The sequence below is a fragment of the Amycolatopsis sp. TNS106 genome (genome assembly GCF_019330265.1).
GTDB lineage: Bacteria > Actinomycetota > Actinomycetes > Mycobacteriales > Pseudonocardiaceae > Amycolatopsis > Amycolatopsis lurida.
Genome location: NZ_CP024972.1, coordinates 1705552 through 2165295, shown reverse-complemented (window position 1 = coordinate 2165295; position 459744 = coordinate 1705552). Strand labels below are relative to the sequence as shown.

The following is a 459744-nucleotide window of genomic DNA, read 5'->3' as shown; positions in this document are numbered from 1 at the left end:
CCTGGTCATCGGCAACTACTACGACCCGGCGACCCAGTACCTGTTCTCGAAGCGGATGGCCGACCAGCTGGGCAACGCCCGGTTGCTCTCGGTCGACGCGTTCGGGCACTGCATCCTCGGTGACTCGCTCGGGGTGGACAAGGTGACGGCCGACTACCTGATCGATCTGAAGGTCCCGGCCAACGGCCAGGTGTTCCAGCCGAACGTCCAGCCGTTCGAAACCACTGCCTGATCCAGGCGAACGACCATGAAGGCCACCGTCCCGGCGGTGGCCTTCATGGCGTCCGGGGACCGGTCCCCAATGCCCGGCCCTAGGGTTCCGGACGGGGAGGGCCGGACAGGCCGGACGACTGCTCGTCCAGGCCGTCCGGGTGGGTAACCAGGGCACCGGCTTCGGCGTGGTCGCGGCCGCCGGTGCGCCTGGCTCACCCGCCGGTTTCAGACGTTGACGCTCGCGTAGGCGTCGAGACCGTAGTTCGACGCGTACGCGTTCTCGACCCCGACAAGGAGGTCGACGACGTCGAAGTACCGGTCCCAGAAGGGCGTCTCACGCAGCGCCTCGACGAGCAACTGGTACGAGTGATGGTCGTCGGCTTCCCACACCCACACGTCGGTCACTCGCGCGGAGTAGAACTCGGTGTCGAAGAACCGGGACCGGACACCCTTCACCTTGCTCTCGATCACCGGGAGGATCTCGGTTTTGAAGGCCTCCACCCGCTGCTCGACGGTGAGGCCGAGCCACTCCGTCGTGGTCTTCACCAGCATGAACGCGGTCACTTCGGACATGGTGTTCCCTTTCGGTCAGGCGTAGGCGCCGGCTTCGATGTCCTCGGCCAGGCTCGGTCCGTGCGGGGTCCACTTGAGGAGTTCTCGGGTGCGCGCGCTCGACGCGGACATGTCGAGCGCGAAGAACCGGCCGACGAAGCCGAAGTGCTCGGTGGCGTTCTCCGGTGCCACGGATACCACCGGAAGGCCGAGCGTGCGCCCGACGGCTTCGGCGATCTCCCGAGTCGTGACGGCTTCTTCCGCGACCGCGTGGAGTAGCGTGCCGGTGGGTGCGCCTTCCAGCCCCAACCGGACGAGCCGGGCGGCGTCGGTGCGATGCACGGCGGCCCAGGCCGTGGCGCCGTCGCCGACGTAGCCGGAGACGCCGTGCTCGCGTGCGGCCGCGACGAGGGCGGCGAGGAATCCGCGGTCGCCCACGCCGTGCACCGATGGCGCGAACCGGGCACTGATCACCCGCATGCCCTTTTCCGCGTATTCGAGCGCGAGGTTCTCGGCGCCGCCACGATGGGATTCGGGGCCGACGGCGGGGGAGAGGTCGGCCTCGGTGGCGGGACGCCCCCGGGCCAGGGTGGAGAGGCCCGCGGCGAGAACGAAGGCCCGGCCCGTCCCCGTCAAAGTGCCGGCGAAGGTCTCGACGGCCGCCCGTTCGGCCCGGTTGGATTCGGCGGGGTCGCTCCAGTCGTGCTTGTTCGCCAGGTGGATGACGGCGTCGGCCTCTTCGGCGCCTACGCGGAGACCGTCGAGATCGTCCAGGTCTCCGCGGCGGATCCGGGCGCCCTTCCGGTCGAGCGCGGCGGCCGAGGCGTCGGACCGGGCGAGGCCGGTGACCTCGTGACCGGCGTCGAGCAACTCGTCCACGACGGCCGAGCCGATCCAGCCGGTCGCCCCGGTGATGAATACCCGCATGGGAATGCTCCTTCTACTTGGGGTTACGGGAAAGCCGTGATTGCAGGACGACGAGCGCCCCGAGGGCGAGCACACTGACGCCGATCACCCGCAGCGCCGTGCTCGCGGCGGTGACGAACGCGGAGATCACTTCGGGAGAGCGGCCGGGTACGGCCGCCAGCGCCTGCGCCACGGTGTGCGGGTCGTGGTCCGCTCGGACATCGGACGGCAGCGCGGCGACGAACCGTCCGGTGAGGACGGTGCCGATGACCGCGACACCGAGCGCGCTGCCGAATTCCCTGGTGGTGGCCTGCAGCCCGGCGCCGACCCCGGCCTGGGCGGGAGGCAGCGAACCGGAGATCGCGGCGGACAGCGTCGGGAGGGCGAGCGTGACACCGATGCCGGTCACCACGAGCCAGGCCGCGTAGCCCGGATACGGCGTCGAAGAGTCGCTTGTGGACAGTCCGATGAGGCCGCAGCCGCAGAAGACGAAGGCCATGGCGACCGTGGCGTCGACACCCAGGCGCCGGACGAGGATGCCGGCGTGCCTCGCGCCGACGATGACCGGGACGGTCAGCGGGATGATCCCGAGGCCGGTCAGCAGCACACTGAACCCTTTGCCGTACTGGAGAAAGGACGCGTTGACGTAGAACAGCGCGAACATCCCGAAGAAGATCGCGGTCATGCCGAGACAGGCACTGCGCAGCGCGGGCACCTTGAACAACCGTGGATCGAGAAGCGGGTGTTCGGCCTTCAGTTCCACGAACGTCCACAGGGCGAAAAGCACGACCGCGCCGGCGAATCCGCACAGGACGAGTGGGCTGCCCCAACCCGCTTCGGGGCCTTCGACGATACCGAGCAGCAACGCGACCGACGCGCCGACGAGCAGGACGGCACCGAGCGGACTGAGCGGCCGGTCGTGCCGCGGGGACACCGGCGCGATCCGGGCGGTCAGGGCGAGGAGCACCAAGGAGAGTGGGACGGCGGCCGCGAACAGCCAGCGCCACGATCCGCCTGCCAGCACCGCGCCGCCACCGGCGTTCCCCAGGACACCGCCGATCCCGGTCATCGAGGCCCAGGTCGCGATGGTCATGCCCTTGCGCTGGGCAGGGACGGCGTGCAGCAGGACGGCGAGCGTGTTGGGCAGCACCGCGGCGGCCCCGATCCCCGTGATCGCCCGGCCCGCCAGCAGGAAGGGCACGCTCGGCGCGAGCGCCGACAGCAGCGCGCCGAGCGCGAACAGGGCCAGACCGGCGAGCAGGACGCCCTTGCGGCCGAAGCGGTCGCCCGCCGCTCCGCCGGGGATCACGAGACAGGCGAAGAAGACGACGTAGGTGTCGACGATCCAGATCAGTGCCGACGCGGACGGGCGGAGGTCGCTCGCGGCCAGCATCGGGACGGCGAGGTTGATCGCGGCGACCATGCCGACCATGAGCACGACACAGGCGCACATGACGGCGAGCAGGCCGCGCCGGTCCGGTGCGGCTTCGGGGACGTCGCGGACTTGAAGTCGGAGTGGCATGTCCTCGACGCTATGGGCCTGCCGGTTCTTCGTGCGACGCAACTTTGGCAACCTAGAGTTGCGTACGATGCAACCATGGCCGACCAGCTGGACCTCAACCTTTTGCGCGTGTTCGACGCGTTGCTACGGGAGGGCAGCGTGACAGCTGCGGCCGAAAGGCTGCATCTGTCGATCCCGGCGGCCAGCCGGGCGCTCGGCCGGTTGCGGCGGGCCATGGGTGACCCGATCCTGGTGCGCGCCGGCCGAGGCATGGTGCCGACGCCGTTCGCGCTCCGGACGGCCCCACGGGTGCGATCCCTGCTCGACGAGGCGTCGGCCCTGATCAGTGCCGACCGCGAACTGGCGATCGGCGACCTCGAACGCACCTTCACCATCCGCATCAACGACGGTGTCGCCGCGACACTGGTGACGGCCGCCGCCGAGGCGACCGCCGCGGTCGCGCCGGGTGTCGTCCTGCGTTTCGTCGCCGAGGGGAGCGAAAGCACCGAGGCCTTGCGGGATGGTTCCGTGGATCTGGACATCGGCGCGGGCGGCATCGCCGCGCCCGACATCCGTTCGACGCTGCTGTACAACGAACGAGTGGTCGCGATCGTCAGGGCGGACGGCCCGCTCGGCGATGTGCGCCGTCCGACGCTGAGGCAGCTTTGCCGGTATCCGCACGTTTCCGCGTCACGGCGCGGCCGGGGCAGGGGACCGCTCGACGACGTGCTCGAGGCGGCCGGTCTCCAGCGCCGGGTCGCGGCGGTCGTCCCCACCTCCGCCGTCGCCGCGTTCCTGGTCGCGTCGAGCGACTACATCGGGCTCGCGCCCCAGCGGCTCGCCGAACAGTACGGCCGGTCGCTCGGCATCCGCTGGTTCCCGATCCCCGCGGATCTCCCTCCCATCGAGGTCTGCCAGCTCTGGCACGCGCGGCTCGACGCCGACCCGGCCCAGCGCTGGCTGCGTGACACGATCCACGCCGTGCTCGGCTCGTCCGGTGGTACAGTCTCGAAGGTTGATCATCACCGATCGAGTACGAAAGCGAGGTGAGCGGCACATGCCGGAAGACAGTTCTGGACCGACCGGACGTGGTCGCCGTTCACCCGTGTGCGCGGTGCGCTGACCTGCTCCGGTCTCCTTTCCCTGTCTGGCTTTGTGTACGCACGCCAGAAAAGAGCCGGAATCATGAACACCTTCGAAATGCTGCTCAGGGTCGGCACCGGCGTCGGTCTCGGCGCCGTCATCGGCATCGAGCGCCAGTACCGCGCCCGGATGGCCGGACTCCGCACCAACGCCCTCGTCGCCGTCGGCGCGACCCTCTTCGTCCTGTTGTCCGCCCACGGTTTCGGCGGGCTGAACACCAGCGGTGACGCCGACCCGACGCGCGTCGCCGCCCAGATCGTCTCCGGTATCGGTTTCCTCGGCGCCGGGGTGATCCTGCGGGACGGGCTGAACGTGCGCGGGCTCAACACCGCGGCCACCCTGTGGTGCTCGGCTGCCGTCGGATCCCTTGCGGGAGCGGGACTTTACGTCGTCGCGCTCGCCGGGACCGTGGTGATCGTCGGGGTCAACGTGCTGTTGCGCCCGCTCGGCCGCGTCGTCGACCGCCGCCCGGAACACCGGGAAGACGACCTCGTGAGTGGTAAGGACGGTTAGAACCGTCTGTCTGAGTTCAGGACATCGTGAACAGTTGATGTTTCAGGACATCGTGAACACTGACCGGCCTGTCGGCGTGATGACCAGGGTGTTTGTGGTGATCATCCGGCGATGGGCAGTACAGGGTTTTCGATGGATCCTGAGTTCGTCGCCGCGGTTGCGCGGGTCGCCGCGGGCGAGAAGATCAACATTTCGGGGTTCTGCCGTGACCGCGGCATCTCCCGGGGCGTGTTCCACAAGTATGTGACCCGGTTCAAAGCCGAGGGCGTGGATGGGTTCATCCGCCGCAGCACCGCTCCGCGTCACCATCCGACCGCGTTCGGGCCGGAAGTGGCCGAGGCGGTGCTGCGGGCCCGCAAAGAGCTCGAGGACGAGGGCTGGGACAACGGGCCGATCTCGATCCACTGGCGGCTGGAAGACGCCGGGTTCGAGCCGTTGCCGTCACGGTCGGCGATCTACCGGATCCTGCGTGATCGCGGCCAGATCACCCCGGAGCCGCGAAAGAGGCCCCGCACGAGGCGCCGGTTCGAATACGCCGACCCCAACGGGTGCTGGCAGATCGATGGCATGGAGTACTACCTGGCCGATGGGCAGAAGGTCTGCATCATCCAGATCCTCGACGACCATTCCCGCCTCGACGTCGGCACCTACGCCGCGGCCAGCGAGAACAGTGCTGACACCTGGGCGGCGTTGCAGCAGGCCTTCGCCGGCTACGGAGTACCGGTGAAAGTGCTCTCCGACAACGGCTTGGCTTTCTCCGGCAAGCACCGTGGCCTCATGGTCGAGCTGGAACGCCACCTCGCCGGAGAGGGTGTCACCACGATCGCCTCCTCGGTCTATCACCCGCAGACCTGCGGGAAGAACGAACGCGTCCACCAAACCCTGCAAAAGTGGCTCGCCGCACGACCCCCAGCCGAGAACCTCGTTGCCCTGCAACACCTTCTCGACCAATACCGGCACACCTACAACACCCAGCGACGGCACCAGAGCCTCGACGGCCAGACCCCGCAGCAACGCTACGACGCCAGCCCCAAAACCGCGCCATCCACCAACCGGCAAGCCCCCAGCGGCACCACCCAGCGGCCGATATCCGCCACCGGCGTCATCGCGTTCTCCGGCTGCTCCATCGTCCTCGGCCGACGCTGGGCAGGCCACACCGCGACCGTGTTCTGGCAAGGCGACCGCATCACCATCATGATCGGCGACACGGTCACCCACCAGCTCACACTCAACCGCTCAGTACGCTACCAACGTCTCACCAACCAGAAACCGTTCACGAAGTCCTGAAACACATCTGTTCACGAAGTCCTGAAACAGGACAGACGGTTAGAACCGTCCTTACCACTCACGAGCAGGCCAGGAAATCCAGCACCGTCCGCGAGAACTCGGCGGGTTTCTCCAGATTGATCATGTGCGCGACCCCGGGGACGACCAGTTTCCGGGCGTCGCGTGCTTCGCTTTCGATCCGGCAGGCGATGGCCAGGATGTCCGAGGAATCCAGATCTCCCACCAAGGTCAGAGTGCGCGAGGTCAGCTCGCCAAGACGTTCGACGGCCCGAAGTTCGTCCATCAGCGTGAAGCCGGAGAGTCCGTGCCGCACGACCGTCTGCGTGTACATCTCCTGGCACAGCCGCCGGACTCGCTGATCGACGTCCGCGGGTGCGCGCCGCGGCCCGTCCACCCACATGCGCAGGATGCATTCGATGGCGCCGGGGAGATCGCCCCTGGAGCCGGCCTCCTCGAGCTTCTTGTTCTGTTCCAAGACGAAAGGATCCTTCGTCACCATCGCGCTGAGCCCGGTGGCGACGAGTACGAGGTTCTCGACCAGATCCGGGTAGGTCAGCGCGAAGTCGACCGCGATCCGCCCGCCGCCGGACAACCCGACCAGCGACGCGCGGGGGAGGCCCAGCGCGGCCATCAGCTCGCGGAGATCCTCGTAGTGCTTGAACCGCTGCGTCGGCGTGGACGACTCGCCATGTCCGCGCACGTCGTACCGGACGGTGGTGTGGTGTGGTGCAAGCGCCGTCATCTCGGCGTCCCACATCCGGGAGTCGAGGATCCCGCCGTGCAGCAGGATCACCGGATCGCCGTCGCCCCGGACCTCGTACGCCAATTCGCCGTTTTCGACCTGAACTCTCCCCGTGGTCATACCCGCACGGTACCGAAGAACGACGAAGGCCCCTTTCCCCGAAGTGCGGGGAAAGGGGCCTTCGTTTGCCGTGCTTACGCCTTGGTCATCTTCCGCAGGACGTACTGCAGGATGCCGCCGTTGCGGTAGTAGTCCGCCTCACCCGGGGTGTCGATGCGGACGTCCGCGTCGAACTCCACCTTGGTGCCGTCGGTCTTCGTCGCGGTGACGTGGACCGTGCGCGGGGTCTCGCCGTCGTTCAGCTTCGTGATGCCCGAGATGTCGAACGTCTCGGTGCCGTCGAGGCCGAGCGACGAGGCCGACTCGCCCGCCGGGAACTGCAGCGGGATGACACCCATGCCGATCAGGTTCGACCGGTGGATGCGCTCGAACGACTCGGTGATCACCGCGCGCACGCCCAGCAGGCGCGTGCCCTTGGCCGCCCAGTCACGGGACGAACCGGAGCCGTACTCCTTGCCGCCCAGGACGACCAGCGGGATGTCCTGCGCCGCGTAGTTCTGCGCCGCGTCGTAGATGAACGCCTGCGGGGCGTCGTCCTGGGTGAAGTCGCGGGTGTAGCCGCCCTGCACGTCGTCCAGCAGCTGGTTGCGCAGCCGGATGTTCGCGAAGGTGCCGCGGATCATGACCTCGTGGTTACCGCGACGCGAGCCGTAGGAGTTGAAGTCCTTCTTCTCCACGCCGTGCTCGGTCAGGTACTGCGCGGCCGGGGTGCCCGGCTTGATCGCGCCGGCGGGGGAGATGTGGTCGGTGGTGACCGAGTCGCCCAGCTTCGCCAGCACGCGCGCGCCGGAGATGTCGGTGACCGGGGCGGGCTCCGCCTGCATGCCCTCGAAGTACGGGGGCTTCCGGACGTAGGTGGACTCCGCGTCCCAGTCGAAGGTCTTGCCTTCGGGGGTGGGCAGCGACTTCCACCGCTCGCCACCGTCGAAGACGTCGGCGTAGTCCTTGGTGAACATCTCCTGCGTGATCGCGTAGTCGATGGTCTCCTGGATCTCCTTGGCCGACGGCCAGATGTCCTTCAGGAAGACGTCGTTGCCTTCGGAGTCCTGGCCGAGCGGCTGGGTCTCGAAGTCGAAGTCCATCGTGCCGGCGAGCGCGTACGCGATGACCAGCGGCGGCGACGCGAGGTAGTTCATCTTCACGTCAGGGTTGATGCGGCCTTCGAAGTTCCGGTTGCCCGAGAGCACCGAAACCGCGGTGAGGTCGTTCTCCTGGATCGCCGCGGAGATCTCGTCCGAGAGCGGGCCGGAGTTGCCGATACACGTGGTGCAGCCGTAGCCGACCAGGTGGTAGCCCAGCTTCTCCAGGTACGGCCAGAGGCCGGCCTTGTCGTAGTAGTCGGTGACGACCTGCGAACCCGGCGCCATCGAGGTCTTGACCCACGGCTTGACCGCGAGGCCCTTGTCGACCGCGTTCCGGGCGAGCAGCGCCGCGCCGAGCATGACCGACGGGTTGGAGGTGTTGGTGCAGGAGGTGATCGAGGCGATCACCACGGCGCCGTGGTCGAGGATGAACTCGCCGCGGTCGGAGGTGCTGACCTTGACCGGGTTGGTCGGGCGGCCGCTGTGGCCGTTCGCCGCCGACTGGATGTCGACCGCGCCCTCGTCCTTGAACGACAGGGCGGCCGGGTCGCTGGCCGGGAAGGACTCCTCGACGGCCTCGTCCACGTTGGTGTGCGGGACCTCTTCGCCGCCGACGTAGTCGTGAATCGACTTGCGGAACGAGTTCTTCGCATCGGTGAGCTCGATGCGGTCCTGCGGGCGCTTCGGGCCGGCGATCGACGGGACGACCGTCGACAGGTCCAGCTCGATGTACTCGGAGTACTCCGGCTCGTGCGACGGGTCGTGCCAGAGACCCTGCTCCTTGGCGTAGGCCTCGACGAGCGCGACCTGCTCCTCGGAGCGGCCGGTGAGCTTGAGGTACCGGACGGTCTCCTCGTCGATCGGGAAGATCGCCGCGGTGGAGCCGAACTCCGGGCTCATGTTGCCGATGGTGGCGCGGTTGGCCAGCGGCACCGCGCCGACACTCTCGCCGTAGAACTCGACGAACTTGCTGACCACACCGTGCTTGCGCAGCATCTCGGTGATGGTGAGCACGACGTCGGTGGCGGTCACGCCGGTCGGGATCTCGCCGGTGAGCTTGAAGCCCACGACGCGCGGGATGAGCATGGAGACCGGCTGGCCCAGCATGGCGGCCTCGGCCTCGATACCGCCGACGCCCCAGCCCAGCACGCCGAGGCCGTTGACCATGGTGGTGTGCGAGTCGGTGCCGACACAGGAGTCGGGGTAGGCCTGGCCGTTGCGGGACATCACCGTGCGCGCGAGGTGCTCGATGTTGACCTGGTGGACGATGCCGGTGCCCGGCGGGACGACCTTGAACTCGTCGAAGGCGCCCTGGCCCCAGCGAAGGAACTGGTAGCGCTCGCGGTTGCGCTCGTACTCGATCTCGACGTTGCGCTCGAAGGCGTCGGCGCGGCCGAAGACGTCGATGATCACGGAGTGGTCGATGACCAGCTCTGCGGGGGCGAGCGGGTTGACCTTGTCCGGGTCGCCGCCGAGGTCGGTGACGGCCTCGCGCATCGTGGCGAGGTCGACGACGCAGGGCACGCCGGTGAAGTCCTGCATGATCACGCGGGCGGGCGTGAACTGGATCTCGATCGACGGGTCGGCCTTGGCGTCCCAGTTGCCGAGCGCGCGGATGTGGTCGGCGGTGATGTTCGCGCCGTCCTCGGTCCGCAGCAGGTTCTCGAGCAGGATCTTCAGGCTGTAGGGAAGGCGCTGGGAGCCCTCGACCTTGTTCAGGCGGAACACCTCGTAGGAGGCGTCGCCCACCTTCAGCGTGTCTTTGGCGCCGAAGCTGTCCTTGCTGGCGGGTGCGGTCACTTCTAACTCCAGTGGCGGGTCAGTTCGGTGAGTTCTCCAGGCCGTTCGGGTCGGCCGGGAGCGAGTCTTGCGCACCCCCACCGTAGGTCCGGACGCGGGATGGCACACCTCGTTCGTCTCTTCAAACAGTACGCCCGTCCTTTTTACCTGGCAAGCCGACACGCGCGTCAGGAACGTCTCATCCACCTGCGGCCGTTCGAGTGACGAAGCGTTCGTCTGTTCGTCCCCCGTTGAGGGGAAATGGTGCCTACGGTGTGTAAGTTCCTGGTGGTGCTTCTGGTAATGCTGTGACGGCAGTGGCACAGTGAGGTCGTTGTTCAAGATCGGGAGGTGGGTGGATCGTGCGTGGTGAAACCGGGTCTGGGGCCGGTGCCCGCCGTGGCACGACCATCGGCGCGCTGGGAATCGCCCTGTTGCTCGGGGTGACCGGTACCGCCATCGCGGTACCGCCGCCGCCGCCGAACCCCAGCGACTCCGAGATCAACTCCAGCAAGGCCGAGGCCAACGCCAAGGCGGGTGACGTCGGCAGGCTCACGAACCAGCTGGCCCAGGCCGAGTCGAAGCTCGCTCAGCTCAACGACGACGTCGAGCTGAAGATGGAAGAGGCCAACAAGGCGAGGGTCGACGCGGAGACCGCGCAGGACGAAGCCGCGCAGGCCGATCGTGACGCGAAGTCCGCGCGCACCGAATCCGACGCGGCGCAGGCCGCCATCGACAAGGCCCGTGCGGACCTCGACCGGTTCGCCGCCGCCAGCTTCCAGCAGGGCAGCACGATCGGCTCGGTTTCGGCGTACCTGACGGCCAACAGCCCGAAGGAGCTGCTGGGCCGCGCCCAGATGCTCGACGCGGTCGGCGGCAGCAGGCTCAACGCGCTCGACACGATGAAGCGCGCGCAGACGGACAAGTCCAACAAGGACGCGACCGCGCGCAAGAAGCTGGAGATCGCGCAGGAGCGCAAGCGCGCGGCAGAGGCGGCCAAGCACGAGGCCGACAACGCCCAGAGCGCCGCGCAGCACGCGCAGGACACCCAAGCCGCGCAGAACGACAAGCTCGAAGCCGACAAGGCAAGCGTCGAGAAGCAGCTCTTCGAAGCTCAGCAGAAGGTCAGCGGCCTGCAGGGGCAGCGGCAGCGCTACGAGGACTGGAAGGCGCAGAAGGCCCGCGAGGATGAAGAGCGTGCCCGTCAGGCCGCTCTCGCCGCGTCGAGGCCCAGCCCCAGCCAAGGTGGCGGTGGCCGTCCGACGGCCAGGCCCGTCCAGTCGGCCCCGGCCGGGGCGAGCGTCGAAGCCGTGGTCCGGCGGGCACTGTCCCAGCTCGGAGTGGTGTACGCCTGGGGCGGTGGCAACACGTCCGGCCCGACCCGCGGTATCCGCGACGGAGGCACGGCGGACCGTTACGGCGACTACAACAAGATCGGTTTCGACTGCTCGGGCCTGATGATCTACGCGTTCGCCGGGGTGAAGTCGCTCCCGCACTACAGCGGCTACCAGTACAACGCCGGGCGGAAGGTGCCGCTCTCGCAGATGCGCCGCGGCGACATGCTCTTCTGGGGCGGCAGCGCGCGGGGCATCCACCACGTCGCGATGTACCTCGGGAACGGGCAGATGGTCGAGGCGCCGCAGTCGGGCCTGCGTGTCCGCATCGCGCCGGTGCGCTACGGCGGCATCATGCCGTACGCGACCCGCTTGATCGGCTGAGCGTGCCCTTCGCGGGGATCGTGCTGGCGGGCGGCGCCGCGCGTCGCCTGTCCGGTGTGGACAAACCCGCGCTTCCCGTCGGCGGGAAACCGTTGCTGGCCAGGGCTTTGGCCGCGCTCGCGGACGCCGATCCGGTGATCGTCGTCGGCCCGGAACGGCCGGGATTCGGCGACGTCGTCTGGACCCGGGAGTCCTCGCCGGGAACGGGACCGGTGGCCGCGCTGGCCGCCGGGCTCGCGGTGGTGCGCACCGAGCTCGTCGTGGTGCTGGCCGGTGATCTCGCGGGCGTCCGGAAGTCCACTGTGGACCGGCTGCTGGCCGGGATCGGCACGGCTGCGGGTGCGGTGCTGGTCGACGCCTCGGGGGAGCGGCAGTGGCTGCTCGGCGCATGGCGCGCGGAGGCACTGCGCTCGGCTTTGCCGGAGACGGTGGAGAACGCGTCGCTGCGGCGGACGCTGGGTGGACTGGAGATCGTCGAGGTGCCCGAGGAGCCGGGCGAAAGCGACGACATCGACACGCCGGAAGATCTGGACCGGCTCTCCTAGAGCTTCACAGCCGTCATACCGCTGATCGGGTTGGCTACCGTCACGAACGGCTGTGTCACCGACCACTACGGTCACATCCGGACGCATGTACGCAAGCGGGGAACACAGGAGGCACAGTGACCGAGCCCGGCTACGCCGACGGCGCGCAGCAGCAGCCCGGAACGCCGGCGCGGGACGCCCAGTTGCTTGAGCGGACCGTGTTCGAGGTCAAGCGGATCATCGTCGGCCAGGACAGGCTGGTCGAGCGGATGCTGGTCGGTCTGCTGGCCAGGGGACACCTCCTGCTCGAAGGCGTTCCCGGTGTCGCGAAGACCCTCGCCGTCGAGACCTTCGCGCGCGTGGTCGGCGGTTCGTTCTCGCGGGTGCAGTTCACCCCGGACCTCGTCCCCGCCGACATCCTCGGCACCCGGATCTACCGACAGGGCGCCGAACGGTTCGACGTCGAACTCGGCCCGGTGGTGGCGAACTTCGTGCTCGCCGACGAGATCAACCGCGCGCCGGCGAAGGTGCAGTCGGCGATGCTCGAGGTGATGGCCGAGCGGCACGTGTCCATCGGCGGCCAGACCTTCCCGATGCCCGACCCGTTCCTCGTGCTCGCCACGCAGAACCCGATCGAGAACGAGGGTGTGTACCCGCTTCCCGAGGCACAGCGTGACCGCTTCCTTTTCAAGATCGTCGTGGAGTACCCGACGGCCGAGGAGGAGCGGGAGATCATCTACCGGATGGGCGTCACCCCGCCCACCCCGCAAGAGGTGCTGACCCCGGCCGAACTGGTCCGGCTGCAGAACGTCGCTTCGCAGGTCTTCGTGCACCACGCGCTGGTCGACTACGTCGTCCGGCTCGTGCTCACCACCCGTACTCCGAACGACCACGGCCTGGCCGACGTCGCGGGCTGGGTGTCCTACGGCGCCTCGCCGCGCGCCAGCCTCGGCATCATCGCCGCGGCCCGTGCGCTGGCACTGGTCCGCGGCCGGGACTACGTGCTGCCGCAGGACGTCGTCGACGTCGTTCCCGACGTGCTGCGTCACCGGCTCGTGCTGTCCTACGACGCGCTGGCCGACGGCGTGCCCATCGACCACATCATCACGCGGGTGCTGCAGACCGTGCCGTTGCCGCAGGTCTCGGCCCGTCCGCAGGGCGGCGCCGGACAGGGCGGCCCGGTCCCGGCCGGCGCACCGGTCAGGTAGGGAAGCGTGAAGAACGAGAAGGGCGAACGTCCTTCCTGGGCTCCGCCGGTACTCCGCGGGGAGCGGATGGAGGCGGGCCTGCGCACGCTCGAACTCGACGTGCGCCGCCGTCTCGACGGTCTGCTGCAGGGAAACCACCTCGGCCTGGTGCCGGGTCCCGGTTCGGAACCGGGGGAGGCCCGGCCGTACCAGCCCGGTGACGACGTCCGCCGCATGGACTGGGCCGTCACCGCGCGGACGACGAGCCCGCACATCCGGGAGACCGTCGCCGACCGCGAACTGGAGACGTGGCTGGTGGCGGACGTGTCCGCGAGCCTCGACTTCGGTACCGCGCTGTGCGAGAAGCGCGACCTGGTCGTCTGCGCGACGGCCGCGGTCGCCCATCTGACCGGCGGTGGCGGCAACCGGATCGGCGCGCTCGTCTCCAATGGGGCGGGCAGCATCACGCGGATCCCGGCGCGCGGCGGGCTCCCGCACGCGCGAGGGCTGGTCCGCAAGATCGCCGAGACTCCGCGCGCCGAGGAAGGTGTCCGCGGGGATCTCGCCGCGGCGCTGGAAAAACTGCGCCGCCCGCCCCGCCGTCGCGGGCTGGCCGTCGTGATCTCCGATTTCCTCGGTGACACCGAATGGCAGCGGCCGTTGCGCGCGCTCGGCGGGCACCACGATCTCATCGCCATCGAAGTCCTCGACCCGCGCGACATCGACCTGCCCGACGTGGGCACCGTCGTGCTGGCCGACCCGGAGACAGGGAAACAGCGCGAAGTGCACGCTTCGGCCTTGCTGCGCAAGGAATTCGGCGCCGCGGCGCACGCTCACCGGCAGGAGGTCGCGGCCGCGCTGCGCCGGGCCGGTGCCGCGCATCTGGTGCTGCGCACCGATTCGGACTGGATCGCGGACATGGTCCGGTTCGTGGTGGCCCGCAAGCGCCGCTGGTCCGGTGGTGTCGCGTGAGCCTCACCGGATTCGCCTCGCCATGGTGGTTCCTGCTGCTGCTGGCGGTCGCCGCGGTGGCCGTGGGCTACGTGCTTTCCCAGCGCGCGCGGCGCAAGCGCACCATGCGGTTCGCCAATCTGGAACTGCTGGAGAAGGTCGCGCCGAAGAGCCAGGGGTGGGTGCGGCACGTTCCCGCCCTCCTGATCGTGCTGTCGCTGCTGGTGCTCACCGTCGCGCTCGCCGGGCCGACGGCCGAGCAGAAGGTGCCCCGCAACCGGGCCACCGTGATGCTGGTGATCGACACGTCGCTGTCGATGGAAGCGACCGACGTGGCCCCGACCCGGCTGAAGGCGGCCCAGGAGTCGGCGCGTTCGTTCGCGCAGAACATGACGCCTGGCGTGAACCTCGGGCTGATCTCCTTCGCGGGGACGGCGACCGTGCTGGTCGCGCCGACCACCGACCGCGGCGGTGTGGTGAAGGCGATCGACAATCTCAAGCTGGCGCAGTCGACGGCCACCGGTGAAGGGATTTTCGCCGCGTTGCAGTCGATCGAGAGCTTCTCGGCGATCGTGGGCGGCGCGGAAGGCCCGCCTCCCGCCCGGATCGTCCTGATGAGTGACGGCAAGCAGACCGTTCCGGACGACCTGTACGCCCCGCGAGGCGGCTACACGGCGGCGCAGGCGGCGAAGCAGGCTCAAGTGCCGATCTCGTCGATCGCGTTCGGGACCACGCACGGTTCGGTCGACATCGACGGCAAACCGCAGGAAGTCAAGGTCGACGTCGAGTCGCTGGAGGAGATCGCGCGGCTTTCGGGTGGCGACTTCTACAAGGCCGCCAGCGCCGAAGAGCTGAAACGCGTGTACGACGACCTCGGTGAGCAGATCGGCTACGAGCTCAAGGACGCCGACGCGAGCCGGCCTTGGGTGATCCTGGGGACGCTGGTGCTGATGATCGGTGCCGCCGCCTCGCTGTTCTTGGGGCAGAGACTGCCTTAGCGGTCTGGCCCGAGAGTGGTCGGCGACCGCGCGTTGCGAAAGCCACTTTCGCGACGTCTGATGTCCCGAAAGTGGCTTTCGGGACATCAGCGGTGCGCCAGAGCCGGGAGCTACGGAGTCGCGAAGCCGTTCTGCCGCCAAGCCTCGTAGACGCTGATCGCCGCGGTGTTCGACAGGTTCAACGACCGGCTCGACGGCAGCATCGGCAGCCGCACCCGGTCGGTCACCTGGGCGGACTCCTGCACCTCCGCGGGCAGCCCGGCCGACTCCGGCCCGAACATCAGGACGTCCCCGGGCTCGTACGCGACGTCTGTGTGCAGCCGCGTCGCCGAAGCGCTGAACGCGAAGACCCGGGCGGGCAGCAAGGCCGCCCAGGCCGCGTCGAGATCCGCGTGCACATGGACGCGCGCGAGGTCGTGGTAGTCGAGCCCGGCTCGCCGCAGCTGCTTGTCCTCCAGCGTGAAACCGAGCGGCTCCACCAGGTGGAGTTCGCAGCCGGTGTTCGCGGTCAAGCGGATCGCGTTACCCGTGTTGGGCGGGATTTCGGGGCGGTAGAACAGGATGCGGAACACGAGGGTTGATCGTCTTTCGTTCACGGGCGCTTCGCCTGAGCGCGGCCGGGTGGCCATAAAGCCGGACGAGCATGAGGCCCGCCCGTGACCATCCCACCACAGGAGGGCTTCATGCCTTCGCTCCCTCACCCCCTGTCGCGGCGTCGCTTCCTCGGATATGGCTCCGCCGGCGCGGCCGCAGTCCTGCTGGGGACCGGTGCCTGGAACGCCGCCGGCGCGATGCCGCTCGCGAGCGGTGCCGGTAACCCGTTCACCCTCGGTGTCGCGTCGGGTGACCCGTTGCCCGGCGGTGTCGTGCTCTGGACCAGGCTCGCGCCGAAGCCCTACGAGGCCGACGGCTTCGGAGGTATGCCGCGTACGCCGGTCCGAGTCGAGTACGAGGTGTCGCTCGACGAGCGCTTCCGCGCCGTGATCCGCCGCGGCTCCGTGGTCGCCACGCCCGAACTCGGTCACTCCGTGCACCCGGAGGTCCACGGCCTCGCGCCGGACCACGAGTACTTCTACCGTTTCCGCACGGGTGGCGAGATCTCTCCGGTCGGCCGCACCCGGACGGCTCCGGTCGCGTGGTCGTCGCCGCGCGAGCTGAACTTCGCGTTCGCGTCCTGCCAGAACTGGGAGGCGGGGCACTTCACCGCGTACGACCACATGGCGGCGGAGGACCTCGACCTCGTCGTGCACCTCGGTGACTACCTCTACGAAAGCGGCGTCACGGGTGTCGGCCGCGGGACGCCGGTGGGGCCGCAGTTCAAGGGCGAGACCTTCGACCTGGCCCGCTACCGGCTCCAGTACGCGCTCTACAAATCCGAAGCGCCGCTGATGGCCGCGCACGCCGCCTTCCCGTGGATCCACGTCAACGACGACCACGAGGTGGAGAACAACTGGGCGGGCGACATCTCGCAGATCGACAAGGAACCGGACCAGGACCGCGCGGTGTTCCGGCAGCGGCGTGCCGAGGCGTTCCAGGCGATGTACGAGCACCTGCCGTACCGCATCGCACAGCTGCCGAAGGGGCCGGACGCGCGTCTCCACCGGCGGCTGAGCTACGGCACGCTGGCCGACTTCACCATGCTCGACACCCGCCAGTACCGCGACGACCAGCCGTGCGGGGACGGCCAGTCGGCGAACTGCACCGAACGGTTCGACGAGAACCGCACGCTGCTCGGCTCGGAGCAGCGGAACTGGCTGCTCGACGGCTTCTCGCGGTCCCGCGCGCGGTGGCAGATCCTCGGCAACCAGGCACCGATGGGCCAGACCGACACCGACGCGGGCGAGGCGACGAACGTCTACCTCGACCCGTGGGACGGCTACGTCGCCGACCGCGACCGCGTGCTCGCCGCCGCGCAGGACCGCGGGGTGCGGAACCTGGTGGTCATCACCGGCGACAGGCACCAGAACTACGCCTGGGACCTGAAGCGCGACTTCGCCGACCCGGATTCGCCCACCGTGGCGAGCGAGTTCGTCGGGACGTCGATCACCAGCGGCGGCAACGGCGCCGACATGACGCCCGGCGGTGAGAATCTGCTGAAGGCCAACCCGCACATGAAGTTCTTCAACAGCCAGCGCGGGTACGTCCGGGTCAACGTCAACCGGCAGCGCTGGCGGAGCGACTTCCGGGTGGTTCCGTTCGTCAACACACCCGGCGCGCCGATCAGCACGCGCGCCAGCTACGTCGTCGAAGACCGGCGGCCCGGCGTTCAGTCCGCCTGAGCGGGCAGGAGGGCGGCGTACACCTCGCGCACCGACGCGGGTGGCGCCGCCTTCTTGAGCGTCTTCGGGTCGACGAAGACGTACCGGGTCTTCACTTCGGTGCACAGGTCGCCGTCGCGGGTGATCTCGAAGTCGATGACCAGCGAGGTCGTGCCGAGGTGGTCCAGGTACACGGCCACGACCAGTTCGTCGTCGTAGCTGCAGGGCGCGCGGTAGCGGAGGTTGGATTCGGCGACGACGACGTCGACACCGCGGGCCAGCGCTTCCTGGTGTGAGCCGAAGAGGACTTTCTCCACTTCGAACATGGCCATGTCCACATAGGCGAGGTAGTGCGCGTTGAAGACGATGCCTTGCCCGTCGCATTCGTGGTAGCGCACGCGCAGCGGCATTTCGACGATCGGTTTCCGTGGCTCGGTCACGGTTCCAACCTACGTGACGGCATGAACGCCCGGGGCCGGGTTCTCTCGAGGGGCGAGGCAATCGCGACGTCGAGGTCGGGTGCGCATCGGTCCGTGAAGGCCTCCTCGCCTACCTTGAGGGTAGTGAAGGGGCCCTTCGCTACCTGCCGACCCGGTGACACTGGGGCTGGTGTGGCGACGGGCCCGCGGTTCGTGTCGCGAAAGCCACTTTCAGGACACCAGACGTCCCGGAAGTGGCTTTCGCGACACACCAGATTTGCCTTACCTGTGAGCCCTTCGTGACCGCCCGAAAGCGTCCCCTGTGGACTGTGGCTCAGTCGATGAAATCGATGTTCGGGTGGCGCGGCGACTCGCCGTCGAACAGGTGCCGGTCGCGGCCCTTCAGGTGCAGATCGAAGAACGCGCCGATGTAGTCCCGTTGCGCGGCCAGCGATCGGCGGGGATCGATCGTGCCGATGACCGCCTCACGTTTCTCCGGCGCCACCCGCGAGCCGAGCTGCGGCACCACGATCTGCAGATCGCTGTACGCCATGTGCGTGCTTCCACCGCGCAGCAGCAGGTCTCGCTTCCAGCCCCGCTGGTTGGCCCAGAAGTCCGCCCAGCTGCGGTCGAACTCGGGCTGCCGGTGCGTGTGCTCCAGCGGCTTCCCGTTCGGGTCGACGCCCTCGGCGCCCATCAGCAGGAACGGCCGGTCGAGTCCGCGTTTCGTGACTTCACCGGGGATGTAGGCACTGCCCGGCGGGTAGCCGAACGCGGTCGCCATCGCGCCGTCGAGGTTGATCCCCGCGTCGACACGGCGGTCGTGGACCATCGTCTCGCCCGCGGTGAATCCGCCGTAGGAGTGACCGTAGGCGCCGACCTTGGACAGGTCGAGCGACCTGCCGAGCCCGCGGGGGAGCGGCCGGTTCTCCGCGTCCGGGTTCTGGCCGCGGGTGATCTTCGCCAGCTGGTCGAGTACGAACCGGCTGTCGGCGACCCGGGCGTCGAGTGCCTTCTTCATGAAGTCCGGACCTTCGCCCGATACGGCCGTTTCGAGCCGTCCGCCGGGGAATTCGACCGCGGCGCTCTCGTAGGTGTGCGAGAGCGAGACGACGACGTAGCCGCGGCTGGCCAGATCGTCGACGATCGCCGAGTACGTCTCTCGCGGCCCGCCGAAACCGGGGGAGAAGAGCGCGACCGGCTTGGCCGGGCCGTGCGCCGCGGGAACGCCGAACTCGGCACGCCGCTTCGCCGACGCCCAGTCGATGGAGCCGACCGGGAGACCGAGGTAGTCCTCACCGGACAGTGCCTGGTCGATGACGGCGCTCATCACCGGCGTGAGCCACGGCGCGCGCGGTCCGTCGGCGAACCGGTCCGCCGGATAGGTGACGGTGACCATGAGTTCCCGGCGCCGGTCCGGTTTCCACGGATCGGCGCGGGACTGGTCGACGAGGTGGAGGTCCGTCGTGCCGACTTCGTACTGGCCGGTGAGCGCGGGTGCGGTGAGTTCGGCCTGGTCGGCAGCGACGGCGGGGGCCGCCGTCGCCAGTCCGCCCGCGAGCGCGAGGCCCGCGACCAGCGCCGAACCCCGCACCGCTCTGGTGCGTCTCGATGACGCTGTCCCCACTGGCCCATGTCGCGACGACCGCATGGATTCGCCCACTGCTGGAGTCCTTCCGGATCGGGGCGGCCCGATGGCCGCCTGGTTCCGACCCTGGCAGCGCCACGGTGCGACGCGCATCCCTCTCAAGATGGAGCCCGGATCACCCGTGCAGGGCACGGTAGGCCGAGGCGGCTCCGGGGTGCAGCGGGACCTTGCCGGTGCCGATCAGCGTCCGGACGTCGAGGAACTGCGTTCCCACCGCGGCCGCCGGGACGAGATCGGCGGCGTGCCCGGCCAGTACCCGCGCCACCGCGGCCGCGACGTCGTCGGGCAGCGAAGGAGCCGCCAGCAGCAGGTTCGCGACGCCGATCGTCCGCAGCTCGCCGACCCCCTGATAGGCCTGCGCCGGTACGTGGACCTGGTCGTACACCGGGCCGTAGCCCGCGCGGAGGGCCGGGAGATGGGTGTCCAGCGGAAGGAGGGTGATCGGAGTCGTCCGATTGAGCTCGGTGAGCGCGGGGGTCGGGATCCCGCCGGACCAGAGCAGCGCGTCGACCTCGTGCGCCGCCAGCGCGTTGATCGCCGCACCCAAGAGCAGGTTCTTCGCCTTCACCGGGACTTCGGCGCGGGCGAACAGGCGGGTGCTGAACACCGCGACGCCGGATCCGCTCGCGCCCATCGCCACCGGCCGCCCGGCCAGATCGGCGACCGAGCGCACTCCGCCGTCCGCCCGGACCACGAGCTGGTGGTAGTTCTCGTAGACGCGGCCGATGGCCGAGAACGCGATCGGGACGGAGAACGGATCCGCGCCGGCGAACGCGGACTCGGCGACGTCACCGAGGACGAGCCCGAGATCGGCCCGGCCGTCCCGCAACCGCCGAAGGTTCTCGACGCTGGCCTCGGTGGCGACGGCCGTCGCGCGGAGCCGCGGTTCCGCCAGGCGCAGCTGGTGGGCCAGGAGTTCCGCGAAGGCGAGATAGAATCCGCCGCTCTCACCCGCCGCGATGACGACTTCGCGGTCCGGGCCCCGGTAGCCCGCCGTCGAACAACCCGCGAGCGTCGCCAGCCCGGCGAGAAGAGCGGTGCGCCTGGTGACGGTCACGGCTTTTCCCCTGTCGCGAGAGGGAGTTCGACGCGGACTTCGAGCCCCTGTGGTTTCGCTTCGCGCAGTTCGAGGGTCCCGCCCCGGGCGAGCACGTGCTGACTCGCGATCGCGAGCCCGAGGCCCGTCCCGCGCGGCGCGCCGTCACCACCGGCGCGCCAGAACCGCTCGGTCGCGCGTTCACGGTCCTCTGTGGACAGTCCAGGGCCGTTGTCGGAGACGAAGAAGGTCGCCGTCGTGTCTCCGGTTTCGTAGCCGGTGGTGATCGTCGCGCCGCGTCCCGCGTAGTGCACAGCGTTGTCCAGCAGGACATCCAGGACTTGAGCCAGCTCGCTTTCCGCGCACCGCACCGGCACCGGTTCGTCGTGGCCTTCCGCCGCCGCGAGGCGCACTCCCGCGTCTTCGGCCGAAGGACGCCACGCGTCGACCCGTTCGGCCAGTACGGCCGGGAGGTCGCAGGGTTCGTCGCCGGACTCGCCCGCGGCGAGCCGGGTGGCGGCGCTTTCGGCGAGCGCCAGCGCGAGCAGGCCGTCGAGCAGGGACTCCAGCCGTTCGACCTCCGCGACGGTCGCGCGGTAGGCCCGCTGGCCGTCCCCGTCGACCTGCGAGGCCAGTGAGTCCACGCGCAACCGCAAGGCGGCCATGGGATTGCGCAGCTGGTGTGACGCGTCCGCGACGAGCCGGCGCTGCTGTTCGGACGCCTCGACGACGGCGTCGGACATCCGGTTGAACGATGTCGCGAGGGAACGCAGCTCGCGGGGCCCGGCCCGGTCGGGGACCTGGGCGCGATGCCCCTCCGTCACCGCCTGCACGCCGGTCTCCAGTTCGTGCAGCGGCCGCACCATCCAGCGGGCCAGCAGGACCGCGAGCAGCACGAACACCGCCGCGACCAGCACCGCGCCCGCGACGATCGCGGCCCAGCGGGCGGCGACGTCGGCCGCCGCCGTGGTCACCGAAGCGCGAAGCACGACCACGCCCGCCACCCGGGTCCCGGTGCCCACCGGACGGGCGAAATGGACCGGATCGGACGACCACGGGCTCAGCTGTTCCGGCCCCTTCGCGGGCTGATTGCGCAGTGCCGCCTCGACGAGCGAGCGGACCACGGGTTCCGCGACGGTCATCCCGCCGGTCTCCACCAGCGGCACCCCGCGTGCGTCGACCACCACGACGGCTTCGCCGTATAACGACGAATACCGTTCGGCATCGACTGCCAACGCGGTCGGGTCGGCGGCGTCGACGGCTTGCTGTGCCAGGACGACGAACCGGTCGACGTCGGCGTTGCGGGCGATCACCAGCTGCTGGGTCCGCTGCGCGGCGGTCGACCCGAACAGCGGGATCGCGAACGCGGCGACCACGGTCAGCGCGAGCGCGACGAGGACGACCAGCAGCCGGGTGCGCACCGGGTCAGTCCCGGCCCAGCCGGTAGCCGAAACCGCGGATCGTGGTCAGCAGTCCCGGCCTGTCGAGCTTCGCGCGCAGCTGGGTGAGATGCACGTCGAGCGAACGGGAGACGGCCAGGTACGCGTCGCCCCAGACCTCGTCCATCAGCTGCTGACGGCTCACCGCCGTGCCCGGCCGGGCGGCGAGCACGGCCAGTACGGCGAACTCCTTGGCGGTGAGCCCGATGTCGTTCCCGTCGACCAGCACGCGTCGCGCGCCGAGGTCGATCTCGACGTCCTCGATACGGACTACGCCGTCTTGCGGTACGGCGGAGACGGCCGCGCGGCGCACGACCGCGTCCATCCTCGCCAGCAGTTCGGCCAGCCGGACGGGTTTGGTCAGGTAGTCGTCGGCGCCCAGCCGCAACCCGCGCACCACGGACCGTTCGTCCCCGCTCGCGGTGAGCACGAGCACCGGCACCGGCGAGACCTGCCGGACCTTCCTGAGCACGTCGAGCCCGTGCATGTCGGGCAGGTTGAGATCCAGCAGGATCACGTCGGCCGCACGATGCCGGTGCAGCGCGTCGCTGCCGCGGATCGCGTGGGAGACGGTGTGGCCGCGCGTTTGCAGCGCTTCGGCGATCGCGTCGGCGACACCGGTGTCGTCCTCGACGAGCAGCACCCGCACGGCCACACCTTCCCGCCTAGCCTTCGCGGCCGGACACGAGCTCGGGCTCGGGCTGCTTCTTCTTGTCCAGCTCCGAGGTCTTCGAGGTTTCCCGCATTGTGCCGTACACGACGAGCGACACCAGGACACAGCCCGCGACGTAGTAGAAGAACACCGATTCGTGGCCCGCCCCCTTGAGCGCCTGCGCGATGAGCTCGGCCGTGCCGCCGAAGATCGCCACGGTGAGCGCGTAGGGGAGGCCGACGCCGATCGCGCGGATCTTCGTCGGGAACAGCTCGGCCTTCACGATCGCGTTGATCGAGGTGTACCCGGTGACGATCACCAGGCCGGCCAGCATCAGCAGGAAGGCCAGTACCGGCTCCTTCGTCCCGCCCATCAGCGTCATGATCGGGACGGTCAGCAGGGTGCCCGCGATCCCGAAGAACATCAGCAGCGGGCGACGGCCGATCCGGTCGGACAGCTTGCCCGCGAACGGCTGCAGGATCGCGGCGACGAGGATCGCGCAGAACAGGATCAGCGTCACCGTCCGGCGCGGGATACCCGCGGTGTTCTCCATGAACTTCTGGCTGTAGGTGGCGAAGGTGTAGAACGACACCGTGCCGCCGAGGGTGAGCCCGACGACGAGCGCGATCTCCTTGGGGTACTTGATCAGCGCCCGCAGCGTGCCCTTGTCGCCCGCGTCCTTGCCGGTGCCGGAGGCCTTGGTCTCCTCGAAGCTGGCCGACTCGTCCATCCCGCGGCGCAGGACCATCACCACGACGGCGGCGAGCGCGCCGACGACGAAGGCGATCCGCCAGCCCCACGAGGTCAGCTGCTGCTCGGTCAGGATGGCCTGCAGCAGCAGCTGGAGGCCGAGCGCCAGCAACTGGCCGCCGTACAGTGTCACGTACTGGAAGCTGGAGTAGAAACCGCGCTTGCCCGGAGTGGCCACTTCGGACAGATAGGTCGCGGAGGTCGAATACTCGCCGCCGACCGAGAGCCCCTGGATGAGCCGGGCCACCAGCAGCAGGATCGGCGCGGCGATCCCGATCGTGGCGTAGGTCGGCGTCAGCGCGATCATCAGCGACCCCGCCGCCATCAACGTGACGGAAAGCACGAGTGCGCTTCGTCGCCCGAACCGGTCGGCGAACCGGCCCAGCATCCAGCCGCCGAGCGGTCGCATGAGGAAGCCGACGGCGAACACCGCCGCGGTGCCGAGGAACGCCGCCGTCGTGTCCTTGGTGGGGAAGAAGGACTTGGCGAAGTACGTGGTGAAAGCGGCGTAGGCGTACCAGTCGTACCACTCGACCAGGTTGCCGATCGAGCCGCGCAGCACGTTGCCGACGACTCGACGTTCGCTCACGGGCGGCGTGGATTCGCCGATCCGGGTTGTCATCTTTGACCTCCTGTGTTCCGGCTCACGGTGAACAATCCGTGACGGCCGGGCAAGGTTTCGGCGCGGTTCCTAACATCCGCTTAGGACGGTCGCGGTTACCCGGAGGTAGGGGTGGCGCGGCTCGGGCACGAACCCGGCGAGCCGATAACCTCATGCCGTCAGCGCGACACGACGAGGCGAGGAGAGCTCTGTGGGACGGTCGGTACTGGTCACCGGCGGCAACCGCGGTATCGGTTTGGCAATCGCGAAGGACCTCGCGGCGCAGGGGCACAAGGTCGCGATCACGCACCGCGGTTCCGGCGCGCCCGAAGGCCTCTTCGGGGTGCAGGCCGACGTCACCGACGCCGAACAGATCGACGCCGCCTTCAAGCTCGTCGAGGAGCACCAGGGCCCGGTCGAGGTCCTCGTCGCGAACGCCGGCATGACCGACGACACCCTCCTCATGCGCATGAGCGAGGAGCAGTTCACCCGCGTGGTCGACGCCAACCTCACCGGCGCGTACCGGGTCGCCAAACGCGCTTCCCGCGGCATGCTGCGCGGCAAGTGGGGGCGCTACATCTTCATCTCGTCCGTCGTCGGGCTCACCGGGTCCGCCGGTCAGGTCAACTACGCGGCGAGCAAGGCCGGTCTCGTCGGTCTCGCCCGTTCGCTCGCGCGTGAGCTGGGCTCGCGCAACATCACGTCGAACGTCATCGCGCCGGGCTTCGTCGCCACGGACATGACCGACGAGCTCGGCGAGGACCGCAAGAAGGAGATCCTCGCCCAGGTTCCCTCCGGCCGGTACGCCGAGCCGTCGGAGATCGCCGCCGCCGTCCGTTACCTCGCCTCCGAAGAGGCCGGTTACGTCAACGGCGCGGTGCTGCCGGTCGACGGCGGCCTCGGCATGGGCCACTGACGTCCCCGTTTTCCCGTACCGATCGCAAACCACTCCGGACTGGAGGTCCCGTGCCAGGACTGCTCGAAGGCAAGCGCCTGCTGATCACCGGCGTCATCACCGACGCCTCGCTCGCGTTCCACGCGGCCAAGATCGCGCAGCAGGAGGGCGCGAAGGTCGTGCTCACCGGCTTCGGCAGGCTGTCGCTCGTCGAGCGCATCGCCAAGCGGCTCCCCGAGGAGGCGCCGGTGCTGGAGCTGGACGTCACCAACCAGGAGCACCTCGACTCGCTCGCCGACCGCGTGCGTGAGCACGTCGACGGGCTCGACGGCGTGCTGCACTCGATCGGGTTCGCCCCGCAGTCCTGCCTCGGCGCGCCGTTCCTGGACGCGCCGAGCGAGGACGTGAAGGTGGCCGTCGACGTCTCGGCGTACTCCTTCAAGGCGCTTGCCGTGGCGACGCTGCCGCTGCTCTCGCGCGGTTCGTCGATCGTCGGCATGGACTTCGACGCCCGCGTCGCGTGGCCCGTCTACAACTGGATGGGCGTCGCTAAGGCCGCGCTGGAATCGGTGAACCGGTACCTGGCGCGCGACCTCGGCCCGAAGGGCATCCGGGTCAACTTGGTCAGCGCCGGTCCGATGAAGACCATGGCGGCGAAGTCGATCCCCGGTTTCTCCGAGCTGGAAGAGGGCTGGGGCGACCGCGCGCCGCTCGGCTGGGACAGCTCCGATCCGGACCCGACGGCGAAGTCCGTCTGCGCCGTGCTGTCGGACTGGCTGCCCGCCACGACCGGCTCGATGATCATGGTCGACGGCGGAGTGCACGCCCTCGGCATCTAGGTCTCTCGACGCGCGTGAAGGCCCCCTTCCCTCGGCTCAGCCGAGGGAAGGGGGCCTTCACGCGTATCAGGGCAGGACGGCGTTGGCGACGTGCCACGAGTCCTCGAGCATCAGGTACTTGGTGATCAGGCCGTCGTCGTCCACTTCGAACTCGATCGTGAAGGCCGTCTGGATCACCTTGCCGGTGCTGCGGATCGTGGAGCGGAGCCGGCCGATCGCGACCGCGTGCGGCCCGTCGACGAGAACGCGTTCGACGTCGAACCGGTCCTTGACGAGGCCCTTGTCGAGCAGGTCGTAGAACTCGCGGATCTCCGCCCGGTTCCGGCGCGGGCCGATCCACGGGACCAGTTCGGTCGCTCCGGGGATGTCCCACGCGACGCTGTCGGCGAACAGTTCCGTGGCTCCGTCGGTGTCCCCTGTGGACATTCGGCGGAAGAACTCGTCAAGCGTGGATCGGGTTCGTTCGTACATGATTCTCCTTACTGGGTAACGGGTTCGCGGAGGAGGCGGGTGTCGTCGGTGCGCTGGACACCGGCGGCGAAGGTGAGTGCGACGACGGTGGCGACCCCGAGCCCGGCGCTCACCCACGCGACGCTGGGGTAGCCGAGACCGGCGTCGATCGACTCGCCGCCGAGCCACGGGCCGAGGGTGTTGCCGACGTTGAACGCGGCGGTCGTGCTCGCGCCGACGAGCGTGGGCGCGTTGCCCGCCACGGCGAAGGCCCGGACGTTCAAAGCGGGATTGACCCCGAATCCGGCGACGCCGAACAGGAACACGGCGAGGATCGCGACCGGGGTCGCCGGGCCGGAGAGCGCGAGCAGGACCAAGGCGAGCAGGGCGACGGCGAGGCCGCCGTAGAGAGTCGTGAAAGGCCTCGCGTCGGCGAGCCTGCCGCCCGCGGTGATGCCGATCAGCGCGCCGAGCCCGAACAGCGACAGGACTCCCGGCACCCAGCTTTCCGGCAACCCGGCGACTTCGGTCAGCAAGGGCGCTAGGTAGCTGAAGGTCGCGAAGATCATCGCCTGCGCGAGCGCGATCACGCCGAGTGCCAGCCAGAACCGGCCGCCTCGGTAGAGCCGCAGTTCGGTCGCGACGTCGGTCTTGTCCGCGCCGTTCTGCGTCTCCGGGACCAGGGCGAAGACCCCGATCAGCGCGACGACGGTCAGTGCCGTGACCGCCCAGAAGGCCGCCCGCCAGCCCGCGTGCTGGCCGAGGAAGGTCCCGGCGGGGACCCCGGCGATGTTCGCGACGGTGAGGCCGCCGACCAGGATGGCGAGTGCGCGGCCGCGGCGTTCGACCGGGACGAGCGCGACCGCGGTGGCCGCCGCGACCGCCCAGAACCCGGCGCAGGCGACCGCGCTGACGACGCGCGTCGCGAAGAGCAGGGCGTACCCCGAGCCCAGTGCGCCGACGACGTGCGAGAGCCCGAAGACGACGAGCAGGGCCATCAGGGTGGCGCGCCTCGGCACCCTCAGCGTCGCGATCGCGAGCAGGGGAGCGCCGACGACCATGCCGATCGCGAAGGCCGAGATGAGCAGCCCGGCCTCCGGGATGCCGACGTTCAGATCGGCCGCCATCCCCGGCAGCAGGCCGGTGATCATGAACTCGGACGTGCCGAGCGCGAACACGCTCAGTCCGAGTACGCAGACTGCCAAAGGCACGGGAAGTTCCTCCAGTTTTGTATTGATCAGTCCAAAATGTGGGCAGCGTCGCGCACGAGGTTCGTTCCAGGTGCTACTTCGCGGCGATCGCGTCCAGCGCGATGGCGGCGACGGATTCCATGGCCGCCCGGCCGGCCCCTCTGCGGGACATCAGCCGGAGGCCGGCGACGGTGCTGTGCGCGAACTCGGCGAGCGCGCCGGGGTCGAGATCGCCGTCGATCGTCCCGTCGAGCTGTCCTTCCTTGGCGCAGGCCGAAAGAAGGGCGAGATGACGCCGGGTGTCGGCCTCGATCCGCGCCTTGACCTCGGGGTCGCGATCGCCGAACTCGGCCACCGTGTTGACCACGAGGCAGCCCCGGCCGTGATGCTCGACTTCCTCGTCGATCGTGTACGCGAACAGGGCGCGGAACCGCTCGGCGCCGGTCCCGGATTCCTCCAGCAAGGCGGTCCTGGCCGTGATTCCGCGTTCGGCGTAGTGGTCGAGCGCGCGCATGAACAGCGCGTGCTTGCTGGTGAAGGTGTTGTAGATGCTGCTGCGGCCCAAGCCGGTGGCTTCGCAGAGGGCCTGTGTCGACGTGCCCTCGTAGCCGCGTGCCCAGAACGCGTCCATGGCGCGCCTGACCGCGGCGCGCTCGTCGAATTCCCTCGGCCTGGCCATGGACATGACCGTACCAGATTTTGGATCGTTCGGTTCAAAACGGGCCGGGTCAGCGTGCGGGGCGCCACAGCGGCAAGATGGGCAGGGTGGGTTACGACGCGCTGCTTTGGCTTTCATTCGGTGGTCCCGAGGGGCCCGACGAGGTGATGCCGTTCCTGGAGAACGTCACGCGGGGCCGGGGGGTCCCCAGGGAACGACTGCTCGAGGTCTCGGAGCACTACCAGCACTTCGGCGGGGTCTCGCCGATCAACCGGCTCAACCGGGACGCGATCTCCGCGGTGGAGAAGCAGCTCGCGGCCGCCGGGATCGACCTGCCCGTCCACTTCGGCAACCGTAACTGGCGGCCGATGGTCGAGGACACCCTCGCCGAGATCACCGAGGCGGGCGCCCGGCGCGTCCTGGTCTTCCCGACGAGCGCCTACGGCGGCTATTCCGCCTGTCGCCAGTACGACGAGGACATCGAGCGCGCCCGCGCGGCGGTCGGCGAGGGTGCGCCGGAACTGGTGAAGCTGCGGCAGTTCTTCGACCACCCGCTGTTCATCGCCGCCTTCGCCGACGCCGTCCGTGCCGCGCACGCGAAGCTGGGGAATCGGCCCGGAACCCGCACGGTGTTCTGCGCCCACTCCGTGCCCGAGTCCGCCGACACCGCGTCCGGCCCGCCGTCGGAAGGCGGACGGCGCTACTCGCGCCAGATCGCCGAGGCCGCGCGCCTCGTCGCGGCCGAAGCGGGGATCGAGACCTACGACGTCGTCTGGCAGTCGCGCTCCGGCCCGCCGCAGGTGCCGTGGCTGGAGCCGGACATCGTCGACCACATCGACGCGCTGCACGCGGAAGGCGTCACCTCGGTGGTCGTCTGCCCGGTCGGCTTCGTCTCCGATCACCTCGAGGTGATCTGGGATCTCGACAACGAGGCCGCGGAGCGGGCCGCCGAGCACGGCATGGGCTTCGCGCGGGCCGCGACGCCGGGCACCGACCCGCGCTTCGCCGAACTCGTCGTGGAGCTGATCCGGGAGCACATCGAAGGACTGCCGGCGCGGAAGCTGTCGCCGTTTCCGTCGGCTGGGTGCACGGTCAACGGGGCGCCTTGCGCGATCGGATGCTGCGAGCCCGCGAAGAGGCCCGCGCGCCCGTAACCGAGACACGCTCCACCACGCCACCGCTGCCCTTCCTCCGGCAGTACGTGAAGGCCCCCTTCACTCGGCTGAGTCGAGGGAAGGGGGCCTTCAGGCGCCACCGCTGTGACTGCTGGGACAGGTGGTGTTGCCGGGGCTTAGGATGGCGATCGTGTAGTCCGTGAAGGCCTCCTTCCTACTTGAGGGTAGACACGGAGGCCTTCACGGACCTTCGACCAACGGGCACGTCCAGTAGGTATCTAAGACCCCTTGGTTCTAACCGTCCCTACCACTCACGAGGCCGAACGTCATCGTGCGGCGATCCTCGACAGGTGGAGATCGACGAGGGCGATGGCCTCGTCGCCGGACTTGTAGCCGAGCAGTACCGCGTCGCCGAGGCCTGCCACCAGGGCGAGCAGGAGGTCGGCCTCGGTGGCCGGGTCGGTGGTGAGCAGGAGGTCGCCGGCGTCCTGGCCGGCGATGAGCAGAGCCGCCACCGCGTCGCGGAGCTGACCGTGCCCGGTCCGGAAGTGTCCGGCGATCTCCGGATCCTTGAGCGCTCGCACCACGAAGGCGTTCGCGACGAGCGCGTGGTCCCGGCCCGCCTCGTCCAGAGGCAGCAGGGCGACGAGCAGATCCCGGACGCGCGGCTCCGACGGAGAGGCGATGCGCTCTTCGATGCCGCCTCGCAGGGTGGTCGTCGCGTACCGCAGCATCTCGTCCCTCGACGCGAAGTAGTGCTGGACGGACCCCTTCGAGATGCCTGCTTCGGCCGCGACCTCGTTCAGGCTGACCCCTTCGAGGCCTCGGTCGGCCGCGATACGCCGAACGGCCGCGGCGATCTGCCGCCGCCGGTCCTCGTGATCGACTCGTTTGGGCACCCATACTCCTTTTTGCAGTCCGATCGGATTGCAAACCTCTCACCAGCTGTTTACAATCCGATCGTACCGTAAAAAGGAGGGGTGAGAATGAAGGTGGGCGGATTCGCCTCGCCGGAGGCGCGCGCCGAGTACGAGGCCGTCTACGAACGAGGTATGGCGGCTTTGCCCGCACCGACCGGGATCCACGACGTCCGGACGGCGTTCGGGGTGGCGCGCGTGTACCGGTTCGGGCAGCCGGGTGCGACGCCGATCGTGCTGCTGCCCGGCCGCGCGGGGACCGCGGTGATGTGGGAACCCAACCTGACCGCGCTGCTCGGGCACGGCGAGGTGTTCGCGGTGGACCTCATCGGGGAAGCGGGCCGCAGCGAACAGACCGCCCCGATCCGCGACGGCGCGGACCAGGCCGCGTGGCTGAGCACGCTGCTCGCGGAGCTCGACCTGCCGTCCGTGCACCTGGTCGGGTACTCGTTCGGCGGCTGGCTCGCGACCAACCTCGCGGTGCGGGCACCGGAACGGCTGAAATCGCTCACCGTGATCGACCCCGTGCTGACGTTCGGCGGGCTGACCGCGGGACTGGTCGTCCGCGCGACGCTCGCCGCGATCCCCGGGATCAACCGATGGGCCCGGCCGTCGTTCCTCGGCTGGATCTCCGGCGGCGCCGAAGTCGACGCCACGGATCCGGTCGCGCGGGTGATCGACGAGGGGATGCGGACCTACCGCATCGCCCTGCCGTCACCCAGGTTGTTCACCGACGAGCAGCTGCGCTCCCTGCGGATGCCTGTGCTGGCCCTCATCGCCGGGCGCAGCGTGATCCACCACCCGGAACGCGCGGCGGCCCGCGCCCGAGAGTTCCTGTCGCGAGGTCAGGTCGAACTGTGGCCGTCGGCGACCCACGCGATCGCCGGCGAATCCGCTGCCGAGGTCAACGCGCGCGTCCTGAAATTCCTGTCCGAGTGCGAGCCGCGCTCGTGACCGCGCGCGCCAAGAACCCGACGCTGTCCTTGCTGCTCTGGGACGTCGCGCTCCCGCTGGCCGCCTACTACGGGCTCCGGCTCGCCGGACAGAGTGAGCAGGTGTCGCTGCTGGCCGGCGCGGGGGTGGCGGCGGCCCGGATCGCGTGGGTCGCCGTCCGGGACCGGGCCTTTGACGGCTTTGCCGCGTTGCTGGCCGGTGTGCTCGGGGTCGGGCTGGTGCTTTCGCTGGTCACCGGGGACGCGAAATTCCTGTTGCTTAAGGAATCCTTCGCCACCGCGACCGCCGCAATCGTCTTGCTGCTCAGCTGCTTCAGCCGTACGCCCATGGTGCTCGTCGCCGTTCGGGCCGGCTCCAACGCGGCCAAACGCGCGGAGATCGACCGGCTGAGCGACGAGGTCCCCGGTTTCCGGCGGGCGTTCACCCGGATGTCGGCGGTCTGGGGCGTGGCGCTGCTGCTGGAGGCCGCCATCCGGGTGCCGCTGGTCTACACCCTGTCGGCCGACGTGATGAACGCGCTCAGCGTGGTGCTGCTCCTCGCCGTAATCGGCGGACTTTCGCTGTGGTCCGTCCGCTATGCCGAGAAAGTCCTGAAAAAGCACACGGTGGCCACGTAACGACCTACGGGTGCCTGTCCGCCTGTTCGGCGAACACTCGCACCGCTTCGTTGATCGCCGCGTACCGGGCGTTGCGGACCGCTTCCGTCAGCGGCCGCAGCGCCTCCGCCCGGCGAAGCGCCGCCGACGAAGAGAGCGCGCCGCCCGGATCGTCGGATTCGGCGATGGCGAGGATCGCCGCGATCTCCTGGGAACGCTGGAGCACCCGCAGCGCCCGGCTGGGCATCCCGGCGGGCCACGGCGCGTCGGTGGCGGCCCGCAGCCGCGCCGAGAGTTCCGCCCGCACCCCCGGCCGCTCGCTGGCGACGTCCAGCGCCTGCAACGCGCCCGCGCTCGCACGGATCGCGTCGGTCAGGCCGTGCTCGGCCTCGCCCAGCGGGCGGTACTCGAGGACGCCCGGCATGGGCACCGAGTACACCGTCCACCGCATGAGGCCTTCGGCGATCGCCTCGGGGACCACTCCGTAGCCGAGGTCCGGCAGCAGGACGGCCTCGCCGGTGCGCAGCGCGGCCTCGGTGAACGGCCCGCCGCCACCCAGGCCACGCACGTCGCCGGGTACCGGAAGCAGCAGCTGCATGCTCTTGGCACCCTGCGCGCGCAGGGCGAGCAGCAGCTGGACCGGGGTCGCGGCCCGGTTGAACGCGAGCGGCAGGTCGAACGCTTCGGCGGCCGCCGCGTCCGCGGCGACGAAGTCATGGGCTTCGCCCCAGACCTGCAGGGCGTCAAGGACGTCGTCGGAGGCGGCGGCTCCGTTCAGCCACGCCGAAGACCAGACCGCGAGGGTCGCACTAGGACGGCACACCGGATTGATTTTAGTCGTGTTCCGGCGAAACCCGGCTATGGGAGGGTTAACCCCGGCTTGCCGTTCGCGATCGCCGGAGCTGGAGTTGCTTCACGTCGACAGCGGCCACGTTCGCGACGTAGCGTCGAACGGGTGAACGATGTTCCCGCAAACCTGCCCCGGACCGCCGGGGACCTTCGCGCGGCGGGCCACCTGCCGCGGTCGATCAGCCGAGAACTGCACGACAACCTGCTCGCCAAGCTCCGCGCCGGGCAAGACGCATGGCCGGGGATCGTCGGGTTCTCGCGTACCGTGCTGCCGCAACTCGAACGCGCGCTGCTGGCCGGGCACGACGTCGTCCTCCTCGGCGAACGGGGCCAGGGCAAGACCCGGCTGCTGCGCACCCTGGCGGGGCTTCTCGACGAGTGGACGCCCGTCATCGAGGGCGCCGAGCTGGCCGAGCATCCGCTCGACCCGATCACCCCGGAATCGCGCCGCCGCGCCGCCGAACTCGGCGACGCGCTGCCGGTGACCTGGCGTCACCGCGACGAGCGGTACACGGAAAAACTGGCCACACCGGACACTTCGGTCGGCGACCTGATCGGCGACGTCGATCCGGTGAAGGTCGCGGAAGGCCGCAGCCTCGGCGATCCCGAGACCATCCACTTCGGACTCGTCCCGCGCGCCCACCGCGGCATCGTGGCGATCAACGAACTGCCGGACCTCGCCGAGCGCATCCAGGTCGCGCTGCTGAACGTGATGGAGGAGCGCGACATCCAGGTGCGCGGCTACACGCTGCGCCTGCCGCTGGACGTACTGCTGGTGGCGACGGCCAACCCGGAGGACTACACCAACCGCGGCCGCATCATCACCCCGCTCAAGGACCGGTTCGGCGCCGAGATCCGCACGCACTACCCGCTCGACGTCGAGTCGGAGATCGCCGTCGTCCGGCAGGAGGCGCACCTGGTCGCCGAGGTCGGCGAGCCGCTGCTGGAGGTGCTGGCCCGGTTCGTGCGGAACCTGCGCGAATCACCGGTGATCGACCAGCGGTCGGGCGTCTCGGCCCGGTTCGCCGTCGCCGCGGCGGAAACGGTCGGTGCGGCGGCACTGCGCCGGTCCGCGCTGACGGGTGAGGAACCCGCCGTGGCGCGTCCGGTCGACCTCGACGCGGTCCCCGGCGTCCTGCGCGGCAAGCTCGAATTCGAGCCGGGGGAGGAGGGACGCGAGACCGAGCATCTCGTGCACCTGCTGCGCCGGGCGGTCGCGGAGACGGCCCGCTCGCGGTTCGCCGGACTGGACCTGCTGCCACTGGCCGACGCCGTCGAATCCGGGCATCTGGTGTCCACGGGAGAACGCGTACCCGGCAAGGACGTCCTCGCCGCATTGCCCGAATTGCCCGTGCTGCACGACGTCGCCGCGCGCGCCGGCGTCGGCCCGGACGAACCGGCGGGGCGGATCGCCGCCGCGGTCGAACTGGCGCTGGAATCCCTGTTCCTGTCGAGGAAACTCGCCAAGGACTCCGACGACTCGACGACCGTCTACGGCCGATGACACTGCCGGAAGGTTATTCGTACGGGCCCTGGGACAACGGCCCGGATCCGCTGGCGCCGCCGGCGGACCTGCGGGACGCGCTCGACGAGATCGGCCGCGACGTCATGGCGGGTGCCTCGCCCCGGTCCGCGCTGGAAGAACTGCTGCGGCGCGGCACCCCGCGCACCGCCGGGCTCGACGAATTGACCAGGCGGCTCTGGCAGCGCCGGTCGGAGATCCAGCGGCGGCACCGGCTCGACGGCACACTCCAGGAGGTCCAGCGGCTGCTCGACCAGGCGCTGGAGGCGGAACGGCGCGAGCTGTTCCCCGATCCAGACGACGACGCCCGCTTCCGTGAGGCACGATTGGACGCGTTGCCGCCGGGGACGGCGGCGGCCGTGCGCGAGCTCGCCGAGTACGACTGGCGTTCGCGGGAAGGCCGGGAGAACTACGAGAAGATCCGTGATCTGCTCGGCCGTGAGCTGCTGGATTCCCGTTTCGAGGGGATGAAGGAGGCGCTGCGGAACGCCGGGCCGGAACAGGCCGAGTCGGCGAACAGGATGCTCGCCGACCTCAACGAGCTCCTGGCCGCGCACGCGCAAGGCCGCGAGGACGTCCCGGAGCGGTTCGCGGAGTTCATGCGTGAGCACGGCGAGTTCTTCCCGGAGAATCCGAAGAACGTCGAGGAGTTGATCGACGTTCTCGCCGCTCGCGCCGCGGCCGCGCAGCGGATGCTCAACTCGATGACGCCGGAACAGCGGGCCGAGCTGGCCGAACTTTCGCAGCAGGCGTTCGGCGATCCGAGGCTCGCGCAGCAGCTGTCCACTTTGGACGCGCAGTTGCGAGCGCTGCGGCCAGGCGAGGACTGGACATCGTCGGAACGGTTCCGAGGCAACGATCCGCTGGGCCTCGGCGAAGGCGCCCGGGCGATGTCCGATCTCGCCGAACTGGACGCGCTGGCCGAACAGCTCGGCCAGTCCTATCCCGGCGCGAGGCTGGAGGACATCGACGTCGACGCGCTCGAGCGACAGCTCGGCCCGGACGCCGGTGTGGACGCGCGGCGGTTGTCCGAACTGGAACGCGAACTCCGGCGCCAGGGTCTCTTCGAACGTGCTCCCGATGGCACGCTCCGGTTGTCGCCCAAGGCGTTGCGGCGGCTGGGGGAGACGGCGCTCGCCGACGTCGTGAACGCGTTGCGCGGCAAGACCGGCCAACGGGAGACGGAGTCCGCCGGAGCCGCGGGCGAGCCGACCGGCGCCACCAGGCCGTGGCGGTTCGGGGACATGCAGCCGTGGGACGTCTCCAGGACGGTCCGCAACTCGGTTCTGCGCTCGGTCTCGGTGGGCGAGCGGTCGGTCCGGCTGGACGTCTCCGACGTCGAGGTGATCGAGACCGAACATCGGTCGCGCGCGGCGGTGGCGCTGCTCGTGGACACGTCGTGGTCGATGGTGCAGGAGGGCCGCTGGCTGCCGATGAAGCGGACGGCGCTCGCGTTGCACCAGCTGATCAGCACCCGGTTCCGCAACGACGCGCTCCAGCTGATCACCTTCGGCCGCTACGCGACGTCGGTCGAACTGGCCGAGCTGGTGGGCATGGAGGGAACCTGGGAACAGGGCACCAACGCCCACCACGCGCTGCTCCTGGCCGGACGCCATCTGCGGCGGCACCCGGACGCGCAGCCGGTTGTCCTGATGGTCACCGACGGCGAACCCACGGCGCATCTGGAACCCGACGGCACGGCCGAGTTCGACTATCCGCCCCAGCCGAGGACCCTGCTCAAAACCCTGTCCGAAGTGGACAGGATGGCGAAGCTGGGCGCGTCGGTGACCGTGTTCCGGCTCGGGGACGACCCGCGCCTGACGGAGTTCGTCGACCTCATCGCGCGCCGCTCGGGCGGCCGTGTGGTCGCTCCGGAGCTGGACGGGCTCGGCGCCGCCGTGGTCGGCGACTACCTGCGGACCCGGAAGCGCTGAACTCCCTTACGCTGGCCCGATGGGGTACTCGGTCGGAAAGGTCGCGGCGCTGTCGGGCGTCACCGTGCGCACGCTGCATCACTACGACGAGATCGGCTTGTTGAGCCCGAGCGGGCGGACGGCGGCGGGGTACCGGAGCTACAGCGACGACGACCTCGACCGCCTGCAGCGCGTCCTGTTCTACCGCGAACTCGGGTTCGGCCTCGACACGATCGCGAAGGTGATCGACGACCCGGCGGTCGACGCGATGGAGCACCTTCGGCGTCAGCGGGCGCTGCTCGCCGACCGGATCGGCGAGCTGACGCGGATGGCCGAAACCGTCGAACGGGTGATCGCGGCGAAGGAGGCCGGTGCCGCGCTGACCGCGGAGGAGCGGTTCGAGGTCTTCGGCGAGTTCCGTGAGCCGGAGGGCTACGCGGAGGAGGCCGTCCGCCGGTGGGGTGACACCCCGCACTGGCGGGCGGCGGCCGTCCCGCGGTCCAAGCAGGAATGGATCGAGGCGGAGAAGCTCCGGGAGGACTGGGTCCGGCGGCTTCTCGCCCTCTTCGACTCCGGCGCGCCCGCCGGCGGCCGTGAGGCGATGGACCTCGCCGAGGAACATCGCCGGATGCTCGCGGCGTTCATGGGGGACTGCGACCTCGCGACACACCGGGAGCTCGCCAGGCTGTACGCGACCGAACCGGTCCAGCTCGGCTTCCTGGTGCGTGAGCCGGACCAGCGGCCGGGCCTCGGCGAGTACATCCGCGACGCCGTCCACGCCAACGCCGAACGGGTCACGGGATAGCGAAACGGTTACTCCGGCCGTGTCCGGCTCCCACCGGACGGGAACGGCGTGGCGGCTCCGCTTACAGTCGAGGTATGCAGACTTGGTCATCGGTCGACGTGCCCCGTATCCCCGGCACCCCCCGTCCGCTGCGGCTCCACGACACGGCGACGGGGCAGATCCGCCCCACGGCGCCCGGGTCGACCGCCCGGATGTACGTCTGCGGCATCACGCCGTACGACGCCACCCATCTGGGGCACGCCGCCACGTATCTGACATTCGACCTGGTGAACCGCTTGTGGCGGGACGCCGGGCACGACGTCCACTACGTGCAGAACGTGACGGACATCGACGAGCCCCTGTTGGAGCGCGCCGAGCGGGACAAGGACGACTGGGTCGTCCTCGGCATGCGCGAGACCGCGCTGTTCCGCGAGGACATGACCGCGTTGCGGGTGCTTCCGCCGCGCCAGTTCGTCGGTGCGGTCGAGAGCATCCCGGAGATCGTCGAGGTCATCGCCAAGCTGGTGGCGAACGGCAGCGCCTACCGCGCGGACGACGCGGAGTACCCGGACATCTACTTCGAGCACAACGCGACCGGGCACTTCGGTTCGGAGTCGAACTACGACGCCGAGACCATGGCGAAGTTCTTCGCCGAACGCGGCGGCGACCCGGACCGTCCCGGCAAACGTCACCCGCTCGACGCCTTGCTGTGGCGGATGGCGCGGCCGGGTGAGCCGTCGTGGGAGTCCGAACTGGGCGCGGGGCGGCCGGGCTGGCACATCGAGTGCAGCGCGATCGCGGTCAACCGGCTCGGCCTCGGCTTCGACGTCCAGGGCGGCGGTTCCGACCTGATCTTCCCCCACCACGAGTACAGCGCCGCGCACGCCGAGGCGGTCGCGGGGGACAGGCCGTTCGCGCGACACTACGTGCATGCCGGGATGATCGGCCTCGACGGCGAGAAGATGTCGAAGTCGCGCGGGAACCTGGTGTTCGTGTCGCGGCTGCGTGCCGACAAGGTCGACCCGGGCGTGATCCGGCTCGCGCTGTTCGCCGGCCACTACCGCGAGGATCGTCCGTGGACCGCGCAGCTGCAAGCGGACGCCGAAGCACGCCTCGCGCGCTGGCGCGAAGCCGTCTCCCTCGGCGACGGCCCGGCGGCGGAGGACACGGTCGCGCGTTTGCGTGACCACCTCACCGACGACCTCGACACGCCCAAGGCGCTCGCGGCCGTCGACGCCTGGGCCGAGCAGGCGCTGAACCGCTCCGGCACCGACCCGGCCGCACCCCGCCTGATCCGGAACGCCGTCGACGCGCTGCTCGGCATCGAGCTCTGACGAACAGTGGCCGGGGCGGGGAAGTCCCCGCCCCGGCCACTGTGTATAACGCCCTACACGGCGACGCGTCCGGCTTCCAGCCGGAGGTGGTCACCCGCCCAATCACGCCGCAGCCACCGATCATGCGAGGCGATGACGACGGCACCCGGCGCGGAATCGAGCGCGGTGAACAACTCCTCGGCCAAGGTGAGCGAGATGTGGTTCGTCGGCTCGTCCAGCAGGAGCACTTCCGGCGGGTCGGCGATCAGCAACGCCAGCGCGAGCCGACGCCGCTGCCCGACCGACAACGCGCCCACCCTCGTCCCGAGATCGCGCGGGGCCAGCAATCCCAGGCCGCGCAACGGGGGAGCCCCCTCGCCGAGGGCTTCGGCATAGGTCCGCTGCGCGGTCTTCTCCGGCTCGGCGAACGCGACGTCCTGGGCCAGCAGGCCGATCCGCACGCCGCGTCCGGAAAGGACGGTGCCGGAGTCGGGCGTCAGCGAGCCGGCCAGGACGGACAGCAGTGTCGACTTCCCGGCGCCGTTCCCGCCGGTGATCAGGAGCCTCGACGTCGTGGTGACGTCCAAGGTCGCCAGCCGTAGCCGTCCGGCGATCTCGATGTCCCGCACGGAGATCGCCGTCTTGTCCTCTCCGGGCTCGCCGGTCAGCTCGCCTTGGAAGCGCAGCGGCGCGGGCGGTTTGCGCACCTGGTCGCGTTCCAGCTCGGCCAGCCGCAGCTGGGCGTTGCGGACCCGGCGTGAGATCTGTTTCTGCACCCTCCCGGTTTTGAAGTCGTAGAGCATCTTGGCGTTGTCGCGCTGCGGGCGGTTGTGGGCGACGTTGCGCGCGGTGACGGCCACCGATTCGCGCAGTTCCTTGAGCTCGTCCTGTTCCTCGGCGTAGCGCTGCTCCCAGCGCGCCCGTTCGGCCCGTTTCTGGTCCAGGTAGTCGGAATACGTGCCGCCGTACCGGGTCGGGCCACCCAGTGCCGGGTCGAGGTCGACGATGTCGGTGCACACCGCGTCGAGGAACACGCGATCGTGCGACGACAGCACGAGGACACCGGTCAGCGAGGCGAGATGCTGTTCCAGGAACTCCATCGCCGCGTCGTCGAGATGGTTCGTCGGCTCGTCCAGGACGAGTGTGCCCGGCCGCCGGATCAGCAGCGCCGCGAGCCCGAGTCTCGACCGCTGCCCGCCGGACAGCGTGCCCAGTTCGCGCGCCGGGTCGATCCCGGCGAGTCCGAGGCCCGCGCAGACGACCTCGGCCCGCCGGTCGGCGTCCCACAGGTCGTGGGCCTGGGCCCATTCGAGGACGGTGCCGTACTCGTCGAGCACGGCGGCGTCGTCCGGGCGATCGGTGAGCGCCGCGGTCAGTTCGTCGAGTCTCGCCGACGCCCGCCGGATCTCGGCGAGCGCGTCGTCGATGACGTCGGAGAACCGCGCGGTAAGCGGGAAAGGCAGCTCCTGCAAGAGGAATCCGAGGTCGTCGCCTCGCAGCACCTCACCGCTCTGCGGCTCTTCGACGCCGGCCAGCAAGCGCAGGAGCGTGGACTTGCCGACGCCGTTTTCGCCGACCAGCCCGAGCCTCTGTCCGGCCGAAGCGGTCAGGTTGACGCCGTCGAGGACGACGCGGGCACCGTAGGAGTGGACGAGGTCCTTGGCGATCAGGGAAAGAGACATACGACATCACCGTGCTTCTCGGACATGAGGGATCCCCGCCGGGCCTCGTGGCATACGGGAGCGATGCTCGACCGGAGCCGCCTCGGAGCGGGAAGGTGCGATGTCAGTTGTCCATGATGCGAGAAGTCTAACGCAACCTATGTAGCGTTAGTCAACCCCCTTTTCGGATCGCAGGCGAGTGGCCTCCCGTTCAGCGAACGCGCGCCCGTCGGTCAGGACGCCGAGCAGCGCGGCCAGCTGCCGGCGGTCGAGCCTGCCGAGGCGGTCGCCGAAGAAGCGGGCCATGGGGGAGTAGAGGTCGGCGACCTCGGCCAGCCGGTCGGATAGCGGGCGGATCGCGAGACGGCGCCGGTCGGCGGGATCGGGGACGCGTTCGACCAGGCGCCGTTCCTCCATGCGGTCGAGCATCCGGGTCACCGCGCCGGTCGTCATGCCGAGTGCCCGCGCCAGCCCAGTCGGCGAGGTCGCGGCGCCGCTGATAACCAGCTGAAGCCCGTGCAGTTCCGTCGCGCTGATCCCGAGCCGTTCCGCCATGGCCGTCTGGAACAGGACGGTCGCGCTGACGAACCGGGGGATCTCCAAGGCTGCCGCGGTGGCGAGTTCGTGCTGGTCAGGCATGTGCTTCCTTGGTCAGTAGTTGAGCTGCACAGTTGCTGCTTTGTGCAGCAACTGCTCCGGCAAGGATATCCGGGGCTTGCTTGACATCCGGCGGGTCGTCTGTAAATCTGAAAGAGAACTTTCGAAAGAATTCTTTCAGATTGGATCGGGCGATGGCCGGGTTGCCGCCGCGCAAGCGGATCGAAGACGTCGAGCTGATGCGGGCGCTGGCGCATCCGCTGCGTTCGGCGCTGGTGGATCACCTCATGGCGGTCGGTCCGCGGACCGCGAGCGAGTGCGCGGCGGCCGTCGGCTCGACGGCGTCGAACTGCAGCTGGCATCTCCGTCAGCTGGCGCAGCACGGTCTCGTGGAGCGGGTCGAAGGGGAGGACGGGCGGGAGCGGCCGTGGCGGGCGTGCCAGGTCGGCATCGAGTTCGGCGACGACCCGGAGCTGCACGGGGCGCAACTGGCGGTCGTGGGCACCACCCTCGCGCGGGAAAAGGAGCTGACCGAGCGTTATCTCGACGCCGCCGACCGGCTCGACAAGGAATGGCGGGACGCGTCGGGGATCAACAACTACTCGCTGCGGGTGACCGCGGCGGAGCTGGACGAGCTGGTGCGGGGGATCGACGCGCTCGTGCGGCCCTATGTCGGCGCGATCCGCGAAGACGCTCCCGCGGAGGCCCTCCCGGTCCACTTGGGACTTCGGGCGTTCCTCCGCATCGACGCCGAGGGGAAGCCGAGCAGATGAAACCGCTGAGAGAACCCGCGTTCGCGCGGCTCTGGATCGCCGCCTTCTTCTCCGAGACCGCCGAGTGGATGCTGCAGATCGCGTTGCCGGTGTTCGTCTTCCAGACCACCGGTTCGGCGGCCACGACGGCGTTGAGCATCGTCCTCGGCCTGGTGCCCGCGGTGTTGCTGAGCCCGGTCGCGGGTGTCATCGCGGATCGGTGGAACCGGCGGCTGGTGCTGTGCGTGGTGTGTGCGGGACAGGCGTTCGTGGCGCTGCCGCTGCTGTTCGTCGCGTCCGGTGGCCCGGGGTTCGTGATCTACGGGGTGATGGCCGCGCAGGCCGGTCTGGCCTCGTTGTTCGAACCCGCCCGCAACGCGCTCGTGCCCGAGCTGGTCGCCCCCGGTGAGCTGATCGGCGCCAACGGCCTGATGAGCATCAACGGCAGCGTCGCTCGCCTCGCCGGCGGCTGGGCGGGTGGTCTCCTGCTCGGATTCGGCGGCCTGGGCTGGGTCGTGGTGGCCTACCTCGGCGTGCTGGTGATCGGCTCGGCTCTGCTGGCGCGCCCGTTTCGGCGCGTCGCCGCGCCGAAAGCGGCCGGACCGCACGAGCCGGTGCTGCGAGCCTGGATCGACGGGCTTCGCGAGATCGGCCGCGAAGGGCGCCTTCGCCTCGCCGGTGTCGTCGTGGTGCTGACGTCCCTGGCGCAGGGGATGTTCCTGGTGCTGTTCGTGGTGTTCGTACTCGACATCCTCGACGGCACCGAAGGCGACGTCGGCCTGCTGCGCGGCGTGCAGGCCCTCGGCGGGCTGGCCGCGGGATTCGCCGTCGTCACCATCGCCCGCAAAGTCGCGCCCGCCGCCCTGCTCGGCTGGGGCGGCCTGGCGCTCGGCCTGCTGTCGGCGCTGATCTGGAACCTGCCCGCGTTGACCGCGTCGCTGGGTGTCTTCATCGGGCTCTTCGGCGTGGTCGGCGCCCCTGGGGTACTGGCAGGCTCCGGTCTGCTCTCGCTGGTCCAGACCGCCGCGTCCCCTGAGCGGTCCGGCCGGGTGCTGAGCACCGTCTTCGCCGGGACGGCGGGGTTCACGGCGCTGGGCGCGCTGGTGACGGGCGGCCTGCTCGACGTGCTGGGCACCGGTGTCCTGCTGAACGTCCAAGCGGGTCTGCACACCGTCTCGGCGTTGGTCGTACTGGGCGTGTCTGCGTCGGGCAAGTTACGCCGTGACCCGATTCCGGCGGTTCCCCGGTCCGGGTGAAGCTACGGTGGTGGAGTGCCGCATCTCTTCGCCACCAGCGACCTCCACGTGACCCATGAGGGCAACGCCCCGCTCGTCGACGAGGTCGTCCCCCGGACCCCGGACGACTGGCTGCTCGTGGCCGGTGACGTCGCCGAACGCGCCGAATCCGTGATCGGGGTGCTCAAGACCTTGCGCGAACGCTTCGCGAAGGTCGTCTGGGTGCCCGGAAACCACGAGCTGTGGACCACCCAGAAGGATGAATGTCAGCTGCGGGGGCAGGCGCGCTACGAGCACCTGGTCGACCGCTGCCGTGAGATCGACGTCCTCACCCCGGAGGACCCGTATCCGGTGTGGGAACACCAGGAGAAGCCGCTGACGATCGCCCCGCTGTTCGTGCTGTACGACTACAGCTGGCGCACCCCCGCGGCCGACGGCCTGCCGATGCTGGCGGCCATCGAGCAGGCGCGTGAGGCCGGCGTGCTGTGCACGGACGAGTTCTTCCTGCACCCGGACCCGTATCCCAGCAGGCAGGCGTGGTGCGCCGACCGGGTGAAGATCAGCACGGAACGGCTGGAGGCGATCCCCGAGGACCACGGGACGATCCTCATGTCGCACTGGCCGCTGCACCGGCACCCGACCGAGCCGCTGTACTTCCCGGAGTTCGCGCTGTGGTGCGGGACGACGGAAACCGAGGACTGGCACCAGCGCTTCCGGGCGGAGGTCGCCGTCTACGGGCACCTGCACATCCCGCGCTCCACGGAGGCGGACGGAGTGCGCTTCGAGGAGGTTTCGCTCGGCTATCCGCGTGAGTGGCGGAAGCGGTCGCGGGGGCCGATCCCGCTGCGGCGCATCTTTTGACTTGTCGTGTGGTGAAGAGAGTTCCAGTCGCCCCTTACCACTGGGGCGAGCGTGGCGATTGCCGAGTCCGTGAAGGCCTCCTTGAGGGACCCAGAGTCCCTCAAGGAGGCCTTCACGGACCGGCACCGAGGCCAGAGGCCGGAGTTCAGCCGCGTCCTGGGCCGTCCTGGCCGGGACGGCGCCGCCGCAGGTACCGCTCGAACTCGGCCGCGATCTTGTCCCCGCTCACGTCGTCCAGCGTGAACTCGGTCTCCGCGTCGCCGCGCTCCTCGAGCCCCCGGACGTACTCGCTGATCTCTTCGTCCTCCTCGGCCATCTCGGTGACCGTGCGCTGCCACTCCTCGGCCTGCTCGGGCAAGGCGCCGAGCGGGATCTCGACGTCGAGGACGTCCTCGAGCTTGTGCAACAGCGCCAGCGTGGCCTTGGGCGACGGCGGGTGCGAGACGTAGTGCGGCACGGCCGCCCAGATCGACACGGCCGGGACGCCCGCCTGCACGCAGTAGTCCTGCAGGACTCCGACGATGCCGGTCGGCCCCTGGTAGTTGTTCAGCTCCAGGCCGAACTGCGAAGCGGTGTCCTTGTCGTACGCCGTCCCGGTGACCGGGACAGGGCGAGTGTGCGCGGTGTCGGCCAGGAGCGCGCCGAGGGTGACGACCGTGGCGACTTCGAGTTGCTGGATGTGCTCCAGCAGTTCGCCGCAGAAGGCACGCCAGCGCATGTTCGGTTCCGGCCCCTGGACCAGCACGATGTCGCGGCTGAAGCCCTCCGGGCGGCACACCGAAAGCCGTGTGGTCGGCCAGTCGACCCTTCGGGTGACGCCGTCCACCATGCGTACGGTCGGTCTGCTGACCTGGAAGTCGTAATACTCGTCAGGACTCAGCTCGCTCAGCGGTGTCGCATCCCAGTTGAGCTGGAGATGCTCGACCGCCCGGCTGGCCGCGTCACCTGCGTCGTTCCATCCTTCGAAGGCGACGATCATGATCGGCTTGCTGTCATCCGGGTGGTCGCGGCCGGGCCGCTGGGTCTCGTCGACGGGCTCACTCACCGGACCAGCCTACGACCAGGCGGCTCCGTGGCGTTGGGCATGTCCGGTGGCGTTGCGCCGGGGCGAACCGTACGGAACCGACGTACACGGCATTTCGGGCAGCGACCGCACCGCCGACGTGAATCCGTCTCGGCTACCGTGGACCGGAGAAGGTCCATCCGATCTCGAGGGGGAACCGTGACCGAACCGTCCACACTGGACGGACTCGCCGCCGTGCTGTGGGATATGGACGGCACGCTGGTCGACTCGGAGAAGCTGTGGGACGTCGCGCTCTACGAGGCCGTCGAAAGCCTCGGTGGCAGCCTGACCGAGGAACAGCGCCTGAGTCTCGTCGGGTCCAATATGGACGACACGGCCGCGTTCCTCCTCGAAGTCTGCGGCAGGCCCGTCACACCCGAGTCGATCACGGAGATGGGGGAGTGGATCCGCCGCCGTACGGCCAACCTGTTCGACGGCCCGCTCCCGTGGCGCCCCGGCGCACAGGAACTGCTCGAACTGTTGCGCGCCAACGGTGTCCCGATGGCCCTGGTCACCTCCACCGAACGGTCGCTGACCGAACTCGCGCTCAACACCATCGGCCGCGAGCACTTCGCCGCCACGGTCTGCGGTGACGAGGTCGATGGTCTGAACAAGCCGAATCCCAGGCCGTATCAGCTGGCCGCGGAGTTGCTGGGGGTCCCGGCATCCCGGTGTGTCGCGGTCGAGGATTCACCGCCGGGCGCGGCTTCCGCGGCCGCCGCGGGCTGCACGGTGGTGGTGATCCCGAACGACGTCGACGTCGAACCGGGTGAACGGCGCGTGTTCCGCTCGTCGCTGGTGGGTCTGGACGTGCCGGCGCTGACCGCGCTCCTGCCCTGACCGCCATGTCGCATTTTCGCTAGACCTCGCCCCGTGCGGTCGGTGATGCTTGCCGGGTGCATGAGGATTTCGAACGGTGCGTCCGGGCGGTCCAGTCGAAGGACGCCCGGTTCGACGGCTGGTTCTTCACCGCGGTCCTGACGACGCGGATCTACTGCCGGGCGAGTTGCCCGGTGGTCCCGCCCAAACCGGAGAACATGACGTTCTATCCGAGCGCGGCGGCCGCGCAGGAGGCCGGGTTCCGCGCCTGCAAGCGATGCCGCCCGGACGCGAGCCCGGGTTCGCCGCAGTGGAACGAGCGCGCGGACCTGGTGGCCAGGGCGATGCGGCTGATCGCCGACGGTGTCGTGGACACCGACGGCGTCAGCGGGCTGGCCGCCCGGCTGGGCTACAGCGTCCGGCAGGTGGAGCGGCATGTGCGCGCCGAACTCGGCGCCGGCCCGCTCAGCCTGGCCCGCGCCCAGCGGGCGCAGACCGCGCGGCTGCTCATCGAGACGACCGGGCTGTCGATGATCGACGTCGCCCTCGCCGCGGGCTTCGGCAGCGTCCGGACCTTCAACGACACGGTGCGAGAGGTCTTCGCCCTGTCTCCGACGGAGTTGCGGGCCCGGGTCCGCACGGCGCCTGCCGTCGCCCCCGGAACGCTGAGCCTGCGCTTGCCGTACCGGAAGCCGTTGTTCCCGGACAATCTGTTCGGGCATCTGGTCGCGACAGGCGTCCCCGGCGTCGAAGAATGGCGCGACGGCGCGTACCGCCGGACACTGCGGCTCCCGCACGGCCCCGCCGTCGTCGCGCTCAAGCCGGAGGACGGCTACATCGGCTGCCGCCTCACGCTCTCGGACCTGCGGGACCTCTCGACCGCGATCAGCCGTTGCCGCCGCCTGCTCGACCTCGACGCGGACCCGGTCGCGGTCGACGGGGCACTGGCGGCGGACCCGCTGCTCGGGCCACTCGTGGCCGCCGCGCCGGGCAGGCGGGTGCCGAGGACGGTCGATGGTGACGAGTTCGCCGTCCGCGCCGTACTGGGCCAACAGGTGTCCACCGCCGCGGCCCGTACCCACGCCGCCCGGCTGGTCCTCGCGCACGGCGCCCCCGTCGACGACCCGGACGGCGGTCTCACCCACCTCTTCCCGGACGCCGCCGCGCTCGCGGACATCGACCCGGAAAGCCTCGCGATGCCGCAGAGCCGCAAGCGGACCCTGCTCGGTCTCGTGGCCGAACTGAACGACGGCGACCTCGACCTCGGCGCGGGAAGTGACTGGCAGCGAGCCCGCGAGCGGCTGCACGCGCTGCCCGGTTTCGGCCCGTGGACCGTCGAGAGCATCGCGATGCGCTCGCTCGGTGATCCGGACGCCTTCCTGCCGACCGATCTCGGCGTCAAGGTCGCCGCGAAAGGTCTCGGGCTGGGCCCGGCCGCGTTCGCCACGCACGCCGAACGCTGGCGCCCGTGGCGCGCCTACGCCGTCCAACACCTCTGGGCGACCGGAGATCACCCGATCAACCGGCTGCCCGCCGCCTGAATTCCCGAGGAGCGCCGTGCGCACGCATACCGTCATCGACAGCCCGTACGACAAGCTGACCCTGGTCGCGGACGGCGAAAGCCTCTGCGGGGTGTACATGGTCCAGCAGCGGCATCGCCCGGCCGAGGAGACGTTCGGCCATCCGGACCCGGGTTCACGGATCTTCGTGGACACCGAGCAACAGCTGAAGGAGTACTTCGCCGGTCAGCGGAAGGATTTCGATCTTCCGCTGAGCTTCGGCGGCACCGCGTTCCAGCGGATGGTCTGGGAAGGACTGCTCGGGATCCCGTATGGCGAGACGGTCTCCTACGGCCAGCTCGCCGATCGGCTCGGCAGGCCCACCGCGTCGCGCGCGGTCGGGCTCGCGAACGGGAAGAACCCGATCAGCATCATCGTTCCGTGCCATCGGGTGATCGGTTCCAACGGCGATCTCACCGGTTACGGTGGCGGCGTCGAACGGAAGCGGCACCTGCTCGACTTCGAGCGGGGTGGCGCGGTGCTGTTCTGAAGTGTGACGCGACCGGCACCACACCGGCCCGGGGCAGCGCGGTGCGGGCGCGGATGGAAGGATCTCCAGACTGTGAAGACCTTCGATGAGCTGTTCGCCGAGCTTGCCGACCGCGCCCGCACGCGGCCCGACGGTTCCGGCACCGTCGCCGCGCTCGACGCGGGAGTGCACGCGCAAGGCAAGAAGGTGCTCGAAGAGGCGGGCGAGGTGTGGATCGCCGCCGAGCACGAATCCGACGACAGGCTCGCCGAGGAGATCTCACAGCTGCTGTACCGCGTACAGGTGCTCATGCTCGGCCGAGGACTGTCGACAGAGGACGTGTACCGGTACCTGTGACGCCTTCGCGTCCGGAGAACCAAGGAGAAGCAATGCTGCGTGTCGCCGTGCCGAACAAGGGAGCCCTCGCCGCCGCCGCGTCGGAGATGCTCGGAGAGGCCGGCTACCGCAGGCGACATGAGGCACGCGACCTGACCGTGCTGGACACCGTCAACGAGGTCGAGTTCTTCTTCTTGCGCCCCAAGGACATCGCGATCTACGTCGGATCCGGCGAGCTGGACCTCGGCATCACCGGCCGCGACCTCGCACTCGACTCCGGCGCCCCGGTCGAGGAGATCCTCGGCCTCGGCTTCGGCGGTTCCACCTTCCGGTACGCCGCCCCCGCGGGCCGGGAGTGGAAGGCCGAGGACCTGCACGGCAAGCGGCTCGCGACGTCGTACCCGCGCCTCGTGCGCGAGAACCTGAAGCAGCACGGAGTGGAGGCGGAGGTCATCCGCCTCGACGGTGCCGTCGAGATCTCGATCCAGCTCGGCGTCGCCGACGCCATCGCGGACGTCGTCGAGTCCGGCCGTTCGTTGCGCCAGCACAACCTCGTGGCCTTCGGGGATCCGATCTGCGTGTCGGAGGCGGTACTGCTGCAGCGGGCCGGCACCGAGCACACCCGGCCGAAGGACCAGCTGAAGGCACGGCTCCAAGGTGTCGTCTTCGCCCAGCACTACATGATGCTGGACTACGACTGCCCGCGGTCCCTGCTGGACTCGGCCATCGCGATCACGCCGGGGCTCGAGTCGCCGACCGTCGCGCCGCTGGCGGACGAAGACTGGGTGGCCGTGCGGGCGATGGTGCCGCGCAAGGAGGTCAACCGGATCATGGACGAACTCGCCGAGACCGGCGCCAAGGCCGTGCTGGCTTCGGACATCCGGGCCTGCCGCCTTTAAGATCGGCTTGCGCGTGAAGGCCCCCTTCCCTCGGCTCAGCCGAGGGAAGGGGGCCTTCACGCGCGAAAGCTACCGGGGCCGGTTGGGCTTCTTGGGCATCAGGTCGTAGAGCTTCTTGCGAGCCCCGTTGTCCTTCGCGCTGCGGGTCACCGACACCTCGGTGATGAAGTCCTCGAAGACGAACTCCTCGTCCGCGGGCACGATCGCCGCGGCCGGATGGTTCTGCAGGTAGCCGTCCAGTGTCGCCGCGATCTCCCGGAACGACAGCGCCTGCAAGGTTTCCGGCGCGTACGTCGTCACCGGTACGCCGTGCGCGGCGGCCTCGTTCATCACGACGCCGAGCGGGACGTGCGACAGCATCGGGATCCCGAACGCGTACAGCTCCTGCAACGCCGCCGCCGCGTAGTGCGAGATCGGGCGGCGGTACAGACCGGGCACGAGGCCGTAGTAGGCGATCGGCGGACGGCCGACGGTCTGTTCGACGTAACGCACTTGGTCCGCGAGCAGGCGCAGCGCGCGGATGCTCGTCCGGTCCGGCTGCACGGGTACCAGGATGCCGTGCGAAGCGGCGAGCGCGTTGTTGGTCAGGACGTCGAGCGCGGGCGGGCAGTCGATGATGATGTGGTCGTAGTTCGCGAACTGGATGACCCTGGCCAGCTGCCAGCCGGGTACGCGGAACTGGTCCAGCCGCCGGATCAGGTCGAACATGCCCGGTGAGGTCGGGATGACGTCGAACGCGCCGCCTCGGCCGAGGTTGCTGCGCGGATGCCGCACGGCGAGTTCCTCGATGGGCCCCTTCCACACCTTGGTCAGGGCTTTGGCCAGGCTGGGCATGTCGTGCGCCACCTCGTCCAGCCCGAGGAGTTCGGTGGTCGCGTGGCCCTGTGGGTCGAGGTCGATCAGCAGCACCCGGCGACCGCGTTCGGCCAGTGCGGCCGCCGCGCCCACGCTGAGTGAGGTCTTGCCGACCCCGCCTTTCTGGTTGACCACCGAGGTGATCTGCATGCCGAAGCGCTCCCTGTGTCTGTTGTTCCGGGAAGGCTATTGGAAACCCGCCGAGAAAGCGCGTCTATCAGCCCGCCTGTCGCGGTCGCACCAGGAGAGCCTGAGCGCCGGAGGCGAGCGGGCCCGAGGCGTCGTGCAGCGTGGTGGTCGCCGTCCCGATGCCGTTCGGGCCGACCAGGGTGGCCGCGTCGACGCCGACCCAGTCGCCCAGCGGCGGCCGGCGGAGGTGCACCGTCAGCTCGGAGTTGATGAACCACCACGCACGCGGATCCAGGAAGTTCGAGATCCCGTTGCCCGAGTCCGCGAGGACGAACAGCCGCTGCAGCGGGCTCGGCTTCTCCCCGTCGACGAGCGCCACGCGCTGACGGCCCCAGACGGTCGCCGGCCCCGCCGCGTCCAGCGCGCCCTTGACCCGTCGCCACTCGACGGCGTCGAGGTACCCGCCGTGCCAGCCCTCCGGCCAGGAGGACGCCGGCAGCCCCTCCGGCGACGGCAACGCCGGACCTTCCGCGGTGGCCACCGCCGTGGTGTCCGAAGTCGCGATCCGCCACGCCGACGCACGGGCGACGACCCGCTCACCATGGGCGAGCTCGGCGACCAGCCACTCGACCGATCTGCCCGGCCGCTCCACCCACGCCCGCACCGTGAGCTCCTTCAGCGGAGCGGGCCCGAGGATCTCGACCGTCACCCGTGCCAGCTGGCTCGCGTGCGGCGCCTCGACCTCTTCGAGCGCGCGGACCAGCAACGCCGAGGGCGGCCCGAAGTGCTGTGCGTCCGGAGTCCAAGGGCCCGCGGTATGCGGGGTCGGGAGGAAGACGCCGTCACCCGACGGCACGTAGAAGGCTTCTGTCACAGGGGCACCCTAATCGGCACGGTCCAATACGGACTCCTCGCCGGGATCCGGCTCGGGCCAGCCGGGATACGGCGGGGGAGTGCCGCCGTACTGCGGGCAGAGCGCCTGGTGGTCGCACCACGCGCAGAGTTTGCTCGGATTCGGGCGGAAATCGCCGGTCTTGCCCGCTTTGAGGATCGCCTGCCAGATCGCCTCCAGCGTGCGTTCGAAGCGGATCAGCTCACCCTCGTCGGGCGTGTAGGCCAGGGACTGCCCGTCGGTGAGGTACATCAGTTTCAGTTGGCGTGGTACGACACCGCGAAGCCGCCAGAGGACCACGGCGTAGAACTTCATCTGGAACATCGCCTTGGCCTCGCCGATCTCGCGGGGCGCGGCGCCGGTCTTGTAGTCGACGACCCGGATCTCGCCGGTCGGCGCGACGTCCAGCCTGTCGACGTAGCCCCGAAGCAGCACTCCCGAGCCCAGCTCGATCTCGACGTGCAGCTCGCACGCCTCGGGTTCCAGCCGGCGCGGATCTTCGAGGCCGAAGTAGGTGTCGACGAGCTGCTCGGCCGACGAGAGCCACGACGTGACGGCCTCGGGATCGTCCTGGTCGAACAGCTCGATCCATTCCGGACGTTCCGCGGACAGGTCCTCCCAAGCCGGCGCGAGCAGCTCTTTGGCCTGCGGAGGGGTGCGGTCGGCTTGGGGAAGGGAAAACAGGCGCTCCAGCACGGAATGCACCAGCGTGCCGCGCAGCTGGGCCTTCGTCGGGATCTCGGGCAGTCTGTCGACCGCGCGGAACCGGTAGAGCAGCGGGCACTGTTTGAAGTCGCTGGCACGCGACGGGGACAGGGCCGGCCGACGGCGCGGGACTTCGGCGCCGGGCGGCGGATCGGCGGTGACCGTGTCGGTGTCGGGCATGGGATGAGCGTATCGCCGGGCACCGACAGTTTCGGGACCGCAACGCACCGGAGCGGCATGACCGACACCACCCGGACGGGAAGGGCGGGTTACCGGCACCCCACACCTGGGCATCTACGCTCTGACACATGGCGGTGACGGGTGAGCAGGGCCCGCCTCGACGAGGCGTGGCACCAGAGGGCGGGCTCCTGCTGTTCCGCGTTTCCGGGATCCCCGTGCTGCTGGCCCCTTCGTGGTGGGTCGGCTCCCTGATCATCGTGGTGCTCTACACACCGTTGGTCGAGCGGTTCCTGCCCGGCGCGACGACGCTGACCTCGTGGCTGCTGGCGGCCGCGTTCGCGGTCCTTCTCGGACTTTCGGTGCTCGCGCACGAACTCGGGCACTGCCTGGTCGCGCTGCGGCTCGGCATCCCGGTCCGGCGCCTGCGGCTGTTCCTGCTCGGCGGCCTTTCCGAGGTCGCCAGGACACCTCGCGAGCCGAGGCAGGAAGGGCTCGTCGCCGCCGCGGGACCGATCGTTTCGCTGCTGCTGGGCGGTTTCTGCGGGCTGCTCATGTTCGCCGTCCCGCCGGAAAGCGCGGCTTGGCTGCTCATCGCCGAATGCGCCGTCGCGAACTTCGCCGTCGGGATCTTCAACCTCCTTCCCGGGCTTCCGCTCGACGGCGGCAGGCTGGTCCGCGCCGGGGTCTGGGCGGCGACCGGCCGCCGTGAGAAGGGCACGCGGGCGGCGGTCGTCGGTGGTGGTGTCGTCGCCGCCGGACTGGTCGTCTGGGCGCTGTGGGGGCTGGCCGCGGGCAGTGAGGACCGCTGGCTCCGGCTCGGTGTCTGCGTGGTGACGGCGTGGTTCGTGATCCTCGGCGCCCGAAGCGAACTCGCCGCCGAAACCCGCCGCGGCTGGCCCGAAGGGGTTCGACTGAGCGAACTCGTCCGTCCCGTTCTCCAGCTTCCGGCGGAAAGCCCCGTCTCGGACGCGCTGGCCGCTTCGGCGGGCCGCGGGGTGGTCCTGGTGCGTGCCGACGGCGTCGCGGCGGGCCTGCTCGACGAGACGGCCGCGGCACAGCTCGCCGGAACGTCGCCGCACGCGCCCGCGGAGATGGCCGCGGAGCCGATCCGGGCCGACACCGTGCTGCTTTCGTCGGAGTCGGGGGAGGAGATCGCCGAGCGGGTCCGGGAAACGGCCGCGTGGCAGTTCCTCGTCGTGGACGACGAAGGCAGGCCCGCGGGGGTGCTCAGGCGTGAAGACCTGCGCGCCGCGCTGACGCGGAGCCGACCCCCGGCGTAGCGCGGTGCGGCCACCTGCGAGGATCGGTCGTCCCGTCCGAGGCACTCTTTCCCGCCGAGGACGGCATGGGCTCATGCATTCGCGCGTATGGAGGTTCAGTGTCGGTCCGAGGGCCGTTTCGTGTTGGTGACCGGGTTCAGCTGACCGACTCCAAGGGGCGGCACTACACCATGGTCCTCGCCGAGGGACAGCAGTATCACACCCATCGCGGCGCGCTGGCGCACGACGACGTGATCGGTGCGCAGGAGGGTTCGGTCGTCACTTCGGCCGGCGGCAGCCACTATCTGGCGCTTCGCCCGCTGCTGCCGGACTACGTGCTGTCGATGCCGCGTGGCGCGCAGGTGATCTACCCGAAGGACGCCGCGCAGATCGTGATGTGGGGCGACATCTTCCCGGGCGCCCGAGTGCTCGAGGCGGGTGCCGGCTCCGGCGCGCTGACCTGTTCGCTGCTGCGGGCGGTCGGTACGGAAGGGACCGTGCAGTCCTACGAGATCCGGGACGACCACGCCGAACACGCCGAGCGGAACGTCGAGAAGTTCTTCGGCCACAAGCCGGACAACTGGTCGCTGACGGTCGCGGACCTGTCGACGCACACCGGCGAGGTCGACCGCGTCGTCCTCGACATGCTGGCGCCCTGGGACCAGTTGGAGACGGTCGCCGCGCATCTGGTGCCGGGCGGGGTGCTCACGGTCTATGTGGCGACGGTCACACAACTTTCGCGGATCACGGAAGCCTTGCGGGACCAGCAGTGCTGGACCGAGCCGGAATCGTGGGAGACCCTCATGCGGCCGTGGCACGTCGTGAGCCTCGCGGTGCGGCCGGACCATCGGATGGTCGCGCACACCGCGTTCCTGCTGACGGCGCGCCGCCTGGCGGACGGCACCGTTTCGCCGCGGGTGCACCGCCGCTCCGGCAAGGGCTGATCGCCACCACCGGTCGTGCGCGGGCATTTCGGGCTCGAGCCGAGGCCTGCGGGTTCTGGATGTGGTGTCGCGAAAGCCACTTTCAGGACATCAGACGTCTCGAAAGTGGCTTTCGCGACATGATCGCCGGGGCGGTGCCGGACAGCCAGGCCCGGCCCTCAGCAGGAACCTGAGCGACCCTTGGCTCCACCCCGAAACGTCAGGGCACGCACCATTTCCCGCCCTGCTTCTTGAGCGGGAACGGCGTGTCCTTCTGCCCGCCGACGCCTTCGACATGGACGGTCACGGTGGCGGAGTCGCCGCTGACGACCGGCGGATCCGGAATGGTCGCGGTCACCTTGCCCGCCGCCGCCCATTTCCGGCCGAGTTCGGCCAGATCGGCCGACGACTGCTGGACGCAGGTCAGTTTCCCGAACGCGGTCGCGTCGTGGTTGACGATGGCCGCGGCGATCGCCTTGCCGACCACCTCGACCGCCGCCACGTCCGGATCCACCGGCACCGGACGGGACGAAGCGGGCGGTGGTGCAGGCGTGCCGGTACTCGACGCGGCCGGGTCGGAGCCGGAGGGGGCCACCAGGAGCAGCCCCACCACGACCCCGGCCACGACCGCGCCACAAACCACCGCCACGGCGGTCAGCTTGTGGCTCACCGTCACGGACAGGTCACTTCTTGTCGGCCTTGATGTCCTTGAGGCACCACAGGTCCGATTCCTTGGCCGCCGTGATCGTGCCTTCCGCCATCTTGGTGCCCTGGGTGGCGCGGTAACGGCCGGTCGCCCGGTCGCCGCTCTCCTTGGCGGGCTCGGTGATCTCGAGCTTGATGGGGTCGAGCGGCTTGCCCTCGTCCTTGGTGTTCTCACTGCGGCAGATCAGGTCGAGGAAGGTCTTCTTGTCACCCGCGCTGTACGAGGTCGCGGCGCTTTCGAAGACTTCCTGCGGGGTGGCCTTGCCACCGGGCGCCGGACCTGAGCTCTTGGTCGACGACGTGCTGGGCGAGCTGGACCTGGTCCGGGTCGAGCTCGGCTTCTGCGACGACGAGGACGGCGCTGCCGACGGGGCGGCGCTGCTGGTGGGCGGCGCGGCGGTCGGGTTGTCGTCACCCGAGTTCAGCGCGATGACCAGTGCGGTGACACCGCCACCGACGAGAACGACCGCGCCGATCGCGATGCCGACGATCAGGCCGGTCTTCTTTTTCTTGGGTGGCTCTCCGCCGCCGAACCCGCCTTCCTGCGGATAGGCGTTGTAGCCGCCCTGCTGCCCATACGGATCCGGCTGGCCGAACTGCTGCGTGCCGCCGGGGTATCCCTGCTGGGGCTGAGGACCGCTCTGCGGGTAGCCGCCTTGCTGCTGGCCGTACGGGTCCTGTCCGTACTGGCCGCCACCGGGGTATCCCTGTTGCGGCTGGGGGCCGCTCTGCGGGTACCCGCCCTGTTGGCCGTACGGATCTTGTCCGTAGCCGCCGGGCTGCTGCGGCGGGTAAGTCATGGCTGGTGCCCCCTAGCTGTTCTGCGAAAATGCTCAACATGACCTGCGGGTCCGCCTCCCCGGCGAACGTCGCCCGATGCTAGCCATCGAGCCGGATCGCCGCTCGATTAGGGCCGAACTGATACCGGAATCCCGTTTGCACCCGGACGGAGCCGGGTATTCCGCCGCAGGTCAGGCCAGGTGGACGGATTGTGACCATGAGTGCACCGGACCCGGCACCGGGATGGCCCCTTGCGCGGCGCGAAGGTACGTGCTGGCGGGCCGTCCGGAACGCGACGCGCCGATCTTGTGATGCGGAAAGGCCTTTTATTGTCGGTGATCGCCGGTACCGTGGAATGAAAAGCACTCCGAGGAGGTGCCCGATGCATCATGACCTTCCCGGAGGTCGGCGCGAGGAGGCCGACCCTTCAGAAATGACCGGAGCTGGAACCACGTCCGACGAGCAGGCACGTCAAGTCCGCTTCCTCGAGGAGGAAGTCGCCCTGCTGCGCCGGAAGCTCACCGATTCGCCACGTCAGAACCGAGTGCTGGAGCAGCGACTCGCCGAGGCGTCGGAACGAGTGAGCCAACTCACGGAACGCAACACGAAACTGGTCGAGACGCTCCGCGAGGCGCGTGGCCAGTTGCTCGCGTTGCGAGAGGAGGTCGACAGGCTGGCCCAGCCTCCGAGCGGTTACGGCGTGTTCGTCACCGCGTACGAGGACAACACGGTGGACGTGTTCACCGCGGGCCGCAAAATGCGGGTTTCGGTCTCACCCGCGGTCGAGGTCTCGTCGCTTCAGCGCGGACAGGCGTTGCGGCTCAACGAGGCGCTGACCGTCGTCGAGGGCGGTGACTTCGAGCGGATCGGCGAGGTCTGCGCGCTGCGCGAGGTGCTGGCCCCGGACGTCGAGGGCGGCAGCCCCCGTGCGCTCGTGGTCGGGCACGCGGACGAGGAGCGGGTCGTCCTGCTCTCCGATCCGCTGGCCGAACAGCCCCTCAAGCCGGGCGATTCCCTGCTGGTGGACTCGAAAGCCGGTTACGCCTACGAACGCGTGCCGAAGGCGGAGGTCGAGGATCTCGTGCTGGAGGAGGTGCCCGACGTCCGGTACGAGGACATCGGTGGCCTCACCCGGCAGATCGAGCAGATCCGAGACGCCGTCGAGCTTCCGTTCCTGCACGCTGATCTCTACCAGGAGTACCAGCTGCGCCCGCCGAAGGGCGTCCTGCTCTACGGGCCTCCTGGCTGCGGTAAGACCCTCATCGCCAAGGCGGTGGCCAACTCGCTCGCCAAGAAGGTCGCGGAAGCCCGCGGCGACGCGGCGGACGGGAAGTCCTACTTCCTGAACATCAAGGGTCCGGAACTGCTGAACAAGTTCGTCGGGGAGACCGAGCGGCATATCCGCCTGATCTTCCAGCGGGCTCGGGAAAAGGCCTCCGAAGGCACCCCGGTGATCGTGTTCTTCGACGAGATGGACTCGATCTTCCGCACCCGCGGTTCGGGCGTGTCCTCCGACGTGGAGACCACGATCGTCCCGCAGTTGCTTTCGGAGATCGACGGTGTGGAAGGCCTGGAGAACGTCATCGTCATCGGCGCCTCCAACCGCGAGGACATGATCGACCCGGCGATCCTGCGGCCGGGCCGGCTCGACGTCAAGATCAAGATCGAGCGTCCGGACGCCGAAGGCGCGAAGGACATCTTCTCCAAGTACCTGTCCGATGGCCTGCCGATCCACGCGGACGACCTCGCCGAGTTCGGCGGGGACCGCCGGGCGACGTTCGACGCGATGATCCAGCACACGGTCGAGCGGATGTACGAGGAGACGGACGAAAACCGGTTCCTCGAGGTCACCTACGCCAACGGTGACAAGGAAGTCCTGTACTTCCGCGACTTCAACTCGGGCGCGATGATCCAGAACATCGTGGACCGGGCGAAGAAGTCGGCGATCAAGTCGGTGCTGGAGACCCAGCAGCCCGGCCTGCGCGTGCAGCACCTGCTGGACGCGATCGTCGACGAGTTCGCGGAGAACGAGGACCTGCCCAACACCACCAACCCGGACGACTGGGCCCGGATCTCCGGCAAGAAGGGCGAGCGGATCGTGTACATCCGCACGCTCGTCACCGGCAAGAACCAGGATTCGGGGCGGGCGATCGACACCGCCACGAACACCGGTCAGTACCTGTAGGGCAAGCCGAAAGGGCCCTTCGCCGCAGCTGCTGCGGCGAAGGGCCCTTTCGCGTCACGCGGGTACGGGTTCCCGGGCTTTCTTGCGGACGCTCAGCCGCCCGTGAGCGGCCAGGATGCCGAGGACGACGAGCAGCGCGCCGACAGGCTGGTTCCACGCCAAGGGTTCGTCGAGGACCAGCACGCCGAGCAGCACGCCGACGACCGGTGTGAGGTAGGTCACCGCCGACGCGTTCGACGCGCCCCACGCCGCGATGATCGAAGCGTTCCAGGCGTAGGCGAGCCCGGTGCCCAGTGCCCCGAGCGCGATCATGCTGAGCACGATCGGCGTGTCCAGGCGGACCGGGGTCGTCGCGATGAACGGCGCGAGCACCAGCATCACCACGGCGCCACAGCAGACCTGTCCGAGCGCGACGGTGGGCGCGTCGAGGTTCCGCCAGGAGATGAACCGTCGCACGTAGACGAACGAGATGCCGTAGCAGGTCGTCGCGCCGAGGCATGCCAGCTGCGCGGTCAGTTCGTGGGACACGTCGATCCCTTGCCAGACCCCGACGATGGTGAGCACGCCGAGGAAACCGAGGATCAGGCCCGTCGTGCGGGCCTTGGTGAACCGTTCCGACGGCAGGGCCGCGGCGGCGATGAGCATCGTGATCAGCGGGGTCGTCGCGTTGAAGATGCTGGCGAGCCCGGACGAAATGTACTGCTCGGCCCACGAGAAGAGCAGGAACGGGATGACGCACAGCAGTACGGAGACGACCGCGAGATGGCCCCAGAGCGCCGGATCGCGGGGGAGTGGCTTACGGCGCCACGCGGCGATGGCGATCAGCGCCACGGCGCCGAGGCAGATGCGCGAGAGCGCGACCTGAGCGGGCGACAGGCCGGTGAGACCGACCTTGATGAACAGAAAACTCGCACCCCAGACGACCGCGAGCGCCGCGAACCGGATCGCGATACCGAAACGTCCCAATTGTCCTTCTCCTGAATCCTCAAGCAAGGGTTCAGTGAATCCCGGAAGCCCGTTGCGCTCCAGCGGTTTTCGGACGATGTGTCCGAAGACTCGCGCGTGGCGTTCACCCGAATCTTCTGTATAACGACCTATACTCGTGGGCTGTGAGCGAATCTTCCGGGCGCCCGCGCGCGCCGATCACCGAAGCCGATGTCCTGGCCTGGCTGGAAACGACGGCGGCCGCCGTCCGGGCGGGGGAGGTGAGCGCCCCCGAGCTCATCGAGATCCTGGGGGAGTTGCGCCGTGCGTCCGCGGCCTGTGCCGACGCGTCGGACTGGGCGCTGCTCGCCGCCAGGGAGGAGGGCGCCAGCCTTCGCCAGATCGCGCCGGTCTTCGGCAAGGGTTACGTTCGTGCTCCGGCGGCGCGTCTCGAAAAGCTTCATCGGCAGGCGCAGAACTCGAGTCAGTGGCTCGCGATCCTCCGCCACAAGAACGAAGGAGCCCGGTGATAGACTCGGAAACCCCTGTCGGAGACCGGATCGCCGTCGGGCTGGCGGCGCTCGGCAGGCCCGCGTACATCAATCTCGGCCGGGTCGACGCGCTGCCTCCCGGACGCGGATTCGAGGCGATGCGCGCGGCGACCCATGACGTACTGGACGACGCGTACCGCGCGGGCGTCCGCTGGATCGACGTCGCCCGTTCGTATGGTTCGTCGGAGGAGTTCCTCGCCGGCTGGCTCGCCGGCCGCGGCCACCCGGACGTCACCGTGTCGAGCAAATGGGGCTACCGCTACGTGGGGGAGTGGAAGCTCGACGCGGAGGTGCACGAGGTCAAGGAGCACACCGCGGCGCGGTTTGCCGGACAGTGGTCCGAATCCGTCGGTCTGCTGGGAAAGGCGATCTCGCTCTACCAAGTCCACTCGCTCACTGTGGACAGTCCACTGTTCACCGACGACCGCCTGATCGGCGCGCTGGCGGAACTCGCCGCGGACGGGGTGCCGGTGGGGTTCTCGACGTCCGGACCGTCGCAGGCGGACACGGTCCGCCGGGCGTTCGAGCTGGAGGTGGCCGGAACGCCGGTCTTCAGCGCCGTGCAGTCGACCTGGAACCTGCTCGAACCGTCCGCCGGCCCGGCGCTCGCCGACGCGCACGCCGCCGGAAAACGGGTGCTGGTCAAGGAAACCGTCGCGAACGGACGTCTGGTGGTCGAGCCGCCGTCGCCGCTCGCGCGGATCGCGCGGGAGCACGGCGCGGGTCCGGACGCGGTGGCCATCGCGGCGGTGCTGGCGCAGGACTGGCGTCCGATCGCGGTCATCGGCCCGTCGAGCACCGCTCAGCTCGCGGAGAATCTCGTTGCCGCGAAGGTGAAACTCGCCGAAGACGAACTCGCGGAGCTGGCCGCGCTCGCGGAGGAACCGGTCGCCTACTGGCGGCACCGATCCTGCCTCGGCTGGCATTGAGGGGCTGGACTAGTCTCGCGGCAAACGTCAGGCGGAAGCCGGGAGGGCTCGAGGGTGCGTCATCGGCAGGTGTTCGCGGTGGCGACGGTCGCGCTGTTCGGTCTGTCGGGGTGCGCCGACCGTCCCAACGACCTCGACACCTACTACGACGATCCGACACCGACACCCACGGTCGAGCCGTCGCAGCCTTCGGTGAAGCCGCAGGCCAACCCGGTGCCGCCGTCGTCGACCCGGGCCCCCGTCCCCGCGGCCGTTTCCGCCGCGTTGCTGACCGACGAGGACGTCGCCGAGGAGGAGGTCGTTCCCGGCGAGAGCAGGATGTCCGGCTGCCTGACCGGTCTGACCCGGGACACGAGCCGCTCGATCGCGTGGTCGTATCCCAGCGGATCGACGCTGGAACATCAGGTCACCGAGTACACCGGTCGCGCCGCTTCGGACGTCGTCCTCCGGGCGGACTGTGACGGCAAGAAGGTCACTCTCGCGAAGCAAACCGGCATAGAGGTCCAGCGCGCGTGGTGCGACGGCACGACCTGCACGGTGTTGCTCGCCAAGGGGAAGCTCGTCTCAGCCCTCAGTGTCACGGCCGGAACCGAGGCGAGGGCGACGGAGGCGGCGAAGCGGCTGCTGCCGATCGTCGCGCAGCGCCTCCGTTCGGCCTAGGGCGTGTTTCATAAGCCTGTTCGATGGGCTTCGTGATCCAGGTGGTTCCTGGCGGTGCGGGCGGATCGGCCTCGTACCGGGTCGTACTCGGCCGCATCCGCCCGTGCCGTCAGGGGCCGCCTGGGCGCGAAGACCGCGAACTCGGCTTATGAAACGCGCCCTAGCGGGCGTTCTCCCGCCGGAACCACTCCAGCGCGCCGAGACGGCCGTCCGGGATGAACCGGCTCTCCGGATCGTCGAGCCACGAACGCAATTCGGCCAGCGTCAGCCAACGTCCTTCGACGACTTCGGACGGCTGATGGACGAAGGGGCCGTCCCACCGTGTTTCGAACGCGAAGTTGTGGCAGCGGATCGTGTCGTCGTCGGTGACATGGACGAAAAGCGGCCGTAGTTCCGCTCCGTGGACACCCAGTTCTTCAGCGAGTTCCCGGCGCGCGCATTCCTCCGGTGTCTCACCAGCCGCGACGATGCCGCCCGCCCAGCAGTCCCAAGTGGAGGGATAGACGTCCTTCGTGGGCGTGCGCAGGTGCACGTAAACGGAGCTTCCGTCACTCGAACGGACCAACACCACGCCCGCCGCGTGCCAGAGTCCTTCGGCGCGGACCCGGGAGCGAGTGGCCGCTCCCACCACGGTTCCGCCGAGGTCATAGAGCGCAACGAGTTCGTCACTGCCTGACATGGGGGGCATCGTCGCACGGCCCGGACCCCGTAGGGTGGTGGGTATGCGGCGGATCATGGGAACCGAAGTCGAGTACGGCATCGCGGTGCCGGGCGACGCGACGGCGAACCCGGTACTCACCTCGACCCAGGTCGTGCTGGCCTACGCGGCAGCGGCGGATGTGCCGCGGGCAAGGCGGGCACGGTGGGACTACGAGGTCGAATCGCCCCTGCGCGACGCGCGCGGGTTCGATCTGACCGGCCCGAGCGGTCCGGGACACGACCCGGACGTCGAGGACCTCGGCGCGGCGAACGTGATCCTGACCAACGGAGCGCGGCTGTACGTCGACCACGCGCACCCCGAGTATTCGGCGCCCGAGGTGACGAACGCGCGCGACGCGGTCATCTGGGACAAGGCGGGCGAACGGGTCATGGAGGAGGCGGCGCGCAAGGCCGCCACGGTGCCGGGACAGCCGCCGTTGCAGCTGTACAAGAACAACGTCGACGGCAAGGGCGCGAGCTACGGCACGCACGAGAACTACCTGATGCAGCGGTCGACCCCGTTCACCGCGGTGATCGCGGGGCTGACGCCGTTCTTCGCGTCCCGTCAGGTGATCACGGGTTCGGGCCGCGTCGGTGTCGGGCAGCAGAGCGAAGAAGCGGGTTTCCAGCTCTCGCAGCGCTCGGACTACATCGAGGTCGAGGTCGGCCTGGAGACCACGCTCAAACGCGGGATCATCAACACCCGCGACGAGCCGCACGCCGACGCGGACAAGTACCGCCGTCTGCACGTCATCATCGGCGACGCGAACCTGGCCGAGTACTCGACGTACCTCAAGGTCGGCACGACGGCGCTGGTGCTGGACCTGATCGAAGCGGGCATCCGGTTCGACGACCTGAAACTGGACGAACCGGTGCGGGCCGTCCACCAGATCAGCCACGACCCGACGCTGAAGGCGAAGGTGTCGCTGGCCAACGGGCGCAAGTACACCGGGCTGGACCTCCAGTTCGCCTACCACGAGATCGCGGCGGCGAACCTGGAGCGCACCGGCGCGGACGAGGCCTCCAAGGAGGTCCTGCGGGTGTGGGGCGAGATCCTGGACGCCCTGGCGCGGGACCCCCAGGAATGCGCGGACAGGCTGGACTGGCCGGCGAAGCTGCGGTTGCTCGAGGGCTACCGCGCGCGGGACCAGCTGGCCTGGGGGGCGCCGCGGCTGCGGCTGGTCGACCTGCAGTACTCGGATGTCCGGCTGGACAAGGGCCTGTACAACAGGCTCGTCACCAGGGGTTCGATGAAGCGCCTGGTGACCGAGGAGGAGGTGCTGGAGGCGGTCACGACTCCGCCTTCGGACACCAGGGCCTACTTCCGGGGCCGCACGCTGGAGAAGTACGCCAACTCCATCGCCGCGGCGTCGTGGGATTCGGTCATCTTCGACGTCGGCAGGGAATCGCTGGTGCGGATCCCGACGTTGGAGCCGTTGCGGGGCACGAAGGCCCACGTGGGGAAGTTGCTGGACGACTCCGCGACCGCCGAGGAGCTGGTGGAGGCCCTCACCGGTTCGGACTAGCGGGATTTCCTTTCATCGGGGTTAAGCGATCACGGATCCCACGGATTGTCGGGACCGCTGGGTAGGCTAGGAAACATCGGCCACACCGGGAGGCGAGATGGCTCAGGAAAAGATCGAAAAGCACGGCGGCGGCGACTCGGACGAAGAGTTCGAGGACGGCGGTCCGGCGGGGCAGGAACGGCGCGAGAAGCTCGGCGAGGACGTCGACACGATCCTCGACGAGATCGACGACGTGCTCGAGGAGAACGCCGAGGACTTCGTCCGCGCCTACGTGCAAAAGGGCGGCGAGTAACTCGTCTTCCGGCGGCCCCGGGCCGGGGCCGCCTGTGCGGAGCCGGCGGATCACACAGATTGGAACTTTGAGCACGTATGGAACACACCTCGGGTAAGTCGGCGCTGCCCGCCGCGTACTTCTCGTCGGCGACCTCGTCGTTCTCGGACTTCCTTCGGGCGCAGGCGCCCGAGCTGCTCCCGGAGCGGCGGGTCTCGGCCGGGGCGGGCGGGCTGGACGCCCCGCACGGGACGACGATCGTCGCGGTCAAGTTCGCGGGCGGGGTGCTGATCGCCGGTGACCGGCGGGCGACGTCGGGCAACCTGATCGCTTCGCGCGACATGGAGAAGGTCCACGTCACCGACGAGTACTCGGCCGTGGGCATCGCGGGCTCGGCCGGGCTGGCGATCGAGATGGTGCGGCTGTACGCGGTCGAACTGGCGCACTACGAGAAGATCGAGGGTGTTTCGCTCTCGCTCGACGGTAAGACGAACAAGCTCGCGGGGCTGGTGAAGTCCAACCTCGAGATGGCGATGGCGGGGCTGGCCGTGCTGCCGCTGTTCGTCGGGTACGACCTCGACGCCGAGGACGCGAAGCACGCGGGCCGCATCGTCTCGTACGACGCGACCGGCGGCCGCTACGAGGAGAACGCGGGCTACCACGCCATCGGTTCGGGTTCGCTGTTCGCGAAGGGCTCGCTGAAGAAGCTGTACGACCCGGACGCGGACGCCGAAGCCGCGATCCGGACGGCGGTGGAGGCGTTGTACGACGCGGCGGACGACGACACCGCGACCGGCGGGCCGGATCTGGTGCGCCGGATCTTCCCGACGATCGTGACGGTCACCGCGGAGCAGGGTGCGGTGGCGTTGCCGCTCGAGCATACGACGGCGGTGGCCGAGGCCGTCGTGGCCGTGCGAGCCGAGCGCGGGCGCTAGCCGTCCTTCCCTGTCCCTTCCCGATGAGAGCCCGAAAGAGCGGAGCACCACAGTGACGATGCCGTTGTACGCCTCTCCCGAGCAGCTGATGCGGGAGCGTTCCGAGATCGCGCGCAAGGGCATCGCGCGTGGCCGGAGCGTGGTCGTGCTCAAGTACCGCGGTGGCGTGCTGTTCGTGGCCGAGAACCCCTCGGCGACGTTGCACAAGGTGTCGGAGATCTACGACCGGATCGGTTTCGCGGCCGTCGGCCGCTACAGCGAGTTCGAAAACCTCCGCGTCGCCGGTATCCGGCACGCGGACCTGAAGGGCTACCAGTACGACCGGCGGGACGTCAGCGCGCGTGCGCTGGCGAACGCGTACGCCGCGACGCTGGGCAGCATCTTCACCGAGCAGCTGAAGCCGTTCGAGGTGGAGGTCTGCGTCGCCGAGGTCGGCGCGACCGCCGCCGAGGACCAGTTGTACCGGCTGACCTACGACGGCTCGATCTTCGACGAGCCGAAGTTCGTCGTGATGGGCGGTCAGGCCGACACGCTCACCACGAAGCTCAAGGAGAGCTTCGAGTCGGACATGGAGCTGGAAGCGGCGCTCGGCGTCGCGGTGAAGGCGTTGCGCGCCAACACCCCCACGCCCGCGAACGGCGACTCGGACCCGGTGAAGCTCGAGGTCGCCGTCCTGGAGCGGGACCGGCGCGGCCGCAAGTTCCGCCGGGTCGCCGGTGCCGTGCTGGACGCGCTGCTGCCCGCCGAGCCGGAGGAGCCGGCGAAGGACGACGCCGAGGGCGACAAGCCCGACGGTGAGTCCAAGAAGGACTGAGCCTCTCGAAGTATGTGAAGGCCCCCTTCATTGCGCTAGACGCAATGAAGGGGGCCTTCACATACTTGCGGGCCGCGTTGTGTTGGGGGCAGGGCAAAGGTGCCGGGTGCGGTGGGCGGTCAGCTCGCCGCCTTTCGCGGCGTATGCCGAGGCTGTGAGGCTCACCGACGCGTAGTGAAGGCCTCCTTCCCTATCCTGAGGGTAGGGAAGGAGGCCTTCACTACGCGTGGGCCGTCCTCTCGCGGCGCCCGTCCCGGCTGACGTTGCGAAAGCCACTTTCGCAACCTTCAACGTTGCGAAAGTGGCTTTCGCAACCTGCCACCTTTGCCCTGCCGTCAAGACACAGTGGACGCGGCCGCCAGGACAAGCGCCTACAGCCGGTAGATGGTGAGCGCACTGGGCCGCGACCGGAAGCGGAAGTCGTTGCCGAGCGGGCCGACCTCGCCGTCGGTGGCGACACGGCGGTTGCCGTTCAGCAGCCGGACGTGCAGTTCCGGAACGTCGAGTTCCTGGTAGACGTGGCTGGCGTTGAGGCTGTTCGTGATCGTGGCGAGGATGAACCGGGCTCGCGAGTACGGCACGTCGGCGCGCAGGTACCGGACGTCGAGAAGGCCGGTGTCGAGCGCTGGGCGGCGTGAGGGCGCGAATCCCTTCGGCGAGTAGGTGCCGTTGCCGACAAACAGCAGCCAGATGCTGGTGTGCTTGCCGTTGAGGGTCACTTCCAGCGGCTTCGCGCGCCGGAGGGTGCGGGCGAGCGCGATCGCCGCCGACGGCCACTTCGGGTGTCGCTTCTGCAGCCTTTCCCGGATCCGGACCATTTCCGGGTAGCCACCGAGGCTGGCGGTGTTGACGAAGTAGCGGTGGTCGTCGTCGTGGTTGATCTCGACCTCGCCGAGGTCCACGCCGACGGCGTTGCCCGCTTCGGTGGCGGCGTCCGCGTCGGGCATCGAGCGCATGCCCACATCCCGGGCGAAGTGGTTGAGAGTGCCGGCCGGGATGAGCGCGAGCGGCAGATCGTGGTCGGCCGCGACGGCGGCCACCGCGGCGACCGTCCCGTCACCGCCTGCGACACCAAGCGCGCGCACGGTGTTGTCGCGGGCGGCGATCTCGTCGCAGAGCTGATCGCGCAGGTCCCGCTTCGCGTCCGGATACAGGATGGTGGCCTTGGGCCAGGCGAACCGGGCTTCCTCGGTCGGATCCTGGCCGTCGATCCCCGAATGAGGGTTGACCAGGACGAGCATGTCCTCGCCGTCGCGCATCTCGGGCGCCTCGGCGGTGTGCGCGGTGCGGCCGGGGACGTCGTCGTTGAGCGGCCACCAGTGCCGCGTCAGCAGGCCTGCGCCGACACCGATCCCGATCCCCACGCCGACGTCACTGGGCCAGTGGACGCCGGTGTGGACCCGGGAATAGGCCACGGCGGCGGCCAGGGGCACGAGGGCGGCGCCTGCCTTGGGTGATTCCATCGCGACGGCCGTGACGAAGGCGGCCGCGGACGCCGAGTGCCCGGACGGGAACGACGACGAGGTCGGCCGCCGGACGAGGCGCCGGTGCATCGGCACCTCTTCGGCCGCGGGGCGGCGGCGGGGGAACAGCGGCTTGCCGATCAGGTTCGCCGCCGCGCTGGCCCCCGCGATGGCGGCCACGCCACGGAGCGCTCCCCGGCGCGTCGGTCCCTTCTTCGTCGCGAGCAGGACCGCGACACACCACCAAAGCTTGGATTTGTCCGCACTTTTGGAGAGCGACGTGATCACGTCGTCGGCCCTGGTCCTCGGCAGGGCCGCACTCCGTGCCATCAGCCGCCGATCGGTCCGCCCGACCTTGCGGAAAGGGCGCTTGAGCTGCTTTAACACGGGTTCACCACTTCCGGCCCGGAACGTCATGCGCGTGATACCCGATCGGGACGTCACGCACACCTTTCACCGAATGCAACGTACCGACCGCGTGTCGCCGCCCGAACGGCGCACCTTCAGTGGGTCTTCACCGCCTACTCTGGTGGGATGCAGCGGCGGATCTTTGGCATCGAGACCGAGTTCGGGGTCACGTGCACCTTTCACGGGCAACGCAGGCTCTCCCCGGACGAAGTGGCGCGTTACCTGTTTCGGCGTGTCGTGTCCTGGGGGCGTTCGTCGAACGTCTTCCTGTCGAACGGCTCGCGGCTCTACCTCGACGTGGGTTCCCACCCTGAGTACGCGACGGCCGAATGCGACGACCTCGTCCAGCTCGTCACGCACGACAAGGCGGGGGAGCGGATCCTCGAGGACCTCCTGGTCGACGCCGAGCGGCGGCTGGCGGACGAGGGCATCGGCGGCGACATCTTCCTGTTCAAGAACAACACCGACTCGGCGGGCAACTCCTACGGCTGCCACGAGAACTATCTGGTGACCCGGGCGGGTGAGTTCTCCCGGATCGCCGACGTGCTGCTGCCGTTCCTGGTGACCCGGCAGCTCATCTGCGGCGCCGGCAAGGTGCTGCAGACGCCGCGCGGCGCCGTGTACTGCCTGTCCCAGCGAGCGGAACACATCTGGGAAGGCGTCTCCAGCGCCACCACGCGCTCGCGGCCGATCATCAACACCCGCGACGAGCCGCACGCCGACGCCGAACGCTACCGGCGCCTGCACGTGATCGTCGGCGACTCGAACATGGCCGAGCCGACCACGATGCTCAAGGTCGGATCGGCGAACCTGGTGCTGGAGATGATCGAAGCTGGCGTCCAGTTCCGCGACTTCACCCTGGACAACCCGATAAGGGCCATCCGCGAGATCAGCCACGACCTCACCGGCCGCCGCCAGGTGCGGCTAGCCGGCGGCCGCGAGGCGTCCGCGCTGGACATCCAGCGTGAGTACCACGCCCGCGCCGTCCAGCACGTCAAGGAGACCGGTTCGTCGCCGCAGTCGGAGCGCGTCGTCGAACTGTGGGGCCGGGCGCTGGAGGCGGTCGAGCAGCAGGACTTCAGCAAGATCGACACCGAGATCGACTGGGCGATCAAGCACCGCCTTGTCGAGCGCTACCGCAACAAGCACGACCTCGACCTGTCGAGCCCGCGGATCGCGCAGCTCGACCTGGCCTACCACGACATCCGGCGCGGGCGGGGCATCTTCGACCTGCTGCAGCGGAAGGGACTCGTGCGGCGGGTCACCGACGACGGCGAGATCGAGCTGGCCAAGGACACCCCGCCGCAGACCACGCGGGCGAAGCTGCGCGGTGACTTCATCGCCGCCGCGCAGGCCGCCGGGCGTGACTTCACCGTGGACTGGGTGCACCTCAAGCTCAACGACCAGGCGCAGCGGACCGTGCTGTGCAAGGACCCGTTCCGCTCGGTGGACGAACGCGTCGAGCGGCTGATCAGCTCACTCTGATTGGTCCGTGAAGGCCACCTTGAGGGAACCAGAGTCCCTTAAGGTGGCCTTCACGGATCTTCGAGGGAGAGGTGCGCCGATGCGCCGTGCGCTGCTGGTCCTGCTGGGTGCGGTCGTCCCGCTGGCGTTCACCGGCGTCGCGCACGCCGCACCGGACTGCCCGGAGCCCGCGTGGACGGAGACGCCGACGGGCACGAACGCCCAGCTGCGTGGCCTGTCCGCGGTGGATTCCCGGACGGCGTGGGTCAGCGGCAGCAGGGGCACCATCCTGCGCACCACGGACCGCGGCCGCACCTGGAAGCCCGTCGCTCCGGCGGGCACCGAGGCGCTCGACTTCCGGGACATCGAGGCCTTCGACGCCGATCACGCGGTCGCGCTGTCGATCGGGCCCGGGGACGCGTCCCGGATCTACCGCACCGACGACGGCGGCCGGAGCTGGCGACTGTCCTTCCAGAACAGCGATCCTGCCGCCTTCTACGACTGTGTCGCGTTCTTCGACCACCGGCGCGGTCTCGCGATGAGTGATCCGGTGGACGGCAAGTTCCGGTTGCAGTCCACTTCGGACGGCGGCCGCACGTGGAAGCCCGTCCCCACCGAGGGCATGGTCCCCGCGCTCGACGGCGAGTTCGGATTCGCCGCCAGCGGTCAGTGCCTCACGACGGCGGGTCCGCGGGACGCGTGGATCGCCACGGGTGGCGGGGCCCGCGCGCGGGTCCTGCATTCCGGCGATGGCGGGCTGACCTGGGAAGCCGCCGACACTCCGTTGCCCAGCGGTGCCTCGGCCGGGGTCTTCTCGGTGACGTTCCGGGATCCGCGGCACGGCGTGGCCATCGGCGGCGACTACGCGGCGCCGAACGCTCCTGGTCCGGCGGTGGCGCTCAGCGCGGACAGGGGGCGCACCTGGCGGACACCGTCCGAGGCCCCGGTCGGTTACCGCTCCGGCCTGGCGTGGCTGGGGAACACCGTGATCGCGGTCGGCCCCGGCGGGAGCGATCTGAGCCCCGACGGCGGACGGCACTGGAAGTCCTTCGACACCGGATCGCTCGATTCGGTCGACTGCGCTCGCGGCGCGTGCTGGGCGAGCGGGGCCAACGGCAGGGCCGCGCGGCTCGGCACGGCCTAAGCTCGAAGGACTATGACCGCACAAGCCGAACCAGTCCCGGAGACCACCGATCATCTGGTCGAGGTGTTGAAGGCGCTGGCCAACCCGATCCGGCTCCAGGTCCTCGGGTGGCTCCGCGAACCGGACCGGCACTTCCCGCCGGAGAACGCGATCGCCGACCAGAACGAGGTCGGGGTCTGCGTCAGCCATCTTCAGGCGAAGCTGGGGCTCGCGCAGTCCACGGTGTCGGCATACATGGCGCTGTTGCAACGTGCCGGGCTCGTCCGGTCCACCAGGGTGGGCAAGTGGACGCACTACCGCCGCGACGAGCAGCGGATCGCCCAGCTCGTCGACCTGCTGGGACGCTCCATCTGAACCAGGCCGGGAATAACGTATCGAGAATCTGCGATACTTCGATACGTTGGACTCGACTTGAGGAGAGACAGATGGAACTGGGGCGTTTCGGGATCTGGACGTTCGACTTCGAGGATCAGCCCGCGAGCATGCTCCGGGATTCGGTGCGGGAACTGGACGAACTCGGCTGGCCCGCGATCTGGATCCCGGAACGGGACGGCCGCGAAGCCCTGACCCACGCCGGATTCCTGCTCGCGTCCAGCGAACGCATGGCCGTGGTCAACGGGATCGCGCGGATCGGCTCCCGTGGGGCGCGGTGGGCTCACGGTGCCGCGCTCCTGCTCGCCGACGCCTACCCGGGCAGGCATGTCCTCGGGCTCGGCTTCGGAGGCGCGCAGCCCGGCGTCAAGCCGTTGGAGGCGATGAACGCCTACCTCGACGAACTCGACACGGTCACCAACGCGAATCCGCTGCCCGCCGAGCCGATCCGGCGGCTGCTGGCGGCGTACGGGCCGAAGATGCTCGGTCTCGCCCGCGACCGGTCCGAGGGCGCGCACACCTACCACGTGCCGGTGTCGCATACCGCCCAGGCGAGGGAAGTGCTGGGGGAGAAGGCCTTCCTCGGTGTCGAGCACGCCGTGCTGTTCGAAACCGACCCGGGCAAGGCGCGGGAGATCGCCCGCGAACACCTCCACGGCTATCTGACGTCGGAGTACAACGTGGCCAAGTTCCTCCGGCTCGGCTACACCGAAGCCGACCTCGACGGTGGCCGAGGCAGCGACCGGCTCGTCGACGATCTCGTGTTCTGGGGTGACCTCGACACCGTGACCGCGAAACTGCACGGCCACCTCGACGCGGGCGCCGACCACGTCGGTGTCCAGGTCATCGGCATCGAACCCGGTGACTCGGCCATGCCGCACTGGCGGCGGCTGGCCGAGTCGCTGCTGCCGGGCTAGCGGACCTGGCCGGTCGGGCGGACCACGATCTCGTTGACGTCGACCGAGGGCGGTTGCTCGAGCGCGAAGAGCACCGCCCTCGCGACGTCGTCGGGGTCCAGTTTCGGCTTGGATTTCGAGTCCTCGGGGATCATCGAGGTGTCGACCAGGCCCGGCTGCACGACGGTGACCCGCACGCCGGTGCCGACGGCCTCTTCGCGGATGGACCCGGCGAGCCCGGTCACCGCCCATTTCGTCGCCGAATAGAGGTTCCCCGGCCGGTGATAGCGTCCGGCGACCGAGCCGGTGAGCACGAGGTGCCCCTTCGACTCCGCCAGTGACGGAAGGGTCGCCCGCGCGGTGAGGGCGGTGCCGTAGACGTTCGTCAGCACCATGTCCCGCCACTGTCCGGGCTCCGCGCCGCCTTCGCCGAAGAACGAGACGACGACGCTTTGCCCGGCGTTGGCGAACACCGCGTCCAAGCGGCCGAAGGTGTCCTTCACCGTCTCGGCGGCCGCGGACAGCGAGCCCCACTCGGTGACGTCCGCCGCGACCGCGAGAGCGCGATCCTCGCCGAACTCGGCGACGAGCGGCAGCAGCGCCTCGCGGTCGCGGGAGAGCAACGCCAGCCGGAATCCGGCGGCCGCGGCACGGCGCGCGGTGGCCTCACCGAGGCCGCGGGAAGCGCCGGTGATCAGCAGTACTCGATCGTTCATGCCTCCAAACTAGGCGGCGTGTAGGTGTCCCATTCGGGCACCGGTTCGCCGGCGAGGGAAGCGCCGAGCCGGTCGAGGTAGAAGTGCCAGCCCTTGGCGATGTCCGAGGTGTCCCAATCGGGTTTGGGCATCCGGTGCACGAAGTCGAGCACCGTTCCGTCGCCGCGCGGGGTCAGGGTCAGCTCCACCCGCCAGGTCGGCTCGCCGGTGTTGTGCAGATCCATGACCAGCCGCTTCGGCGGATCGCATTCGCGGATGACGGCGGGACCCGGCTCGGAGCCTTCTTCGGCGGTCATCGACAGCATGATCGTGTTGCCCACTCCGGCTTCGCCTGTCCAGGTGCCGATCCAGCGGGCAGCGCGCTCGGCTTCGGTGAGCGCCGACCAGACGTCCTCGATCGGGTCCGGGTACTCGCGCCGGAGTTCGATCCGGGTCTCCTCGTTGTCCATGATGTGAAGATAACCGCAGGCTTAATTAAGCGTCAACTTATTCTTTGGTCAGGACCAGGCGCCCGCGGAGTCCGCCCTCCGCCAGCCGTTCGTGTGCTTTCGCCGCCTCGGCCAAGGACAAGGTGTCCGCGACCCGGAGGGTGAGCGTGCCGTCGTCGACCAAGGTCGCCAGCCGGGCGAGTGCCGCGCCGTCGGCGGCTATCCAGACGTGCTCGACCTCGATGCCCCGCAACGGAATCGGGGCGGCTCCGGCGGCGAACACGACGAACCGGCCGCGATTCGCCACCGCGTCCAGCGCCTCGAGCCTGAGCAGCGCCGTGTCGAGTGCCGCGTCGGCGCCGCCGGGGATCACCGCCCGCACGCGATCGGCGAGGAAATCGCCACGGGGCACGAAAAGCTCCGCGCCGAACCCGCGAACCAGCGCCTCGTCGGCCGTGTCGGCGACCGCCGCCACCCGGAATCCCCTCACCTTGGCCAAGGTGACCGCGTAACCGCCCACGGCTCCCGCCGCGCCGGTCACCAGAACCGTCGAACCCGGCGGCAGGTCGAGCAGATCGAGGGCCTGGACCGCCGTGAGTCCGTTCAGCGGCAAGGTCGCGGCCGCCACGAGAGACACCGTGCGCGGGGCGGCGGTGACCGCGTCGGCGTCGAGGACGGCGAAATCGGCATACGCGCCGAGTGCCGCCGACGGCCGGTCCAGGAGGCCGATCACCCTGTCACCCGCGGCGAACCCGGTCACGCCGTCGCCCACGACGTCGACGGTTCCGGCCACGTCCCAGCCGATCCCGATCCGCTCACGCGGCGGGATGATCCCCGCCTCGGTCAGGAAACCCGACCGGGTCCCGGCGTCGACCGGGTTGACCCCGGCCGCGGCCACCTTCACCCGTACCTGACCGGGCCCCGGTGCCGGCACCGGGACTTCGGCGAACTCCAGGACTTCCGGGCCGCCGAACCGGCGGACCACCACTGCGCGCATCGTTCTCCTCCAGGGGATCGTTCCCCGGCGAACGTATGGGGAGTTACTCTCTTTCGGGAAGTACGCACCTCGAGGTGCCCAACCCACGCGGAGGTACGCGCACCGTGGTCACGCGCACGGCACAGGAACGCCGGGACGAACGGAAACAGGCCTACGACGCCTACCTCGCGGCCTGTCCCGCCCGGAAGCTGCTCGACGAGGTCTCGGGAAAATGGGTCAGCCTCGTCCTCGTCGCCCTCGGCGACGGGCCCCAGCGCTACAGCGACCTCTCGCGCCGGATCGCCGGCGTCAGCCAGAAAATGCTCACGCAGACCCTGCGGACCCTCGAGCGGGACGGCCTCCTGACCCGCACGGTCACCGCCTGCGTGCCGGTCCGGGTGGACTACGAACTGACCGAACTCGGCCGGAGCCTCCGGCAGTTGCTGGCCGGGATCAAGGAATGGGCCGAGACCAGGTTCGACGAGGTCGAGACCGCCAGGGACCGTTACGACGCGCGATCGGCGGCTCTCACCATCGGGTCCGACGGCGCGGGCTAGGGTAGCCGGGTGTCCACCGCACGCGCCGAACGTCTGGTCAACCTGGTTCTGGCCCTCCTGTCCACCCGGCAGTACCTCACCGCCGAGCGGATCCGGGGCATCGTGCCCGGGTACGCCGACGCGGCCAGCGACGAGGCGTACTTCCGGATGTTCGAGCGCGACAAGACCGAACTGCGCGAACTCGGCATCCCGTTGGAGACCGGCCGCAACTCCGCGTTCGACGCGATCGACGGCTACCGCATCGCGCGTCGCGACTACGAACTCGGCGAGATCGACCTGGCGCCCGACGAGGCGACCGCGGTCGGCCTCGCCGTCCGGCTCTGGGATTCCCCGGAACTGACCGGTGAGGCGCAAGGCGCACTGGTGAAACTCCGCGCCGCCGGGGTCGAGGTCGACGACCACGCCCCGACCGTCGTCGAACCCCGTGTTCGCGCCGAACCGGCGTTCGGTCCGTTGCTCGCCGCCGTCCAAGCCGGGCAGGCCGTGCGTTTCGAGTACCGCCGCAGTGGTTCGGCCGAACGCAAGATCCGCACCCTCGAACCGTGGGGCGTGGTGTCGTGGCGGGGCCGCTGGTACGTCGTCGGGCATGACAGGGACCGCGGCGCGCCCCGGTGCTTCCGCCTCTCGCGCGTGACCGGGAAGGTCGCCGCCTTCGGGGAGACCGGCGTCGTCGAACGTCCGGAAGGCGTCAACCTGCTGCGGATGGTCTCCGCCAGCAGTGGCGAGGACCCGTCCGCGCCGACCACCGCCAGTGTCTGGGTCGCCGACGGCCGGGCCGCCGGGGTCCGCCGCCGCGGCCGGGTGGTCGGCCGCAGCGACGCCGGGGGAGAAGAGGGCGATCTCGTGGAGATCGAGCTGTACTACCCCGAATCCGCCGCCGACTGGCTCACCGCGCACGGGCCTGACGTCCTCGTCCTCGAACCCGAGGTACTCGCGAAGTCGGTCTTCAGCCGCCTCGAAGCCATCGCGCACGCCGGTGGTGCCCGATGAGCACCACCGGACGGATGCCGCGGCTGCTCGCGCTCGTGCCGTATCTCCTCGCGCGGCCCGGGATCAAGATCGACGACGCCGCCCACGACTTCGACGTCACGCCCAAGCAGCTGCGCAAGGACCTCGAACTGCTGTGGATGTGCGGGCTGCCCGGCTACGGTCCCGGAGACCTGATCGACCTCTCCTTCGAAGGCGACACGATCGTCGTCACGCACGACGCCGGGATGAACCGTCCGCTGCGGCTCACCGGCGGTGAGGCGACGGCCATGCTCGTCGCGCTGCGCGCGTTGGCCGAGACGCCCGGTGTCGTCGACGCGGACGCGGTCCGCCGCGCCATCGCGAAGATCGAGGCCGCCGCGGGGCAGGCCCAGCCGTCGGGAATCGTCGTCGGCGGAGGAGTGCGGGAAGGCAAGAAGACCGCAGGCACTCGCGAAGCCGTCCGGGCCGCTCTCACCGCGAAGCGCGCGTTGCGGATCCGGTACTACACCGCGTCGAAGGACGAGATCACCGAACGCACCGTCGACCCGATGCGGCTGCTCATCGTGCAGGCGGTCGGTTACCTCGAAGCGTGGTGCCGCCGCGCCGAGGACGTCCGGCTGTTCCGGCTCGACCGGATCGACGAGCTCACCGTGCTCGACGAGCCCGCCGTCCCGCCGGCGCACGCGCGGCCCACTGACATTTCCGATGGTGTTTTCCGCCCGCGTCCCGATCAGCAGGAAGCCGTTCTCGTCCTCGACCCCGACGCACGCTGGGTAGCCGAGTACTACCCCTGCGAGGAGCTCGACGAGCTCGACGGCGGGCGGCTGCGCATCCGAATGCGGTACGCCGACGAGTCGTGGATGGTCCGTCTCATCCTGGGGCTGGGCGGAGACGCGCAGGTCGAAAGCCCGGTCGCGCTCGGAGAGGCTGTTCGTCGCCGGGCGGCCGACGCGCTGGCCCGGGCTCGTCACCTAACGTCAACCTACGAGCAGTAGGGTGACGCCGTGTCGTACCTGCCGAGCATCGCGCTCGCCGTCGCCGGGCTGATCGTGCTCTTTGTTCTGCTCATCAAATTACGCAGAGTCTTGCGCGTACTCACCCATACGATGAGCATGGTGGCTACGAACACCCGAAAACGGACAGGGCTCCTTCGCGCCCGGTCGGCCGCGCTGCGCGTGGCGATCGCGCAACGACGTGGGCTCGAAGACCGGTAACATCACACCTGAGAGACTCGAGAAGGAGGCCGCAAACGATGAACGCGCTGCAGCCGTGGCACATCATCATCCTGGTGCTCGTCGTTGTTCTGCTGTTCGGCGCCAAGAGGCTTCCGGACGCCGCGCGGTCCATCGGCAAGTCCATGAAGATCTTCAAGGCCGAGACCAAGGACATGGCCGGAGACAAGGACAAGGCCGCCGAGGCCGAAGAGGTCGAGACCAAGCAGCTGCCGCAGGCCACCACGCCCGCGCCCGCCGCGACCGCGCAGGACAAGCAGGTCGCCGACCTCCAGCGTCAGCTCGACGAGCTCAAGAAGCAGCAGGCCGCCGCGCCCGCTCCGGCCGAGCAGGCGCAGAAGAACGCCAGCTGAGCGGTCTTTAGTTAGCCCAGCGGAGCCTGTTCGCGGATGAGCGCGCCGACCTACCGGCGCGCTCATGGTGGACCCTGACGAGAACGGACTGTCCAGTGGCGGATTCCGCCTCCGGTGAGGAGCGCCGCGGTACGAAGCGGCGCAAGCGCAGCCGTCGGGCCAACCCCGACGGCACGATGACGCTCATCGAGCACATCTACGAGTTCCGGCGCCGTCTGGGCTTCGCGCTGCTCGCCATCCTGGCGGGCGGGATCATCGGTTTCATCTGGTTCCAGACCAAGGTGGGCCCGATCCCGTCGCTCGGCCAGATCATGACGGGGCCGTACTGCGGCATCCCGTACCAGCGCAGGCTCGGCGGCACGCCGGACGGTCCGTGCCAGCTGCTCCAGACGGTTCCGTTCGAAGCCTTCATGATCCAGCTGAAGGTGGGTCTCGCCGCGGGCGCGGTGCTGCTCGCCCCGTTGTGGCTCTACCAGATCTGGGCGTTCATCGCGCCCGGTCTCTACTCGAAGGAGCGCAAGTACGCGCTCACCTTCGTCTTCTTCGCGTCGATCCTCTTCGCCGCCGGCGCCGTCCTGGCGTACCTGCTCATCCCGCACGCTCTCGAGCTGCTGATGAACTTCGGTGGCGACCAGTTCATCACCGCCCTCACCGGTGACAAGTACATCTCGTTCATCCTGTCGCTGCTGCTGATCTTCGGCGTCAGTTTCGAGCTCCCGCTGTTCGTGGTGATGCTGAACCGCGTCGGCGTCCTCAAGTACCAGACGCTGAAGAAGTGGCGCCGCGGCCTGATCATGGTCGTGTTCGTCTTCGCCGCGTTCGCGACGCCCGGTTCGGACCCGTTCTCGATGCTCGCCCTGGCGGGCGCGCTGGTGGTGCTCCTGGAGCTCTCCATCCAGATCGCGCGCTTCCACGACCGCAAGCTCGACAAGGAACGCGGCACCGAGGGCTGGGACCAGCTCGCCGACGACGAGGCCGCGCCGTTCGACTACACGCCGAGCACCATCGACGAGGAACCGTCGGCCGCCACGAACGGCAAGCGCACCAGCACCGACGACGTCACCTGAGCAGGGGATGCACGCGGCACTGGCCGTCCACCCCGCCTCCGGTGACGGGGCCGCGGGACGGCTGATGGAGTCCGTCGCGGCGCGGCTGCGGCCCGTCGTGGACCGGCTCGACGTGCTCGTCGCCCACACGGTCGAGGAATCCCGTGCGCTGATGACCGACTCGCGCGCGGCCGGGCTGGACGTCCTCGTCGTCCTCGGTGGCGACGGCGCGGCGCACCAAGGCGTGCAGTTCTGCGCGGAATCCGGTGTCGCGCTCGGGCTCGTCCCCGCGGGCACCGGCAACGACTTCGCCAGGGCGCTCGGCATCCCCGACCGGCCGCACGCCGCCGCCGATCTCGTCGCGAGGCGGATAGCGGAGGGGAAACGACGGAGGATCGATCTCGGCCGGGTGGGTGGCGAATGGTTCGCCACGGTGCTGTGCTCGGGTTTCGACGCCCTGGTCACCGAACGCGCCAACCGCCTGACCTGGCCTCGTGGCCCGCGCCGCTACGACGTCGCGATCCTTGCCGAACTCGCCGCCTTCCGGCCCCGGCCGGTCGTGGTCCGCACCGACGTCGAGACGCTCGAACTCGACGCCACCATGATCGCCGTCGGCAACACCCCGTTCTACGGCGGCGGCATGCCGATCTGCCCCGGCGCGGACCCCGAAGACGGCCTGTTCGACGTCACCGTCGTCGGTGACGCGACCCGGCGCGACCTGCTCCGCATGCTGCCCGGTGTGCGGTCGGGAGATCACATCGACCACCCGGCGGTGCGGGTCCTCAAGGCCAGTCAGATCCATCTGGCGGGCAGCGACCTGCCCGTGTACGCCGACGGCGAGCCGCTGGGCAGGCTGCCGCTCGACGTCACCTGCGTCCCCGGCGCGCTCACCGTCGTCGGGTGAGCCCGGCGTAGTCACCCGCGTGCCACACCTGCCCGCGGAACGTCGCGGCCGACATGAGCTCGCCGCCCGGGAAGAACACCCCGCCGCAGCGATGGCAGAACCACGCCCGCCGCCAATAATCCAGCGCGTCGGGGATACCCCGCCGGATCCGCGCGTTGCGCCGCATCCGGAGCACGAACAGGACCGCGAACAAGGCGACCAGCGCGAAGGCGCCGAACGGGAAGATCGACGCCCCGATGTACTGCGCGGCCCTGCCGTCGGCGGTCGGCGCGATGTTCTCGTCCAGCACGTCGTTCGCGAAGACGAGGAACACGAACGCGGGGATCAGCAGCACCAGCGCGAGCGCCAGGAAGCAGCCGCCGCCGCGGGGCACCGGATACGGGTTGAGCGACGCCGCCGTCGCGGTCACCGACACGCCGGTGTGCGTCGTCGCGGTGTAGACCACCCCGTCGCCCGCCGGGATGGCCGTCATGCCCCCTCGCACGCGGTAGGTCGTCTGCCCGCTCTGGAACACCGCTGGCACACTCTGCACCTGGTCGACCTGCGCGCATCGCGGGCAAGCGATCTCCATGGCGTCCCCTCTCGATCACGGATCCGTCCCTTGGATGACACAGGAGTGGCGGACGTTCCCGAGATCGTCACACCGAGTGCGAACTGTCGGTGGGGTATGGAACCCTGACGAAGTGGTCAATAGCCCTTCTCAGACCCCGGCCGAGGCCTACACGGCCTCCCAGCGCCGCGCTCGATACCCCCAGCTGACCCGCTTCGCGGCGGAATCGTCGTTCGAGTTCGACGACTTCCAGGTCCGCGGCTGCGAGGCGCTCGAAGACGGTCACGGCGTGCTCGTCTGCGCGCCGACCGGTGCCGGGAAGACCGTGGTCGGCGAGTTCGCGGTGCATCTCGCCCTCGCCGAGGGCCGCAAATGCTTCTACACGACACCCATCAAGGCGTTGTCGAACCAGAAGTACGCCGACCTCGTCGGCCGCTACGGCGCCGACGCCGTCGGCCTGCTGACCGGCGACACCTCGATCAACGGCAACGCGCAGGTCGTGGTCATGACCACCGAGGTCCTCCGCAACATGCTCTACGCCGGGTCCTCGACCATCGGCGAACTCGCGTACGTGGTGATGGACGAGGTCCACTACCTCGCCGACCGGTTCCGCGGCGCCGTCTGGGAAGAGGTCATCCTGCACCTGCCCGAACACGTCCGGGTCGTCGGCCTCTCGGCCACGGTGAGCAACGCCGAGGAGTTCGGCGAATGGCTCGTCGAGGTCCGCGGCGACACCACCGTCGTCGTCGACGAGCACCGTCCGGTGCCGCTGTGGCAGCACATGCTGGTCGGCAACCGCCTGATGGATCTGTTCGCGGGCCAGGAGGAACACGCTCCGGGTGCCGAACTGCGGATCAACCCCAGCCTGCTTCGCCGTACCGAGGAGATCGGCGGGCGTTTCGCCCCGGCCGGGCTGCGCGGGCCCAGAGGACGGCGAGGCGCGCCGTCGCGGATGCCGCGGTACCGGCCACCGTCCCGCACCGAGACGGTCGAGCGGCTGGACAACGCCGGCCTGCTCCCCGCGATCGTGTTCATCTTCTCCCGCGCCGGTTGTGACGCCGCCGTCGGTCAGTGCGTCCGGTCGGGGTTGCGGCTCAACGGCCCCGAGGAGGTCGAGAAGGTCCGCCGCATCGTCGCCGAGCGGACCAAGGACCTCCCCGAAGGCGACCTCGGTGTCCTCGGGTTCTGGGAATGGCGGGAGGCGCTCGAGCGCGGTATCGCCGGGCACCACGCCGGGCTGCTCCCGGCGTTCAAGGAGACCGTCGAAGAGCTGTTCGTCCAGGGCCTCGTGAAGGTCGTCTTCGCCACCGAGACGCTCGCGCTCGGCATCAACATGCCCGCGCGGACCGTCGTGCTGGAACGGCTCGTGAAGTACAACGGCGAGGCGCACGTCGACCTGACGCCGGGGGAGTACACGCAGCTCACCGGGCGGGCCGGACGGCGCGGGATCGACGTCGAAGGCCACGCCGTCGTCGCCTGGCAGCCGGGGATCGACCCGAAGCAGGTCGGCGGGCTGGCCTCGACCAGGACGTACCCGCTGCGGTCGTCCTTCCGGCCCGGCTACAACATGGCGGTGAACCTGGTCGCCCAGGTCGGCGCCGAAGAGGCCCGTGACCTGCTGGAACAGTCGTTCGCGCAGTTCCAGGCCGACCGGTCGGTGGTCGGGACGGCGCGGCGGATCGAGCGGAACAAGGAAGCCCTGCGGGGCTACACCTCGGCCATCACCGGCGATTTCGACCAGATGCTGGAGTACGTCGATCTGCGCGCGAAGATCTCCGCCCGGGAGAAGGCGCTTTCTCGTCAGAACACCTCCGCTCGCCGTGCGGGAACCGCCGAATCGCTGGAGAAGCTCCGCAAGGGCGACGTCATCGCCGTGCCCGCGGGACGGCGCGCGGGGCTGGCGGTCGTCGTCGACCCTGGGCTCGACCCGATCCGCGAACCGAGGCCCGTGGTGGTCACCGAGGACCGCTGGTCCGGGCCGCTTTCGGTCTCCGACTTCCCGGCGCCGGTCGAGGCGCTGGGGAACATCAAGCTGCCGAAGCACATCGAGCTGCGCTCGCCCAAGACCCGGCGGGATATCGCTTCGAGCCTGCGCAACGCGGGGATCTCCTTGCCCGGCAGGCAAAAGCGTCGCGCGGGGGCCAATGAGGACGGTGAGCTGGCGGCGCTGCGCCGGGCACTGCGCGCGCATCCGTGCCACGGCCTCGCCGAACGCGAGGCGAACCTGCGCTGGGTCGAGCGGTACCAGCGGCTCACGGCCGAGACCGAGCAACTGGAACGCAAGGTCGCGGCGACCACGCACTCGCTCGCGCGGGCCTTCGACCGCATCCTGCGGCTGCTCGGCGAACGCGGATACCTCGGCCCTGAGTCGAAGGGCGACGGCGAGGACCGCGTCACCGAACACGGCAAGCGGCTCACCCGGCTCTACAGCGAGTCCGATCTGCTCGCAGCCGAGTGCATCCGGCACGGCGTCTGGAAGGGCCTCACCCCGCCCGAACTCGCTGCGGTCGTCTCGACGCTGGTCTTCGAGGCACGCCGGGACACTGCGGGAGAGCCCCGCCTGCCCGCGGGCAAGGTGCTCGACGCCTGGCAGGCGACCACGCGGCTGTGGATCGAGCTCACCGACGACGAACGGCGCCACAAACTGGACCGCACCCGCGAACCCGACGCCGGCTTCGCCTGGCCCATCTACCGGTGGGCGCGCGGCGAATCGCTGGAGAAGGTCCTCACCGCCGCCGAAGCGAACGGGCAGGAACTGTCGGCCGGTGACTTCGTGCGCTGGTCGCGGCAGGTCATCGACCTGCTGGACCAGATCCGCGACGTCCTCGGGAAGGCGGATCCGGTCGGTGCGGCGGCCTCGGACGCGGTGAAGGCCCTGCGGCGCGGAGTCGTGGCGGCCGGCGGCGCGTGACTCGCGGCGGGACCCGGCCGCGCGTGTGTCGTCCATCCAGACACGTGTGTCGTCCGCCGGATCACGCGAACCCGCCGGTTCGGCCCAGCGGGGGCGTGGGCGACAAGGACAGTTCTAGCCGTCCATGCCACTTGCGAGACCCGGCCACCCCCTTCAGGCCGTGCCGCTGTGTCTTCTGGGGCTGGTGGTGTCGCCGGGCCGCGGGTAGCGGTCGTGTAAGTCCGTGAAGGCCTCCTTCACTACCTTCAGAGTAGGCAAGGAGGCCTTCACGGACCTGCGATCCACCCCGCCACCTCCAGTAGGTAGCCAAGACACGGTCGGCTCTGACCGTCTTTGCCACTCACGAGATATTGGGCTGACCGGCCGAGTGCCACGCCGCCGGTGTGAGCACGGTCGCGGCGAGTTGCCCCGACACCGGCCGGGAACAGTGGGCAGGGGCGCCGACCTGTGGTTGGATCGCCCACGACGGCCATGCAGGTCGGCCGGTGACGATGGCGGAACAGGCGGAGGCGAACGATGAGCACGCCGTATGGCGGCAACGACCCGCAGCAGCAGCCCCAATGGGGGCAGCAGCCGGGCTACGGGCAACAGCCGGGCGGCACTCAACCGCCGAGTGGCCCGCAGCAGCAGCCTCAGTGGGGCCAGCAGCCGCAGTACGACCCGTCGCAGACCCAGCAGCAACAGCCGCAGTGGGGTCAGCAGCCCGCCCCCTACGACCCGTCCCAGCAGCAGCCTGGCTATCCGCAGCAGCAGGACCCGTCGCAGACGCAGCAGCAACAGCCTCAGTGGGGCCAGCAACCTCAGTACGGCCAACAGCCGGGATATCCGCAGAGCGGGCCCCAGCAGCAGCCCGGCTACCCCCAGAGCGGCCCGCAGCAGCAGCCGCAGTACGGGCAGCAGCAGCCCGGTCAGTACGACTACGGCCAGAGCCAGTTCCCTGGCACCCAGGGCGAGGCGCAGAACAAGCCGAACTCCAAGAAGGGCCTGTTCATCGGGATCGGCGCGCTCGTGGTGATCATCGCCGCGGTCGGCATCCTCGGTTTCGTCACGCCGGGCTGGTTCAACACCCAGGTGTTCAACAACACGCAGATGCAGACCGACGTGCAGAAGCTGCTCACCGAGACCTACGGGATCAAGGAGATCAGCGCGGTCACCTGCCCCTCCGGCCAGGAGGTCAAGGACGGCGTGAAGTTCACCTGCACCGCCACGATCGAGGGAAAGCCGCAGGAGGTGCCGATCACCGTGAAGGGTGACACCGGCAACTACGAGGTTTCGCCTCCCGCCATCAAATAAACGGCGGGCGCCTGGCGCGGTCGATCCTGCATGATCGAGTCATGAGCGACTTCTCAGTGCGTCGGCTGCGGTCCGACGAGGAACGGGCCGCGACCGATTTGTTCAGGCGCGCCTTGCACGCCAAGGAGATGACCGACGAGGAATGGTCGGCCATCGCCCCGTCGATGCAGCCCGATCGCGGGTTCGGCGCGTTCGACCAGGAGCTGATCGGCACCCTCCGGTCCTTCGATTCGGAAGTGACCCTGCCCGGCGGCGGCAGCACGCCGCTCGCCGCGGTCAGCCTGGTCGGCGTCCGCGCCGATCGGACCCGCCGTGGCGTGCTGACCGGCTTGATGCACGCTCAGTTCGAGGATTTCGCCGCCAGGGGTGTTCCCGCGGCGATGTTGCACGCGTCCGAGGGCGCCATCTACGGCAGGTTCGGCTACGGCGTCGCAGTGCGGGCGAAGTCGATCGAGGTCGACAGGCACCGTGCCCGCTTTCGCCCCGAGGCGCCAGCTGGTGGTCAGATCTCCTTGCTGGATCTGGAAAGCACCGTCGAACAATGGCCGTCGCTCTTCGACGCGCTTCCGCGCACCCGGCCCGGGATGATCGCGCGGAGCCCGTATCTGTGGCCGGGCTACGAACGGGAGCTGCGCCGGGCGACCACGCCGGTCACGACGGCGGTGCACCGTGGCCAGGACGGGGTCGACGGCTATGTCACCTACACCGTCGACAGGGCTCATTTCGGTGCTCCGACGTTTCTGAAGATCCAGTCGTTCCACTACGCGAGTCCCGACGCGTTCGCGGGGTTGTGGCGCTACCTGGTTTCCGTGGACCTGGTCGACCGCATCACCGCCGAGAAGCGGCCGCTCGATGAGCCGGTCGAGTTGCTGTTCACCGACCCGCGGCACGTGACCGTGCAGAAGATCCAGGACGAAGGCTGGCTTCGGTTGGTCGACGTCGAAAGGATGCTCGACGCGCGCACGTACCGGGGCGAGCCGGTCGTCGTCGAGGTCACGGATCCCTTCCTGGAGCACAACTCCGGCCGCTACCGCCTGTCCGAGGACGGCGCCGTCCGGACCACCGATCCGGCGGATCTCGAACTGCACGCCGATACCTTGTCGATGGTGTACCTCGGCGGCTGGCGCCCCTCGGATCTCGCGGCCGTCGGACGGGTCCGTGCCACCGGCGCGGCCGCCCTGGACCGCGCGCGGACCTGCTGTTCGGCACGCGGGCCGACCCCTGGTGCGGTACCTTCTTCTGACGTTGGATGATCACACCGGTGGGGGTGGAGAAGCTTGAGCAGGCGAGCCGTCGCGACGGTCGGTCTGTGTTGTGCCGCTTTCGCGACGCTGGCGGCGTGTTCGGACACCCCGGCGCCCGCGCCGGCGACGAAGACCGTCACGGTCCCGCCGACGACGAGCGCTTCGGCGAGCACGCCCGCCACGTCGGGCGGTTCGTCCTCCTCCGCACCGGGCAGGGTCTTCGACCCGCGGACCATGCAGGCGGACGTGCGGAAGATCCTCACCGAGACCTATCAGGTGAGAGAGGTCGGCGACGTCCTCTGCCCGGCGAACCAGACCGTCAAGGACGGCAGCACGTTCACCTGCACCGTCCAGGTCGGCGGCGAGGGCAAGACCGTCACGATCACCGTGACCGGGGACGACGGCCGTTACGAGGTCGGCGCGCCCGCCTGAAAACGGGTTGGGCTCCTGGCACGGCAAGCTGAGAGCTCGTACAGTTGCATGGTACTGCAGAGGGGAGCTGCGCCATGGACGAGCACTATTGGCTTCTTAACTGGATGAAGAAGAACGAGATCTCGACTGTTGAGAACCTTAACGATAAGCTGCATAGTTCGAATGTATTCGGAGATCTTGAATGCGAGGCGGCAGACGCACTCGACCAAGGGCCAGTGCCGTATTCACAAACTAACTTGCCAGTCGTTGGTGGTCGCGGCTTGGACCTGTCAGACGAGTTGATCGGTGGAGGATTTGAGGAGCTCAAACGTGAGGCTGACAGGCTTTTCGGTACTGCCTGGCATTTTTTTGACGAGGTCATCGTTGAAGGCTTCTCGCCCTATAGATTCCTGCGAATGTGCGAGGATGAGCGTTATGATATTGCGAAGACTCGCATAGTCGATCATGTGAAGCTAATTCTATATCTCCGCAAGATTGGCGCCATCGAACACGTTACATTTCGTGCCAAGCCAAGTCCATGCCTTGAGCACGGAGGCGATGAAGCCTTGCTGCAGCATGCTGGTCTGTCTCAGATCTTACACGACAATGAGCGGATCATCAAAGATCTGGTCAAGCGTGGAAGTCTTGACTATGACGATCACGGCGATCACGTTCACTATCAATACAGGCACCCCTTGGTTGGCGACTCCAACGGTGTTCTCCTTCTCTCGGAGAGTGACAATTCGTGGCTCTCTGATCAGGATGAGGCTGAGGTGATGAAGCGTGTTGTAACAGATGTCTTTGGGCTGCACGCTAGGCATGTGGCCGCAGATGCTGCTGCTGCAAGAGACATTGGAGCACCTCTTGCGGTACTGCATCCCCTGCATGAGAAGCTTTGGCCGGCTAAAGATGCAAACTATTTGTTGGAGCATGAATTTGGCAGTTTGGCGGTCGAAGTCGGAGTTCCTATTCTCAACGGTATTCCGATCGCTGATCTTATTAGAATCAGGCGCGACGAAACTGAATGCTTCGAACGGTTTCGGTCTGCGCTGCGCGCTGCTATCGGAGAGCAGCTAAGTCAAGTGCGTAGTGGCAGAAGTATGCGGGACGCCAGTGCTCGCGTTATCGACGAGTTTATAGTGCCTTCCTTGAGTGATATTGATCAACGGTTAAGTGTTGCGCGTCGAATCTTAATGCGGAAGTCATCTGCGAACATCTCCATCGGAAGCATGACTATGGCAGCGGGCCTGCTTTCGACAATTCCAATACTTTATCCTGCTGGGATTGCGCTAGGTTTAGGTGCAATCGGGGTTCATTATGCAAAATTTCTCGACGATAAGTCTCAAGTCGAGTTGTCAGATTTGTACTTCCTTTGGAAACTGCAAAAGAGGCGAGTGTCCATTGCTGGCACGTAGTTAATTTGAATTATTTGCCCAGTTTGGGGAGTGGTAAATGAACGCTCCTTTGACGAGACGCGCTCTATGCTGGCACGCGTTCACGCCTCAGGTCGGCGCGCCCGCCTGAAAACCGGTTGGGTTCGCCGGGTCCGGGCGGCAGGATCGGCGGTATGAGCGAATTCCCTGTGCGTGCCGTGGCCGAAGGCGAACAGAGGGCGTGTCTCGACGTCCTGTCCGAGTCCTTGCACGGCAAGCCCGCCACGGACGAGGTCTGGGCGAAGATGGCCCCGTCCTGGCTGGCCGCCGGGAAGTTCGCCGCGTTCGACGACCACGGCACCCCGGTGGGCATCACCAGTTCGTTCGAGGTGGAGCTGACCGTCCCGGGTGGACAGAGGCTCGTCACGGCCGCCGTCGACGGTGTCGGCGTCCGCGCCGACTGGACCCGCCGCGGGATCCTGACCGCGATGATGGCCGTACAGCTGGAAGACCTCGCGGCGCGTGGCGTTCCGCTGGCCGCACTGCACGCTTCGGAGGCGGTGATCTACGGTCGCTTCGGTTACGGCGCGGCCACGTTCTGCAGGGGTGTTTCCGTCGAACGCCCGCGCGCCCGGCTTCGCGACGGCGTGGGACGCGACGGCGTGGTCAGGTTCGTCACCCCGGCCGAAGCCGTGGAGCGTGTTCCCGCGCTGTACAACCGCTTCGAGGGAACACGGCCGGGTTTCGTCTCTCGGCCCGCCGGCTGGTGGCCGGGCTTCTTCGACCGAGTGGTCACCGGAAACGACGGCTATCGCGTGGCCGTCCACAGTGGACCGGATGGGGACGACGGTTTCGTCGTCTATCAGACCGTCGACACCCGGGATCGGCAGGCGCCGGAGCGCGGCGCGCTCCTGGACATCCGTGAACTCCATGCCGCCACGCCGCAGGCTTGGGCGGGACTGTGGCGCTTCCTGCTCTCGATCGACCTGGTGTCGGCCGTTGCGGGCCGCGGCCGGCCGCTGGACGAGCCGCTCGCCGAACTGGTCACCGACCCGCGTGCGGTGAACACCACCGAGATCATCGACGATCTGTGGCTGCGGCTCGTCGACGTGCTCGCGGCGCTGCGGGCACGGTCGTATGGCCCCGCCGAGCCCGTGGTGCTTGAAGTGCGCGACAAGCAGCTTCCGGAGAACGACGGCCGTTACGTCGTCGGCCCGGACGGCGTGGAACGCACGAGCGCCGAGGTCGATCTCCGGCTGGACGTCGCCACCCTGGCGTCGCTGTACCTCGGCCACGGTCTGTTCGGCGATCTGGCCCTGTCCGGCCGTGTCGAGGTGCTGGACGAGGCCGCGGTCGCCCGTGCCGACGCCCTGTTCCACACCGCGCGCACGCCGTGGTGCGGCACGTTCTTCTAGCTCACCCCGGCTCGTGAGTGGTAAGGACGGTTAGAACCGTCCTTACCACTCACGAGGGATTACGACGCGGCTTGATCCGCACCTGCGGCAGCGTAGGTGCGGGCAGCCACGCGGTGGTGCCCTGATAGCCGTCCACGTGACCGAACCGGTCCGCCTGTGCTTGCCAAGCCTCGCGGTACTCGGCGATCTCCTCGTGGCTGCGGCCCACGAAGTTCCACCACATGACGAGTTCCTCGGTGAACGGGGTCCCGCCGAGCAGGAGCACCCGAGCCGGTTCGGCGCCGGAGTTCGCCAGTTCGAGCCGTCCGGCGCCCGGCGCGAGGTAGGCGAGTTCGCCGGTGGCCAACGTGGCTCCGGCGACGGTGACGGAGCCGATGTCCTGCAGGACCCCGTGCTCGAAGGCCGGGTCGACGTCGAGAGCCAAGGTCGCCCCGGGCGCCACGGTGAGTTCGGCGCCCAGCAGGGGAGTGAACGCCGGGACCGGCGACGTGGTCCCGGCGAGGCTGCCGAGAAAGACCCTGGCGGTCGCGCCGGGAAGTTCGAGCAGCGGTGGCGCGTAATGCCGGAAGTCCCGTGTCGTGTCGCGAGATGCGTCCGGCAGCGCGATCCAGAGCTGGACACCGTGCAGGACCGCGGCGTCCGGTGTGGACACTGTGCACACCTCGGAATGCGCGATGCCGTGCCCGGCGGTCATCAGGTTGAGTTCACCGGGCCGCACCATGGCACGGGTGCCGATGCTGTCGCGGTGCTCGATCTCGCCGCTGAACAGCCAGCTCGCGGTCTGCAGCCCGGTGTGGGGATGCGGAGCGACGTCCATCCCGCCGGACTCCGAAACGTCCTGCGGGCCGTAGTGGTCGGCGAAACACCAGGCCCCGATCAGGGATCGTCGGCGCTGTGGAAGTGTCCGCCGGACCCGGATGGCGCGCGGGCCCCCGAGCGGGACGTCGCGCGGGGTCAGCACGGTGACGCCTTCGCCCGGTCGTTCGGAGCACAGCAACTCGGCCGGGTCGGCCTCGGTGTTGCTCATGACTTGGGGAGCGCGGCCAGCAGACGCTCCACCGAACGGCCGAGATTCCAGCGCTCCGCGAGTTCCGCGACCTTGTCCGGATCGGCGGGCTCGGACGGGACGAGGTCTGGGCGGGACTGTTCGACCGGCGCGTCGGCGGCGACCCGGACGACGGTCGGGGCGACCGCCAGGTAGTCGGCGGCGTCGGTCAGCCGGAGCCGGGTCTTGAGCGGCACCCGCGAGTCGCCGGCATTGGAGGCCTCGATCAGCTCCTGGAGCGAACCGAACTGCGTGATCAGCTTCGCCGCCGTCTTCTCACCGATCCCGGCGACGCCGGGCAACCCGTCCGAGGGGTCTCCGCGCAGCGCCGCCATGTCGGCGTAGCCGGGGCCGGCGTTGCCCGCCGGGATGCCGTACTTTTCCGCGATCTCCTCCGGGCCGAGGATTTCGGCCTTGTTCCAGCCCTTGCCGACGTAGATGACCACTGTGGACGTCGGTTCATGGCGGACCAGCTGGAACAGGTCACGGTCGCCGGTGATGACCTCGACGGGGGACTCCTGCTCACGGATCGCGAGCGCGCCGATGACGTCGTCGGCCTCGTACCCGGCCGCCTCGGCCGTCGCGATCCCGAAGGCCTCCAGCAGTTCCAGGATGATCGGCACCTGCGGCGTCAGCGTGTCCGGCACCTCTTCGACGTCGCTGCCTTCCGGGACCTCTTCGGCCACCCGGTGCGCCTTGTAGCTGGGCAGCAGATCGGTGCGGAACTTCGGCCGCCAGTCCGCGTCGAGGCACGCCACGAGCCGCGAAGGCCGCCGGTCGACGAGGATCCGCGCGATGGTGTCGGTGAACCCGCGCACCGCGTTGACCGGTGTCCCGTCGGGGGCGGTCATCGAATCGGGCAGTGCGTAGAACGAGCGGAAGTAGAGGCTCGCGGAATCGAGGAGAGCGAGTGGTCCGGTCACGCGGACAGCCTGCCATGTCGTGCCCCGGATGTCCGTGAAGGACCCGACCCCCAGCCGGGTCCTCCACGGACAGGTTAGGCCGCGTAGGGCCGCACCCGGCGCGCGTCACGCAGGGCGTTGGCCCACCAGTTCAGCTGATTCAGCAGCGTGGTGGCCGCGGCGGAGGCGCCTTCGAAGTCGTCGTGGTGCCCGTCCGGGTCGAAGTGGTTCCAGGCGTAGGGGAAGCTCACGGTCTCGCGGATCGTCGCCGCGTGAAGTTCGGCGAAGACCGGGCGCAGATGCTCGACCGCGCGCAGACCGCCCGAGATCCCGCCGTAGGAGACGAAAGCGACCGGTTTCCCGTGCCATTCGGGGCCGGTGGCGTCGAGCGCGGTCTTGAGCGGGCCGGGGTAGCTGTGGTTGTACTCGGGGACGATCACGACGACGGCGTCCGCGGCGGCGACGCCGGGGGAGAGATCTCCGGGGGCTTCGGCGAGGTCGATGACGGACAGGGTGACGTCGTCGCGCTGTTTGGCGCGGTCGAGGAACCAGTTCGCGACTACGGGGGCGAAACGGCCCTCGCGGACGCTGCTGATCACGACGGCGAGGTGGTAAAGCGGGTTCGTTGTCATGCCAAGACCGTAAAACCTGCACTTAACTTGAAGTCAAACTCCAGAATCACCGAATATCGCGGTCTAATCGCAGAGAACTCTTTGCAAAGAAGTCTCTGCGATTGTAGGGTCGACGGCATGGGGAAGAGCGAGAGGTATCTCGCGCGGGTCGACGGCCGCATTCTGCGAGCGTTGTCGCATCCGCTGCGGGTCAGGATTCTGGAGTTGCTGCGCGAGGACGGTCCGGCGACGGCGTCCGGGCTGGCGAAACGGGTGGGGGAGAGTTCCGGGACCACGAGCTGGCATCTTCGCCAGCTGGCCGAATCCGGGCTGATCGCCGAGGACACCGAACGCGGCAGCAGACGCGACCGGTGGTGGAAGGCGGTGCACGAGGGAGACCAGATGCGCGCCAGGGACTTCATCGACGATCCCGATCTCGCCGGTCCGTTCAACGCCTACGCGCACACGATGATCGAGCGGCGCTACGCCGCCGAAGCGCAGTTCGTCGCCGAGGTGCGGGACTGGGCCGACGAGTGGATCGACAAGGTCAGCTTCCACGATTCGCCGCTCTCGCTGACCCCGGACGAGGCCGCCGCGTTGAGCGACGAAATCCTCGACGTGATCGGGCGGTACCGGCGTCCGGAGAAGGACGGCGACACCCAGGTCCGCGTGCACTGGGCGGCCTTCCCGAGGAAGTCCCGGCCGGAGACGCCATGAGCCGGACGCCACTGGGGGCCTTGGTCGTGGCGTCGGGGATTTCCTCGGCCGGGGTGATGATGACGTTGCTCGCGATTCCCTGGTTCGTGCTGCAGAGCACGGGCAGCGGCACCAAGACCGGCCTGGTCACCGCGGCCGAAGTGCTGGGCCTGATGGTCGCCGCGTTGCTGGGCGGGCCGATCGTGGACCGCGTCGGCACGCGCCGGGCCAGCGTCGGCGCGGACCTCCTGACCACCGTCACGGTGCTCCTGATCCCGCTCGCGATGGGCACGACAGGACTCAGCTTGCCCGGCCTGATCGCGCTGTCGTTCGTGATGGGTGTGTCCCGCGGTCCCGCCGACACGGCGAAGCAGGTGCTGCTCCCCGGCGTCGCCGAACTGGGCGGTGTCGGCGTGAGCCGGGCGGCGAGCGCCGTCGAAGCGGCGATGAGAACCGGCCGGATGGTGGGCGGCCCCGCCGCAGGCGCGCTGATCGCGCTGATCGGTCCGGTGCCGGTGCTGTTCGTCGACGCGGGCGCGCTGCTGCTCTCCTCGGCGCTGGTGTTCGCGCTGATCCCGGTCGCGGCAGGCCCGCCGAGGCCGCCGTCGGGCGGATACCTCAAGCAGTTGCGCGAAGGGCTCGGGTACGTCAAACGCGACGCGGTGCTGCGCGCGGTCGTCGGCATGCTGATGCTCACCAACAGTCTCGACTTCGGGCTGCTCGGCGTCCTGTATCCGGCGTACGGCGACCAGGTCCTGCACAGCACCGCGCTCATCGGCGCGATGATCACCGCGGTCGCCGCAGGTGCTCTGCTCGGTTCGGCGATCTACGGCTGGATCGGCCACCGGTTCTCCCGGCGGACGGCGATCCTCGTCGCCGTCGCGATCGAAGGCGCGCCGCGTTTCGCCCTGCTCGCGCTGGAGCCCGCGCCGCCGGTCTTGCTGGCCGGACTCGTGGTCGCCGGGATCGGGGCGGGCGCGCTGAATCCGATCGTGCTCCCGGCGGTGTACGAGCGGGTCCCGGAAACCGTCCGCGGCAGGGTGCTCAGTCTTCTCGTCGGCGGAGTGCTCGCCGCGATGCCGCTCGGTTCGATGGCGGCCGGGTTGCTACTGGACGGGATCGGCCTCGTCGGCGCGCTCGCCGTGTTCGGTGGTCTGTACCTGATCGCCGGCACGTTCCCGGCGATCTTCCGGGTATGGCGCGGGCTCGACGATCCCGCCCCGATCGGGGGTGACCGGCCGGTGAGCCAAGGGGCGCGGACCGACTAGGCTCGCCATCATGTCGCGCCGTTCCCTTCACAACCCAGCCCCCGACGCCGCCAGCCTCCGCGCCCGCCTCGACCGGGCCCGCGCCGCCGCGGCCGCCGCCGGCACCGACGCCCTGCTGATCGCACCCGGCTCGGACCTGCGCTACCTCATCGGCCAGGCCGGGGGCTCCTTCGAACGGCTGACCACGCTGGTGATCCCGGCCGACGGCGTCCCGGCGCTGGTGCTGCCGAAACTGGAGGCCCCCGGCTACGCCGACGTCCCCGCCGACGAACTCGGCATCGAGATCGTCACCTGGGTCGACGGGGACAACGCGTACGAACTGGTCGCCGACAGGCTGGGCAAGCCCGGCCGGGTGGCGGTCAGCGACTTCACTCCGGCGCTGCACGTCCTCTCCTTCCGAGGCGCGCTCGGCGACGCGGAGCAGACACTGGCCGGGCCGATCGTGCGCGAACTGCGGATGCGCAAGGACGCCGCCGAGATCCAGGCGCTGCGCGACGCGGGTGCCGCCATCGACCGCGTCCACGCCCGCGTGCACGAATGGCTGCGCCCCGGCCGCACCGAGGCCGAGGTCGGCGCGGACATCACCGCCGCGATCGTCGAAGAGGGCCATACCCACGCCGACTTCGTGATCGTCGGCTCGGGCCCCAACGGCGCCAGCCCGCACCACGACGTCTCCGAGCGGGTCATCGAGCGCGGTGACGTCGTCGTGGTCGACATCGGCGGCCCGATCGCCCAGGGCTACAACTCCGACTCCACCCGCACGTACGCGGTGGGCGAGCCGCGTGACGCGGACGTCGCCGAGACCTACGCCGTCTTGCAGCGGGCGCAGAAGGCGGCCGTCGACGCCGTCCGCCCGGGCGTCACCGCCGAGTCGATCGACGCCGCCGCGCGCGACATCATCGCCGAGGCGGGGTACGGCGAGTACTTCATCCACCGCACCGGTCACGGCATCGGCCTCGACGTGCACGAAGAGCCCTACATCATCAAGGGCAACGCGCTGCCGCTCGAACCGGGCATGGCCTTCAGCGTCGAGCCCGGCATCTACCAGCCCGGCCGCTGGGGTGCCCGCATCGAGGACATCGTCGTGGTCACCGAGGACGGCGTCGAATCGGTCAACCAGCGCCCGCACGACCTGATCGTGCTCGACGCATGACCGGTTCCCTGGAGCCGCTGGATCAGGCCATCGTGCAGGAACTGGCCGCGGACGGACGGCGCAGTTTCACCGATCTGGCGGAGCGAGTCGGGCTTTCGGTGTCGGCGGTGCACCAGCGGGTGCGCCGCCTGGAGCAGCGCGGGGTCATCCTCGGGTACACCGCGCGGCTCGACGGCGAGCAGATCGGCCTCCCGCTTACGGCGCTGATCTCCCTGACGCCGAACGATCCGGCCGCTCCGGACGATTATCCGCAGCGTCTGGAGCACATCAAGGAGATCGAGTCCTGCTACTCGGTCGCCGGGGACGAGTCGTACATCCTCCTGGTCCGGGTCGCTTCGCCGCTCGGACTGGAGGACCTGCTCCGCCGTATCCGGGAGTCCGCCAAGGTCTCGACCCGGACCACGGTGGTGCTGTCGACGCCGTTCGAGGGCCGCTCGCCCACCCTGTGAGACGAGAGAAGGGGTGGGCTTGCGCGGCGCTGGTACGATAAAAGGTATGGCAACACGTAAGGTCACTCTTTCACTCGACAGTGGTGCGCTCGAGTTCGCCGAGCGGGCCGCGAAGGCACACGGGATCTCGGTCTCGTCGTGGTTGTCCAAAGCGGCCCGCAGGGAGGCCGTCCGCACCGGATACACCCCGCAGCGCGCCCCGGTCGAACCGTCCGCCGAATCGGACGAGGCCGAGCTGACCGCCGCGGAGAAGGATCTGCGTGCACAGGGGTGAAGTCTGGACGTACCACCCCCCGACCGAACCGGCACGGCAGCGCACCGTCGTCCTGCTGTCCTCGGACGGGGTGAACGAATCCGAGCGGCCGTGGCTGCTCGGCACCGAACTGCTGGACCGTGATCCGCAGGACATCCTCGGCGTCGCCGTCGACGCGCGGTACTGGGTCTCCACGCTGAATCTCACGCGCCTGTACCGGCCGTGGTTCGACGAGAAGATCGCGGAGATCGACCAAGAGGTCCAGGAGCGCATCGACATCGCGTTGCGCGCCGCACTCGACCTCTAGCCACGCGAGTCACGTCCCCAAGCACGCGTGTCACGTCTTCAAGCACGCGTGTCGCGTGCCTGATCACGCGACTAACGCGCGATCACCTCGGGCGCGGCGTGCAGTTTGCCGTCGGGGCCGGAGAGGCACGACGCGTTGCCGCCGCGGGCGGCGAGGAACTCGTTGAGGCAGTTCGCGATCTGCGCGTGACCGTTCGCGTTGGGATGGAACGACTCCTGCAGCGCGTGGCTCGCGCGGTCCACCTGGCCGAGGTCACGCAGCTGCAGCGTCAGCCTGCTGAACCACTCGTTCGCCGGGTCGCTGCTGCACGCCTCGTGCCCGGCGCCCGCCCGCGAAAGGTCCAGGAACCGCGCGCTGGTCGCCCTCGACGCCTGCTTGAGCCCGTCCGACAGGACGGAGACGCCGTCGCGGCGCATCCACTCCAGGTCCTCGGTGCGGAACGGGCAGCCATTGAGGCTGCGTAGCGCCTCCGGGATCTGGGGGCCCACAGGCGAGGCGTACGACATCAGCACGAGCTGGTAGTCCGCCGGGACGTAACCGGCCTGCGCCAGCACCTTCTTCACGTCGGCGACGGCGTTGGTCACCTTCGGCACCATGGCGTCCACTTTGGACTTCCACGTGGTGCGAAGCGCCGCGCTGCACGGCGGGTTCTGCGGGGAGAACCAGGCTTTGAAGCATTCGTTGACCTGCGCGGAGAACTTGGGCTCGTCGTTGGCGCCGATCGCGATCACCACCGCCGCGACCCGATGGTCCTTGATCAGGTTCGCGAGCTGCTGGGCCTGCGACGGCTCGGTCCACTGCTTGGCTTCGCCGAGGGCGATCTGCTCCGAGGGCGCTCCCGAACACGCGAGGTTCACCCGCGCGGTGACATCGGGGATCTTGATCTGCTCGACGAAGGCGTTGGGGGACCGGTGGCACCAGTTGCCGCCCTGCCCGTTGGTCGTGGGCGTGTAGTCGCCCGCGCCCTCGCCGGACACGGTGCTGTCGCCGATCGAGACGACCGTCAGCGGCCCCGTCCCCGGTGGGCCTTGGCGCGGGGACGGCTGCCCTGGGCGGCTTTCCGACCCGGTAAAGGCAATGAACCCGACGAGAACCACCACGAACGTGAGCGCCAGAGCACCCCACCACCACCGGAAACGTCGCATCGTCACCGGATTCTACGGACACGTGGCCCGACAGGGTGATCATGGCGGTGTGACGGTCGCGATGTCCGGTCGACTCGCCCACCGGCGAAGCCGGCGCTGGGGGATCCTTGAGCCGTTCCGCCGCGCTGTCGAGTCAGCCGACCCAGCGCTGGATCGCGATGTCGAGGAGCTTGCGCGCCTGGTCGCCGGAGGCGTCGGCCCAGGCGATGATCCCGTCCGGGCGCACCAGGAGGCTCGGCTGCGAAGCATCGGGATCCGGCACGTGGACGACCCGCTCCTCCCGGCCTCCCGCGGCGTCGGCGTACCGGCCATCGGCTGAGCGGTCCACGAGCACGAAGAGACCGTCGTGAGCGTGGTCGGCGAGCCGGGCCCCGGACTTCAGATCGACGTCCCCGGCGATCGAGCCGACCGGGGCGGTGGTGTCGTCGGCGACGTCGTACCGCTGAAGGATCCCCGAGGAGAGCGCGACCATCCGGTCGGTCGCGCCGGGAACGGCGAACAGTTCGTCGCCGACGACCTTCCGCAGCTGAGCGGTCCGCTCGTCACCGCGCATCAGCGCGACCTGTGCCCGTGTCCAGTCCAGGACCCACGCGCCGATCGGATGCCGTTCGGAGTGATAGGTGTCGAGCAGTCCCGCCGGCGCGTGGCCCTGGATGGTCGCGGCGAGTTTCCAGCCCAGGTTGACCGCGTCGCCGAGGCCGAGGTTGAGGCCCTGTGCGCTGAATGGTGAGTGCACGTGCGCGGCGTCGCCGGCGAGGAACACCCTGCCGCGACGGTAGGCGCGCGCCTGGCGCGCGTTGTCGGACCAACGGGTAAGCCCGTCCCCGCAGCCGGGTGATCGTGACCGGGACGCCGTTGACGTCGCGCACCGCGCTCTGCAGTTCTTCGAGGGTGACGGGCGCGTTCTTGTCTTCGGGCTGGGGCACGAACCTGGCGACGAGAACGCGTCCCGGCACCGGTCCGTAGGTGTAGATGCCGCGAGGCGTCCAGTTCCAGCCGCGGCGCAGTTCGCTCGCGTCTTCGAAATCCGCGATGGCCTGATACCCCACCATTTCCGGGCCGGTGCCCGCGAAATCGACGCCGAGCCGCTTGCGGATGACGCTTCGCCCGCCGTCGGCCGCCACGACCCACCCGGCGGTGAAATCACCCGCGTCGGTCTCGACGACCACATCGGCGTCGTCGTCGAGACCGGAACCGGTGCTCCGTAGCCCCCGTACCTCGACACCGCGGCGGATCTCGACGCCCAGCACGGCGCAGTGCTCGCCGAGCAGGAGTTCGAGATCGTGCTGGGGGACCAGGATGCCGTTGGCCACAGCGGTATGCGCCGCCAGCACCGGATCGTCCTGGTCGACAAGGTCGTGGCGGAACATGATCCCGGCGAAATGCCCTAGGACCGCGAATCGCCGGGACGCCCTGCCCGCGGCGTCGGTCAGCTCGCGCACGGTCCGGTTCGAACGGCCGCCGGTGAAGGTGGTGGCCTCGGCCAAGCGACGGCGTTGTACTTCCTCCGCGGCGGGCAACAACCCGCGCCGATCCAGGATCTCGGCGCTGGCGACGTTGATCGAACCGGACTTGATCGTCGGATCCGGTTCCTCGAGCCGCTCCAGTACGGTCACCCGCACTCCGCGCAAGGCCAGCTCGCTCGCGAGGAACAGGCCGGTGGGGCCCGCGCCGACCACGATCACGTCCATCTGGTTCACGACAACTCCAAGCTTTACCCGGTAAGGTTACTCAGTAAGCTTAATGAGTAAAGGTACAGTTGTCACATGGCGAAGCGAGGGGACCGGGGCGGCTCGAAGACACGGGCGCATATCGCCGCTGTCGCGACCGAGCTGTTCGTGGAGCGCGGTTTCGAAGACGTCACGGTCGCCGAGATCGCCGCCGCCGCGGGCGTCTCGAAGGTGACCGTGTTCTCGCACTTCGAGCGCAAGGAGGACCTCGCGCTCGACCGGCTGCCCGACGCCGTCGGGATCGCCCGGGCCGTGGTCCGGGAGCGGCCGGATGGCGTGGGGGTCGTCGAAGCGTTCCGCCGGGCGGCTGTAGCGCTCGCGGAGGAACAGCACCCGCTGTCGGGGCTTAGCCAGGCCGGTGAGCCGCTCGCGCGCACCGTCGCCGGGTCTCGCGCGCTCATTTCACGGCTGCGCGAGTTCGAGCACGAGATCGAGGCGGAACTGACCGATGAGCTCGCAAGCGATCCCCGGTTCTCGGGTGACAGTGAACTGGTCGCCGCGCTGATCGTCGCCGCCTACCGCGTCGTCGCCGTGGCGACGACGCGACGACGGCTTGCCGGAGACGACCTCACCGCCGTCGTCACCGCGCACCGCGACCGGCTGGACCGCGCCTTCACCGCGCTGTCCGAGGTCTTCCCGGGCTGACGCCGCCTCAGCCGGTGGCGGGCCGACCGTCCACCCTGGACGCGAGGACCGCCGCGCCGGGCCCGGAAAGTTCGTCCAGTCCCGCGGCCCGGCCGGCGATCGACAGCAGGAGTGCCTCCCCGGGGCCGCGGACTTCCGGGCCGGATCCGGCCGACCAGCCGACGTCCGTGGCGACGAGCCGCAGCCCGCGCGCCCGCTTGCGCGCCTTGATCGGGGGTGCGTAGCGGGCGAAAGCCAGGGCGTGACGCAACCGTTCCGGCGGCACCTCGCGGGGAAACCCCAGTGGGCGACGGATGTCCTGGTGATGGAGGATCCCGTCGAGCAGCGCCACCCGCCCACCGAACGCCGAGGTCAGGCCGCGCGGTTCGAGGTGCTCCTCGAACCGCGCGATCAGCTCCTCCGGTGTCCGGCCGGGATCCCGTGCGACACCGAGCGCGTTCATCCGGTTCAGCCGCAGCCCGCCGCGGACGGCCTGGCCTGCCAGCTCGCGAAACCGCTGGGCGTCGTAGTCGACGACGTGGGCGACCACTTGCCGGACCGTCCACTCCGAACACAACGTCGGCGCGTCCCAGTGCTCGGGGGACAGCGTTCGCAGGAACGCGGCGAAGTCGGCACGTTCGTCCCGGGCGAGTCGCGCGACAGAGTCCACCAGCGGCCTCCTGAGGTCATTCGTAGTCGAGCCACCCGCAAACGTAGTAGTTCGTGTCCTCGTTCCGCTCGACATACCAGGAATAGACGACGTCGCCCGCGAGTTCGCCGTTGCGCGCGTTCCGCTGCGTGACCTTGGCCTGAACCGTCACGAACTCCTGACCCGGCGGGACGGAGTACGGCAGCATCTCCCAGCGCTCGACGTAGTGCCCGTGGAGTTCGAACCCCAGGAGCGTCGCCCGCAGCCGCGGGCAGGTGCCGCTGCGCAACGCGGTCATGTCGTGATTGGCCAGCCCGTTCATGTAGACCTGGAACACCCGGTCGATCGCGGCGGGTTCGAGCCCCGGTGCGGATGACGTCGACGGTGCCGTGGGCGTCACGGTCAGGGTCCGTGTCTCAGCAGGGGGAGCGGAGTCCGAGGTGGACGTCGCGGATGCGGCGTCGGGACGCGGGATCGTGAACCCGCTCCGGCATGCCGGGAGAGCCGTGCCGATGCCGATCAGGAGGACGCCCGCCAGGACGCGCGAAGTCAGAGGTCTCACGCCGCCGACGTTATGGAGCCATCATGAAATTCCCATGAAAGGCACCGGATGGCCGGTTTCGCGTGTCTGGTCGGACGACACGCGTGATTCGGCGGACGACACACGTGACTGGATGGACGACACGCGGCTCGGCAGGGTTTCTCAGCAGTTCTCCAGGAAGTGCCGCAGCACCCGCGTGCCGAACCGCAGGCCCTCCACCGGGACGCGCTCGTCCACACCGTGCGCCATCGCGCGGTACGGGAACCCTTCCGGCAGCCACAACGGCGCGAAGCCGTAGCAGTCGATCCCCAGCGGGCTGAACGCCTTCGCGTCCGTACCGCCGCCCATGCAGTAGGGAACGACGACGGCTTCGGGGTCTTGCGAGCGCAGCGCGTCCGCCATCGCGTCGAACCACGGCGAATCCACCGGAGCCTGGACCGGCGGCTGGTGCGCGACGAACTCGCGGGTGACGCCCTCGCCGAGCATCGCGTCGAGCTCGGCGAACAGGTCCGGTTCGGTGCCGGGGAGGACGCGGACGTCGACCTGGGCCTCGGCCGAGGTCGGGATGACGTTCACCTTGTATCCGGCCTCGAGCATGGTCGGCGTCGTACTGTTGCGGACGGTCGGCACCACCAGCGCCCCGGCGGGACCGAGCCGCGCGATCGTTCCGTCCACATCGGACAGATCGATCGGGACGCCGAGCGCCTCCCCGGTTCGTTCCAGGAACGCCTGCACCGTCGGAGTCAGCTGGACCGGCCAGCGGTGCGCGGCGATCTTGCCGAGCGCGGTGATCAGCCGGGTGACCGCGTTCTCGTCGTTGGGGCGCGATCCGTGGCCCGCGCGGCCCTTGGCGGTCAGGCGCAGATGGGCCGTTCCGCGTTCGGCCGTCGCCACCGGATAGAGCCGCACGGTCCGGCCGTCGGCGGCGGGGACGTGGTAGGAGTACCCGCCCGACTCGCTGATCGCGGCCGCGCAGCCGTCGAACAGGTCCCGGTGCGTCGCGGCGAGCCAGTGCGCCCCGTACTCGCCCTTGTCCTCCTCGTCGGCCACGAACGCGAGGACGATGTCCCGCCGCGGCCGGACCCCCGTGGCGAGGGCGGCGAGCACCATCGCGCAGAAGTCCTTCATGTCGACCGCGCCGCGGCCCCAGAGGAAACCGTCGCGGATCTCGCCGGAGAACGGATCCACCGACCAGTCGGCGGCGTCGGCCGGGACGACGTCGAGGTGTCCCTGCACGAGCAGCGCGGGCAGGCTCGGGTCGGTGCCGGGCACGCGGGCGATCACGTTCGCGCGGCGGGGCGCGGACTCGATGATCTTCGAGCCGATCCCGAGTCCCGAAAGCAGCGACGCGACGTACTCGGCCGCCTCACGCTCGCCCTCGGAGTCCCCGTCACCGCGGTTCGTGGTGTCGAACCGGATCAGCCGCGAACAGACTTCGACGACATCGAACTCGGCGTCGTTCCGGGAACCCGCGTCCGCGATCGCGTCGCCAGGGCGCTCCTTTTCACTGCTCGGCACGTAACGGTCGGGAAGTTCGCCCTGCGTTTCGAGCTCAGCCATAGATACCCTGCACCGCCCCGGCCGCGATCGCCGTGACGATCTTGAACGCCTTCATCGCTTCGGTCATGTCCGGCGCGTCGAAGCCGACCCGCCGCACGCCGATCTGTTCCACCGTCGGGATCACCGCCGCGGCCTGCGCGAGGTGGCTCGCGTCGAACTCGACCTCGATCCGGTGCGGCGTGGTGAATCGCTCGACCCGGCCCGCCCGGTTCATCGCGTCCGCCGCGGCCGAGCTCAGCAGTTCGGCGGTCCTCGCGGGGGGCAGGCAGATCGCGGCGTACCGGCTGACGCATTCCTTCACCGTGACCAGTTCGGCCTCCGGCGCGTAGTCCTGGGCGTCGTCGCAGGCCTTGTCGTCACCGGAGACGACGAGCACCGGGACGCCGTACTCGGCGGCCATCGCGGCGTTCAGCCTGCCTTCGCTGGCGGGCACGTCGTCGAGCCACACGCCGGTGATCTGGTTCTCCAGGTACGTGTGGGACAGGACGCCGTCGAATCCCGCTCCGGCGTGGTAACCGAGGAAGACGACGCCGTCCACGCCGGTGTCGATCCCTTGCATCATCGAGAGCGGCTTGTGCCTGCCGGTGAGCATGCGCGCCCGGCCGTCGAGGTCTTCGAGCAGGAGGTTCCGCTGGGACGAATGCGCCTCGTTGACCAGCACGTCGGTGGCGCCGGAATCGAACAGGCCCGCGATGGTGGCGTTGACGTCACCGGTGAACAGGCGGCGGAATCGTTGCCACTGCTCGGTACCCGGGACGACGTCCTCGGTCCAGGTGACGCCGGTGGCGCCCTCCATGTCCGCCGAGATCATGATGCGCATGCGGGGCACCCTAGCCGAGGCTCTTTGCCCTCGCCGCCGGGATCAGGGCCAGGAACCGGAACGCGGGTACACCGCCCAGGCGCGCTCCCAGGCGGCGGCGCGCTGCCGGTCGAGTACCAGCCGGACGACCCGGTGGAACAGGACGAGCGCGGCGACCACGGCGAACCAGAGCCAGAGGCCGACGAGGACGGAATCGAACACCGCCGTCGACGCGTTCCTCGGGGCCGCGGTGAGCTCGCCGCGGGCGTCGATCCAGATCGGCACGGCCGATCCGGCGGGGCTGCCCGGCGTCGCGAGGACACCACCGGTGTGCCGCGCGCCGCGCGAGTCGGTCCAGGTCGCCTGGGTGGTGGAGTTGTCGGTCCCGACGCTCTCGCTGTCGACGATGCGGACGGGCGCCGCCGTCAGCAGATACGCGGTGGCGGCCTGACGGCCGGTGGCGTCGGCGGCGGCCGCGGCGACCTGCCTGCCGTGGTTGGCCGAGCCGGCGGCGGCCGCGACCGGGATCGCGAGCAGCGCCGCGAGGATCACCAGCTTGAGCACCAGCGCTTCGAGCCGGTCGGAGCCGCGGGCCAGCGAATTGCGACCAGGGAAGAGCCGACGCCGGAACCGGGCGATCGGACCGCTGGACCCGTGCACGAGGAACCCCATTCCCTCAGACCGCGAAAACCTCCGGCTTCGATTCTCGGTCACCGGGGCGTCGCTGTCGCGGTATGGGGACACAGACCACTCTGTGAACCCGTACACAACCTTTAATTCGTTTTACCCGTCCGCGTTCCCCCGCTACCGTCTTCGGCATGGGGATTTTCTTCACTCTGTGATTCTCGCCTTCGACGCGGCCCTGGCGTAGAGCCTTCGCTCCGCCGGGCCGCGTCCTTCCGCATGGTCTCTTCTTCCCCTTGCGAGAATCAGGAGGACGCCCCTGTGCGTACCCCGCATCGAAATCCCGGAACACAACTCGTGCTCTCCGGTGTCACCAAGCGTTTCGACGACCACGTCGTACTGGACCAGGTCTCCTTCACCGTCAAACCGGGGGAGAAGGCGGGCGTCATCGGCGACAACGGCTCTGGCAAATCCACGTTGCTGAGGCTGATCGCCGGCCGGGACCGGGCGGACAACGGCACGGTGACCGTCACCGCGCCCGGCGGCGTCGGCTATCTCCCGCAGACGCTGGAACTGCCCGACACCGCCACGGTCGGCGACGCGATCGACCTCGCGCTGGCCGACATCAGGGAGCTGGAATCCCGGATGCGGGCGGCCGAGACGTCGCTCGAAACCGCCGAGGACCTGGCCGCGTACGGCGACCTCATGACCGCCTACGAAGCCCGTGGCGGTTACGAGGCCGACGCCAGGGTGGAAGTCGCCCTGCACGGGCTCGGGCAGCCGGGCCTCGATCGCGGCCGCGCGCTGGGCAGCCTGTCCGGCGGCCAGCGGTCGCGGCTGGTGCTCGCGGCCACCCTGGCCGCGTCGCCCGAACTGCTGTTGCTGGACGAGCCGACCAACGATCTCGACGACGAAGCCGTCACCTGGCTGGAGAACCACCTTCGCGGGCACCGCGGCAGGATCGTCGCGATCACCCACGACCGGCTGTTCCTCAACCGGGTCACCGGCACGATCCTCGAGGTCGACGCCGACCGCCGGTCCGTTCAGCGGCACGGCAACGGCTACGCGGGCTACCTCGCGGCGAAGGAGGCCGCACGGACCCGATGGGTCCGCGAGTACGAGGAATGGAGGTTGGAGAAGGCCCGCTACGAGCGGATGGCGGACGTCAACATCGACCGGTTTTCCGCGATCCCGCGCAAGGCTCCGGCAGCGTTCAGCGGGGCCGGTGCGTTTCGGGCCCGGTCCCGGGCGCACGGGGCGATGAGCCGGATCCGGTCGGCCCGCGAGCGGATCCACCGGCTCGAGGCGGACCGTGTTCCGCCGCCGCCGGAACCGCTCCGGTTCACCGCACGGATCGCCGCGGGAGAGACCGAGGCCGATCAGTACGTGGTGAAGGTGGACGACGTGTCGGTCGACGGCCGTCTGCCGCGGACGTCGCTCAGCGTGCTGCCCGGCGAACGGGTCCTCGTCACCGGGCCCAATGGGGCGGGCAAGACGACCCTGATGCGGGTGCTCGCCGGCGAGCTGACGCCGTCGACGGGGTCGGCGGAGCGGACGGGCCGGATCGGGTTCCTGCACCAGAACGGCGGACTCGCCGCAGATTCCCGAACCGTTCTGGCGGTCTTCACCGGGGACGGCGACGAGGACGAGGCGGCCGAGAGGTTGCTGTCGCTGGGCCTGTTCCGCGCGCCGGATCTGCGCAAGCCGGTCCGGGACCTGTCCATCGGGCAGCGGCGCAGGCTCGAACTGGCCAGGCTCGTGACGGCCAGGACCGATCTGCTGCTGCTCGACGAGCCGACCAACCATCTCGCCCCGGATCTGGTGGAGGAGATGGAGCAGGCGCTCGCGGAGTACTCCGGCGCGCTCGTGATCGTCACCCACGATCGGCGGATGCGGCGGACGTTCGAGGGCAGGCGGCTGGAACTCGTCACTTCAGCGGCCTGAGCGGTCCGTCCACCTTGGCCGGGTCGAGGCAACTGTTCAGCCCGTCCACGAGGGAACAGGTCCCCGGACCGCGTTTGAGCCGGAAGCCCTGCGGCACGCCACCCGCCGTCACCAGAGCCTGGTACGCGGGAACGGCGTCCGTGGGGCGCCGGGTCAGCGCGGGATCGGTGAGTGCGTCCACTGTGTACAGTCCGAACCGGGCGCGATAGCTGCCCCATTCGTAATTGTCGGTGAGGCTCCAGTAGTTGTAGCCGATGAGGTTCATCCCGTCGGCCTTGGCTCGCTGGAGCCAGTACACGGTGTCGCGGACGTGATCGCCACGGGTGTAGTCCGTGTCGAGGAGTTTCCCGTTGTCGGTCGCCATACCGTTTTCGACGATGTAGAGCGGCAGGCGCGGGAACCGGTCGTGGTAGCTGCGCAGCGCGTAGTAGATGCCTTCGGGCTGGAGCTTCACGTCCCAGAACTTGTCGGTGGCCGCGGCGAACACCGTCCAGTTGTCGATGCTCAGGCCGTAGTAGTAGTCGATCCCGATGAAGTCGAGCTTGTCCTTGACCTGGTCGAGGAAGAACCAGTCGGCCATCCCGTTGACGCCGGTGATGTAGGCCTGGTTGCTGGTGACCTTCGCGGTCGGGTCGAGTTCGTGGATCAGGTCGTAGGCCCGCCGATGTGCCTGGACGACGTTGGACTGCGCCGCGAAGTACCGCGTAGCCTTCAGCGCCCCGACCTTCTGTTCGTTCTTGAGGAAGATCAGCGGCTCGTTGAACGTCACCCAGAGGACGTCCTGGCCGGCATAGCGCTGGACGATCTTCCGGGTGAACTCCAGCCACGCGTCGGCCGTGCGCGTCTCCGCCCAGCCGCCCTGATCGAGCGCCCAGCCCGGGTAGACCCAATGGTTGAGCGTGATCATCGGGGTCATGCCCGCGGCCCGGACCTGCCGGAACACGTCGTCGTAGAAGGCCAGTCCGGTTTCGTCCCACCGTCCGGGTGAGGGTTCGACGCGAGCCCACTCGATGCCGAACCGGTAGGTGTTGACGCCGAGCCCGGCCGCGAGGCGGATGTCGTCGGCGTAGCGGTGCCGGAAGTCCACCGATTCGCGGTATTCGTCGACGCCGTCCTTCCCGGCGGACCGGTCCACGAACCGCTTCCAGTTGCTGTCCGGAGCGTTGCCCTCGGACTGATAGCCCGACGACGCGACACCCCAATAGAAGTCCCGCGACCAGCCGTCGTCCTGCGATGCGGACGCGTTCACCGCGGAAAGTGTCGCGCATAGTGAGACGGCGACCACCGAGGACAGCACCCGGCGTAACCTTCCCCGATGCTCCGGCCACTTCGTCGATCGTTCACCAGCGTCCGCCATCTCCGGGACGCTAACGTGGGTGAACGCCGTAAACAAGAGGCCGTCCGGGGACTTCGACGATGACGTTGGGGAGATGATCGACTTGACCGGCAGCACGGTCCGACACGCCGTCTATCTGCCGCCTTTCGGCCCGTTCGGTGAGCCGGGGGTGCTCGTCGACCTCGCCGTGCGCGCGGAGGCCGCGGGCTGGGACGGGTTCTTCCTGTGGGACCACGTGGTCGCGGACACCATGCCCATCGCGGATCCGTGGACGACGCTCGGCGCCATCGCGCACGCCACCGACCGGCTGCTGTTCGGCCCGATGATCACCCCGCCCGCCCGGCGCCGCCCTTGGGTGGTCGCCCGGCACGCGTCGACGGTCAGCAGGCTCTCCGGCGGGCGGCTGATCCTCGGCACCGGGCTCGGTTCCGACGAATCCGGTGACTTCAGCCGGTTCGGCGAGCAGACCGACCTGCTGACCCGGTCGGCGATGTTCGACGAGGGTCTCGACGTCATCCGGGCGATCTGGTCCGGCAGGCGTTTCGACCACGACGGCGCGCACTATCAGGTCGCGCTCGCCGAGGCCCCGCCCGAGCCGTTCCCGATCCCGATCTGGGTGGCGAGTTCCACCGACAATCCGCGCGTCGTCCGGCGGGCGGCGTTGTGTGACGGGATCTTCCCGAACCCGGAAGACCACACGCCGACGGCCGAGGAGATCGCCGAGACCCATCGTGCGCTCGGTCTCGCCGGGCTGGAGCCGGGCCGTCCCTTCGACGTCGCGGTCGCCGGGAACGCGAGCCCGGCGTGGGAGGAGCCGATCAAGGTCGACCTGCCCGCGCTGGGGCAGGCGGGGATGACGTGGTGGATGGAATCGCTGATGCATCTCGACCCGCTGGAGCTTTCGCAGAAGATCGTGGACGCCGGTCCGCCTCGGTGGTGACGCGTCCCGTGAAGGTGCCGGCCCGCAGCCTCTGTCCATAGTGGACTCCGGCCGTGCCGTTCGCCGAATACCGTTGCTCCAAAAGCATTCACCGTCCTTGCGGCGCCGCTCGCCTTTGATAACGTCACCGCGGGCGTCCTGCGAACCAGTGACGCTCGGGGGAGGGGCGGGATGGCTGACGAGCGTCATGCGATGCGACTGGAAACCGGGGTCACGCTGGTCAACGCGTTGACCGGAGAGCATGTCCACGGCAGGCCGAAACCCGCCCTCCGTGGCCAAGATCTGATCCGCGCCGCCACTGAAGCGCTCGGGGCCGGGAACTGCCAGGTCGACCTGCTGACCGCGGAGCGGCTGCGGAATCTGGCCTCGCGCCTGCGGGAGATCATCGAGTCGCTGTCCCGGCGGGAACCGGACCTGGCGGCGGGGCTGCTCAACCGGATGCTCGTCGACAGCAAGGCCCGGCCGTCCCTGCATCGCCACGGCGAACAGTCGTGGCATCTGCGTTTCCATGGCCCGGAAGCCGACCTCGTCCAGCAGTGGGCGGCGGGTCTCGCGGTGTCCGTGGCCGCGGCGCTCGGCGACGACATCCCGCATCGCGTCGGGTTGTGCGCGGCGCCGCGGTGCGATCAGGTGTACGTCGACGCGAGCCAGGCGCAGATCAAGCGGTTCTGCGGGCTGGCCTGCCAGAACCGGGTGAAGGCCGCCGCGTATCGCGCTCGCCGGTCAGGAGCGTGAGCCGCGCGGTGTCGCGTCGATGTACCACTCGCGGTTGAACAAGAGGCCGAACAGCGGCGCCGGAAGCCGGACGAGTACGCGCATCAGCGGTGCGAGCCTGCCGTTCCCCTTCACCTGCGTGGAATGGGCGGCGATCGCGGCCTGCTTCCGGCGCGCGAAACGCCGGACGTCGAAGGTGTGCGTGATTTCGGACTTGGCGCTGTAGGCGCGGAGAAGCGCGTCGACGTCGTAGCGGAACGGGATCCGTGACAGGCGCACCAATCTCACCAGACGCGCCACGGCGTCGCGGGGGATCGTGGCCTCCAGGAGGCGGACGTCGCCGGCGAGTTCCGCCGCTCGCTTGCCGACCTCGTGCACCTTGACGTGGTCGCGGTGACCGTAGCCGCCGTTGCGGTCGTAGCTCAGCAGGACCGAAGCACCCTCTTCGCGCAGGATCGCCACGAGCCGGGCCGCCGCTTCGTCGGTGTCCGCGCGGACGAAACGCACCCAGCCCGGCGGGTCCGGATAGAGGATCGCGCCGTGACCGCTGCCTGCGTAGCCGAGATGGACGACGCGCGCGACGCCCAGGACCTTCGCGCTCGCCTCGAGTTCGGCCCGGCGGATCGCGTCCGTGCCCCGCATGCCGATGGTGGCGACGACGAGGACGACACGGTGGCCGTCCGCGGCGGCGCGGGCGAGGGTGCCGCCGGTAAGCAGGGCTTCGTCGTCTGGATGGGCATGGAAGGCCACGATGGTCGTCACGCTCCGAGCATGCCCGAGTTCCTCGGAACGGTCGGTGGTCGGCTCTTGACCGTCCGTCGATCCTGTGGGTAATCTTCCCTTTACTTTCCAATAGTAAGGAAAGTTTCCTATTTAACTCCGCCGCCCTGACCGTCGGCGCGCCAACGACGGCGCCGTCGACGCGAGAGGAGAAGCCGAATGCGTTGGGACAAGATCCGTCTCCGGGTGACGGCCGCACTGGCCGCCGGACTGCTGGCCCCGGTCGCGGCCGCGAGCACGTCGATGGCGACCGAGACCGCGGCAGAACCCGCAACGCAAGCAGCCGCCGCGCTGCCGCAGGGGAGTCCGGCGGCGGTCAACGGACAGCTGAAGGTCTGCGGCCTCCAGCTCTGCAACTCCGCCGGCAAGCCGATCCAGCTCCGAGGCATGAGCACCCACGGGATCCAGTGGTACAGCCAGTGCGTGAAGACCGCTTCGCTCGACGCGCTGGCCAATGACTGGAAGGCCGACGTCCTCCGGATCTCGATGTACATCCAGGAAGGCGGCTACGAGACCGACCCGCGCAAGTTCACCGACATGGTGCACGGGTACATCGAAGAGGCCACCAAACGCGGGATGTACGCCCTGGTCGACTGGCACCAGCTCACTCCCGGCGACCCGAACGCGAACCTCAGCCGCGCCAAGACGTTCTTCACCGAGATCGCCCAGCGGCACAAGGACAAGACCAACATCATCTACGACATCGCCAACGAGCCCAACAACGTCAGCTGGGACCGGGTGCGCAGCTACGCGGAGCAGATGATCCCGGTCATCCGCGCCCAGGACGCCGACGGCGTCGTGCTCGTGGGCACGCACGGCTGGGGCTCGCTCGGCATCTCCGACGGCCGCAACGAGACCGACATCATCAACAACCCGGTGCGCGCCAGCAACTTCATGTACACGTTCCACTTCTACGCGGCGTCGCACAAGACCGAGTACTTCAACGCGCTGAGCCGCGCCGCGAGCAAGATCCCGCTGTTCGTGACCGAGTTCGGCACCCAGACCGCCACCGGTGACGGCGGGAACGACTTCACCAACTCGCAGAAGTACCTCGACTTCCTCGCGTCGAAGAAGATCAGCTGGACCAACTGGAACTTCTCCGACGACAGCCGTTCGGGCGCGGTGTTCAAGCCGGGCACCTGCTCGGGCAGCTCGTTCACCGGCACGGCTCCGCTGAAGCCCGCCGGTGTCTGGATCCGGGACCGCATCCGCACCGCGGACAACTTCCCGACCTCCTGATCCCGGCAGCGCGCATGGCGGGAAAGGGTCGTTCAGGACGCCTTTCGTCCTGAACGACCCTTTCCCGGTATTTCAGCCGAGCGGTTCGAAGTCCAGCGCGGCGAGCCGGTCCGGGTTGGCGAGGATGTCGATCGCCGCGATCTTGCCGTCCACGACGGTGAACGCGAAGACCGTCGTCGGGACGCCGTCCTTGGTGACCACCATCCCGGCCGCGCCGTTGACCAGTGCGGGCCGCAGCTCCCCGCCCTCGCCCGCCGCCCGGAACATGAGCGCCTGACTCGCGATCGTGGCCGCCCCGCGCACGAAACGCGACGTACCCGCCGGAGCGGCACCGCCCTCGGCGCGCAGGATGACGTCCGGGTCGAGCACCGAAACCAGCGCGTCGAAGTCGCCGCCCCGAGCGGCGGCGAAGAACGCGTCGACGACTTCCCGCTGACGGCTCAGGTCCGCGTCAGGGACCGTCGGTGAGCCCTGCAGACGGCGGCGCGCCCGGCTGGCGAGCTGCCGGGTCGCCGCGGAGGACCGGCCCACGATCGGCGCGATCTCGTCGAACGGCAGGGCGAACATGTCGTGCAGGACGAACGCCAGCCGCTCGGCGGGGTCCAGGGTGTCGAGCACGACCAGGAGCGCCAGCCCGACCGAATCCGCCAGCAGAGCTTGGTGTTCCGGGTCGATCCCGCCCTCACGGCCGATGATCGGGTCGGGGAGCTGCGCGCCGACCGGCTCTTCGGGCCGAGACTTGCGTGAGCGCAGCATGTCGAGACAGATCCGGCCGACGACGGTGGTCAGCCAGCCGCCGAGGTTGTCCACGGCGCCGGAGTCCGACCGGCTCAGCCGCAGCCAGGCCTCCTGCACGGCATCGTCCGCTTCGCTCAGCGAACCCAGCATCCGGTACGCCACCGCCCTCAGATGCGTCCGGTGCCCTTCGAAGCGCCGCGCCAGCCAGTCGTGTTCGTCCACGGTCCCCATCCTTCATCGATCAGTCGTGACTCTGACGCGTGGGGGATCGAAGATGTGACAGGCTCAGTGAGGGCGGAGACCCAAGAGCCTGCTGCGAACGCAGTGGAGTTCGCTGACGGTGACACCGGCGTCGAGCAAGTGTTGCTCGACATCGAAGCCGTCGAGGGTCGCGATGACGGCTTCTTCGGCCGTGGTGCCCCGATCGGCGAGAGCGGCCTGGATGAACGGTTGCTGGTCGGCGGTTCCCATCGCGGCGTACAGAGCCTTGAGGGCTTCGGCGGACATGGCGTAGTCCGCGGCGATCGCCCGGGGTTCGACGTCGGCCAGCGCGAGCAGCAGTAGCGCGATCAGCCCGGTCCGGTCCCGGCCGCCGCCACAGTGGAACAGGACTCCACCGGGATCGGCGTGGGCGATCGCCTTGATGACGGCGGCGCAACGCCGGGCCTTCCGCTGGAGGAACCCGGGATAGTAGAGCGGGGTGCCGTTGAGTCCCTCACGGTTGACGTGCTGCCAGAACTCGATGTCCTCGATGTCGTCGAGCGGGACTTCGAGCCGGTCGATGCCGGCCGGTGTGGTGGCGCCCTCCGGGGTGGCGGCGAATTGTGCCGAGCCCGCCTGTGCCGTGAACGGGGTTTCAGCAGGCCGGATCTCGTCCGCGTTGCGGAGGTCGATGACCGTGCGGACGCCGGACTCACGCGCTTGTGCCCAACCTGCTTCGGTGACGAAACGAAGGTCCGCTGCCCTGAAGAAGGCTCCATAGCCGGTCGTGGCGCCGGATCTGGTCGGCAGTCCGCCGAGGTCCCTGGTGTTGAAGAAACCTTCCCAGGACACTGCTCTGCTCGTGTTCATCGTTCGGGCCCCCTGTCCTCCATGACATCGTCAGTCAGCTGGGTCTGCGTATAGCGACGCGCGACGCGCGGGTTGGTTCATTCGCGAGTAGCCGCCGTCGACCTCCTTCACCGGTTTGTGGGGGAAACGGCGTTCGGCGTAGGCCTTCGCCGTCGATCCTTCTCGCACGTACAGTGTCTCCACCTTGTCCTGCAGCGGTTTCACGACGGTTCCGAGGAAGCCACGACGGTCTTCGAGGTACGGGCCCAGCACGTCTTCGCCCGCCGGGCAGACCGCCATGCAGTACGCGGCCTTGTAGTTCGGCTTGAACGCGAGGCTTTGCCACATCGACACGTTCTCCGAGTCGGTCACCCTGGACCGGAAGTCGGCGGCGTCCTCGCTTTCGGCCACGGTCTGGGCCCAGTCGGTGAAGCCGCTCATGAACTCGCGGTAGTTGTGCGTCGAACAGGCGAGGAAGTCGAATTCGCCGGTCTTCGAGATCGCCCCGATCGGACAGGCGGCGACGCACAGCTTGCACTCCAGGCAAGGGTTGTAGTCGAGGGCTTCGCCGTAGGCGGACACCTCGGCGTCGACGAGCAACGTCGCGAGGAGCACGAAGTTGCCGAACTTCGGGTGGATGACGTTGCGATGCAGTCCCATGGCGCCGAGGCCGGCCGCGACGGCGACCGTCTTGTGCGCGACGACCCAGATCCGGCCGGGATAGTGCTCCATCTCCATCGGGAACGTCGCGGACGGGTTGATCGCGCGGTATCCGGCGTCCTGCAGCGTCCGGACGATCGTGTGCCCGGCCTCGTTGATGATCTCGCCGGTGCGGTGGAACTCCTGGTTGGCGACGCTGCGGGCAGGGGAGCGGACGTCGTCCCGGTTCATCCGCACCACCAGCGAGACGAGGGTCTTGGTACCGGGAAGGGCGCGCTCGACGTGCTCGCGTTCGCCCGCCAGATCGGGATGGTCGAGCGAGACGGCGGCCGCGTCGTCGGCGCCGGCGGCGAGGCAGATCTCCTTGAGCCAGGCGGCGTCGATCACCGAAGACGGCTTGTCGCGCGGTTCGGCGAGCACCGCCCGCACCGACGGATGGTCCGTCAGCTTCTTGGGAAGCCTGCCGGTCACAACGCCTCCAAGATGGTCGCGTTGGCCTGGCCGCCGCCTTCGCACATCGCCTGCAGGCCGTAGCGGGCGCCGTGGTGGTGCAGCGCGTTGACCAGCGTGCCCATCAGGCGCGTCCCGCTCGCGCCGAGCGGATGGCCCAGCGCGATCGCGCCGCCGTGGACGTTGACCTTGGCCGGGTCGGCCCCGGTTTCCTGCTGCCACGCCAGCACGACACTGGCGAACGCCTCGTTGATCTCGAAGAGGTCGATGTCCGCCAGACGCAGGCCCGCGCGCCGCAGCACCTTCTCCGTCGCCGGGATGACGCCGGTGAGCATGAGCAGCGGGTCGGAGCCGGTGACGGCGAAACTATGCAGGCGGGCGCGCGGGCGGAGGCCCAGCCTGGCGGCGGTCTCGCTGGAGGTGATGAGCAGGGCGGAGGCGCCGTCGTTGATCGGGCTGCTGTTGCCCGCGGTCACCGACCAGTCGATCTGCGGGAATCGCGCGGCGACGGCCGGATCCTGGAACGCCGGGCGCAGCTTGGCGAGCGTTTCGAGATCGGTCCCCGGCCGGACGGACTCGTCGGTCGACACCCTGCCGGACGGTGTCTCGATCGGCACGATCTGGCTCGCGAACCGCCCGAGTTCGTGCGCCCGCGCCGCCTTCCGGTGCGAGGACATCGCGAACTCGTCCATCGCGTGGCGGCTGAGCGACCATTTCGCGGCGATGAGTTCGGCGCTGATCCCTTGGGGCACCAGGCCTTCCGGGTAGCGGGCGGCGACGCCGGGGCCGAGCGGATCGGTGCCCGGCAGGACGTTCGACCACATCGGGACGCGGCTCATGGACTCGACGCCGCAGGCGATGACGACGTCGTACGCGCCGGCCATCACGCCTTGCGCGGCGAAGTGCACGGCCTGCTGGCTGCTCCCGCACTGCCTGTCGACGGTCGTCGCGGGCACGGTTTCCGGGAGCCCGGCCGCGAGCGCCGCCCACCGCGTGACGTTCTGGGCCTGCTCGCCGACCTGGTCGACCGCGCCGCCGATGACGTCGTCGATCAGCTCCGGATCGAGGCCGTTGCGTCGGACGAGGGCCTGCAGCGTGTGGGCGAGCAGCTGGACCGGATGGACCTCGTGCAGGGAACCACCGGGTTTGCCCTTGCCGATCGGGGTACGGACGGCGTCGACGATGACCGCGTCGTGCACGGCTGCCTCCACTGGTGAGTTGGTATTTCCAACCCACTGTGGCATCGAGTGGGTTGGAAATCAAGACTCACTGGGTTTACGCTGGTCGCATGACCGAAGGACCGAGGGATTGCTCGATCGCCAACGCGATGGAGGTGATCGGGGAGCGCTGGAGCCTGCTCGCGCTGCGCGAAGTGTTCTTCGGTGCGCGGCGGTTCGACCAGATCGTCCGCAACACGGGGGCGAGCCGGGACATCCTGACCGCGCGGCTGCGGAAACTCGTCGAGACGGGAATCCTCGAAAAACGGCTCTACGAGGAGCATCCGCCGCGCTACGAGTACGTGCTCACCGACGCCGGGCACGCGCTCAACCATGTGCTTTTGAACCTCATGGCCTGGGGCGACGCGTACGTCACGGAGGGCCCGCCGCCGACGGTGTGGCGGCATTCGTGCGGCGAGGTCCTCGCGCCGGAGACCGTGTGCGCGCACTGCCGCGAACCGGTGCGGGAGAAGGATATGACGCTGGTGCGGAGCAGCCGGCGCACCAAGGCCTCGTGAGTGGTCAGGACGGTTAGAACCGTCCTGACCACTCACGAGGTCGGTTTCAGGAGCGGGCAGCCCATTCCCGCGCGATCATCCGCATGAGCGCCGGATAGACGATCAGGTACCGGAACGGCTTGATGAAGCCCATGTACACCCGGCCGAACAACCCGTTGGGTTTGACCAGTACCGCCATCTGACCGCGATACCCGCCCTGCCCGTCCTCGACCCAGGCGATGTGCAGGACGCCGTGCATGGTCCGGTTCGCCATTTCGGCGGCGAATTCGTCGTCGAGCCGGTACAGCGGGGTGAACGGCAGCCAGTCCTCGTCCGGGCCGGTGGGTGTGTCGTGGAGGTCCTCCGGCAGCCTGCCGCGGAGCGAGCCCACCCGGGTGTCGAGGCCGGAATCCCGTTCGTCCAGCCGGAGGAGGCCGCCGAGCTTCCAGCGCAGCGCCCACAGCGCCCGGACGGGCAGTGGTGCCCCATCCGGGAAATTCCCCGACGAGAACTGCTTCACCAGCTTGCCGAAATCGTCCGGCCCGCCGGGTGTATCGAGTGCCCAGACGTCTTCGAGGTCGAAGTCCCCGGCGATTTCGTGGATCCGCCACGAGCGGACGGTGTGGGCCGTGCTCGCGAGTTTCATGCCGACACCAGCTGGACGATCTCGCGCGGACGGACTTCGCGGTCGTCGAAGGCGACGTCCACGTCCGCCGAGCCCAGGGCCCGCATCGAGGTCGCCTGCGCCGCCTCGGATTCCCAGCGCACGATCGACACCACGGCGTCGCCCGCGGCGGTGATCCAGCATTCGGCGGCGAGACAGCCCGGAGTGGAGCGCAAGACGTCGGCGACTCGCCGGACGCGTGAGACGAATTCGTCGTGATGATCGGGGTGCGGGTAGTGCGTGGCCACGAATCCGACAGTCATCGTCGTTGTTCCTCCCAGTGAACTTCCGCCATCTATACGGTAGCGTATATATCGTCTTCATGGTGCCGGAGTGACGGGAGATACGGTGATCCCATGGCCGCCGAAACCCGGACCCCGCCGAGCGCCTGGATCGACGCCGGGCTGCACGCCCTCGCCGCCGGAGGCCCCGACGCCGTGCGCGTCGAGGCACTCGCGAAAGCCCTGGGTGTCACCAAAGGCGGGTTCTACGGCCATTTCGCCGATCGGGGCGCGCTACTGGAGGGAATGCTCGCCACCTGGGAACGGATGAGCACCGACCTGCTCTTCGAGAGCGTCGAGAGTGAAGGCGGTGACGCCAGGGCGAAGATCCGGCGCGCGGGCCTGCTCGCCGGCGATCGTCTGCTGCCGATCGACCTGGCCATCCGGGACTGGGCGCGGCGCGACCCGGCGGTGGCCGAGCGGTTGCGGCGGGTCGACAACCAGCGGATGGACTACCTGCGGTCCCTCATGCGCGAGATCTTCGCCGACGAGGACGAGGTCGAGGCCCGCTGCCTGCTCGCGTTCTCGCTCCTGATCGGCAAGCACTTCATGGCCGCCGACCACGGTGGCCGCACTCGGGACGAGGTCACCGAACTGGCCGGGGCACTCCTGCTCGGCGGCGGGCCCGGTCATGGGAGCTGAGGCGGGCCACCGGCTCCTGGTCTTCCTGCACGAGCTTCAGGCGGTGAAGGTCGCGGAATTCAGGTGGCAGCTCGACGGATCGATCTGGCAGGCCGTCGTGGACGTCGAGCCGCGCCGGTGGCTCGGCTGGCCTTCGAAGCGGTCGACCCCGTGACCGGCACACGCGCCACCTACGACATCGACACCGATCTGTACGACCTGTCGCAGGAAAAGCACCGCGAGTTCGCGGGGGAGATCGAAAACGACATCATCGAATTCCTCGACAACCTGAGGAAGAGAGCCGTCCTACGCGGGAACGACGGAGCGAAGTTCGTGCTCGTCTTCCCCCTGGACGGTTCCTACGTCCGCGTCGTGCAGGGCCGCTTCATAGGCGGCGCGTCCACATATCCCGATCTCGCGGCGGCGAAGGCCGGTGGCGACTACGTCCCGCTCGAATGACTACTCGTCCTCTTCCTCGGGTGTCGTCGGGACCTGCTTGCGCGCGACGTAGACGAGCAGCCCGATGATCACCACGGGGCCGACGAAGATGAGGATCTCGTCCCAGCCGCCCTGGTGCATCATCATCACCCGCGCCGCGATGGTCATGAGCCGGAGACCAGCGCGATCCCGAGCGCGGTGTAGCCGATCATCAGCGCCAGCATGGGGTACTGGCCCACCTTGACGTAGTTCGCGCGCAGCACGCCGACGGAACGGTCATGGGCCGAGGTTACGGCCAGCACGTGCCCGGCGACGATCCCGGCGATCTGCACCAGCGCGATCACACCTGCCGACACGACCGTGTAGTCGATCGCCCGGCCGAATCCCTGCTGCCCGGAGAACACGGCGAACGAGAAGTAATGCGCGACCGTGTAGCCGACCATGATCGGAATCAACGAGGGCGCGAACGCCGGATAGGGATCGAACCCGCGGCGCAGATACGGCCTGGTGAGGCTGATGGCGCCGGCGTAGGCGCCGTAAGTGAGCGCGACGCAGGCCGCGAGCCCGGCGGTGCCGCCGAGAACCCCGGCGTCCAGCGACGTCCAGAACGGAAGCCGGGTGAGGCCGTCGAACGCCGTCGAGCCGAGCACCACCAGCACCAGCGCGGTCAGCCAAGGCGCGGGGGAGATGGTGAGCAGGCCGTCCAGCGGATTCCGGATCACCAGGCGCCCATCTGCCCGCCTGCCGAACGGGGAGAGGGCCGCGATCAGGCGCGCGTAGACCTCGAAGGCATCACCGTGGTCGAACCAGCGCGGTCCGTACACCCCACCGAGAGCGATATGTATAACGGCATATACGGTGACGAAGAGGGCAATCGCTCGCGGCGAGTCCGAATGCGGGAAGACGAGTTCCAGCCAAAGAAATGCCAGGAGACCGACGATCGCGGGCAGGTAACCCAGCCGGTCCGGGAGTTCGCGTCGTCGGGCAGGGATCAGTGCCGCGATCGTCCTCAGTGGATTCAGTCGCCGCCAGACCGGGCCGAACAAGAGGGAAAGCGGGACCAAGCCGACCCAGAACCAGGCGTAGAACCATGCCGGTGCCGGGTTGTCGGCCGAGTTGTCCGGACCCGCCCACGCCATGGCGAGAAAACCCGCGAACAGCGCCACGCCGAGCACGCGCGCCACGATCCGCGAGAACCCGCCGTCGACGAACCGTTGCAGGGCGAGGGGGAGGGGGCGGCCGGCGTCGGCGCCGCGGAGTTTCGGCTCCTTCCAGAGCACGGTGAGCGCGAAGAACGAGACCACGACGGCCGCCGCTCCCGCGTAGAGCGCGAGCCACAGCGGAACCGGCAGATCGGACCGGCCGCCGAGACCGTGCGCGAGGATCATCCGCTCACCCGGAGCTTGGTCACCGCCGCGCCGCTCTTGTGCAGTTCCACCTCGAAGATCCCGTCGATGTTCGCGGTGAAGGCGACCGTCCCCGGGACGCCGGGTGACAGCTGGGCGGCCTTGTCGTAGCCGTGGACGTGCAGTTCGTCCGGCTGGTCCGAAGTGACTTCGAGCGCGACGTTCTCGCCGGTGCGTACCGCGACCTCCTCGGGTCCCGCCGTGCGCTTGCCCTCGGTGATCGAGAACTTGACGGTCCGGGTGCCGGTGCCCGGCGCCTGTTCGGAACCGGTCGATCCCGAACAGCCGGTCACGGCCAGCAGTGCGGCCACGGTGATCGCGCCGATCCTCCGCATCGAGGTGCCTCCAAGTCGTACGCCCCGGCTTGCCCGGCCGGGACCTTGCGCCTATCGTGTTACCCCAAGGTAACAGTTACTTAGGTTAGCAGGAAGGCGAGAACGGTGTTCATGGCTCAGGAGAGCCCGCCTGCCGGCGGCGCGCAAATCGGGCAGATCGTCATCGCGGGCCTGATGTTCACCGCGGTCTTCCTGCCGTTGGCCCTTTTCGTGCTCCGCGAGCGCGCGGGGAAGCGGACGGTATTCGGCCGGGTCGCCGACTGGATGGGTGAATTCAGCGGTCTGCCGCGCTGGGCGGCGCTGCCGATGTTCGTCGCCTTCCTCTCCGGGATGTCGGCGCTGATCGGTGTCTACTGGGACGTGCCGATCCACATGGAGCTCGGCCGCGACGAAGGGCCGCTCGCGAACCCGTCGCATTACCCGATCTACTTCGGACTGATGGGCATCTTCGCCAGCGGCGTGCTCAGCGCGACCCTCGCGACGAAGGATCTGCCCAAGCGCACGTTCAAGATCGGCCCGCACTGGCGGGCGCCGATGGGATCCATCCAGATGATGGCGACCGGCCTGGTCGGCATCGCCGGGTTCCCGCTCGACGACGTGTGGCACCGCCTGTTCGGCCAGGACGTCACCGAATGGGGGCCGACGCACGTCCTGATGATCGGCGGCGGCGTCTGTGTCGTGCTGGGCCTGCAACTGCTGCTCGGCGAGGCCCGGCAGGTCGGCGCGACCGGGCCGGTCGTGCGTCTGCTCGGCCCGGTGCTCGCCGGTGCCTGGATGATGGGTGCTTCGGCGTTCCTGATGGAGTTCGACCTCGGCGTCCCGCAGTTCCCGATGCTGTCGCAGGTCGTGCTCGTCGGCCTGATCGGTGCCTGGACACTGACCTACGGGCGGCTGTCCTGGGGGCCGGGCGGCGCGCTGATCGTGCTCGCGGTCTTCCTCGCCTCCCGTGCTTCGTTCGCCGTCATCCCGCTGTTCGCCGACCTGCACGTGGCCTCGCTGCTGCCGTACGTCGCCGAAGCGCTGATCATCGAGGTCGTAGCCCTCGCGATGCGCAACCGGCAGGGTTACGCGTTCGCAGCTGTCGCCGGTCTGCTCGTGGGAACGGCCGGAATGCTCGCCGAGGCGGCGTTCACCCACTGGCTGATGCCGAACCCCTGGCCTGCCGCTCATCTGCCGCTGTTCGTCCTGTTCGGGACCGGCGCGGCGCTGGCTGGTGCGTTCCTCGGCGTCTGGCAGTACCAGCGAGTGGAGGAGACGGCGACGCGGGTGCCCGCGGCGGGACCTCGTCACGCGGTCGGGCTCGTCGGCGCGCTGGGCGCGGTCGCCCTGATGTCGGCGGTCGCCGTCCCACAGGATCCGGAACCGGGGTTCACCGCCGACATCCGGCTGACCGAGTCCGCGACCGGGCTGCCGATCTCGAACCCGCACGGCGGCGGCACGCCCCGCTGGGTCGACGCGACCGTGACGATCTCGCGGCCGGACCTGGCCGACGACGCCGTGTGGCTCAACGGTTTCGCTTGGCAGGGCGGTGACTTCTTCACCGCGCCGCTGGAGAAGATCGGCGATGGGGTGTACCGCACCGTCCAGCCGTTGCCGGTGTTCGGCCAGTGGAAGACCGGGATCCGCGTGCACGTCCCGAGCCGGGTGATGGGGCTCGCCCCGATCTACGCGCCCGCCGACCCGGCCGCGAACGCGCCGTCGATCGACGCGACGTCCGGCACCCGCCCGTTCATGTCGGAGATCGAGTTCCTCCAACGCGAACGGAAGTCGGACACGCCCGCCGTGCTGTGGACGATCGCTTACGTGACCGTCGGGCTCATCTTCGCCGGTATGTGGGCACTGTTCGCCTGGCTCTACGCGGCCGCGGCCACGGCGCGCCGACGTGAGGTCTCGGTCGGCTGACGCCTCGCGTTTCGTCCTCTGGACGCGGTACTTGCGTGTGCAACTACCGCGTTCAGAGGACGAAACGCTTTGCTCTCACTTCGTCGCACGTATCGATTGGGCATCATCGCGCGCAAGGCTTTTGCAAGCCCGCTTCCCTTGAATACCCAGAACACCGCACGTGGTGCCGGTTCGCGCGCCGAAACGGTGACACAGTGCAATGTCGGCGAGACGTAAAGTAGCTGTCGACCACGCGACGGCATCCGCCGTGCACGATCGGTATTGGCGAGTCATTGCGCGGTTACCGCGACATGTGGTTACTTTTCCGCCTCGGGGGTTGGGTCACAGCGAGTTTCGATGGGGTGGTCTTCGTGCGCACAGAGCGTTTTCCCAGGCGACGGCGCGGTCTTCGCGTGGTCGCGGTCCTTGCCGCTTCGGCGGTCGCGACGGTGCCTTTCGTGCCCGCCGCGGCGGCGCAGCAGCAGGGCAAGGTCCTCCGGGTGGCGCTCACGACCGGCATCGACCACCTGAACCCCTTCACCGCCCAGCTGGCGGCGTCGACACAGGTGGGCCGGTTCAACTACGAGTTCCTGACCCTGCCCTCGGCCGAGGACACCCAGCCCACGGGCGGGATCGCGGAGTCGTGGAAGACCTCGGACGACAAGCTCACCTGGACCTTCACCATCCGCCAGGGGATGAAATGGTCCGACGGCAAGCCGATCACCGCGCAGGACCCCGCGTTCACCTTCCAGCGGATGCTCGACGACGAGAACGCCCGGACCGCGAACGGCAGCTACGTCACCAACTTCGCCTCGGTGTCGGCGGCGGACGACAAGACGCTCGTCATCAAGACCAAGGCCCCGCAGGCGACCATGACGGCGCTCGACGTCCCGATCGTGCCCAAGCACATCTGGGAGCCGATCAAGGATCTCAACGCCCCCTCGACCGACGACCTGGCCGTGGTCGGCGTCGGCAGCGGACCGTATCTGCTGACCGAGTACAAGAAGAACGAGTTCGTGAAGTTCAAGGCGAACAAGGACTACTGGCGCGGGGCGCCCAAGGTCGACGAGCTGCAGCTGCTGCAGTTCAAGGACGCCGAGGCCGCGGTCAACGCGCTGAAGCAGGGCGAGGTCGACGTCATCAACCGGCTCACGCCGACGCAGTTCGACGCGCTCAAGGGCGAGAAGAACATCACCACGAACAAGGCGCCGGGCCGCCGGTACAACGAGCTCATCCTCAACTTCGGCGTCAAGAACGTCCTCGACCAGCCGATCGGTGACGGCAACCCGATCCTGAAGGACGTCCGCGTCCGCAAGGCGATCGCGCAGGCCATCGACACCGAGACCATCGTCCAGAAGGTGATGAACGGGTACGGCCAGCCCGGGACCGGTGTCGTTCCGGCGATCTACAAGGCCTACACCTGGACCCCGTCGGACGCGGAGAAGACCAAGTTCGACATCGCGGCCGCGAACGCCACCCTCGACAAGGCCGGCTACGCCAAGGGCGCGGACGGCATCCGCGTGGCCCCCGGCGGCGCGAAGCTGGAGTTCCGGCTCGCCGGTCACGCGAACCGGCCGTTCGACCAGCGGGTCGCGCAATTCGTCAGCGGTTGGCTCAAGGACGTCGGCATCGGCGTCAAGCAGGAGCTCGTCTCCGACGACGAACTGGACGACCGCACCACCGCGGGCAACTACGACCTCGCGATCTCCGGCTACGGCACCTCGCCCGACCCGGACTACGCCCTCAGCCTGAACACCTGCGCCGGCCGCCCGAACGCCGAGGGCAACGGCGGCAGCTCGGCGACGTTCTTCTGCGACCCGCGCTACGAAGACCTGTACAAGAAGCAGTTGACCGAGTTCGACCCGGCGAAGCGCGCCGAGCTCGTCAAGCAGGCGCAGGCGGTGCTGGCGGGAGAGTACGTCGACGTCGTCCTCGACTACGACAACGTGCTCGAGGCCTACCGGTCGGACAAGTTCTCCTCGTTCACCAAGCAGCCGCAGCCCGACGGCGCGATCCTCGAGCAGTCCGGATACTGGGGCGTTTACGGCGCCACTCCGGCCGACGCGGCCGCGGCCGGTGCCGAGGAAAGCAGCAACACCGGCCTGTGGATCGGCATCGGCGCGGTCGTGCTCGTGGTGCTCGTCGGTGGCGGCGTGCTGCTCGGGCGGCGCGGCAAGTCGGCCGACGACCGGGAGTAAGGACCGCGTTGACCGAAGCACTCAGTTCCCTCGAAAAGCCCCCGGCGCTCGGTGATCCCGACGAGCGCCGGGGCGGGACCGGCACCGCCCGGTTCGTGCTCTCCAAGATCGGCGGCGCGCTGGCGAGCCTCGCGCTCGTCGTCGTGCTGGGGTTCTTCCTGTTCCGGACGCTGCCCGGCGATCCCGTGCGGTTCATGGTCCGCGACCGGCCGACCGACCCGAAGATGATGGCGGAACTGCGTGCGCAGATGGGCGTGGACAAGCCCTTGCTGCAACAGTTCTGGGACTACGTCGTCGGCCTGCTCCAGGGCGACATGGGCGTCTCGTACCTGCAGCGGCGTCCGGTGTTCGACATGGTCAGCGAGCGGTTGTGGCCGACGATCCTGCTGGTCGGCAGCGCGACCGTGCTCGCCGTCGCGCTCGGCCTGTGGCTCGGCGTCCGCGCGGGCTGGCGCCGGGGGAGCAGGTTCGACAAGGTCCAGACCGGGATCGCGCTGACGCTCTGGTCGGTTCCGCAGTTCTGGCTGGGGCTGATGCTGCTGGTGGCCACCAACGGCCTCTTTCCCAGCCGGGGCATGCATTCCCCGGATGTCGAGCCGGGCTTCTTCAGCGAAGGGCTCGACGTGCTCCACCATCTGGTGCTGCCGTGCGTGACCCTGCTGGTGGTGTTCTACGCGCAGTACATGCTGGTCATGCGGTCGTCCCTGATCGGCGAGATGAATTCGGACTACCTCACCACCGCACGGGCCAAGGGTCTGCGCGACGACCTCGTCCGCAAGCGGCACGCCGTGCCCAATGCCCTGCTCCCGACGGTGACGCTGGTCTTCATGCAGTTCGGCATGGTGGTCTCGGGCGCGGTCTCGGTCGAAGCCGTGTTCAGCTGGCCGGGGCTCGGGCAGCTGCTCTACGAAGCGCTCCGCGGGCCTGATCTGCCTGTCCTGCAAGGAGTCTTCGTCACCCTCGCGGGTGCGGTGGTGCTGATGAACCTGCTCGCGGAGTTGCTCTACCGCGTGCTCGACCCCAGGGTGCGGACGGCATGACCACAGCGGAAAAACCCGGTTCGATCGTCTGGCGCCGCCGCCGTGAGGCCGTGGCGAAGCGCTGGCACGAGTTCACGACGAACAAGGCGGGCGTCTTCGGGCTGGTCTTCCTCGGTGTCCTCACGCTGCTGGCCATCCTCGCGCCGGTGATCTCGGACGAGTCCGGTCTCGACGTCACCAAGGCCGAAGGCACCTCCCTGGACCCGCCGAGCGGGGAGTTCTGGCTGGGCACCGACATCGACGGCCGTTCGGTGCTGCTGATGACGTTCTGGGGGGCGCGGATCTCGCTGCTCACCGGCTTCTCGGCGGCGTTCCTCTCGGTGCTGATCGGCACCGTCATCGGGATCGCGGCCGCGCATTTCGGCGGCTGGCTGTCCGGGCTGCTGCTGCGGTTCACGGACTTCTTCCTGGTGCTGCCGTCGCTCGTCCTGGCCGTGGCGCTGGCCTCGGTGCTGGATCAGGGCACGATGACGGTGATCATCGCGATCGGCGTCACCGCCTGGCCCAGCACCGCGCGTCTGGTCCGCGCGCAGACCCTCACGATCGAGGGCCGCCCGTACATCGAGCGAGCGAAAGCGCTCGGCGGCGGGCACCTGCACATCGTCGGCAAGCACGTCCTTCCCGGTGTCATGCCGCTCGTGCTGGCCAACACCACGCTCGTGGTGGGCAACGCGGTCATCGCGGACGCGACGCTGGCGTTCCTCGGCGTCGGCAATCCGAACACCGTCTCCTGGGGAGCCATGCTGCAGACCGCCTTGAACAACGGCGCGATCAGCAAGGGCGCCTGGTGGAACCTGCTGCCACCGGGCGTCGCGATCGTCGTGGTCGTCCTCGCCTTCACCCTCGTCGGACGCGCGCTGGAGACCGTGCTGAACCCGCGCCTGAAGGGACAGCACTCATGAGCCCCTTGCTGGAACTGAAGAACCTCGGCGTCAGGTACGCCACCGGTGGCGGCGAGGTCGCCGCCGTCCGCGGGGTCGACCTCGTGCTCGAATCCGGCGACACCCTCGGCGTCGCGGGGGAGTCGGGGTCGGGGAAGTCGACGGTCGCGATGAGCGTGCTGCGGCTGCTTCCGCGTTCGGCGAAGGTCAGCGGGGAGATCCTGCTGGACGGCGAAGACGTCACGGCCATGAAATGGGGCAGGCTGCGCGCGGTGCGCTGGGCCGAGGCTTCGGTCGTGTTCCAGGGCGCGATGCACGCGCTCAACCCGGTCCGGAAGATCGGTGAGCAGATAGCGGAGCCGATCCGCCTGCACCCGCCCGGTGGCAAGGCGCTTTCGGACAGCGAAGTCCAGGCGAAGGTTTCGGAGCTGCTCGAACAGGTCGACCTGCCGCCCGGCCGTGCGGGGGCGTACCCGCACGAGCTGTCCGGCGGCCAGAAGCAACGGGTCATGATCGCGATGGCGCTCGCCTGTTCGCCGCGGCTGATCATCGCGGACGAGCCGACGACCGCGCTCGACGTCGTCGTCCAGGCGCAGGTGCTCGACCTGCTGGGCAGGCTGGTCGCCGAACAGGGGATCGGGCTGATCATGATCAGCCACGACCTGTCGGTCCTGGCCGCCACCTGCCGACGGATCGCGGTGATGTACGACGGCGAGATCGTCGAGGAGCGGCCGAGCGCCGAGCTGATGAGCGCGCCGCGGCACGAGCACAGCAAGGCGCTGGCGGCCGCGTTCCCGACCGTCGGGGATCCGGTGGCCCGTTTCGCGCCCGCGACCAGCACGCCGCTGCCGCCCGAACCGGAACGCAGTGGCGACCAGCCGGCGTTGCTGGAAGCCGAGGATCTGCGCGTCAGCTTCCGTGACCGCACCGGCAAGAGGATCAACGCCGTCGCCGGGGTGAGCCTGCAGGTGCGGAAGGACGAGATCGTCGCACTCGTCGGCCAGTCCGGTTCCGGCAAGACGACGCTGGCCCGGACGCTGCTCGGGCTGCAGAAACCCGATTCGGGAGCGGTGCGGTACGACGGCAAGCCGGTCCCGCTCGGCGGCGCCGGGCTCAAGGCGTACCGGCGGCAGGTCCAGCTGGTGCTGCAGGACCCGACGAGCGCCCTGAACCCGAACCACACGGTCTACGAGGCCGTCGCGGAAGGCCCGCGCATCCACGGAATGAGCGCGAACGAGCACGAAATCGTCACGAAGGCCCTCGAAGCGGCCGAGCTACGGCCCGCGGAGAAGTTCCTCGACCGGCTCCCGCACGAGCTGTCCGGCGGGCAGCGGCAGCGGGTCGTCATCGCGGGCGCGCTCGCGCTGGATCCCGGCGTGATCGTCGCCGACGAACCGGTGGCCTCGCTCGACGCGTCGGTGCGAGGGGAGATCCTCGCGCTGTTGCTGCGCCTGCGGCGTGAGCTGGGTCTCGCCGGGCTGGTGATCACCCACGACCTCGGGCTGGCCTGGAACATCGCCGACCGGGTGGCCGTGATGTATCGCGGGGAGCTGGTGGAAGTCGGTACCGTGGAGGAGGTCCTGCTGGACCCGAAACACGACTACACGAAGTCGCTGCTCGCCGCGCTGCCCGGTGGCACCGCGCGGGAAACACCCATTGCCGCGCACTCGCACAGGCGCGGTGTGTAACCTCCAATCTCGAAATGGCGACCACTACAGACCCCCAGCAGACGCCCTCGGCCGGTTCCCTCGGCGAGCGGCTCCGGGTGCCTTCCCGGTTCCCGTACCGCACCATCGCGATGGGCACCATAGGCAGCACGCTGCTGATGCTGGCGGCGCTCGGCGCCGGTGGAATCCTCATCCGTGACCCGATCCTGGGGCACGGACCGCTGTCGTGGATCCGCTACGGCCATGGCCGCATCCTGGCCAACGTGATGCTCTACACGGGCTTCGCACTGATCATCTGGGCGTGGGTCCGCCTGGGCCGCTACGCGCTCGCGGGCCGGATCGGCAGCCGCCCGATCGTCATCGCCGCCGCCTGCTGGATGGCGCCCCTGCTGGTCTCGCCGCCGCTGTTCACCCGCGACGTCTTCTCCTATCTCGCGCAGGGTGCGCAGCTGTTGCACGGTCTCGACCCGTACGCCAACGGCCCGGCCGAACTGACCGTGCTGCCGGACGTCGTGCAGAACGTCCACCCGCTGTGGCAGACCACGCCCGCGCCGTACGGCCCGCTGTTCCTGCTGGTCGCCAAGGGGATCGTCTCGGTCACCGGCAACGACATGATCGCCGGTGTCATCGCGACCCGGCTGGTCCTGATGATCGGCCTGGTCGGGATGCTGTGGTCGCTACCGCGGCTGGTCAAGCACCTCGGCGGCAAACTGCCGATCACGTTGTGGCTCGCCATCGCCAGCCCGATGACCGTGATCCACCTCGTCGGCGGACCGCACAACGACCTGCTGATGCTGGGCTTCCTCACCGTCGGCGTGCTGGCCGCGCTGGAGCGCAAGCACGTCGTCGCGATCGTCCTGGTCACCATCGGCATGCTGATCAAACCCACCGCGGCGTGGGCGCTGCCGTTCCTCGTCTGGGTGTGGGCGAACCACCTGCCCGGCGACCGGAAGGTGGTCAACTTCTTCCGCGCGGGCGCCGCGTCGGTCGGGATCTTCCTGCCGGTGTTCGTCGCGGGGACCTGGCTGTCGCTCGGTTCGGTCAACCTCGGCTGGCTGACCGGTCTCAAGGCGCCGACGCTGATCGCGAACTGGATGAACTTCCCGACCGGGATCGGCGAGATCTTCTACTCGCTGGTGAACCTGGTGATCGACGTCGAGGTCTCGCCGTTCGTCACCGTGTTCCGGGCGATCGCGATGGTCGGCCTGTTCGTCTTCGCCGGCTGGCAGTGGTGGCTCGCCCGCGACGGCGGCTACCCGGCGATCCACCGGATGGCGATCGTGCTGCTGGCCGGCGCCATCGTCCCGCCGCCCTCGCTGCCGTGGTACCTGACCTGGGGTTTCGTGGTCCTGTCCGCCTTCGAATGGCGCCGCCGGAACCTGGCGGTCGTCGTCGCGGTGTCGGTGTTCGTGACGCTGGTCTACTACCCGACGGGGGAGCAGGCCCTGTACGACTGGTGGTTCATGGCCGGCGTCGTCGCGGCGAGCGTGTACGCGGCCGCTTCGCTGCTGCGGCCGGATCCGCTCGGGGTCGTCGCCGCTTGGCGGGGGAAGCCGGTGGAGCAGTTCCTGCCCGCCGAGGCTCCTCGCTCGTCGTGATCTGAGTCCGTGAAGGGCCCCTTGAGGGACCCAGAGTCCCTTAAGGAGGCCTTCACGGACTTCGCTCGATCACCTAAGTGTATAACGACCTATACGGCATGGCATTGGGCTTGTTGCCGTGGAACGGCAACAAGCCAAAAAAGCTCAAGAAGCACGCCATCCGCTCCATGCGTGAACGAGCGTGCTCACCACGGCATGCGGTGGAGGCTGCGTCTCGTACTGCGGATACTTCTCCCGTAGCAGCCGCACCGGCAGCGCCTGCTCGTCGGGATCGGTCAGCACCCGGGCGACACCGTCCGCCCGGGCCCACCACAGTCCGGCCCAGTCCTCGTCGTAGTGGTCGGTCAGAAAACTGACCAGCGGGTTCTCCGCGATGTTCTTGAGCCGTCGCAACGCCGTGGTGCTCTTGGGTTTGTGGTCGACCGCGAACGCCACCGAGTCGCCTTCGAGAACGAACGTCACCGGCACGACGTGAGGCACGCCGTCCGAATCCGTCGTCGCCAGCCTCGCTATCCGCTCGCCTTCGAACCGGGACCTGGCTTCGGCAGGCGTCATCCGCATGCCGTGACGGTACCCAGGCGCTGTCCTGAGAGTCATGTTCGCGGTCTCCGCGCCCAGGCGGCCCCTGGACCGCCCGCACCGCCAAGAACCGCCTGCCTAGCCCGAGCGCCGCACGCGGAGCACGTTGTCCGAACGTGTTCCCTGCTGCCCTTCCGGTCCAGGGAAGTCGCGGGCGATCAGGTCCTGTCGCTCCACCGTCCATTCACCGTCGGCCAGTGCCAGCGTTTCGAGGACCTCGGCCGTCGTCGGGAAGTGGACGTCCTTGTGCGGTGGCTCTTCCATCCATGTCGGCCAGCCCGCGTGGCCGGCGACCACCAGCGTGCCGCCCGGCGCGACGGCTTCGGCGGCGCGGCGGAGTGCCTTGTCCCGCTCGCCGTCCTCGGCGACGGGGGAGTGGAAGAACTGTGCGGAGACAAGGTCGAAATGTCCTTCCGGGAACGACTTCGCCAGGTCATGGCGTTCCCAGACGATGCCCTCCGCTCCGGCCTCGGCCGCGTGCTCGGCGGCACGTTTGAGCGCGACCTCCGAGATGTCGACGGCGGTGACGCGCCAACCCTGTCGGGTCAGCCAGATGGCGTCGCCGCCCTCGCCGCAGCCGAGATCGAGTGCCGTCCCCGGCGTGAGCGCGGCGACCTCGTTCACCAGGATCGGGTTCGCCTTCCCGCTCCAGACCTGATCCTTGTCCCGGTAGAAGTCTTCCCAGAACTGCTGTGTGGAATCCATGACCGCAAGATGCCTCCGCCTCGGCCGGTTCCGCAAGTCCTGTTGCTGTTACGGCAAAATCAGGAGGGTGCCCGCGTCGGCGTCGAGGGTGGCCCACGCGCCGAGGGGAATGGTCGGCGACGCCGGGACATGCCCGACACCGAAGTCCCAGGCGATCGGCACGCCGAGCGGGCCGAGGCGGTCGAGCATCAGGGCTCGGATCGCGTCCGGATCGCCGCAGGACTTCCACGAGCCCAGCACGAACCCCCGGGCCCCGTCGAGCCAGCCGGAACGCAGCAGTTGGGTCAGCATCCGGTCGATCCGGTACAGGCTCTCGGTGACGTCCTCCAGCAGCACGAGCGCCTCGCGCCCCGAGCCCTGCTCAGGTGTGCCGAGGCCGGCTGTCAGGAGGGCGAGGTTGCCGCCGACGAGCGTCCCGGTCGCGGTGCCCGGCACCAGTGGCGACGCAGTCGGTGAGGCGATCAGCCGCACAGTCTCGGGTTCGAACAACGACAGCCGTAGGTGCTCGGCGGCGACCGCGTCGAACAGGGTGGTCGCGGGCATGGGGGAGAACAGCGTCTCCAGTCCCAAGTGGACGTTCACCGCCCGGTGCAGCGCCGTGACGTCGCTCGATCCGGCGAACGTCTTGGGTCCGGCCGCCTTCAGTGCCGTCCAGTCGAGCAGGTCGAGCATCCGCTGCGAGCCATAGCCGCCCCGGGCGGCGAGGACGCACGTGACTCGCGGGTCCAGCCAGGCGCGGGTGAACTCGGCGGCCCGCGCCTCGTCGGAGGCGGACAGATAACCGGTGGAGGTCGCGCGGACGCAGTCACCGACGTGGACTTCGGCACCCCATCCGCGGAGCACCGGCAGGGCCTTCTCGACGAGGTCCGGCGGGACCGGTCCCGCCGGGGCGACCAAGGCGATCGTGTCACCGAGGCGCGTCTTGGGTGGCCTCACCGGCTCAACCGGAGCTTCGGTACGCCGGGTGTCTCGAAGCCGAAGACCTGGCCGTAGAACGACAACTCCGCTTCGAGCGCGGCCACGATCGTCTCCGCCTTCCGGAATCCGTGCTGCTCGCCTTCGAACCTCAGGTAGGCGTGCTCGATGCCGCGCCCTGCCAGCCCGGCGACGAACCGGTCCGCCTGCTCGGGCGGGCAGATCTCGTCCTCGAGCCCTTGCAGGAACAGTAGCGGGCCGGCGAGGGTGCCGGCGTTGTTGATCGGCGACCGGTCCCGGTAGCGCTGCTCGGCATCGGGCAGCGGCCCGATCAGCCCGTCGAGGTAGCGGGACTCGAAGTCGTGCGTCTCGCCGCCGTCGCCGGTCCACTGGGTGAGGTCGAGGATCGGGTACATCACGGTGCCCGCGCGGTAGGTCGTGGTGGTGGTCAGCGAGGCGGCGGAGGTGTAGCCGCCCGCGCTGCCGCCGCGGATGGCGAGCCTGTCACCGTCGACGGTGCCTTCGGCGGCGAGGGCTTCGGCGACGGTGACACAGTCGGCCACGTCGACGACGCCCCACTGTTCGCGCAGCCGTTCCCGGTAGGCGCGTCCGTAGCCCGTCGAGCCGCCGTAGTTGACCGTGACGACGGCGATGCCGCGGCTGGTGAAGTAGGCGATCTCGTAGTCGAGCACCGCACTGTCCCGGCCGGTCGGCCCGCCGTGCGGGTACACGAGCAGTGGAGGCAGTTCGCCGTCCGGCGCGGCGAAGCCGGCGTTCGCGGGGAGATGGACGAAGGCGGGGATCCTTTCGCCGTCCTGGGTTTCGAAGGTCCGTTCCACGGGGGTCGACAGGTAGGCGGGCGAGGGCGATTCGGGTACCGCGGCGAGTTCGGTCACCGTCCCGTCGTCGAGGCCGACTTTCACGACGGCACCTTTACGCTTCGGGCCCGCCGCGACGCCGACGATGCCGTTTCCGTGGACGGCGAAACCGTTGATGGACCACGCGGTCAGGTCGGCGGCCGTCGTCACCGGGGTCACTTCCCGCGTCGCTTCGTCGAGGATGGCGAGCTTGCCCGACGCGATGACGGCGAACCTGCCGTCACCGAGCGGGGTGAACCAGCGCGTGCCGAGTTTCCACTGCGCGCCGCCGATCTCCTGTTCGGCCGGGGCGAGGTTCGTGATGTCGCCGTCGAGCCCGACGCGGTGCAGATTCCACCAGCCGTCCGGGTCGAGCAACGCCAGCAGACTGTCGGCCGACTCCCATTCGACCTGGCAGACGGAGATGTCCGCCGCGCCGGCGAGCACACGGTGTGGTCCGAACGTCCCGTGCTCGTCGAGTTCGGCGATGCACAGTTCGGTGCCGTCCCAAGGCATCGCGGGGTGGTTCCAGCCGATCCACGCCGCGCGGGTGCCATCGGGCGAAAGCCGCGGCGCCGTGAGGAAGTGATGGCTCGCCGTCAGGACTCGTGCCGGGCCGCCGTCGAGGGGGACCGCGAGGAGATCGCGGGCGATGTCGACGCGCCGGGGGCCGGTGCTGCGCTCGCGGACCAGCCACACTTCGCCGGTGCGGCCGGGCCGTAGGTCGCTGTAGCGGATCTGGTGCCGGGTCGCGGGTTCCGGGGTCAGCGGTGTGGTCTCGCCGGTGGTCAGGTCGCGGCGATAGACGCGCTGGTCCGCCCAGTGGGTGAAGACCAGGACGTCGTCGAGGACGAGCCAGGGCCGGCCGCCGTATTCGTGGACGCGGTTCCGGGCGCTCCATGGAGCGGGAAGGACGTCTTCGACCGTGCCGTCGGCGCGGGACCGCACGAGGGTCACGCGGCCGCCTTCACCGGTTCTCGCTTCGGCCCACCAGACGTCGTTTCCCACGGTGTCGAGCCATTGCGCGCTGTCTCCCGAGGCCGCGACGGCGGCGGCCGACAGGGGAGACGTCCAGGTGCCGTAAGGGGCGATCTCAACCACGGTTGAAGACTAGGTTCGGCTCTTTGCCCAGGACGGCCCGGGGCGGCCCGGGGCGCGGCGGTTTCGCCCTGGGCTGAACCTTGGGGCGGCGGATGCCGATCATGGGGCCGTGGCCTAGTGTCAAAGGTGCCATGTCTCGCGTAATCCACGTCTTCCGCCAGCCCGACCGGTTCGTCGCAGGAACCGTCGGTGAGCCCGGCGACCGCACGTTCTATCTCCAGGCGTCCGAGGACGTCCGCACGATCAGTGTGACGATCGAAAAACAGCAGGTGGTGGTCTTGGCCGAGAGGCTCGGCTCGCTGCTGGAAGAGGTCGCCAGCAGGTTCGGCGCGGACGTACCCGACGACGCGCCCGAAGAGCTCCTCGACGTCGACCCCCTGACCGTTCCGGTCGAGGAGGAGTTCCGCGTCGGCACGATGGGACTCGGCTGGGACGCCGAGAGCAAGGCCGTCGTCATCGAGCTGCTCGCGATGACGGAGGGCGAGGTGGACGAAACGGTCGTTCTGGACGACACCGAAGAAGGGCCGGACGCCGTTCGCGTCTTCCTGAGTCCTGGCGCGGCGCGCGCGTTCGCGGAACGAGCGGACCGGGTGGTCAACGCCGGCCGCAAGCCGTGCCCGCTGTGCGCGGAACCGCTCGACCCGGCGGGTCATATCTGCCCGCGCCAGAACGGGTACCGGCGCGACGTCGACGTCCTCGAGGACTGACGACGTGGAGGAGTCTTCGCGGGAGCTGGTGACGCGCGGCAAGATCGACGTCGAAGGCAGGCTCGTCGACGCCTCCAACGTCACGCTCTTTTGCGCGATCGAGCTCGACGGTGTCACCGGGAACGTCGTGTACAAGCCGGTTTCCGGCGAGCGGCCGCTGTGGGATTTCCCGGACGGGACGCTCGCGGGCCGCGAGGTCGCGACGGCCATGGTCGCCGAAGCCTCGGGATTGGGCGCGATCCCGCCCACGGTGCTGCGTGACGGGCCGTTCGGGCCCGGCATGGTGCAGCTGTGGATCGAGACCACCGACGAGGAGCTCGTCGACGTCCGGTCGCCGGAGGGGCTGCCGGAAGGCTGGCGTGTCGTGCTGCACGCGCACGATCGCGACGGCGAACCGGCGGTGCTCGCGCACGCGGACCGGCAGGGCATGCGGGAGCTGGCCGTGCTCGACATCGTGGTCAACAACACCGACCGCAAGGGCGGCCATGTGCTCGCCGGTGCGGACGGCCGGATCTACGGCGTGGATCACGGGATCTGCCTGCACACCGACCCGAAGCTGCGGACGGTGCTCTGGGGCTGGATCGGTGAGCGGCTGACCGATGCCGAGGTCGCCAAGCTGCGCGGCCTTCGCGAGCGGCTGGACGGGGAACTCGGGGACGCGCTCGGCGAGCACCTCACCGGTTTCGAGATCCGCGCGCTGGCCGAACGGACCGATCTGCTTTTGGCGGAAGGGGTCTTCCCCGAGCCGGGCGACGACTGGCGAGCCATCCCGTGGCCGCTGTTCTGATCGATGACGAGGCGCGTGCTCGTCTGGTCAAGCGATTCGGCGAGGACGTCGGGGCGTGGTGTGACGAGCTGCCCGCTCTCGTGGCGCGGCTGGCCGCTCGGTGGGGTCTCACCGTCGTCGACGCGAAGCCGGGCAACACCGGCCGGACCTTGATCTGCCACGGGGACGACGGCCTGACGAAGGTTCTCAAGCTGACCCCGGATCACACGATCGCCGCGTCGGAAGCCGCCGCGTTACGGGCGTGGGACGGCTGTTCGCGGGTCGTGCAGGTGCTCGATACGGAGCTCGCCGCCGGGGCGATCCTGCTGGAGGGCATCGATCCCGGTACGCAGCTGCTGGAGGCGGGGGCGAACGTCCCGTGGGCCGAGGTCGGCGACCTGCTGGCTCAGCTCCACTCGGTGACCCCGCCGTCGGATTTCCCGTCGCTGGAAGACCGTGTCGTCTTCATGTACCGGCTCGCCGAGCGCGGGTTGCGCGGCTCGGTGGCCGAGGCCACGCTCTCGCTGGAGACCCTCGATCGCGCGCGGTCGCGGGCGCTCGAACTCGCGACCGGCGGGGGAGGGAACGCGATCGTGCACGGCGACCTGCATCCGGGCAACGTCCTCGACGGCGGGCCCGGGCGGGGAGCGGTCGCGATCGACCCGCGCCCGAGCGTCGGTGACCCGTCGTTCGATCTCGCGGACTGGGTCACCTTGCCGATGCGCGACGGCGGAACGCTCGAAGACGGCTTCGACGCGATCGCCCCGCATCTGCCGGGTTTCGACGCCGGACGAGTGCGCGCGTGGTGTGTCGCGCTCGCTCCGCTGTTCGTGATGCGCCCGCTGGAGCGGGGTGAACGGACCCCGTTCGTCGACGCGATGCTGTCATTCTGCCGGTGAACCTGAGTCCGCGATCGACGTCGGCGGGACGGCGGATGGCCGCTGACCGGCGTGGCGGGGAGACGGCGGCCCCGGGCACCGATAGCGTCGGGCGCCGTGCGCTCCCATTCGTACGACGACGTGTTGTCCGGCCCGCGCAAGCGGAAGATCCCCGAGGTACCCGCGGAGCCGGGGCTCGTGGTCGAAGACCCGGCCAGCGGCTACTGCGGTGCCGTGGTGAAGATCGAGTACGGCAACGTCGTCCTCGAGGACCGGCACGGCAAGCACCGTGTCTTCCCGCTGAATCCCGCGGGTTTCCTGCTCGAGGGCAAGCCGGTGACGCTGGTGCCGTCGAAGGCCGCACCGAAAGCCCCGGCACGGCGGATCTCGGCGTCCGGGTCGGTCCAGGTCCAGGGGCTCAAAGCGCGAGTCGCCCGCGATTCGCGCATCTGGGTGGAGGGCAAGCACGACGCCGAACTCGTCGAGCGGGTCTGGGGTCACGACCTGCGGGTCGAAGGTGTGGTGGTGGAACCACTCGATGGGGTGGATGTGCTGTCCGGCCGCATCGACGAGTTCGGCACCGGGCCCGGCCGCCGCCTCGGAGTGCTGGTCGACCACCTGGTCGCGGGCAGCAAGGAATCGCGGATCGTCGACGCGATCCGCGACGAGAACGTGCTGATCACCGGGCACCCGTACATCGACATCTGGGAGGCGGTGAAGCCGTCGGTCGTCGGCATCCGGGCCTGGCCGAAGATCCCGCGTGGCACGGAGTGGAAACAGGGCGTCTGCGACGCGCTCGGCTGGGGCGAGCCGTGGGAGGGCTGGCAGCGGATCCTGGCGGCGGTCGGCAGCTACCGGGATCTGGAAACGCCGCTGATCGGAGCGGTGGAACGGCTCATCGACTTCGTCTCGGACCCGGGCGAAGAGTCCTGAATGCCCGGTTTGCGTGAGGTCACTCAAGGTCACGCGTCGGTCACGTCGGTTTCGCTTCTTCGGTATGAATCGGCGCGATCTGGGAGCATGAACGCATGACAGGCGCTCTCATCTGGCTGATCGCCGGCATCCTCTTGATCATCGCCGAGCTGCTCTCGGGTGATCTGTTCCTGCTCATGGTCGGGGTCGGAGCCCTGTTCGGGGCGGGCTCGGCCGCCTTGACCGGGAACCCGTTCATCGACGTCGCGGTGTTCGCCGTCGCCTCGGTCGGGATGCTCGTCCTCGTCCGGCCGACCCTCAAACGCCGGTTCCTCGCGGGGCCGGACATCAAGACCAACACCGACGCGCTGATCGGCGCGCGGGCGGTAGTAGTGTCCACAGTGGACGGCGATGCGGGCCAGGTGAAGCTGGCAGGCGACGTCTGGTCGGCACGAAGCATGACGGGCGGGGAACCGATCGCCCCGGGGACATCGGTGACGGTCGTCGAGATCTCGGGCGCCACGGCGGTCGTCTCGGCCGAGCTGTGAGCCGGACGGCCGCACCGCAACAGGGTTTCTACGTAAGGGGAAGGTAGTTGTCAGAGACAGTGGTGTTCATCGTCGTCGGACTGCTCGCATTGTTCGTGGTCGTCGTGGTGGTCAAGGCGATCATGGTGGTGCCGCAGGCACAGTCCGCTGTGATCGAACGGCTGGGCCGGTTCCGGACGGTGGCTTCTCCCGGCCTGACGTTTCTGGTGCCCTTCCTGGACAAGGTCCGGGCGCGGATCGACCTCCGCGAGCAGGTCGTGTCGTTCCCGCCCCAGCCCGTGATCACCGAGGACAACCTGACGGTGTCCATCGACACGGTCGTGTACTTCCAGGTCACCGACTCGCGGGCCGCGGTCTACGAGATCTCGAACTACATCGTCGGTGTCGAGCAGCTGACCACCACGACCCTGCGTAACGTCGTCGGTGGCATGAGCCTCGAGCAGACGCTGACCTCGCGCGACTCGATCAACAGTCAGCTGCGGGGTGTGCTCGACGAGGCCACCGGCCGCTGGGGCATTCGCGTCGCCCGGGTCGAGCTGAAGGCGATCGACCCGCCGCCCTCCATCCAGGACTCGATGGAGAAGCAGATGCGCGCCGACCGTGAAAAGCGCGCGATGATCCTGACCGCCGAAGGTCAGCGTGAGTCGGCGATCAAGACCGCGGAAGGTCAGAAGCAGAGCCAGATCCTCGCGGCCGAAGGTGCCAAGCAGGCCGCGATCCTGAGCGCGGAGGCCGAGCGGCAGTCGCGGATCCTGCGCGCGCAGGGTGAACGTGCCGCCCGGTACTTGCAGGCGCAGGGGCAGGCGAAGGCCATCGAGAAGGTCTTCGCGGCGATCAAGGCCGGGCGTCCCACGCCCGAGGTCCTGGCGTACCAGTACCTGCAGACCCTGCCGCAGCTGGCGCAGGGCGACGCGAACAAGGTCTGGATGATCCCGAGCGACTACGGCAAGGCCCTGGAGGGCTTCGCCCGCGCGCTCGGCGCACCCGGCGACGACGGCGTGTTCCGCTACGAGCCGCCGAAGGAAGACCCGGTCGAAAAGCCGGACCTGGAGGACGAAGAGGTCCAGGGCTGGTTCGACACCTCCAGCGACCCGAAGGTCGCCGAGGCCGTCGCGGCCGCGGAAGCCGTGGCGCGCAAGGAGGTTCCGGCGCTGGGCGTCGCGACGCCGCGGCAGGAGCCGCCCGCTCCGCGTCAGGTTCCCAAGGCCGCGCCCGCTCCCGAACCGGAGGCCGCTCCGGAGCCGCCGCAGGCCCCGCCTGCCTCCCGGCTGCCGCAGCCGCAGCCGCCCGCCGGCCCGCAGGGTGGCCCGTACCAGGGACCGCCGTCGCAGGGGCCCGGCAGTGGCCCGTTCCCGCAGCAGGGACCGTTCGGTGGCCCGCAGGGTGGTCCGCCGCAGCGCTGACCGTGAAAGTGAGAGAGGGCCGTCCCGTTCGGGGCGGCCCTCTTCTTTTTCTTCCGGTGCAGGGGGTCCTTTGTGGACATCGCCCGTTCTGCGACTTTGCCGAGCCCGGGAGTCACTGGACCTCTATCGCGGTCGAGGTTGCAGGGTGACGCCATGGACGGATCGATTCTTGCGATACAGCATTTTCTCGACGAGCCTCGCCTGCCTGCCGGCGTCGCCACCACCACCGGCCGCGGGACTCCGGCGTTGGCGATGATGTGGTTCGTGGCCGAGGAAGGCCGGTTGTGGTTCCACACCCCGGTGTCCGACGGACGGCCGTCGCCGTTCTTGGCCGCCGCCCGCGAAAATCGCGAGGTCGCGGTCATGGTCGCGACCTTCGACCCGCCTGACGACGTCCGTCAGGTCCGGATGACCGGCCCCGCGAGACTGGAAGCCAAAGACGTGTCCCGGATCCGCCGCATCTACGAGCGCTACATCCCCGCCTGGTCGGCGGAATGGGCGGAGCACGCCGCGTCACCTGACGCGCGGCTGTGGTCGATGTCCCCTGACCGGGGTATGGCCGTGACCTACCCCGGTCTCGAGAACCGTCCCGTGTTCCGCTGGTCGAACGCGGCGGACGGGCCCTTCAGCCCCTGATGAAAGCGAGCGTCCGGTACTCGTCGACCACGGCGGCGAGTTCGGCGATGCGGGCCTGTCCGGCGTCGACGAGGCGTTGCCCGGCCCGTGACCACTGCCCGAGGTCGGACGACATCGGCGGGATCTCGGCCAGGATCTCCGCGCTCTCGGCGAGGCTGAGCCCGACCCGCTGGGCGGCGACCGCGAGCCGGATCCGGCAGACGGCGTCGATCGTGAACCGGCGCGCGTTGCCGGCGGTGCGTTCGGCGGTGATGATGCGGTAGCGCTCGTAGTACCGGACGGCGTTCGCCGAGACCCCGGCCTTGCTCGCGACCTGGCCGACGGTCAGCCAGGCATCGAGCGGGGATCGGGTCGACGTCGTCATGCCGCACTCCGCACCGTGGTGGGTTCCGCCGCCGGGGCCGGGCTGGTCCGCAGCCTGACCACCAGGGCGAGCACCATGACCGCGAGGACTCCGACGAGAGTCAGGCGATACGCGTCGACGATCTCCCCGGTGAGCGCCGAGCCCGCCGCCGGACCGCTCAGGGCGGCGAGGCCCTGCCCGGCGGTGGCGGCCGCGATCAGGCCGGTGAACACCCCGCTCACCATCGCCGTGCCGACGGCGCTCGCGATGGTGCTGGACAGGGGAAGGATCGCCGAACCGGACGCGAGGTCAGGGCCGTTCAAGTGCCGGCCCGCGCTCACGATGGTGGGCAGCATGATCGCCCCCGTGCCCGCCCCTTGGAGCACGCCCAAGATCGCCAGCACCGCGTAAGGCGTGTCCGGTGTGAGGACGAGGATGGTCAGTGCGGTCGAGATGATCGCGAAGCTCAACCCGGTCCCGACGACGATCCGCGGGCCGAAGCGTTCCAGTACGCGGGCGGCGAACTGGATGGTGAGGCCCATCCCGATCGTGCTCGGCACCATCATCAGCGCGCTGATCATGGCCGAATCGCCGCGCATCACCTGGATGTAGGCGGGCATCAGCAGCATCGAGCCGAAGTACGGCCCGGCGTACAGGACGAGGATCGCGGCGTTGCGCCCGAACGTGCGATCGCGCAGGAGCCGGACGTTCAGCAGCGGCGCGTGATGGTGCCACGACCTTCGGAGGAACACGGCCATGAGTGCCAGTCCGGCGGCGACGATGATCGCCCGGACGTCCATGCCGAGGGTCTCTTCGCTGAATCCGTACGCCACCGCGACCACACCGGGGACGAGCAGCAGTCCACCGGCGAAATCGATCGGGGCGCGTTCCGCCGACGGGATGTCGGCGGGCACCCAGCGCAGCACACCGGCGACACCGAGCAAGGCAGGCGGAACGGTGATGAAGAACAGTGCCCGCCATGAGAGGTTCTCCAGCAGGAGCCCGCCGAGCATCGGGCCGAGGATCGGCCCGATCAGCAAGGGCAGACCGGTGATCGTGGTCATCCGGCTCCGGCGTTCCGGCGCCACCGCGCCGAAACCGATGGTCATCCCCAGTGGGTTGATGAGGCCGCCGGCGAGGCCCTGCACCGCTCGTGCGGCGATCAGCCAGCCCAGATCGACGGCAGCACCGGCGGCCGCGGACGTCACCGCGAACACGAGCAGCGCGGCCAGGTACACCCGGCGCGCTCCCCAGCGTTGCGCGAAAGTCGCCGCGAGGGGCATCGCCGCGACCATGCCGAGCGCGTAGGCGGTCGCGATCCACTGGATCGTGGTGAGCGACGCGGAGAACGTCGTCATGAACCGCGGCAGCGCGACGGCGACGATCGTGGTGTCGAGAACGGCCATCAACCCGCCGAGCGCGATCACCGAGGCGATGCGCAGTTCTTGTCCGGTCAGGCGGTTCATGCCGCACTCGCCTGAGTCGCGACGCGGCCGGCACGCAGGGTGCGGGCCCACCAGCCCAGTTCGGTCATCGTCGCGGCCAGCGCACCGCGCTCGGCGTCGGTGCCCTCGTACCCGTTCGGGCCGAGACGGGTCCACGGAGCGTTCAGGAGCACCGCGTCGCGGGTCGTGGTGGCCCGCAGCTCGGGGAAGATCAGCCGTAACTGCTCGATCGCGCGGATACCGCCCGAACCGGCGCCGTAGCCGACGAACGCGACAGGCTTGTACGCCCACTCGGTGAAGTGCCAGTCGATGGCGTTCTTCAGTGCCGCCGGGAAGCTGTGGTTGTACTCCGGGGTGACGACGAGGTAGGCGTCGGCCGCGCGCAGCCTGTCGCTGATCACCGTCTCGGTGCCGCCGGGCTGTGTTCCCTGCAAGGGCAGATCGATGTCGGCGAGGTCGATGGGATCCACCTCCAGCCCGTCGAGCGCGGCGAGTTCGGTCAGCAGCCAGCCCGTGATGGCGTCGGCGAAGCGTTCGTGCCGGACACTGCCGATGATCACGGCGAGGCGAACGGGGGACTGGGTGGTGTTCTCTGCGGTCATGGGGAAGACGCTAAAAGCTCGTCCATAGGTGAACTCAAGCTCTTGCGGCCCTGGTCACGAAACCTGGACCTCTATTTAAGTAGATGTTGTAAGGGTGGTTGTCGTTGCGAGCCTTCGGACGCAGGACTTCTGTCCAGCGGCCTCCGGAGCGCGGATGTTCCTCTTCGTCGGAGTTGACATGTAGGAAAAATCCTACGTATGGTGGCGGCATGAACATCGACCGCATCCAGTTCCTCACCGTGCCGGTCGCCGATCAGGCGAAGGCGCGGGACTTCTACGTCGGCAAGCTCGGCTTCGACCTGCTCGTCGACGTCAGCGGCCCGCACGGCCCGTTCGTCATGGTCGGCCCCAAGGGGGCGGAGACCGGCATCGTCCTGGTCGACCGCGCCGTCGGCGGGCTCGACCTCGAGACGCGTGTGCATTTCCAGCTGAGCACCGCCGACGTCGATGCCGACATCGCGGAGCTTCGCGCACAGGGCATCGAGGTCGACGACGCGGAGGAAATGCCGTGGGGCCGCGTGACCTCGTTGAAGGATCCCGACGGCAACGCGATGGGATTGCTCGAACCGTCCGGTTACGGCGACTGGCCGCGCTAGTGCCGGTCAACGACGACGTCTTCGCCGCGCTCGCCAACCCGGCCCGCCGCGAGGTGCTGGGCATCCTTCTCGACGGCCCCCGGGCGGCGGGGGAGATCGCCGAACGCTTCGACATGCGGCGGCCCAGCCTGTCGGAACACCTTCGGGTGCTGCGCGAGGCCGGACTCGTCCGGGAGGAGCGGCAGGGCCGGAATCGCGTCTACTTTCTTGAGGCCGCGCCGCTGCAGGAGGTCTCGGACTGGCTTTCGCCCTACGAGCGCTACTGGCGCGGCAAGCTGGGCAACCTGCGTGACCTGCTGGACGAGGAGGAGTTCTGAACGACGAGGACCCGACGGCCATTCACGTCGACCAGTTCCTGGCGCATCCGCCGCGCAAGGTGTGGCGCGCGCTGACCGAACCACAGCTGCTGGAACGCTGGCTCCGGATGTCGAACGACATCAAACCCGTTGTGGGACACCGGTTCGAGCTGCTCGCGGACCCCGTTCCCGCCGCCGGGTTCGAGGGCGGGCCGGTCGCCTGCGAGGTGCTGGCCGTCGAGCCGGAACGGTTGCTGAGCATCAGCTGGGGTCCGGAATGGACAGTCACCTGGCGGCTCGTGCCGGAGGGCCGGGGGACCAGGCTGTTCCTCAGCCACGAGGGCTTCGATCCCGACGACGAGTTCCAGCGGATGTCGCGGCGGATCATGGGCGGCGGCTGGCGCACCGGGGTCCCGAAGGCACTGGCGCGCGTGCTGGACGAGATGCCGGACCGGAAAACATAGGTGAGCCGCGGGACAAGCTCTCGACAGCGGGTCTAGGATCCCCGCTGTGACGGACGAGAAACCGCTCCGAGCCGATGCCCGCCGTAATCGCACACGGGTGTTGGAGGCCGCGGAGCGCGTCTTCACGGCCAAAGGCACCAGCGCGCCGACCGAAGAAGTCGCCCGCGAAGCAGGCGTCGGAGTCGGCACCGTGTTCCGGCACTTTCCCACGAAAGAGGCGCTTCTGGAGGCCGTGCTCTTCGCGCGCCTTCACCGCTTCGTCGACGAAGCAGAGGCCACGGTGGCCGCCGATTCACCCGACCCGGGCGCCGCGTTCTTCGGGTTCCTCACCGGCTGGATCGAGATGTCGGGCGCCAAGAACGCCTACTTCGAAGCCCTGTCGGCGGCCGGCGTCAGCGTTCCCTCGGCCGGGTCGGTCATCGGTGTCCGCCTGAAGGACGCGCTCGGCGTTCTGCTCAGCCGGGCGCAGGACACCGGCGACGTCCGCAAGGATCTCGGCGTCGACGAACTGATCCCGGTGATCATCGGAACGGCGAAGGCGGCGGAGCATGCCGGACCCGAATTCCGGGCCCGGACGATCTGCATCCTCTTCGACGGGCTTCGTCCGCGTCAGGCGTAAGGATCCATCGTCGGCCGCTTCGGCGCGAGCTCGTCGCCCGACGATTCACCACGCAACCTGCGCTTGATCCACGGCACGGCGTGCTCCTTGCCCCACTGGAGGTTCTCGGTGCGCCGCGCCCGCGGGCTCAGCAGCGGTCGCGGTCCGAGTTCGGCGGGCGTCAGCTTGTGCGGTTCGCCGAGCGCGTCGAGCACGGCAATGGCGATCTCATTGTGTCCCAACGAGTTCAGGTGCAGCCGGTCCGGCGCCCACAGCCGCCTGTCCCGCAGTTGCCGCATCGCCCACATGTCCACCAGCAGCGTCTCGTGCCGCGCGGCGATACCGCGGACATGCTCGTTGTAGATCGCCACGCGGCCGCGGATCCTGCGGAACAGCGCGTCTTCGACCCCGTCGACACCGGTGAAGAGGACGACCCGGGCGCCCGTGGCCACGACCTTCCCGACAGCGGCGTCGTAGTCGTCGAGGAGAGCGTCGATATCGACCTTCGGCCGCATCAGATCGTTGCCGCCGGCGTACAGCGTCACGACGTCCGGATTCAGGGCGAGCGCCGGGTCGAGCTGCTCGGCGAGGACCTGCCCCAGGAGTTTGCCGCGGATCGCGAGATTGGCGTAGCGGAAGTCCTGGTGGTTGGCCGCGAGTGTGGCCGCGACGCGGTCGGCCCAGCCGCGGACGCCGTTGGGCGACGAAGGGTCGTCGTCGCCGACACCCTCGGTGAAGGAATCGCCAAGGGTGACTAAGCGCTTGCTTATCGCGGAAGGCATGAGGCTGCTCCCTCGAATGGTGATGGCATACCGGCGATGTTACTGAACCGGCCGGATCGGGTGGGCGCCGGGCGTGCCGTGCACGTCAAGGGCGGCGTCGCCGATCACCGGCAAGCCCCAGGCCTCCGCCACGCGCGCCGGGGTCAGCACCGACGCCGGCACGCCTTCGCCGACCAGTCGGCCGTCCTGGAGCAGCAGGCAGTGATCGGCCCGGCCTGCCACCTCGAGGTCGTGTGTGACGCGCAAGACCGTCGTGCCTTCCGCGAGTGTTGCCCGCAGGGCTTTCTCGATCAGTCCACGGGCGTGTAGATCGAGGCCGGCCGACGGCTCGTCGAGCAGTAGTAGCCCGGCTCGTTGAGCCAACCCCTGCGCCACCAGTGCCCGCTGGCGTTGCCCGCCGGACAGCGTGCCGATCAACCGGTCCGCGATCGACGTGATCTCCAGTAGTTCCAGGCATTCTTCGACGATCTTCCGGTCCATCTTGGACAGTCGGCGCCAGTGTCCGCGGTGTGCCCAGCGTCCCATCGTGACGGTGGCCCGGACGGTGATCGGCAGCGACCGCGACACCTCGCTCTGCTGGGTCACGTAGGCGACACGCCCCTGGTCTCCCCGGGTCACCGAACCGGTGGTCGGCGGGAGCACGCCCGCGACGAGGTTCAGCAATGACGACTTCCCCGCGCCGTTCGCGCCGGCGATCGCGGTGAGCCGTGCGGACGGTACCTGGGCGGTGATCCCGCGCAGCACCTCGCGGGAGCCGTAGTGGGCGTGCGCGCGGTCGATCGTGAGCGCCGCTGTGTCCGGGGTCATCACACCTCTTTCAGATAATGACAATCATTACCACTATAGTGTGACGCGTGGACTGGTTGCTGATCCCCTTCGAGGTGTCGTTCGTGCAGCGTGCGCTGGTGGCGGGGGTGCTCGTCTCGGCGGTGTGCGCGGTCGTGGGCACCTGGGTGGTATTGCGCGGCATGGCCTTCATCGGCGACGCGATGTCGCACGGCATGTTGCCCGGCGTGGCGATCGCCTCGCTGACCGGCGTGAACCTGCTGATCGGCGCGGCGATCAGTGCCGGGGTGATGGCGCTCGGCGTGACGGCGCTCGGCCGTTCGCGGCGGCTGTCCGAGGACACCACGATCGGGCTGCTCTTCGTCGGCATGCTCGCGAGCGGCGTGATCATCGTGTCCCATTCGCGGTCGTTCGCGGTCGATCTCACCGGGTTCCTGTTCGGCGACGTGCTCGCCGTCGGATCGGGTGACCTGGTGGGCCTCGCGGTCACCCTGCTCGTCGTGGGGGCGGTGGCACTGGCGGGACATCGTTCGTTCACCGCGCTCACCTTCGACGTCCGCAAAGCGCACACGCTGGGGCTTCGTCCACGCCTGGCGAATGCGGTGCTGCTCGGGCTGGTCACGCTGACGATCGTCGCGTCGTTCCGCGTCGTGGGGACGTTGCTGGTGTTCGGCCTGCTCATCGCCCCCGCCGCGGCGGCGCTCTTCTGGTCGAGGCGGATCACCACGATCATGCTCATCGCGGCGTTGCTCGGCGTCGCCGCCACGCTCGGCGGCCTGCTCGTGTCCTGGCATTGGGGCACCGCGGCGGGCGCGACCATCGCCGCCGGCGCGGTCCTCCTGTTCTTCCTTTCCGCGTTCCTGTCCTTCGTACGACAGCGATTCCGTTCCCTGACTCCGGAGATCGAGAGCTCACGATGAAACTGAAAGCAGTGACGGCGGTCGTCGCGGCGCTGACCCTGGCGGCGTGCGGCTCGGAGCAGCCGGGGGAGGTGACCGCGGAAGTCCCACACGGCTACGTCGAAGGCGCCGAGGAGGCGGCCGAGGCCCAGTCGCGGCTGATCGTCGCCGACACGGACACCGGCGCCGTACGCGTCGTCGACCTGATCACCGAGGAGGTGCACGAGGCCGGGCGAGTCGACGGAGTGCAAGCCGTGACGGGTGACGGTCGCTTCGGCTACCTGACCGCCGGCGACGGCACGATCCGGGTGATCGACAGCGGTTCGTGGATGGTCGACCACGGTGACCACGTCCACTACTACCGGGCGAAGGTCCGGGATGTCGGCGTGGCACCCGGAAAACAGCCCTTGGCGGTCTACAGCGATCCCGCGGTCACCGCACTGTCCTATTCGGACGGTACGACGACGTTGCTGGATCGAACCGCGCTCGACAAGGGCACCGTGACCGAACTGGGGAAGATCACCCGTGAGCCGCACGCGAGTGTCGCGATCCCTTACCGTGAGCACATCATCGCCACGGTGGCGGACGCCGGAAAGACGCTCGCCCGCGGCGTGCGCGTCCACGACCGTCAGGGCAAAGTCGTCGCGGAGATCGACCAGCCGTGCCCGGACTTGCGGGGCCAGGCCGTCACCAGGCGCGGAGCCGTCTTCGGCTGCGCGGACGGCGCCCTGCTGGTGACCGAAAAGGACGGCGCGTTCTCCGGGGTCAAGATCCCGTACCCGCGCGATGTCAGCGCGCAGGAACGCGCCACCGCCTTCTCGCACCGGCCCGGTGGTTCGACGCTCGCGGCGCGGGCTGGGGAGTCCGCGGTGTGGTCGCTGGACGTCGGGCGTCGCAGCTGGCAGCACGTCGAGACCGGCCCGGTCGCCGCGGTGAACGCCGTCGGCGAGGGTGGCCCGCTTTTGGTCCTCACGCGGGACGGAAAGCTGCGCTCCTTCGATGGCACCGGAAAGGAACAGACGGCCGTCCCGCTGCTGACACCGGAAGCGACCGCCGCCGGCGTTCCGTCGATCCAGGTCGATTCGACCCGCGCCTATCTCAACAACCCGCTCTCCGCCGAGGTGTACGAGATCGACTACAACGACAACCTTCGCCGCGCCAGGACGCTGAAGGTCGGCGGCAAGGCTGGCCACATCGTGGAGACCGGCCGATGAGGCGCCGCGTACTCGCCCTGGTCGTGGTGGCGGTGCTGGCGGCGGCCGGCTGCTCCGGGACCGGTGGCGGCGGCAAGTCGGTCGTCGTCACGACGAACATCCTCGGCGACATCACCCGCGCCGTCGTCGGCGACCAGGCCGAGGTGACGGTGTTGATGAAGCCCAACGCCGACCCGCACTCCTTCGGGATCTCCGCACAGCAGGCTGCTCAGGTCGAGCGGGCCGGCCTGATCGTCTACAACGGACTCGGGCTCGAAGAGGGAATCCTGCGCACCGTCCGCACGGCCGAGCAAAGCGGCGTACCGGCACTGCCCGCCGGGGAGCGGGTGAACCCGATCAGTTACGCCGACAACAAGCCCGATCCCCACTTCTGGACGGATCCGGCACGGGTGCGCGACGCGGTGAAGACGATCGCCGACGAGGTCGTCGCCCATGTCGACGGGGTCGACGAAGCGGTGATCCGCGCCAACGCCGAACGCTATCGCGGGGAGATCGAGGCGCTCGACAAGGCGATGACCGAGAAGTTCGGCGGGATTCCGCCCGAGCGCCGGAAGCTGGTCACGAATCACCACGTGTTCGGCTACCTGGCCCAGCGGTTCGGCTTCCAGGTCGTCGGCGCGGTGATCCCCGGTGGGACCACGCTCGCTTCACCAAGCTCCTCGGATCTGAAGGCACTCGCCGACACCGTTCGCGCGGCCGGAGTTCCGGTGATCTTCGCGGATTCCTCGCAACCGGACCGGCTCGCGCGGGTCTTGGCCGAGCAGGCCGGACTGCACGTCCAGGTGGCCCCGTTGTTCTCGGAATCGCTCAGTGAACCAGGCCAGGGCGCGGCCACCTATCTGGAAATGATGCGCGCCAACACCGAATCGATCACCACCGGTTTGACCCGTTCCTGACCGGAACAGACGAAAGGCACAGGAAAATGGCACGGAAAGCCCGATATCTCGCGCTGATGGCGACGACGGCGAGCACGCTCGCACTCGCCGCCTGCGGGACCGAACAGCCGGCGGCGGAGCCCGGCAAGGACGCGGCTCCGGCATCGGTCGTCGCCGATCCGGTCGCCGTCACCTATGACGGCGGAATCGTCCTGCTCGACGGCAAGACCTTGAAGGAGGCGAAGAACCTTCCGCTGGAAGGCTTCAACCGGCTCAACCCCGCCGGGAACGACCGGCACCTCCTGGTCTCGACCTCCACCGGCTTCCGGGTCCTCGACGCCGTCGGTGCCGTGCTCACGGACAACGAGGTGAAGGCGGCCAAGCCGGGACACGTCGTCCGGCACGCCGGCAAGACGGTGCTGTTCGCCGACGGAACCGGTGAAGTGACCGTCTTCGACCCGAAGACGATCGGTACCGCGGCTTTCCCCGCGCCGAAGCACAAGACGCCCGAGGCGCATCACGGCGTGGCCGTCGAACTCGCGAACGGCGAACTGCTCACCACCGTCGGCAACGAGGACAAGCGGTCCGGGATCGTGGTGCTGGACAAGGACAAGAAGGAGATCGCGCGCAACGAGCAGTGCCCCGGCGTGCACGGTGAAGCCGCCGCGCGCGGCGAAGCGGTCGTGGTCGGCTGCCAGACCGGCGTGCTGATCTACCGCAACGGCGTCATCACCAAGGTGACCAGCCCGGACCCCTACGGACGCATCGGCAACCAGGCGGGCTCGGACGTCTCCCCGATCACCTTGGGCGACTACAAGGTCGACGAAGCGGCCGAACTCGAACGCCCGACCCGGATCTCCCTGATCGACACCGAGAAGGCCACCCTCAAGCACGTCGACATCGGGACCAGCTACACCTTCCGGTCGCTGGCCCGGGGGCCTCAGGGTGAGGCACTGGTCCTGGGTACGGACGGGCAGATCCACGTGATCGACCCGGTGAGCGGTGCGGTGACGCGGAAGATCGCCGTGCTCGGCACCTGGCAGGAACCGATCGAGTGGCAGCAGCCGCGCCCGGCGATCTTCGTGCGGGGCGGAACCGCCTACGTCACCGATCCCGGCAAGAAGGAAATCCACTCGGTGGACCTCGCGTCGGGTACGAAGACCGCGACCGGAACGATTCCGGGCACGCCGAACGAGGTCAGCGGCGTGCTCGGGCACTGATTCACTTGTGGGTGGTAGCCACCTGTTCATACCCATATGAGGCTCGTACGTGGCTAGGAGCGCCTACTGGCTCCTGAATGAGCTTGGCCACGGACCGGTCCGTGAAGGCCTCCTTGAGGGACCCAGAGTCCCTCAAGGAGGCCTTCACGGACTTCGGCCTTTTCACTCAAGTGCACTCGGAAGTCCTTGCCACCTCGCCCGTTCAGCGCCGGATCAGGCCGAGGTCGGTCGCGGTGGCGACGGCGGCGGTGCGCGAATCGACGCCGAGTTTGGTGTAGCTGCGGGCCAGATGGGATTTCACCGTGCCCTCGGTCAGGTGGAGCCGGTCGGCGATGGCCCGGTTGGACAGGCCGTCGGCGACCAGGCCCAGGACTTCGATCTCGCGCAGCGTCAGTGCGGTGGCGGGCATCCGCATCCGGTTCATCAGCCGGTCGGCGACGGTCGGCGCGAGCGTGGTGCGTCCGGCCGCGGCGGTGCGCACGGCGGCGGCCAGATCCTCGGGAGGGGCGTCCTTGAGGAGATAGCCGGTGGCGCCCGCTTCGATGGCGGGCAGGGTGTCGGCGTCGGTGTCGTAGGTGGTGACGATCAGTACGCGTGGAGCGTCCGGCCGCGCCGTGATCGCCGCGGTGGCCTCGGCGCCGGTCATGCCGGAGCCGAAACGCAAATCCATCAGCACGACGTCGATGTCGCCTTCGGCCGCCCGGGCCACCGCTTCTTCCGCGGTCGCGGCTTCGGCCGAGACGACGAGACCGGGCTCGGTTTCCAGCACGGCACGCAGTCCCGCCCGGACGATGGGGTGGTCGTCGGCCAGCAGGAGCCGGATCGGGGGTTCGGTCACGGGCATTCCTTGGGCAGTCGCGCGGACACGGTGGTGCCGTGGCCGGGGGAGGACTCGACGGTGAAGATCCCGTCCAGCGCTTCGGCCCGGGTGCGCATCGCGGTGAGCCCGAAGCCGCTGTGGTCCGGGTCGAAGCCGACGCCGTCGTCGACGACGACGAGGGTGACCTGGTCGCCGTCGTAACTCAACGTGACTTCGGCGGTGGACGCGTCGGCATGCCGGACGGTGTTCGCCAGGGCCGCTTGACCGATGCGCAGCAACACCACCTCGTGCGCGGTCGGCAGCGGAACGGGGTCACCGGTGAGATGGAAGCGCGCGGTGATCCGGTGCCGGGCGGTGGTCGTGGCGCACAGCCGTGCCAGCGCGTCGGCCAGCGTGGTGTCGTCGAGCGCGGGAGGCGACAGGGCGACGACGAACCGGCGGGCTTCGGCGAGGTTGTCCGCGGCGGCTTGACGAGCCTGTTCGACGTAGCGGGCGGCGTTCCCCGCGGTATCGGGCAGAGTCCTTTCCGCGGCACGCAACAGGAGTTGAATACTCGACAAGCCCTGGGCGAGGGTGTCGTGGATCTCGTGGGCCAGGCGTTCCCGCTCGGCGAGCACTCCCGCCTCGTGCTGGGCCGCGGCGAGGTCGGCGCGAGTGGCGGTGAGCTCCTCGATCAGGTTCCGGCGTCGTTCGCTTTCGCGGTACAGCGCCTGATAGCCCCAGACGACGGCGACCGCGACGGCGGCGCCGAGTGCCGGGCCGATCGCCGCCGCGGGGGCGAACGAACCCTGGTGGGCGGCGAACGCGGTGATCGCCGCCAGCGCGGTCGCGATCACCGCGACCAGGCCCTGACGGCGGGGCAGCAGATGCAACTGCAGGAAGTACAGCGGGAAGGCGACCCACACACCGTCGGCGGTCAGCACCAGCAGGACCAGCCACACGAGGCCCACCGCGATCAGCCACCACAGGGCGGCCCGCCGGGACGTCCGGACGCGAGGCAGAAGCGGGCCGGCCGCGTACACCGCGGCGCACGTCACCGCCGCCGCGACGATCGTTCCCGCGTCTGGTGAGCCGTCCGCCACCGCCCGGGCGGCCGCCAGCGTGAGCAGGGCGATGAGCAGCAGGTGCAGACACCAGGTCAACACCCGGCTGGTCGGGGTCAAAGCGGACGCGGCGGTCACAGTGCGTCCAGATTACGGAGCGGGATCGGCGGGCGCCTCTATCCAAAGGTAGAGGCGGCGTGCCGTCTTCCGGCAGGGGAAGTGCCATCTCCGGCCGGATGCCGTCGCGGTCACCGGCGGCGATCGTGGAGAGGTACCCAGCCCACCCCGAGAGGACAGCCCCAACCGTGTTCGTCGCCTGGAGAGATCTGAGATTCGCCAAAGGACGGTTCGCTCTGATGGGTGCCGTCGTCGTCCTGATCACCCTGTTGGTAGGCCTGTTGTCCGGGCTCACCGCGGGCCTGGGTGAGCAGAACACCTCCGCGATCACCGGCCTGCCCGCGGACAAGATCGTCTTCGCCGCCCCCGCTGCCGGGCAGAGCCTCTCCTACGCGAATTCCGCGATCACCGACACACAGCGCCGCCAGTGGGCCGAGACCCCGGGTGTCACCGCGGCCGAACCGCTGGGCATCGCCACCACCAAGGCCGTCGCGGGCGACCGCAGCGCCGGGATCTCCGTTTTCGGTGTCCGGACCGGGTCGGCGCTCGCCCCGGACAGCGAGAAGATCAGCGGCGACTCGGTGGTGCTGTCGACGTCCGCCGCCGAGGATCTGGGCGTGCGGAGCGGGGACACCGTCGCCGTGGCCGGGCGTCCGCTGACGGTCGCCGCGGTGGCGGGGGACGCCTGGTTCAGCCACACGCCCGTGATCTGGGCAGGCCTCGACGTCTGGGCGAAGACGGCGCCACCGGCCGACGGCGAGCCGAGCGCGACGGTGCTCGCGCTGACCACGACGGCCGGCGCCGATCTCGCCGCCACCGACCTCACCGCAGGCACCACGACGGTGTCGAAGGGCGACTCGCTGTCCGCGATCGGCTCCTACACCTCGGAAAACGGTTCGCTGCAGCTGATGCGTGGCTTCCTGTTCGCGATCTCCGCCCTTGTGATCGGCGCCTTCTTCACCGTGTGGACCATCCAGCGCAGCGGTGACATCGCCGTTCTCAAGGCGTTGGGGGCGAGTACCGCCTTCCTGCTGAAGGACGCGCTAGGCCAGGCCGTCGTCCTTCTCGTCGGCGGCACCGCCATCGGAACCGGGTTGGCCGTCGGGCTCGGCACGGTGGTCGCCGGCTCCGCCGTGCCCTTCCTGCTCACTCCGGCCACCGTGCTCGTGCCGTCCGCCGTGATGATCCTGCTCGGCGCGCTGGGCGCCGCACTCTCCGTGCGCCGCATCACTTCCGTCGACCCGCTGACCGCACTGGGGAGTGCCCGATGAGCCTGAACCTGACCGGCGTCACCCTGACCTATCCCGACGGCGACACCCGCCTCACCGCGCTCGACGACGTCACGGTGGAGGTCCCGGCGGGCACGCTCACCGCGGTCGCCGGCCCCTCCGGCTCCGGCAAGTCCAGCCTGCTCGCCGTCGCGGCGACCCTCATCACCCCGGACCGGGGGACCGTCACCGTCGACGGCACCACGACCACCGGCCTGAACCGCGGGGAGCTCGCCGAACTGCGCCGCCGCAAGATCGGGATCGTCTTCCAGCAGCCGAATCTGCTGCCCGCCCTCACCGCCGCCGAGCAGCTTCAGGTCATGGCCCGGATCGACGGCCGCTCCGCGGCCGGGGCACGGGGTGTGGCCATGGACCTGCTGGACGCCGTCGGGCTCGCCGCGCAGGCGGGACGCCGTCCGCACCAGCTCTCCGGCGGCCAACGGCAGCGCGTGAACATCGCGCGCGCGTTGATGAACGAACCCACCGTGCTGCTGATCGACGAACCGACGAGCGCCCTCGATCACGAGCGCGGCGCGGCGGTCGTCGACCTGATCGCCGGCCTGACCCGCGAGCGGGCCACCGCCACCGTCCTGGTCACGCACGACCGCGTCCATCTCGCCGCGGTGGACCGGATCGTCGAGGTGCACGACGGACGGCTGGGCAGTCCCTCTCCGGTCGGCTGACGATCCTCCACAAAGGACGGACATTCATGTCCGCTTTCCGATCAACGGGAAGAATGCCCGGATTTCGGTCCTGGGCACGCCACGGCCATTTTGACAGATTTCTCCCGGAGCTGGGCGGGTAAAAGGATCTCGTAATGCCCGGCGAGTGGGGAAATTCGTTCCGTTTTGTCATGACGAGGTTTTCCCGAATTTCGAAGACTCTGCGAATTTGTCATTCTTCTGCCCTAATTCCATCGAACTCGTCTGTTTGCCGTCATAACGCCGCGCACTGTCGCCGGGTTATGGCCTGCGAGAAACGGGCGGTCGAGGTTTCGTACTTATGGAGGTACCCGTGGAATGCGTCCCGCACTACTTTCCAAACCTGTCATCCCTGCCAAGTCGTCTCGTCGGGCAGGGAGCCCCGGACCCTGTCGTATGCCCTGCCGCGAATGCGGCCATTTGCGGCGACCTCATGAAGGAAAATGGTGAATTTTTCCCCGAAACTCGATGTCAGCCCGGACTCGGCTTTACGTAATTCACGAAGCGAAGCACTCGTCATACGAAAATACGGTGGCTCGTCCCTGGCCACCCCGGCAATGGTGAATCAGGTGGCCGCCGAGGTGGCGGCGATCGCCGCGACGGGGGATCGGGTGGTCCTCGTCGTGTCGGCGATGGGGGACAGCACCGACCGGCTGATCGCGCTGGCAGGCGAGGTCGCCGAACCACCCGCTCCCCGGGAACTCGACCAGTTGATGGCGACCGGCGAACAGGCGTCCGCCGCGATGCTCGCCATGGCGCTGACCGAGCGCGGGGTCGAAGCCGTCTCGCTGTCGGGTGACCAGGCGGGAATCGAGGTCGCGGGTGAACCGGGATCGGGCACCATCGTGAGCGTCGATCCCGGCAGGATCGTCGCGCGGCTGCGGGACGCGCAGGTCGTCGTGGTCGCCGGATTCCAGGGACGGAACGCCGACGGTGAACTGCTGACCTTGGGCAGAGGCGGCTCCGACACCACCGCGGTGGCACTGGCGGCCGCGCTCGGTGGCACCGAATGCGAGATCCGCACCGACGTCCACGGCGTGCGCACGGCCGACCCCCGGATCGTGCGGGACACCCGGCCCGTCCGGACGATCTCCTACGACGCCATGGCCGAGCTCGCCGGGGTCGGCGCCCGCGTCCTGCATCCCAGATCCGTCGATCTCGCGCGCCGCCACGGGGTGGCGGTGCGGGTGAAGCACTCGTCGGATCCCGGTCCTTCCACCGTCGTCAAGGCGGGAGAAGAGCCGCTGGAAGACACACCCCGCGTCATCGGAATCGCCCACGAACGCGACGTGCGACTGGTCCGGGTCGAGGTTTCGGCCTCGGACCCCGATCGTTACGCACGCGTACTCGCGATGCTGGCGGACTGCGGAGTGCGACCGGACAACCTGAGCTGGCCCGATCCCGGAGAACTGAGGTTCACCGTCCGCGGGACGGAGCCGCTCGGCCCGCCGATCACCCGGCTCGCGATGGAACTGGAGGCCCGCTCCACGGTCTGCGAAGAACTCGGCTCCGTATCCGTGGTCGGCACCGCGCTGCTCGATCCACCCGGGTTTCTGCCCGAGTTGCTGCGGATCCTCGCCGGCCACAGGGTCACGGTGCCTGCCATGACGACGTCGCGATCGCGCCTCACCGCGGTGGTCCCCGCCGACGTCGTCGACACGACCGTCCGAGCCCTGCACGACTCCTTCGGGTTGGCGGAGGACGGGGCATGAGCCCGTATGGACAGCCGTCGGGGCAGTTCACCACCGACGGCCTGGTACTGACCTGCGACGGCCACGAGCAGCGGGTTCGATGGCGGACCGGTGATCGGCTGGAGCGGTTGTACGAGCGGCTCTGCGACCGCTTGCGCGACACCGGGCTCGGAGACCGCCTGGCAGTGGACGCGGGAGGAGTGAAGGTCACGTTCGGTGGGCTGGACGAGCGGGCCAATCGGCTCGCCCGGCACCTGCTGGCGCACGGGGTGCGGCCCGGTGACCGGATCGGGCTGCTGTTCACCGAACCGGTGCATCCCTACGTCGCGATGCTCGCCGTGCTCAAGGTCAACGCGGCGTATGTGCCGCTGGACGCGGGTTTCCCTGACGACCGCCTGGCCTACATCGTCCAGGACGCCGGTGTTCGGCTCGTGATCTCGACCTCCGGGCTGCGCGAACGGTTCGAGCCGGACGCTGTCGACCTCGTCTGCCTCGACGTCGACTCGGACCGGATCGCCGCACTGCCGGGAACCCGGCTCAGCGCGGACGAGAGGGGCACTCCTGCCGACGAACTCTGTTACGTCGTCTACACCTCCGGGTCGACCGGGCGGCCGAAAGGCGTGACGATCGACCACGCCTCGATCTGCAACTTCGTCCTGGTCGCCGCCGACGTCTACGGCATCCAGGACACCGACCGGGTCTACCAGGGCATGACGATCGCGTTCGACTTCTCGGTCGAGGAGATCTGGGTGCCGTTGCTGAGCGGCGCGACACTCGTGCCGAAACCCGGCGGTGCCGCCCTCGTCGGGCACGATCTCCTCGAATTCCTGCGGGAGAACCGGGTCACCGCGTTGTGCTGCGTCCCGACCCTGCTGGCCAGCCTCGACGAAGACCTGCCGCTGCTGCGGTTCCTCCTGGTGTCCGGCGAAGCGTGTCCCGAAGACCTCGTGCGCCGCTGGTATCGCGCGGACCGGAGATTCCTCAACGTCTACGGTCCGACCGAGGCCACGGTCACCGCGACCTGGTCGGTGCTGCGACCCGATCGGCCGGTGACCATCGGGGTGCCCCTGCCCACCTATTCGGTCGTCATCCTCGATCCGGACGAGCCGGTGGCGCTGGCCGCGGGCGAACTGGGGGAGATCGGCATCGCGGGGATCGGACTCGCGGGTGGCTACCTGAACCGGCCCGATCTGACCGAACGCGCGTTCATCCCGGACTTCCTCGGCATCGGGCACAATCCGTCCCGCCGGATCTACCGCACCGGCGATCTGGGGCGGATCACCCCGGACGGGGAGATCGAATACCACGGCCGCGCCGACACCCAGGTGAAGATCCGCGGCTACCGCGTGGAGCTCACCGAGATCGAGTCCGTCCTCCTGCGGATCCCCGGAATCGCCCAGGCGGTGGTCGAAACCCACCATCCGGAAGCGGGCACCACCGAACTGGTCGCCTACTACAGCCTGCGGCGCGACAACGAGGACGTCGATCCCGGAGAACTACGCCGCCGGCTGGCGGAACTGCTGCCGGGCTACATGGTGCCCGCCTACCTCGAACAACTCGACCACATCCCGTTGACACCGGCGGGAAAAGCCGACCGCAAGCATCTCCCGGCACCCTCGAGCCCACGAAGGGTGGGCAACGACGTCGACTACGTGGCGCCCGCGACGAAGACCGAACTGCGCCTGGCGGAGGCCTTGAGCGGTGTCCTCGGGATCGAGCCGGTCTCGGTGACGGGGCACTTCTTCGACGACTACGGTGCCGACTCCCTGCTGCTGGCCAAGTTCTGTGCGGTGGTCCGGGAACGTGGCGAGGTCGCGTCGCTGTCGGCCAGGGACGTGTACCTCAATCCCACCATCCGCGGCCTCGCCGAGTCGACCGCCTCCGCGGTCGAGGCCACGGTCGCCCGGGCCGAGGAGCCACGCCGGGCGTCCACTACGTCGTATGTCCTTTGTGGAGTGTTCCAGCTCCTGGCCTTCCTCGCCTATGCCGCCGGTTCGGGCTGGCTCCTGGACACAGGATTTCGCTGGATCGACGCCGCGACAGGGTTCGCCGAAAGCTACGCGCGCGCCGCCGGGCTCGGGTTCGTCGTGTTCGTCGTTCTCTCCGTGGTGCCGGTCTTGGCGAAGTGGATGCTCGTCGGCCGGTGGAAGCCGGGGGAGATCCCGCTGTGGAGCGTCGGCTACCTGCGCTTCTGGACGGTCAAGGCCCTGGTCAGATTCAGCCCGCTGATGCTGTTCGTCGGCACTCCGCTCTACTCGTGGTATCTGCGGGCACTCGGCGCGGACATCGGCAAGGGCGCCCTGATCCTGTCCAGGAACCCGCCGGTCTGCACCGATCTGCTCAGCGTCGGTGCCGGCGCCGTCATCCGGAAGGACGCCTACTTCTCTTGCTACCGCGCCAGGGCGGGCCGGATCCAGACCGGCACGGTCACGCTCGGCGCCAACGCCTTCGTCGGTGAAATGACCGTGCTCGACATCGGCTCGGCGCTCGGCGACGGCGCACAGCTCGGCCACTCGTCGTCCTTGCACTCCGGCCAGTCCGTCCCCGACGGCGAGAGCTGGCACGGGTCTCCCGCTCGCTTGTCCACCGTGGACTACCGGGCGCTGGGCACGGTCGCGCGCGGCAGGCTCAGGCCGATCGTCTTCTGCGCGTCCAGCCTGCTGCTTCTGCTGCTCGGCACGCTTCCCCTGAGCCTGGGCGGTGCCGGTGTGCTCGTCGAGCAGTGGTTCACGACGACGGTGGACTTCACGAGCTGGGCCTTCTATCTCGGCCGGATCGCCGACTCGGCACTGGTGTACTTCGGTGCGCTGCTCGCCGGACTGGCGGTCGTCCTCGTGCTCCCGCGCCTGCTCGGCCTGTTCCTCCGGCCGGACCACGTCTACCCGCTCTACGGCAGGCATTTCGCGATCCAGCGACTGATCGCGCGGCTGACCAACCTGCGCGCGTACACGTACCTGTTCGGCGACAGCAGCTACATCGTGTACTACCTGCGCGCGCTGGGATACGACCTGTCGAAGGTCCACCAGACCGGATCGAACTTCGGGGTCGAGGTCAAACACGAGACGCCGTTCCTCAGCACGGTCGGCACCGGGACGATGGTCTCGGACGGCCTTTCGCTGCTCAACGCCGACTTCTCCGCATCGTCGTTCCGGCTCCGCAAGACGTCCGTCGCGCCGCAGGCCTTCCTCGGCAACGAGATCGCCTTCCCGCCGGGCGCGAGGATCGGCCGGAACTGCCTGCTGGCCACCAAGGTCCTCGTTCCCCTCGACGGACCGGTCCGGGAGAACGTCGGCCTGCTGGGATCGCCCGCGTTCGAGATACCCCGCACTGTCCGCCGTGACACCGGGTTCGAGCACCTCGGCACCGGGGACGCGCTGCGCCGGGGCTTACGGGCGAAGAACCGGCACAACACCGTCACCATCGGCGTTTACCTGCTCGTGCACTGGCTGCACCTGTTCGGTGTCCTGCTGATCGGCGCGGTGGCCGGTGCCCTGCACGGGCGGCTCGGCCCACTGGCCGTCGGCGGCGGCATCGTCGCGACGCTGGCGTTCTCGGTCGCGTTCCTCATGCTGGCGGAACTGGCCGTACAGGGCTTCCGGGCGATGCGGCCACTGTTCTGCTCGATCTACGACCCGGCCTTCTGGCGGCACGAACGGTTCTGGAAGCTCAGTCCCGCCCGCTACCTCGCGTTGTTCAACGGGACACCGTTCAAGCCGTTCCTCCTGCGCCGTCTCGGCGTCCGGATCGGCCGGCGTGTCTTCGACGACGGCTGCGCGATCCCGGAACGGTCCCTGGTGAGCATCGGCGACGACTGCGTGCTCAACCTGCACACCGTCGCGCAAGGACATTCGCTCGAGGACGGGACCTTCAAATCCGACCACATCACCATCGGCGCGGGATGCACGCTCGGCGTCGGCGCCTTCGTCCACTATGGAGTGACGATGGCGGATGGAGCGATCGCCGAGGCCGACGCGTTCCTGATGAAGGGCACCGCGGTCCCGGCGCGAACCCGCTGGCACGCCAACCCGGCGGTCGAACTCGACACGGCAGATGAGATCGCCGCGACCAGGAGGTTGCCATGATCCCCACCCCCACGGCGAGGCCGGCCCTGGTGCCTCGCGTCGAAGGCGCACTGCCGGGGCCGCGCTCGGCGGAGTACCTCGAACACCAGCGCCAGTGGGAGTCCAGCGCGCGGGCCTACCCGCGCCACCTCCCGATAGCGATCGCGGGCGCGGCGGGAAGCCACCTGTGGGACATGGACGGGAACGTCTTCCTCGACTTCCTCTCGGGCGCGGGTGTGCTCTCCCTCGGCCACAACCATCCCGAACTGGTGCGGGCGGCCACCGAACAACTCACCGTGCTCACCCACGGCCTGGACTTCCCGACACCGGCGAAACGCGAATTCATCGACGCTCAGCTTTCCATGCTGCCGCCCGGCCTGCGCTCGCGGACACGGATGCACTTCTGCGGTCCCGGCGGGGCCAACGCCGTCGACGCCGCGATCAAACTCTGCAAGACCGCGACCGGGCGTGGTGACCTGGTGTCCTTCCAGGGCGGGTTCCACGGCTCGAGCCACGCCGCGATGGCGTTGACCGGCCTCGTCGCCCAGAAACGGCCGATCGCCAACGGTGTGCCCGGCGTGCACTTCTTCCCGTACTCGTACTGCGCTCGATGCCCGGTGGGCCTTTCGCCGGACACGTGCGAGACCAACTGCGTGGGCCTGCTGGAACGGTCGCTGCGAGATCCCAACGGCGGCATCCCCCTTCCCGCCGCGGTGATCCTGGAAATGGTGCAAGGCGAAGGCGGGATCATTCCGGCGGACCGCGATTTCGTGCGGCGCGTCCGCGCGCTGACCGCGGAACTGGACATCCCGCTCGTCGTCGACGAGGTGCAGACGGGATGCGGTCGCACCGGAACCTGGTTCGCGTTCGAGCATTACGACATCGAGCCCGACGTGATCATCGCTTCGAAGGCCTTGAGCGGAATGGGGCTTCCGGTGGCGATGATCTTCTACGACCGGCGGCTCGACGGCTGGGCGCCCGGCGCGCACAGCGGCACGTTCCGGGGCAATCAGGCCGCGTTCGCCGCCGGCGCGGCGGCGGTCCACGTCGTCCGGCGGGACGACGTGCTGGGCAATGTCCGGCAGCGCGGGAGGCAGCTCGCTCGACGACTCGGCGTCCTGCACGATCACGTCTGGGTCCGTGAGGTTCGTGGCCTCGGCCTGATGTGGGGGATCGAGCTGGCCGATCCGCGCGACGGCCGCCCGGCGGGCGGATACGCCCGGGCCGTACAGGCTCACGCGCTGCGGCACGGCCTGATCGTCGAACTCGGTGGCCGCGACGACGGCGTGATCCGCCTGATGCCACCGCTCACCGTGACCGCGGAGGAGATCGAGCTCGCGTGCGGGATCCTGCTCGACGCGATCGAGCGCTGTCATCCGGCGCAGTAAGCCCCACTGATTGGTATTATTATACCGCTTCCTGCTAGGGTGCCGGTATAATAATACCAACCAGGGACGCGAGGATCCGATGATCGAACTGAAGACGCCCGCCGAGATCGAGCGTATGCAGGTGACCGGGCGTTTCGTCGCCGAAGTGCTCACCGAGGTCGGCGACCTCGCGGACGTGGGCGTCAACCTGATGGACCTGGAGCACCACGTGCGCGGCATGATCGAACGTCGCGGCGCGGAGTCGTGCTACTGGGACTACGCGCCGTCCTTCGGCAAAGGCCCGTTCCGCAACGTGATCTGCCTGGCGGTCAATGATGCCGTCCTGCACGGCCTGCCCCACGACTACACGCTGCACGACGGAGACGTGCTCACCGCGGATCTCGCGGTGAAGATCGACGGCTGGGCGGCCGACTCGGCGCGCACGGTCATCGTCGGGACGCCCGCCGAGGAAGACCTGCGGATCGTCCGCGCCACCGAGGAGGCACTGGAGGCCGCGATCGAGGCCGCGCGTCCGGGCAACCGCCTCGGCGACATCTCCGCGGCCATCTGGGCGGTGGCCCGTGCCCACGGCTATCCGGTGAACACCGAGTTCGGCGGCCACGGCATCGGCCGCACCATGCACGAGGAGCTGCACATTCCGAACAAGGGCAAGGCGGGCCGCGGCCTGAAGCTCCAGCCCGGACTCACCGTCGCGCTCGAACCCTGGTTCGCCCGTACGACCGACCGGATCGTCTTCGACGACGACGGCTGGACCATCCGCTCGGCCGACGGCTCGCGTGCGGCCCATTCCGAGCACACGGTCGCCATCACCGAAGGCGCTCCGCTGGTGCTCACCAGGCGTGAGCGCGAGGTGGCCGCCGATCGTATTTCCGCAAAAGGTTCCTGAGCCCGTTTGCGTTTCGGGCGCCCGGGGTGAGGTTCGACCGAAAACTCCGAATACGTCCCGTCACCGCCGACGGGACCGTTAGAGTGAACGGTCGCTGTAGTCATCACCCTTGAGGAGTAGCGGTTCATGATCGCCGAGAGCGCGAACCAGCAGAGCGTGACCTTCCCGCAGGAGGCCACGCCGATCTTCGACCTGGTCGCGAAGATGGTGGCGCGGACGAAGACCGAGGACGAGCACGACTTCGACCGCGAAGCCGGTCTCGCGACCCCGGTGTAGCTTCCCGCCGAGAGTCATTCGGGCGGCGTGCCCGCGTGGGCACGGAGTGCCGCGGCCGTGTGACGGGCGTGGGCCAGGCCGTCGAGGATCCATTGCGGGGGCCGGCGGTCGTTGGTCGCGATCCGCTCGTAGGCCGCGACCAGCCGTTCCGCGATCTTCAGCCGGGCGTCCGCGGCCGCCGGTTCACGCACCGCTTCGCCGTCGCCCTGTTCGGCCGGGACGGTGACCAAGGCGAGGTGCGGGGTCGGCCCCGTCGTGGACTCGGCTTCGGGTCGCCGGTCCGGGGTCGGCAGCCGGCGCAGGCGGAAGGCCGTCTGTTCGGTGTGCTCCGCCATGTTCTCGTGGCGCGCGTCCTGCGACGGGAAGGGATCCGCGCGGAATCGCGCGACCGAAGGCCAGTACCTGGTCCGGACGGAGCGCGGTGTCGCCCCGTCGAGCCCGCACGCGATCTCCTCCCACGTCTTCCCGTCGAGTCGCGCGGCCACCACCGCCGCCTCGAGGATCTGCTGCGCCATTTCGATCAGACTGGAACGATCCCGCGTCGAGCCCGTGTCCTGTTCCCCTGTGGCGTCCACTCGGGCGGCGTTCGCGGCGAGATCGGCCAATTCCGCCGCGTGCGCGGCGAGGACCAGGTGAGCCCGGGTGGCGGCGGCGGGGAGGGAATGGCGTGTGGTCACCGTCCACTCCTCGTGGCGGGCCGGAGGATCGACAAGAGGCTCGCGGAATCCCGCATGCCGTGACTCACAGGTGTTCTCACCTTTCTCTGATATGCAGACTTGCATAAATATGCAATTCATGGGCGTGCGCTGTCGAATCACCGTGATTTTGTGCCCTGATCGTGTGTGGTCGCACCCGATCAGGGCGGGGTGAGGTCCGGCGGTTCCGCGAATCGGGCACGATCAGGTTCGTGTGGACGGCCGGACCTGCGGGGAAGGGATGCCGATGAACAGCCCCCTGTATCAGGCGACGGCGGAGTTCTTCAAGACGCTGGGGCACCCCGTCCGGATCCGCGTGCTCGAACTGCTCAGCGAGCGGGAGCACCATGTCTCGGAGCTGCTCGCCGACCTCGGTATCGAGCCCGCCAACCTGTCTCAGCAGCTCGCCGTCCTGCGTCGTGCCAATCTGGTGGTGCCGCGCAAGGAGGGTACGACCGTCTCCTATTCGCTGACCAGTCCGTCGGTCGCCGAACTGCTCGCCGTCACTCGCGGGATCCTGACCGGGCTCATCACCGGCCAGTTGGGTCTGCTCGACGATCTGCAGAATTCCACCGGCGTTTCCGGTGGCGCGCATTCATCGGAAACAGACTGAAAATCGACAACGGCCATTTCTCTCGGTCATCGCGTCCGGTGATCGTCATTTGTTTCCCTTGTCGTCATCCGTACGCGGCTCGCTCGATTCGGAATCGTACTCGCGGGGGAGCATGTCATTTCCGGCGGCCGCCTTCCTTGCCTCCTCGACCAGAGAGTCGAAGATGGGGGTTCCGCACTGCTCCACATGGTCCTCCGTCGCGCCGGGCTTCGTGCCCGATCATCTTGCCTCGCGGCGGCTTCTTCGATCCAGTTCCGCCGGGCAATGCACTCGATAGAGCTCACCCTCCGGGGTGAGCCATTCGGCGAGGTGAAAAGACGAGTCCAGGACATGGTCAATTCCGTGCTCGCACTGCGGTCCGCCGGTTTGCGGAAATAATGATTCCACTTTCCCGTCAGCTGGGGGAAAAGGATTTCCCTGCGGAGAATTCCACCCGGTAGCGTGTCGGCGTCGTGCCCAGCGCGGTGGCGAAGTGCTCGCGAAGGCGTGCAGCCGTGCCGAACCCCGACTGCGCGGCGACCGCGTCGATGCCGAGCGCGGTCGTCTCGAGAAGGTGGCGTGCCCGCGCGAGGCGTTGCGCGACAAGCCAGCTGTGGACGGTGGCCCCGGTGCGGGCGCGGAACGAGCGGGTGAAGGTGCTCCGGCTCATATGTGCCCGGGCGGCGAGATCGTCGATGCCATGCGGCACGTCCGGATGGGACCGCGCCCAGTTCATCACGGTGGTGAGCGGGTCGTCGTCCTTCTCCGGTACGGGAAGCTCGATGAACTGGGCCTGGCCGCCGGGACGGTGCGGTGCGGCGACGATCCGGCGCGCGACCCGGTTGGCGGCGACCTGTCCGGCCGTGCGGGCGAGCAGGTGGAGACAGGTGTCGATCCCGGCGGTCGCGCCCGCGCCGGTCACGATGTCGCCTTCGTCGACGTACAGCTCTTCCGGACGCAGCCGCACCGAAGGGAAGCGCCTCCGGAAGGTTTCGACCCATTTCCAGTGGGTGGTCGCGGTGCGGCCGTCGAGGATGCCGGCGTCCGCGAGGGCGAACACCCCGAGACAGAGTCCGACGACGAGTGCTCCGCGTTCGTGCGCGCCTCGCAGCGCGGCGGCAACGGGCGCGGGCGTCGGGGATTCCGGGTCGGACCACCACGGGACGACGACGATGTCGGCCTCCGCGAGCGCGCCGAGCCCGGCGGGAACGTCGATCGAATAGCCGGCACTCGTGGTGAGCCTGCCCGGGGTGACGGCGGCGACCGTGATCGGCCACGGCTCCATGTCACCTGCCGGGGATTCAGGGCCCCACACCAGTGACGGCACGGCGAGATGGAACGGGTTGATCCCTTCGAACGTCAGGACGGCCACACTCGGAGCGTTCATCGATCCCTTCCCGCGGATGTCGGCCGATGTCGACCACGGCTGACCCGAAACCGTATCTCACTATCGGATCGGGTCAACGATCATGGGTAACCGTACCGACCGGAAAGTGAAGGAACACACGATGACCAGCACCACCCTCCGCGAAATCAGTACGTTGCCGACGACCCCCGCGACGCTCTCGGACGCGACCGTGATCCTCGTCGACTACCAGAACACCTACACGCGCGGCGTGATGGAACTCGACGGCTGGGAAGCCGCGCTCGACGAGGCGGCCACCTTGCTGGCGCGCGCTCGTGCCGAGGGGGCGACGGTCATCCACGTCATGCACGACGGCGGCGAGGGCAGCCCGTACGACCTCGGCCAGGACATCGGCCGGATCCACGAGCGTGTCGCCCCCGGTCCGGGTGAGGAGATCGTGGTGAAGACCGCGCCGAACTCGTTCGTCGGGACCCGGCTGGGCGAGCTGGTCGATGCCGCCGGGCACCAGAACGTCGTCGTGGCCGGGTTCATGACCCATATGTGCGTCACGTTCACCGCGGAGGGCGCGTTCCTGCGCGGAAACGCCCCGACCGTCGTGGCCGGGGCCTGCGCGACGCGCGCGCTTCCCTCTGTCGCCGGTCCGGTGACCGCCGCGGACCAGCACCGCGCGGCGCTCGCCACGATCGGTGACCTCTACGCCGTCGTCGTCGGTTCCTCGGCCGAACTCGGCTAGGACCGGGCGTGCCTTCGAGGTACGTACGGCCGGCATCGGGCGGGTCGTGAGTGGTAAGTGTCGTTCTAACGCTCTTTGCCACTCACGACCCCCGCGCGGAACTGACGTCGCGAAAGCCACTTTCGCGACGTCTGGTGTCCCGAAAGTGGCTTTCGCGTCACTCGGTTTCCGACCGGCGGTCGTGCTCGGTCCTCGGTGAGCCCGCTCCCGCCGCGGCCTCGATCAGGCCATATTCGCCTTACCCCTCACCAGGACCTGCGAGGTGGTGCCCGCACGTGGATCATGAGGGTATTCCGCCGCCGAAGCATCGAAGGGGTCGTGATGGCCAAGCCCAACGTCGCCGAGCAGTTCGTCCAAGTCCTGGTGCAGGCCGGGGTGGAACGGATCTACGGCGTGGTCGGGGACAGCCTGAACCCCGTCGTCGACGCGATCCGCCGCACCCCGGGGATCGAATGGGTCCATGTCCGTAACGAGGAGGCGGGTGCTTTCGCCGCGGCCGCCGAGGCCCAGCTGACCGGGCGGCTCGCGGTGTGCGCGGGTAGCTGCGGTCCCGGCAACACCCATCTGGTGCAAGGGCTCTACGACGCGCACCGCACCGGCGCCCCGGTGCTCGCGCTCGCTTCGCACATCCCGTCCGGCCAGATCGGGACCGGGTTCTTCCAGGAGACCCATCCCGAACGGTTGTTCGTCGACTGCAGTGGATATTGCGAACAGATCAGCGGGCCCGCTCAGATGCCGAGGGTGCTGCGGATCGCCATGCAGCACGCGGTGTCCCGCGGCGAGGTTTCGGTACTGGTGCTGCCCGGCGACGTCGCGCATCTCGACGCTGTCGCGCCCACCGGATCCGGAGCGCCGGTCACCGAGCACGGGACGATCGTGCCACCCGAGGCGCAGGTGACCCGGCTCGCCGAGTTGATCAACGACGCCGAGACCGTCACCTTGTTCGCCGGCGCCGGGGTGCGTGGTGCCCACGCGGAGGTGATGGAGCTGGCCGGGACCGTGCAGGCACCGGTCGGCCACAGCCTGCGCGGCAAGGAATGGATCCAGTACGACAATCCCTACGACGTCGGGATGAGCGGGCTGCTCGGCTACGGCGCCTGCTACCGGGCCATGCAGGACGCGGATCTGCTGGTCTTGCTCGGCACCGATTTCCCTTACGACTCCTTCCTGCCGCAGGCACGGACCGTGCAGGTCGACCACGACGCGACCCGGCTCGGCCGCCGCACCCCGCTCGAACTGGCGGTGCACGGCGACGTTCGGGAGACCCTGCGGGCCGTGCAGCCGCTCCTGCGCCGCAAGACCGACCGCACGTTCCTGGACCGCATGTTGCGTGATCACTGCAAAACGCTGGAGCAGGTCGTCGACGCCTACACCCGCAACGTCGAGCGGCACGTGCCCATCCATCCGGAGTTCGCCGCGGATCTCCTCGACGAACTCGCCGCGGACGACGCGATCTTCACCGTCGACACCGGCATGTGCAACGTGTGGGCGGCCAGGTATCTCACCCCCAACGGGCGCCGCCGGGTCATCGGGTCGTTCCTGCACGGCACGATGGCCAACGCCCTGCCGCACGCCATCGGCGCGCAGTTCGCCTATCCGGGACGGCAGGTCGTGTCGATGTCCGGCGACGGCGGGCTGGGCATGCTGCTCGGCGAACTGCTCACCGTCGCCTTGCACGATCTTCCGGTCAAGATCGTGACGTTCAACAATTCCTCGCTGGGCATGGTGAAGCTGGAGATGCTGGTGGACGGCCTGCCCGACTATCAGACCGACCACCGTCCGGTCGATTTCGCCGCCATCGCCAGTGGCGCGGGGCTGCGCGCCGAGCGGGTGACCGATCCGACCCGGTTGCGCGCGGCCCTCAAGGAAGCGCTGAGTCACGACGGCCCGGCGCTGGTGGACGTCGTGACCGACCCGAACGCGCTGTCCGTCCCGCCACATATCACCGCCGGTCAGCTCGGTGGGTTCGCCTTGGCCGCGAGCAAGGTCGTCCTCGAAGGCGGGGTCGGCCGGATGATCGACCTCGCCCGGGCCAACCTCCGCAACATCCCCCGGCTGTGAGGCCGCTCGCTCAGCGCAGCGGGCGGAACGTGGCGCGCAGGTCTTCGATCCACGCTTCCGGATGTTCCCACGGCCCGAAATGGCCGCCCTTTTCGTGGACGTTCACCTGCCGCACGTCGGCGTAGACAGGACCGGCCGCTTCCTTGAACGCGGCGATGCGACGTTCGCGGTCGTGGGCTCCCGGCGGCGCGGCGTCGCCGAGGTGGAAGGTGAACCCGGTCGGCGCCTCGACCGCCGGGGTGCGGTCGTGCGACGGCCGCCACGGATGGCGGTTGACGTTCTTGTAGGCGCGGATCGACGAGCCGATGGCCTGGTTGACCCAGTAGATCGTCGCGTTGGTGAGGATGTGGTCCAGCGGATAGGAATCTTCGAAGACCCCGTTCTGGTCGCTCCACTTCTTCCACCGCTTGAGGATCCACGCGAGCATCCCGATCGGGGAATCGTTCAGGCCGTGCGTGATCGTCTGCGCGTCGAGCATATGCGTCGCGACATGGGAAACGTAGGTGTCGACGAAGTTGACCATGTCGGCGCGCGGGCCCGCGGGCAGGTCGTCGACCGGCGCGCCGCCGGTGAGATCCCAGTGGCGCGCGCCCTGGAAGATCGTCAGCGGCATCTCGTTGCCGAGGTGGAGCCCGTGGAGCGAGGCGGCGTACTTGTGGCCGAGTTGCGCCCCGACCAGCGCTCCGTAATCGGCCGCGCCGACCCCGAATCGCCGATGGCCGAGCACATCGGTCATCAGCGTGTGGAACCGGTCGGCCATGCTGACGAAGTTCTCCTTGCCGTTCGTCAGCGGAGTCGAGAACGCGAAGCCGGGCAGCGAAGGGACGATGACGTCGAAGGCGTCCGCGGGGTCACCGCCGTGCGCGGCGGGGTCGGCGAGCGGTCGGATGACCTTGCTCCAGTCCCAGAAGGTCCACGGCCAGCCGTGCATGAGCAGCAACGGAATCGGCGCGGGACCCTTCCCCGGCTCGCGGATGAAGTGCACCGGGGTGCCGTCGACCTCGACGCGATGGTGCGAGTACTCGTTCAACCGGGCTTCGACGGCTCGCCAGTCGAAACCGTCGGCCCAGTACTCCACGATCGGCTTGAGATAGGCGGTACTCAGCCCGAAAGCCTCGTCTTCGTTGTCCAGGTCGGGTGCGAACCTGGTCGCTTTCAGCCGCCGCCGGAGGTCGTCGAGGACGTCCTGTTCGACGTCGATCACGAACGGTTCGAGTGTCATGGTCGGTTTTCCTTGTCCGGGTGGGTCCAGTCCAGGCGAAGCCTGGTGATGCGAAGTTCGGCGATGAGCCAGCGGCCGTCCGATCGGGTGAAGCGCACCCGGTAATGGCCGTAACCGTGCATTTCGCCGTCGTGCGGCGTGGTGACGATGTCCTCCATGGCCCAGACACCGGCCGCCGAATCCGGTGACTCGATGTCGATCTCGCTGGAGAACAGGTGATGTACCAGCACGGAATCGGCTTGGTTGCGGGCTTTGAGCCGCCCGGCGATCTCGTCGCGGCCGGTCATGCGCGCTTGGGTCGATCCGTCCACTGTGGAGGCGAGGAACGGAGCGTCGGGCGTGAACAGGGCGGCGAGGTCGTCCCATCGATGATGGTCGGCGCTGTAGACGTAGCGCGCCATCACGCGTCGCACGTCCTCCACCGCCACCAGCCGGGTGAGGTCGTCCATCGGCTTCCTTCGTTCGGTGAGGTTGACCCGGCCGAGAATGCCGACGAAAAAATGTACCGGCAAGTACAGTCCTGCGCGCCAGGTTCTGTACTTGCCGGTACATTTTTTCGGACCTACGTTGGCCTCATGCACGCGATTCACATCAGCGAATACGGCGGCCCGGAGGTCATGACCTGGACCGAGTTCCCGGACCCGGTGCCGCGCCCCGGCGAGGTCGGCGTGCGACTGAAGGTGGCCGGGGTGAACTTCATGGACACCGGTGCCCGCAAGATGCCGCTGCCCACCTGGTCGGTCCCCACCGTGCTGGGTGTCGAAGGGATGGGCGTCGTCGCGGCGCTGGGGCCGGGCGTCGAAGACTTCGCCGTCGGCGACCGGGTCGCTTGGCGCTACCACAAGGGCAGCTACGCCGAACGGCTCGCCATCCCGGCGGCGTCGCTGGTGCGGGTGCCCGATGACATCGACGACGAGACCGCGGCCGCCGTCCTGATGCAGGGCTTGACCGCGAACCATTTCACGACGGAGACGTACGCGATCAAGCCGGGGGACACGGCCGTGGTGCACTCGGCCGCGGGGGGTCGGGACCATCCTGACCCAGCTGATCAAGGCTCGCGGCGGCACCGTGATCGGGCTGGTGTCACGCGAGGAGAAGATCCCGGTGGCGAAGAAGGCCGGCGCGGACCATGTGCTGGTGTCCACCGGGAGCGGCTTCGAACGACAGGTCCGAGAGCTGACCGGCGGCGAGGGGGCACAGGTCGTGTACGACGGTGGCGGCTCGGCGACGTTCCACTCGTCCCAGCTGTCGCTGCGCCGCCACGGCGTGCACGCCTACTACGGCGTGGTGAACGGAAATCCCGTGTTCCGTCCCGCGGACCTGCCGAGCAGCATCCTGCTGTCCTATCCGTCCGTCGTCGACCACGTGCCCACCCGTGAGGCGTTGGTGCGGCGAACGGACGAGCTGTTCGAGTTCATCCGAAAGGGGCAGGTGGCCCCGTTTATCGGCGGCCGCTACGCCCTCGCCGACGCGGCGCGTGCGCACCGGGACATCGAATCCCGTCGCACCTCGGGAAAGCTGCTACTGATGCCGTGACCGCGGTGCGGAGCGGACACGGCACAATGGACCGCCGAGTACATTCCGGGAGGCTTTCGTGCTCACGAAGAAGGGCGCCGCGACGCGGCAGCGGATCATCGAAGCCGCGGCGGACGAGATCCGTGACCACGGCGTGGGGGCCGCGACCCTCGACGACATCTGTCGCCGCAGCGGAACGGGCAAGAGTCAGCTGTTCCACTACTTCCCGGAGGGCAAGGAAGAGCTGCTCCTCGCCGTGGCCGAATGGGAGGCCGGGCGGGTCATTGAGGATCAGCAGCCCTACCTCGGTCGGTTGACCACGTGGGAGGCGTGGGAGAAGTGGCGTGACGTGGTGATCCGGCGCTACCGACGGCAGGGGGTGCACTGTCCGCTCGGGGTGCTGATCACCGAGATCGGCAGGCACACCCCGGCCGCTCAAGCGGTCACGAGGCAGCTGCTGGAGCAATGGCAACGTCAGGTCCAGGCCGGCATCGAGGACATGCGGGAAAGCGGTGACATCGCTCGTGACGTCGACCCGGTGCGCGCCTCGGCAGCACTGATCGCCGCGATCCAGGGCGGGGTGACGATACTGATGTCCACCGGATCCGCGGACCACCTCGAAGCGGCACTCGATCTGTACCTGGACTATCTGCGCGGCGGCGTGCCAGTGCCCGGCTGACTCAGTCCACTGTGGATGTTCGGGCCGGGCCGGTGCCCATTCCGTGCCACAGCAGGTCGAGCAGGCTCGCGACGTCACGCCGCCATTCGCCTTTCGGGTCGAGATAGAGCAGTCCACCCAGTCCTCGCAGGACGGTTTCCGGCGCCAGGCCCGCGCGGACGGTGCCGGCGTCGATGTTGGCTTGCAGCAGGGTGGAGACCGCGCCGACCATGTCCTGGTAGGCCCCCGCGGGCAGCTCGCCGCGTGCGGCGGTCGCGGCGCGCAGAGCGTCGGCAAGACCGCGTTTGGTCATCATGTAGTGCGCCAGGTGGTCGGTCGTCCACACGCGGAACGCCTGTTCCGGCGGATACTTCTCGAGCAGGCTCGGCACGATCTCGACGAGCTGACGCACCTCACGCCGGTACACCGCCAGGATGAGGGCCTCCGGCGTGGGGAAGTGCCGGTACACCGTGCCGACGCCGACCTCGGCCTCCTTCGCTATGGCATTGAAGGAAACCTCGCCGGAACAAGCCAGCGACTTCGCCGCGGTGGCGAGGATGCGCTCGTGGTTGCGGCGGGTGTCCGCGCGCCGGGGATTGACCGATCCCGTCGTCATGGTCCCTCCTGTCCGCCGACCCGTCCTCCGGTGAATGTAGCCGAGGAACCCGTCGGACCTGGAGCGACTCCAGGGCGAGCATCGACCTTGCCGAGCGGATTGTATTCCGCTAACTTGAAAATCGAAGCGGATGAATATCCGTTTCGTCTCGCGAACAGACTCCCCACCACCTCAACCTACGCCGTCGGGCCCCGGCCCGGACGATCTGCGGAAAGAGATCCAGTGGACATCTCACTCGAAGTCAATGGCAGGACGGAACATCTCGGTGTCGATCCCGGGGTGACCCTGCTGGACGCGCTGCGGGAGCGGCTCGCCGTCACCGGCCCGAAGAAGGGCTGTGACAGAGGGCAGTGCGGCGCCTGCACGGTGCACGTCGGCGGACGGCCGGTGCTCTCCTGCTTGACCCTGGCGGCCACCGTGAAGCAGCCGGTGACCACGGTCGAAGCACTGTCCACAGAGGATGGTTTGCATCCGGTTCAGCAGGCGTTCGTCGATCGGGACGCCCTGCAGTGCGGATTCTGCACGTCCGGGCAGATCATGTCGGCCGTCGCCGCCATCGAGCAAGGCGTCGAGGACGTCCGCGAGTTCATGTCCGGCAATCTCTGCCGATGCGCGGCGTATCCGAACATCGTCGCCGCGGTCGAGCAGGCGAGGAGGGCCGATGCGTCCCTTTGAGCTGCTCGCCCCCGAGACCGTCGAAGACGCGGTCGGCTCGTCCGGCACGTTCCTGGCGGGCGGAACCACGCTCGTCGACCTGATGAAACTCAATGTCCTGACACCGCAGCAGGTTCTGGACATCAACGCGGTACCGCTGCGGGGCATCGACACCACCGACGGGCTCCGTTTCGGCGCGCTGGAGCGGATGGCGGACATCGCCGGGCATCCCAGGGTGTACCCGGCGATCTCCCGTGCACTGCTGCTCAGCGCCTCACAGCAGATCCGGAACATGGCGAGCATTGGCGGCAATCTCATGCAGCGCACGCGCTGCTCGTACTTCCGCGACGTCGCCATGCCGTGCAACCGGCGGGTTCCCGGCAGCGGCTGCCCGGCGATTTCGGGCGCCAACCGGATGCACGCGGTGCTGGGCACGAGCGATTCGTGCGTGGCGACCCACGCCAGCGACGTGGCCGTCGCCTTGGTCGCCCTCGACGCGCGGCTGCGCCTGGTCAGCGAGGCAGGGAGCCGCACCGTCGAGCTGGGCTCCTTCTATCGCCCGCCCGGCGACACTCCCGAGGTCGAGAACGATCTGCGGCCCGGCGAACTGATCGCCGAGGTCGTGGTCCCGCGGCTGGACTGGGCGTCGAACTCCACCTACGTCAAGGTGCGGGACAGGCAGTCCTACGAGTTCGCGTTGTGCTCCGCGGCGGTCGCGCTGCGGGTGGAAGGCTCGCGCGTCGTCGACGCCCGGGTCGCGGCCGGCGGCGTCGCCACCGTGCCATGGCGGCTGCCCGCGGTCGAGGAGGCCTTGCGGGGTGCGCCCGCGACGGTCGCCGCCTTCGAAGACGCCGCGGCGCTCGCCGCCGAGGGAGCGCGCCCGTTGGCCGCGAACGGATTCAAGCCGTCGTTGCTGCGGCGGACCATCGTCCGCGCGCTGCTCGAACTGACCGAGGGGAGCCGCTCATGAGCAGCAGGGTGGACGGGCCGCTGAAGGTCACCGGCCGGGCCGAGTACGGGGCGGACCATACCTTCCCCGGACTGGTCCACGGTTACGTCGTGCTCAGCACGATCGCCCACGGCGAGATCGACACGATGGACGTCACGGCGGCGAGGGGCGCGCCCGGCGTGATCGGCGTGTACACGCCCTTCGAGCCGCTGGAACTGCGGACTCCGAGCACGCCGTTCATGGGCGAGACCTGGGTGCCTTTGCAGGACAAGGAAGTCACCTACTACGGCCAGCCGATCGGCTTCGTGGTCGCCGAGACCTACGAGCAGGCACGCGACGCGGCGATGCTGGTCGAGGTCTCCTACCTGACCCGGCCGGGCCGGACGTCCTTGGAGGACGGCCTGGCCTCGGCCGAGGACGCGCCGGAATCGCGGGGTGTGCCGTCCGCCCTCGCAGTCCTCGCCGAGGGCGTCGAGTCCATCGAGGACGCGCTCGCCGAGAGCCCGGTGGTCATCGAAGCCACGTACACCACCGCGCCTCAGCACCACGCCGCGATGGAACCGCATTCCGCGGTCGCGGTGTGGGGCCCCGAGGGCTTGACGATCCACAGCGGCAACCAGGGTTCGAACCTCCAGGCGGCGGAACTGGCGATGGCGCTGGACCTGGAGCCGTCCGAGGTGCACGCGGTGAATCCCTTCGTCGGCGGTGCGTTCGGGGGCAAGGGCCGCACGTCCACCCCGGCGTTCCTCGCCGCGGCGGCGGCCAGGGTGCTGGGCAGGCCGGTGAAAGCCGCGCTCAGCCGGGAACAGGTCTTCACCGCGACCGCCGGCCGCGCCGCGACGGTGCAGAAGATCGCCCTCGGCGCGGAGCATGATGGCACGCTGAACGCGCTGCGGCACGATTCGTGGTGCAGCACGCCCCTGGACCGGTCGTTCGTCGAGCCGACATCACACGGCACGTCGCGCGAGTGGTACGCCACGCGGAACCTGGCCATCAGCCAGAAGATGGTGCCGCTCAACATCCCCCCGACCACCTTCATGCGGGCGCCGGGTGAGGCACCGGGATCCTTCGCGCTGGAGAGCGCACTCGACGAACTCGCCGTCACGCTGGGCATGGACCCGATCGAGCTGCGGCAGCGGAACAATTCCACCGCTCCGCCGGGCAAGGATCTGCAGTGGTCGAGCAAACACCTCGACGAATGCTTCCGCGTCGGCGCGGCGCGGTTCGGCTGGGCGGATCGCGCACCCCGGGGGCGCACGGACGGTGACTGGCTCGTGGGCATGGGCACGGCCACCGCGATGTTCCCCGCACTGCGGTTCCCGGCCACGGTCGGGATCACCCTGCTGCCCGACGACACGGCCGTCGTCGCGACCAGCGGGGCGGACCCCGGGACGGGCCTGCTGACCGTGCTTTCCCTGGTGGGCGGGGAGTCGCTGGACATCCCGTCGGATCGGGTGGTCCCGCGGCTCGGCGACTCGGCCCTGCCGCCCGGAGGGATGTCCGGCGGGTCCACGGCGACCGCTAGCACGGGCACGGCCATCATGGTCGCCGCGGCGAAGGCGATCGACGAGCTGCTGGCACTGGCGTCGGCGCCGGGCGCGCCGTTCGACGGTATGGACGTCTCCTACGCCGACGGCCGGGTGCTGGCGGGAGACCGGACGATGTCCTTCGGGGAACTGTTGCGGGCACTGGACCGCCCCTCGTTGGCCGTGACCGGTTCCTCGGCGCCCGGCGAGGAACTGACGAAACATTCGTTCAGCTCGTTCGGTGCGCAGTTCTGCGAAGTCCGCGTGCACAAGTGGACCCGCGAGATCCGGGTGTCCCGCATGCTCGGGGTGTTCGACGCCGGCCGGATCATCAACCCCGTGGCGGCGCGCAGCCAGATCCTCGGAGGCATGATCTGGGGTGTTTCGGCCGCCCTGCACGAGGGGTTGGAGGTCGAGGAGAACGGGCGGTTCGCCAACGGTGACCTCGCGAGCTACCTGATCCCGGTGAACGCGGACATCCCCGAGGTCGACGTCCACTTCGTCGAGTACCCGGACACCTTGCACAACTCTGTCGGCGCGAAGGGGCTGGGCGAGATCGGCATCGTCGGGATGGCGGCGGCCGTCGCGAACGCCGTCCACAACGCCACCGGTATCCGCGTCCGGCACATTCCCATCCTGATCGAGGACCTCCTCGACGAGTCCTAGGAGATCGTGGGGATTCGGGACACTTGCCCCGAATCCCCACGATCGCGTCCGCCGTACGGCATCATGTCCGCTGACGGCGGTCCGTCCCTACGGAATCGGGAATCAGTGTGAGCGGCTTCGGCAAGTGGAATCTCGGCATCGGCGCCGTCCTGATGGGCGCGGCCGTGCTGTGCTCCGTGCTCGACCTGATCCCTGCCGCGGTGATCACCGGCATCCTGGGCCTGCTCGGGCTGGGCATCGCGGGGTACGACCTGATCGACGGCTGGGCGGAACGCGCCGACCTGCGCCGCCGTGAGGCCCGCGTTCTCCGCGAACGTGAAGAGCGCCAGGGGCGCTGAGCACCGTCACATCGGGCATGTCCGCGGTATCCGGGCGGCCGCGCCGTAGCCGTCCAGGGAGGACACCTCGACTGGAATCGACAGTGGCCGGTCGAACGTCCGGGTCCAGACCGAGTCGATCCACTCGGCGACCGTGTCGACGATGACGTCCGCCGGGATCCCATGCGGGAGCGGCGGTACGTCGGGTTCCCAGCCTGTTTCCTGGTGGACGACACCGAACAAGTGGCGGTGGTCGTCGATCGGCTTGGTGAGAACGTAGGAATCCGGGCCCTCGAAGCGCGCCCAGACGTCGAAGGTGCCCTCGCCGTCCTGGTCGGGGAAGACCTCGATCTCCAAGCGCTCGACGGTGTCACCGATCGCCTCGACGATCACCCTCAACCGCGTGGCGACGTCGTCGGAACGCGTGTCGAGGACGCGGCGAAGTCGGTGTCGGTACTCATCCTGGTCCACACAGGACAACCTAGCGGGATCAGTCAGTGCGCCGCTTCCCGATGCCGCCCGTAAGGCTTGGCGTCGAGAAGCGTGACGCGCACCGCTCCGCCGCTCGGCACGCGATACTCCCGCCGGTCGCCCGGTCGCGCCCCGTGCAGCGCGCGGCCGAGCGGGGATTCGGGGGAGTAGACCTCGAGCGCCCCATGGCCTGCCTCGTCCCGCGTGCCGAGCAGGAAGGTCTCGGTGTCGCCGTCGTCGTACCGGACGGTGAGCACCATGCCGGGCTCGGCGATCCCGTCGTCGGGGGGATCCTGTCCGACGACGGCGCCGCGCAGCATGTCCTCGATCTGGCGGATCCGGGCCTGCCGGTGGATGTTGTGCGCGATTTCGTCGTCGTCGCCGGTGCCGGGGCGCCGCAACGTCGCGAGCTCCTGCACCAGCCGCGTGTGCGCTTCCTTGGTCAGCCAAGGGCCTGACATGGTGGTGATCGCCTTTCGGTGGATACGTCCGTGGGGGCCGGGCGCGGAAAGGACCCGACCCCCACAGACCTTCGGTGAGTCCCGCGTCGGTCAGCGGGACTCGGGTTCGCCGGACCGCCGCCGGAAGACCCCCGCGTCGGTGGCGAATCCGATCGCGGCCTTCAGCAGAAGGTCCTTCTCGGTGCGCAGCAGGGCGTTCTCGGCGCGGAGACGGTCCACTTCGGACTGTTCGTCGAACGAGGCGTCGTCGTCAGGAGTCATCGGCGCAGGGGGTCGAACGGGCGCAGGGCCTCCGGCTGCTTGCCGGTGGTGATGTGCTCGGCCAGGAGCCGTCCGGTGATCGGGCCGTGCGTCAGTCCCCACATGCCGTGCCCGCCCGCGACGTAGAGCCCGGGTGTGCTCGTCGCGCCGATCACGTGCCGCCCGTCGGTGCTGACCGGACGGGAGCCGACCCATTCGCCGGTGCGCCCCTCCCAATCCAGGCCGGTGAGAAAGGGCCGTGCCGACGCGATGATCGCGGCGATCCTGGCCGGATCCAGGGGCGCGTCCGGCTTCCGGAACTCCATGGTCCCGGCCACACGGAGGCCTCCTCGGTACGGCGTGCACGCCACGCGGATGTCCGGCAGGTAGAGCGGGCCTGGCACCGGACGGTCGGTCGGCACGGTGAAGGAGTAGCCCCGTCCGGCGCGGACGGGGACCTTGACACCCCATCGCCGGCCCAGATCGCCCAGCCAGGCGCCGGTCGCCAGCACGACCGCGTTGGCGTTCACCGTCTGGCCGGTCTTCGAGCGCACGCTGAGCGCGTGCCGGTGCGCACGCAGGGAAGCGACGTCGAACTTGTGGCGGATCGTGCCGCCCCGGCCGACCACCGCCCGTGCCAGCGACTCGACGAACCGGCCCGGGTCCACGTAGCGCTGCCCGTCGATCCGGACGGCTGCGCCGAGCCGGGCCGTGGCCTGGGGAAAGCGCTCCGCGAGATCGGCGGCGGTGAGCCGTGTCCAGGAGATGTCCTGTCCGGTCTCCGCGATGCGCCGCAGTTCGGAGATCAGCCCCGCGGCCTGGTCCGCGGTCTCGAACGCCGCGGTGATCGGCGCTTCGATGGTCGGCGCGTCCACCCCGTTCGCGGCGAGGACGTCGAAGGCTTCCAGGCACTCTTCGTTCAGCGGCGAGTTCGCTTCGACCGCGCGGGTCCACGAGCGTCCGGTGCAGTTCGCGGCGAAGCGGGCGAGGAACGACCACAGCCGCGGATCGGGGGACGGCGGGACGTGCAGCGGTGCCTGCCGGTCGAGCAGTGTCCGCAGTCCGTAGCGCAGGACGCCGGGTTCGTTGAGCGGGATCGCGAGACCGGGGGAGAGCCAGCCGGCGTTTCCCCACGACGCTCCCGCCGCGATGCCTTCGCGATCCAGCACCGTGACGCCGACGCCGCGTTCCTGCAGGAACCACGCCGTCGACAGGCCGACCACGCCGGCTCCGATCACGATCGCCGAACGCGGGCCGCCGTCGATCCGGTCGAGCTCGCCCATGAATTCCTCCGCCGCACGAGTGGTGCTGTCGCGGTCAGGATGGCTCGGATCCGGGCGGCGGAGATTGTCCGGCTCCGACAATCCGGGCGGATCGTTTTGGCCGGAACGGTCAAGGGGCCGGATCGGACACGGCCAGCTCGATGATCATCGCCAGCCGTTTCGCGGGCTGGTCGAGGCGGAGTTCGGTCACCTCCGCCATCTTCCGGAGCCGGTAGCGGATCGTGTTGGGGTGCACTTCCAGTCGCTCGGCGGCCTCCGCGAGATCCCCCTGCGCTTCGAGCCAGGCTCGCAACGTCGCGACGTAGCTGGTGCCGTTGGCGCTGTCGTGCCGCCGCAACTCGGTGATCGGGCCGCGGGCCGGCGCCCTGCCGGACGCCGCGGCGGCCCGCAGCCGTTGCACGAGGATGTCGTCCCAGGCCTCGTCGTAGGCGATCGCGGACTTCGTGCCCGGCCGCACGGCGTGCAACGCGAGGCATTCGTCGGCTTCCGACCTGCTGGCCGGCAGTTCCGCCGAGTTCGCGCCCGCACCGATCCCGGCCAGCATCGTCACCTGCCGGGGGAGCGCCTCGCGGATCGAACGCACCCACGCCCTGGCCGCCTCGACGTCGTCCCCGGGCAGGACGGTGTAGACGGTGTTGCTGAACAACGTGCTGCGGCCCGGCCGTGACCAGCCGAAACCGGTGGTCGCCCGCTCGAACGCGAGCAGGAGCGCGGCGTGGCGTTCGTCGCCGATGTGGGCCTGCAAGGCGATCACCCGGAACCGGCCGGGGGGCAGGCCGAGCCTGCTGAGCACGGCCGCCGCGTCCGGCGTCCCCTCCACCAGCCGGATCACGAGATCGGATTCGACCTGCCGCTCCAGGTCCGCGCTCGCCCGGGAGCGCAGGAGGTGCAGGCCGACCGTGCGCGAGCTGTCCCGCAGGACCGCGCTCAGGACGTCGGTCAGCGGTCGGTCGCATTCCACCCAGATCGACCCCAGCATCTCCCGGCCCGCACGAACGGCGACGACCATGCGCCCGGTCAACCCGTGTCCGGGATCGGCTTCGACGAACAGCGGCTCGTCGGATGCCGCCAGGTGCCCGAACACGCCCCGCCGTTCGAACAGTTCGCGGACCGGCTCCGGGACACGCCTGCCGAGAATCGTCTCCAGCCGCGCCCGGTCGGCCAGGTGCTGCCTGCTGGAGTAGGCCAGGACCCGGGAGAGCCGGTCCTCGATGGTCACCGCGCTGCCGAGCGCGTCCGCCAGACTGTCGGCCAGCGCGAACAGGTCGGTCGGACCGCGGCCGGATTCGGTCTCGCGGCCTTCCAGGACGAGCCCGTAGACCACGCCGGCGAGCTGACCCCAGGACACGTCCGGGTCCACCAGCAGCACGGCGACGTCGCCGGTCTCGGTGCGCTCGTCCGGTGCCGACGCGCGGACGAGGACGACCGAGGCGTGCGCAGCGACGGCCAGGTCGACGGCTGTCGCGATCGAGTCCGTCCCGACGGCGAGGAAGACGTCCCCGCGCAGGTCGCGGGGGTCCGCGGCGTCGTGCATCACCACGTCGCGCAAGGCCGACTCGCGCGACACCGGGCAGCACCACAGCCGCGCCCCGTATCCACCGAGGACGTTCACGAGCCGATCCAGCGTCACCATGGCCGCGACCTTGCCATCGAATGATGCCGGGCACGACGCGTTCACCCGTTGACTGTGAGTTTAAGAACCTTTTACACTGCGATCGTTAGGAAACTTACTTAACTAAGCGACTCCGGCTGACAGTCGCCGCCCACCGCCGGTACTCGCCGACTCCGCAACGTCGAGGAGTTCGCATGAAACGGAGAACACCCCTGGCCGGTGTCGCGGTGGCGACGCTGGCCCTGCTGGGCCAGCCCTTGATCTCTTCGGGTACCGCCGCGCAAGCGGAATCACTGCTGTCCGCAGGCAAACCGACCACGACCTCGTCGGTCGAGGCCGCCGAGTTCGGCGGCGCCAACGCTGTCGACGGCAACACCACGACCCGGTGGGCGAGCGAGGAGATGGTCGATCCGCAGTGGATCGCCGTCGATCTCGGCGCTACCTCGACCATCACCAAGGTCAAACTCAACTGGGAAGTCGCGTACGCCAAGACCTACACGATCCAGGGCTCGGCCGACGGCCGGACCTGGACCGACATCAAGTCGGTCGTCGGCGGCGACGGCGGTATCGACGAGCATCTCGGCCTCAACGCGACCGCGCGCCATATCCGCGTCCACGGTACGGCGCGCGGCACGACCTACGGTTATTCGCTGTGGGAGCTGGAAGTCTACGGTGACCGCGTGAGCGGTGGCGACACGCAGGCGCCGACGGTGCCCACGGGTCTCTCCGCGACCGCCACCACGACGGACAGCGTCACCCTCGGCTGGACCGCGTCCACCGACAACGTCGGGGTCACCGAGTACGAGGTGCTCCGCGACGGGAACGTCGTCGGGGCCTCGGCGACGACCACCTACACCGACAGCGGACTGGCGTCCGGAGTGGAGTTCGGCTACTCCGTGCGGGCACGGGACGCGGCGGGCAACGTCTCCGCGGCGAGTCCGGCGATCAGGGCCGCGACCCAGCCGGGCGGCACCGGCCCCGTCACCCTCGCGCTGGCGGGTGACATCGCCAACCCGGAGCTGTTCTCCACGCATCAGGGGACCGCGAACCAGGTCGCCAGGATCAACCCGAAGTACGTGCTGACCGTGGGCGACAACCAGTACCACAAGGGCACCATCTCGGAATACCGCTCGCACTACGACAAGACGTGGGGCAAGTTCAAGAGCATCACCAAGCCCACGACCGGCAACCACGAATGGGACGACCAGCTCCGTGGCTACAAGGAGTACTTCGGCTCGATCGCGTACCCGCAGGGCTTGCCGTACTACAGCTACGACATCGGTGACTTCCACTTCGTCGCGATGGACTCGAACCCGATCTACACCGGCGGCGGGTCCGATCAGGTGACCTGGCTGCGCAACGACCTGGCGAAGAACACCAAGGCCTGCGTCATCGGGTACTGGCACCACCCGCGCTTCAACTCGGGGAACTCCGGGGACAAGAAGCAGATGGCGCCACTGTGGAACGAGATGGCCAGGGTGAAGGCGGACATGGTGATCACCGGGCACGACCATCACTACGAGCGGACGAAGCCACTGAACATCGACGGCCACGTCGACGAGGCCAACGGCGTGCGGTCGGTCATCGCCGGCATCGGTGGCGACTACCTCTACACGGACTACAGGGCACGTGAAGGGGTGGAGAAGATCCTCGCCAAGCACGGGGTGATGAAGCTGACGCTGAACGGGAAGTCCTACTCCTGGGAAATCCACGACACCAACGGGAACGTGCTCGACAAGGCGGGACCGTACACCTGCCGCTGACGGCCGCGGTCCGGTGCCGTACGCGGCACCGGACCCGGTGTCGTGAGTGGCGATTCGGGCTATCGGGTCCGAAGGGCGAACGTGCCGAGGTTTCGCGACACAGCCGCCGTGTGGTCCTGGACAGAAGCGCCCCCGGCCCGACAAGACACGTTTGCCCTTCGGCTCGATGGAACCCGAAGGTAGCCGTTAGTCAGGACATGACACATTGCTTGCCCCTCAACATGAAACGCGCCGTAGACCCATCCAGGAGTACAGGTGAATCGAATGGTGAAGCCGGGCACCGCCGCGATCGCGGCGATCGTCCTGCTCGCTCAGCCCGTGACGGCTTCCGGCGCTACGGCGGAATCCTTGCTGTCGGTCAACAAACGGACCACGGCCTCCTCCGTGGAGAGCGAGGGTTTCGGTGGCGCACTCGCCGTCGACGGCGATTCGACGACCCGATGGGCGAGTCTGGAGGGTGATCCACAGTGGATCGCCGTGGACCTCGGCGGTCCGGCGGACATCAGCCGGATCAAGGTGTTCTGGGAAACGGCCCACGCGAAGGACTATCAGGTCCAAGCATCCGACGACGGCCAGAACTGGCGGGACGTCAAAACCGTCGTGGGCGGCGACGGCGGCCTCGACGAGTTCACCGACCTGAACACCTCCGCCCGGCACGTCCGGATCCACGGCACGGCGCGGGCGACCGTTTACGGGTACTCACTGTGGGAACTGGAGGTCTACGGCGTCCGGACCGGGGACGGCGACATCCAGCCGCCGTCGGTGCCGACCGGGCTCCGGCAGGCGTCCTCCACCACCGAGAGCATCACGCTCGGCTGGACCGCGTCCACCGACAACGTCGGGGTCACCGAGTACGAAGTCCTGCGCAACGGCAACGTGATCGGCCGGTCCGCGACGCCTTCCTACACCGACACGTCCCTGGCGTCGGGTTTCGACTTCCAGTACGCGGTGCGGGCACGGGACGCGGCGGGGAACCTGTCCGGATCGACCGCGCCGGTGAAGGCGTCCACCCGGCCGACGGCGTCCGACGGCATCGTCATCGCGCTCGCCGGCGACATCGCCAAGGCGGAACTGCCGTCGGAGCACCAGCGGACGGCGGAGCTGGTGCGCAAGATCAACCCCCGGTACGTGCTGACGGTCGGCGACAACCAATACGTCGACGGAACGATCGAGGAGTTCCGTACCTACTACGACAAGACGTGGGGCGCGTTCAAGAAGATCACCAAACCCACGCCGGGCAACCACGAGTGGAACAACGAGCTGGCGGGGTACAAACAGTACTTCGGGAAGATCGCGACACCGAAGGGGAAGCCGTACTACAGCTTCGACGTCGGCGCCTTCCATTTCGTCGCGCTCGATTCGGACCCGGTGTACAACGGCGGCGGCGCCGAGCAGGTGGCATGGCTGCGCAAGGACCTCGCGAAAACGAAGAAGTCCTGTATCGCCGGGTACTGGCACCACCCACGGTTCAACTCCGGGAACTCCGGCGACGCGAAGAGCATCGCGCCGTTGTGGAACGAGCTGGCCAGGGCGAAGGCGGACGTCGTGTTCGCCGGTCACGATCACCATTACGAGCGGACGAAGCCGCTGGACGTCGACGGGCATGTCGACGAGGCCAACGGCGTGCGGTCGGTCATCGCCGGTATCGGCGGTGACAGCCTCTATCTCGATTACAAGGCCCGTGAAGGCGTCGAAAAGATCCTGGGCAAGCACGGGGTGATGAAGCTGGTGCTCAAGGGGAAGACCTACTCCTGGGAGATCATCGGCACCAACGGGGAACTCCTCGACAAAGCGGGCCCGTACACCTGCCGGTGACAACGAAAGGGGACGGGGTGAAGCTCCCGGTGAAATTCGTCGTGGCGCTGGCGGGTGTCGCGGCGCTCGCCGCCGCCTCGGTGGTGTACGTGGTGCAGGCGAAGGCGAACAGTCCCGAGCGGCGGACGGGCGACGCGGCGGTCGCGGTGGATGCCTCGGGGCCGGTCGTACTGGGGGAGCAGGGGAGGCTGCTGTTCCGCAACGGCGCGCCGGGGCCTGGGTACGGGAACGTCGCGTCGGTCCCCGTGTTCGAACCCGGGGGCCCGCGGCGGATCAGTTTGCTCGGCTGCGAGCGGTTCTACACGGCGGTGGACGGCGGATTGTGCCTGGCGAAGGAACCCACTCCGCTGCCGGGCGCGGTCGCCAAATTCGTCGACTCCGCGCTCGGCGAGGTCAAGCGCGTCGACGTCCCTGGCATCCCCAACCGCGCGAAGCTCTCACCCGGTGGCCGGATGGGGAGCTGGACCACGTTCGTCACCGGTGACTCGTACTCCACGCCCGGCACCTTCTCGACGCGTACGGCCATCATGGACCGCGAACGGAACGAGCTCTCGAGCAACATCGAGGGCATCCCGCTGCGGATCGGGGACGCGGTCCACCGGGGCGAGGACGTCAACTACTGGGGCGTCACGTTCGCGGCCGACGAGCGGACGTTCTTCGCCACGGTCGCCACCGGCGGGCGGACCTATCTCGTGGAGGGCGACAACGAGGCGTGGAAGGCGCGCACCCTGCGGGAAAACGCGGAATGCCCGTCGTTGTCGCCGGACGGCACGAAACTCGCGTTCAAGAAGCGGGTGGCCGACGGCGACGTCCGGCCCTGGCGGGAGCATGTGCTGGACCTGACCACGATGCGGGAAACCCCGCTCGCGGAGGCGCGCAGCATCGACGACCAGGTGGTCTGGCTCGACAACGACACGATCGCCTATGGACTGCCGCGCGCGGACGGCAAGGAAAGCGACATCTGGTCCGTGCCCGCCGACGGCACCGGATCGCCGCGCCTGCTGGTTCCCCTGGCGTCGTCGCCGTCGGTCACGACGGCTCGTCGATGACGGCGAACCTGCCGTCCTCCCGGTACAGCCAGTACCGGCGCAGCATGCGCAACACCACGGAGACCTGCAGTGCGGTGATCCCGGGTAAGGGGGCGAGGTCCCTGGTGAGGAAGTCGGCCATTTCGTCCTCGTTCCGGAACACGCCCTGGTGGATGACCGAAGCGGTGCCGGCGACGATCGACACGTACCGCGCCGACGGATGCCGCGCCAGTTCCCCGGCGACGGCCTGGATGGCGCCCGGGGTGATGGTCAGCGCGATGACCGCTTCCAGTTCGTAGCCGAGCTGCGCGGGTTCCACCTCGACGCGCGGCCGGACGATGCCGCGCCGCAAGGTCGACTGGATCAGCCGATACGCGGTGGACTGGCTGATGCCGAGGCTCCGGCCCGCTTCGGCCGCGGTGATCCGCCCGTTCCCGGCCAGGAGCCCGATGAGCCGTCGTTCGTCCGGGCCCACGTCGTCGGCGTCGAAGCCGTCCGGCGCGGCCGGCACCACCTGTTCGCGGGACAAGATCCGCTGCTGGTCTTCGCTCAGCCGGTGCAGGCGCCAGGAATCGGCCCTGGTCAGTGCCCGCAGCACCAGCTCCGAGTGGGTCCCCGCCACGCCCGGCACGCCGGGGATGCGCTCCGCGAGCAGCTCGCGCGCCTCGGCTCGGTCCGGAACGTGCACGGCCAGGTAGACGTCCGACCGGCCCGCCGTCTCCGCCGCGAGCTGCACTTCGGGAAACCGTGCGAGCGCCTTCGCCGCCGAACCGGATGCGCCCGGTTCGGTCGTGACCCAGACATGCCGAGGATTCCCGCGCGCCCTTGCCGTCCACTCGACCTGGCCGATCACCCGGAGGATCCGCTGTTCCTCGAGGCGGACCAGCCGTCGTCCCACCGTGCTGGCGGAGACGTCGAGCGCCTCGGCGAGCGTCGCGACCGAGGCGCGCGGGGCGATCTGCAGCGCGGCGATCAGGTCGAGGTCGGGTTCGGTCAACATCGGCTGACTGTATCAGTCATATGGCCATACTTGATGACTGATCCGTGCAGAATTCAGTTCAGGGTTGCACTATTCGTTCGTCTGAGTTTGTAATGGGCCTCCGATCAGGAAGGAGCCGCGCCGGTGAGTTCCAGCCAGGCCAGAACGACCTCACGTCCGATGAACCTCCTGCTGCGCGCGCTCGACGGCGTCGAGCGGCTCGGCAACAAGCTGCCGCACCCGTTCTGGCTCTTCGTCATCCTGAGCGCGGTGCTGGCACTGGCCAGCTGGGGGCTGAGCGCGGCCGGGGTGTCGGCGGTGAACCCCGCCACGGGCAAACCGGTCGAGGCGAAGAACCTGCTGTCCGCCGACGGCGTGCGGATGATGGTGACCGACGCGGTCAAGAGCTACACGTCGTTCCCGCCGCTGGGCACCATCCTCGTGGTGATGCTCGGCGTGGCGGTCGCCGAGCGATCCGGTGTGCTCGCGGCCGTGCTCCGGTCCGGCGTTTCGAAGGTTTCGCCGAGGTGGGTGACCTTCGCGCTGGCGTTCACCGGAATGGTGTCCCACGTCGCGTCCGACGCGGCCTACGTCGTGCTGATCCCGTTGGGAGCCCTGGCCTTTCGTGCGGTGGGACGCAGCCCGATCCTGGGCATCGTGGTCGCGTTCGTGTCCATCTCCGCCGGTTACGACGCGAGCCCGCTGATCACGCCGACCGACGCCATCCTGTCCGGGCTGACCACGGCGGCGGCACAGACGATCGATCCGGCCTATTCGGTCACCCCGCTGGCCAACTACTTCTTCTCGCTCGCCTCGTCGGTCGTGCTGGCCGCCGTGATCACGCTCGTGACCGAGAAGGTCCTCGCGCGGCGAGCCGAAGCGATGCCCGTCGATGACGACGCGCAGGAGGACGATCTCGGCTCGCTGCAGCTCAGCCGTCAGGAACGACGGGGCCTGGTCGCCGCGCTCATCGCGCTGGCCGTCTTCGTGGCCGCCCTGGTGCTGGCGGTGCTGCCCGCGTCGTCGCCCTTACGCGGCAAGGGCGGGAGCATCATCGAGTCACCGTTGCTGACCTCCATCTCGATCTTCCTCGCGCTCGGCTTCCTGGCCGCGGGCTGGGCCTACGGCAAGGTCGCCGGGACGGTGACCAGCAGCCGCGACATCCCCGGGTTCATGGCACACGGATTCCGCGAGATGGCGCCGATCCTGGTGCTGTTCTTCGCCATCTCCCAGTTTCTGGCCTACTTCAAATGGACCGGCATCGGCGAGATCACCGCGATCAACGGCGCCGGTCTGCTCAAATCCGCCGGTGTCTCCGGGCCGGTCATCATGCTGGGCATCCTCGTCGTGGTGACCCTGGTGAACCTGATCGTCACCAGCGGCTCCGCCCAGTGGGCGCTGATCGGACCGGTGTTCGTGCCGATGCTGATGCTGCTGGACATCCCGCCGGAGACCACGCAGGCGCTGTACCGCATCGCGGACTCGTGCACGAACGCGATCACCCCGATGAGCCCGTACTTCGTGATGGCGCTGGGTTTCCTGCAGCGCTACCGGCGTTCGGCGGGGATCGGCACGCTCTTCTCGATGACGGTCCCGCTCGCCTTCACCCTGCTGGTGGTGTGGACGTTGCTGTTCTTCGTGTTCTGGGTGTTCGGCATTCCGCTCGGCCCCGGCGCCCCCGTTCGCTAGGAAGGAATTCTCTTGTCACACAAGGATTGGTCCCGGCAGGCACTGCCCGCCATGCTCGACGATCTGCGGACCGTCGTCGAACTGGAGACGCACAGCTACGACAAGCCGATGCTGGACAAAGGCCTCGACACCATCCGGTCCTGGGTCTTCGACCGTCTCGGCGCACCCGACACCGAGTCCCGGCACACCGACACGCTTCGGGGCGACGTGCTGGAACTGAGCTATGCGGGGACGGTGCCGGGAACGGTGCTGCTGCTGAGTCACTACGACACGGTCTGGCCGACCGGCACACTCGCCAGGTGGCCCTACGCCGACGAGGACGGCCGCGTCACCGGGCCGGGCGCGTTCGACATGAAACTCGGTCTGGTGCAGTCGGTCTGGGCGCTGCGAGGCCTCCGCGAACTCGGCCTTCCGCATCCGTCGGTCAAGTTCCTCTTCAACGGCGACGAGGAGATCGGCAGCCCCCACTCGCGGCCGTACATCGAAGCGGCCAGTGAAGGCGCGCTGGCGACGCTCGTCTTCGAGGCGTCGCTGGACGGGAAGCTCAAGACCGCGCGCAAAGGGGTCGGCCTGTTCGACGTGACCGCCACCGGCGTCGAGGCGCACGCGGGACTGGACCCGTACGCGGGAGCGAGCGCGATCCACGCCCTCGCCGAGATCGTCGGACAGCTGGCGTCCGCGGGTTCGCGCGAACTCGGGACCACGGTCAACGTCGGCACCATTTCCGGCGGTACCGGTCGTAACGTCACCGCGGGCGGCGCGAACTGCGGTGTCGACGTGCGCGTCGCCGAACCGTCCGAAATGGATCGGATCGACAAGGTGTTCGCCGGGCTGGAAACCACCGATCCTCGCGTGACCGTCTCGGTCGAAGGCGAGTGGAACCGGCCGCCGATGACACCGAACGACCCGTCACGGGCGCTGTTCGCGACCGCTCGGAAGGTGGCCGCCGAAGAGGGCTGGGAGCTGGAGGAGACCGCCGTGGGAGGTGCGAGCGACGGCAACTTCGTGTCCGCGCTGGGCCGCCCGGTGCTGGACGGGCTCGGCGCCGTCGGAGGCGGCGCCCACGCACGCGACGAACACATCCTCGTGCGGCACATCCCGGAACGGACGGCGCTGGCCATCGGACTGATCGCGGCACTCGCCTGACGAGCACCGGTAGAACCGGCGCCTCGGCCGCTCGAGGTTTCGGTGACCGCCGCACGTGGTACTACTCGCGTTGTCAAGGCCCGCGCAGTCTGGAAGTGACGCCATGACCGTCCCGGTCGTCCTCGACTCCGCCGATCCTGGTGATCGTCGGTGCGCTCGACCACCTGGTCCCGGAGTTGAACCGGCTCGCCGCCGGACGGCTCGTCACGCCCGGAGCCCCTCATGTGTCCGACCGGCAGGACGTGAGCAGTGATGTCAGCACCGGAATCCACAATGGACAAGGGAGCCGTTGTCGCAGGCTATGACGGCTCCGAAGAAGCACGGAAGGCCGTGCGCTGGGCCGCGGGGGAAGCCGCTGTCCGCGGCTGCGGATTGGTCGTCGCCCAGGTCGTCGGGTTTCCGCCCGTGCCTGAGGCGGTCCCGGGCGGGGCGTGGCCGCGACCGGGGTTCCTCGAAGCCGGTCAGGAAACGGCACAGCGGCACGCCGAAGCCATGCTCGGCGACATCGCGCAGGAATGCCGCCGGGACTGGCCGGATCTGGCCGTTTCGACCCGGCTGTTGTCCGGCCGCGCAGCCGACGCGCTGGCCGGCGCCGCGGAAAACGCGGAGCTGCTGGTCGTCGGGTCGTCGGGGCTCACCGCGCTGCCCAGGCTGCTGGTCGGCTCGACGGCCGACGAACTCCTGCACGAGTACCACCGGCCCATCGTGGTGGTGCGCGCCGGTGACGATCCGCCGGCGGACGGCGATCGCAAGGTCGTGGTCGGCGTCGACGGATCCGAGACCAGCAGGGAAGCCATCGGATTCGCCTACGACTTCGCCGACCGGCACGGCTGCGCCCTGGTGGCCTTGCACGTCTGGTCCGATCTTCCGCTCGAAGCGATGGCGGTGACTCCCACCGAGCACGACAGGGAAATCATCGAGGAACGGGGAAGGCCCCTGATCGACGAATCACTGGCCGGATATCGGGAACGGTATCCGGACGTCCGCGTCCACCGGGTGATCGCCGTCGACCGGCCCGCCCATGCGCTGGCGGAGCAAGCCGAGGGTGCCGCGCTGCTCGTCGTCGGCAGTCACGGCCGTGGGCCACTCCGCCGTGCTTTGCTGGGATCGGTCAGCCGAGCCATGGTCCACCACGCGCCCTGTCCCGTCGCCGTGGTTCGTCACCACAAGGGCTGAGACCGTGGTCAGGGCTCGGAACCACTTCGATCCACGGAGTCGGCCGGCTTCGTCCGGAACGTGGTGTGCGTCCACACGAGTGCGCTCGCGGCGGCGACTCCGCCGAGGAACACGAGACCACTGTCGCTGAAGAGGCCCACCATGATCATCAGGATCGCGGTGACGTCGGCGACGACGAGCACGACCCACCAGGCCTGGACGTTCGCGGATGGCTTCACCTGGTCGAAGGCGGCCATGAGGTCGGGATCGCTCGCGGTCAGGTCTTCCTCGATCTTCTGCAGGACGCGGCGGTCTCGGCGTAGCACGATGCCTCCTTTGTCGTCGTGTACCGCGCTTACCCGCCGAGGCTTGGGGCAAACGGAGGCGAGGCGAGCAGAACGCCGAAGTAGTTTCCGAGACGACCTGGTCATTCACCGCGACCACACCGCCGTGGTCCCTCAGCCGCATCGGCTTCCGTCTGTCGACGGCTCAACCAGCGGTCGGCCCGGTGCCAGATGAGTCGCGCATCGACGCCGGTGGCGTGCCAGGTGGTAGCGCGGGTGGTGCCGAGCTCGCGGTACTTGCGCATGATCGCGACGTGTGCCGGCAACCCGACGAAACCGCGCAAGCCGTCATGGTCGCGCCACACGGAGACCGAGCCCAACCGCCGCCGCAGCGGTTCGGCCCACAGCCACTGGCCGACCGCGCCGGGCAGCCGGGGCCACTCGCGGCCGAGCAGGTAACCCGCCCGGTAGGCGCCCGGAGTGCTCCGGAAGCCGTCGAGTGTCAACGCGGTGACGCTGACCAGCACGTCTCCGGAGAAGTCAGCGTCGTGGCCGGGGATCCACTTACTTTTGATCATGTGCGCTTATGATACGCACATGCTTACGATTGGTCGACTACCCGAAGATGCGCGGATGAACCCCGCGGGACCGGGTGAACGACCAAGTACACGCTTCCCGGTGGCAGGGCCCCGGTGACGCTGCCGACCGCATCGTCCCGTCCACAGAATCGGTCATGAAGTTCATGTACCGCCTCATGATCCTCCTCGTGGCCATGGCATTCGTCGCCTCGCCTCCCGCCGTCGCGATCGGCACGCCACAGCTGCTCATCGAGCAGGACTTCCCGGACCCCGACATCGTCAAGACCGACTCCGGCTACTTCGCCTTCTCGACGAGCACCGGTGCGGTGAGAGTGCCCTACGCGCACGCTCCGGCGCCGGAAGGTCCATGGCGGGTGGTCGGCGACGCTCTGGCGGCCGTACCGAAGTGGGCGAAGCCGGACGGCGGTTTCTGGGCACCCGATGTGACCCGGCTTTCCGACGGGACGTTCCTGCTCTACTTTCGGCGGCGGTGGCGCCCGGAGGCGAGATGTGCATCGGCGTCGCGACCGCCGCGAAGGTCGAAGGACCGTACACGCCTGCCGGTGACGGCCCACTGATCTGCGTCCCCGGAGACGGCGGTGACATCGACCCGCAGACCTTCGTGGACTCGGACGGCTCGCGGTACCTGATCTACAAGAGCGACGGCGCGGCGGTGGGGCCTCCGGCCGCGATCTGGTCGCAGAAGCTACTCGCCGACGGGCGGACACCGGACGGCCCGCGGATCGAGCTCCTGCGTGCCGATCTCGCGTCGGAGAACGCGGTGGTCGAGGCGCCGTCGGTGGTGAAGACGGCGAGCCGGTACTTCCTGTTCTACTCCGCCGACACGTTCCAGAGTTCCGGCTACCACACGGGATATGCCTCCGCGCCCGCGTTGAGTGGGCCGTTCGTGAAAGCCGGCTCCCCGTTCCTGTCCACAGACCTGCTCGGCGGCAAGGTCGACGCGCCGGGTGGGGCCGACGTCGTCGACGGCCATATCCACTTCCACGGCTGGCTGGGCGGTGGCCGCACCGCCCGCGGGATGTACCAGCTGCCCATCGGATTCCCGGACGATCGTCCGCAACTCGGCTGACAGGGTTTCGACGCTCGCGTTCGGGTACCCGCAGGGTGAGACCGACCGAAGGAGTACCGGCGATGACAGCCCAGCCGCCCGACCCGGAACCCGAGAAAACCCATCGCGAACCCGGAGGTGGTGTCTCGCCGGGTGACACCCCGCCCGACTCGGCTCAGACGTCAGGGCTTTCGCATCCGCAACCGATGCCCTCCAAGGCGATGCCCATCGCCTGGCTGATCCTCATCGGTGTTCTCGTCGTCCTGGCGAGCGGATTCGTCGTCGCACTCGCGTTGGGATGGCTCAAGCTGGGCTGACCACGGGCAGGCATTCGTCGAGCAGCCCGAGGACGTCGCGCCACGCCCGCTCCGCGTGCCTCGCGTGGTGAACCACGCCCGGGAGCACGGTGTGGTCGACCGTGGGGTGGTGGAAGGCGTGCTGGGCGCCGCCGTAGACCACGAGCCGCCAGTCGACGCCGGCCTCCTGCATTTCGGCGGTGAACGCCTCCCGCTGCGCGGGCGGCATGATCGGGTCTTCCGAGCCGACTCCGGCCCAGACCGGGCAGCGGATGCGCGCCGCTTCGCCCGGACGTCCCGTGGTCAGCGCGTTGACCGTCCCGATCACCCGCAGGTCGACGCCGTCCCTGCCGAGTTCCAGTGCGATCGCGCCGCCGGTGCCGTAGCCGATGGCGCCGATCCGGTCCGGGTCGGTCCGCGGCTCGGACCGCAGCACGTCGAGGGCCGCGTGACCGATCTCCCGCATGCGGTCCGGGTCGGCGAGCAGGGGCATCGCATACGCCAGCATCTCGTCGGGGTCCGAGAACCATCGCCCGCCGTTGATGTCGAAGGCCAGCGCCACGTACCCCCAACTCGGCCAGGGCGTCGGCACGGCGTCGCTGGAAGTCGTTGAGTCCCGGCCCTTCCGGCCCGATCAGCACCGCGGGACGGCGGTCGGTGCCTTCCGGGAGCGCGAGGTGCCCGACCATCGGCAGTCCGTCGGCGGGGTACTCGACCGTGCGCGTGGTGACCGGCATGCAACGGACTCTAATGATCGTCGAGCCTCGCCGGGTGGGTGTTCACGGACAGCGGAACAGCGTCGCGGTCGCGAGGTCCGTCCACTGTGGATTCCTCGGCACGGGAAGGGAGCAGGCGGAACAACGCCATCGCGCTGACCATGCTGACACCGCAGATCGCGGCCAGGTACCAGGTGATGCCGGTGGTCGAGCCGGTGGTGTTGAGCACCGCGGTGGCGATCATCGGGGCGAGCCCGCCGCCCAGGATCGCGCCGCCCTGCAGAAGGAGTGACATACCGGAGAACCGGACGTTGACCGGGAAGGTGTCCGCGATGATCGCGCCCTGCACGCAGTGGGTGATCGGGACGACCAGGCCCATGCCTGCCAGTGCGAGCATCGCGAGCCCGGTGTTCCCGGTGTTCAGCAACGGGAAGAACGCGAGGCACCACAGCAGGAGCGCGGCCGACCCGGCGACGAACATGGTGCGCCTGCCGTGGCGGTCGGCGATCCGCGTCCAGATCGGAATGGTGGCGAACCACAGCGCGGCCGCTCCGGTCACCGACAGGATCAGGAACTGCCGGTCGTAGTGCAGGTTCTGGGTTCCGTAGGACAGGGTGAAGACCATGAACACATAGGCGACCGCCGAGTTCGCGACGCCGACCAGCAGGGTCAGCGCGAGCCTGCCGAAGCCGACCTTGAGCGCCGCGCCGAGCGGGAACCGGACCACCTTGTCGTTCCGAGTCACCTGGGTGAACGACGGCGATTCGGTGATCTTCAGCCGGATCATCAGTCCGATCGCGACCAGCACGAAACTCAGGAGGAACGGAATCCGCCAGCCCCACGCGGCGAACGCGCTCGCCGGCATCACCGCGCTGCTGCCGAGGAACAGCAGATTCGCCAGCACCAGACCGGCGGGGGTGCCCATCTGCGGGAACCCGGCGTACCGGTTCCGTTGATCGGCGGGCGCGTGCTCCATCGACATCAGGGTTGCTCCAGCGCCCTCCCCGCCGAGCCCGATGCCCTGCACGATCCGCATCGCGACCAGCAGGATCGGCGCCCAGATACCGATCGCCTCGAAGTTCGGGATCAACCCGATCAGCGTGGAGCCGACGCCCATCAGCATCAGCGACACCACCAGCGTGGACTTGCGGCCGATCCGGTCGCCGAAGTGGCCGAACACCAGGCCGCCGAGCGGGCGGGCGATGAACCCGACGGCGAAGGTGCTGAACGCGGCGAGGGTGCCGACCGTGGGGCTCAGCGAGGGGAAGAACTGCTTGTTGAAGATCAGCGCGGACGCGGTGCCGTAAAGGAAGAAGTCGTACCACTCGAGAGTGGTCCCGGCGAGCGTGGCGGCGGCGATTCTGCGGGGCGCGGGTGCGTTCATCTGCGAAAACCCAATCGACTCGGGCGACAGCCGAGCGCGGCTGCCGGCGATTGGGCAGAAGCCTGACACCGTGAGGCATAGGCCACAAATGCCGAATTGCCGGTCTGCCATGCCTGAACAGGTATATCTCGCCACGCCTGGATGGACGACACGCGGCGTCGGCTCCGTGCCCCGTGTCGTCCGTCGAATCACGCGTGTCGTCCGTCTGATCACGCGTGTTCTCCGTTGCGGCCCGGGAACCGGCGCCAGGAGGTCAACTTCGGTATGCCTTTTCGGGTATACCCAACGAGCGGATACGCATTTGTTCCGCATGGCGCGGCCCGCCAGAGTGAACGGCATGACGCAGTCAGTGCGGTGGATCCGCAACTTCGTGGACGGTGAGTTCGCCGAGCCGGACGGACCGGGGTTCCCGGCGGTCGATCCGGCGACCGGCGCGGAGTTCGCCCGGGTGCACGAGGCCGGCCGGGAGCTGGTGCACCGCGCGGTCACCGGCGCCCGCGCCGCGTTGCACAACGGCTGGGCCGACACTCCGGTGCGGGAGCGGACCGCGTTGCTGAGCCGGGCGGCCGACCGGATCGAGGCCCGGTTCGAGGAGTTCGTCGCGGCCGAGGTCGCGGACACCGGGAAGCCGGTCACCCAGGCTCGCGAACTGGACGTGGCCCGCGCGGTGGCGAACTTCCGCACGTTCGCCGACGTGATCGCGGCCGCCGGCCAGGAATCGTTCGTCACCGATCTGCCCGGTGGGGCGCAGGCACTGAACTACGCGGTGCGCAAACCGCTCGGCGTGGTCGCGGTGATCGTGCCGTGGAATCTGCCGCTGCTGTTGCTGACCTGGAAGGTCGCGCCCGCCCTCGGCTGTGGCAACGCGGTCGTGGTCAAGCCGAGCGACCAGACCCCTTCCACCGCGACCCTGCTGGCCGAGGTACTGGCCGAGGTCGGTTTGCCCGCGGGTGCCTACAACGTCGTGCACGGGTTCGGCGGAGATTCGGCGGGGCAGTACCTGACCGAGCACCCCGGCATCGACGGGGTGACGTTCACCGGCTCGTCGGCCACCGGCACCCAGGTGATGCGCACGGTCGCGCCCCGGGTCCGGCCGGTGTCGTTCGAACTCGGCGGGAAGAACGCCGCCATCGTGTTCGGGGACGCCGATCTCGACGAGACGCTCGCCGGGCTGACCCGGTCGGTGTTCGCGAACACCGGGCAGGTCTGCCTGTGCACCGAGCGGGTGTACGTGCAGCGCTCGGTGTTCGAAGACGTGGCGGCCGGGCTGGTGGAGCGGGCGCGCGGCCTGCGGCTCGGTGACCCGTCGGCGGAGCTGACTACGACCGGCCCGCTCATCTCGCCGGAACACCGGCGCAAGGTCCTGGACTACCTCGTGCTGGCCGAGGAGGCCGGCGCCGAAACCCTGACCGGCGGCGGGATTCCCGAGCTCGGCCCGGAACTCGACGGTGGCTCGTGGCTGGAGCCGACCCTGTGGACCGGCCTGACCAACAAGGACCGGCCGGTGCGCGAGGAGATCTTCGGCCCGGTGGCCGCGCTGATCCCGTTCGACACCGAGGACGAGGCGATCGCGTTGGCCAACGACACCGAATACGGGCTCGCGTCCTCGATATGGACCCAAGACCTGCGCCGGGGGCACCGCGTCGCGCAGGCCATGCACGTCGGCATGTCCTGGGTGAACACCTGGTTCCTGCGCGACCTGCGCTCGCCGTTCGGCGGGATGGGGCTTTCGGGGATCGGCAGGGAGGGCGGCGCGTCTTCGCTGCACTTCTACACCGAGCCGACGAATGTGTGCGTGCGGCTGTGACCGCGCCGATCGAGGCGGCGGCCGCCCGGCTCGCGACCGCGGCGAGCACCGCGACCCCCTGCCCGCCGGTGCGGGAATTCCTGGGCGCGCAAGATGTCGACGCGGCCTATGCGGTGCAGCGCAGGCTGCGTGACGAGCGGGTCGCGGCGGGCGCCAGGGTGGCCGGGGCGAAGATCGGGCTGACCGCGCCTTCGGTGCAGCGGCAGTTCGGCGTGTACCAGCCGGACTTCGGCGTGCTCTTCGACGACATGCTGTACGCGCACACCGAACCCGTTCCGTACCGGCGGCTCCTGCAACCCCGCGCCGAGGGCGAGATCGCGTTCGTGCTCGGCCGCGATCTGGACGTGCCGGGCGCCTCGGTCGCCGACGTGCTGCGGGCGACGGAGTTCGTGCTGCCCGCGATCGAGATCGTGGACTCCCGGATCGATGCCTGGGATCTCTCCATCGTGGACACGGTGGCGGACAACGCGTCCAGTGGCGCGGTGGTGCTGGGCTGCGCCCCGGTCTCGTTGACCGGCCGGGATCTCGCCGCGACCGGGATGACCTTGGAACTGGACGGTGAACCGGTGTCGTTCGGCGCGGGCCACGCCTGCCTCGGCTCGCCGGTGGTCGCGGTCGCGTGGCTGGCTCGCGAGCTGGCCGCCCGTGAGCAGCCGTTACGCGCGGGCGATGTGGTGATGTCCGGGGCGCTCGGCCCGATGGTGCCGGTCACGGGCGCGGGCCGGTTCCGGCTGCGCCTGGACGGACTAGGCGAGGTCGACGCGGTGATCGAGGAGGAGACTCAGTGACAGCAACGGTTCCGGTCGCCGTCATCGGCTCCGGCAACATCGGCACCGATCTGATGATCAAGGTGCTGCGGTTGTCGAAGACGCTGCGGATGGCCGCGATGGCGGGTATCGACCCGGCCTCGGACGGGCTGGCCAGGGCGGCCCGGCTCAAGGTGGCCACCACCCACGGCGGTATCGACGGCCTCGCCGCGCTTCCGGAGTTCGCCGACGTACGGGTGATCTTCGACGCGACCTCGGCCGGTGCGCACCGGCGGCACGCCGAGGTGGCCGAGGCGCACGGCAAGCTGATGGTCGACCTGACCCCCGCCGCGCTCGGCCCGTTCGTGGTGCCGCCGGTGAATCTGGACGAGCATCTCGCCGCGCCGAACGTGAACATGGTGACCTGCGGCGGACAGGCCACGATCCCGGTCGTGGCCGCGGTTTCCTCGGTCGCCCCGGTCGCGTACGCGGAGATCGTCGCCTCCATTTCGTCCCGCTCGGCAGGGCCCGGAACCAGGGCGAACATCGACGAGTTCACCGAAACCACCGCGGCCGCCATCCGCGAGGTCGGCGGCGCCGCGATGGGCAAGGCGATCATCGTGCTGAACCCGGCCGACCCGCCGATCGTCATGCGGGACACGGTGTACTGCCTGGTCGAGGGGGAGCCGGACCGGGAGAAGATCGCGGCGTCGGTCCGGCAGATGGCCGAACGGGTGCGCGAGTACGTACCGGGCTACACGCTGAAACAGGAAGTGCAGTTCGACCCGGTGCGACGGCAGTGGGTGCCCGAGCTCGGCCGGGAGGTCTCCGGGCTCAAGGTCTCGGTGTTCCTCGAAGTGCTCGGCGCGGCCCACTATCTGCCGGATTACGCGGGAAATCTCGACATCATGACCTCGGCGGCGCTGCGCACGGCCGAGCGGATCGCCGAACTGAGGGGGTGGCTCGGATGAAGGTCTACCTCCAGGACGTGACCTTGCGCGACGGCATGCACGCGATGGGGCACGCGTACACAGTGGACCAGGTCCGGCGGATCGTGTCCGCCGTGGACAAGGCGGGCGTGGCGGCGATCGAGGTCGCGCACGGCGACGGGATCGGCGGGTCCAGCGCGACGTACGGATTCGGCGCGCACACCGACGAGGAGTGGATCACCGCGGCCGCGGAGGTGATCGAGAACGCCATACTGACGACGTTGCTGCTGCCCGGCATCGGGACGATCGGACAGTTGCGCCGCGCCCGCGACCTCGGGGTGCGCAGCGTGCGGATCGCCACCCACTGCACCGAGGCCGACGTCGCCGCGCAGCACATCGCCTGGGCCCGCGAACAGGGCATGGACGTGTCCGGATTCCTGATGATGAGCCACCTTTCCCCGCCGGTGGCGCTCGCCGAGCAGGCCAGGCTGATGGAGTCCTACGGTGCGCACTGCGTGTACGTCACCGATTCCGGCGGGCGGCTGACGATGAACGGGGTCGCCGAGCGGATCGACGCGTACCGGCAGGTGCTCGACCCTCGGACCGAGATCGGCATCCACGCGCACGAGAACCTCTCCCTTTCGGTGGCGAACAGCGTGACCGCGGTCGAGCACGGCGCTTACCGGGTGGACGTCGCGCTGGCCGGACAGGGCGCGGGAGCGGGCAACTGCCCGGCCGAGCCGTTCGTCGCGGTCGCCGACCTGCTCGGCTGGGAGCACGGCGCGGACCTGTTCGCGTTGCAGGACGCGGCGGACGATCTGGTCCGCCCGCTGCGGGAGCGGCCGGTCCAGGTGGACCGCGAGACGCTGACCCTCGGCTACGCCGGGGTGTACTCGAGTTTCCTGCTGCACGCCGAGCGCGCGGCCACCCGCTACGGACTGGACACCCGGCGGATTCTCACCGAGGTCGGCAGGCGGAAGCTGGTCGGCGGGCAGGAGGACATGATCGTGGACATCGCACTCGACCTGGTACGGAGCGGCGCATGACGGCCACCGAGGAGATCTCGGCGCTCGCCGAGCGGCTGGACACCGCGCAGACGTCGCGGGTGGACACGCCGAGTCTCGCCGACGATCACCAGTTCGACATCGCCGACGCGTACGCGATCCAGGCCGCGCTGATGGCCCGCCGGGAGAGTCGCGGCGAACGGGTGATCGGGGTGAAGCTGGGGCTGACCAGCAAGGCGAAGATGGCGCAGATGGGCGTGTCCGAAGTGATCGTGGGCAGGCTCACCGACACGATGCGAGTCGCCGACGGCGGGGAGGTCTCGCTGGCGGGCTTCATCCATCCGAAGGTGGAGCCGGAGGTCGCTTACCGGCTGGCCCGCGATGTCGACCTCACCGACCCCGCGTTCGACGTGGAGTCCGCTGTGGACGCGATGGCGCCGGCGATCGAGATCATCGACTCCCGGTACCGGGATTTCCGGTTCACCCACACCGATGTGGTCGCGGACAACACTTCGGCCGCCGGGTTCGTGCTCGGCCCGTGGCGCGCGTTCGGCGAGGCGGCGAACCGGGCGGTGCGGCTGCGCTCCGGTGACCGCGAGGTGGTCGGCTCGACGGCGGCGATCCTCGGCGATCCGGTGCGCGCGCTGCACGCGCTGGTCGAGCTGTGCCGGAAACGGGACATCCCGTTGCGGGCCGGGCAGGTGGTCCTGGCCGGGGCGGCGACCGAGGCGGTGCCGTTCGTGCCCGGAATCGCCGAGGCGGACATCGCCGGGCTCGGCCGCGTTTCGGTGCGGGGGTTGGCATGAATGGGCGGGTGATCTCCGGGCTGGCCAAGCCGAGGGGCCGGTTCCCGCATGTGAAGGTCGCGGGAGACCTGGTCTTCGTGTCCGGTACCAGCTCTCGACGTCTGGACAACACCTTCGCCGGCGTCGAGGTGGACGAACTCGGCACCACGAATCTGGACATCCGCGAGCAGACCCGCGCGGTGATCGAGAACATCCGCGGCATCCTGCACGAGGTCGGCGCCGACCTCGCCGACATCACCCAGATCACCACCTTCCTGGTTTCGATGAACGATTTCGGCGGCTACAACGAGATCTACGGCGAATACTTCGACGAAACAGGCCCCGCCCGCACCACGGTCGCCGTGCATCAGCTGCCGCATCCGCATCTGCTGATCGAAATCCAGGCGATCGCTCATCTACCGAAAGACACGGAGGTTCCGCGATGACCGGCATTCCCGAGGTCGTCAATTTCCAGGCCTGGATCGCCGAGCACGAGCATCTGCTCAAGCCGCCGGTGAACAACCGGACCATGGCGCTGGGCAAGGATTTCATCGTGCAGATCGTCGGTGGGCCGAACCAGCGCACCGACTTCCACGTCGACCCCTACGAGGAATGGTTCTACCAGCTCAAGGGCAACATGCACGTGAACATCATGACCGACGAAGGCCAGAAGACCGTGCGCATCTCCGAGGGCGACACGTGGCTGCTGCCGGGCGACATCCCGCACTCGCCGCAGCGCCCGGAAGCCGACTCGATCGGCCTGGTCATCGAACGTGTCCGCGAGGAGGGCACGCTGGAGAAGTTCCAGTGGTACTGCCTCGAATGCGCCTCGCTGGTGCACGAGGTGGAACTCCAGGTGCGCGACATCGTCGAGGATCTGCCGCCGGTCTTCACCGCGTTCTACGGCGACGAACAGGCGCGCACCTGTGGGAACTGCGGCGCCCTTCACCCCGGGAAGGGCTGAGATGACCGGCCTGATCGACATCCACACGCATTACGTGCCGAACGGCTGGCCGGATCTGCGCGCGGACGCCGGGCCGGACGCGCCGTGGCTGCGTGCGGAGACCGAGTCCGAGGCGATGATCATGATGGGGGAGAAGGAGTTCCGCCGGATCGGCGCGGATTGCTGGAACGCGGAGACCCGGCTGCTGGACATGGACGCCGACGGCGTGCGCACCCAGGTGGTCTCCCCGACGCCCGCCTTCTTCAACTACGGCCGGACCGCCGAGCAGGCGGGCCGGATCGCCCGGATCTTCAACGATCTGGCGCTGGAGATCGTCGCGCCGGCGCCGGACCGGCTGATCCCGTTCTGCCAGGTTCCGTTGCAGGACACCGACGCGGCGTGCCGCGAACTGGAACGCTGCCTGGCGGCGGGGCATCGCGGGGTGGAGATCGGCAACCACGTCGGCGACCAGGATCTCGACAGCGCCGGGGTGGAGACCTTCCTGCAGCACTGCGCGTCGCTCGGGGTCCCGGTGTTCGTGCACCCGTGGGACATGGCCGATTCGCCCCGGCTGGACCGATGGATGGCGCGGTGGCTGACCGCGATGCCCGCGGAAACGCATCTGTCGATCCTCGCGCTGGTGCTCGGCGGGGTCTTCGACCGGATCGACGCGAGCCTGAAGATCTGCTTCGCCCACGGCGGCGGGTCGTTCGCGTTCTGGCTCGGCCGGATGGAGAACGCCTGGCATCGGCGGAACGACGTGATCGGCACCTCGGAGTTCCCGCCCTCGCACTACCTCGACCGGTTCCACGTCGACTCGGTGGTCTTCGACGAGCGGGCGCTGCGGCTGCTCGTGGACACGCTCGGCGCCGAGCGGGTGATGGTCGGCAGCGACTACCCGTACCCGCTCGGTGAACGTCCGGTCGGCGAGGTGGTGCGCAAGAGCGGTTTCCTGAGCGACACCGAGCGACAGCTGATCACCAGCGGGAACGCCGAGCGTTTCCTCTCCCTGTCGTGACCGTCCTAATCGGACATTCCGGTGGCGACGTCGGTCAGGCTGCGGATCAGCGCGTCCACCGACGGGCTGAGCGTGCGCTGGGCGGGCAGGGTGAGCCCGACGCTGTGCCCGATGGGCTCCAGCGCCAGCGCGACCCTGGTGATCCTCGGATCGTCCTTGGTGATCAGGCTGGGCAGCGCGGCGATCACGTCGGTCTCCAGCAGCAGCTGCCGCACGGTGAGGAACGACGTGGTCTCCACGCGGTTCGCGGGCAGCGAGAAGCCGTTGCGGGTGAACAACTGCTCCAGCTCGCGGCGCAGCGCGGTCTCCGCTCCGGGCAGGATCCACGGATACTCCGCGAGGTCGGCCAGCTCGACGCCGGTCGCGCCCGCCAGCGGATGTGCGGTGCGCACCACCAGATCCACCGACTCGTCGTACAGTTTGCGCCGCTCGATCCGCTCGTCCGAAGGTGCCGTCAGCCTGCCGATGATCAGGTCGACCCGGCCCGCCTCCAGCTCCACCAGCAGAGCTTCGGGCGAACCCTCCCGGACCACGATGGTCAGGTACGGCCGCTCGGTCTTGATCGCCGCGATCGCGCGCGGCAGCAGCATGTTCGATCCCGCGAGATGGGTGCCGACCACCACCGTGCCGCGTTCGGCGTCGGCCAGCTCGGCGACGTGCCGCCCGGCCTGCTCGAGCTGGGCGAGCACCGCGCGGGCATGTCCGGTGAACGCCTCGCCGAACACGGTCGGGGTGATACCGCGCGGGCCGCGTTCGAACAACCGCACGTCGAGGATCTCTTCGAGTTCGTGCAGACTTCGGGTCGCCACCGGCTGCGTCACGTGCAACTCGGCGGCGGCCCCGACCACGGTGCCCTGCCTGGCCAGCGCGTCGAGCAGGACGAGATGGCGGAACTTCAGTCGGCCGTCCAGCAGGCGTGGCAAGATCACCAGCCGATCCTACCCGCGAGGTGTGTATGACCACGATTGTCCGAACCGGACCGATTCGCTATGCCACAGCGGCACGGTTCGCGCCGCCGGTCGCCGTTTCGGAGCGGACACCTTCCAGTGGGGAGCTCAGTCCGCAACCGCCGTCCCGGCTGGACCGCGTGATGGGACCGCCGCGCGATCACCTGCCGCAGGGCGAGGACTGTCTCAACCTGACGATCAGCACTCCCGGTTTGGATGACGGGCGCAGGCCGGTGCTGGTGTGGCTGCACGGTGGCGGCTTCTCCAGTGGTGGCGGGTTGCTCGACTGGTACGACGGCGGTGCGCTGGCGGCCGAAGGCGGCCTGGTGGTGGTCAGCGTCAACTACCGGCTCGGTGCACTCGGCTACCTGTATTTGGACGGCGTCAGCCCCGGCAACCTCGGGCTGGCCGACCAGCTGGAGGCGCTGCGCTGGGTGCGGGCCAACATCGCGGCCTACGGCGGAGACCCGGACAACGTGACGGTCGCCGGGCAGTCGGCGGGCGGCATCTCCATCCGGCTGCTGATGGATCTGCCCGAGGCGCGAGGCCTGTTCCGGCGGGCGATCCTGCAGAGCGCGCCGCTGGGCCTCGGCGCCCGACCGCCCGGGCACGCGGAGAAACTCGGCCGGGTGTTCGCCGACGCGCTCGGCACCGACCCGCGCACCGCCGGGATCCCGGAAATCCTTGCCGCGCAGAAGGAAACCGCGCTGACCAACCTGCGGCTCACCGGCGACCCGATGGAGCCCGCGTTCATTCCGGTGGACACGCCGGACAAGGCGTCCTTCCCGGACAACGTGCGCGATCTCGACGTGCTGTACGGCTGGAACGCCGACGACATGACCGCGTTCCCCGGCGCGGCCGGCACCGACGAGATCTACGTCGAACCGCTGGCCGCTTTCGGCGACCGGCTGCGTTCGGCCGGTGCCGGCGTCTTCTCGTATCGCCTGGACTGGAGGCCCGAGGGGTCCGGGTTCGGCGCCACCCACTGCCTGGAACTGCCGCTGCTGCTCGGCACCGAGCAGGCCTGGCAGGACAGCCCGATGCTCGGCAAGGTCCCGTGGCCCGAGGTCGATGCCTTCGGCGCCGCCCTCCGCGCCGTCTGGGCGACCTTCGCCCGCACCGGCACCCTCGACCCCGTCCCGGTCGCGGGTCACCCCGTCCGCTTCGGCCCCGAACTCGCGTGATCGAAGCCGTAACTCGCGTGATCGAAGCCGTAACTCGCGTGATTGAAGGCGTAACTCGCGCATCGCGTGTGTTACGGCTCCAGACACGCGAGTTGCGTCTCTGATCACGCGAGTTACGGCTTCAGATACATCAAGGGGCCTTCGCGGACCCGGCGAAAAAGCCCTGACAGTAGAGGTGGGAGCGCGCCCGGTCAAGACGTTGTGCTGACCGGGCGCGCGGTCCTATCGTGTCCATCGAAGCGCTTCGACAGTTCGGATCACCGCGGATTCCGAGGGAGGCCACGTTGGCCGGCGACGATCGGCGATCCCCGGATCGGACCGCCTCGATCACCCACTTCTCTGGAGGGAACCCTTGATGTCGAAGCGAGTAGTGGCTGCCGCGATGGTCGCGATACTGGCCATCGCGGGCTGTGGGTCCGGATCCGGCAGCGGCGACCCGAAGACCCTGAAACTGTGGCACTACGAGCCGCCGGACAGCGCGATGGGCGTGGCCTGGGCCGAGGCGATCAAGCAGTTCGAAGCGAGCCACCCCGGCGTCAAGGTCGCCTTCGAGGAGAAGGGCTTCGAACAGATCCAGAAGACGGCGCCGATGGTGCTCAATTCGGGCGACGCGCCGGACGTCTTGGAATACAACAAGGGCAACGCCACCGCGGGACTGCTGTCGAAGCAAGGGCTCCTGACCGACATCAGCGAAGAGGTCACGAAACGCGGCTGGGACAAGCAGCTCACCCCGGCGCTCCAGACCACCGCCCGGTACGACGAGAACGGCGTGATGGGAACCGGCAACTGGTACGGCGTCCCGAACTACGCCGAGTACTTGAAGGTCTTCTACAACAAGGACATGTTCGCGCAGCAGGGACTCGAAGAGCCGAGGACCGTCGAGCAGCTGACCGCGGCCATGGACAAGTTCACCGCCGCCGGGATCACCCCGCTGGCCGTCGGTGGGTCGGAGTACCCGGCACACCAGATCCTGTACCAGCTCGCCCTCACCAAGGCCGACCGCGGCTGGGTGGACCGCTACCAGCGCTACACCGGCAAGGTGGACTTCCACGACGCAGCGTGGACCTACGGCGCGACGACCTTCGCCGACTGGGTGAAGAAGGGGTACATCAGCAAGGATTCGGCCGGTGTGGACACCGAAGGCATGGGCACGTCGTTCATGCGGGGCAAGTACCCGATCATGATCAGCGGCAGCTGGTGGTACGGCAGGCTGGTGCGGAGCATCAAGAACTTCCAGTGGGGTTCGGTCCCGTGGCCGGGGATGACCGCGGGTTCCGCGGGCAACATGTGGGTCATCCCCAAGGGAGCGAAGAACCGGGACCTCGCGCTCGACTTCATCGCGATCACGATGTCCCAGCCGATCCAGGACAAGCTGCGGGAGGCCGGTGGGGTCCCGGTGGTGAACGGTCCCACGCCGCCCGCCGATCCGCGGCTGAAGGAACTGGTCGAGGACTTCACCGCGCTGTCCGCGCAGGACAAGCTCGCGTTCTATCCCGATTGGCCGGCTCCCGGGTACTACGACGTCCATGTCTCGGCGACGCAGAAGCTCATCACCTCGAGCGCCTCGCCGTCACAGGTGCTCGACGAGCTCGCCAAGCCCTACGAGGAGAATCTGGCGAACGTCGGCAAATGACCAGGAGACGGGGCGACTACCTGCTCTTCCTGATCCCCGGCGCGCTGCTGCTGATCGCGGTGATCCTGGTGCCGTTCGCGATGAACATCGGTATCAGCTTCACCCAGTGGTCCGGCGCCGGCGATCCGAAGTGGACAGGACTGGACAATTACCGGCGGTTGTTCGCGGACGACGTCTTCTGGGCGTCGTTCCGCCACAACGTCGGGCTCGTGGTGGCGATGGCCATCGTGCCGACCGTGGCGGGACTGGTGATCGCGGCCGCGCTGTTCGATTTCGTGGCCAAACGGTTCGGGACGCGGGCGGCCAGCGTGCTGCGGGCCTGCGTCTACCTGCCACAGGTGCTGCCGATCGCGGTGGCCGGCATCGTGTGGAGCTGGATCCTGGCCCCCGAGGGAGCGGTCAACGAACTGCTCTCCGCCGTCGGACTCGGTTCGCTCGCCCAGAACTGGCTGGGCGATCCGGAACTCGCCCTGTGGAGCGTGATGGGCGTGATGGTGTGGATCCAGGTCGGCTATCCGGTGGTCATCTTCATGGCCGGGATGCAGCGCGCCGACCCCTCACTGCACGAGGCGGCGGAACTGGACGGCGCGTCGTGGTGGGGCCGCTTCTGGCATGTGACGGTGCCACAGCTGCGGCCCGAGGTCTTCGTGGTCCTGCTGACCTGCACCATCGCCGCGTTGAAGGTCTTCGGGCCGATCTACGTGCTGACCAGGGGAGGCCCCGGCGGGTCCACCAACGTGCCGTCGTATTACTCGTTCCAGAACTTCTTCGAGAAGACGCAGGTCGGCTACGGCGCGGCGATCGCGACCGTGCTCACGGTGCTGATCCTCGTGCTCACCACGGTGTTCCTCCGGATCCAGAGGCGGGGTGAGCACGCGTGAAACGGCATGTGACGCTCTGGTCGTTGATCGTGCTCGCGATCGTGATGCTGGCGCCGTTCCTGGTCGTGGCGCTGAACGCGCTGAAGTCACCGGCCGAGTACGCGTCCGACGGCCCACTGTCCTTTCCGGACGGCGTGTACCTGCAGGGGCTGATCGACTTCTGGGTCCGGGTCGGATTCGGGCAGAAGCTGCTCAACAGCGTCGTGATCAGCGGGTCGGTCGCGGTACTGGCGGTGGTGATCTCGGTGCTCAACGCCTACGCGCTGGGCATCGGCCGGGTCCGCGGCAGGACGTGGATCCTGGTCGCGTTCCTCATCGCGAACACGTTGCCGCAGGAAGCCTTGGCGTACCCGCTGTACTTCCTCGCCAACGAGACCGGTCTCTACGACACCCAGCTCGGCGTGATCATCATCTTCACGATCATCCAGGCCGCGTTCGGCACCTATCTGCTGTCCTCGACGTACGTCGGGTTTCCGCACGAACTGCTCGAGGCCGCCTACCTCGACGGCGCGAACAAATGGCAGACCCTGGTACGGATCGTGGTTCCGATCAGCAGGCCGACCCTCGGAGTGCTGTTCGTCTTCTTCTTCATCTGGACGTGGAACGAGTTCTTCCTGCCGCTGATCCTGCTGATCTCCAACGACACCCAGACCGTTCCGGTCGCCTTGGGTGTGCTGCAGGGCCAGCGGATGATGGACGCGACCATGACCAGTGCCTCGGCGTTGCTCGGGGTCATCCCGGCGATCGCCTTCTTCCTGATCTTCCAGCGGACGTTGACACGTGGCATCACGGCAGGGGCGGTCAAATGAAGTTCAGCAATGGATACTGGCTGCTGCGCGACGGAGTACAGGCGGCGCATCCGGTGGAGGTGTACGACCTCACCGCGGGAGACGGCCGGATCGTGGTGCACGCGCCGACCCATCGCATCCGCCACCGCGGTGACCTGTTGAAGGGGCCGGTGGCGACGGTCGGGTTCTCCTCGCCGATGCCGGACGTGATCGGGGTGAGCGTCACACATTTCGAGGGCGGGCTTCCGCGAGAACCCCGCTTCGAGCTGTCGGCCGTCGACGAGGAGGTGAAAGTCTCCGAGGACGGGCACACGCTCACCGCCGGCGCGTTGTCGGTGCGGCTCCACCGCGGCGAAGGATGGAAGGTCGACTTCGTCGCGGACGGCAAGGTGCTCACCACCAGCGGGGCCAAGGGGATGGGCTTCATGAGCCTCGACGGCGAGCATCATGTCCGCGACCAGCTCGACCTCGGCGTGGGAGCGCAGGTCTACGGGCTCGGCGAGCGCTTCGGGCCACTGGTGCGCAACGGGCAGGTCGTCGAGATCTGGAACGCCGATGCCGGCACGAGCAGCGAACAGGCCTACAAGAACGTCCCGTTCTACCTGACCAACGCCGGCTATGGCGTGTTCGTGAATCATCCGGGGCACGTGTCCTTCGAGGTCGCCTCCGAAGCGGTGTCACGGGTGCAGTTCAGCGTCGTCGGCCAGTCGCTGGAGTACTTCGTCATCTACGGCCCTAGCCCGAAGGAGATCCTGCGCAAGTACACGGCGCTGACCGGCAGACCGGCGCTCCCGCCCGCGTGGTCCTTCGGGCTGTGGCTGTCGACGTCGTTCACCACGTCCTACGACGAAGAGACCGTGTCAGGATTCGTCGACGGCATGATCGAACGCGATCTGCCGCTGAGCGTCTTCCATTTCGACTGCTTCTGGATGCGCGAATTCAACTGGTGCGACTTCGAATGGGATCCGCGGACGTTCCCGGACCCGGTCGGCATGCTGGAGCGGCTGAAAGCGCGGGACCTGCGCATCTCGGTCTGGATCAACCCGTATGTGGCGCAACGGTCACCGCTGTTCGCCGAGGGCGTCGCGGGCGGATACCTGCTGCGGAAACCGAACGGTGACGTGTGGCAGTGGGACCTCTGGCAGCCGGGAATGGCTCTGGTCGACTTCACCAATCCCGCCGCGCGCGAGTGGTACGCGGCCAAGTTGGACGCTTTGCTCGCACAGGGCGTGGACTGTTTCAAGACCGACTTCGGCGAACGGGTGCCGACGGACGTCGTCTACTTCGACGGATCCGATCCCGAGCGGATGCACAACTACTACACCTACCTGTACAACCAGACCGTCTTCGACGTGCTCCGCAAGCGGCGCGGGGAGGGCGGAGCCGTGGTGTTCGCGCGCTCGGCGACCGCGGGCTCGCAGCAGTTCCCGGTGCATTGGGGCGGCGACTGCGAATCGACGTACGAGTCGATGGCCGAGAGCCTGCGCGGCGGCCTTTCCCTCGGTCTGTCCGGTTTCGGGTACTGGAGCCACGACATCGGCGGCTTCGAAGGCACCCCGGATCCGGCTTTGTTCAAACGCTGGATCGCGTTCGGGATGTTGTCGTCGCACAGCAGGTTGCACGGCAGCTCGTCCTACCGGGTGCCGTGGCTGTTCGACGAGGAGGCCGTCGACGTCCTGCGGGTGTTCTCCAAGCTCAAGGCGCGGCTGATGCCGTACCTGTGGCAAGCGGCGGCACAGGCCGCGGCCGAGGGCACGCCGATGATGCGGGCGATGGCGCTGGAGTTCCCGGCCGATCCCGCGTGCGCCCACCTGGAGCGGCAGTACATGCTGGGTGACTCGCTCCTGGTGGCCCCGGTGTTCTCGGACGAGGGCGAAGTGACCTACTACGTCCCGGACGGCGTGTGGACCGACTTCTTCACCGGCGACGAGATCCAGGGACCGCGGTGGGTGACCACCGTCTGCGACATGCTCACCGTCCCGTTGCTGGTGCGTCCCGACACCGTGCTGCCGCTGGGTGCCGTCGACGACCGGCCGGACTACGACTACGCCGACGGCGTCACACTGCGGCTGTACCGGCTGGAGGACGGCGGCAGGATCACCACCACCGTCGGCGGCTCGACGTTCCGCACCCGCCGGGAGGGCGACAGCGTCCACATCGACGTCGACGCCGCGCCCGATGGCTGGCAGGTGGCCTTTCCCGGAGGTGACGAGACGATCGTGGCGACGGGAAGCGCGTTGACGATTCGCGGCGCTGTCTGCCCGGAAGGCCGCGCTGGGTCACCGGCCTGAGTGTCGCGAAAGCCACTTTCGGGACGTCTGGTGTCGCGAAAGTGGCTTTCGCGACACGCCACCGGTCCTAGGAAGGCGCGGGGCCGGTGCTGCCCCGTTCGGTCAATCGGGGTGACAGCAGCCGGACCTCGGCCTGGCCTCCGTCGTCGAGGCGGCGCATCGCCATTTCGACGGCGAGGCTGCCGAGTTCGGCGGCGGGGATGGCGATCGAGGTGAGCTGGACCGACTGCGCTTCGGCCATGTCCTCCGGGCAGACGGCCAGCACCGAGATGTCCTGGGGAACCTGCTTGCCGCGACGGTTCAGCTCGGACAGCAACGGGCCGAGGATGGCCTCGTTGTGCACGACCAGGCCGGTGACGCCAGGGTGCTCGGCGAAGACGTCGTCGAGGCACGCACGCAGTGCGTCATAAGAAGGCGCACACGGGAACGAACCGGCGTGCACCTTGCGCTTCGTCGCCGTCTGGCGGAAGCCGCGCAGGAAGCGACCCGCGTAGCTCGTGCCGCGTTTGTAGACCGCGGGGGAGGGGCCGATCAGCGCGACTTCGCGATGGCCGAGATCGGCCAGATGCGTGACGCTCGCGGCACCGGCCGCGGTGAAGTCGAGATCGACGCAGGTCAGGTCGCCGGGGTCGGCGGGAACTCCGATCAGCACCACCGGCCGGTGTAAGGATCTCAGCACCGGGAGACGCGGCTCGGAGGTTTCGACGTCCATCACGATCAGCGCGTCCGCGATGGCGGACGCGGCGATCCGGCGCAGGCCGTCCGGGCCTTCGTTCTTGGTCAGCAAAAGCACGTCGTGGTCGTAGGTCCGTGCCTCGGTGACGGTGGCCGCGACGAACTGCATGACCACCGGGACGTTCAGGTCCGTCCGCAGTGGGACGACGAGCGCGAGCACGTTGGTGCGGCTGCTGGCCAGCGCGCGGGCGCCCGCGTTCGGGTGGTAACCGAGTTCGCTGATGCTGTGCTGGACGCGGCGGCGGGTGTCCTCCGAGATCGAACGCCGTCCGGACAGCACGTAGGACACGGTGCTCGGGGAGACCCCGGCCGCCCGGGCGACGTCTGCGATGGTGACCATCAGCCGATGATAGTGCGAGTCGAATCGATTCGACGGGCTCAGCCCTTGCTCAGCTCGATCAACCGTGGCAACGCGTCGGTGGGCAGCTCGACACCCCGATACGCCATGAGTTTGGTGAACTGGCGCATCGGCATCGAAGCGACCATGCGCATCCAGTCCACGCTGCTCTCGACCCGATTGCTCTGGCCGGCGAGCAACTTGCCGAGCTCCGGCCCCACGATCGGGTGACCGAACCAGTCCTCGACCGTCGAGTCGATCGACAGGACCGGGATGATGACGTCGCCGGCGAGCGTGACGAGCGCTTCGGCGACGATCTGCGCGGCGCTCCGGCCAATCTGGACGGTGTAGTCGCCGGGCGAGACCACCCAACGGCTCAGTTCGATGTCGTACCAGGCGAAGGCGCGGCGATCGAGGGTTAGCTCGACGCGCCGGGTCTCGCCCGGTTCGAGCGAGATCTTGGCGAACGCGCGAAGCTCCCGTGCCGGGCTGCGAACGGGCGCGGCGTCGGTGGCGACGTAGACCTGGACGACGTGTTTACCGGTGCGGGTTCCGGTGTTGGTGACGGTCACCGCGACGGTGGCGGAGTCGTCGCCCGTCGCCGTGACCGTCAGTTCGCCGGTCTCGAAGGTCGTGTAGGACAGGCCGTGGCCGAACGGGTAGCGGACCGCGACCTCGGCGGTTTCGTAGTACCGGTAGCCGACCATGACGCCCTCGCCGTATCGGACGTGGCCCGATTCGCCGGGGAAGTTGAGATAGCTGGGGTTGTCCTGCAAACGAAGCGGGATGCTCTCGGCGAGGTGACCCGACGGGTTGGTGACGCCGAAGAGGAGGTCGGCGAGCGCGCTGCCGCCGGCCTGGCCGAGCAGCCAGCCGTCGAGAATGGCGTCGACGTCGTCGTGCCAGCCCTCCAGCGACATCACGCCGCCGTGGGAGAGGACGACCACGGTGCGCCTGCTCGCCGCCGCGACCGCCTTGATGAGCTCGACCTGTGCCGCGGGGAGGTCGATGGTGTCGCGGTCGAATCCCTCGGATTCGTCGCTTTCGCTCAGACCGGTGAACAGCACCGCGACGTCGGCTTCACGGGCGATCTCGATGGCGTTGTCGGCCAGGCCGCGCGCGTAGGTCACGGATTCCCCGAGTTCGCGGATCGCGCCGAGCGCGGTGTCCACCCTGGTGGGATTGACGTGGGAGCTGCCGCCGCCCTGGAAGCGGGGGTTCTCGGCGAATTCGCCGATGACCGCGACCGCCGACCGCGTGGTCAGGGGCAGCGTGTCCCGGTCGTTCTTCAGCAGGACGGCGCAGTCGGCGGCGACCTCCTTCGCCACCCGGTGCTGCTCTTCGGGATCCACGTCGCCACCCGGCGGCAACGCCCGGCCGATGAGGGCGAGGACGCGGCGGACACTCCTGTCGACGACGGCTTCGTCCAGTTCCCCGCTCCGGACCGCCGCCACGATCTCGGCGTCGCCGCTGCCGCCGGTGCCCGGCATTTCGAGGTCCAGCCCGGCCGCGAGCGCGGCGACCCGGTCGTTCACCGCGCCCCAGTCCGAGACGACGGTGCCCTCGAAACTCCATTCGTCCCGCAGGACGTCGGTGAGCAGGCGGCGGTTCTGGGAGGCGTAGACGCCGTTGATCCGGTTGTACGAGCACATCACCGTCGCCGGGTGCGCTTCGGACACGACACGTTCGAACGCCGGGAAGTAGATCTCGCGCAGGGTCCGTTCGTCGACCTCCGCGCTGACCCGCATCCGGTCGGTCTCCTGGTTGTTGGCCGAGAAATGCTTCACCGACGCGCCCGCGCCTTCGGCCTGCATGGCCCGCACGTAGGCGCCGGCGAGGACGCCGCTCAGCAACGGGTCCTCCGAGTAGTACTCGAAATTGCGGCCGCACAACGGGGACCGCTTGATGTTCACGCCCGGGCCGAGTACCACCGAGACCCCGGCCGCGCGGGCCTCCCTGCCGATGGCCGCGCCGATCCGCGCGGCGACCTCCGGATCCCAGCTGGAGCCCACCGCGACCGACGGCGGGAAACAGGTGGCGGACACACTCTCGTGCACGCCGAGATTGTCGGCCTCGCTGTCCTGCCGTCGCAGGCCGTGCGGGCCGTCGGAGAGCATGATCGACGGGATTCCCGCCGCCTCGATCGCCTCGGTGTGCCAGAAGTCGGCGCCGGACAGCAGCGACGCCTTCTGTTCGAGCGTGAGGCCGACGGGTTCGATCTGGGAGGTCAACGGGATTCCTTCCGGCCGGCGACTGTCCACTGTGTTCGAGAGTGCCAGACGGATCCGTGCTCGCTCGGGTGAACGCGGGGCTAGCGACGCTAGGAAAGCTAGCGGTACTAAAGGTCCCTTGCTCTCTTTTCGGGGCGATCGAAGAGCCATTGTCTCGTCGTGTCCGGTCCGCTAACATCGCCGTAACGCGACTGTCGAATCGATTCGACACTCAGGTCTTTCGCTCGATCACCACCGCTCGAAACTCGCCGAATATCGCCGCCCGTTGCGTCGAAGCGCTTCGATTGATTGCGATGGAGACTTCATGAGCAGAGCAGCTCTCCCCGTCCGCCTCCGCAGGATCGGCATGGTCGTCACGACGATCACCCTGGTGCTGGGGCTGGCCTCACCCGCGGTCGCGGACGAGCTGAACGCTCTTCCGTTCCGCGACCCCGGCCTCCCGCTGACCACTCGGGTGGACGATCTGGTGCGGCGGTTGACCCTCGCGGAGAAGGTGTCGCTGCTGCACCAGTTCCAGCCGGCGATCCCGCGGCTGGGCATCCCCGAATTCAAAACGGGGACCGAGGCATTGCACGGTCTCGGCTGGACGACCGAGCGCGAGAACGGTGCCGTCGTGACCGCGAACGCCACCGTCTTCCCGCAGGCGATCGGGCTCGCCTCCACGTGGAATCCTGCGTTGATCAAGCAGGTCGGCGCGGTCGTCGGGGACGAGGCACGGGGCTACCACTCGCAGGATCCCGGGTTCTGGGGGCTCCAGCTGTGGGCGCCGGTGGTGAACCTGCTGCGTGATCCGCGATGGGGACGCAACGAGGAGGGCTACTCCGAAGATCCCTTCCTGACCGGGGCGATCTCGACGGCGTACGGCAAGGGGATGACCGGCGACCATCCCGAGTACCTCAAGACCGCTCCGGTACTGAAGCACTACCTGGCCAACAACAACGAGATCCGCCGCGACACCACGTCCTCCAACCTGCGACCGCGCGTGCTGCGCGAGTACGACGAGCAGGCGTTCAAACCGGCTGTCGCGGCCGACGCGGCGACCGGCGTGATGGGGTCGTACAACCTCGTCAACGGACGGCCCGCGACGGTCAACCCCGACCTCGACGACGTCGTACGGACTTGGACCGGCAAGACGCTCTACAACGTCAGCGACGCGTCCGCCCCATACAACCTGACAGGCTCCGAGAAGTACTACGGGACCAATGAGGAGGGTTTCGCGGCCACCCTCAAAGCCGGTTTGGACGGCTTCACCGTCGACAACCAGAACCCCGCCCCGACCATCAAGATCATCACGTCCGCGCTGGCCAAGGGATTGCTCGCCGAGGCGGACATCGACAGGGCGGTGAAGCACGTCCTGAGCGTGCGCTTCCGGCTCGGCGACTTCGATCCGGACGGTGGCCCGTACGCCAAGATCGGCAAGGACGTGGTCAACAGCCCGGCGCACCGGCAGCTCGCCCGCAAGTCGGCGGGCGAGGCCATGGTGCTGCTGAAGAACGACCGCGGCACTCTGCCGCTGGACCCGAAGCGCGGTGTCGCGGTCATCGGGCCGCTGGAGAAGACCCTGTACACAGACTGGTATTCCGGCGGACTGCCGTACAAGGTGACCCCGGTCGACGGGATCCGTGCGCGGCTCGGCGGCGGGGCACAGGTCACCGACACCGAGGCCGTCGACCGGATCGCCTTGCGCGACGCCGCCACCGGCAAATACCTCAGTGGCGGCGCGGGTGATGCGGGTGCGGTGCTCAAGACCGGCGCCACCAGCGTTGGGGCCACGGAGCAGTTCGACGCGTTCGAGTGGGGCGACGGCGTGCTGACCTTGCGCAGTGTCGCGAACGGGAAGTACGTCGAGCGGCAGAACCTCGCCGATGCCACCAGCCCGTTCCTCAATCAGGCACCGCAGCCGCGGGACTGGTTCGTCCACCAGCAATTCAAGCTTGAGGACGCGGGTGACGGCGCGGTCGTGCTCAGGTACGCCGGTTACGAGATCCCGAACGACTGGGACGGGCCGAACAGCTATCTCACCGTCGCGGCCGACGGCACGCTGACCTTGGGCTCGCCGAACGCGGCTGGGGCGACCAAGTTCCGCAAGGAGCAGATCACTTCGGGGATCGACAGCGCGGTGAAGGCGGCACGCTCGGCCGAAACGGCGGTCGTGGTCGTGGGCAGTATGCCGTTCATCAACGGCCGGGAAGACCACGACCGCACCACGACGGCACTGGCGGCGAGCCAGACCGAGCTGATCAAGGCCGTGCGCGAGGCGAATCCGAACACCGTCGTGGTGGTCGAGAACAGCTATCCCACGACCTTGACCTGGGAACAGGAGAACATCCCGGCGATCGTGTGGACGTCACACGCCGGCCAGGAGACCGGCAACGCGCTCGCCGACGTGCTGTACGGCGACGTGAACCCGGCGGGACGGCTCACCCAGACCTGGTACCGCTCGGACGCCGATCTCCCGGACATCCTCGACTACGACATCATGAAACGGGGCAGCACTTACCAGTACTTCACCGGTGATCCGCTCTACGCCTTCGGTCACGGTCTGTCCTACACGGACTTCCGTTACAGCGACCTGCGCCTCGGGAAACCTGGTCCACAAGGGACGTTCGAAGCGACCGTGAAGCTGACCAACACCGGGAAACGCGCCGGTGACGAGGTCGTGCAGCTCTACACCCATCAGCTGGTCTCTCGCGACAAGCAGCCGAATCAGCGGCTCCGCGACTTCGAACGGGTGCACCTGGAGCCGGGGCAGACCAAGACGGTGCGCCTGTCGGTGCCCGACCTCCGGCATTGGGACGTCACCCGGGGCAGATGGGTGCTGGAATCATCCGTCCACGAGGTGATGGTCGGTGCGTCCGCCGCCGACATCCGGCTGCGCTCGGCGCTCCCCGTTCGTGGCGAGCAGATCCCGCCGCGCGATCTGAGCCGGCAAACCAGGGCGATCGACTTCGACGACTACTCCGGCGTCGAACTGGTCGACGAAAGCAAGGTCCGCGGTGACGCGGTGGGCGTCGGCGCGGGCGACTGGCTGCGCTTCAGCGACGTGGATTTCCGTTCCGGTGCAAGGACCTTCACCGCCAGAACGGCTCGCGCCGAACCTGGGGCGTCCACTGTGGAAATCCGGCTCGACGGCCCACACGGCAGGCTGGCCGGAACCGCGCGGATCGCCAGTACCGGCGACAAGTACACGTACTCGACGACCACCGCGGCGTTGTCCGGGCTGAACGGGCGGCACGACGTCTACCTCGTCTTCATCTCCGATTCGAGAATCAGCACGTTCTCTCTGCGGTAGCGGTCCATTTGGTGAGAAGACACGGAAGGAACCCGGCTATGCGTAGGCAAGCACGATGCTTGATGAGCAGTGTCATCCTGGCGTTGGTCGCCACCCTGGTGCTGGGAGGGACGGCGCAGGCTGCCACCTGGAGCTCTTCGGACAAATGGGGGAGCTGGTCGAACGGCGGCTATACCGTCCGCAACAACGTCTGGGGCGGCGGCTCCGGCCCGCAGTCGATCTGGGCGAACTCCTACAGCAACTTCGGCGTCTGGGCGAACCACCCGAACACCGGTGGAGTGAAGTCGTATCCGCATTCGGCGAAGAACGTCGGCCGCCAGTTGAGCGGACTGCGAAGCCTTTCCAGCAGCTTCAACGTCTCCAGGCCGGGTGGCGGCGCCTACGCGACGGCGTACGACATCTGGGCGAACAACAACGCCTACGAGATCATGTTGTGGATGAACAAGCAGGGTGCGGTGGGCGCGATCGGATCGAAGGAGACCACGGTGTCCGTCGGCGGCCACACCTGGGACGTCTACCGGGGGAGCAACGGCGCCAACGCGGTGTTCTCCTTCCTGCGTACCTCCAACACGAACGCGGGTTCGGTCGACGTGCTCGCCGTGCTGAACTGGATCAAGAACCGCGGCTGGTACGGCGACGTGACGGTCGGCGAAGTACAGTTCGGCTTCGAGATCACGTCGTCCAGTGGCGGCATGAACTTCACGTCGAACAGTTACTCGGTTTCGTCTTCCTGATCGGTTGCCGACTGCACCCCCTCGTGCGCGGGGCCTTTCGCACCACGCACGAACGCCCTAGATCAGGTCCGCACCGGCGGAGATGCCCAGGTGAGGAGCGGCCGCTGACGATGGGGACATGGACATTCCCCTCGCGTCCGCCCCCGGATCGGGCCGTCGGGCGGCGCGAAACGCGCGGGCCCCGCGCCTGCCGTCGCTGACAGGGATGCGCTTCGTCGCCGCGCTCATGGTCTTCCTCTCCCATCTCACCCTGGAGGACCTGTTCGCCGACGACGGCGTCCAGCAGTCCACGACGGCGACGTTCATCCAGGGCGGCTTCACCGGAGTCGGATTCTTCTTCGTGCTCAGCGGTTTCGTGTTGGCCTGGTCCGCGCGGGAGAAGGACACGGCGCGGACGTTCTGGCGACGGCGGTTCTTCAAGATCTACCCGAACCACGTCGTCACGTTCATCGCGGCGGCGTTGCTGCTGGGGTTCGTCGCGAACGAGACCTTCGACTTCGGGACCGCGGCGCTGAACCTCTCGCTGGTGCAGGCCTGGGCGCCGGTCGACGGCGGCTTCAACATCGTCTCGTGGTCCCTTTCCTGCGAAGTGCTGTTCTACCTGTCGTTTCCCTTGCTGTTCCGGTACATCCGCCGGATCCGGCCGGACCGGCTGTGGCTTTGGGCCGGTGGGGTCGTCGGGATGATCCTGCTGGTCCCGCTCGCCGCGACCTCGCTGCCGAACGAGCCCTACCTCTGGTACGCGGAGACCTCGGTGCCGCGGTTCTGGTTCGTCTACGCGTTCGCCCCGGTACGGCTGCTCGACTTCGTGTTCGGCATTCTGCTGGCCCGTGTTGTGCTGGAGGGGCGCCGCCTGCCGCTGGGGCTCGGCTGGGCCGCGGTCCTTTCGCTGGCCGCCTACGCGGTGGCGCCGCTGTTCCCGATGACTTACAAGCTGACGGCGGTCACGGTGGTTCCCCTCGGCCTGCTCATCGCGGCGGGCGCGGTGGCCGACCGTGAAGGACGGCGAACCTTCTTGGCCGGCCGCCGGATGGTGTGGCTCGGCGAAGTCTCCTTCGCCTTCTACATGGTGCATTGGCTGGTGCTCACCTTCGGCGTGCGCTGGCTCGGGGACCAGTGGGGCACTCCGGCGGCACTGGGAGTGGCCGCCCTGCTGTTCGGCGTGACACTCGCTTTGGCGTGGCTACTCCACGCGGGCGTGGAGCAGCCCGTCATGCGGCGGTTCTCCATTCGGCGCAGACCGCGGCTCGTTCTGTATCGGCAAGAACCGGCATCCGCGAAGGCCGCGGCACCGGAACCCACGGTGAGGATGGAAGACCATGGCTGAAGAACTCGACAGTTTCCCGTTCCCCTTGGGCCCGCGCGGCCGTCCTGTCGACGACTACGAACGCCGTCTGCGGGAATGCCCGCTCGGCAACGTACGGCTGCAGAGCGGTGACGTCGCCAGGCTCGCGGTCCGGTACGACGACGTCGTCAAGGTGCTCAGCGATCAGCGATTCAGCCGGAACCTCACGTACGAGGGGGCGCCGAGGCAGGCCGACGGTCTCGATTTCACCGTCGACCCCGACATCATCATGAACATGGACCCGCCCCGCCACACGCGGCTGCGCCGTCTGCTGGCGGGGACCCTGACCCCGCGCAAGGTGGAGGAGTGGCGGCCCAGGGTGCGCACCATGGCCAACAAGATGATCGACGGACTCGAAGGTCCCGTCGTCGACGTGGTGAGCACGATCGCGTTCCCGTTCGCCGTCGAGGTGATCAGCGAGGTGATGGGGGTACCGGGGATCGACGCCGAGCGGATCCGGCACTGGTCGGATCTCCTGCTCCCTTCCGGCGGGCTCGGGATCGAAGAGCAGACCGCGGCGCTGATGGAGTTCGCGGCGTACTGCGTCGAACTGATCGAACAGGTCCGCCACCTGCCGGGCGACGGCGTGCTCCAGACGATGATCCAAGCGCGCTACGAAGGTGACCGGCTCACCGACGACGAGCTGGTGCGCAACACGATCGGGATGTTCCTCGCCGGACACGAGACGACCGGATCGGTGCTCTCCCGTGCGTTCCTGCGCCTGTTGGCCCCGCGTGAGCATTACGACCGTCTGGTCGCCGAGCCCGGTCTGATCCCCGGCGCGGTCGAAGAGCTGCTGCGCGTCGAGGTACCGGGGGACGGCGCTCCGCTCCGGGTCGCGTTGGAGGACGTCGAGCTGGCGTCCGGGACGATCCGCAAGGGCGAAGCGGTCGTCGCGTCCTTCGTCGGGCCGAACTACGACCCGTCGATCTACGACGCCCCGCGAGAGCTACGGCTCGACCGGGACGAGAAGGCCCATCTGACCTTCGGCCGCGGTGTGCACTTCTGCCTCGGCGCGAATCTGGCGCGGATGGAGATGCAGGAATTGATCGCCGCCTTCGTCGACCGGCATCCGAGGCTCTCGCTCGCCGAAGACCCGGACGAGGTCGAGTGGACCGACAGCGCCTTCAAGCGGCCGTCCCGGCTGCTGCTGAACCTGCGCTGAACAAGCCCGAAGCGAGCTTTCCCGCTTGAGACGGTGCTGTTGGTCGTGAGTGGTAAGGAGCGTTCTAACGACACTTATCACTCACGACCCCCGCGACCCCGTCACTAAACGACACCGGCTCCGATCAGCTGCTGCCAGATCACGCCTTGGTCCACGACCTCGACTTCGAGTTTCTCGGCCTTGGTGAGTTTGCTCGCCCCGACGTCTGCGCCGGTGATCAGCATGTCCGTGTTCGCCGAAACCGAGGACGCGATGGTCGCCCCCGCCTTTTCGCACAGCCGCTGGAAGGTCGGGCGCGGTACCTTCTCACCGGAGCGGGGGTCGCTGATCGAGCCGGTGACCACCACCGTCTTGCCTTCCAGCGGCGCACCGGCCGCGACGACCGGCGGGAGGTCTTCCTCGCGTACGTCCAGTGAGACTCCGGCTTCCCGCAGGCGCTCGAGCTCGGGACGCAGCCGGGTGAGATGCTCGATCAGGGACGCGGCGACCTTCGGGCCGATGTCCTCCACGGCGACGAGACCCTCCTCGCCGGCGTCCGCGACGGCTTCCAGCGAACCGAACCCTGCCCGGCACAGCCGCGCGGCGGTGCCCTCGGAGGCCATCGGGATCGCGAGCCCGATCAGCGCCCGGCGCAGGCCGACGGCCCGGCTCGCGTCGATCGACTCGATCATGCGCGTGGCGGAGACTTCGCCGATGCGGTCGAACTCCAGCAGCTTCTCCTTGGTGAGCCGGTAGAAGTCCGACGGGTGTTCGAGGATTCCGGCCTCGGCGAGCCGCTCGATCCAGACCCCGCCGATCGCGTCGATGTCCGCGGCCGCGCGAGACGCCCAGTGGATCAACCGGCGGACGGTCTGGGCGGGGCAGGCGACGTTGGTGCAGAACAGTTCCCGGCTGTTGCCCTGTTCGGTCAACGGTTCTTCGCACGACGGGCACACCGAAGGCGGCACGATCTCCCGTTCCTCGCCGGTGCGTTTGGCCGCGTCGAGAACGCCCGCCACGAAGGGGATCACGTCGCCCGCACGGCGCACCAGCACGGTGTCGCCGATCTTGATGCCGCGAGCCTTGATGACCTCTTGGTTGGCCAGGGTCGCCCTGGTGACGGTGGTCCCGCCGACGAACACCGGTTCCAGCCACGCGACAGGCGCGATCTTGCCGGTCTTGCCGACGTCCCAGACGACATCGGCGAGCACGGTGGTCTTTTCCTCGGCGGCGAACTTGAACGCCAGTGCGCCGCGCGGTGAGCTGGACCTGGTCCCGGCGGCGGCGTACGCGTCGCGATCCGCCAGGCGCAGCACCGCACCGTCGAGGTCGTAGTCGAGTTCGTTGCGCTGCTGCTCGATCGTCGTGATGACCGCCTGCGCCGCCTCGGCGTCCTCGCAGTGGCGCATGTCGGCGGCGGCGAACCCGAGTGTCCGGAGCGCGCCGTCGAGATCGGTTTCCGCGCTCTCGGGCTCCGTGGAGAGATCGAAGGCGAAGAACTGGAGACGCCGTTCGGCGACCGTTGCGGGATCCTTGGCACGCAGCGTGCCCGCGGCGGCGTTGCGCGGGTTGATCAGCGGCTTGTCCGGGTGAACTTTGTTGTAGGCGGCGAAAGTGGAGCGCAGCATGACCGCTTCACCGCGGACCTCGACCCGGCCGGGCGCGTCGACCTTGTCCGGGACGCCGTCGGTCAGCGCCCGGACCAGCATCGTCACGTCGTCGCCCGTGGTCCCGTCGCCGCGGGTGACCGCCCTGGCCAGCCGCCCGTTCTCGTAGACCAGCGCCAGCGACAGGCCGTCGAGCTTCGGCATGACGACCACCGGCTGCCCGGGGAACCGGGTGAAGAACGCCGCGACCTGCTCGGGCTTGGTCGCCTTCTCCAGCGACAACATCGGACGCGAGTGCCGGATGGGAGCGTGCAGGATGGCGGGCGCGCCGACTTGATCGAGCGGGTTCGGATCGGGGGCGAGCTCGGGGTTCGCCTCGATGAGCCCGCGCAATTCGTCTTCGATCGCGTCGTAGTCGGCGTCGGCGACCTTCGGCGAGCCCCGGTAGTAGGCGTCGCGAAGGACGACGATCTGATCGGCGAGTTCTTGGATGCGGTCCCGAGCGTTCACGGGGCAGAGATTACCCGGGACCACCGACAGAACACCGTCCGAAGAGGACTCGTGTCACGGGTTGATGGCCAGCACCAGGAACGCGGCCAGCAGGACCAGGTGCACCCCGCCCTGCAGCCGGGTCGCCCGGCCGGGGACGACGGTGAGCACGCTGACGGCGATCGTCAGTGCCAGCAGCACGATATGCGTGGCGCCGAGGCCCAGCATCAGCGGCCCGTCCAGCCAGAGCGACGCCAGCGCGATGGTCGGGATGGTGAGGCCGATGCTCGCGATCGCCGAACCGTAGGCGAGGTTCAGGCTGGTCTGCATCCGGTCGCGCCGCGCGGCCCGGGTCGCGGCCAGCGTCTCGGGCAGCAGTACCAGCATGGCGATCACGACGCCGACGAACGACTGCGGGAAGCCCGCGGCGCGGACCCCCGCTTCGATCGCGGGCGATTCGACCTTGGCCAGTCCGACGACGGCGACGAGCGCGACCAGCAGGAGCCCCAGGCTGGTCAGGGCCGCCTTGTCGGTCGGCGGTTCGGCGTGCTCCTCTTCCTTTACGGCGCCATCGCTGTCGACCGGCAGGAAGAAGTCGCGGTGGCGCACGGTCTGCGTGAGCACGAAGAGTCCGTAGAGCAGCAGCGACGCGACCGCGGCGAAGGTGAGCTGCGTGCCGTTGAAGGCCGGGCCGGGCGTGCTCGTGGTGAACGTGGGCAGCACGAGGGTGACGGAGGCGAGGGTCGCCACGGTGGCGAGCGCGCCGCCACTGCCTTCGGGATTGAAGTGCGTCTCGCCGTAACGGCGGGCGCCGACCATGAGCGAGATGCCGGCGATGCCGTTCATCGTGATCATCACCGCGGCGAACACGGTGTCGCGGGCGAGGGTCCCGGCCTCGGGGCCGCCGGAGGACATCATCGTCACGATCAGCGCGACCTCGATGACCGTGACCGCGATCGCCAGCACGAGCGAGCCGAAGGGCTCCCCGACACGGTGGGCGACCACCTCGGCGTGGTGCACCGCGGCCAGCACCGTCCCGCCGAGCGCGAGCGCGACGATCACCACGGGCACCGGGCCCAGGTCACGGCCCCAGCTCAGCGCCAGCACGACTATGGCGAGAACCGGCATGACGGTGGTCCAGGACACGGGGAATCGTCTGCGCGAAGCGGCCATGAGGTCACCTTCGCACACTCTGCGTGACGTCGCCCTTCCATAGGGGTCGCGGGGTGACGAAGTTCTTAGCGGACACCGACTCCGTCGAGGAAGGTCTCGACGAGCAGGTCCGCCGCGCGCGGAGCGTCCATGTCTTCCCGCGACGCCAGGTGGAGGAGCTGGACCAGCAGGCGGCCCGCCCAGCCATCCGGAATGTCCGAGCGGAGGAATCCCTCGTCGGTGGCCCGTCGGAGGAACGTTTCCACCTCCGCGGAAAGCCGGTTCCGGCGGTCCTGGATGGAGGGTTCGGCGCGCATCCGGGTCAGTTCGACCGGCCATCGGCGATTGACTTCGATGATGCCTTCGACGTAGCGGTGCAAGGCCACGGGAACCGCCGTCTCGGTGAACCGAGCAGCGTCGACGACCTCTTCGACCGCGGCCAGCCGGGAGTCGTAGATGGCGGCCAAGAGCTCCTCGCGGGACGCGAAGCGCCGGTAGACGGTGCGCCTGTCGACGCCGGCTTCGGCCGCGATCGCGCTGATGCTGGCCGAGGGGTCCTGAGCCAGCATCCACGCGCCCGTGGTCAGGACGGCTTCGAGATTGCGCGCCGCATCAGCTCTCATGCCGGGAATGTATCACGCGGTTGTGTCGTTAATCGAAGTAAGTGCTACGTTGATGTGACAGTTAGAGAGGTGGAACGGTGATCACGAACGACAGACTGTTCATCGGGGGCGAGTGGACGACGCCGAGTAGGCCGACGCGACTGGACATCGTGTCCCCGCACGACCAGTCGGTGCTCGGGCGCGTCGTCCAAGCCCTTCCCGCCGACGTCGACCGTGCCGTCGCCGCGGCCAGGGCCGCCTTCGACGAAGGTCCATGGCCGCGGACGCCGCCGGAGGAGCGGATCGCGGTTCTGCGGCGGTTGAACGCTTTGCGGGAAGCCCGCGCGGACGAGGTCGCGAAGCTGATCTCCGCGGAGAACGGTTCGGCTCTCTGGTTCACGCGGGCCGGGCAACCCGGAGTGGGGCGGATGACCGATTCGTATCTGAAGGTGGCCGAGGATTTCGGATGGGAGGAAACGCTCACGCCCTCGGACCCCTCCTCGCCGTTCCGGTCGATCGTGCGCCGGGAACCGATCGGGGTGGTCGCCGCGATCATCCCGTGGAACTCGCCGTTCTCCGCGTCGATGGCGAAGATCGTCCCGGCGCTTCTCGCGGGGAACACGGTCGTCCTGAAGGTCTCGCCGGAGAACTCGCTCAGCATGAGCCTGCTCGCGGACCTGCTGGCGGAGGCCGAGCTGCCGACCGGGGTGATCAGCGTTCTGCCCGCGGACCGGGAGACCAGCGAGTACCTGGTGAAGCACCCCGGCGTCGACAAGATCGCGTTCACGGGCTCGACCGCGGCCGGCCGCCGGATCGCGGCACTGGCGGGGGAGCGGCTGAAGCGGGTGAGCCTGGAGTTGGGCGGCAAATCCGCGGCCGTGATCCTGCCCGACGCCGTCCTCGAGGACGTGATCGCCGGGCTGAAGTTCGGGTCCCTCCTCAACAACGGCGAGGCGTGCATCGCGCAGACGCGGATCCTCGCGCCGCGTGACCGGTATGACGAGGTCGTCGCGGGGCTCAAGGAGATGATGGACTCGCTCGTAGTGGGCGACCCCGCCGACGAGAAGACCTTCATCGGCCCGATGGTGCGGCCTGGCCAGCGGCAACGGGTGCGCGACTACATGGAGATCGGTGTCGCCGAGGGCGCGCGGCTGGTCACCGGAGGACGCGAAATCCCGGCAGGCCTGGACAAGGGCAACTACGTCACGCCGACGTTGTTCGCCGACGTCGACAGCACGATGCGCATCGCCAAGGAGGAGATCTTCGGGCCGGTGCTGGTCGTCATCCCGTACGACGACGAAGACGACGCGGTCCGCATCGCCAACGATTCCGAGTACGGGCTCTCCGGCGGCGTCTGGTCCGCGGACGAGGAACGCGCCCTTGCCGTCGCCCGGCGAATGCGCACCGGGACCGTCACCGTCAACGGTGCGCCGATCGGCTTCGATGGCCCCTTCGGCGGCTACAAGGCCAGCGGAATCGGCCGCGAATACGGTGCCGCGGGCCTTGCCCAGTACGTGGAACTCAAGACCATCACGAAAGACGGGCGTCGGGGATCCTGACGGTGATCCGGTCGTCCGCGTCCACGATCCGCTGAAGGCGGAACCGGCAGAGGGCGTAGAACATCTCGCCCAGCTCTTCGGGGTCGATGCGGCCTTCGAGGTCGCGCTTGCTCGCGTTGAGCACCCGGCTGATCACGGCCGAGGGCACCCGGCCCCCGAACTCGCCCATCAGCCAGACACCGATTTCGCCGATCTCGTCCGTGATCGTGTGCTGCGCGGCCATCGGCCGTACCTCTTCGCGTCGGAGTGTCACGACACTCCGACGGACGACCGGAACACCCATGACGAGGTATCCGCGAGATTGCTCCGCTCGGCCTAACCGGAGCCGGTTGCACCGAACCGTGCAGTGGGCCGGGCCGATCTCCGGGAGAACCCCGATGTGATCGACAGCGGGGTGTGTCAGCCTCGAGGTTGACCATTGTGGACAGTCGGAGAGGAGGGCACACGCGTAGTGGCCCCAGCAAGTGATGAAGAGACCACGCGATGGATAGCGGAGCTGAAAGCCCTCTGTGAACTCTACCGATCCGCGGAGATCGCGGGATCGACAGAGGCGGTGTCACACGCGGGGTGGCACACCGGGGCCCGGATCGGGACGAGCACCGCGGACGGGCGGATGCTGGCCTACCACGATTCGGGTGTCGAGGCGGAATGCGTCTTCCGGGAGGGAGAGCGGACGCTGTTCAACATCATGAGCACCGGATACGGGATCGACACCGGCGAGCGCGGGTTCGCGGTGTGGAGCAGCCGGCCGGGCGTGCTCGGAGGGATCGACAGCGAGGTGACTCGACTGGAGGTGACCGACGCGGACGGTGACGTCGTCCGGGCCGCGATCGTGGCGCACACCTTCGCCGTGGACGTGGACCTGGGTCCGGCGCCCCAGACGATCGACGAAGTGTTCGCCCCCTGGGAGCCGCCGGAGCTGACCGTCCGGGTGTACGGCGAGGGCGGCGCGGTGCGGTACGAAGGTCCTTTGCTGACCGCGTGAAAGTAAGTGAAGGCCCCCCTTCATCCGAGGAAGGGGGCCTTCACTTACTTGTGAGGTCAGCCGTTCGGAGTCGTGATCACCGCGAACGTGGATCCCTGGCCGGCGATCCGTTCGCTGAGATCGGTGGTGATCGTCTCGATCGGCGCGTAGTTGTTCAGTTCCCCGGCCTGGCAGGGGCCCGACCGGGACTGCTGGTTGCCGACCAGGATGCCGAGCGCCGCGTGGTCGGCCTGGCTGAACAGCGGTCCGCCGCTGTCGCCCGGACGAGCGCAGAGGTCGGTGTTGATGCCGACGTCCGTGGAGAGGACGCGTCCGCATCGGGTCCCGACGAGGTAGCCGGCGCCCGCGCCGCTGTCGACGGAATCGGGGTAGTTCACCGCGCTCGACGCCGTCCCGGAGGCGCAGACGACGTACCCGGCCTTGATGTCGGCGAGCTTGCGGGCACTGGTGATGTACTCGTCGACCGAAGTGGCCTGCGCGCCGCACGGGGTGTCACCGTTGCTGTCCATGCCACCGTTGCGGCAGTACTTCAGCACGCGGTTGCGGCCGGTCTGACCTTCGAGCCACTGCGTCGCCGCCGCGTCGTTCACGTACGGCAGGGCCGCGTAGTCGTACGGATACGAGCTCTTTTCGATGCCGTGCTGCTGCAGGACGTCGTTGCCGTTGTGCTGTGTCGGCGTGTTGTTGGTCTTGGTCCGCATGCAGTGGCCCGCGGTGAGCACCCAGCCCTTGCCAGGGAAACCGCCACCGGTGGACCGCAGGTTGAAGCCGCTGGTGCAACCGCCCCAGGTGCCGTTGTCGCGCTTCATGTCCAGCCGGATGCCGCCATGCATCGGCCCGTAGTTCGTGCAGTAGAGCGGATGACAGAAACCCAGATCCACGTTCGCCGTGGACAGCGCGTTCGGGTTCTTCAGCACACGGGAGACGACCATGCCCGATTCCGCGGCCGCGGCCTGCCCGGCGGCGTTCGTCTCGGCGGAGGCCGCGGTGCGCATGGCCGCCTTCTCCTGCGCCACCCACTCGCGTTCCCAAAGCACGACCCGGTTTTCGGCCTCGCTCACCGAAGGCAGGTAGACTGCTTCCGGTCCGGCACCGACCTTGGCCGCGACACGTTCTTTCGCCGCCGTGAGCTGCTGCAACGAGTGCTGGACCTGTTGCGTGCGAACGGCGGAACGGGCAGGCATGGCCTTCAGATACGGCTCGGCCGCCGAGGGCTTGGTCATCGCCACGACCAGCTGCCCCTTGTCCTGGTCGAGCCACATGCCGCCGTATTCGGCGCCGCGGTCGCGGCGCAGCAGCTCGTCCAGCTTGAGGCTGTCGTGCTGCAATTCCAGGCGCCGCAGCGCCTCCTGCTCGCTCACTCCGTAGTTCTCGACCAGATAGCGCATCGACTCCCGCACCGAAGCGGGGTCGAGCGAGGTGTGGAACGACTGCACGGTGTCGGCCGCCGCCGGGCTGCCCAGTGCCGTGGCCGTTGCCAGCACCGAAACGGCCAGGGCCCCCAGTCTTCTAGCTCTCCGCACGAGATCTCCTCACATGTCGGGACTTCGCGATCATTCAACCGGAAGTCACCGCATGGGCGGGGAGATTTTCCGACATCGCCGTGCCCCGTGCCCGCGAGGTGGCGGGCACGGGGCACGCTTCGGCTACAGACTCGGCTCTCGTCGCTGTTTTCCTTGCCGGGATTTGACGATCCAAGCGCCGAGGAGGGTCAGGAGACCGACGGTGGTCCCTGCCGACACCCCGATTTGCGGAGTGCTGATCCTGACGACGCCGACGACGACTCCGCCGCCGATCATCAGCAGGAGGCACATCCGCAGGGTCGGTGCCCAGCCGGCGAGGACCGCCATCGCCAGGCAGAGCCAGCTGTCGCGCGTCTGCTCTTTGCGATGGCGTCCCGGTGTCCTCAGCAGCGGCCGCGCCGCACGGATCATTTCCGCGGACGTCGCCACTCGCCGAGGCGGCTTCTCAGCGTGTTCGATGACGACTTTGACCCGTTGGGGCGGTTCGTTGTCTGGTGTCTTCGTGTTGTCAGGCTGTAGGGTCACGACCGTCCTGTCCTTGTTCTAGCGAGCGGGCGAAGGGACATCCGCGTGGCCTCCTGTGACAGCAGGGGGCCACGCGTGCGTTACCGGTTCTTGACCGGTGCGGCTGAGGACATCTTGGCGAAAGCAGACTGTGACCGTTCAGTAGTACAGCGTGTGTCGCGCTGAACGGTATGCACGCGTCGCTCAACGGTCTGGGTGACGCCGAAAACTACTCAAAGTAGTGGGTGGGTCCGAATGGACCAGTGCCGCCGAGAGGTCTCCGCGGCCCCGGATCTTGCTTTCCCCGGTCGAGCCAGGTCAACGCCGGTTCTGCGGTGACAGCGAAGCCCGCAGGTGGAGGCCGACATTGGCACGGTGGAACAAGCTGTTTTCGCAGTGTGCGAAATGCTGCTCGCACCTGTCGGGTTCGGGCGGACTTCGTCCAATCTCGACGAGATTCGAGCAGTCATGCTCACACTGGGTTCACCCGATCAGGCGGCTCTTCACCCGTAGTCGCCCCGCTCGGCTTACGAACAGCGAGTGACTGCTCTGAACGGGTGGCCGCACTCCGAGCACTCCGCTCGCGGTGGACGTCGGCTCAGCTGAGCAGAAGGAGCGCGTAGTAGGCAAGAAAGTGTTCGACCATGTAAGCCCCGCCCGTCGTCTGCGCGAGGGAAGCGTGGGTATGGGCGTGCGTGGCTTCGAGTGCGGCGGGGATCCGGTCGTCGACGCCGGGGAGGGCCTCCGCGATGCGGTACCAGCACCACGCCCGATGCAGGTTGAGACCGTGCAGATGGGCGAGCTGGCCGTCGGAGGTGTCCGTCACGGTCGCCGGGGCGAAAAGGGTCGCGGGTTTCCGTTCCGCGATGCCCGGCAGGAAACCGTCCAGCCAATCGGCGAAGTCGGTCGCGGGCATCAGACGGGACATGAGCTCGGCTTCGGCGAGCGCGGGGGACAGGAAGTCGCCCCCGGACGGTTCCCAGGAACCGGGGTAATCGCGGTCGGACCCGAACCACCGCCATGCGGTCTCGGTGATGAGGCCGTGCAGTCGCGGGTCGCCATGATCGGCGAGGTATCTCGCGTACGGCAGAGCGCGGGACAACCCGAACGCGCCGTTGTCATGCACCCCGTACCGGATCGGGTAGGTGGCCTGCGGAAGCCAGTCGAGGTAGCGGTTCACGAAGACCGAGCTCAATTCCCGCAGCCCCACTGACCAGCGTGCGGCGTCCGGGTCGTCCCAGGTGGCGGTTTCGAAGGTGAGTTCCAGCAACGCCGACCAGCCGTACGGGCGTTGGGTGTTGCGGTGTTCTTCGGGCACGAAGTAAGCGGCCTCGCCCGCGAGTCTCTCGACGGTCAAGTGCTCGCCGAGAAGGCCGCGGATCTCCTCGGCGGGCACGAGTTCGGCGTGATGGCGCAGTGAACGCACGAGCACCCAGAACATCTCCACGCAGGAATGCCAATCGAAACTGCCGTAGAAGCACGGGTGCGACAGCCGAGGGGACAGGATGGGCACGCCTTCGACATGCCAGTGACTCTCGTGGTGCGGATATTCGCGCACGACGTTCGCAAGCGCCGTCCTGGCCAACGCGCCGGCGTTCGACTTCAGTAGCCGGTCGCGTTCGAAAACCCCATCGGTCATCGCACTGCCCCTCGTGAATCCCGTGTTTGGATGGACGACACGACGCGGCCGGGGATTTCGTCGCCCGGTCCTCCGTCACTCGCGAGGTTACGATGCCGGAGTGGACGAACGACCGATCACCACGGCGCAGCGCAACTTCCGGCGGGTCGCCGAAGAGCTGGAAAGCATGGGGACCCAGGATCGTTTCACCTACATCTTCCGTTCCCGGTTGTGGAGCTCCTCCTCGGTCTCCGGGCCCGGCTCGGAGTCGGTTCAGACGCGGGAATTGAGCGACCGGTTACCGGATCTCCTCGATCGTTTCGGGGTGCGCACCCTGCTCGACCTGCCGTGCGGGGACTACGGCTGGCTCAGTGGCGTGGGCCTTGAACTCGACCGGTACATCGGTGCCGACATCGTGCCCGATCTGGTCGAGATGAACGCCGAACGGTTCCGGGACGACCCGGTCCACGAGTTCCGGGTGCTCGATCTGACCGGTGATCCGCTGCCGTCGGCCGATCTCGTGCTGTGCCGGGATTGCCTGGTCCATCTGAGTTTCGCCGATATCCGGCGAGCCCTGCGCAACCTGCGGCGGAGCGGTTCCCGGTATCTGCTGACCACGACTTTCACCGAATTGCGGACCAACACCGACATCGTGACCGGCGACTGGCGGCCGTTGAATCTGTGCCGGGAGCCGTTCGGGTTCCCGGAGCCGCTTGCCGTGCTGGTCGAGGGATGCACCGAGGAGGACGGCGCCTACGCCGACAAGTCCTTGGGCTTGTGGGAGATCTCCGCGATCGTGGACTGATCGCGGCGGCTTCACCGAAGCGGGAAGTCGGCGCCGTGTTCCTCCTTCGGGCGCGGGCCGTGGATGCGCCGCTCGGTCTCGGAGATCGCGACGTCGTTGATGCTCGCCTCCCGGCGGCTCATGAGACCGTGCTCGTCGAACTCCCACAATTCGTTGCCGTGACTGCGCCACGACCGACCGGCCCCGTCGTGCCATTCGTACTGGAATCGGACGGCGATCCGGCTCTCGGTGAACGCCCAAAGGTTCTTGCGCAGCGCGTAATCGAGTTCCCGCTCCCATTTCCCGGTCAGGAACGTGACGATCTCCTCGCGGCCTCGGACGAAGGTCTCCCGGTTCCGCCACACCGAGTCCGGCGTGTACGCCGACGCCACCTTGTGCGGATCCCGGGTGTTCCAGGCGTCCTCCGCGGCTTGGACCTTCCGCAGTGCCGTCTCGCGGGTGAACGGCGGATAGGGCGGGCGATCTTCCGTCATGTCGAACCTCCTCAGGTTGAGAACGTGCGTTCTCCACGTCTGGCGCCTACGATAGGGAACGCACGTTCTCGACGTCAAGGAGACCTGATGCCGGCCGCCGTCACCGATGAGCAGAACCGCGTCGATCGCGAAACGCTGCTCGACGCCGCTGAGCGACTCTTCTACGAGAACGGCATCCAGGCGGTCGGGATGGACCAGGTCCGCGCGGCGTCCGGCCTCTCGCTCAAGCGGATCTACCGGTTCTTCGAAGCCAAGGAAGACCTCGTGGTGGCGATGCTCGAACGTCGTGATCAGCGCTGGCGGGGCAGCCTGGCCGCCCACGTGGACCGGGTCGCGGATCCCCGTGAGCGGGTGCTTTCGGTCTTCGACTGGCTTGCCGAGTGGTTCGCCGAACCGGGTTTCCGCGGCTGCGCCTGGATCAACGCCCACGGTGAACTCGGCGCGTCGTCCGAGGCGGTGCTGGCCGAGGTGCGGGCGCACAAAAAAGCGTTCCACGACCAGATCGACACCTGGGTGCGGGCAACGGGACTGCCGGTGACCGAACCGGTCTACCTGCTCGCCGAGGGGGCCATCGTGACGGCCGGAATCAGCGGTGACCCGGTGCCCGCCCGCCAGGCGCGCGAGGCGGTCGCGGCGTTGCTCGGAAGGCCGTCACCATGAGAACTCGTGAGTGGTAAGGATGGTCGGACCTCACCGAGTGGAGCCTTTCGGCGTCCGGAATGCCCGGACTCGCTGAAGGGCCTTCGCGGGTCGAGAACGGTCCCTTTTGCCCGCCGAAGCGCGGCGGTATGGTCGGGCGAAAGCGACCGTGGCGGGAGCCGAATTGCTGGACATCATCGGTCTGAGTGAAATCGACGTCGCGGTCTACGACGCATTCGCCGGAACCGGTTCGATGACCGTCGCCGAAATCCGGCAGCGGACCGGCGTGTCCGAGCCGCGGCTGCTCCCCGTTCTGCGCTCGCTGACCGAAAAAGGGTTGCTCACCGGGCTGCCCGGACCGGTAGCGACGTATTCGGCGGTGCGACCGGAGATCGCGCTGGAGGCGATGCTCCGGCAGAAGGAACGGGAGCTCGCGAGTGCGCGGCTCGTCGCCGACCGGTTGCGCGAGCGCTACCGGGCGACGTCCGGTGAACGCCCGGTCGACCTCATCGAGGTGATCCACGGGAACACGCTCATCGCCGACCGGGCCGATCAGCTGCTGCGCTCGGCCGAGCAGGAGGTCGCCTTCGTCAACAAGCCCCCTTACGCACAACCGCCGAGTGTGCTGCATCCCGCCGAACGTGACCTGCTGAGCCGGGGGGTGCGGTTCCGCGGGGTTTACGAGCGCAGCGCGCTGGAACTGCACGACCTGACCTCTGACATCGAGGCGGGCCTCTCCCTCGGCGAGGAGGCCCGCGTGGTCACCACCGCTCCGCTGAAGATGATCGTGGTCGACCGGCGGCTGGGACTGGTGCCGCTGCGTTCGGATCGTCCCGAGGTCGGTACGGCTTTGGTGATCCACCCGTGCGCGCTGCTCGACGCGCTCAGCGCGGTCTTCGCTTTCCTCTGGCAGACAGGGCTTCCGCTGCACATGCCCGGCTCGGTCGAGCAGGCGGACGTCGCGCCCTCCGACGACGCCCGCCTGCTCGCGTTGCTCACCACCGGGTTGCCCGACCGAAGCATCGCCAAGCAGCTCGGCATGAGTTACCGGACCTTCCAACGACGCCTCCGCGACCTCATGACCGCGCTCGGCGCGACCACCCGGTTCCAAGCCGGGCTTCAGGTCGCCACGCGGGGCTGGGTCACCTTGCCTGCGACCCAGCCCACGCGTGCGGAGGACATCAGCGAAGACGCGGATTCGCCTTCGCCACCTCCGTGAGCGCATAGGCCCGCTGGACCGTTTGCGTCACGGTGTTGCCGGAGCCGTCTCGCGCGTCCGAGCGCAGCCAGACGAAACCGTCGGTCTCCGCGAGCCGAGGGTGGGTCACCGTGACCGACCACAGGCCGTTCCCGTTCGGGCGGACGTTCGCCGCCGTCCAGGTGCGACCACCGTCCGTGGACGCCGAGACCCGCAGCTGCGTCACCGGCCCGCCGCCACGCGCCGCGCTGTGCGACCCGGTGAACACGTCGAAGGTGAACGGACGCCCTGCCGGGGCCCTGCCGCCGAGATCCAGCGGCAGCCGATTGTCCAACTGGATGAGCGGCTGGAAGGAACAAGCGCTGCCCGATTCGTAGCAGGCGAACCCGAGCGGTGACGCTGCCTCGGACCGGGCCGAGGTGAACGTCCACGACGTGTCGGTGCGCGGGGCGTTCTGGAACAGCACGCCGCTCGGGACACCGACCTGCGCCTGACCGGGCATCACGTCGGTCACGTCCAGCCGATACGTGGCAGGACCGGGTGCGAGCCGGAACACCGGGAGAAGGGCGAGTGGATCGTCCGCGTTGGACCGCGGAATCTCGGTCCCGTCCTTGGACAACCGCACCGTGGTCGCCGCGAAGTACCGCGCGTTCTCGTACGGATTCGTGTAGTGCCCGCCCGAACCCGTCCCGGTCGAGCCGTCCATCCACTGCGCCGGGGGGACGAACAGGTCGGGATCCGGCCCGCCGCGGCACATCGAGCACAGCACCGCCCATCCACGGGCCGTCGCCGGGTAGCGCGCGGGATGATCGGATGGCAGTTCGACCGACCCGCCGTGCAGCGGCGCGCGGAACCAGCTCTCGTCCGGCCTCGACCGCTCGCCCGCGCGGTAGATGTTCTGCGCGTTCATGGACAACGCGGCGCGACGGCCCGCGGCGTCGGTTCCGGACAGGGTGACCACCCGTTTCCAGACCAGCCGATCGTTCGCCGGGCCGGTGTACTCGGTCCAGGTACCCGGCGCCGGGATCTTCGTACCCTGCACCACCTGCGTCTTCCACAGGCCTGTCGGGAAGGCGTACCAGTTCTTCTGCGCGCTCAGCCCCGGTTTTTCGGCGTGATAGCCGGTTTTCGTGGCGACCAAGGACTTCTGGTCGACATGCCGGACGAGCTCCTTCGGCACGCCGTTCGGGTCGAGGTAGCTGAGGTTGTACATCGCGTCGGGAGCCGCGCGCACCAGCAACCGCACGGAGACCGCGCCGGCGGTCCGCAGCGCCTCGCCTTCGTCCCAGCCGAGTGACAGGGTCGGTACCACCGAACTGCTGAGGCCCGGAACGCTCAGCGAACCGGGTGAACCGGCGTAAGGGATCATGGCCGCGCCTCCCGCGGCGGCCACGGCGCGTGCCGCGTTCGCGATGCCGGTGGTGACGTCGCCCACCGGGTTCGGCGACCCGGCTTGGACCGGGATTCGCACCAGGACGGCCTTCCCTCGAACGTCGAGACCGGTGAGATCACCCGCTCCGCCGAAGACGACCGGCAGTGTTCGTTCTCCGGGTGACTTCGCCGTCAGCGTCGGCACGTCGTACGCGGGATTCAACACGGTGGAGCCGCCGACGACGCGCATCTCGACCGCGGCCTGGGACAGCGTCGCGCTGTCCTGCAAGGAAACCGCTCCTGCCGAAGTGGCCGCTGCGGGAGTCACGCGTACGTCCCAACCGGGGCCCACGGCCAGTCCGGCTTCGCCGACATAGCCGTTCACGCCCGCTTCTCCGGGAATGACGCGCCGCAGCATCACCGTGCGGTCCCGCAGGTCGGTGGAAGTGCGCGTGACCATCCCGGCCGGGACGGCGCTCGCCGCGTTCAGCGTGATCTCGGCCGGGGCCGTGACCGAGACCTGTGACGCGCTGATCGCCGACCAGCGCCGCACCGCCAGCCCTCGTTCCATCACCCAGCCGAGTGCCGAATAACGCCCGGCGGGTACGAGCACCCGGCCGACCCCGTCGACGAGGCCGACCTGCTGGCTGACCTGGTCGAGGAAGGGGTCGTTGCGGTTACCCGCACCGGCCGCGTCGTCGATCAGCTGGGCCGAGGCGAGTTGAGCCGGGCCACCCGCCGAATCCCGCATCCGGATCGTCACCGGGAACAATTCGGCCGCGTTGTAGGTGCTCACGGACGTTCGTACCGAGTTCGCCCCGTCCGCGGTCGTGGCCACCACGGTGCCACCGTAGACGCCGGCCACACCTACGCTCGGATCCACGGCCAGGTCGACGGTGGCAGAGGACTTCGGCGGGATCGACAGGTCCGTCTTCGCCAGTCGCATCCCGGTGCCGGGCGTGGCACTGCCGTCCCACGGCCGCACGGTCAGTTTCAGATTCAGTGCCAGCGGCCGGTCTCCGGCGTTGGTGTAGGACAGCTGCCGGATGACTTGTGCCGCGCCGGTGGTGTTCCGCTCGTTGCGGCCGAAGCTCGCGACGGCGGTTCCGGTCGCCTTCTGCGACACCGCGCGTGCGACGTCGAGGATTCCGGATCCCTGCTCATACCAGCGAAGACCGACGTCTTTGGCCGTGGTGACGAGCGTGTTCTTCAGTTCTTGCCAGGTGAGTCCCGGCTGTTGCTGCAGCAGGATCGCCGCGGCGCCCGCGACATGCGGCGTCGCCATCGAAGTGCCCGACGACGCGGTGTACGCATCGTCCACCGGTTCGCCCATCGCCGTGCCCTCGGCACGGGCGGCGACGATCCCGACGCCCGGTGCGGTGATCTCGGGCTTGACCGCGGCGTCCCGCAGACGCGGGCCGCGACTGCTGAACCACGCGATCGAGTTGTCCCTGCCGAGCGCACCGACCGTGAGCGCGGAGGTCGCGGCCCCCGGTGTCGTGACGGTCCGGTCGCCCGGCCCGGAGTTCCCGGCCGCGACCACGAACAGCGTGCCGGACTTCGCCGACAGCGTGTCGAGCTGCTCGCTCAACGGGTCGGCTCCGTCGCTGACGCCGGCACCGAGGCTGAGGTTCACGATCTTCGCGCCCTGCGCGACGGCCCAGTCGATCCCGGCCATGACCTGTGCGGTGTCACCCTCCCCGGAGGCGTCGAAAACCTTGGCCACCACCAGCTTGGCGTCCGGTGCCACGCCCTTGTGACGGCCACCCGACGCCGAGCCGGTACCGGCGATGATCGACGCGCAGTGGGTGCCGTGGCCATGGCGGTCCACCGCGTCGCCTTCTCCGCTGAAATCCGCCGAGGCGATCGTCTTGCCCGCCAGGTCGGGATGTTTCTCGTCGATCCCGGTGTCCACCACCGCGACCGTGGTTCCCTTCCCGGTCCACCCGCCGTTCCACGCCGACGGGGCACCGACCTGGCCGGTGCTCCTGTCCAGTGCGACCCGGACCTTCCTGTCCAGCCGGACCTGCGAAATCCCTTGGTTCAGCACGGGCTTCCCGCCTGGGTCGAAGGCTGCGAGAGAACGCCAGAACTCGGCCGTCCCCGCCTTCTTGACCTGCGCTCCCACCCCGTTGGCCGTGACGAGCGGGGTGGTGCGCTGGGTCTGCGGGAGCGCTTTCGCCTTCGCGTCCAGCGACTGCGCGGACAGACTCGATCGGTCGCCGTAGCGCACGATGACGGGGATCGTGGTGCTCGCCGCGTCGTCCCGCCGGTCGCCGACGAGCGCGGTGACGTTGAACAGGTCCCGGCTCAGCAATCCCTTGCCGACGAACGGAAGCGTGTCCGACGGATACACCATCAGCCCTTCGGCCGTGGTCGTGATCTGGAACGCCGGGCTCGGCCGGTCCGGCCGCACCGCCGGTTCGACCTGTGCGCTGCCGTGCCCGGCACCGTCCCGTTCGTAGGTCACCACGTCGCCGGTGAGCAAGGTGACGCGATGGATTTCCGGCCGCCCGGTGGCGGGAGCGGGTCCGGAGATGGCGGCGGTCGCGGCGGTCGCGGTCACCGGCAGCGGGGAAAGGACGGCCAACGCGATGGCCGCCAGAATCGCCAAGGGGTGCCGTGGACGTCTCGTCACGTGAGGGGAACAGGGAAGCATCGAGCCTCACTCTCCTCGGATACTACGAAGCGGCCGTGGTCACGGCCGCCGCGAAAAGGGATTTTCCAGAGGATGAGGCAGGAGTTCCCAGAAGAACACAACTCTCGGTGGCGGTATGTCGCCGTTGGCGAGATCCCGCCATGGAAGGGCCCGGACCGCCGACGGCGGCCCGGGCCCGGGCTGAACGGGTCGGTACTACAAGGCTTACAGACCCGGGGAGCGCAGCTGCAGCGAGAAGTCCTGCCGGTTGTTGTCGGTGTCGGTGCTCAGGATGTTGCGGGTGTTCGCCGCGTTGAGCGAGTCGGTGACGTTGCTCTCCGGAGTGGCGGCCTGGCCTTCACGGGCTCCCATGACCGCGTTGCTGAAGGCGACACCGTCGATCTTCGCGCCGGCCAGGTTCTGGACCGAGACGCCACCGAGGGTCGGGATGCCCTCGGCGCCGGTCAGCGTGAAGGGAATGACGTACGTCTGGTCGCCGATGGTGCCGGAGAAGTTCTGCCCGACCAGCACCGCGTACTGTCCGGGGTTGCCCTTCGGCTGCAGGATCGTGCCCGCGGGCAGGGTGATCGTGTCGACCACGACGTTCGACGGCGAGTAGATGCGGATCACGTGGCCGCTCACGTCCTGCGGCTGGTTCGAGACGTTGCGGAGCTCGATGAACTCGTCGAGCTGACCGTTCACACCGCGGGTCGAAACCTCGTTGACGACCACCGTGGACGAGACGAGCGGCGCCGCCTCGGTTCCCTCGGTCTCGCCCGCAGCGTTCGCGACACCGCCCGCGATACCCATCGCCAGCATCGCGAACACCGCCGAAGCGCCCAGAATTCGTCGCATGAGAAATTCCTTTCACCAGATTGTCGGGGGATCTGTTCGCCGGTCCGGAATCCTTTCCTCCGGCGGCGACCAGACAAGTATCCGAGAACGGGGACCCCTTCGGAAAGGGGCCAGTTTTTCGGTACTTTCCCGTCAGTCGATAAGTTTCCGCCGTTGTCTTCTGGCCACCGCGGCGGCGAGTTCCAGCTCCCGGTTGGGCGTGCCCAATACGTCGCTGAGTCGCTGCCGCCAATACGGGCCGGGGATGCGTTTCCCTCGCTCCCAGCGCGATATCTCCTCTCGTGTGACGCTGTCGTTGCCGGAGCGGGTATGTAATTTCGCGACCAGGTCACACTGTGACCAGCCTTTCGCGATTCGTTGTTCGGCGAGTAGTTCGCACAGCGGGGTCGCCTCCCCGCTTTCGCCATTCACGGTCACGACCGAACCTTTCTGGTGCGGGTATTCGAAACCGGTGGGGAAGGGGATCAGTGGAGTGGCCGTACGCAGCTGAAGTCGGCCTTGTTGTCGTCGGTGTCGCGGCTGGCCGCGTTCCTCGCCTGAGCGAGACCGGGACAGGCGACGGCGGCATGGTTCTCGCGGCAGGGCGACGACGGCGCCCATCCGACACTGTCCACCCGGGCCCCGCGCCGGTCCAGCAGCATCTCACCGTCTCCGATGATCGCCTCGACGACCACTTGCTGCACCGTGCCGCCGAAACCCTGTCCGGTGATGAGGAAATGGTCACCGGCGGGGATCTCGCTGCCGGCGGGCATGGTGGCCAGCTCGGTGGGCGCGGCTCCGCCGGTGCACGCCTGAACGGACCAACCGCCGATATCGAGAGTGCCGGCCCCGGTGTTGTGCAGGTCGATGTAGCCGGCCGGGCCGCCGAGTACCTCGTGGATCTTGATCGACGAAGCCCGGACGGTCTCCGGGGCGAGGATTCCGGCGAGCGCGAGGATCAGGAACGGAAAGCCTTGCTTCGTCATGCCTGCAACGCTAGAAAAACGATCTCGGTGTCGCAGGATACGGTGGGTACCGAACCTGCTCCGGTCAAGGTACTTCCGGTACGTCGCCCACCCGGCCGGCCTAGCCGCGGTACCCGGCGAGCCGGTCCGCGGCACACGAGTCGCCTTCGTGGGGAGTCGTTTCCAGTCGGGGCAGCGTGTTGCCACCCGGCCGGAATCGCAGTGCCCGGAACAGGTCGCGTCTGCTGCCGAAGCCCAGCTTCTGCAGGATCCGGCTGACGTAGTTCTTCACCGTCTGCGTCGCGAGGTGCAGTTCTTCGGCGATCTCGTCGTTCGACCACCGGTAGAGGATCAGCGCGAGGATCTCCTCCTCCCGCCTGGTCATCACCCTCGCGTACCGCACGGCTTCGGTCACCGCGGGCGGGGTTCCGCCTGCCTGAAGGCACACCCGCTGTCCGGCGAGGGTGGAACGCACCGCCGACATGACCTGACCGCCGCTGGCCGATTTGTGCACGAAGCTGTCGGCGCCCGCGTTCATCGCCATGGCGATGGCCGATGGCGAGGCGTCGCCGGCGAAGACCAGGACGGCCGCGCGCTCGAAGTGCTTCTTGACGAACCGGCAGATCGCGGTGCCGGCGGGCTCACCCCAGATCGACAGCTCGGTGATGACCATGTCGGGGTGGCTCTTTTCGCACTGCCACAACGCTTCCGGCTCGCTCGCGGCCTCGGTCACCGCCTCCACTCCAACCGAATCCCGCAACAGCCTGCTGAGCGCGTATCTGATGAGGGGTTGATCGTCTACTACGAGCGTGGTGACGCTGTTCATGGTTCCCCTTTGGGGTACTCGACGGGCGCCCGGCGTGGCCCCGGGCCGTGCGGTCGGCCAGGGCCGGGCGGTGCCCGCATTCGCCGGGAACAGGTTTGCTCGCTCGGGCGATCCGTCGAACCGACCGCCGTGGCGACGTCGGTACTCATTTTCGCCGAATCCTCTTTCGTCGCGGTCCGGCATGGATCTTCTCGCGTCTCCACGCGGGTGAGGACCAGCAATCGGGTGACAACAGAGAAAGTCACCGCGCGCGGTGGCCGGATTTGGGCCGGACGGCGGAACGGGGATACAAATTCCCCACGGATCGCACGGTACCCGTGGAAGGCAGGATCCCGTTGTGCTGTCGAGAACCCTGGAGGGAAGGATGATCCGATGGGTTCGTCTTCGACCGGTTCTCACCGGGTGACGAACCGGCGCTCGGTATATTCGTTCGCGCCCGTTCATCCTATTGGCTTCGGGCGCTTCACGGTGAAAGGCTTCGCCGGAAAGTCCTTTTTCCGAACCCGCTCCGGTGTTACGCGTATTTTCCGCGTTTCGGTGAACATCCGGGATCTGTCGCGCCGGAGCTGGAGGGCCCAGGATCGCGCCTCGGCCCTCCAGCCGTCGATCACCTGCAGGACACGTCGCGCCTGGGCAGCTTCCCCGACAACAGGAAGCTCGTCGTGGTGTTCAGCGCGCAGGCGTTGTCGCCGAGGACGTACACGCCGTGGCCGCTGCCTTCGACGGTCACCAGCCGCGACCGATCTCCGAACTTCTCGTCGAGCAGCTGCCCACCCCGCAGCGGTGTCACCGGGTCTCGCCGGTTCTGGACGACCAGCACGTTCTCCGGCCCCTTGTCCTTGACCGCCACCGGCGGTTCGGCAGGCGCGTAAGGCCAGAACGCGCACGGCAGGATGTTCGCGCCGGCGGCGCCGTAGAGCGGGTACCGCTCACGGTCCTCGGCCACGCCACGCTGATAGGCGCGGATGTCCGCGGGCCACGCGACATCGTTGCAGGTCACCGCGAGGAACACCGACCACGCGTTGTCGGCCGGCGACGGCGTGGCCGCCAGGGCCAGGCGCTTGGCTTCGGCGGCGACCCGTTCCGCCGCTGCCTTGTCGCCGTCACGGACCGACTGCCACCACTGTGCCGTCTGCCCGTACCTCGTCTTCCCGTAAAGGCCCGCGAAGGTGGCCAGCCGGAACAAACGCCCGTCGAGGCCGTTCACCGCGGTCTTGTCGAGCTTCTCCGCGAGCGCGAAGTACGTCCTACGCACTTCGGTGACCGTACGGCCGAGACCATACGAGTCGTGCCGTGCCGCCACCCACTTCGCGAAATCCGGGAAGGTCTCCTCGGCGCCGAGCCCGAACCTGCGCATCCCGTCGCGGTCGAGATGGGTGTCACCGATGTTGCTGTCGAGCACCACCCGGTCGGACTTGTCGGGGAACATCGACGCGTACGCCGCACCGAGCGCGGAACCGTACGAATACCCCAGGAAACTGGGCTTCTCCTCGCCGAGCGCGGCCCGGATCCGATCGAGGTCCCTCGCCATGTTCGCCGTGGATATATGCCGCAGCCTGCCGTCTTTGTCGTTGGCGGCGCATTGCACGGCCACGTTTTTCGCGATCTTCGCCTGTTCCGCGACCGCCGCTTCGTCCACCGCGTACGGCGGGATGTTGCCCAGGTACTCCTGCTCGGCCGTGAATCCGCAGCTCACCGGCGTCGAGTGCCCAATGCCCCTGGTGTCCATGCCGATCACGTCGTAGGCGTCAAGGACGCTCGCCGGCATGCCGTGCGAGGCGAGGTCCGCGGGGAACGACAACCCCGGCCCACCCGGACCGCCCGGGTTGAGCATGAGCACGCCTCGCCGCGCCGCCGGTTTCGTGCTGGCCAGCCGCGAGATCATGATGTCGATCCGCTCGCCCTCCGGTATCCGGTAGTCCAGGGGCACCGGCACCGTCGCGCACTGCAGTGCGATGCCCGCGGGTATCTCCACGTCCTCGGGGCACGCGGCCCACGCCAGGCCCGGCGCCGATGCGGCTGTCCCGGCTGGTGCCGCGAACAGCGACGCCGTGAGGCCGAGTAGGACCGTCAGGGCCAAAACTCGCTTCCGTCTCATCATCTTTCCCCGATCTTGGTGTGATCACCGACGGGCGTATTCGAGACCGTGCCCTCGGGGCATGGTCAAGCCGCTTGACCATGCCCCGAGGGCACGGTGTCCAATGCGGGGGATGTCCTGGAGCACACGTGAGCTGGCGGAACTGGCCGGCACGACCCTGAAGACCGTCCGCTACTACCACCGGATCGGGTTGCTCGACGAGCCGGAAAGAGCGCACAACGGATACAAGCGGTACCGCGTCGAGCATCTGGTCCGGTTGCTGCGGATCCGGCGGCTGGTGGACCTGGGTGTGCCACTGTCCGAAATCCCGGCGATGGCGGACTCGGACGAGCGCGCGGAGCAGACGCTGCGTGCGCTGGACGAGGAACTGCGGGCGAGCATCGAACGGCAGCAGCGGATGCGCGACGAGCTGGCGTTGATCCTGCGCCGTCGAAGCCTGGTGGACCTGCCACCGGGCTTCGACGGGAACGTCGAGGGCATGCCGGAGGAGGAACGTGCGTTGATGATGATCTTTTCGACCGTGCTGGACCCGGCCACGATGGCCACGCTGCGCGAACTCCAGCCGGCGTCCCGGCCTGCCGTCCAGACGGAGTTCGACGAACTGCCCGCGGACGCCGACGACGCGACGAGGCAGCGCATCGCCGAGGCGTTCGCGCCGGTCGCGCGCGGCCAGTACGAAGCCCAGCCCGGATTGCTGGACGCGAAGACGTGGAAAGCCCTCACCGAACCGGTCGTCCTCCGCGGCGTGGTGGATCTGTACAACCCGGCCCAGCTGGACGTCCTGCAGCGTGTGAACGCCCTGCTCGACCTCAACCCACCGAAAGCGACGTCCTGACGATGGTCAAGAAGCTCAAACGACGGTGGCAGCTCGCCAGGGTCAGGTCCGGGGACGGATCCGCGCTGACCGAGTACCGCCGATGGCAGCTCTTCTCCCGGTCACTGTTCTTCCTCGATCTCGAAGCCCATGTCTACGCGGTCGACGTCCGGTTCCTCGCTGACGCCAAAACCCGGAAGCAGCACGAAGACGCGGTCGGCAAGAGTCCCGCCGCGCTGTACCGGGACGGCGTCCAGCTCTTCCGGTCCAACCTGCCCGCGGCGTTCCCCGTGCCGGGAGGTGTCATCGAGGTCGCGACCAGCGCGGTCGGGCTGAAACGCATGCACTTCGTCCCCGATCACGGCGGAGAGCTCGCACTGCGTCCACACCCTCGTTCGCAGGAAGGACTGCGGGCGAGGTTCGGACGGCGGTTTCCCCGTACCAGTGCCGCGATCGGCGCGGTCTCGCTCGTGATCCTGCTGGTCGCGCTCGTCGTCGGCCTGCTCCAGGGCGCGGAGGCCATCACCAAGATCCCCGTCGTCGCCGAACACGTCGGCACGTTCACTTCGCCGGTGCCGCTGCCGCAGTGGGCGAAGATCACGCTCGCGGTGGCGGGATTCTTCTCCGCCCTCGAACGCGCCCTGAGACTCCGGTACAACCGGTTGATCGACTCCGTCACCTCTTGAGGGGGAAGGGGGATTCGACGTTCCGGCACGCGGGTACTCGGTGAGATCCACAAGGCACCGAGCGCGAGGAGGAAGCCGCATGCGGCGGACGGACCTGGAGACCGTGGACGTGCTGGGTGTCGCCTTCCCCAAACCGTCGCGGACGCTGGGGCGGGTCGCCCGGGGGCTGGCCGGGCTGGCACTTCTGCCGCTGGAGGGGATCCCGGGACGCGGACCGCGGCGGGCGGTCTGGTCGTGTCCCGGCAGGCTCTACATCGAGACCCACGGAGTGAAAGGACCCGACGGCGCCCGCGTCGCCCGGCGGGTGGAACGAGCACTGGCGGAGATCCCCGGGGTGCGGTGGGCGCAGGTGAACGCGCCGACGTCCCGGGTGGTCGTCGCGGTCGGAGACCCGCAACCCAGGCGCCTGGAGCTGATCCGCGCGGTCGAACGAGCCGAGGCGGAACCCGCTTCCGAAGCCGAGCGGGTCGAGGAGGAGGAACTCCATCATCCGGCGGACGGCACCACGGCGACCCGGCTGCCGTCCACGCTCGCCGCGGACGCCGCCGGTCTGATGCTGTCGGTGGCGTCGAAGGTCATGCCGTGGGCTCCACTGCCGACCGAGGTCGCGGCACTGGCGTCACTCGTGGACCTGCATCCGCGGCTGCGTGACCTGGCGGACCGGAAACTGCGCGGGCGGGAGAGGGCGGATTCGGCGACCTCCATCGGCGCGGCCCTGGTTCATGGCCTCGCCGCTCGCAGCGAGGGAACGGTACTGGACATCCTGGTCCGCGGTACCCAATGGCGAGAGGCCAAGGCGCACCAGCGGGCCTGGTGCGAGGCCGAGTCCAAGCTGGTCGGGCAGCGTGAACACGCCGGCGCGGACTCGGTGGTGAGCGAACGACCGTGGCCGCTTCCGGAAAGTGCCGCCGATCGTCATGCGCGCCGGTCCATCGCCGCCGGAGCCGCGGCCGCCGCGGCCGCCCTGCCGTTCGTGGGCCCGAGGCGCGCAGCCGCGGTCGGGATCTCCGCGTTGCCCAAGGCCCCGTCCAACGGAGCGGCCGCCTTCTCCGCCCAACTGGGCCAAGTCCTCGCCAGGCGCGGCGCGCTGGTGATGGACCGGTCCGCGCTGCGCGGGCTCGATCTGCTCGACACGATCGTCATCGACACCACGGCGCTCGGCGCGGGCGCGAACGTCCTCAGCGATCTGGTCCCGTTGCCCGAGGGTGACCAGGTGGACCTGACGGCCGCCGCCTTCGCCCTGTTCGACCCGGAGAAACCCGAGGTGGTCCGGCGGGACGGCGAATGGACGCTCGGCCCGGTCGACGAGCTGGACGTCACCGGTTTCCCCGACCGGCAGCGGATGCTGGACCAGGGCGCCCATCTGGTGCTGGGGCTGGTTCGTGACGGGCGACCGGCGGGGCTGCTCGCCGTCGCACAGGAGCGCTCGCCCGATGTGGACGCGTTGGCTTCGGCTGCCGAGGCCGCCGGGATGCGGGTGGTCCAGACCGACGGCGGGGTGGTGCTCGACGCCGTCCGCGAACTCCAGGCGTGCGGACGTGTGGTCATGCTGGTGTCCGACGATCGCCGGGCGCTGGGGGCGTCCGACTGCGGAGTCGGCGTCCACGAGGACGGGACCCCGCCGCCGTGGGGCGCGCATGTGCTGATCGGCCGCGACGTCGACACGGCCGTCCTGCTCGTCGAAGCGAGCACCGCCGCCAAGGCGGTCGTCCGTGATTCCACGATGTTCGCGACCGCGGCCAGCGGAATCGGTGGCGTGACCGCGCTCAGCGCCCGGCGCAGGCCCGCCGCGAGTGGCCTTCGCGCGGTGAACGCCGGGGCGCTCATGGCCTTCGGTGACGGGATCTGGCGCGCTCGCACCCTCACCGGCGAGCGGAAGACCGCGTCCGCGGGACGCGTCGTGCCGCCGTGGCACCTGATGCCGCCGGACCTGGTGCTCGACCGGCTCGGTTCCGGCCCGCGTGGTCTGGACGAGCGCGAGGCCCGGCGGCGGGCGCCCGCCGATCGTGCGGGCGGCGAAGGCAACGCCGGCACGAGCATCGCGAAGGCGTTCATGGCCGAGCTCGCCAACCCGCTGACCCCGGTACTGGCCGGTGGTGCGGCGGTTTCGGCCGCGGTGGGCTCGCCGGTCGACGCCGCGCTGGTCGCCGGGATCGTCGGGGTGTCCGCGCTGATCGGCAGCGCGCAGCAGGTGCACACCGACCGGGCGCTCGCCGGGCTCTTCGAACGGTCCGCGACGGTGACCACCGTCCTGCGCGACGGCGCCGAGCGGCAGATCGTCGCCGATTCGCTGGTGCGGGGTGACGTCGTGTCGCTGCGGTCCGGCGACGTCGTACCCGCGGACTGCCGGGTGCTCGAAGCGACCGGCGCGGAACTCGACGAGTCGTCGCTGACGGGGGAGTCGTTGCCGGTACCGAAGACTCCGGCGCCGGTCGTGGCCGCGGAAATCGCCGAACGCTCTTCGATGCTGTACGAGGGCACCACGGTGGCGGCGGGCAAGGTGTCGGCCGTCGTCGTGGCGACCGGAGACGAGACGGAGGTCGGACGAGGGTTGGCCGCCGCACGGGGCGCCGCTCCGGAGACCGGCGTCGAAGCGCGGCTCGCGTCGCTCACCAAACAGGCCTTGCCGGTCGCGGTCGGCTCCGCGGCCGCCGTCGCGGGCGCCGGACTCATCCGTGGCGTACCGCTGCGGCAGAGTGTCGGAGCGGCGGTGAATCTCGCGGTTGCGTCGGTGCCCGAAGGACTGCCGTTCCTGGTGAACGCGGCCCAGCTGGCGGCCGCTCGCAGGCTCGCCGAACACGGCGCGCTCGTCCGCAATCCGCGCACCATCGAAGCGCTCGGCCGCGTCGACGTCCTCTGTTTCGACAAGACCGGCACCCTCACCGAAGGAAAGCTCAGCGTCAGCCGGATCGACGACGGCAAGACCACCGCCTCGGTGAGCCGGCTGCGGAAGAGCCACCAGGCGGTACTGGCCGCGGCCGTCCGCGCGACACCTCGGGCGGAAAATCCCGAGGAGTTGCCGCATCACACGGATCAGGCCGTGCTCGAAGGCGGCATCACCGCGGGTGTGGACGCCGGCGGATGGGAGAAGACAAACGCCGTCCCGTTCGAGCCGTCACGGGGATTCCACGCCACCAACGGGAAACTCGGCGGACGGCACGTGGTGTGCGTCAAGGGGGCACCGGAGACCGTCCTTCCGCTGTGTACCCGGCACGGCGATCGGCCGATGGGCGCGGGTGTCCGGAGCAGGCTGGAGAAGCGGGTCGGCCGCCTGGCGGCCGACGGGCACCGCGTCCTCGCCGTCGCGGAGCGTACGGTGTCCACAAAGGACCTTTCCGAAGACGACGTCGCCGATCTCCGGTTGCTCGGCTTCGTCGCTTTGGCGGATCCGGTGCGTGACAGCGCCGCGCCGGCGGCCGAACGGTTGCGCGAAGCCGGAGTGCGCACGGTGATGATCACCGGCGATCATCCGGCCACCGGCGAGGCCGTCTCCGAGGAGATCACCGGCCGCAACGGCGACACCAAGGTGCTCACCGGCGCGAGGATCGAGGAACTCGAAGACGAAGAGCTCGATCGGGAACTCGCCGACGTCGACGTGATCGCCCGGTGCAGCCCGGCGCAGAAGGTCCGGATCATCCAGGCCTACCAGCGTGGCGGCCGGGTCGTCGCGATGACCGGCGACGGCGCCAACGACGCGCCCGCCATCCGGCTCGCGGAAGTAGGGATCGCGCTCGGGCAGCGGGGCACGGCCGCGGCGAGGGCGGCCGCGGATCTCGTGGTGACCGACGACCGGCTGGAGACGATCGTCGCCGCGCTGGTGGAAGGCCGGGCGATGTGGGCGTCGGTCCGGGAGGCGCTCGGCATCCTGCTCGGCGGGAACCTTGGCGAGATCGCCTTCACCGTGCTCGGCTCGGTCGTCACCGGACGCTCGCCGCTCACCGCCCGTCAGCTGCTGCTGATGAACCTCCTCACCGACCTGGCGCCCGCTCTGGCGATCGCGTTGAGCAGGCCGGACGGCGAGTCCGTGCCGGAGTTGCTGCGCGAGGGACCCAGTGCGTCACTCGGGAACGCTCTCCGGCGCGACATCACCACGCGCGCGGTGACCACGACACTGGGGGCGTCCACCGCGTGGACCCTCGCGAGGCTGACCGGCAGGCGACGGCGCGCGAGCACGATCGCGCTCGTCTCCCTGATCGGTACCCAGCTCGGGCAGACGCTGGCCGTCGGCGGCCGGGACCGCACCGTCCTCGCCGCGGGCCTGGGTTCCGCCGCACTGCTGGCGATCCTGGTCCAGACCCCCGGGGTCAGCCGGTTCTTCGGCTGCACGCCGCTCGGGCCGGTCGGCTGGGGGATCGCGCTCGGCAGCGCCGGGGCGGCGACCGTCGGCGGCCTGCTCATCGGACCCCGGGTGTTCGAGCACCCCCCCGAACTCGCGTGATCGAAGCCGACACTCGCGTGATCGAAGCCGACACTCGCGTGCTTGGAGGCGTAACTCGCTGATCCGGCGCGAAACACGCGAGTTACGGCTTCAATCACGCGAGTTACGGCTCCGCGCACGCTTGATCCGGCTTCAGGCGCATCCGCCGGCATCTTGACACTCCTCGGCGTCGTTCATACATTCATACAGGCGTTGTCAAACTGTATGAATGACGCTGGGAGTTGGTCGTATGCGACTCGGCAAGACCGCCGTCGTCCTCGGTGGCAGCGCCGCCGGACTCTGCACCGCGGGCGCGCTCGCCCCGTACTTCGACCGCGTGCTGGTGCTCGAACGCGACGAGCTTCCGGCCGAGGCCGAACACCGGCGCGGGGTTCCGCAGAGCAAACACCCACATTTCCTCCTGAATTCGGGCCGCCGCGCGATCGGGGCGTTATTCCCCGGCTTCGAGGACGACCTCATCGCCGCGGGCGGCCTGCATCTCATGCCGTCGATGGACGCCGCCTATCTCGACGGGAAGGGCTGGTCGGCGCGGAAACGCGGCACGATGACGATGATCTACAGCTCCCGGATCCTCATCGAGCGCGTGTTGCGGGACAAGGTCCGCGGGCTGTCGAACGTCGTGATCCGTGAGGGCGTCGTGGTCAGCGGGCTGACGACCCGGGACGGCGCCGTCACGGGCATCGGCTTTTCCACGCGCGACGGCGAGGAGCACCTCGACGCCGACTTCGTGGTGGACGCGATGGGCCGCGGTTCCTCGGTCGGTGCCTGGCTGGTCGCGGCAGGCTGGCCGGAACCCGAAGTACGGACCCTCGACGCCAAGGTCACCTACACCTCACGCTGGTACGACCTGCCCTCGCCCGAGGAGCGGCCGCCGTCCTGGTGGTGGCGGCATCTGGTGATCATGCCGACGCCCGACAAGGGACCGCATCCGGACGAGCACGAGTTCCTGGTGAACTTCTTCCCGATCGAGGGCAACCGGGTCATCGCGTGCATGGGCTCGTGGGGCCTGGAGATGCCGCGCACCACCGAGGCGTTCGTCGAGTCGGCCTGCCGGGTGCGGGCGCCGCTGTTCGCGGCCGCGATGGACCGGTCCACCCCGACCTCCGAGGTGCACCTCACCCGGTCGACCGGCAACAAATGGTGCCGCTACGACCGGCTCCGCACCCCGCCGAAACGGCTGGCGTTCGTCGGCGACTCGATCTGCGCGTTCAACCCGTTCTACGCGCAGGGCATCAGTTCCGCCGCCGGCTCGGCGCTGCTGCTGCGCGAGCACCTCGCCCGCGCCGAGCGTCTCGACACCGAGTTCTCCGCACGGTTTCTCGCGGCCCAGCGCAAGCTGCTCAACGTGCCGTGGAGCCTGGCGATGGCGAGGGACCAGGGCTACGCCTGTGCGGTGGGGACCGAGAAGGCGAGGGAGTGGAAGCGGCGTGCGCTCTCGGCGGTGTCCGGCCCGGCGTTCAGGCTCATCGTCGGCGCCGCTCGCGAGGACGATGTGGTCGACGAGCATTTCGCGAAGGTGTTCAACCTCGACGAGTCGCTGCGCGACATGATGACGAACCCGAGGGTGATCGCGGGGCTTGTGCGCTACCGGATCCGGGCGGCGCTGGGGCGGCACCGGATCCCGTTCGACTTCGACGCCCGCGCCGAGCCACCGGTCACGGACTATTCACCGGAAGGTGGCGCCGCCGAACCGGCGGTCGCCCGATGAACGCCGTATGCGGGGCGGACGCGGAAGCCGTCACCCGTGCCCTGGGTTTCGACTGCCACGACGTGTCCGCCTGGCTTTCGATCCGTCCACCGTGGACGGTGGGGCACTGGACGATGCCGCTGCTGGAACTGCTCGTCCTCGGCGGAGCGGTGTTCGCGCTGGTGCACGCCGTCCGCCGTCATCGGCAGGGCGATTCGGTGAATCTGGCGCTGTGGTGCGCTTCGCTGGTCTACCTCTTCGTCATCGAACCACCCCTGTATTTCCCGGAATGGTTCGGCCTCGAGCGTCAGTACGGTTTCATCTTCGCTCACAACCGGTTCACCGTGCAGTTCATGTGGGACCGGCTGCCGCTGTACATCGTGGCGTTCTATCCGATGATCAGCCAGCTCGCCTACGAACTCGTCCGATCGCTGGGGATCTTCCGTGCGCGGGGCGCGCTGGCCGGGTCGGCGGCGGTCGCTTTCGCCTGCCAGGTGTTCTACGAGGTCTTCGACCACCTCGGTCCCCAGCTGAAGTGGTGGGCTTGGAACGGCAACAACCGGATCGTCAATCACCCGGCGCTGGATTCCGTGCCCCTGACCAGCATGCTGCTCTTCGCCTCCGTGTCGATGGGCGCCATGACCTATCTGGTGGTGCGGCTCGCCGGTGGTTCGAGGCGCGGGTGGCCGCTGGTGGCGCGCATCGTGGTGGCCGGGGTCCTCACTCCGTTGAGCATGGTGGTAGCCGGGCTCCCGTCGAGCCTCTTCGCTGGCAACGTCACCGCGCAAGCGTGGATCCTCGCCGTCGAGCTGGCGCTGCTGTGGGCGGCGGGGACCTGGATCTTCGTCCGGCACCGGGGCACCGATGAGTCGCTCGCGCCGTTCGCCCGGTTCTATCCTGCCGTCTACCTGGGTGCGATGGCCGTCTTCTGGCTGGGTGCCGTCATCGAAAACGGCATCACGCCGGGGAGTGGTCTCTACGTACTGGCCTGCTTCGTGGCCGCCGCTCTGATGCTCGCCGCGCTGTACCGCGTGCGCCGCGCGGCACCTGCCACCGTCTGAGATTCTCCGTTCGGGGAAGATGAGGCGTATGGGGCACCACGGATGGCGGGGCAACCCGCCCGGAACCGAGCGCGAGGCACGCCGCCGGATCGTCGAGGCGGCGACCGCCTGCATCGACCGGGTCGGCCTCGCCAAGACCAGCCTCTCCGACGTCGCCGCGGAAGCGGGCGTCACCCGGCAGACCGTCTACCGCTACTTCCCGAGCCTCGCCGACATCCTCAGCGCGGTCGCGCTGGATCGGGTCGAGGAGTTCGCCGGACGGATGGAACGGCATCTGGCCACGTTCGCCGACCCCGCCGAGGTCGCCGTGGAATCCGTGGTGTTCGGCGTCCGCGCGGTCCCCGACGAGCCATATCTGGGGCTGCTCCTGAAAGCGGGCGAGGCCGACGTCTTCACCGTGGCGGTCACTTCTTCGCAGTCGTTCGCGCTCGGCGCGCGGATCCTCCGGAACGTGCCGGTCGACTGGGCCACGGTGGGGGTCACGACCGACGAAGACTTCGAGGGCCTCGCCGAAATGCTGATGCGCCTGTTCCTGTCGTTCCTGCAGTACCCCTCGACACCGGCGCACACCGACGAGCAGTTGCGCGCCCTCGTCCGCCGGTGGATCGGCCCGGCGCTGACCGCACGGCCGTGACAATCGACGTCCGTGAAGTTTCAACGCGGATGGTAGTTATTCACCGACAATAGCCAGGGTTCTTGTCTGGTCTTCACGATCCTGCCACCCTCGCCGAAGACGATCATCGGCGAAAGGGGAGCGCATGGGATGGTGGTGGCAGGCGTTCTCCGACGTCGCACCGTGGTCGCTTCTCACCGCCGCGGCCGGTGCCGGCGTCGCCGCGTTCGCCGCGCGCCTTCGGGGAAACCGGCGCCGCCGGTCCGCGATCGCGCTGGATTTCGCTTTGCTGGCCTCGGTTTTCGCGGTACTTGCGATCGTGTTCGTGCCGGCGCCGGTACCAGGCCGCGGATCGCCGGTGAGCCTCCACCTGCTGGGTGATGTCGTGCCCGTGTTCGAGGGGCGGACGGATCTCGCCTTGGTCCAGCTGGCGGGCAACGTTCTGCTGCTGGCTCCGCTCGCGGTGCTGGCGCCGATGCGCTTCGACTGGGCGGGGCCGGTGTCCCGGATCGTCCTGGCGGCGTTCGCGGTGTCCGTGTCGATCGAATGCCTTCAGGTCTGGCAGGGCGCCGGACGGGTGGGTTCGCTGGATGATGTCTTGTGCAACACAGCCGGCGCCGCACTTGTGGCCTGGTGTGGAAGCCGGTGGCGAGGCAGGGCGACAGCCAGCGTCCGGGTGTGGCACCGCTCGGGAATCGAAGTCCGGCGTCCCGGCGCGGTGAACGCGCGCCGTGGACAACGGCTGATCGGCCGAGTGACCCTGAGCGATCTTCCGCCGCTGGCCGAAGGCGCGACTCTCGAGATCACCCTGTCCGAATCGGACGGTGGAGCGCTGCTCGTTTCCGCGCAGGCGTCGGTGGCGGCATGAGCCCCGTGCGCTACCGCGGCCGGACGCTCGCGAGGACGGCGTCCAGACTGGGCAGCCATCGCTGCCGGGGATCCGGTGCCGAGAGCCATTCCGCGTGCGCCTCGGCTCGGCCGGAGTCGGCGGGCAGGGGGAGCAGCGTGCCCCAGGCGAGGACTTCGACATGCTGCGGCAGCGAGTCCCGAGAAGGAAGCAGTCCGTCGGTCTCCGCGAGAATGGCCACCCGCGGACCCTGCTGCGTCAGTACCGTCAGGGCGGGGCCTCCGCATCCGGTGTCGGCGAGCCTGCCGAGGACCTCGGCGCCGTTGATCTTGGGCAGGGTCACCGCGCAGATCCCGCCTTCCAGCACCAGGAACGGCTGCGGGCCTCGCCATTTGAGGGACCAGCCGAAGAGCCGGCCGTAGAAGGCATCGCCCCGCGGGCGGATCGAACGGGACTCGACCGGGAGCACTTGGTGGTCCAGCGACATCGTCGGCGCCTTCCGAGCGGGGTGGGGGACGTGGTGCCCCAGGGACTCCGCACAGCCTAACGGCACTCAGTGCCACTAGCAAGCGGCTGCTACCGTCCGGCTATGACCGATTCGCCGCGCCGAGCGCCGGTGACCAGAGCCGGCGCGACCCCCGACGGGAGGCGCCGCCTGCGCCGCGCGCTCGCCGCGGCGGCGGTCGACCTGTTCGTGGCCAAGGGATACGAAGCCACGACGGTGGACGAGATCGCGGCCGCGGCTGGGGTGGGGCGCCGGACGTTCTTCCGGTACTTCGACGCCAAGGACGACGTGCTCTTCGCCAACCACGACGAGATCGTGGCCGAGATGGAGGAGACGTTCGCCGCCGCGGGCCCGGATCGTGATCCCGTCGAGGTGGCTTGCGAGGCCGTCGGCCTGGTCCTCGACTCCTATGCCGCGGAACTCGACGTGTCGCTCAAGCGGTTCACCCTGACGCGGACGGTGCCTTCCTTGCGGGACAAGGAAGTCGCGACCGTCGACCGCTACCAGCGCGTACTCGCCCGCTACCTGCGGGCGCGATTCACCGAACAGGGTGACGAGACGGCGAGCCTGCGAGCGGCCGTGGCCGCCGCGGCGATCGCGGCCGCCAACAACCACGTGCTCCGGCGTTGGCTGCGCAGTGGCGGAAAGGACGACATCGCCGCCAGCGCGGCGGAGGCCTTCGCCCTGGTGATCGACGCGTTCAAGGTCCAGGACGCCGCGCCCGAGACGACCATGGTCGCGGTGATGACCACGGCGACCCCTCTGCACGACGTGATCGCCAAGGTCAACGCCGCCTTGAACGAGCAGTAGGGGAGACCGCCTGGCACTCAGTGCCACGCCCATCGGCTCAGGGGAGGGGAGTGCGGCGGTCTCCGGACCCTTGGGCGGTGGGGGAGTGTGCCACCAGGAAGGCGGTCAAGGCCAGGCCCTCTGGCGGTACGGTGGATCCAGTAAAATGTATAACGGCCTATACGGCCCAGGAAACGGCAAAAATCCAGCTATTTTACTGAAAAACTCGCCCCGACGAGGCCGAGGAAGAATTCGCGGATGTCCGCGGCGAGCAGGTCCGGAACCTCCATCGCGGCGAAGTGGCCGCCACGTTCGAACTCCGACCAGTGCCTGATGTCGTACAGTCGCTCGGCCAGTGGCCGCACCGACTGCGTGATGTCGTGCGGGAGCACCGCGACGCCGAGCGGTACCCGGCAAGGAGTGTTTCCTCTGCCGGCGTCGTGGTGGAGTCGCGCGGACGAAGCCGCGGTCGCGGTCAGCCAATACAGCGAGATGTCGGTGAGCATCCGGTCGTCGCTGACCGGCGTGCGCGGATCTGTCCACTGCGCGAAGCGCTCGGCGATCCAGGCGAGCTGGCCGACGGGCGAGTCGGTCAACGCGTAGCCGATGGTCTGCGGGGTCGCCGCCTGCAGTGCCTGATACGGCGGGCGATTCGCCATGAGCCGCTTCACCTTCTCCAGGCGGGCTTCGTCCTGTTCGGACAGTTCGATGTCCGCGTCCGGATCCGGCCGGGTCGGCAGGTAGTTCACGTGCACCCCGACGACGTGCTCCGGCGCCACCGCGCCGAGTGCCGTCGAAATCCCGGAGCCGAAGTCGCCGCCTTGTGCGCCGTAGCGCTCGTACCCGAGGCGGCGCATCAGTTCGGCCCAAGTCCGGGCGATTCGCTCGGAGCTCCACCCTCGTTCGCGGGTCGGACCGGAGAAGCCGAAGCCGGGAATCGAGGGGATCACCAGGTGGAAGTCGCGCGAGAGCGGCTCGATCAGGTCGATGAACTCCAGGAACGAACCGGGCCAGCCGTGGGTGAGGACCAGTGCGAGCGCGTCCGGGTTCTCCGAGCGGACGTGGACGAAGTGGATGTTCTGGTCGTCGATCTCGGTGGTGAAGTGCGGAAGCTTGTTGAGTTCGGCCTCGTGGGCGCGCCAGTCGTACCCGGTTCGCCAGTATTCGGCGAGTTCCTGGAGGCGGGCGAGCGGGAATCCGTAGTCGAGGCCCGCGTCGGCGACCTCGTTGGGCCAGCGGGTGCGGGCCAGCCGGTCGGCGAGGTCGTCGAGATCTGCCTGAGGGATGTCGATGCGGAAGGGCTTGATCGTCACGAGATCTCCGATTCGTTGGGTCGCTAAACGTTTGGTAACCCAACAATACGGCAATCGTTCGGCTACCCAACGGTTCGTTAGACTCGTCACATGGAAAACCTCTCGGAGGAGCCGTGTGGCGGCTGGCGGAAGCTGCCCAGCTGGTTGCTCACGCAGACCGCCAACCACGCGCATCGCCTGGTGACCGACGGGTTCTCCGCCGTCGACGCCCGCGGCTACCACTACCGCGTGCTGGCGACACTGGACGAGTTCGGCCCCGCCAGTCAGGCGATGCTGGGACGTCGGAGCGGCATCCACGTGAGCGAGATGGTCGCGACGATCAACGAACTCGCCGAGCGTGAGCTGGTCGAGCGAGCCCCGGATCCGGCCGATCGGCGGCGCAACGTCATCTCACTGACCACCGCGGGCAGGCGACAGCTGCGGCGGCTGGAGAAACAGCTGGCCGAACGGCAGGACGAGCTGCTGGCGCCGCTTTCGGCCGACGAGCGGAAGCTGTTCACCGAGTTGCTGTCGAAGCTACTGGACCATCACGACCGGCGATGCGGCGAAGCCTAGAACTCCTGGGCGGAAGCCAGAAACGCTTGGCGTGCGTCGGAAGTGCTGTGCTGCGGCCAGAGGGCTTGCAGTGGCACGTGTACGGCAGGCCGCAGTTCCCTGACCTGGACGGCGCCGCCGGCCGCCGGCCCGGGTGACGCGGTCACGAACGCGACGCCTTCGGTGTCGAGGACTGCGGTGACCGGCGGCGTTCCCTGGATGGGGTTGCGGCGCACATGGGGTTCGAATCCCGCGTCGCGACAGAGGTTGACGAGCAGATCGGTGTATCCGGACCGGCCGGGATTTCCCCAGACGGTGATCTCCTCGCCGTCGAGGTCGGTCAATGCGAGGTACTCGCGCTCGGCGAGCCGGTGTCCGGTGGCGACCGCGACGTTGAGGCGCTGCCGGATCAGGGTGGTCCCGACCAAGCCGTGCGCGAGGGTCAGTGCGCGGCCGAGGCCGAGATCCAGTTGCCCGCCGAGCAGTTGTGCGACGAGTTCGTCGGGGTAGCGCTGGTTGACGTCGATGATCAGGTCGGGGTCGGTCTGATGTCTGCGCAGGAGGGTGGTGACCTCGTCGCCGGTGACGGCGGGGGTGTGGCCGACGCGGAGTCGTTCCGGTTCGCTGCGGCCGATACGCCTGGCGCGCCGGACGGCGGAGTCGGCGATGCCGTGCAGGAGGTGGGCGTCGGCGATCAGTGCCTGTCCGGCGGGGAGGACGGTGACCCCGGTGGCGCTCCGCTCGAGCAGGGGGACGCCGACTTCCCGTTCGAGCGTGCGCACCGAGGTCGACAGCGCCTGCTGGCTCAGGTGCAGCCGGGCCGCCGCACGGGTGAAGCTGCCTTCTTCGGCGACGGCGATGAGGTGGTTCAGCTTGTACAGGTCCAGGCCCACCCCGGGGTTCCCCTTCGTGTCCGGCTACGGCGTTTCGGCCAGCGTAAGGGTCAGCGGGTGGTGTAGCCGCCGTTGGGGAACATCGTCTGGCCGGTGAACCAGGCGCCGTCGGTGGCCAGGAACCGGATGATCGGCACGATGTCCTCGATCTTCGTGAGTCGTCCGCCCATGGCCTGGGACTTGTGGAATTCGACCCGCTCGGGTGTTTCCTGCGGGTAGAAGAACGGGGTGTCCATCGGGCCGGGTGCGACGACGTTGACCGAGATGCCGCGGTCGGCGAACTCCTTGGCGGCGGCCCTGGTGAAGTGCTCGAGCGGGGCTTTGCCGCCGGCGTAGGTGGAGTAGCCGTCGGTGAAGGCGGCCAGCAGGGAGGTGCCGAGGCTGATGATCTTGCCGTTGTCGGAGAGGCGTCGTCCGGCTTCCTGGATGAAGAAGTAGGCGGCTTTGGCGTTGACCGCGAACATGCGGTCGTAGTCCTCTTCGGTGGTTTCGAGGATGGGCTTGCGCAGGACCATGCCGGTGGTGTTGATCGCGATGTCGGCCCGGCCGAAGGTGTCGATGGCGGTGTCGAAGAGGCGGCGGACGTCGGATAGTGCGGTGAGGTCGCCTTGGACGGCGATGGCTTCGGCGCCCGCGCCGCGGACGGCTTCGACGGTCTTGTCGGCGTCGGCCGCGGAGGCGTCGCCGTGGTAGTGGACGACGATCTTGGCGCCGGCTTCGCCGAGGGTGGTGGAGAGGAGTCCGCCGAGGTTCTTCGCGCCGCCGGCGATGATCGCGACGGTGTCCTTGAGGTTCTGTTCGCTCATGGCTTCGAACGTAGGAGCCGGGGGCGGTGGCTGGGAAACACAAGATCGAGGTGGGGTCACAAGCCTGGTTTGTGGCCTTTGCCACCTGCGCGCAGCCGGGAATCTTCGGGATCGAACGGCGAGCTGACTCCGCATTGTGGACACTCTGAGCGTGCTCCGAGAAGTCGACGACCTTGATCAGCCCGCCGCTCCCGAGAAGGCGCCCCGGCAGGGGCGTCCGGCGCGTGTGTTCGAGAGAGCTCTCGACAGACTGGCGTGGTCGCCTTATCCGAGGGCGATCCTGTTGTATCTCGTGATCCGGACGGCGAGTGTCCAGTTGCTCGATCTGCTGGCCGCCCGGCGTGGTGCCACGTTGACCGATCGGCTGACGGCGTGGGACGGGCAGTGGTATCTGCGGCTGGCGGTGCACGGGTACGCGGATCTGCCGGGGACGCTGGACGCGGCGCGGCAGCCGTATTCGGACGCGCCGATGGCGTTCTTCCCGTTGTATCCGAAGCTCGTCGCTGCGGTGATGTGGCTCGGGCCGGATGTGGTGACGGCGGCGTTGACGGTGTCGGTGCTGGCCGGTCTGGTGCTGGCGTGCGGGTTGATCCGGATCGGGCGGGCGGTTTCGCCGGAACGGGGCGACCGGACCGGGTTGCTGCTCGTGGCGTTGTGGGCCGGGGCGCCGATGGCGATCGTGTTCTCGATGGCTTACACGGAAGCGGTGTTCTGCGCGTTCGCGGTGTGGTCGCTGGTGGGTGTGCTGGAGCGGCGTTGGATGCTGGCGGGTCTGTGCGCTTTCGCGGCCGGGTTGTCGAGGTCGACGGCGGTGGTGCTGGTCGCGGTGGTCGTGGTGGCGGCGCTGGTCGCGGTCTTCCGGCGTGCCGAGAAGCGCTGGTGGGCGTTGGCGGGTGCGGCAGTGGCTCCGCTGGGGGTCGCCGGGTATCTGGGGTTCGTCGCGTACCGGACCGGGAGTTGGACCGGCTGGCAGGACATCGAGTTGCGGGGCTGGAACACCGAGTTCGACTTCGGTGCGGAGACCGCGGATTCGGTGCTGGCGCGGCTGACGGGGGACGAGTCGGTGTTCAGCACGCTGACGGTGTTGCTGCTGCTGGGTGCGGTGGCGCTGGTGCTGGTGGCGGCGTTCCTCCGGGTGCCGTGGCCGCTGACGCTGTACGGGGCCGGGGTGCTGTTGCTGGCGATCGGTACGCGGGGGTTGCCGGATGCGAAGATCCGGTTCATCCTGCCCGCTTTCCCGGTGCTGGTGCCGATCGCGATCGGGTTGTCGAAGCGGCGGACGGTCACGGCGGTGGCGGCCGCGGTGGCGTGGGTGGTGCTGGGCGCGTGGTTCTCGGCGCACGCCCTGACTGCGTGGCGGTACGCGATCTAGGCGGTGTCCGGTAAGTCTGTTCGATGGGCTTCGTGATCCAGGTGGTTCCTGACAGTGCGGGCGGATCGGCCTCGTACCGGGTCGTACTCGGCCGCATCCGCCCGTGCCGTCAGGGACCACCTGGGCGCGAAGACCGCGAACACGACTTGCAGGACAGCGCCTAAGCGGTTTGGGTGGCCGCCCACGACGCCAGGAGCGCCAATTTGTCTGCGGTCGGTGTGCCCGCGGGTGCGGTGTGGACGTTCAGGTGCAGGCTGGGTTCGGCGGCCAGTTCCCAGGGCTCGACGTCCAGGTCGAGTTGGCCCACGATCGGGTGTCGCACACGCTTCCGGCCGGGCCGGTGCAATCGCACGTCCTGAGACGCCCACTGCCGCCGGAATGGCTCACTGCACGTCGACAGTTCGCCGACCAAGGCGATCAGCTCCTCATCGTGTGGGTTGCGGCCGGCCTCCATGCGGAGCTTCGTGGCCACGGCACTGGCGACTTGTTCGTAGTCGACGAAGAATTCTCGGGCGGCCTCGGGGTTCAGATAGAGGAACCGCGCCGTGTTCGCGGGCCGTCGCGGGTCGGCCAGCACCGGTGCGTACAGCGCGCGAGCGAGGTGGTTCGTGGCGAGCACGTCGTAACGGCCGTTGCCGATCAAGGCCGGCGCATCGGAGATCGCGTCGAGAACCTGCTGCAGCGTCGAGCGCACCGTCACGGTGGACCGGCGCCGGCGTGGGCCGGATCGGCGCGCGAGGTGAAACAGGTGCTGGCGCTCCGCCTCGTCGAGCTGCAAGGCGGAGGCCAATGCCTCGAGCACGCCGTCGGAAGCGCCGGCGAGGCCGCCGCGCTCCATGCGCACGTAGTAGTCGACCGATACCCCGGCCAGTAGCGCTACTTCTTCGCGGCGCAGACCTTTGACCCGACGGTTGCCGCCGTAGGCGGTCAGGCCCGCCTGCGCGGGGGTGATGCGGGCTCGCCGCGAGCTGAGGAACTCCCGGATATCGGCGCGTGGATCCATCGTGGCCATTCCCTCACCGTAAGCCTGCCCCGCCGCCGGAGGGAGGCACTGCGGGTACCCCGACGGCTAGGTTCCCGATGCGGTCGTCGCGATGCCGCCGTCCACCGGGATGACGGAACCCGTGAGGTAGGACCCGGCCCGGCCGGCGAGGAACACGGCGATGCCCGCCATGTCGTCGTCGCGGCCCAGCCGTCGCAGAGGGGTCTTCGCCGCGATCGAGTCGCCGATGGCATCGATCGTGGCCGCCATCATCTGCGACGGGAACACTCCCGGGGCTACCGCGTTCACCGTGATGTGGTGTGGGCCGAGTTCCCTGGCCAGCACCCTGGTGAGTTGGTGGAGTGCCGCTTTGCTGCTGGCGTAGGAGTAGTTGGGTGACTCGGCGACGTGGATGGCGGCGATACTGCCGATGTTGATGATCCGCGCGGGATCATCCGCGGTGCCCGCCCCGCGCAGTGCGGGCAGCAGCGCCTGCACCAGCCAGAACGGCGACTTGAGGTTGAGGTCGAGCACGGCGTCCCATGCCTCGTCCGGGAACGTCTCCAGCGGCTCGCGCCACATCGCTCCCGCGTTGTTGACGAGGATGTCGAGGTGTGCCGATTCGCCCTTGACGAGATCGGCGAGGCGTTGACACTCGTCGCGCCTGGACAGGTCGGCGGGGATCGCTTGAACGTCGCCGAATTCGGCCAGTAGACGCTGCGCCTCCGCGCACGCGTCCGGGTTGCGTGAGCTGACGACGACGCGAGCGCCTGCTTGGAGGAGGCCGCGCGCGATCATCATCCCGATGCCCCTGGTGCCGCCGGTGACGAGGGCATTCTTCCCGCGCAAATCGAATAGTTCCGGGTGAGCGGTGACTTGTTCGTCCGCCATTGGTCTCCGTACCTTTTGTCGTGATTCCGGGCTTCTCCGGGCTCGATCCAAGGTTGACCGGCGTTTTGGACGTCTGGGAGACCCGGGTGATACAGGTACCGGGAGAACCCCTCGGTGAACGCGTGCTAGCTCGCTTGCCGGTTCCGGTGGTCGGCGACGTGGACCCTGGTCGCGCAGCGGGTGGAGCAGAATCGACGGCGGCCGTTGCGGGAGATGTCGACGTAGACCGTTTCGCAGCCTTCGCGTGAGCAGACGCCGAAGCGGTCCGGGGCGTCACAGACGAGGTGTGCGAGTCCGCCCGCGGTGTAGGCACGGACGCGGGACGCGGTGCCTGCTTGCGCGTCGACGTAGTGCAGGTGGGGTGCCTTGCCGTCGTGGGTGGAGATGTAGGGCTTGGACGCGGAATCGTGGAGCAGTGCGTTGACCAGGTCGACGCGGGTGGCCGGGTCCGCTTCGAAGACGTCCCGGAGCCGCTTGGTCCAGGCGATGATCTCGGTCGATTCGTGGTCCTTCACGGCGGCGACGGTCATGCGGTCGCGGAAGATCGTGGTCAGCGTGGCCGGGTCGGCGGCGTCCCCGAGGTTGACCAGGTCGGCGGCGATCTGTGCCGCCGCGCCGCCGTAAGGGTTGAAGTGCATTGACTCATTACAGCACGATCGGGGGCATGGAAGCGAACGAATGCCCGCGGTGCGGCTGGCCGCTGGCCGAACTGCCTGGAAGCGCGACGAGGTCCCAGCGGGTTTCCCAGGGGAGGCTTGAGTACGTCCGGTGTCTGTGCGGGAGCTGGCTCGCGCGGGTCGACGGTGTGGTGATCGGGGCGACGAAGTCCCAGCTGGGGCAGGCTCAGCTTTGACGGTGACGCGCGTCGGCGAGCAGTTGCGCGAGCGCGTGCACGGGAGAGGTCTCCAGTTTGTGGCGGTGCGCGTCGTAGCGGTCGCGGGTGGTGCGGATGTCGGCGTGTCCCAGCAGGTCCTGGACCTTCTGGACCGGGACGTCGTTGGCCAGCAACAGGGTTCCCGTGGTGCGCCGCGCGGTGTGCGGGGAGATGGTGTTCGCTTCGGCGAGTCCGGCGGCACGGGCCTGTGCCCGTAGGAGGAACCAGACATCTCGCTGCGCCAGCGGTTTCCCGCCGGCTTTGGTGCTGTCGTAGCGGTGGGGCATGGTCGCGAGCAGCGGCCCGGTCAGCTCATCGGGGCGGACGCCGGTGCGCGCGGCGCGCAGCTCGAGGTAGCGGCGCAGCGGGTGCTGCGCGGCGGGCACGAGCGGGACGAAGTCGCGGTGGCCGCCCTTGGCGGTGTATCGCAGGATCGTGTGCCCGGAGTCGGTGTCGAGGTCCTGCACGGTGGCGGTGGTGAGGCCGGAGACGCGCAGGCCGGTGTAGAACAGGATCGCGACGACGGCGGCGTCGCGCCAGGACGGTTCGGTGTCGTTCGCGCGGGCCCGCTTCTCCATGTGGTTCAGCAGTTTCGCCGTCGACTCGCCGCCGAGCGCCGGCAGCGGCGGGGTCTTGCCGGTCTTGGGCCGGTTGACCGCGGAGACCGGGTTGCGGTCGGCGATGTCGTTGGACTGCAGGTACCGGTACCAGCTGGAGATTCCGGCGAGAGTGCGGGCGACCGTGGAGTCCGCGGCGGGCCGGGGCAGACCGTCCTTGCCGGTGACGGTCAGGGTGTTCTTCCACGCGTCGACGTCGGCGCGGCGCGCCATGAGCGGGTCGAGCCCGGTGCGGGCGCACCAGCCGAGCCAGGCAGACAGGTCGGCGTAGTAGGCGCGGCGGGTGTGGTCGGTCTTGTCGGTCTCGAGCCAGAGCGTGGTGATGTGCCGGATCGCGTACCGGTCGAGCGGGTCGGCAGGAGGAAGCGCGGGCAGCAGCGCGACGGCTTCGGCGAGGATCCGCCGCCGGTTCTCGGGCCTGGTCTCCGGAAGGCGGGCCGGTGGTTCCGGCGCGGTGGGCACGAGTTCGGCGGACATCGTGATCATCTTAGGCGCCTGACCGCGAAGTCCCCCTCCACGACCCGCGAGTCCGTGAGGGCCTCCTTGAGGGACCCAGAGTCCCTCAAGGAGGCCCTCACGGACTTCGGGCGGACAAGACGCGGCTGGCCCTGACCGCTCACGAGGTGTAGTAGCCCTCGACGGGGACACGGGCCTCGTCGTACAGCGCCGGCCCCTCCAGCCGAACGGGCGGCGCGGTGACGGGCGGTTTGAGCGCGGTGACCTGTTCGCCGGAGAGGGCGAACACGACCTTGCCCAGGCCGGAGCGTTCGATGGCGCCCTGGCACATCCCGCACGGTTGGCAGCTGGTGTACATGGTGGTCTTCGCGGCGACGGCGGGTTCGAGTTCGCGGGCGGCCCACACGGCGAGTTTCAGCTCCGGGTGCAGGCTGATGTCCGATTGCGACACCGAGGTGTTGTGGTCTTCGGCCAGCACCGTGCCGTCGGGGCCGACGAGCAGCGAGCCGAAGGGCGGGTCGCCGTCCTTGCGGGATTTCGCGGCCAGTTCGATGGCGCGGCGGAGGAACTTCTCGTCTTCTTCGGTCATCGTCGGTCCTGTTCGGTTCGGTAGCGGCCCAGTTCCCAGTGTGCGGCCACGGTCGCCAGTGCCTGCCAGGCGGCTTCCGGGCGGAGGGTCTCCTCGGGATCGCCGGAGAACGGATCGAGCACGACCGTCTCGGCGCCGAGGTTGCGAAGGTGGTCGAGGTCGTCGACGATCTGCTCGATCGTGCCTTCCCCGGCGGGGCGATCGGGGCCGGTGACCGGGTTTTCGGTGACGTTGAGCAGGATCCGCGGGGCGAACGCGGGGACCGGCCGGTCGTGGGCGTCGGCGATGGTCTTGACCCTGGTGAGCGCTTCGGTGAGCCAGGGGAGGGTGGTCCGCAGCGGGTGCCAGGCGTCCCCGATCCGGACGGCGCGGCGGATTCCGGCGTCGCTGTTGCCGCCGACCCAGATCGGGATGTCGCCGGCGCGGTAGTCGGCGTCGTCGGCCCACGCCTTCCGGACGGCGTCGAGGTGGCCGTCGGTCAGCCGTCCCCGTTGCTCGAACGGGACGTCGAGTGCTTCGAACTCCTGACGGGCCCAGCCTGAGGCGACGCCGAGCACGAGCCGCCCGCCGCTGAGCTGGTTCAGGTTCGCGGCCATGCGGGCGATGAGCAGGGGATGCCGGTACGGGACGATGAGCACGGTGGTGCCCAGCCGGATCCGGTCGGTCACGCCGGCGAGCCACGACAGCGTCGTGAACGGTTCGTAGAACGGAGCCGGGTACTGCTCGGCTACGTCGGGGGTGATGGCGACGTGGTCGGACACCATGAGCAGGTCGTAGCCGAGGCCTTCGACCGTGGTGGCCCAGCCGCGGAGGATCCCGGGGTCGGTCCCCGGTCCGAAATTCGGGACGTTGACACCTATTCGCACAGGTCAAGGCTATCGGCGGGAGCCGAATCCCGGGAAGGGATCTTTCCCGGCGTATGACCCTCTCCGCCGTGGATCTGCCGGTATTCTCCCCCGATGGCCGAGACTCTCGACGCGACGGACTGGGCGATCCTGGTCGAGCTTCAGAAGGACGGGCGCCTTCCGCTCACCGAGCTGGGGAAGCGGGTGAGCTTGAGCGCGTCGGCGACGACGGAACGGGTCAAGCGGCTGGAGTCGGCCGGGGTGATCACCGGTTATCGCGCCGAGGTCGATCTGGAGAAGGCCGGGTACGTGGTGCTCGCGGTGGTGCGGTTGAAGTACCCGGGCAGCAAGCACGCGCCCTTGCACAAGCTCCTGGCCGAGCGGACCGAGATCCTCGAATGCCTCCGCACGACCGGTGACGACTGCTATTCGCTGAAGATCGCGGCGCCGTCGATGGGGCGGCTGGAGGAGATCGTCAACGAGCTCGCGCTCTTCGGCAGCACGAACACCAACATCGTCTACAACCAGACGTTGCCCTACCGGGGACCGCAGGGCCCGTGACCACGGCGGTCACGGGCCCTGCGGGATCACGCGGTCTCCCAGAGCCCCATGACATTGCCTTCCGGATCCTTGAAGTAGGCGGCGAAACCCATGTCGCCGACCGCGGTCCGGCCGACGAGGGTCGCGCCGCCTTGCTTCTCGACGACCGCGAGTGTGTCGTCGATGCCTTCGACGTCGAGCACGATCACCGGGCCCGAAGCGGGGCTGAGTTCCTTGGCCAGCATCCCGCCGTTGATGAACCCCGGCTCCTCGGGCATGCCGGTCTCGGCGGTCGGCCCCGAAGTGACCATGGTGTAGTCCATCCCCGGCATCGTGTCGGTCTTCCAGCCGAAGACCTCGCGGTAGAAGCCGCGTGCGCGATCGCCGTCCTCGAACGGAATCTCGAAATGCACCACCCGTCCGGCCATGGTCATCAACTCCTGTCGTGGCAGCGGGTTCGGAACGCCCTCAGCCAATAGCCGCCGTCCTGGGCGCGCTAGAGGACTTCGCCCTCTCCGAACCAGCGGCGCAAGGCATCGACGAGCCCTTGCCGATCTTCGCCCGCCCACGCCACGTGACCGTCCGGCCGCAACAGGACGGCCGGTACGTCGAGGTCCTCGCTGACGTCGACGACGTGATCGACCCGATCCGACCAGCCCTGGACCGACAGCGCGCCGGTTTGGTCGAGCAGCAGACCCCGGCCGCCGCGGGTCAGCCCGTAGAGATGTCCCCGTCCGAGCTCCAGGTCCCGCATCCGGCGGCCGAGAAGCTCGTGCCCTTCTCCGAAGTCGTAGCGGATCGCGGTCGCGGTGATCTTCTCGGTCAGGAACCGGCTCACGTCCTCGAAGTCCATGAGTTCCGCCAGCAGCCGCCGGACCGCCTGGGAGCCCGGATCGAGTGCCATCAGCTGCATCTGCGCACGGGTGTTGTCCAGCACCGCTGCGGCCACCGGATGCCGTTCGGTGTGGTAGGTGTCCAGCAGATCCTCCGGTGCCCAGCCGTTGACCGCGGCGGCCAGTTTCCAGCCGAGGTTGAAGGCGTCCTGGACACCGAGGTTGAGCCCCTGTCCGCCGACCGGCGGATGGATGTGCGCCGCGTCGCCCGCCAGGAACACACGCCCGTCCCGGTAGCGCTCAGCCAAGCGGGTGGCGTCGCCGAAACGGGAGAGCCAGCGCGGTGAGTGCACGCCGAAATCGCTGCCCGCGACGGCTTTGAGCTGTCGTTTGACCTCGTCGAAGGTCGGCGGGATCCGTGGGTCGTCGGCCAGGCCCTCGGCCGGCACGCCGACCCGGTAGGCCCCGTCGCCGATGGGGGAGAGGCCGAAGCGCAACTGGGTCTTGCGGACTTCGGTCATCACGGCGAGCACGGTTTCCCAGTCCTCGGTCAGTTCCATCTCGCCCAGCAGGGTCTCGGCGGTGGCGGGTTCTCCGGGGAAGCCGATCCCGACGAGTTTGCGCACCGTGCTGCGCCCACCGTCGCAGCCGACGAGGTATCGCGAGCGCAACCTCGTGCCGTCGGCCAGTTCGACGTCCACCCCGTCCTCGTCCTGGCTCAGGCCGGCCAGTTCGCTGCCACGCCGGATCTCGACGCCCATTTCGGCGGCATGGTCGATCAGCAGCCGATCGGTGACGGTCTGCGGGATGCCGAGGATGTAGGCGTGCGCGCTGTCCAGCGGCGGCGCCGATTTCCGGATACCCGCGAAGGAGCCGCCGACCGGGTACTTCGTTCCGTTCTCGAGGAACCGCTCCAGCAGGCCACGCTGGTCCATCACCTCGATGCTGCGCGCGTGCAGACCCATGGAGCGGACGACCTTGGTCTGCTCCAGGTCCTTCTCCACGACGACCACACGGACGCCGTGCAGCCGCAGTTCGGCGCCCAGCATCATGCCGGTCGGTCCGCCGCCCGCGATGATCACGTCGATCAAGAGTTCCCCCGTTTGTCGAGCTCGTGCCGGTACGGCGGGGGATTCTGCGGCATGCCCGGGGTCTTGCCGCAAGCCCCTGGGTGCGCTATATGTTGGAAGTGGCAGGGAGAGTCGATCTCTCTGCCGTTGTCATTTCACCCCCGTTTTGCGCTTTGAGTCAGCCGCGACCCATGGCGAACATGTTCGTCACGAACATGTTCGGTATGATGGCCGTATGGCACCCGAGAAGAGCCGCCGGGAACGACCGGCCAAACCCGCGTTGACCCGTGACGGCATCGTCGCCGCCGCGGTCGCGATCCTGCGCGAAGAAGGCCTCCGGAAGGTCACGATGCGCCGTCTGGCGCAGGAACTCGACACCGGCGCGGCCTCGCTCTACGTCTACGTCCGCAACACCGCCGAGCTGCACGCGGCCATCCTGGACGAACTCCTCGGCACGATCCCCTCGCCGGCCCCCGACGGCGACTGGCGTGATCGGCTCGAACGGCTGCTCACGGCCTACACCGCGACGCTGCTCGAATATCCCGGTCTCGCCCTGTCCGCACTGGTGGCACGCCCGAGCGGCGAGAACTATCTCGCGCTGTGCGAAAACCTGCTCGCCCTCCTGGCCGAGGGCGACGTGGCGCCCGAGCGGCGCGCGTGGGGGATCGACATCCTGCTGCAGCACGCGACGGCGACCGCGGCCGAGCACGCCGACGAAGAGTCACCGGAGGAGTGGGACGCGCTGGCCCGCGCCGTGCGGGACGCCGACGAGACGACCCACCCCCAGATCGCCGCCCACGCCGCCGACCTGCTCACCGGAGCACCCGAGCAGCGGATGTCGTGGGGGCTGCGGGTGCTGATCACCGGAATCACCCACACGAGTCTTCCCGTCGAAAGGAATCAGGCATGACCACACATCACCCCATCGCGATCATCGGCGCCGGTCTCGGTGGGCTCACCTTGGCCCGAGTCCTGCACGTCAACGGCGTCGAGGCCGCGGTCTTCGACCTCGACGCCTCGCCGTCCGCGCGCACGCAGGGCGGAATGCTGGACATCCACGCGGACTCCGGGCAGGCCGCGCTGCGGGCCGCCGGTCTCCACGACGAATTCCGGGCGATCGTGCATCCCGGCGGCGAGGCCGTGCGCATCCTCGACCAGCACGCGGTGCTACATCACGAGGAGACCGACGAAGGCTACGGCGGACGCCCGGAAGTGGCCCGGGGCGATCTGCGTGACCTGCTGCTCGGCTCCCTGCCCGAAGGCACCGTTCGCTGGGGCGCCAAGGTCACGGGCGCCCAGCCGCTCGGCGGCGGCAGGCACGAAGTCGTCCTGGCCGACGGCACGAAGTTCACCACGGACCTGCTGATCGGCGCCGACGGCGCCTGGTCCAAGGTCCGGCCTCTGGTGTCCGCCGCGGCACCGGCCTACGAGGGCGTCTCCTTCGTCGAAGTGCACCTGAACGAAGCCGAAACCCGCCATCCCGCGAGCGCGGCACTCGTCGGCGGCGGCATGTTCTTCGCACTCGGCGCGGGCAAAGGGTTTCTGGCGCATCACGACACCGCCGGCAGCCTCCACGTCTACGTCGCGCTGAAAACCGCCGAAAACTGGGTCTCCACCGTCGACTTCGGTGACACCGCCGCCGCGAAAGCGGCCGTCCTGGCCCACTTCGACGGGTGGGACGCGGGACTACGGGCGCTGATCACCGACGCCGACGGCGAGCTGATCCCGCGGCCGATCCACGCGCTGCCGATCGGCCACCGCTGGGACCGTGTCCCCGGAGTCACCCTGCTCGGTGACGCCGCGCACTTGATGTCACCGTTCGCCGGAGAGGGCGCCAACCTCGCGATGCTCGACGGCGCCGAACTCGGTCTCGCGCTCGCCGCGAATCCTGGCGACGTCGAAGCCGCCCTCGGCACGTACGAGGCGGCACTGTTCCCGCGCAGTGAGGCGTCTGCGGCCGAATCCGCCGAAAGCCTCGTCCTCTGCTTCGCCGAAGACTCCCCGCAGCCTCTGCTGGACCAGTTCGCGTCCTACCGCTGACCGGCCGGCTGCGAGCGCCTGGCATAGGCGCGGGCGGCACGAGCCCGGTCGCCGCAGCGCACGGAACACCACTGGCGCCGCCCGTTGCGCAGGAAGAACCGCGTACACGGCGGCGACCCGCAGGCGGCGATCCGCTCCGCGTCCGGGCCGGTCAGCAGGTCCGCGGCGTTGGCGGCGAGCGTCGCCAACGCGTGCTCGACGATCTGGGTGATCGGATGCGAGGCGGTGCGGTGCAGCCCGCGGGCCGGGTCCCAGCGCAGGAGTTGCGCGGTGGGCGCCTTGCTCAGCGCTTCGTTGACGGCGTTGAGGGCGCTCTGCGGAGCCGGATCCGAGCACGACCTCGACGCGAGCAGCACCCGCACCTGCTCGCGCAACGATCGGACCAGACCCGCGCACATCTCCTGCAGACCGGCGTCGACCGGCGCGAGCCCCTGTTCGGCGAGCCACGTCGTCGCGGCGGCCGGAGTGCCGAGCAAATCGGTGAACTGGCCGCCGGGCAACGCGATCGTGGTGTTGGCGAGCGCCAGCGCGACGTACTGCTCGGAGCCCGGGGCCGGGGGAAGGGCAGCGGTGTCGTCCACGTGCTCATCGTAGGTCCTCACGGAAGTTGTTGCACTCTTCCGTGACAACTGGTTAATGTTCTCACGGAAGCAGGAATTAATATCCGTGAGGAGAAGCATGCACCAGCTCAGCGAACAGCTCTCGGTCCAGGTCACCGGCGGCCCGACCGCCGTGATCGACTACGGCGGCCTGCGGTTCCTGACCGACCCGACCTTCGACGAGCCCGGCCACTACGGGCGGCCCGACGGGAAACCCGGCCTCACCAAGACCGCGCCGGCCTCGGTGAACCCCGCGGATCTCGGCCCCATCGACGCCGTCCTGCTCTCCCACGACGAGCATCCCGACAACCTCGACCACTCCGGCCGGAAGCTGCTGGCGGAAGTCCCCTTGACGCTCACCACGCCCAGCGGGGCGGGCAGGCTGGGCGGCACCGCGAAAGGGCTGGAGACCTGGGAGACGGTCGAACTCGACCGGCCCGGTGGGGGAGTCGTGACCGTGACCGCCGCGCCCGCGCTGCACGGCCCGGAAGGCTCGGAGAAGGTCACCGGCGACGTCGTCGGATTCGTGCTCACCGGTCAGGGGCTGCCGACGGTCTACGTCAGCGGCGACAACGCCTCGCTCGACGTCGTCCGTCAGGTCGCCGACCGGTTCGGCCCGGTCGACACCGCTGTGCTCTTCGCCGGGGCACCCCGGCTGAAGCCGATCTTCGACGGCGCCCTGCTCGTCCTCGACAGCGCGCTGGCGGCGGAGGCGACGCGGATTCTCGGTGCCCGCGCGGTCGTCCCCGTGCACATCGACAGCTGGGACCACTTCACCGAAGGCCGCGACGACCTGGTGGCCGCGTTCACCGCGGCCGGACTGGCCGATCGGCTGCGGCTGGGCTGAGCTTGATCGTCTACGTTCGGAGGCACACCGACGAGACGAGGAGCATCGCCATTCCCGCCACCACGCTGAGCATTCCCACGCCGGACGGCCAGTCCGACGCCTTCGCCGCCTTCCCCGGCGGCGGAACGCATCCGGGTGTCCTCCTGTACCCGGACGCGTTCGGGCCACGCCCCGCCCTGTGGGACATGGCCCGCGAACTGGCCGGACACGGCTACTACGTACTCGTCCCGAACGTCTTCCACCGGCACCGCCCCGCGCCCGTTTTCGACCTGCCCGAACACATCACCACCGAAAACCGCCCCGCGCTCTTCGGCCAGATCATGCCGCTCATCGAAGCGCACACCACCGAACGCGCGCTGAGTGACGCCGCCGCGTACCTCGACTTCCTCACCGCTCAGCGCGAGGTCCGCGGCGGACCGGTCGCCACGATCGGCTACTGCATGGGTGCCGTCCTCGCGATGCGCACCGCGACGGCCCATCCCGGCCGGGTCGCCGCGGTCGCGGGATTCCATCCCGGCGCCCTGGTCACCGACCAGCCCGACAGCCCGCACCGGCAGATCCCCGGCCTCACCGCGAGAGTCCACCTCGGGCTCGCCGAGAACGACATGACCCCCGAGGCGATCACCGAAATCAGTCAGGCGTTCGACGCCGCCGGCGTCGGCTACAGCTGCGAGATCTACCCCGGCACCGTCCACGGTTTCACCATGTCCGACACCGACGCCTTCGACGAGGCCGGATCACGGCGCCACTGGGAACGACTGCTCGCCCTCCTCGGCAGCACGCTGGGATGACCTGGCCCGAGAAGGACACCCGCCGAGTCGCCCTGCGGAACGGGCAGTCGTTCCTCTGGCACCTCGACGCCGACTGGGAAACGACAACGCGCGTGATCCGCGTCAAGGAGGACGGCACCGACGGACAGATCCTTGTCCTCGACCCCTACCACCACGCGTTCCTGCCCACGCAGACGCAGGTCCGTCGCGCCATCCGTGACGCCTTTCGCGCCGGCTGACAGCCCGCCATGAGACGACCGCCGCTCGCGATGAGCTTCGACGGCGAGCGCTTCGTTCCCTGAAACCTCAGCGGTTCCCCGCGGCCAGTACCGCCGCTAGACCTTCCCGCAGGTCCTTGACGAAATATCCGGGGACTTCCAGCGACGGGAAGTGACCTCCGGATTCGGGAGACCGCCACCGGACGATCCGCCGGTACCGCTCCTGCGCCCAAGGGCGCGGGCATTTCTCGATGTCGCGGGGGTACATGGTGATCGCCGACGGGACGCCGACCCGGAGACCGGGATCCAGCGAGTCGTGGCTTTCGTAGTAGATGCGAGCCGCCGACGCGCCGGTCCGCGTCAGCCAGTACAGGGTCACGTCGTCGAGAACGCGGTCTCTGGAGATCGTCTCGAACGGACTGTCTTCGGTGTCCGACCATTCCGCGAACTTGTCGAGAATCCAGGCGAGCAGCCCGACCGGTGAGTCGACGAGGGAGTAACCGATGGTCTGCGGCCGAGTCGCCTGCTGTTTCGCGTACGCCGCGCGACGGCCCCAGAAATCCTGGGTCTGCTCGGCCCACTCGCGCTCGATCGTCGTCAGCCCGTCCATGGACAACCCGGGCGGGCCCTGTGCGAACGTCGAGTGGATCCCGAGCACATGCTCCGGAAACCGGCCGCCGAGCACCGTCGTGATGTTGCCGCCCCAGTCGCCGCCGTGGGCCACGAACTCGCCGTAGCCGAGTCTTCCCATCAGCTCCACCCACGCGGCCGCGATCTTTTCGGTGCCCCATCCGGTGGTGGCAGGCTTGTCGCTGTACCCGAATCCCGGCAACGACGGGGCCACGACGTGGAACGCCGGCGCGTCCGCATCCCTCGGATCCGCGAGTTCTTCGATCACGTCGACGAACTCGGCGACACTGCCCGGCCAGCCGTGGGTCACGATCAGGGGAGTGGCATCGGCACGCGCGGATGGGCGATGCAGGAAGTGGATGCCCACGCCGTCGATGCTCGTGCGGAACTGGCCGATCCGGTCGAGACGCTCTTCGAACGCCCGCCAGTCATACCCCGTGTGCCAGTACTCCACGACATCGACGAGGTCGGCGAGGGGAACTCCCTGGCCCCATCCGGAGACCGTCTCGGCCTCGGGTAGCCGCGCCGCGGCCAATCGCGCACGCAACTCCTCGAGTTCGGCGTCCGTCACGCGGCTTTCGAATGCTTGCACCTCGTTGGTCATGAGACCTCCTGGCATCGCGGAACCGGCTCAGACGGTTCTAACAGTCCCAGCCGACCGCACGCAACCGGCTAAGGTGGTTCCATGTCTCCTGGGTTTCCCGACTTCCGCCTCGGCAGCGTGCTGGCGACCAGCTTCACGGCGACTCTGACGGAGCGGCACGGCGACGCCGTGGAACGCACCCCGACGCCGCAACGGCTCGTGGACTGGCTGGCCGTGAACGCACTCGACGTGGACTCCTGCACCATGGCCCAACTCGACCTCGCGCACGAGCTGCGGGAAGCGATTCACGCCGCCGCGACAGCGACCGCGCTCCAGGAGGCGCTTCCCGCGTCCGCCGTCCAGGTCATCAACGAGTGCAGCGCCCGGGGACAGGCCACGGCCCTCCTGACGCCCGAGGGCGAGCGGCGATGGCGGGTTTCCGGAGTGGAAGACGCCCTCGGCGTGATCGCCGCCGACGCGATCAGCCTCGTCGCGGGCGAACGGGACGGGAAATTCGCCTTGTGCGCGTCGCCGACCTGCCGGGCCGCCTTCTTCGACGCCAGCCAAAGCCGCACCCGCAGATGGTGCGACATGAACACGTGCGGGAATCGCCAGAAGAAAGCGCGGTTCAACGCCAACCGTAAAAGCCGGTGAAAGGCATCGCGATGGAGAACGACTACGACGGTTTCGCCGAGGCATACGCGGCCGAAACCGAGAACAGCCTGCTCAACGCCTACTACACGCGGCCCGCGATCCTGAACCTCGCCGGCGACGTGACCGGCAGGCGGATCCTCGACGCCGGCTGCGGCGCCGGCCCTCTGTTCGAGGCACTGCGCGAGCGGGGCGCCATCGTGTCCGGTTTCGACGCCAGCGCCAAGATGCTGGAACTGGCGCGGAAACGACTCGGAGACGACGCCGCCCTCCAGGTCGCCGACATCGGCGCCCCGCTGCCCTTTCCCGACGGCGCGTTCGATGACGTCGTCGCGGCCCTCGTGCTGCACTACCTCGAAGACTGGTCCGCGCCACTGGCCGAGATCCGGCGCGTGCTGAAACCCGGCGGCAGGTTGATCATGGCCGTCAACCACCCGCTCCTCTTCAAACTGGTCCATCCCGGCGCCGACTACTTCGAGACCGCCAAGTGGTCCGACGAGTACACCTTCAACGGCCGGAAAGCCGTGCTGACGTACTGGCATCGGCCCCTGCACGCGATGACCGACGCGTTCACCGCGGCGGGCTTCCGGTCCGCCGTCATCAGCGAACCCCCTCCGGCACCGGGCGCGCACGAGCGCTTCCCCGAGGAGCTCGCGGGCAAGACCGCCTTCTTGAGCTTCCTGTTCTTCGTCCTCGAGGCCGCCTAAGCCAAAGGTCCTCGACGAACCGCGCGCCGCGAGCGCGTCTCCGGGCTGCGGGAAAACGACCGCCGGTACTTGCCGGGCGGGATCTCGTACTGGCGTTTGAACGCCACGGCGAGAGCGAATTCCGACTGGTAGCCGACGGCATCGGCGATGGAGCTGAGCGGCGCGTCGGACTCGCGCAGCAGCCGGGCCGCCGTGGTCATGCGCCACCAGGTCAGGTAGCGCATCGGTGGTCTGCCGACCAGATTGGTGAACTTCTTGGCGAACGGGGCCCTGGACAGACCCGCGAGCGCGGCGAGCGATCCGACCGTCCACGGGTGCGCCGGTTTCCGGTGGACGGCGTGCAGCGCGGCCGCGACGCCCGGATCCCGCAACGCCGTCGCCCAACCGGTGTCAGGCCCCGTCCGGGCGCCGTCGAACCAGGCGCGCAAGGCGTAGAGCAGCAGCATGTCCAGGAGTGCGGGAATGGCGGCGTCCGTTCCGAGCCGCGGCCGCGCCGATTCGGCGTCGAGCATGCCCACTACGGTCCTCAGTTCGCCGCGACCGTCGGCGAGGGTGTCGAGGTGGATGACCTCGGGTAGGTCCTGCAGCAAGGGATGCCGGCCCTCGGGTGCGAGTTCGTAGGCGCCGCACAGGGTGACGGTGGAAGGTTCCGGCGTGTCAGCGAGCGCGAGGGGATGCTCCTCGGCGGCCGGATCGCACGGCCGCGCGGTCGGCGGTGTGGCCGGGCTGTCCGCCAGTACATGCCCGCGTCCGTGTGGCAGGAGCACGACGTCACCCGCGACAAGCCGCACCGGCTCGGCGCCGGCCGGGACGAGAACGCAACTGCCCCTCACCACGACACGGAAGCCGACGGCGCCGGGGACCGGAGAGAACCGTTGCGCCCAGGGGCCTTGCCACGCCACGAGTGCGAACCTCGGGCGGCCGGTACGTACCACCGACAGCACGTCGCTCAGCACGTCCATTGCGGCGACCTTACGTGTTCGGAGACGATCGCGAAGGAAATAGGCGGGTTTGGCACATGGTTCGTCTCTCCAGGCGTCCCTACGGTCGAGAACATGAGAGCCGCACGGATTCATCAGCACGGTGACGCGACCGTCATCCGCATCGAGGAGATCGCGCGGCCCGTCCCCGCGATGGGCGAGGTTCTGATCGAGGTCGCCGCCACCTCCTTCAATCCCACCGAGGTGGCCCTGCGCTCCGGCGCGCTCCGTGACCTGGTTCCCGTGACTCTGCCCCTCACCCTTGGCTGGGATGTCGCCGGCACGATCGTCGAACTCGGGGAAGGAGTGCGCGCGCACTCGGTCGGCGACCAGGTCATCGGCTGGATCGACGGTGCGGCCGCGGAGTTCGCCGTGGCCGACGCCGCGGTGCTGGTCACGGCGCCCGCCGCCATCCCTCTCGCCGACGCGGCCGCTCTGCCGCTCGCCGGGTTGACAGCGTGGCAGGCGGTCGAGCGCGCACGCCTCGTCCCGGGGGAACGGCTCCTGGTCAACGGCGCGGGCGGCGGCATCGGCGGCTTCGTCGTCCAACTCGCGAAACGTGCCGGCGCGCACGTGATCGCCACTGCCAGTCCGCGCAGCAGGCAAGCGGTCCAGCGGTACGGCGCGGATCTGATCGTCGACTACACCACTTCGTCGCTCGGCGACGCGCTCGGCGGTCAGGTCGATGTCGTCCTGAACCTCGTCGGTCTCGACGAGCCGCGAAGCGCGGCGTTGGCCGCGCTCGTCCGGCGCGATGGCCGCATCGTCTCGGTCACCAACGAGATCAAGGCGCCGATCGCCACGCGTGTCGTCGCCCGTAATGACTCCGCCCAACTCGCCGAACTGGTGGCCTTGGTCGACAGCGGCACGATCACGGTCGAGGTGAGCGAACGACACCCGCTCAGCGCGCTCCCCACCCTTCACCGCAGAAGCGAAGCGGGCGGCATCCGCGGCAAGGTCGTCGTTCTACCAGTGGCTTGACCTGGCAAAACGCTCTCAGATCGCCGCTGAGCGCCTGATCGGGGTCGCCTGGTGTCTTCGCCCCGGCTCCCGTGGGTCCTTCGACGGCGTATTTCGCGCTCTTCTCAAGCCCACTCAGTCATAAGGGGCATTATCACGGTGCATCTTCCCTGTATTGGTTTCGCGCACTGGTATCGCGAAATCAGTTACGCGTATCGCGTGAAAGGGCAAAACGGACAGCGTTTGAGGCTGTGGAGAGGGAAGAGGCGCCGATGTGCGGAGTGAGAAAGCGGGAGGCGCGATCGGGGACGCGCGGGCAACCGCGGCGACCTCCCTGAGCGCGCTCCAAACGGACAGGATCGGCACACCTGTCGGCTGAAGCGAAACGCCCGGTTCAGGCGAGGGTGCTCCCGAGCTTGTCCAGCCCCTCGCGGATCCCGTCCTCGATGCGCCGGTACGTGTCCGCGCTAGTGACCAGGCTGTCGGCGATGCCGCCGACCGTGTCCACACCCGCTGTCAGCCGATCCCCGGCGGCACTGATGTGCTTGGTCAGCGTGTCGCTGAAGGTGGCGGCCGCGGGTACCTCGCCGAGCAGATGCGACACCAGTTGCAGCCTTGACGTCGCGCCGGCCGCGGCACTCAACGTCGACGTCGCCCCGTCCAGGACGCCGGCGGCACCGACCAGTGAATCGGGATCGGTTTCGTACCCTGCCTCGACGGGGGAGAGCGCGCCGTCCGGGTCGAGCCCCAGCTCCTCCAAGGAGATCCTCGTGAGCTCGGGCTCGTCCCACTTCGAACCCGGGTTCTTCTGGTAGCCGTAGGCGCCGGATTCGTGCGCCAACACGATTTCCCCGTCGATTTCGACGGCTTCCTCGACCCCGTGCGAGTCGTAGCCGTCTTCGTTGCCCGGCTCGCCGCCCCTCAGCTCCAGTTCCTCGCGGTCGTTGAAGTCGTACCACTCCGGCGTCCGGTCCTGCCGGTAGAACCTGCCGCTGTGCCCGTCGGACGAGGAGAAGATGAACTCGTCGTCGCGGACCACGACACCCTGGACGTTGTTCGGTGTCTCGATCGGATCTCCGGCCTTGTCCGGCTGGGGTGAGCCGTCCGGGCCGAGCGGGACTTCGTAGAGCCGGTTGTTCCCGTAGTCGCCCACGAAGAGCTTGCCTTGGGCGTAGGTGACATAACTGTGAGCGGGCGTCGGGACTACGTCGACGGCGTCGACCGGTTTGCCGCTGTTCTGGGCGGCGTCGAGTTCGGCCTTGTCGTAGACGTACACGTAGCCGTTGGACGAAACCCAGACGTGCTCACCGTCCGTCGCGACGCCGCCGGTATGGGTGGGAGCGCCGACGTCGCCGTTGCCGTCGAGGTAGACGTTGCCCGCTTCCACGCCGGTCTCGTAGTCGACGTAGGTCAGCCTGCTCGGCGTCAGTCCGGGCCCGATCGGGTTGTCGCCGGAGCCGTCACCATCGCCGTCGTGGTACGAGCCCACGAGCAGGTTCTCGCCGTCATAGGCCAAGCCCTGGGAGGTCCACGGCTCGCCTGGGTCGACACCGCTGATGTCGGCGTTGCCCTCGCTGTCCCAGCCTTCACCACGGCCGTCGGTCGTGGCCGCCAGCGCGGTGAGCCTGCTTTCGTAGGTCTGCTGGGCCGCGGTCAGCGCCCGGATGGTCGTCATCGCGATTTCCGGTGCTTCGACCAGTTCGCTCAGGCCGAGCTCGCGCCATGGCTTGATGGCGGCGTCGGCTGCCGTCCGCAAGGCGGTATACGCCTTCGCGGCGCCTTTGACGGCTGCCTCCGAGATGTGGAGCTGGGCGTACACCTCTGCGACGGCTCGTGACGACGCTCTCGCCTTGCCGATGAACTCGGCCGCCGCCGTGCCACGCCAGGACCGTGCCGCCCGCAGCGCGCCGTCGGAGATCCCGTCCGCGACCGTCTGCAACGACGCCTTGGTGTCGGCGATGGTCGCGCCGACCTCGGCGATACCCGCCGCGTCACCCGCGGTGAGCTTGGCGTAGAGCGGCTCGGGATCCAGGAACGGCATCGGCTTCTCCTCGGGCAACCCCCGGCCGGGGTGGGTGGTGCGCGTTCAGACGCCGACAGGCCGGCACCGGTTCCCGCACCTCACCCACCCCGCCACCACTCAGGCCAGCATGCCGCCGTCCACCCGCAGGACCGTGCCGGTCACGTACGAAGCACGGTCACTCAGCAGCCACGCGGCGGCCTCGGCGACCTCCTCGGGTTCGGCCACCCTGCCCAACGGGGTACGCGCGTTGAGCTGCTCGAGGATGCCCGGCGAGCTGTCGACCCACTCGGAGAACATCTCGGTCAACGTCGTACCGGGGGCGACGGCGTTGATGCGGATCCCTTCCGGGCCGTAGGTGGTGGCAGCGGAGGCGGTGAGGCTGTTGACGCCCCGTTTCATCGCCCCGTACGCCGGGAGTTCCGGATTGGACATCAGGCTGCCGACGCTGGTGTTGTTGACGATGGCCCCGGTCTTCGCGGTGGCCCGGATCGCCTCGATCTGGGCGAGCATCGCCAGCCACGGGCCCTTGAGGTTCACCGCGTAGATACGGTCGAAATCGGCCTCGGTCACCTGGTCCATCGGGCCCGGCGGCACGTTCGTCGCGCCGTTGTTGAACGCGACGTCAAGCCTGCCGTGCAGTTCCACGGCACGGCCGACGGCCGCGCGGATGCTCGACGCGTCGCCGAGGTCGCACACCACGTGATCCGCGACGCCGCCGCCCGCGCGGATCTCCTCGGCCACGGTCTTCAGCTGGGACTCGGTGCGAGCGGCGAGTACGACGCGGGCGCCTTCCCTGGCGAACAGCCGCGCGGCGGCGGCACCGATACCGCGGCCGGCGCCGGTGATGAAGGCGACCTTGCCGTCGAGCAGGCCCGGAACAGTCGTTGAGTTGGTCATGGCACCGAGCGTTCCTCCGCCGTCGGCGCCTAGCCAGGCACCGGCGGTACCTGGCTGGCGTACCGGCATCGTCCACACTGGAGTGGTGGACAGACGACAACTCGCGGACTTCCTGCGCACCAGGCGCGAGCGGATCACTCCCGCCGACGTCGGCCTCCCCGCCGGGCACCGTCGCCGTACTCCCGGGCTGCGGCGTGAGGAGGTGGCGCAGCTGGCGTTCATCTCGACCGAGTACTACACCCGGCTGGAGCAGGCCCGCGGCCCAAGGCCTTCTCGCGAGGTGCTGGCCGGGCTGACCAGGGCCCTTCGGTTGTCGGACGTGGAACGCGATCACCTGCATCACCTCGCCGGCGCGCCGCCGGGGCCGCCACCCGGCCCGTCCCGGGAGGTCCGGCCGAGCATTCTCGCGCTGTTGCACCGTCTTCCGCAGGCGGCGGCGATCGTGCTGTCGGCGACCTACGACGTGCTCGCCTGGAACGACCTCGCCGCCGCGCTGATGGAGGACTTCTCCGCACTGCCGCCACGGGACCGCAACCTCGTGCGCCGCGCATTCCTCGGGCCACGCCCGGACGGGCGGCGGCTCTACGGGGTGTCCGATGTGGACGAGTTCTCCGCGAGCGCGGTCCGCAACCTCCGGGCCACCGCGGGCCGTTACCCCGACGACCCCGAGGTCACCGGACTGATCCGGGAACTGCTCGACGGCAGCGAGGAGTTCGCCCGGCTGTGGGCCGCGCACGACGTGTGCGCTGCGCCCACCCTCTGCAAGACCTTCCGGCATCCGGTGGTCGGCCCGATCAGCGTGAACTGCGACGTCCTCGACATCTCCGACCGCGACCAGCAGGTCCTGATCTACACCGCCGACCCCGGAACGCCCTCGGAGAACGCGTTACGCCTGCTGTCCGTCGTCGGGACGCAGCGGATGGACGCCCCGCTCTGAGCGTTTTGTAGGTTCCCTCGATACGAGTGGATCGATCCTCAGCGCGATCGCCAGCGCGAACCGCCCGGCCGGATCGTCGATCGTGCCGCCGAAGAGCGTCCGCAGCTGCCGGATCCGGTACCGGATGGTCTGGACGTGGACGTGCAGTTCGACGCCGATCGCCTGCGGCTGGTCGGGCCGGGCGAGCCACGCCGCGAGGGTCGTGGTGAGCCGTCGCCTCGCCGGTTCGGGCAGACCGCCCAACGGCGCGAGGACGTCCTTCGCGAACTCGGCGGCGAGTTCGGGGTCGGCGGTCACCAGCAGATCGATGCGGTGGTCGACGGTGTGGACCAGCGGGCAGCCGCCGAGCGCGCCGGTGCGCGTCAGCCGCCACAGCGCGCTTGCCCGGCGGGCGCTGAGCGCCGCCGAGCGAAGCGGCACGACCGGGCCGACCCCGGCCTGATCGTCGCCGAGCAGGTCCCGCAAGCGGCCGAGATACCACTCGAGCCGGTCGGCGGGCATGACCACCGCGGTCAGGTCGTGGTGACGGCCGATCAGCACTCGGCCCGGCATCCGGTCCAGTAGCTGCGGTGCGACATCGGCGCTGGTGACGGCGATGACAAGCCTGCCAGGCAGCACCCACGCGGCTTGGTTCGCGGCGTCGTCGAGCTGGTCGCGGGCGACGGCCGGTTCGGCGAGCAGGAGACCGAGGAGCCGGTCGCGTCGCGCTTGTCCGGCCCGCGCCGCTTGTGACCGCGCCTCGGCGTACCCGTCGGCGGCCGCCGCCGAGAGTTCCGCGATGAACGCGAACAGCGCTTCGCCGAGTTCGACGATCGCCTGGGTCGGCAGATCCACGGCAGGTGCCGACGAGGTGAGCTGTCGCCAGACACCCAGCGCCGCCGATTGGTAGAAGCCGAGCATCTCCTCGAGGCTGCGACCCGCGGTGTGCTGGGCCCGGCCCTGCGCCCGGTAGACCTCCCGGTCGGTGGTGATGTCGGGATGACCGATCTCGCTGAAGAACGCATGCAAGGCGACGTCGAGAGTGACCTGGAGGTTCGCGGCCGTCCGGTCGTCCAGGGGGCTCCGCAGTCCGGCGCGGACCTGGTCCATCGCGGCGGACGCGATCGCGGCGGTGTCCGGCTCCAGCCGGGTCAGCACTGAAGCGTCCAGCCTGCGCCAGGGCTGTGCCGACGCCTTCGTCATAGAGGGAACCTACAAAACCCCGATCAAGAACGCGCGCCTCCGTTCTAGTGGTCTTCCGCTGCTCAGCGGACGCTGATCGCGGCATTCGACGACGCATGCAGGAGGCGGCAGTGACACGTACGCGCTGGGGAAGACTCGCCCGGATCGCCGCGGTGGCGGGCACCGCACTGACCCTCGTCGGAATCGGGCCACCGGCCCTCGCCACGGCGGAACGGCAGGTGTACGTCGCGATGGGTGACTCGTTCTCGGCGGGCTCGGTGGTGCTGCCGCAGTCCGATCTGCTCACCTGCGCCCGGTCGGCGATCAACTACGCCGGGCTGCTGGCGAAGCAACTCGACGTGGACGAACTGCGCGATGTCACCTGCGGCGCGGCGACCACGTCCCATTTCACCAATCCGCAGAAAGGCATCGTCTCCGGCACCAACCCGCCGCAGTACGACGCGCTCTCGGCCGACACGACGCTGGTGACCGTCGGGATCGGCGGTAACGACGTCGGCCTGGTCGGGCTCGCGACATCGTGCGTGAATCTGCTTCCGGTGGGCACTTCGTGCAAGGCGGCCAACACCACGGGCGGGGTGGACAAGTACGCCACCAAGATCGACGCCTTCGCCGCGACCTACGGCACGGTCATCGAGCAGATCCGTCAGCGCGCTCCGCGGGCCGAGATCGTCATGGTGGGCTACCCGACCGGGATCAAGCCGGGGGGATGCTGGCCGCTCGTCCCGGTCCTGCCGCAGGACGCCGACTACATCCAGGCCAACATCGACCGGCTCAACGCGCGAATGGCCGAGCAGTCCGCCGCGCACGGCGCGAAGTACGTCGACATCCGGACGCCGAGCATCGGTCACGACGCCTGTCAGCCGATCGGCGTCAAGTGGATCGAGGGGCTCATCCCGTCGGTGGTGAACAACAGCTTCGCTCCGCTGCACCCGAACGCCGCCGGGCTCGCCGCCGTGGTTCCGAGCATCCGGAAGGTGCTGTAGCGAAACACCTCGTGAGTGGTTAGGACGGTTAGAACCGTCCTAACCACTCACGAGACCGATCAGGTTCAGGCGGTCGGCGCCCAGTACAGGAGCCGGTTCGGGGAACCGGAGCCCGGGTTGGTCACCTTGCCGGGGGTGGCCGCGTTGATCAGCGCGGTGGCCACCTGCGCGGGTGTGGCGGTCTTGTTGTTCTGCAGGAACCGGGCGGCGACGCCGACCACGTGCGGGGTCGCCATCGAGGTGCCGCTGATGGTCTTCGTCGCGGTGTCGTTGGTGTTCCACGACGACGTGATGTTCGTGCCCGGCGCGAAGATGTCCACGACGCTGCCGTAGTTGGAGAAGCTGGAGCGCGCGTCGGTTTCGGTGGCCGAGCCGACGGTGATCGCCTGCGTCACGCGGGCGGGGGAGAAGCCCGAGGCGTTCGAATTGGAATTCCCGGCGGCCACGCCGTAGGTGACGCCCGCGGCGATCGACCGGCGGACGGCGTCGTCGAGCGTGGTGGAGGCGCCGCCGCCGAGGCTCATGTTGGCCGCGGCCGGTTTGACGTGGTTCTTGGTGACCCAGTCGATGCCGGCGATGACTCCGGCGGTGGTGCCGCTGCCGGAGTTGTTGAGCACGCGGACGCCGTAGACGGTGGCGCCCTTGGCGATGCCGTACTGCGATCCGGCGATGGTGCCGGCGACGTGGGTGCCGTGGCCGTTGCCGTCCTGGGCGACGGCGTCGTTGTCGACGAAGTCGTAGCCGTTGCGGGCGCGGCCGCCGAAGGTCTGGTGGCTGATCCGCACGCCGGTGTCGATGACGTAGACGTTCACGCCGGCGCCGGTGCTGGTGTAGCTGTACTTCTTGTCCAGCGGGAGGTTGCGCTGGTCGACGCGGTCAAGGCCCCAGGACGGCGGGTTGATCTGGGTCGCGTCCGCGCGGACCACCTGGTTCTGCTCGACGGACGCCACCGACGGGTCGGCGGCGAGCCGCTTGGCCTGCCGCTCCGACAGCGTCGCGGAGAAGCCCTTGAGGGAGCTGCTGTAGACCTGCTCGACCTTCGCGCCGAAGCGGTTCGCCAGCGCGCCCACGACGCCGGTGTCCTTCAGCGTGACGATGTAGCTGTTCGGGATCGCTTCGGCGGATCCGGCGGCGAGGATCCGTCCTTCGGCGGCTTGGGCGGGAGCGGCGGTCACGCTGATCGCCACCGCGACCGCGCTCACCATTCCGGCACGCGACAGCCAACGCGTTTGTCTCGTCTCTCGCATGTGTTCGTCCTGTCGTTCGCAGGGGACCGGCCGGTCAGGACCACAGCGGCGGAAAGCGGTCCGGCACGACCGCATGGGACGGCACCTGCCGGATCCCACGGGGATCGAGGCTATTGAGCGGCCGAGATGTCCGAATCGACTGAACGGGGCAGCACCCGACCTTCGTCTGGCGGCCATTGGCGGCGGGTGCCCTGCACGGAAAGTGCTCTCCGTACCCTGTGGCTGGAACACCTTGCCGATCATCTGGAGCCCGAACCACCGTGCCAGCCCTTTCCAGCCTGCGAGCCGACTGCGAGAACTGCTTCGGCCTGTGCTGTGTCGTCCCGGCCTTCGCGGCGTCGGCCGATTTCGCGATCACCAAACCGGCCGGTCAGGCGTGCCCGAACCTGCGCGAGGATTCCCGGTGCGGCATCCACGACAAGCTCCGCACGAAGGGCTTCACCGGCTGCACGGTCTATGACTGCTTCGGCGCGGGCCAGAAGGTCTCCCAGGTCACCTTCGACGGCGAGGACTGGCGGAAGGCGCCGAAGACGGCGCGATCGATGTTCGCGGTCTTCCCGGTCATGCGGGATCTGCAGGAACTGCTCTACTACCTCACCGAGGCGGCGGCACTGCCGACGTCCGCGCCCATCCGCGACGACCTTGCCGAGATGATCGACCGGACCGAACGGATGACGCTGGACACGCCCGGTGTGCTGAGGAAGCTGGACGTCCCCACGCATCGGGCCGCGGTGAACGGGCTGCTGGTGCGCGCCAGTGAACTCGCACGCGCCGCCGTGCCTGGCAAGAAGAAGGACCGGCGCGGCGCCGACCTCATCGGCGCGAAACTCAAGGGGGCGAACCTGCGCGGCGCGCTGCTGCGCGGGGCGTACCTGATCGGCGCGGACCTGCGGGGAGCCGATCTCCGGCAGGCCGACGTCACCGGCGCGGACCTGCGCGACGCCGACGTCCGAGGCGCGGATTTCCGTGACGCGCTCTTCCTCATCCAGTCGCAGCTGGACGCGGCGAAAGGCGACGCGACGACGAAGCTGCCGGAGTCGCTCGCCCACCCCGCGCACTGGTGAGTTCCCTATCCTTTGTGGACGATCTCCCGTGTCCAGTCCGCTCGGGGCTGGGTGTGCAGCCGCCAGTAGTGCTCGGCGATGTCGTCGGGGTCGAAGGGCGTGCCTTTCGCGACCGGTCCGGCGACGGTGACCGTGGCGACATGCACCCCTGACGGGCCGAACTGTGTGTCCAGCAGCGACACCAGCGCCCTCACCCCTGCTTTCCCGAGCGAGAGGCTCGTGTAGGCGGGTACGGTTTCAGGCATCCCGCCGGTCACGATGATCGTGCCCGCACCGCGTTCGGCCATCCGCGGCGCGATGTGGGCGGCGGCGGTGATCGCGCCGACGACGTTGACCGACCACGCCGCGAGATGCCGTTCGACGGACAGTTCCCCGGGTGCGTCGGCCTGGATGATCGCGGCGTTGTAGACCACGACGTCGGGCTCGCCGTGCTCGCGCACGGAGGTGTCGAGAGCGGTCTTGAGGGCCTTCTCGTCGGTGACGTCGGCCGTCAGCGCCAGCGCGGTGCCGATCTCGGCGGCCAGTGGGGTGAGGGTCTCCGTGGTGCGGGCGATGAGGGTGATCGGTAGCCCTTCCCTCGCGAATCGGTGGGCGACCGACCGACCGATACCCGGTCCTGCGCCGATGACCACTGCGCCTGCCATGTCTTCTCCTTCTGGGTCGGTGGGACGACCGTAGGGGTTGACATCGATGTGAAGGTCAAGCGTCGATCCCAAAGTGCTCACCCGGTGAGCGATTCACCTGCCAGACTCGTGCCCATGCGTGCCGATCGCCTGGTGGCCACCCTCCTGCTGATGCAGGCTCGTGGCCGCGTCACGGCTGCCGAACTGGCCGAGGAACTCGAGATCTCCGTCGCCACCGCCCGGCGCGATCTGGAGGCGCTGTCCGCCGCGGGCGTGCCGGTGTACCCGCAGCCCGGCCGCGGCGGTGGATGGTCGCTGGTCGGCGGGGCGCGGACCGACCTCAGTGGACTGTCGGCGTCGGAGGCCCAGGCGTTGTTCCTGCTCGCGGGCCCGGCCGCGTCGATCTCGCCCGAGGTCAAATCCGCGCTGCGGAAGCTGGTCCGGGCCCTGCCCGACACCTTCCGCGCCGACGCGCAGGCCGCCGCGGACGCCGTCGTCATCGACCCGTCACGGTGGGGTGAGCGGGAGAAAGAGCGGCCTGAAGTGCTCGCCGTGCTGCAGGGCGGGATCGTGCGGCGCTGCAAAGTCCGCTTCGGCTACGCGAAAAAGGGCGCGGAACCGGTCGAGCGGGTCGTGGACCCGTGGGGGCTCGTGGACAAGGACGACATCTGGTATCTCATCGCGGGCACCGAGAAGGGCCAGCGCACCTTCCGGGTCGACCGCGTGTCCGACGCCGAGGTCACCGACCTGCCCGCCGATCGCCCGGACGACTTCGAGCTGTCGAGCGCCTGGGAGCGGGTCGTCGACCGGGTCGAGGAACGTCGTTCGGGACTGGACGCGACCGTGCTCATCGCCGAGCGGCACCTGCCGATCCTGCAGGACCACTTCGGACGGCAGTCCACTGTGGAGGAGAAGCTCGATGACGGCCGCGTGCGGGTGACGGTGTCGGCGCCGGTGGCGTGGATGATCGCCCAGCAGCTCGCGGGCTGGGGCTCGATGATCGAAGTGCTGGGGCCTCCGTCGGTCCAAGAGGAACTCGCGCGGATCGGCGCGGAACTGGTCGAGCGTTACGCGACGCCGGTGCGGTAACCCTGCGGGCTGACGCCGTGCTCGCGTTTGAACGCGGTGCTGAGCGCGAACGAACTGCCGTAGCCGACCTGGCGGGCGACCGCGCCGATCGTGACGTCGGGATGCTGACGCAGGAGATCCGCGGCGAGCGCGATACGCCAGCTCGCGAGATACGCCATCGGCGGTTCGCCCACCGCGGCGGTGAACCGGCGGGCGAACGCGGCGCGGGAAACTCCCGTGTCGGCCGCGAGACTCGCCACGGTCCACGGTTCGGAGGGCTTGTGCTGCAACAGTTTCAGCGCCCGTCCGACGACCGGATCGCTGTGCGCGCGATACCAGGCGGGTGCTTCGGCGCCGGGCCGGTCGAACCAGGTCCGCAGCGCGGCGACCAGGAGCAGGTCGAGCACCCGGTCCAAGACGGCCTCCTGACCGGGCGTGTCCTTGACGATCTCGCCGGCCAGCAGCGCCACGAGCGGGTTGTCCCACTCCTCGTCCCGCACGACCAGCAGTGACGGCAGCGCGTTGAGGAGCCGTCTGCTGATCTCGCCTTCCAGCGGATAGGTGCCGGTGAGCAGGACGACGGGACCGTCCGGATCGCTGCCCCAGGTGCGGACGCCCAGATCGGACAGCTCGGTGAGGTGCTGCCCGTCCGGGGTCAGGCATTCCTGTCCGGGCAGGATCATCGCCTGCGGTGGCGTGGCCGGGTCGTCCGCGACGAGATACGGGTCCGGACCGCGCGCGATGGCGATGTCGCCGGTACCGAGGCGGATCGTCTCCCCGTGGTCGGGCACGACCCAGGACTGCCCGCGAACCTGCGCCATCACCGTCAGCGGCGCCTCGTCCTCGACCCGCAGGGACCACGGCGGGGTCATGACCGACTTCAGCAGGAACGCGCCGCGGGCGCGGGGGCCGTCCAGCAGACCTGCGAGGGGATCCATGGCGACAAGTGTAGACGATGAAACATGGAACAGAGCCTTTGAACTATGTTCCGTCTCATTCGGAGGCGCTTGACTAGGGGCATGACAGAGACGAAGAACATCGAGACGGTCCTGGTCCTCGGCGCTACCGGCAAGACGGGGAGCCGGGTGGCGCAACGCCTGACCGAGCAGGGCGTCGCGGTCCGCAAGGCGTCGCGCCCCGGGTTCGACTGGAACGACCGGTCGACCTGGACGGCGGCGGTCACCGGGATCAGCGCGGCTTACCTGACCTACTACCCCGACCTCGCCTTCCCCGGTGCGGCCGAAGCGATCCGCGACTTCTCGAAGCTGGCCGTCGAACACGGCGTCCGGCGACTGGTCCTGCTGTCCGGTCGCGGCGAGGAGGAGGCCGTGGTCAGCGAACAGGGGGTGCGGGACTCCGGTGCCCAGTGGACGGTCGTGCGGGCCAGCTGGTTCGCCCAGAACTTCAGCGAGCATTTCCTGCTGGAACCGGTGCTCGCCGGTGAGATCGTGCTGCCCGCCGGGCGGGTGACCGAACCGTTCATCGACGTCGAGGACATCGCCGACGTCGTGGTGAAGGCGCTGACCACCGACGGGCACGACGGCGAGGTGTACGAGCTGACCGGGCCCCGGTTGCTGGGTTTCGCGGACGCGGCGGCGGAAATCGGCAAGGCTTCGGGGCGAGAGATCCAGTACGTTCCGGTTTCCGCGGCGGAGTTCGCCGCGGGAGCGGCCGAACAGGGCGTACCGGAGGAAGAGATCGAAGGCCTGACCGACCTGTTCACCCGAGTCCTCGACGGCCGGAACGAATCCCTCACCGGTGACGTCGAGAAGGTGCTGGGCAGGCCCGCGAGGGACTTCTCCGAGTACGCCGCGAAGGCCGCGGCCACCGGAGTCTGGAATCAGTGAAACGATCGGGAATCGGAAGGGAGGCGACAGGAATGGCGACGCTGAGCGAGATCGTCCTGATCGCGGCCGTCATCACGGCGGGGTTGATCGCGGGCTTGTTCTACGCCTACACGTGCTCGGTCATGCCGGGACTGGGCCGGGCCGATGCCCGGACGTACGTGACCGGGATGCGGGAGATCAACATCGCCATCCTCAACGGCTGGTTCGCGATCAGCTTCGGCGGGGCGCCGTTGCTCGCCGCGGTGGCGGCGGTGCTGCACTTCCGATCGGAACTGCGGTCCGCGCTGCCGTGGATCATCGCGGGGTTCGTGCTGCTACTGGTGATGGTGATGGTGACGATGGCGATCAACGTGCCGTTGAACAACGCGCTCGAAGCCGGTTTCGACGGCGACAAAACCGACTTCGAGGCGCTGCGGGCGAAGTTCGAGGGTGTCTGGGAACGGTGGAACCTGGTCCGGACCTTGGCCGCGATCGGTGGCTTCGGTGCGCTGGTGGGCGGGCTGATCGTGCACGTCCGCGCCTGACGCGGTCAGGCTCCGAGAATCTCCCGGAGCAGCGGAGCGAACGTGGCGGCCTCGGCGGCGAAACCGCCGTGGTCACCGGGGAAGTAGGTCGGATCCAGCCCGAGACGGCCGGCGGCGAGCACCGCCGCCTCATGTGCGGGCTGCCCGGCCGATTCCTTGCCGACACCGACGACGATCCGGGTCCCCGACGCCTTCAGGGCCGCGTAGTCCGGGGTGAAGTCCCCGATCATCTTCATCAGGTGCACGACGAAGAACTCCATGTTCTTCCGCATCTCCGGTGGGAGAGCACCCTCGCCCGCCTCGAAACCGGCCTCCGCCATGAACTTCGCCATCGCCGCCTCGATGCCGTGCTCGCGGTGGATGCGCAGCAGCTCGTCGGGATCGACGTCGGGCTCCTCGTCCAGCAGGCTGGTCAGCGGCGGTTCGTGCGCCAGGAGCGTCCGCACCCGCCCGGGATGGCGGGCGACGAGCTCGAAAGCCTGCATGCAACCGCCGCTGGACGCGAAGATCGCCGCGGGTTCCTCGCTCACGCTGTCGAGCAGACGGAGCGCGTCGTCGGTGTGGACCTCGATCCGCTGCTCCTCGCCGGGATCGTCGAGGATGCTGCGGGAGATTCCGCGCGGGTCGTAGGTGATCACCGTGTAGTGCTCCGCGAGCAGGCTCGCGATCGGCGCGAACATGCCGGAATCGGCCGCACCACCGGGGACGCACAGCAGCACCGGACCGCTGCCGGTGACGGTGTGGTGGAGCCGGGCGCCGGGAACGTCGAGAACGGCCATCGGATGACCCCTTTCTGTCGGGACTTGTCGCCCACCGACGAACGGCGTCGCCGGAGACAGACACCCGGCGTCACGAGATTTCGGCGAGTTTTCCCGACAGGTAGGCACGCTCGGCGTCGGTACCGGCGAGCGTGAACGCCTCGCGGTAGGCGTCGGCGGCCTCCTCGAACCGGCCGAGACGCCGCAACAGGTCCGCGCGGGTCGCGGGAAGCAGGTGGTAACCCGGAAGACTGCCGGTGAGCTTGTCGACCAGCACGAGCCCGGCTTCGGGACCTTCAGCCATGGCGACGGCGACGGCGCGGTTCAGCTCGACGACCGGCGAGGGCACGAAACGCTGCAGTTCCCCGTAGAGGGCGGCGATCTGCGCCCAATCGGTCTCGGAGGCTTGGGCCGCGGTCGCGTGGCAGGCCGCGATGGCGGCCTGGATCTGGTACTGCCCGGGGACGCCGCGGCGGAGCGCGGACTCCAGCAACTCGGTGCCTTCGGCGATCTCGGCGGTGTTCCAGCGGCCGCGGTCCTGGTCTTCGAGTGAGACGAGGGTGCCGTCGCCGTCGACCCGCGTGGAACGCCGGGCGTCGTGCAGGAGCACCAAGGACAGCAGCCCGAGTACCTCCGGTTCACCGGGCATCAGGTCCGCGAGGATCCGGGCGAGCCGGATGGCTTCGGCGGACAGGTCGGGCCGCAGCAGATCGGTACCGGCACTGGCCGAGTAGCCCTCGTTGAACAGCAGGTACAGCATCCCCAGTACCGCGGCCGTACGTTCGGGCAGCAGCTCCGCGGGCGGGACCCGGTACGGGATGCCCGCGGTGCGGATCTTCCGTTTCACCCGGACCAGACGCTGCGACATCGTCGCCTCGGAGACGAGGAAGGCGCGGGCGATCTCGGCGGTGGTGAGCCCGGCCAAGGTCCGCAGCGCGAGCGCGACCTGGCCTTCCAGCGGCAGTGCGGGGTGGCAGCAGGTGAAGATCAGCCGGAGCCTGTCGTCGTGGACTCCGCTCTCGTCCCGTTCCGGCTCGCCGGGGACGTCCAGCTCGGCGGCTTCCCGCAGTTTCGCCGCGCCGACGGCCTCCCGACGGATCCGGTCGGTGGCCCGGTTGCGTGCCGCCGTGGTCAGCCAGGCGCCGGGTTTCGCCGGGACACCGTCGCGGGGCCAGGTGCGCAGCGCGAGCGCGAACGCCTCCTGGAGGCATTCCTCGGCCAGATCCCAGTCTCCGGTGACCCGGATCAGGGTCGCGATCACCTGCCCGGACTCCTCGCGGAACGCTCGGGTGATCGCGCTGTCGAGGTCGGTGGTCACCGGAGCAACCCTTCCAAGAGCGGAACGGTCTTCTCCGGTGACGGGTACGCGGTGACCTCGTCGCGCAACCGCGCTGCCGCTTCCCGGTAGGACGGTTCCCGCAGCACCGTGGTCACCGCGTCGCGGATGTCGTCCGGCGTGGCTTCGACGACGTCGAGGACGATGCCGAGCCCGAGTTCGGTGACCCGGTCGCCGTTGTGGGGCTGGTCGGCGCCCATCGGGAGCAGCACCATCGGCAGCCCGTGGGCGATCGCGCCCAGCAGGCTGCCCGAACCACCGTGGGTGAGGGCCGCGTCGCAGTACGGGAGGACCTCGTCCTGCGGCAGGTACCTCGTGAGGTGGATGTGCTCCGGTTGTGGGCCGAACTCGGCGGGGTCGATGAGGTTCCCGACGGTCACCACACACGTCGCGTCGACGTCCTTCAGCCCGGCCAGTGCCCGCGCGAACAGGTCACCGGATTCGGTGTTGAAGATCGTGCCGAGGGTGAAGTAGACCGTCGGGCGGCCCTCGACGTACCAGTCCGGCGCCGGTCCACGTCCGGGAACGGGATCGTGGAACGACTGTGCGGTCGGCGGCAGTGGGAACCGGGGATCGCGGAGACTCGCGGGGAACGGTGAGAGCACGAGATGGCGATAGGCCATTTCGAGGTTGCGCTGCGGGGGAAGCCCGTGAGCGGCACGGACCTCGTTGAGCGCGTCGTCGACCAGACCGGGACGAATGAGGACACCCGCCGCCATGACCAGGACGGTCGCGTGGGGGAGACCGAGCTTTTCGGCCGCGATCATCGCGCCGTGATCGGCTTCGTCGCAGACGAGCAGATCCGGTGTCCAGTCTTCGCAGAGCGCCAAGACGTCCTTCGCGCGCAAGGGTGCGGTGCGACGGACGAACCCGTCACGGAGGTCCGCGTCCTCCCGGTCCCTGTCGACGGGCAGCAATGGACGACGGCGGCCGTCACTGCCGAGGTTGGGCCCCGACGGAAACGCGGCGAATCCCGTCGCCTCGACGGTCGGGACCATGAACGGCTCGCCGGTGAACCCGATCGTGTGGCCCGCGTCGGCGAGCGCGCGGGCAAGGGGGAGCAGCGGCCGGAAGTGACCGTTGCCGCCGGCGAAGGTGAACAGGACACGCATGTGAGCGACCCTATCGGCGGTCCTACCGGCGTTGCCTCGCATTTGGTGCGGGCGGGCAGCGCTACCCTGCTGCGGTGATCGATACGGACGCCGACGAGGTCCGGCTGTGCGCGCTGGAAGGCTGCGAGAATCCCTTGCCCCCGCCCGCGGTGGACGCCGACGGGAAACGCAAGGGCGGCAGGCCTTCGGCCTACTGCAGCAAGACCCACGCCGACGCCGCGTCACGCGCCCGGCGCGCGGCCGCCGTGGCGAGCGTGGCCGATCCGCTGCTGGAGGTCCGGCGGATCTCCGACGAGTTCACCCCGGCCGCGGCGTCGCTCGTGGAACTGCTGGACGCCATGCGCTCGCGCTTCGACAACGCCGCCGAAGCCGCGCTGGGCAGGGTCACCGAAGCCGAAACCGACGCGGCCGCGGCCCGGCGCGAGGCCGAGGACGCGCACCAGGCGGCGGCGAAGGCCGACACCGCGCGCGCGACCGCGCTGGCCGCGTCCCGCGACGACAAGATGGCCAAGGCCAAAGCGGAACGCGCCGCCGAACAGGCACTGAAGGACGCCGAGGAGACCCGCCGGCGTTCGTGGGCCGAAGTCGCCGCCCACGAACGGGCCCGGGGCGCCGCGGAAGCCGCGACCGTCGCGGCCGAACGCGCCCGAGACGCGCTGGTCTCCGACCTCCGGACGTTGCGCGAGGACTTCGCGGCCGTCCGGGAGGAGAAGACCCGGCTGGCGGCGGAGCTCGGCGAGCGGGACACGGCGCTGGCCAGGGCGGTCGCGGAACTCGAAGCGCTGCTGGACCGGCTCGACGAGGCGAAGGCCAGGGCGACGGTGTCCGAAAAGGACTGTGCCGCCGCGCGGGCGGAATCGGCCGCCCTGCGTGGAGACCTGGACCGCGTCCGGGCCGAACTCGCTCAGGAGCACACAGCCAGGAGCCTTGCCGAGGCCCGGGCGACGGCTCTGGCCGAAGAACTCGAGCGCGCCCAGTCCCGTGCCGTCGCGGATCAGGCGCGATACGACGACGTCGTCCGGCAACTGGCCGAACTCGCCCGTCCTCCGGTCGTCGAAGAATCGCCCGAATCGCCTGTGGAGGCTCCCGAGCTGAAGTAGAGTCCAGCGGCTGTGAGCGGGTACGAGGTCCAGATCGGTCAGCTGCGGAACGCGGCCAAGGCGGCGGGATCCGCCGCGGACCAGGCCAGAGCCGTGGAACCGGGCAACGGCGTGGAGGCGATCGCGACGGCGCTGCCCGGCGGTGAGGCCGCGAAGAACGCACCCACGCTGGCGTCGACGTTCACCGAACGCGCGAAGGGGTGGGCCGGCGAGATCGACGGCTGGAGCGACTCGATCACGAAGGCCGCGAACACCTACTCCGAAAACGAGAACTCCGCGAAGGAGGCTTTCGGAGGATGACGATCGGCTACGACGACGTCCGCAAATGGGACGCCGAGGCGCTCGACACGACGGCCACCAACCTGGCCGGGCGGCGGGACAAGCTCATCGGGTTGCAGGACGAACTCGACGACGCCCGGAAACTGCCCGATTGGCGCGGCCCGGCCGGTGAGAGCGCGCGCGGTTCGCTGGGCGACACGCGGAACAAGGCCGAGGTGCTGGTCGCGGAGCTGTCCGCCGTCGAAACCGCCCTGCAGAACGCGTCGGACGAGGTGACCGCCCTCAAGAGCAGGGTCGCCAACAACGACTCCCTCGCCCACACCTACCAGTTCCGCATCGCCGCCGACGGGGCTCTCGTCGACGACAAGCCCGCCGACCCACCCCCGAAGTCGCGGTTCGAGGCCGAAGAGTACGCCGAGTCCCGGCGGCACCGCGAAACCATCAAGAAGCAGCTGGAGCAGGAAACCAAGGCGATCCTCACGGCGGCGAACAACATCGACGTCGCCCTCGCCCGCGTGATGCAGCTCGCGCAGGACGGCAAGGTCAGCGACGACGGAGCGACCACCCTCGCGGCAGCCAAGAAGAGCGGGGAGATCGACGCCAAGGTGATCGAGATGGAGCAGTCCCTGCGCGAGGCGGGGCTGCTGACCGGGCCACCCGCGTCCGGGCACTACCGGCAGTGGCTCGAGAACGCCGTACGCCGGGGCGTATCGATCGACACCATCAAGAAGATCGCCGACGACCACGACATCACGCCCGAGGACTTCAAGGTCCTCGACGGCATGGAAGAGATCCGCGAGGACGAGGACGGCGACGGGACGTTCAAGTCGTACTTCCTGATGCCGACCGACATCAGCGGGGACGACGCCGCCAAGGCGGTCCGGATGACCTACATCCTGAACGCGGGCACCGACTACGGGACCGAAGGTGAGAAGACCGACTTCGCGCCGACGCCGTACGGATCCGAGGAGCTGCGGCGGATCACCGACCGGCAACGGGAGAACTCCTGGAGCTACGACGACGACGTGGGCTTCGTGCACGGCAACGGCGGGCGCCTGGTGACCACCCCGAACGGCATGATGATGGGCCTAGGCGGCAACCTCATCCAGGACCAGTTCAGCCAGCAGGGCGGAACGGCGTGGGGCGACACGTTCATGCTGAACATCGACGACGCGAAGGACCCGGCCCAGCAACTCCGAGAGGTCGTGAAGTCGGGCCACGCCTGGTACGAGGACGACAACGGCGCGTCCCAGGGATCGCTCGACCTGGACCGGTTGCTGCACCACGAGGAGCGCCACTCCCAGCAATGGGCGCGTGAAGGCTACGCCGGCTTCCTCGCCTCCTACGCGTGGGAGCAGGTCACCGGCGGCAACGAAACCGAGGAAGACGCGGGACTGACCGATGGCGGATATCACTAGGGGTTCGCGCGTCGCCTGCGCCGCCTTGCTCGTGGTGGCGGTGACCGCGGCGTGCGACACCAAGGCGCAGTTCGCGCCGTCGCTGCCCCCGGAGGCGGGATTCCGGGTCGACGACGGCGTCCTGAAACTGTGGACCGGCACGCCGTGCGAGGGCGTCACCGGCTTGCGGCTGACGTTCGACTCCGGCACCCAGACGAGCACCGAGCAGGTCTGGTCCGCGCCGCGGCCGGGGGTGCGGGTCGAGCGACTGGACCTGCTCGGAGTGTCCTTTCCGGACACCGAGAACCCGCTCCAGGTGCGGACACCGCTGCCCGCGGGGTACGACTGGACCAAGGCGGGCTCGGTCAGCGTCGCCGTCGACGGCCCGAAAGCGAACGGCGCCAAGGCCGACGTCGCCCAGGTACTGCGCGAGTCGCCTCAGCATCCGTCCGGCAGCTACCTGTTCGGCCGGAGCGGCTGGATGGACGCGGCGGCCGTTCAGCGCGAGAACCGGAAGTCGTTCCTGACCATCTGCACTCCCGACCCGGAGTGACGGATATGGAGAGCACATCGCGGACGGTGCTCCGACGCGTCGTGCTGGGCGGGTTTGTCTGCGTCGCCGCAGTGATCGTGCTGCTCGTCGCCCGTGTGGTGCTCAGTGCGACCGGCTTGTCCTTCGATCCGCACGGCTACGGGATGTTCGGCGGGATCCTGATCACGGCGGTCCTGACGCCGGTGGCGCTGGCGCTGTGGCTGGTCTACCGCTCACTGCGACGCCGCGGCAAGTGACGCTTTCGCGGGGTGAAATGCCTGGTCGATGCCCGCAGGCCCGGGTTCGCACGTAATCGCACGTGTCGCGAAAGTGGCTTTCGCGACGTGGGTGCCGGTGGCCGGAGGCCTCACGACGGCAGCTCGACCTCCGAGACGCCGGAGCCGCCGTTCACCAGCTGTTCGACCCCGTCCAGGATCCGCGCCAGCCCGAACCGGAAGGTGTGCAGCGGTGCGCTCGCCGCACCGTGCGTCTCCCCGGCGGCCTGTCCGATCCGCGCCGCTAGCGGGAACAGCCCGGCGTCCGCCTCCGGGATCTCCGCGAGCACGGGCGCGCTGGCCGTCCACCACTCCATGTCCGTCAACCCGGACCGCCGCACGAGACTCGCCGATTCGACCGAACCGCGCGCGATTCCCTGGACGAAGCCGTTGACCATGGCGACGACGGCGTCCATTTCCAGATCGGTGAGACCGATCGCGTCGACGGCCCTCAGCTCGCGTTCGTGTTTGGCGAAGGTGTGCGGGCCGAGCGGGAGACGGCCGGTGGTGAGCTGGAGCATCCACGGATGCCGGTGGTACATCTCCCACGCGTCCTCGGCGAGGATCGTCATGGTGACCCGCCAGTCGTGACTCTCCGGCGGATCGGTCAGTTCGCCGTGGACCCGGTCGATCATCAGGTCGAGCAGTTCGGCACGGCCGGGGATGTAGGTGTAGATGGTCATGGGGGAGACGCCGAGCCTCTCCGCGCCCCGGCGCACCGACAGCGCGCTGATGCCCTCGGCGTCGGCCAGCTCGATCGAGGCGGTGACGATCTCCTCGACGGTCAGCTTCGGCTTGGGGCCGCGGCGGGGTTTCTCGCGCACACCCCAGAGCAGTTCGATGGTCCGCCGTGGATCGCCCGTGCCGGTGTGGTCCGCGTCTGTCATCACGTTCTCTCTACGGTGTACAGAGTTGTGTTATCCTGAACTGTACACCGTACAGAGATTGGGGTTGAGTGGCGTCTCACGACGGTTTCGGCAGTGTCGTTTTCGAACCGAAGAATCCCCCTCGGACCAGCGGATTTGTCTTCTGGAACGCCGAGGGGAACACGCCGGGGACCGAGGAGGTGACAGTCGCCCTCCCCGAGGTCACCACGGTGCCGTGCGTACGGCTGCCGATGACCGAGGCGCTTCCCGCGCTGCTGCGGCTTCGTGAGAGCGACGATCCCTCCGCGCGTTTCTGGAGCACCGCGGCCACGGCGGCGTTGAAGCTCGCCGAGGCGGGCAGGCTGCTTCCTGGGCTCACGGAGTCCGATGTGGACGCCTGGCGCGCGGGCCCGCTGGAACCCGCCGACGCCACTTGGCTGCGCGAACTGTCCGAGGCGATGCCGGCGCGGGCCCGAGCGATCCCGGGCGAGGGAAACCTGCTCCCCTCGCGGTATCCGTTGCTGCGCGCGTTCCTCGACGCCGTGGCCGACACCCTTCCCCGCACGCCCGCGGCCGCGCAGGCGGCGGGCGTCAAGGCGTTCGCCGCCGCACCCGCGCATCGTGTCCCGCAGTTGCGGGACTGGGCGGCCGAGGTCGCGGCAGGGCTGGACTCCGGGGTCCGGGTCTCGGTGCGCATCGAGGCACCGGGCGACGACTTCACGACCGGCCGGTTCAGCGGGGTCGTCCAGGTGTACAGTCTCGCCGACCCCGGAGTCCTGATCGACGCCGCCGCGCTCTGGGCGGGCGACGACCGGTTCGGCCCGCGAGCGCGGATCGACGTGATGCTGGCCCTGCGCCGAGCAGCCCAGCTGTGGCCACCGCTGGAACCCCTGCTCGGCGCCGCGGTGCCCGATGAGGTCGGGCTCGGCGACACCGACATCACCGAGCTGCTCACCACGGCCGCGCCCCTGCTGGCCACGGCTGGTATCGACGTGCACTGGCCCGCCGATCTCGTCCGCGACCTGAGCGCGAAGGCCGTCGTCGGCGGCGGTGCCGCGCCGCCTGCCGATCTCCCGTCCTTCTTCGCCGGCGGCACGCTGCTGCAGTTCGACTGGCAGCTCGCGCTCGGCGGCGCACCGCTCACCGCGGCCGAGATGGACGCGCTGGCCGAGGCCCACCGTCCCGTCGTGCGGTTGCGCGATCAGTGGGTGCTCGTCGATCCGGCGCTGGCGGCGAAAGCGCGGGATCGCGCACTGAAGCCGCTCACACCGATCGACGCTCTCGGCGCCGCCCTGAGCGGGACGGCCGAGATCGACGGTGAACGCGTCGACGTCCTCACCGACGGCTGGCTCGCCGCGTTGCGGGAACGGCTGCTCGCGCCGCCGGAGCCGCAGGCACCGCCGCCCGGGCTGGCCGCGACCCTGCGCGACTACCAGATGCGCGGCCTGCAGTGGCTCACCGCGATGACGTCGATCGGGCTCGGCGGCTGTCTCGCCGATGACATGGGTCTCGGCAAGACGATCACGCTGATCTCGCTGCACCTGCATCGTGCGGACGGTCCGACACTGGTCGTCTGCCCGGCTTCGCTGCTGGGGAACTGGGAACGCGAGATCACGCGGTTCGCCCCCGGCGTCCCGGTGCGCCGGTTCCATGGCACCGAGCGCTCGCTCGAAGACCTCGACGGAGGTTTCGTGCTCACGACCTACGGCACCCTCCGTGCCGATCCGGCACCGCTGGGGAGTGTCCACTGGGGACTGCTGGTCGCCGACGAGGCCCAGCACGTCAAGAACCACCGCTCGGGCACGGCGAAGGCGTTGCGGACGCTGACGTCGTCGGCACGGGTGGCGTTGACGGGCACCCCGGTGGAGAACAACCTCGCCGAGTTGTGGGCGATCCTGGATTGGACGACACCGGGGCTGCTCGGCACCATGGCCGACTTCCGCCGGGTGTGGGCGAAACCGGTCGAGTCCGGAAAGGACCCCGTAGCCGCGGAAAGCCTGTCCCGGCTGGTCCGTCCGTTCCTGTTGCGCCGCCGAAAGTCCGATCCGGGGATCGCGCCGGAGCTGCCGCCCAAGACCGAGACCGACCGGCCGGTGACGCTCACCGCCGAGCAGGCGGCCCTGTACGAGGCGACGGTGCGCGAACTGATGGCCGAGATCGCCGGCAGCGAGGGCATCGCGCGCCGGGGCCGGATCGTCAAGCTTCTCACCGGGCTCAAGCAGATCTGCAACCATCCCGCGCAGTACCTCAAGGAGCCGTCGGAAGCGGTGCTGGACGGGCGGTCGGGCAAGCTGGAACTGCTCGACGAGCTCCTGGGCACGATCCTCGCCGAGGACGGATCGGTGCTGGTGTTCACCCAGTACGTGGCCATGGCGCGGTTGCTGGAACGGCATCTCGCACAGCGCGGGATCGGCACACAGCTGCTGCACGGCGGCACCCCGGTGCCCAAACGCGAGGAGCTCGTGCGCCGGTTCCAGGCCGGCGAGGTGCCGGTGTTCCTGCTGTCGCTCAAGGCGGCGGGGACCGGGCTCAACCTGACCCGCGCCGATCACGTCGTGCACTACGACCGCTGGTGGAACCCCGCGGTGGAGGATCAGGCGACCGACCGCGCCTACCGCATCGGGCAGACCAGGCCGGTACAGGTGCACCGGCTCATCGCCGAGGGCACGGTCGAGGACCGGATCGCGGCGATGCTGCGGGAGAAGCGGGCGCTCGCCGACGCGGTGCTCGCCGGCGGCGAGGCCGCGCTGACCGAACTGACCGATGCCGAGCTGGCCGATCTGGTCGAGTTGAGGAGCCGCCGATGAGCACGCCAGACGACCGCGTCCGCGGTTTCCCCGCTTTCGGCGCCCAAGGCGGCCGCGGCCAGTTCGCGCGTTCGTGGTGGGGCCGCGCGTGGATCAGCGCGATGGAGGACACCGCGCTGGATCTGCGCCAGCTCAAACAGGGCCGCAAGTACGCCGCGGCGGGCCGGGTCGGTCCGATCACGGTCAGCCCGGGGCGGATCGCCGCCGTGGTCGACGACCAGGAGGGGCAGTACCGCACCGAGGTCCGTCTCGCGGAGCTGACCGGCGACGAGTGGGACCGGTTCCTCGACCGGGTCGCCTCGCGTGCCGGGCATCTCGCCGCGTTGCTGGACCGGGACATGCCGCACGACCTCGTCGAGGCCGCCGACGACGCCGGGGTGCATCTGCTGCCCGGGATCGGTGACCTCGATCCCGACTGTGACTGTCCCGGCTGGGAGTTGCCGTGCCGCCACGCCGCGGCGCTGTCGTTCCAGGCCTCGTGGCTACTCGACGCGGATCCCTTCGTGCTGCTGCTGATGCGGGGCAAGGGGGAGCGGGAACTGCTCGACGAACTGCAGCGGCGCAACGCGCCTCGGTTCGTGCGCACCGCCGACGACGGCATCGACGCCGCGCGCGCGTACGCCGACGAGCCGGGTCCGTTGCCGGATCTCGACGGGTTCGCGCCCACCGGAGGCCCGACCGTGCCGGGCGCGCCCGGAATCCCGGCCGAGACCTTCGCCCTGCTGGTCGCGAACGCCGGGCAGATGGCCGGTGCATTGCTGGCGTCGCAACCGAAGCTCACCCGCAAACAGGACGCCGTCCGGCTGGCCGCGACGCGTCCGGAGACCGCCGGCAGGCTGCGCCCGGCCGAGAACGGCGAGGACTTCGATCGCGCGGTGCAGGCCTGGCGGCACGGTGGCCGGGCCGGTCTCGACGTCCTGGAAACCGCGTGGACCCCGCCGCCGCAGGCGATGGGGCGGGCACGGGCCGCGCTGGCCGAGGTCGTGGACGACCCCGGTCAGGGACTGGACGTGGAACGCAACCACTGCACTGTCCACGGAACCGGCGTGCAGGTGCGGCTGGGCAAGGACGGGCTCTGGTATCCGTACCGGGATCAGTGGCCCGCCGGTCCGCCCGAAGCCGATCCGGGTGCGCTGTTCGCCGCCCTGCTCGGCTGATCCCACTGCCGTCCTCGCCGCAGCTGATCCAGGTGTGGCGAGGACAGGTGGAGGATTCGGTACCGGATCTCGTCCGACTCCGGCGCCTCACCGGTCCACAGGCTGTAGCGGATGACCTGCCAGGTCCGGGGGTCGACGGCGAGCGCCCCCGAATGCGCGCCGTCCTGGCGCAGGTGTTCGCGAAGTCCGTCGAGAGCCTCGCCGAGGAACGCGACCGGGTCGGTCTCGTCGGGGATCCGTACGACGTGCTTTCCCGCTGTGACCGGGGGACTGCCGAACGCGGATCCCTCCTCGAAACCGAGCACGGTCCAGTGCTGTACGGCGGGACGCCCGAAGGATTCGACGATGCCGCTGAACGGGCCGCCGAACAGGAAGGCGTTCATCCCGGCCTCGTCGTGCCACAGGTAGAAGGGCGAGTACTGGTTCAGCGTCGAGCCGTCGACGCCGCGCTCACGGATCCCGTAGACCTTCAGCCCCAGGCCGCCGAAGTCGTCGAGCAGATGTCCGCGCGTGGCGACGCGTTCGCGGATGACGCCCATGTCGTAGTCGGCGGGGAGGGTGATCTCGTACTGCATCGCATGCATGCTGTACATACTAGTAGGTACAGGACTATTTCCGGTTGAGCCGGACGATCCCCTCGTCACCTTGCACCGCGACCACGGCGATCACCTGACGGTTGATCTGGTGCACCATCCCCGGCGGACCCGACACCGCCCCGCCCATCCCGCCGGAAGCCGGGGCGAGACCCACCTTCCCGGCCCGGACCGTGACCGCGAGCGGGCCGGCGCCGCCGTCGTTGGGGACCTGGTCGCCGGTCCGGACCAGCACCTCGCACTCACCGTCCGAACAGGCCTTCAGATTCCGCCCGTCCGCCGCGACGAACGGCGTGCCGGACGGGGCCACCGCCTCGATCATCGGCCCGCTCCCCGCGGAAGGACTCGAACTCGTCGCGGCGAAGATCGGCGTCGGTTCCGCCGACGCGCAACCGGCGGCGAACAGCGCCAAGGGGACCAGGGCCAGGCATCTTCGGCGATCGACCATGACCGACGAACGTAGCCGAAGCGCGAGCCCTTGCATGCACCCGAATTCCGCAATCCTGCGGCTGTTCGCAGTGCTCGGCGGCGGTCCGACCGGGGGAATCGGCCGGACCGCCGCAGCACGTGGTCATGCGGGCACCGAGAGTCCGGAAAGCACGAAAGCGACGGTGAAACCGCCGACTTGGACAAGGACTCACCGGCCTACGCTCAAACCTCCGCGCGGGCGATGATCGCCCGCGTGTCCACTCCGGACGGAAGCGTGCCGAACGCGACACCCCAGTCACCGCCCAGCCGCGACGCGCAGAAGGCGTCGGCCACCGCCGGCGTCCCGTGCCGTACCAGCAACGAACCTTGCAGCACGAGCGCCATCGACTCGACCAGCCGACGCGCCCGGTACTCGATATCCGACAGATCCGACAGTTCCTTGCGCAGCCTGCCCACCGCGTCGTCCAGCCGCGTGTCGGCACCGGACGCCTGCTCGACCTCCGCGAAATACGCCGCCACCGACTCCGGCTGCTTCGCCATCGCCCGCAACGCGTCCAGCGCCGCGACGTTGCCGGAACCCTCCCAGATCGACATCAGCGGAGCCTCACGGTAGAGCCTCGGCATCCCCGACTCCTCGACGTACCCGTTCCCGCCGAGGCATTCCAGCGCCTCCACCGCGTGCGACGGGCCGCGTTTGCACACCCAGTACTTCGTCACCGCCAGGCCCAGCCGCCGGAACGCCTGCTCCTGCTCGTCCTCCGGCCGGTCGGTCGCCGCCGCGAGCCGCATCCCGACCGTCGTCGCCGCCTCCGACTCCACGACGAGGTCCGCCAGCACGTTGCCCATGAGCGGCTGGTCCACCAGATTCGCCCCGAACGCGCTCCTGTGCCGTGCGTGGTGGATCGCCCGCACGGCGCCGTACCGCATGCCCGACGCGCTCCCGACCGCGCAGTCCAGCCGGGTGTTGTTCACCATCTCGATGATGGTGCGCACCCCGCGGCCTTCTTCGCCGATCAGCCAGCCGATCGCGTCGTCGTACTCGATCTCCGACGACGCGTTGGACCGGTTGCCCAGCTTGTCCTTCAGCCGCTGCAACCGGATCCCGTTGCGCGTGCCGTCCGGCAATACCCGGGGGAGCAGGAAACACGACAGCCCGCCCGGTGCCTGGGCCAGCGTCAGGAACATGTCCGACATCGGCGCCGAGGTGAACCACTTGTGCCCGACGATCACATAGCTGCCATCCCCGAGCGGACGTGCCGTGGTCGTGTTCGCCCGGACGTCGGAGCCGCCCTGCTTCTCCGTCATCGACATCCCGGCGATGAGCCCGCGCTTCGAACTCGGCTCACGCAGCCCGAAGTCGTACTCCGTCGCCGCCAGCAACGGCTCGTACCGCGCGGACAGCTCCGGATTGAATCGCAACGCCGGGACCGCCGCGTACGTCATCGAAATCGGGCACGTGTGCCCCGCGTCGACCTGGCCCCAGACGTACATCTTCGCCGCCCGTGCCGCGTGCGCGCCCGGCCGGGAATCCCGCCATGGCGCCGCGTGCAGCCCATAGGACACCGCGACGTCCATCAGTTCGTGCCAGTACGGGTGGAACTCGACCTCGTCGATCCGGTTCCCGACCCGGTCGTGAGTCCGCAGCACCGGCTCGTTCTCGTTGACCAGCCTGCCCCACTCCTGGGCCTGTTCGCTCCCGGCCAGCCTGCCGAGCGCGTGCACCTCGGCCACCGCCCAACCGGCGCCCGCCCGTTCCAGCCCCTCCAGCAAGGCCGGATCGGCGGCGACGTCGTACTCCGCCAGCGGCGGGACCTGATTGGTGACCTCATGAGTGCTCGGCATCGGAACCTCCCAAGGAACGCAACACGAAAGTGCGCAGCCCGGACACCTCGTCCGCGCTGCCGGTGGTCAACGGGCCGATCAGCACCTCGGCGGCGGCCCCGACGAGCGCCGCCGCGGTGACGTCCGCGTCCTGGGCGGGCAGCACCCCGGACCGGACGCCGTCGGCCACGTGCTGGGCCACGACGTCACGGAAGGCGCGCCGGAACACCAGCCGCTCGGCCTCGATGGGCGCGTCGACGGGCTCGGCCAGCAGCGCGTACGCCATCCGCGGCGTCTTCAGCGCACGGCTCGCGAAGGTGTCGAAGACCGCCACGACCCGCTCGGCAGGCGTGCCGGGCCGCTCCGACACCTCGCGCACTGCCTCGACCTCACGCGTGACGACCTTGCGGAACAACTCCACGACCAGTGCGGCCTTGGTGGGGTAGTGGCGGTACACGCTCCCGACCGCCACACCTGCCCGCTCGGCGACCGCCGACACCGAACAACCCGCGTACCCGCGCTCGGCCAATTGCTCCATGGCGGCGGCGAGGACGGCGTCACGCTGGGCGTCCAGGCGCTCCTGGACCTTCGGTGTACGGCGATACGGCACCCAAGAAGTGAAGCACTGATTCACATCTTCAGTCAACGCACCCTGGCGAGCTCCTCAAGTGCCTTGGCGATGCCCTTCTTGTCGTAAGCGCTGGTCGGCATGGTCGCCACATGCAGGTGCCGGACCACCCCATCCCGGTCGATCAGCACGCTGCCGGACTGCTGCAGCATCTTTTTCGCCAGCCCGAACGCCTCATGCGGCGTGCCGTCCCGGCCAGAGACCACCCGGAGCGACAACCCGCGCTTCGCCCGCCACGCCTTGGCCTCCGCCCGGCCCTCGGGAACCGCCACCAGCACACGCACACCGGCGGCCGCCAGCTCCTCCGACCGCGCCGCCAGGTCCTTCACATGGCCGGCGCACACCGGACACGTGGTCGAGCGCATGAAATAGATCAGCACGCTCGCCGTACCGCGGAACTCCGAAAGCCGCACGACCTGCCCTGTCGTGTCCTCCAGCGCGACGTCAGGGACCGTGGAACCGATTTCGAGCATGAAAACTCCTCAACGGAAGGTCAGGAAGCGGGGTTGTCGAGAAGCACACGGACCGTCGCCCGCGCGCGATGCAACCGGGACTTCATCGCGGCCGTGCTCAACCCGAGCGCGTCCGCGACCACCCGGCCCGGATGTCCCTGGATGTCACGCATGATCAAGACGCGACGCTGGTCCGCCGGCAACTCGGCGATCGCCGCCGCCACCCGCTGCGCCTCCAGCCGATCCAGCGCGTCTTCCTCGGCCGAAACCATCGCGACGGACTCCGCCGGAGCCCCGCCACGCAACGCCCTGCGGGCCCGCCGAAGGCATTCATTCCGCACGATCCGGAACATCCACGACGCGAGCGCGCCCGTCGCACGCAGCGTGCCGATCTTCCGGTACAGGATGATCAGCGCCTCCTGCGCCGAATCCTCCGCGTCCTCCGGCGAAGCACACAACGACCGCGCGAACCGCTGCACATGCGGATGAGAACCCGAGACCAGCGCGGCGATGGCGGCCGCGTCCCCGCCCTGCGCCGCCACGATCAACGACTCCCTCGGCCACTCGGCCTCCACGACAACCTCCTCCTGCGCCGAGCTTGTCCCGGCCCCTACAAGAGCCACGACCCTCGCGAAAGGATTCAGCAGCCTCCACGTGACCCCGCTCACCCCAGCGGGCGCACCCCGAACCCCACGTCACCCGATGGCATGATCGCCGCTATGACATGGACCGCCCCCGAGGTCACCCGGCCGTCCGGCGACACCGCCGCCGACGAACGGACCCTCCTACCCTCCCTGCTGGCCTGGCACCGCAGCACCTTCCTCCACAAACTCGCCGGCCTCACCGGAGAACAGCTCGCCACGGCGTCGGTCCCGCCGTCGAACATGACCCTCCTCGGCCTCATCCGGCACCTCGCCAAGGTCGAGCGCTTCTGGTTCCGCCTGCGCTACGCCGCACAGGACATCGAACCCCTCTACGACCCCGCCCTCGGCAAGGACCACGACTTCGAAGCCCTCGACGCCACCCAAGCCGAAGAGGCCTACGACATCCTCCTCGAAGAGATCCGGCTCGCCGACGAAGCCGCCGCCGAAGGATCCCTCGACGACACCTTCGACCTCGGCGGGAACCCGTTCTCGCTGCGCATGCTCTACCTCCACATGATCGGCGAATACGCCCGCCACAACGGCCACGCCGACCTCATCCGCGAACGCGTCGACGGCCACACGGGAGCCTGACCATGGACTACGGATTCGTCGGCGCGGGCGAGATCACCGCCGCCATCGTCGAAGGCCTCAGCAAGGACATCGCCGACCCGCCCTCGATCTTCCTCTCACCCCGCAGCCGCAGCGTCGGCCAAGAACTCTCGGCACGCTTCGCCAACGTCCAAGTCCGCGACAGCAACCAAGCCGTCCTCGACAGCGCCGCGACCATCGTCCTCGCCGTCCGCCCGCCGATCGCCGAGGAAGTCCTCCGAGACCTCACCTTCCAGCCGGACCACGTCCTGATCAGCGCCCTCGCCGGCGTCCCCCTCGACCGGCTGCGTGACTGGGCCGCCCCCGCCCGCGAAGTCGTCCGGAGCATTCCGCTGCCCCCGGCCGCACGCCGCCAAAGCCTCACCGCGATGTACCCCGACAACCCCGAAGCCCGAGCGCTCTTCGACAGCATCGGCGGCAGCGTCGTCCCCTCCGCCGAGAAGGACCTCGACGTCTTCAGCGGCGCCACCGCCACCTTCGCCGCCCACCTCGACTACCTCGGCACCATCGCCGCCTGGATGACCGACCAAGGCATCGAGGACACCACGGCGACCACCTTCACCAGCCACATCTTCGGCCAGCTCGGACACGCCCTCGCCGAGCAGAACAGCTCCCTCGAAACCCTCACCGGCAAACACATGACCCCCGGCGGGCTCAACGAACAATTCCTCACCGACCTGCGCACCAACGGCGTCCCCGACACCGTCCGCCAGGCACTCGACGGAATCCTCACCAGACTGCGAGACCAGTGACCGTCATCGACAGGCTCCGGGCCGCCGGATGCGTCTTCGCCGAAGACGAGGCCCGCCTGATCACCGCCGAAGCCCGCACACCCGACGAACTCGACACCATGGTCCAACGCCGCGTCGACGGCGAACCGCTTGAAGTCATCCTCGGCTGGGCGGAATTCCACGGCCTGCGCATCACCGTCGAACCCGGCGTCTTCGTGCCGCGGAAACGATCAGAACTCCTCGTCAGCCACTCCGCCACCCTCGCCGGACCAGGAGCGGTCGTCCTCGACCTCTGCTGCGGCACCGGCGCGCTCGGCGCCGCCATCGCCGCCGAACTCGGCGACATCCGGCTCTACGCGGCCGACATCGAGCCCGCCGCCGTCCGCTGCGCCCGCATCAACGTCGCCCGAGCCAGGGGAGAGGTCTTCGAAGGCGACCTCTACACGCCACTACCCGCGACGTTACGAGGCCGCGTCGACATCCTGGTCGTCAACGCCCCGTACGTCCCCACCGACGCCATCGCGATGATGCCGCCCGAAGCACGCGACCACGAACCCCGCGTCGCCCTCGACGGCGGGCACGACGGAGTCGACGTCCACCGCCGCGTCGCCGCCGAAGCCCCACAATGGCTCGCCCCGGGCGGGCACCTGCTGATCGAAACCGGCGAAAGCCAGGCCCCGAACACCGCGGAAGCCATGGCACACCACGGATTGACCCCCGAAGTGATCACCGACGAAGACCTGTACGCGACGATTGTTGTCGGTGCCCGGGGCTAGGGTCGCCGCCGTGACCGACTACCTCCAAACCACCCGCACCGCCTACGACACGGTCGCGGCCGACTACGCCGAACTCCTCCGCGACCACCTCGCCGGATCCACCTGGGACCGGGCCATGCTCGGCGCCTACACCGAACTCGTCCAGGCCACCGGCGGCGGCCGCGTCGCCGAAATCGGCTGCGGACCCGGCCGCATCACCGAGTACCTCCACCAGCTCGGGCTCGACATCCACGGCGTCGACCTCTCACCGGAAATGGTCGCCGTCGCCCGGAAGTGGTACCCACACCTGGACTTCCAGGTCGGGGAGATGCCCGGATTGTCCATTGAGGACGGGTCATTGGCCGGCGTCGTCGCGTGGTACTCCATCATCCACACACCACGAGAGCGGCTGCCCGAGATCTTCGCCGACTTCCACCGCGTCCTCGCCCCGGGCGGCCACCTGCTCCTGGCCTTCCAGGTCGGCGACGAAGTACGCCACATCGAGCACGCGTACGGGCACGACATCTCCTGCGACGCCTACCGCCTGTCGCCCGAGAAGATCACCGAACAACTGGGGGAGGCGAAGTTCAGCGTGCTCTCCACCCTCGTCCGTGAGCCGTCCGAGGAGTTCGAAAGCACGCCACAGGCCTACTTGATCGCCCGCAAGCTGTAGCTCAGGGACGCCGGGCCTCGACGAGCCAGGCCGCCGAGCCGTAGAAGACGCCTCGGTCGGTCTGGTGCTCGGCGAGATCGGCCCGCAGAGCCTGGATGGCACCGTCCCGCGTGGTGTCATCCAGGTCGCCCAACCGCCCACCGTGCTGCTCGACGATGAAGTCGGCCGCGTCGTCGACGTCCTCACCGAAGTACATCGGCTTGTTCACCGCGGTGCACCGGACGTCGGAGTACCCGGCCGAGACCAGCAGCTGTTCGATCTCCCGGGGGTCGCTCAGCGCGAGATCCGCCGACGGCACCTCACGACCGGCCGCGAAGATCGTCCGGAACGTGGTGATCCACTCGTTGAGCCGAAACGGCTGCCACGTCAGCAGGACAAGACGGCCGCCCGGCCGCGTCGCCCTGGCCAAGTTGGAGAACGCGGCCAGGGGAGTACCGAAGAACATCGAGCCATGCCTGCTGATCACCACGTCGAACCGCGCCTCGGCGAACGGATGGATCTGCGCGTCCACCTGTGCGAAAGAGACATTGCGAACGCCTTCCCCCTCGGCGAGCCGACGAGCGAGGACCAGCATCTCACCGGAGAGGTCGACACCGAGCGCGGAACCGCGGCTGGCGAACCGTGCGGCGTCCCGCGTCGTCTGCCCCGCACCGCAACCGACGTCCAGGACGTGGTCGGTCGCCCTGATGTCGGCCGCGGCGAAGAACGTGTCGCGATAAGCAGCGACACCGTCGTTGAACCGCTGCGCCCGCTTCGCCCAAAAAGCGCCGTCGTCACCGTCCCAGGCCTTCAACATCCGCTCGTTGGACGGGTCGACACGCACAGCGGCGCTCTCGGACATTTCGGCAACCCCCAGGTTCGCTTCCGGAGGACGACCTTAGCGCGAACGTTCCTCGCGCCTCGATCAGCGAGAAGATGCTTGCCCAGAGGTAGACCGCGACAGTGTTGCCAGGGGAGTGCGGCACATCCTCGACCTGGCCGTCAACGTGGCAAGCTGAGCTGGGCGTGCATGACCTTGTCAGCGTCGGGGAGCCGAAATCCGCGGCAAGATTCAGGCCCAGTAGGTCAACCAAGCATCCAGCGCCGCTCCGGGTGGGTTGAGCCGACGAGCCCGGGCGACGTTCTCCTCGTCGTCAGGAACGACCTCGGCCAGAACCAGCACGTTCGCGCGAGCCTCACCGACACCGAACAGTCCTTCGTCGGCCAGCCTGCGCAACGCGGTCTCCATCACGCGCAGCCGAAGCTCGAACTCCGCCTCGGATGCGTCGTCGTCGGCGATGTCGAACACCTCCGGCCGGCCGGCGAACAGGTCGCGGACCGGCTTCAGGTGTTCCTCGCACACTATCGAAAACGGTGAATCGGCGTAGGAGTAGCGAATCTCGGCGGCGTCCGCCCGCTGTGCCAGTGCCTCGTGAGACCACGCCGACAGCGCCGGGCCGAACGCCTCGCCGGGTGTGGTCAGCGTGACGTAGTAGAACGTGTGGCTGGGGTTGTCGCGAAACAGGTCAGTGACAGCCGCACGAGTGGCCGTGGTCAACGCGTCCGCAAGTTCGGCTTCGGAAGGAACCACCACGGCATCGAACCACACCTGCCCGCGCGTCCGCGGTCAGATCTGCCACCGGCCGGAGTGCATCAGGGTCCTGCCAGGGAGCTCGGCGAAGGAGCGCCAGGCTTGCACCCGACTCGGAGTGAGCTGGAGGTAGACGAATCCGGGTGTATGCCGGGGGTCAGGACCGCCGCGCAGCAGGGAGGCAAACGAGTCGGCGATGGCCGGATCAATGGCACTGGGCTCGATGATCTCCATCGAGCCGTCGATCATGACCACGTCGTAGTGCTGGCCGATGGCTGCTCGCGCTCGTGCGGTCGCGGCCGCGTTGATCACCGTCCGGCTGTTCGCGAGGGTCGCGAAGGTGAGCACCTCACCGTTGTGGTGGAACAGGAGCGGGACGAGATGTGGGCCGTCGGTATCGCCCGTGGCCAACCACGCGGTGGTTTCCGAGCGCAGCAACTCGAGCACATCGCTCTTACGCTGCAGAGGTTCCCGAGGGGACGGCACCATGTCGCCGGCAGGGCCCGATGCCGCCATCAGCGGACCCCGGTCAGCAGCTGGGCGTAGCGGGCCAGGTACAGCGGCCAGCCGGCGTCGCCTCCCACGCCGTCGCTGACGGCTTTCCAGTCCGGTCCGTGACGATCCAGCTTGCGGTGTTCTAGTTCGACCCTTGTGCGCTGCGCGGCTTCGGCGATGAAGCGGACCTCGACCTCGCTCGTGTGGTCAGGGTCGCGTTCAATCTGCCATTGAGGGCTGATGTCCCAGGTGAAGACCACGCGATGCGGGGGATCGTAGGTGAGAATTCGAGCCCACCTGCACTCGCTGCCGTCGGCTCCGCGGTCGAAGATGTGGCCACCGACGTGGGGTTCGAACACCGTCTCGACGATCTCGACCTGAAGGAGATTGTGCTCGGGGGGCTTGAAGTCGCCGAATCGCTCGGTGAAAACGATGAAGGCCCGTTCGATCGGGGCGTTCACCACGACCTCCTTGCGGACCACCGGGCTCGTTGCCTGGCTCATTGCTTGTCTCCATTGGGTTGTTCGACGGCATCCTTGTAGGCGGACAGCGCGCGGCTCCAGTAGGTGTCGAGCTGATCGCGCAACGCGCCCACGGCTGTCGCATTGAGCTGGTAGATGCGCTTGGTGCCGTCAGGGCGGTCGGTGACCAGCCCCGCGACCTTGAGGGCCTTGAGGTGCTGGGATACCGCTGGTCTGCTGATGGGCAGCTGATCGGCGAGTTCACGGACGGACTGCGGCCGCTCGGCCAGGCACTCGATGATCGCGCGCCGACTCGGATCCCCGAACGCGCTCCAGGTGGCATCCGAGACTCGGTAAGCTTCCACGAACCGTAAGTCTAGACTTACGAAGCTTTGGTGGCAACACCAGGGGACAGGCGTTCCCTTGGGACCATGAGCGCAACTTCGCTGCCGGCGTGCTAGTCGGGCAGAGGTAGGCAAGTGTGAGACGGGACGACCGCAACCCGGCATCCACAACGACGCGAGCGCATGACCTATCGCCGTCATCAGAGGGGCACATCGAGGGCTTGCGGGCGAGGGGTCGCGCCGTTCTCGGGGAACATGGCCGAGGAGGACCTCAGCAACCTACTTGACATAATGTACATTATCGGCGCTTTGGATGACCTGCTCATCAGAGCCCAAGAGGGGTCCTTGATGCAGTCACGAAGGGGTCTTTCGCCGCGCGTCCTGCAGCGAGGACTTCCTTCCCCGTGCCGGATGCGGGCCCGCCTTCTGTCAGCCCGCCCCGAACCTGGCAGCCACGGATCCCCGTGACGCCCTGGGGCGCCCCCGGAGACCTGAAACGGATGTCCGATCACCCGGCCTCAATACGTCACTGTGACGAATCGATATGGAACTCGCGGACCGTTGATGATCAGCTGGAGGCGCCAGGCGTCAATGGATCTCGTTGAGCCGCTTGAGCCTGGCGACCACTCGACCCCAGGCGACGCCCCGGTGTCCGACCGCCAGGAAGGGTCGTTCTGTGGCGAAACTGTCGGAAACGACCCTCCCTGAAAGCCCCGGAGGGCGGCGAGTGAACCGAGATCCCCCGCGAGGGGTTCCGGACCCATCACCCCGTTTCATGCATAATCACTATTATGCATGAAACAGAATATAACCCAGTGTAAGACTGTCGGTGCCATGCGGTACAAGATGTTCATGAGGGTTTCCGAGGCACAGCAAGCCTTTTTCGCCGCACGTCGTCCCCGCAAGGATTCTCCTCACACCACCGACGCCTACCGCCGCGACCTCGCCGGCATCACCGCTCTTCTGCTCCGCGAGCTGGACCGCTCCCCTGACGAACTCACCGTCGAGATGCTCACCGCCCAGGCGCTCCGCAACGCCTTCGGCGCCTTCGCGGACACCCACGCGAAGAGTTCGGTGCTCCGCGCGTGGTCGACCTGGAATCAGTTCCTCACATTCTGCGTGTCCGACGGGTTGCTCGCGGGCAATCCGATGGGCGCTGTCGCGCGGCCGAAGGCGCCTCCGCTGACGCCGAAACCGTTGAGGGGTGAGGAAACCCCGGAACAGTTGCTCGCGGCCGCCGCCGACGGCTCGCGCCGGACGCGGGATCCGTGGCCCGAGCGGGACGTCCTGGTGATCGCGCTGGGGCTGGTCGCCGGGCTGCGCGCCGCGGAGATGCGGGCACTGACCGCGCGGTCACTCGTCGGCCGTCAGGGCGAGATGCGGCTGCACGTCCATGGCAAGGGAAGCCGCGACCGGTCGATCCCGGTGCAGCCGATCATGGAGAAGATCATCGAGGAGTACCTGGCCTCCTGCCGTCGCCGGTTCCCTCAGCAGCGGTTCGGGCCCTCCACTCCCCTCCTCCGGGATCGTGCGGGCGAGCCGATCGGCCGCGGTGCGCTGGAGTATCTGGTCAAGTCCTGCTATCGGTGGGCAGGCCTGCACGACCGCGTACCGGTCGGGGCGAACCTCCACGCGTTGCGGCACACCTTCGCGACTCGGCTGGCGGAAGACGGTGCGACGGCGTCGGAAATCATGGCCCTACTCGGGCACGCAAGCCTCGCGACCAGTCAGAACTACATCGAGGCGACCGGCCGCGAGCAGCGTGCGGCGGCCGCGAGCAACCGGACGTACCGGGCGCTGGACGGGATCTTGTAGCTCAGCGGAGCTGTTCGAGGTCCTTGGCGGCCTGGGCGATTTCGCCGGCGAGGCCGCGGAGTTCGGCGACGGAAGCGCCGTCGTCGGCCGCGGTGACGACGTCTTCGGCGGCGCACCGGAGCTGGAAGAGCCTGTCCTGCAGGGTGGCGATCTCGGTATCGGAGAGGACGACGGCGTCTTCGGGGAGGCCGCTGCGCTGGAGGGCGGTGCGGCGCTCGTAGGCACGCTGACGGCACGATTGCCCGCAGTAGCGACGGCGCCTGCCGACGTTGCCGCCCTGTTCGAGCCGTCGGCCGCACCATCCGCAGTGTTTGGGTGCTCCGGCGCGGCGCAGCTCGGACACCTCTTCGGCGGACGTCTTCGGGTGTTCGGCCACTTCCCTCACGGATCTGACCCTAGCTGGCCATCCGGCGATCATGCCGGGGCCACGACCGAAGTGCACACTAGTGGGGTGCCGACACTGTTTCCGTATCTCGCCGACCCGCTCCCGCGTGCTTTCGCCCATCGGGGCTGGCACCTCGGCGACCTGGAAGGACTGGAGAATTCGTTGCCCGCCTTCCGGCAGGCGGTGACGGAGGGTTATCGCTATCTGGAGACGGACGTGCACGCGACGTCGGATGGTGTGGTGGTCGTTCATCACGACGCGTCGTTGGACCGGACCACGGACGGCGCGGGTTTGATCTCCCGGCAGACGTGGGCCCAGTTGCGGACGGTCAAGGTCGGTGGTCGTGTGCCGTTGTCGCGGCTGGAGGACGTCCTCGAGGAGTTGCCGGAGGCGCGGTTCAACATCGATGTGAAGTCGAACGAGGCGGTGGCGCCCTTCGTGCGGGCGATCGAGCGGACGGGGGCGTACGACCGGGTGGCGGCGGCGTCGTTCTCGGACGCGCGGCTGGCGCGGATCCGGAAGCTGGCGGGACCGAAGCTGGTGACCGCGATGGGGCCGCGTTCGGTGGCGGTGATGTGGGCGAACGGGTTCTTGCCGTTGGTGTCGTTGCGCGCGTTGTCGCGAGGTGCGATGGCTCAGGTGCCGGTGCGGCAGGGGCGGTTGAAGGTGGTGGACCGGGCGTTCCTGCGGCAGGCGACGCGTGGGGGTTTCGAGGTGCACACGTGGACGGTGGACGATCCGGCGGAGATGCGGCTGCTGCTGGATCTGGGGGTGCACGGGATCGTGACGGACCGGCCGGATCTGCTGCGTGAAGTGCTTCGGGAACGCGGTGCTTGGCCTTCCTGATCCGCGTTTAGTCCTCTAGATGCGCTCACAACGCATTTAGAGGACTAAACGCGGGGGTTATCGGGGCGCCTTGCCGTTCCAGGCGGCGTCCCAGGTCTTGGGGCCGAGGCGTCCTGAGTCGTTGATGCCGTTGGCTCGCTGGAGGGCGAGGACGGCTTCGCGGGTCTTGTCGTAGTAGCAGCCTGTTCCGGTGAAGCCGTAACCGAAGGCGTTCATCCGCAGCTGGAACTGTTTCAGGGGTGCCGCGCAGTCGCCGTAGGCGTAGACGACGCCGGGCCAGGCGGGTTTGGGGCCGCCGGGCGGAGCGGGCGGGGTGGGCTTCGGCTTGGGTTGAGGCGGCGGTGCGGGCTGTCCTCCCCCGCCGATGTAGGCGGAGTCGGCGTAGGACGGGACTCGTTTGCTGCGGCCGTCGCTGTCGTTGCGGAAGCCGAGTTTGCCGGCGCATTCCCAGGGCTGCCAGCCGCGCATGCGGTAGAGGTAGAGGGCCCGGTAGTCCTGCTCGCGAGGGGCGGCCTGGTCGGGGCGCCCTTGGCCGCCGACGCTGCGCCAGGTGGGCAGGTCGAACTGGTAGGCGCCGTAGTAGCCGTTGCCGGTGTTGATGTTGTAGCGCCCGCTCGATTCACACATGCGGAGCTTGGCCCAGTGGGAGCCGTGGGGATCCGCGGCGGCGGATCCGGTGGTGGCGATCTGCAGGCCCGTCACGGCGAGGGCGAGCAGGAGCGTTCTCGCCGTGACGCGGTGTGCTGTGCGAAGGCGATGGGTCCTCATGAGCGGAACAGTAAGTATCAGCCCCGTGCTTCACAAGAGTCACAAATCGCTCACCAGCCTCACACGAAACACACGTGGATCGTGGCAGCGACACGCCGACGATGGTCGGGAAGGTGTTCGGGAAGGGTTCGTCCCGCGTCGAAACGAACACGGTCCGGACTCGTGCCGGACAGGTGGGTGTGATCGCCAGTAGTCTCCCGCTGACCTCGACGTTCTCGACTTCAGGAGCAGTGCATGACGGTGGCCGTGACCCGTGAACGCAAGCGGGTGTGGCGGGCTTGGTACCTCTACGACTGGGCCAATTCGCCGTTCTATTCGTCGGTGATCACCGTCTTCGGAGCGCTCTATTTGAGCGAGATCGCGTCGGCGGACGCGAAGACGAATTTCACCCTTAACGGGGACAGGGCGTGCACCGATTCGAGTGGAGCTTCGAGCACCCTTCAGAACTGCGACGTCTCTTTGTTCGGGCTCCAGTTCCCCGCGGGTTCGTTGTGGGGGTATCTGCTGTCGGTCGCGACGGTGACGCAGGTACTGGTGCTGCCGATCGCCGGCGCGATCGCGGATCGGAGCAGGCACAAGCGGCGGATCCTCGGCGGGTTCGCCTTCCTCGGCGCGGTGGCGTCAGCGCTGATGTTCTTCATCGCGGGGACGAACTGGGAGGTCGGGGTCTGGACGTTCATCCTGGCCAACATCGGTTACGGCGGTGCGCTGGTCGTCTACTACTCGTTCCTGGTGGACATCGCGGAGCCCGATGAGCGCGACGCGGTGTCGTCGAAGGGCTGGGCTTTCGGGTATCTCGGTGGCGGTCTGGCGCTGGCGTTGCAGCTCGGGTTCTTCATGGGGCACGAGTTCTTCGGGGTGAGTGAAGGGCTGGCGATCCAGATCTGCTTCCTGACGTCGGGGATCTGGTGGGCGGTGTTCACGATCCCGGCGGTGCGGGCACTCCCCCGGACTCATGTGCCGAAGTCGAGCGCGCGGGGGCTGTCGGTGCTGACGGCCGGGTTCAAGGAGCTGAAGCAGACGATCAAGGAGGCCAGGGCCTATCCCCTGACGCTGGCGTTCCTCGGGAGCTACCTGGTCTTCACCGACGGGATCACGACGGTGGTGGCGGTGTCGGCGCAGTACGGCAAGGACGAGTTGAAGTACAGCACCCAGGTGCTCATCGTCACGATCCTGGTGATCCAGTTCCTGGCGTACGCCGGAGCGATGATCCACGGTGCGATCGCGGCGCGGATCGGGGCGAAGAAGACGATTCTGGGCAGTCTGGTGGCCTGGGTGGTCGTGTTGTGCTTCGCGTTCTTCATCGAGGCCGGGCAGCCGCTGCAGTTCTACGCGGTGGCGGTCGGGATCGGGCTGGTGCTGGGCGGCACGAACGCGTTGTCGCGGTCGTTGTTCGGGCAGATGATCCCGGAGGGGAAGGACGCGCAGTACTTCTCGCTGTACGTGGTCGGTGAGCGGGGGACGTCGTGGCTCGGTCCGCTGTTGTTCGCGGCGGTCGGGCAGATCACCGGCTCGTTCCGGTACGCGATCATCGCTTTGGTGATCTTCTTCGTGCTCGGGTTCGTGTTCGTGTGGCTGGTGCCGGTGCGCCGGGCGATCGAGGCGGCGGGCAACCGACCACCGGCGGTGCTGTGAGGGCGGAGCGTGCCGATAGGGTCGGGCGTCGTGACCGTACTGAAGGAGAGTGGCCCGGATCCCACGGACGCGTTGTCGTCGGTGCCGGTGGCGGGTTCACGGCGGGGTGTGCCGGTCGTCGGGAAGCTGAAGTTCTGTTACGGGCCGATGGACTGCGGAAAGTCGACGCTGGCGTTGCAGATCGACCACAACCACGCGCGGCAGGGTCGTCGCGGGATGGTGCTGGTGCGGCATGACCGGTCCGGTGAGCCGCAGATCACGAGCCGGATCGGGTTGACGCGCAAGGCGACCGAGGTGGGGAACGAGACCGATCTGCGGTTGCTGGTGCGTGAGCAGTGGGCCGCCGGGCGGCATGTGGACTACCTGATCGTCGACGAGGCGCAGTTCTTGTCGCCCGATCAGGTGGATCAGCTGGCCGAACTGGCCGATGACGTCCAGATCGACGTGTACTGCTTCGGGATCGCGACGGATTTCCGGAGCATGTTGTTCCCGGGTGCGGCGCGGTTGTTCGAGCTGGCGGACGAACTGCAGCCGGTTCAGGTCGAGGTGCTGTGCTGGTGCGGGCAGACGGGGCGGTTCAACGCGCGGGTGTCCGACGGCGAGGTGCTGCGGGCTGGGGACACCGTGGTGGTGGCGGATACCGAGCAGATGGTCGTTGAAACTTCATCGGCATCACGTTCTGAGGGCGAGCCGAACACGGTCCGTTATCAGGTATTGTGCCGACGCCACTTTCGACTGGGCGACCTGGGGCCCACCTCGGCCCAACACGGTCAGTTACGGTTGACGTGACAGGCGTACTACTAGCCCATCTGGGGGATATCCGCACCAAGATGGCCGTATTGACGTCACGCCAGAGCGCGAAATCACTCCTACTAGGAGAAGCTGTTGCCACCGGGTGACACAGCTCATCGTGAGCAAGGACATGCTGTCCAGGGAATCCTCTGGCCCTCATCGTCGTTGCATAGGGTGAGCATCACCCTGGCTCCACCCGGAGCTGACTGAAAGGACCCCCATCATGGCCGACCGTGTTCTCCGTGGAAGCCGGCTGGGAGCGGTCAGCTACGAGACCGACCGCAACCACGACCTCGCGCCCCGCCGCACCGTGCGCTACGCCTGCCCCAAGAACCACGAGTTCGAGGTGCCCTTCTCCGACGACGCCGAGATCCCTTCGGTGTGGGAGTGCAGGCTGCACGGCAGCGAGTCCGAGATCGTGGACGGCGGGCAGCCGGAGCAGAAGAAGGTCAAGCCCCCGAGGACGCACTGGGACATGCTCCTGGAGCGTCGTTCGATCCCGGAGCTCGAAGATCTGCTCAACGAACGTCTCGCCGAGCTGAAGGGACGCAGGACCACCCGGTCCGCCTGACGCACGGCACAAGTAGCTAGCCCCACCACGAATCGGCGAAGCCCCCGCGACCTCCCTCCGCGGGGGCTTCGCCGTGTCCGGAGGCGACTCCCGAGTCCGTGAAGGCCTCCTTGAGGGACTCTGGGTCCCTCAAGGAGGCCTTCACGGACTGGACAAGGCAGTGTCGCGCAGGCGTCGCAGGTGCTCGGGCGGTGATTCGAGCAGCGGAAGCCGGACTGTCGCGTGCGGGATGACGCCGAGATCGGCCAGTGCGGCCTTGGCCATGATCGCTCCCTGCGAGGTACGCATGACCGCGTCGGCGAGGGGAAGCAGCGCGGCGTTGAGGGTCCGTGCCTTGTCGAGGTCTCCCCCGCGTACGGCGGCGATGAGCTCGGCGTTCCGGGCGGCGTAGGCGTTGCCCACGACGCTGACCAGGCCGGTGGCGCCGGCCGCGAGGTAGGGCAGGTTGAGTTCGTCGATGCCGCAGTAGTAGGCCAGCTGAGTGCACGCCATGACGGTCATCGCTTCGAACAGGTCGCCTTTGGCGTCCTTCACGGCGCGGATCCTGGGGTGGCGGGCGAGTTCGATCAGGGTCGCCGCTTCCATGGCCGTCCCGGTGCGGGCCGGGACGTCGTAGAGCATCACGGGCAGCCCGGTGGCGTCGGCCACGGCCAGGCAGTGCGCCACGATCCCGGCCTGTGTCGGCTTGGAGTAGTAGGGGCAGACGAGCAGGAGCGCGTCGGCGCCGGCCGCCTCGGCTTCCTTCGCGCGCCGGATGCAGGCGACGGTGTCGTAGGTGCCGACGCCGGCGATCACGCTTGCCCGGTTCTCGACGCGGGTCGCCACGGTGTGGACGAGCCGGGCGGCTTCGGCGTCGGTCAGGGTGGGGGCTTCGCCGGTGGTCCCGCCGACGACGATGCCGTCGCAGCCGGTGTTCAGCAGGTGGTCTACCAGGCCGGTGAGGCCGGGTTCGCTGAGTGCGCCGCCGGGTTCCATCGGGGTGACCATGGCGACGAGGTTGGAGCCGAAGAGGGTCTCGGTCATGTGGTCGATCCTGTCGGCGTCGATACCTGCGGTCCAGCGATGGTTTGTGGCCGATATTCCGTAGCATGGCTTCATGATCGAGGTCGGGGCCCTGCGGGCACTGCGGTCGGTGGCCGCGCTGGGGACGTTGGCGCGTGCGGCGGACGAGCTGGGGTTCACGGCGTCGGCGGTGTCGCAGCAGATCAAGCGGTTGGAGCGGCAGATCGGGATGCCCGTGCTCGCTCCGGCTGGGCGCGGGGTCGTGCTCACTCCGGCAGGTCAGGCCGTGGTCGATTCCTCTCTAGAGGTGTTCCAGGCGCTCGAGCGCTGCGCGGAGGCCGCCCAGTCGGTGGCGGAGGGCGCGCCTCGCGGCGTCTTGCGGGTGGCCGCGTTCTCGACGGGTATTCGCGGGCTCCTCGCCCCCGTTCACCCGCGGCTGCTGGAGCGCTACCCCGATCTCCGGCTGCACATCACCGAGCAGGATCCCGATCAGGCGTCACACAGCGTCGAGGCAGGCACGGCCGACTTCGCGCTCCTGCATGACGCCGACGGCCTGCCTGCCCCGCTCTCCCCTGCCCTGTCCCGGTGCCTGGTGCACACCGACCTCGGCGACGTCGTCATGGCCGGGACGCATCCACTGGCCCGGACCGAGCCGCCGCTCGACGGCGCCGACCTGGCCGGGCACCCGTGGGTCACAAGTCCGCCGGGCACGGTGTGCCACCAGTGGTTCCGGCGCCTGTTCGCCGGACTGCCGGACGAGCCCGACGTCCGGCATCTGGTGGACGACTTCTCCACGCAGTTGTCGCTGGTCGCCTCCGGCGAGGTCCTCGCGTTGATCCCGCGGCTGGCGCGCCCGCCCTTGGCCGAAGGGCTCGTCGTCCGGCCGCTGCGGCGCCCGCCGACGCGCGAGGTGCACGCGGCGTGGCGCCGCAGCGCCGAGGCGAGCCCGGCGATCCGCGCCGTACTCGCTGAACTCCGGTCAGCTGGGGAACATACTGGTCACGTTGACGAAGGTGCCGGTGATTCCCATGGCGTCGTCGGAGGCCAGGAACGCCAGCGTGCGGGCGACCTCGGCGAGGCGCGGTGAACGCTTGGTCATCCGGGCCTCCTTGAGGCCGTTGAGAACGTTCTCCACCATCTCCGGGCTCGCGGGCAGCTGGTTGTTCACGGCGGAGAGCTTCTCGGGGGTGAAGGTCTCGGGGATTCCCGCGACCCAGATGCCGAGCGCGCGGACGCCGTGCGGCCCGATCTCGACGGCGAGATTGCGGATGTAGGTGTCCAGCGCGGCGTCGATCGAGCCGGTCGCGCCCATCATCGGGCTGCCCTGGGCGGAGCCGCTGTCGAGGGCGAGGATGACGCCGGAGCCCTGGGCGATCATGTGCCGAGCGGCCGCGCGGGCGGTGATGAAATTCGTCGTGATGCCGGTGGTGATCGGGCGGACGTAGTCCTCGACCGACATCTCCACGAGCGGGATTCCCTGGATGTCGCCGCGTGGGACGAGGTTCAGGGAGATGTCGATGCTGCCTGCCTTTGCCACGACGGACGCCGCGTGCGTGTCGACCGCGGTTTCGTCGAGGCCGTCGACGACGGCGACTTCGGCCAGTCCCCCGCTCTCCTCGATCTCGTCGGCGAGCTTCGTCAGCGCCGGTTCGTGGTGGCCGGTGAGGAAGACGCGGGCGCCCCGCGCGGCGAACTCCTTGGCGACACCGCCGCCGATCGATCCGCCGGCGCCGTAGATGACCGCGTTCCTGTTCTTGAGGCTCATGAGGGTGTTCCTTCCGCGTGGTTGGGTTCGACCGTTGAGACGCGGAAGGCACGGGGATCTCATCGGTCCTCAAGTGATCGTCAGCGGCAGGCCGAACGCGGGGAACAAATGCGGTTCGAAAGCGGTGATCTCCACGACCTTCCCGTCCTCGATCCGCAACACGTCGAGCACCTGCGCGCGGTAGACCCGGGTGCCTGGCCGCCGAACGTAGCCCGCCGCCGCGGGGAGGCGATTCGCGCTGGTCGGGAGGTGTTTCCATGCGCCGAAGTAGGCCGGTGACGCGGGGTCGAGCGACTGGGCGACGAAGTCGAGGAAGACGTCGCGGCCGGAGAACCACAGCGGGTTCGGTGGCATCGTGACCAGCACGTCTTCTCGCAGCAGCTCGGCCATGATCCGGCTGTCGCCGCTGCCGGTGGCGGCGGCCATGTAGCGACGCAGGATCGCCTGCTCCTCCTCGGTCACCTGGGCGGTCCGAGCCCAGTCGGCGCGGCGTTCCGGCAGGCGTTCGCGCAGGGTGGGGCGGGCGCGCTGGAGTGCGCTGGTGACCGATGCGACGCTGGTTTCCAGCAGGTCGGCGGTCTCCGCCGCCTTCCAGCCGAGGACGTCGTTGAGGATCACCACGGCCCGTTGCCTCGGCGGGAGGTGCTGGATCGCGGCCAGGAAGACGAGTTCCATCGTCTCCCTGGTCTCGGCGATCTCGGCGGCGTTGTCCGGGAAGGGCTGCAGCCAGGGCATGAACTGCGGCGGTTCGCCCAGCTGTTCGACGTCGGGCAGCTGCTCGTAGGGGCGAGGGACTCTCTTGTTGCGCCGCAGGAAATCGAGGCAGGTGTTGGTGGCGATCCGATAGAGCCAGGCACGGAAACTCGATCTGCCTTCGAAGCCGTCGCGGCCGCGCCAAGCTCGCAGGAATGTCTCCTGGACCAGGTCTTCCGCGTCGTCGTAGGACCCGACCATGCGGTAGCAGTGCACACGCAGTTCTCGTTGGTGCTGCTCGATCCTCCCGGCGAAGTCCACCTCGTCGACGGTTTCCGTCACGGGCGCCGGTGTGACGTTTTCGTCTTCGGTCCGCAACGCCAGTTGAGCAATGCGCCGCAGTCTGCCCACATCTGAGGTGAGCGAGGTGAGATCGGTGAGGAACACTTCCGCCGGCCGGGGGCTCAGCCGGTTCGCGACGCGGCCGACCTCGGCGATGAGGGCGTCCACGTCGGGAGCCGGGTCACGCCGTGACCGGTAGGCCCGCTGGCGGCATGCGGCCGAACAGTAGACGGCCGTACGCCCGCGCGATCCCGCCTTCGCCGGCAGCGGGCCTTCGCACGTCCCGCAGACCTGACCGGTCACGGCTCACCCTCCCCTGGAAACGTCACACGCGGTCGAGTTACGCATTATGCGGCTTGGTACCCGGGAATGTCCTCGACACGGTGATACACCGCCAGGCCGCGAGAGAGCGCGATGGCGACGTCCTGGTCGGCCCCGGCGGAATCGCCGGGCAGGCGCAGGACGGCGTCGCAGTGGTGCAGCAGGCGATCAGCCGTCGGATACATGATCTCCTTCGCGATCGGGTCGGCGACGGTCTTCCCGCCCGCTCCGCGCAGCACCGGGAGCGCGACCCACTCGCCGATCATCGGCACGTGCCCGCTGCGGAAGATCGGCCAGGCCGCCTCTTCGAGCCGGGCGAGATTGCGGGCGAGGAGTTCGGGGTCGTCGCCGGTTCCGGAGCGGAACGGACCGGCGATGAGGATCATCAGAGGTTTGCTCATGCGGCGGAGCATAATGTGCAACAATCGGCAGGAACAAGGAGGAACGTGCACATGTTGGCTGCGCAACGACGAGACCTGCTGATGGAACGACTCAAGACCGAAGGTCGCATCGTGGCCAAGGACCTCGCCGCCGAACTCGGCATCTCGGAAGACAGTATCCGCCGTGACCTGCGAGAACTCGCGGACGCCGGGCTCTGTCAGCGCGTCTACGGCGGAGCCTTGCCGGTCTCCCCGGCCACCGCGGACTACGCGACGCGCATGGCGGTCAGCGTCGCGGGCAAGGAAAGGATCGCGAAACGTGCAGCAGCGTTGATCCGGCTCGGATCGACGGTCATCCTCGACGGCGGGACGACCGCGCTCGCACTGGCGAAGGCGCTCCCCGTCGACCTCGAAGCGACGATCGTCACGCACAGCCCCACGGTCGCCGCCGCGCTCGTCACGCATCCGAAGGTCGAGGTATTCCTCATCGGCGGACGGCTCTTCAAGCACTCCGCCGTCACCTGCGGAGCAGCCGCGGCCGAGGCGGCCGAAGGCATCAACGCGGACCTGTTCTTCCTCGGCGTCACCGGCGTGCATCCCGAGACCGGGCTCACCACCGGCGACTCCGACGAGGCCGCGATGAAACGCACCCTCGCCAAACGGGCCGCCGACACCTACGTGCTGGCCAGTTCGGAGAAGATCGGCGCGGCCTCGCCGTTCACCGTGCTCCCCCTGTCCGACGTCGCGGGCGTGATCACCGACGCGGCGCCGGACGAGCCGACGGTGCAGGAACTGGGGAAGCTCGGGGTGAGCGTGCTGGGCGTCAGCCCTTCTTGGCCAGCCCGCGAAGCTGCTGCCAGCGACGCTTGAGCCCCCACAGACCGACCAGGACGATCGCCTCGCGCACGACCGAACCGCTCATCTTCGACTGACCGACCTCGCGTTCGGTGAAGGTGATCGGCACTTCGACCACCTCGAACCCGGCGAGCGCCGTGCGGAACGCCAGGTCGATCTGGAAGCAGTAGCCGCGCGAGGCGATCTCGTCGAGCGGAAGCTTCTCGAGCACCGTGCGGCGGTACGCGCGGAAACCCGCGGTGATGTCCTTGATCTTCGTGCCGAGCGCGATCCTCGCGTAGAGGTTCGCCACCCAGGACAGCGCCTTGCGCTGGAACGGCCAGTTCACCGTGCTGCCACCGGGAACGTACCGGGAGCCGATGGACAGATCCGCGTCCTCGAGAGCGGCCAGCACCCGCGGCAGATCCTCCGGCGCGTGCGAGCCGTCGGCGTCCATCTCGACGATGGTGGCGTAGTCGCGAGCGAGACCCCAGCGGAAGCCCGCGACGTACGCGGCACCCAAACCGGCCTTCTCGGTCCGGTGCATCACGTGGATCCGCTCGTCGGCCTTCGCGAGCTCGTCGGCGACGTCACCGGTCCCGTCCGGGCTGCCGTCGTCCACCACGAGGGCGTTGACCTCCGGGAGTGCTTCGAACAGGCGCTCCAGGATCGGGCCGATGTTCTCCCGCTCGTTGTACGTCGGGACCACCACCAGCACCGGGTCGATTCCCTGGGCCCCCCGTGGCGCCTGCGCCATCCGCTTTTCCTCCGTGTTCCGGCGGGTCAGCCCGCCGCTTCCCTCGTTGCCTTGGCGGCGCTCGCGCGCCGGGTGCGGAAACGCAGCACGTACCCGCCGGTAACCCCGGCGATCGCCAGGGCGAGCAGCCCGTACTCCGTCGTCACACCGAGTAGATCCGACAGCGTAGTCTGCTGCCTCAGCGGTACGCGCCCCACCAGGGAGTCTGCGGTGAACAGGCTGGTAGAGGCCATGATCGAACCGTCCGGCGCGACGATCGCGCTGACTCCGCTGGTGGCGGAAACGATCACCGAACGCCCATGCTCGACCGCCCGCAGGCGCGACATCGCCAGCTGCTGATAGCTCATCTCCCCCGGTCCGTACCAAGCGTTGTTGGTGGGCACGACGAGCAGTTCCGCGCCGTCCGCGACCGACTCCCGCGCCGGGTAGTCGAAGGCCGTCTCGTAGCAGATGAAGACGCCGACCTTCGTACCCGCGACCGACAGGGCGGCGTTGGCACCGTCACCCGGCGTCATGTTCGCCACGCTGTCGACGAACGGTGTCACCAGCTTCGCGAGCTCACGGGCCGGGACGTACTCGCCGAACGGGACGAGTTGCTGTTTGGCATAGCGCTGACCCGGGCCGGTGACCGGATCCCAGACGAGCGCGGAGTTCTGCGCACTCCCGTCGGGCAGCCGGACCAGCGCGCCGATGATCGCCTGCGTGCCATAGTCGCGGACCACCTGATCGACGCCGGCGTCGCCGGTGCGCATGGCCATCGCGGTCTCGGGCCATACGAGCAGATCGACCTTCGTGTTGCTCGCCTTGAGCTTTTCCAGCAGCCGGGCGCTCTCGGCGAGGTGGTTGCTCCGGAGTTCGTCGCGGCGGCCTTCCAGCGCCAGGCCGATGTCCGGGGCGTTGCCCTGCACGGTGGCGACGGTGAGTTCGCCGTCCTGGGCTTCGGTGCCGATCGTCGGCCACACCGCGAGCCCCGCAACCACGGGCACCAGCGTCAGCGCCGACGTCGCCACCAGGGAACGCCCCGGATCCGCGCCCCTCAGCCGCAGGCAGAGCGCCGCGAGACCGAACCCGGTCGCCACGACCGCGAGACCGACCAGCGGAGCGCCGCCGATCGAAGCCAGCGAGACGAAGGCGCCCTCAGGCTGGCTGAACGCCACGCGGCCCCACGGGAAGCCACCGAAAGGGAACCAGGTGCGTGGTGTCTCCAACGCGATGATCACCAGCGCCGCCCACAGGGGCCCGAGCGGCAGCCTCCACACCACGGTGGCGAACGCCCCGCCGAAGCCGAGATACACCGACAGTGCCATCGCCAGCCCGAGCCACGGCCACGGCCCGAAGCCCGGGCCGAGAAAATCCAGCAGCCAGGTCAGCAGCGGCAGGAAGAACCCCATCCCGAACACGAACGCGTAACCGAACGCGCCCCGGAACCTTCGTCCGTGTACCACCAGCGCGAAGCCGGTGAACGCCAGCGGCGCGAGCCACCACAGCGGACGCGGAGCGAAACTGAGGTACAGCGTGAACCCTGACGCCGCGGCGACGAGGAAACGCACGAGCCAGGCGCGGGAGAAGCGCTTCCGGGGCGCCGCTTCGGGGGCCGGATCGGTCACGGTCGTGGACACTCCTGAACCCTAGGCCGCCCGGGTGAACAGATCGTGGATGACCTGCCCGCCGCGGACCGTGCGCAGACAACGGGGCAGTGTCGCGCCCTCCGCGAGGTTCGGCAGCGGGGGCACACCCGCGCGCGGGTCGGTCGACCAGCGCTGAACGCGCGAGTCCGGTGTCGCGACGACGAGGTCTTCGGCGTCCCAGATCGCGTAGTGCGCGGGAGCGCCCGGGACCAGGCTGCCGGTGACGCCGTCGTTGACGCCGGCCGCGCGGTGTCCCGCGCGGGTGTGGGCGGTGAAGGAGGCGCGGGCGGACAAGCCCGAGCCCGGCGTGCGGTGGTAGGTCCCGGCTCGGACGGTCGCCCACGGATCGACCGGCGTGACAGGCGCGTCGGAGCCGAAGGCGAGCAGGAGCCCTTCAGCGGCCATCGCGGCGAAGGGATTGAGCTTCGCGGCCCGTTCCGCGCCGAGGCGGTCGGTGTACATGCCGTGCGCGCCGCCCCATTCCGCGTCGAACTGCGGCTGGACCGAAGCGACCACACCCCAGCCCGCGAGCGCCTTCGCCTGGTCGACGTCGATCATCTCGACGTGTTCGAGCCGGTGGTGGCGGGCGGCCAGCGCTCGACGTCCGACGGTCTTCTCCGCGAGCCGGAACCCTTCGACGACCTCGGCGACGGCGGCGTCGCCGATGACGTGGAAACCTGCCTGGAGCTCGGCCTCGGTGCAGGCGCTGATGTGATCGGCGATGGCGGGGGCGTCGAGGTAGAGCGTCCCGGAGGTGCCGTGGGCGTCAGCGTACGGCACGTGCAGGGCGGCCGTGCGGGAGCCGAGCGCGCCGTCGACGAACAGGTCGCCCGCGACGCCCCTGGCACCGAGCGCGCGGGCGGTGTCGACGCCGCCGCGTTCGCCCCAGTAGCCGACGACCTCCGGCAGTCCCGGTTCCGACGCGAGCGCGAGCAGGTCGGTGAGGTCTTGGGCGCCGGAGATGTCCGGGCCCGCGCATTCGTGGACGCTGACGACTCCGCGCGCGGCGGCTTCGGCGAGGAACGCGCGCTGGGCTTCGCGGCGCTGCCGCGGCGTGATCGCCGCGCGCATCGCGGCACGCACGAGGTGGTGGGCGTCGCGGGTCAGCGGCCCGTCGGCGGACCAGCCCGGCGCCTCGTGCACGCCGACGGCGAGCGCGACGAGTGCGCTGGAGACGAGCGCCGAGTGGACGTCGACCCGGCTCAGGTACACCGGTGTCCCGTTCGAGGCCTCGTCGATCTCCGCGCGGCTGGGCAGCCTGCCGTCGGTCCAGCGGGATTCGTCCCACCCGTGCGCGACGAGCACCTGGCCGGGGCGGACGGCATCGCGGACCGCGGTGAGGAGCTCACCGGCGCCGCGGATGTTCGTGAGGTTCAGCCCGGTGAGGTGCAGGCCGGTCGCGGTGGCGTGGACATGCGCGTCGACGAAGGCCGGGGCGACGAAGGCGCCGTCGAGGTCGACCACCTCGGCATCGGGATGCAGGGCCTTGGCCGGGCCGTCCTGCCCCACCCAGACGACGGTGCCGTCGGTGATCGCCATGGCGGTGGCGTCGGGGGCCGAGGGGCTGTAGATACGCCCGCCGAGGAGGAGCGTGGTTCGCGCGTTCGTCACGCTCCCGAGTTTGCAGCGTGCGGACGACCAGGTGACCGGCGGGTCGGCGAGATTTCGACACACCACGCAAGACAGGAATATTTACGTCTTCCGAACGATGTGACAGGATATTTTCACGCGTTTCCGACGACGAGGAGTACAAGTGACTGCGATCCAGGAACCGACCTCGCCGGTGGCCGCCTACGATCAGCCCTACGACTACACCCGAGTCGAGCTGATCGAACCCGACTGGCGCCGCTTCCCCGGCTGGCACGACGTGACCGAGGCAGAGTGGCGTGACGCGCAGTGGCAGCGAGTGCACTGCATCCGCAACGCCAAGCAACTGCGCGCCCTCATGGGCGACCTGCTCGAGGAGCGCTTCTACGAGGACATGCTCGCCGACCAGCGCGAGATGGCCACGATGTCGATGCTGCTGCCTCCGCAGATGATCAACACGATGGCGCCCAACGCGGGCACCGACCCGGCGAAGGTGACGGAGGCCTGGTACGCCGACCCGATCCGCCGCTACATGCTTCCGGTGCGCAGCGATCGCGACACCGAGTGGCCGAGCCACCCGCACTCCGAACGGGACTCACTGCACGAGGCCGAGATGTGGGTGGTGGAGGGGCTGACGCACCGCTACCCCACCAAGGTCCTCGCCGAGATGATCTCCACCTGCCCCCAGTACTGCGGGCACTGCACCCGGATGGACCTGGTCGGCAACTCCACCGAGCAGATCGAGAAGCACAAGCTCTCGCTCAAACCGGTCGACCGCCAGGACGCGATGATCGAGTACCTGAAGAAGACCCCGGGCGTGCGGGACGTCGTGGTCTCCGGTGGCGACGTCGCCAACGTGCCCTGGCCACAGCTGGAGTCGTTCCTCATGCGGCTGATGGACATCGACACCGTCCGCGACATCCGGCTCGCCACCAAGGCGCTCGCCGCCCTGCCACAGCACTGGATCCAGCCGAAGGTCGTCGAAGGCCTCGAGCGCGTCGCCGGCACCGCCCAGCGTCGCGGCGTCAACCTCGCGATCCACACCCACGTCAACCACGCCCAGTCGGTGACCCCGCTCGTCGCCGAGGCCGCCAGGACCGCACTGGACGTCGGCGTCCGCGACGTGCGCAACCAGGGCGTGCTGATGAAGGGCGTCAACGCGACCCCCGCCGAACTGCTGGACCTGTGCTTCGCGCTGCAGGGCGAGGCGAACATCCTGCCGTACTACTTCTACATGTGCGACATGATCCCCAACGCCGAACACTGGCGGGTTTCCGTGCACGAGGCGCAGGAACTCCAGCACGCGATCATGGGGTATCTGCCGGGGTACGCGACGCCGCGGATCGTCTGCGACGTGCCGTACGTCGGGAAGCGGTGGGTGCACCAGCTGGCGGAGTACGACCGCGAGCTGGGCATTTCCTACTGGACCAAGAACTACCGGACCGGGATCGAGCACGAGGACCCCGAAGCTTTGCAGCGTCGCTACCCCTACTACGACCCGATCTCCACACTGCCCGAAGCCGGCCAGAAATGGTGGGCCAGCCAGCACGGCTGACTTCTACATTTTCCTAGATGAAACCGGTGGTCCCGAACCGTCGTTCGGGACCACCGGTAACGGCAAGCCACAGACGAATCGGACAGTGCCTCGCCCGGTGAAGACCGACCGATTCTTAACCGGAGACGCCCGGTCAGGAGTGGGTGGCCAGTGCGCTTGAGACGCATCTCATGCTGCGACCAAAACCCACCTGACCAGCGCAGACGTCGCCAGCATGGATCGCCATTGACCTCCAACCTGCCCCAGAGATCCTGTCTGGCCATGTACGCAGGTAGAGCCAACGAGACGTCGGGCGTTCCGCGGGTCAGATCTTCAGCTGCAACCCCCAGGACGAGCAAGTGCCACAGCGACGATCGTGAGACGGCCCAGAAGAGGACGAGACGATCCAGAGTGGACACTCCAACCGGACGGCCATCTGGACAGCGATGGCCAGCGGCGGTCCAGTCAGACTGGTTCGCCAGGAATGACCTCAAGCACAGCAGCGATCGCACGTAACGCCTCAACCGCCGCAGCTATCTGCTCCGGCCGCCGCACTGTACGTCCGGAGCGGTCTCCGTCCGGAACCTGTCGTCCACGGCGGCGGGCAGGAGCGAGGCATGCGTGCGGGGACGGAGAATGTCGCCTTCGCTGTCGCGCTCGGGGCAGCAGCGGATCTCGCCGCGATGGATCTCGCGCACGGCACACCGGGCCGGATGCGCTCACTGCGCGATGAGCTCCACCTGCGGTCGGTCAGAGATCTCCCTGGCCGGGTCCATCTCAATGGACCCGGCCAGGGAACGGCTGCCGAACACTCTCAACATCAGCATCGACGGCACGAACGGACATGAGCTTCTGTCCGCCGCCCCGATCGTCGCCGCGTCGACCGGTTCCGCGTGTCACAGCGGTGAACACTCGCCTTCTCCGGTGCTGATGGCGATGGGAGTAGGACTCGAACGCGCGGCAACCGCGCTGACCGAGGCGACCCGTAACGGGTGAAAGGTCGGCGGGTCGCAGGCAAGATCATCCAGAAATCCGTCGTTGCATTACTCGCCCGGGCATTCGACGGCTCAGGCCCGATCGCCATCGCTACGCGGAGATGATGTTGCGGCTAGCAGATTCTTCGCCACTCCGGTGACCACAGCGCAGATGTCGCCGAAGTCGGCCGCCACGATGTTCTGGTCCTCGGTGATGTGACGGGCGATGCCGATACCGAGAAGCCACGCCAAGAGAAGACTTGCCCTCAGCCGCGCGTCAGGTGCGCCCGAGAGTGTTGCGAGCGCGTCGGTGTATCCGTCCCTGACCTGCTTTCGGCCCGCCGAAACCGTCCCAGGCTGGCCGGTGGAGAGCAGGATCGCTTTGACGATCTGATCAGATCCGGCGCCCGGGCCGACCGCCAGAAGTTCGCGCAGGATGACTTCGATCAGCCGGTCCGGTGGTGTCTCATCGAGCTGGGCCAGTGCACGCCGGGAGACGGCGACGTCGAACAGCTCTTCCTTGGAGCCGAAGTAGCGGAACAACAGCGCTTGGTTGACCCCGGCGAGGTCGGCGATGTCGCGAACGGTGGCGGCGTCGAACCCGCGGTCCACGAAGAGCTTCATGGCCGCTTGGAGAATCGCTTCCTTGGTGGCAGCCGAGTTCCGCTTACGCCGGCGATCGGGCTGAAGGTCTTCGCTCACTCTTCGATGCCTTCGGGCGCTACGACCGCGCCAGTGAGAAGGTTTCGGACTCGGATCGCTTCGACCGGGCACCCCTCCGCTGCCTCCGCGACGACGTCATCGGCACTGATCTCCGCGGTGACCACTTGTGAGCCCGCAGCACCTTGTCGGAATCGTTGCGGCGCGGCAGCGATACACAGTCCAGAGTGGATGCACGCCTTCTCGTCGACCGAGAGAACCCAGTCAGCCACGTTTGTCTCCGTCTTCACAAGCCTGTTCGGCGATGCGCATGGCCTCTTCGATCAGCGTCTCGACGATCGCGTGCTCGGGCACGGTCTTGATGACCTCGCCCTTGACGAAGATCTGCCCCTTGCCGTTGCCCGAGGCGACGCCGAGATCGGCCTCGCGCGCCTCACCGGGACCGTTGACGACGCAGCCCATGACCGCGACACGCAGCGGGACCTCCATGCCCTCCAGGCCGGCGGTGACCTGCTCGGCGAGCGTGTACACGTCCACCTGCGCACGGCCACACGAGGGGCAGGAGACGATCTCCAGCTTGCGCTCCTTGAGGTTCAGCGACTGCAGGATCTGGATCCCGACCTTGACCTCTTCCACCGGCGGCGCCGACAACGACACGCGGATGGTGTCACCGATGCCCTGGCGCAGCAGCGCGCCGAACGCCACCGCCGACTTGATGGTGCCCTGGAACGCCGGGCCCGCCTCGGTCACGCCGAGGTGCAGCGGGTAGTCGCACTGCTCGGCGAGGATCTCGTACGCGCGCACCATGACCACCGGGTCGTTGTGCTTCACGGAGATCTTCACGTCGTAGAAGTCGTGCTCGGCGAACAGCGACGCCTCCCACAGCGCCGACTCGGCCAGCGCCTCCGGGGTCGCCTTGCCGTACTTGTCCATGATCCGCTTGTCCAGCGAACCCGCGTTGACGCCGATCCGGATCGGGGTGCCGTGGTCCCTCGCGGCCCGCGCGATCTCCTTGACCTGATCGTCGAACTTGCGGATGTTGCCCGGGTTCACCCGGACCGCCGCGCAACCCGCCTCGATCGCGGCGAAGACGTACTTCGGCTGGAAGTGGATGTCGGCGATCACCGGGATCTGCGACTTCCTCGCGATCGCGGGCAGCGCCTCGGCGTCATCCGCCGACGGGCACGCGACACGCACGATGTCACAGCCCGCAGCGGTCAGCTCGGCGATCTGCTGCAGCGTCGCGTTGACGTCGGAAGTGAGCGTGGTGGTCATCGACTGCACCGAAATCGGGTGCTCACTGCCGACGCCGACCGGCCCGACCTGCAGCTGTCGGGTCTTGCGACGCTCGGAGAGGACGGGAGGAGGAAGCGCTGGCATACCAAGAGCGACCGAACTCATGATCAAAACCCCCGCTCGGCGAGTCTGGCCACAGCCTTGGCGACACGTCCCGCGCCGTCTTCTCGCTCCACTGCGGCGGCCACCGCGCGAGCGGCAGCCGTGTGGACAGGATCGGTGACCGCGAGCCGCAAAGCGTCGGCGAGGCCGTCCGCGGTGAGCGCGCAGAACGGAATCGCCTTGGGCGCGACACCGAGCGCGACGATCCGGGAAGCCCAGAAAGGCTGATCGATCGTGACGGGTACCGGCACCGCGGGCACCCCGGCACGGAGCGCCGCGCCGGTGGTACCCGCGCCGGCGTGGTGCACGATCGCGGCCATCTGCGGGAAGAGCCAATCGTGGGGCGCGGCCCCGATCGTCAGGACGTCGTCGTTTCTCGCGTCGAGCTGGGCCCAGCCCGCCTGGATCACCCCGCGCAGGCGCGCCTTCCGGAGGGCGGCGGTGGCGAGATCCGCCAGCCGCTCGACCTCGCCGGGAGACATGCTTCCGAAGCCGATGAATACCGGCGGGGGGCCGGCCGCGAGAAAGTCGGTCAGAGCGGCCGGTGGCGTCCATCGCTTGCCGCGCTGGGCCCACCAGTATCCGACCACCTCCATTCCGCGCCGCCAGTCTCGCGGGCGGGGGAAGACCGTGGGACTGAAACCGTGCATGACCGGCCATTCCCGCCTGGCTTGGCGACGTCGGGTGTCCGCATACCCGGCCGCAGGTACGCCGAGCTGCGCGCGGAGGCGGTCGACCGCCTTCACGTACGCCTTGTTCGTGATCCTGAGGCCGATGTGTCCAGCCGCCTTGTTCCCCCACCATCCGTACGACCTGGCACCACCCATCGGCGGCGGGAACTGCCCCGTCGGCTCGGTGGGCCCCCAATAGATCCCCATGCTGGGGATTCGCCGAGCTTCGGCGAAGTGGTAGGCGAGCGGAGCGGCCGTGCCGGACAACAGGAGTACGTCGGTATCGTTCGGGACCGCGTCGATCAGCCCGCCGGCCACCTCGTACATCAGTTCACCGACGTCGCCGATGATCGCCTTGATCCGGCCTACCTGATCACGGGCCGACCTACGGGAGTACCCGGATCTTTCCCAGCTCTGAAAAGCCTGTGAGGACACCAGAGCCGCAGGGTCGCCAGGGATCGGGCTGAAGTCGAAACCGCATGATTCCAGCTGGTCGCCGAACACCTTGTGCGTGGCGAAGGTGACCTTCCAACCTTCTGCTTGCAGTCGTGCGCCGATTCCGGTGTACGGCGCGACATCACCTTGCGTTCCGGTTGTGATCACCACGGCACGCATGACGTTTCATACCTTCGTTCCGGCGATCCGGGCGCATTTGAGCCAGCGTCCGAGCGCGCGCAAGGAGTAGGTGTGTGCGATGAGATCGTCGCTGTAGTACAAAGTGTCGTAGTACAGCCCGACGCCTTGCGGGCGCCACGTGCCGCTCTTGTCCTGGTGGTCGAGTAACCACTCCACCGCACGCAGCACCTGGGGATCATCGAAGGGCCGTCCGCTGATGAGCAGCGAGAACAACGCCCAGCCGGTCTCTTCCGCGGTGCCGCCTTCGGGCGGACCCTCGATCACTTTGTCCGGCCAGGCACCGTCGGGTCGCTGGTGGCTGAGCAGCCAGTCGGCCGCCCTGGTCGCGACGGGGTGCTGCGCCATGCCGAGTTCGGCGTAGGTTTCGAGCACCTTCGCCGTTCCATGCGTCGAGTCGCGGAACCACAACGAAGAGAACGATCCGTCAGGTGCCTGGGTTTTCTCGAAGTACTTCAGTGCTCGCACCAGCGGAGAGCGTCCCTTGGCGCTGCCGCCGTGACGGTCGAACGCCATGACGACGTGAGACGTCACTCCCGGGCATGGTCCGTCGTGGATCATGGTCGAGTTGCGGACCCACTCCGACCATGAGCCGTCGCGGTTCTGCATGCCCAAGAGCCAGTCCAGGCCCAGCTGGATGCCTTGGTCACCGCGTCGCATCCCGAGTTCCGCAAGTGCGGTCAAAACGACCGCCGTGTCTTCCGACTCCGGCCATCCGGATGGTGAGGCCCAGGACCATCCGCCCGGCGCCATCTTCAACGGTGTGAACGGCTTCTTCCACTGGGTCGACAGCAACCAGTCTCGTGTTCCACGGAGACGCTCGTCCTTGCTGACGTCCACCATTTCAGCGAGCGCCAGCACGGCGTACGAGGTCACGGCGATCTCGAGGTCGCGGTCGATCGGCCATGAGCCGTCCGGCCGGATGGTCGAGAGCAGGAAGTCCAGGCAACCCTGCTGGATGTCGGCGCCGACGTCCTCGCCGGCGATGCGCAGGCCGCTGAACACCAACGCGCACATCAGCGCGCATTCCTCGATCCCGCCATTGGGACCCATGACCTCACGAAGCCAGTCCAGTGCCTTGGGTTCGGCCAGCCGGTGGGCATAAGCCTTCAACGGGCTCAGAGGAAGCACCCGCGCCTGTCCGATGCCCAGCCCGAGTACGCCGGGCAAGACGATCGACGCCCGATTACGCAAACTGCTCGGCAGGAGCATCACTTCGAGCGGCTGGGAGGGCTGGATGGTGACGTCGCGCAAACCTTCCATCGCCCAGACGATCGGGACGATCTCCCGCCAGGTCCTGGGTCCGCCGTCGCTCAGGTCCGGGGTGATGAGCGCTTCCCCACCGTGTCGGTCGATGTAGGCCATGCCTCGTTCGATCACGTCGCGTGAACCGTCGGGGTCCAGCACCTTGAACGCGGCGACGGCGAACGCGGTGATGTGCTCGCTGCTCGGCGGGTCGGCGTCGACCAGGCTCCAACCCCCGTCAGCACGCTGGTTGTCCCGCAGCCATTTCAAGCCTCGCGTGATCTGGTCGCGGTGCGCCTCCCTGCCCGCCCGGCCCAGTGCCAGGAGACCGATCGCGGTGGAGATCGTCGATGACGACATCCGGTCGGTCCAGCCTCCGTCGGAACGCTGTCGTGCGAAAAGCCACTCAGTCGCCAGATCCGCCGACGCGACGACCCGCTCGAAGAGTCCGCTGTCCCCCATCACAACTCCCTCAGACCGCACTGGGTTTCGGATTGGACCGCTTGGCCTGCCATCTGCGGCTCGGCTCGTAACTGCCCCGCATCAGGAACAAGGACGACAGGAAGGTGGCACCGATGAACGGGATCATCAGCCCGAGACCGAGCCAGATGCCGCCCGCCGCGGCGACGACCGCCGAGGCGAGGACCAGGCGCTCGATGACGAGTACCTCATGGGACTTGAGGCCGGCCACCCGCGGGATCGGGGTTCCCGCACGATAGAGCATCACGATCGAAACCCACGTCATCACGATCGCGATCGCGATGAAGGGCGCGTAAGCGCCATAGGAAAGCTCCGGCAGGACGACCAAAGGATAGCCGATCGCGAGCACCATCCACAGCACGTGCAGGACCACCATCAGGCGCAACGAGACCTTCTCGCCGTGGCGCACAGGGAAAGTTCGGTATCCCCCTTGCCGGTCTCCCTCGGCGTCGCAGATCGCACCGACCACATTGGACGCCGCGTCATGAAGCGCGAAGATCAACGCGAAGACGAACAAAGCCGGTGCGGGTGAAGGATTCGTCGAAAAGACACCGACAGCGAACGCGCACGCCGTGATCGCACCTCGGGCGAGATTGCCCCATGCGCCCCGCGCCTTTAGCACCTTGCTGTAGGCCACTCCGAAAGACAACGCCAAAACGACCATCGCCAAGTTGACGGGATTGAGCAGAACGGCGATGACCATCCCGAGCAGCACCCAGACAATCATTCCGGCGAGTGCGGTGCGCGGGCTCATCCGGCCGGACGGCAGAGGCCGCTGCGACTTGGTGATCTTGTCCAGTTCCCGGTCGAAGTAGTCGCCGCCGTACATAGCGGCGAACCAGCCGCAGGTCGGTGCCGCCCATGCCCCGATCAACTGCCAGACCGACCATGTCGGTGAAGCGACGACCGCACCCGCCACGCTCACGAGACCCGAATAGAAGACGAGGTCAGGTCGGCCCACTTCGAGGTGGGTCAAGAAGTGTTCCTTCATGGTCCGCTTAGGTCGGGCTCCGCTCCGGCTACCGGCCACAGTCATACAACCCCCATATGTCAGGCACCCAGCCCTTCGGACTCGGGCGCCGTCCCCGGCTCTTCCCAGCAGGCTGCACAGACGGACGTCCACCGAGACCCGTCTCCGTCGTTCCGAGCAAACCACACCGAACGATCAAATTCCACAGAACTATGAAACTTTCGAGGATGGGTCCTGACAACGGCGCACGGGTGTGCTTACATCGCTTTCAGCAACCTGGGAGGGCATCGTGGGGACTGCACCTATCAGCGCCGAGACCGTGGCGGAATGGGCCGTCGACGGCGCTCAGCGTGTGTTGGAGATCGTCGAAGACCTCACCGACGAACAGATGGTCGGGCCACTGCTGCCGACGGTGAACCCGCTGATCTGGGAGATCGGGCACATCGCCTGGTTTCAGGAGATCTTCGTGCTCCGGCGAGCGTGCGGGCACGATCCCATCCTGCCGTTCGCCGACTCGATCTACGACTCCGGCGCCATCCCGCACGACACGCGCTGGCGACTCAAACTGCCGACCCGCGAAGAGACGGTTTCCTACGTCCGGACTGTCGCAGAGAGAGTCGCCGAAGCGATCACCGCGAAGGACGCGACCGACGTCGCTTGCCATTTCGCCCGCTACACGGTCCATCACCACGACACGCACAGCGAAGCGCTTACCTACACCCGGCAAACACTCGGCCTTTCCATGCCGAAGCTGCCGGGACTCACCGACGCCGGCGCTACCTACGATGCTGCCGACAACTGGAGCGGGGACGTCCGCTTCGGCGGTGGTCGGTTCGTTCTCGGCGCCCAGATGTCTGACGCTTTCGCCTACGACAACGAAAAATGGGCACATCCGGTCGACGTCGCGCCGTTCTCGATGGCGAAGACCACGGTGACGCAAAAGGAGTTCGCCGCCTTCGTCGACGACGGCGGCTACCGCAACCCGCTGCTGTGGTCCGACGGCGGAGCCTGGCTCGCATCGACCAAGGCCGAGCACCCCACCTACTGGCGCAGGGCCGAGGAGGGCTGGCAACGTCGTCACTTCGACACCTGGGTGGACCTCGAACCGCATCTACCGGCCAGCAACGTCTCGTGGTGGGAGGCCGACGCCTATGCACGTTGGGCCGGACGCCGACTTCCCACTGAAGCCGAATGGGAATTCGCGGCCACCGGAGGTTCCTTTCCCAAGTCCGACTACCCATGGGGTGCGGCGCCGCCCGAAGCCACGCAGGCCGCGACCGACTGGCGGTCCGGCGGCCCTGTGCACGTCGGCGCGTGCGCTCCCGGCGACTCTCCCGACGGCTGCCGCCAGCTCATCGGCAATGTATGGGAGTGGACCGCGAGCGACTTCGTGGCCTACCCGAACTTCGAGCGTGACGCGTACTTCGAAAACTCGGAGCAGTTCTTCGGCAGCCGGAAGGTACTTCGAGGCGGGGCCTGGGCGACCCGAGGCCGCTATGTCCGGGCGATGATGCGGAACTACTTCACGCCCGATCGGCGTGACGTGTTCGCCGGCTTCCGGACCTGCGCGGCCGGCTGACGTGTTGCTGCTGGTGAGCCCGGCGCCGCCGAGCGCGGTCCTCGGCAACGGTGTGACCGCGGACCGGTGGTGCCGGATCCTCGCTGATCTCGGCCACGAGGTGGAAACCTCAGACCACTACGCGACTGGGCAGTACACCGGCCTCATCGCCCTGCACGCGGGAAAAAGCGGAGACTCGGTCCTGAAGTTCCGCTCCGCGCATCCCGACGCGCCCGTCGTGCTCGCCTTGACGGGGACCGACCTCTACCCGAGCCTGACCGCCAACGGCGTCGATCCCGCTGTCCTCGCGGCCGCGGACAGGATCGTGGTCCTCCAGCAACGCGCGCTCGACCAGGTTCCCCCGACTCATCGTGACCGGACGAGAGTGATCGTCCAGTCGATGCCGCCGATCGCCCCCGAACCAGCCGACGACTCCGTGTTCGAGGTCGCCTTTCTTGCCCATCTCCGCTCGGTCAAGGACCCCTTGCTGGCAGCGAACGCGGCGCGTCTCCTGCCACCCGAATCGAGGATCCGGATCACCCATGTCGGCGCCGGACTCGACGACGAACTCGCGATCGCGGCCAAGGCCGAAGCGTCGAGCAATGCGCGCTACGACTGGCTCGGCGCGCTCCCGCGGCCAGAGGCGTTGAAAGTACTTGCCCGAAGCAGGCTGCTGATACTCACCTCGCGGCACGAGGGCGGAGCGAACGTGGTGACCGAAGCCCTCGCCGCCGGCGTACCGGTGCTTTCCACAGCGATCGCGGGCTCCGTCGGACTGCTCGGCGAGGACTATCCAGGTTATTTCCCGGTCGGCGACGCGCAGGCCCTCTCCGTGCTTCTGCGAGCCGCCGAACTGGATCTGAACGACGTCTACACCCGGCTGGCCGCGGCCTGCGGCGAGCGCAGTCACATCGTGGATCCGCTGACCGAATCGAATGCGTGGGCCAGTCTGCTGGGGGAACTGAGCATCCCGGTCCCGCCGAGGAAGGACCGTGCGTGCGAAGGCTCACCTTATGGGCGGCCACGACCGCCCTGATCGCGACTTTGGCCGGATGCGGTGCCGCACCCGGCGATCCCAACGCACCGGGGAACGCTGCCGGCGACAAGGTCCTGAGCATCAGCGCCATCCCGGACCAGGATCCACAGAAGCTGCAGCGCCTCTACGGGACTGTGTCGGAGTATCTCGGAGCCCGGCTGGGCGTCAAGGTGCGCTACGTCCCGGTGACCGACTATACCGCGTCGGTGACGTCGTTTCGGCTAGGTGACCTGCAATTGGTGTTCTTCGGTGGCCTGACGGGCGTACAAGCACGACATCAGCTTCCCGGCGCCGTGCCGGTCGCGCAGCGAGACATCGACGCGCAGTTCCGGAGCGTCTTCGTCGCCTCCAGCACGGCGAACCTGCTGCCCGTCGGCAACGTCGCCGGATTGCGGAACCTGCAGGGTCATTCGCTCACCTTCGGCAGTGACTCCTCGACCTCGGGACGTCTCATGCCGGAATACTTCCTGGATCAGGCCGGAGTTTCCTTGGACAAGCTCAAAGGCAAACCCGGCTACTCCAGTTCACACGACGCGACCGCGAAGCTGGTCGAAGCCGGCACCTACGAAATCGGTGCGCTGAACGCCGCGGTCTGGGACGACCGGGTCAAGAACGGCAAGATCGACACCACCAAGGTTCGCGAGATCTTTCGCACCCCGACCTACCACGACTACCACTGGCTGGCGAGACCAGACCTCGACCAGCGCTTCGGCGCCGGTTTCACGAAAAAAGTGACCGACGCACTCCTGTCGCTGAAAGGTGACGACGATCAGCAGCGCCAGATCCTGGATTTGTTCCAGGCAAAGCAGTTCATCGCCACCGATGTGCGCAACTACGAGCAAATCGAGTCGGTGGCCCGGCGTATCGGTCTGCTCAGGTGATCGCCCGTGCCTGCAGATAGACCGTTCTTCGACGTAACAGACCTTCAGGTACGTCTCGGCGGCGCGGAGATCCTCAGGAACGTCAACCTCACGATCTCCCGGGGTGAACGCGTCGCCGTGATCGGCCCGAGCGGCGCCGGCAAGAGCACATTGCTCTCGGTGCTCAACGGCACGACCGCGGCCTCGTCGGGCTCGGTCACGGCGGCCGGATGCGACTACACCTCCGCGGGTACCCGTGCCGTGCGCGCCGTACAGCGCCGTATCGGCACCATTCACCAGCAGTTCGACCTGGTCGGCGAGCTCAAGGTCGTCCACAACGTCAACGCCGGACGACTGGGAGCATGGCCGCTGTGGAAGTCAGCACTGTCGCTGGTGCGGCCGCGAGACCTGGCCGAGGTAGGTAACGCGCTGCAGCGCGTCGGGATCGAGAGCAAGGTCAAGGCCCGTACCTCCGAACTGTCCGGCGGCGAACAACAACGTGTCGCGATCGCACGAATCCTCGTCCAGCGCCCGGACGCCATCCTCGCGGACGAACCGGTGGCCAGTCTCGACCCCGCGAGGGGCCGGGAGATCATCCGGCTGTTGCTCGACATCTGCGCGGGCTCGTCGACCACCCTCGTCGTAAGCCTGCACGACGTCGACATGGCGTTGGACCGTTTCGAGCGGGTAATCGGCATCCGAGGCGGACAGGTGATGTTCGACGAACCTCCGGTCGCCCTGACCACAGACCGGCTCGACGCGTTGTACTCCATGGAGGCCGCGGGACGTGAACGATGAGCATCTCCACACGACAAGCCCCTACCCCGACGGCTACGCCGCTGCCTGACCGCCCCGCGAATCGCGCTTCAGGGATGCTCTGGCTTGCCGGTACGGCCACGCTCGCCCTGGGAGCGCTCGTCTGGAGCGTCGCGGGCCAGGACGAAGTCGTCAAACCGGACGGCATGAACCTCGTCGGCGACTTCTTCGGCGCGGCCGTCCGGCCACGGCTGGACGGTGCGTTCATCTCCCTCGTGCTGCTCTCGACTGTCACGACCGTGAGCTATGCCGTCCTGGGAACGGGGCTCAGCCTCGTCATCGGGCTGGTCGGTGGGGTTCTGTGTTCGCAAGCCTGGTGGTCCTCAGGTGCCCGATCGACGAGGCGCCGCCGCGCGGCCGGATTGACGGCTTTCCGACTGCTTCTCGTGGTGCCTCGCGGGATCCACGAGGTCATCTGGGGATTGATCCTCCTCGCGATCCTCGGCGTCGATCCCCTGGTGCCGGTGCTGGCGATCGGTATCCCCTTCGGGGCGGTCACCGCGAAGGTATCCTCCGAGCTGATCGACGAAACGGGGCGCCGACCGTACGAGGCTTTGCTCGCTCAGGGCGCGTCGAGAACGTCGGCGATGCTGTACGGCCTGCTCCCGGCGGCGACATCGGAGCTGTTGTCCTACGGCTTCTACCGGTTCGAGTGCGCCATCCGCAGCGCCACGATCCTGGGTCTGGTGGGAGCGGGCGGCCTTGGATTCCAGATCACCCTCAGCTTCCAGACGCTGCAGTACGACGAAATCTGGACGTTGTTGTACGCGGTCATCGCCATCAGCTGGGCCGCTGATCGCTGGAGCTCGACCATCCGCCGCCGTCGGCAACGGCCCACGCGCGCGGGCCGTGACCCGGTACTCACCGGCTCGATCCTCCTCGGCTGCGCGCTTCCGGTTTTCGCGATCTGGTGGGTCGGCCTGGATCTCGCTGTCGCGCTCTCGCCGCGCGCATGGGCCGCGGCCGGTGACGTGTTCGCCGCGGCGTGGCCGCCCACGCTGGGGTCGGGAGGCTTCTCCGAGCTGGTGGTCGAAGCGTCGATCACCGTGATCATGTCGGTGCTGGCCGGAGTCATCGCCTTCTGCGGTGGCGCTCTGCTGGCTTTTCCCGCGGCACGCTTGTCCGAATTGGGCCGCGCCCGTTCCGGGCACCCGTTGGCGATCTCGCTTCGCGTGTCGCTGATGCTGCTTGCCCGGCTCGCCCTTCTGGTGATGCGCGCGATCCCACCGCCCATCTGGGCCCTGCTGTTCCTGTTCGTCCTGTTCCCCGGCGTCCTGCCCGGCGCATTCGCGCTCGCGATCTACACCGTCGGCATCCTGGGGAGGCTGATGGCCGAATCGGCCGAGAATCTCGACGGCCGGCCCCTACGCGCGCTGCGCGCTCACGGCGCGTCGGAGGTGCAGGTGTTCTGTTACGCCGTCGTACCGGCGGCCGCGCCCCGATTCATCGCCTACGGACTCTACCGCTGGGAAGTGACCATCCGCGAAACCGTCGTGGTCGGCGTCGTCGGCGCGGGCGGACTCGGGCTCGTCCTGCAGCAGCAGTTGGCCGGTTTCGACTACGGTGCCGCGCTCAGCACGCTGACGGCGATGGTGGTTCTCACCATCGCCGTCGACTTCCTGAGCGCGGCCATGCGCAGGTCATTGCGGTGATCGTGCGCCGGTCACCACGAAATCGGCACGTGTGTCGGAGCGTTGAGCATCGACCCGACCGTCCATTCGAGTTCCGACAGGGGCGCGTCGAGCCGCAGCGTGGGAAACCGGCGAGCCAGCTGACCGAACGCTTCGACCAGCTCCGCGCGGGCAAGCGGTGACCCGAGGCAGAAGTGAGTGCCGTGCCCGAAGGCGAGGTGCGGGACGAACTCCCGGCCCGGGTCGAATACATGGGCGTCCGCGCGGACGGAGGGATCGAAGTTCGCCAGGTGCAGGCTGATGAACAGCTGGTCGCCCTTCTTGATCGAGGCCCCGGCGAGCTCGGTGTCGATCTTCGCCCAACGGAAAAGCCCGGTGTCGATGGGTGTCTGGTGCCGCAAGACCTCGTCGACGACCTGGCCCGGCGTGACTTCCCCCGCTACCAGCCGATTCCATTGACCGGTGTGCAGCAGAGTCATCGTCCCGCGCGTGATCGACTTCAAGGTCGTTTCGTTGCCCGCGACCAGCAGCAGCACCACGGTCGCCACCAGTTCGTCTTCGGTCAGGGCGTCTTCGCCGTCCCGGGCCCGGATGAGGTGGGACAGGATGTCCTCACCCAAGTTCTTCCGCCGGTCGGCGACCAGCTGATGCATGTAGGCATACATGGCATCGACAGCGGTGCCGATCTCTTCCGAGGTGTACGCAGTCATCGCTGTGAAGATGTGCGACCAGTACCGAAGATGCTTCTGGTCGTCTTGCGGGACGCCAAGAAGCCGACAGATCACCCTCGTGGGCAACGGCATCGCCAGCGCGTCGACCAGGTCCAGTGGCGGGCCCTTCTCCTCCATTTCGTCGAGCAGGGACGTCACGAGCCCCGTGATGTCCGGAACCAGTGTCCGAACACGGCGGGGGGTGAAAGCCTGAGCGGCGAGCTTGCGGAGACGGGTGTGATCCGGCGGATCGATCACGACCATGTTGGCCCGGCTGTTGATCGACGAAGGATCGATCATGTTGCTGAAGCGGTCCGGTTCGGACAACACCTCCCGGGCCAGTTCGTCACTGGCGACGAGCCACGCTTTGATGCCGCCTGGACCGGTCACCGGCACGAGCGGGTTGTCGCGGACCAGTTCCAGAAGGAGCGGATCCGGTAGTCCTTCCGACGTCACCGGTCGTGGGAACTCGATTGTTTCGGTCGTGCTCATGGACATCCTCCCAGTGATCTTGCCGATCGATGTCACGCCGGCCGACGGCCTGTAGCTGTCTCGACCGGCCGAGGAGCGTGTTCGGCGACGAGCTGGGCGACCCGGGACTCGACGCATTCCGCGGTGAGCTCCAGTTCCTTGAGGACCTGGGCGCGTTTGCCGTGATCGAGGAATTTCCGGGCGATGCCGAGCGTGCTCATCGGCCGGTGCACAGAGTGGTGCCGCAGCATCCGGGCCACGCCATCGCCTACCCCGCCCGCGACACAGTTGTCTTCGACAACCACGACCACACGGTGGCGCCGCGCAGCGTCGACGAGGGCGGTGTCGAGCGGCGCGACCCAGCGCGGGTCGAGCACAGTGCAGCCAATTCCTCGCGCCTGCAGGCTCTTCGCCGCGGTGAGGCACAGTTCGACCATGGGACCGACACCGACGAGAAGCGCGTCCTCCGAACCGCCTTGGAAGACGACGTCCATGTCACCGAGCTTGCCGAGAGCGGGAATCTCTTCAGGAACAGGTCCCTTGGGATAGCGGAGCGCCGTCGGCCCCTCGTCGATGGCGACGGCTTCACCGAGGAGTTCCCGCAGCCGTTGTCCATCACGGGGCACCGCGACACGCAGGCCTGGAACGATCTGCAGTATCGACAGGTCCCACATCCCGTTGTGGCTGGGGCCATCGTCACCGGTGACGCCCGCGCGATCGAGAACGAACGTCACAGGAGCGCGGTGCAGTGCGACATCCATGAGCACTTGATCGAACGCACGGTTGAGGAACGTCGCATAGAGCGCGACGACCGGATGGAAGCCCTCCAGGGCGAGACCGGCCGCTGAGGTCGCGGCATGCTGCTCGGCGATCCCCACGTCGAAGATCCGCTCGGGGAACCTCTTCGCGAAGGTTCCGAGGCCGGTCGGCCGCAACATGGCCGCGGTGATGGCTACGACATCGGCGCGGGCTCCGGCTATCTCGACCAGTTCGGTACCGAAGACCGAACTCCAGGTCTCCTTCGACTGGTGGATCGACCTGCCGGTGACCGGATCGAAGGGCCCCGGCCCGTGCAGGCAGTCGTCCGCATGGTTCTCCGCCGGCAGGTAGCCGCGCCCCTTCTGCGTGAGACAGTGCACGATGACCGGCGCGTGCAGTCCTCGCGCTCTCCGCAACGCCGTTTCGACCGCGGCGAGGTCGTGTCCGTCGACCGGACCGAGATACTTCAACCCGAGATCCTGAAACAGCGCCTGCGGCGTCAACAGATCTTTCAGGCTGCGTTTGAGCCGCCGCAGCACCTCGTAGGCCGGCGCACCGACACGGCGGTTTCGAGGCAAGGTCCGCTTGATCGCGGCAAGGACTCCTTCGTAACCAGGTGACATCCTCAAGCCCGCGAAGTGATTGGCGATTCCTCCTGTCGTGGGCGCGTACGACCTGCCGTTGTCGTTGACCACGATGATGACCGGCCGATCTCGGGCTGCGCCGATGTTGTTCAGGGCTTCCCAAGCCATGCCCCCGGTCAGCGCCCCGTCACCGACGACCGCGACGACGGCGCGGTCCTGACGGCCGGCCAGCTTCAGCGCCTTCGCGACTCCGTCTGCCCAGGACAGCGCGGTGGACGCGTGGGAGTTCTCGATGACATCGTGTACGGATTCCGAACGACTCGGATAGCCGGAGAGCCCTCCTCGCTGCCGGAGGCCGCCGAACCCTTCACGCCGTCCGGTCAGGAGCTTGTGCACATAGGTCTGGTGGCCGGTGTCGAACAGCAGCCTGTCCGCCGGAGACTCGAACACCCGATGCAACGCGATCGTCAACTCGACGCAGCCGAGATTGGGGCCGAGGTGGCCACCGGTCCGGGAGACGGCGGACACGAGTTCCTTCCTGATCTCGCTCGCCAAGACCTCGAGCTCGTCGTAGGTCAAATCAGCGAGATCACCGGGTTCGTGCACGTCGTCGAGGAGCGTCACTCGATCCCCCATCATCGATCCGGCATGGGCCAGGACCCGGCTCACGATACAATATTCCCGCTAATTGTGGAATATCGGATGAGTGGGCAGGATAAGGTTCCGTGAGCGCTTCCGATACAGCGAGTGGGGGTTCCATGGCCGAGTACGACGCCCTGGTCATCGGCGGCGGGCAGGCCGGTCTCGGCATCGGCTACCGGCTCCGGGAGGCCGGTTTGGACTTCTTGATCGTCGACGCCCACGGGCGTACCGGCGATTCCTGGCGCGAGCGCTGGGACTCCTTGGAGCTGTTCACTCCTCGCCCCTTCGACTTCCTGCCAGGCATGAAGCTGCCGAAGTCAGCCCCGTACTACCCGCGCAAGGACGACATCGCCGACTTTCTCTTCACCTATCGAGAGAAGTTCGACTTGCCGGTACGACACAACTTCTCCGTACAGAAGGTCGAACAGGTCGCCGAGGGATTCCTGGTGTCCGGACAAGATGACAACTTCACCGCACGACAGGTGATCATCGCGGCAGGCGCGTTCCACACCCCCCGCATACCCGACTGCGCCACGCGACTGGACCCCGGAGTCTGGCAAGGTCACTCGCATTCCTACCGTCGCCCATCTGACGTTCCCGACGGCAAGGTTCTCGTTGTGGGCGGCGGAAACTCGGCCGCCCAGATCGCCGACGAACTGTCCGCGACGCACACGGTCACGATCGCCAGCAACGGCCCGATCGGGTTTTCACCACGTTCTTTGTTCGGCGTGAGCATCTTTTGGATCCTGCATCTGACGGGCATGCTCCGATCCGACAAGGATGCGGCGATTTCCCGGTACGTCCGCCCGTATTCGGACACGGTGATCGGGCGGACCCTAAAGCGCAAAATTGACCGCGGCGTCGTCCGGCACATCCCGCACTCCGTTGTCGACTGCGAAGTCTCGACCGTGGTGTTCGCGGACGGCGGCCGCGACGACTTCCCCAGCGTGCTGTGGTCGACCGGCTATCGGCCCTCCTATGAATGGGTCAAGGTGGACGGCGCGCTCGACGATGCGGGGGCGCCGCTGCAGGACCATGGTGTGTCGCCGGTCTCCGGCCTGTTCTGGATCGGCTTGCCCTGGCAGGGAATGCTCAACTCGGCGCTCGTCAACGGCGTGACCGCCGAGTCTGCCGCACTAGCGGAAGCGATACTGAAGGAACGGACCTGATCGAGTCGCCGACGGGAGCCCGGTGGGGGTGTCCCGGCTCCCGCCGGCGACTCCTCAATCAGCCGCCGAAGGTGATCGACGCCGGGGGCGCGAAGACCGAGGGGTCAGCCTGGCTGCCCGCGGCGATCGAGCACGGTCCGGCGGCACAATCGACCTGACCGGCCGGCTGCCCGGTGACCGGGTTGGTTCCGTCGAATGTCGAACGGACCACAATGGACGCCGATACCGCTCCCGCCCCATCGGCCGTCGTCGAGACGTAGTCCGGGTAGTTGCAGCTGAGCTGCGCCGGATCACTCGGCGCGTTGCACTGAACGATCGCGATACCCGAACCCGCGGGGAAACCGCCGCCGGTGACGGCGACACTCTGCCCGTCGGACAAACCATTCGCCGGACTGACACTGATCGACGGCGCGTCCGCGTTGGCGGGCTGCGCAAGGACGACCAGTGCGGCGGCGCCCGCGAGCGCGACCGCCGCGCGCGCGAGCCGCCTGTTGCCGGACATGATCATGATGAGTTCCTCCCAGTACACATGGATGTCGGCGAGCGCCGCCCGGCACCTGCAGTGCGCCCGAGCAACACCATACCGTGAATATAGGTAATTATTACCTGGGTACCCTAAATTGAGGGTACCCAGCGCCCGATCAAGGTCAAGTGCCATCCGGGTGAGTCGATCACGACCCCGATCACGCGCTTCGACGGAGATAAGGTGTCTGGCACACAACAAAAGCCGGGGTGTGCGACGCACACCCCGGCTTCAGCGTCCCTCAGCGATCGGAGTCAGTGATCGCGCGCGATCACCAGCTCCGCGATCCAGCAGAGTCGATCCCGGCTCGCCGACGGAGGCAGGCAGTCCAACGCATAGCGTGCCTTCTGCGCGTAGTCCCGGGCGATCGCCGCCGTCGTCGCCAGCGCACCTGTCCGCCTCAAGAGATCGTTGAGCAGATCCAGCGCATCGAGCGGCGACAGGGCTTTCGCCATGCAATCCCGGATGATCTGCCGCTCGGCCTCGTCCGCTGCCTGATACGCCTCGATCACCGGCAAGGTCATCCGCGCGTTCTCCAGGTCGCTGGTGGCGGATTTACCGGTGGCCTCAGGGTCGGACACGTAGGACAAGAGGTCGTCGTGAATCTGGAAGGCCATCCCGAGGTACTCACCGTAGGCGGCGAGCGCCTCGATGTCGGAGAGCTGGCCTCCTCCCATGATCGCACCGCTTTCGCAGGCACCGCGGAAGTACGCGGCGGTCTTGAGCTTGGCGACCATCAGATAGGCGTCCGCGTCGAAGCGGAGATCCCGCGACAGTTCCGATTCGAGGCATTGCCCGCGGCACAGATCCAGACCTGCTCGCGAGACCGCGGCAAGGGCCGAGACGACCCGATCGGCGGGCACCCCCGCCTCCCGGCATTCGGCGAGCCCAGCGAACAGATCGAAGATCAACGCGTCGCCGGCGACGATCGCGTCACCGACACCGAACTTGTGCTGCACCGACGCGCGACCGCGACGCAGGTCATCGTGATCGATGATGTCGTCGTGGACGAGGCTCGCCACATGACCGCACTCGGCGCCCACGGCCGCCGGGAGCACCCAGTCGAGTTCACCACCGACCGCCAGCGCCGACTCCGCGAGCAACGTGGGCCGGAAGAGCTTTCCCGTCGGGACCAAGGCGTAATGACACATCGTGCCCAGGAAGCTCTGGTCGCCCGCCCACCGCCGTTCGAGCTCCGCTGCCACCGTCGCCGTCACGTCCGGCCCATACCGTGGCAGATCGGCATAGGACGACGGGATTTCGTATCTCGTGCCGGCCCCAGCCGCGTCAGGCAAGACTGCGCTCATAGTTCCTCCCTACGCTCGGCACTGCCCCCGACTACGGCCCAGTGAGCACCGTGACCTGGCCAGCGCTTCCCCCAACAACCCTGCCGACCACCGCGGCGGGATGACCATCCGCCCGCAGTGCGGCGACGGCCGAACCGGCGTCCCCACCCGCGGGCACGGCGAACAGCAGACCTCCCGAAGTCTGGGCGTCGTGCATCAAGACGGCCACGTCCTCGGGCACTTGCGGATCAACCGTCACGCTTCCGGAAAGATGTGTCATGTTCGCCCGCGTACCACCGGGCACATAGCCTCGGGCGATGGCTTCGCGAGCCCCGTCCAGCAGGGGCACCGATGACGCGTCGATCTCCGCGGCCAGCCCGCTCGCCGCGGCCATCCGGTGGAGGTGGCCGGCGAGGCTGAAGCCGGTGACATCGGTCGCCGCGACCGCCCCCGCCTGTCGAGCGATCTTGCTCGCGGCCGCGTTCAGCATCGTCATGGACGCGATCGCCCCGTCGACCCACGCGGGTTCCGCTCCGTCGTTCTTGATCGCGGTGGAGATGACTCCGGTGCCGATGGCCTTCGTCAGGACGAGAGTGTCGCCCTCGGCGAGCTTGTCGATCTGGAAAAGCCGCTCCGGATGCGCCAGTCCGACCACGGCCATTCCGTACTTCGGGATCGGGTCGTCGATGGTGTGACCGCCGACCACGAAGCAGCCGGCCTCCTTCGCCACGTCGGCTCCCCCGCGCAAGACGTCCGCGAGCAGCTCCATGGGCAGTTCGTCGCCCGGCCAGGCGGTGAGGTTGACCGCGATGATCGGCGTACCGCCCATCGCGTAGACGTCCGAAAGCGCGTTGGCCGCGGCGATCCGGCCCCATTCGCGAGCGTCGTCGACGATCGGCGTGAAGAAGTCCGTGGTGAGGATCAAGGCGCGTTCGTCATCGAGGCGATAGACCGCGGCATCGTCCCCCTCGGCGGCTCCGACGAGCAGATCGCCGGCAGCGGGTTCCAGGTCCGTCCCCAAGGAGGCGAACATGTCCTCGAGTTTGGACAACGGCAGCTTGCACGCACATCCCGCTCCGCGAGACAACGAAGTCAGCTTGACCGCCGGGGGGTGCACAGGAAGGCTCATTGTTGCTCCATTACTACATGGAGGACTGTTCGACAGTCCTGACGCTAGCAGGCATGGTGCAGGACGCGTAAGACCAGCGCGACTCTCGGCTTGGAATCCGAGATCCGTTGCCAGGGCTTGGGCTACCGAGCGGTACGCCTTTTACCTGAAGTGTCTCCCACATGTCGGCAATGTTGCCTACATCACCCGATCGGACCCATGCCGCCGTCGGCAGAACGAGAACTCCATGAGAAACTGGACGAATGACCGGCAACGCGCGCCCCAAGGATGCCGTCTTCGAGCAGTTCGCTCGGGTCGGCAAGGCTCTGGCGAGCCCGAAGCGGCTTGAGCTCATCGACGTGCTCGCCCAGGGCGAGCGCACGGTGGAGTCCCTGGCCCAGGCGGCCTCACTCAAGCTCACCACCGCGTCGGCCCACCTGCAGACCCTCAGACAGGGCGGCCTGGTCACGAGCCGCAAGGAGGGCACCCGGATCTTCTATCGCCTCGCGGGCGAGGAGGTTCTCGAAGCCTTCGTCGCGGTGCGGAAAGTCGCTGCCAAGCAGCTGGCCGAAACCGACCGGGCGGCACGCGACTTCCTCGGCGAGGATGGCGTCGAAGCGGTCAGCCGCAACGATCTACTCGAACGAGTACGGACGAAGCGCTGCCTGCTGATCGACGTGCGCCCACCCTCGGAGTTCGCGGCAGGCCACATCGAGGGCGCCCAGTCCATTCCCCTGGATCAGCTTTCCGATCGACTGGCCGAGCTCCCTGCCGAGATGGAGATCGTGGCGTACTGCCGCGGTGAGTATTGCGTCCTGTCCTACGACGCCGTTCGTCTCCTGCGGGCGAAGGGGCGCCCAGCCCGTCGGCTTGACGGCGGAATGATCGAGTGGCGACTCGAGCAGAGACAGATCTCGGCGTCCGCGGCCTGATTTCCTGAGCCGAGGCCCCTTTCGGCTTCCAGCAGGTCAAAGCCCTCATCCCCGCCGAGAACACCATGTGCGGGGATGAGGGCTTTAATATCGCCACTCAGATGTGCAATCATCCACGGAACAGTGGATAGGGCGGCCGGGGTGGGTCAACGCCGTCCTCGGGGGACTCGTAGGCCGTCTTCTTCGCCGTGCGCGGACATGCCGGCCGGGGAGACAGATGACCACTCAGGCAGTCACCGTCCAGCTCACCGAACCGGCGCGAGCCGAGTTCCCCCAGATCCCGTTCGCCGTCGACGTCGCGGCGCTGTCCGCGACCGCACTGCTCTTGTCACGTGTGACCTCGGAGCGGCAAGTCACGTTGCGATGGACGTCCCGCACCGGCGAGGTACGGGATCTGGCGATCGAAGTGACCGCTTCGGGCTCCTGGTCCCGCCTGAATGAACAGATTCGTTCCACATTGAGCAGCCGGCCGGACAAACAGGAGCACCCTTCACCCGATTGGTTGCTCGTCTGTCAGGACGATCGGCAGGGGAAACCCTGGCTCACGATTGCCGGCCCCTTGCCTCCCGGTATGAGACTCGGCTCCCTGGGTGCCTGGATTTCCGCCATCACGATCGGCGGGTTGCGGGACCCTCATGCGCCCTTGCGTGAAGTCCCCACACTGACCGGGCCGGAGCTGGCCGAGCTCGACCGCTGGAACCACACTGAACAACGGCCGAGATCAGGCAACCGCCTCGACGAACTCGTTGAGGACCAGGTTCGGCGGCAACCGGACGCCATCGCCGTCACCTGGCCGGGCGGGTCCATGACGTATCAGGACCTCGACCATCGGAGCCGTGCCCTCGCCGACACACTTGCCCGCCACGGTGCCGGCCCCGGAGAAGTCGTCGGGATTCTCCTTCCGAGAGGTTGGCAGCAGGCGACCGCGGCCCTGGCCGTTTTGTACACCGGCGCGGCCTACGTACCCCTCGATCCGTCCTGGCCACGCGATCGCCAGGCCGACGTCCTGCGGCGATGCGAATCCCGGCTCGTCGTGACGGGACAGGCCGCGACGGGCGGCGAAGACCTTCCGGCCGAAGCGGTCCCGGTCCCGGCGAACGCCGTGCCGGCCACCCCGGGCAAGCTGCCAGCGCGCGCCGCGGACGACCTCGCCTACGTGATCTTCACTTCCGGCTCCACCGGATCCCCCAAGGGCGTGATGATCGATCATGCCGGAGCGGTCAACACGATTCTCGACATCAACGAACGATTCGCCGTCGGCCCCGCGGACCGCGTACTCGCACTGTCCTCCCTGTCCTTCGACCTGTCGGTTTACGACATTTTCGGGACGCTCGCGGCCGGCGCGACGATTGTCTGCCTCGCGGAGGACGGCTCGAAAGATCCACGACACTGGCTGGAGCGGGCCGCTTCGGCGGGTGTCACCATCTGGAACTCCGTGCCGGCTCTCCTGCAGGCCGCACTCGGTGTCGTGGCTGAGCCGAATGCGGATCTTCGCGGTCTTCGCCTCATCTTGCTCAGCGGCGATCGTATCCCCGTCGAGCTGCCTCGACGCGCGTCGTCCGAGGCTCCGCGCGCGGAGGTCATCAGCCTGGGCGGGGCAACCGAAGCGTCGATCTGGTCGATCTTCCACCCGATCGCCGACGGGCCTCGCTCCGCGACCTCCATCCCGTACGGGAGGCCGCTGACCAACCAGCAGTTCCACGTTCTCGACGAACACCTCCAGCCTCTCCCCGCCGGGGTCCCGGGCGAGCTCTACATCGGCGGGGCGGGCCTCGCGCGGGGTTACTGGCGAGCGCCGGACCTCACCGCGGCGAGCTTCCTCGAACACCCGCGGTACGGCAGGCTCTATCGCACGGGGGACCTCGGCCGGCGCTCCGACGACGGCGTGATCGATTTCCTGGGCCGCCGAGACCACCAGGTGAAAATCCGAGGCTTCCGTATCGAACTCGGCGAAGTCGAAACAGCCCTGAACAACCTCCCCCAGATCCGCGAGGCCGCCGCGGTCGTCCACCGGAACAACATCGGCGAACCCACACTCGTGGCGCACGTCGTACCCGCTCCCCTGTCGAGCGAGCAGCAAGTGACCTCGATGTGGCGTCACGCCTTCGAGCAGACCTACGCCGCGGTGGACTTCACCGGCGAGCATCCCGAATTCACGGGATGGAACAGCGCGTATACAGGTGAACCGTTCCCAGTACCCGAAATGGAGGCGTGGGCCGACACGATCGCGAAGATCGTCTTGGAGGAACCGCCGCGGCGAGTGCTAGAGATCGGCTGTGGCACCGGCATTCTCGTGCGGCGGCTGGCAGCGCACGCGGACAGCTACCGTGCCGTCGATCCCACTTCGGCCGCGCTCGCCCAGGTCCGGGCGTGGCTCGACGAGCATCCGGCCGAGGTAGTCCTGAGCCGGCATGCCGCGCATGAACTCGCCGTGCTGCCGAGCGGCTCTGCTGACACCGTGGTGATCAATTCGGTGGTTCAGTACTTCCCGACGGCCGGCTACTTGGTCGACGTCCTGGCCGAGATCATCCGGATCACCGCGGCCGGCGGGCGGATCATCATCGGCGACGTCCGCCACCGGGGCCTGCTCCGGCTCCTCTACGCAGACATCGAACTCAGTCACGCATCGGGTGCCGAACCGTTGTGTGACTTGCGGAAGCGGATCGACGACCGTGCAGCCACCGAGCACGAACTGGCCATTGACCCGGCCTTCTTCCCCGCGTTGCGACGACTGTCCGACCGTGTCGGCTCAATCGACGTGCGACCGCGCGAGGAGATCGGTCCCGCCGAGTTGCACAAGTACCGGTACGACGTCGTCATCAGCCTCGACAGCGTCGACCACCTGGGGCTGAACGACACCTCCACGGCTTTCGAGGTCCGACTCGGTCGCGAACGAGCCTTGCTCGACCTCGTCGAGACCGGCGAGGACAGCATGACCGTCGCCGAGCTGACCGCCGCAGTGAACACTGCGCAGGTGGCCGGCCGTCCGCCTGCCCCGGCCCCAAGTGAGCTCTCACAGCGAGCCGCATGGGAGGACTTCACCAATCTCCCCCGGCCGCAGGCTTTGGAGCGCCCGCTCGTCCGTATGTGGCGCGAAATCCTCGAACGGAAGCTTCCTGACTACCTGATCCCTTCCCTGTTCGTTCTGGAAAGGGAACTGCCGCTCAACGACAACGGCAAGGTCGACCGAGGGCGACTGAACGTGCCAACCGGGCGCCGCCCGCAGGGTGCTCCACCGGAGACAGCCGATCAGCTCGCCGTCGCCGAAGCATGGAGTGAAGCACTCGACCTCGACGACTTCGGGATCGACGACAACTTCCTCGAACTGGGCGGCACCTCCCTCTCCGCGACAGTCGCACTCCACCACCTGGCTGCACGGGGATACCACCTCAGCCCTGAAGACTTCTTCCGGGCCCCCACGCTCGCCGATCAGGCCGCGCTCCTCACCAAGACCGACAGCGACCACCTCGTCGTCACCAAGCGGACCGTGTTTCCGCTGAGCGATACACAAGCGGCCCTTCTCGCCGCGAGTCTCGCTGATCCAGACGCCACAACCTACGTTGTTCACAGCCGCTATCGAGTAGACGGCGCGGTCAGTACCGACGACCTGCACACCGCCTGGAACGACCTGCACGTGAAGCATCCGTTGCTGGGCGCAACCATTACCTGGGACGACGACGGCCGGCCACAGTTCGACCTTTCCCGGCCCCAGGTCGTTCCGTGGCAACTAGCCGATCTACGCGGTCTCAGCGAGCCCAGGGCGAAGTCCGCCGAGGCCGAGCGGTTACGAATCGCTTGGCAGGCACGACCACTGAACACCGACGAGGACGGACTCGCCGAGGCGCTTCTGATTCGTCTCGACGACGAGCGCAGCGAGATCCTGTGGCGAATGCATCACGTCGTCTTGGACGGCTGGTCGCTCGCGATCTCGGAACGCGACTTCTGGCAGTTCTACGAAGCCAGGCGGCTGGGTCATGAAGGCGCGATCGGTTCATCGCCGACGCAGGGCCGCTACCTCGCGTGGTGTGATCAACGGGACTACGAAGTCGAAAACACGTTCTGGACGAGAACGCTTGATGGTGCCCAACCTCACCGTTTCCCGCTTGTCGCCGACAGACCGGGCGGTGCGCACGAACGGCTCACGGTCCACATCGGCGAGTCGTCGATTGAGGAGCTGGTACAGCTGGCCAGGGCCCACCGCCTGACGATCACGACGATTCTGCACGGCGCGTGGGCGGTGCTCCTGTCGCGATACACCGGATCGGCGGAAGTCGTCTTCGGAATCACCTCTGCCGGGCGTCCGCCCGAGATCTCAGGTATCGACGAGTCCGTCGGCAGCTACGTCGTGACGCTTCCCTTGCGGACGACCGTCCCACGGTCTCGCTCCGCCGCCGCATGGCTTTCCGACCTTCAAGAACACCGCCTGCGTTGCCAGTCCCACGAGCACGCGTCGCCGAGCGCATACAGCCGAACGGGACAGTCCCACGGTGCCCCGCTCTTCGACACCGCGGTCATCACCGACAACCATCCGGCGAACCGGACCCGCTGGCGGTCCGGTGATCTCGACATCGTCCGCACCTCAGTGGCCACCCGCACGCAGTGGCCACTCACCTTGTTCCTCGAGACCGATCCTCGGCCGCGGCTGGTCCTGCAATTCGACTCGAGCCGGGTCACTGGCGACCAGGCGGCACAGATCAGCCGCCACCTGGCCGCTCTGCTCAGAGAAGTCGTCCATCGGCCCGACACCGGCCTCAGCGAGCTGAAGATGCTCGATTCACACGACCAACGACCACTGGAAGGCCACAGCACCGAACCACCTCACCTCCCCGTCGACCTCCAGATCGCCGCCCAAGCGATTTCGTCACCCGACGCCGTTGCGGTCACGACCTCCGAGGAAGACATGACGTACCGGCGTCTGGAAGCCCGCGTCCGCGCTCTCGCTGACGACCTCCGGGCATACGGATTCGGCCCCGGCTCCCTCATCGGTGTGTGTCTACGCCGGCGAGCGGATCTCATCATCGCGCTGCTGGCGGTCCTCCGCTGTGGCGGCGCCTATCTGCCGCTCGACCCGGACCACCCGCCGACCCGGTTGTCCCTCCAGTTAGAGGATTCCAACGCCGACGCCGTGCTCGCCGACGCGACCACCCACCACCTCCTGGAGACCACGCGGCACATCATCGACATCGATGTACCGGCTCAGCAGTCTCCTCCCGCGCCGGCGGCTAGACGCAGCATGGACGACACGGCTTATGTCGTCTACACGTCCGGTTCGACCGGCCACCCGAAGGCAGTCGAGATCAGCCACAGCGCACTCTCGAACGCGTTGTCGTCCCTCCATTGCGAACCGGGGATCGACGCGAGCGACCGACTCCTGGCCATCACGACAGTCGCGTTCGACATCGCGGCGCTCGAACTGTTCCTGCCCCTCGTAGCCGGAGCGCGGGTGGTCCTCGCCAAGCCACACGTGACACGAGACGCCACTGCGCTGGCCGAGGCTTTTCATGACCACGAGATCACGTTGTTGCAGGCAACGCCCACGACCTGGCGGATGCTGATCGCCGACGGGTGGATGGGCACTCACCGGTTGCGTGGCTGGTGCGGCGGCGAACAGATGTCGCCGGATCTGGCCGACGCACTGCTGAGGAGAACCACCCGACTCTGGAACCTGTACGGACCGACCGAAACGACCATCTGGTCACTCGCTCATCGTGTCGAGCCGGGCGACAAGGCCGTGCCGCTCGGGAGGCCGCTGGCCAATACGCGAGCGCACGTCATGGACACGGCGCTGAGTCCCGTACCTCGTGGCGCTATCGGCGAGCTCTGCTTGGAAGGGCTCGGACTCGCGCACGGCTACCGAAACCGGCCGGATCTCACCCGGGATGTCTTCGTCCACCACCCCCACACCGGGGTTCGGCTGTATCGGACCGGCGATTACGTCTGGTACCGCCCTGACGGCCAGCTGGAGTTCCTGGGCCGCCGCGACGAACAGGTGAAGTTCCGCGGTGCCAGGATCGAGCCGGCGGAGATCGAGTCCGCACTGCGGAAACATCCCCGCATCGAAGACAGCGTCGTCGTGGTGCGCGACGACCGTCTCGTCGGCTACGTCCTGACACCCGGCGACAAGCCCTCGACATCGGCCATACGGCGCTTCCTGGGTTCGACGCTCCCCCGTGCCATGATCCCGTCGGCCTTCGTGTTCGTCGCTGACATTCCCCTTACGCTCAATGGAAAGGTAGACCGCCGGGCACTTCCTGCCCCGATCTCACGGACGGAAGACAGAGACAGCGACGACGCTCCGCGCACTGCCGAGGAGCGATTGCTGACGACGGTCTGGGCCGACGTACTGAACGTCGGGCACGTCGGCGTCCACGACGATTTCTTCGACCTGGGAGGGGACTCCATCACGGCGTTGCAGATCGTCATCCAAACCCGGCGGCACGGTCTCACTGGATCGCAACGGCAACTCTTCGACCACCCCACCGTAGCCGGCTTCGCATCCGTCCTCGTTCGGACGCGGCACGACGGCGAAGCGACTCGGCCGGACACCGGCGTCGACGAACCTCCGGACAAGGACTTCCCGCTGGCGGGGCTGAGCGCCACCGCCCTCGCAGACGTACTTTCCTTACTGGACCGCCGCAAAGGACGTCCCCATGGCTGATGTCGAGGATCTCTACCCGCTGACCCTCCCGCAGCAAGGAATGCTCTTCCACACCCTCAGCGCCACGGACCAGGAGATCTACCGGGAACAGGTCGTTTGGAGCCTGTCCGGTCGGGTCGATTCCCCGCTGCTCGCCGAAGCCTGGCAACAAGTCGTCGAAGCCAACACCGTGCTTCGCACCAGCTTCGTGTGGGAAGTCACGGAAACCCCGCTCCAGGCGGTACATCGCACCGTTGTGGCCGACCTCCATCAGCACGATTGGAGCCGAATCCCTACCGCACAGCGAGCGGACCGCTTGCAGGAGTTCGTCGACAGCATTCCTGCCCTTGACCTCGAGTACGCTCCGCTCGTACGCCTGGATCTGATCCAGCTCGGACCGGCCGAAAACTGGCTGGTGTGGACTTGCCATCATGGAATTCTCGATGGGTGGAGTGTCGGCGAACTCCGACGCGAGCTCATTGGCGTGCACAACGACTTGTGCGCCGGGAAAAAGCCCACATCGTCGTCGCGTCCACCGTTCCGTGACCATGTGGCCTGGCTCAAAAATCAGGACATGACCGCCGGCAGGGAATTCTGGCGCGAGCGAATGCGGGGCTTCGCCACGCCGTTGCGGCTTCCGGACGGCTTCGAACCCGATCCCGCCGGCGGGCATTCCTCCGTGCAGATCGCACTGTCATCCAACGAAACGCAGATCCTGCAGGAGCTGTGCCGTTCCGAGAGACTCACGCCGAGCACCTTGGTACAAGGCGCCTGGGCGGTCTTGCTCCACCGCTACACGGGTGCCGACGATGTGGTCTTCGGCGTCACGAGCGCCGGGCGCCCTCTCGGCCTGCCGCGGGTCGAAGTGATGGTCGGCCCGTTCGTCACCACTACCCCGCTCAGGACCACCGTCGCCGCCGAGCAGGTCGACGACTGGCTGCACCACCTGCAGCGCGATCAGCTCGAAGCCATGGAGCACGAACATGTCGCGCTCCTCGACATCCACGCATACACCGACGTACCCCGCGGCGTGCCGCTGTTCGAGACCGTGCTCGCCTTCGAGAACCACCTCACGGACGCGACGGCCGAGGAAACGGTCGGTGCGATCAGCGTCGGAACGGTGCTGAGCAGTGGTGTCACCAACTATCCCCTGACCGTGGTGATCACGGCCGGCCGGCAGCTCCGCTTCCGGATCACCTATGACCGGTCCCGGTTCGACCGCCCGTGGATGCTGCGTCTCGCGAGCCATCTGCGCACCATCCTCACCGGCATGGTCGGTGATCTGCGACAGCTCACCTCGGAGCTGGTGATGCTGAGCGCCGAAGAACTCGCCCAGCAGGAAACCTGGAACGCGACAACGATCGAGCGGACAGATCAACGGTTGGACGACCTCTTCCTCCGGCAGGCCGCCACAACCCCGCAGGCTGTCGCCGTGATCGACGCCGAGCGGACCTTGACCTATGCCGACCTCGAGCGGCACTCGGCCGCCCTGGCGAACCAGCTGGCCGACCACGGGGCCGCCCGGGATCAGCTGGTCGGTGTCATCCTCGACCGAGGGTGGCGGCAGGTGGTTGCGGTGGTGGCGGTGCTCCGCGCCGGCGGCGCCTATCTCCCGATCGATCCACGGTGGCCGGCGGCCCGCCGCGCCGACCTGCTCGACCGCGGTGGATGCAAGGTCGCCATCGTGGAGCCCGGCGGCCGCGACCTCGGGGACATCCAAGCCTTGACCGTTCCCGCGGACCCCGCCGAAACCAGGTCGTCGGCGTCGATCGACACCGGCGCGCCTTCCGATCTCGCCTACGTGATCTTCACGTCGGGCTCGACGGGAGTACCGAAAGGCGTCGCGATCGAACACCGAGCCGCCGCCAACACGATCCTCGACATCAACGAGCGGCACCAGGTGAATACCGGCGATCGAGTCCTCAACCTTTCCGCGTTGACGTTCGATCTGTCGGTTTACGATATTTTCGGCGCCCTCGCGGCGGGCGCGGCAGTTGTGCTGCCGGAACCGTCGGCGGCACGAGAGCCCGCCCGCTGGTCGGAGTGGATCACCGATCACGGCGTGACCATCTGGAACTCGGTACCCGCTGTGCTGGACGTTTTGGTCGACCACGCCCAGAACGCGGCACCAGACTTCAGCTCGGTCCGGCTCGCGTTGCTGAGCGGTGACTGGATTCCCGTCTCGTTGCCCGGCCGATTCCGCAAACTGGCACCCGACGCCGCGGTCGTAAGCCTGGGCGGGGCGACCGAAGCGTCGATCTGGTCGATCAGCTATCCGATCGACCAGGTGGACACGACGTGGGATTCCATCCCCTACGGCACGCCGCTCGACAACCAACGGTTCCGGATTTTGAACGCCGCGCTCGAGCCGGTCCCCGCCGGAGTGCCGGGCGAACTCTGCATCGCAGGCCGAGGTTTGGCCCGCGAGTACTGGCGGGACGGTGATCGCACCAGAGCCGCCTTCGTCTCCTGCCCGCTCACCGGCGAACGGATCTACCGAACAGGTGACCTCGGCCGCTATGACCGCGAAGGAGTCATCCGCTTCCTCGGAAGGCTGGACGGCCAGGTCAAGATCCACGGATTCCGCATCGAACCGGGTGAAGTCGAAGCGGCCCTGCTCGAACACCCCAGCGTGGCCGCCGTGACGGTCATCGCCCGAGGACAGACCGACAAACGCCTGGTCGCCTACGTCGTCACGCCGACCGCCGTATCCGGCAAGAAACTCCGCGACCACCTCACCGAACGCCTGCCGCAATACCTCATTCCCGCGGTCTTCGTGCCGCTGGAGGAACTTCCCCTCAGTGCCAACGGCAAGGTCGACCGCTCAGCCCTGCCCGCGCTGACCCGGCCATCCTCGCCTGCCGCGATGCGGGCGACCCCTCCGAGAACCGAACTGGAAGCCCGGCTGGCGTCCGTCTGGGCCTCGACCCTCGGTGTCGACGAGGTCGGGCTCGAGGACAACTTCTTCGAGTTGGGTGGTGACTCGCTGACCAGCATGCGGCTCGCCTCCGCGCTGCACCGCGACGGCATCGACGTCCCGATCGGCACGATCTTCGACAAACCCACCGTCGGCGAACTCTCCGATTACCTCGAGCGGAAGCTGCCTGCCGATGGACTTCCGCCGGTGCCCCACATCGACCGTGCCGAACCCGTCGCCCTGACCTTCGCGCAGGAAATGATCCAGATTCTGAACGCGATGACGCCGGGAAACACCCAGTACGTCCCGCGCATGTCTCTGTCGTTCCACGGTTCCTTGGATCTCTCCGCGTTACGCCAGGCCTTATCCGCTCTGACGACCAGGCACCCCGCGCTCCGTTCCACGTTCGAACAGGGCGCGAACGGGCAAATCGTGCAGCGAGTGCTGGACGAAGTCGCGACGCCTGTCGTCGAGTACGACCTCACCGGCCTTCCCGCGGATGCCGCCATGAGTGAAGTGGCGCGCATTCTCGGCGATGACGTAGTGGCCACGTTCGACCCGCTGGCGGATCGCCCGCTTCACCGCGCGGCGCTCGTGAAGATCACGGACGAGCATTTCGTCCTGCACCTAGGACTGGACCACATGGTGTGTGACGGCTGGTCGATGATGCTGCTGCATCGTGACCTGCTGGAGCTCTACCGTGGCGCAGTGATCGGTCTGCCGGCGGAGCTACCACCGCTGTCGGTCGACTACCTCGACTTCGCTGCCTGGCAACGCGTTCACCTCAGTGGTGACCGTCTCCAAGCGACCGCCGACTACTGGCGCCGTCGTATGGCTGGTGCGCCACCCATGCAGCTCCCGAGCTCCAAGCCTCCGGTGCCGCTCAACGAGATGCGGGGTCGTGTCCACCCGGTGGCCTTCGAGGCGGAAATCCTTGACGCCGCCACCGGCCTGGCTCGGCGCGAGCGGACGACGGTTTTCGCCGTACTGATGGCCGCTGTCCAGGCGATGGTGTGGGCCAGGGTCCGGGAGGATGTGATCACCGTTTCGGCGCCGGTGGGCGGGCGGACGCGGCCGGAGCTGGAGAACGTGGTCGGCTGTTTCGTTCACGGCATGATGTTCCCGACGAGCCTCGTGGGCAGCCCTTCGTTCGCGGAGGTCGTAGGACGAGTCCGTGATGGCATGCGTGAGGCCTGGGATCACCAGACACTGCCGTTGACCGAAATGGCGTCGATCTCCGAGTTCGCCACCGTCAACAACATGGGCACCCAGGGCATCGCGCTCGAGTGGGTCGACGATCAGACCGGAACCGTGCGGCTGCCCGGTCTCGCTGGCCCGGTCGACGTCGCGCCGTGGTGGCCTGACCGTTCGGGCGAAGTGGACATGCCTCCCGCCGACCTGTTCATCTACCTGCACAGGCGGCCGTCTGACGGTTCTCTCGCCGGCGAATTCATGTACAACGCCGCCCGCTTCGACGTACCGGAGATCGAGGCGGTGTACCGACACTTGCGCGCGATTCTGGCCCGCGGCACCCACCGGCCAGAAACACCACTAGCCGAACTAGCCGAACTCGAGTGAGGTGAAGAACAACTCCCGGTTGACCGCGATCGCCGCCAGTACGCCGTCGCCCATCGCGGTCGCCACGAAAGTGAGGCCCGGCTCCTGGGTTTGCCTCCTCGCCATGTCCCCGACGGCGTGGACACCGTCGATGGACGTCTTCCCCAGTTCATCCACGGCGACGGTTCCGTCGTCGTGCAGATCACAGCCGAGGTCGGCGGGCAGATTGCTGCGCTGGCGAGTGGGTGCCTGGACGAATAGCGCATCGCGGGTGACGACCTGCCCGTCTTCGAACTCGATGGTTCCGAGGCCCGGACCGTCTCCACCGAGCCGGACGACCTTGCCCGGGTGAACCCGGACTCCGGCGGAGTTGAGTGTGACGTACTGGGACTCGTACAGCTCGACGCCGTTCACGCAGAACAGTACGTCTTTGCTCCACTGTGTCAGGTGGGCAGCCATGTAGGCGTCCAGGACGGACAGCGCGACGACCGCCAAGGCACCGCCTGAAACCTCCCAACCATGGCAGTACGGGCAGTGCAAGACCGAACGTCCCCAGCGTTCGGAGAGGCCCTCGATCGCCCGGAGATCGTCCGTGACCCCGGTGGCCAGGATCAGGCGCCGCCCTCCGACGATCTCGCCGCTCCCCAGCTGGATGACGAAATCGCCGCGTCCCCCATCGACGGTGACGGCGCTGTCGCGGCGAACGGTCACACTCGAATACTTCTCGAGCTCGGCCCTCGCCTCGCGGGCGAAGTCCCCGGGCGGCGTGCCGTCGCGGCTCACCACCCCGTGAACGGCTTCGGCGGAGGCGTTCCGCGGCTCTCCTCCCGCGATCACAAGTGTGTTCCGGTGCGCTCGGCCGAGCACCTGAGCCGCGCTCAACCCCGCGATGCCGCCACCCACGACGATGACGTCGTACATATATCCCTCTTTTCCAGCGAGCAGAGGCCGTCGCGACTGCTCCGAGCAGTCGCGACGGCCTCCACCGAGCCTCGTACTACATGAAATTCTTGGTGTGCAACGCGGACAAGTCCGCGGCCTCGCTCGATGGGAAGCCGAGATGGACCAAGCGGCGTTGCCTGCCATCGTCCATTTCGGACTGCAGTTTCATGACCGCGTCGTATCCCTTGGCGATCGCCGCGGGAGTCCAGTCACCTGCCGCGAGTATCACCAGCGAGTCGAAGACATCCTGGTTGAGGCCGGAGGTATCGACCAGAGACTCGTAACGCCGCTCGACCGCCGCACGCATCCGGTGCCGAACACCTGGATCCAGCTCCGCCTGATGCTGAAGGTGCGCGACGCCGAACGCGACGTGCCTGGCCTCGTCCCGGCGCGCCATTCTGGTCACCTGGCGGGTGACCGGATCGGGCGCGTTCTTGTCGAGGAACTCCAGCAGGTTGAGGAAGCTTCCCTCGCCCAGCACCGACAACAGAAACGAGGCCATCGAGAACTCGGCCTCTTCGAGCAACGTCGACAATGACTCACGCCCGCTGACCGAGGACGTGCCCATCTCACCACCGCGCAGCAGGGCTCTGCGGGTGAAGACCTCCATGTGTCTCGCCTCGTCCGCGGCCTGGACGGCCAGCAACTGCAGCACTTCACGGAAGTGCGGATGAACCCGGGCCAGCAACTTCGACGGGATGACGAGAGCGGCCTGTTCGTTCTCGATCAGGTAGGTCATAACCTGGACGACCGCCTGCTCGATCTCCGGCTGCAGGGTGAAATCGGCCTTCCAGTCGATCGCGGTGTTCGGATCCCACTGCGCCGACGCGGCGTTGGCGTACAGCGCCGGCGCGATCTCCGCCCACACGAGATCGCGATGGGTGATGTCAAACGGTGTCTGTGGCCCACCGCTTTCGATCAGCGCACCGCGGGCGGCGAGCCCCCAGTCCGCCGGAGGATTCTCCACGATCCCGTCGATGCCCGGGGAGCCTGCGCGCTGGGCACCGGCCCACCTGTCCAGATCCGCTCGCCCGCGAACAACCCAAGCCCGGACACCGAAGTCCGTGTCGACCGCCTGGCGGACCCGGTGACCGTTCTGCCTGCACCAGGCTTCAAGGTGCACGGTCAAGGCCGGATCCGCGCCGGTGACGCCGAGTTCCTGTCCCGGGTGCATCTCCTTCAGAGCCTGCTGCACCAGAAGGTGAGCGCCGCGTTCGAAGCCGAGATTCTCCAGGTCGAGAACTCCAGGTGCTGCTGTCATGGGGTGTACTCCTCGGCAGTTACGCTGCCGCCGGCGTCGTAGAAGCTTTCCTCCTCCACCGCGGTTTCGAGCAGGGAGTAGTTGCTGCGGCGGCCCTCGTACCACATCTTCAAGCCCTCGAGGTCGAGCAGTGGCCGCACTTCCGGGTCGGCGTAGGACATCGACAGCAGAAGGTCACCGAACTTCTTGACCAAGTCGGCCGGGGCCGAGTCGATGACGCTCAGGTTGCAGTGATCATAGGTCGGAGTTTGGGCGAGAACCCGGGTGCTGCCCGCAGGCAGTGTCCCTTCCCGGCTGAACAGCAGATGGTTCACGTCGATGATGGCCGCGGCTTCGATGTCACCGGCGAGCAGAGCGCGAGCGGCATCTCGTTCGCCGCCGATGTGGTCACCATGAAGGCCCACGCCGACGTCGAAGCGTCGGATGGTGACGTCCTCACCGGGAGTCAAGCCGGCTTCGCGGAGGAACGATCGCGGGACCAGCGTCGCTTGAGGCGAGTCGATGGCGCCCAGACCGACTGCCTGTCCCTTGAGGTCGGACACCTTTTCATACGGGGAATCGCTGCGAACCAAAAAGACCGACGTGAGGTCGCGGTCTGTGTCCCGCATGACGAGTGGGCTCACGGTGCGGCCCTTCGCCTTCGCGAGGCGCTCGGTACGAAGCCACGCCAGCGGCGAGTTCCACGCCGCGTGGATCTTTCCGTCGACGAGATCCTCGACCTGCCGTTCGTAGTGCGAATAGAGGATGAAGTCGAACGGCAGCCCACGAGCCTGGAGCCAGGACCGGAATCCTCCCCAGATGGTGACCACCTTCGGGTCGTATGCGACGGCGCCCATCAACAGTGTCATTTACTTCCCCTCAGAACAGCGGCAGGCCGAGCGCGGCCCGTCCGACGAAGTCACGCAAGGCCTCAGTGGTCGGTGCCATGACGCGCGCGGCGAGCGAATCACGGAACCGGCGCTCGACGCCGAGTTCCTTCCGGAAGGCGGAACCTCCGCAGAGCCGCATGACACCGTCGGAGACCTCACTCGCCGCCTCGGCGGCGACTGCCTTCACCTGCAAGACCCGCAGAGTCGCGTCGGCGCGGCCGGAACCCAGAGCCTGCAAGGTGTCCTGCAGGAACGCGCGGACCTCGTCGACCTTGGTCAGCAGACGGGCGTACTGCGTGCGGTGATGTTCCTGTTCAGCCAGGGTTTGCTCGAGGTGAGCCAGTTGTGTGTTCTTGAGGTGCTCGCCGGCCTCGGCGATCTGTGCCTGCATCAACCCCAGCGAGAACGCGGCGTTGAGCACGAGGAAGTACGGCAGCGCGGTCTGCAGCGCGATATCCAGACCCGCACCGTCTTCACCGAGCATCGCACCCTTGGAAACCTCCACCGATTCACCCGCCACGGGGTTGGAGGCATTCCCACGAAGGCCGAGTCCGTCGAACTTTCCGCGCACGGTCAAACCATCGGAGGCGGACGGAACCGACCACAACGTCATCGACCCTTCGGCACTGATCGGCCTGCTGGACCACACATAGCTGTCCGCCTGCCCGGCCGCGGTCACCCAGCTCTTACTCGCGTTGAGTTCCACTTTTCCGTTACCGTCACTCGTCGCCGAGCTCATCGGAGCCCAGAAATGACTGCGTGAACCGGATTCCGAGAACGCCAGTGTGGTGAGATGATCCCCGGCCGCGATGGCGCGCCTGATTTCCTCGCTACCGTGCGCCTCGAGAATCGCCGTCGCGGCGTAATGCATGAGAACGACCATCGCCGTCGAACCACAGTTCGACGCGAGCTTTTCGATGACGACCGCGCCATCGGCGAGGCTTCCACTCCCGCCGCCCACATCAGCCGAACTCAACAGGCCGAGAATTCCCGCTTTCCCCAATGCTTCCACGGAATTCCGCGGGAATTCACCACTGCGGTCGGTTTCCACCGCCTGCGGGGCGACAACGTTACTGATGACAGATTCCAGCGATGCTGCATAGTCTGCGGACACGCCAGACACCACCCCATCTCGCCGAGCCGGCCCACGATGACCCCCGGGCAAAGGACAAACCCCCATGCTTTCGTTCGCCCCGCGAAACCCCTCAGCGTCCGTACTCCAAAAGTCTCTGGACGAACGTCAGACTAGCCATCGCCCAATCATGTGTCCAGGCTCACGGACGATCGAGGGAATAATGCTGCCGCACGAGTTGCCGGAGGCCTGCCATGGTCACGTGACGTCACGCCGAACTGCCAGGAAGGTGCCGGCGACCGCGAAGACTACGCCGTACGCGAGTAGCACTACTCCGCCCAGCGTCGGCGCCAAAAGATGTTGATTACTTTGGGTCACCTGAGTGAGAGCGTCTTCCGCCGCACCGGGTAAGTACTTCGTCCAGCTCTCCAACGCGGTCACCCGGGTCAGGATCGGCTCGACGATGAAGAGATAGATGAGCAGGCCAACAACCGTCGCCACTTGATCGCGGATCAGCGCCCCCAAGCCGACACCGACAGCCGCGAAAATCGCGATCGACGCCACGACGCCGGCGAAGATCTCCAGCTTGCCGTCCATGACGACGGTGATGCCCTTCGCGGAGAGCCAAGGGACCGCGACCGCGGCCACGGCGGCGAAGCAGAGGACCGCGTAGCCGATCCCGACGACGCAGTAGGTGATCAGTTTCGCGATCACGATCCGGCCGCGCTTCGGGGTCGCCAGGAATGTCGCGGTGGCGGTCTTGTGCCGGAACTCGCCGGTCAGCCCGATCGCGCCCAGAACCGCGACCAGGGTGCTCGCTCCTTGCGCGGTGGCGAAAACCGTACCCTGTCCTTCCTTTGTGGACAGAGGTGGAGTCGGATTTCCCGGACTGTCGGCGAACGCGATGGCCAGACTCGCGTACAGGACCGAGATCCCGATGGACCCGATGAGCAAGACCAGCCAAAGCCGGGTCGCGAAGAGCTTCTGAAACTCGGCGGTGATCAACCGTCCCATGTCATCCCACCCCGGGCATCGCGAGGACCCTGCCCTCGTAGCCGCCTGCTGTCAGTTCGAAGAACACGCGCTCGAGATCGCTCCGACGCTCGAACAGCTCGTGGATCTCGACACCCTCCACGAAGGCGATATGGCCGACTCGCGCCGTATCGGCACCGTTGATCTCGACCCGGCCGTCCGATGCTCGGCTGGCGTCATGGCCGGCTCGTCGCAGTGCGTCGATCAACTTGTCCGGATCGGGCGTACGAGCGACGACACCACCGGATTTCTCGGACAACTCCCCCAGCGTGCCTTGCCGGACAAGCCTGCCCTTGTTGATGATCACCGCGTGGTCGACCAGTTGTTGCATCTCGGTGAGGACATGGCTGGACACCAGGACGGTCCGTCCCTTGGCGGCGAATTCCCGGAGCAGCCCGCGCATCCAGACGATGCCTTCCGGGTCCAGCCCGTTGGCCGGTTCGTCGAGGATCATGACCTGGGGGTCGCCCAGCAGGGCCGCGGCGAGTGCGAGACGTTGTCGCATGCCCAGTGAGTATCCCTTGACCGAGCGCTTCGCCGCGGACGTCAGCCCGACGAGCTCGAGGACCTCGTCGGCACGACGCCCGGGGTAACCGTTGACCAGGCAGTACGTTTTCAAATGCTGGCGACCGCTACGGCCAGGATGGAATCCCGACGCCTCCAGAACCGCCCCGACCTGGCTATTGGGCGAGGGCATCGCGGCATAGGACACACCGTTGATCGTGGCCGAACCAGAGTCGGGTTTGACCAGCCCGACGACCATCCGCAGCGTCGTGGTCTTGCCCGCACCGTTGGGCCCCAGGAACCCGGCGACAGTGCCGGGCTCGACCGTGAAGTTGAGGTCGTCGACCGCTTTGACCGCACCGAACGCCTTCGTGAGGCCGGAGACCACGATCCTGCCGTCGCCGTTCGCTAACATACCCACGGAGGCTACTACATCGTGAAGTCCATACACAATGAACTCAGCTCCGCGTCAGGGGCGACCACTGCGCCCGCCGATGCGGACAGCACGCTGGACCGCTTGTTCGAGCTCAGCGTCTTGATGGCCGGCTACATCGAGCACTCGCTCGCCGAGCGGGGCCTGACCCGTGCACGGGCCACGGTTGTCTGGGAACTCTTCCATCGGGGCCCGATGACCCAGCGCGAGCTCAGCCAGGCGCTCAACGTCACGCCGAGGAACGTCACCGGCCTGCTCGACGCACTTCAGGAAGGTGGCTTCGTCGATCGCAATCCGCATCCGACGGACCGTAGGGCGACGATGGTGTCGATCACCGCGAAGGCCCGGCGTGCGGCGAAAGCCATGAACGAAGACCATCGGCAGTTCGCGCAGCGACTGTTCGCGGCGATGCCGCAGGACGATCTGACTCTTTTCGATGCGACTCTGACCGGCGTGCTGGCGCAACTGCGCGAGGTCACGGATAGCGACTAGGGCGCAAGCCGAGGAGCCCCGCCGTCGTCCCCGAGCCCGCGATCTCCCGTTGACGCTTTCGAACCGCGCGGATAGCCTCGGCTTCGACAGTCTTCCAAAGATCTCTGAAACATAGTCGGATGGGGCGCTGCTATGTCGATGCTCGAAGAGAAGCTGTATCCCGGCACGAAGCAGGAGGACCTCCCCTGGTCCGCCGCTGACGGTCCATCGATCATCGACATGTTCGCCGATCATGCGACGATGATGAATCCGTACCCGCTTTACCAGCGGATCCTTGCGGAACGACCGGTTCACCTGGCCGGTGATGCCATTGTTTTCACGTCGTACGACGATGTTTCCACCGTTCTGCGCTCGAACAAGGTCAGCGCGGACGACCGTAACGGCAAATCCCAGCAGAACATGGTGGCCAGCGGAGAGGTTCCGCCCGAATTGGTCTCCACCATGAACCAGCGGTCGTTCCTGCACCGAGACCCACCGGGCCACACCCGCCTTCGCGGTCTGGTCAGCGATTCCTTGAGCACCAAGCGCATGGAGACGCTACGGCCCACCGTTCAGCGGCTCGTCGACGAGTACCTGGACGCCGCTGCTGCCAAGGGCGGCTTCGAACTGATCAACGATCTCGCATTCCCGCTCCCGATCACCTTGATCAGCCAGATCATCGGCGTCGATGCCGCCGACCACCTGGGGGAGGTCAAGCCCTGGACGCGGTCGCAGCTGTGCTGCGATTTCGAAGCGCCGACCACAGCAGGCGCCTGCGCGACCTACAGCATGCAGCAGCAGGATGAGTTCACACTGTATTTCGAAGCGCAGATCGAGAAGAAGCGCAAGAACCCCGGCGACGATCTCCTGACGACGCTCATCGCCGCAGCGGATCGGGGAGAACTGACTCTCGACGAGGTCAACGACACCTGCCGGCTCCTCGTGGTGTCAGGCCACGAAACCACCGTCGGCCTGATCTCCAACGGCATGCTCGCACTGCTGCGGAATCCCGACCAACTGCGGCAGCTGCGGGAGAACCCGGTGCAGGCTCCGTCCGCGGTCGAGGAGGTTCTCCGCTACGACTCGCCGATCCAGTTCACGAGGCGCTACGCCTTGGAGGATCTGGAAATCAACGGCAGCAAGGTCACCAAGGGCCAGATGATCCTGCTGTGGCTCGGCGCCGCGAACCGTGATGGCGCGCGCTTCCCTGATCCCGACAAGTTCGACATCGTGCGAGCCAACAATCACCACCTCGAGTTCGGTGCGGGGATCCACTTCTGCCTCGGCGCTTCCCTGGCGAGGATGCAAGGCCAGATCGCACTCGCGACGATGGCGAAGAGGCTCGTCGGTCCCGAGCTTGAGGCCGATCCGCCGAAGTACATGCCCGACGCCGTCCACGCCATCGAAACGCTGCCGATCAAGTTCGAACGCATTCTTCCTGCGTAGGTCCGGATTCTCTCTGGGGGAGAGCCCTATGGGCGGTCGTAACGGCCAAGGCTCGCCGGTCCTCGTGACCGGCGGCGCCGGCTTTCTGGGCTCGCACCTGTGTGAGCGCCTGCTGTCGTCGGGTCGAGAGGTCGTCTGCGTCGATGACCTCTCGACCGGCGTCATCGAGAACATCGAGCCGCTGATGTCCGATCCGGCGTTCGAGTTCGTGAACGCCGAGATACCGAGCCAAGCGACAGCGGATCTTCTCACGACGGTGCATCCGCGCTACGTCATCCATCTCGCGTCGCCGGCGTCTCCTGTCGACTTCGACAGGATTCCCATTCGAATCCTTCAGATCGGCGCGTACGCCACCGATTGGGCATTACAGCTGGCGTGGAGGAACGACGCGCGGTTCGTCCTCGCCTCGACCTCGGAGGTCTACGGCACGCCTGAGGTACACCCGCAGGTGGAGTCCTACTGGGGCAACGTCAACCCTGTCGGTGTCCGTTCCGTCTACGACGAGGCCAAACGATACGCCGAAGCGCTCGCGATGGCCTACCACCGCCAACACGGAACGAACATCGCCATCGCGCGTTTTTTCAACACCTACGGACCCCGTATGCGCGCCGACGACGGACGCTTGATTCCGCAACTGATCTCCGAGGCGCTCACCGGCCTGCCGCTCACGATTCACGGTGACGGGCAACAAACCCGCTCGCTCTGCTACGTCGACGATCTCGTGGACGGCATCGTGCTCCTGATGGAAAGTGACGTCCGCGGACCGATCAACCTCGGAAATCCCGAGGAGTACACGGTCGAACAGGTCGCCCGCGTGATCGCCACGACGACGGGTACCGAGCCGCGATTCGCTCACACCGCACCACGTACCGATGACCCGGTCCGCCGTCGACCGGACATCTCACTGGCACAGTCGCTACTCGGCTGGCAACCGCGAACATCGGTGCGCGCTGGCATCCGGCGTACCGTCGACTGGTACGCGGACAGGACGCCCCGTTTGACGGTCTCGGCGCGAAGCGATGGTTGATCGGAACATCGCGGTGGTCGGGGCAGGTTATGTCGGGCTGACCACCGCGGCGTGTCTGGCCAGCCTTGGACACCGGATCGCTTGCGTCGACAACGACCACGACAAACTGGCCGCACTTCGCCGCGGCGAAGTCGGGATTCTCGAGCCAGGACTGAGCGAGCTCGTCCTCGAGGGCATACTCCGGCGCAAGCTCTCCTTCACCGACGACCTGATCGAGGTCTCTCGGCACGCCGACATCGTGTTCCTCTGCCTCCCCACACCGACGACATCATCAGGGCAGGCGGACGTCAGCACTCTGCAGCACGTGACGGGACAGGTACGGGCGCATCTGCGTTCGGGGGCGGTCGTGGTGGTGAAGTCGACCGTGCCGGTCGGCACAGGTGACGACCTCGTGATCCGGCTCCGTCGAAGTGACGTCGAAGTCGTCAGCAACCCCGAGTTCCTCCGTGAAGGTCATGCCGTCCAGGACTTTCTCAACCCGGACCGGATCGTCGTCGGCTGCCAGAATCCCCGCACGGCGGAACTCGTTGTGGGGCTGTACCGGAGCCCGGATGTCACGACCGTGACGACGGACCGGCGTACCGCGGAGATGGCGAAGTACGCCTCCAACTGCTACCTGGCGGTGAGGTTGTCGTACATCAACTCGATCGCCGCACTGTGCGAGTCGACCGGCACAGACGCACTCGATGTCGCGCACGTGATGGGCCTCGACCCACGCATCGGGCCGGCGCATTTACGTCCAGGGCCTGGCTGGGGTGGTTCGTGCCTGCCGAAGGACTCACGTGCCCTGCTGGCCACGGCCAAGGCCGCCGATGTCGATTTCGATGTCCTGGACGCCGCTGTGCGGTTCAACGCGGCCCACCAAGATCGTATGGCGCGGCGGATTCTCGCCTTGCTGGGCGACGGCCCCGGCCGTCCCCGGATCGGAGTCTTGGGATTGACGTTCAAGGCGGGAACCGGTGATCTCCGGGATTCGCCTGCTCTCGCCATCGCGCGAAGACTCGGGGAACTCGGCGCCGAAGTGACGGCGTTCGATCCCACGGTCCGCGGCACACCACAGGCGCCGCTCGCGGTCGATGACCCGTATCAGGCCGCCAAAGGAGCGCATGCTCTCGCGGTACTGACCGAATGGAACGAGTTCCAGGAGCTTGACTGGCACCTCATCGACCAGCTGATGGAAGGCGACCTCGTCGTCGACACACGGAACGTCCTCGACCCGGCTCAGCTCGGCGCGGCAGGCCTGCGGCTTCATGCCTTCGGCCGGCGGATCGGCACCGAGCGTCTGGAGGTGAAGGGAGCGGTTGATGGCATCCCTGTCCGACATGCCGACGATCAGTGAACTGGTGAACGTCCCGGGTGCCGCCGCCTCCGTGTCGCAGCGCAGCCTGCTCGAGACGGCCCGGCGGATCGGCGATCACCGTGGACTCTGGGACCAGGAGGTCGAGTTCGACCTCGCTCGCCGCCACTACGCGCGGCTTTACCGGGATCACCTCGTCGAGGTGTGGCTGATCTGCTGGGACTACGGGCAGGACACTCTGCTCCATGACCACGGTGGGAGCAGCGGAGCTTTCGCCGTCATCGACGGCGAACTACTCGAAGACTTCGGCTCGGTGACCGGTGGCAAGCTGACGACGAGACGTCACCGAGCCGGTGGCGGTGCCTTCTTCGGTCCGCGATACCTGCACAACCTTGTCGCCGCGAACGCTGTTCCGGCGGTCTCCATCCACGTGTACTCCCCACCCCTGACCAGCATGAACTTCTACTGCCTCGTACGCGACGGGCTCTACCACCTCCGGCGTATCCCGACCGAAAGCCCCGAACCCGACACCGCGGACCTCGTAGACGAGGCAGCCGACCGCTACGCCAGTGCATGATGAAGACCATGGACACGATCTCGGGGTTGCTGGAGCGGGTACGTGAGAACATCACCCGCTACGAGCCGGACGCGGCTGCTGAGCGGCTACGTGGCGGCGCTCTGCTCATCGACCTCCGGCCGCTGGAGTTTCGCCTTCGTAACGGCGACATCCCAGGTGCGATCGCAGTGTCAAGGCATGTTCTCGAATGGCGCCTCGACGTCACGAGCTCCTGGCGTCTGAAGGAACTGGCGTACGAGGACTACGACCAAGAGGTCATCTTGCTGTGCAATGAGGGCTATACCTCGAGTCTCGCCGCTCACCAGGTCATGTCCGCGGTCGGTCTGCGCGCAGTCGGTGACGTCGTCGGCGGGTTCGCCGCCTGGAAGGCGGCCGGCCATCCCGTCGTCGAGCGGTCTGCCGTCGAATAAGACGTTCAGGAGGCCGGAAATGACTCGATGTCGTCGCCGACGCTCGAGTAGCGGCTCGTACCCGCCGAGTACACGACTCGGTGCGTGAACGCTGGTGATGCGACCTTCGAAAACAGACGCGCGCCGACCCTTTCGGTGGTCATGCGGAGGTCGACCACGTTGTTGGGCGTCGCATCTCTCGGTCCCGCAGATGCCCTGTTCAACGGTGGCTGGAAGTAGTCGACCAGCGCGGACGCCGTCAGTCCCACCAATTCCGCCGCTGCGTCGTCAGAATCCCGCATGACCGTTGGTTCTGGGTCTAGCTCAACGAGGACAAGCCAGGCCTCCACGTCATCCGGCACATCACGAAGTGATTCCACCAAAGTGGGGTGAGTGATCAGGCTGCTGAACGCTCCCGCGCGCGTCGTACTGGTGAATGCCCTACCCACGTATCGAACTCCGAGGTCGAGGAACCGACCGCCGACATCCGCGCGCTCCGGCTCGCTGGCACCCGCAAGGGCCTCGGCCAGGAGCGAACTGGCTCGCCGACGGAAGATCGTGCTTCCGTCGGCATCCCGACCCTCTACGACGTCGTACGGGCTTTGACACATCAACCGCATGTCATTGGGCAGTTCCCTCGCAGGCCACTGGCAGGCGACCGCGCTGGTGCCGTCGGCATCGGCTGTCCGAAACTCAGCCCGCAGATGGCCTTCAGCACTGGCCAAGCTGCCGGGGACGATGGTCGTCCGGGGCCTCCAACCCACCAGGTGAAGCGGGAAACGGTCGAGAATCCCGCTCGTTCTCGCGTCGACCGCCGTCTCGAGCATGACGTGCGGTTCCAGCATGACGCAGTCACCGACGACGTCGAGTCGGCTCTGTCCCTCGCCGCTCTCGGCACGGACCATCGCGAGTACTCCTAATGCGTGTCACGAAGCCGCTTCTTGGTGCGGGCTCGAACCACTCTCGCACGCACGAACATCGCGACCGCGACGGCCTTTCCCACGCTGGACACGAGCTGGTTGACATTGATGACAGGACGAAAACGGACACGCCCGTTCGTGATGACGTACATGCCGACCGGCTGGGCGCACATCCCGTATCCGCCTCCGTCCCCAGACGCACCTTTCTCGTCTTCGCCTCCGCCCGCTCCCCCACCACCGCTGACGAGCGCGACGGGGATGAGGGTGACTCCGTCCCGCTCCAATGGTTCACCGAAGGCGGTCTTCACCGTCATGGTGGTCCGCACGGTCGTCATGAGTTCTTGGAGGTACAAGGCCGCCCCTAAGCAGAAGTGGTTGCGAATACCTTTCATGGGCCGCCATGAAGCCCCGTTCGTGGGCAATCACGATAACGGCGGTTCCATCTTCCCGCTCTTCGCGTCGTCGCACCACGGCTGCGCGTTGGCACCTTGTCTGACTCGACAGGAGGCGACGCACGTCGCCGAGCTGACTCCGAAGTCAGGCCGAAACCTCGACCCAGGGCGCCCGTCCCAGGAACGCCAGCATTTGCGTCTGCCTGTCGGCTCCAGCCGGCGGAGTCTCCGCCGGTGCGAAGAACCCCGGCCGTCGCACGATGTTGGATCGTGCCCAGTCCCACGCCGCATCGATCAGCTCATCATGCAATCGGATGTCCTTCCCGAGTCCGTGCGCGATGTCCCATGTATGTGCACGTGATCGGTGATCAACAAGCTCAGCACGCCGGCGAGCGGCACCTCGCCGATGCCGACGATCGAGACCTGCCGCGCAAGAGCCTCGTCAGTCAAAGACCCTACTGACACCGCCCGGGCTTCTCTCCAAACCTCGACGGGATCTCCACCGGCCAGGACACCGGGCGTCAGCGCACCAGGAGCACCTGCCCGCTCGTCGTACTCCTCGTCCAGTGCCCAAGCGCGCATCTGCCGCTGACCCCAGACCACGTGACCGACGACGTCCCGGACCGTCCATCCGGCACACGCCGATGGCGAGTCCCATTGATCAGGGCGGACGTCCCCGAGCACGGCGTCGAACTCCTCTTGCGCCCGTCGATACAGCTCCATGATGTGCATCTACCCATCCTTCATCCAGTGACTTCTCAAAGGACGATCGGCGAGATCGAGACTCGACATGTGGGCACCGTCGTTGTCGAGTGATGAGTCAAGGCACGCGGTGAGCTCGGTATCGAAACGATCACCATTCAGACAGAGCGTTACGCAACCAATCCATACTCGCGACTCCCCCGTATGGCAAGCAACGTGCCCGATCCGCTCCTCGCAGCTGCACAAAACGGGACCGAGTTCCGCGTCAGCACGCTCCCTCCCGAGTCCTTGCGAGTCAGTCAAGACCCTGGGCATCACCTGTCCGCGCACCTGATTCGTGAGATCCTCCGCACAGACACTCGCGGACTGGACCCAAGGGGGATTCGCGTAGTCGGTGCGAGGATCACCGGCGAGGTTGATCTGCGGCACATCCGCCCTCAAGTCGGTTTGGCTTTCATCAGGTGCGCGTTCGACAACGGAGTGATACTGGAGGACGCGCACCTCCCGTGGCTGTCCCTCACCGGCTCCCACATGCCACAGCTCACGGCGAACGGCCTCGAGGTCGACGCCAAAGTCGACCTCGACCGCGGCTTCACCGTGGAAGCAGCCACTGGCAACGCCGTCGAACTGATCGCCGCGCATATTCACGGCAAGCTCAACCTGTCCGGCGCACAGCTCACCAGCAAGAGTGCATCGGCACTCGCCGCGGACCGGCTCCGTGTGGACGGCTCGCTCTGCCTCAAGGAGCACTTCTTCGCGAGCGGCGCGGGAGACAACGGGACCCTCAGTCTGGCCGAAGCCCACGTCGGCGGCCAGCTGATCCTGACGCAAGCCGAACTCATCAACAATTCAGGGCCGGCCTTCGTCGGCGAGCAGATCACCGTCGATGGCGCGGTCTTCATGTCCGCACCGTTCGAAGCCGTCGGACACGGACCAGCCGGCACCATCCGTCTCCGCTCGGCGAACCTCGGCAACAGACTCACCCTTGACGGCGCACGACTCACCAACGACGCGGGCCCCGCCTTCTCCGCTGACGGCATCCAGATCACAGGCGACCTGTCCATGACAGGCGGGCTTCAAGCGTCAGGCCACGGGGAGCGTGGAGCGATCCGCATGACCGGTGCCCGCATCGAGGGAGAGCTGGACGCGTCCAGCGCAGAAGTCACCAACACCACAGGACCGGCGATCTCGGCTCGTGACATCCAGATAGGCGAGACCCTCTACCTCAGTGACGGATTCATCGCCCGAGGAGAAGGGGCTGACGGCGCAGTCCGCTTGACAGGCGCAAAGATCGGCGCCCAGCTCGTCGGCACCAAGGCGCAGATCACCAACCGGTCCGGCCCATCCCTGTCCGCGGAACGACTGCACGTCCACAACAACATCGACTTCAGCAAGGAGGCAAAATTCGACGGCTCCATCGACCTCACGAGAGCCGTTGTCGAAGGCAAGCTCGACCCCACCGGCATCGAACTGGTCGACAAGAATCGCAAAGTCCTCAACCTTGCTGTCGCCAAGGCGAACGAGGTAGCCCTCTCCCCCAGAACTGTCTGCACGGATAACCGGGAGCACGAGACATTGGCCGCAGAAGTCGACTTCGCCGGCTTAACCTACACGTACTTCCCTGACGTCGACTCAGATCAATGGCGCCACCTACTGCGCTACCACACCTCCGGCTACAGTCCGCAGCCGTACCAGCAACTCGCGCTCCTGCTCAAGTCGTACGGACACGACAACGAGGCCCGCACCATTCTCCGCGCTCAACAGGACGACTTGCGAGCCCGAGGCGATCTCGGCGGCCGGTTCGCCCGCTGCGTCCACTCACTGTGGGGACTGCTCGCTGGATACGGCTACCGCGTTCGCAGAGTTGCGGGTGCACTCGCCATCGTGCTGCTGCTTGCGTCGACCCTCGGTGTCATCGCCGGAAGTGTCCCCGCCGGCGACACCGGAAGGCCTGTCGCGGCACCCACCTCCGCGACAGCTTCGCCCGGCACCACCTGCTCGCTCATCGAACGTGTCGGGCTCGGCCTGGACCGCGGTCTTCCTTTGGCCAGCACCGGCATCCGCAGTCGCTGCGACCTAGACAGCTCCACGTTCGCCGGGCAGGTCTTCACCGCGAGCCTATGGCTGATCCAGTTCCTCATCTGGGGTCTGGCAACGCTCGCCATCGCCGGCTACACCGGCCTGATCCGACGGCTCTCCTGATGCCTTGTCGACGAGGTCGCTGAGCGCGGTCGCGACGTCGTGGTTCATGTGATGGCGGTGCCATCCAGCACGACATTCCGTGCACAAGTGGACATGGCTAGGAACAATCGGTGAAGTTCGAACCATGCCGGATAGGCCGGTCCTCAACCATGTCCGTCTCGGACGGTCAACACCGGGCAGGCAGGTCGCCCCAGTCGTCGGGTCCAGTCCGGAACGCTACCGTGACGCAACGGGACTGGGTCATGACGCCTGACCCCGCCAAGCTCCTCTCCGCCAGCGACTCGATCTTGGTCCATCCCTGGCTTACACGGTTGGCATGACACGGCACATGCCTCGAGGGCAGACATGACCGGCGTAACACACAGAGCAGGACGCACGACTACGAATCACCTCGTGCCAAGGAGCATCCTCATGATCAAGGGCGTCGCCCTCTTCACCGCGGCGGCCGCCGCGGCGGTCACCCTCACCGCCTGTTCCGGTCGTGGCATCGGCGATCTCGCTGTCGGCGTCACGACTCCCGTTCCTGCTTCGACGCCCAGTTACACGCCGCCAGCGTCCTGCCCTCCGTTGCAGACCGGGCAGTCATGCATCAACGGGCAACAGGCCCAGTCCAGCCCGACCAGTGAAGCTCCGCAATCACCGCCCCAAGTCGAGTCCAGTCCAGCCAGCGAGGCTCCGCAGTACCCGCCCCAGGTCGAGCAGGCCCGCATGTCCGCGGAGTCGTATCTCGGCTACAGCGCTTTCTCGCGAAACGGCTTGATCGACCAGCTGTCCTCGAAGTACGGCGACAGCTACCCGAAGAACGTCGCCACCCAGGCAGTGGACAGCCTGAAGGTCGACTGGAACGCGCAGGCAGCCAAATCGGCACAGTCCTACCTGGACTACACCTCGTTCTCCTGCACCGGCCTGATCCAGCAGCTGTCATCGAGGTACGGCGGGCAATTCACCAACGCCCAGGCCAAGTTCGGCGCACACCAGACGAAGGCGTGCAAGTGAGGTCACTGTGAACATCGCCGAACACTCCACTCCCCTCGCGCCTCACCTGTCGCCGGAAAGATCCGCCGAATCCACGTAGCCGTCCGGCAACTCATCCCAGCAAGCAGCTGCATGTGGTGCGACGGCCTCATCAACCCGACCGCACTGGCGATGGACATGCTCCCAGGCAAAAGCAAAGAGCGAGCCCGCTACGTCGAAGAGGTCCCAGCCCCAGAGTGATCGCACTCAACAGCCTCGCCGCTAGCGAAGCCGTGACCACTTCATGCTCGCCGTCACCAACCTTCACACCGATGACGACGAACACTTCTTCCTGCACTTCCCGCGCAGCGGACAGCGCGCCCATCAAAAAGCCCGCCGTGACCCAACATGCCCCACATGCTCCAGCCTCGGCCGCCTCGCACGCGGTGACGCCCCTTCCTGAGCCTCGCCTCCCCCCTCACAATGCCCCGACAAGGGCAACAGAGGCCGCGACTGGGTGTGACACAGTGCAGTTCCATCACTACGCCAAGCTGGCTTAAGACAGCGCGATGAGCCTCAGTCAACGAGCCAAGGGGCTCTACGGAATACGAGCCCCGAAACGCACTAAAACACGCCGGATCGCCAACAACCTCGGACCTCTCGCCCGGCACCGCTCACTCAATCAAGCGATAGCGCACCCCGACGCCGGGTGCCACGATAAGTAGGTCCAGCGACCTTTGCTCGCTGGTGAGCTGGCCACACGCGAGCCGAAAGTTATCGTCCTGTAACTTTCTCGGACGGCCCAGAAACGGCCCAGGAATCCAATGTGGACGTTCGCGACGGCGAACGCAGCAGGTGGAGGGCTCATCTAGGCGACGCCCTACGTCAAACTTCGCTCTGTGCGACATGATCCCCAACGCCGAACACTGGCGGGTTTCCGTGCACGAGGCGCAGGAACTCCAGCACGCGATCATGGGGTATCTGCCGGGGTACGCGACGCCGCGGATCGTCTGCGACGTGCCGTACGTCGGGAAGCGGTGGGTGCACCAGCTGGCGGAGTACGACCGCGAGCTCGGGATCTCGTACTGGACCAAGAACTACCGCACCGGGATCGAGCACGAGGACCCGGAGGCCTTGAAGCGCAAGTACCCGTACTACGACCCGATCTCCACGCTGCCCGAAGCCGGTCAGCGCTGGTGGGCCAACCAGACCGGTTGACTTCTGTATGCAGGTAGATGAAACCGGTGGCCCCAAACGCCGTTTGGGGCCACCGAAATCGGTCGTCGGCCGTAGACCCATCGATCAGCGTCTCGAGCATTGAATACCGACGAGTGTGCGTACCGAAAACCTCATTCGCGCAGTTCAAGCTGCAAGTCGGTACTCGTGGATGACTTCGCCAATGCGGTCTTGTCGGCATATGACGAGGTGTTCAAGCTGGTCGGGTTTGAGGGGTGCTGGGGCGGCGAGTGATCGGCGGGTTCGGTGCGAGCTGCAGTGACGCTCGTGCTCGCGAAACGCGTACCGGAGACGGGTTTCGTTCCAGTTCAGGCTGCGACCCGGCAGCTCCGCGCGCAACGTCTTGACCCAGCGTTCGGTAATCGCGTTCATACGGGGTATCCGGACACCGGTCAGTACGGTGGCGATCCCGGCGCTACTGAGGACCTCGTCGATCAGCGCGGCGTATTTCGCGCCGCGGTCGCGGATGAGGAACTTGATCCGCGCGAGGCCGTTGGCGTCCTCCAGGTCCATGAGCAAGTTGCGGACGGCCGGCCGCACGCCGGTGAGGGTGGCGGTCTCGATGAAGTCCTACGTCAAGACCGCCACCCCTTCACGGTTCCAGGGTTTGCGTGTGCCCCGAACAGATCCCGTCCAAGGACCTTCCGGCATAAGTCAGCACGACTGTACGTTCCCTTGATTGCAACGGGGGATTGGTGGCGGCTGCTGAATTACTCCGGCCTCCACAAGCTTCCCATGATTCAACCAGATCTCTTTATTGAAGATCTCCGGGGTGATCTCGCTGTCGCCGTACTTGTTGCGGAGATCGATACCAAATTGAACTGCGGCCTGATCCGCAGGATCAGTCTTATGGTCACCCTCTTTGCGATCGGCCCAGTCGGCGCCTTCGGTCAGCTCGATGGCGGTAAACCCGGCGGCGGTGCCAACGTATCCAAAGTGAATGTTAGACCAGGCATCGTTTCTCAAGTAGCCGTCATATTCTTCAGGCGCATCTCGATCATGTCCGAGATCCTTGTAAATCTTCTTCTTGTGATCCCATGGGCCACCCGTCTGCACGAGACTAATGAATTTCTCGTAGGCCTTCACTTTGGTTGCGGTGGCACTCTCGGGAGTGACAGGGCAATATCTGCATAGTTTACCCGAATTTAATTGTCGCAGCTCAGCGGCATCTGACCCCTTGGCGTTTTTATTCATCTCACTCGTCATATTGCCCAGAAGCATCTGATAGTTCTCTGGCGACCTGCCGGTGGGGTCGGTCAACTTTACCGGGTTGTTGTGGGCGTAGGTGTGGGTGGCGAGGTTGCGGGGGTTGGTGATGCCGCCCGCGACGTTGGAGTCGAGGTAGTCAGGCAGGGCCGGGTCCGCGCTCGCCCAGAGTTGCGTTCTCGGGTTGTAGTAGCGAGCGCCGTGGTAGTAGAGGCCGGTCTCTTCGTCGAGTTCCTTGCCGGTGAACTTGTACGGCGTATCGCTCTGGCCTGCCCGCTCCTCCACCCAGGTTTCCCCGAACGGCATGTACTCGAGGTGTTCGGTGACGTTGCCTTGCCTGTCGGTGACGTACCCGGATGAGCCGAGGTGGTCGGCGTGGAAGTAGGACTGGGCGTTTTCGGGACCAGTGGCGGCGACGGTCTTGGTGGTGAGGCGGCTGTCGCCGATGAAGATGTGCTTGAAGCCGGTGCCATTACGTTCGGTGTAGCCACGGTTGGGGTAGAGCGACATGCCATCGCCCTGTTTGATGACGCGTTCGCCTGCCGCGTCGTAGGTGTAGCCGACGGTCGCCGCCTGGCAGCCTGCCGGGGTTTGAGGAACCGTCGCGGTGGCGGCGTCTTGGTTGCAGGCGAGCCGGTTCTCCTCGTCCCACACGTACTGGCGTCGTTTGCCCTCGGCTTCGGTGTTCACCGTGTCGGTGAGGTTGCCGCTCGCGTCGTAGGCCTGGGTGATCGGGCCGACCTTGCTCGGCGCGTGGGGTTTTCCGCTCCCATAGTCGTACTTGTAGTCGTAGCTCCCGGCAGCCTCGATCGGTCCGACCGTCAGCGGGCCCAGCGACGCCGGGCTCCCGCCGCCGCCACTGACCGGCGACACAGGACTAGACCCGCGGTTCAGCGCCGCCGCCTGAGTGGTGGTGCCGGTGATCTCGTGGTGCTGGGTCTTGCCGGTGGTGTTGTGGATGGAGTCGTAGCTCAGCGCCAGGGTGTACTTGTCCTGCTGGTTGCTCTTGGTCGTGTACTGGCCGCTGGCGGAGGTGAGCTGGTACAGGTCGTCGTAGCCGAAGGTCTGGCTGCTCGGGCCGCCGATCGTCGGGTTCTGTGCCGTGCTGTTCGTCAGCTGCGTGATGTTGCCGACGTTGTCGTAGGTGTAGCCGAGGTTCTGGAACTCGGTGGCACCCGGCGTCTTCGACTTCAGAGTGGCGAGCCTGCGGTCGGCCTGGTCGTAGGTATAGGTGGTGCGCACCCCGTTACCGGCCTGCTGCAACACCTTCTGGCCGAACTTGTCGTAGTCGAGGCGACCGAGATAGACATAGTCGGTCCCGTTCTTGGTTCCGGTGGCGCGGGTGACCCGGCCGCCGGTGTCGTAGTCGTAGCGAAGAACTTCGCCGTCCGGGTAGGTCATCTGGAGGACGCGGTTGAAGGCGTCGAAGCGCCATCCGGTGGTGTAGCCGCGGTCCGCCTGCCCGGCGATCTTGATGGTGCGGGTTTCCCGGGTGGTCTCGCCCAACGGGCCATAACCACGGGTGAGGGTCCCGGCCGCGTCGCGGATCTCGGTGATCCGTCCGGCGGCGTTGTCCGGCGCGCCGGCTGCGCCATAGGTGTAGGTGACGTTGTTGGCCGGGAAGGTCGGGTAACGAACCGCGGTGAGGCGGCTGTGGTCGTAGTCGTACTCGATCTGCTTGCCGCCGGCGGTGATCTTCGCCGTCGGGTTTCCCGCCAGGTCGAAGCGCGTCTCGGTGCGGCCCGCATCGGGGCTGTCGAGCACCGTCCGGTGGCCGAGGGGGTCGTACTCGGAGCGGGTGGTGTTGTTCTTGTCGTCCACCACGGTGGTGATCTGCCCGAGCGCGTCGTAGCCGTAGCTGGTCCAGATCACCGCTTGTCCCCCGGCCGGGTTGAACTCCTTGACCGCGGTGGTCTTCTCTCGCAGGTCGGCGTAGCTGCGCTTCTGTTTGCCGTTGCCGTCCGTCGCGGTCGTCTCGAACCGGGTGACGCCGGCGCGGTCGGGGCCGAATCCGTAGGCCACGGTGGTCGTGACCTCGTCCGGCTCGACCGCCTTGACCGTCCGGTCCAGCACGTCGAACGAGGTGCGGGTGGGTGCCACGGTGTCGAAGGCGGCGTTGAACGTGGTGTTGCCGTCGCCCTTGGGCTCGGTCACGGGGTGGTACTGCTCTACCACGCGGCCGGCGAAATCGAACTTCATCCGGCCGGAGACGGTCATGACCTGGTCGGGGGTGTCACCGGGATTGTTCGCGACCGACGCGTCCTTCTTGGTCTGCAGAACGCGTTTGAGGCCGTCGGTGAAGGTGACGGTGTCGATGGTGTCCTCCCGGACACCAGTGGCATCACGGTCGAGGTGACGCGTGGTGGCGTACGGAACGGCGGCTTCGGGGTGATAGTCGAAGTCGATCGTGGCCTTGCCCGACCCGATCTCGTACGGTCCGGTGACGGTGTCCAACCGGCCCACGCTGTCGTAACCGCGCAGCATCTGCTGGCCGTTCTGGTCGGTGGTGCGGTCCGGTTGCCCGTATTTGAGGTTGTGCGTCGCGCCCGACCGCAGCCCGAAGCTATCGACAATAGACTCGACGTGGACGCCGACGACCGCGTCGTAGCCGTACTCCAGGCGGTACCGCTGACCGGACTTGCCTGCCGGCTTGGTGACCGCTTTCAGGTTCCCGTCCGGGTGGTACTCCAGGTCGGTGTCGGCAGAGGTGGTGTCGGTGAGGTATTGACGGACCTGCCGCACCGCCCCGGTCACGCAGTCCACTGTGGATTCGCTGCGCCGTGACAGGTCGGCGCCGCCGCGCTGCTCGAGCCGATTCGCGGTACCGACCAGGTTCCGCGTCCGGCAAGCCGGGTCGGACGCGGAGTAGCCGTAGGTGGTCTCCACGTCGTCGGCGGCGCCCTCGTCGGCGGCGTCGAACGAGCGGATCAAGTTGCCGAAGTCGTCGTACGACATTTCGGTGTAGGTGGATTTGCCAGGTTTCTCGGCCCCTTCGTAGAAGCGTTTGTCCACCCGGGACAGAGCTGCGAACACGCTGCCCGGTGCGGTGTCGCGGAGCTGATAGGTGTTGACGGTTTCGGTGAACGGCCGTCCCGCACCATCGGTGCTGAGGGTGCGGGCGAGCAATCCGCGGGTATACGGACTGTCGGTGCGGTATTCGTCAGTGGTCGAGCGATAGAGCGCCTCGGCAGCGCCAGGGTCACGTTGTTCGGTGACGACCTTGCCGAAGCCGCGGAACTCGCGTTCGAGCCGGTCGTACTTCCCCTGTTCGTAGCGATACGTGGTGAGCTGGGTATCGGCTCCGTCACCGCGATGACCGTCGGACACGCTGGTGCGGGACAGCACCCAGCGGGACTCCGGCGTCGCCTGCGTGTTACCGGTACGGGTGTAGTCCAGATCGATCTTCCCACCCAACGGCCGCGTCACCGTGCGGAGCAGGTTCGTACGGCCGGTTTTGTTGACCGCGACCAGCAGCTCGTTGTCCCGGGTGGATTTGACGTGGTCGGCCAGGCCGTCGCCGTTGATGTCACGCAGGCCGATCTCGGCACGGCTGATGCTCGTGGAGGCGTTGACGCCGGGGTTGAACACGAATGTGCCGACCGGGGTGGGGACTGGGAACGTGAAGTAGACGCCCGCACCGAGGGTGGCGTTCTTGTCGACGGCGATGTCGGTGAAGCCGCCGCGGAACGGAGTGGGCGCGGTGAAGCCGGTGCCGGTGTTGATGGCCACCTTGATCGGATTGGTGCCATCGGTGAAGACGCGGTCGGTGAGACCGTCGCCGTTGACGTCGAGCATGCTCGCGTTGGTGAAAGAGGTGCCCAGTTCGGCGGACAGTCCCCCGGCGAAGCCGTAGTTGTCGACGTTGAAACCGAGGTTGACGCCGAGGTTGCGGGTGGAGGCGTCGTTGATCGGTCCCGCTGACCAGGGTTCCCTGGTGGCGAAGCTGTAGCCGAGGTTGAGCTGGGCGTCGCCGTTGGCGAAGACCTTGTCCGGCAGACCGTCGCCGTTGATGTCGACGAGGTCGACGCGGGTGTCGGACTCGCCGCCGCCGAGGCTGCCACCGATCCCGAGCGCCGGTTGGACCGGGCCGGAGGTGGCGGTGTTGTTGCTGCTGCCTGCCTCCGGAGCGGCCAGGCCCAGCGCACTGGCCATTGTCGCGGCCTCACTGCCGGCGGAGTAGGACACGTTGCCGGACAAGGTGTCGGACTCGCGGACGTTGCCACCGAGCGTGCCGCGCCGAGCGCCGAGCCCGCCGTTCATGTCGGTGAACTGGATCTCCTTGGCGCCGACGACATCGGGAAAGCGGTCACCGTTGAGGTCGACGTAGTCGACGGAACCCGCGGTGATCCCACCGACGACCGTGCCCCCGAACGGGCCGGCGGACAGCGTGCCGGACACCTGACCGGTCACGCCGCGACGCATCGCGGTGCGGTCACCGGCGACATCGGCGTCGGTGACCACGTCGATGGTGTCCGCGCCGAGCCGGGAACTGGTCGCCATGGTGGAGGTGAACCAGGACGACTCGTCCTGCGCGGACCAGCCGCCTTTGGCCGGGTTCGGAGCGAAGATCGCCAGCCGGGGCATGGTGATCCGGGGATTCGCGGCGAACCCCGGGATGTCGGCTTCCTTGGGTTCCCGGGGAAGGGCGTCCTTGAAGCTCTGGTCGATCGCGAGTTCGGCCTGTTTGATGGGCTGGGTGGCGCGGTCGCGGTTGGCCTGGTAGCCGATCACACCCCAGCCGCGGTAGGGCTGCGGGAACGCACCCTGCTGAGCGGAGCCGTGTGCCGCGCTCGGCGCCGGGCTGAACGTCGGCCATGGGGACGAGAGGTCGTAGGTGACCTTCGCGGACTGTTCGGCGATCAAGCCGAACAGGTAGGGATCCGTTGTGGAGTGGTCGAAATACAGCTCGTCGCCCTCGGTGACCGGGACTACCACGTCCAGGTCCTGGCCGGGCGAGCCGTACTGCCCGTTGACGATGTCGACGACCCGCTTCCCCAGCAACTGCCCGCCGCGCTTCTTGACGGTGAAGGCGATCTTGGTCGCCCCGGGGAAGCCGAAGTTGAGCTTCACACCCGGCCGGACCCGCAGTTTGCCGGTCTTGGTCACCTTGTAGGTCTGCTGCGGCGCCTTGAGGGTGTCCGCGGGATACATGTCCACGTCGAACGGCGGGCTGATCACCAGGCTCGGCTGCCCCTTGTCGTCGACCAGCGACTCCACCCCCGGCGCCTCCGTGTAGTGCGCCTTCGGCACCCAGGACACCGCGGAAACGTCGATCGGGGAGTCGGTCTTGATATGCCATGACATCTTCTCGAACTGGCTGACCGGGAGGCTCATGTCGATCGTGGTGGTCCCGGTCGACCCGGCAGGAAGGACCTTGCGAAACACCTCCGCCGGAGCGTGCACCCCGTTGCCCTTCGTGATCACCACGGCCACGTCGTCCGAGGTCACCTTGCTCTTGACCACGTCGCCGGTCAGCCGGAGCTTGCCGGTCACCGGCACCATCACCTGCGACGAGCGGCCGCCGAGCGTGAAGTCCGCGGACGCACGGAACACGGTGTTCGCCATCCCGTTCACGTCCGTACCGGCCGCCAGGTCGGTGTAGGTGATCGTCGGATCCCACGCCACCGTGTCGTACTTTCCGTCCAGAATGGACTGTGTGCGGAAGTAGAGCGCGTCGCCCTTCTTCACCGCGACCGCCGACACGTTGGCCGGGGTGAACTCCGTGTGGTCGTCCGGGCCGATCCGTTGCGCCCAGAGTTCGGTGTCCTTGGCCTGGATGGTGACCCGCACACCGTCGGCTTTGGTGTACGCGGCGCGCGCGGGCGACGGGTCCACGGTCAGTTGCACCCGGCCGTCGACGCGGACGGTGCCGTCGAACGGCGCGACCCAGCGGCGTACCGAGTCCAGCAACGGCGAGTTGTCGACCTGCTGGTTGAACTGCGCTGTCTGGTCACCGACGATCTCGCCGGTCACCGCCCCGCCGCCGACCGGCACCGGGGTGCGGGTGGAATCGGCGGTGTAGGCGGGCTGCCCGTTGACGTCCAGATAGCCGAACAGCACACCGCCGTTGTTGACCAGGTCAGTGAGGCCGTCACCGTTGACGTCGCTGAAGAACCGGTCCGACGTGGTCGTGGTCCCGATGAAGTCCAGCTGCGCGGCGACAGTGAGGACGAACGCCTCGACACCGATTGTGCCCGACAACGTCCGTTCGGTGGAGATCCCCGGGAGGTCGCGCAACCTGATCGGCGTGTCACCGAACTTCGGTTCACCTCCGGGGGTGCTCAGATTGGGGCGGTAGTGCACTTCGTTGTTCTTGCGGAAAACCTTGTCCGGCAGGTTGTCGCCGTTGACGTCCACCAGCGCCGACAGGCCATCGGACTGACCGGCGTTGAACCCGACCTTCAACCCGACGCCACCTTGCTTGACCGGTAGCCCCTGCACGTTGTAGCCGGCGAACAAGTGCGCGCCGAACCCGACGGAGGTGTTCGCCGAGATCGCACTCGCCTCACCTTCACGGATGTTCACGCCAAGGTCGTCGTCCGGGACCGACCACCCGGCGGCACCGGCGAACCCGGTGTAGTTGCCCGCCTGGTCACGCACCTCGTCGAAGTAGTCGAACGAGTGCGTGTTGAACAGCTTGTCGTCCTCGCCGAACTGAGACACCGAGGCGAGGAGGGTTTTCGCGTAGGCACCGGTTCGGTAGTTCAGTTCGTAGGCACGGATCAGCTGGTCGTCCAGTTTGACCTCGACCCGCCGCAGCAGATCGGCGGTCACCTTCTTGAACCCGCCACGAGCGTCGATCTGTACGTCGCCGCGGCGCGGCTCGCCCCGGTCCCGGTCGCGCAGGAACGTCACCGAGTATTTGCCCTCGGTCGCGCCGTGGCCGGTGTAGGTGATCCGCCGCGGATACAGGTTGCTGCCCAGCACCGTCGACTTCTCGGTGCCGCCGTCTTCCACCCGGGCGTAGTGGTAGCGCAGCACGTTGTCGTTGGTGTCGCGGACCTCGCGTCCCGCCCACGTCGCCACGTGTCCCGCGGCATCGGTCAGCGTGGTGTTCTCCGCCCCGCCGAACACCGTGCGAGTGCCCGACTTGTCGGTGACATCCCACCAGTAACCGGCTGGATTGTCCCCATGGCGCACGATCCGGTCGAACCGGCTCTCCGCGCGGGCGTGGAACACCTTCTCCGCCGACCTCTTCTGCAACTCGCCCCGATGGGCGACCGGCGTGAGCTGCTCGCCGTTCAGGAGATAGGTCTCGGTCTCCAGAGCCGCGTCGAACCGCGGTACTCCCCAGCGGGTGTCGACCGTGATCGCCGGCATGGCGACGTCCCACCCGACGCCCAGCCAGCCGTTCGCGCCCGCGGAGCTGTACGTCACCGCCAGCTTCGGCTCCAGACCCGCCCGTCCCTTGGGCACCTCGAGCGGGTAGGACATCCGCGCATCTCCGGAGCTGTTCGCCGACGGTGGCGCGATCAGGTTCACCCCGGCCCCCGGATCGGCGGCTTTGATGTCCTTGATCTGATTCGGATCGAACGCCGTCCCCTCGGGGTGTTCCGGGGCGGCCACCGCGCCATCCGCACCTGACGCCTGCCCCGCCATACGCATCGAGGCGGGCGGGCCCGCACTCGGGACCAGCATCGCCACCAAAGCCAGGAACAACAGCACCACCACGGCCTTGTGGCGATGACGAACCGGACGAGCCCACACGAAGGCAGACATGCCCCCGACCCCCTCTGGATCAGTGAATTCGGTTTACCTTGACCCGGCAATCCCTGTCGCGCAGGGGATCGAGCGGTGACGCGTGCGACGAAGACGTTCGATCGAATAGTCGAAACGAATTAGTGCGTTCGGACGAACTCCCGCTGGGGCCGGCGCATACTCCCCGCAAAAAGAGACTTCGATCTTCGGTGACGCTATCGGCGGGTCATTAAATTTCGATGAAACGCCGGTTCTTACGACCTGCCCCAGTTCGGGAAGCGCTGGGCCGGTGCCCGGAACCCGCGGCCACGTTGATCATCTGCGGATCGAGGTCGGCCAACCGGGCGGAGACGGCTCAAGAAGCCGGTTTGTCCGCCAGTTGCTCGAGGCGCGCCATCTCCACGTCGAGTGCGGTTTGCGCCCGGCTCAACGTCTCCGAGCTGTATCCGCCGCTCGACCGGGCACGCTGAAGGCGTTCGGACTGTTCGGTGAGGACACGCAAGCGCAGCCGCAGATACTGGTGGACGTCCGAAGCCGGGCGGTCGGCCGGCGCCTTGCCCGGGACGCGCACGTCCGAACGCACCCGGTCCAGGACCGCGTCACTGAACGGCCCCTCGGCCGGATCGTCCAGAACGGACTTCGCCGCGTCGGCGAGTTCGGTCATGAGCCGGACGTACTCCTGGCGCGTCCGGTCCGGGTCCTCCGCCGGCACCCGGGCCGCGCGGATGACCGCCGGGAGCGTCATTCCCTGTACCAGCAGTGTCGTGGTCGCCACCACGTAGGCGATCAGGACGAGCAGGGCACGATCCGGGGTGTCCTGCGGCAGGGTCTGCGCCGCCGCGAGGGTGATGGCGCCGCGCATCCCCGCCCAGCCGAGCACCAGACCGCCGCGCCAGCCCAGCGTCTCGGTGAGCCGGAACTCGACGTCGGCGGCGGCGCGATCGAGCCGTTTCCGGAAATGCGCCACCCGCCTCGGTGACGCTTTGTCCAGTCGCTCGGTGACGGCGGGATTCGACTCGTCGCCACGTAGCACCGCCTGTGTCGTCTCCAGCCGCGGCTTGAATCGTGCGGCTTTGCGCTGCTCGCGGTACAGGCCTGCGACCAGCGGTCCGACGAAGACGACGCGCGCGACGATGACGAGCGCCGACGCGGCCAGGCCGATGGCGACCGCGCGCCAGACGCTCGAACCGTCGTCGTGCGCCTCGTCGATGAGGGTTTTCACGCTGAGTCCCATGAGCAGGAACATCCCGCTCTCCAGCAGGAAAGCCGCGGTGCGCCAGTTGACGGTCTCGGCGAGGCGGTCCGTCGCGCGCAGGTGCCGCGGGGCGAGATGGCCGGTCACCAGTCCGGCGACGACGACGGCGAGCACGCCCGAGGCGCCGGCTTCTTCCGCGGGCAGGAAGGCGATGAACGGGACCACGAACGAGATGGCGGTGTTGAGCACGGCATTGTTCAGCAAGGCGCGCGCCCGGACGTTGACGATCCCGACCAGGATCCCGATCCCGACCGCTACGACGACCGAGAAGGCGAACTCCCCCACGACACCCCAGACGGACACCGACCCGGCGACCGCGGCGACGGCGGACCGCAGCAGAACGAGCGCCGAGGCGTCGTTGACCAGCCCTTCGCCTTCGAGCACGGTCAGCAACCGGGGTGGCAGGCCGAGCCGCCGTCCCACGGACGTCGCCGCGACGGCGTCGGTGGGGCTGATGACCGCGCCGAGCGCGAACGCGGCAGGCCACCCGATCCCCGGCACCAGCCAGTGGAACAGCCAGCCCGCGCCCAGGGTCGTCCCTACCACGAGCAGGACCGCGAGCCCGGTGATCGGCCGGATGTTCCGCCGGAAGTCGACCATCGGCATGTTCACCGCCGCCGAATACAGCAGCGGAGGGAGCACCCCGGCGAGGATCAGCTCGGGTTCGATCTCCGGATGCGGGACACCCGGCAGAAAGCTCAGCCCGATCCCGGCGACCACGAGACTCAGCGGGGCGGCCAGGTTCAGTCGTTCCGAGAACGCGGCCACCACCACGATGATGACGACGCCGAGCACGGCGACGAGAGTCAGGTTCACCGGCACGTGTCCTCTCGCCGCTCGCGGTACACCGAACGTGTCCATTGGTGACACGACGGCACCGCCCCCGCAAGTCGGAGCGGTGGGGTCGGGGCATCGAGATCTCCGAATACGACCCCCGCCTGGCCGGGCCTCGCGGCACGAGCGGCTGCCCGGCTCCGCACCCGCATCCTGCACGTCGCCACGGCGGACACGCGGCGAAGACGGAGCTGGTCCAGGAGCTGACCGACCGGGCCCGCCGCGCACTGGGCCTGCCCTCGATTCCGTTGTGGGAGAAGTGAACGAGGCTCAATGGCTCCCGAAGAGCTCGGTCAGCCAATCGTGTAGCGCGGCCGCGGCCGCCTCTGCGTGTTCGGTGAGCAGCGTGTAGTGATTGCCCGGCAGGTCGACGGTCCGTGCGCACAGCGCGGTCGGGAACTGTTCGTCCGCGGTGAACGCGGGCAGCCCGCGCAGGGACTCCGCGGCCCGCAGATGCAGGGTCGGCGTGCGGATCGGCACGGGCTCCCAGGTGTCGAAGAGCGTGACGTACCGGCCCATCGCACCGAGCTGGCTCGCCATCGAACCCGTCTTCCCGCCGGCGAACAGTTCCTGTCGGCCGGCCTGTTCCTGCATGAAGCGACCGCGCACCTCGTTGCGGTCCGAAGCGGGCAGGTAGATGTCCACCAGCACGACGGCGTCCGCGGGGCGGTTCCGCTCCTCCAGGTACTCGGCGAACGCCCGGGCGACCCAGCCGCCCGCGGAGTAGCCGACCAGCACCAGCGGTCCGTCGCCCACGTGCTCGTCGAGCGCGCGGCGCTGGGCTTCGAACAGGCTGGGCAGGTCCGGGGGCAGCGGCTGGCCGTCGGTGAACCCCGGCGGCCACATCGTCCACATGTCCCGGGGCCGCTGCATCGCGGGTGCGATGAACGAATACGCGGCGTCGGTGATCGGCGAGACCGGCGGCACCGCGCAGACCAGCGCGGGACCACCCGAACCGACGGACAGCCGCGAAATCCCCACCGAGGCGGCCGCGTCGGACGTGTCGTCGAACGAAGCCCTCAACAGCCCGGCCATCCTGGCCAGCCCCATCGCGTCGTGCGGCCGTCCCTGCTCGACACCTCGCAGGTACAGCGAAACCAGACTGTCCGAATCGGACTCGTCCGTCGCGGCCCCGCCGGATCCGTTCCCGGGTACCTCGTCCGACAGGAACTCCGCCAGCTCCTCGACCGTCGGATAGTTGAGCACGTCGGTCAGCTGGAGGTCGACGCCGGTCGCGCCCGCGATCCGGTTGCGCAGTTCCACGGCGGTGAGCGACTCGAAACCGAGGTCGCGGAAGGTGTCGTCCAGCGGGACTTCACGGCCCCGCGGGTACTTCAGCACCGCGGCGACGTGTCCGCGGACCAGCCTGACCAGCCGTTCCCGCCGCTCTTCCGGCGACAGCGCGGCCAGGTCGGTGTCCGGCTCGGCGTCCTCCCCCACCGCGCCGCCGTCCCCGAACTCCGGCAGGATCGGCTCGAGCCAATACCGGTCGCGCTGGAACCGGTAGGGCGGAAGATCCACCCGGCGTGCCCCGCTGCCTTCGAAAACGACCTGCCAGTCCACTTCGACCCCGGCGACGTGGGCTTCGGCGAGGGCGCGCAGGAACCGGTCCGGACCGCCTTCGCCGCGATGCAGCGTCCCGAGCACGGAGGCGGTCGCACCGACGGCGTCCAGGGTCTCGCGCATCGCACCGGCGAGCACCGGATGCGGGCTCACCTCGAGCAGCACCCGGTGGCCGTCGCGCAGGAGCGTGGTGGTCACCTCGTCGAACCGGACCGTTTCCCGCAGGCCGCGGTACCAGTACCCGGCGTCCAGCGGCTCGCCGTCGAGCCACCGGCCGGTCCGGCCGGAAACGAACGGCAGTACCGGGTCGGCGGGCACCAGCGGCGCCAGTTCGCGCAGGACGGTGTCCCGGATCCGTTCGACGTGAGCCGAATGCGACGCGTAGTCGACCGGGACGCGGCGCGCCCGCAGGCCTCGCTTCCCGCATTCTTCGAGCAGTTCCGTCAGCGCGGCCGGGCTCCCGGAGACCACTGTGGACAATGCGCCGTTGACCGCGGCGATGGTGAGTTCGCCCGGTATGCCCTCGATGAGTCCGGCCGCCGCCTCGGCATTGAGGGCGACCGAGACCATCCCGCCGGTTCCCGACAGCGCCGTCAGCGCACGGCTGCGCAGCGCGACCGCCCGCATGGCGTCGGAAAGGCTCAGGCCACCGGCGATCCAGGCCGCCGGGATCTCGCCCTGCGAGTGACCGGCGACGGCGGTCGGCTCCACCCCGTGCTGCCGCCAGAGCCGCGCGAGCGAGATCATCACGGCCGCCAGCACCGGCTGGACCACGTCGACGCGTTCGAGCGAAGGGGCGCCCTCGGTCTGACGCAGGACGTCGACCAGGGACCAGTCGACGAACGGGGTCAACGCCTTCTCGCACTCGACGAGCTGCTCGGCGAACACCGGCGACGTGTCCAGCAGGTCCACCGCCATCCCCCGCCATTGCGCGCCCTGCCCCGGGCAGACGAACACCACACCGGAGTCCGGGATCGCGGTGCCTTCGACCACGAACGGCGACGGTTCCCCGGAAGCGAGCGCGGAAAGGCCGGAGACGAGCTCCTCACGATCGGTGCCCAGCACCACGGCGCGATGCCGATGATGGGTTCGCGTCGTGGCGAGCGAATACGCGACGTCGGCCGGGTCGGCATCGCCGAGTTCGTCGAGCAGCTTCTTCGCCTGCGCCGCCACGCCCGCCGCTGTGGCCGCGGAAACCGCCCACGGCAGCAGCAGCGGAGGAGCTCCCGCTCCGGCCTCCTCCGGCGGCTCGCCCTGTTCGAGGATGAGATGCGCGTTCGTTCCGCTCATCCCGAACGACGAGACGGCGGCGCGACGGGGACGGCCGGTCTCCGGCCAGGGCACGGTTTCGGTGGTCAGGCCGATCCCGCCGCCGTCCCAGTCGACGTGCGGCGTCGGCCGGTCGAGGTGCGGCAACGGGGGCACGAGACCGTGACGCATGGCCATGAGCATCTTGAGCACGCCGGCGATCCCGGCGGCGGCTTGGGTGTGCCCCACGTTGGCCTTGGCCGAACCGACGAGCACCGGCGCGGCGCGGCCCTTCCCGTAGGTGGCCTGCAGCGCCTGCGCCTCGATCGGATCGCCCAGTTTCGTGCCCGTGCCGTGGGCTTCGACCACATCGACGTCCTGTGTGGACAGTTCGGCGTCGGCGAGCGCGTCGGTGATCACCCGCTGCTGTGCCCGTCCGCTGGGCGCGGTGAGACCGTTCGAGGCCCCGTCCTGGTTGACCGCCGACCCCTTGAGCACGGCGAGCACCCGGTGCCCGTTGCGTCGCGCGTCGGAGAGCTTCTCCAGGACGACGATCCCGGCGCCTTCCGCCCAGGCGGTGCCGTCCGCGGCGGCGGCGAAGGGTTTGCACCGGCCGTCCGGCGCGAGGCCACGCTGCTGGGAGAACTCGATGAACCGGATCGGGCTCGGGATGAGGGTCGCGCCACCGGCGAGCGCGAGATCGCATTCGCCGCTCCGCAGCGATCGGGCGGCCAGGTGCATCGCGACGAGCGAGGACGAACACGCCGTGTCGAGAGTGATCGCCGGGCCCTCGAAACCGAAGAGGTACGACACCCGCCCGGAGGCGACACTGGCCGCGTTGGCGATCGAGACCTGCCCGACCAGGTCGACCGGCACCTCCTCCACCCGGGAGGCGTAGTCCCCGCCGACCAGCCCGGTGAACACCCCGGTCCGGCTGCCGCGGAGGCCGGCCGGGTCGACCCCTGCGGACTCCAACGCGTGCCAGGAGACCTCCAGCAGCAGCCGGTGCTGTGGGTCCATCACCAGCGCTTCCCGCGGCGAGACACCGAAGAATCCCGCGTCGAACTCCGTCGCCGATTCGATGAAACCGCCATGACGGACATACGACTTCCCCGGTGCCTCGGGGTCGGGATCGTAGATCTCCGCCAGGTTCCAGCCTCGATCGCCGGGGAACTCCGAGATCAGGTCCCGCCCCTCGACGAAGACCTCCCACAGCTGTTCGATCGACTCGACCCCGCCCGGGAACCGGCAGCCCGCGCCCACGATCACCACCGGATCGGCGTCGGCGTTTTCGAGGCGGTTCAACCGCTTCTTGGTCTCGTACAGCTCCGCGGTCACCCGCTTGAAGTACTCGACGAGCTTCGGGTCATCGGACATGGCTAGGCCCCCACGGATTCGTCGTCGTCACTGGCACGGCAGGTTCACCCACGGCCGAACTCCCGGTCGACGAAGTCGAACAGCTCGTCGACGGAGGCGGAGCGCAGCGCGTCCTCCGTCTCGCCGGAACCGTCGCCTTCCAGCTGCGTCAGCAGGGCTCGCACACGAGCACCCAGCGTCGCGCGCACTTCGGCGTCCTCGTCCAGCTCCGCGACAGTCCGTTCGAGGGCGGTCAGCTGAGCCAGCGCGGGTGAAGGCGCCGGAGCGGCGGGAGCACCGGAGTCGGCGATCTCCGTGCCGAGGTACCCGGCCAGGGCGTTCGCGGTCGGGTGGTCGAAAACGAGCGTCGGTGGCAGCCTGAGGCCCGTGGCCGCGGTGAGCCGGTTGCGGAGCTCGACCGAGGTCAGGGAGTCGAAACCCAGTTCGCGGAAGGGGGTTTCGGTGGGCACCTCGTCACCCGACGCGTAGCCGAGGACGGCCGCCAGGTGACTTCGCACGAGGGAAACCAGCTGCCGCTCGCGCTGGGCCTGCGGCAACGAACCCAACCTCCGCATGAGCGCGTCGGGCGCCTCGGTGGGCGTGTCCTGACGCCGACCCGCCGCCACCCGCCGGGCGGAGCCGCGCACGATGTCCCTGAGCAACGGCGGGATACCTTCGCCCAGCCCCGAGATCGTGCCGAGGTCGAGACCGAGCGGGGCGAGCAGCGCCCGATCGGACTCCTGCGCCGCGTCCCAGAGGGCGAGGCCTTGCTGCGCGGTCAGCCCGCGGACGCCGGTCCGCCCCATCCGTGCCCAATCCGCCGCACTGAGGCCACCGGCCATCCCGCCGCGCTCGTCACCTGGTGCCCAAAGTCCCCAGGCGAGGGACGTGCCGGGAAGTCCGGCGTCCCGCCGCCACCTCATCAACGCGTCGGCGAAGGAGTTCGCGGCGGCATAAGCGCCCTGTCCCGCGGCCCCGAAGATGCCCGCCGCGGAGGAGAAACAGACGAAAGCGGCGAGGTCGAGGTCCTTGGTGAGTTCGTGCAGATGCCAGGTCCCGTCGAGTTTCGGCCGGAGGGTGGCGTCGAGCTGCTCCTCGGTCAAGGTGGCGACGACGCCGTCCGCGAGCACCCCGGCCGCGTGCACGACCGCGGTGAGCGGGTGTTCCGGTGCCACGGCGGCCAGCGCGGCCTCGACGTCGCCGCGATCGGCGACGTCCCCCTTGACGACCGCGACCTCGGCGCCGAGGCCGGACAGCCTGTCGATCAGGTCGACGGCACCGGGAGTGTCGTCACCGCGACGGCTGAGCAGCATGAGGTGCCGCGCGCCCCGGCGTGCGAGGTGTTCGGCGATCAGGCCGCCGAGCCAGCCCGTGCCCCCGGTGACCAGGACCGTGCCGTCGGGGTCGGGCTTCCGCGGCACGGTGAGAACCACCTTGCCGACGTGCTTCGCCTGGCTGACGTGCCGGAGCGCCTCTCCCGCGCGCCGGAGGTCGTAATCGCGGCGCGGCGGCAGGGTGAGCACGCCGCGGGCGAACAGAGCCGAGACCTCGGTCAGCATCTCGCGCACCCGGTCTTCGCCCGCGGACGCGACCAGGTCGTACGAGTGGTAGCGGACGCCCGGATGGGCCGCGGCCACCGCTTCGGGATCGCGGACGTCGGCCTTGCCGATCTCCAGGAACCGTCCTCCCGGAGCCAGCAGGCGCAACGAGGCCTCCAGGAACTCGCCGGTCAGCGAATTCAGCACGACGTCGACGCCGCGGCCGCCGGTCGTCTCCCGGAACCGGGTTTCGAAGTCGACCGTCCGAGAGGAAGCGATGTGCGCGTCGTCCAGCCCGAGCCCTCGTAGGGTGTCCCACTTGGCCTCGCCGGCCGTGGCGAACACCTCCGCGCCGAGATGCTTCGCGAGCTGGATCGCCGCGATGCCGACACCGCCCGCACCGGAATGGATCAGCACGGACTCGCCCCGCCGGAGTCCGGCGAGATCGGTGAGGCCGTAGTACGCGGTGAGGAACGTGATCGGGACGGAAGCCGCGGCTTCGTACGACCAGGCCGCGGGAATCGGCGCGAGCAGCCGGTGATCGGTGACCGCCACCGGCCCCATCGCGCCCCTGAACACGCCGAACACGGAGTCACCGGGGCTGAGATCGGACACGCCTTCGCCCGTTTCCAAGACCACCCCGGCGGCTTCCGCTCCCGGGACCGCCTTCCCGGGGTACATGCCGAGTGCGACCAGGACGTCGCGGAAGTTGACCCCCGCGGCCCGGACGCCGACCCGGACGTCGAGCGGCGCGAGCGGTCCGAGCACCTCCGGACAAGGCACGAGGGCCAGGTTGTCGAGCGTGCCGTGCCCGGTGCTGTCGAGGCGCCAAGCCGGTTCCGCCGGGACCGGCAGAAGCCCGTCGGCCGCGACCGGATGCAGCCGCGGGATCAAGGCCGTCCCGGACCGAACGGCGATCTGCGCCTCGTCGGTCGCGAGCGCGGCCGGGATCGCGTCGTCCAGCGGGCCGTCGGTGTCGAGCAGCACGATCCGGCCCGGATTCTCCGCTTGGGCCGAGCGCACCACGCCCCAGACACCGGCGACCGTGAGGTCGATCCGGTCCCCGGCCACCGCGGCGACGGCCCCGCGAGTGGAAAGCACCAGCTTCGCGTCGGCGAACCGGTCCGTGGCGAGCCAGACGCGCAGCACTTCGGCGACCTCGGCCAGCGCAGCCCGTGCCGACGGCACCACCGAACCGTCCTGTATGGACACCGCGACGACCACGGTCTCCGGGACCGGCTCGCCCGCGGCGATCAGCGCGGAGAGCCCGGCGGACCCCGATTCGAGCACGACGTGACCGCCGAGGCCCGCCGCGGCCGGTCCGCGGGCGGGCACCCAATCCAGCCCGTACAGGGAGTCGTCGACATCCGGCGCGCCGAGGGCCGCCCGTTCGGCGACCGGCCGCCACGCGAGATTCTCGATCGAGGCCACCGGTGCGCCCGCACCGTCGGCGAGGGTCAGCGCCACGTGCCCATCGGCGCCGGTGACCCGCACCCGGAGCATCGAGGCCCCCGCCGCGTGCAGGGTCAGCCCGGACCAGGCGAACGGCATGCTGCCGGAGCCCTGGTTGATCGAATCCAGGAACGGGCCGAGCCCGACGGCCTGGAGCGCGGCGTCGAGCAACGCCGGATGCAGACCGTAGCCGTCGGTCAGCGAACGGTCCCCTGGCAGTTCGATCTCCGCGAACAGCTCCGCATCCCCGCGCAGCCAGACCCTGCGAAGGCCGCGGAACACCCCTTCGTACCCGAACGCCAGCACGACCTCCGGGTCGTCGTAATAGCTGCCGTCGAATGGAATCGGCTCCGCACCGGCAGGGGGCCATTCGGTCAGCCCGTCGCTGCCGGGCGCGGTACGGGCGCCCAGCAGCCCGGCGGCATGGGAACGCCAGCCTCCGATATCGGCGCCGTCGGGCCGGGAGAACACCCGGACCGGACGGCTGCCGGAGTCCAGCGGTTCCCCGACCAGTACCTGGATCCGCACGCCGCCCTCGTCCGGCAGGGTCAGCGGGGTCTCCATCGTGAGTTCTTCGATCACGTCGCAGCCGACCTGTTCGCCGGCGGACAGCGCGAGTTCCACGAACGCCGTGCCCGGCAGGATCACCGTGTCGTGAGCGCGGTGGCCGGACAGCCAGGGCTGCGCCCGCAACGAGATCCGGCCGGTGAGCACGACTCCGCCGCCGTCGGCGAGGGTGAGGGCGGCGCCCAGCAGCGGATGCCCGGACGGGAGCAGACCTGCCGCCTGGACGTCGGCGGTGTCCGCCTCCGGCGCGATCCAGTAGTGCTCACGCTGGAAGGCGTAGGTCGGCAGTTCGACGGGCGAGGGTGCGACGGGAGCGAGGATCGCCGTCCAGTCCACCGATACGCCTCGGGCGTGCAAGGCACCCATCGCCCGCAGGACGGCTTCGGCCTCGTCCCGGTCGGTGCGCACGGCGGGAATCGCGACCATTCCGGGGTCACCGCCGGCGGGCACCATCGCGGAGAGGACCGCGGCCGGGCCGAGTTCCAGGAGGGTGGTGATCTTCGCTTCCCTCAAGGTGGCCAGACCGTCGTGGAACCGGACGGCCGCTCTCGCGTGTTCGACCCAGTACGCCGGTGAGCGCAGTCGTTCGGCCGTCGCCGGTTCTCCGGTCACGTCGGACACGATCGGGATGGACGGCGGGTGATAGGTGAGTTCGCCGAGCAGGACTTCGAATTCGGCGAGCATCGGCTCCATGAGGGGCGAATGGAAGGCGTGGCTGACGCGGAGCCGTTTGGTCCGGCGCCCGCGGCCTTCCCAAAGCCGCTCGAGACCGGTCAGCGCGTCCCCGTCCCCGGACAGCACCACGGACTCCGCGATGTTGATCGCCGCGATCGAGACCCGGTCCGCGAGACCGGCCAGCTCGGGCAGGACCTCCGCTTCGGTCGCGTCCACGGAGACCATCGCCCCGCCCTCGGGCAACGCCTGCATCAGGCGTCCCCTGGCGGCGATCACCCGGCAGGCGTCGGGCAGCGACCAGACCCCGGCGACATGCGCGGCGGCGATCTCCCCGACCGAATGCCCGAGCAGGTGATCCGGGCGCACCCCCCACGACTCGACGAGCCGGAACAGGGCGACTTCGAAGGCGAACAACGCGGGCTGGGTGAATTCGGTGCGGTACAGCAGTTCCGCGTCGGCCGAGCCGGTTTCGGCGAACATGATCTCGCGCAGTGGCCGGGACAGGTGCTGGTCGAGTTCGCCGCAGACGGCGTCGAGCGCGGCGGCGAACACGGGGTACTCGGCCGCGAGCCGGCTTCCCATCCCCGGCCGCTGCGCGCCTTGCCCGGTGAGCAGGAAGGCGAGCGAACCGTTTCCGGTCACGTCTTCGACGACCGCGCCGGTCGCCGCGCCGTCCGCGTAGGCCTTCAGTGCCGTGGCGAAGTCTTCGGCGGTCCTGCCGAACGCCACCGCGCGGTGGCGGAAACCGACCCGCGTGCCGGCCAGCGCTCCCGCGACGTCGGCGGGAGCGTGGCTTTCGGCGAAGGACGCCAGCCGGGCCGCCTGGCCGCGCAGGGCCGCCCCGGTCTTGGCGGAGAGCACCCACGGCAGCACAGGAAGCGACCCGGTCGCCACCGCCGGGGGCGCCTCCTGGGCGGGTGCTTCCTCGATCAGAAGATGGGCGTTGGTGCCGCTGATGCCGAAGGAAGACACGCCGCCTCGCCGCGGTGACGTCGTCTCCGGCCACGGGACCGCTTCGGTGAGAAGCTCGACCGCACCCTTCGTCCAGTCCACTTTGGACGAAGGAGCGTCGACGTGCAGGGTCTTGGGCAGTTCGCCGTGCCGCATGGCCATGATCAGCTTGATCGCGCCGGCGACCCCCGCCGCGCCCTGGGTGTGCCCGATGTTCGACTTCAGTGAGCCGAGCCGCAGCGGACGGTCCGGCGACCGGTCCTTGCCGTAGGTCGCGATCAGCGCGTTGGCCTCGATCGGATCGCCCAAGGTGGTTCCGGTGCCGTGCGCGTCCACCACGTCGACGTCCTGTGCCGACAGTCCGGCGTCGGCGAGCGCGGCCCGGATCACCCGCTGCTGCGCGGGCCCGCTGGGGGCGGAAAGGCCGTTGCTCGTCCCGTCCTGGTTCACCGCGGAACCCCGCAGCAGTGCCAGCACCGGGTGCCCGGCGCGACGGGCGTCGGACAGCCGTTCGAGCAGGAGGAGACCGGCGCCCTCGGCCCAGATCGCCCCGTCCGCCCCGTCGGCGAAGGATTTGCACCTGGCGTCGATCGAGGTCACGCCCTGGCCGCAGAACTCGGTGAAGGTGTCCGGCGTGGCCATCACCGTGATCCCACCGGCCAGCGCCATCCCGCACGTACCCTCGCGCAGCGCGCGAATGGCTTCGTGGATCGCCACCAACGAGGACGAACAGGCGGTGTCGACGGTCACCGCGGGCCCTTCCAAGCCGAAGCAGTAGGAGATCCGGCCCGAGATGACACTCGAACTGTTGCCGGTGATCCCGTGCGGGGAGTACTCCTTCGAGCCCTTCCACACCAGCTCGTAGTCGTTGCCGGTGGAGCCGACGTAGACACCGGTCCGGCTGCCGCGCAGCTCGTCCGGGTCGATCCCGGCAGACTCGAAGGTCGCCCACGCGACCTCCAGCAGCACCCGCTGCTGGGGATCCATCACGAGTGCTTCCCGAGGGGAAATGCCGAAGAAGCCGGCGTCGAAGAGCGCCGCGTCGTGCAGGAAACCGCCCTCGCGGACATAGGAACGGCCGGATCTTCCCGCATCCGGATCCGGGTCGTAGAGTTCGTCGAGATCCCAGTGACGATCGTCCGGGAACGGTGTGATCGCGTCACCGCCGTCCCGGATCAGTTCCCACAGCCCGGACGGGGAGTCGATACCACCGGGAAGGCGGCAGCCCATCCCGACCACGGCGATGGGCTCGTGCGCCCGGCCTTCGACCTCGCGCAGCCTGTCCTGGGTACGCCGCAGCTCGGCCGTGACCTTCTTCAGGTACTGGCGGGTCTTGTCCTCTGTAGACATCAAAGCTCCAGGTTTCGGCGCGAGACGCGGACGGTCATCTTCCGCAGGCCGCGGACGACCACGTGGCGGCGGTACTCCAGCGAACCCTCGTCGACCTCGAAATCGGTGAAACGTTCGGCGACGGCACGGAAGGCGAGCTCGGCTTCGAGCTTGGTGAGACTGGAACCGATGCAGAAATGCGGACCCGCGCCGAAGGCCAGTTGCATGCGCTTGGTGGTACGGGAGATCAGGAACCGGTCCGCCTCGGCGAACTCGGTCTCGTCCCGGTTGGCGGCCGCGAGCAGGAGGATCACCACGGTCCCGGCGTCGACGTCGAGACCGGCGACCGTGGTCGGGCTCAGCGCGACCCTGGCGGTCAGCTGGACGGGGGCGTCGTAGCGGAGCACCTCGTCGGCCATCGGCGCGGCCAGCGCCGGGTCCGCCCGCAGCAGCGCCAGCTGGTCACGGTTGCGGTGCAGGGCGAGGATCCCGTTCGTGATCAGGTTCGTGACCGACTCGTGCGCGGCGGCGAACAACGTGACGAGCACGTTCGTCACCTCGTGCCGGGCGAGGGTCTGTCCGCGGTCCTCCGTCCGGATGAGGCTGGACACGAGGTCCTCGCCGGGAGCGCGGCGGCGTTTGAAGATCAGGTCGGCGAAGTAGGCGTGCATCGACGCGCACGTGCGGTCGACCACGGCCAGTTCCTCCGGTGAGAGCAGGCCCAGCCGCCGGAACCCGGCGACCAGCGTCGGGAGCTCGGTCGCCAGCGCGAGGTCGTCCGACCACTCCTTGAGAACGTCCACATCGGACATCGGGACATCGAGCAGCTCGCAGATGATGCGAATGGACAGCAGATTGGCGAATTCACCGACCGCGTCGAATTCGTCCGCGCCGTCGATTTCCGAGAACAGTTCGTCGACGATGTTCTCGATCCACGGGCGATAACGCGCGGTGATCCTCGGGGTGAAGGCCTTGGAAATCAGCCGACGCTGCCTGCCGTGGTCACCGCCGTCCATGAAGAAGATCGAGTCGAGAACCTGTTTCGCGCCACTGTTCGGCACCAGGCCACGCAGGCCGGGCGAGTCCAAGGTGTCGTTGCCCATCGCCGGATTCCGCATCACGTCGAGACAACTCGCGTAGTCCCCGACGACCACCGTGCCGTCCGGCGTGACGAGCGGGCTCGCGGCCCGCAGCCTGGCCAGAGTCGGATGCGGATCGATCCGCATGGCGGGGTCCAGCAGGACGTGAAGCGGATTCCCCGGTTCCGCCACCCGTTCGCGTTCGTCGAGCGAAGTCATTCTCAGCGCCCCCGTGGTCGAGTCGATGGACGTCACTCTGCCCGCCGCGCCGCCGGCCGCACACCTCCGTCTTTGCTCCGCTCTCCTGCTCATGACCTGGTAATACATCTGTTCTTCCGATGTGCCCGATGCACTCGGCGACCTGGCTCGCGCTTCGGCGGCGGCCGTAGTTTCGGAGCCATGTCTGGTGGGGAAGATTTCGCGCGGTCCGGATCGGTCGCGATCGTCGGCATGGCCTGCCGGGTCGCGGGAGCGGCGGACGTTTCCGAGTTCTGGGATGTCCTGCGCGCGGCGAGGGACATGGTCACCGAGGTCCCGGACGACCGCTGGGATTCCGGCGGTGACGCCGGTTCGCGGTACGGGTCGTTCGTGGCCGACGTCGAAGGGTTCGACGCGGCATTCTTCGGTGTGTCACCGCGCGAGGCGGCGGTGCTCGACCCCCAGCAACGGCTCGCGCTGGAACTGGCGTGGGAGGCGATGGAAGACGCCCGCCTCGTGCCCGCCACCCTGCGCGGCCAGGACTGCGGCATGTTCCTCGGCGCCATGCGGGACGACTACGCCCGGCTGGCCCAGGAATTCGACGTGACCACGCAGCACAGTTTCACCGGCCTCCAACGCGGCCTGATCGCCAACCGGGTGTCCTATTTCTGCGGACTGCGCGGCCCGAGTATCACTGTCGACAGTGGACAGTCCTCGTCCCTGGTCGCCGTCCATCTGGCCGCGCGGAGCCTGCTCTCCGGTGAATCCACCATCGCCTTGGCGGGCGGTGTGAACCTGAACCTGGTCCCGGCGAGCGCGCGCGAGGCCGAGAAATTCGGCGGCCTGTCCAATGGCGGACGTTGCCGCACCTTCGACGCGGCGGCGGACGGTTTCGTGCGGGGCGAAGGCGGCGGCATCGTCGTGCTCAAACCGCTGGACGCCGCGATCGCCGACGGCGACCGGATCTACGCGGTGATCGCGGGCAGCGCGGTCAACAACGACGGCGGCGGCGCCGGCCTCACCGTGCCGGACAGGGCGGCACAGGAACAGGTCCTGACCCAGGCCCTCGAAAGCACCGGCATCACTCCGGACGACGTCGGCTACGTCGAACTGCACGGGACCGGGACCAAGGTCGGCGACCCGATCGAGGCGGCGGCACTGGGCGCCGTGTACGGCCGTCACCGGTCGGCACCGTTGCCCGTGGGTTCGGTGAAGACGAATCTCGGACATCTCGAAGCCGCGGCCGGGGTGGTCGGGCTGATCAAGGCGGCCCTCGCCGTCCACCACGGCGAAATCCCGCCCAGCCTGCACTTCCGCGAGCCGAATCCGCGGATTCCGCTGGAAGAAATGAAGTTGCGCGTCTGCACCGAAGGGATCGCCTGGGACGACGCCGAACGCGCCGCCGGCGTCACCTCGCTCGGGATGGGCGGTACGAACTGCCACGTCGTACTCACCACGGCCCCGGAGCCCGCACCGCGCACCGCCGTGGTGGGACCGCCGTCCGCGGCCTGCGTGGTCTCCGGCCGGACGCCGTCCGCGCTGCGCGCCCAGGTCGACCGGCTGCGCGCGCATCTCCTCGCACGTCCGGAACAGGACTTCGCGGAGATCGCCTGGTCGCTGGCCACCACGCGGACCGCGTTCGAGTACCGGGCCGCCGTCGTCGCGGGTGATCGGGCGGAACTGCTGGCCGCGCTGGACGAGGTGAGCACCGACCTACCGGAAGCCGTTCCCGGCTGGTCCGCGGAACTGCGGTTCGGTTCGGCGCCCGAGGACTTCGGCGACGCGTTTCCCTCGTTCACCACGGCGTTCACCGAAACGCTCGCGCTCTTCGGCGAGCGGAGTGACAACGCGGCGGCCCGGACTTTCGCTTCCCAGGTCGCCATCCACCGCCTGCTGACGGACTCGGGCATCGAGCCGGAAGCGGTTTCCGGCGAAGGGATCGGCGAGTTCGCGGCGGCTTTCGTGAGCCGGACGATCCCGGCGAGCGAGCTGATCGAAGCGGTGCTCGCCGCACCGCCGGCGGAACACGCTGCCGAAACCGCCGTGCTCAGCACTTCGAATGGGCGGAAGATCCCGCTTCGGTCCGGCGTCAGGGGATTCCTCACCGCGGTGGCCGCCGCGTACGTCGAAGGCGCCTCCGTCGACTGGAGCGCGCTGTTCCCGGGTGGACGGCCGTCGACGGTGGACCTTCCCGCGTACGCCTTCCAGCGCGAACGCCACTGGCTCGACACCCTCCCGGCCGCCGAGGCACCGTCCACGGCGGACACCGAGCGCACGGTCGCCGGAGCCGTCCTCGGCCACGCGGCCGCGGTGCTCGGGCTCGACGAGGCGCCGCCCGGCCGCCTGTTCACCGAGCTGGGTTTCGACTCGATCATGGGTGCGGAACTGGCAAGGCGGCTCACTGAGGCGCTGGGCGTGACCGTGCCCGAGACCGTGATTTTCGACCACCCCACCCCCGAAGATCTGATCCGGTACCTGGGTTCGCTGCTGGCCGGCGAGGAGCCGGAGCGCCGTCCTCCCGCGACGGTGTCGGAACCCGCCGAGGCGCACGAGCCGATCGCGATCATCGGCATGGCCTGCACCTTTCCCGGTGGGGTCCGCGATCCGGAAGGGCTCTGGCGGCTGGCCGCCGAAGGCACCGACGCGATCGGGGAACTCCCCCGCGACCGCGGCTGGGACGTCGACTCGCTCTACGACCCCGATCCGGGCAGGCAGGGGCATTCCATCACCCGTAATGGAGGCTTCCTGTACGACGCGGCCGAATTCGACGCGGAGTTCTTCGGCATTTCGCCGCGGGAGGCGCTGACGACCGATCCGCAGCAGCGCCTGCTGCTGTCCGCCGCGTGGGAAGCGTTCGAGGATGCGGGCATCGTCCCGGCGAGCCTGCGCGGCAGCCGGACCGCGGTGTTCGCGGGCGTCATGCACCACGACTACGCGCCCCGGGTGCACACCGTGCCGGACGGACTCGAAGGACACCTGATCACCGGGAACACCTCCAGCGTGGTCTCCGGGCGACTGTCCTATGTGTTCGGTCTGCACGGCCCTTCGGTCACGGTGGACACCGCCTGCTCCTCGTCGCTCACCGCGCTTCACCTCGCGGCGCGGTCACTGCGCTCGGGTGACAGCGATCTGGCGCTCGCCGGCGGTGTCACCGTGATGGCGACACCGGAGATGTTCGTCGAATTCTCCCGGCTGCGGGGCCTTGCCCCGGACGGCCGCTGCAAGTCCTTCGCCGCGTCCGCGGACGGCACGGCGTGGGCGGAAGGCGTCGGCGTGCTCGTGGTCGAGCGGCTGTCGGACGCGCGGCGGAACGGGCACCGGGTACTGGCTCTGCTGCGGGGCTCGGCGGTCAACTCCGACGGCGCGTCGAACGGGCTTTCCGCGCCCAGCGGACCGGCGCAGGAGCGGGTCATCCTCGACGCGCTCGCCGACGCGGGTCTTCGTGCGTCGGACGTGGACGCCGTCGAGGCGCACGGCACGGGCACCACCCTCGGCGACCCGATCGAGGCTCAGGCGCTGCTCGCGACCTACGGCCAGGCACGACCGGCGGACCGTCCGTTGCTGCTCGGTTCGCTGAAGTCGAATCTCGGCCACGCGCAGGCCGCGGCCGGGGTCGGCGGGGTGATCAAGATGGTCCAGGCGATGCGGTACGGAATGTTGCCGAAGCTGCTGCACCTGGACGAACCGTCCCGGCACGTGGACTGGTCGGCCGGCCGGGTCGAACTGCTCGCGGAGCACACGCCCTGGCCGGAGACCGGCCGCAAGCGGCGTGCGGCGGTCTCGTCGTTCGGGATCAGCGGGACCAACGCCCACGTCGTCCTCGAAGAGGCCCCGGACGAGCCCGAAACGGCCCCGGCGACCGCACCGGTCGTGCCGCTGATCCTCTCGGCGAACAGCGAAGAAGCGCTGAGGGACCAAGCGAATCGGCTGCGCGAGCGCATCGAGTCCGACCCCACGCTCGAGGTTCACGACGTGGGTTTCACCTTGGCGAACGCGAGGACCCGCTTCGCTCATCGGGCGGCCGTGCTGGGAGGCGATCGCGAGGAACTTCTCCGCGGTCTCACCGCGCTCGCCGCCGGGGAGTCGACGGCGGAGGTCCTCGCCGGTACGGACAAGGCGGATCCGCGCCCGGTGTTCGTGTTCCCGGGACAGGGCAGCCAATGGGTCGGTATGGCCAAGGAACTGCTGGACACCAGCCCGGTGTTCGCCGAACGCATGGCCGACTGCGGACGGGCGCTCGAACCACATGTGGATTGGCTCCTGCCGGAGGCCTTGGCCGACAAGGCGGCGCTGGAGCGGGTCGACGTCGTCCAGCCGGTGCTGTGGGCGGTGATGGTCTCGATCGCCGCGCTGTGGGAGGCGCACGGAGTGCGGCCGGCCGCCGTCGTCGGCCATTCGCAGGGCGAGATCGCGGCGGCGACCGCCGCGGGCGCGTTGTCCCTGGAGGACGGCGCGCGAGTGGTCGCGTTGCGCAGCAAGGCGATCCGGGCGCTCTCCGGCCGGGGCGGGATGCTCTCGGTCGCGTTGCCCAGAGCGGAGGCCGGACGCCGGATCGAGCGTTGGAACGGCAGAGTGTCGATCGCGGCGGCGAACGGGCCGTCGGCGACGGTGCTGTCGGGTGATCCGGCGGCATTGGACGAACTGACCGCGGAACTCCGTGACGCGGGCGTCCGGACCAGGCGGCTTCCGGTCGACTATGCCTCCCATTCCGCCCACGTCGAAGAGCTCCACGCTCCCCTGCTCGAACTGCTGGCGGAACTGGCTCCCCGGACCAGCGAAGTACCGTTCCATTCGACGCTGACCGGCGGCCTGATCGACACCGCCTGCCTGGACGCCGAGTACTGGTACCAGAACCTCCGGAACCCGGTCGAATTCGACCACGTGATCCGGTGGCTCGCGGACGAAGGACACGCGCTGTTCGTCGAATGCAGCCCTCATCCCGTGCTCACCGTGGGATTGCAGGAGATCCTGGACGAGTCCGCGCGCGAAGGTGTCGCGCTGGGCACGTTGAGGCGAGACGAAGGCGGCCTCCCCCGGTTTTGGCGCTCGCTCGCCGAAGCCGCGGTGCACGGGGCCGGAGTCGAGTGGGACGCCGTCTTCCCCGGCGGCAGGCTCGTCTCGCTGCCGGCCTATCCCTTCCAGACGGAGCGTTTCTGGCTCACGCCGTCCACGGGCGCCGCCGGGTCAGCGTCACTGGGCCTGCGAGACGCGGGCCATCCCCTGCTAGGCGCCATGGTCACCCTCGCGGACGGCGACGGATCGCTGTGGACCGGCAGGCTTTCGCTGTCGACCCATCCCTGGCTGGCCGACCACGCCGTCAACGGCACGGTCCTCCTGCCCGGAGCGGCCTTCGCGGAGCTGGCCCTGCACGCCGGTGACCGGGTCGGCTGCCGCCGGGTGGACGAACTGGCCTTGGAGAATCCACTGATCATCCCGGCCGACGGCGCCGTCGAACTACAGCTGGCCGTCACCGCGGGCGAACCGGGACGGCGCGGTTTCACCGTCCACTCACGGCCGGCGGATTCCGATGGCGAATCCGGCTGGATCCGCCACGCGACCGGATCCCTCACCACGCCCGCCGCGCCAGGGCGGGGACTGCGGGAATGGCCACCGTCGGGAGCCGAAGGCGTCGACCTCGAAGGCTCTTACGCGCGCCTCTCCGACATCGGTTACGAATACGGTCCCGCTTTCCAGGGATTACGCGCTTTGTGGCGGCTCGGCGAAGAGCTGTACGCGGAGGTCGCGCTGCCAGGCGAGTCGGCTGAAGGATTCGGCATCCACCCCGCGTTGCTCGACGCTTCACTGCACGCGATCCTCGCAGGCAGGACGGGAGACGACACCGTAAAGCTTCCCTTCGCGTGGACGTCCATCGATCTCCACGCGACCGGATCGACAATCCTCCGGGTCCGCGTCGCTCCGGCGGGCGACGACGCGGTCGCCCTGATCTTGTCCGACGGGGAGGGCGATCCCGTCGCGACGATCGAATCCCTCACCCTCCGGCAGGTCGACCTCACCAAGCTCGCCGGACCGCGGGTGAACCGCACCCTGCTGCACGTGGACTGGATTCCGGCGGCGGCGGCCGAAACGCCGTCGTTCGCCGTCTTCGACGATCTGGCCGCGTTGCGCGCGTCGCTCGCCGAGGGCGGACAGCTGCCCGATCTCGTCGGCGTCCCTTGTGGACCGGAGGACGACTCGGCCGATCCCCGTACGGTCACGATCGAGGCGCTGGAACTGGTGCGGGGCTGGATCACCGACGAGACCTTCGCCGACGCGAAGCTCGTCGTGCTCACCCGGCGGGCGGTCGCGACCACGGTGGACGACGATGCGCCCGAAACCGCCGGTTCCCCGGTGTGGGGATTGGTCCGCGCCGCGCAGTCGGAAGCACCGGACCGGGTGCTGATCGCCGACCTCGACCACGGAAGCACACCGGAACAGGCATTCGCCGCGGGCGAACCGCAGGCGGCGGTCCGCGGCGGCCGGGTGCTCGTGCCCCGGCTCGTCAGGGTGACCGAACCCGCCGACCGGCGGGAAAAGGCGCTCGATCCGGACGGGACGGTGCTCGTCACCGGCGGCGTCGGCAGCCTCGGCGGGCTGATCGCCCGGCATCTCGTCACCGAACACGGGGTCCGTCACCTGCTGCTCACCGGCCGCCGAGGTCTGGACACAGAGGGCGCCGGGGACCTGGTCGCCGAGCTGACCAGGGCGGGCGCGCAGGCGACGGTGACCGCCTGTGACGTCGCCGACCGGGACCGGCTGGCCGAGGTGCTCGACGCCGTCCCCGCCGAACACCCGCTCACCGCGGTCGTCCACGCCGCCGGGGTACTCGACGACGGCACGGTCGAATCGCTCACCGAGTCCAATGTGGACACGGTATTCCGGCCGAAGGTCGACGGCGCGTGGAATCTGCACGAGCTCACCGAAGGGCTGGACCTCGCGGCGTTCGTGCTGTTCTCCTCGATCGCCGGCATCATCGGCAACGCGGGCCAGGCGAACTACGCGGCGGCGAACAGCTACCTCGACGCCCTCGCCCACCGTCGCCGCGCGCTCGGCCTGCCCGCGACGTCACTCGCGTGGGGGCTGTGGGCGCTCGACACGGGGATGACCGGGCATCTGTCCGAGACCGACGTCGCCAGGATGGCCCGCCGCGGCCTGTTGCCCCTGTCCACCGAGCAAGGGCTCGCGGCGTTCGACGCCGCGCTCGCCGGCGCTCCCGCCCTGCTGGTGCCCGCACGCCTCGACGTCACCGCGCTGCGCGACCAGCGTTCGCCACTGTTCTCCGCGCTGGCCGCGCCTTCGCGGCGTGTCGCGGCGGCCGTGCGGGAAGCGGGCGCCGCCGGGCCCTCGCTGCCGCCGGAACGGGACGAGGCGGCGATGACCGAGCTCGTCCGGCGTACCGTCGCGGCGGTACTCGGCCACACCACGAAGGACTCGGTCGTGAGCGACCGGGCGTTCCAGGACCTCGGTTTCGACTCCCTCACCGGCCTGGAACTGCGCAACCGGCTCGGGGAGACGGTCGGGCTGCGCCTGCCCGCGACCCTGGTCTTCGACCATCCGACCCCCGGCGCGCTGGCCGAGTACCTCGCGGACAGGTTCTGGGGAGACCAGGCACCACGAGCCGCCGTGAGCACTCCCGCGCCGGTCCGCGCCGTCGACGACGACCCCGTCGTGATCGTCGGTGTGGGATGCCGTTATCCGGGCGGGGTGGAATCGGTGCGGGACCTGTGGGAGGTGTTCGCCCAGGGCCGTGACGTGATTTCGGAGTTCCCTCCCGACCGGGGCTGGGATCTGGCCGGGATCTACGACCCGGATCCCGAGACGCCGGGCAAGTCCTATGTCCGGCACGGCGGTTTCCTCACCACGGCCACGGAATTCGACGCGGAGTTCTTCGGGCTGTCACCGCGTGAGGCCCTCGTGATGGATCCTCAGCAGCGGTTGCTCCTGGAGGTCTCCTGGCACGCGCTGGAATCGGCGGGGATCGATCCGGCCACGCTGCGCGGCAGCAGGACCGGTGTCTTCACGGGAATCATGGGCGGCGACTACGCGCTTCCGCTCGCCGAGCTGCCCGAGGACCTCGTCGGCCAGGTGTCGGTGGCCAACGCCGGCAGCGTCGCCTCCGGCCGGGTGTCGTACGTGTTCGGTTTCGAGGGTCCGGCGATCACCCTCGACACGGCGTGCTCCTCGTCGCTGGTGGCGATGCACCTGGCCGCCCAGTCCCTGCGTAACGGGGAAAGCGAACTCGCCCTCGCCGGTGGCGCCACGGTGATGGCCACCCCGAAGCTGTTCGTGGAGTTCTCCGAGCAACGCGGCCTCGCGCCGGACGGGCGGTGCAAGCCCTTCTCCGCCGACGCCGACGGCACCGCCTGGGCCGAGGGCGCCGGGATCGTCGTCATGGAGAAGCTGTCCGACGCCCGGCGCAACGGTCATCCCGTCCTGGCGATCCTCAAGGGTTCCGCGATCAACTCCGACGGCGCGTCGAACGGTCTGACCGCGCCCAGCGGCCGGGCACAGCAGCGCGTCATCACCGGCGCACTCGCCGACGCCAGACTGTCCACACAGGACATCGACGTGGTCGAAGCGCACGGCACCGGGACCACCCTCGGCGACCCCATCGAGGCGGGAGCGCTGCAAGCCACCTACGGCCAGGACAGGCGTCATCCGTTGCTCGTCGGTTCCGCGAAGGCCAACCTCGGCCATGCCCAGGCCGCCGCGGGAATCGCGGGGGTGCTCAAGATGATCGAGGCGATGCGCCACGGGACCCTGCCCGGGCTGCTCCACGACCGGCCCAGTGCCCACCTCGACTGGAACGACGGCGGGATCGCGCTGATCACCGAGCCGATGCCCTGGCCGGAGTCGGATCGGCCGCGCCGCGCCGCCGTGTCCGCGTTCGGGATCAGCGGCACCAACGCGCACGTCATCCTGGAACAACCCGAGCCGGAAATCCCCGAACCCTCCCCGGCGCGAGGAGGTCCGCTGGTCCCGTGGGTCTTCTCCGCGGCATCGCCCGGCGCGCTGACGGAGCAGGCACGGCGGCTGGCGCGGCACCTCACGCCCGGCAGCGACGCGCTCGATCTGGCCTATTCCTTGGCCACGACGCGTGCCCGGCACCGCTACCGCGCGGTGGCGCTCGGCCACGACACCGACGATCTGGTGTCGGCCCTGACCGACACCGAACCAGCCGCCCTGCTCACGGGCGAGGTCACCGACGGACCGGTCGCGGTGGTCTTCCCCGGCCAAGGCAGCCAGTACCCGGGCATGGCCGGGCGGCTGCGCGAGGACCTGCCCGGCTTCGCCGCGGCCTTCGACGAGGTGTGCGCGGAACTGGACCCGCACCTGGAACGCCCGCTCCCGGACGTCGTGTTCGCCGCGCCGGGCACGCCGGAGGCGGCGCTGCTCGACCGCACCGACTTCACCCAGCCCGCCGTCTTCGCCGTCGAAGTGGCCGTGTTCCGCGTCCTGACCGGATTCGGGGTACGGCCGGGGCTGCTCGCCGGGCATTCCGTCGGCGAGATCGCCGCCGCGTACGCCGCGGGAGTGTTCTCGCTTTCCGACGCCGCCGCGCTGGTGGCCGCGCGAGGACGGCTGATGCAGGCCCTGCCCGGCGGCGCGATGGTCGCCTTGCGCGCAGGCGAACACGAACTCGAGGACCTGCTCGCGGAACACGCCGGCCGGGTCGGGATCGCGGCCGTGAACGGCCCCGGCTCCGTGGTGATCTCCGGGGACGAGGACGCCGTTCTGGCGCTCGCGGCGACCGTCACCGCCGCCAGTGGCCGGGCGACGCGGCTCGCGGTGAGCCACGCGTTCCACTCGCCGCACATGGATCCGATGCTGGCCGGTTTCCGGCGGGTTCTGGACACGCTGGACTTCCGTCCGGCGGAGGTGCCGATTGTCTCGTGCGTGACCGGAGAACGGCTCGAACCGTCGGAAGCGAGCACTCCGGAGTACTGGGTACGGCACGCCAGGGACACCGTCCGGTTCGGCGACGCCCTGCGCACGATCGCCGCCGAAGGTGCCCGCACCATCGTCGAAACCGGGCCCGGCAACGCCCTCACCACGCTGGGACAGCAGGCCCTCGCGGACCACGCGATCGCACTCGTGTCCTGTCTCCGGCGTGGCAGGCCCGAGACCGAAACGCTGGGCGCCGCACTCGCGACGCTGTACACACGCGGGGCTGACGTGGACTTCTCACCGTGGTACCAGGGCGGCCGCCGGGTGGACCTGCCCGGCTACGCCTTCCAGCGCAGGCGCTACTGGATCCACCGTAGACAGTCCACAAAGGACCCGGTCGCCACCGAGCCCGTCTGGCGGCTCAGAAACCCCCGGGTGCACCCGTTGCCGACCGGGAACTGGCTGGTGATCGCCCCGCCGGGGGCAGGCCTCGACGAACGGGTCACCAGGGCGGAGCGGGCGCTGAGCGAACGTGGCTGCTCGGTGCGGCTCCTCCGGCATACCGGCTCCGACGGCTGGCCGGAACTGCTCGCGGAAACCACCCCCGACGGCATCCTCTGGCTGGCGGGCGCGACGGCGGACGTGCTCGCGCTCGTCCAGGCCTTGGAACGGACCTCGATCGAAGCACCGATCTGGACGGTGACCTCCGGCGCGGTCGCGACCGGGCTCGCCGACGCGCCGCCGGATCCCTGGCAGGCGGCCGTTTGGGGGCTCGGCCGGGTGGTCGCGCTCGAAGCCCCGCATCGCTGGGGCGGCCTCGTCGACCTGCCGCCGGAGCCCGGCGATACCGACTGGGCCCACGTCTGCGAGGCATTGACCTGCGATGACGGTGACGACCACTTCGCGGTGCGTGCGAGCGGGCTCCACGTGCGACGGCTGAGGACGCTCGAGTTCCCGGAGACCGGGGCGGGCTGGCGGCCGTCGGGCCCGGTACTGGTCACCGGCGGGCTCGGCGCGCTGGGCAAGCGGGTCGCCCGATGGCTGGCCGGCCGCGGCGCACCACATCTGGTCCTTGTCGGCCGTCGTGGTGCGGAGACCCCGGGAGCCGAAGAACTGCGCGCGGAACTGGCCGCGCTCGGCACCACCGTGACGATCTCCGCCTGCGACGTCGCCGACCCGGAAGCGCTGCGGACCCTGCTCGCCGAACATCCGGTGACCGGTGTGGTGCACGCGGCCGGGCTCCTCGACGACGGCGTACTGGACGCCCAGTCCGCGCGACGGCTGGAGACCGTGTTCGAGGTGAAGGCCGGAGCCGCCTGGCGCCTGCACGAGCTGACCCGGGACCTGCCGCTCGAACAGTTCGTCCTGTTCTCCTCGATGGCGGGCACTTTCGGCGCTCCCGGTCAGGCCAACTACGCCGCGGCGAACGCCGCCGTCGACGCGATCGCTCAGCACCGCACGGCGCTCGGGCTGCCCGCCACCGCGGTGGCCTGGGGGCCGTGGGCCGACGAAGGCATGGGGACCGCGGTGCCCGGCCAGAGCCAGCACGAAGGGGTGTCGGCCATGAGCGCGGAGACCGCGCTGGCTGCGCTGGACCGCGCTCTCGCCCGCCCGGTGGCCGTGCAGGCGGTCGGCGACGTCGATTGGGCGGCATTCGCCCCCGCCCACACCGCGACCCGGGCCAGCCGGGTGTTCGACGAACTGGTGGAAGGACGGCCGGTGGACACAACGGCCGAGCCGTCACTGAGTGACCGGCTCGCCGGGGTATCGGCCGAAGAACGCCGGACCGTCCTGCTCGACCTGGTGGTGCGCGCGGTCGCCGCGGTCTCCGGTCACGACGACGACGTGATCGGCGTGCACCGGCCGTTCCGCGACCTCGGGATGGACTCGCTCGCCGCGATCCAGCTCCGCAACCGGCTCAACGCGGAGACCGGGCTCCGGCTCGCCACCACCGTCGTCTACGAACAGCCGACCCCGGCCGGTCTCGCCGGGCACCTCGACGAGTGCCTGGGAGACGACCGGGCGGACGCGACACGGGCCGTGCTCGCGAAAATCCGCGAACTCGAAACCACTCTGTCCACTGTGGACACCAATGCCGAGATTGCCGAGAGACTCGAAGCGATGGCGCTCAAGGCACGCCCGGCCCTCCCCGGCGACGAGGACCTCGATTCGGCGTCGGAAGACGAACTGTTCGACATCATCGACGACGTCCTCGCCTTCGACGACGACGCGTCAGCCGCCTGAGAGAAGGAAGCAGGGAAAATGAGCGCTGATACCCGAGAACCGCTGAAGACCGGCCGCCCGCACATGCCCGGTTACGGCACCGAGCAATGTGAAGCCGGGCTGCTGCCCTGGTCCTGGGCCGACGGCAAACTGCGCGCCACGATGAACTACTGGGTCGCGACGGTCCGGCCCGACGGAAGGCCGCATGTGATGCCGGTGTGGGCGGCTTGGGACGGAGAGGCGCTCTGGTTCGGCAGCACCCACACTTCGCGCAAGATGCGCAACCTGCGCGCCGATCCCCGCTGCACCGTCACCATCGACGACGCGCTCGACCCCGTCGTCCTCGACGGGGTCGCGGACTTCGTCACGGATCCGGAAGCCATCGCAAGGTTCGTCGAAACGGCCAACGCGAAGTACTCGTCGGCCTACAGCTACGACCCGGACGTCAACGCCGTCGTCGCGATCCGGCCGGCCTGGGCGTTCGGTATGCGGGCCGAAGACTTCACCGGCACGCCCACCCGGTGGCAGTGGTAGCCGGACGGGATTCACGGAGATCGGCGCGGGCGGGGGGTCGTGAGTGATAAGTGTCGTTCTAACGCTCTGTCTGAGTTCAGGACATCGTGAACAGTTGATGTTTCAGGACATCGTGAACACTGACCGGCCTGTCGGCGTGATGACCAGGGTGTTTGTGGTGATCATCCGGCGATGGGCAGTACAGGGTTTTCGATGGATCCTGAGTTCGTCGCCGCGGTTGCGCGGGTCGCCGCGGGCGAGAAGATCAACATTTCGGGGTTCTGCCGTGACCGCGGCATCTCCCGGGGCGTGTTCCACAAGTATGTGACCCGGTTCAAAGCCGAGGGCGTGGATGGGTTCATCCGCCGCAGCACCGCTCCGCGTCACCATCCGACCGCGTTCGGGCCGGAAGTGGCCGAGGCGGTGCTGCGGGCCCGCAAAGAGCTCGAGGACGAGGGCTGGGACAACGGGCCGATCTCGATCCACTGGCGGCTGGAAGACGCCGGGTTCGAGCCGTTGCCGTCACGGTCGGCGATCTACCGGATCCTGCGTGATCGCGGCCAGATCACCCCGGAGCCGCGAAAGAGGCCCCGCACGAGGCGCCGGTTCGAATACGCCGACCCCAACGGGTGCTGGCAGATCGATGGCATGGAGTACTACCTGGCCGATGGGCAGAAGGTCTGCATCATCCAGATCCTCGACGACCATTCCCGCCTCGACGTCGGCACCTACGCCGCGGCCAGCGAGAACAGTGCTGACACCTGGGCGGCGTTGCAGCAGGCCTTCGCCGGCTACGGAGTACCGGTGAAAGTGCTCTCCGACAACGGCTTGGCTTTCTCCGGCAAGCACCGTGGCCTCATGGTCGAGCTGGAACGCCACCTCGCCGGAGAGGGTGTCACCACGATCGCCTCCTCGGTCTATCACCCGCAGACCTGCGGGAAGAACGAACGCGTCCACCAAACCCTGCAAAAGTGGCTCGCCGCACGACCCCCAGCCGAGAACCTCGTTGCCCTGCAACACCTTCTCGACCAATACCGGCACACCTACAACACCCAGCGACGGCACCAGAGCCTCGACGGCCAGACCCCGCAGCAACGCTACGACGCCAGCCCCAAAACCGCGCCATCCACCAACCGGCAAGCCCCCAGCGGCACCACCCAGCGGCCGATATCCGCCACCGGCGTCATCGCGTTCTCCGGCTGCTCCATCGTCCTCGGCCGACGCTGGGCAGGCCACACCGCGACCGTGTTCTGGCAAGGCGACCGCATCACCATCATGATCGGCGACACGGTCACCCACCAGCTCACACTCAACCGCTCAGTACGCTACCAACGTCTCACCAACCAGAAACCGTTCACGAAGTCCTGAAACACATCTGTTCACGAAGTCCTGAAACAGGACATGTCGTTCTAACGCTCCTTACCACTCACGACCCTGTACCGGGGGCTCGTCGAGTGCCATTCGAAACCGCCGCCCATCCATCCACGCAGTCCGCGCAAGAACCGTTGCAGCTCGACGGACGGAACAGCGCTCAGCTTTTCGTGCGCCGACTGGAAGTCCCGTACGACGTCGTTGTGCAGTTCGACGGTGATGGCCGTGGCCTCTTCGATCGAGCATTTGCGGTCGCCGGCGATCAGCAGGACCGCGTTGCAGGGCGGCGATTCGTCCTCCAGATCCTTGGCGACCGAGTGCACGTCGTTGACGAGCACGGCCGCCGTCCCGGCTTGGATCGCCGCCTCGCGGACCCGCGGGTCGTAGTAGAGGTTCGAGGTCAGTTCGTAGCCACCGAGGACGTCGATCAACGTCATCGAGGTGTAGAAGCTGTCGTGCTGCCGTGCCGCGAGGTATTCCCACGCCGGCGGGTATTTCCCGCTGTGGCGCCATGCGGCGTAGGCGGACCAGCTCACGAACATCGCGAAGGTCGAGTAGCAGACCCGCTGGACCTGCGCGGCGGTCCCGGATCGCCGCAGGAAGTCCGTCGCCGAGCGCAGCGCCACCAGCACCCGGTCGTTCCGCAGTGTTCCGTCGAGGTCGCGGCTGAATTCGCCCAGCGACGGCACCGGGTCCATGGCGGCCATCGCCAGTGCGAGCTTCGGCGGCAGCTCGGCGGGCACGGCGCCGAGGGAGGTGTCGTCGGCGTAGAGGTCGTCGGCCGCCCACCACGCGGCGTTGAGTTTCGCCGAGATCAGCAGCCGGTCCGGGTCCTCACAATCCGGATGGGCGAGCATGACGAGCCTGCCGAATCCCGCCTTCCCGATCTGCTCGCACTCCTCCTCGCCGAAGCCGCACTCCCCCGCCCACAGGACGAGCCGCCGGTCGACCTCATGGGCGAGTGGATCGTTGATCCGTTCGGTGACGGGGCAGTACAGCGGCGGCGCCGATCCGTCGCCCCACGGCCGGTAGGCGTACGCCGGGTCGAGAGCGGGTTCCTCAGGCGACGGAGCCTCCTGAGGAACAGCGGTCAGCCGGGCCGCCAGCCGGGCGGCTGACGTGCCCAGCCCGCTCGGACCGGCCAGCAGTGTGGCGAGCGCACCCTGTTCGGTCATCGCTTTGCTCCGATGGTCTCGCGCGGATCAGACGCGGTCGGCGGCGATCAGCAGGTAGTGGAAGCTGCCTTCGCGATAGGCGTCCAAGAACGGTCCCTCGATCCCGGTCGCCACCGACGACTTCGCCCGCAGCTCCCAGTACGGGATCGTGTCCGGCGTCAGATCCACCACCGAGATCGGCACCAGCCCGTTCGCCGTCATGGCCTTGAAGTACTCACTGCGCGGATGGATGTTGCAGGTGTAGTGCTGGTCGATCTGCGCGACGGCCTTGGAGCGGCCACCGGTCACGTCGTTGTAGCACCCGGTGATGGTGACGTACCGCCCGCCGAACTCCAGCTGCCGCGCGTGCTCGGCGAAGAGTTCGTGGAGGTCGACGTACATCGTGCTTTCGTTGTTCCAGATCGCCTTGCGCGAGCCGGTTTCGAAGCCGGTGTCGAGCATGTTGCGGAAGTGGTAGCGCACCCGGTCGGCGACGCCCCTGATCTCCGCCTGGTGATTGGCGAACTCGACCTGCTTCTCGGAGATGGAGATCCCGTCGACGTGGCAGCCGAACCGCGCGTTGGCCATGATGCTGGATCCGCCGCGTCCACAGCCGGCGTCGAGGAGCCGGTCGTCCGGTTTGACGTCACCGAGGTGATCGAGCAGGACGTCCGCCTGAGCGGTCTCCAGCCGGTGCATCTCGGCGATGATCCGCTCGTCGCGAGTGTTCTCGGGGCCTTCCAGCACCGACCAGTCGACCTCGCCGATCCCGTAGTGGTGGTGGTAGAGCCCGTCCACATCGCCCAGCCGCAGGTTGACCGGATCCTTTTCCTTGTTCCAGTACGACGCCACCGACTTCTGGTACTCGGTGCGCAATACCTTGGCAGGAGCGGGAGTACGGGCGATGGTCACGTGTGTGGTCCTTTCTGGAGCGTTGTTGTTCGTTGTCGTCACCGGGCGACCTCGACGTTCTCCAGGACACCGAGCGCGTCCGGAACGAGCACGGCGGCCGAGTAGTAGGTGCTGACCAGGTAGCTGGCGATCGCCTGTTCGTTGATGCCGTCGAAACGCACGTTCAGACCCGGTTCGTACTCGTCGGGCAGGCCGGTCTGGTGCAGCCCGATCACGCCGTTGTCCTCGACACCGGTCCGCATCGCGAGGATCGCGGACGTGCCGCTGTCGGTGATCGGGAGCTTGTCGCAGGGCAGCAGCGGCACGCCGCGCCACGCGGCGACCACCTTCCCGTCGACCGTGGTGCCCTCCGGATACAGGCCGCGGCGCGTGCATTCCCTGCCGAACGCGGCGATCGCCTTCGGATGGGCGAGGAAGAACTTCGTCTTGCGGCGACGGCTGACGAGTTCGTCCATGTCGTCGGGTGTCGGCGGGCCCGACCTGGTCTGGAACCGCGACTTGAGGTCGGCGTTGTGCAGCAGACCGAACTCGCGGTTGTTGATCAGGTCGTACTCCTGCCGCTCCCGCAGCGCCGCCACGGTCAGCCGGAGTTGCTCGTCGAACTGGTCCATCGGCCCGTTGTAGAGATCGGTCACGCGCGTGTGCACCCGCAGCGACGTCTGCGCGACGGCGAGGTCGTACTCGCGCGGCGAGATCTCGTAGTCGACGAACGTGCCGGGAAGCAGCGGCTCGCCGTCGTGCCCGGACGACATCCCGATCTCGGCCTCGCCCTTGGCGTTCTGCGGCTTTCCCTTGCGCGCCAGCATGTCCTGGACGTGGCGGCGCATCGCCTCCGACCGGCCGTTGAGGTCGGCGAAGTCTTCGGCGCGCAGGGTCAGCACGGTCACCGGGGTGACGGCCTTGGCGGTGAACGGCCAGTTCCGGTCGATGCCGGCGAGCATTTCGTCACCGAAATGGTCGCCGTCGGCCATGCTGCCGACCGAGGCTTCGGCGCCGTACTCGCCCGGCACCACCTTGGCGATCTTGCCGTGCGCGACCAGCACGACCTCGTCGAGCGGAGTCCCGTGGCCGACGATGGTCTCGTCGGGCTGGTACTCGTGCTGCACGAACCGGTCGGCGAGCGCGGTGAGCGTGTCCTCGTCGTCGAAACCCCGCAGCAGGGCCAATTCCGCGAGCTCCTGCGGGACGACCCGGACCTCGGTGCCGACGTTGGTGAAGCTCACTCGTCCGTCACCGATCGCGTAGGTCAGCCGCCGGTTGACCCGGAAGGTACCGCCGGACGCCTCGACCCAGGGCAACATCTTCAGCAGCCAGCGCGGCGTGATGCTCTGCATCTGCGGCCGCGTCTTGGTGGTCGTCGCCAGGTTGCGCGCGGCGGCGGGGCCGAGACTGAGGCGCCGGTCGGCCTCCGGCGTCGTGGCGGTCATCCTTCGCGGCCGAGTTCGGCGGCTTCAAGGACGGCCAGCGCGTCCGGGACGAGTACGGCCGCGGAGTAGTAGGTGCTGACGAGGTAGGAGATGATCGCCTGCTCCGAGATCCCCATGAACCGGACGTTCAGGCCGGGTTCGTATTCGTCCGGCAGGCCGATCTGACGGAGACCGACGACGCCCTGGTTCTTCTCGCCGGTGCGCATCAGCAGCACGGAACTCGTGCTGGTCTGGCTCACCGGGATCTTGTTGCAGGGCAGGATCGGCACCCCGCGCCAGGAGGGCACCTTGTGGCCGCCGAGATCGGTTCCGGTCGGGTAGATCCCGCGTTTGCTGCACTCGCGGCTGAACGCGGCGATCGTGCGCGGATGCGCGAGGAAGAAACCGGGTTCCTTCCACACCAGTGCGAGCAGATCGTCGAAGTCGTCCGGAGTGGGCGGACCGGTGCGGGTCGCGATGCGCTGGGTGAAGTCGGCGTTGTGGAGCAGGCCGAAGTCCGTGTTGTTGATCATTTCGTACTCTTGCCGCTCGCGCAGCGCCTCGATGGTCAGCCGCAACTGCTGCTCGGTCTGGTCCATCGGCTGGTTGTAGAGATCGGACACCCGGCTGTGAACCCGGAGCACCGTCTGGGCCACGCTCAGTTCGTATTCGCGCGGCGAGGTCTCGTAGTCGACGAACGTGCCCGGGAGCAGCGGCTCGCCGTCGTGCCCGGAGGAGATGTCGATCTCGGCCTCGCCGAAGTCGTTGGCGCGTCCGGAATCCTGCGACGCCTGCTCGATCTGCGCCTGCAGCGATTCGGACTCTTCCAGTACGCGCTCGAAGTCCTGTCGGGCCAGGGTGAGCACGGTGCAGGCGGTGGCCGCCTTCGCGGTGAACTCCCAGATGCCGTCACCGTCCACGAGGGCTTGCGCGCCGAAGTAGTCGCCGTCCTTGACCACGCCCAGCGCGGTCTCGTCACCGTACGGGCCGGGGCCGGTCTTGGTGATCTTGCCGTGCGCGATGAGATAGACCCGGTCGGCCCGGTGGCCGAATTCGACGAGTACGTCGCCTGCCGCCACTTCCTGCTGTTCGAAGCGGCGGGAGAGTTCGGCGAGTACTTCTTCGTCGTCATATCCCTTGAGCGGCTTCAGTTCTCCCAGTTCCGCCGGGATCACGCTGACCTCGGTGCCGGCCTTCGAGAAGCTCACCCGTCCGTCACCGACCGAGTAATTGAGCCTCCGGTTGACCCGGTAGGCACCACCGTTCACCTGAACCCATTCGAGCGATTTCAGCAGCCACCGGGACGAAATCCCCTGCATTTGCGGAACGGATTTGGTGGTCGTCGCCAGGTTACGCGCGGCGGCCCTGCCCAAGCTCAGCTGCGGATTTTCCGGCCCCTGGACACCTTCGGCGGAAGTGTCCGATTCGGTCACGGTCACAGCAAGGTCCACCCTTCGATAGTCGTGTGAACAAACAAGATCCACAATTCGCGGCGCGCCGGTCCTGCCCCGAAGTGCGGCCCGCAGGATCAACATAGCAAGGGGTTTTTCCCACACAAGCGCACTTTCAGGTAATAGGACAAGGCCACCCGAATGCCGAATTCCCGTCGCGCACAAAGCCTTTGGACAACGTCACGCGACGTTTTGCGGCGGCCACGCAATCGGGCCAGCAATTGTGCCGAGGTGTCACGCGAAGCCGCGCCGGAACTCCCCCGGGTACCCGCGATGCGGCCGTTGGAGTGGCCACACGGGACTCTTTCGGGTCGCTCCGGCGTCCGTGTTCGGCGATGGCTTGACAGACCGCGACGAAACAGAGGGTCGCGTCCGGACACTCTGTCGGGTCATTGTTCAGCGCTTGCTGATATGTCAGCGATGACTGTACTGTCACGCCTGTGCTGACATGTGAGACTCAAGGGGCCGCCCTGGCCCGGCTCGGACGGGCCCTCGCCGACCCGAACCGATGCCGGATCCTGGTCGCCCTGCTCGACGGCGTGAACTATCCCGGGCTGCTGGCCGGGCAACTCGGGTTGAGCCGCTCGAACGTCTCGAACCATCTCGCCTGCCTGCGGGGTTGCGGTCTCGTCGTGGCCACCTACGAAGGCCGGCAGGTCCGTTACTCGCTGGCGGACGCGCATCTCGCTCGCGCACTGCGGGAACTCGTCCAGGTCGTACTGGCCGTCGACACGGCCGAACCCTGCATGGACGAGGTACTCCGGTGAGCGTGGAGAGTGGTTCCTGCGCGGACGGCTGCTGCGCCGCGAAGCCCGCGGTGGCCCCGGATCGCCGTGCCGTGCTCTCCCGGCGGGTCCGGCTCCTGGTCGCCGCGACGATCACGTACAACGTCGTCGAGGCGGTCGTCGCCATCTCGGCGGGCACCATCGCCTCGTCGACGGCGCTGATCGGCTTCGGCCTGGACTCGGTCATCGAGGTCGCCTCGGCCGCGGCGGTGGCCTGGCAGTTCTCCGGCAAGGATCCCGAAGCCCGCGAACGCGTTGCGCTCAAGGTGATCGCGGTGTCCTTCTTCGCACTGGCCGCGTACGTCACCGTCGAATCGGTCCGCACCCTGTTCGGCGCCGACCCCGCCGAGCACTCGCCTGTCGGCATCGTGCTGGCGGCGGTTTCGTTGCTCGTGATGCCGTTCCTGTCCTATGCCCAGCGCCGCACCGGGCGCGAACTCGGCTCCGCGAGTGCCGTCGCCGACTCGAAGCAGACCTTGCTCTGCACCTATCTGTCCGGTGTGCTGCTCGTCGGGCTGCTGCTCAACAGCCTGTTCGGCTGGTACTGGGCCGATCCGCTGGTCGCGCTCGTCATCGCCGCCGTCGCGATCAAGGAAGGCCGCGAGGCCTGGCGCGGTGAACACTGCTGCTGAAAGGAGCGCCATGACCCGGCCCGCCCGATGGACTCGTTACTGGGACGGCAAATCCGAGAACTACGACCGGGAGATGCAGTTCCTTGACCGGAAGCTCTTCGGCGATTCCCGTGCGTGGGCCTGCGGCCAGGCCACCGGCGAAGTCCTCGAAGTCGCCGTCGGCACCGGCCTGAACCTGCCGCTCTATCCCGCCGGCGTCACGCTCACCGGTATCGATCTCAGTGACGGCATGCTCGCCATCGCCCGCGGCCGCGCCGAACGCCTCGGCCACTCGGTGACGTTACGGCGGGCCGATGCCCATGACCTGCCCTTCGACGCCGACTCGTTCGACACGGTGGTCTGCACTCTCGGACTCTGCGCCATCCCCGACGACGGCAAGGCGTTGCGGGAGATGGCCAGGGTGCTCCGGCCAAGAGGCAGGCTCATCCTGCTCGACCACATCGCGAGCTCGTCGCGCGCCGTCCGCGGTCTGCAGTGGATCGCCGAAAAGATCACCGTGCCGATGGCGGGTGAGCACTTCCTCCGCCGCCCGCTCGACAAAATGGACGGTCTCGGTTTGGCCGTGGAACACCGGGAGCGGTTCAAACTCGGGCTGGTGGAACGGCTCGTCGCGCGCAAGTGAACCCTGATGGCGTGACCTTCCCTCGCCGCCGCGGCGGTCATCGTCACCGGCGGGGCGATCGCGGTGACCGTGGCGATCTCCACGGGCGGCGGTGCCTCCGGTGGCAGCGTTTCGGGGCAGTCACGGGAGCTCTGTGTCATGCCGAGAGGCTGAGGGCTGTCTCCGGGCGAGCCTCTGTGCTTGCCCGGCGTGCAGATCGCTCACCCATTCCCAGCCGGGTTTCGCCGACGGGCCGATTCGCGGGTCGTCCGGAGTCCGGCCGTCGCGCAGCGCGTGCACGTACGCCCGATCCAGGTCGATCCGTGCACGCAGTTCCCCGGCACCGCCGACGGCCCCGTGGCCGGGTACGACGACGTCGACGTCGCCCGCGACGTCTTCGATCACCCGGAGCCCGGCCAGGTAGTCCTCGACCGGATTCCCGTGGTCGTCGAACATCGGCACCAGGACGTCGGAAAGCATGTCGCCCGCGACGAGCACCCCAGGTTCCTCGATCAGCAGCGCCGCATGACCGGGAGCGTGGGCCGGATGCTCGACGATCCGGATGTGCGGGCCGTCCCAAGGGATCCGGGTGGTTCCGGCGGGCAGGCCGGCGATGAGGCCGAACAGGTCCAGCGGCACCTCCCCGGCGATTTCCGGCGGCAGCCCCTCGGCGACACCGGTCTTCCAGTCCGCGGCCGACCGCAGATCTCGCAGGTACTCCGCGCACCGGGCGGTGCCGTACCGAGGCGCGTCACCCAGTTCGGGGTGCCAGAGCACGTGATCCCAGTCGGGATGCGTGGCGAAACCCGCCACCACCGATCGGCCCGACTCGGAGAGATCGTTCGCGAGACAGGCCATTTCACCGCTCGTGATACCGGGGTCGACGAGCAACACGCCGTCCCCGCCCTCCACGACGACCGTGTTGTTCTCGAGCAACGCGCTCTGATGGACCAGCACACCCTCCGCGACCTGTGTCAGCACGGCGTTCCCTCCAGATTGTGATGTGCAACCGCTTTGTCGAGACGGTCCTCAATGACTGTCCACAAGGGACGAAGAGCTGAATTCAGGCGCCCGATTCGAGCGCTTTCCGCAGTCTTGCACGGGGTCGTGAGTGGCAAGTGTCGTTCTAACCCTCTTTACCGCTCACGCCCCTCCGCGGAAACGGACATGCAGGAAGAAAGTCGGCATGCGCCACCGAAGAGTGACCAACGTGGACACCAAAGGTCCCGGCCGGTCGAGAAACTCGCCGTGAAATCCGCAAAGTCCTGCGCGGCGAACGTCCACAACCCGCCACGTCAGCTTCACCCCTCACCAAGCGGGATCGCCGGCTTCCCAGGCCGCTTCGATCATCCGGAAGATCTCGTTCACCGCGGCCTCCGGATCGGCCGCCTCACGGCCGAGCGAGTAGGCGTCGATCACGAACCGCGCGATCGTCCGGCAGGCGATCGCGGACCGCGACAACTCCGGATCCGCCGCGATGGCCGCCGCCAGGGACTCCGCGTGACGCAACCGCATCGCATCCTCGTACTCCCGCAACGCGGGCGACTCGTCGATCATGCGCCAGATCGGGGCGGCGCCGTCCGCCGTGCAGTGGCGCACCATCGCGTGGACCTCCCGGCGCAGCGCGGGAATGAGCGGCTCGTGCGGGGCCCGTTCGGTGACCGCCCGCGCGAGGCCACGCTCGAACTCCGCGTCCTGCCCGAAAACCAAGGCCTCTTTCGAGGCGAAGTGGGAGAAGAGTGTCGTGACGGCCACGTCGGCCTCCGCGGCCACCTCGCGGATACCCACCGCGTCGTACCCGCGTTCGAGGAAAAGCCGCAGCGCGGTGTCGGCGATCTTCTGACGGGTCGCGGCCTTCTTCCGCTCACGACGTCCGGTCGGCACGGTCATGCGGTGACGCTATCAGATCCAAAACAACAACGGCTCCAAAACGCTAACGGTTAGTGCTACGGTCGATCTTATGAAGAAAGTGATCTTCACCGAGTTCGGTGGTCCGGAAGTCCTGCAGCTCGTCGACGCCGTAGATCCGCACGCCGGCCCGGGCCAGGTGCGCATCGCGGTGCGGGCCGCCGGGGTGAACCCCGTCGACTGGAGAATCCGTGAAGGCCAGGTTCTCGGCGCGCATCCGATCGTGTTGCCGTCCGGCGTGGGCCTGGACGCCGCCGGAGTGGTGGACGAGGTCGGCGAAGGTGTCGTCGGAGTGGACGTCGGCGACTTCGTGTTCGGCGAGGGCGCGAGCACCTATGCCGAGTTCGCCGTGCTGACGGCGTGGGCCGTGATGCCCGAAGGGTTGACCTTCGAGGAGGCGGCCGGATATCCCTCCGTGGTCGAGACCGCGATCCGGCTGATCCGCGAAGTCGGCGTGCGCCCTGGCGAGAATCTTCTGGTCAGCGGCGCGTCCGGCGGGGTCGGGTCGGCGGTGCTGCAGATCGCGCGGGAACGCGGCATCGCGGTGATCGGCACGGCGGGGGCCGCGAACCAGGAGTACCTGCGCGGCCTGGGCGCGCTCGCCACGACCTACGGCGAGGGCTGGGAAGAGCGGGTGCGGCGGCTCGGCCGCGTCGACGCCGCTCTGGATCTGGCCGGGTCCGGGGTGATCGCCGAACTGGTCGAGCTCACCGGGGATCCGGCGAAGGTCGTCTCCATCGCCGATCTCGGTGCGCCGGAGTTCGGTGTCCGCTTTTCCGGCGTGGCCGGGAGCGTGCCGGACGCACTGGCCGAGGCCGTCGACCTCATCTCACGGGGGAGGCTGCGCATCCCGGTCGAGAAGGCCTACTCGCTCGCTGACGCCGCGGCGGCGCATGCCGACAGCCATGCCGGGCACACCCGTGGCCGCCGGGTCATCGTCGTCTGAGCCGGTTCAGGAGCCGGCCGCGGGAAGGATCACGACGCCGTCGTCATCGGCGTAGAGCGTGTCGCCGGGAGTGAACGTCACTCCCCCGAAACCGACAGGGACGTCGACAGCACCGACGCCCGCCTTGGAACTCTTGCGCGGGTTGGTGCCGAGCGCCTTCACCCCGAGCGGGAGCCCGGCGAGCTCGGTGCTGTCCCGTACCGCGCCGTTGACGACGATGCCGGACCAGCCGTGGTCGACGGCGGACTTCGCGATCATGTCGCCGGTGAGCGCGCTGTGCAGCGAGCCGCCACCGTCGACCACCAGGACGGCGCCGTCACCGGGAGTGGCCAGGAGCTTCTTGACCAGGCCGTTGTCCTCGTGACAGGAGACGGTCCGGATCGGGCCCGAGAACTTCCGGTGCCCGCCGAACTGGCGGAACTGGGTGTCGCAGACGCGCAGCCGGTCGCCGTGTTCGTCCACGAGGTCGGCGGTGGTGAAGGAATCGATCACGGGCACGAGCTTCTCATGTCGCCTCTGGCGGGAACACCGAGTCCAGCACGTGAGTGAGGATGGCGGCGGGATCGGCGGCCGGTGCGACCGCCTGACGCAGGGCGAGCCCGATGCCCAGAGCGCCCAGCATCACGACGGCCTCCTGGAGCGGCAGGGCGGGTTCGAGGCGGAGTCGCCGCGCATGCTCGGCGAGCAGGGAGACGACCTCGTCGTCATGACGCCGCTGGACGGCGGCGACGAGCGCGGCGGTTTCCGGTTGCTGCGCCGTCGCGGCGAGCACTTCCGCGGCCGCCGCGCTCCATTGGGCGGCGTCCTTGTCCACCACGTCGACAGGGGCCAGAGCCGCGATCACGTCGTTCCGGCCGGCGGCGAGGGCGAGGGTCTTCCTCAACTGCTCCAAGTGCCCCTCCGCGGCGGCTTCGATGATCGCCAGCCACAGCCCTTCCTTACCGCCGAAGTGCTTGTAGACGGCGCCGCGGGTGTACCCGGCGTCGGCCGCGATCTCCTCGACAGTCGCCGCCAGGAAGCCGCGCCGCAGGAAGACCTGACGCCCGGCCTCCAGCAGGTGCTCGTGGGTGCGCCGCTGTTGCTCGGCCCGCGTCAGCCTGGTCATCGCCCCACCCGATTCAGTAACAGAACGTTTCTGGATACACGACGTTACTGTATCGTCCGGTGCATGGATTTCCTGGCACCCGTGGCCGCGTTTCTCAGCCTCCCCCTCTTCCTGGCCGGGTTCGCGTGGTACGCCGCGCGTGCCCGGCGCGCAGGCGTCAGCCAGTCGCTGTTGGCGCCGATCGAGGAAATCTGGGACCCGATCTCGCACAAGACCAACATCGAGATCCAGATCGAGGCCGAACGAAGTCCGGAGACGCCCTCGCCCGGAGACCCTCCCGAGCTGAAGTGGCGGGTCTAGCGTCAGTACCCGACGGTGAAATGCCGGTCCTTGCCCGGATTCTCGAGTTCGTCCACGACGGCGACCGCGAGATCCTCCGCCGAGATCCCGGACGATCCGTCCTCCGCGGTGAGGATGATCGTCGTTCCCCGTCGGTAGGCCCCGGTCCTGACACCGGGCTCGAGTATCGCGGGCGGGCTGAGGTACACCCAGTTCCCCGAGTGGGCCTCGCATGCCCGGAGTTGGCTCGTACTGGCCGAGGCGATGGTCCGCCACGCCGGCGGTACGAACGCCGGGTCGTCGATCACCAGCCCGCCGGACGGCGACCGCAACGGCCCGGAGCCGCCGATGACCAGGACGCGAGTGCCCGCCGCGGCGTCGAGCAGGGCCGTGACCGTGCGGGGGACCGTGTCTTCGGCGCCGGGTGCGGGTCTCGTCGCCCCACGACGGCATCGACTCCCCCGAAGACGGCCCTCATGTGACCGGTATCGGTGACGTCGCCGCGCACGACTTCCACGTCCGGATGCGGGAGTGCCGGTGGAGTGCGGCGAAAGACCGCGGTGACGTGGTGTCCGCGGGAAACGGCCTCGGCGACGATCCGGGAACCCGCCATTCCCGACGCTCCGACAACGGCGATCCTCATCGGACGACGCCTTCCTGCTTGCTCTTCGGGGTGATCTGGCCCGCCACGATCGAGGCCAGGGCGAGCGCGAACCCGGCGAGCTGGATCGGCCCGAGCGACTGACCGAGCAGCACGGAGCCGAGCACCGCGGCCACCATCGGCGAGAGCAGGCCGAGGACCGCGACCGAGGTGACCGGCAAGGACGTGATGCCGCGGAACCAGAGGACGTAGGCGAGCAGACCGCCGATCAGACCGAGCCAGAGGTAACCAAGGGCCGCGTTCAGGTCGATGGCGGGCGGTGCGCCTTCGACCAGGAAGGTCACCGGCACCAGGAACAACCCGCCCGCGGTGAGCTGCCACGAGGCGAACGCGGTCGGCCCGACGTCGACGGGCCGACCCCATCGCTTGGTGAGCGTGACGCCGAGCGCCATGGTGCCCGCGCCACCGAGCCCGGCGAGCACCCCGACGAGGTCGAAGCCGGCCGCGGGCCCGATCACCACTAGGCCGACACCCACGATCCCGACGATCCCCCAGGCGAACCGCCACGCGGACGGGCTCTGACGCAACACGGCCACGGCGAGGATCGCGACGAGCAGCGGCTGGGCGGCGCCGAGGGTGGCCGCGACTCCGCCGGGCAACCGTTCGGCGGCGACGAACAGCAGGGGGAAGAACAGCCCGATGTTGAGGACGCCGAGCGCTGCGGCCTTCAGCCACCAGGTGCCGCGCGGGAGGGTACGGGTGATGGCGAGCACGATCAGGCCGGCGGGCAAGGCGCGCATGAGTCCCGCGAAAAGCGGATGTCCCGGCGGGAGGAGTTCGGTGGTGACCACGTAGGTCGTCCCCCAGACCATGGGGGCGAAGGCGGTCAGCGCCGTCCCGGCGAGACCCGCGGCGAGCGGTGTGGTCGTCAGCGTTTTCACGCTTCCCAGCTTCGACGCCGATGATCGATGAGTCCAACACATGTTTGTCACTTGATCCATCGTGATTCAAGATGGATCAATGGAGCTTCAGCAGATGCGGTACGTCGTGGCCGTGGCGGAGACGAACAGCTTCACGCGCGCCGCGCAACGGTGTCTCGTCGTGCAATCGGCGCTGAGCCACCAGATCGCGCGGCTGGAACGGGAACTCGGCGCGCGGCTGTTCGAGCGCACGAGCCGCCGGGTGCGGCTCACCCTCGCCGGCGAGGCGTTCCTGCCCGCCGCCCGGCAATGCCTGGAGGCCGCCGAGCGGGCCGGATCGGAGGTCGCGGCGGCCGTCGGCGAGATCCGCGGGCGCCTCACGGTCGGAGTAATCCCGACCGTCGCGGCGGTCGACGTCCCGGCTGCCCTGCAGACCTTCCGTGGCCGGTATCCGCACGTCCGGATCGGGCTGCGGGTCGGGGCGAGCGGGCAGCTGGTGGAGCAGATCAAGGACGGTGCGATCGAGGTCGCGTTCCTCGGCCTCCCGGTGACCGACCGGCCGGACGGCGTGGCCACCTGCGAACTGGGCCGCGACGATCTGATCGCCGTGGTGGCTCCCGCACACCCTCTCGCCGTCGAGTCCGAAGTGGACTTGAAGCGGCTTTCGTCGGAGGTGTTCGTCGACTTCCCCTCCGGATCCGCGGGACGCGCCCAGACGGACCAGGCCTTCGCCGCGGCGGGAGTGACCCGGGAGGTCGCCTTCGAGGTGACGGCCGCCGACTTCATGGCGCGGCTCATCCATCAGGGATTGGGGGTGGCGCTGCTGCCGTCGAAATTCGTGCCGAACCTGACCGACGTGGTCACCGTGCCGGTGCGGGACGCGCCCGCGCGCATCGAACACCTCGTCTGGAACCGCTTCACGGTCACTCCGGCGGCGAAGGCCTTCCTGGAGATTCTGGGCGTCGCGACTGGAACGAACGGCTAGCTCCCAGGGTGAGATTTCCGCGGGCCGTTCCGTGAAGGCCTCCTTGAGGGACTCTGGGTCCCTCAAGGAGGCCTTCACGGAATCGGTCGTCGCGACGGTCAGCCGAGGAACTCGACCTTCACACCTGCTGGGTGCGCGGGCCGCGGCCGTGTCGTCCGCCGGATCACGCGTGTCGTCCGGTCAGCCACGTGACATCGTCGGTCAAGGCACCTACTTGTGGTCCGCCTTGATGATCTCGAAGAGGCTGGTCCACGAGCTGCGTCCGTGTCCGGCGGCGATCGCCCGATCGTAGTGCGACTTGACCGCCTCCGGCAGGAGCACGTCGATCCCGGCGTCCCGGCTCGCCTGGACGATGTGGTCGGCCGTCGCGCCCATCATGGTCACGTTGGCGTCGTCGCCGGGGTGCTCGCGCTTCTCGATCTGTTCGACCGCGGCGTCCAGGTAGAAATCCATCATCGTGAAGTTGTCCTTGGCGTACGGGAGGAACTTCTGCGCGGGCACGCCTGCCGAGCGGACCAGCGCGCTCGCGTGCAGGAACACCGAAAGCGAGGTCAGGAAGATGTCCAGCTGCGCCTGGTAGAACAGCTGTGCCAGCCGGACGTCCTCACCGAGGAAGTCCGGTCGCCCGATCAGCGCCAGCGTTTCGCGGTGCTTCTCGAAGACGTCGGTCGGGCCGCTGTAGAAGACGTACGCCTCGTCCTTGCCCACCAGTTCGGCGGGCACCATCACGCCACCGGCGATGAACCGCCCGCCCCTGGCCTCGACCCAGTCCGCGGCTTCGCGGGTCTTCTCCGGGGTGTCCGAGCTGAGATTGACGATCACCTTGCCCGCCAGGACATCTTCGGCCTTGCCGAGGATGTCGTACATCGCGGCGTAGTCGGTGAGGCTCAGCAACACCAGATCCGACGCCGCAACCGCGTCCGCGGGGGTCGCGGCGCGCACCGCACCCGCGGCGACGACGTCGTCCGCACGGGCGGCGGTGCGGTTCCAGACGGTCACTCCGTGGCCGTTCTCCAGGAGCACCCGGACCATGGCCTGTCCCATCGGGCCGAGCCCGATCAGTGTGATCATTGTTTTTTCCTTTACTTCTTGAGGAGTTCGATGACGCCGATGAGGTCTTCGGCGCCGCGGCCGTCGGCGACTCGCCGGTCCATCAGCGACTGGAGCGGCGTGAGCAACTCGGCGCTGATGCCCTGGTCCTTCGCCGCCTGCGCGAGGTTCGGGTAGGCGGCCGCCTGCATTCCGATGTTCGACACGACGTCGGTCACGTAGTCGCCGTCGTCGATCTGCTCGGCGGAGCGCTCCAGGAAGCCGCTCATCGCGTCGATCCATGCTCGGAGCAGCGGCGCGAATTCCCGCGCCTTGACCCCGGCCGAGCCGACGAGCGCGTACGCCTGGATGACGCCGATGAAGTACCCGTACATCCCGCTGAGCAGCGCGATGTCGTGCAACGGTGCCAGCCCCGGGTCCGCACCGAGGTAGTTGGCGCCGCCGAAGGTGTCGAGCGCGGTGCGTGCCCGGCCGAAGACCGTGCCCGAACCGCTGTAGAAGATGAACGCCGCCGGGGTGCCGATCATCGGCGGGACGGCCATGATCCCGCCGTCCAGGTACTCCGCGCCCAGTTCTTCGGCCCAAGCACCCATTTCGCGTGCCTGGCCGGGGGTGCCGTTGGTCAGGTTGATCAGCTGCCGTCCCTTGAGCTCGGACGCCACCGGGTCGAGGACCTCGTGCACCGAGTCGTAGTCGAGCAGGCAGGCGATCACGATGTGGTTCGCCGCGAGAGCCTCCGAGACGGTCGAAGCGATCGAAGCTCCCTTCGCCGCCACCGCCTCGGCGCGGCTCGCGGTCCGGTTCCACACCGTGACCGGATGGCCCGCGGCCAGTAGTGCCTCTGTGAGCGCGGTTCCCATCGCGCCCAGCCCCAGTACCGTCACCGGGGTCTTGCCGTGTTCGCTCATGGGACCACCGTGACGCGGGCCGCGCACGGATCGCTGCGGGTCCGCGCACGGCCTCGCGCACGGTCTTGTCGGTGGTCCGCGCTAACGTCGGTTTCGTGAGATTCGGAGTGCTGGGACCACTCGCCGTGTGGACGACCGCGGGCGAGCCCGTCGTCGTGCCCGAGGCGAAGGTCCGCCTCCTGCTCGCCGGGCTGCTGAGCCGCGACGGCAGGGCGGCGTCGGTGTCAATCCGGGCAACACCTTGCAGACGAAGGTCTCTCAGCTACGCCGCACGCTGGATCGCGCCGAGCCAGGCGCGCGGGAACTCGTGACGCACCAGCCGGCCGGGTATGTCCTCGCCGTCGAGCCGGGCGACCTGGACGTCCATCGGTTCCGCGCGCTCACCGCCCGTGCCCGCGACGCCGTCGACCCGCGTGCCCGTGCCGCTTTGCTGGCGGATGCGCTGGCGTTGTGGCGAGGGCCCGCGTACGCCGGATTCGAGGACGAGACGTTCGCCGTCGCCGCCGCTCAGCGGCTGGAGGAGGAAAGGCTGCTCGCCGAAGAGGAGCGAGCCGAAGCCCGGCTGGCGCTCGGCGAACACGGCGTCCTCACCGGGGAGCTGGCCGGGCTGGTCTCGCGCCATCCGCTCCGGGAACGACTCCGTGGCCTGCTGATGCGTGCCTTGTACGCGGCCGGACGGCACAGTGAAGCTCTCGAAACCTACGCCGAACTGCGCGCCCGCCTGCGTGACGAATCCGGTCTCGAACCGGGCCCGGAGCTCGCGGCGTTGCACCAGGCGATCCTCACCCGCAGTCCGGATCTCGAGCCGGTCCGGGCCGCCCGGCCGGTACGCGGGAATCTGCCGGAGGCGTTGACCGAATTGATCGGCCGCACGACAGCGGTCAAGGAGGTCGTAGCGCTCGTCACCGACGCGCGGCTGGTCACCCTCACCGGGCCCGGCGGCGTGGGCAAGACCCGGCTCGCCATCGAGGCCGCTTCGAAGCTCCAGATGGGCGACGGCACCTGGCTCGTCGAGCTGGCGGGTCTGGACAACGTCGAGTGCCCGACGTGCCCGCCCGAGGATCTCGTCGCCGTCGTCCTGGCGGCCGTGCTGGATCTCCGGGAGGACGCGACGTCGACCGGAACGCTGACCCAGTCGCTGGCCGATGCGTTGCGGGACAAGGAGATCCTGCTCGTACTGGACAACTGCGAACAGGTCGTCGAACCGGTCGCCGCGCTGGTGGAAAAGCTGCTCGCGACGGCGCCCCGGCTCCGCGTGCTCGCCACCAGCCAGGAGCCGCTCGGGTTGCCTGGGGAGAACGTCTGGGCGGTACCGCCGCTGGAGCTGCCCGAGCTGCCGGATTTCGCCGCCGTGCGGGAGTCGAGCGCGGTCCGGCTGTTCGCCGCCCGCGCCGCGGCGGCCGCGCCGGGGTTCGCGCTCGACGCGGAGAACGCGGCCGTGGTCGCCCGGATCTGCCGCACTCTCGACGGCATCCCGCTGGCGCTCGAACTCGCCGCCACCCGGGTGCGGACACTGGGTGTGCACGAACTCCTCGCCCGCCTCGACGACCGCTTCGCCCTGCTGTCTTCGGGCAGGCGAGGCGGGCCGCGTCGCCAGCAGACGCTCCGGGCGATGATCGACTGGAGCTGGAGCCTGTTGAGCGAGCCCGAGCAGATCGTGCTGCGCAGGCTCGCCATCCACGCCGAGGGTTGCGGGCTCGACGCGGCGGAGTCGGTCTGCGCCGGCGGCGAGATCGCCGCAGGCGATGTGCTGGACCTCGTGTCGCGGCTCGTCGACAGGTCGCTGGTGGTCAGCAGGCCTGGCAGATCGGGCGAACCCCGGTTCCGGCTGCTGGAGTCCGTATCGGCGTACGCCTTGGACCACGCCGAGCAGGCGGGTGAACTCGACGACCTGTACTTGCGGCACGCCCGCTTCCACATGGAGCTGGCCGAACGCGGGGACACGGGCCTGCGCGGGAGAGAGCAGCGGCGCTGGCTCGACAGGCTGGACGCCGAAGGGGCCAACACCCGGCGCGCGCTGGAAACGCTGCTGCGGCAAGGAGAACATCGGCTCGCGTTGCGGCTGGTGAACGCGACGGTGTGGTTCTGGTTCCTCCGCGGACGGCTCACCGAGGCCAAGCGCTCGCTGGATCTCGTACTCGGCACCGAGGCCGCCACCGGAGACGAGTACGCGCAGGCGCTCGGCTGGCGCACCGGGATCGCCGTGCTCGACGGCACCGCCATGGACGGCGCGGCAGAAGAGACCGTATGGGGCATCACCGATCCCCTCGTGCGGGCGCGAACATTGTGGTTCCTCGGCTACGCGTGGTCCACGGTCGGTGATCTGTGCCGGGCGGAGAAGTTCACCCTCGGCGCGCTGGAAACCGCCCGCGACATAGGTGACGATTGGAGCGCCGCCGCCGCGCTGAGCGACCGAGCGGCCCACCTGATCGCCGGCGGCGACCTCACCGGAGGTGGCCGCATCGCCGCGCAGAGCGCCGCCGTCTTCGACGGGCTCGGCGAACGCTGGGGCTGGTTGCAGGCCTCGTTCGTCATCGGCATGCTGGCGTCGATCGCCGGGGACTACGACCACGCCGCCCGCGTCCATCGGGAAAGCCTGCGCCGCGCGGAGGAACTGGAGCTGTGGCCGGAGGTCTCCTACAAACTGTCCTGGCTGGGCCGGACCGCGCTGCTCACTGGCGACTTCGAAGAAGCGAAGGAGTTCCACGAACGGGCCAGGACGTTGGCCGTCGAGCACAGTTTCAAACCCGGCGAGGTCTACGCCGAGACCGGGCTCGCCCTCGGCGCGCGGCGTCAGGGGCTGTTCGAGGAGGCGGAGCAGCGGCTGCTGTCCATATTGGACTGGCATCGCCGCGTGGAGTCCGAAGCAGGCAGCACGCTGATCCTGGCGGAGCTCGGGTTCATCGCCGAGCAACGCGGAGACGTCGTGGCGGCGAAGCGACTCCAACTGGACGGTCTCGCGATCGCCCGTCACAGTGAGGATCCCCGTGCGATCGCCCTCGGTCTCGAAGGCCTGGCCGGTGCGGAGGCGGCGGCCGGCTCGTATCACCTGGCCGCGCGGCTCCTCGGCGCCGCCGCGGCCTCGCGGCGCTCGGTGGGGGCTCCCCTGCCGATAGCCGAACGCGGCGACGTCGACAGGATCACCGGCATGATCGTCGCGGCGATCGGAGAAACCGCATTCTCGGCGGAGAGTCAGGCGGGTGAGGCGACGCCGATCGATCGATTGGTGACGGACAGTCAGTGATCACGTACCCGTATCACCACAATGGACCAGGCCTTACTTCACGTCCGCAACAAACAGTGATTCCTTCCTGTCGCCAGAGGGCCGTGACCGGTAGCGTGCGTATCCATGCGGGTGAGGTGGGGGGCTCCCGGCGGGCCCAGGGTGACGATGCCGTGGCGAGCTGCTCCGAAGGCGGCACTGACCAGTCCTCTGACCTTGATCATCGCCGCGGTGACCACCTTGCTGGCGTGTTTCCTCGGCACCGCGGCCGTCCTGCAGGCCTCGGCCGCGGGTGGCGCGGCCGTGACGTATCAGTCCGGCATGGTGTGCCCGGACTACTACGGGCCGGTCTTCAGCAAGGACAACGTGCCCGCCGCGGTGGCTCCGCAGGTCGTCGACTCGGTCCGCCGGAACGCCCCGGCGCACGGCTTCTCCGCACCGGTGACCTCCCGCTACACGCCTTACCTCTTCGGCACCGAGTTCAACGGTGACCCCAACTACAAGGTCGTCCTCGCCCATCGTGACCAGGCCACGCAGGGTCATCTCGACGTGGCGAGCGGATCCGCGGGCGCCGGTTTCCTGCTCGGCACCGTCGTCGCCGGAGCGGAGAACATCAAGGTAGGGGCCACCCCGAGCATCAAGGGCACCCCGATTCCTCCGGTGACCGGGCTGTACCGCGACCTTCCCGACCCGGCGCCGCGCTGGTGGTGTTCACAGCAGCGGAACGCCGTCGTGAGCAGGCTCGCCAACGATCCGCTCGACTCGGTCATGTTCGCCGACGACGGGAAGACGTTCGACGACACGGTCCGCGCGCTGGGCGTCCCGACGATCAAGACGCTGCACATGTCGTTCTACGAGGCTCCGCCCAAGACGGTGAGCGAAGCCGAGGACCTGCAGGAACGTTCGAAGGCCCTCATCGCCGCGGTCAAGGCGGATCTCGGCTCCCGCGGCCTCGGTGACGCGATCGTCGGGTCTCTGCCGTTCGAGCGCTCGGTCGAGATCAGCAACCAGGCGGAATCGAATGTCCTGATCTCGATCCTGCCGCTCGCGGCCATCAGCATCCTCGTCGGCTGCGCGGGGATCGGCACCGTCGCGTTGCAGTGGTACCAGCGGCGGCACCCCCAGCTGAGGCTGCTGTCCGCGCGGGGCAGCGGCCCCGGGGCGCTGGGGCTGCTCGCGGTCGCCGAACTCGGGCTTCCGATCGTCGCCGGTGGTGCGGCGGGCGCGGCGCTCGCCCGGTTGTTGCTCGGGCTTTACGGACCACCGGGCGAACTGGACGACGGCGCGACGTTCTGGGGATCGCTGGTCGCGGCCGCGATCCTGCTCATCTCCCTCGCGCTGCTCGCCGGGGTGATCTCCGTCCGGACCCATCGGGAGTTCGAACTCGGCCGGGTCCGCTCCGGACGGCGCAAGAAGGTGAAGTTCCTGGCCTTCTTCCCGTGGGAGCTGCTCACCGCGGGTGTCGCCCTGCTCGGCTGGAACCGGCTCGTCGACTACAGCAAGGGTTCGCGGATCGGCAATCCGCTTCCCCAGGTCGATCCGCTGGCGCTCACGTATCCGGTGTTCGTCGTACTCACGGTCGGGCTCGTCGCCGCACGGCTGGCCTGGCTCGCCCTGCACGCGTCGCATCGCGCCCGCCTGTGGTCCCGGCCCGCTCTGCAGCTGGCCATCCGGCGGCTCGCCAGCGCCCGCGCGCCGGTCACCGGTGTACTCGTGATCGGCACGCTCGCCATCGGGACCCTGGCCACCGGCATCGGCATCGCGCGCGGTCAGGAAGAGGCCCTGCAGACGAAGTCCGCCATCTTCGTCGGGGCCGAGACCAGGGTCGACACCGAAAGCGTCGTCGGCACCGGGAAGGTCGCGCTGCCCGCCTCACTGGACGGCAGCACCACGATCGTCGGCGAGCTGACCGGCACCGGCAATGTCGTGCTGGTCGTGGACCCGCGGACCTTCCGGCAGGCCGCCACGCTCGGCCCGCTCGACGGCGCCGAGGTCGACCGGCTGCTGAGCGGTCTGTCAGGCCAGGCTGCCGGTGTCCCGGCCATCCGGATCGGACACGACGCCGCCCAGAAGACCACGCTGCCCGCCGGACTCGCCGATGCCGAGGCGATCGGTGAACTGCCGATGTTCCCGATCATCGGCACCAAGGCCGGCTACGTGATCTCGCGGGAATCGCTCACCGAGGCGCAGTTGCGCACCGTGCCCAAGTGGAGCGTGCTGTCGAGCTCGTCGATGACGCACGTGACCGAAGCGCTGGCCTCGGTGGGAGTGGTGACGGCGGTCAACCGCGTCACCCGTGAGTCGGCGCTCGACGCGCTCCCGTTCTACGTGGTGGCGTGGACGTTCTCGTTCATGGCGCTGCTCGGGGCCGTGCTCGGCGTGGTGGCCGTGCTGTCGCTGCTGGTCGCGGTCGAAGTCCGGCGGCGCCAGAACGCGCTGGCCGGCGCCCTGGTACTGCGGATGGGAATGCGGCCGCGTGCCCTGCTGGCGAGCCATTTGATGGAACTGGGTGCCCTGAGCGGGCTCGCTGTGGTCATCGGCGTCGTATGCGGTGTCTCGGTCGCGGGGCTTTCGGTGCCACGGTTCGACCCGGCGACGTTCCTCCCACCGCAGTCGGCACTACCCGACCCGACCCCGCTCGCCCTGACCGTGCTCGCCGTCGGTGTGCTCGTCGTGGCGCTGGCGGGCTGGATCGCGATGCGCTCGGTGCGCACCGCCCGGACCGCGGAGTTGATCCGTGCCTGAGAAACCGATCTTCCGGCTGCGCGGGATCGGCGTCGACTACCAGACGCCGGCGGGCACGGTCACCGGCGTCGAAGACGTCACCTTCGACATCCCGGCGCGCGGAATCACCGTGCTGGCGGGGCCGTCCGGCTCCGGCAAGTCCACCCTGCTGCGGACGCTCGGCCTCTTCGAGCAGCCCGTGCGGGGCACGATCTCCTTCCAGGGCAGCGAAACCGGCAAGCTGCGGCATCGTGACCGGCGGGCGCTGCGGCGGAACCATCTCGGCCTGGTGTTCCAGAACCCGACCGACAACCTGCTCGCGTATCTGAGCGTCGCGGACAATCTGCGCGCGGCCGCGGAATCGGCAGGGACCGAATGCCTTCCCGACGACATCCTCGAGCAGCTGGGACTCGGCGGGACCGGCAGCTGGCGGATTTCCGCGCTGTCGGGCGGGCAGCAGCAGCGTCTCGCCTTCGGCTGCACCCTGGCCCGCCGCTCGACCGTCGTCCTCGCCGACGAGCCGACGTCCCAGCTGGACGAAGGCTCCGCCGACCGGGTGCTCGACACCCTGAGGTACCTGGCGGGTCAGGATTTCGCCGTCATCGTCGCCTCGCACGACGACCGGCTCATCGAACTCGGCAGCCGGGTCGCGCGAATGCACAAGGGCAGACTGGAAGAAGTCGAAGAACGGGAGGTCGTGCCGTGATGGCGGAACCCGCCCTCGAGGCCGTCGGGTTGCGCCGCCGGTTCCCCCATCCCAGCGGGGACGTCGAAGTGCTGCGCGGACTCGAACTGCGGGTGGCCGCGGGCGAACTGGTCACCGTGTCCGGCCGGTCGGGTTCCGGCAAGAGCGCGCTGCTGGCGCTGCTGTGCGGTTTCGACTCGCCCGATTCCGGCAGTGTCCTGCTGGACGGCGTCCCGATAGCGGGCGCGCCGCCGTGGCACACCTGCGCGGTCCTGCCGCAGGCGCTCGGCCTCGCGAACGAGCTGACCATCGCGGAGAACGTCGCGCTGCCGCTGCGGCTCCGGTCCGACGTCCCCAAACCCAGCGCGAAGGACATCCACACGCGGGTTTCGGAGCTGCTGGAGGAACTCGGGATCGGCGATCTCGGGGACCGCTATCCGCTCGAGGTCTCGTTCGGTCAGCAGCAACGGGTCGCGCTGGCCAGGGCGGTCAGCGGGCGGCCCCGGGTCCTGCTCACCGACGAGCCGACGGCGCATCTGGACGCTGGGAGCACGCCCCGGGTGCTTCGGCTGCTGCGGCGCTGCGCCGAGGAGGGTGCCGCGGTCATCGTGGCGACGCACGACGACGAGGTGCACCGGATCGCGGACCGGCGGGTACGACTGCTGGACGGCGTCCTTTCCTGACTGGCTCTTGAGAAGCGCGTGAAGGCCCCCTTCCCTCGGCTCAGCCGAGGGAAGGGGGCCTTCACGCGCTGTCGTAGTGGTCGCTAGGCCTACGGAGCGACCGGTCCAGCCTTCCCGTACAGACCGTTCCCCGCCCAGTTCACAAGATCGTGCGAGGGCCGCGAAGGCGGGACGGGCACGAAGTTCGCGGCGTCGTCGACACTTCCGGTGCCGTCGTACTTCGCCTGCAGCGGGTACGGGAACACCGGCCGCGTGCGGAACACCTTGCCGTCGGCGTCGCGGCCGGTGGCGATCGTCCGGTCCGGCGCGGTGCCACGCTCGACCCAGGAGACGAGCTCCTTCAGCGGGTCGTACTCGGTCAGCTTGTCGCCGGTCGCGCAGTGGTACAGCGCGGGCACCATGAACAGCCGCGCCCAGTCCCGCGTCGCGGCGGGGCCGCCGTTGGCGCGGGTGAGCCGCTCGTAGTAGTCGATGCTGCCCGCGGCCGGGATCGCCTGGTCCGCCCAGCCGTGCCAGATGACGAGTTTCCCGCCCGCGCGCCGGAATTCGCGCAGGTCCGGAGCCATCGCGTTGGAGCGGACGCCTTCCGGGGTCAGCCTGTCGAATTCACGAGCGGTGAAGGCGAACTTCTCGACCGACGAATGCGGTGTCCCGATCGGGTAGGCCATGTACTTCAGGTAGTTGTCGGCGAGCGCGTGCGCGAAGGGAATCCCGCCGGTTTCCGGGGACGGGATGATCCAGCCGTACCAGGAGAGCTCGGAGCCGACGGTCTGGCCGCCGGGGTATAGCTTGCGACCGTGTTCGTCGGTCGGCGGCGCGTAGAGCTTCCTGGTGGCTTCGACCTGTGCGGCGGTGAGGCAGCCCGCGTTGTCGGTGCCCGGCGGGCAGGCGATCGTGGCCGGGTCGAAACGGCAGGTGCGCGGATCGTCGATGGCACCGTCGCCGAGCCCGTCGGACTTGTCGCAAGAGGACAGTGCGGCGGCGTGCAGGGCCGGGAGTTTGTCCTCGGTCAGGATCGGCTTGCCGTCGGCGCCGGTGTTCACCTTGGCGAGCCAGGTCTGGTAGACGCCGAGCAGCGGCCCCCAGTATCCGGCGGGCGCGCCCGCGACGATGCCGTCGAAGTCGTGGGGATAGCGCTGTGCGAGCAGAAGCGCTTCGCGACCGCCGTCCGAGCAACCACTGAAGTACGACTTCTTCGGCGGAGCGCCGTAGAACTGCGTGATCAGCCGCTTGGACGCCTTCGAGACCACGTGCGGCGCACGGAACGCGAAGTCGTCGCGCGCGGCCTGGTCGTTTTCGGCCCACTTGCCGTCATCGACGACAGCGGGGGTCTTGCCGACGTGACCGTCGTCGGTGGCCGCGACCGCGACGTCGCCGCCGTGCGGGAGACCGCAATCGGCGAACGGAGGCGTGGTGACCACCCCGCAGAATCCGCCGCAGCCGAACTGCAGGTACCGGCCCGCGTAGGTCTGGGTCGGCAGCCGCAGCTGGAACCGCACAGCGGGTTCGACGTGGCCGCGCACGTCGCAGTTCTCCGGTTCGGTCGCCGTCGCCGGTACCACGGTCGCGGTCTCGACGTGCGTGACCGCGCCGGGGATGTCATAGGTCCGCACCAGGTCGGCGCAGGTGCGCACCGGGCGGAACGTCGTTTCGCCGGCGGTGGCCGCCGGAGCCGTGAGTATCGAGCCTGCCGTGATGAGCGCTGCCACGCCGAGCATGGACAACCGCCGCATGTCCCCACCCCAGTTTCCCGGATCGGCTTCAGTCGTGTCTTCACCCTGGCCCCGGCCCCATCGGTTGTCCACCAGGTTTCCGGGCATCCGGGTTGTCCAGTTCGGGCCAGGTTTGTCCGAGTGTCTTGACATCGATGTCACAACCGAGTTTTTCTCTCTGGGCGTCACCGGTCCCCCTGCGAGAAAGCATTGGTGCAACGATGCCCCGAAGCGTCAGACCTTGGGTCTGCAGCCTTCTGAGTGCCACGGTCGTGGCGTCCGGGCTGGTAGCCCTCCCTGCCACCGCCGCGGCCGAAGAGGCCCCAGCGGATTTCTACTCCTCGTTCGAGCCGGGCGAACCGCAGCCGACTTGGAGCGACACCGTCGACGTCGACCCGTCCGGCAAGCCGAAGGCCTTCGGTGTCGACGGCGCGAACGCCACCACCATCCCCGGTGACATCCGCGGCAAGGTCACCGAGGTCTCCGCCAACAGCGAGAACACCCCGAACGAGGGCGTGGCGAACCTCGTCGACGGCTCGACCGACACCAAATGGCTGGCCTGGACCCCGACCGGCTGGGCGCAGATCACGCTGTCCGAGCCGACGTCGATCACCCGGTACGCGCTGTCCTCGGCGAACGACTTCGACAACCGCAACCCCCAGGACTGGACGCTGAAGGGCTCCGCCGACGGCCGGTCGTGGACCGATCTGGACACGCAGACCGGGCAGAAGTTCAGCGAGCCGTTCCAGAAGAAGGAGTACCGCCTCGCCGCCGCGAGCGCCGCGTACAAGTTCTTCCGGCTCGAGGTCACCAAGAACAACGGCGGCCCGATCCTGCAGCTCTCGGAGCTGCTGCTGGCCAACGAGGACCCGGCCCCGCCGGCGCTGCCGAACATGCGCAGCTTCACCGACAGCGGCCCGGGCAGCGGGTACACCAGCAAGAACCGGGTCGGGTTCACCGGTCTGCGCGCGTTCCGCTACTCCGGCAGCCACAAGGCGCAGGGGCACGGCTGGTCGTACAACAAGATCTTCGACGTCGACATCCCGGTGGCGGCGACCTCGGAGCTGTCGTACAAGGTGCAGCCGGAGTTCATCCGCGGCGACCTCAAGTACCCGAGCACGAACGTCGCGGTGGACCTGGCGTTCACCGACGGCACCTACCTGAGCCAGCTCGGCGCGGTCGACCAGTACGGTTTCGGGCTCTCCCCGCAGGGCCAGGGCGCGAGCAAGGTGCTCTACACCAACCAGTGGAACCTGGTGCGCTCGCAGATCGGCGTGGTCGCGAAAGGCAAGACGGTCGACCGGATCCTCGTCGGCTACGACAACGCCGACGGCCCGGGCTCGCTGCAGGGCTGGCTGGACGACATCAAGGTCTCGGCGACGCCGACGCCGCCGGCGAGCCTCCGGCCGTCCGACAACGTGCTGACCACGCGCGGTTCCCTGTCCAACGGGTCGTTCTCGCGCGGGAACAACATGCCCGCCACCGCGGTTCCGCACGGGTTCAACTTCTGGATCCCGACGACCGACGCGGGCACGTTGAGCTGGATGTACTCGTACCACTCGCGCAACAACGAGCAGAACCTGCCGGCGCTGCAGGCGTTCTCCGCGAGCCACGCGCCGAGCCCGTGGATGGCGGACCGGCAGACCTTCCAGTTCCTGCCCTCCACCGCGTCCGGGGTGCCGAATCCCGACCGTGAGGCGCGGAAACTGCCGTTCAAGCACTCGAACGAGACCGCGCGGGCGCACTACTACGGCGTCGACTTCGAGAACGGGATCAAGGCCGAGGTCGCGCCGACCGATCACGCGGCGCTGTACCGCTTCAAGTTCCCCGGGGCGGACTCGAACCTGATCTTCGACAACGTCAACAACAACGGTGGGCTGACCCTCGACCCCGCGGGCCGGTCCATCACCGGGTACAGCGACGTCCGCAGTGGACTCTCGGCCGGTGCGACCCGGATGTTCGTCCACGCCACCTTCGACAAGCCGGTGACCGCGGGTTCGAAGCTGTCGACCGGTTCGGGTGACCAGAAGCGGGACAACGTCCTCGGCTACCTGAAGTTCGACGCGGGCGCCGACAAGACGGTGAACATGCGGATCGCGACGTCGCTGATCAGCGTGGACCAGGCGAAGAAGAACATGGAGCAGGAGCTCGCCCCGAACGCGACGCTGGAGTCCGTCGCCGGCGCCGCGCAGAACGCGTGGGACGAGAAGCTCAAGGTCATCGAGGTCGAAGGCGCCTCGAAGGACCAGCTGATCACGCTGTACTCCAACCTGTACCGCCTGTTCCTGTACCCGAACTCGGGCTTCGAGAACGTCGGCACCATCGAGAAGCCCGTGAAGAAGTACGCGAGCCCGGTGTCGCCCAAGGCCGGCCCGGACACGCCGACGCAGACCGGGGCGAAACTGGTCGACGGCGAGTTCTACGTCAACAACGGGTTCTGGGACACCTACCGCACGGTGTGGTCGGCGTATTCACTGCTCAGCCCGGACACCGCGGGCAGGCTCGTCGACGGTTTCGTGCAGCAGTACCGTGACGGCGGCTGGATCTCGCGCTGGTCCTCGCCCGGGTACGCGGATCTGATGACCGGGACCAGTTCGGATGCCGCGTTCGCGGACGCCTATCTCAAGGGGGTCAAGGGTTTCGACGTCAAGTCGGCCTACGACTCGGCGATCAAGAACGCCACCGTGACCCCGCCGAACGGCGCGGTCGGCCGCAAGGGCATCGACGAGGGCACGTTCCTCGGGTACGCGCCGAACACCGCGGACCACGGGTTCTCGTGGGCGATCGAGGGTTACGTCAACGACAACGCGATCGCGAACATGTCGAAGAAGCTCCACGACGAGGCTCCGGCGAACGACCCGCGCAAGCAGGAGTACCTGGACAACTACGGGTACTTCACCGAGCGGGCGACGCAGTACGTGAACGTGTTCGATCCGAGTGTCGGCTTCTTCCAGGGGCGTGACGCGGCGGGCAAGTTCACCCGGAGCAAGGAGGAGTTCGACCCGGAGGTCTGGGGTATCGACTACACCGAGACCAACGCCTACGGCATGCGGTTCTCGGTCCCGCAGGACGGACAGGGCCTGGCGAACCTCTTCGGCGGCAAGGCGGGGCTGGCGTCCAAATTGGACGAGTTCTTCGCCAAGCCGGAACAGGGGCTCAAATTCGGCACCTATCCCGGGGTCATCCACGAGATGACCGAGGCGCGGGACGTGCGGATGGGCATGTACGCGCATTCGAACCAGGCCGCGCATCACACGCTCTACATGTACGACTACGCGGGTCAGCCGTCGAAGACGCAGGCCAAGGTGCGCGAGGCGCTGGCCAGGTTGTACGTCGGCAGTGAGCTCGGCCAGGGCTACGGCGGTGACGAGGACAACGGCGAGCAGTCGGCTTGGTGGTTGTTCGGCATGCTGGGCTTCTACCCGTTGCAGGTCGGCAGCTCGGATTACGCGATCGGCTCGCCGTTGTTCACCAAGGCGACCGTGAACCTGCCCGGCGGCAAGAAGATCGTGGTCAACGCGCCGAAGAACAGCGCGAAGAACGTCTACGTGCAGGGTCTGAAGGTGAACGGCAAGGCACAGACCTCGACGTCGTTGCCGCATTCGGCGATCGCGAACGGCGGGACGCTCGACTTCGACATGGGCCCGAACCCGTCGTCGTGGGGTACCGGCCCGGACGACGCGCCGAAGTCGATCACCAAGGGCGACGCGGTGCCGACCCCGGTGCACGACCTGACCAAGCCGGTCTCCGGCGCGGACGCCGCGTTCTTCGACAACACGTCGCGGACCGAGGCGAAGGTCAAGGCGCCGATCCAGTATCAGGTTCCCTCGACGAACGAGGCGGGTTCGTTCTACACGCTGACTTCGGGCAAGGGCGCGGGTGACGCGAAGAGCTGGGTGCTGAAGGGCTCCTACGACGGGAAGACGTGGGCGGTCGCGGACCAGCGGACCGACCAGACGTTCCAGTGGCGTCAGCAGACCAGGGCGTTCAAGATCGCGAATCCGGCGCACTACGCCTACTACCGGCTCGAGGTCACCGCGACCACGGGTGGCGAGGCGTCGCTGGCGGAGTTCGAAGTGCTGGGCAAGCCCGACGCGACGTGCACGGAGACGATCACCGGCGAGCGCAAGGGTCCGCTGACCGTGCGGAACGGGGTGACCTGTGTGGACGGGGCGACGATCTCCGGTCCGGTGTCGGTGTCGGCGGGTGCGAGCCTGATCGTCCGCGGCGGCTCGATCTCCGGGCCGCTGACGGCGACCGGCGCGGCGCAGGTCGTGCTGGACCGGACGAAGGTGGGCGGCCCGGTGGCGATCACCGGGACGACCGGAGCGGTCTCGATCGAGCTGACCGAGATCGGCGGGCCGGTGGCGTTGACGGGCAACAAGGGGCCGGTGCTGACTGCCAGCACGATCGGCGGACCTCTGGCGTGCGCGGCCAACTCCCCCGCTCCGACGGACTACGACCTGCAGAACACCGTCCGCGGCCCGGCCGCCGGGCAGTGCGCGAAGCTGTAGCCCTCCGGTAAGTACGTGAAGGCCCCCTTCACTGCGTCTAGCGCAGTGAAGGGGGCCTTCACGTACTTCGGCCCCCACGCAATTCGTCACCTACTTGCGGCCGCGGAGGATGCCGAAACCGACGATGACGGCGGACAGCAGGGTGAGCGCGAGCCCGGCGTAGGTGATCGCCGCCGGGAAATCGGCCGACTGCCGAGCCGCGGTCAACGCGCCGGGGAAGACCAGCGCGAGGATGGTGCCGCTGAGCGCGATACCGATCCCGGTCGTGACCTCGCCGACGGTGTCGACGAGCGCGGCTCCGATGGTGGTCCGGTTCGAGGGCAGGCCGCGCATGACGTTGGTGCCCGCCACGACACCGACCACGCGCATCCCCGCCGCGACGAGGGCGAGCGCGACGGCTGTCCAGGCGTAGCCGAGCCCGCCGAACACGGTGTAGACCGCGAGCCCGCACACCACCGCGGCGGCGCTGAGCCAGGCGGCCTTGGTAAGACCGACGCGGGTGATCAGCGGACCGATGAGGGCGCCGCCGGCGAGGAGGACGACGACCTGGGGCAGCATCCCCAGCGCCGCTTGGGTGGGTGTCCAGCCGAGCCCGAACTGGAGTTGCAGTGTCACGAGGTACCCGAGCCCGGCGGTCGCCAGCCCCGCCGCGGCTTTGAGCGCCAGGCCGCTGGACACGAGCGGGCAGGCGATGAGTTTCAGGTCGAGCAACGGGTGCCGGGCGGTCTTCTCGCGGAAGACGAAGCAGGTTCCTGCGGCGAGCGCGGCCACGGCGGTGCCCCAGGGCAGAGCCGAGGCGGTGCCCGCTTCCACGAAAAGCGTCGGGGCGAGCAGCGCGAGGACGATCGTCGCGGTTCCCAGCGCCGCGCCGGCGATGTCGATCGGATCGCGGTGCAGGCCGGCGGGATCGTCGGCGGGGATACCGGCCCGGATGCCGAGGAACGCGAGCGCGGCGATCGGCGCGTTCACCAGCAGCAGCGCCTGCCACGGCGCGACCGTGAGTACCAGCCCTCCGGCGGTGGGGCCGACGGCGAGGCCGATCAGGCCCACGGTCGAGATCAGTGTGGTCGCGCGGACACGCAGCACGTCCTCGTCGAACAGGCGGAACGCGAGGGCGAGTGAGCCCGGGGTCGTCATCGCGGCCGCGACACCCATGAGCGCCCGGACGGCGATGAGCTGCCATGCGGCGGTGACGAGCGGCGTGGCCAGGCTCGCCGCTCCGAGCAGGACGAGCCCGGTGAGCATGATCTTGCGCCTGCCCACCCGGTCGGCCAGCGCGCCGAACGCCAGCATCAAGCCGCCGAATACGACGGAGTAGGCGCCGGTCACCCATTGCAGGGTGGTCGTCGAGGCGGAGAGCTCACGGCCGATGGTCGGCAACGCGACGTTGAGGATCGAGTTGTCGAGCATCTCGACCAGGAAAACGGCCGAGAGCCCGGCCAATGCGGGCCATTTCCCGGCCAGTGAGGGGCTTGGGACAGGGGAACGCATCACGTACTCCTTCGAGGTGAAGGAGTGACGGTTCGTTCGATACCGCGTATGCGCGTGCCCGGTACGGCGGGCACGTTTCTACCCCGATATCCCGATCATAGCCGGGCCGCAAGCGCCCCCCACGATACAGTCACGGTGGACGTCAGCACTGATGTGTCCACAGTGGACCACAAGGGATTCGCAGGGGATGATGGACGACGCCACGGAGTTCGAGCGGCTGCGGCCCGCCATGTTCGGCCTGGCGTACCGTCTGCTCGGTTCGGCGGCGGAGGCGGAAGACGTCGTTCAGGACGCCTACCCGAAGTGGGCGGGTGCCGAACGCGGGTCGATCGCGTCGCCGCGGGCGTGGCTGGCGAAGGTGGTCACCAATCTCTGCCTGAACCGGCTGACCTCGGCCAGGGCTCAGCGGGAGCGTTACGTCGGGCCATGGCTGCCCGAACCGGTCCTGACCTCGGACGACGCGCTCGGTCCGCTGGAGACGGCGGAGCAGCGGGAGTCGGTGTCGCTGGCGATGCTGGTGTTGCTGGAGCAGCTCGGCCCGGTCGAGCGTGCGGTGTTCGTGTTGAAGGAGGCCTTCGCCTACAGCCATCGCGAGATCGCCGGGATCCTCGACGTCTCCGAGGTCAACTCGCGCCAGCTGCACAGCCGCGCGCGACGGGCGCTGGACCGATCGGACGAGCGACGGGTTTCGAACCCGCGACAGCTCGAGGAACTGGTCGAGAGCTTCCTGTCGGCGGCGCGGGACGGCGATTTGCCCGCTTTGGAGAGCTTACTGGCCGCCGACGTTACCGCGTGGTCGGATGGTGGCGGCAAGGCCACCGCTGCCCGGCGTCCGGTGCACGGCGCGGCGAAGGTCGCGCGGCTGTACGCCGGGATGTTCGCCGGCGTCGGGCCGGTGTCGATCGAGATCCTCGAGGTCAACGGCGGCCCGGCCGTGGTCGCGACGGCCGGTGACGTCCTCTACGGCATCCTCGGGTTCGAGGTGGTGGACGGCCGGATCCGGGGGCTCCGCGCGGTCGCGAATCCGGAGAAACTCGCGTTCCTTTCGGGACAGTTGTCACGTTCCGGGTAGCCCGCCGGTTCTCGAGGGTGGAAGCTCTCGTGAACGGAGGACAACGTGACGAACCCGATTCTGGTGACCGGCGGTACCGGCGACCTCGGCCGCGAGGTCGTGCGGCGGCTGGTGGCCGAAGGCCGGCCGGTCCGGATCATGAGCAGGCGACCGCGTCCCGCCGAGGAGCCGAACGAATGGGCGCGGTGCGATCTGAAGACCGGTGACGGCCTCGCCGAGGCGGTCGAGGGTGTCTCGGCGATCATCCATTGCGCGTCGACGCTGGGCCGAGGGGACGAGCGGGTGACGCGGAACCTGGTCGAGGCGGCGCGGCGGGCGGGCGATCCGCATCTGGTGTACATCTCGATCGTCGGAATCGACGTGATCCGGTTCTTCTACTACGACGAGAAGCTGGCCTCGGAAAAGGTGATCGAAGAGTCCGGTCTGCCGTGGACGGTGCTGCGCGCGACGCAGTTTCACGAGCTCGTCGCGCGTGCGTCGTCGGCGCAGCGGCGGCTGCCGGTGACGTTCATGCCGTCGGGGTTCCGGTTCCAGCCGGTCAGCACCGCCGATGTCGCGGACAGGCTGGTCGAGCTGGTGTCCGGCGAGCCGTCGGGGCGGGTGCCGGACATGGGCGGCCCCGAAGTGCGGAGCGCCCGTGACCTGGCGGAGGCGTATCAGCGATCGGTGGGGCGCCGGAAGCCGATCGTGTCGCTGTGGCTGCCGGGCAGGGCGGCGCGGGCGTTCCGGGCGGGCGGCAACCTGACACCGGAGAACGCGACCGCCTCCGGCACGTTCGAGGAGTTCCTTTCCTCACGCGTTTAGTCCTCCGGATGCGGCACACCGAGCCGCGCTCACGCGTCCGAGTTACGGTGGCCTGGTGACGATCACCGGGTTCTTCTCCTCTTTCGAAACGGGTGATCCGCAGCCGGTGGATCCGGCCCTGCGCGTCGGCACTGGCCCGGCGTCGTCGCCGACCGCGAAGGCCGGTGTCGGGTTCACCGGCGCGCACGCCCTTCGCTACGAGAACACGTTGCGCGCGACCGTGTTCGAAGTGGACGTCGAGGTCACCGGCGACACCGAACTGTCCTATGTGGTCTTTCCCGAAGCCGGAACCGACTACCGGGGCACTTTCGCGGCGCTGGACGTCGAGTTCGCCGACGGGACGTCGGCCGGGTTCAGCGCCACGGAGCAGGGGCTGGACAAGACGCTGTACGTGGACCAGTGGAATCTCGTGCGCCGCCGGCTTGGCGAGTTCGCCGGACGGCGAATCGCCCGGATCGTCCTGGTCAGCGAGCCGCCGGACGGCGAGAGCGCGGGCTGGGTCGACGACGTCCGGATCTCCGAACGCGCGATCGAGATCCGCGAGCCGGTCGACCACGTCCGCACCACCCGCGGCACGCATTCCAGCGACAAGTTCTCCCGGGGCAACAACTTCCCCGCGACCGCGGTCCCGCACGGCTTCAACTTCTGGACCCCGGTCACCGACGCGGGCGCCACTAACTGGATCTACAGCTACCACCGCCACAACGACTCCGCGAACCGTCCGGCACTGCAGGCGTTCGCGCTGTCGCATCAGCCGAGCCCGTGGATGGGTGACCGGCACACCTTCCAGGTGATGCCGGGGATCGGTCCGGTCGAGGCCGACCGGGCCCGGCGCGCGCTCGCGTTCTCCCATGACAACGAAGTCGACCGGCCGCATCACTACGGTGTCCGGTTCGCCAACGGCGTCACCACCGACATCGCCCCGGCGGATCACGCGGCGCTGTTCCGCTTCACCTTCCCGGGTGATCGAGGCTGGCTGCTGTTCGACAACGCCCGCAACCGGGGCGGGTTGCGGCTCGACGCGGCGAACGGCGTCGTGACCGGCCACACCTGGGTGCGCAGCAGGTTGTCGACCGGGGCACGGCGGATGTTCGTCCATGCCGAGTTCGACGTCCCCGCCGAATCCGGCGGAAGGATCCGGCGCCCGATGTGGCGCACGGTGACCGGTTTCCTGGAGTTCGCCGCGGGCGAGGTGACGATGCGGATCGCGACGTCGCTGATCAGCCTCGCGCAGGCCAAGCGGAACCTCGACCAGGAGATCCCGGCGGGTACGAGCTTCGAGCAGGTCCGTGACCAGGCCCGCGTGCGGTGGGCCGAGGTGCTGGACCGCGTCGAGATCGAGGGCGCGACCGAGGACCAGCGCACCACGTTCTACTCGAACCTCTACCGGCTGTTCCTGTATCCGAACTCCGCGCACGAAGTCACGCCGAAGGGTGTCCGTCACGCGAGCCCGGTCATCCGCCGCCTCTGGCCCAGCACGCGCACCAAGACCGGCGCGAAGGTCGTGGACGGCGAGATGTACGTCAACAACGGCTTCTGGGACACCTACCGCACCACGTGGCCGGCGTATGCCCTGCTCACACCCGGCAGGTGCGGGCGGATGATCGACGGATTCGTCCAGCAGTACCGCGAAGGCGGCTGGATCTCGCGCTGGTCCTCCCCCGGCTACGCCAATCTCATGACCGGCACCAGCTCCGACGTCGCGTTCGCCGACGCGTACCTCAAAGGCGTACGCGGATTCGACGTCGAGGCCGCCTACGAAGCGGCGCTGAAGAACGCGACGGTGACCCCACGCGGGCAGAGCGTCGGCCGCAAGGGCCTCCACGAGTCGATCTTCCTCGGCTTCACGCCGACGTCGGTCCACGAAGGTCTGTCTTGGGCACTGGAAGGCTGCATCAACGACTTCGGCCTGGCCAATTTCGCCGAGGCACTCGGACATGACGACGACGCCGCATACTTCCGGCAGCGTTCACAGCACTACGCGAACCACTTCGACCACCTGATCGGGTTCTTCCAGGGCCGCAACCGTGACGGCAGCCGCCATTTCGCCCCCGAGGGCTACGACCCCGAGGCGTGGGGCGGCGACTTCACCGAAACGAACTCCTGGAACACGGCCTTCTCGGTGCCCCACGACGCCGCCGGGCTCGCCGCCCTGCACGGCGGCACCGAAGCCCTGGAGTCCAAACTGGACACTTTCTTCGCGACCCCGGAGACCGGCCGCAAACCCGGCTCCTACGGCGGGCTGATCCACGAGATGACCGAGGCTCGCGACGTCCGGATGGGACAGTACGGGCATTCCAACCAGCCGTCCCACCACATCCCCTGGATCTACCACTACGCGGGCGCGCCCGCCAAGACGCAGCGGATCGTGCGGGAGGTCCTGCGGAGGCTCTACGTCGGGAGCGACCTCGGCCAGGGCTATCCGGGCGACGAGGACAACGGCGAGATGTCCGCTTGGTACGTCTTCGCCGCGCTCGGGTTCTACCCGCTGGCGATGGGCAGCCCCGAGTACGTGATCGGCGCGCCGCTGTTCACCAAGGCCACCGTCCATCTTGAGAACGGGAAGGACCTGGTCGTCGAGGCGCCCGGCAACACCGCCGACACCGTGTACGTCCAAGAGCTCACGATCGACGGACGTCCGCACGACAGCGGCACACTCGCGCATTCCGCCCTCGCCGAGGGCGCCGTGCTGAGGTTCACGATGGGCGAGCAGCCGTCGGAGTGGGGGCGCTCTCCCGCCGAGCCCGCCGACCCGCGACCGCTCACGGACATCACGGTGCCCGCCGGCCCGCTGTTCGACGACACCACCAAGACCGAGGCCACCTTCCCCGAGCGTCATCCTGTCATCGAGTTCCCCGTCGAGGACGGGTCGCGGGAGGTGGTGATGTACACGCTGACCTCGGGCAGTCGCGGAGGCGATCCGCGTTCGTGGGTGCTGGAGGGATCCGACGACGGCGAGCACTGGACGCTGCTGGACCGGCGTGAGGGCGAGAAGTTCCGGTGGCGCCGTCAGACGCGGCCGTTCGCCCTCGGCGGGCCGGCGCGGCACGCCCGATACCGTCTTCGCGTCACCTCGTCCACCGCCCGGCGGGTCACCCTCGCCCAAGGAGAGCTGCTCGCCCGATGATCACCCGCATCACCCAGGCCACGACCGATCGTCTGGTCGCCTCCGATCCGGGCCTGGTCCGGCTCCGGCTCGGCTTCTCGGCCGTCCTCAGCATCATCGTCGCGGTGCTGGCGATCCTGCCGTTCCACCAGCCCCTCACGGTCACCCTCGTCGCCGCGATCGCCGCGATGACCTCCGCTTTCACCGTCAACGACGAGACCCCGGGTAAGCAGGCGGTGACGCTGGTGCTGGGGCTCGTGCTCGGCGCGGCGTCGCTCACCGCGGCGAGCGTGGGATCGGCGGTGCCGCCGCTCGACAGCATCGTGTTCGTCCTGCTGATCTTCGTCGCGGTCTACGCCCAGCGGTTCGGCTCGCGCGGCATCGCCCTGGGCTCGCTGTCGTTCTTCCTGTTCTTCTTCGCGATGTTCCTGCAGACGCATTTGAAACAGGTCCCGGCGCTGCTGCTGGCGCTGACCATCGGGATCGCGGCCAACGCGGTGGTCCGGTTCGTCCTGCTGCGCAGGCACACCGACGCGGAGTTCCTCAGGATCCGGCGGGCGTTCCGGGCCCGGCTCGCCGCGGTGGTACGCGCGGCCGAGGACCACCTCGCGGTGGGCGGCAGCGAGCGCACTCGCAAACGGCTCCGCAGGACGAACGCCCGGATGCACGAGTCCGTCCTGCTCATCGAGGACACCGCACCGGAGGTGACCGGAGCGGATTCGGTGAACCGGCTCCGCCGCCGGGCGATCGAGGTCGAGCTGGCGGTGCAGTGGCTGACGATCACAGTGCAGCGCACCTGTGCCGAAGACCTCGACGACGACGTCCGCGACGATCTGATCGCGCGGATGCGGCGCTTCCGGTCGCTGATCGAACGCGACCCGCGAGAGCTGCCGCTGATCAGCGAGACCGAAGAGTTCAGCAAGATGCTGGTGGAAGGCAGCCGGATCGACGAGCACGCCGCGCCCGGTGACGGCGTCCGCCGCGCGCTCGCCGAACTCGCACTGGCCGACGTGCGCGCACAGCGAGTGGCCGAGCACGACGTCTCCGATGCCGCCGACGATCCCGAAGACCCCGAGGAGGAGAAGTCGTCGGCGTTCGCCTACGACAACCAGACGCGCAGCGCCATCCAGGCCGTGGTGGGCGGCGGGCTGGCCGTGCTCGGCGGGGAGCTGGTGTCGAGCCAGCGGTGGTACTGGGCCGTGCTGACCGTGTTCGTGGTGTTCATCGGCTCGTCGACCGCGGGGGCGACGTTCGTCAAGGGTGTCCGGCGGCTCGGCGGCACGCTGATCGGGATCGTGGGCGGGCTGGTGCTGACGCTGCTGGTGTCGGGCAGCGTGCCGGCGACGCTGGCGCTGATCCTGGTGTGCGTGTTCGGCATGGTCTACATGGCGCGGGTGTCGCAGGTGATCATGGCGTTCTTCATCACCAGCATGCTCGGGCTGCTGTACAGCCTGCTGGGGACGTTCAGCATCGAGGTGCTGTGGATCCGGGTCGCGGAGACCGCCGTCGGCGCGGCGGCCGGGGTGCTGGCGGCGGTGGTGATCGTGCCGGTGCGAACCCGGGCGGTGATGCTCGACGACGTCTCGGCACTGCTGGAGGAACTGGACGAGTTCGTCGAGAAGGCGGCGGTGCTGCTGTCCGGCGCGGAGAACGTGAGCGTCATCGAGAAGTCCCGTGACCTGGACCGGGCCGTGGACAAGGTCCGCACGACGATCGAGCCGCTCACCCATCCGGTCAATCTCAGCAGCCGTCGTGACTACGGCTGGCACGTGCTCACGACCGTGGAGACGATCGCCTTCCGCGCCCGCCACGTCGCGGCCCGGTCCCAGCCCGGTCTCCTGCTCAACGAGGCGGACCGGCTGCTGCTGTACACCGGACGGATCCGGGAGAACACCGCGATACTGAGGAAGGCGATCGGGGACCCCGGCGCATCGGGGCACGGGACGCTGATCCGGGACGACGGCACGCCGGTGGCGGACCGGATCGACGATCCGCGGGCGCGTTCGGTGCTCACCAGCCTTGGGCACCTCGACGAGACGGTCATCGCGCTGGGCCGCGTGTTCGGGGTCGAGGCCACCGACCCGGAGCCCTCCGGCAAGTCGTGAGTGGTAAGGACGGTTAGAACCGTCCTTACCACTCACGAGCCGTCAGGGGTCAGCTCTTCGGTTTGGGGCAATTCTTCCACGAGAAGTGGTACGTGGTCTTGATGGAACCGTCGGTCGAATCCATCGTGACGAAACTGGTGGTCTTCTTCGGATCGGAAGTGCCGACCCCGGCCCGCAGCTCCGTGTTGATGTTGAAGTTCCGGTCCTCACCGCAGGGCTTGTAGACGATGGCGCCGACTTCGATGTTGTCGGTGAACTGCCAGTTGTCCTCGAACGGGCCTTTGAGGCTGTGATTCACATAGGACGTCGGGGAATTGCCCTGGAAGTAGTAGTTGGCCCGTTCCAGTCCGGTGGCGCCCGCGGCCAAAGAGGCGAAGCCGCGGTAATCGGTGCCCGCGATGCCGTAGGTGAATCCCTGCGGCACGTGGACGTACAGGTTGAGCTGGCAATTCTTGCGCAGATCGGTGGGTTTCGCGCCGACGCCGACCTGGGCGGTGTATTCGCTGTAGGTGACGGTGAACGCGGTGTTGTCCGGTGAAACGGAAACAGCCGCGGTACCGGGTCTGCATCCGGTTCCGTTGACGGTCACGACGTCGATGACTATTTTGTCGGACGGCAGCGGGGGCGGCACCCAGGCGTTCGGGGTGATGGTCGAAGAGAAAAGCGTTACGGCAGCAACCAGCGCGTTGAGCATGGGATCCTTCCCAAAGCTTCCACACGGCGGATCCGGGCGGATTCGAGGTCAGCGAGACGTTCTTCTCCGGGTCGGCCGCCGATCGGGCGGAAACGGTTTCGGTCACCGAGCGAGGGTGACCGCCGAAAATGAGGTCGTCGAGACGGCTCGCCGCCGCCGGACGGGCGGCGGCGAGCGGTGAAACCCCTCGTTCAGGGCAGCCAAGACCCTGACCGGGGCATGGGTGGGACGGCCTTCTTCCGGACCAGGAAGCAGGCCGTCACCCGGGAACAGAGGTCAGGAGGTCGGACAGGTCTTCCACGAGAAGTGGTAGGTGGTCTTGAACGCGCCGTCGGTCGAGTCCATCGTGATGAAACTGGTGGTCTTCTTCGGATCCGACGAACCGGCGCCGACCCTCAGTTCCGTGTTCACGTTGAGGTTCCGATCCTCGCCGCAGGGCTTGTAGATGATGACGCCACCCTCGGCCTCGTCACGGAATTGCCAGTTGTCCGAAACCGGCCCGTTGACGGGATGACTGACATGCGCGGTCGGCGAATTCCCCTGGAAGTAGTAATTCGCCCGCTGGAGCGCCTTCGCGCCGGATTCGAGATGGGCGAAACCGCGGTAATCCGCACTGGCGATGCCGTAGGTGAACCCCTGCGGAACGTGGATGTTGAGGTTCAGCTGGCAGTTCTTCCTGAAGTCGGTGGGTTTCGCGCCGACGCCGACCTGAGCGGTGTATTCGCTGTAGGTGACGGTGAACGCGGTGTTGTCCTTGGCGACGGCGACCGCGGAAGACCCCGGAGGACATCCGGAACCGTTGACGGTCACGACGTCGATGACGACGCGGTCGGGCGGCGGTCCCGGCGGCGGGGACATGCTGTTCGGTGTTATTATCGACGAGAAAAGCGATACGGCGGCAACCATTGCGCTGAGCATGGGGTCCTTCCCGAAAACTTTCACACGGGGGGCGGGGAACTGGGCGGACTCATGTTAGCGAAACGATCTTCACGATGCCGCCCGCCGATCGGACGCAAACCTCCCGGCAATCGGTTCATGAAATGCGGTTATGGTCTGTAACCGTTTTCCGGATCCAAGAGGAACACCGTTGCCCCCGGAAAACACCATTCACTTCGCACGATATGGAAAAGGCTTTCGCGGGTTCGCCGTTGACGATTTCGGAGAGACAGGCCGTTTCCGCCGCTCGCCCCCGGCGTACCGATGCGCCGGATCGCGTGAGCCGGGTCACCCGGCGGCGTGACGCGGCCGCGGACCGCATCGATCAAGAAAACAGTGACTGGACGCACCCGAACGGCGACTCGGGACAGGACTAGCATCGCGGTACAAGTCGATGTCGCCTCAAGCTGGAGAACCGCAATGACCCAAGCCCCTGTCAACGTCACCGTCACCGGTGCGGCCGGCCAGATCGGCTACGCGCTGCTCTTCCGCATCGCGTCCGGTCAGCTGCTCGGCCCGGACACCCCGGTGAAGCTGCGGCTCCTGGAGATCCCGCAGGCGGTCAAGGCGGCTGAGGGCACCGCGATGGAACTCGAAGACGGCGCGTTCCCGCTGCTGTCGGGCATCGACATCTTCGACGACCCGAAGCAGGCCTTCGAGGGCGCGAACGTCGCCCTGCTCGTCGGCGCCCGTCCCCGCGCCAAGGGCATGGAGCGCGGCGACCTGCTCGAGGCCAACGGTGGCATCTTCAAGCCGCAGGGTGAGGCCATCAACGCCGGCGCGGCGAGCGACATCAAGGTCCTCGTGGTCGGCAACCCGGCCAACACCAACGCCCTCATCGCGCAGGCGCACGCGCCCGACGTCCCGGCCGACCGCTTCACCGCGATGACCCGCCTCGACCACAACCGCGCCCTCGCGCAGCTGTCGAAGAAGCTGGGCGTGCCGGTGACCGAGCTGAAGAAGGTCGCGATCTGGGGCAACCACTCCGCGACCCAGTACCCGTCGATCGCGCACGCCGAGGTGTCCGGCAAGCCCGCGACCGAGGTCATCACCGACCAGCAGTGGCTGGCCGACGACTTCATCCCCACCGTCGCCAAGCGCGGCGCGGCGATCATCGAGGCCCGCGGCCTGTCCTCCGCGGCGTCGGCGGCCTCCGCCGCGATCGACCACGTGTACACCTGGGTCAACGGCACCCCCGAGGGTGACTGGACTTCGGCGGCGGTCGTATCCGACGGTTCCTACGGTGTCCCGGAGGGCCTGATCTCCTCGTTCCCGGTCACCGCCGCGAACGGCGAGTACAAGATCGTCCAGGGCCTGGAGATCGACGACTTCTCGCGCGCCCGCATCGACGCTTCGGTCAACGAGCTGGCCGAAGAGCGCGACGCGGTGAAGAAGCTCGGCCTCATCTGAGCCTGCACCACCTCACGACGGCGGCCGCGTCCCCCGTCCTCTGTCCAGTCCGTGAAGGCCTCCTTGAGGGACCCAGAGTCTCTCAAGGAGGCCTTCACGGACTCCAGGAACCGGAAAAACGGCACTTACCACGCACGAGACCGGCAGGCCGCTAAGTTGACCTCGTGCAGCTGAACGCGCTCCTCACCGGCCAGCCCTCGGAAGTCCTCACCCGGACCCTCGAGCTCTCCCGCGCCGAGCGGAAAGCCCTCATCCCCGAACTCCTGGCCGCGTTCAAGGACAGCAGCGAGTTCATCGAGATCGAGCCCAACACCTACGGCGCCCGCAACCCGCTCAGAGGCCAGCAAGCCGCCACCGCGCTCTGGGCCGCCCTCCCCGCAAGCGACCCCCTGCTCCGCAAACTCTGGATCGCCTCACCCACGATCCTCGAACGCGTCCTGCAAGACCGGCCACTCGCCGAACGCAAGACGATCGCCCTGCGCATGATCGGCCACCAGACCGCATGGGAAGCCATCCGCCGCATGATCCTCGACGGCGACCTCGAACCCATCCGGACACCGGAGTACCACGCCGGCTGGTTCCGCTGGGCCGGACGATTCCGCGGCGAACCCCTGGCCCAGCGACTCCGGACCGAACCGGAAGCCCTCACCGAACTCTGGGAACTGCTCGCGACCGAAGGCAACGGAGACGCCAGCTTCGCCGCCTTCGACAAGTACGTCCGCGACGAGGACAAGTGGTCGACCGCGCTGCTCGAACTCACCGAGACCGGTGAAATCGACCGAGCCAGACTGCTCGACCTCACCCTCGACATCCTCGCCCGCGACTTCGCCGCCTTCCGTGCCCAGTGGTACGCCGCGCTCCACGAAGCACTCGCCCCCACCCCGGACGAGCGCACGAAGGCACAACACCGCTACGCCCGCCTGTGCGGAAGCGGCCTCCCGCGCACCGTCTCCTTCGCCGTCAAAGCGCTGTCCCTTGTGGACAAACAAGGCACGCTCGACGACGAAGTCGCACTCCAGCACCTCCCCGCGGCAGCGGGCGGACGCGGCGCGGCCACCGCCGGACTCGCGCTCAAACTCGCCGGCCGCATCGCCGACCGGCGGCCCGAACTCAGCGATCTCGCCGACGAAGTCTTCGAAGCGGCACTCACCCACGAGGCCTCCGGCGTCCGCGCCGTCGCCATCGCCCGGCTCGGCGTCACCCCCGACGAAGCACCCGCCATCGAGGCCGCCGAATACCCCGAACCCACGCGGCCACCGTGGGACCAGCGCAAAACCTTGACCATCCCGCTCGAAATCCCCGACACCCCGGCCGCGGTCGCGGAAGCCCTCTCCTCCCTGCTGGCCGATCCCGACCAGGCCGACCTCCTCCTGGCCGCTCTCGACGGCGCCCACCGTGTCGCGGGCGAACTCCAGGACGCCCTCAAACCACTGGTGAAACGCGCCACCAGGATCACCGACCAGAGATACAGCGCGGCCGTGCCGAAGATGATCGCCACCCTCGTCCTCGGCCTCACCGGCCGCGACGTGACGCTCCCACGCAAGGTCGACGGCTGGAGACGTCCGCTCCACCACCGGGTCGCCGCCCTGCTCGAAGGCACCGCCACGCCCGTCTCCGCCGCCACCCACCGAGGCGGCTGGCTCGATCCCGTCGTCTTCGTCTCCCGCATGCTCGATCACCCCGACGCGGCCGAAGACGACGTCGTCGACGGCCTCCTCCGGCTCGCTCCGGACACCAGGCCAGAAGCTCTTACGCTCGCCTCTGAACTCACCGGGCCGTATGCCGACAGCATCCGCTATGCCCTCGGCGGACCGGCCCTCGAAGAAACAGGCTGGGTCGCACTCGCCGCCGCCCGCGCCCGGCACCCGGAGTCCGCCGACCCCGCCGCCGCGCTCCGCGGCGAACCCGGACCGCCGCTCACCTGGACGGCGACAACCGGCCCCAACGACTACGGCCTCATCTCACTGGACATCGAGTCGGCCCCGGCAGCGGTGTCTCCGAAAGCTCCCTGGCTGGGTATGCCTTTCGACGGCTCGGCCCCCGAGTGGCTCGGCTTCACCGAATGCCACGAAGCGGTCGCCTCGCCCTACGACCGGGACCATCTGGAAGCCGCCGTCGCCGAAACCCTGTTCTCCAACGACACCGAATTCGGCTATCCCGTGGAGAAGACCGCACTGCCCCCGTTCCTGGACAGCCCATCGATCCCGGGCTTCCCCGGTACGACGCTCCTTGCGATCACCCTCGCGCTGAAACGCCCCACCGCCGTCCAGCTGGGGACGGACGCCGTGCTGACCCTTCTCGACCGCCGGTTGCTCGGCCCCCGGGCACTCGGCGAGGCGTTCGGAGTGCTCGGCCCCACCCTCATCGCGACCCGGCTGGCTCCCCGGTTGTCGATCATCGCGAACGAACATCCCGTGGCCGCTCTGTCCACACTGGACACTTTGCTGCCGAAGCTGGAGCACTCCCATCGCGGCGTCTTCGCGCTCTTGGAACTCGCCGCGGACCTCGTCGAACGCGGAGCCGGCACGATCAGCGCCGAAACGAAGGAGTGGCTGACGGGTTTCAAAGGCAGTTCGAAAGCGGCGAAGGCGGCGTCACGACTCCGCCGATGACATCCGCGCTGCCAGGACGTGCGAACACGGGCCCCGGGTCTCCTGGTGCTTGGCCCACCACGCACACGTGCACCCGGCCGGGGAAAGCCGGACGCGCTGTACAGAAGCGCCACGCGTGATCTCGTAGCCACCGTCGGGCAACAAGCGGACGGCTCCGGCGGCGACGAGCTCGCGGGCCTTGGCCAGACGGCCGTTCGCCGGAGCGTTCCCGCTCGGGAGTTCGCGCGGGAACCACGTGCCGTCGACGACGTCGTGACCGGCGCGACCATGGACCAGCTCCGGCGCTTCGAGACCGGCGGCCAGCGAGTTCAGCCAGCCGCCTTCCCCCGAAAAGCCACGGGACGGCTCCGGGGACAGCGTGACGGCGAAGCGCGCGCGTTCCAGTCGCAGAACCCAGGTCGAGACCTCGCTGTCCGGTCGCGTGTAGACGGTCAGCCCTTGGGCGAACCGGATCAGCGGCTCGATCACTCGCAGCCGATGCAGTCCGGTCGCCGGGATCGAGTCGCGCCCCGGCCGCGAGGTCATTCTGAGCCCGCGACCGGACACCACCGCCCACGACCTGCCGACAACCGTGGGGATCCGCCTCAGGAAGTTCCGTGTCTCCGCCTTGTCGAGTTTCGCCCTCTCCACCGCGCCCTTCGTGACAGCCGCGACTTCGGCGAAACCCGCCACCCACCGATCCGGCAGCGGCACCTGCGACTCGTCGTTCTGCCCGTCAAGCGTGCGGATGCGGATTCCCTCACCACGAACGGTCAGATGGAGAGGGTCCTGGGCGACGACCGCCGCGAGGACGGTCCGCGTCGCGTCGGACAGGTCGACGTTCGTACAGCCTTCGCCGAGATCTCCCACGTCCGGCAGGTCGAGCCTGGCGTACACGCCGCAGCATGGAGAAAAGGCCTCCGCACGCAGCGTCGTCCCGTCCGCGGTGAACACCGGATCGGACTCGGCGATGAGCCGGTTCACCATGGACGGTGGCATCCAGAACCGGGTGCGGGCGACCTTCCCCAGCACGAGCAGCGACTGGGCCGCCTGTGCCCCGGGTTCCAGAAAACCCTTGAAGAGCACAGGCGTCCGAACGTCTTCTTCAGCCTGTTCCAGCAAGACCTCGGTGATCACCGGGAAACCCTAGCCAGGACCCCCGACAGTCTTTGCGGGTTTTTGGGAACAAATAAAATGATCTTGTTCGATGCCCGGCTGAATAGGGCGTTATACACTTGCCTGGGAAGGCCGTCGGCGGCAGGCCCCGGCGCGGGTTTCGAGGCCTGCCGCCGCCCTCCCCCACCCGGAGGCTTGAACCGTATGAGGTGTCCCCTCCCCTGGGTTCGGCCTACCGGGCAGATCTCCAGCCGGCCCCCACGTCCGGGACCGGGCGCTGATATTCGGCGACCAAGCCGGGATGGGTGATCGTGACTTCCTCATGGAAGGACGCCCGCTCCTCCCGGTGACAGGTCCGTCCCGCCGCATAGCCGATTCCCAAGCCCAGTGGCAGCAGTGCGAGTTCGGCGATCTGGATCCAGTTGGCGAACATCGGTCCTCCCCTTGTCCGGCCACTTCGTCTCGCTCGATTCTATTCGCCAGTTATGCATGACTGATGCGTCTATTCGTGTACTATTCACGCTCTAGCGCTGCGCGGGAGTAGCATGATCACGCAACGAGCAGCAGCTCCGCTTCGCCTCGACCCTGCGAAAGAAGATCATGCCCACGTCGCCGCCTCACCCCGGCTCCGACCGCGTCCGGCTCGCCACGAAACTCCGCGAGCTCCGGGCGGCCACCGGCCTGTCCGGCAATCAGTTCGCCAAAAGGCTGGGCTGGCCCCAATCACGAGTGTCCAAGATCGAAACCGGCGTCCAGTTCCCGACCGGTGACGACATCACCGACTGGCTCACCGCGGCGGGCGCGGACGACCAGAAGGACTCGATTCTCGAACTGCTCAAACGTGCCCGCGTGGAATCGGTGTCGTTCCGCGACGAGTTCCGCAAGCCGGGCGGAGCCGCCACCAAACAGCGATCCGTCCTCGAACTAGAGCAGCGCGCGAGCCGTGTCGCCACGTTCCAACCGGCACTGCTTCCCGGCCTGGTGCAGACACCCGGCTTCATGCGGGAACTGCTCGTCCTCCCCTCAGGTCCGGTACGTACAGGGGGCGCCGCGGAGGACGACATCGAACGCATGGTGGCCATTCGGATCGAACGGCAAGCACAACTGCACGACCCCGGCAAGGCGTTGCCGCTGGTGATCGGCGAGGCCGCCCTCTGGATCCGGATAGGTGACCTCGACACTCAACTCGGCCAGCTGGACCGGCTCCGGTCACTGGCCGGCCTGCGCACTGTCGACCTGCGGATCCTTCCGTTCAGCAAGGCCATGCCGATCGCCCCGCTGCACGGATTCCGCATTTACGACGCCGAACTCGTCGTGGTGGAATTGTTCGCAGGCGAGCACCTGATCAGAGATCCGGAGGAGATCGCCTTGTACGAGCACATGTTCGGCACGCTGCATACCGAAGCGCTGTCCGGTGACGCGGCGGCCCGGCTGATCCAGAGCGTGTCACGACGACTGGCCGAGGACGCCTGACTCGATCACCCGGCGGCAAGACACGTCCCGCACTCCGCGTGCGGCCGTTCCAAGCTGGTGACGAAACTGTGGTCCATCGTGGCGAGACTGAAGCCGTACTGACAGTTCAGCGCGAGCTTCGGCGCGTTGGTGATCAGGCGCATCACCGCGTGTGCGACCAGATTGCCCGCGACACCGGCCGTCACCGCATTGGCCGCGTGCGCCGGGATGCTCGCGGCCGGACGCCACGTCGCCAGCGGCGGCCGCGCCGCGTCACGATCGCGCTCGGCGAGCCGTGCGCACTCGTAGCACGGCCCCGCGCCCGGGCGGTAGACACCCAGGTTGACCTGCGGGCCGTGGTAACCCCCGTATACCCAGGGCGTGCCGGTCGCGGCGCACGCCTGGTTCGTCCAGGTACGGATCTCCGGGGGATGATCGGCGGTCATGATCAAGACGTCACAGCCGGCGGCCAGCCTCCGCAGCGAAGCCGCGTTTTCGATCCGCGTCGCTTCCCCGGTGACCTCGACGTCCGAATTGGCCGCACGCAACCTCTCCACCGCCACGTCCACCTTCGGCAGCCCGAGATGTTCTTCGGTGTAAAGGATCTGGCGCCCCAGATTGGAAAGCTCCACCAAGTCAGGTTCGACGCAGTGCAGCCGCCCCACCCCGGACATGACCAGACTCAATGCCGCCGTGCACCCGACGCCACCCACGCCGACCAGCACGACCCGCGCCCTGGCCAGGAGGACCTGGAAGTCCCAGCTCGACGTTCTTCGCGTCAGATCGATCCACCGGTACAGCGACCTGCTTCTCGAATGGCGTTCGAGTTGCCGCTCGGTCAGCGCGATACAAGTCGGCTCGTCGGCGTTCTCGACGTACCCGAGTTCGGCGAGCTTTTCGATGGCGTCGGTGACTTCTTCCGGACAGGTGCCGGGGATCAGACGAGCCAGGTCGGCGACGACCTGGCTCACTGTTCGAGTTCCGTCGAGGAGTTCCAGTAACGCCCACACGGCACCGTCCGAGTCCCTCAACTCGGCGGCGATGCCGAACACCTCCCCGCCGATCCGGATCCAACCGTCGCCGAACCGGACCGGGCGATGCTCGTCTTTGATACGTGGACGCACCGGAACCCCTCCTCGGTCAACCGTTGTCTCCGCTGTAGACGTGGCGGATCGCGTCAGCACGCTCCACCATCACGATCTCGATCATCGCCGGACACCCCCTCTCCCCCGACCAGCCGGGAGCGAGCCGGACGACCGCGGCCTCACCCATCACGTCCGCCTCCTTCCCGTTGTTTCGACCCGCCCGGTGGCGGGTTCGGCTCTACAATGTAGAGTGCCCTCATGTAGAGGGCTTAAATGTAGAGCTATACATTCGCCACGGTCTACTGGCACCCTCTGCGCTATACGGGTGATACTGGGGTCACTTTCCGTGACGAAACTCTGAGGGAGGTGGTCAGTTCGTGGGCACGCTGACCCCCACCGCCATCAAGCGCTGGATCGCGCTCGAGATGAAGCGCCTCCGGGAAGCGGCGGGCTACGACCGGGCCGCCGCGGCCGAGCGCATCGGCAAGGCCACGACGGTCATCGCACATATCGAAACCTCGCGAAATCTGCCGGCACCCGCCGACCTGGAGGTTCTGCTCGATTTCTACGGAGTGCCCGAGCGGGCACCGTTCTTCCGTGACCTGATCAAACGGGCGAAACGCGGGCGGGATTGGTGGATCAACTTCGACCACGGGGTGTTCGACTGGTTCAACCTCTATCTGGGCCTGGAAACCGGTGCCGCTCGGATCAGCACCGTCGACCTGGTCGTACTGCCCGGTTTGTTCCAGACTCGTGATTACGCGCTCGCCATCATGCGGGAAGGTCGACGCTGGAACAACAAGGCCGAACTCGAAACCATGGTCGACTTGCGGATGGCGCGCCAAGAGATCTTGGACCGCCCTGGGGATGCACCGCATATCTGGTCGATCCTGGACGAGAGCGTCCTACGCCGCCAAGTAGGCGGGCCGGCGGTCATGCGTGATCAACTGGAGCACTTGATCGAATTGTCGGAACGGCCGAACATCGACATTCAAGTGCTCTCCTTCACCGCAGGCGCCCACGGCGCCTCGGACGGCGGGTTCATTCTTTTGGACTACCCGTCCGAGTTCGGCGGTGATCCCGGAACCGTGTACGTCGAGAACCGACGCGAAGGCCTCTATTACGAGGACACCGAAGACCTCCGCCGATTTCGCAGTACTTTCGAACGGCTACAGGCACAAGCGGAGCATCCTGGGCGGACACGGTCTTTTATTCAAAACTTGGCAAGGGAACTCAATGAACAATGATTCTTCTCGTCCCACCCTGCTCGGCCTTTCCGGCTGGTGGAAATCGAGCTACAGCGCCGGCGCGAACGGTTGCGTCGAAGTCAACGACTCCGTAAAAGGTTACGTGGGCGTGCGCGATTCGAAGCTCGGCGAGAACAGCCCCGTCCTTGTTTTCGAACCGCACGAGATCAAGGCCTTCGTTCTCGGCGCGAAGAACGGCGAGTTCGACCACCTGCTCACCTGACCGGTCGTGGTCCGCCCCGCGTGGGGCGGACCACGACCCTCGTTCGAGAATCAGGACCCGGCTTGACGTCGGCGATAGGCGCGCTGCTGGCAAGCCCTCGAGCAGTAGTCCCGAGGCCTGCCCCGCCCTCCCCCGTTCAGCGGCTTGCCGCAGGAGGCACACTCTCCCCCGCCAGTTTCGTCACGCATTACCTCACGCTCTTGGCTTTCGATAAACGCCTGTACGCCGTCGAGGGTGCGCTGCAGTCCGAACTCGAACTGATCGAGCGGCGCGTCCATCCCCCCGCCCTTCCACAGGCGTTCCAAGGCCGGATAACGGTCCAACCGCTCGAAGAGCGACTCGCGTTCACTCCACCAGCGCTCATGGGACACGCCGGTACGCCGCTGAAGTTCCGCGGTCTCCCCCGCCTGGCGTGCGACGGAATCCACGAATCCGCCCACCAGGTTCACCACCGCGATCACCTGCGCCGGCGCCAGACCGGTTCGTGAAGCCACGTCCAGCGCGTGGTCGTATCCGGCCATGATGTTCGGCCCGGGCAGACGGCGGGTCCCGCCGCTGTGGACCAGCCACGGATGACGGCGATGCATCTCCCATGCCCGCCGCGCCCAGCGTTCGAGGCCGGCCCGCCAGCCGAGCCCGTCCGACGGCTCCATCGGAAACCTGCCGTAGACGGCGTCGCGCATGAGTTCGACCAGTTCCGCCTTGCCGGGGACGTACCGGTAGAGCGACATGGTGGTGGTGCCGAACCGTTCCGCGACCTTGCGCATCGACAGGGCCGCCAGCCCTTCCGCGTCCGCCACTTCGACGGCCGCCGCGACGATCCGGCCGAGGCTCAACCCCGGCCGGTCCGGCTCGGATGTCCCCCACAGCAGCTCGATCGCACGCTCCGGATCCGGCTGCGTGTCGTCTTCCACCACCCGGCACTCCCTTGACGCTTGTCACTCGTCCGTGTTTAGCTGATAAACCTCAGTATATCCGATAAACCTCCCGTAGGAGCGCTTCAGCATGCCTGAAATCAGGTTCTTCGTGTCCACCGAGGGTCGAGACGACTGGGCCGGCACCGCCGATCGGCCGTTCGCCACCCCGAGAGCGGCACAGAAGGCCGTCCGCGCCGTCACCGCCGGAATGACCGGTGACGTCATCGTCACCTTCGGCGCAGGTGTCCACCACCTCGCAGAACCCCTTGTCTTCGACGACACGCTCGGTGATTCCGGTTCGAACGGCTTCCGCGTGATCTACCAGGCGGAGGGCTTCGGAACACCGGGGCGGGCAGAGGTCGAACTGAGCGGCGGCCGCGAGATCACCGGATGGACGGAGGGTGACGACGGCGTCTGGACCGCGCCCATCGGCGACCTCGCGCCGCGGCGGCTCACCGTGGAAGGCCGGCCTGTCGCCCGCGCGGCCCGCACCGACGGTCTCCCGGGAAACGTGACGAAAACAGCGACCGGTTACGTCACGGACAGCGCGGAGCCGCAAGCGTGGCCGGACCCGTCCTGCCTGGAGTTCGTCTACCCCGGCGTCTACCCGTGGTCCGAAGCCCGGCTAGCGGTCGCGTCGATCACCGGCGACGCCACTTCGACCACCATCACCCTGGCCCAGCCCGCGTTCGACCACGCCAAATCCCTCTACGACTCCAAGTGGTACGGCGCCGGCGGGGACGGCACCTGGGACGGTCTCGCCGCGCCTTCGGTGCTCGAAAACAACGTTGCCTTCCTGACCGAATCGGGAACCTTCGCCGTCAGCCGTACCGATCGGGGCGGCCACGTGCTGCACTACCGTCCGCGCCCCGGCGAGGAGATCGGCAAGACCAGAGTCGTCGCCCCTGCGCTCGAGACGCTCATCGACGGACAGGGCGTGCACGACCTCGTACTGCGTGGCTTCACCGTCGCCGACGCGGCCTGGTCCGGCCCCACCCGCACCGGCGGCTACCTGCATTATCACGGCAACACCCGCTACGAGCGGGGCGAATTCCACAAGATCGACCTCGGTGCCGACGTGGGCTATGTCCATGTGCCGGCGGAGCCGGTCCAGCTGCCCGCCAACATCAGTCTCACGTCGGCTTGCCGGGTCACCGTGGAGGGCAACCACTTCACCCGGCTCGGCGCGGGAGCACTCCTGATCGAAGAGGGCACCGACATCGACGTCCGGGCGAATGTCTTCGACGAGATCTCGGGCAGCGGGATCGCCGTCCACTCCGCGACCCGTGTCTCCCTCGAGGACAACCTCGTCCACCACATCGGCACCGAGTACCGCGGCTCCCCCGCCGTCCTGGTCGTCGAGTCCGAAGAAACCACCGTGGCCCACAACGAGATCCACGACGTCCCGCACAACGGCATCGTGATCACCGGCGGTGAACGAGCCAAGGGCACCCAGGTGATCTCGAACCTCGTCGAACGCAGCATGGGGAAGCTGATGGACGGCGGCGGGATCTATCTCTCGGCCCCTCAGGGCTCGTCGTTCGCGGGTGGGGCGATGGTCCGCGGGAACGTCATCCGCGACGTCCTCACCTCGTACAACTTCGGGCTGTACGCCGACTACGGCGCGGCGTGGATCACCGTTCTCGGCAACATCGTCTGCCGGGCCGACACCCCGATCGTGCTCCAGGTGGGTCCGCCGCTGGAGAACGTCGCCTTCGTCGGCAACTTCTGGGATGCCCTTCCCGACGGCTACGAGACTCCGCCGGAGACGGTGATCGTTGCCGGGAACACCGTGCTGCCGAAGGAAAGTTTCGACGAAGCCAGCCGAGCCCATCCTGCGGGCGCCGACATCCTCGCGCGAGCGGGACGCCGCGGTCTGGAACGATGATCACCGCTCCTGCCGGGCACCAGTCCGGCAGGAGCGGCTCCGGCCACGATTTCCCCGAGGAGACACCCGCCATGCCCACCCTGTCCACGGAAGCCCCCGGGGCCCGCCGGCACGTCGCGCGGATCGCGACCGAGGTGCTCGCCCCCTGGGTCTGGGTGCTCGGTCTCCCGCTGGTCGTCGCCTGGAAGGTCACCGGCCATCACCTCGGTGAGACCGTGCTGTGGGGACTCGTCGTCGGCGTCACCGGCTCGTTGATCCCGATGGCCGTGATCGTGCGCGGCGCACGGAAAGGCAAGTGGGACAGCCACCACGTCACCGACCGCGCCGGACGGCTCGTCCCGTTCGCGGTCTGCATCGGCTCGCTTGCCACCGGCTTCGCCGTCCTGATCGCGGGTGGTGCGCCCCACGAGATGGTCGCGCTCGCGGCCGCCGAGCTCGTCTGCCTGGTCGCCGCCCTCGCGATCACCTTCGGGCTGAAGTTCAAGATCTCGATGCACGCGATGGTGGCCGCAGGGGCGGCCGTGATGCTCATCCGTGTCCACGGCCCCTGGCTCGCGCTGCTCTTCCTCGCCGTGGGCTGGGTCTGCTGGTCCCGCGTCGAACTCGGCGATCACAGCAAGGCCGAGGTCGTGACCGGAACGGGCGCCGGTGTCGTCATTGGTGGTGGTGTTTATCTGTTTCTTGAAGCGGTTCTGACCTGAGTCACGCCGTATAGGTCGTTATACACTCGGGTCGAGCCGCCGGATGCCTTCGGTGAGCTCGGCGATGTCGGCCGCGGCGGCGAAGCTCAGTCGC

At 68.5% G+C, this 459744-nt stretch carries 412 protein-coding genes and 8 pseudogenes (2 of these 420 cut by a window edge); 228 read left to right on the top strand and 192 right to left on the bottom strand.

The window, feature by feature from the left end; translation table 11 throughout:
• A protein-coding gene (locus CVV72_RS09725; RefSeq protein ID WP_219152125.1) for an alpha/beta hydrolase crosses the window boundary here: on the top strand, window positions 1-232 show its end. The gene continues 1376 nt to the left of window position 1, outside the view; 232 of the gene's 1608 nt are visible here — the last part of the coding sequence; its start codon lies off the left edge, out of view; its stop codon occupies window positions 230-232.
• Window positions 233-438: 206 nt separating this feature from the next.
• On the opposite strand, the gene CVV72_RS09720 is transcribed toward CVV72_RS09725, so the two are convergent.
• Genes CVV72_RS09720 through CVV72_RS09710 form a run of 3 tightly spaced genes read right to left on the bottom strand, consistent with a single transcriptional unit; the run spans window position 439 to window position 3124 of the window.
• A complete protein-coding gene (locus CVV72_RS09720; protein WP_219152124.1) occupies window positions 439-786 on the bottom strand; it encodes a darcynin family protein in 348 nt (115 codons plus the stop codon).
• Window positions 787-801: 15 nt separating this feature from the next.
• The gene (locus CVV72_RS09715) at window positions 802-1692 is read right to left on the bottom strand and encodes an SDR family oxidoreductase (protein WP_219152123.1); all 891 of its coding nucleotides are present in this window, start codon (window positions 1690-1692) and stop codon (window positions 802-804) included.
• A gap of 13 nt (window positions 1693-1705) precedes the next feature.
• The gene (locus CVV72_RS09710) at window positions 1706-3124 is read right to left on the bottom strand and encodes an MFS transporter (RefSeq protein ID WP_219153894.1); all 1419 of its coding nucleotides are present in this window, start codon (window positions 3122-3124) and stop codon (window positions 1706-1708) included.
• A gap of 144 nt (window positions 3125-3268) precedes the next feature.
• Between CVV72_RS09710 and CVV72_RS09705 the strand changes: the two genes are divergently transcribed.
• From CVV72_RS09705 to CVV72_RS09695, 3 genes and pseudogenes are all read left to right on the top strand, one after another.
• Window positions 3269-4222, top strand: coding sequence for a LysR family transcriptional regulator (locus CVV72_RS09705; RefSeq protein ID WP_219152122.1), 954 nt, complete (start codon window positions 3269-3271; stop codon window positions 4220-4222).
• Between the two features lie 135 nt (window positions 4223-4357).
• A pseudogene (locus CVV72_RS09700) lies at window positions 4358-4789 on the top strand (MgtC/SapB family protein); the annotation flags it as partial.
• A 171-nt stretch (window positions 4790-4960) separates the two neighbouring features.
• Window positions 4961-6115 (top strand): IS481 family transposase, encoded by a 1155-nt coding sequence (locus tag CVV72_RS09695; protein ID WP_219145817.1) that lies wholly within the window; start codon window positions 4961-4963, stop codon window positions 6113-6115.
• Window positions 6116-6173: 58 nt separating this feature from the next.
• Here the strand turns inward: CVV72_RS09695 and CVV72_RS09690 are convergent, their stop codons facing one another.
• On the bottom strand, window positions 6174-6977 hold the full coding sequence (locus CVV72_RS09690) for an alpha/beta fold hydrolase (protein ID WP_219152121.1): 804 nt from the start codon (window positions 6975-6977) through the stop codon (window positions 6174-6176).
• A gap of 74 nt (window positions 6978-7051) precedes the next feature.
• Window positions 7052-9859 carry an aconitate hydratase AcnA gene (acnA, locus tag CVV72_RS09685; RefSeq protein WP_219152120.1) on the bottom strand — a complete coding sequence of 936 codons (2808 nt, stop codon included), beginning with the start codon at window positions 9857-9859 and terminating at the stop codon, window positions 7052-7054.
• Window positions 9860-10200: 341 nt separating this feature from the next.
• Here acnA and CVV72_RS09680 point away from each other — a divergent pair, with 341 nt between their 5' ends.
• The 5 genes from CVV72_RS09680 to CVV72_RS09660 all read left to right on the top strand — a co-directional run bounded on the left by CVV72_RS09680 (window position 10201) and on the right by CVV72_RS09660 (window position 15216).
• Entirely contained in the window at window positions 10201-11556 is a 1356-nt protein-coding gene (locus CVV72_RS09680) for an NlpC/P60 family protein (protein ID WP_219152119.1), read from the top strand.
• 2 nt (window positions 11557-11558) lie between these two features.
• Window positions 11559-12101, top strand: coding sequence for a molybdenum cofactor guanylyltransferase (locus CVV72_RS09675; protein WP_219152118.1), 543 nt, complete (start codon window positions 11559-11561; stop codon window positions 12099-12101).
• Between the two features lie 116 nt (window positions 12102-12217).
• A complete protein-coding gene (locus tag CVV72_RS09670; RefSeq protein WP_034306533.1) occupies window positions 12218-13288 on the top strand; it encodes a MoxR family ATPase in 1071 nt (356 codons plus the stop codon).
• 66 nt (window positions 13289-13354) lie between these two features.
• Window positions 13355-14239, top strand: a complete 885-nt coding sequence (locus CVV72_RS09665) for a DUF58 domain-containing protein (RefSeq protein WP_225950060.1) — start codon at window positions 13355-13357, stop codon at window positions 14237-14239.
• The gene (locus CVV72_RS09660; protein WP_219152117.1) at window positions 14236-15216 is read left to right on the top strand and encodes a VWA domain-containing protein; all 981 of its coding nucleotides are present in this window, start codon (window positions 14236-14238) and stop codon (window positions 15214-15216) included. Before CVV72_RS09665 ends, CVV72_RS09660 begins: the two co-directional genes overlap by 4 nt.
• Window positions 15217-15326: 110 nt before the next feature.
• Here CVV72_RS09660 and CVV72_RS09655 read toward each other — a convergent pair whose 3' ends face one another.
• Window positions 15327-15788 carry a tRNA (cytidine(34)-2'-O)-methyltransferase gene (locus CVV72_RS09655; protein ID WP_219152116.1) on the bottom strand — a complete coding sequence of 154 codons (462 nt, stop codon included), beginning with the start codon at window positions 15786-15788 and terminating at the stop codon, window positions 15327-15329.
• 111 nt (window positions 15789-15899) lie between these two features.
• Between CVV72_RS09655 and CVV72_RS09650 the strand changes: the two genes are divergently transcribed.
• On the top strand, window positions 15900-17495 hold the full coding sequence (locus tag CVV72_RS09650; protein WP_219152115.1) for an alkaline phosphatase: 1596 nt from the start codon (window positions 15900-15902) through the stop codon (window positions 17493-17495).
• Here CVV72_RS09650 and CVV72_RS09645 read toward each other — a convergent pair.
• The 6 genes from CVV72_RS09645 to CVV72_RS09620 form a co-directional block, all read right to left on the bottom strand.
• Window positions 17483-17914, bottom strand: coding sequence for a thioesterase family protein (locus CVV72_RS09645; RefSeq protein ID WP_219152114.1), 432 nt, complete (start codon window positions 17912-17914; stop codon window positions 17483-17485). The two genes, CVV72_RS09650 and CVV72_RS09645, sit on opposite strands and share 13 nt — an antisense overlap.
• Window positions 17915-18227: 313 nt before the next feature.
• Window positions 18228-19544 carry a lipase gene (locus CVV72_RS09640; protein WP_219153893.1) on the bottom strand — a complete coding sequence of 439 codons (1317 nt, stop codon included), beginning with the start codon at window positions 19542-19544 and terminating at the stop codon, window positions 18228-18230.
• 112 nt (window positions 19545-19656) lie between these two features.
• The gene (locus CVV72_RS09635) at window positions 19657-20598 is read right to left on the bottom strand and encodes a TAXI family TRAP transporter solute-binding subunit (RefSeq protein WP_219152113.1); all 942 of its coding nucleotides are present in this window, start codon (window positions 20596-20598) and stop codon (window positions 19657-19659) included.
• The gene (locus CVV72_RS09630; RefSeq protein ID WP_219152112.1) at window positions 20595-21998 is read right to left on the bottom strand and encodes a HAMP domain-containing sensor histidine kinase; all 1404 of its coding nucleotides are present in this window, start codon (window positions 21996-21998) and stop codon (window positions 20595-20597) included. The genes CVV72_RS09635 and CVV72_RS09630 overlap by 4 nt, the downstream gene beginning before the upstream one ends.
• Window positions 21999-22002: 4 nt before the next feature.
• Window positions 22003-22665: a response regulator transcription factor gene (locus CVV72_RS09625; RefSeq protein WP_255632617.1), complete on the bottom strand. Its 663-nt coding sequence runs from the start codon at window positions 22663-22665 to the stop codon at window positions 22003-22005.
• Window positions 22666-22681: 16 nt separating this feature from the next.
• On the bottom strand, window positions 22682-24040 hold the full coding sequence (locus tag CVV72_RS09620) for an MFS transporter (RefSeq protein ID WP_219152110.1): 1359 nt from the start codon (window positions 24038-24040) through the stop codon (window positions 22682-22684).
• A gap of 190 nt (window positions 24041-24230) precedes the next feature.
• Between CVV72_RS09620 and fabG the strand changes: the two genes are divergently transcribed.
• Together fabG and fabI are read left to right on the top strand one after the other, a co-directional pair.
• Entirely contained in the window at window positions 24231-24935 is a 705-nt protein-coding gene (gene fabG / locus CVV72_RS09615) for a beta-ketoacyl-ACP reductase (RefSeq protein ID WP_016334125.1), read from the top strand.
• Window positions 24936-24985: 50 nt separating this feature from the next.
• Window positions 24986-25753, top strand: coding sequence for an enoyl-ACP reductase FabI (fabI, locus tag CVV72_RS09610; RefSeq protein ID WP_034306560.1), 768 nt, complete (start codon window positions 24986-24988; stop codon window positions 25751-25753).
• Between the two features lie 66 nt (window positions 25754-25819).
• Here fabI and CVV72_RS09605 read toward each other — a convergent pair whose 3' ends face one another.
• From CVV72_RS09605 to CVV72_RS09595, 3 genes are all read right to left on the bottom strand, one after another.
• Window positions 25820-26224, bottom strand: a complete 405-nt coding sequence (locus CVV72_RS09605; RefSeq protein ID WP_219152109.1) for a nuclear transport factor 2 family protein — start codon at window positions 26222-26224, stop codon at window positions 25820-25822.
• 8 nt (window positions 26225-26232) lie between these two features.
• Window positions 26233-27414 carry a Cmx/CmrA family chloramphenicol efflux MFS transporter gene (locus tag CVV72_RS09600; RefSeq protein WP_219152108.1) on the bottom strand — a complete coding sequence of 394 codons (1182 nt, stop codon included), beginning with the start codon at window positions 27412-27414 and terminating at the stop codon, window positions 26233-26235.
• 73 nt (window positions 27415-27487) lie between these two features.
• On the bottom strand, window positions 27488-28072 hold the full coding sequence (locus CVV72_RS09595) for a TetR/AcrR family transcriptional regulator (RefSeq protein ID WP_219152107.1): 585 nt from the start codon (window positions 28070-28072) through the stop codon (window positions 27488-27490).
• An 86-nt stretch (window positions 28073-28158) separates the two neighbouring features.
• Between CVV72_RS09595 and CVV72_RS09590 the strand changes: the two genes are divergently transcribed.
• Entirely contained in the window at window positions 28159-29205 is a 1047-nt protein-coding gene (locus tag CVV72_RS09590; protein ID WP_219153892.1) for a ferrochelatase, read from the top strand.
• Window positions 29206-29492: 287 nt separating this feature from the next.
• Here CVV72_RS09590 and CVV72_RS09585 read toward each other — a convergent pair whose 3' ends face one another.
• Complete coding sequence (locus CVV72_RS09585) at window positions 29493-30065, bottom strand: TetR/AcrR family transcriptional regulator (protein ID WP_219152106.1); 573 nt, start codon at window positions 30063-30065, stop codon at window positions 29493-29495.
• A gap of 87 nt (window positions 30066-30152) precedes the next feature.
• Between CVV72_RS09585 and CVV72_RS09580 the strand changes: the two genes are divergently transcribed.
• Window positions 30153-31037, top strand: a complete 885-nt coding sequence (locus tag CVV72_RS09580) for an alpha/beta fold hydrolase (RefSeq protein ID WP_219152105.1) — start codon at window positions 30153-30155, stop codon at window positions 31035-31037.
• The gene (locus tag CVV72_RS09575) at window positions 31019-31654 is read left to right on the top strand and encodes a VC0807 family protein (protein WP_255632616.1); all 636 of its coding nucleotides are present in this window, start codon (window positions 31019-31021) and stop codon (window positions 31652-31654) included. Before CVV72_RS09580 ends, CVV72_RS09575 begins: the two co-directional genes overlap by 19 nt.
• 4 nt (window positions 31655-31658) lie before the next feature.
• Here CVV72_RS09575 and CVV72_RS09570 read toward each other — a convergent pair whose 3' ends face one another.
• Window positions 31659-32456, bottom strand: a complete 798-nt coding sequence (locus CVV72_RS09570; protein ID WP_219152104.1) for a hypothetical protein — start codon at window positions 32454-32456, stop codon at window positions 31659-31661.
• A 132-nt stretch (window positions 32457-32588) separates the two neighbouring features.
• On the opposite strand from CVV72_RS09570, the gene CVV72_RS09565 reads away from it, so the two are divergent.
• From CVV72_RS09565 to mshC, 4 genes are all read left to right on the top strand, one after another.
• On the top strand, window positions 32589-33986 hold the full coding sequence (locus CVV72_RS09565; RefSeq protein ID WP_219152103.1) for an ATP-binding protein: 1398 nt from the start codon (window positions 32589-32591) through the stop codon (window positions 33984-33986).
• Entirely contained in the window at window positions 33983-35938 is a 1956-nt protein-coding gene (locus CVV72_RS09560) for a VWA domain-containing protein (protein WP_219152102.1), read from the top strand. Before CVV72_RS09565 ends, CVV72_RS09560 begins: the two co-directional genes overlap by 4 nt.
• A gap of 19 nt (window positions 35939-35957) precedes the next feature.
• On the top strand, window positions 35958-36722 hold the full coding sequence (locus CVV72_RS09555) for a MerR family transcriptional regulator (protein ID WP_219152101.1): 765 nt from the start codon (window positions 35958-35960) through the stop codon (window positions 36720-36722).
• A 74-nt stretch (window positions 36723-36796) separates the two neighbouring features.
• Window positions 36797-38035 carry a cysteine--1-D-myo-inosityl 2-amino-2-deoxy-alpha-D-glucopyranoside ligase gene (gene mshC, locus CVV72_RS09550; protein ID WP_219152100.1) on the top strand — a complete coding sequence of 413 codons (1239 nt, stop codon included), beginning with the start codon at window positions 36797-36799 and terminating at the stop codon, window positions 38033-38035.
• Between the two features lie 53 nt (window positions 38036-38088).
• On the opposite strand, the gene CVV72_RS09545 is transcribed toward mshC, so the two are convergent.
• A complete protein-coding gene (locus CVV72_RS09545; protein ID WP_219152099.1) occupies window positions 38089-39696 on the bottom strand; it encodes an ABC-F family ATP-binding cassette domain-containing protein in 1608 nt (535 codons plus the stop codon).
• Between the two features lie 147 nt (window positions 39697-39843).
• On the bottom strand, window positions 39844-40314 hold the full coding sequence (locus tag CVV72_RS09540; protein ID WP_219152098.1) for a MarR family winged helix-turn-helix transcriptional regulator: 471 nt from the start codon (window positions 40312-40314) through the stop codon (window positions 39844-39846).
• 152 nt (window positions 40315-40466) lie between these two features.
• On the opposite strand from CVV72_RS09540, the gene CVV72_RS09535 reads away from it, so the two are divergent.
• From CVV72_RS09535 to CVV72_RS09525, 3 genes are read left to right on the top strand one after another with little or no spacing between them, the layout of a single operon-like run.
• The gene (locus CVV72_RS09535; protein WP_125794132.1) at window positions 40467-41045 is read left to right on the top strand and encodes a helix-turn-helix transcriptional regulator; all 579 of its coding nucleotides are present in this window, start codon (window positions 40467-40469) and stop codon (window positions 41043-41045) included.
• On the top strand, window positions 41042-42280 hold the full coding sequence (locus CVV72_RS09530) for an MFS transporter (RefSeq protein ID WP_219152097.1): 1239 nt from the start codon (window positions 41042-41044) through the stop codon (window positions 42278-42280). The genes CVV72_RS09535 and CVV72_RS09530 overlap by 4 nt, the downstream gene beginning before the upstream one ends.
• A 15-nt stretch (window positions 42281-42295) precedes the next feature.
• Window positions 42296-43120 (top strand): metallophosphoesterase, encoded by an 825-nt coding sequence (locus tag CVV72_RS09525; RefSeq protein ID WP_219152096.1) that lies wholly within the window; start codon window positions 42296-42298, stop codon window positions 43118-43120.
• Window positions 43121-43265: 145 nt separating this feature from the next.
• Here CVV72_RS09525 and CVV72_RS09520 read toward each other — a convergent pair whose 3' ends face one another.
• Complete coding sequence (locus CVV72_RS09520; RefSeq protein WP_219152095.1) at window positions 43266-44165, bottom strand: PAC2 family protein; 900 nt, start codon at window positions 44163-44165, stop codon at window positions 43266-43268.
• 177 nt (window positions 44166-44342) lie between these two features.
• On the opposite strand from CVV72_RS09520, the gene CVV72_RS09515 reads away from it, so the two are divergent.
• The 5 genes from CVV72_RS09515 to hisG all read left to right on the top strand — a co-directional run bounded on the left by CVV72_RS09515 (window position 44343) and on the right by hisG (window position 48265).
• Window positions 44343-45023, top strand: coding sequence for an HAD family phosphatase (locus CVV72_RS09515; protein WP_219152094.1), 681 nt, complete (start codon window positions 44343-44345; stop codon window positions 45021-45023).
• 56 nt (window positions 45024-45079) lie between these two features.
• Window positions 45080-46543 carry an AlkA N-terminal domain-containing protein gene (locus CVV72_RS09510; protein ID WP_219152093.1) on the top strand — a complete coding sequence of 488 codons (1464 nt, stop codon included), beginning with the start codon at window positions 45080-45082 and terminating at the stop codon, window positions 46541-46543.
• Window positions 46544-46559: 16 nt separating this feature from the next.
• The gene (locus tag CVV72_RS09505) at window positions 46560-47051 is read left to right on the top strand and encodes a methylated-DNA--[protein]-cysteine S-methyltransferase (protein WP_219152092.1); all 492 of its coding nucleotides are present in this window, start codon (window positions 46560-46562) and stop codon (window positions 47049-47051) included.
• 72 nt (window positions 47052-47123) lie between these two features.
• Entirely contained in the window at window positions 47124-47387 is a 264-nt protein-coding gene (locus CVV72_RS09500) for a phosphoribosyl-ATP diphosphatase (RefSeq protein ID WP_034306611.1), read from the top strand.
• A 32-nt stretch (window positions 47388-47419) separates the two neighbouring features.
• Window positions 47420-48265 carry an ATP phosphoribosyltransferase gene (hisG, locus tag CVV72_RS09495; RefSeq protein ID WP_219152090.1) on the top strand — a complete coding sequence of 282 codons (846 nt, stop codon included), beginning with the start codon at window positions 47420-47422 and terminating at the stop codon, window positions 48263-48265.
• Between the two features lie 69 nt (window positions 48266-48334).
• On the opposite strand, the gene CVV72_RS09490 is transcribed toward hisG, so the two are convergent.
• The 3 genes from CVV72_RS09490 to CVV72_RS09480 form a co-directional block, all read right to left on the bottom strand.
• Entirely contained in the window at window positions 48335-49270 is a 936-nt protein-coding gene (locus CVV72_RS09490) for a ParA family protein (protein ID WP_034306615.1), read from the bottom strand.
• Window positions 49271-49337: 67 nt separating this feature from the next.
• Window positions 49338-50123, bottom strand: a complete 786-nt coding sequence (locus CVV72_RS09485) for a thioesterase family protein (RefSeq protein ID WP_219152088.1) — start codon at window positions 50121-50123, stop codon at window positions 49338-49340.
• A gap of 9 nt (window positions 50124-50132) precedes the next feature.
• Entirely contained in the window at window positions 50133-51026 is an 894-nt protein-coding gene (locus CVV72_RS09480; protein ID WP_005150226.1) for a RecB family exonuclease, read from the bottom strand.
• A 128-nt stretch (window positions 51027-51154) separates the two neighbouring features.
• Between CVV72_RS09480 and CVV72_RS09475 the strand changes: the two genes are divergently transcribed.
• Window positions 51155-52306: a M50 family metallopeptidase gene (locus tag CVV72_RS09475; RefSeq protein WP_219152086.1), complete on the top strand. Its 1152-nt coding sequence runs from the start codon at window positions 51155-51157 to the stop codon at window positions 52304-52306.
• Window positions 52307-52404: 98 nt separating this feature from the next.
• Window positions 52405-53229 carry a tRNA (adenine-N1)-methyltransferase gene (locus CVV72_RS09470; protein ID WP_219152084.1) on the top strand — a complete coding sequence of 275 codons (825 nt, stop codon included), beginning with the start codon at window positions 52405-52407 and terminating at the stop codon, window positions 53227-53229.
• Between the two features lie 199 nt (window positions 53230-53428).
• On the opposite strand, the gene CVV72_RS09465 is transcribed toward CVV72_RS09470, so the two are convergent.
• Window positions 53429-53884, bottom strand: a complete 456-nt coding sequence (locus CVV72_RS09465) for a hypothetical protein (RefSeq protein ID WP_219152082.1) — start codon at window positions 53882-53884, stop codon at window positions 53429-53431.
• Between the two features lie 7 nt (window positions 53885-53891).
• Window positions 53892-54713 carry a hypothetical protein gene (locus tag CVV72_RS09460; RefSeq protein ID WP_219152080.1) on the bottom strand — a complete coding sequence of 274 codons (822 nt, stop codon included), beginning with the start codon at window positions 54711-54713 and terminating at the stop codon, window positions 53892-53894.
• 362 nt (window positions 54714-55075) lie between these two features.
• Here CVV72_RS09460 and arc point away from each other — a divergent pair, with 362 nt between their 5' ends.
• Complete coding sequence (gene arc / locus CVV72_RS09455) at window positions 55076-56878, top strand: proteasome ATPase (protein WP_219152078.1); 1803 nt, start codon at window positions 55076-55078, stop codon at window positions 56876-56878.
• A 54-nt stretch (window positions 56879-56932) separates the two neighbouring features.
• On the opposite strand, the gene CVV72_RS09450 is transcribed toward arc, so the two are convergent.
• Window positions 56933-57844, bottom strand: coding sequence for a DMT family transporter (locus CVV72_RS09450; protein WP_219152076.1), 912 nt, complete (start codon window positions 57842-57844; stop codon window positions 56933-56935).
• 143 nt (window positions 57845-57987) lie between these two features.
• Between CVV72_RS09450 and CVV72_RS09445 the strand changes: the two genes are divergently transcribed.
• The 3 genes from CVV72_RS09445 to CVV72_RS09435 are packed head-to-tail and all read left to right on the top strand — an operon-like array spanning window position 57988 to window position 59942.
• The gene (locus tag CVV72_RS09445; RefSeq protein ID WP_125678154.1) at window positions 57988-58332 is read left to right on the top strand and encodes a hypothetical protein; all 345 of its coding nucleotides are present in this window, start codon (window positions 57988-57990) and stop codon (window positions 58330-58332) included.
• Complete coding sequence (locus tag CVV72_RS09440; protein ID WP_219152074.1) at window positions 58329-59282, top strand: aldo/keto reductase; 954 nt, start codon at window positions 58329-58331, stop codon at window positions 59280-59282. The genes CVV72_RS09445 and CVV72_RS09440 overlap by 4 nt, the downstream gene beginning before the upstream one ends.
• Before the next feature lie 54 nt (window positions 59283-59336).
• Window positions 59337-59942 carry a hypothetical protein gene (locus tag CVV72_RS09435; protein WP_219152072.1) on the top strand — a complete coding sequence of 202 codons (606 nt, stop codon included), beginning with the start codon at window positions 59337-59339 and terminating at the stop codon, window positions 59940-59942.
• 160 nt (window positions 59943-60102) lie between these two features.
• On the opposite strand, the gene CVV72_RS09430 is transcribed toward CVV72_RS09435, so the two are convergent.
• Complete coding sequence (locus tag CVV72_RS09430; protein WP_219152070.1) at window positions 60103-60621, bottom strand: NUDIX hydrolase; 519 nt, start codon at window positions 60619-60621, stop codon at window positions 60103-60105.
• Between the two features lie 43 nt (window positions 60622-60664).
• Here CVV72_RS09430 and dop point away from each other — a divergent pair, with 43 nt between their 5' ends.
• The 4 genes from dop to prcA all read left to right on the top strand — a co-directional run bounded on the left by dop (window position 60665) and on the right by prcA (window position 64187).
• A complete protein-coding gene (dop, locus tag CVV72_RS09425; RefSeq protein ID WP_034306632.1) occupies window positions 60665-62167 on the top strand; it encodes a depupylase/deamidase Dop in 1503 nt (500 codons plus the stop codon).
• Window positions 62168-62264: 97 nt separating this feature from the next.
• Complete coding sequence (locus CVV72_RS09420; protein WP_037319666.1) at window positions 62265-62459, top strand: ubiquitin-like protein Pup; 195 nt, start codon at window positions 62265-62267, stop codon at window positions 62457-62459.
• A 77-nt stretch (window positions 62460-62536) separates the two neighbouring features.
• The gene (gene prcB / locus CVV72_RS09415; RefSeq protein WP_219152068.1) at window positions 62537-63373 is read left to right on the top strand and encodes a proteasome subunit beta; all 837 of its coding nucleotides are present in this window, start codon (window positions 62537-62539) and stop codon (window positions 63371-63373) included.
• 52 nt (window positions 63374-63425) lie between these two features.
• Window positions 63426-64187 (top strand): proteasome subunit alpha, encoded by a 762-nt coding sequence (prcA, locus tag CVV72_RS09410; protein ID WP_219152067.1) that lies wholly within the window; start codon window positions 63426-63428, stop codon window positions 64185-64187.
• A 371-nt stretch (window positions 64188-64558) separates the two neighbouring features.
• Here the strand turns inward: prcA and CVV72_RS09405 are convergent, their stop codons facing one another.
• A complete protein-coding gene (locus tag CVV72_RS09405) occupies window positions 64559-66037 on the bottom strand; it encodes a bifunctional phosphatase PAP2/diacylglycerol kinase family protein (protein ID WP_219152066.1) in 1479 nt (492 codons plus the stop codon).
• Window positions 66038-66184: 147 nt separating this feature from the next.
• Here CVV72_RS09405 and pafA point away from each other — a divergent pair, with 147 nt between their 5' ends.
• The 4 genes from pafA to CVV72_RS09385 all read left to right on the top strand — a co-directional run bounded on the left by pafA (window position 66185) and on the right by CVV72_RS09385 (window position 69955).
• Complete coding sequence (gene pafA, locus CVV72_RS09400) at window positions 66185-67543, top strand: Pup--protein ligase (protein ID WP_007035399.1); 1359 nt, start codon at window positions 66185-66187, stop codon at window positions 67541-67543.
• 79 nt (window positions 67544-67622) lie between these two features.
• Window positions 67623-68666, top strand: coding sequence for an oxidoreductase (locus CVV72_RS09395; protein WP_219152065.1), 1044 nt, complete (start codon window positions 67623-67625; stop codon window positions 68664-68666).
• Between the two features lie 12 nt (window positions 68667-68678).
• On the top strand, window positions 68679-69020 hold the full coding sequence (locus CVV72_RS09390) for a helix-turn-helix transcriptional regulator (protein WP_034306643.1): 342 nt from the start codon (window positions 68679-68681) through the stop codon (window positions 69018-69020).
• 71 nt (window positions 69021-69091) lie between these two features.
• A complete protein-coding gene (locus tag CVV72_RS09385) occupies window positions 69092-69955 on the top strand; it encodes a TIGR03620 family F420-dependent LLM class oxidoreductase (RefSeq protein WP_219152063.1) in 864 nt (287 codons plus the stop codon).
• Here the strand turns inward: CVV72_RS09385 and CVV72_RS09380 are convergent.
• Genes CVV72_RS09380 through CVV72_RS09370 form a run of 3 tightly spaced genes read right to left on the bottom strand, consistent with a single transcriptional unit; the run spans window position 69952 to window position 72075 of the window.
• Window positions 69952-70650, bottom strand: coding sequence for an SDR family oxidoreductase (locus CVV72_RS09380; RefSeq protein WP_219152062.1), 699 nt, complete (start codon window positions 70648-70650; stop codon window positions 69952-69954). The genes CVV72_RS09385 and CVV72_RS09380 overlap by 4 nt on opposite strands.
• A complete protein-coding gene (locus CVV72_RS09375; RefSeq protein WP_219152060.1) occupies window positions 70647-71099 on the bottom strand; it encodes an SRPBCC family protein in 453 nt (150 codons plus the stop codon). Before CVV72_RS09375 ends, CVV72_RS09380 begins: the two co-directional genes overlap by 4 nt.
• Before the next feature lie 37 nt (window positions 71100-71136).
• Window positions 71137-72075: an NADP-dependent oxidoreductase gene (locus CVV72_RS09370; protein WP_219152058.1), complete on the bottom strand. Its 939-nt coding sequence runs from the start codon at window positions 72073-72075 to the stop codon at window positions 71137-71139.
• 104 nt (window positions 72076-72179) lie between these two features.
• Here CVV72_RS09370 and CVV72_RS09365 point away from each other — a divergent pair, with 104 nt between their 5' ends.
• The 7 genes from CVV72_RS09365 (at window position 72180) to CVV72_RS09335 (ending at window position 77115) form a co-directional block, all read left to right on the top strand.
• Window positions 72180-72611, top strand: coding sequence for a helix-turn-helix domain-containing protein (locus CVV72_RS09365; RefSeq protein ID WP_219153890.1), 432 nt, complete (start codon window positions 72180-72182; stop codon window positions 72609-72611).
• Between the two features lie 9 nt (window positions 72612-72620).
• On the top strand, window positions 72621-73601 hold the full coding sequence (locus tag CVV72_RS09360; protein WP_034306655.1) for a YafY family protein: 981 nt from the start codon (window positions 72621-72623) through the stop codon (window positions 73599-73601).
• Complete coding sequence (locus tag CVV72_RS09355; RefSeq protein ID WP_219152057.1) at window positions 73598-74575, top strand: YafY family protein; 978 nt, start codon at window positions 73598-73600, stop codon at window positions 74573-74575. The genes CVV72_RS09360 and CVV72_RS09355 overlap by 4 nt, the downstream gene beginning before the upstream one ends.
• A 9-nt stretch (window positions 74576-74584) precedes the next feature.
• Window positions 74585-74794 carry a bacteriophage holin gene (locus CVV72_RS09350; RefSeq protein WP_219152056.1) on the top strand — a complete coding sequence of 70 codons (210 nt, stop codon included), beginning with the start codon at window positions 74585-74587 and terminating at the stop codon, window positions 74792-74794.
• A 38-nt stretch (window positions 74795-74832) separates the two neighbouring features.
• Window positions 74833-75165, top strand: a complete 333-nt coding sequence (tatA, locus tag CVV72_RS09345; RefSeq protein WP_034306661.1) for a Sec-independent protein translocase subunit TatA — start codon at window positions 74833-74835, stop codon at window positions 75163-75165.
• Between the two features lie 95 nt (window positions 75166-75260).
• The gene (gene tatC / locus CVV72_RS09340) at window positions 75261-76232 is read left to right on the top strand and encodes a twin-arginine translocase subunit TatC (RefSeq protein WP_219152054.1); all 972 of its coding nucleotides are present in this window, start codon (window positions 75261-75263) and stop codon (window positions 76230-76232) included.
• A gap of 7 nt (window positions 76233-76239) precedes the next feature.
• The gene (locus tag CVV72_RS09335) at window positions 76240-77115 is read left to right on the top strand and encodes a diacylglycerol kinase family protein (protein WP_219152053.1); all 876 of its coding nucleotides are present in this window, start codon (window positions 76240-76242) and stop codon (window positions 77113-77115) included.
• Here the strand turns inward: CVV72_RS09335 and CVV72_RS09330 are convergent.
• Window positions 77099-77686 (bottom strand): hypothetical protein, encoded by a 588-nt coding sequence (locus tag CVV72_RS09330; protein WP_219152051.1) that lies wholly within the window; start codon window positions 77684-77686, stop codon window positions 77099-77101. The genes CVV72_RS09335 and CVV72_RS09330 overlap by 17 nt on opposite strands.
• 112 nt (window positions 77687-77798) lie before the next feature.
• Here CVV72_RS09330 and CVV72_RS09325 point away from each other — a divergent pair, with 112 nt between their 5' ends.
• The 6 genes and pseudogenes from CVV72_RS09325 (at window position 77799) to CVV72_RS09300 (ending at window position 86312) form a co-directional block, all read left to right on the top strand.
• Entirely contained in the window at window positions 77799-80576 is a 2778-nt protein-coding gene (locus CVV72_RS09325; RefSeq protein ID WP_219152050.1) for an RNA helicase, read from the top strand.
• A gap of 516 nt (window positions 80577-81092) precedes the next feature.
• The gene (locus CVV72_RS09320) at window positions 81093-81869 is read left to right on the top strand and encodes a DUF4333 domain-containing protein (protein WP_219152049.1); all 777 of its coding nucleotides are present in this window, start codon (window positions 81093-81095) and stop codon (window positions 81867-81869) included.
• A gap of 41 nt (window positions 81870-81910) precedes the next feature.
• Window positions 81911-83112 (top strand): annotated as a pseudogene (locus CVV72_RS09315) (GNAT family N-acetyltransferase).
• A 34-nt stretch (window positions 83113-83146) separates the two neighbouring features.
• Entirely contained in the window at window positions 83147-83545 is a 399-nt protein-coding gene (locus CVV72_RS09310) for a DUF4333 domain-containing protein (protein WP_091596799.1), read from the top strand.
• Window positions 83546-83619: 74 nt separating this feature from the next.
• Window positions 83620-84939 (top strand): hypothetical protein, encoded by a 1320-nt coding sequence (locus CVV72_RS09305; RefSeq protein ID WP_219152047.1) that lies wholly within the window; start codon window positions 83620-83622, stop codon window positions 84937-84939.
• Between the two features lie 152 nt (window positions 84940-85091).
• Window positions 85092-86312: a GNAT family N-acetyltransferase gene (locus CVV72_RS09300; protein ID WP_219152046.1), complete on the top strand. Its 1221-nt coding sequence runs from the start codon at window positions 85092-85094 to the stop codon at window positions 86310-86312.
• A 49-nt stretch (window positions 86313-86361) separates the two neighbouring features.
• Here CVV72_RS09300 and CVV72_RS09295 read toward each other — a convergent pair whose 3' ends face one another.
• The 3 genes from CVV72_RS09295 to CVV72_RS09285 all read right to left on the bottom strand — a co-directional run bounded on the left by CVV72_RS09295 (window position 86362) and on the right by CVV72_RS09285 (window position 88891).
• A complete protein-coding gene (locus tag CVV72_RS09295; protein ID WP_219152045.1) occupies window positions 86362-87339 on the bottom strand; it encodes a pirin family protein in 978 nt (325 codons plus the stop codon).
• Window positions 87336-88280 (bottom strand): 5'-3' exonuclease H3TH domain-containing protein, encoded by a 945-nt coding sequence (locus CVV72_RS09290; RefSeq protein ID WP_219152044.1) that lies wholly within the window; start codon window positions 88278-88280, stop codon window positions 87336-87338. The genes CVV72_RS09295 and CVV72_RS09290 overlap by 4 nt, the downstream gene beginning before the upstream one ends.
• Window positions 88281-88354: 74 nt before the next feature.
• Entirely contained in the window at window positions 88355-88891 is a 537-nt protein-coding gene (locus CVV72_RS09285; RefSeq protein ID WP_219152043.1) for an NADPH-dependent FMN reductase, read from the bottom strand.
• Between the two features lie 117 nt (window positions 88892-89008).
• On the opposite strand from CVV72_RS09285, the gene CVV72_RS09280 reads away from it, so the two are divergent.
• The 6 genes from CVV72_RS09280 to CVV72_RS09255 are packed head-to-tail and all read left to right on the top strand — an operon-like array spanning window position 89009 to window position 92996.
• Entirely contained in the window at window positions 89009-89587 is a 579-nt protein-coding gene (locus CVV72_RS09280; RefSeq protein WP_219152042.1) for a transcriptional regulator, read from the top strand.
• Complete coding sequence (locus tag CVV72_RS09275) at window positions 89584-90834, top strand: MFS transporter (RefSeq protein ID WP_219152041.1); 1251 nt, start codon at window positions 89584-89586, stop codon at window positions 90832-90834. Before CVV72_RS09280 ends, CVV72_RS09275 begins: the two co-directional genes overlap by 4 nt.
• 10 nt (window positions 90835-90844) lie before the next feature.
• Window positions 90845-91987, top strand: coding sequence for a Xaa-Pro peptidase family protein (locus tag CVV72_RS09270; protein ID WP_219152040.1), 1143 nt, complete (start codon window positions 90845-90847; stop codon window positions 91985-91987).
• Window positions 91984-92436 carry an Lrp/AsnC family transcriptional regulator gene (locus CVV72_RS09265; protein ID WP_016334198.1) on the top strand — a complete coding sequence of 151 codons (453 nt, stop codon included), beginning with the start codon at window positions 91984-91986 and terminating at the stop codon, window positions 92434-92436. Before CVV72_RS09270 ends, CVV72_RS09265 begins: the two co-directional genes overlap by 4 nt.
• A 46-nt stretch (window positions 92437-92482) precedes the next feature.
• The gene (locus CVV72_RS09260; RefSeq protein ID WP_007035425.1) at window positions 92483-92710 is read left to right on the top strand and encodes a hypothetical protein; all 228 of its coding nucleotides are present in this window, start codon (window positions 92483-92485) and stop codon (window positions 92708-92710) included.
• Window positions 92697-92996 (top strand): hypothetical protein, encoded by a 300-nt coding sequence (locus CVV72_RS09255; protein ID WP_005150941.1) that lies wholly within the window; start codon window positions 92697-92699, stop codon window positions 92994-92996. Before CVV72_RS09260 ends, CVV72_RS09255 begins: the two co-directional genes overlap by 14 nt.
• 71 nt (window positions 92997-93067) lie before the next feature.
• On the opposite strand, the gene CVV72_RS09250 is transcribed toward CVV72_RS09255, so the two are convergent.
• From CVV72_RS09250 to CVV72_RS41555, 4 genes and pseudogenes are all read right to left on the bottom strand, one after another.
• Complete coding sequence (locus CVV72_RS09250; protein ID WP_219152039.1) at window positions 93068-94141, bottom strand: GDSL-type esterase/lipase family protein; 1074 nt, start codon at window positions 94139-94141, stop codon at window positions 93068-93070.
• A 133-nt stretch (window positions 94142-94274) separates the two neighbouring features.
• Entirely contained in the window at window positions 94275-94694 is a 420-nt protein-coding gene (locus tag CVV72_RS41565) for a hypothetical protein (protein WP_255632826.1), read from the bottom strand.
• A gap of 81 nt (window positions 94695-94775) precedes the next feature.
• Window positions 94776-95168 (bottom strand): annotated as a pseudogene (locus CVV72_RS41940) (FAD-dependent monooxygenase); the annotation flags it as partial.
• Window positions 95059-95832, bottom strand: a pseudogene (locus CVV72_RS41555) (FAD-dependent oxidoreductase); the annotation flags it as partial. The pseudogenes CVV72_RS41940 and CVV72_RS41555, both read right to left, overlap by 110 nt.
• Before the next feature lie 75 nt (window positions 95833-95907).
• Here CVV72_RS41555 and CVV72_RS09240 point away from each other — a divergent pair.
• Complete coding sequence (locus CVV72_RS09240) at window positions 95908-96516, top strand: TetR/AcrR family transcriptional regulator (protein WP_219152037.1); 609 nt, start codon at window positions 95908-95910, stop codon at window positions 96514-96516.
• 7 nt (window positions 96517-96523) lie between these two features.
• Here the strand turns inward: CVV72_RS09240 and CVV72_RS09235 are convergent, their stop codons facing one another.
• From CVV72_RS09235 to CVV72_RS09215, 5 genes are all read right to left on the bottom strand, one after another.
• Window positions 96524-97165 carry a maleylpyruvate isomerase family mycothiol-dependent enzyme gene (locus CVV72_RS09235; RefSeq protein WP_219152036.1) on the bottom strand — a complete coding sequence of 214 codons (642 nt, stop codon included), beginning with the start codon at window positions 97163-97165 and terminating at the stop codon, window positions 96524-96526.
• A 16-nt stretch (window positions 97166-97181) separates the two neighbouring features.
• The gene (locus CVV72_RS09230) at window positions 97182-97706 is read right to left on the bottom strand and encodes a hypothetical protein (protein ID WP_255632615.1); all 525 of its coding nucleotides are present in this window, start codon (window positions 97704-97706) and stop codon (window positions 97182-97184) included.
• 141 nt (window positions 97707-97847) lie between these two features.
• A complete protein-coding gene (locus tag CVV72_RS09225) occupies window positions 97848-99245 on the bottom strand; it encodes a M20/M25/M40 family metallo-hydrolase (protein ID WP_255632614.1) in 1398 nt (465 codons plus the stop codon).
• A complete protein-coding gene (locus CVV72_RS09220) occupies window positions 99238-100065 on the bottom strand; it encodes a M55 family metallopeptidase (protein ID WP_219152034.1) in 828 nt (275 codons plus the stop codon). The genes CVV72_RS09225 and CVV72_RS09220 overlap by 8 nt, the downstream gene beginning before the upstream one ends.
• 42 nt (window positions 100066-100107) lie before the next feature.
• The gene (locus CVV72_RS09215; RefSeq protein ID WP_219152032.1) at window positions 100108-100716 is read right to left on the bottom strand and encodes a hypothetical protein; all 609 of its coding nucleotides are present in this window, start codon (window positions 100714-100716) and stop codon (window positions 100108-100110) included.
• Between the two features lie 273 nt (window positions 100717-100989).
• Here CVV72_RS09215 and abc-f point away from each other — a divergent pair, with 273 nt between their 5' ends.
• Window positions 100990-102612 carry a ribosomal protection-like ABC-F family protein gene (abc-f, locus tag CVV72_RS09210; protein WP_219152031.1) on the top strand — a complete coding sequence of 541 codons (1623 nt, stop codon included), beginning with the start codon at window positions 100990-100992 and terminating at the stop codon, window positions 102610-102612.
• On the opposite strand, the gene CVV72_RS09205 is transcribed toward abc-f, so the two are convergent.
• Complete coding sequence (locus CVV72_RS09205) at window positions 102596-103861, bottom strand: glycoside hydrolase family 1 protein (RefSeq protein ID WP_219152029.1); 1266 nt, start codon at window positions 103859-103861, stop codon at window positions 102596-102598. The two genes, abc-f and CVV72_RS09205, sit on opposite strands and share 17 nt — an antisense overlap.
• Window positions 103862-104042: 181 nt before the next feature.
• Here CVV72_RS09205 and CVV72_RS09200 point away from each other — a divergent pair, with 181 nt between their 5' ends.
• Together CVV72_RS09200 and CVV72_RS09195 are read left to right on the top strand one after the other, a co-directional pair.
• On the top strand, window positions 104043-104888 hold the full coding sequence (locus CVV72_RS09200; protein WP_034306707.1) for an LLM class flavin-dependent oxidoreductase: 846 nt from the start codon (window positions 104043-104045) through the stop codon (window positions 104886-104888).
• A 192-nt stretch (window positions 104889-105080) separates the two neighbouring features.
• Window positions 105081-105623 carry a CGNR zinc finger domain-containing protein gene (locus tag CVV72_RS09195; protein ID WP_255632613.1) on the top strand — a complete coding sequence of 181 codons (543 nt, stop codon included), beginning with the start codon at window positions 105081-105083 and terminating at the stop codon, window positions 105621-105623.
• Here CVV72_RS09195 and CVV72_RS09190 read toward each other — a convergent pair.
• Complete coding sequence (locus tag CVV72_RS09190) at window positions 105612-106364, bottom strand: PIG-L deacetylase family protein (RefSeq protein ID WP_219152027.1); 753 nt, start codon at window positions 106362-106364, stop codon at window positions 105612-105614. The two genes, CVV72_RS09195 and CVV72_RS09190, sit on opposite strands and share 12 nt — an antisense overlap.
• Window positions 106365-106541: 177 nt before the next feature.
• Between CVV72_RS09190 and CVV72_RS09185 the strand changes: the two genes are divergently transcribed.
• The gene (locus CVV72_RS09185) at window positions 106542-107621 is read left to right on the top strand and encodes a glycoside hydrolase family 5 protein (protein WP_219152026.1); all 1080 of its coding nucleotides are present in this window, start codon (window positions 106542-106544) and stop codon (window positions 107619-107621) included.
• 72 nt (window positions 107622-107693) lie between these two features.
• On the opposite strand, the gene sigJ is transcribed toward CVV72_RS09185, so the two are convergent.
• The 4 genes from sigJ to CVV72_RS09165 form a co-directional block, all read right to left on the bottom strand.
• On the bottom strand, window positions 107694-108581 hold the full coding sequence (gene sigJ / locus CVV72_RS09180) for an RNA polymerase sigma factor SigJ (RefSeq protein WP_219152025.1): 888 nt from the start codon (window positions 108579-108581) through the stop codon (window positions 107694-107696).
• A gap of 63 nt (window positions 108582-108644) precedes the next feature.
• Complete coding sequence (locus CVV72_RS09175; RefSeq protein ID WP_255632612.1) at window positions 108645-109430, bottom strand: tyrosine-protein phosphatase; 786 nt, start codon at window positions 109428-109430, stop codon at window positions 108645-108647.
• Window positions 109431-109460: 30 nt separating this feature from the next.
• Window positions 109461-110540 carry a (4Fe-4S)-binding protein gene (locus tag CVV72_RS09170; protein WP_219152024.1) on the bottom strand — a complete coding sequence of 360 codons (1080 nt, stop codon included), beginning with the start codon at window positions 110538-110540 and terminating at the stop codon, window positions 109461-109463.
• Complete coding sequence (locus CVV72_RS09165) at window positions 110537-111718, bottom strand: thiolase family protein (protein WP_219152022.1); 1182 nt, start codon at window positions 111716-111718, stop codon at window positions 110537-110539. Before CVV72_RS09165 ends, CVV72_RS09170 begins: the two co-directional genes overlap by 4 nt.
• 89 nt (window positions 111719-111807) lie before the next feature.
• On the opposite strand from CVV72_RS09165, the gene CVV72_RS09160 reads away from it, so the two are divergent.
• A complete protein-coding gene (locus tag CVV72_RS09160) occupies window positions 111808-112254 on the top strand; it encodes a helix-turn-helix domain-containing protein (protein WP_219152021.1) in 447 nt (148 codons plus the stop codon).
• Window positions 112255-112300: 46 nt separating this feature from the next.
• Here CVV72_RS09160 and CVV72_RS09155 read toward each other — a convergent pair whose 3' ends face one another.
• Together CVV72_RS09155 and CVV72_RS09150 are read right to left on the bottom strand one after the other, a co-directional pair.
• Entirely contained in the window at window positions 112301-112879 is a 579-nt protein-coding gene (locus CVV72_RS09155) for a DUF2867 domain-containing protein (protein ID WP_219152020.1), read from the bottom strand.
• On the bottom strand, window positions 112876-113160 hold the full coding sequence (locus tag CVV72_RS09150) for an antibiotic biosynthesis monooxygenase (RefSeq protein WP_219152019.1): 285 nt from the start codon (window positions 113158-113160) through the stop codon (window positions 112876-112878). The genes CVV72_RS09155 and CVV72_RS09150 overlap by 4 nt, the downstream gene beginning before the upstream one ends.
• Before the next feature lie 93 nt (window positions 113161-113253).
• Between CVV72_RS09150 and CVV72_RS09145 the strand changes: the two genes are divergently transcribed.
• From CVV72_RS09145 to CVV72_RS09140, 3 genes are read left to right on the top strand one after another with little or no spacing between them, the layout of a single operon-like run.
• The gene (locus CVV72_RS09145) at window positions 113254-113820 is read left to right on the top strand and encodes a TetR/AcrR family transcriptional regulator (protein ID WP_219152017.1); all 567 of its coding nucleotides are present in this window, start codon (window positions 113254-113256) and stop codon (window positions 113818-113820) included.
• Window positions 113810-113974, top strand: a complete 165-nt coding sequence (locus CVV72_RS41550) for a hypothetical protein (RefSeq protein ID WP_255632611.1) — start codon at window positions 113810-113812, stop codon at window positions 113972-113974. The genes CVV72_RS09145 and CVV72_RS41550 overlap by 11 nt, the downstream gene beginning before the upstream one ends.
• The gene (locus CVV72_RS09140) at window positions 113971-114258 is read left to right on the top strand and encodes a hypothetical protein (RefSeq protein WP_255632610.1); all 288 of its coding nucleotides are present in this window, start codon (window positions 113971-113973) and stop codon (window positions 114256-114258) included. The genes CVV72_RS41550 and CVV72_RS09140 overlap by 4 nt, the downstream gene beginning before the upstream one ends.
• Here CVV72_RS09140 and CVV72_RS09135 read toward each other — a convergent pair whose 3' ends face one another.
• From CVV72_RS09135 to CVV72_RS09125, 3 genes are read right to left on the bottom strand one after another with little or no spacing between them, the layout of a single operon-like run.
• Complete coding sequence (locus CVV72_RS09135) at window positions 114259-114405, bottom strand: hypothetical protein (RefSeq protein ID WP_219152016.1); 147 nt, start codon at window positions 114403-114405, stop codon at window positions 114259-114261.
• Window positions 114402-115625 (bottom strand): hypothetical protein, encoded by a 1224-nt coding sequence (locus CVV72_RS09130; RefSeq protein ID WP_219152013.1) that lies wholly within the window; start codon window positions 115623-115625, stop codon window positions 114402-114404. The genes CVV72_RS09135 and CVV72_RS09130 overlap by 4 nt, the downstream gene beginning before the upstream one ends.
• Complete coding sequence (locus tag CVV72_RS09125) at window positions 115622-115978, bottom strand: hypothetical protein (protein WP_219152012.1); 357 nt, start codon at window positions 115976-115978, stop codon at window positions 115622-115624. Before CVV72_RS09125 ends, CVV72_RS09130 begins: the two co-directional genes overlap by 4 nt.
• A gap of 111 nt (window positions 115979-116089) precedes the next feature.
• On the opposite strand from CVV72_RS09125, the gene CVV72_RS09120 reads away from it, so the two are divergent.
• From CVV72_RS09120 to mptB, 6 genes are all read left to right on the top strand, one after another.
• Window positions 116090-117880 carry a hypothetical protein gene (locus CVV72_RS09120; RefSeq protein WP_255632609.1) on the top strand — a complete coding sequence of 597 codons (1791 nt, stop codon included), beginning with the start codon at window positions 116090-116092 and terminating at the stop codon, window positions 117878-117880.
• Between the two features lie 392 nt (window positions 117881-118272).
• Window positions 118273-120057 carry an ABC transporter substrate-binding protein gene (locus CVV72_RS09115; RefSeq protein ID WP_219153886.1) on the top strand — a complete coding sequence of 595 codons (1785 nt, stop codon included), beginning with the start codon at window positions 118273-118275 and terminating at the stop codon, window positions 120055-120057.
• A gap of 8 nt (window positions 120058-120065) precedes the next feature.
• Window positions 120066-121097 carry an ABC transporter permease gene (locus CVV72_RS09110; protein WP_219152009.1) on the top strand — a complete coding sequence of 344 codons (1032 nt, stop codon included), beginning with the start codon at window positions 120066-120068 and terminating at the stop codon, window positions 121095-121097.
• Window positions 121094-121999, top strand: coding sequence for an ABC transporter permease (locus CVV72_RS09105; protein WP_219152007.1), 906 nt, complete (start codon window positions 121094-121096; stop codon window positions 121997-121999). The genes CVV72_RS09110 and CVV72_RS09105 overlap by 4 nt, the downstream gene beginning before the upstream one ends.
• Complete coding sequence (gene nikE, locus CVV72_RS09100; protein WP_219152005.1) at window positions 121996-123666, top strand: ABC transporter ATP-binding protein; 1671 nt, start codon at window positions 121996-121998, stop codon at window positions 123664-123666. Before CVV72_RS09105 ends, nikE begins: the two co-directional genes overlap by 4 nt.
• A 14-nt stretch (window positions 123667-123680) precedes the next feature.
• Window positions 123681-125243, top strand: a complete 1563-nt coding sequence (mptB, locus tag CVV72_RS09095) for a polyprenol phosphomannose-dependent alpha 1,6 mannosyltransferase MptB (protein WP_219152003.1) — start codon at window positions 123681-123683, stop codon at window positions 125241-125243.
• 144 nt (window positions 125244-125387) lie between these two features.
• On the opposite strand, the gene CVV72_RS09090 is transcribed toward mptB, so the two are convergent.
• From CVV72_RS09090 to CVV72_RS09075, 4 genes are all read right to left on the bottom strand, one after another.
• Window positions 125388-125804, bottom strand: a complete 417-nt coding sequence (locus CVV72_RS09090) for a TIGR03668 family PPOX class F420-dependent oxidoreductase (protein WP_219152001.1) — start codon at window positions 125802-125804, stop codon at window positions 125388-125390.
• Between the two features lie 96 nt (window positions 125805-125900).
• A complete protein-coding gene (locus CVV72_RS09085) occupies window positions 125901-126527 on the bottom strand; it encodes a bifunctional 2-polyprenyl-6-hydroxyphenol methylase/3-demethylubiquinol 3-O-methyltransferase UbiG (protein ID WP_219151999.1) in 627 nt (208 codons plus the stop codon).
• 48 nt (window positions 126528-126575) lie between these two features.
• A complete protein-coding gene (locus tag CVV72_RS09080) occupies window positions 126576-127463 on the bottom strand; it encodes an LD-carboxypeptidase (RefSeq protein ID WP_219151998.1) in 888 nt (295 codons plus the stop codon).
• Window positions 127460-129400 (bottom strand): prolyl oligopeptidase family serine peptidase, encoded by a 1941-nt coding sequence (locus tag CVV72_RS09075; protein ID WP_219151997.1) that lies wholly within the window; start codon window positions 129398-129400, stop codon window positions 127460-127462. Before CVV72_RS09075 ends, CVV72_RS09080 begins: the two co-directional genes overlap by 4 nt.
• Before the next feature lie 131 nt (window positions 129401-129531).
• Between CVV72_RS09075 and CVV72_RS09070 the strand changes: the two genes are divergently transcribed.
• The 7 genes from CVV72_RS09070 to CVV72_RS09040 all read left to right on the top strand — a co-directional run bounded on the left by CVV72_RS09070 (window position 129532) and on the right by CVV72_RS09040 (window position 135250).
• Window positions 129532-130107, top strand: coding sequence for a DUF3090 domain-containing protein (locus tag CVV72_RS09070; protein ID WP_034306761.1), 576 nt, complete (start codon window positions 129532-129534; stop codon window positions 130105-130107).
• Window positions 130108-130111: 4 nt separating this feature from the next.
• Window positions 130112-130894 (top strand): SCO1664 family protein, encoded by a 783-nt coding sequence (locus tag CVV72_RS09065; protein ID WP_219151996.1) that lies wholly within the window; start codon window positions 130112-130114, stop codon window positions 130892-130894.
• A complete protein-coding gene (locus CVV72_RS09060) occupies window positions 130879-131772 on the top strand; it encodes an aminoglycoside phosphotransferase family protein (protein ID WP_219151995.1) in 894 nt (297 codons plus the stop codon). Before CVV72_RS09065 ends, CVV72_RS09060 begins: the two co-directional genes overlap by 16 nt.
• Window positions 131773-131868: 96 nt before the next feature.
• A complete protein-coding gene (locus CVV72_RS09055) occupies window positions 131869-132684 on the top strand; it encodes a DUF3097 domain-containing protein (protein ID WP_219151994.1) in 816 nt (271 codons plus the stop codon).
• Window positions 132685-132779: 95 nt separating this feature from the next.
• Window positions 132780-133211, top strand: coding sequence for an NfeD family protein (locus CVV72_RS09050; RefSeq protein ID WP_219151993.1), 432 nt, complete (start codon window positions 132780-132782; stop codon window positions 133209-133211).
• A 59-nt stretch (window positions 133212-133270) separates the two neighbouring features.
• Window positions 133271-134614 carry an SPFH domain-containing protein gene (locus CVV72_RS09045; RefSeq protein ID WP_219153885.1) on the top strand — a complete coding sequence of 448 codons (1344 nt, stop codon included), beginning with the start codon at window positions 133271-133273 and terminating at the stop codon, window positions 134612-134614.
• A 153-nt stretch (window positions 134615-134767) separates the two neighbouring features.
• The gene (locus CVV72_RS09040) at window positions 134768-135250 is read left to right on the top strand and encodes a pyridoxamine 5'-phosphate oxidase family protein (protein ID WP_219151992.1); all 483 of its coding nucleotides are present in this window, start codon (window positions 134768-134770) and stop codon (window positions 135248-135250) included.
• On the opposite strand, the gene CVV72_RS09035 is transcribed toward CVV72_RS09040, so the two are convergent.
• The 3 genes from CVV72_RS09035 to CVV72_RS09025 are packed head-to-tail and all read right to left on the bottom strand — an operon-like array spanning window position 135240 to window position 137640.
• Window positions 135240-135614: a MerR family transcriptional regulator gene (locus CVV72_RS09035; RefSeq protein ID WP_219151991.1), complete on the bottom strand. Its 375-nt coding sequence runs from the start codon at window positions 135612-135614 to the stop codon at window positions 135240-135242. The two genes, CVV72_RS09040 and CVV72_RS09035, sit on opposite strands and share 11 nt — an antisense overlap.
• Entirely contained in the window at window positions 135611-137059 is a 1449-nt protein-coding gene (locus CVV72_RS09030) for a DHA2 family efflux MFS transporter permease subunit (RefSeq protein WP_219151989.1), read from the bottom strand. Before CVV72_RS09030 ends, CVV72_RS09035 begins: the two co-directional genes overlap by 4 nt.
• Window positions 137056-137640 (bottom strand): NADPH-dependent FMN reductase, encoded by a 585-nt coding sequence (locus CVV72_RS09025; protein ID WP_219151987.1) that lies wholly within the window; start codon window positions 137638-137640, stop codon window positions 137056-137058. The genes CVV72_RS09030 and CVV72_RS09025 overlap by 4 nt, the downstream gene beginning before the upstream one ends.
• A gap of 209 nt (window positions 137641-137849) precedes the next feature.
• Here CVV72_RS09025 and CVV72_RS09020 point away from each other — a divergent pair, with 209 nt between their 5' ends.
• From CVV72_RS09020 to CVV72_RS09005, 4 genes are read left to right on the top strand one after another with little or no spacing between them, the layout of a single operon-like run.
• Window positions 137850-138236, top strand: coding sequence for a VOC family protein (locus CVV72_RS09020; RefSeq protein ID WP_219151984.1), 387 nt, complete (start codon window positions 137850-137852; stop codon window positions 138234-138236).
• The gene (locus tag CVV72_RS09015) at window positions 138236-138553 is read left to right on the top strand and encodes a metalloregulator ArsR/SmtB family transcription factor (protein ID WP_125678008.1); all 318 of its coding nucleotides are present in this window, start codon (window positions 138236-138238) and stop codon (window positions 138551-138553) included. Before CVV72_RS09020 ends, CVV72_RS09015 begins: the two co-directional genes overlap by 1 nt.
• 59 nt (window positions 138554-138612) lie before the next feature.
• Window positions 138613-138996 carry an SRPBCC domain-containing protein gene (locus CVV72_RS09010; protein ID WP_255632607.1) on the top strand — a complete coding sequence of 128 codons (384 nt, stop codon included), beginning with the start codon at window positions 138613-138615 and terminating at the stop codon, window positions 138994-138996.
• A gap of 46 nt (window positions 138997-139042) precedes the next feature.
• Window positions 139043-139615 carry a TetR/AcrR family transcriptional regulator gene (locus tag CVV72_RS09005; protein WP_125678004.1) on the top strand — a complete coding sequence of 191 codons (573 nt, stop codon included), beginning with the start codon at window positions 139043-139045 and terminating at the stop codon, window positions 139613-139615.
• On the opposite strand, the gene CVV72_RS09000 is transcribed toward CVV72_RS09005, so the two are convergent.
• Both CVV72_RS09000 and aztA read right to left on the bottom strand, forming a co-directional pair.
• Window positions 139606-140376: an SGNH/GDSL hydrolase family protein gene (locus CVV72_RS09000; protein WP_219151982.1), complete on the bottom strand. Its 771-nt coding sequence runs from the start codon at window positions 140374-140376 to the stop codon at window positions 139606-139608. The two genes, CVV72_RS09005 and CVV72_RS09000, sit on opposite strands and share 10 nt — an antisense overlap.
• Window positions 140377-140415: 39 nt before the next feature.
• On the bottom strand, window positions 140416-141183 hold the full coding sequence (gene aztA / locus CVV72_RS08995) for a zinc ABC transporter ATP-binding protein AztA (RefSeq protein WP_219151980.1): 768 nt from the start codon (window positions 141181-141183) through the stop codon (window positions 140416-140418).
• Between the two features lie 47 nt (window positions 141184-141230).
• Here aztA and aztB point away from each other — a divergent pair, with 47 nt between their 5' ends.
• From aztB to aztD, 4 genes are read left to right on the top strand one after another with little or no spacing between them, the layout of a single operon-like run.
• Window positions 141231-142082 carry a zinc ABC transporter permease AztB gene (aztB, locus tag CVV72_RS08990; protein WP_219151978.1) on the top strand — a complete coding sequence of 284 codons (852 nt, stop codon included), beginning with the start codon at window positions 141231-141233 and terminating at the stop codon, window positions 142080-142082.
• Window positions 142079-143275, top strand: a complete 1197-nt coding sequence (locus CVV72_RS08985; protein ID WP_219151976.1) for a hypothetical protein — start codon at window positions 142079-142081, stop codon at window positions 143273-143275. The genes aztB and CVV72_RS08985 overlap by 4 nt, the downstream gene beginning before the upstream one ends.
• A complete protein-coding gene (gene aztC / locus CVV72_RS08980) occupies window positions 143272-144171 on the top strand; it encodes a zinc ABC transporter substrate-binding protein AztC (protein WP_219151974.1) in 900 nt (299 codons plus the stop codon). The genes CVV72_RS08985 and aztC overlap by 4 nt, the downstream gene beginning before the upstream one ends.
• Window positions 144172-144197: 26 nt before the next feature.
• The gene (gene aztD / locus CVV72_RS08975) at window positions 144198-145370 is read left to right on the top strand and encodes a zinc metallochaperone AztD (RefSeq protein WP_219151973.1); all 1173 of its coding nucleotides are present in this window, start codon (window positions 144198-144200) and stop codon (window positions 145368-145370) included.
• A 202-nt stretch (window positions 145371-145572) separates the two neighbouring features.
• Here the strand turns inward: aztD and CVV72_RS08970 are convergent, their stop codons facing one another.
• Together CVV72_RS08970 and CVV72_RS08965 are read right to left on the bottom strand one after the other, a co-directional pair.
• Window positions 145573-146208: a response regulator transcription factor gene (locus CVV72_RS08970; protein ID WP_304511405.1), complete on the bottom strand. Its 636-nt coding sequence runs from the start codon at window positions 146206-146208 to the stop codon at window positions 145573-145575.
• The gene (locus tag CVV72_RS08965) at window positions 146205-147371 is read right to left on the bottom strand and encodes a sensor histidine kinase (RefSeq protein ID WP_219151969.1); all 1167 of its coding nucleotides are present in this window, start codon (window positions 147369-147371) and stop codon (window positions 146205-146207) included. Before CVV72_RS08965 ends, CVV72_RS08970 begins: the two co-directional genes overlap by 4 nt.
• Window positions 147372-147538: 167 nt before the next feature.
• On the opposite strand from CVV72_RS08965, the gene CVV72_RS08960 reads away from it, so the two are divergent.
• From CVV72_RS08960 to CVV72_RS08930, 7 genes are all read left to right on the top strand, one after another.
• A complete protein-coding gene (locus tag CVV72_RS08960) occupies window positions 147539-148621 on the top strand; it encodes an ABC transporter permease (RefSeq protein WP_219151967.1) in 1083 nt (360 codons plus the stop codon).
• Window positions 148618-149301 carry an ABC transporter ATP-binding protein gene (locus CVV72_RS08955; protein WP_219151965.1) on the top strand — a complete coding sequence of 228 codons (684 nt, stop codon included), beginning with the start codon at window positions 148618-148620 and terminating at the stop codon, window positions 149299-149301. Before CVV72_RS08960 ends, CVV72_RS08955 begins: the two co-directional genes overlap by 4 nt.
• 587 nt (window positions 149302-149888) lie before the next feature.
• A complete protein-coding gene (locus tag CVV72_RS08950) occupies window positions 149889-151031 on the top strand; it encodes an aspartate kinase (RefSeq protein ID WP_255632604.1) in 1143 nt (380 codons plus the stop codon).
• Complete coding sequence (locus tag CVV72_RS08945) at window positions 151028-155092, top strand: Pls/PosA family non-ribosomal peptide synthetase (protein WP_219151961.1); 4065 nt, start codon at window positions 151028-151030, stop codon at window positions 155090-155092. The genes CVV72_RS08950 and CVV72_RS08945 overlap by 4 nt, the downstream gene beginning before the upstream one ends.
• Window positions 155089-156459 (top strand): aspartate aminotransferase family protein, encoded by a 1371-nt coding sequence (locus tag CVV72_RS08940; RefSeq protein ID WP_219151959.1) that lies wholly within the window; start codon window positions 155089-155091, stop codon window positions 156457-156459. The genes CVV72_RS08945 and CVV72_RS08940 overlap by 4 nt, the downstream gene beginning before the upstream one ends.
• A gap of 79 nt (window positions 156460-156538) precedes the next feature.
• Complete coding sequence (gene map, locus CVV72_RS08935; protein WP_219151957.1) at window positions 156539-157345, top strand: type I methionyl aminopeptidase; 807 nt, start codon at window positions 156539-156541, stop codon at window positions 157343-157345.
• Window positions 157346-157471: 126 nt separating this feature from the next.
• Window positions 157472-157621 carry a hypothetical protein gene (locus CVV72_RS08930; protein ID WP_167373467.1) on the top strand — a complete coding sequence of 50 codons (150 nt, stop codon included), beginning with the start codon at window positions 157472-157474 and terminating at the stop codon, window positions 157619-157621.
• 14 nt (window positions 157622-157635) lie between these two features.
• On the opposite strand, the gene CVV72_RS08925 is transcribed toward CVV72_RS08930, so the two are convergent.
• Complete coding sequence (locus tag CVV72_RS08925; RefSeq protein WP_219151955.1) at window positions 157636-158298, bottom strand: hypothetical protein; 663 nt, start codon at window positions 158296-158298, stop codon at window positions 157636-157638.
• Window positions 158299-158563: 265 nt separating this feature from the next.
• On the opposite strand from CVV72_RS08925, the gene CVV72_RS08920 reads away from it, so the two are divergent.
• Window positions 158564-158929, top strand: coding sequence for a helix-turn-helix transcriptional regulator (locus CVV72_RS08920; protein WP_219151953.1), 366 nt, complete (start codon window positions 158564-158566; stop codon window positions 158927-158929).
• 394 nt (window positions 158930-159323) lie between these two features.
• On the opposite strand, the gene CVV72_RS08915 is transcribed toward CVV72_RS08920, so the two are convergent.
• Window positions 159324-160295: a helix-turn-helix domain-containing protein gene (locus CVV72_RS08915; protein WP_255632603.1), complete on the bottom strand. Its 972-nt coding sequence runs from the start codon at window positions 160293-160295 to the stop codon at window positions 159324-159326.
• A 121-nt stretch (window positions 160296-160416) separates the two neighbouring features.
• On the opposite strand from CVV72_RS08915, the gene CVV72_RS08910 reads away from it, so the two are divergent.
• Complete coding sequence (locus CVV72_RS08910) at window positions 160417-161007, top strand: isochorismatase family protein (protein ID WP_219151951.1); 591 nt, start codon at window positions 160417-160419, stop codon at window positions 161005-161007.
• A 321-nt stretch (window positions 161008-161328) separates the two neighbouring features.
• On the top strand, window positions 161329-163068 hold the full coding sequence (locus CVV72_RS08905; RefSeq protein ID WP_219151949.1) for a pyruvate dehydrogenase: 1740 nt from the start codon (window positions 161329-161331) through the stop codon (window positions 163066-163068).
• Between the two features lie 10 nt (window positions 163069-163078).
• Here CVV72_RS08905 and CVV72_RS08900 read toward each other — a convergent pair whose 3' ends face one another.
• Both CVV72_RS08900 and CVV72_RS08895 read right to left on the bottom strand, forming a co-directional pair.
• Complete coding sequence (locus tag CVV72_RS08900) at window positions 163079-164290, bottom strand: epoxide hydrolase family protein (protein WP_219151947.1); 1212 nt, start codon at window positions 164288-164290, stop codon at window positions 163079-163081.
• A complete protein-coding gene (locus CVV72_RS08895; RefSeq protein ID WP_255632763.1) occupies window positions 164287-164691 on the bottom strand; it encodes a nuclear transport factor 2 family protein in 405 nt (134 codons plus the stop codon). Before CVV72_RS08895 ends, CVV72_RS08900 begins: the two co-directional genes overlap by 4 nt.
• Between CVV72_RS08895 and CVV72_RS41935 the strand changes: the two are divergent.
• The 3 genes and pseudogenes from CVV72_RS41935 to CVV72_RS08885 form a co-directional block, all read left to right on the top strand.
• Window positions 164659-165069: pseudogene (locus CVV72_RS41935) on the top strand (hypothetical protein); the annotation flags it as partial. The gene CVV72_RS08895 and the pseudogene CVV72_RS41935 overlap by 33 nt on opposite strands.
• A gap of 289 nt (window positions 165070-165358) precedes the next feature.
• Complete coding sequence (locus CVV72_RS41930; RefSeq protein ID WP_370641885.1) at window positions 165359-165826, top strand: zinc-binding dehydrogenase; 468 nt, start codon at window positions 165359-165361, stop codon at window positions 165824-165826.
• Window positions 165827-165884: 58 nt separating this feature from the next.
• Window positions 165885-166484: a TetR/AcrR family transcriptional regulator gene (locus CVV72_RS08885; protein WP_219151946.1), complete on the top strand. Its 600-nt coding sequence runs from the start codon at window positions 165885-165887 to the stop codon at window positions 166482-166484.
• 1 nt (window position 166485) lies between these two features.
• On the opposite strand, the gene CVV72_RS08880 is transcribed toward CVV72_RS08885, so the two are convergent.
• A complete protein-coding gene (locus CVV72_RS08880) occupies window positions 166486-167079 on the bottom strand; it encodes a TetR/AcrR family transcriptional regulator (RefSeq protein ID WP_219151945.1) in 594 nt (197 codons plus the stop codon).
• A 222-nt stretch (window positions 167080-167301) separates the two neighbouring features.
• On the opposite strand from CVV72_RS08880, the gene CVV72_RS08875 reads away from it, so the two are divergent.
• The 4 genes from CVV72_RS08875 to CVV72_RS08860 all read left to right on the top strand — a co-directional run bounded on the left by CVV72_RS08875 (window position 167302) and on the right by CVV72_RS08860 (window position 171212).
• Window positions 167302-167754, top strand: a complete 453-nt coding sequence (locus CVV72_RS08875) for a (2Fe-2S)-binding protein (RefSeq protein WP_219151944.1) — start codon at window positions 167302-167304, stop codon at window positions 167752-167754.
• Window positions 167741-168703 (top strand): xanthine dehydrogenase family protein subunit M, encoded by a 963-nt coding sequence (locus CVV72_RS08870; protein ID WP_219151943.1) that lies wholly within the window; start codon window positions 167741-167743, stop codon window positions 168701-168703. The genes CVV72_RS08875 and CVV72_RS08870 overlap by 14 nt, the downstream gene beginning before the upstream one ends.
• Window positions 168700-170874, top strand: a complete 2175-nt coding sequence (locus CVV72_RS08865) for a xanthine dehydrogenase family protein molybdopterin-binding subunit (protein ID WP_219151942.1) — start codon at window positions 168700-168702, stop codon at window positions 170872-170874. The genes CVV72_RS08870 and CVV72_RS08865 overlap by 4 nt, the downstream gene beginning before the upstream one ends.
• A gap of 107 nt (window positions 170875-170981) precedes the next feature.
• Window positions 170982-171212, top strand: coding sequence for a hypothetical protein (locus CVV72_RS08860; RefSeq protein WP_219151941.1), 231 nt, complete (start codon window positions 170982-170984; stop codon window positions 171210-171212).
• A 6-nt stretch (window positions 171213-171218) separates the two neighbouring features.
• Here CVV72_RS08860 and CVV72_RS08855 read toward each other — a convergent pair whose 3' ends face one another.
• The 5 genes from CVV72_RS08855 to CVV72_RS08835 all read right to left on the bottom strand — a co-directional run bounded on the left by CVV72_RS08855 (window position 171219) and on the right by CVV72_RS08835 (window position 175279).
• Complete coding sequence (locus CVV72_RS08855) at window positions 171219-171662, bottom strand: DUF6389 family protein (RefSeq protein WP_219151939.1); 444 nt, start codon at window positions 171660-171662, stop codon at window positions 171219-171221.
• Window positions 171663-171685: 23 nt separating this feature from the next.
• On the bottom strand, window positions 171686-172123 hold the full coding sequence (locus tag CVV72_RS08850; RefSeq protein ID WP_219151937.1) for a GreA/GreB family elongation factor: 438 nt from the start codon (window positions 172121-172123) through the stop codon (window positions 171686-171688).
• Window positions 172124-172213: 90 nt separating this feature from the next.
• Window positions 172214-172384 carry a hypothetical protein gene (locus CVV72_RS08845; RefSeq protein ID WP_219151935.1) on the bottom strand — a complete coding sequence of 57 codons (171 nt, stop codon included), beginning with the start codon at window positions 172382-172384 and terminating at the stop codon, window positions 172214-172216.
• On the bottom strand, window positions 172381-173646 hold the full coding sequence (locus CVV72_RS08840) for an FAD-binding oxidoreductase (RefSeq protein ID WP_219151933.1): 1266 nt from the start codon (window positions 173644-173646) through the stop codon (window positions 172381-172383). Before CVV72_RS08840 ends, CVV72_RS08845 begins: the two co-directional genes overlap by 4 nt.
• A gap of 109 nt (window positions 173647-173755) precedes the next feature.
• A complete protein-coding gene (locus CVV72_RS08835; RefSeq protein ID WP_219151931.1) occupies window positions 173756-175279 on the bottom strand; it encodes a CdaR family transcriptional regulator in 1524 nt (507 codons plus the stop codon).
• Window positions 175280-175452: 173 nt separating this feature from the next.
• Here CVV72_RS08835 and CVV72_RS08830 point away from each other — a divergent pair, with 173 nt between their 5' ends.
• The 3 genes from CVV72_RS08830 to CVV72_RS08820 all read left to right on the top strand — a co-directional run bounded on the left by CVV72_RS08830 (window position 175453) and on the right by CVV72_RS08820 (window position 179885).
• On the top strand, window positions 175453-177021 hold the full coding sequence (locus CVV72_RS08830; protein WP_219151929.1) for a discoidin domain-containing protein: 1569 nt from the start codon (window positions 175453-175455) through the stop codon (window positions 177019-177021).
• Window positions 177022-177285: 264 nt separating this feature from the next.
• Window positions 177286-178836: a discoidin domain-containing protein gene (locus CVV72_RS08825; RefSeq protein WP_219153881.1), complete on the top strand. Its 1551-nt coding sequence runs from the start codon at window positions 177286-177288 to the stop codon at window positions 178834-178836.
• Between the two features lie 17 nt (window positions 178837-178853).
• Complete coding sequence (locus CVV72_RS08820) at window positions 178854-179885, top strand: hypothetical protein (RefSeq protein WP_219151927.1); 1032 nt, start codon at window positions 178854-178856, stop codon at window positions 179883-179885.
• Here CVV72_RS08820 and CVV72_RS08815 read toward each other — a convergent pair.
• Entirely contained in the window at window positions 179866-180864 is a 999-nt protein-coding gene (locus CVV72_RS08815) for an Lrp/AsnC family transcriptional regulator (RefSeq protein WP_219151925.1), read from the bottom strand. The two genes, CVV72_RS08820 and CVV72_RS08815, sit on opposite strands and share 20 nt — an antisense overlap.
• Before the next feature lie 159 nt (window positions 180865-181023).
• Between CVV72_RS08815 and CVV72_RS08810 the strand changes: the two genes are divergently transcribed.
• The 3 genes from CVV72_RS08810 (at window position 181024) to CVV72_RS08800 (ending at window position 184854) form a co-directional block, all read left to right on the top strand.
• Window positions 181024-182532 carry an AbgT family transporter gene (locus CVV72_RS08810; protein ID WP_219153880.1) on the top strand — a complete coding sequence of 503 codons (1509 nt, stop codon included), beginning with the start codon at window positions 181024-181026 and terminating at the stop codon, window positions 182530-182532.
• 51 nt (window positions 182533-182583) lie between these two features.
• Window positions 182584-183678: a M20 family metallopeptidase gene (locus CVV72_RS08805; protein ID WP_219153879.1), complete on the top strand. Its 1095-nt coding sequence runs from the start codon at window positions 182584-182586 to the stop codon at window positions 183676-183678.
• A 252-nt stretch (window positions 183679-183930) separates the two neighbouring features.
• A complete protein-coding gene (locus CVV72_RS08800; protein WP_255632602.1) occupies window positions 183931-184854 on the top strand; it encodes a universal stress protein in 924 nt (307 codons plus the stop codon).
• An 8-nt stretch (window positions 184855-184862) separates the two neighbouring features.
• Here the strand turns inward: CVV72_RS08800 and CVV72_RS08795 are convergent, their stop codons facing one another.
• Together CVV72_RS08795 and CVV72_RS08790 are read right to left on the bottom strand one after the other, a co-directional pair.
• Window positions 184863-185159 carry a DUF3040 domain-containing protein gene (locus tag CVV72_RS08795; RefSeq protein ID WP_219151923.1) on the bottom strand — a complete coding sequence of 99 codons (297 nt, stop codon included), beginning with the start codon at window positions 185157-185159 and terminating at the stop codon, window positions 184863-184865.
• Window positions 185160-185260: 101 nt separating this feature from the next.
• Window positions 185261-185695: a hypothetical protein gene (locus CVV72_RS08790; protein ID WP_219151921.1), complete on the bottom strand. Its 435-nt coding sequence runs from the start codon at window positions 185693-185695 to the stop codon at window positions 185261-185263.
• A gap of 155 nt (window positions 185696-185850) precedes the next feature.
• Here CVV72_RS08790 and CVV72_RS41545 point away from each other — a divergent pair, with 155 nt between their 5' ends.
• The 3 genes from CVV72_RS41545 (at window position 185851) to CVV72_RS08780 (ending at window position 187081) form a co-directional block, all read left to right on the top strand.
• Window positions 185851-186273: a hypothetical protein gene (locus CVV72_RS41545; protein ID WP_255632601.1), complete on the top strand. Its 423-nt coding sequence runs from the start codon at window positions 185851-185853 to the stop codon at window positions 186271-186273.
• A complete protein-coding gene (locus tag CVV72_RS41540) occupies window positions 186204-186785 on the top strand; it encodes a glycoside hydrolase family 43 protein (RefSeq protein ID WP_255632600.1) in 582 nt (193 codons plus the stop codon). Before CVV72_RS41545 ends, CVV72_RS41540 begins: the two co-directional genes overlap by 70 nt.
• 62 nt (window positions 186786-186847) lie before the next feature.
• Window positions 186848-187081, top strand: a complete 234-nt coding sequence (locus tag CVV72_RS08780) for a DUF6480 family protein (protein ID WP_219151919.1) — start codon at window positions 186848-186850, stop codon at window positions 187079-187081.
• On the opposite strand, the gene CVV72_RS08775 is transcribed toward CVV72_RS08780, so the two are convergent.
• Window positions 187068-187622: a dienelactone hydrolase family protein gene (locus tag CVV72_RS08775; RefSeq protein WP_219151917.1), complete on the bottom strand. Its 555-nt coding sequence runs from the start codon at window positions 187620-187622 to the stop codon at window positions 187068-187070. The genes CVV72_RS08780 and CVV72_RS08775 overlap by 14 nt on opposite strands.
• Window positions 187623-187807: 185 nt before the next feature.
• Window positions 187808-189160, bottom strand: coding sequence for an MFS transporter (locus CVV72_RS08770; RefSeq protein WP_219151915.1), 1353 nt, complete (start codon window positions 189158-189160; stop codon window positions 187808-187810).
• A gap of 337 nt (window positions 189161-189497) precedes the next feature.
• On the opposite strand from CVV72_RS08770, the gene CVV72_RS08765 reads away from it, so the two are divergent.
• Genes CVV72_RS08765 through CVV72_RS08730 form a run of 8 tightly spaced genes read left to right on the top strand, consistent with a single transcriptional unit; the run spans window position 189498 to window position 196392 of the window.
• A complete protein-coding gene (locus CVV72_RS08765; protein ID WP_255632599.1) occupies window positions 189498-190967 on the top strand; it encodes a 2-hydroxymuconic semialdehyde dehydrogenase in 1470 nt (489 codons plus the stop codon).
• Window positions 190964-191755, top strand: coding sequence for a 2-keto-4-pentenoate hydratase (locus CVV72_RS08760; RefSeq protein WP_255632598.1), 792 nt, complete (start codon window positions 190964-190966; stop codon window positions 191753-191755). The genes CVV72_RS08765 and CVV72_RS08760 overlap by 4 nt, the downstream gene beginning before the upstream one ends.
• Window positions 191752-192684, top strand: coding sequence for an acetaldehyde dehydrogenase (acetylating) (locus CVV72_RS08755; RefSeq protein ID WP_219151911.1), 933 nt, complete (start codon window positions 191752-191754; stop codon window positions 192682-192684). The genes CVV72_RS08760 and CVV72_RS08755 overlap by 4 nt, the downstream gene beginning before the upstream one ends.
• Window positions 192681-193688 carry a 4-hydroxy-2-oxovalerate aldolase gene (gene dmpG, locus CVV72_RS08750; RefSeq protein WP_219151909.1) on the top strand — a complete coding sequence of 336 codons (1008 nt, stop codon included), beginning with the start codon at window positions 192681-192683 and terminating at the stop codon, window positions 193686-193688. The genes CVV72_RS08755 and dmpG overlap by 4 nt, the downstream gene beginning before the upstream one ends.
• A complete protein-coding gene (locus CVV72_RS08745) occupies window positions 193685-194452 on the top strand; it encodes a 2-keto-4-pentenoate hydratase (RefSeq protein ID WP_219151907.1) in 768 nt (255 codons plus the stop codon). Before dmpG ends, CVV72_RS08745 begins: the two co-directional genes overlap by 4 nt.
• Window positions 194449-194877, top strand: a complete 429-nt coding sequence (locus CVV72_RS08740) for a RidA family protein (protein WP_219151904.1) — start codon at window positions 194449-194451, stop codon at window positions 194875-194877. The genes CVV72_RS08745 and CVV72_RS08740 overlap by 4 nt, the downstream gene beginning before the upstream one ends.
• The gene (locus tag CVV72_RS08735) at window positions 194874-195395 is read left to right on the top strand and encodes a 3-hydroxyanthranilate 3,4-dioxygenase (RefSeq protein ID WP_219151903.1); all 522 of its coding nucleotides are present in this window, start codon (window positions 194874-194876) and stop codon (window positions 195393-195395) included. Before CVV72_RS08740 ends, CVV72_RS08735 begins: the two co-directional genes overlap by 4 nt.
• A 1-nt stretch (window position 195396) precedes the next feature.
• Complete coding sequence (locus CVV72_RS08730) at window positions 195397-196392, top strand: amidohydrolase family protein (protein WP_219151901.1); 996 nt, start codon at window positions 195397-195399, stop codon at window positions 196390-196392.
• Between the two features lie 5 nt (window positions 196393-196397).
• Here the strand turns inward: CVV72_RS08730 and CVV72_RS08725 are convergent, their stop codons facing one another.
• Window positions 196398-197321 (bottom strand): LysR substrate-binding domain-containing protein, encoded by a 924-nt coding sequence (locus CVV72_RS08725; protein ID WP_219151899.1) that lies wholly within the window; start codon window positions 197319-197321, stop codon window positions 196398-196400.
• Window positions 197322-197347: 26 nt separating this feature from the next.
• On the opposite strand from CVV72_RS08725, the gene CVV72_RS08720 reads away from it, so the two are divergent.
• From CVV72_RS08720 to yicI, 5 genes are all read left to right on the top strand, one after another.
• A complete protein-coding gene (locus CVV72_RS08720) occupies window positions 197348-198523 on the top strand; it encodes a carboxylesterase family protein (RefSeq protein ID WP_219151898.1) in 1176 nt (391 codons plus the stop codon).
• Window positions 198524-198878: 355 nt separating this feature from the next.
• Window positions 198879-200156, top strand: a complete 1278-nt coding sequence (locus tag CVV72_RS08715; RefSeq protein WP_255632597.1) for an ABC transporter substrate-binding protein — start codon at window positions 198879-198881, stop codon at window positions 200154-200156.
• A complete protein-coding gene (locus tag CVV72_RS08710) occupies window positions 200153-201037 on the top strand; it encodes a carbohydrate ABC transporter permease (RefSeq protein ID WP_219151896.1) in 885 nt (294 codons plus the stop codon). Before CVV72_RS08715 ends, CVV72_RS08710 begins: the two co-directional genes overlap by 4 nt.
• Window positions 201034-201846 (top strand): carbohydrate ABC transporter permease, encoded by an 813-nt coding sequence (locus tag CVV72_RS08705; RefSeq protein WP_219151895.1) that lies wholly within the window; start codon window positions 201034-201036, stop codon window positions 201844-201846. Before CVV72_RS08710 ends, CVV72_RS08705 begins: the two co-directional genes overlap by 4 nt.
• Window positions 201843-204116 carry an alpha-xylosidase gene (gene yicI, locus CVV72_RS08700; protein ID WP_219151894.1) on the top strand — a complete coding sequence of 758 codons (2274 nt, stop codon included), beginning with the start codon at window positions 201843-201845 and terminating at the stop codon, window positions 204114-204116. The genes CVV72_RS08705 and yicI overlap by 4 nt, the downstream gene beginning before the upstream one ends.
• 67 nt (window positions 204117-204183) lie before the next feature.
• Here yicI and CVV72_RS08695 read toward each other — a convergent pair whose 3' ends face one another.
• Window positions 204184-205191, bottom strand: coding sequence for a LacI family DNA-binding transcriptional regulator (locus CVV72_RS08695; RefSeq protein ID WP_219151893.1), 1008 nt, complete (start codon window positions 205189-205191; stop codon window positions 204184-204186).
• 38 nt (window positions 205192-205229) lie between these two features.
• Entirely contained in the window at window positions 205230-207419 is a 2190-nt protein-coding gene (locus CVV72_RS08690) for a glycoside hydrolase family 3 C-terminal domain-containing protein (protein ID WP_255632596.1), read from the bottom strand.
• 304 nt (window positions 207420-207723) lie between these two features.
• Between CVV72_RS08690 and CVV72_RS08685 the strand changes: the two genes are divergently transcribed.
• From CVV72_RS08685 to CVV72_RS08670, 4 genes are all read left to right on the top strand, one after another.
• Window positions 207724-210711, top strand: a complete 2988-nt coding sequence (locus CVV72_RS08685; protein ID WP_255632595.1) for a glycoside hydrolase family 3 protein — start codon at window positions 207724-207726, stop codon at window positions 210709-210711.
• Window positions 210712-210773: 62 nt separating this feature from the next.
• The gene (locus CVV72_RS08680; RefSeq protein ID WP_255632594.1) at window positions 210774-211445 is read left to right on the top strand and encodes a hypothetical protein; all 672 of its coding nucleotides are present in this window, start codon (window positions 210774-210776) and stop codon (window positions 211443-211445) included.
• 118 nt (window positions 211446-211563) lie between these two features.
• Complete coding sequence (locus tag CVV72_RS08675; RefSeq protein WP_219151888.1) at window positions 211564-212772, top strand: acyltransferase; 1209 nt, start codon at window positions 211564-211566, stop codon at window positions 212770-212772.
• Window positions 212765-213955, top strand: a complete 1191-nt coding sequence (locus tag CVV72_RS08670; RefSeq protein ID WP_219151886.1) for a cytochrome P450 — start codon at window positions 212765-212767, stop codon at window positions 213953-213955. Before CVV72_RS08675 ends, CVV72_RS08670 begins: the two co-directional genes overlap by 8 nt.
• Window positions 213956-214059: 104 nt before the next feature.
• Here CVV72_RS08670 and ligA read toward each other — a convergent pair whose 3' ends face one another.
• The 3 genes from ligA to CVV72_RS08655 all read right to left on the bottom strand — a co-directional run bounded on the left by ligA (window position 214060) and on the right by CVV72_RS08655 (window position 217805).
• Window positions 214060-216051, bottom strand: coding sequence for an NAD-dependent DNA ligase LigA (gene ligA / locus CVV72_RS08665; protein WP_219151884.1), 1992 nt, complete (start codon window positions 216049-216051; stop codon window positions 214060-214062).
• 54 nt (window positions 216052-216105) lie between these two features.
• Window positions 216106-217203 carry a calcium:proton antiporter gene (locus CVV72_RS08660; protein ID WP_219151882.1) on the bottom strand — a complete coding sequence of 366 codons (1098 nt, stop codon included), beginning with the start codon at window positions 217201-217203 and terminating at the stop codon, window positions 216106-216108.
• A gap of 65 nt (window positions 217204-217268) precedes the next feature.
• Window positions 217269-217805: a TetR/AcrR family transcriptional regulator gene (locus CVV72_RS08655; protein WP_219151880.1), complete on the bottom strand. Its 537-nt coding sequence runs from the start codon at window positions 217803-217805 to the stop codon at window positions 217269-217271.
• 77 nt (window positions 217806-217882) lie between these two features.
• On the opposite strand from CVV72_RS08655, the gene CVV72_RS08650 reads away from it, so the two are divergent.
• The gene (locus tag CVV72_RS08650; protein WP_219151877.1) at window positions 217883-219343 is read left to right on the top strand and encodes an aldehyde dehydrogenase; all 1461 of its coding nucleotides are present in this window, start codon (window positions 217883-217885) and stop codon (window positions 219341-219343) included.
• Here the strand turns inward: CVV72_RS08650 and CVV72_RS08645 are convergent.
• Window positions 219315-219596: a hypothetical protein gene (locus tag CVV72_RS08645; protein ID WP_255632593.1), complete on the bottom strand. Its 282-nt coding sequence runs from the start codon at window positions 219594-219596 to the stop codon at window positions 219315-219317. The genes CVV72_RS08650 and CVV72_RS08645 overlap by 29 nt on opposite strands.
• A 300-nt stretch (window positions 219597-219896) precedes the next feature.
• Between CVV72_RS08645 and CVV72_RS08640 the strand changes: the two genes are divergently transcribed.
• Window positions 219897-220328 carry a hypothetical protein gene (locus CVV72_RS08640; RefSeq protein WP_255632592.1) on the top strand — a complete coding sequence of 144 codons (432 nt, stop codon included), beginning with the start codon at window positions 219897-219899 and terminating at the stop codon, window positions 220326-220328.
• 56 nt (window positions 220329-220384) lie between these two features.
• Here the strand turns inward: CVV72_RS08640 and CVV72_RS08635 are convergent, their stop codons facing one another.
• The 3 genes from CVV72_RS08635 to CVV72_RS08625 all read right to left on the bottom strand — a co-directional run bounded on the left by CVV72_RS08635 (window position 220385) and on the right by CVV72_RS08625 (window position 223994).
• Entirely contained in the window at window positions 220385-221851 is a 1467-nt protein-coding gene (locus tag CVV72_RS08635) for a trypsin-like serine protease (RefSeq protein WP_255632591.1), read from the bottom strand.
• A gap of 123 nt (window positions 221852-221974) precedes the next feature.
• Entirely contained in the window at window positions 221975-222376 is a 402-nt protein-coding gene (locus tag CVV72_RS08630; protein ID WP_255632590.1) for a hypothetical protein, read from the bottom strand.
• Window positions 222377-222953: 577 nt separating this feature from the next.
• Window positions 222954-223994, bottom strand: a complete 1041-nt coding sequence (locus CVV72_RS08625) for a DUF2891 domain-containing protein (protein ID WP_219151873.1) — start codon at window positions 223992-223994, stop codon at window positions 222954-222956.
• Window positions 223995-224094: 100 nt separating this feature from the next.
• Between CVV72_RS08625 and CVV72_RS08620 the strand changes: the two genes are divergently transcribed.
• Window positions 224095-224778, top strand: coding sequence for a class I SAM-dependent methyltransferase (locus CVV72_RS08620; RefSeq protein ID WP_219151872.1), 684 nt, complete (start codon window positions 224095-224097; stop codon window positions 224776-224778).
• A gap of 11 nt (window positions 224779-224789) precedes the next feature.
• Here the strand turns inward: CVV72_RS08620 and CVV72_RS08615 are convergent, their stop codons facing one another.
• Complete coding sequence (locus CVV72_RS08615) at window positions 224790-225251, bottom strand: nuclear transport factor 2 family protein (protein WP_219151871.1); 462 nt, start codon at window positions 225249-225251, stop codon at window positions 224790-224792.
• A gap of 87 nt (window positions 225252-225338) precedes the next feature.
• On the opposite strand from CVV72_RS08615, the gene CVV72_RS08610 reads away from it, so the two are divergent.
• Window positions 225339-225911, top strand: coding sequence for a TetR/AcrR family transcriptional regulator (locus CVV72_RS08610; protein ID WP_219151870.1), 573 nt, complete (start codon window positions 225339-225341; stop codon window positions 225909-225911).
• A gap of 148 nt (window positions 225912-226059) precedes the next feature.
• On the top strand, window positions 226060-227109 hold the full coding sequence (locus CVV72_RS08605; protein WP_370641881.1) for a helix-turn-helix domain-containing protein: 1050 nt from the start codon (window positions 226060-226062) through the stop codon (window positions 227107-227109).
• On the opposite strand, the gene CVV72_RS08600 is transcribed toward CVV72_RS08605, so the two are convergent.
• The 6 genes from CVV72_RS08600 to CVV72_RS08575 form a co-directional block, all read right to left on the bottom strand.
• Window positions 227072-231073 carry a S8 family peptidase gene (locus CVV72_RS08600; RefSeq protein ID WP_219151869.1) on the bottom strand — a complete coding sequence of 1334 codons (4002 nt, stop codon included), beginning with the start codon at window positions 231071-231073 and terminating at the stop codon, window positions 227072-227074. The two genes, CVV72_RS08605 and CVV72_RS08600, sit on opposite strands and share 38 nt — an antisense overlap.
• Before the next feature lie 249 nt (window positions 231074-231322).
• Window positions 231323-231952 (bottom strand): lamin tail domain-containing protein, encoded by a 630-nt coding sequence (locus tag CVV72_RS08595; protein WP_219151868.1) that lies wholly within the window; start codon window positions 231950-231952, stop codon window positions 231323-231325.
• Window positions 231953-232084: 132 nt separating this feature from the next.
• Entirely contained in the window at window positions 232085-232369 is a 285-nt protein-coding gene (locus CVV72_RS08590; protein ID WP_219151867.1) for a helix-turn-helix transcriptional regulator, read from the bottom strand.
• A 47-nt stretch (window positions 232370-232416) separates the two neighbouring features.
• Window positions 232417-232917: a lamin tail domain-containing protein gene (locus CVV72_RS08585; protein WP_219151866.1), complete on the bottom strand. Its 501-nt coding sequence runs from the start codon at window positions 232915-232917 to the stop codon at window positions 232417-232419.
• Window positions 232918-233017: 100 nt separating this feature from the next.
• Window positions 233018-233722, bottom strand: a complete 705-nt coding sequence (locus CVV72_RS08580) for a response regulator transcription factor (protein ID WP_219151865.1) — start codon at window positions 233720-233722, stop codon at window positions 233018-233020.
• 607 nt (window positions 233723-234329) lie between these two features.
• A complete protein-coding gene (locus CVV72_RS08575; RefSeq protein WP_219151864.1) occupies window positions 234330-235820 on the bottom strand; it encodes an alpha/beta hydrolase in 1491 nt (496 codons plus the stop codon).
• A 112-nt stretch (window positions 235821-235932) separates the two neighbouring features.
• Between CVV72_RS08575 and CVV72_RS08570 the strand changes: the two genes are divergently transcribed.
• From CVV72_RS08570 to CVV72_RS08540, 7 genes are all read left to right on the top strand, one after another.
• Complete coding sequence (locus CVV72_RS08570) at window positions 235933-236655, top strand: MerR family transcriptional regulator (RefSeq protein ID WP_219151863.1); 723 nt, start codon at window positions 235933-235935, stop codon at window positions 236653-236655.
• A gap of 2 nt (window positions 236656-236657) precedes the next feature.
• On the top strand, window positions 236658-237320 hold the full coding sequence (locus tag CVV72_RS08565; RefSeq protein WP_219151862.1) for a hypothetical protein: 663 nt from the start codon (window positions 236658-236660) through the stop codon (window positions 237318-237320).
• A gap of 79 nt (window positions 237321-237399) precedes the next feature.
• Window positions 237400-241758: a cation-translocating P-type ATPase gene (locus CVV72_RS08560; RefSeq protein ID WP_219151861.1), complete on the top strand. Its 4359-nt coding sequence runs from the start codon at window positions 237400-237402 to the stop codon at window positions 241756-241758.
• Between the two features lie 229 nt (window positions 241759-241987).
• Window positions 241988-243466 carry an NAD(P)/FAD-dependent oxidoreductase gene (locus CVV72_RS08555; RefSeq protein WP_219151860.1) on the top strand — a complete coding sequence of 493 codons (1479 nt, stop codon included), beginning with the start codon at window positions 241988-241990 and terminating at the stop codon, window positions 243464-243466.
• Complete coding sequence (locus tag CVV72_RS08550; RefSeq protein WP_219151859.1) at window positions 243463-244506, top strand: hypothetical protein; 1044 nt, start codon at window positions 243463-243465, stop codon at window positions 244504-244506. Before CVV72_RS08555 ends, CVV72_RS08550 begins: the two co-directional genes overlap by 4 nt.
• Before the next feature lie 28 nt (window positions 244507-244534).
• The gene (locus tag CVV72_RS08545) at window positions 244535-245140 is read left to right on the top strand and encodes a TetR/AcrR family transcriptional regulator (protein WP_219151858.1); all 606 of its coding nucleotides are present in this window, start codon (window positions 244535-244537) and stop codon (window positions 245138-245140) included.
• Between the two features lie 124 nt (window positions 245141-245264).
• Complete coding sequence (locus CVV72_RS08540) at window positions 245265-245987, top strand: VanZ family protein (RefSeq protein ID WP_219151857.1); 723 nt, start codon at window positions 245265-245267, stop codon at window positions 245985-245987.
• Window positions 245988-245997: 10 nt separating this feature from the next.
• On the opposite strand, the gene CVV72_RS08535 is transcribed toward CVV72_RS08540, so the two are convergent.
• Window positions 245998-246453: a glycogen operon protein GlgX gene (locus tag CVV72_RS08535; protein WP_219151856.1), complete on the bottom strand. Its 456-nt coding sequence runs from the start codon at window positions 246451-246453 to the stop codon at window positions 245998-246000.
• Between the two features lie 102 nt (window positions 246454-246555).
• Here CVV72_RS08535 and CVV72_RS08530 point away from each other — a divergent pair, with 102 nt between their 5' ends.
• Window positions 246556-247281, top strand: a complete 726-nt coding sequence (locus tag CVV72_RS08530) for a TetR family transcriptional regulator (protein WP_219151855.1) — start codon at window positions 246556-246558, stop codon at window positions 247279-247281.
• 188 nt (window positions 247282-247469) lie between these two features.
• Here the strand turns inward: CVV72_RS08530 and CVV72_RS08525 are convergent, their stop codons facing one another.
• Window positions 247470-248573 carry an epoxide hydrolase family protein gene (locus CVV72_RS08525; RefSeq protein WP_219151854.1) on the bottom strand — a complete coding sequence of 368 codons (1104 nt, stop codon included), beginning with the start codon at window positions 248571-248573 and terminating at the stop codon, window positions 247470-247472.
• Between the two features lie 90 nt (window positions 248574-248663).
• Here CVV72_RS08525 and CVV72_RS08520 point away from each other — a divergent pair, with 90 nt between their 5' ends.
• Window positions 248664-249128: a MarR family winged helix-turn-helix transcriptional regulator gene (locus CVV72_RS08520; protein WP_219151853.1), complete on the top strand. Its 465-nt coding sequence runs from the start codon at window positions 248664-248666 to the stop codon at window positions 249126-249128.
• On the opposite strand, the gene CVV72_RS08515 is transcribed toward CVV72_RS08520, so the two are convergent.
• Window positions 249125-250000 (bottom strand): LysR substrate-binding domain-containing protein, encoded by an 876-nt coding sequence (locus CVV72_RS08515; RefSeq protein ID WP_219151852.1) that lies wholly within the window; start codon window positions 249998-250000, stop codon window positions 249125-249127. The genes CVV72_RS08520 and CVV72_RS08515 overlap by 4 nt on opposite strands.
• A 50-nt stretch (window positions 250001-250050) precedes the next feature.
• On the bottom strand, window positions 250051-250806 hold the full coding sequence (locus tag CVV72_RS08510) for an SDR family oxidoreductase (RefSeq protein ID WP_219151851.1): 756 nt from the start codon (window positions 250804-250806) through the stop codon (window positions 250051-250053).
• 151 nt (window positions 250807-250957) lie between these two features.
• On the opposite strand from CVV72_RS08510, the gene CVV72_RS08505 reads away from it, so the two are divergent.
• Entirely contained in the window at window positions 250958-252178 is a 1221-nt protein-coding gene (locus tag CVV72_RS08505) for a hypothetical protein (protein WP_255632588.1), read from the top strand.
• A gap of 160 nt (window positions 252179-252338) precedes the next feature.
• Here CVV72_RS08505 and CVV72_RS08500 read toward each other — a convergent pair whose 3' ends face one another.
• The 3 genes from CVV72_RS08500 to CVV72_RS08490 all read right to left on the bottom strand — a co-directional run bounded on the left by CVV72_RS08500 (window position 252339) and on the right by CVV72_RS08490 (window position 254689).
• Entirely contained in the window at window positions 252339-253190 is an 852-nt protein-coding gene (locus CVV72_RS08500; protein WP_219151849.1) for a helix-turn-helix transcriptional regulator, read from the bottom strand.
• Window positions 253191-253247: 57 nt separating this feature from the next.
• On the bottom strand, window positions 253248-254051 hold the full coding sequence (locus CVV72_RS08495; RefSeq protein ID WP_219151848.1) for an SDR family oxidoreductase: 804 nt from the start codon (window positions 254049-254051) through the stop codon (window positions 253248-253250).
• Window positions 254052-254176: 125 nt separating this feature from the next.
• The gene (locus CVV72_RS08490; protein WP_219151847.1) at window positions 254177-254689 is read right to left on the bottom strand and encodes a CGNR zinc finger domain-containing protein; all 513 of its coding nucleotides are present in this window, start codon (window positions 254687-254689) and stop codon (window positions 254177-254179) included.
• Window positions 254690-254715: 26 nt separating this feature from the next.
• On the opposite strand from CVV72_RS08490, the gene CVV72_RS08485 reads away from it, so the two are divergent.
• On the top strand, window positions 254716-254904 hold the full coding sequence (locus CVV72_RS08485) for a hypothetical protein (protein ID WP_034320545.1): 189 nt from the start codon (window positions 254716-254718) through the stop codon (window positions 254902-254904).
• Here the strand turns inward: CVV72_RS08485 and CVV72_RS08480 are convergent.
• The 3 genes from CVV72_RS08480 to CVV72_RS08470 form a co-directional block, all read right to left on the bottom strand.
• A complete protein-coding gene (locus CVV72_RS08480; protein ID WP_219151846.1) occupies window positions 254895-256019 on the bottom strand; it encodes a tyrosine-type recombinase/integrase in 1125 nt (374 codons plus the stop codon). The two genes, CVV72_RS08485 and CVV72_RS08480, sit on opposite strands and share 10 nt — an antisense overlap.
• A 139-nt stretch (window positions 256020-256158) precedes the next feature.
• Complete coding sequence (locus tag CVV72_RS08475) at window positions 256159-256587, bottom strand: nucleoside deaminase (protein WP_034320551.1); 429 nt, start codon at window positions 256585-256587, stop codon at window positions 256159-256161.
• Window positions 256584-257453, bottom strand: coding sequence for an LLM class flavin-dependent oxidoreductase (locus tag CVV72_RS08470; RefSeq protein ID WP_219151845.1), 870 nt, complete (start codon window positions 257451-257453; stop codon window positions 256584-256586). Before CVV72_RS08470 ends, CVV72_RS08475 begins: the two co-directional genes overlap by 4 nt.
• Before the next feature lie 93 nt (window positions 257454-257546).
• Between CVV72_RS08470 and CVV72_RS08465 the strand changes: the two genes are divergently transcribed.
• On the top strand, window positions 257547-257993 hold the full coding sequence (locus CVV72_RS08465; protein WP_007034427.1) for an Lrp/AsnC family transcriptional regulator: 447 nt from the start codon (window positions 257547-257549) through the stop codon (window positions 257991-257993).
• Window positions 257994-258019: 26 nt separating this feature from the next.
• On the opposite strand, the gene CVV72_RS08460 is transcribed toward CVV72_RS08465, so the two are convergent.
• Together CVV72_RS08460 and rox are read right to left on the bottom strand one after the other, a co-directional pair.
• Entirely contained in the window at window positions 258020-258400 is a 381-nt protein-coding gene (locus CVV72_RS08460; RefSeq protein WP_255632586.1) for a VOC family protein, read from the bottom strand.
• A gap of 68 nt (window positions 258401-258468) precedes the next feature.
• On the bottom strand, window positions 258469-259896 hold the full coding sequence (gene rox, locus CVV72_RS08455; protein WP_219151843.1) for a rifampin monooxygenase: 1428 nt from the start codon (window positions 259894-259896) through the stop codon (window positions 258469-258471).
• 214 nt (window positions 259897-260110) lie between these two features.
• Here rox and CVV72_RS08450 point away from each other — a divergent pair, with 214 nt between their 5' ends.
• Together CVV72_RS08450 and CVV72_RS08445 are read left to right on the top strand one after the other, a co-directional pair.
• The gene (locus CVV72_RS08450) at window positions 260111-260785 is read left to right on the top strand and encodes a TetR/AcrR family transcriptional regulator (RefSeq protein WP_219151842.1); all 675 of its coding nucleotides are present in this window, start codon (window positions 260111-260113) and stop codon (window positions 260783-260785) included.
• A complete protein-coding gene (locus CVV72_RS08445) occupies window positions 260782-261915 on the top strand; it encodes an NAD(P)/FAD-dependent oxidoreductase (protein WP_219151841.1) in 1134 nt (377 codons plus the stop codon). Before CVV72_RS08450 ends, CVV72_RS08445 begins: the two co-directional genes overlap by 4 nt.
• Here the strand turns inward: CVV72_RS08445 and CVV72_RS08440 are convergent.
• Entirely contained in the window at window positions 261906-262496 is a 591-nt protein-coding gene (locus tag CVV72_RS08440; RefSeq protein ID WP_219151840.1) for an ABATE domain-containing protein, read from the bottom strand. The two genes, CVV72_RS08445 and CVV72_RS08440, sit on opposite strands and share 10 nt — an antisense overlap.
• A 97-nt stretch (window positions 262497-262593) precedes the next feature.
• On the opposite strand from CVV72_RS08440, the gene CVV72_RS08435 reads away from it, so the two are divergent.
• From CVV72_RS08435 to CVV72_RS08425, 3 genes are read left to right on the top strand one after another with little or no spacing between them, the layout of a single operon-like run.
• Window positions 262594-263361, top strand: coding sequence for an MBL fold metallo-hydrolase (locus CVV72_RS08435; protein WP_219151839.1), 768 nt, complete (start codon window positions 262594-262596; stop codon window positions 263359-263361).
• A gap of 2 nt (window positions 263362-263363) precedes the next feature.
• The gene (locus CVV72_RS08430; RefSeq protein WP_370641880.1) at window positions 263364-264152 is read left to right on the top strand and encodes a dienelactone hydrolase family protein; all 789 of its coding nucleotides are present in this window, start codon (window positions 263364-263366) and stop codon (window positions 264150-264152) included.
• A complete protein-coding gene (locus tag CVV72_RS08425) occupies window positions 264149-264370 on the top strand; it encodes a hypothetical protein (protein WP_219151838.1) in 222 nt (73 codons plus the stop codon). Before CVV72_RS08430 ends, CVV72_RS08425 begins: the two co-directional genes overlap by 4 nt.
• 67 nt (window positions 264371-264437) lie before the next feature.
• On the opposite strand, the gene CVV72_RS08420 is transcribed toward CVV72_RS08425, so the two are convergent.
• A complete protein-coding gene (locus CVV72_RS08420) occupies window positions 264438-265583 on the bottom strand; it encodes an epoxide hydrolase family protein (protein WP_370641879.1) in 1146 nt (381 codons plus the stop codon).
• A gap of 81 nt (window positions 265584-265664) precedes the next feature.
• Here CVV72_RS08420 and CVV72_RS08415 point away from each other — a divergent pair, with 81 nt between their 5' ends.
• Both CVV72_RS08415 and CVV72_RS08410 read left to right on the top strand, forming a co-directional pair.
• Window positions 265665-266216 (top strand): ABATE domain-containing protein, encoded by a 552-nt coding sequence (locus tag CVV72_RS08415; RefSeq protein ID WP_219151836.1) that lies wholly within the window; start codon window positions 265665-265667, stop codon window positions 266214-266216.
• 11 nt (window positions 266217-266227) lie between these two features.
• Window positions 266228-266920: a class I SAM-dependent methyltransferase gene (locus CVV72_RS08410; RefSeq protein WP_219153870.1), complete on the top strand. Its 693-nt coding sequence runs from the start codon at window positions 266228-266230 to the stop codon at window positions 266918-266920.
• Here CVV72_RS08410 and CVV72_RS08405 read toward each other — a convergent pair.
• Window positions 266917-267882, bottom strand: coding sequence for an AraC family transcriptional regulator (locus tag CVV72_RS08405; protein WP_219151835.1), 966 nt, complete (start codon window positions 267880-267882; stop codon window positions 266917-266919). The two genes, CVV72_RS08410 and CVV72_RS08405, sit on opposite strands and share 4 nt — an antisense overlap.
• A 93-nt stretch (window positions 267883-267975) precedes the next feature.
• Here CVV72_RS08405 and CVV72_RS08400 point away from each other — a divergent pair, with 93 nt between their 5' ends.
• The gene (locus CVV72_RS08400; RefSeq protein ID WP_219151834.1) at window positions 267976-268881 is read left to right on the top strand and encodes an NADP-dependent oxidoreductase; all 906 of its coding nucleotides are present in this window, start codon (window positions 267976-267978) and stop codon (window positions 268879-268881) included.
• Between the two features lie 373 nt (window positions 268882-269254).
• On the opposite strand, the gene CVV72_RS08395 is transcribed toward CVV72_RS08400, so the two are convergent.
• Window positions 269255-270901 (bottom strand): WXG100 family type VII secretion target, encoded by a 1647-nt coding sequence (locus CVV72_RS08395; protein WP_219151833.1) that lies wholly within the window; start codon window positions 270899-270901, stop codon window positions 269255-269257.
• Between the two features lie 99 nt (window positions 270902-271000).
• On the bottom strand, window positions 271001-271780 hold the full coding sequence (locus CVV72_RS08390; RefSeq protein ID WP_219151832.1) for an SDR family NAD(P)-dependent oxidoreductase: 780 nt from the start codon (window positions 271778-271780) through the stop codon (window positions 271001-271003).
• Between the two features lie 85 nt (window positions 271781-271865).
• Between CVV72_RS08390 and CVV72_RS08385 the strand changes: the two genes are divergently transcribed.
• The gene (locus CVV72_RS08385) at window positions 271866-272717 is read left to right on the top strand and encodes a helix-turn-helix transcriptional regulator (RefSeq protein ID WP_219151831.1); all 852 of its coding nucleotides are present in this window, start codon (window positions 271866-271868) and stop codon (window positions 272715-272717) included.
• On the opposite strand, the gene CVV72_RS08380 is transcribed toward CVV72_RS08385, so the two are convergent.
• Window positions 272667-273899: a helix-turn-helix domain-containing protein gene (locus tag CVV72_RS08380; protein WP_219151830.1), complete on the bottom strand. Its 1233-nt coding sequence runs from the start codon at window positions 273897-273899 to the stop codon at window positions 272667-272669. The two genes, CVV72_RS08385 and CVV72_RS08380, sit on opposite strands and share 51 nt — an antisense overlap.
• Window positions 273900-274051: 152 nt before the next feature.
• Between CVV72_RS08380 and CVV72_RS08375 the strand changes: the two genes are divergently transcribed.
• Window positions 274052-274882 carry an SGNH/GDSL hydrolase family protein gene (locus CVV72_RS08375; protein ID WP_219153869.1) on the top strand — a complete coding sequence of 277 codons (831 nt, stop codon included), beginning with the start codon at window positions 274052-274054 and terminating at the stop codon, window positions 274880-274882.
• A gap of 65 nt (window positions 274883-274947) precedes the next feature.
• Here CVV72_RS08375 and CVV72_RS08370 read toward each other — a convergent pair whose 3' ends face one another.
• Window positions 274948-276129 carry a S8 family peptidase gene (locus CVV72_RS08370; protein WP_370641878.1) on the bottom strand — a complete coding sequence of 394 codons (1182 nt, stop codon included), beginning with the start codon at window positions 276127-276129 and terminating at the stop codon, window positions 274948-274950.
• A 260-nt stretch (window positions 276130-276389) separates the two neighbouring features.
• Here CVV72_RS08370 and CVV72_RS08365 point away from each other — a divergent pair, with 260 nt between their 5' ends.
• Complete coding sequence (locus tag CVV72_RS08365; protein ID WP_219151828.1) at window positions 276390-277193, top strand: pentapeptide repeat-containing protein; 804 nt, start codon at window positions 276390-276392, stop codon at window positions 277191-277193.
• A 5-nt stretch (window positions 277194-277198) separates the two neighbouring features.
• Here CVV72_RS08365 and CVV72_RS08360 read toward each other — a convergent pair whose 3' ends face one another.
• Window positions 277199-277837 carry an SDR family NAD(P)-dependent oxidoreductase gene (locus tag CVV72_RS08360; RefSeq protein WP_219151827.1) on the bottom strand — a complete coding sequence of 213 codons (639 nt, stop codon included), beginning with the start codon at window positions 277835-277837 and terminating at the stop codon, window positions 277199-277201.
• 114 nt (window positions 277838-277951) lie between these two features.
• Between CVV72_RS08360 and CVV72_RS08355 the strand changes: the two genes are divergently transcribed.
• Entirely contained in the window at window positions 277952-278905 is a 954-nt protein-coding gene (locus tag CVV72_RS08355) for a YafY family protein (protein ID WP_219151826.1), read from the top strand.
• Here the strand turns inward: CVV72_RS08355 and CVV72_RS08350 are convergent.
• Entirely contained in the window at window positions 278884-279822 is a 939-nt protein-coding gene (locus CVV72_RS08350) for an AraC family transcriptional regulator (RefSeq protein WP_219151825.1), read from the bottom strand. The two genes, CVV72_RS08355 and CVV72_RS08350, sit on opposite strands and share 22 nt — an antisense overlap.
• Window positions 279823-279903: 81 nt before the next feature.
• On the opposite strand from CVV72_RS08350, the gene CVV72_RS08345 reads away from it, so the two are divergent.
• Together CVV72_RS08345 and CVV72_RS08340 are read left to right on the top strand one after the other, a co-directional pair.
• Complete coding sequence (locus CVV72_RS08345; RefSeq protein ID WP_219151824.1) at window positions 279904-280731, top strand: NAD(P)H-binding protein; 828 nt, start codon at window positions 279904-279906, stop codon at window positions 280729-280731.
• Between the two features lie 32 nt (window positions 280732-280763).
• A complete protein-coding gene (locus tag CVV72_RS08340) occupies window positions 280764-281255 on the top strand; it encodes a DUF1772 domain-containing protein (RefSeq protein WP_219151823.1) in 492 nt (163 codons plus the stop codon).
• A 5-nt stretch (window positions 281256-281260) separates the two neighbouring features.
• Here the strand turns inward: CVV72_RS08340 and CVV72_RS08335 are convergent, their stop codons facing one another.
• The 3 genes from CVV72_RS08335 to CVV72_RS08325 all read right to left on the bottom strand — a co-directional run bounded on the left by CVV72_RS08335 (window position 281261) and on the right by CVV72_RS08325 (window position 284461).
• Window positions 281261-282034 (bottom strand): alpha/beta fold hydrolase, encoded by a 774-nt coding sequence (locus CVV72_RS08335; protein ID WP_219151822.1) that lies wholly within the window; start codon window positions 282032-282034, stop codon window positions 281261-281263.
• A gap of 70 nt (window positions 282035-282104) precedes the next feature.
• Window positions 282105-283331, bottom strand: a complete 1227-nt coding sequence (locus CVV72_RS08330) for an RNA polymerase sigma factor (RefSeq protein ID WP_219151821.1) — start codon at window positions 283329-283331, stop codon at window positions 282105-282107.
• The gene (locus CVV72_RS08325; protein ID WP_219151820.1) at window positions 283328-284461 is read right to left on the bottom strand and encodes a glycosyltransferase; all 1134 of its coding nucleotides are present in this window, start codon (window positions 284459-284461) and stop codon (window positions 283328-283330) included. The genes CVV72_RS08330 and CVV72_RS08325 overlap by 4 nt, the downstream gene beginning before the upstream one ends.
• A gap of 74 nt (window positions 284462-284535) precedes the next feature.
• Between CVV72_RS08325 and CVV72_RS08320 the strand changes: the two genes are divergently transcribed.
• Genes CVV72_RS08320 through CVV72_RS08300 form a run of 5 tightly spaced genes read left to right on the top strand, consistent with a single transcriptional unit; the run spans window position 284536 to window position 288026 of the window.
• Window positions 284536-285561: a hypothetical protein gene (locus tag CVV72_RS08320; RefSeq protein WP_219151819.1), complete on the top strand. Its 1026-nt coding sequence runs from the start codon at window positions 284536-284538 to the stop codon at window positions 285559-285561.
• Window positions 285562-285573: 12 nt separating this feature from the next.
• Window positions 285574-285861, top strand: coding sequence for a hypothetical protein (locus CVV72_RS08315; RefSeq protein WP_219151818.1), 288 nt, complete (start codon window positions 285574-285576; stop codon window positions 285859-285861).
• A complete protein-coding gene (locus CVV72_RS08310) occupies window positions 285858-287258 on the top strand; it encodes a WXG100 family type VII secretion target (RefSeq protein WP_219151817.1) in 1401 nt (466 codons plus the stop codon). The genes CVV72_RS08315 and CVV72_RS08310 overlap by 4 nt, the downstream gene beginning before the upstream one ends.
• Entirely contained in the window at window positions 287242-287790 is a 549-nt protein-coding gene (locus tag CVV72_RS08305; protein ID WP_219151816.1) for a hypothetical protein, read from the top strand. The genes CVV72_RS08310 and CVV72_RS08305 overlap by 17 nt, the downstream gene beginning before the upstream one ends.
• Window positions 287791-287795: 5 nt before the next feature.
• A complete protein-coding gene (locus CVV72_RS08300) occupies window positions 287796-288026 on the top strand; it encodes a hypothetical protein (protein WP_255632584.1) in 231 nt (76 codons plus the stop codon).
• Between the two features lie 110 nt (window positions 288027-288136).
• Here the strand turns inward: CVV72_RS08300 and CVV72_RS08295 are convergent, their stop codons facing one another.
• The gene (locus CVV72_RS08295) at window positions 288137-288931 is read right to left on the bottom strand and encodes a TetR/AcrR family transcriptional regulator (RefSeq protein WP_219151815.1); all 795 of its coding nucleotides are present in this window, start codon (window positions 288929-288931) and stop codon (window positions 288137-288139) included.
• Window positions 288932-288999: 68 nt separating this feature from the next.
• Between CVV72_RS08295 and CVV72_RS08290 the strand changes: the two genes are divergently transcribed.
• Window positions 289000-291717, top strand: a complete 2718-nt coding sequence (locus CVV72_RS08290) for a DEAD/DEAH box helicase (RefSeq protein WP_219151814.1) — start codon at window positions 289000-289002, stop codon at window positions 291715-291717.
• The gene (locus CVV72_RS08285; RefSeq protein ID WP_219151813.1) at window positions 291714-292874 is read left to right on the top strand and encodes an SWIM zinc finger family protein; all 1161 of its coding nucleotides are present in this window, start codon (window positions 291714-291716) and stop codon (window positions 292872-292874) included. The genes CVV72_RS08290 and CVV72_RS08285 overlap by 4 nt, the downstream gene beginning before the upstream one ends.
• Here CVV72_RS08285 and CVV72_RS08280 read toward each other — a convergent pair.
• The 6 genes from CVV72_RS08280 to CVV72_RS08255 form a co-directional block, all read right to left on the bottom strand.
• A complete protein-coding gene (locus CVV72_RS08280; RefSeq protein WP_219151812.1) occupies window positions 292811-293458 on the bottom strand; it encodes a DUF4865 family protein in 648 nt (215 codons plus the stop codon). The genes CVV72_RS08285 and CVV72_RS08280 overlap by 64 nt on opposite strands.
• Before the next feature lie 25 nt (window positions 293459-293483).
• Entirely contained in the window at window positions 293484-293915 is a 432-nt protein-coding gene (locus tag CVV72_RS08275; RefSeq protein WP_219151811.1) for a hypothetical protein, read from the bottom strand.
• A 203-nt stretch (window positions 293916-294118) separates the two neighbouring features.
• A complete protein-coding gene (locus tag CVV72_RS08270; RefSeq protein ID WP_219151810.1) occupies window positions 294119-295738 on the bottom strand; it encodes an acyl-CoA dehydrogenase family protein in 1620 nt (539 codons plus the stop codon).
• On the bottom strand, window positions 295722-296327 hold the full coding sequence (locus tag CVV72_RS08265) for a TetR/AcrR family transcriptional regulator (protein ID WP_125677730.1): 606 nt from the start codon (window positions 296325-296327) through the stop codon (window positions 295722-295724). Before CVV72_RS08265 ends, CVV72_RS08270 begins: the two co-directional genes overlap by 17 nt.
• 32 nt (window positions 296328-296359) lie before the next feature.
• Complete coding sequence (locus CVV72_RS08260; protein WP_219151809.1) at window positions 296360-296818, bottom strand: peroxiredoxin; 459 nt, start codon at window positions 296816-296818, stop codon at window positions 296360-296362.
• 20 nt (window positions 296819-296838) lie between these two features.
• Complete coding sequence (locus CVV72_RS08255; RefSeq protein ID WP_219151808.1) at window positions 296839-297372, bottom strand: RNA polymerase sigma factor; 534 nt, start codon at window positions 297370-297372, stop codon at window positions 296839-296841.
• A 144-nt stretch (window positions 297373-297516) separates the two neighbouring features.
• On the opposite strand from CVV72_RS08255, the gene CVV72_RS08250 reads away from it, so the two are divergent.
• Genes CVV72_RS08250 through CVV72_RS08235 form a run of 4 tightly spaced genes read left to right on the top strand, consistent with a single transcriptional unit; the run spans window position 297517 to window position 300209 of the window.
• Complete coding sequence (locus CVV72_RS08250; protein WP_255632582.1) at window positions 297517-298032, top strand: DinB family protein; 516 nt, start codon at window positions 297517-297519, stop codon at window positions 298030-298032.
• A gap of 2 nt (window positions 298033-298034) precedes the next feature.
• Complete coding sequence (locus CVV72_RS08245; RefSeq protein ID WP_219151806.1) at window positions 298035-298802, top strand: NAD(P)-binding domain-containing protein; 768 nt, start codon at window positions 298035-298037, stop codon at window positions 298800-298802.
• On the top strand, window positions 298799-299557 hold the full coding sequence (locus tag CVV72_RS08240; protein ID WP_219151805.1) for a putative protein N(5)-glutamine methyltransferase: 759 nt from the start codon (window positions 298799-298801) through the stop codon (window positions 299555-299557). Before CVV72_RS08245 ends, CVV72_RS08240 begins: the two co-directional genes overlap by 4 nt.
• A gap of 10 nt (window positions 299558-299567) precedes the next feature.
• A complete protein-coding gene (locus CVV72_RS08235) occupies window positions 299568-300209 on the top strand; it encodes a class I SAM-dependent methyltransferase (protein WP_219151804.1) in 642 nt (213 codons plus the stop codon).
• Window position 300210: 1 nt separating this feature from the next.
• Here the strand turns inward: CVV72_RS08235 and CVV72_RS08230 are convergent, their stop codons facing one another.
• The 5 genes from CVV72_RS08230 to CVV72_RS08210 form a co-directional block, all read right to left on the bottom strand.
• Window positions 300211-301050: a class I SAM-dependent methyltransferase gene (locus CVV72_RS08230; RefSeq protein WP_219151803.1), complete on the bottom strand. Its 840-nt coding sequence runs from the start codon at window positions 301048-301050 to the stop codon at window positions 300211-300213.
• A 210-nt stretch (window positions 301051-301260) separates the two neighbouring features.
• Window positions 301261-301797 carry a DUF4303 domain-containing protein gene (locus tag CVV72_RS08225; protein ID WP_219151802.1) on the bottom strand — a complete coding sequence of 179 codons (537 nt, stop codon included), beginning with the start codon at window positions 301795-301797 and terminating at the stop codon, window positions 301261-301263.
• Between the two features lie 18 nt (window positions 301798-301815).
• Window positions 301816-302295: a pyridoxamine 5'-phosphate oxidase family protein gene (locus tag CVV72_RS08220; protein ID WP_219151801.1), complete on the bottom strand. Its 480-nt coding sequence runs from the start codon at window positions 302293-302295 to the stop codon at window positions 301816-301818.
• Complete coding sequence (locus tag CVV72_RS08215; RefSeq protein WP_255632581.1) at window positions 302295-302735, bottom strand: SRPBCC family protein; 441 nt, start codon at window positions 302733-302735, stop codon at window positions 302295-302297. The genes CVV72_RS08220 and CVV72_RS08215 overlap by 1 nt, the downstream gene beginning before the upstream one ends.
• Window positions 302736-302773: 38 nt before the next feature.
• Window positions 302774-303100 (bottom strand): helix-turn-helix transcriptional regulator, encoded by a 327-nt coding sequence (locus CVV72_RS08210; RefSeq protein WP_255632580.1) that lies wholly within the window; start codon window positions 303098-303100, stop codon window positions 302774-302776.
• Between the two features lie 813 nt (window positions 303101-303913).
• Between CVV72_RS08210 and CVV72_RS08205 the strand changes: the two genes are divergently transcribed.
• Window positions 303914-304894, top strand: a complete 981-nt coding sequence (locus CVV72_RS08205) for a tyrosine-type recombinase/integrase (RefSeq protein WP_219151799.1) — start codon at window positions 303914-303916, stop codon at window positions 304892-304894.
• 1 nt (window position 304895) lies between these two features.
• Here CVV72_RS08205 and CVV72_RS08200 read toward each other — a convergent pair whose 3' ends face one another.
• Window positions 304896-305279 (bottom strand): hypothetical protein, encoded by a 384-nt coding sequence (locus tag CVV72_RS08200; protein WP_034320669.1) that lies wholly within the window; start codon window positions 305277-305279, stop codon window positions 304896-304898.
• A 66-nt stretch (window positions 305280-305345) separates the two neighbouring features.
• On the opposite strand from CVV72_RS08200, the gene CVV72_RS08195 reads away from it, so the two are divergent.
• Entirely contained in the window at window positions 305346-306125 is a 780-nt protein-coding gene (locus tag CVV72_RS08195; RefSeq protein WP_219151798.1) for a glycerophosphodiester phosphodiesterase, read from the top strand.
• Between the two features lie 57 nt (window positions 306126-306182).
• On the opposite strand, the gene CVV72_RS08190 is transcribed toward CVV72_RS08195, so the two are convergent.
• Complete coding sequence (locus CVV72_RS08190; RefSeq protein ID WP_219151797.1) at window positions 306183-306893, bottom strand: transglycosylase family protein; 711 nt, start codon at window positions 306891-306893, stop codon at window positions 306183-306185.
• A gap of 234 nt (window positions 306894-307127) precedes the next feature.
• Between CVV72_RS08190 and CVV72_RS08185 the strand changes: the two genes are divergently transcribed.
• From CVV72_RS08185 to CVV72_RS08175, 3 genes are all read left to right on the top strand, one after another.
• Window positions 307128-308528 carry an MFS transporter gene (locus CVV72_RS08185; RefSeq protein ID WP_219151796.1) on the top strand — a complete coding sequence of 467 codons (1401 nt, stop codon included), beginning with the start codon at window positions 307128-307130 and terminating at the stop codon, window positions 308526-308528.
• Between the two features lie 30 nt (window positions 308529-308558).
• Window positions 308559-309317: a thymidine kinase gene (locus CVV72_RS08180; protein WP_219151795.1), complete on the top strand. Its 759-nt coding sequence runs from the start codon at window positions 308559-308561 to the stop codon at window positions 309315-309317.
• 226 nt (window positions 309318-309543) lie between these two features.
• Complete coding sequence (locus CVV72_RS08175; RefSeq protein WP_005151365.1) at window positions 309544-309891, top strand: RNA polymerase-binding protein RbpA; 348 nt, start codon at window positions 309544-309546, stop codon at window positions 309889-309891.
• A gap of 141 nt (window positions 309892-310032) precedes the next feature.
• Here the strand turns inward: CVV72_RS08175 and dapA are convergent, their stop codons facing one another.
• The gene (dapA, locus tag CVV72_RS08170; protein ID WP_219151794.1) at window positions 310033-310914 is read right to left on the bottom strand and encodes a 4-hydroxy-tetrahydrodipicolinate synthase; all 882 of its coding nucleotides are present in this window, start codon (window positions 310912-310914) and stop codon (window positions 310033-310035) included.
• 73 nt (window positions 310915-310987) lie between these two features.
• Here dapA and CVV72_RS08165 point away from each other — a divergent pair, with 73 nt between their 5' ends.
• A complete protein-coding gene (locus tag CVV72_RS08165) occupies window positions 310988-311980 on the top strand; it encodes a LysR family transcriptional regulator (protein ID WP_219151793.1) in 993 nt (330 codons plus the stop codon).
• Here the strand turns inward: CVV72_RS08165 and CVV72_RS08160 are convergent.
• The 3 genes from CVV72_RS08160 to CVV72_RS08150 all read right to left on the bottom strand — a co-directional run bounded on the left by CVV72_RS08160 (window position 311873) and on the right by CVV72_RS08150 (window position 314415).
• The gene (locus CVV72_RS08160) at window positions 311873-312658 is read right to left on the bottom strand and encodes an SDR family NAD(P)-dependent oxidoreductase (RefSeq protein WP_219151792.1); all 786 of its coding nucleotides are present in this window, start codon (window positions 312656-312658) and stop codon (window positions 311873-311875) included. The two genes, CVV72_RS08165 and CVV72_RS08160, sit on opposite strands and share 108 nt — an antisense overlap.
• Before the next feature lie 69 nt (window positions 312659-312727).
• Window positions 312728-313996 carry an RNA polymerase subunit sigma-70 gene (locus CVV72_RS08155; protein WP_219151791.1) on the bottom strand — a complete coding sequence of 423 codons (1269 nt, stop codon included), beginning with the start codon at window positions 313994-313996 and terminating at the stop codon, window positions 312728-312730.
• A 44-nt stretch (window positions 313997-314040) separates the two neighbouring features.
• On the bottom strand, window positions 314041-314415 hold the full coding sequence (locus CVV72_RS08150; RefSeq protein ID WP_241783993.1) for a DUF4406 domain-containing protein: 375 nt from the start codon (window positions 314413-314415) through the stop codon (window positions 314041-314043).
• A gap of 51 nt (window positions 314416-314466) precedes the next feature.
• On the opposite strand from CVV72_RS08150, the gene CVV72_RS08145 reads away from it, so the two are divergent.
• On the top strand, window positions 314467-315264 hold the full coding sequence (locus CVV72_RS08145) for a DeoR/GlpR family DNA-binding transcription regulator (RefSeq protein WP_219153866.1): 798 nt from the start codon (window positions 314467-314469) through the stop codon (window positions 315262-315264).
• Here CVV72_RS08145 and CVV72_RS08140 read toward each other — a convergent pair.
• Genes CVV72_RS08140 through CVV72_RS08130 form a run of 3 tightly spaced genes read right to left on the bottom strand, consistent with a single transcriptional unit; the run spans window position 315218 to window position 319224 of the window.
• A complete protein-coding gene (locus CVV72_RS08140; RefSeq protein ID WP_219151790.1) occupies window positions 315218-315985 on the bottom strand; it encodes a polyprenol monophosphomannose synthase in 768 nt (255 codons plus the stop codon). The two genes, CVV72_RS08145 and CVV72_RS08140, sit on opposite strands and share 47 nt — an antisense overlap.
• A gap of 26 nt (window positions 315986-316011) precedes the next feature.
• Window positions 316012-317604: an apolipoprotein N-acyltransferase gene (lnt, locus tag CVV72_RS08135; RefSeq protein WP_219151789.1), complete on the bottom strand. Its 1593-nt coding sequence runs from the start codon at window positions 317602-317604 to the stop codon at window positions 316012-316014.
• A 9-nt stretch (window positions 317605-317613) separates the two neighbouring features.
• Window positions 317614-319224, bottom strand: a complete 1611-nt coding sequence (locus CVV72_RS08130) for an amidohydrolase (RefSeq protein WP_219151788.1) — start codon at window positions 319222-319224, stop codon at window positions 317614-317616.
• Window positions 319225-319366: 142 nt separating this feature from the next.
• Between CVV72_RS08130 and CVV72_RS08125 the strand changes: the two genes are divergently transcribed.
• Together CVV72_RS08125 and CVV72_RS08120 are read left to right on the top strand one after the other, a co-directional pair.
• Window positions 319367-320755 carry a KamA family radical SAM protein gene (locus CVV72_RS08125; protein WP_219151787.1) on the top strand — a complete coding sequence of 463 codons (1389 nt, stop codon included), beginning with the start codon at window positions 319367-319369 and terminating at the stop codon, window positions 320753-320755.
• A 759-nt stretch (window positions 320756-321514) separates the two neighbouring features.
• The gene (locus tag CVV72_RS08120) at window positions 321515-321730 is read left to right on the top strand and encodes a hypothetical protein (protein WP_219151786.1); all 216 of its coding nucleotides are present in this window, start codon (window positions 321515-321517) and stop codon (window positions 321728-321730) included.
• A 71-nt stretch (window positions 321731-321801) separates the two neighbouring features.
• Here CVV72_RS08120 and CVV72_RS08115 read toward each other — a convergent pair whose 3' ends face one another.
• The 6 genes from CVV72_RS08115 to CVV72_RS08090 are packed head-to-tail and all read right to left on the bottom strand — an operon-like array spanning window position 321802 to window position 327771.
• Window positions 321802-322410 carry a TetR/AcrR family transcriptional regulator gene (locus CVV72_RS08115; protein ID WP_219151785.1) on the bottom strand — a complete coding sequence of 203 codons (609 nt, stop codon included), beginning with the start codon at window positions 322408-322410 and terminating at the stop codon, window positions 321802-321804.
• Complete coding sequence (locus CVV72_RS41925) at window positions 322407-322640, bottom strand: ferredoxin (protein ID WP_219151784.1); 234 nt, start codon at window positions 322638-322640, stop codon at window positions 322407-322409. The genes CVV72_RS08115 and CVV72_RS41925 overlap by 4 nt, the downstream gene beginning before the upstream one ends.
• The gene (gene ispG / locus CVV72_RS08105) at window positions 322633-323748 is read right to left on the bottom strand and encodes a flavodoxin-dependent (E)-4-hydroxy-3-methylbut-2-enyl-diphosphate synthase (protein ID WP_219151783.1); all 1116 of its coding nucleotides are present in this window, start codon (window positions 323746-323748) and stop codon (window positions 322633-322635) included. The genes CVV72_RS41925 and ispG overlap by 8 nt, the downstream gene beginning before the upstream one ends.
• A gap of 23 nt (window positions 323749-323771) precedes the next feature.
• Window positions 323772-325052 (bottom strand): glycosyltransferase, encoded by a 1281-nt coding sequence (locus CVV72_RS08100; protein ID WP_219151782.1) that lies wholly within the window; start codon window positions 325050-325052, stop codon window positions 323772-323774.
• Window positions 325053-325058: 6 nt separating this feature from the next.
• A complete protein-coding gene (locus CVV72_RS08095) occupies window positions 325059-326777 on the bottom strand; it encodes a prenyltransferase/squalene oxidase repeat-containing protein (RefSeq protein ID WP_219151781.1) in 1719 nt (572 codons plus the stop codon).
• A gap of 10 nt (window positions 326778-326787) precedes the next feature.
• Window positions 326788-327771, bottom strand: a complete 984-nt coding sequence (locus CVV72_RS08090; RefSeq protein WP_219151780.1) for a UbiA family prenyltransferase — start codon at window positions 327769-327771, stop codon at window positions 326788-326790.
• Window positions 327772-328054: 283 nt separating this feature from the next.
• Here CVV72_RS08090 and senA point away from each other — a divergent pair, with 283 nt between their 5' ends.
• The 5 genes from senA (at window position 328055) to CVV72_RS08065 (ending at window position 333687) form a co-directional block, all read left to right on the top strand.
• On the top strand, window positions 328055-329344 hold the full coding sequence (gene senA / locus CVV72_RS08085; protein ID WP_219151779.1) for a selenoneine synthase SenA: 1290 nt from the start codon (window positions 328055-328057) through the stop codon (window positions 329342-329344).
• A 1-nt stretch (window position 329345) separates the two neighbouring features.
• Window positions 329346-330359 carry a selenoneine biosynthesis selenosugar synthase SenB gene (senB, locus tag CVV72_RS08080; protein ID WP_219151778.1) on the top strand — a complete coding sequence of 338 codons (1014 nt, stop codon included), beginning with the start codon at window positions 329346-329348 and terminating at the stop codon, window positions 330357-330359.
• Window positions 330320-331240 carry a putative selenate ABC transporter substrate-binding protein gene (locus tag CVV72_RS08075; protein WP_219151777.1) on the top strand — a complete coding sequence of 307 codons (921 nt, stop codon included), beginning with the start codon at window positions 330320-330322 and terminating at the stop codon, window positions 331238-331240. Before senB ends, CVV72_RS08075 begins: the two co-directional genes overlap by 40 nt.
• Before the next feature lie 6 nt (window positions 331241-331246).
• A complete protein-coding gene (locus CVV72_RS08070; protein ID WP_219151776.1) occupies window positions 331247-332017 on the top strand; it encodes a phosphonate ABC transporter ATP-binding protein in 771 nt (256 codons plus the stop codon).
• Window positions 332018-332091: 74 nt separating this feature from the next.
• Window positions 332092-333687, top strand: a complete 1596-nt coding sequence (locus CVV72_RS08065; protein ID WP_219151775.1) for an ABC transporter permease — start codon at window positions 332092-332094, stop codon at window positions 333685-333687.
• An 11-nt stretch (window positions 333688-333698) separates the two neighbouring features.
• Here the strand turns inward: CVV72_RS08065 and CVV72_RS08060 are convergent, their stop codons facing one another.
• The gene (locus CVV72_RS08060) at window positions 333699-334868 is read right to left on the bottom strand and encodes a cytochrome P450 (protein WP_219151774.1); all 1170 of its coding nucleotides are present in this window, start codon (window positions 334866-334868) and stop codon (window positions 333699-333701) included.
• Between the two features lie 32 nt (window positions 334869-334900).
• Complete coding sequence (gene dxs / locus CVV72_RS08055; RefSeq protein ID WP_219153865.1) at window positions 334901-336814, bottom strand: 1-deoxy-D-xylulose-5-phosphate synthase; 1914 nt, start codon at window positions 336812-336814, stop codon at window positions 334901-334903.
• Between the two features lie 134 nt (window positions 336815-336948).
• Here dxs and CVV72_RS08050 point away from each other — a divergent pair, with 134 nt between their 5' ends.
• Window positions 336949-338001 (top strand): NAD(P)/FAD-dependent oxidoreductase, encoded by a 1053-nt coding sequence (locus tag CVV72_RS08050; protein WP_219151773.1) that lies wholly within the window; start codon window positions 336949-336951, stop codon window positions 337999-338001.
• Window positions 338002-338059: 58 nt separating this feature from the next.
• Here CVV72_RS08050 and CVV72_RS08045 read toward each other — a convergent pair whose 3' ends face one another.
• The 3 genes from CVV72_RS08045 to selD all read right to left on the bottom strand — a co-directional run bounded on the left by CVV72_RS08045 (window position 338060) and on the right by selD (window position 340939).
• On the bottom strand, window positions 338060-338509 hold the full coding sequence (locus tag CVV72_RS08045; RefSeq protein WP_219151772.1) for an enediyne antibiotic chromoprotein: 450 nt from the start codon (window positions 338507-338509) through the stop codon (window positions 338060-338062).
• A gap of 269 nt (window positions 338510-338778) precedes the next feature.
• On the bottom strand, window positions 338779-339831 hold the full coding sequence (locus CVV72_RS08040) for a polyprenyl synthetase family protein (protein WP_219151771.1): 1053 nt from the start codon (window positions 339829-339831) through the stop codon (window positions 338779-338781).
• Window positions 339832-339862: 31 nt separating this feature from the next.
• Window positions 339863-340939 carry a selenide, water dikinase SelD gene (gene selD, locus CVV72_RS08035; protein ID WP_219151770.1) on the bottom strand — a complete coding sequence of 359 codons (1077 nt, stop codon included), beginning with the start codon at window positions 340937-340939 and terminating at the stop codon, window positions 339863-339865.
• 242 nt (window positions 340940-341181) lie between these two features.
• On the opposite strand from selD, the gene CVV72_RS08030 reads away from it, so the two are divergent.
• The 3 genes from CVV72_RS08030 (at window position 341182) to CVV72_RS08020 (ending at window position 352982) form a co-directional block, all read left to right on the top strand.
• On the top strand, window positions 341182-341850 hold the full coding sequence (locus CVV72_RS08030; RefSeq protein ID WP_219151769.1) for a metalloregulator ArsR/SmtB family transcription factor: 669 nt from the start codon (window positions 341182-341184) through the stop codon (window positions 341848-341850).
• Window positions 341851-342184: 334 nt separating this feature from the next.
• Complete coding sequence (locus CVV72_RS08025; protein WP_219151768.1) at window positions 342185-348508, top strand: non-ribosomal peptide synthetase; 6324 nt, start codon at window positions 342185-342187, stop codon at window positions 348506-348508.
• Window positions 348501-352982, top strand: coding sequence for a non-ribosomal peptide synthetase (locus CVV72_RS08020; RefSeq protein ID WP_219151767.1), 4482 nt, complete (start codon window positions 348501-348503; stop codon window positions 352980-352982). Before CVV72_RS08025 ends, CVV72_RS08020 begins: the two co-directional genes overlap by 8 nt.
• On the opposite strand, the gene CVV72_RS08015 is transcribed toward CVV72_RS08020, so the two are convergent.
• The 6 genes from CVV72_RS08015 to CVV72_RS07990 all read right to left on the bottom strand — a co-directional run bounded on the left by CVV72_RS08015 (window position 352965) and on the right by CVV72_RS07990 (window position 359056).
• Window positions 352965-353882, bottom strand: a complete 918-nt coding sequence (locus CVV72_RS08015; RefSeq protein WP_219151766.1) for an NAD(P)/FAD-dependent oxidoreductase — start codon at window positions 353880-353882, stop codon at window positions 352965-352967. The two genes, CVV72_RS08020 and CVV72_RS08015, sit on opposite strands and share 18 nt — an antisense overlap.
• A 76-nt stretch (window positions 353883-353958) precedes the next feature.
• Window positions 353959-355164, bottom strand: a complete 1206-nt coding sequence (locus tag CVV72_RS08010) for a sulfurtransferase TusA family protein (RefSeq protein ID WP_219151765.1) — start codon at window positions 355162-355164, stop codon at window positions 353959-353961.
• A complete protein-coding gene (locus tag CVV72_RS08005; RefSeq protein WP_219151764.1) occupies window positions 355161-356012 on the bottom strand; it encodes a phosphate/phosphite/phosphonate ABC transporter substrate-binding protein in 852 nt (283 codons plus the stop codon). The genes CVV72_RS08010 and CVV72_RS08005 overlap by 4 nt, the downstream gene beginning before the upstream one ends.
• Before the next feature lie 10 nt (window positions 356013-356022).
• On the bottom strand, window positions 356023-357147 hold the full coding sequence (locus CVV72_RS08000; protein WP_219151763.1) for an acyl-CoA dehydrogenase family protein: 1125 nt from the start codon (window positions 357145-357147) through the stop codon (window positions 356023-356025).
• A gap of 216 nt (window positions 357148-357363) precedes the next feature.
• Window positions 357364-358119, bottom strand: a complete 756-nt coding sequence (locus tag CVV72_RS07995) for an ABC transporter permease (protein WP_219151762.1) — start codon at window positions 358117-358119, stop codon at window positions 357364-357366.
• A gap of 1 nt (window position 358120) precedes the next feature.
• The gene (locus CVV72_RS07990; RefSeq protein ID WP_219151761.1) at window positions 358121-359056 is read right to left on the bottom strand and encodes an ABC transporter ATP-binding protein; all 936 of its coding nucleotides are present in this window, start codon (window positions 359054-359056) and stop codon (window positions 358121-358123) included.
• A 102-nt stretch (window positions 359057-359158) separates the two neighbouring features.
• Here CVV72_RS07990 and CVV72_RS07985 point away from each other — a divergent pair, with 102 nt between their 5' ends.
• From CVV72_RS07985 to CVV72_RS07960, 6 genes are all read left to right on the top strand, one after another.
• On the top strand, window positions 359159-359566 hold the full coding sequence (locus tag CVV72_RS07985) for a MarR family winged helix-turn-helix transcriptional regulator (RefSeq protein ID WP_219151760.1): 408 nt from the start codon (window positions 359159-359161) through the stop codon (window positions 359564-359566).
• 132 nt (window positions 359567-359698) lie between these two features.
• A complete protein-coding gene (locus CVV72_RS07980) occupies window positions 359699-360991 on the top strand; it encodes a cytochrome P450 (RefSeq protein ID WP_219151759.1) in 1293 nt (430 codons plus the stop codon).
• Between the two features lie 28 nt (window positions 360992-361019).
• A complete protein-coding gene (locus CVV72_RS07975; protein WP_219151758.1) occupies window positions 361020-362018 on the top strand; it encodes an NAD-dependent epimerase/dehydratase family protein in 999 nt (332 codons plus the stop codon).
• On the top strand, window positions 362011-363357 hold the full coding sequence (locus CVV72_RS07970; RefSeq protein ID WP_219151757.1) for a UDP-glucose/GDP-mannose dehydrogenase family protein: 1347 nt from the start codon (window positions 362011-362013) through the stop codon (window positions 363355-363357). The genes CVV72_RS07975 and CVV72_RS07970 overlap by 8 nt, the downstream gene beginning before the upstream one ends.
• Window positions 363323-363892: a cysteine dioxygenase family protein gene (locus CVV72_RS07965; protein WP_219151756.1), complete on the top strand. Its 570-nt coding sequence runs from the start codon at window positions 363323-363325 to the stop codon at window positions 363890-363892. Before CVV72_RS07970 ends, CVV72_RS07965 begins: the two co-directional genes overlap by 35 nt.
• A gap of 8 nt (window positions 363893-363900) precedes the next feature.
• On the top strand, window positions 363901-364302 hold the full coding sequence (locus CVV72_RS07960; RefSeq protein ID WP_219151755.1) for a rhodanese-like domain-containing protein: 402 nt from the start codon (window positions 363901-363903) through the stop codon (window positions 364300-364302).
• Between the two features lie 5 nt (window positions 364303-364307).
• On the opposite strand, the gene CVV72_RS07955 is transcribed toward CVV72_RS07960, so the two are convergent.
• From CVV72_RS07955 to CVV72_RS07945, 3 genes are all read right to left on the bottom strand, one after another.
• Window positions 364308-365186, bottom strand: a complete 879-nt coding sequence (locus CVV72_RS07955) for a hypothetical protein (RefSeq protein ID WP_219151754.1) — start codon at window positions 365184-365186, stop codon at window positions 364308-364310.
• A gap of 11 nt (window positions 365187-365197) precedes the next feature.
• Window positions 365198-365536, bottom strand: a complete 339-nt coding sequence (locus CVV72_RS07950) for a spore germination protein GerW family protein (protein WP_219151753.1) — start codon at window positions 365534-365536, stop codon at window positions 365198-365200.
• A 351-nt stretch (window positions 365537-365887) separates the two neighbouring features.
• Window positions 365888-366325 (bottom strand): maleylpyruvate isomerase family mycothiol-dependent enzyme, encoded by a 438-nt coding sequence (locus CVV72_RS07945; RefSeq protein WP_255632577.1) that lies wholly within the window; start codon window positions 366323-366325, stop codon window positions 365888-365890.
• Between the two features lie 501 nt (window positions 366326-366826).
• Between CVV72_RS07945 and CVV72_RS07940 the strand changes: the two genes are divergently transcribed.
• From CVV72_RS07940 to CVV72_RS07930, 3 genes and pseudogenes are all read left to right on the top strand, one after another.
• A complete protein-coding gene (locus CVV72_RS07940) occupies window positions 366827-368497 on the top strand; it encodes a hypothetical protein (RefSeq protein WP_219151752.1) in 1671 nt (556 codons plus the stop codon).
• 411 nt (window positions 368498-368908) lie between these two features.
• The gene (locus CVV72_RS07935) at window positions 368909-369493 is read left to right on the top strand and encodes an Ltp family lipoprotein (protein ID WP_219151751.1); all 585 of its coding nucleotides are present in this window, start codon (window positions 368909-368911) and stop codon (window positions 369491-369493) included.
• Between the two features lie 849 nt (window positions 369494-370342).
• A pseudogene (locus CVV72_RS07930) lies at window positions 370343-370669 on the top strand (lysine 2,3-aminomutase); the annotation flags it as partial.
• A 144-nt stretch (window positions 370670-370813) separates the two neighbouring features.
• Here CVV72_RS07930 and CVV72_RS07925 read toward each other — a convergent pair.
• The 3 genes from CVV72_RS07925 to CVV72_RS07915 form a co-directional block, all read right to left on the bottom strand.
• Entirely contained in the window at window positions 370814-371227 is a 414-nt protein-coding gene (locus tag CVV72_RS07925; protein WP_219151749.1) for an integrase, read from the bottom strand.
• 114 nt (window positions 371228-371341) lie between these two features.
• A complete protein-coding gene (locus CVV72_RS07920; protein ID WP_219151748.1) occupies window positions 371342-379612 on the bottom strand; it encodes a SpvB/TcaC N-terminal domain-containing protein in 8271 nt (2756 codons plus the stop codon).
• 334 nt (window positions 379613-379946) lie between these two features.
• Window positions 379947-381662, bottom strand: a complete 1716-nt coding sequence (locus CVV72_RS07915; RefSeq protein WP_219151747.1) for a sodium:proton antiporter — start codon at window positions 381660-381662, stop codon at window positions 379947-379949.
• Between the two features lie 47 nt (window positions 381663-381709).
• Between CVV72_RS07915 and CVV72_RS07910 the strand changes: the two genes are divergently transcribed.
• Window positions 381710-381943 carry a hypothetical protein gene (locus CVV72_RS07910; protein WP_219151746.1) on the top strand — a complete coding sequence of 78 codons (234 nt, stop codon included), beginning with the start codon at window positions 381710-381712 and terminating at the stop codon, window positions 381941-381943.
• 7 nt (window positions 381944-381950) lie between these two features.
• Here CVV72_RS07910 and CVV72_RS07905 read toward each other — a convergent pair.
• From CVV72_RS07905 to CVV72_RS07895, 3 genes and pseudogenes are all read right to left on the bottom strand, one after another.
• Window positions 381951-385778: pseudogene (locus CVV72_RS07905) on the bottom strand (type I polyketide synthase); the annotation flags it as partial.
• Window positions 385779-385912: 134 nt separating this feature from the next.
• The gene (locus CVV72_RS07900) at window positions 385913-392380 is read right to left on the bottom strand and encodes a type I polyketide synthase (protein WP_219151744.1); all 6468 of its coding nucleotides are present in this window, start codon (window positions 392378-392380) and stop codon (window positions 385913-385915) included.
• Window positions 392380-393657, bottom strand: coding sequence for a cytochrome P450 (locus CVV72_RS07895; protein ID WP_219151743.1), 1278 nt, complete (start codon window positions 393655-393657; stop codon window positions 392380-392382). Before CVV72_RS07895 ends, CVV72_RS07900 begins: the two co-directional genes overlap by 1 nt.
• 180 nt (window positions 393658-393837) lie before the next feature.
• Between CVV72_RS07895 and CVV72_RS07890 the strand changes: the two genes are divergently transcribed.
• From CVV72_RS07890 to CVV72_RS07880, 3 genes are all read left to right on the top strand, one after another.
• Entirely contained in the window at window positions 393838-405765 is an 11928-nt protein-coding gene (locus CVV72_RS07890; RefSeq protein ID WP_219151742.1) for a type I polyketide synthase, read from the top strand.
• A gap of 18 nt (window positions 405766-405783) precedes the next feature.
• The gene (locus CVV72_RS07885) at window positions 405784-406278 is read left to right on the top strand and encodes a TIGR03618 family F420-dependent PPOX class oxidoreductase (protein ID WP_219151741.1); all 495 of its coding nucleotides are present in this window, start codon (window positions 405784-405786) and stop codon (window positions 406276-406278) included.
• Between the two features lie 192 nt (window positions 406279-406470).
• The gene (locus CVV72_RS07880) at window positions 406471-407625 is read left to right on the top strand and encodes an IS481 family transposase (protein WP_219145817.1); all 1155 of its coding nucleotides are present in this window, start codon (window positions 406471-406473) and stop codon (window positions 407623-407625) included.
• 41 nt (window positions 407626-407666) lie between these two features.
• Here CVV72_RS07880 and CVV72_RS07875 read toward each other — a convergent pair whose 3' ends face one another.
• From CVV72_RS07875 to CVV72_RS07860, 4 genes are read right to left on the bottom strand one after another with little or no spacing between them, the layout of a single operon-like run.
• Window positions 407667-408803: a family 2 encapsulin nanocompartment cargo protein terpene cyclase gene (locus CVV72_RS07875; RefSeq protein ID WP_219151740.1), complete on the bottom strand. Its 1137-nt coding sequence runs from the start codon at window positions 408801-408803 to the stop codon at window positions 407667-407669.
• A 27-nt stretch (window positions 408804-408830) separates the two neighbouring features.
• The gene (locus tag CVV72_RS07870; protein ID WP_219151739.1) at window positions 408831-409694 is read right to left on the bottom strand and encodes a geranyl diphosphate 2-C-methyltransferase; all 864 of its coding nucleotides are present in this window, start codon (window positions 409692-409694) and stop codon (window positions 408831-408833) included.
• A 38-nt stretch (window positions 409695-409732) separates the two neighbouring features.
• Complete coding sequence (locus tag CVV72_RS07865) at window positions 409733-411121, bottom strand: family 2B encapsulin nanocompartment shell protein (RefSeq protein ID WP_219151738.1); 1389 nt, start codon at window positions 411119-411121, stop codon at window positions 409733-409735.
• Window positions 411118-412539 (bottom strand): family 2B encapsulin nanocompartment shell protein, encoded by a 1422-nt coding sequence (locus tag CVV72_RS07860; RefSeq protein WP_219151737.1) that lies wholly within the window; start codon window positions 412537-412539, stop codon window positions 411118-411120. The genes CVV72_RS07865 and CVV72_RS07860 overlap by 4 nt, the downstream gene beginning before the upstream one ends.
• A 452-nt stretch (window positions 412540-412991) precedes the next feature.
• Here CVV72_RS07860 and CVV72_RS07855 point away from each other — a divergent pair, with 452 nt between their 5' ends.
• Genes CVV72_RS07855 through CVV72_RS07845 form a run of 3 tightly spaced genes read left to right on the top strand, consistent with a single transcriptional unit; the run spans window position 412992 to window position 414590 of the window.
• Complete coding sequence (locus CVV72_RS07855; RefSeq protein WP_219151736.1) at window positions 412992-413318, top strand: helix-turn-helix transcriptional regulator; 327 nt, start codon at window positions 412992-412994, stop codon at window positions 413316-413318.
• Window positions 413315-413968, top strand: a complete 654-nt coding sequence (locus CVV72_RS07850; protein WP_219151735.1) for a cation transporter — start codon at window positions 413315-413317, stop codon at window positions 413966-413968. The genes CVV72_RS07855 and CVV72_RS07850 overlap by 4 nt, the downstream gene beginning before the upstream one ends.
• A gap of 10 nt (window positions 413969-413978) precedes the next feature.
• Window positions 413979-414590 carry a class I SAM-dependent methyltransferase gene (locus tag CVV72_RS07845; RefSeq protein ID WP_219151734.1) on the top strand — a complete coding sequence of 204 codons (612 nt, stop codon included), beginning with the start codon at window positions 413979-413981 and terminating at the stop codon, window positions 414588-414590.
• Between the two features lie 120 nt (window positions 414591-414710).
• Here CVV72_RS07845 and CVV72_RS07840 read toward each other — a convergent pair whose 3' ends face one another.
• Together CVV72_RS07840 and CVV72_RS07835 are read right to left on the bottom strand one after the other, a co-directional pair.
• Window positions 414711-415550: an MBL fold metallo-hydrolase gene (locus CVV72_RS07840; protein WP_219151733.1), complete on the bottom strand. Its 840-nt coding sequence runs from the start codon at window positions 415548-415550 to the stop codon at window positions 414711-414713.
• A gap of 327 nt (window positions 415551-415877) precedes the next feature.
• Window positions 415878-416459 (bottom strand): TetR/AcrR family transcriptional regulator, encoded by a 582-nt coding sequence (locus CVV72_RS07835; RefSeq protein ID WP_219151732.1) that lies wholly within the window; start codon window positions 416457-416459, stop codon window positions 415878-415880.
• A 70-nt stretch (window positions 416460-416529) separates the two neighbouring features.
• Here CVV72_RS07835 and CVV72_RS07830 point away from each other — a divergent pair, with 70 nt between their 5' ends.
• Window positions 416530-417423 (top strand): NADP-dependent oxidoreductase, encoded by an 894-nt coding sequence (locus CVV72_RS07830; RefSeq protein ID WP_219151731.1) that lies wholly within the window; start codon window positions 416530-416532, stop codon window positions 417421-417423.
• A 6-nt stretch (window positions 417424-417429) separates the two neighbouring features.
• On the opposite strand, the gene rraA is transcribed toward CVV72_RS07830, so the two are convergent.
• Both rraA and CVV72_RS07820 read right to left on the bottom strand, forming a co-directional pair.
• Window positions 417430-417915 (bottom strand): ribonuclease E activity regulator RraA, encoded by a 486-nt coding sequence (gene rraA / locus CVV72_RS07825; protein ID WP_219151730.1) that lies wholly within the window; start codon window positions 417913-417915, stop codon window positions 417430-417432.
• A 13-nt stretch (window positions 417916-417928) separates the two neighbouring features.
• On the bottom strand, window positions 417929-418528 hold the full coding sequence (locus CVV72_RS07820; protein WP_219151729.1) for a TetR/AcrR family transcriptional regulator: 600 nt from the start codon (window positions 418526-418528) through the stop codon (window positions 417929-417931).
• Window positions 418529-418591: 63 nt separating this feature from the next.
• Here CVV72_RS07820 and CVV72_RS07815 point away from each other — a divergent pair, with 63 nt between their 5' ends.
• Window positions 418592-418828: a hypothetical protein gene (locus tag CVV72_RS07815; protein ID WP_255632576.1), complete on the top strand. Its 237-nt coding sequence runs from the start codon at window positions 418592-418594 to the stop codon at window positions 418826-418828.
• 2 nt (window positions 418829-418830) lie between these two features.
• On the opposite strand, the gene CVV72_RS41535 is transcribed toward CVV72_RS07815, so the two are convergent.
• The 3 genes from CVV72_RS41535 to CVV72_RS07805 are packed head-to-tail and all read right to left on the bottom strand — an operon-like array spanning window position 418831 to window position 420349.
• Window positions 418831-419139, bottom strand: coding sequence for a hypothetical protein (locus tag CVV72_RS41535; RefSeq protein WP_255632825.1), 309 nt, complete (start codon window positions 419137-419139; stop codon window positions 418831-418833).
• Complete coding sequence (locus tag CVV72_RS41530) at window positions 419112-419420, bottom strand: NAD(P)H-binding protein (protein ID WP_255632760.1); 309 nt, start codon at window positions 419418-419420, stop codon at window positions 419112-419114. The genes CVV72_RS41535 and CVV72_RS41530 overlap by 28 nt, the downstream gene beginning before the upstream one ends.
• A gap of 26 nt (window positions 419421-419446) precedes the next feature.
• Window positions 419447-420349, bottom strand: a complete 903-nt coding sequence (locus tag CVV72_RS07805) for an EamA family transporter (protein WP_219151728.1) — start codon at window positions 420347-420349, stop codon at window positions 419447-419449.
• 79 nt (window positions 420350-420428) lie between these two features.
• On the opposite strand from CVV72_RS07805, the gene CVV72_RS07800 reads away from it, so the two are divergent.
• A complete protein-coding gene (locus tag CVV72_RS07800) occupies window positions 420429-421313 on the top strand; it encodes a LysR family transcriptional regulator (protein ID WP_219151727.1) in 885 nt (294 codons plus the stop codon).
• A 210-nt stretch (window positions 421314-421523) separates the two neighbouring features.
• Here the strand turns inward: CVV72_RS07800 and CVV72_RS07795 are convergent, their stop codons facing one another.
• Window positions 421524-422384 carry an NAD(P)-dependent oxidoreductase gene (locus CVV72_RS07795; RefSeq protein WP_219151726.1) on the bottom strand — a complete coding sequence of 287 codons (861 nt, stop codon included), beginning with the start codon at window positions 422382-422384 and terminating at the stop codon, window positions 421524-421526.
• 11 nt (window positions 422385-422395) lie between these two features.
• On the bottom strand, window positions 422396-423271 hold the full coding sequence (locus tag CVV72_RS07790; protein ID WP_219151725.1) for an NAD(P)-dependent oxidoreductase: 876 nt from the start codon (window positions 423269-423271) through the stop codon (window positions 422396-422398).
• Window positions 423272-423366: 95 nt separating this feature from the next.
• Here CVV72_RS07790 and CVV72_RS07785 point away from each other — a divergent pair.
• The 4 genes and pseudogenes from CVV72_RS07785 to CVV72_RS07770 all read left to right on the top strand — a co-directional run bounded on the left by CVV72_RS07785 (window position 423367) and on the right by CVV72_RS07770 (window position 430586).
• Window positions 423367-426515: pseudogene (locus tag CVV72_RS07785) on the top strand (BTAD domain-containing putative transcriptional regulator).
• A gap of 147 nt (window positions 426516-426662) precedes the next feature.
• Window positions 426663-429239, top strand: a complete 2577-nt coding sequence (locus CVV72_RS07780) for an FtsX-like permease family protein (protein ID WP_219153863.1) — start codon at window positions 426663-426665, stop codon at window positions 429237-429239.
• A complete protein-coding gene (locus tag CVV72_RS07775) occupies window positions 429232-429924 on the top strand; it encodes an ABC transporter ATP-binding protein (RefSeq protein ID WP_219151724.1) in 693 nt (230 codons plus the stop codon). Before CVV72_RS07780 ends, CVV72_RS07775 begins: the two co-directional genes overlap by 8 nt.
• The gene (locus CVV72_RS07770; protein WP_219151723.1) at window positions 429924-430586 is read left to right on the top strand and encodes an ABC transporter ATP-binding protein; all 663 of its coding nucleotides are present in this window, start codon (window positions 429924-429926) and stop codon (window positions 430584-430586) included. Before CVV72_RS07775 ends, CVV72_RS07770 begins: the two co-directional genes overlap by 1 nt.
• 89 nt (window positions 430587-430675) lie before the next feature.
• Here the strand turns inward: CVV72_RS07770 and CVV72_RS07765 are convergent, their stop codons facing one another.
• Window positions 430676-432319, bottom strand: coding sequence for a tannase/feruloyl esterase family alpha/beta hydrolase (locus CVV72_RS07765; RefSeq protein ID WP_255632575.1), 1644 nt, complete (start codon window positions 432317-432319; stop codon window positions 430676-430678).
• A 200-nt stretch (window positions 432320-432519) separates the two neighbouring features.
• Between CVV72_RS07765 and CVV72_RS07760 the strand changes: the two genes are divergently transcribed.
• Window positions 432520-436812 carry a GH92 family glycosyl hydrolase gene (locus tag CVV72_RS07760; protein ID WP_219151722.1) on the top strand — a complete coding sequence of 1431 codons (4293 nt, stop codon included), beginning with the start codon at window positions 432520-432522 and terminating at the stop codon, window positions 436810-436812.
• A 90-nt stretch (window positions 436813-436902) separates the two neighbouring features.
• Here CVV72_RS07760 and CVV72_RS07755 read toward each other — a convergent pair whose 3' ends face one another.
• Entirely contained in the window at window positions 436903-438303 is a 1401-nt protein-coding gene (locus CVV72_RS07755; RefSeq protein WP_219151721.1) for an MFS transporter, read from the bottom strand.
• A 190-nt stretch (window positions 438304-438493) separates the two neighbouring features.
• On the opposite strand from CVV72_RS07755, the gene CVV72_RS07750 reads away from it, so the two are divergent.
• The 4 genes from CVV72_RS07750 to CVV72_RS07735 are packed head-to-tail and all read left to right on the top strand — an operon-like array spanning window position 438494 to window position 445390.
• Entirely contained in the window at window positions 438494-439375 is an 882-nt protein-coding gene (locus CVV72_RS07750) for an RNA polymerase sigma-70 factor (RefSeq protein WP_219153861.1), read from the top strand.
• Window positions 439376-439420: 45 nt separating this feature from the next.
• Window positions 439421-440179: an SDR family oxidoreductase gene (locus CVV72_RS07745; protein WP_219151720.1), complete on the top strand. Its 759-nt coding sequence runs from the start codon at window positions 439421-439423 to the stop codon at window positions 440177-440179.
• A 55-nt stretch (window positions 440180-440234) separates the two neighbouring features.
• Window positions 440235-443306, top strand: a complete 3072-nt coding sequence (locus CVV72_RS07740; protein WP_219151719.1) for a GH92 family glycosyl hydrolase — start codon at window positions 440235-440237, stop codon at window positions 443304-443306.
• On the top strand, window positions 443303-445390 hold the full coding sequence (locus CVV72_RS07735) for an FUSC family protein (RefSeq protein ID WP_219151718.1): 2088 nt from the start codon (window positions 443303-443305) through the stop codon (window positions 445388-445390). The genes CVV72_RS07740 and CVV72_RS07735 overlap by 4 nt, the downstream gene beginning before the upstream one ends.
• A 49-nt stretch (window positions 445391-445439) precedes the next feature.
• On the opposite strand, the gene CVV72_RS07730 is transcribed toward CVV72_RS07735, so the two are convergent.
• A complete protein-coding gene (locus CVV72_RS07730; protein ID WP_219151717.1) occupies window positions 445440-446084 on the bottom strand; it encodes a DUF4360 domain-containing protein in 645 nt (214 codons plus the stop codon).
• A 276-nt stretch (window positions 446085-446360) separates the two neighbouring features.
• Window positions 446361-446942 carry a DUF4360 domain-containing protein gene (locus tag CVV72_RS07725; protein WP_370641950.1) on the bottom strand — a complete coding sequence of 194 codons (582 nt, stop codon included), beginning with the start codon at window positions 446940-446942 and terminating at the stop codon, window positions 446361-446363.
• Window positions 446943-447440: 498 nt separating this feature from the next.
• Between CVV72_RS07725 and CVV72_RS07720 the strand changes: the two genes are divergently transcribed.
• Window positions 447441-448430 (top strand): malate dehydrogenase, encoded by a 990-nt coding sequence (locus CVV72_RS07720; RefSeq protein ID WP_125787678.1) that lies wholly within the window; start codon window positions 447441-447443, stop codon window positions 448428-448430.
• Between the two features lie 164 nt (window positions 448431-448594).
• On the top strand, window positions 448595-451042 hold the full coding sequence (locus CVV72_RS07715) for a DUF6493 family protein (RefSeq protein ID WP_219151715.1): 2448 nt from the start codon (window positions 448595-448597) through the stop codon (window positions 451040-451042).
• Here CVV72_RS07715 and CVV72_RS07710 read toward each other — a convergent pair.
• Together CVV72_RS07710 and CVV72_RS07705 are read right to left on the bottom strand one after the other, a co-directional pair.
• On the bottom strand, window positions 451025-452158 hold the full coding sequence (locus CVV72_RS07710; RefSeq protein ID WP_219151714.1) for an SWIM zinc finger family protein: 1134 nt from the start codon (window positions 452156-452158) through the stop codon (window positions 451025-451027). The genes CVV72_RS07715 and CVV72_RS07710 overlap by 18 nt on opposite strands.
• 211 nt (window positions 452159-452369) lie before the next feature.
• A complete protein-coding gene (locus CVV72_RS07705) occupies window positions 452370-452570 on the bottom strand; it encodes a hypothetical protein (protein ID WP_219151713.1) in 201 nt (66 codons plus the stop codon).
• Window positions 452571-452737: 167 nt separating this feature from the next.
• Here CVV72_RS07705 and CVV72_RS07700 point away from each other — a divergent pair, with 167 nt between their 5' ends.
• Window positions 452738-453610, top strand: a complete 873-nt coding sequence (locus CVV72_RS07700; RefSeq protein ID WP_219151712.1) for a helix-turn-helix transcriptional regulator — start codon at window positions 452738-452740, stop codon at window positions 453608-453610.
• Window positions 453611-453615: 5 nt separating this feature from the next.
• On the opposite strand, the gene CVV72_RS07695 is transcribed toward CVV72_RS07700, so the two are convergent.
• Both CVV72_RS07695 and CVV72_RS41525 read right to left on the bottom strand, forming a co-directional pair.
• Window positions 453616-454713: a ThiF family adenylyltransferase gene (locus tag CVV72_RS07695; protein ID WP_219151711.1), complete on the bottom strand. Its 1098-nt coding sequence runs from the start codon at window positions 454711-454713 to the stop codon at window positions 453616-453618.
• Window positions 454714-454729: 16 nt separating this feature from the next.
• A complete protein-coding gene (locus CVV72_RS41525) occupies window positions 454730-454861 on the bottom strand; it encodes a hypothetical protein (RefSeq protein ID WP_255632574.1) in 132 nt (43 codons plus the stop codon).
• Window positions 454862-455051: 190 nt separating this feature from the next.
• Between CVV72_RS41525 and CVV72_RS07690 the strand changes: the two genes are divergently transcribed.
• A complete protein-coding gene (locus tag CVV72_RS07690) occupies window positions 455052-455921 on the top strand; it encodes a DUF5753 domain-containing protein (protein WP_219151710.1) in 870 nt (289 codons plus the stop codon).
• Window positions 455911-456144 (top strand): DUF397 domain-containing protein, encoded by a 234-nt coding sequence (locus tag CVV72_RS07685; RefSeq protein ID WP_219151709.1) that lies wholly within the window; start codon window positions 455911-455913, stop codon window positions 456142-456144. Before CVV72_RS07690 ends, CVV72_RS07685 begins: the two co-directional genes overlap by 11 nt.
• A gap of 50 nt (window positions 456145-456194) precedes the next feature.
• Here CVV72_RS07685 and CVV72_RS07680 read toward each other — a convergent pair whose 3' ends face one another.
• Window positions 456195-457061, bottom strand: coding sequence for a TetR/AcrR family transcriptional regulator (locus tag CVV72_RS07680; RefSeq protein ID WP_219151708.1), 867 nt, complete (start codon window positions 457059-457061; stop codon window positions 456195-456197).
• Window positions 457062-457149: 88 nt separating this feature from the next.
• Between CVV72_RS07680 and CVV72_RS07675 the strand changes: the two genes are divergently transcribed.
• Together CVV72_RS07675 and CVV72_RS07670 are read left to right on the top strand one after the other, a co-directional pair.
• The gene (locus tag CVV72_RS07675; RefSeq protein WP_219151707.1) at window positions 457150-458949 is read left to right on the top strand and encodes a right-handed parallel beta-helix repeat-containing protein; all 1800 of its coding nucleotides are present in this window, start codon (window positions 457150-457152) and stop codon (window positions 458947-458949) included.
• Window positions 458950-459020: 71 nt separating this feature from the next.
• Window positions 459021-459650 carry a hypothetical protein gene (locus CVV72_RS07670; RefSeq protein WP_219153860.1) on the top strand — a complete coding sequence of 210 codons (630 nt, stop codon included), beginning with the start codon at window positions 459021-459023 and terminating at the stop codon, window positions 459648-459650.
• 18 nt (window positions 459651-459668) lie between these two features.
• Here CVV72_RS07670 and CVV72_RS07665 read toward each other — a convergent pair whose 3' ends face one another.
• Window positions 459669-459744, bottom strand: partial view of a PLP-dependent aminotransferase family protein gene (locus CVV72_RS07665; protein ID WP_219151706.1) — the end only. The gene runs 1307 nt beyond the window's last position; 76 of the gene's 1383 nt are visible here — the last part of the coding sequence; its start codon lies beyond the right edge, outside the window; it ends in the stop codon at window positions 459669-459671.

Bases quoted from the DNA above. Each gene is read 5' to 3' on its own strand.
- CVV72_RS08735 (WP_219151903.1), top strand. From the start codon at position 194,874: ATGACCGGCATTCCCGAGGTCGTCAATTTCCAGGCCTGGATCGCCGAG.
- CVV72_RS09555 (WP_219152101.1), top strand. From the start codon at position 35,958: ATGGGGTACTCGGTCGGAAAGGTCGCGGCGCTGTCGGGCGTCACCGTG.
- CVV72_RS08900 (WP_219151947.1), bottom strand. From the start codon at position 164,290: ATGACACTCGAACCGTTCGTGATCGACGTCGAACAGGACGTCCTCGAC.
- CVV72_RS08435 (WP_219151839.1), top strand. From the start codon at position 262,594: ATGCACCAGCTCAGCGAACAGCTCTCGGTCCAGGTCACCGGCGGCCCG.
- CVV72_RS09300 (WP_219152046.1), top strand. From the start codon at position 85,092: ATGAGCGAATTCCCTGTGCGTGCCGTGGCCGAAGGCGAACAGAGGGCG.
- CVV72_RS09200 (WP_034306707.1), top strand. From the start codon at position 104,043: ATGATCGACTTGACCGGCAGCACGGTCCGACACGCCGTCTATCTGCCG.
- CVV72_RS09545 (WP_219152099.1), bottom strand. From the start codon at position 39,696: ATGTCTCTTTCCCTGATCGCCAAGGACCTCGTCCACTCCTACGGTGCC.
- CVV72_RS07670 (WP_219153860.1), top strand. From the start codon at position 459,021: ATGCCCACCCTGTCCACGGAAGCCCCCGGGGCCCGCCGGCACGTCGCG.
- CVV72_RS08220 (WP_219151801.1), bottom strand. From the start codon at position 302,295: ATGGCGGCATCGGGCCCTGCCGGCGACATGGTGCCGTCCCCTCGGGAA.
- CVV72_RS41550 (WP_255632611.1), top strand. From the start codon at position 113,810: ATGGGAGCTGAGGCGGGCCACCGGCTCCTGGTCTTCCTGCACGAGCTT.
- aztD (WP_219151973.1), top strand. From the start codon at position 144,198: ATGGCACGGAAAGCCCGATATCTCGCGCTGATGGCGACGACGGCGAGC.
- CVV72_RS08685 (WP_255632595.1), top strand. From the start codon at position 207,724: ATGAGCAGAGCAGCTCTCCCCGTCCGCCTCCGCAGGATCGGCATGGTC.
- CVV72_RS09605 (WP_219152109.1), bottom strand. From the start codon at position 26,224: ATGTACGAACGAACCCGATCCACGCTTGACGAGTTCTTCCGCCGAATG.
- CVV72_RS08555 (WP_219151860.1), top strand. From the start codon at position 241,988: ATGCGACTCGGCAAGACCGCCGTCGTCCTCGGTGGCAGCGCCGCCGGA.
- CVV72_RS07875 (WP_219151740.1), bottom strand. From the start codon at position 408,803: ATGACCGAACAGGGTGCGCTCGCCACACTGCTGGCCGGTCCGAGCGGG.
- CVV72_RS08545 (WP_219151858.1), top strand. From the start codon at position 244,535: ATGGGGCACCACGGATGGCGGGGCAACCCGCCCGGAACCGAGCGCGAG.
- CVV72_RS08300 (WP_255632584.1), top strand. From the start codon at position 287,796: ATGGAGAGCACATCGCGGACGGTGCTCCGACGCGTCGTGCTGGGCGGG.
- CVV72_RS08230 (WP_219151803.1), bottom strand. From the start codon at position 301,050: ATGTCCGAGAGCGCCGCTGTGCGTGTCGACCCGTCCAACGAGCGGATG.
- arc (WP_219152078.1), top strand. From the start codon at position 55,076: ATGCATCATGACCTTCCCGGAGGTCGGCGCGAGGAGGCCGACCCTTCA.
- CVV72_RS41565 (WP_255632826.1), bottom strand. From the start codon at position 94,694: ATGCGCGGTGACGAGCGGACCGCTCAGCTGCGGAAGGTCGTCGGCGAC.
- CVV72_RS07790 (WP_219151725.1), bottom strand. From the start codon at position 423,271: ATGAGCGAACACGGCAAGACCCCGGTGACGGTACTGGGGCTGGGCGCG.
- CVV72_RS08270 (WP_219151810.1), bottom strand. From the start codon at position 295,738: ATGCCGAGCACTCATGAGGTCACCAATCAGGTCCCGCCGCTGGCGGAG.
- CVV72_RS07965 (WP_219151756.1), top strand. From the start codon at position 363,323: ATGGCATCCCTGTCCGACATGCCGACGATCAGTGAACTGGTGAACGTC.
- CVV72_RS08305 (WP_219151816.1), top strand. From the start codon at position 287,242: ATGGCGGATATCACTAGGGGTTCGCGCGTCGCCTGCGCCGCCTTGCTC.
- CVV72_RS07920 (WP_219151748.1), bottom strand. From the start codon at position 379,612: ATGTCTGCCTTCGTGTGGGCTCGTCCGGTTCGTCATCGCCACAAGGCC.
- CVV72_RS08020 (WP_219151767.1), top strand. From the start codon at position 348,501: ATGGCTGATGTCGAGGATCTCTACCCGCTGACCCTCCCGCAGCAAGGA.
- CVV72_RS07970 (WP_219151757.1), top strand. From the start codon at position 362,011: ATGGTTGATCGGAACATCGCGGTGGTCGGGGCAGGTTATGTCGGGCTG.
- CVV72_RS08910 (WP_219151951.1), top strand. From the start codon at position 160,417: ATGACCAGCACCACCCTCCGCGAAATCAGTACGTTGCCGACGACCCCC.
- CVV72_RS09070 (WP_034306761.1), top strand. From the start codon at position 129,532: ATGTCTCGCGTAATCCACGTCTTCCGCCAGCCCGACCGGTTCGTCGCA.
- aztA (WP_219151980.1), bottom strand. From the start codon at position 141,183: ATGACCCCGGACACAGCGGCGCTCACGATCGACCGCGCGCACGCCCAC.
- CVV72_RS09715 (WP_219152123.1), bottom strand. From the start codon at position 1,692: ATGCGGGTATTCATCACCGGGGCGACCGGCTGGATCGGCTCGGCCGTC.
- CVV72_RS08245 (WP_219151806.1), top strand. From the start codon at position 298,035: ATGGACTACGGATTCGTCGGCGCGGGCGAGATCACCGCCGCCATCGTC.
- CVV72_RS08425 (WP_219151838.1), top strand. From the start codon at position 264,149: ATGACCTGGCCCGAGAAGGACACCCGCCGAGTCGCCCTGCGGAACGGG.
- CVV72_RS07755 (WP_219151721.1), bottom strand. From the start codon at position 438,303: ATGCGTTCCCCTGTCCCAAGCCCCTCACTGGCCGGGAAATGGCCCGCA.
- CVV72_RS08410 (WP_219153870.1), top strand. From the start codon at position 266,228: ATGGAGAACGACTACGACGGTTTCGCCGAGGCATACGCGGCCGAAACC.
- CVV72_RS09025 (WP_219151987.1), bottom strand. From the start codon at position 137,640: ATGACCGCAGAGAACACCACCCAGTCCCCCGTTCGCCTCGCCGTGATC.
- CVV72_RS09370 (WP_219152058.1), bottom strand. From the start codon at position 72,075: ATGCGCGCAGTGGTGGTCCGCCGGTTCGGCGGCCCGGAAGTCCTGGAG.
- CVV72_RS08360 (WP_219151827.1), bottom strand. From the start codon at position 277,837: ATGGCAGGCGCAGTGGTCATCGGCGCAGGACCGGGTATCGGTCGGTCG.
- CVV72_RS08560 (WP_219151861.1), top strand. From the start codon at position 237,400: ATGCGGCGGACGGACCTGGAGACCGTGGACGTGCTGGGTGTCGCCTTC.
- CVV72_RS09240 (WP_219152037.1), top strand. From the start codon at position 95,908: ATGGCGAAGCGAGGGGACCGGGGCGGCTCGAAGACACGGGCGCATATC.
- CVV72_RS08720 (WP_219151898.1), top strand. From the start codon at position 197,348: ATGACCACGATTGTCCGAACCGGACCGATTCGCTATGCCACAGCGGCA.
- dmpG (WP_219151909.1), top strand. From the start codon at position 192,681: ATGAAGGTCTACCTCCAGGACGTGACCTTGCGCGACGGCATGCACGCG.
- CVV72_RS09285 (WP_219152043.1), bottom strand. From the start codon at position 88,891: ATGACAACGAACCCGCTTTACCACCTCGCCGTCGTGATCAGCAGCGTC.
- CVV72_RS09460 (WP_219152080.1), bottom strand. From the start codon at position 54,713: ATGACTTACCCGCCGCAGCAGCCCGGCGGCTACGGACAAGATCCGTAC.
- CVV72_RS07725 (WP_370641950.1), bottom strand. From the start codon at position 446,942: ATGTCCCCGCCGCCGGGACCGCCGCCCGACCGCGTCGTCATCGACGTC.
- CVV72_RS08680 (WP_255632594.1), top strand. From the start codon at position 210,774: ATGAGCAGTGTCATCCTGGCGTTGGTCGCCACCCTGGTGCTGGGAGGG.
- CVV72_RS08880 (WP_219151945.1), bottom strand. From the start codon at position 167,079: ATGACGACGGGATCGGTCAATCCCCGGCGCGCGGACACCCGCCGCAAC.
- CVV72_RS07750 (WP_219153861.1), top strand. From the start codon at position 438,494: ATGGACGACGCCACGGAGTTCGAGCGGCTGCGGCCCGCCATGTTCGGC.
- CVV72_RS09335 (WP_219152053.1), top strand. From the start codon at position 76,240: ATGCACGCGGCACTGGCCGTCCACCCCGCCTCCGGTGACGGGGCCGCG.
- CVV72_RS08120 (WP_219151786.1), top strand. From the start codon at position 321,515: ATGGACCCGGCCAGGGAACGGCTGCCGAACACTCTCAACATCAGCATC.
- CVV72_RS08095 (WP_219151781.1), bottom strand. From the start codon at position 326,777: ATGGGGGACAGCGGACTCTTCGAGCGGGTCGTCGCGTCGGCGGATCTG.
- CVV72_RS09275 (WP_219152041.1), top strand. From the start codon at position 89,584: ATGAGCCGGACGCCACTGGGGGCCTTGGTCGTGGCGTCGGGGATTTCC.
- CVV72_RS08100 (WP_219151782.1), bottom strand. From the start codon at position 325,052: ATGCGTGCCGTGGTGATCACAACCGGAACGCAAGGTGATGTCGCGCCG.
- CVV72_RS07845 (WP_219151734.1), top strand. From the start codon at position 413,979: ATGACCCGGCCCGCCCGATGGACTCGTTACTGGGACGGCAAATCCGAG.
- CVV72_RS09120 (WP_255632609.1), top strand. From the start codon at position 116,090: ATGGCTCAGGAGAGCCCGCCTGCCGGCGGCGCGCAAATCGGGCAGATC.
- CVV72_RS09040 (WP_219151992.1), top strand. From the start codon at position 134,768: ATGGACGGATCGATTCTTGCGATACAGCATTTTCTCGACGAGCCTCGC.
- CVV72_RS08140 (WP_219151790.1), bottom strand. From the start codon at position 315,985: ATGGCGCAGGCGCCACGGGGGGCCCAGGGAATCGACCCGGTGCTGGTG.
- CVV72_RS08390 (WP_219151832.1), bottom strand. From the start codon at position 271,780: ATGACCAACTCAACGACTGTTCCGGGCCTGCTCGACGGCAAGGTCGCC.
- CVV72_RS08510 (WP_219151851.1), bottom strand. From the start codon at position 250,806: ATGAGCGAACAGAACCTCAAGGACACCGTCGCGATCATCGCCGGCGGC.
- CVV72_RS09265 (WP_016334198.1), top strand. From the start codon at position 91,984: ATGACCGGTTCCCTGGAGCCGCTGGATCAGGCCATCGTGCAGGAACTG.
- CVV72_RS07980 (WP_219151759.1), top strand. From the start codon at position 359,699: ATGTCGATGCTCGAAGAGAAGCTGTATCCCGGCACGAAGCAGGAGGAC.
- CVV72_RS08865 (WP_219151942.1), top strand. From the start codon at position 168,700: ATGAGCAGCAGGGTGGACGGGCCGCTGAAGGTCACCGGCCGGGCCGAG.
- CVV72_RS08625 (WP_219151873.1), bottom strand. From the start codon at position 223,994: ATGACCGATGGGGTTTTCGAACGCGACCGGCTACTGAAGTCGAACGCC.
- CVV72_RS41540 (WP_255632600.1), top strand. From the start codon at position 186,204: ATGTGCATCGGCGTCGCGACCGCCGCGAAGGTCGAAGGACCGTACACG.
- CVV72_RS08930 (WP_167373467.1), top strand. From the start codon at position 157,472: ATGATCGCCGAGAGCGCGAACCAGCAGAGCGTGACCTTCCCGCAGGAG.
- CVV72_RS07770 (WP_219151723.1), top strand. From the start codon at position 429,924: ATGGCGGAACCCGCCCTCGAGGCCGTCGGGTTGCGCCGCCGGTTCCCC.
- CVV72_RS09665 (WP_225950060.1), top strand. From the start codon at position 13,355: ATGGAGGCGGGCCTGCGCACGCTCGAACTCGACGTGCGCCGCCGTCTC.
- CVV72_RS07675 (WP_219151707.1), top strand. From the start codon at position 457,150: ATGCCTGAAATCAGGTTCTTCGTGTCCACCGAGGGTCGAGACGACTGG.
- CVV72_RS07940 (WP_219151752.1), top strand. From the start codon at position 366,827: ATGCCACAGCTCACGGCGAACGGCCTCGAGGTCGACGCCAAAGTCGAC.
- CVV72_RS08535 (WP_219151856.1), bottom strand. From the start codon at position 246,453: ATGTCGCTGGACCACCAAGTGCTCCCGGTCGAGTCCCGTTCGATCCGC.
- CVV72_RS08275 (WP_219151811.1), bottom strand. From the start codon at position 293,915: ATGGTCGATCGCCGAAGATGCCTGGCCCTGGTCCCCTTGGCGCTGTTC.
- CVV72_RS08485 (WP_034320545.1), top strand. From the start codon at position 254,716: ATGGAAGCGAACGAATGCCCGCGGTGCGGCTGGCCGCTGGCCGAACTG.
- CVV72_RS07705 (WP_219151713.1), bottom strand. From the start codon at position 452,570: ATGTTCGCCAACTGGATCCAGATCGCCGAACTCGCACTGCTGCCACTG.
- mshC (WP_219152100.1), top strand. From the start codon at position 36,797: ATGCAGACTTGGTCATCGGTCGACGTGCCCCGTATCCCCGGCACCCCC.
- CVV72_RS08945 (WP_219151961.1), top strand. From the start codon at position 151,028: ATGAGCCCGTATGGACAGCCGTCGGGGCAGTTCACCACCGACGGCCTG.
- CVV72_RS08745 (WP_219151907.1), top strand. From the start codon at position 193,685: ATGACGGCCACCGAGGAGATCTCGGCGCTCGCCGAGCGGCTGGACACC.
- CVV72_RS08310 (WP_219151817.1), top strand. From the start codon at position 285,858: ATGACGATCGGCTACGACGACGTCCGCAAATGGGACGCCGAGGCGCTC.
- CVV72_RS08045 (WP_219151772.1), bottom strand. From the start codon at position 338,509: ATGATCATGTCCGGCAACAGGCGGCTCGCGCGCGCGGCGGTCGCGCTC.
- CVV72_RS08595 (WP_219151868.1), bottom strand. From the start codon at position 231,952: ATGCGACGAATTCTGGGCGCTTCGGCGGTGTTCGCGATGCTGGCGATG.
- prcB (WP_219152068.1), top strand. From the start codon at position 62,537: ATGGAACACACCTCGGGTAAGTCGGCGCTGCCCGCCGCGTACTTCTCG.
- CVV72_RS09035 (WP_219151991.1), bottom strand. From the start codon at position 135,614: ATGACGACGTCGACCCGATCCCCGCTCGATGCCTGGCTGACCGTCGGC.
- CVV72_RS08695 (WP_219151893.1), bottom strand. From the start codon at position 205,191: ATGGTCACCATCGCAGACGTCGCCCGGGCGGCCGGGGTCTCCCCGAGC.
- CVV72_RS08570 (WP_219151863.1), top strand. From the start codon at position 235,933: ATGTCCTGGAGCACACGTGAGCTGGCGGAACTGGCCGGCACGACCCTG.
- CVV72_RS08480 (WP_219151846.1), bottom strand. From the start codon at position 256,019: ATGTCCGCCGAACTCGTGCCCACCGCGCCGGAACCACCGGCCCGCCTT.
- CVV72_RS08380 (WP_219151830.1), bottom strand. From the start codon at position 273,899: ATGACGAAGGCGTCGGCACAGCCCTGGCGCAGGCTGGACGCTTCAGTG.
- CVV72_RS09150 (WP_219152019.1), bottom strand. From the start codon at position 113,160: ATGACTGTCGGATTCGTGGCCACGCACTACCCGCACCCCGATCATCAC.
- CVV72_RS09280 (WP_219152042.1), top strand. From the start codon at position 89,009: ATGGGGAAGAGCGAGAGGTATCTCGCGCGGGTCGACGGCCGCATTCTG.
- CVV72_RS09220 (WP_219152034.1), bottom strand. From the start codon at position 100,065: ATGCGCATCATGATCTCGGCGGACATGGAGGGCGCCACCGGCGTCACC.
- CVV72_RS07800 (WP_219151727.1), top strand. From the start codon at position 420,429: ATGGAGCTTCAGCAGATGCGGTACGTCGTGGCCGTGGCGGAGACGAAC.
- CVV72_RS08395 (WP_219151833.1), bottom strand. From the start codon at position 270,901: ATGCCGTTCCTGGATCCCGAGCCGCTCTACGCCAAGCTCACCGCGGGT.
- CVV72_RS08465 (WP_007034427.1), top strand. From the start codon at position 257,547: ATGGCCGAGACTCTCGACGCGACGGACTGGGCGATCCTGGTCGAGCTT.
- CVV72_RS41525 (WP_255632574.1), bottom strand. From the start codon at position 454,861: ATGGGTGAGGCCGCGGTCGTCCGGCTCGCTCCCGGCTGGTCGGGGGAG.
- CVV72_RS09385 (WP_219152063.1), top strand. From the start codon at position 69,092: ATGGAACTGGGGCGTTTCGGGATCTGGACGTTCGACTTCGAGGATCAG.
- CVV72_RS08500 (WP_219151849.1), bottom strand. From the start codon at position 253,190: ATGGCCACGATGGATCCACGCGCCGATATCCGGGAGTTCCTCAGCTCG.
- CVV72_RS09490 (WP_034306615.1), bottom strand. From the start codon at position 49,270: ATGCAGATCACCTCGGTGGTCAACCAGAAAGGCGGGGTCGGCAAGACC.
- CVV72_RS09050 (WP_219151993.1), top strand. From the start codon at position 132,780: ATGACAGGCGCTCTCATCTGGCTGATCGCCGGCATCCTCTTGATCATC.
- CVV72_RS08355 (WP_219151826.1), top strand. From the start codon at position 277,952: ATGCGTGCCGATCGCCTGGTGGCCACCCTCCTGCTGATGCAGGCTCGT.
- dapA (WP_219151794.1), bottom strand. From the start codon at position 310,914: ATGACCGAGACCCTCTTCGGCTCCAACCTCGTCGCCATGGTCACCCCG.
- CVV72_RS08040 (WP_219151771.1), bottom strand. From the start codon at position 339,831: ATGAGCGCAGTCTTGCCTGACGCGGCTGGGGCCGGCACGAGATACGAA.
- CVV72_RS08575 (WP_219151864.1), bottom strand. From the start codon at position 235,820: ATGAGACGGAAGCGAGTTTTGGCCCTGACGGTCCTACTCGGCCTCACG.
- CVV72_RS09535 (WP_125794132.1), top strand. From the start codon at position 40,467: ATGGCCGGGTTGCCGCCGCGCAAGCGGATCGAAGACGTCGAGCTGATG.
- CVV72_RS07880 (WP_219145817.1), top strand. From the start codon at position 406,471: ATGGATCCTGAGTTCGTCGCCGCGGTTGCGCGGGTCGCCGCGGGCGAG.
- CVV72_RS07900 (WP_219151744.1), bottom strand. From the start codon at position 392,380: ATGTCTACAGAGGACAAGACCCGCCAGTACCTGAAGAAGGTCACGGCC.
- CVV72_RS09020 (WP_219151984.1), top strand. From the start codon at position 137,850: ATGAACATCGACCGCATCCAGTTCCTCACCGTGCCGGTCGCCGATCAG.
- CVV72_RS09145 (WP_219152017.1), top strand. From the start codon at position 113,254: ATGGCCGCCGAAACCCGGACCCCGCCGAGCGCCTGGATCGACGCCGGG.
- CVV72_RS08205 (WP_219151799.1), top strand. From the start codon at position 303,914: ATGCGGTACAAGATGTTCATGAGGGTTTCCGAGGCACAGCAAGCCTTT.
- CVV72_RS07945 (WP_255632577.1), bottom strand. From the start codon at position 366,325: ATGCACATCATGGAGCTGTATCGACGGGCGCAAGAGGAGTTCGACGCC.
- CVV72_RS09130 (WP_219152013.1), bottom strand. From the start codon at position 115,625: ATGATCCTCGCGCACGGTCTCGGCGGCCGGTCCGATCTGCCGGTTCCG.
- CVV72_RS09225 (WP_255632614.1), bottom strand. From the start codon at position 99,245: ATGGCTGAGCTCGAAACGCAGGGCGAACTTCCCGACCGTTACGTGCCG.
- CVV72_RS08015 (WP_219151766.1), bottom strand. From the start codon at position 353,882: ATGTACGACGTCATCGTCGTGGGTGGCGGCATCGCGGGGTTGAGCGCG.
- CVV72_RS08340 (WP_219151823.1), top strand. From the start codon at position 280,764: ATGGCGACGCTGAGCGAGATCGTCCTGATCGCGGCCGTCATCACGGCG.
- CVV72_RS08835 (WP_219151931.1), bottom strand. From the start codon at position 175,279: ATGGTGACGCTGGATCGGCTCGTGAACGTCCTCGGTGGATACGGGGCG.
- CVV72_RS07935 (WP_219151751.1), top strand. From the start codon at position 368,909: ATGATCAAGGGCGTCGCCCTCTTCACCGCGGCGGCCGCCGCGGCGGTC.
- CVV72_RS08940 (WP_219151959.1), top strand. From the start codon at position 155,089: ATGATCCCCACCCCCACGGCGAGGCCGGCCCTGGTGCCTCGCGTCGAA.
- tatA (WP_034306661.1), top strand. From the start codon at position 74,833: ATGAACGCGCTGCAGCCGTGGCACATCATCATCCTGGTGCTCGTCGTT.
- CVV72_RS09160 (WP_219152021.1), top strand. From the start codon at position 111,808: ATGACCGAAGGACCGAGGGATTGCTCGATCGCCAACGCGATGGAGGTG.
- CVV72_RS07960 (WP_219151755.1), top strand. From the start codon at position 363,901: ATGGACACGATCTCGGGGTTGCTGGAGCGGGTACGTGAGAACATCACC.
- CVV72_RS07765 (WP_255632575.1), bottom strand. From the start codon at position 432,319: ATGCGGCGGTTGTCCATGCTCGGCGTGGCAGCGCTCATCACGGCAGGC.
- CVV72_RS08670 (WP_219151886.1), top strand. From the start codon at position 212,765: ATGGCTGAAGAACTCGACAGTTTCCCGTTCCCCTTGGGCCCGCGCGGC.
- CVV72_RS08790 (WP_219151921.1), bottom strand. From the start codon at position 185,695: ATGATCAAAAGTAAGTGGATCCCCGGCCACGACGCTGACTTCTCCGGA.
- CVV72_RS09720 (WP_219152124.1), bottom strand. From the start codon at position 786: ATGTCCGAAGTGACCGCGTTCATGCTGGTGAAGACCACGACGGAGTGG.
- CVV72_RS08325 (WP_219151820.1), bottom strand. From the start codon at position 284,461: ATGCGTGTCCTGTTCACCTTCGCCGGCGGCAACGGTCACTTCCGGCCG.
- CVV72_RS08345 (WP_219151824.1), top strand. From the start codon at position 279,904: ATGACAGAGACGAAGAACATCGAGACGGTCCTGGTCCTCGGCGCTACC.
- CVV72_RS08475 (WP_034320551.1), bottom strand. From the start codon at position 256,587: ATGACCGAAGAAGACGAGAAGTTCCTCCGCCGCGCCATCGAACTGGCC.
- CVV72_RS08150 (WP_241783993.1), bottom strand. From the start codon at position 314,415: ATGAGCAAACCTCTGATGATCCTCATCGCCGGTCCGTTCCGCTCCGGA.
- CVV72_RS08445 (WP_219151841.1), top strand. From the start codon at position 260,782: ATGACCACACATCACCCCATCGCGATCATCGGCGCCGGTCTCGGTGGG.
- CVV72_RS09175 (WP_255632612.1), bottom strand. From the start codon at position 109,430: ATGAACACGAGCAGAGCAGTGTCCTGGGAAGGTTTCTTCAACACCAGG.
- CVV72_RS41530 (WP_255632760.1), bottom strand. From the start codon at position 419,420: ATGGCGGGTTCCCGGATCGTCGCCGAGGCCGTTTCCCGCGGACACCAC.
- CVV72_RS08850 (WP_219151937.1), bottom strand. From the start codon at position 172,123: ATGTCAGGCCCTTGGCTGACCAAGGAAGCGCACACGCGGCTGGTGCAG.
- CVV72_RS08450 (WP_219151842.1), top strand. From the start codon at position 260,111: ATGGCACCCGAGAAGAGCCGCCGGGAACGACCGGCCAAACCCGCGTTG.
- CVV72_RS09305 (WP_219152047.1), top strand. From the start codon at position 83,620: ATGGACGAGCACTATTGGCTTCTTAACTGGATGAAGAAGAACGAGATC.
- CVV72_RS08295 (WP_219151815.1), bottom strand. From the start codon at position 288,931: ATGACAGACGCGGACCACACCGGCACGGGCGATCCACGGCGGACCATC.
- CVV72_RS08905 (WP_219151949.1), top strand. From the start codon at position 161,329: ATGGCCAAGCCCAACGTCGCCGAGCAGTTCGTCCAAGTCCTGGTGCAG.
- CVV72_RS09185 (WP_219152026.1), top strand. From the start codon at position 106,542: ATGCGTTGGGACAAGATCCGTCTCCGGGTGACGGCCGCACTGGCCGCC.
- CVV72_RS08260 (WP_219151809.1), bottom strand. From the start codon at position 296,818: ATGCTCGAAATCGGTTCCACGGTCCCTGACGTCGCGCTGGAGGACACG.
- CVV72_RS08370 (WP_370641878.1), bottom strand. From the start codon at position 276,129: ATGCGAGAGACGAGACAAACGCGTTGGCTGTCGCGTGCCGGAATGGTG.
- ispG (WP_219151783.1), bottom strand. From the start codon at position 323,748: ATGCCAGCGCTTCCTCCTCCCGTCCTCTCCGAGCGTCGCAAGACCCGA.
- CVV72_RS07895 (WP_219151743.1), bottom strand. From the start codon at position 393,657: ATGACTTCGCTCGACGAACGCGAACGGGTGGCGGAACCGGGGAATCCG.
- CVV72_RS09620 (WP_219152110.1), bottom strand. From the start codon at position 24,040: ATGACAACCCGGATCGGCGAATCCACGCCGCCCGTGAGCGAACGTCGA.
- CVV72_RS08660 (WP_219151882.1), bottom strand. From the start codon at position 217,203: ATGGCCGCTTCGCGCAGACGATTCCCCGTGTCCTGGACCACCGTCATG.
- CVV72_RS08490 (WP_219151847.1), bottom strand. From the start codon at position 254,689: ATGCACTTCAACCCTTACGGCGGCGCGGCGGCACAGATCGCCGCCGAC.
- CVV72_RS08985 (WP_219151976.1), top strand. From the start codon at position 142,079: ATGAAACTGAAAGCAGTGACGGCGGTCGTCGCGGCGCTGACCCTGGCG.
- CVV72_RS09090 (WP_219152001.1), bottom strand. From the start codon at position 125,804: ATGCGGATGACGCCTGCCGAAGCCAGGTCCCGGTTCGAAGGCGAGCGG.
- CVV72_RS09420 (WP_037319666.1), top strand. From the start codon at position 62,265: ATGGCTCAGGAAAAGATCGAAAAGCACGGCGGCGGCGACTCGGACGAA.
- CVV72_RS08780 (WP_219151919.1), top strand. From the start codon at position 186,848: ATGACAGCCCAGCCGCCCGACCCGGAACCCGAGAAAACCCATCGCGAA.
- CVV72_RS09195 (WP_255632613.1), top strand. From the start codon at position 105,081: ATGCGACTGGAAACCGGGGTCACGCTGGTCAACGCGTTGACCGGAGAG.
- CVV72_RS07760 (WP_219151722.1), top strand. From the start codon at position 432,520: ATGCCCCGAAGCGTCAGACCTTGGGTCTGCAGCCTTCTGAGTGCCACG.
- CVV72_RS08060 (WP_219151774.1), bottom strand. From the start codon at position 334,868: ATGAGCACGACCGAAACAATCGAGTTCCCACGACCGGTGACGTCGGAA.
- mptB (WP_219152003.1), top strand. From the start codon at position 123,681: ATGGCGACCACTACAGACCCCCAGCAGACGCCCTCGGCCGGTTCCCTC.
- CVV72_RS08765 (WP_255632599.1), top strand. From the start codon at position 189,498: ATGACGCAGTCAGTGCGGTGGATCCGCAACTTCGTGGACGGTGAGTTC.
- CVV72_RS08845 (WP_219151935.1), bottom strand. From the start codon at position 172,384: ATGACTCCTGACGACGACGCCTCGTTCGACGAACAGTCCGAAGTGGAC.
- CVV72_RS09105 (WP_219152007.1), top strand. From the start codon at position 121,094: ATGACCACAGCGGAAAAACCCGGTTCGATCGTCTGGCGCCGCCGCCGT.
- CVV72_RS09540 (WP_219152098.1), bottom strand. From the start codon at position 40,314: ATGCCTGACCAGCACGAACTCGCCACCGCGGCAGCCTTGGAGATCCCC.
- dop (WP_034306632.1), top strand. From the start codon at position 60,665: ATGCGGCGGATCATGGGAACCGAAGTCGAGTACGGCATCGCGGTGCCG.
- CVV72_RS09135 (WP_219152016.1), bottom strand. From the start codon at position 114,405: ATGACCATCGCGGCGCGGGTGATGATGATGCACCAGGGCGGCTGGGAC.
- CVV72_RS08565 (WP_219151862.1), top strand. From the start codon at position 236,658: ATGGTCAAGAAGCTCAAACGACGGTGGCAGCTCGCCAGGGTCAGGTCC.
- CVV72_RS07720 (WP_125787678.1), top strand. From the start codon at position 447,441: ATGACCCAAGCCCCTGTCAACGTCACCGTCACCGGTGCGGCCGGCCAG.
- CVV72_RS08010 (WP_219151765.1), bottom strand. From the start codon at position 355,164: ATGACAGCAGCACCTGGAGTTCTCGACCTGGAGAATCTCGGCTTCGAA.
- CVV72_RS08160 (WP_219151792.1), bottom strand. From the start codon at position 312,658: ATGAGCCTCAAGAACAGGAACGCGGTCATCTACGGCGCCGGCGGATCG.
- map (WP_219151957.1), top strand. From the start codon at position 156,539: ATGATCGAACTGAAGACGCCCGCCGAGATCGAGCGTATGCAGGTGACC.
- CVV72_RS08675 (WP_219151888.1), top strand. From the start codon at position 211,564: ATGGACATTCCCCTCGCGTCCGCCCCCGGATCGGGCCGTCGGGCGGCG.
- CVV72_RS08280 (WP_219151812.1), bottom strand. From the start codon at position 293,458: ATGCATGCGATGCAGTACGAGATCACCCTCCCCGCCGACTACGACATG.
- CVV72_RS08830 (WP_219151929.1), top strand. From the start codon at position 175,453: ATGAAACGGAGAACACCCCTGGCCGGTGTCGCGGTGGCGACGCTGGCC.
- CVV72_RS07955 (WP_219151754.1), bottom strand. From the start codon at position 365,186: ATGGTCCGTGCCGAGAGCGGCGAGGGACAGAGCCGACTCGACGTCGTC.
- CVV72_RS07730 (WP_219151717.1), bottom strand. From the start codon at position 446,084: ATGCTCAACGCGCTGGTTGCTGCCGTAACGCTTTTCTCTTCGACCATC.
- CVV72_RS09330 (WP_219152051.1), bottom strand. From the start codon at position 77,686: ATGGAGATCGCTTGCCCGCGATGCGCGCAGGTCGACCAGGTGCAGAGT.
- CVV72_RS08730 (WP_219151901.1), top strand. From the start codon at position 195,397: ATGACCGGCCTGATCGACATCCACACGCATTACGTGCCGAACGGCTGG.
- CVV72_RS09595 (WP_219152107.1), bottom strand. From the start codon at position 28,072: ATGGCCAGGCCGAGGGAATTCGACGAGCGCGCCGCGGTCAGGCGCGCC.
- CVV72_RS09320 (WP_219152049.1), top strand. From the start codon at position 81,093: ATGAGCACGCCGTATGGCGGCAACGACCCGCAGCAGCAGCCCCAATGG.
- CVV72_RS08065 (WP_219151775.1), top strand. From the start codon at position 332,092: ATGCTCTGGCTTGCCGGTACGGCCACGCTCGCCCTGGGAGCGCTCGTC.
- CVV72_RS08540 (WP_219151857.1), top strand. From the start codon at position 245,265: ATGGGATGGTGGTGGCAGGCGTTCTCCGACGTCGCACCGTGGTCGCTT.
- hisG (WP_219152090.1), top strand. From the start codon at position 47,420: ATGCTGCGTGTCGCCGTGCCGAACAAGGGAGCCCTCGCCGCCGCCGCG.
- CVV72_RS09270 (WP_219152040.1), top strand. From the start codon at position 90,845: ATGTCGCGCCGTTCCCTTCACAACCCAGCCCCCGACGCCGCCAGCCTC.
- CVV72_RS08915 (WP_255632603.1), bottom strand. From the start codon at position 160,295: ATGAACGCTCCGAGTGTGGCCGTCCTGACGTTCGAAGGGATCAACCCG.
- CVV72_RS41545 (WP_255632601.1), top strand. From the start codon at position 185,851: ATGAAGTTCATGTACCGCCTCATGATCCTCCTCGTGGCCATGGCATTC.
- CVV72_RS09475 (WP_219152086.1), top strand. From the start codon at position 51,155: ATGGCGGTGACGGGTGAGCAGGGCCCGCCTCGACGAGGCGTGGCACCA.
- CVV72_RS09650 (WP_219152115.1), top strand. From the start codon at position 15,900: ATGCCTTCGCTCCCTCACCCCCTGTCGCGGCGTCGCTTCCTCGGATAT.
- CVV72_RS09390 (WP_034306643.1), top strand. From the start codon at position 68,679: ATGACCGCACAAGCCGAACCAGTCCCGGAGACCACCGATCATCTGGTC.
- CVV72_RS07890 (WP_219151742.1), top strand. From the start codon at position 393,838: ATGTCTGGTGGGGAAGATTTCGCGCGGTCCGGATCGGTCGCGATCGTC.
- CVV72_RS09695 (WP_219145817.1), top strand. From the start codon at position 4,961: ATGGATCCTGAGTTCGTCGCCGCGGTTGCGCGGGTCGCCGCGGGCGAG.
- CVV72_RS09295 (WP_219152045.1), bottom strand. From the start codon at position 87,339: ATGAGCAACACCGAGGCCGACCCGGCCGAGTTGCTGTGCTCCGAACGA.
- CVV72_RS07685 (WP_219151709.1), top strand. From the start codon at position 455,911: ATGAACAATGATTCTTCTCGTCCCACCCTGCTCGGCCTTTCCGGCTGG.
- CVV72_RS07950 (WP_219151753.1), bottom strand. From the start codon at position 365,536: ATGACGACCGTGCGGACCACCATGACGGTGAAGACCGCCTTCGGTGAA.
- CVV72_RS08550 (WP_219151859.1), top strand. From the start codon at position 243,463: ATGAACGCCGTATGCGGGGCGGACGCGGAAGCCGTCACCCGTGCCCTG.
- CVV72_RS08740 (WP_219151904.1), top strand. From the start codon at position 194,449: ATGAATGGGCGGGTGATCTCCGGGCTGGCCAAGCCGAGGGGCCGGTTC.
- CVV72_RS08405 (WP_219151835.1), bottom strand. From the start codon at position 267,882: ATGGACGTGCTGAGCGACGTGCTGTCGGTGGTACGTACCGGCCGCCCG.
- CVV72_RS08285 (WP_219151813.1), top strand. From the start codon at position 291,714: ATGAGCACGCCAGACGACCGCGTCCGCGGTTTCCCCGCTTTCGGCGCC.
- CVV72_RS08420 (WP_370641879.1), bottom strand. From the start codon at position 265,583: ATGACCAACGAGGTGCAAGCATTCGAAAGCCGCGTGACGGACGCCGAA.
- CVV72_RS08050 (WP_219151773.1), top strand. From the start codon at position 336,949: ATGGCCGAGTACGACGCCCTGGTCATCGGCGGCGGGCAGGCCGGTCTC.
- CVV72_RS08250 (WP_255632582.1), top strand. From the start codon at position 297,517: ATGACATGGACCGCCCCCGAGGTCACCCGGCCGTCCGGCGACACCGCC.
- CVV72_RS09155 (WP_219152020.1), bottom strand. From the start codon at position 112,879: ATGAAACTCGCGAGCACGGCCCACACCGTCCGCTCGTGGCGGATCCAC.
- CVV72_RS07700 (WP_219151712.1), top strand. From the start codon at position 452,738: ATGCCCACGTCGCCGCCTCACCCCGGCTCCGACCGCGTCCGGCTCGCC.
- CVV72_RS08145 (WP_219153866.1), top strand. From the start codon at position 314,467: ATGTTGGCTGCGCAACGACGAGACCTGCTGATGGAACGACTCAAGACC.
- CVV72_RS08030 (WP_219151769.1), top strand. From the start codon at position 341,182: ATGACCGGCAACGCGCGCCCCAAGGATGCCGTCTTCGAGCAGTTCGCT.
- CVV72_RS08495 (WP_219151848.1), bottom strand. From the start codon at position 254,051: ATGGCGGACGAACAAGTCACCGCTCACCCGGAACTATTCGATTTGCGC.
- CVV72_RS08615 (WP_219151871.1), bottom strand. From the start codon at position 225,251: ATGACGGAAGATCGCCCGCCCTATCCGCCGTTCACCCGCGAGACGGCA.
- CVV72_RS08610 (WP_219151870.1), top strand. From the start codon at position 225,339: ATGCCGGCCGCCGTCACCGATGAGCAGAACCGCGTCGATCGCGAAACG.
- CVV72_RS08895 (WP_255632763.1), bottom strand. From the start codon at position 164,691: ATGGCGCGCTACGTCTACAGCGCCGACCATCATCGATGGGACGACCTC.
- pafA (WP_007035399.1), top strand. From the start codon at position 66,185: ATGCAGCGGCGGATCTTTGGCATCGAGACCGAGTTCGGGGTCACGTGC.
- CVV72_RS09710 (WP_219153894.1), bottom strand. From the start codon at position 3,124: ATGTGCGCCTGTGTCGTGCTCATGGTCGGCATGGTCGCCGCGATCAAC.
- CVV72_RS08190 (WP_219151797.1), bottom strand. From the start codon at position 306,893: ATGAGGACCCATCGCCTTCGCACAGCACACCGCGTCACGGCGAGAACG.
- CVV72_RS09395 (WP_219152065.1), top strand. From the start codon at position 67,623: ATGCGCCGTGCGCTGCTGGTCCTGCTGGGTGCGGTCGTCCCGCTGGCG.
- CVV72_RS08530 (WP_219151855.1), top strand. From the start codon at position 246,556: ATGACCGATTCGCCGCGCCGAGCGCCGGTGACCAGAGCCGGCGCGACC.
- CVV72_RS09260 (WP_007035425.1), top strand. From the start codon at position 92,483: ATGGCAACACGTAAGGTCACTCTTTCACTCGACAGTGGTGCGCTCGAG.
- CVV72_RS08460 (WP_255632586.1), bottom strand. From the start codon at position 258,400: ATGGCCGGACGGGTGGTGCATTTCGAGATTCCGTTCGAGGACGGCGAT.
- CVV72_RS08770 (WP_219151915.1), bottom strand. From the start codon at position 189,160: ATGAACGCACCCGCGCCCCGCAGAATCGCCGCCGCCACGCTCGCCGGG.
- CVV72_RS09375 (WP_219152060.1), bottom strand. From the start codon at position 71,099: ATGGACAACGAGGAGACCCGGATCGAACTCCGGCGCGAGTACCCGGAC.
- CVV72_RS07830 (WP_219151731.1), top strand. From the start codon at position 416,530: ATGAAGAAAGTGATCTTCACCGAGTTCGGTGGTCCGGAAGTCCTGCAG.
- CVV72_RS08175 (WP_005151365.1), top strand. From the start codon at position 309,544: ATGGCCGACCGTGTTCTCCGTGGAAGCCGGCTGGGAGCGGTCAGCTAC.
- CVV72_RS08710 (WP_219151896.1), top strand. From the start codon at position 200,153: ATGACCAGGAGACGGGGCGACTACCTGCTCTTCCTGATCCCCGGCGCG.
- CVV72_RS08805 (WP_219153879.1), top strand. From the start codon at position 182,584: ATGCTCGACGATCTGCGGACCGTCGTCGAACTGGAGACGCACAGCTAC.
- CVV72_RS08350 (WP_219151825.1), bottom strand. From the start codon at position 279,822: ATGGATCCCCTCGCAGGTCTGCTGGACGGCCCCCGCGCCCGCGGCGCG.
- CVV72_RS08400 (WP_219151834.1), top strand. From the start codon at position 267,976: ATGAGAGCCGCACGGATTCATCAGCACGGTGACGCGACCGTCATCCGC.
- CVV72_RS09530 (WP_219152097.1), top strand. From the start codon at position 41,042: ATGAAACCGCTGAGAGAACCCGCGTTCGCGCGGCTCTGGATCGCCGCC.
- CVV72_RS07835 (WP_219151732.1), bottom strand. From the start codon at position 416,459: ATGACCGTGCCGACCGGACGTCGTGAGCGGAAGAAGGCCGCGACCCGT.
- CVV72_RS08715 (WP_255632597.1), top strand. From the start codon at position 198,879: ATGTCGAAGCGAGTAGTGGCTGCCGCGATGGTCGCGATACTGGCCATC.
- CVV72_RS09250 (WP_219152039.1), bottom strand. From the start codon at position 94,141: ATGCGACGTTTCCGGTGGTGGTGGGGTGCTCTGGCGCTCACGTTCGTG.
- selD (WP_219151770.1), bottom strand. From the start codon at position 340,939: ATGAGCCTTCCTGTGCACCCCCCGGCGGTCAAGCTGACTTCGTTGTCT.
- yicI (WP_219151894.1), top strand. From the start codon at position 201,843: ATGAAGTTCAGCAATGGATACTGGCTGCTGCGCGACGGAGTACAGGCG.
- CVV72_RS08955 (WP_219151965.1), top strand. From the start codon at position 148,618: ATGAGCCTGAACCTGACCGGCGTCACCCTGACCTATCCCGACGGCGAC.
- CVV72_RS08840 (WP_219151933.1), bottom strand. From the start codon at position 173,646: ATGGGCGAGCTCGACCGGATCGACGGCGGCCCGCGTTCGGCGATCGTG.
- CVV72_RS08585 (WP_219151866.1), bottom strand. From the start codon at position 232,917: ATGACGAAGCAAGGCTTTCCGTTCCTGATCCTCGCGCTCGCCGGAATC.
- CVV72_RS09690 (WP_219152121.1), bottom strand. From the start codon at position 6,977: ATGACCACGGGGAGAGTTCAGGTCGAAAACGGCGAATTGGCGTACGAG.
- CVV72_RS08655 (WP_219151880.1), bottom strand. From the start codon at position 217,805: ATGAGAGCTGATGCGGCGCGCAATCTCGAAGCCGTCCTGACCACGGGC.
- CVV72_RS08870 (WP_219151943.1), top strand. From the start codon at position 167,741: ATGCGTCCCTTTGAGCTGCTCGCCCCCGAGACCGTCGAAGACGCGGTC.
- CVV72_RS09430 (WP_219152070.1), bottom strand. From the start codon at position 60,621: ATGTCAGGCAGTGACGAACTCGTTGCGCTCTATGACCTCGGCGGAACC.
- CVV72_RS07795 (WP_219151726.1), bottom strand. From the start codon at position 422,384: ATGATCACACTGATCGGGCTCGGCCCGATGGGACAGGCCATGGTCCGG.
- CVV72_RS09000 (WP_219151982.1), bottom strand. From the start codon at position 140,376: ATGCCTTCCGCGATAAGCAAGCGCTTAGTCACCCTTGGCGATTCCTTC.
- CVV72_RS09480 (WP_005150226.1), bottom strand. From the start codon at position 51,026: ATGCCCGACACCGACACGGTCACCGCCGATCCGCCGCCCGGCGCCGAA.
- CVV72_RS08415 (WP_219151836.1), top strand. From the start codon at position 265,665: ATGTCTCCTGGGTTTCCCGACTTCCGCCTCGGCAGCGTGCTGGCGACC.
- CVV72_RS07820 (WP_219151729.1), bottom strand. From the start codon at position 418,528: ATGACCAGGCTGACGCGGGCCGAGCAACAGCGGCGCACCCACGAGCAC.
- CVV72_RS08520 (WP_219151853.1), top strand. From the start codon at position 248,664: ATGGAAAACCTCTCGGAGGAGCCGTGTGGCGGCTGGCGGAAGCTGCCC.
- CVV72_RS08580 (WP_219151865.1), bottom strand. From the start codon at position 233,722: ATGAACAGCGTCACCACGCTCGTAGTAGACGATCAACCCCTCATCAGA.
- CVV72_RS07885 (WP_219151741.1), top strand. From the start codon at position 405,784: ATGAGCGCTGATACCCGAGAACCGCTGAAGACCGGCCGCCCGCACATG.
- CVV72_RS07990 (WP_219151761.1), bottom strand. From the start codon at position 359,056: ATGTTAGCGAACGGCGACGGCAGGATCGTGGTCTCCGGCCTCACGAAG.
- CVV72_RS09580 (WP_219152105.1), top strand. From the start codon at position 30,153: ATGAAGGTGGGCGGATTCGCCTCGCCGGAGGCGCGCGCCGAGTACGAG.
- aztC (WP_219151974.1), top strand. From the start codon at position 143,272: ATGAGGCGCCGCGTACTCGCCCTGGTCGTGGTGGCGGTGCTGGCGGCG.
- CVV72_RS08335 (WP_219151822.1), bottom strand. From the start codon at position 282,034: ATGGCCGTTCTCGACGTTCCCGGCGCCCGGCTCCACCACACCGTCACC.
- CVV72_RS07975 (WP_219151758.1), top strand. From the start codon at position 361,020: ATGGGCGGTCGTAACGGCCAAGGCTCGCCGGTCCTCGTGACCGGCGGC.
- CVV72_RS09030 (WP_219151989.1), bottom strand. From the start codon at position 137,059: ATGAACCGCCTGACCGGACAAGAACTGCGCATCGCCTCGGTGATCGCG.
- CVV72_RS07995 (WP_219151762.1), bottom strand. From the start codon at position 358,119: ATGGGACGGTTGATCACCGCCGAGTTTCAGAAGCTCTTCGCGACCCGG.
- CVV72_RS08165 (WP_219151793.1), top strand. From the start codon at position 310,988: ATGATCGAGGTCGGGGCCCTGCGGGCACTGCGGTCGGTGGCCGCGCTG.
- CVV72_RS08920 (WP_219151953.1), top strand. From the start codon at position 158,564: ATGAACAGCCCCCTGTATCAGGCGACGGCGGAGTTCTTCAAGACGCTG.
- CVV72_RS08825 (WP_219153881.1), top strand. From the start codon at position 177,286: ATGGTGAAGCCGGGCACCGCCGCGATCGCGGCGATCGTCCTGCTCGCT.
- CVV72_RS09085 (WP_219151999.1), bottom strand. From the start codon at position 126,527: ATGGATTCCACACAGCAGTTCTGGGAAGACTTCTACCGGGACAAGGAT.
- CVV72_RS09380 (WP_219152062.1), bottom strand. From the start codon at position 70,650: ATGAACGATCGAGTACTGCTGATCACCGGCGCTTCCCGCGGCCTCGGT.
- CVV72_RS08815 (WP_219151925.1), bottom strand. From the start codon at position 180,864: ATGTTGACCGAACCCGACCTCGACCTGATCGCCGCGCTGCAGATCGCC.
- CVV72_RS09705 (WP_219152122.1), top strand. From the start codon at position 3,269: ATGGCCGACCAGCTGGACCTCAACCTTTTGCGCGTGTTCGACGCGTTG.
- CVV72_RS08810 (WP_219153880.1), top strand. From the start codon at position 181,024: ATGAACCTCCTGCTGCGCGCGCTCGACGGCGTCGAGCGGCTCGGCAAC.
- CVV72_RS08185 (WP_219151796.1), top strand. From the start codon at position 307,128: ATGACGGTGGCCGTGACCCGTGAACGCAAGCGGGTGTGGCGGGCTTGG.
- CVV72_RS08005 (WP_219151764.1), bottom strand. From the start codon at position 356,012: ATGACACTGTTGATGGGCGCCGTCGCATACGACCCGAAGGTGGTCACC.
- CVV72_RS07815 (WP_255632576.1), top strand. From the start codon at position 418,592: ATGGATTTCCTGGCACCCGTGGCCGCGTTTCTCAGCCTCCCCCTCTTC.
- CVV72_RS07735 (WP_219151718.1), top strand. From the start codon at position 443,303: ATGATCACCCGCATCACCCAGGCCACGACCGATCGTCTGGTCGCCTCC.
- CVV72_RS09355 (WP_219152057.1), top strand. From the start codon at position 73,598: ATGAGCACCACCGGACGGATGCCGCGGCTGCTCGCGCTCGTGCCGTAT.
- CVV72_RS09125 (WP_219152012.1), bottom strand. From the start codon at position 115,978: ATGCGGAGGATCGGCGCGATCACCGTGGCCGCACTGCTGGCCGTGACC.
- CVV72_RS08800 (WP_255632602.1), top strand. From the start codon at position 183,931: ATGTCAGCACCGGAATCCACAATGGACAAGGGAGCCGTTGTCGCAGGC.
- CVV72_RS07865 (WP_219151738.1), bottom strand. From the start codon at position 411,121: ATGACCGCCACGACGCCGGAGGCCGACCGGCGCCTCAGTCTCGGCCCC.
- nikE (WP_219152005.1), top strand. From the start codon at position 121,996: ATGAGCCCCTTGCTGGAACTGAAGAACCTCGGCGTCAGGTACGCCACC.
- CVV72_RS09560 (WP_219152102.1), top strand. From the start codon at position 33,983: ATGACACTGCCGGAAGGTTATTCGTACGGGCCCTGGGACAACGGCCCG.
- CVV72_RS09215 (WP_219152032.1), bottom strand. From the start codon at position 100,716: ATGGGGTTCCTCGTGCACGGGTCCAGCGGTCCGATCGCCCGGTTCCGG.
- CVV72_RS09640 (WP_219153893.1), bottom strand. From the start codon at position 19,544: ATGCGGTCGTCGCGACATGGGCCAGTGGGGACAGCGTCATCGAGACGC.
- CVV72_RS07780 (WP_219153863.1), top strand. From the start codon at position 426,663: ATGCCGTGGCGAGCTGCTCCGAAGGCGGCACTGACCAGTCCTCTGACC.